Annotated in this window: 452 protein-coding genes, 1 tRNA gene, 2 pseudogenes, 2 riboswitches and 2 other annotated features (2 of these 459 only partly in view); of the genes and pseudogenes, 70 read left to right on the top strand and 385 right to left on the bottom strand. The window is 45.0% G+C overall.

Annotated features, from left to right (window positions below; all coding sequences use genetic code 11):
• The 3 genes in view from bshA to MHZ95_RS01080 are tightly spaced (at most 37 nt apart) and all read right to left on the bottom strand, a layout consistent with a single transcriptional unit that may run on beyond the window.
• On the bottom strand, positions 1-544 hold the 5' end (the start) of the coding sequence (gene bshA / locus MHZ95_RS01070) for an N-acetyl-alpha-D-glucosaminyl L-malate synthase BshA (RefSeq protein ID WP_239388586.1). The gene continues 590 nt to the left of window position 1, outside the view; 544 of the gene's 1134 nt are visible here — the first part of the coding sequence; it begins with the start codon at positions 542-544; the stop codon falls past the left edge of the window.
• 37 nt (positions 545-581) lie between these two features.
• Entirely contained in the window at positions 582-1382 is an 801-nt protein-coding gene (gene dapB / locus MHZ95_RS01075; protein WP_239388587.1) for a 4-hydroxy-tetrahydrodipicolinate reductase, read from the bottom strand.
• Entirely contained in the window at positions 1379-1717 is a 339-nt protein-coding gene (locus tag MHZ95_RS01080) for a nucleotide pyrophosphohydrolase (RefSeq protein WP_239388589.1), read from the bottom strand. Before MHZ95_RS01080 ends, dapB begins: the two co-directional genes overlap by 4 nt.
• A gap of 169 nt (positions 1718-1886) precedes the next feature.
• Between MHZ95_RS01080 and MHZ95_RS01085 the strand changes: the two genes are divergently transcribed.
• On the top strand, positions 1887-2759 hold the full coding sequence (locus tag MHZ95_RS01085) for a YitT family protein (RefSeq protein ID WP_239388590.1): 873 nt from the start codon (positions 1887-1889) through the stop codon (positions 2757-2759).
• 123 nt (positions 2760-2882) lie between these two features.
• Here the strand turns inward: MHZ95_RS01085 and MHZ95_RS01090 are convergent, their stop codons facing one another.
• The 33 genes from MHZ95_RS01090 to prsW form a co-directional block, all read right to left on the bottom strand.
• The gene (locus MHZ95_RS01090) at positions 2883-3554 is read right to left on the bottom strand and encodes a zinc metallopeptidase (protein WP_239388592.1); all 672 of its coding nucleotides are present in this window, start codon (positions 3552-3554) and stop codon (positions 2883-2885) included.
• 59 nt (positions 3555-3613) lie between these two features.
• Positions 3614-4222, bottom strand: coding sequence for a lipoprotein heptaprenylglyceryl N-acetyltransferase LhaT (gene lhaT / locus MHZ95_RS01095; RefSeq protein ID WP_239388593.1), 609 nt, complete (start codon positions 4220-4222; stop codon positions 3614-3616).
• 111 nt (positions 4223-4333) lie between these two features.
• Positions 4334-5101: a menaquinol-cytochrome c reductase cytochrome b/c subunit gene (locus MHZ95_RS01100; protein WP_239388595.1), complete on the bottom strand. Its 768-nt coding sequence runs from the start codon at positions 5099-5101 to the stop codon at positions 4334-4336.
• Positions 5102-5141: 40 nt separating this feature from the next.
• Positions 5142-5816, bottom strand: a complete 675-nt coding sequence (gene qcrB / locus MHZ95_RS01105) for a menaquinol-cytochrome c reductase cytochrome b subunit (protein ID WP_203246474.1) — start codon at positions 5814-5816, stop codon at positions 5142-5144.
• Positions 5817-5839: 23 nt separating this feature from the next.
• Entirely contained in the window at positions 5840-6346 is a 507-nt protein-coding gene (locus MHZ95_RS01110; protein WP_239388596.1) for a QcrA and Rieske domain-containing protein, read from the bottom strand.
• Between the two features lie 209 nt (positions 6347-6555).
• Positions 6556-7005: a DUF2487 family protein gene (locus tag MHZ95_RS01115; protein WP_239388598.1), complete on the bottom strand. Its 450-nt coding sequence runs from the start codon at positions 7003-7005 to the stop codon at positions 6556-6558.
• Positions 7006-7071: 66 nt separating this feature from the next.
• Entirely contained in the window at positions 7072-7623 is a 552-nt protein-coding gene (locus tag MHZ95_RS01120) for a ReoY family proteolytic degradation factor (protein WP_239388600.1), read from the bottom strand.
• A 1-nt stretch (position 7624) separates the two neighbouring features.
• On the bottom strand, positions 7625-8890 hold the full coding sequence (locus MHZ95_RS01125; RefSeq protein WP_239388602.1) for a tetratricopeptide repeat protein: 1266 nt from the start codon (positions 8888-8890) through the stop codon (positions 7625-7627).
• A 38-nt stretch (positions 8891-8928) separates the two neighbouring features.
• The gene (aroA, locus tag MHZ95_RS01130) at positions 8929-10236 is read right to left on the bottom strand and encodes a 3-phosphoshikimate 1-carboxyvinyltransferase (protein WP_239388604.1); all 1308 of its coding nucleotides are present in this window, start codon (positions 10234-10236) and stop codon (positions 8929-8931) included.
• Positions 10237-10268: 32 nt separating this feature from the next.
• Complete coding sequence (locus MHZ95_RS01135; RefSeq protein WP_239388606.1) at positions 10269-11381, bottom strand: prephenate dehydrogenase; 1113 nt, start codon at positions 11379-11381, stop codon at positions 10269-10271.
• A gap of 32 nt (positions 11382-11413) precedes the next feature.
• Positions 11414-11779 carry a chorismate mutase gene (gene aroH / locus MHZ95_RS01140; protein ID WP_239388607.1) on the bottom strand — a complete coding sequence of 122 codons (366 nt, stop codon included), beginning with the start codon at positions 11777-11779 and terminating at the stop codon, positions 11414-11416.
• Positions 11776-12882: a 3-dehydroquinate synthase gene (gene aroB / locus MHZ95_RS01145; RefSeq protein WP_239388609.1), complete on the bottom strand. Its 1107-nt coding sequence runs from the start codon at positions 12880-12882 to the stop codon at positions 11776-11778. The genes aroH and aroB overlap by 4 nt, the downstream gene beginning before the upstream one ends.
• Before the next feature lies 1 nt (position 12883).
• Positions 12884-14065, bottom strand: coding sequence for a chorismate synthase (gene aroC / locus MHZ95_RS01150; protein WP_239388611.1), 1182 nt, complete (start codon positions 14063-14065; stop codon positions 12884-12886).
• 138 nt (positions 14066-14203) lie between these two features.
• The gene (locus MHZ95_RS01155; RefSeq protein ID WP_239388613.1) at positions 14204-14974 is read right to left on the bottom strand and encodes a CheR family methyltransferase; all 771 of its coding nucleotides are present in this window, start codon (positions 14972-14974) and stop codon (positions 14204-14206) included.
• A 188-nt stretch (positions 14975-15162) separates the two neighbouring features.
• Entirely contained in the window at positions 15163-15609 is a 447-nt protein-coding gene (gene ndk / locus MHZ95_RS01160; RefSeq protein ID WP_239388615.1) for a nucleoside-diphosphate kinase, read from the bottom strand.
• A gap of 85 nt (positions 15610-15694) precedes the next feature.
• Complete coding sequence (locus MHZ95_RS01165; protein WP_239388617.1) at positions 15695-16669, bottom strand: polyprenyl synthetase family protein; 975 nt, start codon at positions 16667-16669, stop codon at positions 15695-15697.
• 23 nt (positions 16670-16692) lie between these two features.
• The gene (locus MHZ95_RS01170; RefSeq protein ID WP_239388619.1) at positions 16693-17391 is read right to left on the bottom strand and encodes a demethylmenaquinone methyltransferase; all 699 of its coding nucleotides are present in this window, start codon (positions 17389-17391) and stop codon (positions 16693-16695) included.
• 42 nt (positions 17392-17433) lie between these two features.
• Complete coding sequence (locus MHZ95_RS01175; protein WP_239388621.1) at positions 17434-18159, bottom strand: heptaprenyl diphosphate synthase component 1; 726 nt, start codon at positions 18157-18159, stop codon at positions 17434-17436.
• A 50-nt stretch (positions 18160-18209) separates the two neighbouring features.
• Positions 18210-18434: a trp RNA-binding attenuation protein MtrB gene (gene mtrB / locus MHZ95_RS01180; protein ID WP_239388623.1), complete on the bottom strand. Its 225-nt coding sequence runs from the start codon at positions 18432-18434 to the stop codon at positions 18210-18212.
• A 69-nt stretch (positions 18435-18503) separates the two neighbouring features.
• A complete protein-coding gene (gene folE, locus MHZ95_RS01185) occupies positions 18504-19073 on the bottom strand; it encodes a GTP cyclohydrolase I FolE (RefSeq protein ID WP_239388625.1) in 570 nt (189 codons plus the stop codon).
• A 248-nt stretch (positions 19074-19321) separates the two neighbouring features.
• The gene (locus MHZ95_RS01190; protein ID WP_239388627.1) at positions 19322-19594 is read right to left on the bottom strand and encodes an HU family DNA-binding protein; all 273 of its coding nucleotides are present in this window, start codon (positions 19592-19594) and stop codon (positions 19322-19324) included.
• Between the two features lie 296 nt (positions 19595-19890).
• Complete coding sequence (gene spoIVA / locus MHZ95_RS01195) at positions 19891-21369, bottom strand: stage IV sporulation protein A (RefSeq protein ID WP_239388629.1); 1479 nt, start codon at positions 21367-21369, stop codon at positions 19891-19893.
• Positions 21370-21445: 76 nt separating this feature from the next.
• Positions 21446-22168: a hypothetical protein gene (locus MHZ95_RS01200; RefSeq protein WP_370642866.1), complete on the bottom strand. Its 723-nt coding sequence runs from the start codon at positions 22166-22168 to the stop codon at positions 21446-21448.
• The gene (locus tag MHZ95_RS01205; protein ID WP_370642884.1) at positions 22168-22389 is read right to left on the bottom strand and encodes a DUF2768 domain-containing protein; all 222 of its coding nucleotides are present in this window, start codon (positions 22387-22389) and stop codon (positions 22168-22170) included. Before MHZ95_RS01205 ends, MHZ95_RS01200 begins: the two co-directional genes overlap by 1 nt.
• A 90-nt stretch (positions 22390-22479) precedes the next feature.
• Positions 22480-23499, bottom strand: coding sequence for an NAD(P)H-dependent glycerol-3-phosphate dehydrogenase (locus MHZ95_RS01210; RefSeq protein ID WP_239388631.1), 1020 nt, complete (start codon positions 23497-23499; stop codon positions 22480-22482).
• Between the two features lie 32 nt (positions 23500-23531).
• A complete protein-coding gene (der, locus tag MHZ95_RS01215; protein WP_239388633.1) occupies positions 23532-24842 on the bottom strand; it encodes a ribosome biogenesis GTPase Der in 1311 nt (436 codons plus the stop codon).
• A 340-nt stretch (positions 24843-25182) separates the two neighbouring features.
• The gene (gene rpsA, locus MHZ95_RS01220) at positions 25183-26325 is read right to left on the bottom strand and encodes a 30S ribosomal protein S1 (RefSeq protein WP_239388635.1); all 1143 of its coding nucleotides are present in this window, start codon (positions 26323-26325) and stop codon (positions 25183-25185) included.
• 82 nt (positions 26326-26407) lie between these two features.
• Positions 26408-26989, bottom strand: coding sequence for a lysophospholipid acyltransferase family protein (locus MHZ95_RS01225; protein WP_239388637.1), 582 nt, complete (start codon positions 26987-26989; stop codon positions 26408-26410).
• Positions 26986-27663: a (d)CMP kinase gene (cmk, locus tag MHZ95_RS01230; RefSeq protein WP_239388639.1), complete on the bottom strand. Its 678-nt coding sequence runs from the start codon at positions 27661-27663 to the stop codon at positions 26986-26988. The genes MHZ95_RS01225 and cmk overlap by 4 nt, the downstream gene beginning before the upstream one ends.
• A 103-nt stretch (positions 27664-27766) precedes the next feature.
• On the bottom strand, positions 27767-28408 hold the full coding sequence (locus MHZ95_RS01235) for a flagellar brake protein (RefSeq protein ID WP_239388641.1): 642 nt from the start codon (positions 28406-28408) through the stop codon (positions 27767-27769).
• Between the two features lie 81 nt (positions 28409-28489).
• Positions 28490-29776 (bottom strand): PepSY1/2 domain-containing protein, encoded by a 1287-nt coding sequence (locus MHZ95_RS01240; RefSeq protein ID WP_239388643.1) that lies wholly within the window; start codon positions 29774-29776, stop codon positions 28490-28492.
• 94 nt (positions 29777-29870) lie between these two features.
• Entirely contained in the window at positions 29871-30662 is a 792-nt protein-coding gene (gene sleB, locus MHZ95_RS01245) for a spore cortex-lytic enzyme (RefSeq protein ID WP_370642867.1), read from the bottom strand.
• Positions 30663-31084: 422 nt separating this feature from the next.
• On the bottom strand, positions 31085-31768 hold the full coding sequence (prsW, locus tag MHZ95_RS01250) for a glutamic-type intramembrane protease PrsW (protein ID WP_239388645.1): 684 nt from the start codon (positions 31766-31768) through the stop codon (positions 31085-31087).
• A gap of 63 nt (positions 31769-31831) precedes the next feature.
• On the opposite strand from prsW, the gene MHZ95_RS01255 reads away from it, so the two are divergent.
• Positions 31832-32773 carry an asparaginase gene (locus tag MHZ95_RS01255; RefSeq protein WP_239388647.1) on the top strand — a complete coding sequence of 314 codons (942 nt, stop codon included), beginning with the start codon at positions 31832-31834 and terminating at the stop codon, positions 32771-32773.
• A 98-nt stretch (positions 32774-32871) separates the two neighbouring features.
• On the opposite strand, the gene MHZ95_RS01260 is transcribed toward MHZ95_RS01255, so the two are convergent.
• The 5 genes from MHZ95_RS01260 to MHZ95_RS01280 all read right to left on the bottom strand — a co-directional run bounded on the left by MHZ95_RS01260 (position 32872) and on the right by MHZ95_RS01280 (position 38362).
• On the bottom strand, positions 32872-33846 hold the full coding sequence (locus MHZ95_RS01260) for a YpdA family putative bacillithiol disulfide reductase (RefSeq protein ID WP_239388649.1): 975 nt from the start codon (positions 33844-33846) through the stop codon (positions 32872-32874).
• Between the two features lie 3 nt (positions 33847-33849).
• A complete protein-coding gene (locus MHZ95_RS01265; RefSeq protein ID WP_239388651.1) occupies positions 33850-34587 on the bottom strand; it encodes a metallophosphoesterase in 738 nt (245 codons plus the stop codon).
• Positions 34588-34777: 190 nt separating this feature from the next.
• The gene (locus MHZ95_RS01270) at positions 34778-35467 is read right to left on the bottom strand and encodes a LysM peptidoglycan-binding domain-containing protein (RefSeq protein WP_239388653.1); all 690 of its coding nucleotides are present in this window, start codon (positions 35465-35467) and stop codon (positions 34778-34780) included.
• Positions 35468-35846: 379 nt separating this feature from the next.
• On the bottom strand, positions 35847-37322 hold the full coding sequence (locus MHZ95_RS01275; RefSeq protein WP_239388655.1) for a RecQ family ATP-dependent DNA helicase: 1476 nt from the start codon (positions 37320-37322) through the stop codon (positions 35847-35849).
• Positions 37322-38362 (bottom strand): YpbB family protein, encoded by a 1041-nt coding sequence (locus MHZ95_RS01280; protein WP_239388657.1) that lies wholly within the window; start codon positions 38360-38362, stop codon positions 37322-37324. The genes MHZ95_RS01275 and MHZ95_RS01280 overlap by 1 nt, the downstream gene beginning before the upstream one ends.
• A gap of 108 nt (positions 38363-38470) precedes the next feature.
• On the opposite strand from MHZ95_RS01280, the gene MHZ95_RS01285 reads away from it, so the two are divergent.
• Positions 38471-38722, top strand: a complete 252-nt coding sequence (locus MHZ95_RS01285) for a ferredoxin (protein WP_239388660.1) — start codon at positions 38471-38473, stop codon at positions 38720-38722.
• A gap of 126 nt (positions 38723-38848) precedes the next feature.
• Here MHZ95_RS01285 and MHZ95_RS01290 read toward each other — a convergent pair whose 3' ends face one another.
• The 12 genes from MHZ95_RS01290 to MHZ95_RS01345 all read right to left on the bottom strand — a co-directional run bounded on the left by MHZ95_RS01290 (position 38849) and on the right by MHZ95_RS01345 (position 51387).
• Entirely contained in the window at positions 38849-39430 is a 582-nt protein-coding gene (locus tag MHZ95_RS01290) for an ECF transporter S component (RefSeq protein ID WP_239388662.1), read from the bottom strand.
• A 213-nt stretch (positions 39431-39643) separates the two neighbouring features.
• Positions 39644-39775, bottom strand: a riboswitch (FMN riboswitch).
• A 131-nt stretch (positions 39776-39906) separates the two neighbouring features.
• A complete protein-coding gene (locus MHZ95_RS01295) occupies positions 39907-41121 on the bottom strand; it encodes a hypothetical protein (protein ID WP_239388664.1) in 1215 nt (404 codons plus the stop codon).
• 1 nt (position 41122) lies between these two features.
• Positions 41123-41650 (bottom strand): RNA polymerase sigma factor SigX, encoded by a 528-nt coding sequence (gene sigX / locus MHZ95_RS01300; protein ID WP_239388665.1) that lies wholly within the window; start codon positions 41648-41650, stop codon positions 41123-41125.
• A gap of 45 nt (positions 41651-41695) precedes the next feature.
• Positions 41696-43480, bottom strand: coding sequence for an ATP-binding protein (locus MHZ95_RS01305; protein WP_239388667.1), 1785 nt, complete (start codon positions 43478-43480; stop codon positions 41696-41698).
• Positions 43473-44192: a response regulator transcription factor gene (locus MHZ95_RS01310; protein ID WP_239388669.1), complete on the bottom strand. Its 720-nt coding sequence runs from the start codon at positions 44190-44192 to the stop codon at positions 43473-43475. Before MHZ95_RS01310 ends, MHZ95_RS01305 begins: the two co-directional genes overlap by 8 nt.
• Positions 44193-44360: 168 nt before the next feature.
• A complete protein-coding gene (ccsB, locus tag MHZ95_RS01315; protein WP_239388671.1) occupies positions 44361-45545 on the bottom strand; it encodes a c-type cytochrome biogenesis protein CcsB in 1185 nt (394 codons plus the stop codon).
• Entirely contained in the window at positions 45545-47203 is a 1659-nt protein-coding gene (gene resB / locus MHZ95_RS01320) for a cytochrome c biogenesis protein ResB (protein ID WP_239388673.1), read from the bottom strand. Before resB ends, ccsB begins: the two co-directional genes overlap by 1 nt.
• Positions 47204-47471: 268 nt before the next feature.
• Positions 47472-48008, bottom strand: a complete 537-nt coding sequence (gene resA / locus MHZ95_RS01325) for a thiol-disulfide oxidoreductase ResA (RefSeq protein WP_239388675.1) — start codon at positions 48006-48008, stop codon at positions 47472-47474.
• A 129-nt stretch (positions 48009-48137) separates the two neighbouring features.
• Positions 48138-48869: a pseudouridine synthase gene (locus MHZ95_RS01330; protein ID WP_239389167.1), complete on the bottom strand. Its 732-nt coding sequence runs from the start codon at positions 48867-48869 to the stop codon at positions 48138-48140.
• Positions 48870-49026: 157 nt separating this feature from the next.
• Positions 49027-50019: a D-alanyl-D-alanine carboxypeptidase family protein gene (locus MHZ95_RS01335; protein WP_239389168.1), complete on the bottom strand. Its 993-nt coding sequence runs from the start codon at positions 50017-50019 to the stop codon at positions 49027-49029.
• Positions 50020-50024: 5 nt separating this feature from the next.
• Complete coding sequence (scpB, locus tag MHZ95_RS01340) at positions 50025-50636, bottom strand: SMC-Scp complex subunit ScpB (RefSeq protein WP_239388677.1); 612 nt, start codon at positions 50634-50636, stop codon at positions 50025-50027.
• Between the two features lies 1 nt (position 50637).
• On the bottom strand, positions 50638-51387 hold the full coding sequence (locus MHZ95_RS01345) for a segregation/condensation protein A (RefSeq protein ID WP_239388679.1): 750 nt from the start codon (positions 51385-51387) through the stop codon (positions 50638-50640).
• Between the two features lie 46 nt (positions 51388-51433).
• On the opposite strand from MHZ95_RS01345, the gene MHZ95_RS01350 reads away from it, so the two are divergent.
• Positions 51434-51982 carry a DUF309 domain-containing protein gene (locus MHZ95_RS01350; RefSeq protein WP_239388681.1) on the top strand — a complete coding sequence of 183 codons (549 nt, stop codon included), beginning with the start codon at positions 51434-51436 and terminating at the stop codon, positions 51980-51982.
• Here the strand turns inward: MHZ95_RS01350 and MHZ95_RS01355 are convergent.
• From MHZ95_RS01355 to MHZ95_RS01410, 12 genes are all read right to left on the bottom strand, one after another.
• Positions 51979-52341: a GNAT family N-acetyltransferase gene (locus MHZ95_RS01355; protein WP_239389169.1), complete on the bottom strand. Its 363-nt coding sequence runs from the start codon at positions 52339-52341 to the stop codon at positions 51979-51981. The two genes, MHZ95_RS01350 and MHZ95_RS01355, sit on opposite strands and share 4 nt — an antisense overlap.
• Positions 52342-52527: 186 nt before the next feature.
• Positions 52528-53856, bottom strand: coding sequence for a diaminopimelate decarboxylase (gene lysA / locus MHZ95_RS01360; RefSeq protein WP_239388683.1), 1329 nt, complete (start codon positions 53854-53856; stop codon positions 52528-52530).
• Positions 53857-53971: 115 nt separating this feature from the next.
• Positions 53972-55423: a spore germination protein gene (locus MHZ95_RS01365; RefSeq protein ID WP_239388685.1), complete on the bottom strand. Its 1452-nt coding sequence runs from the start codon at positions 55421-55423 to the stop codon at positions 53972-53974.
• Positions 55424-55426: 3 nt separating this feature from the next.
• Complete coding sequence (locus MHZ95_RS01370; protein ID WP_239388687.1) at positions 55427-56215, bottom strand: SigF/SigG family RNA polymerase sporulation sigma factor; 789 nt, start codon at positions 56213-56215, stop codon at positions 55427-55429.
• Positions 56216-56218: 3 nt separating this feature from the next.
• Positions 56219-56665 carry an anti-sigma F factor gene (spoIIAB, locus tag MHZ95_RS01375; protein ID WP_239388689.1) on the bottom strand — a complete coding sequence of 149 codons (447 nt, stop codon included), beginning with the start codon at positions 56663-56665 and terminating at the stop codon, positions 56219-56221.
• Positions 56655-57008 (bottom strand): anti-sigma factor antagonist, encoded by a 354-nt coding sequence (locus MHZ95_RS01380; RefSeq protein ID WP_239388691.1) that lies wholly within the window; start codon positions 57006-57008, stop codon positions 56655-56657. Before MHZ95_RS01380 ends, spoIIAB begins: the two co-directional genes overlap by 11 nt.
• 568 nt (positions 57009-57576) lie before the next feature.
• Complete coding sequence (locus MHZ95_RS01385) at positions 57577-58875, bottom strand: pyrimidine-nucleoside phosphorylase (RefSeq protein WP_239389170.1); 1299 nt, start codon at positions 58873-58875, stop codon at positions 57577-57579.
• Positions 58876-58889: 14 nt separating this feature from the next.
• Positions 58890-60083 (bottom strand): phosphopentomutase, encoded by a 1194-nt coding sequence (gene deoB, locus MHZ95_RS01390; protein WP_239388693.1) that lies wholly within the window; start codon positions 60081-60083, stop codon positions 58890-58892.
• A gap of 44 nt (positions 60084-60127) precedes the next feature.
• Complete coding sequence (xerD, locus tag MHZ95_RS01395) at positions 60128-61027, bottom strand: site-specific tyrosine recombinase XerD (protein WP_239389171.1); 900 nt, start codon at positions 61025-61027, stop codon at positions 60128-60130.
• A 110-nt stretch (positions 61028-61137) separates the two neighbouring features.
• The gene (fur, locus tag MHZ95_RS01400; RefSeq protein WP_239388695.1) at positions 61138-61596 is read right to left on the bottom strand and encodes a ferric iron uptake transcriptional regulator; all 459 of its coding nucleotides are present in this window, start codon (positions 61594-61596) and stop codon (positions 61138-61140) included.
• A 95-nt stretch (positions 61597-61691) separates the two neighbouring features.
• Positions 61692-62204 (bottom strand): hypothetical protein, encoded by a 513-nt coding sequence (locus MHZ95_RS01405; RefSeq protein ID WP_239388697.1) that lies wholly within the window; start codon positions 62202-62204, stop codon positions 61692-61694.
• Between the two features lie 174 nt (positions 62205-62378).
• Entirely contained in the window at positions 62379-62924 is a 546-nt protein-coding gene (locus MHZ95_RS01410) for an NUDIX domain-containing protein (protein ID WP_239388699.1), read from the bottom strand.
• A gap of 69 nt (positions 62925-62993) precedes the next feature.
• Here MHZ95_RS01410 and MHZ95_RS01415 point away from each other — a divergent pair, with 69 nt between their 5' ends.
• Together MHZ95_RS01415 and MHZ95_RS01420 are read left to right on the top strand one after the other, a co-directional pair.
• On the top strand, positions 62994-63896 hold the full coding sequence (locus tag MHZ95_RS01415; RefSeq protein WP_239388701.1) for an aldo/keto reductase: 903 nt from the start codon (positions 62994-62996) through the stop codon (positions 63894-63896).
• Between the two features lie 247 nt (positions 63897-64143).
• Positions 64144-64395 (top strand): hypothetical protein, encoded by a 252-nt coding sequence (locus MHZ95_RS01420; RefSeq protein ID WP_239388703.1) that lies wholly within the window; start codon positions 64144-64146, stop codon positions 64393-64395.
• Positions 64396-64462: 67 nt separating this feature from the next.
• Here the strand turns inward: MHZ95_RS01420 and MHZ95_RS01425 are convergent, their stop codons facing one another.
• The 3 genes from MHZ95_RS01425 to MHZ95_RS01435 all read right to left on the bottom strand — a co-directional run bounded on the left by MHZ95_RS01425 (position 64463) and on the right by MHZ95_RS01435 (position 67893).
• The gene (locus MHZ95_RS01425; RefSeq protein WP_239388705.1) at positions 64463-65674 is read right to left on the bottom strand and encodes a NupC/NupG family nucleoside CNT transporter; all 1212 of its coding nucleotides are present in this window, start codon (positions 65672-65674) and stop codon (positions 64463-64465) included.
• A 306-nt stretch (positions 65675-65980) separates the two neighbouring features.
• The gene (locus MHZ95_RS01430; protein ID WP_370642885.1) at positions 65981-67297 is read right to left on the bottom strand and encodes a nucleobase:cation symporter-2 family protein; all 1317 of its coding nucleotides are present in this window, start codon (positions 67295-67297) and stop codon (positions 65981-65983) included.
• Between the two features lie 8 nt (positions 67298-67305).
• Complete coding sequence (locus tag MHZ95_RS01435; protein WP_239388707.1) at positions 67306-67893, bottom strand: xanthine phosphoribosyltransferase; 588 nt, start codon at positions 67891-67893, stop codon at positions 67306-67308.
• A gap of 169 nt (positions 67894-68062) precedes the next feature.
• A riboswitch (purine riboswitch) is annotated at positions 68063-68164 on the bottom strand.
• Positions 68165-68311: 147 nt separating this feature from the next.
• Here MHZ95_RS01435 and MHZ95_RS01440 point away from each other — a divergent pair.
• The gene (locus MHZ95_RS01440; protein WP_239388709.1) at positions 68312-69541 is read left to right on the top strand and encodes a CynX/NimT family MFS transporter; all 1230 of its coding nucleotides are present in this window, start codon (positions 68312-68314) and stop codon (positions 69539-69541) included.
• 132 nt (positions 69542-69673) lie between these two features.
• Positions 69674-70537 (top strand): YsnF/AvaK domain-containing protein, encoded by an 864-nt coding sequence (locus MHZ95_RS01445; RefSeq protein ID WP_239388711.1) that lies wholly within the window; start codon positions 69674-69676, stop codon positions 70535-70537.
• Between the two features lie 113 nt (positions 70538-70650).
• Here MHZ95_RS01445 and MHZ95_RS01450 read toward each other — a convergent pair whose 3' ends face one another.
• From MHZ95_RS01450 to MHZ95_RS01460, 3 genes are all read right to left on the bottom strand, one after another.
• Positions 70651-72060: a short-chain fatty acid transporter gene (locus MHZ95_RS01450; RefSeq protein WP_239388713.1), complete on the bottom strand. Its 1410-nt coding sequence runs from the start codon at positions 72058-72060 to the stop codon at positions 70651-70653.
• A 315-nt stretch (positions 72061-72375) separates the two neighbouring features.
• Positions 72376-73026, bottom strand: a complete 651-nt coding sequence (locus MHZ95_RS01455) for a CoA transferase subunit B (protein WP_239389173.1) — start codon at positions 73024-73026, stop codon at positions 72376-72378.
• 68 nt (positions 73027-73094) lie between these two features.
• A complete protein-coding gene (locus MHZ95_RS01460; RefSeq protein ID WP_239388715.1) occupies positions 73095-73790 on the bottom strand; it encodes a CoA transferase subunit A in 696 nt (231 codons plus the stop codon).
• 114 nt (positions 73791-73904) lie between these two features.
• On the opposite strand from MHZ95_RS01460, the gene MHZ95_RS01465 reads away from it, so the two are divergent.
• Positions 73905-74801: a LysR family transcriptional regulator gene (locus MHZ95_RS01465; protein ID WP_239388717.1), complete on the top strand. Its 897-nt coding sequence runs from the start codon at positions 73905-73907 to the stop codon at positions 74799-74801.
• 62 nt (positions 74802-74863) lie between these two features.
• Here MHZ95_RS01465 and MHZ95_RS01470 read toward each other — a convergent pair whose 3' ends face one another.
• The 10 genes from MHZ95_RS01470 to MHZ95_RS01515 all read right to left on the bottom strand — a co-directional run bounded on the left by MHZ95_RS01470 (position 74864) and on the right by MHZ95_RS01515 (position 84777).
• On the bottom strand, positions 74864-75622 hold the full coding sequence (locus MHZ95_RS01470; protein ID WP_239388719.1) for an exodeoxyribonuclease III: 759 nt from the start codon (positions 75620-75622) through the stop codon (positions 74864-74866).
• Positions 75623-75734: 112 nt separating this feature from the next.
• A complete protein-coding gene (locus tag MHZ95_RS01475; RefSeq protein WP_239388721.1) occupies positions 75735-76535 on the bottom strand; it encodes a hypothetical protein in 801 nt (266 codons plus the stop codon).
• Between the two features lie 214 nt (positions 76536-76749).
• On the bottom strand, positions 76750-77301 hold the full coding sequence (locus MHZ95_RS01480; protein WP_239388723.1) for a YhcN/YlaJ family sporulation lipoprotein: 552 nt from the start codon (positions 77299-77301) through the stop codon (positions 76750-76752).
• A 294-nt stretch (positions 77302-77595) separates the two neighbouring features.
• Positions 77596-78504 (bottom strand): pseudouridine-5'-phosphate glycosidase, encoded by a 909-nt coding sequence (locus MHZ95_RS01485; protein ID WP_239388725.1) that lies wholly within the window; start codon positions 78502-78504, stop codon positions 77596-77598.
• Complete coding sequence (locus tag MHZ95_RS01490) at positions 78504-79619, bottom strand: PfkB family carbohydrate kinase (RefSeq protein ID WP_370642887.1); 1116 nt, start codon at positions 79617-79619, stop codon at positions 78504-78506. Before MHZ95_RS01490 ends, MHZ95_RS01485 begins: the two co-directional genes overlap by 1 nt.
• A 433-nt stretch (positions 79620-80052) precedes the next feature.
• Positions 80053-81180, bottom strand: coding sequence for an NAD(P)/FAD-dependent oxidoreductase (locus tag MHZ95_RS01495; RefSeq protein WP_239388729.1), 1128 nt, complete (start codon positions 81178-81180; stop codon positions 80053-80055).
• Positions 81181-81299: 119 nt separating this feature from the next.
• Positions 81300-82097 carry an ABC transporter ATP-binding protein gene (locus MHZ95_RS01500; protein WP_239388730.1) on the bottom strand — a complete coding sequence of 266 codons (798 nt, stop codon included), beginning with the start codon at positions 82095-82097 and terminating at the stop codon, positions 81300-81302.
• On the bottom strand, positions 82072-83124 hold the full coding sequence (locus tag MHZ95_RS01505) for an ABC transporter permease (RefSeq protein ID WP_239388731.1): 1053 nt from the start codon (positions 83122-83124) through the stop codon (positions 82072-82074). Before MHZ95_RS01505 ends, MHZ95_RS01500 begins: the two co-directional genes overlap by 26 nt.
• Before the next feature lie 18 nt (positions 83125-83142).
• Positions 83143-84156 (bottom strand): ABC transporter substrate-binding protein, encoded by a 1014-nt coding sequence (locus MHZ95_RS01510; protein ID WP_239388732.1) that lies wholly within the window; start codon positions 84154-84156, stop codon positions 83143-83145.
• A 462-nt stretch (positions 84157-84618) separates the two neighbouring features.
• Positions 84619-84777: an aspartyl-phosphate phosphatase Spo0E family protein gene (locus MHZ95_RS01515; RefSeq protein ID WP_239389174.1), complete on the bottom strand. Its 159-nt coding sequence runs from the start codon at positions 84775-84777 to the stop codon at positions 84619-84621.
• Between the two features lie 355 nt (positions 84778-85132).
• Between MHZ95_RS01515 and MHZ95_RS01520 the strand changes: the two genes are divergently transcribed.
• Entirely contained in the window at positions 85133-85312 is a 180-nt protein-coding gene (locus tag MHZ95_RS01520) for a hypothetical protein (RefSeq protein WP_239388733.1), read from the top strand.
• Positions 85313-85376: 64 nt separating this feature from the next.
• On the opposite strand, the gene MHZ95_RS01525 is transcribed toward MHZ95_RS01520, so the two are convergent.
• Positions 85377-86819, bottom strand: a complete 1443-nt coding sequence (locus MHZ95_RS01525) for a LysM peptidoglycan-binding domain-containing protein (RefSeq protein WP_239388734.1) — start codon at positions 86817-86819, stop codon at positions 85377-85379.
• A 134-nt stretch (positions 86820-86953) separates the two neighbouring features.
• Between MHZ95_RS01525 and MHZ95_RS01530 the strand changes: the two genes are divergently transcribed.
• A complete protein-coding gene (locus tag MHZ95_RS01530; RefSeq protein ID WP_239388735.1) occupies positions 86954-87745 on the top strand; it encodes an SDR family oxidoreductase in 792 nt (263 codons plus the stop codon).
• Between the two features lie 97 nt (positions 87746-87842).
• Here MHZ95_RS01530 and MHZ95_RS01535 read toward each other — a convergent pair whose 3' ends face one another.
• Both MHZ95_RS01535 and MHZ95_RS01540 read right to left on the bottom strand, forming a co-directional pair.
• Positions 87843-88322 (bottom strand): metal-dependent hydrolase, encoded by a 480-nt coding sequence (locus MHZ95_RS01535; RefSeq protein WP_239388736.1) that lies wholly within the window; start codon positions 88320-88322, stop codon positions 87843-87845.
• 203 nt (positions 88323-88525) lie between these two features.
• On the bottom strand, positions 88526-89320 hold the full coding sequence (locus tag MHZ95_RS01540; protein ID WP_239388737.1) for a VLRF1 family aeRF1-type release factor: 795 nt from the start codon (positions 89318-89320) through the stop codon (positions 88526-88528).
• Positions 89321-89506: 186 nt separating this feature from the next.
• Between MHZ95_RS01540 and MHZ95_RS01545 the strand changes: the two genes are divergently transcribed.
• Positions 89507-89914: a YmaF family protein gene (locus MHZ95_RS01545; RefSeq protein ID WP_239388738.1), complete on the top strand. Its 408-nt coding sequence runs from the start codon at positions 89507-89509 to the stop codon at positions 89912-89914.
• Between the two features lie 48 nt (positions 89915-89962).
• Here the strand turns inward: MHZ95_RS01545 and MHZ95_RS01550 are convergent, their stop codons facing one another.
• Positions 89963-90895 carry a hypothetical protein gene (locus tag MHZ95_RS01550; protein ID WP_239388739.1) on the bottom strand — a complete coding sequence of 311 codons (933 nt, stop codon included), beginning with the start codon at positions 90893-90895 and terminating at the stop codon, positions 89963-89965.
• Between the two features lie 123 nt (positions 90896-91018).
• Between MHZ95_RS01550 and MHZ95_RS01555 the strand changes: the two genes are divergently transcribed.
• Positions 91019-91294 carry an alpha/beta-type small acid-soluble spore protein gene (locus MHZ95_RS01555; RefSeq protein WP_239388740.1) on the top strand — a complete coding sequence of 92 codons (276 nt, stop codon included), beginning with the start codon at positions 91019-91021 and terminating at the stop codon, positions 91292-91294.
• Positions 91295-91422: 128 nt separating this feature from the next.
• Here the strand turns inward: MHZ95_RS01555 and MHZ95_RS01560 are convergent, their stop codons facing one another.
• Together MHZ95_RS01560 and MHZ95_RS01565 are read right to left on the bottom strand one after the other, a co-directional pair.
• The gene (locus MHZ95_RS01560) at positions 91423-91674 is read right to left on the bottom strand and encodes a YqkE family protein (protein WP_239388741.1); all 252 of its coding nucleotides are present in this window, start codon (positions 91672-91674) and stop codon (positions 91423-91425) included.
• 21 nt (positions 91675-91695) lie between these two features.
• Positions 91696-92880, bottom strand: a complete 1185-nt coding sequence (locus tag MHZ95_RS01565; RefSeq protein WP_239388742.1) for an acetyl-CoA C-acetyltransferase — start codon at positions 92878-92880, stop codon at positions 91696-91698.
• A 78-nt stretch (positions 92881-92958) separates the two neighbouring features.
• On the opposite strand from MHZ95_RS01565, the gene MHZ95_RS01570 reads away from it, so the two are divergent.
• On the top strand, positions 92959-93864 hold the full coding sequence (locus tag MHZ95_RS01570) for a hydroxymethylglutaryl-CoA lyase (RefSeq protein WP_239388743.1): 906 nt from the start codon (positions 92959-92961) through the stop codon (positions 93862-93864).
• A gap of 13 nt (positions 93865-93877) precedes the next feature.
• Positions 93878-94801, top strand: a complete 924-nt coding sequence (locus MHZ95_RS01575) for an alpha/beta hydrolase (RefSeq protein WP_239388744.1) — start codon at positions 93878-93880, stop codon at positions 94799-94801.
• Between the two features lie 109 nt (positions 94802-94910).
• Here the strand turns inward: MHZ95_RS01575 and MHZ95_RS01580 are convergent, their stop codons facing one another.
• The 6 genes from MHZ95_RS01580 to yneA form a co-directional block, all read right to left on the bottom strand.
• The gene (locus tag MHZ95_RS01580) at positions 94911-95147 is read right to left on the bottom strand and encodes a YneF family protein (RefSeq protein ID WP_239388745.1); all 237 of its coding nucleotides are present in this window, start codon (positions 95145-95147) and stop codon (positions 94911-94913) included.
• 182 nt (positions 95148-95329) lie between these two features.
• Positions 95330-95779, bottom strand: coding sequence for a sporulation inhibitor of replication protein SirA (sirA, locus tag MHZ95_RS01585; protein ID WP_255726490.1), 450 nt, complete (start codon positions 95777-95779; stop codon positions 95330-95332).
• 278 nt (positions 95780-96057) lie between these two features.
• The gene (tkt, locus tag MHZ95_RS01590; RefSeq protein WP_239388746.1) at positions 96058-98064 is read right to left on the bottom strand and encodes a transketolase; all 2007 of its coding nucleotides are present in this window, start codon (positions 98062-98064) and stop codon (positions 96058-96060) included.
• Positions 98065-98153: 89 nt separating this feature from the next.
• Positions 98154-98387, bottom strand: a complete 234-nt coding sequence (locus MHZ95_RS01595; protein WP_239388747.1) for a DUF896 domain-containing protein — start codon at positions 98385-98387, stop codon at positions 98154-98156.
• A 66-nt stretch (positions 98388-98453) separates the two neighbouring features.
• Positions 98454-99116: a YneB family resolvase-like protein gene (locus MHZ95_RS01600; RefSeq protein ID WP_239388748.1), complete on the bottom strand. Its 663-nt coding sequence runs from the start codon at positions 99114-99116 to the stop codon at positions 98454-98456.
• Positions 99113-99427: a cell division suppressor protein YneA gene (gene yneA / locus MHZ95_RS01605; protein WP_239388749.1), complete on the bottom strand. Its 315-nt coding sequence runs from the start codon at positions 99425-99427 to the stop codon at positions 99113-99115. The genes MHZ95_RS01600 and yneA overlap by 4 nt, the downstream gene beginning before the upstream one ends.
• A gap of 194 nt (positions 99428-99621) precedes the next feature.
• Between yneA and lexA the strand changes: the two genes are divergently transcribed.
• Positions 99622-100242 carry a transcriptional repressor LexA gene (gene lexA / locus MHZ95_RS01610; protein ID WP_239388750.1) on the top strand — a complete coding sequence of 207 codons (621 nt, stop codon included), beginning with the start codon at positions 99622-99624 and terminating at the stop codon, positions 100240-100242.
• A gap of 90 nt (positions 100243-100332) precedes the next feature.
• Here the strand turns inward: lexA and MHZ95_RS01615 are convergent, their stop codons facing one another.
• The 123 genes from MHZ95_RS01615 to MHZ95_RS02225 form a co-directional block, all read right to left on the bottom strand.
• Complete coding sequence (locus MHZ95_RS01615; protein ID WP_239388751.1) at positions 100333-101598, bottom strand: methionine gamma-lyase family protein; 1266 nt, start codon at positions 101596-101598, stop codon at positions 100333-100335.
• Positions 101599-101925: 327 nt separating this feature from the next.
• Positions 101926-102150: an RNA chaperone Hfq gene (hfq, locus tag MHZ95_RS01620; protein WP_239388752.1), complete on the bottom strand. Its 225-nt coding sequence runs from the start codon at positions 102148-102150 to the stop codon at positions 101926-101928.
• 44 nt (positions 102151-102194) lie between these two features.
• Entirely contained in the window at positions 102195-103145 is a 951-nt protein-coding gene (gene miaA / locus MHZ95_RS01625; protein ID WP_239388753.1) for a tRNA (adenosine(37)-N6)-dimethylallyltransferase MiaA, read from the bottom strand.
• Positions 103142-104056 carry an alpha/beta fold hydrolase gene (locus tag MHZ95_RS01630; RefSeq protein WP_239388754.1) on the bottom strand — a complete coding sequence of 305 codons (915 nt, stop codon included), beginning with the start codon at positions 104054-104056 and terminating at the stop codon, positions 103142-103144. The genes miaA and MHZ95_RS01630 overlap by 4 nt, the downstream gene beginning before the upstream one ends.
• Positions 104057-104157: 101 nt before the next feature.
• A complete protein-coding gene (mutL, locus tag MHZ95_RS01635) occupies positions 104158-106020 on the bottom strand; it encodes a DNA mismatch repair endonuclease MutL (protein WP_239388755.1) in 1863 nt (620 codons plus the stop codon).
• A 5-nt stretch (positions 106021-106025) separates the two neighbouring features.
• The gene (gene mutS, locus MHZ95_RS01640) at positions 106026-108593 is read right to left on the bottom strand and encodes a DNA mismatch repair protein MutS (protein WP_239388756.1); all 2568 of its coding nucleotides are present in this window, start codon (positions 108591-108593) and stop codon (positions 106026-106028) included.
• Between the two features lie 201 nt (positions 108594-108794).
• Entirely contained in the window at positions 108795-109373 is a 579-nt protein-coding gene (gene cotE / locus MHZ95_RS01645; RefSeq protein WP_239388757.1) for an outer spore coat protein CotE, read from the bottom strand.
• A 122-nt stretch (positions 109374-109495) separates the two neighbouring features.
• Positions 109496-109927, bottom strand: a complete 432-nt coding sequence (locus tag MHZ95_RS01650; RefSeq protein ID WP_239388758.1) for a YlbF/YmcA family competence regulator — start codon at positions 109925-109927, stop codon at positions 109496-109498.
• Positions 109927-111468, bottom strand: coding sequence for a tRNA (N6-isopentenyl adenosine(37)-C2)-methylthiotransferase MiaB (gene miaB, locus MHZ95_RS01655; RefSeq protein WP_239388759.1), 1542 nt, complete (start codon positions 111466-111468; stop codon positions 109927-109929). The genes MHZ95_RS01650 and miaB overlap by 1 nt, the downstream gene beginning before the upstream one ends.
• Positions 111469-111680: 212 nt before the next feature.
• On the bottom strand, positions 111681-111947 hold the full coding sequence (locus tag MHZ95_RS01660) for a stage V sporulation protein S (RefSeq protein ID WP_239388760.1): 267 nt from the start codon (positions 111945-111947) through the stop codon (positions 111681-111683).
• 86 nt (positions 111948-112033) lie between these two features.
• Positions 112034-112831: a TIGR00282 family metallophosphoesterase gene (locus MHZ95_RS01665; protein WP_239388761.1), complete on the bottom strand. Its 798-nt coding sequence runs from the start codon at positions 112829-112831 to the stop codon at positions 112034-112036.
• 126 nt (positions 112832-112957) lie between these two features.
• Positions 112958-114514 (bottom strand): ribonuclease Y, encoded by a 1557-nt coding sequence (gene rny, locus MHZ95_RS01670; RefSeq protein ID WP_239388762.1) that lies wholly within the window; start codon positions 114512-114514, stop codon positions 112958-112960.
• Positions 114515-114746: 232 nt separating this feature from the next.
• Positions 114747-115808 carry a recombinase RecA gene (recA, locus tag MHZ95_RS01675; protein WP_255726491.1) on the bottom strand — a complete coding sequence of 354 codons (1062 nt, stop codon included), beginning with the start codon at positions 115806-115808 and terminating at the stop codon, positions 114747-114749.
• A 432-nt stretch (positions 115809-116240) separates the two neighbouring features.
• Positions 116241-117488 carry a competence/damage-inducible protein A gene (locus MHZ95_RS01680; RefSeq protein WP_239388763.1) on the bottom strand — a complete coding sequence of 416 codons (1248 nt, stop codon included), beginning with the start codon at positions 117486-117488 and terminating at the stop codon, positions 116241-116243.
• 15 nt (positions 117489-117503) lie between these two features.
• Entirely contained in the window at positions 117504-118082 is a 579-nt protein-coding gene (pgsA, locus tag MHZ95_RS01685) for a CDP-diacylglycerol--glycerol-3-phosphate 3-phosphatidyltransferase (RefSeq protein ID WP_239388764.1), read from the bottom strand.
• A gap of 47 nt (positions 118083-118129) precedes the next feature.
• The gene (locus MHZ95_RS01690; RefSeq protein WP_239388765.1) at positions 118130-119029 is read right to left on the bottom strand and encodes a helix-turn-helix domain-containing protein; all 900 of its coding nucleotides are present in this window, start codon (positions 119027-119029) and stop codon (positions 118130-118132) included.
• Between the two features lie 16 nt (positions 119030-119045).
• Entirely contained in the window at positions 119046-119843 is a 798-nt protein-coding gene (locus MHZ95_RS01695) for a DUF3388 domain-containing protein (RefSeq protein WP_239388766.1), read from the bottom strand.
• A 391-nt stretch (positions 119844-120234) separates the two neighbouring features.
• Complete coding sequence (ymfI, locus tag MHZ95_RS01700; RefSeq protein WP_239388767.1) at positions 120235-120969, bottom strand: elongation factor P 5-aminopentanone reductase; 735 nt, start codon at positions 120967-120969, stop codon at positions 120235-120237.
• Positions 120966-122264 (bottom strand): EF-P 5-aminopentanol modification-associated protein YfmH, encoded by a 1299-nt coding sequence (yfmH, locus tag MHZ95_RS01705; RefSeq protein WP_239388768.1) that lies wholly within the window; start codon positions 122262-122264, stop codon positions 120966-120968. Before yfmH ends, ymfI begins: the two co-directional genes overlap by 4 nt.
• Position 122265: 1 nt before the next feature.
• Positions 122266-123540 (bottom strand): EF-P 5-aminopentanol modification-associated protein YfmF, encoded by a 1275-nt coding sequence (gene yfmF, locus MHZ95_RS01710; RefSeq protein WP_239388769.1) that lies wholly within the window; start codon positions 123538-123540, stop codon positions 122266-122268.
• Between the two features lie 209 nt (positions 123541-123749).
• Positions 123750-124709, bottom strand: coding sequence for an ABC transporter permease (locus tag MHZ95_RS01715; protein ID WP_239388770.1), 960 nt, complete (start codon positions 124707-124709; stop codon positions 123750-123752).
• A gap of 1 nt (position 124710) precedes the next feature.
• Entirely contained in the window at positions 124711-125757 is a 1047-nt protein-coding gene (locus MHZ95_RS01720; protein ID WP_239388771.1) for an ABC transporter permease, read from the bottom strand.
• Positions 125747-127318, bottom strand: coding sequence for an ABC transporter ATP-binding protein (locus tag MHZ95_RS01725; RefSeq protein WP_239388772.1), 1572 nt, complete (start codon positions 127316-127318; stop codon positions 125747-125749). The genes MHZ95_RS01720 and MHZ95_RS01725 overlap by 11 nt, the downstream gene beginning before the upstream one ends.
• A gap of 150 nt (positions 127319-127468) precedes the next feature.
• A complete protein-coding gene (locus tag MHZ95_RS01730) occupies positions 127469-128548 on the bottom strand; it encodes a BMP family lipoprotein (protein ID WP_239388773.1) in 1080 nt (359 codons plus the stop codon).
• Positions 128549-129008: 460 nt separating this feature from the next.
• A complete protein-coding gene (locus MHZ95_RS01735) occupies positions 129009-130070 on the bottom strand; it encodes a BMP family lipoprotein (protein ID WP_239388774.1) in 1062 nt (353 codons plus the stop codon).
• Positions 130071-130117: 47 nt separating this feature from the next.
• The gene (locus tag MHZ95_RS01740; RefSeq protein WP_239388775.1) at positions 130118-130846 is read right to left on the bottom strand and encodes a GntR family transcriptional regulator; all 729 of its coding nucleotides are present in this window, start codon (positions 130844-130846) and stop codon (positions 130118-130120) included.
• A 141-nt stretch (positions 130847-130987) separates the two neighbouring features.
• Positions 130988-133339, bottom strand: coding sequence for an FtsK/SpoIIIE family DNA translocase (locus MHZ95_RS01745; RefSeq protein WP_239388776.1), 2352 nt, complete (start codon positions 133337-133339; stop codon positions 130988-130990).
• A gap of 162 nt (positions 133340-133501) precedes the next feature.
• On the bottom strand, positions 133502-135169 hold the full coding sequence (locus MHZ95_RS01750) for a ribonuclease J (RefSeq protein WP_239388777.1): 1668 nt from the start codon (positions 135167-135169) through the stop codon (positions 133502-133504).
• A 255-nt stretch (positions 135170-135424) separates the two neighbouring features.
• A complete protein-coding gene (gene dapA, locus MHZ95_RS01755) occupies positions 135425-136315 on the bottom strand; it encodes a 4-hydroxy-tetrahydrodipicolinate synthase (RefSeq protein ID WP_239388778.1) in 891 nt (296 codons plus the stop codon).
• A gap of 33 nt (positions 136316-136348) precedes the next feature.
• Complete coding sequence (locus MHZ95_RS01760; protein ID WP_255726494.1) at positions 136349-137374, bottom strand: aspartate-semialdehyde dehydrogenase; 1026 nt, start codon at positions 137372-137374, stop codon at positions 136349-136351.
• 157 nt (positions 137375-137531) lie between these two features.
• Complete coding sequence (locus MHZ95_RS01765) at positions 137532-138122, bottom strand: dipicolinate synthase subunit B (RefSeq protein ID WP_239388779.1); 591 nt, start codon at positions 138120-138122, stop codon at positions 137532-137534.
• Positions 138123-138134: 12 nt separating this feature from the next.
• Positions 138135-138908, bottom strand: coding sequence for a hypothetical protein (locus tag MHZ95_RS01770; protein ID WP_239388780.1), 774 nt, complete (start codon positions 138906-138908; stop codon positions 138135-138137).
• Complete coding sequence (locus tag MHZ95_RS01775; RefSeq protein ID WP_239388781.1) at positions 138901-139173, bottom strand: YlmC/YmxH family sporulation protein; 273 nt, start codon at positions 139171-139173, stop codon at positions 138901-138903. Before MHZ95_RS01775 ends, MHZ95_RS01770 begins: the two co-directional genes overlap by 8 nt.
• 71 nt (positions 139174-139244) lie before the next feature.
• Positions 139245-140492, bottom strand: coding sequence for a M16 family metallopeptidase (locus tag MHZ95_RS01780; protein WP_239388782.1), 1248 nt, complete (start codon positions 140490-140492; stop codon positions 139245-139247).
• A gap of 110 nt (positions 140493-140602) precedes the next feature.
• Positions 140603-142723: a polyribonucleotide nucleotidyltransferase gene (gene pnp / locus MHZ95_RS01785; protein WP_239388783.1), complete on the bottom strand. Its 2121-nt coding sequence runs from the start codon at positions 142721-142723 to the stop codon at positions 140603-140605.
• Between the two features lie 540 nt (positions 142724-143263).
• On the bottom strand, positions 143264-143533 hold the full coding sequence (gene rpsO / locus MHZ95_RS01790; RefSeq protein WP_239388784.1) for a 30S ribosomal protein S15: 270 nt from the start codon (positions 143531-143533) through the stop codon (positions 143264-143266).
• A 128-nt stretch (positions 143534-143661) separates the two neighbouring features.
• On the bottom strand, positions 143662-144606 hold the full coding sequence (locus tag MHZ95_RS01795; protein WP_239388785.1) for a bifunctional riboflavin kinase/FAD synthetase: 945 nt from the start codon (positions 144604-144606) through the stop codon (positions 143662-143664).
• Between the two features lie 12 nt (positions 144607-144618).
• The gene (truB, locus tag MHZ95_RS01800; protein WP_239388786.1) at positions 144619-145530 is read right to left on the bottom strand and encodes a tRNA pseudouridine(55) synthase TruB; all 912 of its coding nucleotides are present in this window, start codon (positions 145528-145530) and stop codon (positions 144619-144621) included.
• A 125-nt stretch (positions 145531-145655) separates the two neighbouring features.
• Positions 145656-146006: a 30S ribosome-binding factor RbfA gene (gene rbfA / locus MHZ95_RS01805; RefSeq protein ID WP_239388787.1), complete on the bottom strand. Its 351-nt coding sequence runs from the start codon at positions 146004-146006 to the stop codon at positions 145656-145658.
• Positions 146007-146028: 22 nt separating this feature from the next.
• On the bottom strand, positions 146029-146307 hold the full coding sequence (locus MHZ95_RS01810; protein WP_239388788.1) for a DUF503 domain-containing protein: 279 nt from the start codon (positions 146305-146307) through the stop codon (positions 146029-146031).
• Positions 146304-148631 carry a translation initiation factor IF-2 gene (gene infB, locus MHZ95_RS01815; RefSeq protein WP_239388789.1) on the bottom strand — a complete coding sequence of 776 codons (2328 nt, stop codon included), beginning with the start codon at positions 148629-148631 and terminating at the stop codon, positions 146304-146306. Before infB ends, MHZ95_RS01810 begins: the two co-directional genes overlap by 4 nt.
• Positions 148632-148644: 13 nt before the next feature.
• Positions 148645-148956: a YlxQ family RNA-binding protein gene (locus MHZ95_RS01820; RefSeq protein ID WP_239388790.1), complete on the bottom strand. Its 312-nt coding sequence runs from the start codon at positions 148954-148956 to the stop codon at positions 148645-148647.
• A complete protein-coding gene (gene rnpM, locus MHZ95_RS01825; protein ID WP_239388791.1) occupies positions 148953-149231 on the bottom strand; it encodes an RNase P modulator RnpM in 279 nt (92 codons plus the stop codon). The genes MHZ95_RS01820 and rnpM overlap by 4 nt, the downstream gene beginning before the upstream one ends.
• An 18-nt stretch (positions 149232-149249) precedes the next feature.
• Entirely contained in the window at positions 149250-150446 is a 1197-nt protein-coding gene (gene nusA, locus MHZ95_RS01830) for a transcription termination factor NusA (RefSeq protein ID WP_239388792.1), read from the bottom strand.
• Between the two features lie 21 nt (positions 150447-150467).
• On the bottom strand, positions 150468-150944 hold the full coding sequence (gene rimP / locus MHZ95_RS01835; RefSeq protein WP_239388793.1) for a ribosome maturation factor RimP: 477 nt from the start codon (positions 150942-150944) through the stop codon (positions 150468-150470).
• 251 nt (positions 150945-151195) lie between these two features.
• Positions 151196-155512: a PolC-type DNA polymerase III gene (locus tag MHZ95_RS01840; protein ID WP_239388794.1), complete on the bottom strand. Its 4317-nt coding sequence runs from the start codon at positions 155510-155512 to the stop codon at positions 151196-151198.
• Positions 155513-155580: 68 nt separating this feature from the next.
• Complete coding sequence (locus MHZ95_RS01845; protein ID WP_239388795.1) at positions 155581-157287, bottom strand: proline--tRNA ligase; 1707 nt, start codon at positions 157285-157287, stop codon at positions 155581-155583.
• 82 nt (positions 157288-157369) lie between these two features.
• Positions 157370-158635 (bottom strand): RIP metalloprotease RseP, encoded by a 1266-nt coding sequence (gene rseP, locus MHZ95_RS01850; protein WP_239388796.1) that lies wholly within the window; start codon positions 158633-158635, stop codon positions 157370-157372.
• Between the two features lie 43 nt (positions 158636-158678).
• A complete protein-coding gene (locus MHZ95_RS01855) occupies positions 158679-159827 on the bottom strand; it encodes a 1-deoxy-D-xylulose-5-phosphate reductoisomerase (RefSeq protein WP_239388797.1) in 1149 nt (382 codons plus the stop codon).
• Positions 159828-159877: 50 nt separating this feature from the next.
• On the bottom strand, positions 159878-160672 hold the full coding sequence (locus MHZ95_RS01860; protein WP_239388798.1) for a phosphatidate cytidylyltransferase: 795 nt from the start codon (positions 160670-160672) through the stop codon (positions 159878-159880).
• Complete coding sequence (locus MHZ95_RS01865; RefSeq protein ID WP_304648876.1) at positions 160669-161463, bottom strand: undecaprenyl pyrophosphate synthase; 795 nt, start codon at positions 161461-161463, stop codon at positions 160669-160671. The genes MHZ95_RS01860 and MHZ95_RS01865 overlap by 4 nt, the downstream gene beginning before the upstream one ends.
• A 188-nt stretch (positions 161464-161651) precedes the next feature.
• Entirely contained in the window at positions 161652-162209 is a 558-nt protein-coding gene (gene frr / locus MHZ95_RS01870; RefSeq protein WP_239388799.1) for a ribosome recycling factor, read from the bottom strand.
• Positions 162209-162934, bottom strand: a complete 726-nt coding sequence (gene pyrH / locus MHZ95_RS01875; protein ID WP_239388800.1) for a UMP kinase — start codon at positions 162932-162934, stop codon at positions 162209-162211. The genes frr and pyrH overlap by 1 nt, the downstream gene beginning before the upstream one ends.
• Before the next feature lie 206 nt (positions 162935-163140).
• Entirely contained in the window at positions 163141-164025 is an 885-nt protein-coding gene (tsf, locus tag MHZ95_RS01880; RefSeq protein WP_239388801.1) for a translation elongation factor Ts, read from the bottom strand.
• 122 nt (positions 164026-164147) lie between these two features.
• Complete coding sequence (gene rpsB, locus MHZ95_RS01885) at positions 164148-164873, bottom strand: 30S ribosomal protein S2 (RefSeq protein ID WP_239388802.1); 726 nt, start codon at positions 164871-164873, stop codon at positions 164148-164150.
• A gap of 143 nt (positions 164874-165016) precedes the next feature.
• Positions 165017-165535, bottom strand: coding sequence for a helix-turn-helix domain-containing protein (locus MHZ95_RS01890; RefSeq protein WP_239388803.1), 519 nt, complete (start codon positions 165533-165535; stop codon positions 165017-165019).
• Between the two features lie 6 nt (positions 165536-165541).
• Positions 165542-165841: a hypothetical protein gene (locus tag MHZ95_RS01895; RefSeq protein WP_239388804.1), complete on the bottom strand. Its 300-nt coding sequence runs from the start codon at positions 165839-165841 to the stop codon at positions 165542-165544.
• On the bottom strand, positions 165838-166620 hold the full coding sequence (locus MHZ95_RS01900) for a FliA/WhiG family RNA polymerase sigma factor (RefSeq protein WP_239388805.1): 783 nt from the start codon (positions 166618-166620) through the stop codon (positions 165838-165840). Before MHZ95_RS01900 ends, MHZ95_RS01895 begins: the two co-directional genes overlap by 4 nt.
• Before the next feature lie 109 nt (positions 166621-166729).
• Positions 166730-167224: a chemotaxis protein CheD gene (locus MHZ95_RS01905; protein ID WP_239388806.1), complete on the bottom strand. Its 495-nt coding sequence runs from the start codon at positions 167222-167224 to the stop codon at positions 166730-166732.
• Between the two features lies 1 nt (position 167225).
• Positions 167226-167858, bottom strand: a complete 633-nt coding sequence (locus MHZ95_RS01910; RefSeq protein WP_239388807.1) for a chemotaxis protein CheC — start codon at positions 167856-167858, stop codon at positions 167226-167228.
• Positions 167848-168315, bottom strand: a complete 468-nt coding sequence (locus tag MHZ95_RS01915; RefSeq protein WP_239388808.1) for a chemotaxis protein CheW — start codon at positions 168313-168315, stop codon at positions 167848-167850. The genes MHZ95_RS01910 and MHZ95_RS01915 overlap by 11 nt, the downstream gene beginning before the upstream one ends.
• Positions 168316-168331: 16 nt before the next feature.
• Entirely contained in the window at positions 168332-170401 is a 2070-nt protein-coding gene (locus MHZ95_RS01920) for a chemotaxis protein CheA (RefSeq protein ID WP_239388809.1), read from the bottom strand.
• Positions 170402-170413: 12 nt separating this feature from the next.
• Positions 170414-171553 (bottom strand): protein-glutamate methylesterase/protein-glutamine glutaminase, encoded by a 1140-nt coding sequence (locus MHZ95_RS01925; RefSeq protein WP_239388810.1) that lies wholly within the window; start codon positions 171551-171553, stop codon positions 170414-170416.
• 1 nt (position 171554) lies between these two features.
• A complete protein-coding gene (locus tag MHZ95_RS01930; protein ID WP_239388811.1) occupies positions 171555-172421 on the bottom strand; it encodes a MinD/ParA family protein in 867 nt (288 codons plus the stop codon).
• Positions 172414-173526 carry a flagellar biosynthesis GTPase FlhF gene (gene flhF, locus MHZ95_RS01935; protein WP_239388812.1) on the bottom strand — a complete coding sequence of 371 codons (1113 nt, stop codon included), beginning with the start codon at positions 173524-173526 and terminating at the stop codon, positions 172414-172416. Before flhF ends, MHZ95_RS01930 begins: the two co-directional genes overlap by 8 nt.
• Positions 173526-175556: a flagellar biosynthesis protein FlhA gene (flhA, locus tag MHZ95_RS01940; RefSeq protein ID WP_239388813.1), complete on the bottom strand. Its 2031-nt coding sequence runs from the start codon at positions 175554-175556 to the stop codon at positions 173526-173528. The genes flhF and flhA overlap by 1 nt, the downstream gene beginning before the upstream one ends.
• 42 nt (positions 175557-175598) lie before the next feature.
• Positions 175599-176681, bottom strand: a complete 1083-nt coding sequence (gene flhB, locus MHZ95_RS01945) for a flagellar biosynthesis protein FlhB (RefSeq protein WP_239388814.1) — start codon at positions 176679-176681, stop codon at positions 175599-175601.
• Between the two features lie 4 nt (positions 176682-176685).
• On the bottom strand, positions 176686-177462 hold the full coding sequence (gene fliR / locus MHZ95_RS01950; RefSeq protein WP_239388815.1) for a flagellar biosynthetic protein FliR: 777 nt from the start codon (positions 177460-177462) through the stop codon (positions 176686-176688).
• A gap of 4 nt (positions 177463-177466) precedes the next feature.
• Positions 177467-177736: a flagellar biosynthesis protein FliQ gene (gene fliQ, locus MHZ95_RS01955; protein ID WP_239388816.1), complete on the bottom strand. Its 270-nt coding sequence runs from the start codon at positions 177734-177736 to the stop codon at positions 177467-177469.
• Between the two features lie 11 nt (positions 177737-177747).
• Complete coding sequence (gene fliP / locus MHZ95_RS01960; RefSeq protein WP_239388817.1) at positions 177748-178413, bottom strand: flagellar type III secretion system pore protein FliP; 666 nt, start codon at positions 178411-178413, stop codon at positions 177748-177750.
• Entirely contained in the window at positions 178406-179104 is a 699-nt protein-coding gene (locus MHZ95_RS01965) for a flagellar biosynthetic protein FliO (RefSeq protein WP_239388818.1), read from the bottom strand. The genes fliP and MHZ95_RS01965 overlap by 8 nt, the downstream gene beginning before the upstream one ends.
• 7 nt (positions 179105-179111) lie before the next feature.
• A complete protein-coding gene (locus MHZ95_RS01970) occupies positions 179112-179474 on the bottom strand; it encodes a response regulator (protein ID WP_239388819.1) in 363 nt (120 codons plus the stop codon).
• A gap of 22 nt (positions 179475-179496) precedes the next feature.
• Positions 179497-180693: a flagellar motor switch phosphatase FliY gene (gene fliY / locus MHZ95_RS01975; RefSeq protein WP_239389179.1), complete on the bottom strand. Its 1197-nt coding sequence runs from the start codon at positions 180691-180693 to the stop codon at positions 179497-179499.
• Complete coding sequence (gene fliM / locus MHZ95_RS01980) at positions 180686-181684, bottom strand: flagellar motor switch protein FliM (protein ID WP_239388820.1); 999 nt, start codon at positions 181682-181684, stop codon at positions 180686-180688. Before fliM ends, fliY begins: the two co-directional genes overlap by 8 nt.
• Before the next feature lie 45 nt (positions 181685-181729).
• Positions 181730-182155 carry a flagellar basal body-associated protein FliL gene (gene fliL, locus MHZ95_RS01985; protein ID WP_255726509.1) on the bottom strand — a complete coding sequence of 142 codons (426 nt, stop codon included), beginning with the start codon at positions 182153-182155 and terminating at the stop codon, positions 181730-181732.
• Entirely contained in the window at positions 182145-182366 is a 222-nt protein-coding gene (locus MHZ95_RS01990) for a flagellar FlbD family protein (RefSeq protein ID WP_239389180.1), read from the bottom strand. The genes fliL and MHZ95_RS01990 overlap by 11 nt, the downstream gene beginning before the upstream one ends.
• 80 nt (positions 182367-182446) lie before the next feature.
• Positions 182447-183271, bottom strand: coding sequence for a flagellar basal body rod protein FlgG (flgG, locus tag MHZ95_RS01995; protein ID WP_239388822.1), 825 nt, complete (start codon positions 183269-183271; stop codon positions 182447-182449).
• A gap of 85 nt (positions 183272-183356) precedes the next feature.
• Positions 183357-183737: a TIGR02530 family flagellar biosynthesis protein gene (locus MHZ95_RS02000; protein ID WP_239388823.1), complete on the bottom strand. Its 381-nt coding sequence runs from the start codon at positions 183735-183737 to the stop codon at positions 183357-183359.
• Between the two features lie 19 nt (positions 183738-183756).
• A complete protein-coding gene (gene flgD / locus MHZ95_RS02005) occupies positions 183757-184404 on the bottom strand; it encodes a flagellar hook assembly protein FlgD (protein ID WP_239388824.1) in 648 nt (215 codons plus the stop codon).
• Positions 184405-184406: 2 nt separating this feature from the next.
• Positions 184407-185810, bottom strand: coding sequence for a flagellar hook-length control protein FliK (locus tag MHZ95_RS20955; protein WP_239388825.1), 1404 nt, complete (start codon positions 185808-185810; stop codon positions 184407-184409).
• Between the two features lie 30 nt (positions 185811-185840).
• Positions 185841-186440, bottom strand: a complete 600-nt coding sequence (locus MHZ95_RS02015; RefSeq protein WP_239388826.1) for a MotE family protein — start codon at positions 186438-186440, stop codon at positions 185841-185843.
• A gap of 4 nt (positions 186441-186444) precedes the next feature.
• Positions 186445-186897, bottom strand: a complete 453-nt coding sequence (gene fliJ / locus MHZ95_RS02020) for a flagellar export protein FliJ (protein ID WP_239388827.1) — start codon at positions 186895-186897, stop codon at positions 186445-186447.
• Positions 186897-188231 carry a flagellar protein export ATPase FliI gene (fliI, locus tag MHZ95_RS02025; RefSeq protein WP_239388828.1) on the bottom strand — a complete coding sequence of 445 codons (1335 nt, stop codon included), beginning with the start codon at positions 188229-188231 and terminating at the stop codon, positions 186897-186899. The genes fliJ and fliI overlap by 1 nt, the downstream gene beginning before the upstream one ends.
• Positions 188228-189007: a flagellar assembly protein FliH gene (gene fliH, locus MHZ95_RS02030; RefSeq protein ID WP_239388829.1), complete on the bottom strand. Its 780-nt coding sequence runs from the start codon at positions 189005-189007 to the stop codon at positions 188228-188230. The genes fliI and fliH overlap by 4 nt, the downstream gene beginning before the upstream one ends.
• The gene (gene fliG / locus MHZ95_RS02035; RefSeq protein WP_239388830.1) at positions 188991-190004 is read right to left on the bottom strand and encodes a flagellar motor switch protein FliG; all 1014 of its coding nucleotides are present in this window, start codon (positions 190002-190004) and stop codon (positions 188991-188993) included. The genes fliH and fliG overlap by 17 nt, the downstream gene beginning before the upstream one ends.
• Positions 190005-190020: 16 nt before the next feature.
• The gene (gene fliF / locus MHZ95_RS02040; protein ID WP_239388831.1) at positions 190021-191610 is read right to left on the bottom strand and encodes a flagellar basal-body MS-ring/collar protein FliF; all 1590 of its coding nucleotides are present in this window, start codon (positions 191608-191610) and stop codon (positions 190021-190023) included.
• Between the two features lie 55 nt (positions 191611-191665).
• The gene (gene fliE / locus MHZ95_RS02045; RefSeq protein ID WP_239388832.1) at positions 191666-191974 is read right to left on the bottom strand and encodes a flagellar hook-basal body complex protein FliE; all 309 of its coding nucleotides are present in this window, start codon (positions 191972-191974) and stop codon (positions 191666-191668) included.
• 24 nt (positions 191975-191998) lie between these two features.
• Positions 191999-192460 carry a flagellar basal body rod protein FlgC gene (gene flgC, locus MHZ95_RS02050; RefSeq protein WP_239388833.1) on the bottom strand — a complete coding sequence of 154 codons (462 nt, stop codon included), beginning with the start codon at positions 192458-192460 and terminating at the stop codon, positions 191999-192001.
• A gap of 2 nt (positions 192461-192462) precedes the next feature.
• A complete protein-coding gene (gene flgB / locus MHZ95_RS02055; RefSeq protein ID WP_239388834.1) occupies positions 192463-192858 on the bottom strand; it encodes a flagellar basal body rod protein FlgB in 396 nt (131 codons plus the stop codon).
• A 315-nt stretch (positions 192859-193173) separates the two neighbouring features.
• A complete protein-coding gene (gene codY, locus MHZ95_RS02060) occupies positions 193174-193950 on the bottom strand; it encodes a GTP-sensing pleiotropic transcriptional regulator CodY (RefSeq protein ID WP_239388835.1) in 777 nt (258 codons plus the stop codon).
• Positions 193951-194048: 98 nt separating this feature from the next.
• Positions 194049-195449: an ATP-dependent protease ATPase subunit HslU gene (hslU, locus tag MHZ95_RS02065; RefSeq protein ID WP_239388836.1), complete on the bottom strand. Its 1401-nt coding sequence runs from the start codon at positions 195447-195449 to the stop codon at positions 194049-194051.
• Positions 195446-195988, bottom strand: a complete 543-nt coding sequence (hslV, locus tag MHZ95_RS02070; protein ID WP_239388837.1) for an ATP-dependent protease subunit HslV — start codon at positions 195986-195988, stop codon at positions 195446-195448. The genes hslU and hslV overlap by 4 nt, the downstream gene beginning before the upstream one ends.
• 12 nt (positions 195989-196000) lie before the next feature.
• Positions 196001-196900 carry a tyrosine recombinase XerC gene (xerC, locus tag MHZ95_RS02075; RefSeq protein WP_239388838.1) on the bottom strand — a complete coding sequence of 300 codons (900 nt, stop codon included), beginning with the start codon at positions 196898-196900 and terminating at the stop codon, positions 196001-196003.
• A gap of 345 nt (positions 196901-197245) precedes the next feature.
• Entirely contained in the window at positions 197246-198556 is a 1311-nt protein-coding gene (trmFO, locus tag MHZ95_RS02080; RefSeq protein ID WP_239388839.1) for an FADH(2)-oxidizing methylenetetrahydrofolate--tRNA-(uracil(54)-C(5))-methyltransferase TrmFO, read from the bottom strand.
• 59 nt (positions 198557-198615) lie between these two features.
• Positions 198616-200691, bottom strand: a complete 2076-nt coding sequence (gene topA, locus MHZ95_RS02085; protein ID WP_239388840.1) for a type I DNA topoisomerase — start codon at positions 200689-200691, stop codon at positions 198616-198618.
• 114 nt (positions 200692-200805) lie between these two features.
• Positions 200806-201693, bottom strand: a complete 888-nt coding sequence (dprA, locus tag MHZ95_RS02090) for a DNA-processing protein DprA (RefSeq protein WP_239388841.1) — start codon at positions 201691-201693, stop codon at positions 200806-200808.
• 65 nt (positions 201694-201758) lie between these two features.
• The gene (sucD, locus tag MHZ95_RS02095; RefSeq protein ID WP_239388842.1) at positions 201759-202661 is read right to left on the bottom strand and encodes a succinate--CoA ligase subunit alpha; all 903 of its coding nucleotides are present in this window, start codon (positions 202659-202661) and stop codon (positions 201759-201761) included.
• Positions 202662-202680: 19 nt separating this feature from the next.
• Positions 202681-203841, bottom strand: coding sequence for an ADP-forming succinate--CoA ligase subunit beta (gene sucC, locus MHZ95_RS02100; protein WP_239388843.1), 1161 nt, complete (start codon positions 203839-203841; stop codon positions 202681-202683).
• A 112-nt stretch (positions 203842-203953) separates the two neighbouring features.
• Positions 203954-204244, bottom strand: coding sequence for an EscU/YscU/HrcU family type III secretion system export apparatus switch protein (locus tag MHZ95_RS02105; protein WP_239388844.1), 291 nt, complete (start codon positions 204242-204244; stop codon positions 203954-203956).
• Positions 204241-206229, bottom strand: coding sequence for a hypothetical protein (locus MHZ95_RS02110; RefSeq protein WP_239388845.1), 1989 nt, complete (start codon positions 206227-206229; stop codon positions 204241-204243). Before MHZ95_RS02110 ends, MHZ95_RS02105 begins: the two co-directional genes overlap by 4 nt.
• Positions 206226-207005, bottom strand: coding sequence for a ribonuclease HII (locus MHZ95_RS02115; RefSeq protein ID WP_239388846.1), 780 nt, complete (start codon positions 207003-207005; stop codon positions 206226-206228). Before MHZ95_RS02115 ends, MHZ95_RS02110 begins: the two co-directional genes overlap by 4 nt.
• Positions 207006-207145: 140 nt before the next feature.
• Entirely contained in the window at positions 207146-208027 is an 882-nt protein-coding gene (gene ylqF / locus MHZ95_RS02120; protein WP_239388847.1) for a ribosome biogenesis GTPase YlqF, read from the bottom strand.
• A gap of 22 nt (positions 208028-208049) precedes the next feature.
• Positions 208050-208607: a signal peptidase I gene (gene lepB, locus MHZ95_RS02125; RefSeq protein WP_239388848.1), complete on the bottom strand. Its 558-nt coding sequence runs from the start codon at positions 208605-208607 to the stop codon at positions 208050-208052.
• Positions 208608-208714: 107 nt separating this feature from the next.
• Positions 208715-209059 (bottom strand): 50S ribosomal protein L19, encoded by a 345-nt coding sequence (gene rplS, locus MHZ95_RS02130; protein ID WP_239388849.1) that lies wholly within the window; start codon positions 209057-209059, stop codon positions 208715-208717.
• Positions 209060-209190: 131 nt separating this feature from the next.
• Positions 209191-209928, bottom strand: coding sequence for a tRNA (guanosine(37)-N1)-methyltransferase TrmD (trmD, locus tag MHZ95_RS02135; RefSeq protein WP_239389181.1), 738 nt, complete (start codon positions 209926-209928; stop codon positions 209191-209193).
• Positions 209928-210443, bottom strand: coding sequence for a ribosome maturation factor RimM (gene rimM / locus MHZ95_RS02140; RefSeq protein ID WP_239388850.1), 516 nt, complete (start codon positions 210441-210443; stop codon positions 209928-209930). The genes trmD and rimM overlap by 1 nt, the downstream gene beginning before the upstream one ends.
• A 77-nt stretch (positions 210444-210520) precedes the next feature.
• Complete coding sequence (locus MHZ95_RS02145) at positions 210521-210754, bottom strand: KH domain-containing protein (RefSeq protein WP_239388851.1); 234 nt, start codon at positions 210752-210754, stop codon at positions 210521-210523.
• 15 nt (positions 210755-210769) lie between these two features.
• Positions 210770-211042: a 30S ribosomal protein S16 gene (rpsP, locus tag MHZ95_RS02150; protein ID WP_203246201.1), complete on the bottom strand. Its 273-nt coding sequence runs from the start codon at positions 211040-211042 to the stop codon at positions 210770-210772.
• Positions 211043-211134: 92 nt separating this feature from the next.
• Positions 211135-212490: a signal recognition particle protein gene (ffh, locus tag MHZ95_RS02155; RefSeq protein ID WP_239388852.1), complete on the bottom strand. Its 1356-nt coding sequence runs from the start codon at positions 212488-212490 to the stop codon at positions 211135-211137.
• Between the two features lie 14 nt (positions 212491-212504).
• Positions 212505-212837 (bottom strand): putative DNA-binding protein, encoded by a 333-nt coding sequence (locus MHZ95_RS02160; protein ID WP_239389182.1) that lies wholly within the window; start codon positions 212835-212837, stop codon positions 212505-212507.
• 73 nt (positions 212838-212910) lie between these two features.
• On the bottom strand, positions 212911-213906 hold the full coding sequence (gene ftsY, locus MHZ95_RS02165; RefSeq protein WP_239388853.1) for a signal recognition particle-docking protein FtsY: 996 nt from the start codon (positions 213904-213906) through the stop codon (positions 212911-212913).
• 15 nt (positions 213907-213921) lie between these two features.
• Complete coding sequence (gene smc / locus MHZ95_RS02170) at positions 213922-217479, bottom strand: chromosome segregation protein SMC (protein WP_239388854.1); 3558 nt, start codon at positions 217477-217479, stop codon at positions 213922-213924.
• A 2-nt stretch (positions 217480-217481) separates the two neighbouring features.
• A complete protein-coding gene (gene rnc, locus MHZ95_RS02175; protein WP_370642868.1) occupies positions 217482-218246 on the bottom strand; it encodes a ribonuclease III in 765 nt (254 codons plus the stop codon).
• Between the two features lie 379 nt (positions 218247-218625).
• A complete protein-coding gene (locus MHZ95_RS02180; RefSeq protein WP_239388855.1) occupies positions 218626-218862 on the bottom strand; it encodes an acyl carrier protein in 237 nt (78 codons plus the stop codon).
• A 93-nt stretch (positions 218863-218955) separates the two neighbouring features.
• Positions 218956-219702, bottom strand: a complete 747-nt coding sequence (fabG, locus tag MHZ95_RS02185; protein ID WP_239388856.1) for a 3-oxoacyl-[acyl-carrier-protein] reductase — start codon at positions 219700-219702, stop codon at positions 218956-218958.
• A complete protein-coding gene (gene fabD / locus MHZ95_RS02190; protein ID WP_239388857.1) occupies positions 219702-220646 on the bottom strand; it encodes an ACP S-malonyltransferase in 945 nt (314 codons plus the stop codon). The genes fabG and fabD overlap by 1 nt, the downstream gene beginning before the upstream one ends.
• Positions 220643-221635, bottom strand: coding sequence for a phosphate acyltransferase PlsX (gene plsX, locus MHZ95_RS02195; protein ID WP_239388858.1), 993 nt, complete (start codon positions 221633-221635; stop codon positions 220643-220645). The genes fabD and plsX overlap by 4 nt, the downstream gene beginning before the upstream one ends.
• A complete protein-coding gene (gene fapR / locus MHZ95_RS02200) occupies positions 221632-222216 on the bottom strand; it encodes a transcription factor FapR (RefSeq protein WP_239388859.1) in 585 nt (194 codons plus the stop codon). The genes plsX and fapR overlap by 4 nt, the downstream gene beginning before the upstream one ends.
• A 360-nt stretch (positions 222217-222576) precedes the next feature.
• The gene (gene recG, locus MHZ95_RS02205; RefSeq protein WP_239388860.1) at positions 222577-224625 is read right to left on the bottom strand and encodes an ATP-dependent DNA helicase RecG; all 2049 of its coding nucleotides are present in this window, start codon (positions 224623-224625) and stop codon (positions 222577-222579) included.
• Positions 224606-225514 (bottom strand): L-serine ammonia-lyase, iron-sulfur-dependent, subunit alpha, encoded by a 909-nt coding sequence (gene sdaAA, locus MHZ95_RS02210; RefSeq protein WP_239388861.1) that lies wholly within the window; start codon positions 225512-225514, stop codon positions 224606-224608. Before sdaAA ends, recG begins: the two co-directional genes overlap by 20 nt.
• 13 nt (positions 225515-225527) lie before the next feature.
• Positions 225528-226190 carry an L-serine ammonia-lyase, iron-sulfur-dependent subunit beta gene (gene sdaAB / locus MHZ95_RS02215; protein WP_239388862.1) on the bottom strand — a complete coding sequence of 221 codons (663 nt, stop codon included), beginning with the start codon at positions 226188-226190 and terminating at the stop codon, positions 225528-225530.
• Positions 226191-226349: 159 nt separating this feature from the next.
• Positions 226350-228017 (bottom strand): DAK2 domain-containing protein, encoded by a 1668-nt coding sequence (locus MHZ95_RS02220; RefSeq protein ID WP_239388863.1) that lies wholly within the window; start codon positions 228015-228017, stop codon positions 226350-226352.
• A gap of 17 nt (positions 228018-228034) precedes the next feature.
• Positions 228035-228397, bottom strand: a complete 363-nt coding sequence (locus MHZ95_RS02225) for an Asp23/Gls24 family envelope stress response protein (RefSeq protein ID WP_239388864.1) — start codon at positions 228395-228397, stop codon at positions 228035-228037.
• A gap of 253 nt (positions 228398-228650) precedes the next feature.
• Between MHZ95_RS02225 and rpmB the strand changes: the two genes are divergently transcribed.
• Positions 228651-228839, top strand: coding sequence for a 50S ribosomal protein L28 (gene rpmB, locus MHZ95_RS02230; protein WP_239388865.1), 189 nt, complete (start codon positions 228651-228653; stop codon positions 228837-228839).
• A 58-nt stretch (positions 228840-228897) separates the two neighbouring features.
• On the opposite strand, the gene spoVM is transcribed toward rpmB, so the two are convergent.
• From spoVM to gmk, 13 genes are all read right to left on the bottom strand, one after another.
• Positions 228898-229041: a stage V sporulation protein SpoVM gene (gene spoVM, locus MHZ95_RS02235; protein ID WP_239388866.1), complete on the bottom strand. Its 144-nt coding sequence runs from the start codon at positions 229039-229041 to the stop codon at positions 228898-228900.
• Between the two features lie 13 nt (positions 229042-229054).
• Positions 229055-229708, bottom strand: coding sequence for a thiamine diphosphokinase (locus MHZ95_RS02240; protein ID WP_239388867.1), 654 nt, complete (start codon positions 229706-229708; stop codon positions 229055-229057).
• Entirely contained in the window at positions 229705-230373 is a 669-nt protein-coding gene (rpe, locus tag MHZ95_RS02245) for a ribulose-phosphate 3-epimerase (RefSeq protein WP_239388868.1), read from the bottom strand. The genes MHZ95_RS02240 and rpe overlap by 4 nt, the downstream gene beginning before the upstream one ends.
• Positions 230366-231259 carry a ribosome small subunit-dependent GTPase A gene (gene rsgA, locus MHZ95_RS02250; RefSeq protein WP_239388869.1) on the bottom strand — a complete coding sequence of 298 codons (894 nt, stop codon included), beginning with the start codon at positions 231257-231259 and terminating at the stop codon, positions 230366-230368. Before rsgA ends, rpe begins: the two co-directional genes overlap by 8 nt.
• Before the next feature lie 13 nt (positions 231260-231272).
• Positions 231273-233261: a Stk1 family PASTA domain-containing Ser/Thr kinase gene (gene pknB, locus MHZ95_RS02255; RefSeq protein ID WP_239388870.1), complete on the bottom strand. Its 1989-nt coding sequence runs from the start codon at positions 233259-233261 to the stop codon at positions 231273-231275.
• Positions 233258-234016, bottom strand: a complete 759-nt coding sequence (locus tag MHZ95_RS02260; protein ID WP_239388871.1) for a Stp1/IreP family PP2C-type Ser/Thr phosphatase — start codon at positions 234014-234016, stop codon at positions 233258-233260. The genes pknB and MHZ95_RS02260 overlap by 4 nt, the downstream gene beginning before the upstream one ends.
• Positions 234017-234052: 36 nt before the next feature.
• The gene (gene rsmB, locus MHZ95_RS02265; RefSeq protein ID WP_239388872.1) at positions 234053-235411 is read right to left on the bottom strand and encodes a 16S rRNA (cytosine(967)-C(5))-methyltransferase RsmB; all 1359 of its coding nucleotides are present in this window, start codon (positions 235409-235411) and stop codon (positions 234053-234055) included.
• Positions 235408-236349, bottom strand: coding sequence for a methionyl-tRNA formyltransferase (fmt, locus tag MHZ95_RS02270; protein ID WP_239388873.1), 942 nt, complete (start codon positions 236347-236349; stop codon positions 235408-235410). Before fmt ends, rsmB begins: the two co-directional genes overlap by 4 nt.
• Positions 236346-236867, bottom strand: coding sequence for a peptide deformylase (def, locus tag MHZ95_RS02275; protein ID WP_239388874.1), 522 nt, complete (start codon positions 236865-236867; stop codon positions 236346-236348). The genes fmt and def (MHZ95_RS02275) overlap by 4 nt, the downstream gene beginning before the upstream one ends.
• A 269-nt stretch (positions 236868-237136) precedes the next feature.
• Positions 237137-239545: a primosomal protein N' gene (gene priA / locus MHZ95_RS02280; RefSeq protein WP_239388875.1), complete on the bottom strand. Its 2409-nt coding sequence runs from the start codon at positions 239543-239545 to the stop codon at positions 237137-237139.
• Positions 239535-240749: a bifunctional phosphopantothenoylcysteine decarboxylase/phosphopantothenate--cysteine ligase CoaBC gene (gene coaBC / locus MHZ95_RS02285; RefSeq protein WP_239388876.1), complete on the bottom strand. Its 1215-nt coding sequence runs from the start codon at positions 240747-240749 to the stop codon at positions 239535-239537. Before coaBC ends, priA begins: the two co-directional genes overlap by 11 nt.
• A gap of 94 nt (positions 240750-240843) precedes the next feature.
• Positions 240844-241068: a DNA-directed RNA polymerase subunit omega gene (gene rpoZ / locus MHZ95_RS02290; protein ID WP_239388877.1), complete on the bottom strand. Its 225-nt coding sequence runs from the start codon at positions 241066-241068 to the stop codon at positions 240844-240846.
• A 3-nt stretch (positions 241069-241071) separates the two neighbouring features.
• Positions 241072-241689, bottom strand: a complete 618-nt coding sequence (gmk, locus tag MHZ95_RS02295; RefSeq protein ID WP_239388878.1) for a guanylate kinase — start codon at positions 241687-241689, stop codon at positions 241072-241074.
• A gap of 157 nt (positions 241690-241846) precedes the next feature.
• Between gmk and MHZ95_RS02300 the strand changes: the two genes are divergently transcribed.
• The 4 genes from MHZ95_RS02300 to MHZ95_RS02315 all read left to right on the top strand — a co-directional run bounded on the left by MHZ95_RS02300 (position 241847) and on the right by MHZ95_RS02315 (position 245019).
• Positions 241847-243538, top strand: a complete 1692-nt coding sequence (locus tag MHZ95_RS02300; protein WP_239388879.1) for an Rqc2 family fibronectin-binding protein — start codon at positions 241847-241849, stop codon at positions 243536-243538.
• A 165-nt stretch (positions 243539-243703) separates the two neighbouring features.
• Positions 243704-244018 (top strand): ArsR/SmtB family transcription factor, encoded by a 315-nt coding sequence (locus MHZ95_RS02305; protein WP_239389184.1) that lies wholly within the window; start codon positions 243704-243706, stop codon positions 244016-244018.
• Positions 244019-244101: 83 nt separating this feature from the next.
• Positions 244102-244530: a DMT family transporter gene (locus tag MHZ95_RS02310; protein WP_239389185.1), complete on the top strand. Its 429-nt coding sequence runs from the start codon at positions 244102-244104 to the stop codon at positions 244528-244530.
• A 12-nt stretch (positions 244531-244542) separates the two neighbouring features.
• Positions 244543-245019 (top strand): DMT family transporter, encoded by a 477-nt coding sequence (locus MHZ95_RS02315; protein WP_239388880.1) that lies wholly within the window; start codon positions 244543-244545, stop codon positions 245017-245019.
• A 193-nt stretch (positions 245020-245212) separates the two neighbouring features.
• On the opposite strand, the gene MHZ95_RS02320 is transcribed toward MHZ95_RS02315, so the two are convergent.
• On the bottom strand, positions 245213-245434 hold the full coding sequence (locus MHZ95_RS02320) for a hypothetical protein (RefSeq protein ID WP_239388881.1): 222 nt from the start codon (positions 245432-245434) through the stop codon (positions 245213-245215).
• 150 nt (positions 245435-245584) lie between these two features.
• Between MHZ95_RS02320 and MHZ95_RS02325 the strand changes: the two genes are divergently transcribed.
• Positions 245585-246256, top strand: a complete 672-nt coding sequence (locus MHZ95_RS02325; protein WP_239388882.1) for an MOSC domain-containing protein — start codon at positions 245585-245587, stop codon at positions 246254-246256.
• 92 nt (positions 246257-246348) lie between these two features.
• Here the strand turns inward: MHZ95_RS02325 and pyrE are convergent, their stop codons facing one another.
• The 14 genes from pyrE to MHZ95_RS02395 all read right to left on the bottom strand — a co-directional run bounded on the left by pyrE (position 246349) and on the right by MHZ95_RS02395 (position 261964).
• The gene (gene pyrE / locus MHZ95_RS02330) at positions 246349-246984 is read right to left on the bottom strand and encodes an orotate phosphoribosyltransferase (protein ID WP_239388883.1); all 636 of its coding nucleotides are present in this window, start codon (positions 246982-246984) and stop codon (positions 246349-246351) included.
• Positions 246984-247694, bottom strand: coding sequence for an orotidine-5'-phosphate decarboxylase (pyrF, locus tag MHZ95_RS02335; RefSeq protein ID WP_239388884.1), 711 nt, complete (start codon positions 247692-247694; stop codon positions 246984-246986). Before pyrF ends, pyrE begins: the two co-directional genes overlap by 1 nt.
• Positions 247691-248605: a dihydroorotate dehydrogenase gene (locus MHZ95_RS02340; protein WP_239388885.1), complete on the bottom strand. Its 915-nt coding sequence runs from the start codon at positions 248603-248605 to the stop codon at positions 247691-247693. The genes pyrF and MHZ95_RS02340 overlap by 4 nt, the downstream gene beginning before the upstream one ends.
• Positions 248602-249369, bottom strand: a complete 768-nt coding sequence (locus tag MHZ95_RS02345) for a dihydroorotate dehydrogenase electron transfer subunit (protein ID WP_239388886.1) — start codon at positions 249367-249369, stop codon at positions 248602-248604. The genes MHZ95_RS02340 and MHZ95_RS02345 overlap by 4 nt, the downstream gene beginning before the upstream one ends.
• A complete protein-coding gene (gene carB / locus MHZ95_RS02350; protein WP_239388887.1) occupies positions 249366-252554 on the bottom strand; it encodes a carbamoyl-phosphate synthase large subunit in 3189 nt (1062 codons plus the stop codon). The genes MHZ95_RS02345 and carB overlap by 4 nt, the downstream gene beginning before the upstream one ends.
• Positions 252547-253650, bottom strand: a complete 1104-nt coding sequence (locus tag MHZ95_RS02355; RefSeq protein WP_239388888.1) for a carbamoyl phosphate synthase small subunit — start codon at positions 253648-253650, stop codon at positions 252547-252549. The genes carB and MHZ95_RS02355 overlap by 8 nt, the downstream gene beginning before the upstream one ends.
• 2 nt (positions 253651-253652) lie before the next feature.
• Entirely contained in the window at positions 253653-254924 is a 1272-nt protein-coding gene (locus MHZ95_RS02360) for a dihydroorotase (RefSeq protein ID WP_239388889.1), read from the bottom strand.
• Positions 254863-255804, bottom strand: coding sequence for an aspartate carbamoyltransferase catalytic subunit (locus MHZ95_RS02365; RefSeq protein WP_239388890.1), 942 nt, complete (start codon positions 255802-255804; stop codon positions 254863-254865). The genes MHZ95_RS02360 and MHZ95_RS02365 overlap by 62 nt, the downstream gene beginning before the upstream one ends.
• A gap of 155 nt (positions 255805-255959) precedes the next feature.
• Positions 255960-257246, bottom strand: a complete 1287-nt coding sequence (locus MHZ95_RS02370) for a uracil-xanthine permease family protein (protein WP_239388891.1) — start codon at positions 257244-257246, stop codon at positions 255960-255962.
• 24 nt (positions 257247-257270) lie between these two features.
• Positions 257271-257870 carry a bifunctional pyr operon transcriptional regulator/uracil phosphoribosyltransferase PyrR gene (gene pyrR / locus MHZ95_RS02375; RefSeq protein ID WP_255726522.1) on the bottom strand — a complete coding sequence of 200 codons (600 nt, stop codon included), beginning with the start codon at positions 257868-257870 and terminating at the stop codon, positions 257271-257273.
• Between the two features lie 157 nt (positions 257871-258027).
• Positions 258028-258930: an RluA family pseudouridine synthase gene (locus tag MHZ95_RS02380; protein ID WP_239388893.1), complete on the bottom strand. Its 903-nt coding sequence runs from the start codon at positions 258928-258930 to the stop codon at positions 258028-258030.
• Positions 258930-259406 carry a signal peptidase II gene (gene lspA, locus MHZ95_RS02385; RefSeq protein WP_239388894.1) on the bottom strand — a complete coding sequence of 159 codons (477 nt, stop codon included), beginning with the start codon at positions 259404-259406 and terminating at the stop codon, positions 258930-258932. Before lspA ends, MHZ95_RS02380 begins: the two co-directional genes overlap by 1 nt.
• 123 nt (positions 259407-259529) lie before the next feature.
• A complete protein-coding gene (locus MHZ95_RS02390) occupies positions 259530-261254 on the bottom strand; it encodes a sensor histidine kinase (protein WP_239388895.1) in 1725 nt (574 codons plus the stop codon).
• Complete coding sequence (locus MHZ95_RS02395; protein WP_239388896.1) at positions 261251-261964, bottom strand: response regulator transcription factor; 714 nt, start codon at positions 261962-261964, stop codon at positions 261251-261253. Before MHZ95_RS02395 ends, MHZ95_RS02390 begins: the two co-directional genes overlap by 4 nt.
• A 145-nt stretch (positions 261965-262109) precedes the next feature.
• Here MHZ95_RS02395 and MHZ95_RS02400 point away from each other — a divergent pair, with 145 nt between their 5' ends.
• From MHZ95_RS02400 to MHZ95_RS02410, 3 genes are read left to right on the top strand one after another with little or no spacing between them, the layout of a single operon-like run.
• Positions 262110-263312: a DUF418 domain-containing protein gene (locus MHZ95_RS02400; RefSeq protein ID WP_239388897.1), complete on the top strand. Its 1203-nt coding sequence runs from the start codon at positions 262110-262112 to the stop codon at positions 263310-263312.
• 22 nt (positions 263313-263334) lie between these two features.
• Positions 263335-263829 carry a PH domain-containing protein gene (locus MHZ95_RS02405; RefSeq protein WP_239388898.1) on the top strand — a complete coding sequence of 165 codons (495 nt, stop codon included), beginning with the start codon at positions 263335-263337 and terminating at the stop codon, positions 263827-263829.
• Positions 263826-265334, top strand: a complete 1509-nt coding sequence (locus MHZ95_RS02410) for a PH domain-containing protein (RefSeq protein WP_239388899.1) — start codon at positions 263826-263828, stop codon at positions 265332-265334. Before MHZ95_RS02405 ends, MHZ95_RS02410 begins: the two co-directional genes overlap by 4 nt.
• A gap of 105 nt (positions 265335-265439) precedes the next feature.
• On the opposite strand, the gene ileS is transcribed toward MHZ95_RS02410, so the two are convergent.
• The 31 genes from ileS to MHZ95_RS02565 form a co-directional block, all read right to left on the bottom strand.
• Positions 265440-268202: an isoleucine--tRNA ligase gene (ileS, locus tag MHZ95_RS02415; protein ID WP_239388900.1), complete on the bottom strand. Its 2763-nt coding sequence runs from the start codon at positions 268200-268202 to the stop codon at positions 265440-265442.
• Between the two features lie 179 nt (positions 268203-268381).
• Positions 268382-268601, bottom strand: a binding site (T-box leader).
• A gap of 89 nt (positions 268602-268690) precedes the next feature.
• Positions 268691-269200: a DivIVA domain-containing protein gene (locus MHZ95_RS02420; RefSeq protein ID WP_239388901.1), complete on the bottom strand. Its 510-nt coding sequence runs from the start codon at positions 269198-269200 to the stop codon at positions 268691-268693.
• Positions 269201-269291: 91 nt separating this feature from the next.
• On the bottom strand, positions 269292-270068 hold the full coding sequence (locus MHZ95_RS02425) for a YlmH family RNA-binding protein (protein WP_239388902.1): 777 nt from the start codon (positions 270066-270068) through the stop codon (positions 269292-269294).
• A gap of 50 nt (positions 270069-270118) precedes the next feature.
• Positions 270119-270391, bottom strand: a complete 273-nt coding sequence (locus tag MHZ95_RS02430; protein ID WP_239388903.1) for a YggT family protein — start codon at positions 270389-270391, stop codon at positions 270119-270121.
• A 26-nt stretch (positions 270392-270417) separates the two neighbouring features.
• The gene (locus MHZ95_RS02435; protein ID WP_239388904.1) at positions 270418-270870 is read right to left on the bottom strand and encodes a cell division protein SepF; all 453 of its coding nucleotides are present in this window, start codon (positions 270868-270870) and stop codon (positions 270418-270420) included.
• Positions 270867-271559, bottom strand: coding sequence for a YggS family pyridoxal phosphate-dependent enzyme (locus tag MHZ95_RS02440; protein WP_239388905.1), 693 nt, complete (start codon positions 271557-271559; stop codon positions 270867-270869). The genes MHZ95_RS02435 and MHZ95_RS02440 overlap by 4 nt, the downstream gene beginning before the upstream one ends.
• Positions 271560-271631: 72 nt before the next feature.
• Entirely contained in the window at positions 271632-271874 is a 243-nt protein-coding gene (locus MHZ95_RS02445) for a PRC-barrel domain-containing protein (protein ID WP_239388906.1), read from the bottom strand.
• A gap of 86 nt (positions 271875-271960) precedes the next feature.
• Positions 271961-272743 carry an RNA polymerase sporulation sigma factor SigG gene (sigG, locus tag MHZ95_RS02450; RefSeq protein ID WP_239388907.1) on the bottom strand — a complete coding sequence of 261 codons (783 nt, stop codon included), beginning with the start codon at positions 272741-272743 and terminating at the stop codon, positions 271961-271963.
• Between the two features lie 229 nt (positions 272744-272972).
• Positions 272973-273686 (bottom strand): RNA polymerase sporulation sigma factor SigE, encoded by a 714-nt coding sequence (gene sigE / locus MHZ95_RS02455; RefSeq protein WP_239388908.1) that lies wholly within the window; start codon positions 273684-273686, stop codon positions 272973-272975.
• Positions 273676-274530, bottom strand: a complete 855-nt coding sequence (locus MHZ95_RS02460; RefSeq protein ID WP_239388909.1) for a sigma-E processing peptidase SpoIIGA — start codon at positions 274528-274530, stop codon at positions 273676-273678. Before MHZ95_RS02460 ends, sigE begins: the two co-directional genes overlap by 11 nt.
• 362 nt (positions 274531-274892) lie before the next feature.
• Complete coding sequence (ftsZ, locus tag MHZ95_RS02465; RefSeq protein ID WP_239388910.1) at positions 274893-276065, bottom strand: cell division protein FtsZ; 1173 nt, start codon at positions 276063-276065, stop codon at positions 274893-274895.
• A 53-nt stretch (positions 276066-276118) separates the two neighbouring features.
• The gene (gene ftsA, locus MHZ95_RS02470; RefSeq protein WP_239388911.1) at positions 276119-277402 is read right to left on the bottom strand and encodes a cell division protein FtsA; all 1284 of its coding nucleotides are present in this window, start codon (positions 277400-277402) and stop codon (positions 276119-276121) included.
• Between the two features lie 94 nt (positions 277403-277496).
• Positions 277497-277868, bottom strand: a complete 372-nt coding sequence (locus tag MHZ95_RS02475; RefSeq protein ID WP_239388912.1) for a small basic family protein — start codon at positions 277866-277868, stop codon at positions 277497-277499.
• A gap of 2 nt (positions 277869-277870) precedes the next feature.
• Entirely contained in the window at positions 277871-278590 is a 720-nt protein-coding gene (locus tag MHZ95_RS02480) for a DUF881 domain-containing protein (protein WP_239388913.1), read from the bottom strand.
• A gap of 24 nt (positions 278591-278614) precedes the next feature.
• Positions 278615-279355: a DUF881 domain-containing protein gene (locus MHZ95_RS02485; RefSeq protein WP_239388914.1), complete on the bottom strand. Its 741-nt coding sequence runs from the start codon at positions 279353-279355 to the stop codon at positions 278615-278617.
• Positions 279318-280124: a cell division protein FtsQ/DivIB gene (locus tag MHZ95_RS02490; protein WP_239388915.1), complete on the bottom strand. Its 807-nt coding sequence runs from the start codon at positions 280122-280124 to the stop codon at positions 279318-279320. Before MHZ95_RS02490 ends, MHZ95_RS02485 begins: the two co-directional genes overlap by 38 nt.
• A gap of 13 nt (positions 280125-280137) precedes the next feature.
• Complete coding sequence (gene ftsW / locus MHZ95_RS02495; protein ID WP_370642870.1) at positions 280138-281202, bottom strand: putative lipid II flippase FtsW; 1065 nt, start codon at positions 281200-281202, stop codon at positions 280138-280140.
• Between the two features lie 76 nt (positions 281203-281278).
• Complete coding sequence (gene murD, locus MHZ95_RS02500) at positions 281279-282631, bottom strand: UDP-N-acetylmuramoyl-L-alanine--D-glutamate ligase (protein ID WP_239388917.1); 1353 nt, start codon at positions 282629-282631, stop codon at positions 281279-281281.
• Complete coding sequence (mraY, locus tag MHZ95_RS02505) at positions 282632-283603, bottom strand: phospho-N-acetylmuramoyl-pentapeptide-transferase (protein WP_239388918.1); 972 nt, start codon at positions 283601-283603, stop codon at positions 282632-282634. It lies immediately after the preceding gene.
• A gap of 105 nt (positions 283604-283708) precedes the next feature.
• Positions 283709-285550 (bottom strand): penicillin-binding transpeptidase domain-containing protein, encoded by a 1842-nt coding sequence (locus MHZ95_RS02510; protein ID WP_239389186.1) that lies wholly within the window; start codon positions 285548-285550, stop codon positions 283709-283711.
• A gap of 132 nt (positions 285551-285682) precedes the next feature.
• Complete coding sequence (locus MHZ95_RS02515) at positions 285683-287857, bottom strand: penicillin-binding protein (RefSeq protein ID WP_239388919.1); 2175 nt, start codon at positions 287855-287857, stop codon at positions 285683-285685.
• A gap of 35 nt (positions 287858-287892) precedes the next feature.
• Entirely contained in the window at positions 287893-288264 is a 372-nt protein-coding gene (gene ftsL / locus MHZ95_RS02520; RefSeq protein ID WP_239388920.1) for a cell division protein FtsL, read from the bottom strand.
• Between the two features lie 15 nt (positions 288265-288279).
• Positions 288280-289212 (bottom strand): 16S rRNA (cytosine(1402)-N(4))-methyltransferase RsmH, encoded by a 933-nt coding sequence (gene rsmH, locus MHZ95_RS02525; RefSeq protein ID WP_239388921.1) that lies wholly within the window; start codon positions 289210-289212, stop codon positions 288280-288282.
• Positions 289213-289300: 88 nt separating this feature from the next.
• Entirely contained in the window at positions 289301-289732 is a 432-nt protein-coding gene (gene mraZ / locus MHZ95_RS02530) for a division/cell wall cluster transcriptional repressor MraZ (protein WP_239388922.1), read from the bottom strand.
• Between the two features lie 620 nt (positions 289733-290352).
• Positions 290353-291969, bottom strand: a complete 1617-nt coding sequence (gene bshC / locus MHZ95_RS02535; RefSeq protein ID WP_239388923.1) for a bacillithiol biosynthesis cysteine-adding enzyme BshC — start codon at positions 291967-291969, stop codon at positions 290353-290355.
• A gap of 91 nt (positions 291970-292060) precedes the next feature.
• The gene (locus MHZ95_RS02540) at positions 292061-292450 is read right to left on the bottom strand and encodes a DUF3397 family protein (RefSeq protein WP_239388924.1); all 390 of its coding nucleotides are present in this window, start codon (positions 292448-292450) and stop codon (positions 292061-292063) included.
• Positions 292438-293346 (bottom strand): 2-dehydropantoate 2-reductase, encoded by a 909-nt coding sequence (locus MHZ95_RS02545; protein ID WP_239388925.1) that lies wholly within the window; start codon positions 293344-293346, stop codon positions 292438-292440. Before MHZ95_RS02545 ends, MHZ95_RS02540 begins: the two co-directional genes overlap by 13 nt.
• A 67-nt stretch (positions 293347-293413) precedes the next feature.
• Positions 293414-294964: an acyl-CoA carboxylase subunit beta gene (locus MHZ95_RS02550; protein ID WP_239388926.1), complete on the bottom strand. Its 1551-nt coding sequence runs from the start codon at positions 294962-294964 to the stop codon at positions 293414-293416.
• Between the two features lie 464 nt (positions 294965-295428).
• A complete protein-coding gene (locus tag MHZ95_RS02555) occupies positions 295429-296187 on the bottom strand; it encodes an enoyl-CoA hydratase/isomerase family protein (protein ID WP_239388927.1) in 759 nt (252 codons plus the stop codon).
• A 221-nt stretch (positions 296188-296408) separates the two neighbouring features.
• On the bottom strand, positions 296409-296582 hold the full coding sequence (gene rpmF, locus MHZ95_RS02560; RefSeq protein WP_239388928.1) for a 50S ribosomal protein L32: 174 nt from the start codon (positions 296580-296582) through the stop codon (positions 296409-296411).
• Between the two features lie 23 nt (positions 296583-296605).
• A complete protein-coding gene (locus MHZ95_RS02565) occupies positions 296606-297139 on the bottom strand; it encodes a YceD family protein (protein ID WP_239388929.1) in 534 nt (177 codons plus the stop codon).
• A gap of 120 nt (positions 297140-297259) precedes the next feature.
• On the opposite strand from MHZ95_RS02565, the gene MHZ95_RS02570 reads away from it, so the two are divergent.
• Positions 297260-298474: a nucleotidyltransferase gene (locus MHZ95_RS02570; protein ID WP_370642871.1), complete on the top strand. Its 1215-nt coding sequence runs from the start codon at positions 297260-297262 to the stop codon at positions 298472-298474.
• A 5-nt stretch (positions 298475-298479) separates the two neighbouring features.
• Here MHZ95_RS02570 and MHZ95_RS02575 read toward each other — a convergent pair whose 3' ends face one another.
• Entirely contained in the window at positions 298480-299526 is a 1047-nt protein-coding gene (locus tag MHZ95_RS02575; RefSeq protein WP_239388931.1) for a SepM family pheromone-processing serine protease, read from the bottom strand.
• A gap of 127 nt (positions 299527-299653) precedes the next feature.
• Here MHZ95_RS02575 and MHZ95_RS02580 point away from each other — a divergent pair, with 127 nt between their 5' ends.
• On the top strand, positions 299654-300565 hold the full coding sequence (locus tag MHZ95_RS02580; RefSeq protein WP_239388932.1) for a hypothetical protein: 912 nt from the start codon (positions 299654-299656) through the stop codon (positions 300563-300565).
• A 50-nt stretch (positions 300566-300615) separates the two neighbouring features.
• On the opposite strand, the gene coaD is transcribed toward MHZ95_RS02580, so the two are convergent.
• Genes coaD through MHZ95_RS02595 form a run of 3 tightly spaced genes read right to left on the bottom strand, consistent with a single transcriptional unit; the run spans position 300616 to position 303090 of the window.
• Positions 300616-301098 carry a pantetheine-phosphate adenylyltransferase gene (coaD, locus tag MHZ95_RS02585; protein ID WP_239388933.1) on the bottom strand — a complete coding sequence of 161 codons (483 nt, stop codon included), beginning with the start codon at positions 301096-301098 and terminating at the stop codon, positions 300616-300618.
• Positions 301099-301108: 10 nt separating this feature from the next.
• The gene (gene rsmD / locus MHZ95_RS02590) at positions 301109-301657 is read right to left on the bottom strand and encodes a 16S rRNA (guanine(966)-N(2))-methyltransferase RsmD (protein WP_239388934.1); all 549 of its coding nucleotides are present in this window, start codon (positions 301655-301657) and stop codon (positions 301109-301111) included.
• Positions 301654-303090, bottom strand: coding sequence for a hypothetical protein (locus tag MHZ95_RS02595; protein ID WP_239388935.1), 1437 nt, complete (start codon positions 303088-303090; stop codon positions 301654-301656). The genes rsmD and MHZ95_RS02595 overlap by 4 nt, the downstream gene beginning before the upstream one ends.
• 116 nt (positions 303091-303206) lie before the next feature.
• On the opposite strand from MHZ95_RS02595, the gene MHZ95_RS02600 reads away from it, so the two are divergent.
• Positions 303207-303602, top strand: coding sequence for a DUF7147 family protein (locus tag MHZ95_RS02600; RefSeq protein WP_239388936.1), 396 nt, complete (start codon positions 303207-303209; stop codon positions 303600-303602).
• Between the two features lie 104 nt (positions 303603-303706).
• Here MHZ95_RS02600 and MHZ95_RS02605 read toward each other — a convergent pair whose 3' ends face one another.
• Positions 303707-303979: a YlbG family protein gene (locus MHZ95_RS02605; protein ID WP_239388937.1), complete on the bottom strand. Its 273-nt coding sequence runs from the start codon at positions 303977-303979 to the stop codon at positions 303707-303709.
• A 526-nt stretch (positions 303980-304505) separates the two neighbouring features.
• Here MHZ95_RS02605 and MHZ95_RS02610 point away from each other — a divergent pair.
• Positions 304506-305414, top strand: coding sequence for a glycerophosphodiester phosphodiesterase family protein (locus MHZ95_RS02610; RefSeq protein ID WP_239388938.1), 909 nt, complete (start codon positions 304506-304508; stop codon positions 305412-305414).
• Positions 305415-305473: 59 nt separating this feature from the next.
• Here the strand turns inward: MHZ95_RS02610 and MHZ95_RS02615 are convergent, their stop codons facing one another.
• Positions 305474-305917 (bottom strand): YlbF/YmcA family competence regulator, encoded by a 444-nt coding sequence (locus MHZ95_RS02615; RefSeq protein WP_239388939.1) that lies wholly within the window; start codon positions 305915-305917, stop codon positions 305474-305476.
• A gap of 411 nt (positions 305918-306328) precedes the next feature.
• Entirely contained in the window at positions 306329-307753 is a 1425-nt protein-coding gene (locus tag MHZ95_RS02620; protein WP_239388940.1) for a UDP-N-acetylmuramoyl-L-alanyl-D-glutamate--2,6-diaminopimelate ligase, read from the bottom strand.
• 110 nt (positions 307754-307863) lie between these two features.
• Between MHZ95_RS02620 and MHZ95_RS02625 the strand changes: the two genes are divergently transcribed.
• The gene (locus tag MHZ95_RS02625; protein WP_239388941.1) at positions 307864-308595 is read left to right on the top strand and encodes an amino acid kinase family protein; all 732 of its coding nucleotides are present in this window, start codon (positions 307864-307866) and stop codon (positions 308593-308595) included.
• Between the two features lie 87 nt (positions 308596-308682).
• On the opposite strand, the gene MHZ95_RS02630 is transcribed toward MHZ95_RS02625, so the two are convergent.
• Complete coding sequence (locus MHZ95_RS02630; protein ID WP_239388942.1) at positions 308683-309756, bottom strand: CAP domain-containing protein; 1074 nt, start codon at positions 309754-309756, stop codon at positions 308683-308685.
• A 318-nt stretch (positions 309757-310074) separates the two neighbouring features.
• Here MHZ95_RS02630 and MHZ95_RS02635 point away from each other — a divergent pair, with 318 nt between their 5' ends.
• On the top strand, positions 310075-310440 hold the full coding sequence (locus tag MHZ95_RS02635) for a YugN family protein (protein ID WP_239388943.1): 366 nt from the start codon (positions 310075-310077) through the stop codon (positions 310438-310440).
• Positions 310441-310563: 123 nt separating this feature from the next.
• Complete coding sequence (gene ytvI / locus MHZ95_RS02640; RefSeq protein ID WP_239388944.1) at positions 310564-311622, top strand: sporulation integral membrane protein YtvI; 1059 nt, start codon at positions 310564-310566, stop codon at positions 311620-311622.
• A gap of 99 nt (positions 311623-311721) precedes the next feature.
• Here ytvI and cydC read toward each other — a convergent pair whose 3' ends face one another.
• The 10 genes and pseudogenes from cydC to MHZ95_RS02690 all read right to left on the bottom strand — a co-directional run.
• The gene (gene cydC / locus MHZ95_RS02645; protein ID WP_239388945.1) at positions 311722-313458 is read right to left on the bottom strand and encodes a thiol reductant ABC exporter subunit CydC; all 1737 of its coding nucleotides are present in this window, start codon (positions 313456-313458) and stop codon (positions 311722-311724) included.
• On the bottom strand, positions 313455-315176 hold the full coding sequence (gene cydD, locus MHZ95_RS02650; protein ID WP_239389187.1) for a thiol reductant ABC exporter subunit CydD: 1722 nt from the start codon (positions 315174-315176) through the stop codon (positions 313455-313457). The genes cydC and cydD overlap by 4 nt, the downstream gene beginning before the upstream one ends.
• Positions 315176-316189, bottom strand: a complete 1014-nt coding sequence (gene cydB / locus MHZ95_RS02655; protein WP_239388946.1) for a cytochrome d ubiquinol oxidase subunit II — start codon at positions 316187-316189, stop codon at positions 315176-315178. Before cydB ends, cydD begins: the two co-directional genes overlap by 1 nt.
• On the bottom strand, positions 316176-317579 hold the full coding sequence (locus tag MHZ95_RS02660; RefSeq protein WP_239388947.1) for a cytochrome ubiquinol oxidase subunit I: 1404 nt from the start codon (positions 317577-317579) through the stop codon (positions 316176-316178). Before MHZ95_RS02660 ends, cydB begins: the two co-directional genes overlap by 14 nt.
• A 360-nt stretch (positions 317580-317939) precedes the next feature.
• Positions 317940-318389, bottom strand: coding sequence for a YfmQ family protein (locus MHZ95_RS02665; protein ID WP_239388948.1), 450 nt, complete (start codon positions 318387-318389; stop codon positions 317940-317942).
• Positions 318390-318585: 196 nt separating this feature from the next.
• Positions 318586-319296, bottom strand: coding sequence for an SDR family oxidoreductase (locus MHZ95_RS02670; protein ID WP_239388949.1), 711 nt, complete (start codon positions 319294-319296; stop codon positions 318586-318588).
• Between the two features lie 115 nt (positions 319297-319411).
• Positions 319412-320512 (bottom strand): annotated as a pseudogene (locus tag MHZ95_RS02675) (NADH-dependent flavin oxidoreductase).
• Positions 320513-320588: 76 nt separating this feature from the next.
• Positions 320589-321536 carry an LLM class oxidoreductase gene (locus MHZ95_RS02680; protein ID WP_239388950.1) on the bottom strand — a complete coding sequence of 316 codons (948 nt, stop codon included), beginning with the start codon at positions 321534-321536 and terminating at the stop codon, positions 320589-320591.
• Between the two features lie 193 nt (positions 321537-321729).
• A complete protein-coding gene (locus tag MHZ95_RS02685; RefSeq protein ID WP_239388951.1) occupies positions 321730-322038 on the bottom strand; it encodes an ArsR/SmtB family transcription factor in 309 nt (102 codons plus the stop codon).
• 197 nt (positions 322039-322235) lie between these two features.
• Positions 322236-322870, bottom strand: a pseudogene (locus MHZ95_RS02690) (NAD(P)H-dependent flavin oxidoreductase); the annotation flags it as partial.
• Between the two features lie 261 nt (positions 322871-323131).
• On the opposite strand from MHZ95_RS02690, the gene serC reads away from it, so the two are divergent.
• Positions 323132-324229 carry a 3-phosphoserine/phosphohydroxythreonine transaminase gene (gene serC / locus MHZ95_RS02695; protein ID WP_239388952.1) on the top strand — a complete coding sequence of 366 codons (1098 nt, stop codon included), beginning with the start codon at positions 323132-323134 and terminating at the stop codon, positions 324227-324229.
• A gap of 545 nt (positions 324230-324774) precedes the next feature.
• Here the strand turns inward: serC and pdxR are convergent.
• The 8 genes from pdxR to cyoE form a co-directional block, all read right to left on the bottom strand.
• The gene (gene pdxR / locus MHZ95_RS02700; protein WP_239388953.1) at positions 324775-326217 is read right to left on the bottom strand and encodes a MocR-like pyridoxine biosynthesis transcription factor PdxR; all 1443 of its coding nucleotides are present in this window, start codon (positions 326215-326217) and stop codon (positions 324775-324777) included.
• A 168-nt stretch (positions 326218-326385) separates the two neighbouring features.
• Positions 326386-326847, bottom strand: a complete 462-nt coding sequence (locus MHZ95_RS02705) for a DUF420 domain-containing protein (RefSeq protein WP_239388954.1) — start codon at positions 326845-326847, stop codon at positions 326386-326388.
• Between the two features lie 30 nt (positions 326848-326877).
• On the bottom strand, positions 326878-327813 hold the full coding sequence (gene ctaG, locus MHZ95_RS02710) for a cytochrome c oxidase assembly factor CtaG (protein ID WP_239388955.1): 936 nt from the start codon (positions 327811-327813) through the stop codon (positions 326878-326880).
• A gap of 142 nt (positions 327814-327955) precedes the next feature.
• A complete protein-coding gene (locus MHZ95_RS02715) occupies positions 327956-328303 on the bottom strand; it encodes a cytochrome C oxidase subunit IV family protein (protein ID WP_239388956.1) in 348 nt (115 codons plus the stop codon).
• 1 nt (position 328304) lies between these two features.
• Complete coding sequence (locus tag MHZ95_RS02720; protein ID WP_239388957.1) at positions 328305-328931, bottom strand: cytochrome (ubi)quinol oxidase subunit III; 627 nt, start codon at positions 328929-328931, stop codon at positions 328305-328307.
• Entirely contained in the window at positions 328931-330805 is a 1875-nt protein-coding gene (locus MHZ95_RS02725; protein ID WP_239388958.1) for a cytochrome c oxidase subunit I, read from the bottom strand. Before MHZ95_RS02725 ends, MHZ95_RS02720 begins: the two co-directional genes overlap by 1 nt.
• A gap of 35 nt (positions 330806-330840) precedes the next feature.
• The gene (coxB, locus tag MHZ95_RS02730) at positions 330841-331905 is read right to left on the bottom strand and encodes a cytochrome c oxidase subunit II (RefSeq protein ID WP_239388959.1); all 1065 of its coding nucleotides are present in this window, start codon (positions 331903-331905) and stop codon (positions 330841-330843) included.
• A 100-nt stretch (positions 331906-332005) separates the two neighbouring features.
• Entirely contained in the window at positions 332006-332923 is a 918-nt protein-coding gene (gene cyoE, locus MHZ95_RS02735) for a heme o synthase (protein WP_239388960.1), read from the bottom strand.
• 322 nt (positions 332924-333245) lie between these two features.
• Here cyoE and MHZ95_RS02740 point away from each other — a divergent pair, with 322 nt between their 5' ends.
• On the top strand, positions 333246-334148 hold the full coding sequence (locus tag MHZ95_RS02740; protein WP_255726526.1) for a COX15/CtaA family protein: 903 nt from the start codon (positions 333246-333248) through the stop codon (positions 334146-334148).
• 241 nt (positions 334149-334389) lie between these two features.
• Here the strand turns inward: MHZ95_RS02740 and pyc are convergent, their stop codons facing one another.
• From pyc to MHZ95_RS02755, 3 genes are all read right to left on the bottom strand, one after another.
• Entirely contained in the window at positions 334390-337827 is a 3438-nt protein-coding gene (gene pyc / locus MHZ95_RS02745; RefSeq protein ID WP_239388961.1) for a pyruvate carboxylase, read from the bottom strand.
• Positions 337827-339008, bottom strand: coding sequence for an FtsW/RodA/SpoVE family cell cycle protein (locus MHZ95_RS02750; protein ID WP_239388962.1), 1182 nt, complete (start codon positions 339006-339008; stop codon positions 337827-337829). Before MHZ95_RS02750 ends, pyc begins: the two co-directional genes overlap by 1 nt.
• A gap of 198 nt (positions 339009-339206) precedes the next feature.
• The gene (locus tag MHZ95_RS02755) at positions 339207-339488 is read right to left on the bottom strand and encodes an Fpa/YlaN family protein (protein ID WP_239388963.1); all 282 of its coding nucleotides are present in this window, start codon (positions 339486-339488) and stop codon (positions 339207-339209) included.
• A gap of 190 nt (positions 339489-339678) precedes the next feature.
• On the opposite strand from MHZ95_RS02755, the gene MHZ95_RS02760 reads away from it, so the two are divergent.
• Both MHZ95_RS02760 and MHZ95_RS02765 read left to right on the top strand, forming a co-directional pair.
• Positions 339679-340179, top strand: coding sequence for a peptidyl-prolyl cis-trans isomerase (locus MHZ95_RS02760; protein ID WP_239388964.1), 501 nt, complete (start codon positions 339679-339681; stop codon positions 340177-340179).
• Positions 340180-340191: 12 nt separating this feature from the next.
• Positions 340192-340395, top strand: coding sequence for a YlaI family protein (locus MHZ95_RS02765; protein ID WP_239388965.1), 204 nt, complete (start codon positions 340192-340194; stop codon positions 340393-340395).
• Positions 340396-340430: 35 nt separating this feature from the next.
• On the opposite strand, the gene MHZ95_RS02770 is transcribed toward MHZ95_RS02765, so the two are convergent.
• Both MHZ95_RS02770 and typA read right to left on the bottom strand, forming a co-directional pair.
• On the bottom strand, positions 340431-340772 hold the full coding sequence (locus MHZ95_RS02770; RefSeq protein ID WP_239388966.1) for a YlaH-like family protein: 342 nt from the start codon (positions 340770-340772) through the stop codon (positions 340431-340433).
• Between the two features lie 219 nt (positions 340773-340991).
• On the bottom strand, positions 340992-342833 hold the full coding sequence (typA, locus tag MHZ95_RS02775; protein WP_239388967.1) for a translational GTPase TypA: 1842 nt from the start codon (positions 342831-342833) through the stop codon (positions 340992-340994).
• A gap of 157 nt (positions 342834-342990) precedes the next feature.
• On the opposite strand from typA, the gene MHZ95_RS02780 reads away from it, so the two are divergent.
• Positions 342991-343176, top strand: a complete 186-nt coding sequence (locus MHZ95_RS02780) for a YlaF family protein (protein ID WP_239388968.1) — start codon at positions 342991-342993, stop codon at positions 343174-343176.
• A 59-nt stretch (positions 343177-343235) separates the two neighbouring features.
• On the opposite strand, the gene MHZ95_RS02785 is transcribed toward MHZ95_RS02780, so the two are convergent.
• On the bottom strand, positions 343236-344030 hold the full coding sequence (locus MHZ95_RS02785; protein WP_239388969.1) for an inositol monophosphatase family protein: 795 nt from the start codon (positions 344028-344030) through the stop codon (positions 343236-343238).
• 112 nt (positions 344031-344142) lie between these two features.
• Positions 344143-344340 carry a hypothetical protein gene (locus tag MHZ95_RS02790; RefSeq protein WP_239388970.1) on the bottom strand — a complete coding sequence of 66 codons (198 nt, stop codon included), beginning with the start codon at positions 344338-344340 and terminating at the stop codon, positions 344143-344145.
• Positions 344341-344639: 299 nt separating this feature from the next.
• Here MHZ95_RS02790 and MHZ95_RS02795 point away from each other — a divergent pair, with 299 nt between their 5' ends.
• Entirely contained in the window at positions 344640-345257 is a 618-nt protein-coding gene (locus MHZ95_RS02795) for a YktB family protein (protein ID WP_239388971.1), read from the top strand.
• A 16-nt stretch (positions 345258-345273) separates the two neighbouring features.
• Here the strand turns inward: MHZ95_RS02795 and MHZ95_RS02800 are convergent, their stop codons facing one another.
• The 6 genes from MHZ95_RS02800 to MHZ95_RS02825 all read right to left on the bottom strand — a co-directional run bounded on the left by MHZ95_RS02800 (position 345274) and on the right by MHZ95_RS02825 (position 351602).
• Positions 345274-345552: a UPF0223 family protein gene (locus tag MHZ95_RS02800; RefSeq protein WP_239388972.1), complete on the bottom strand. Its 279-nt coding sequence runs from the start codon at positions 345550-345552 to the stop codon at positions 345274-345276.
• A 278-nt stretch (positions 345553-345830) separates the two neighbouring features.
• Positions 345831-347243: a dihydrolipoyl dehydrogenase gene (gene lpdA / locus MHZ95_RS02805; RefSeq protein ID WP_239388973.1), complete on the bottom strand. Its 1413-nt coding sequence runs from the start codon at positions 347241-347243 to the stop codon at positions 345831-345833.
• Between the two features lie 4 nt (positions 347244-347247).
• A complete protein-coding gene (locus tag MHZ95_RS02810; RefSeq protein ID WP_239388974.1) occupies positions 347248-348570 on the bottom strand; it encodes a dihydrolipoamide acetyltransferase family protein in 1323 nt (440 codons plus the stop codon).
• A gap of 28 nt (positions 348571-348598) precedes the next feature.
• A complete protein-coding gene (locus MHZ95_RS02815; RefSeq protein ID WP_239388975.1) occupies positions 348599-349576 on the bottom strand; it encodes an alpha-ketoacid dehydrogenase subunit beta in 978 nt (325 codons plus the stop codon).
• Positions 349577-349579: 3 nt separating this feature from the next.
• Positions 349580-350695 (bottom strand): pyruvate dehydrogenase (acetyl-transferring) E1 component subunit alpha, encoded by a 1116-nt coding sequence (pdhA, locus tag MHZ95_RS02820; RefSeq protein WP_239388976.1) that lies wholly within the window; start codon positions 350693-350695, stop codon positions 349580-349582.
• Between the two features lie 283 nt (positions 350696-350978).
• On the bottom strand, positions 350979-351602 hold the full coding sequence (locus MHZ95_RS02825) for a YkyA family protein (protein WP_239389189.1): 624 nt from the start codon (positions 351600-351602) through the stop codon (positions 350979-350981).
• Between the two features lie 193 nt (positions 351603-351795).
• Here MHZ95_RS02825 and def (MHZ95_RS02830) point away from each other — a divergent pair, with 193 nt between their 5' ends.
• The 3 genes from def (MHZ95_RS02830) (at position 351796) to rnjA (ending at position 354502) form a co-directional block, all read left to right on the top strand.
• Complete coding sequence (gene def / locus MHZ95_RS02830) at positions 351796-352353, top strand: peptide deformylase (protein WP_239388977.1); 558 nt, start codon at positions 351796-351798, stop codon at positions 352351-352353.
• A 268-nt stretch (positions 352354-352621) separates the two neighbouring features.
• Positions 352622-352831 carry a DNA-dependent RNA polymerase subunit epsilon gene (locus MHZ95_RS02835; protein WP_239388978.1) on the top strand — a complete coding sequence of 70 codons (210 nt, stop codon included), beginning with the start codon at positions 352622-352624 and terminating at the stop codon, positions 352829-352831.
• A gap of 3 nt (positions 352832-352834) precedes the next feature.
• Entirely contained in the window at positions 352835-354502 is a 1668-nt protein-coding gene (rnjA, locus tag MHZ95_RS02840) for a ribonuclease J1 (protein WP_239388979.1), read from the top strand.
• A gap of 43 nt (positions 354503-354545) precedes the next feature.
• Here the strand turns inward: rnjA and MHZ95_RS02845 are convergent, their stop codons facing one another.
• The 3 genes from MHZ95_RS02845 to MHZ95_RS02855 form a co-directional block, all read right to left on the bottom strand.
• Positions 354546-355205, bottom strand: coding sequence for a potassium channel family protein (locus MHZ95_RS02845; RefSeq protein WP_239388980.1), 660 nt, complete (start codon positions 355203-355205; stop codon positions 354546-354548).
• A 145-nt stretch (positions 355206-355350) separates the two neighbouring features.
• Positions 355351-355794, bottom strand: coding sequence for a redoxin domain-containing protein (locus MHZ95_RS02850; protein WP_239388981.1), 444 nt, complete (start codon positions 355792-355794; stop codon positions 355351-355353).
• A gap of 199 nt (positions 355795-355993) precedes the next feature.
• Positions 355994-356317 (bottom strand): hypothetical protein, encoded by a 324-nt coding sequence (locus MHZ95_RS02855; protein WP_239388982.1) that lies wholly within the window; start codon positions 356315-356317, stop codon positions 355994-355996.
• Positions 356318-356389: 72 nt separating this feature from the next.
• On the opposite strand from MHZ95_RS02855, the gene MHZ95_RS02860 reads away from it, so the two are divergent.
• The 7 genes from MHZ95_RS02860 to MHZ95_RS02890 all read left to right on the top strand — a co-directional run bounded on the left by MHZ95_RS02860 (position 356390) and on the right by MHZ95_RS02890 (position 363778).
• Positions 356390-357844 carry a magnesium transporter CorA family protein gene (locus MHZ95_RS02860; RefSeq protein ID WP_239388983.1) on the top strand — a complete coding sequence of 485 codons (1455 nt, stop codon included), beginning with the start codon at positions 356390-356392 and terminating at the stop codon, positions 357842-357844.
• Between the two features lie 200 nt (positions 357845-358044).
• Positions 358045-358587 (top strand): helix-turn-helix domain-containing protein, encoded by a 543-nt coding sequence (locus MHZ95_RS02865; protein WP_239388984.1) that lies wholly within the window; start codon positions 358045-358047, stop codon positions 358585-358587.
• 25 nt (positions 358588-358612) lie between these two features.
• A complete protein-coding gene (locus tag MHZ95_RS02870; protein ID WP_239388985.1) occupies positions 358613-359716 on the top strand; it encodes an ABC transporter ATP-binding protein in 1104 nt (367 codons plus the stop codon).
• Positions 359709-360533 (top strand): ABC transporter permease, encoded by an 825-nt coding sequence (locus tag MHZ95_RS02875; RefSeq protein ID WP_239388986.1) that lies wholly within the window; start codon positions 359709-359711, stop codon positions 360531-360533. The genes MHZ95_RS02870 and MHZ95_RS02875 overlap by 8 nt, the downstream gene beginning before the upstream one ends.
• Complete coding sequence (locus MHZ95_RS02880) at positions 360517-361317, top strand: ABC transporter permease (RefSeq protein ID WP_239388987.1); 801 nt, start codon at positions 360517-360519, stop codon at positions 361315-361317. The genes MHZ95_RS02875 and MHZ95_RS02880 overlap by 17 nt, the downstream gene beginning before the upstream one ends.
• A complete protein-coding gene (locus MHZ95_RS02885) occupies positions 361314-362387 on the top strand; it encodes an ABC transporter substrate-binding protein (protein WP_239388988.1) in 1074 nt (357 codons plus the stop codon). Before MHZ95_RS02880 ends, MHZ95_RS02885 begins: the two co-directional genes overlap by 4 nt.
• A 191-nt stretch (positions 362388-362578) precedes the next feature.
• Positions 362579-363778, top strand: coding sequence for an MFS transporter (locus tag MHZ95_RS02890; RefSeq protein ID WP_239388989.1), 1200 nt, complete (start codon positions 362579-362581; stop codon positions 363776-363778).
• Positions 363779-363808: 30 nt separating this feature from the next.
• On the opposite strand, the gene MHZ95_RS02895 is transcribed toward MHZ95_RS02890, so the two are convergent.
• From MHZ95_RS02895 to MHZ95_RS02955, 13 genes are all read right to left on the bottom strand, one after another.
• A complete protein-coding gene (locus MHZ95_RS02895; RefSeq protein ID WP_239388990.1) occupies positions 363809-366403 on the bottom strand; it encodes a VWA domain-containing protein in 2595 nt (864 codons plus the stop codon).
• Positions 366387-368153, bottom strand: coding sequence for a vWA domain-containing protein (locus MHZ95_RS02900; RefSeq protein ID WP_239388991.1), 1767 nt, complete (start codon positions 368151-368153; stop codon positions 366387-366389). Before MHZ95_RS02900 ends, MHZ95_RS02895 begins: the two co-directional genes overlap by 17 nt.
• Before the next feature lie 15 nt (positions 368154-368168).
• Complete coding sequence (locus MHZ95_RS02905; protein WP_239388992.1) at positions 368169-369041, bottom strand: DUF58 domain-containing protein; 873 nt, start codon at positions 369039-369041, stop codon at positions 368169-368171.
• Entirely contained in the window at positions 369041-370033 is a 993-nt protein-coding gene (locus MHZ95_RS02910; RefSeq protein WP_239388993.1) for an AAA family ATPase, read from the bottom strand. The genes MHZ95_RS02905 and MHZ95_RS02910 overlap by 1 nt, the downstream gene beginning before the upstream one ends.
• A gap of 212 nt (positions 370034-370245) precedes the next feature.
• Positions 370246-371673, bottom strand: coding sequence for a hypothetical protein (locus MHZ95_RS02915; RefSeq protein WP_239388994.1), 1428 nt, complete (start codon positions 371671-371673; stop codon positions 370246-370248).
• Positions 371674-371690: 17 nt separating this feature from the next.
• Positions 371691-372536: an ABC transporter permease gene (locus tag MHZ95_RS02920; RefSeq protein ID WP_239388995.1), complete on the bottom strand. Its 846-nt coding sequence runs from the start codon at positions 372534-372536 to the stop codon at positions 371691-371693.
• Position 372537: 1 nt separating this feature from the next.
• Positions 372538-373467, bottom strand: coding sequence for an ABC transporter ATP-binding protein (locus MHZ95_RS02925; protein ID WP_239388996.1), 930 nt, complete (start codon positions 373465-373467; stop codon positions 372538-372540).
• Positions 373464-375863 (bottom strand): hypothetical protein, encoded by a 2400-nt coding sequence (locus MHZ95_RS02930; RefSeq protein WP_239388997.1) that lies wholly within the window; start codon positions 375861-375863, stop codon positions 373464-373466. Before MHZ95_RS02930 ends, MHZ95_RS02925 begins: the two co-directional genes overlap by 4 nt.
• A 285-nt stretch (positions 375864-376148) precedes the next feature.
• Complete coding sequence (locus tag MHZ95_RS02935) at positions 376149-377042, bottom strand: transcriptional regulator CcpC (protein WP_239388998.1); 894 nt, start codon at positions 377040-377042, stop codon at positions 376149-376151.
• Positions 377029-378468 (bottom strand): MDR family MFS transporter, encoded by a 1440-nt coding sequence (locus tag MHZ95_RS02940; protein WP_239389190.1) that lies wholly within the window; start codon positions 378466-378468, stop codon positions 377029-377031. Before MHZ95_RS02940 ends, MHZ95_RS02935 begins: the two co-directional genes overlap by 14 nt.
• A gap of 141 nt (positions 378469-378609) precedes the next feature.
• A complete protein-coding gene (cbpB, locus tag MHZ95_RS02945) occupies positions 378610-379050 on the bottom strand; it encodes a cyclic-di-AMP-binding protein CbpB (RefSeq protein WP_239388999.1) in 441 nt (146 codons plus the stop codon).
• A gap of 138 nt (positions 379051-379188) precedes the next feature.
• Positions 379189-379422, bottom strand: coding sequence for a hypothetical protein (locus MHZ95_RS02950; protein WP_239389000.1), 234 nt, complete (start codon positions 379420-379422; stop codon positions 379189-379191).
• A gap of 119 nt (positions 379423-379541) precedes the next feature.
• Positions 379542-381584, bottom strand: coding sequence for a sensor domain-containing protein (locus MHZ95_RS02955; RefSeq protein ID WP_239389001.1), 2043 nt, complete (start codon positions 381582-381584; stop codon positions 379542-379544).
• A 126-nt stretch (positions 381585-381710) separates the two neighbouring features.
• Here MHZ95_RS02955 and MHZ95_RS02960 point away from each other — a divergent pair, with 126 nt between their 5' ends.
• Positions 381711-382175 (top strand): YkyB family protein, encoded by a 465-nt coding sequence (locus tag MHZ95_RS02960; protein WP_239389002.1) that lies wholly within the window; start codon positions 381711-381713, stop codon positions 382173-382175.
• A gap of 508 nt (positions 382176-382683) precedes the next feature.
• Here MHZ95_RS02960 and MHZ95_RS02965 read toward each other — a convergent pair.
• Positions 382684-383556 (bottom strand): NAD(P)-dependent oxidoreductase, encoded by an 873-nt coding sequence (locus MHZ95_RS02965; RefSeq protein ID WP_239389003.1) that lies wholly within the window; start codon positions 383554-383556, stop codon positions 382684-382686.
• A gap of 343 nt (positions 383557-383899) precedes the next feature.
• Positions 383900-384061 (bottom strand): aspartyl-phosphate phosphatase Spo0E family protein, encoded by a 162-nt coding sequence (locus MHZ95_RS02970; protein ID WP_239389004.1) that lies wholly within the window; start codon positions 384059-384061, stop codon positions 383900-383902.
• 279 nt (positions 384062-384340) lie between these two features.
• On the opposite strand from MHZ95_RS02970, the gene MHZ95_RS02975 reads away from it, so the two are divergent.
• Positions 384341-384520 carry a YkvS family protein gene (locus MHZ95_RS02975; protein ID WP_239389005.1) on the top strand — a complete coding sequence of 60 codons (180 nt, stop codon included), beginning with the start codon at positions 384341-384343 and terminating at the stop codon, positions 384518-384520.
• Between the two features lie 95 nt (positions 384521-384615).
• A complete protein-coding gene (locus MHZ95_RS02980; RefSeq protein WP_239389006.1) occupies positions 384616-385269 on the top strand; it encodes a hypothetical protein in 654 nt (217 codons plus the stop codon).
• A gap of 76 nt (positions 385270-385345) precedes the next feature.
• On the opposite strand, the gene MHZ95_RS02985 is transcribed toward MHZ95_RS02980, so the two are convergent.
• Together MHZ95_RS02985 and MHZ95_RS02990 are read right to left on the bottom strand one after the other, a co-directional pair.
• The gene (locus MHZ95_RS02985; RefSeq protein ID WP_239389191.1) at positions 385346-385783 is read right to left on the bottom strand and encodes a MarR family winged helix-turn-helix transcriptional regulator; all 438 of its coding nucleotides are present in this window, start codon (positions 385781-385783) and stop codon (positions 385346-385348) included.
• A 103-nt stretch (positions 385784-385886) separates the two neighbouring features.
• Positions 385887-387320 carry an ATP-binding protein gene (locus tag MHZ95_RS02990; protein WP_239389007.1) on the bottom strand — a complete coding sequence of 478 codons (1434 nt, stop codon included), beginning with the start codon at positions 387318-387320 and terminating at the stop codon, positions 385887-385889.
• 192 nt (positions 387321-387512) lie between these two features.
• Between MHZ95_RS02990 and MHZ95_RS02995 the strand changes: the two genes are divergently transcribed.
• Complete coding sequence (locus MHZ95_RS02995) at positions 387513-389267, top strand: B12-binding domain-containing radical SAM protein (RefSeq protein ID WP_239389008.1); 1755 nt, start codon at positions 387513-387515, stop codon at positions 389265-389267.
• A 179-nt stretch (positions 389268-389446) separates the two neighbouring features.
• On the opposite strand, the gene MHZ95_RS03000 is transcribed toward MHZ95_RS02995, so the two are convergent.
• From MHZ95_RS03000 to MHZ95_RS03025, 6 genes are all read right to left on the bottom strand, one after another.
• The gene (locus MHZ95_RS03000) at positions 389447-390193 is read right to left on the bottom strand and encodes an SDR family NAD(P)-dependent oxidoreductase (protein WP_239389009.1); all 747 of its coding nucleotides are present in this window, start codon (positions 390191-390193) and stop codon (positions 389447-389449) included.
• A gap of 89 nt (positions 390194-390282) precedes the next feature.
• Positions 390283-391632 (bottom strand): TrkH family potassium uptake protein, encoded by a 1350-nt coding sequence (locus MHZ95_RS03005; RefSeq protein ID WP_239389010.1) that lies wholly within the window; start codon positions 391630-391632, stop codon positions 390283-390285.
• Between the two features lie 327 nt (positions 391633-391959).
• Positions 391960-392724 carry a TerC family protein gene (locus tag MHZ95_RS03010; RefSeq protein WP_239389011.1) on the bottom strand — a complete coding sequence of 255 codons (765 nt, stop codon included), beginning with the start codon at positions 392722-392724 and terminating at the stop codon, positions 391960-391962.
• 237 nt (positions 392725-392961) lie between these two features.
• On the bottom strand, positions 392962-396024 hold the full coding sequence (locus MHZ95_RS03015) for an efflux RND transporter permease subunit (protein ID WP_239389012.1): 3063 nt from the start codon (positions 396022-396024) through the stop codon (positions 392962-392964).
• Positions 396025-396162: 138 nt separating this feature from the next.
• Positions 396163-397737 carry a peptide chain release factor 3 gene (locus MHZ95_RS03020; RefSeq protein WP_239389013.1) on the bottom strand — a complete coding sequence of 525 codons (1575 nt, stop codon included), beginning with the start codon at positions 397735-397737 and terminating at the stop codon, positions 396163-396165.
• Between the two features lie 161 nt (positions 397738-397898).
• On the bottom strand, positions 397899-399389 hold the full coding sequence (locus tag MHZ95_RS03025) for a UDP-N-acetylmuramoyl-L-alanyl-D-glutamate--2,6-diaminopimelate ligase (RefSeq protein WP_239389014.1): 1491 nt from the start codon (positions 399387-399389) through the stop codon (positions 397899-397901).
• A gap of 598 nt (positions 399390-399987) precedes the next feature.
• Between MHZ95_RS03025 and MHZ95_RS03030 the strand changes: the two genes are divergently transcribed.
• On the top strand, positions 399988-400131 hold the full coding sequence (locus MHZ95_RS03030) for a hypothetical protein (RefSeq protein ID WP_239389015.1): 144 nt from the start codon (positions 399988-399990) through the stop codon (positions 400129-400131).
• 257 nt (positions 400132-400388) lie between these two features.
• Positions 400389-400461: transfer RNA gene (locus MHZ95_RS03035), tRNA-Val, on the top strand.
• A gap of 92 nt (positions 400462-400553) precedes the next feature.
• On the opposite strand, the gene MHZ95_RS03040 is transcribed toward MHZ95_RS03035, so the two are convergent.
• Together MHZ95_RS03040 and MHZ95_RS03045 are read right to left on the bottom strand one after the other, a co-directional pair.
• Complete coding sequence (locus MHZ95_RS03040) at positions 400554-402587, bottom strand: catalase (protein ID WP_239389016.1); 2034 nt, start codon at positions 402585-402587, stop codon at positions 400554-400556.
• Positions 402588-402771: 184 nt separating this feature from the next.
• Positions 402772-402951: a hypothetical protein gene (locus tag MHZ95_RS03045; protein ID WP_239389017.1), complete on the bottom strand. Its 180-nt coding sequence runs from the start codon at positions 402949-402951 to the stop codon at positions 402772-402774.
• A 210-nt stretch (positions 402952-403161) separates the two neighbouring features.
• On the opposite strand from MHZ95_RS03045, the gene MHZ95_RS03050 reads away from it, so the two are divergent.
• On the top strand, positions 403162-403554 hold the full coding sequence (locus tag MHZ95_RS03050; protein ID WP_239389018.1) for a helix-turn-helix domain-containing protein: 393 nt from the start codon (positions 403162-403164) through the stop codon (positions 403552-403554).
• Positions 403555-403621: 67 nt separating this feature from the next.
• On the opposite strand, the gene MHZ95_RS03055 is transcribed toward MHZ95_RS03050, so the two are convergent.
• The 4 genes from MHZ95_RS03055 to MHZ95_RS03070 form a co-directional block, all read right to left on the bottom strand.
• On the bottom strand, positions 403622-405622 hold the full coding sequence (locus MHZ95_RS03055; protein ID WP_239389192.1) for a TRAP transporter permease: 2001 nt from the start codon (positions 405620-405622) through the stop codon (positions 403622-403624).
• 22 nt (positions 405623-405644) lie between these two features.
• Entirely contained in the window at positions 405645-406166 is a 522-nt protein-coding gene (locus MHZ95_RS03060) for a DUF1850 domain-containing protein (protein ID WP_239389019.1), read from the bottom strand.
• A gap of 97 nt (positions 406167-406263) precedes the next feature.
• On the bottom strand, positions 406264-407304 hold the full coding sequence (locus MHZ95_RS03065; RefSeq protein WP_239389020.1) for a TAXI family TRAP transporter solute-binding subunit: 1041 nt from the start codon (positions 407302-407304) through the stop codon (positions 406264-406266).
• A gap of 177 nt (positions 407305-407481) precedes the next feature.
• A complete protein-coding gene (locus MHZ95_RS03070; RefSeq protein WP_239389021.1) occupies positions 407482-408066 on the bottom strand; it encodes a phosphatidylglycerophosphatase A family protein in 585 nt (194 codons plus the stop codon).
• A gap of 111 nt (positions 408067-408177) precedes the next feature.
• On the opposite strand from MHZ95_RS03070, the gene MHZ95_RS03075 reads away from it, so the two are divergent.
• From MHZ95_RS03075 to MHZ95_RS03085, 3 genes are all read left to right on the top strand, one after another.
• A complete protein-coding gene (locus MHZ95_RS03075; protein WP_239389022.1) occupies positions 408178-408909 on the top strand; it encodes an alpha/beta hydrolase in 732 nt (243 codons plus the stop codon).
• Between the two features lie 82 nt (positions 408910-408991).
• Positions 408992-409507, top strand: a complete 516-nt coding sequence (locus tag MHZ95_RS03080) for a YjcG family protein (protein WP_239389023.1) — start codon at positions 408992-408994, stop codon at positions 409505-409507.
• Positions 409508-409510: 3 nt separating this feature from the next.
• Positions 409511-409951 carry a GNAT family N-acetyltransferase gene (locus MHZ95_RS03085; RefSeq protein ID WP_239389024.1) on the top strand — a complete coding sequence of 147 codons (441 nt, stop codon included), beginning with the start codon at positions 409511-409513 and terminating at the stop codon, positions 409949-409951.
• Positions 409952-410027: 76 nt separating this feature from the next.
• Here MHZ95_RS03085 and MHZ95_RS03090 read toward each other — a convergent pair whose 3' ends face one another.
• The 7 genes from MHZ95_RS03090 to MHZ95_RS03120 form a co-directional block, all read right to left on the bottom strand.
• Positions 410028-410330, bottom strand: coding sequence for a hypothetical protein (locus MHZ95_RS03090; protein ID WP_239389025.1), 303 nt, complete (start codon positions 410328-410330; stop codon positions 410028-410030).
• A 96-nt stretch (positions 410331-410426) separates the two neighbouring features.
• The gene (locus tag MHZ95_RS03095; protein ID WP_239389026.1) at positions 410427-410681 is read right to left on the bottom strand and encodes a stage VI sporulation protein F; all 255 of its coding nucleotides are present in this window, start codon (positions 410679-410681) and stop codon (positions 410427-410429) included.
• Positions 410682-410700: 19 nt separating this feature from the next.
• The gene (locus MHZ95_RS03100; protein WP_239389027.1) at positions 410701-410862 is read right to left on the bottom strand and encodes a YjcZ family sporulation protein; all 162 of its coding nucleotides are present in this window, start codon (positions 410860-410862) and stop codon (positions 410701-410703) included.
• 266 nt (positions 410863-411128) lie between these two features.
• Positions 411129-411491: a stage V sporulation protein AE gene (gene spoVAE / locus MHZ95_RS03105; protein WP_239389028.1), complete on the bottom strand. Its 363-nt coding sequence runs from the start codon at positions 411489-411491 to the stop codon at positions 411129-411131.
• A gap of 9 nt (positions 411492-411500) precedes the next feature.
• A complete protein-coding gene (locus MHZ95_RS03110; RefSeq protein ID WP_239389029.1) occupies positions 411501-412502 on the bottom strand; it encodes a beta-ketoacyl-[acyl-carrier-protein] synthase family protein in 1002 nt (333 codons plus the stop codon).
• The gene (gene spoVAC, locus MHZ95_RS03115) at positions 412496-412951 is read right to left on the bottom strand and encodes a stage V sporulation protein AC (RefSeq protein WP_239389030.1); all 456 of its coding nucleotides are present in this window, start codon (positions 412949-412951) and stop codon (positions 412496-412498) included. The genes MHZ95_RS03110 and spoVAC overlap by 7 nt, the downstream gene beginning before the upstream one ends.
• Positions 412951-413397, bottom strand: a complete 447-nt coding sequence (locus MHZ95_RS03120) for a hypothetical protein (RefSeq protein ID WP_239389031.1) — start codon at positions 413395-413397, stop codon at positions 412951-412953. Before MHZ95_RS03120 ends, spoVAC begins: the two co-directional genes overlap by 1 nt.
• Positions 413398-413473: 76 nt before the next feature.
• Between MHZ95_RS03120 and MHZ95_RS03125 the strand changes: the two genes are divergently transcribed.
• Positions 413474-414028, top strand: coding sequence for a CotY/CotZ family spore coat protein (locus MHZ95_RS03125; RefSeq protein WP_239389032.1), 555 nt, complete (start codon positions 413474-413476; stop codon positions 414026-414028).
• A gap of 106 nt (positions 414029-414134) precedes the next feature.
• Here the strand turns inward: MHZ95_RS03125 and MHZ95_RS03130 are convergent, their stop codons facing one another.
• A complete protein-coding gene (locus MHZ95_RS03130; protein ID WP_239389033.1) occupies positions 414135-414563 on the bottom strand; it encodes a hypothetical protein in 429 nt (142 codons plus the stop codon).
• Positions 414564-414784: 221 nt separating this feature from the next.
• The gene (mgtE, locus tag MHZ95_RS03135) at positions 414785-416158 is read right to left on the bottom strand and encodes a magnesium transporter (RefSeq protein WP_239389034.1); all 1374 of its coding nucleotides are present in this window, start codon (positions 416156-416158) and stop codon (positions 414785-414787) included.
• Between the two features lie 188 nt (positions 416159-416346).
• On the opposite strand from mgtE, the gene prpE reads away from it, so the two are divergent.
• On the top strand, positions 416347-417087 hold the full coding sequence (gene prpE, locus MHZ95_RS03140) for a bis(5'-nucleosyl)-tetraphosphatase PrpE (RefSeq protein ID WP_239389035.1): 741 nt from the start codon (positions 416347-416349) through the stop codon (positions 417085-417087).
• Here prpE and MHZ95_RS03145 read toward each other — a convergent pair.
• Genes MHZ95_RS03145 through MHZ95_RS03160 form a run of 4 tightly spaced genes read right to left on the bottom strand, consistent with a single transcriptional unit; the run spans position 417071 to position 419869 of the window.
• Positions 417071-418087 carry an RluA family pseudouridine synthase gene (locus MHZ95_RS03145; RefSeq protein ID WP_370642874.1) on the bottom strand — a complete coding sequence of 339 codons (1017 nt, stop codon included), beginning with the start codon at positions 418085-418087 and terminating at the stop codon, positions 417071-417073. The genes prpE and MHZ95_RS03145 overlap by 17 nt on opposite strands.
• Complete coding sequence (locus tag MHZ95_RS03150) at positions 417984-418787, bottom strand: NAD kinase (protein WP_239389036.1); 804 nt, start codon at positions 418785-418787, stop codon at positions 417984-417986. Before MHZ95_RS03150 ends, MHZ95_RS03145 begins: the two co-directional genes overlap by 104 nt.
• Before the next feature lie 5 nt (positions 418788-418792).
• A complete protein-coding gene (gene yjbM, locus MHZ95_RS03155; RefSeq protein ID WP_255726532.1) occupies positions 418793-419461 on the bottom strand; it encodes a GTP diphosphokinase in 669 nt (222 codons plus the stop codon).
• Between the two features lie 18 nt (positions 419462-419479).
• Positions 419480-419869, bottom strand: coding sequence for a UPF0738 family protein (locus tag MHZ95_RS03160; RefSeq protein ID WP_239389037.1), 390 nt, complete (start codon positions 419867-419869; stop codon positions 419480-419482).
• A 198-nt stretch (positions 419870-420067) separates the two neighbouring features.
• Between MHZ95_RS03160 and MHZ95_RS03165 the strand changes: the two genes are divergently transcribed.
• The 3 genes from MHZ95_RS03165 to MHZ95_RS03175 all read left to right on the top strand — a co-directional run bounded on the left by MHZ95_RS03165 (position 420068) and on the right by MHZ95_RS03175 (position 422008).
• Positions 420068-420706, top strand: coding sequence for a lytic transglycosylase domain-containing protein (locus MHZ95_RS03165; protein ID WP_239389038.1), 639 nt, complete (start codon positions 420068-420070; stop codon positions 420704-420706).
• A 103-nt stretch (positions 420707-420809) separates the two neighbouring features.
• Complete coding sequence (locus tag MHZ95_RS03170; RefSeq protein ID WP_239389039.1) at positions 420810-421205, top strand: globin domain-containing protein; 396 nt, start codon at positions 420810-420812, stop codon at positions 421203-421205.
• Complete coding sequence (locus MHZ95_RS03175) at positions 421202-422008, top strand: DsbA family protein (protein ID WP_239389040.1); 807 nt, start codon at positions 421202-421204, stop codon at positions 422006-422008. The genes MHZ95_RS03170 and MHZ95_RS03175 overlap by 4 nt, the downstream gene beginning before the upstream one ends.
• A 392-nt stretch (positions 422009-422400) precedes the next feature.
• Here the strand turns inward: MHZ95_RS03175 and pepF are convergent, their stop codons facing one another.
• From pepF to spxA, 4 genes are all read right to left on the bottom strand, one after another.
• Positions 422401-424221: an oligoendopeptidase F gene (pepF, locus tag MHZ95_RS03180; protein WP_239389041.1), complete on the bottom strand. Its 1821-nt coding sequence runs from the start codon at positions 424219-424221 to the stop codon at positions 422401-422403.
• A gap of 50 nt (positions 424222-424271) precedes the next feature.
• Positions 424272-425417 carry a competence protein CoiA gene (locus MHZ95_RS03185; protein WP_370642889.1) on the bottom strand — a complete coding sequence of 382 codons (1146 nt, stop codon included), beginning with the start codon at positions 425415-425417 and terminating at the stop codon, positions 424272-424274.
• Positions 425418-425561: 144 nt separating this feature from the next.
• Positions 425562-426221: an adaptor protein MecA gene (mecA, locus tag MHZ95_RS03190; protein ID WP_239389042.1), complete on the bottom strand. Its 660-nt coding sequence runs from the start codon at positions 426219-426221 to the stop codon at positions 425562-425564.
• Positions 426222-426472: 251 nt separating this feature from the next.
• The gene (gene spxA, locus MHZ95_RS03195) at positions 426473-426868 is read right to left on the bottom strand and encodes a transcriptional regulator SpxA (protein ID WP_186669618.1); all 396 of its coding nucleotides are present in this window, start codon (positions 426866-426868) and stop codon (positions 426473-426475) included.
• A 472-nt stretch (positions 426869-427340) separates the two neighbouring features.
• Positions 427341-427586, top strand: a binding site (T-box leader).
• Between the two features lie 57 nt (positions 427587-427643).
• On the opposite strand from spxA, the gene trpS reads away from it, so the two are divergent.
• Complete coding sequence (trpS, locus tag MHZ95_RS03200; protein ID WP_239389043.1) at positions 427644-428630, top strand: tryptophan--tRNA ligase; 987 nt, start codon at positions 427644-427646, stop codon at positions 428628-428630.
• On the opposite strand, the gene MHZ95_RS21050 is transcribed toward trpS, so the two are convergent.
• The 3 genes from MHZ95_RS21050 to MHZ95_RS03210 all read right to left on the bottom strand — a co-directional run bounded on the left by MHZ95_RS21050 (position 428581) and on the right by MHZ95_RS03210 (position 431456).
• Positions 428581-428805 carry a YuzI family membrane protein gene (locus MHZ95_RS21050; protein WP_483315923.1) on the bottom strand — a complete coding sequence of 75 codons (225 nt, stop codon included), beginning with the start codon at positions 428803-428805 and terminating at the stop codon, positions 428581-428583. The two genes, trpS and MHZ95_RS21050, sit on opposite strands and share 50 nt — an antisense overlap.
• Positions 428806-429211: 406 nt before the next feature.
• Positions 429212-430447 (bottom strand): beta-ketoacyl-ACP synthase II, encoded by a 1236-nt coding sequence (gene fabF, locus MHZ95_RS03205; RefSeq protein ID WP_239389044.1) that lies wholly within the window; start codon positions 430445-430447, stop codon positions 429212-429214.
• A 76-nt stretch (positions 430448-430523) separates the two neighbouring features.
• The gene (locus MHZ95_RS03210) at positions 430524-431456 is read right to left on the bottom strand and encodes a beta-ketoacyl-ACP synthase III (RefSeq protein ID WP_239389045.1); all 933 of its coding nucleotides are present in this window, start codon (positions 431454-431456) and stop codon (positions 430524-430526) included.
• Positions 431457-431642: 186 nt separating this feature from the next.
• On the opposite strand from MHZ95_RS03210, the gene MHZ95_RS03215 reads away from it, so the two are divergent.
• Complete coding sequence (locus tag MHZ95_RS03215) at positions 431643-431825, top strand: DUF2929 family protein (protein ID WP_239389046.1); 183 nt, start codon at positions 431643-431645, stop codon at positions 431823-431825.
• Between the two features lie 59 nt (positions 431826-431884).
• Here MHZ95_RS03215 and MHZ95_RS03220 read toward each other — a convergent pair whose 3' ends face one another.
• The 5 genes from MHZ95_RS03220 to MHZ95_RS03240 form a co-directional block, all read right to left on the bottom strand.
• Positions 431885-433633, bottom strand: coding sequence for a methyl-accepting chemotaxis protein (locus tag MHZ95_RS03220; RefSeq protein WP_239389047.1), 1749 nt, complete (start codon positions 433631-433633; stop codon positions 431885-431887).
• A 121-nt stretch (positions 433634-433754) separates the two neighbouring features.
• Positions 433755-435890, bottom strand: a complete 2136-nt coding sequence (locus MHZ95_RS03225) for an ATP-dependent Clp protease ATP-binding subunit (RefSeq protein ID WP_239389196.1) — start codon at positions 435888-435890, stop codon at positions 433755-433757.
• A 396-nt stretch (positions 435891-436286) separates the two neighbouring features.
• A complete protein-coding gene (rraA, locus tag MHZ95_RS03230; RefSeq protein WP_239389048.1) occupies positions 436287-436772 on the bottom strand; it encodes a ribonuclease E activity regulator RraA in 486 nt (161 codons plus the stop codon).
• Positions 436773-436945: 173 nt separating this feature from the next.
• Entirely contained in the window at positions 436946-437254 is a 309-nt protein-coding gene (locus tag MHZ95_RS03235; RefSeq protein ID WP_239389049.1) for a metal-sulfur cluster assembly factor, read from the bottom strand.
• A gap of 51 nt (positions 437255-437305) precedes the next feature.
• Positions 437306-438085: a prolyl oligopeptidase family serine peptidase gene (locus MHZ95_RS03240; protein WP_370642875.1), complete on the bottom strand. Its 780-nt coding sequence runs from the start codon at positions 438083-438085 to the stop codon at positions 437306-437308.
• A 131-nt stretch (positions 438086-438216) separates the two neighbouring features.
• Here MHZ95_RS03240 and MHZ95_RS03245 point away from each other — a divergent pair, with 131 nt between their 5' ends.
• From MHZ95_RS03245 to MHZ95_RS03255, 3 genes are read left to right on the top strand one after another with little or no spacing between them, the layout of a single operon-like run.
• Entirely contained in the window at positions 438217-439029 is an 813-nt protein-coding gene (locus tag MHZ95_RS03245) for a Cof-type HAD-IIB family hydrolase (RefSeq protein ID WP_239389051.1), read from the top strand.
• Between the two features lie 36 nt (positions 439030-439065).
• Positions 439066-439920 carry a DegV family protein gene (locus tag MHZ95_RS03250; RefSeq protein ID WP_239389052.1) on the top strand — a complete coding sequence of 285 codons (855 nt, stop codon included), beginning with the start codon at positions 439066-439068 and terminating at the stop codon, positions 439918-439920.
• Between the two features lie 19 nt (positions 439921-439939).
• Positions 439940-441265 (top strand): CoA-disulfide reductase, encoded by a 1326-nt coding sequence (locus tag MHZ95_RS03255; RefSeq protein WP_239389053.1) that lies wholly within the window; start codon positions 439940-439942, stop codon positions 441263-441265.
• 95 nt (positions 441266-441360) lie between these two features.
• Here the strand turns inward: MHZ95_RS03255 and MHZ95_RS03260 are convergent, their stop codons facing one another.
• The 8 genes from MHZ95_RS03260 to MHZ95_RS03295 form a co-directional block, all read right to left on the bottom strand.
• Positions 441361-442809 (bottom strand): alpha-amylase family glycosyl hydrolase, encoded by a 1449-nt coding sequence (locus tag MHZ95_RS03260; protein WP_239389054.1) that lies wholly within the window; start codon positions 442807-442809, stop codon positions 441361-441363.
• A 346-nt stretch (positions 442810-443155) separates the two neighbouring features.
• On the bottom strand, positions 443156-443548 hold the full coding sequence (locus MHZ95_RS03265; protein ID WP_239389055.1) for a YisL family protein: 393 nt from the start codon (positions 443546-443548) through the stop codon (positions 443156-443158).
• Positions 443549-443613: 65 nt separating this feature from the next.
• Positions 443614-444513, bottom strand: a complete 900-nt coding sequence (locus MHZ95_RS03270) for a fumarylacetoacetate hydrolase family protein (protein ID WP_239389056.1) — start codon at positions 444511-444513, stop codon at positions 443614-443616.
• A gap of 42 nt (positions 444514-444555) precedes the next feature.
• The gene (locus tag MHZ95_RS03275; protein WP_370642876.1) at positions 444556-445761 is read right to left on the bottom strand and encodes a DUF418 domain-containing protein; all 1206 of its coding nucleotides are present in this window, start codon (positions 445759-445761) and stop codon (positions 444556-444558) included.
• A complete protein-coding gene (addA, locus tag MHZ95_RS03280; protein ID WP_239389058.1) occupies positions 445758-449444 on the bottom strand; it encodes a helicase-exonuclease AddAB subunit AddA in 3687 nt (1228 codons plus the stop codon). The genes MHZ95_RS03275 and addA overlap by 4 nt, the downstream gene beginning before the upstream one ends.
• Positions 449422-452919 carry a helicase-exonuclease AddAB subunit AddB gene (addB, locus tag MHZ95_RS03285; protein WP_239389059.1) on the bottom strand — a complete coding sequence of 1166 codons (3498 nt, stop codon included), beginning with the start codon at positions 452917-452919 and terminating at the stop codon, positions 449422-449424. Before addB ends, addA begins: the two co-directional genes overlap by 23 nt.
• A gap of 190 nt (positions 452920-453109) precedes the next feature.
• Positions 453110-453442, bottom strand: coding sequence for a helix-turn-helix domain-containing protein (locus MHZ95_RS03290; protein WP_239389060.1), 333 nt, complete (start codon positions 453440-453442; stop codon positions 453110-453112).
• A 649-nt stretch (positions 453443-454091) separates the two neighbouring features.
• On the bottom strand, positions 454092-454715 hold the full coding sequence (locus MHZ95_RS03295; RefSeq protein ID WP_239389061.1) for a TVP38/TMEM64 family protein: 624 nt from the start codon (positions 454713-454715) through the stop codon (positions 454092-454094).
• Positions 454716-454853: 138 nt separating this feature from the next.
• On the opposite strand from MHZ95_RS03295, the gene MHZ95_RS03300 reads away from it, so the two are divergent.
• Both MHZ95_RS03300 and MHZ95_RS03305 read left to right on the top strand, forming a co-directional pair.
• On the top strand, positions 454854-455576 hold the full coding sequence (locus MHZ95_RS03300; protein WP_239389062.1) for an AzlC family ABC transporter permease: 723 nt from the start codon (positions 454854-454856) through the stop codon (positions 455574-455576).
• Complete coding sequence (locus MHZ95_RS03305; protein ID WP_239389063.1) at positions 455576-455884, top strand: AzlD domain-containing protein; 309 nt, start codon at positions 455576-455578, stop codon at positions 455882-455884. The genes MHZ95_RS03300 and MHZ95_RS03305 overlap by 1 nt, the downstream gene beginning before the upstream one ends.
• 110 nt (positions 455885-455994) lie before the next feature.
• Here MHZ95_RS03305 and MHZ95_RS03310 read toward each other — a convergent pair whose 3' ends face one another.
• From MHZ95_RS03310 to MHZ95_RS03335, 6 genes are all read right to left on the bottom strand, one after another.
• Complete coding sequence (locus tag MHZ95_RS03310; protein ID WP_239389064.1) at positions 455995-456246, bottom strand: CsbA family protein; 252 nt, start codon at positions 456244-456246, stop codon at positions 455995-455997.
• 27 nt (positions 456247-456273) lie between these two features.
• Complete coding sequence (locus MHZ95_RS03315; protein WP_239389065.1) at positions 456274-457443, bottom strand: PDZ domain-containing protein; 1170 nt, start codon at positions 457441-457443, stop codon at positions 456274-456276.
• Positions 457444-457639: 196 nt separating this feature from the next.
• Positions 457640-459079: a S41 family peptidase gene (locus MHZ95_RS03320; RefSeq protein WP_239389066.1), complete on the bottom strand. Its 1440-nt coding sequence runs from the start codon at positions 459077-459079 to the stop codon at positions 457640-457642.
• A 145-nt stretch (positions 459080-459224) separates the two neighbouring features.
• Entirely contained in the window at positions 459225-459806 is a 582-nt protein-coding gene (locus MHZ95_RS03325) for a redoxin domain-containing protein (protein WP_239389067.1), read from the bottom strand.
• On the bottom strand, positions 459803-460456 hold the full coding sequence (locus MHZ95_RS03330; RefSeq protein ID WP_239389068.1) for a hypothetical protein: 654 nt from the start codon (positions 460454-460456) through the stop codon (positions 459803-459805). The genes MHZ95_RS03325 and MHZ95_RS03330 overlap by 4 nt, the downstream gene beginning before the upstream one ends.
• Positions 460457-460750: 294 nt before the next feature.
• On the bottom strand, positions 460751-461373 hold the 3' end of the coding sequence (locus MHZ95_RS03335; RefSeq protein WP_239389197.1) for a murein hydrolase activator EnvC family protein. 655 nt of this gene lie beyond the right edge of the window; the window shows 623 of its 1278 coding nt (coding positions 656-1278); its start codon lies beyond the right edge, outside the window; its stop codon occupies positions 460751-460753.

Below are 461373 nucleotides of genomic sequence, written 5' to 3' on the forward strand. Positions count from 1 at the left end.
GGTATTTCTTCTCATCGATGAAATTATAGATGGTGATCAATTCTTTTTCCGGTCCGATCAACTCCAGCGTCTCTTGCCGTAGCGACTCCGAAACAGCCGTTGTAATCGTTGATTTTTCGATACCGTAGCGAACTGTATTGCGCAATCCTGGATCATGACCGAGAATCGTTACATCTGTTCCATGAAGCGTTGTAATGATGCCTATATCGGAGTTCGCCATATCTTTACCGAGCGCTGCCGATACAGCATGCGGTACCGCATAATGGACATGGAGAAGATCCAATTCCTCTGATTCAATGACTTGCGCAATCCGATTCGCCAGTGCAATATCGAACGGTGGATATTTAAAAACCGCATAGCCGTCAATTTTCACTTCATGGAAGTGAATGTTCGGATGAACGTCCAAAAATCGAAATGGCTTGCCAGAAGAAATATAATGCATTTCATGCCCTTTATCCGCCATCATTTTTCCAAGTTCAGTTGCGACAACGCCCGATCCTCCGAGTGAGGGGTAGCAGATGACACCGACTTTCAATCTTTTCAATCACAGGACCCCTTCCGGTTATAAATTATCGTTTCAATCAATCTAAAATGTTTTCAAGCCCATACACGAGATTTTCCCGTTCAATGACGTTGTTGATCGCCATTAAAATGCCCGGCATGAAAGACTTTCTGTCAAATGAATCATGACGGATGCTCAGCAACTCGCCTTCGCCACCAAGCAATACTTCCTGATGAGCAAGCAATCCAGGCAATCGGATACTATGGACCCTCATCCCCTCAAAATCCGCACCTCTAGCGCCTTCCCAATGTTCTTTTTCATCAGGGTGGCCTTGCTTATGCGCCTCCCTCACTTCCTGGATCATTTGCGCTGTTTTTACCGCAGTTCCCGATGGTGCGTCAACCTTTTTATCGTGATGCATTTCAAGGATTTCGACATCTTGCAAATAACGGGCCGCCATTGCTGAAAATTTCATCGCCAATACGGCTCCAATTGAAAAGTTCGGTGCAATGATTCCTCCAATTCGGCTCTCTGCAGCCATTTCACTCAACGTCTCAATCTGTTGTTTTGTCAATCCGGAAGTTCCTACCACCGGACGGATTCCCATCGTGAGCGCTTGGTACGTATTATTGAAAACAGCATCCGGATCTGTCAGATCTAATAAGATATCCGGTTTCCCATCTGCTACAAGGCTTTCAAGTGATGTATAGATCGGGATTCCATTTGGCTCCATCGTCACCTCACCATTATGTAGATAGTGATTATCATATTTATAATCAAGGGCGGCAACGACCTCCATATTGGCTGCGTTACGAATTGCGTTTACGGCAGCGGTTCCCATCCGGCCCCGCGCTCCTGCAATGGCTACTGTTATTGTCATTTTGTTTCCTCCTTCTTCGTCCACCGATCGGCATCTCTATCTTTGAATTTTTGTAACACGGTATCCAACGCATGATCTAGACGGATCCCTTGCGAGTTTGCAAAACAGACGAGTACGAAAAGCAAATCACCTGTTTCCTCTTCAAGTGAACGGATCGCCTCACTCGACTTCTTTTTTTTCATACCGTACACATGCTGGACTTCCCTCGACAATTCCCCAAGCTCTTCCGTCAAACGGGCTAGGAGTTCAAGCGGGGGGAAATATCCTTCTTCAAAACCATTTATGTACTTATCGACTTCCTGTTGCAACTCATGCATCGATTTCGGTTTTTCCATTAGCGTCAACTCCCTCTCCTATCGTATAAATTAACAACACTATTGTCAAAATAAAATATATGGCTGATAATGACTTTATCGTAAGACCAACAAATGAACTTGTATCGGGTTCCATCATAGTTATAAATGATTCTATAAGTGGAAACGATTCATCAGAAGGGAGCAACAAATGTTTGAAGGCATTAAAATCAAAAACAGCATTTTCATCATCTTAGGTGCGGCCATTTTCAGCTTTGGACTTGTTCATTTCAATATTCAAAATGAACTTGCCGAAGGCGGTTTTACCGGGATTACACTCATCCTTCTGTTCGCTTTCAATTGGGACCCCGCCATTATGAACTTAATCCTGAACATTCCGATGTTCATCATCGGTTGGAAGCTTTTAGGGAAAAGGGTATTCATCTATACCGTGATCGGAACCGTTTCCGTATCCATTTTTTTGAAAATCTTCATGGCCAATCAAATCGATATCCATCTGCAAGATGATATGTTTCTTGTCGCATTGTTCGCCGGACTTTTTATCGGCATTGGACTCGGTATCATCTTCAGATATGGCGGAACAACAGGCGGCTCGGATATTATCGCACGCCTTGGGCATAAATACATCGGTTGGAGCATGGGGAAAACGATGTTTCTATTTGATGCGCTCGTCATCCTCGTTTCTTGGGCGGTCTACTTGGATCATCGTTCGATGATGTATACACTCGTTGCTCTTTTCGTAGGAGCACGCGTCATCGACTTCGTACAAGAAGGCGCCTATGCAGCGAGAGGGGCTTTTATCATCTCAGAAGCACAGGGTGAGATTGCGACTAAAATAACGGCCGAAATGGACCGCGGTGTCACCGTTTTTAAAGGTTATGGCCATTTCACCAAGTCAGACCGTGAAATCCTCTACTGTGTCGTCGGAAAGAACGAAATCATGCGCTTAAAATCGATCATTAACTCGGTCGATCCGTATGCATTCGTCTCCCTCATCGACGCCCATGAAGTGATGGGGGAAGGATTTACATTGGACGAACAAAAAAAACCGCTCGAACGATGAAAAAGCGTAACTTCGGTAAATCCACCAAAACTACACTTTTTATCGGTACGAGAGGCGCCCTTCCCGCCATCCACTTTAGCAAAAATCCGCCCCTTGAAAATTGGGGGCGGATTTAACCTGTCCTTAATCTCTATTTGTAAAAATGAAAATCAAACGAACGAGCTCAAGTACAGCTACTGCTGTTGCTGCAACATATGTCATCGCTGCTGCACTTAATACTTTTTTCGCATGTCCTTCTTCTTCATTGCGAATGATGCCGAGAGAAACGATTTGATCCATAGCACGAGATGATGCATTGAACTCGACCGGCAATGTTACAACTTGGAACAGAACCCCGACAGCCATCAATAAAATCCCGATGCCGAGCAATGAATTCATGCTACTGAAAATCAGCCCGATCATGATAAAGATCCATGATGCATTTGAAGTAATATTCGCAACAGGCGCTAAGCGGTGGCGAAAACGAAGAAAAGAGTAGGCTTCCTTATCTTGGATTGCGTGCCCGACCTCGTGCGCTGCAACCGCTGTTCCTGCTACGGAAGCTTCATGGTAGTTATGTGAGGATAATGCTACGATTTTCGTAAGCGGATTGTAATGATCACTTAAGAACCCTTCGCTTTCTACAACTTTGACGTTGTGCAAACCATTTTGGTCAAGCATAAGACGAGCAACTTCCGCACCGGTCATCCCTGATGTCGAGCGGACTTGTGAATATTTGTTGTAAGTTCGTTTCACTTTGAATTGGGCGTAAATCGGCAAAATGATAATGGCCGCAAAGTAAATCCAAAACATCATCAATTTCCTCCCTTTTTCTCTATAGTTTCTATTTTATAACGGCTAGCGTCCTCTCGCAACTATTTACCTCCGGACCTAGCGCCCGCGGACCTGCTTTTCCAGTTCCAGTAAGCTAAAGTAATGCAAACGATCGATAACCAAAATGTAAAATAACCGATCGAATGGATATGCCTCATCAAATCATGGTAAATCGGCATTTGTCCAAATACATAATCGATGACATCGTTATGAAGCGTCCAAACAGCAGCAATAACAATATGACTAACTCGAAAGCGATAAAGGGGACTGTAAAGCAAAGCTTGTACCGCCATTGCAAAATGTGAGCCGACGAGCATCCACCCGACCCAACCAATCGAACCCGTTTCAAACAATGTCAGGAGATTCATAACAACTGCCCAAAGCCCATACTTGATCAGCGTGATGAAAGCAAGCGCTTCGATCAATTTGAAATTGCGGTTAATTAACCAGCCGATGATTGCAAATGAGAAAAACAGGCTGGCTGTCGGACTATCCGGTACAAAAACCCAAAATTTTGGCTCAGTTATTTCCAGTTGCCACATATACCAATCATATCCGTATACCGTACCAAGCACGTTAATAAATAATAAGATCCAAAGAAACGATTTATGCGAAAGGATGAGCCAAATTCTCTGTACCAATAACCCCATAAGCACCTCTCCAAAAAACTTAATATGTATGCAAAAAAGAGTCAGTTACCTGACTCTTTTTCTATGTCTAGACTACGGGCGCCAGTCGCCCTTCGCTTTTCAGACTTCTCATTACTCGTTTTTCAAGTTAGAGATAAACTCAGCTAGAACTTGTAGATCTTCTTCAGACCCATCCCAAGTTCCCGGTGGCATATCCCCGACACCGTTATGCGCGATGTCAACAATCTCTTCAGGTGCAAGGCCAGTGTTCGCAAGCGGCTTTCCAAGTCCACCTTGGAATGCATCGCCATGACAACCGATACAAGTCGAGCCTGCGTAGATCTGATAACCTTCAGATTCGGTATCGAATTCAACTTCCTCAACGATTGCACCTTGTGCTTTCGCCGCTTCCCAGTCATGGTTCACGTAAGATTCCCATGTCAAATAGAACAAAGCCGCAAATGTCAATAACATGAACGCTGTTGGAAGTGGTCGTTTGAACGGACGACGTTCTTTCGACGTATCCATGAACGGAACAAGCATCAGTGCACCGAAAGCCAAACCTGGCATGATAATAGCACCGATAATATTGTATGGCCCGGAAGCGAATTCATACTTCAGCAATTGATACATCGAAAGGAAGTACCAGTCCGGCACAGGCATGTACAGCGTATCCGTCGGGTCCGCTTGACGTTCAAGCGGGGACGGATGGGCAACCGTTAAAACTAAGTAACCGATAAGGAAAACGGCACCGATCAGCCATTCTTTCAACAGAAAGTTTGGCCAGAATGCTTCAGTTTTCCCAGGATATTCTGAGTAATCTTTCGGGACGTTCGGCATTTTGTTCGTAGCCTTAATGCGCGAATCTCCGACAAATTTCATCCCTTTTCCGCGTTGCATGATGTCCCCTCCTTTTATTATCCTCGGACTTCCCTATTTCTTATAGAGGTCCAGAAATACCTTGTCTTCTGATCATGATAAAGTGTGCTGCAAGCAACCCAAGCAAAGCAGCCGGTAGGAAGAATACATGAATCGCGAAGAAACGTGTCAATGTTTGTGCACCTAGAATCGTTGAATCCCCGGCAAGGAGGATTTTGATCGATTCACCGATGAACGGGACGGAAGCTGCAATTTCAATCCCTACTTTCGTAGCGAATAATGCTTTCATATCCCATGGTAATAGGTAACCTGTGAAACCTAGACCGAGCATGACCATGAAGATCAACACTCCGACAACCCAATTCAGTTCACGAGGTTTTTTGTAAGAACCTGTAAAGAAAACACGTAATGTATGTAGGAACATCATGACGATAACTAGCGACGCCCCCCAATGGTGCATCCCACGCACAATTTCACCGAATGCTACTTCATTTTGAAGGTAATAAACGGATTTCCATGCATTTTCAATGTCCGGTGTATAGTACATCGTAAGGAACATACCGGATAAGATCTGGATGACTGTGACGAAAAACGTCAGTCCACCAAAACAATAGATAAATGCAGAAAAGTGGTGTGCAGGGTTTACGTGCTCAGGTACTTCGTGGTCTGCGATATCGCGCCAAATCGGGGTGATATCCAACCGTTCGTCAACCCAATCATAAATTTTATTTAGCACTTCGGTCGTACCCCCTTACATTTTTAAACTAATGTGTTCGGTTTTGTTGCTCCAAGATACACAAAACCACCTTCGACTTTTACATCGAACTCATCAAGCGGCCCCAACGGTGGTGTTCCTTTTACATTGTCTCCATTTTTCAAATAACGTCCTGCGTGACATGGGCAAAAAAACTGATCCGGGTGTTTCTCGTCGCCGCCCCAGTTTACCGTACAACCCAGGTGCTTACAAACAGGGGAAAGCGCGATGACCGTATCGCCCTCTTTGTAAACCCATGCCGTATTCGACACGTCGGATTTGTACCAAGCATCTTCTCGATCCTTGATTGTAAAGTCGACACGTACAGGCACTTCCGTCAGCTCGTCCACTTTTTGTGGAGTCGGGATGAAGTCCCCTTCACCACTCTGCTGCAAGACGGGATCGACCGCAAAACGGACCATCGGCATCAGCATTCCAGACGCCATGAATCCGCCGACACCCATCAGTGTGTAGCTCAGGAATTGGCGTCTTGACACTTTGTTGCTCATCATTTTCCCTCCTCTTACTTAAAGGTCAGTCCAACGGACATACTTTTGCTAATTGTAATACTAGGACATATCTATGATATATCAATACTTGTCGAAATTCAATGATGCTTTCCAACTCCGGGGAACACTTTGTGAACAATTATTGAATTTTATCCTCATTTATTAGAAGACTCCGTCTTTTAATAGATAGTAAGATAAATACAGGTTTTGTTTTACTGTTGTGCCCATTTTTCGGTCAGTCGGGGTAATATTTGACGGAGCTGATCTTCCATAATCGTTTTCCGTAACGAAGCATCCATACTTTCGAGTGGAATCGAAGGCAACCAGATCACTTCCCCTTCCATTTCAATGCTTGTCCATGCGGAATCCGTCGTGATGTAAAACAGATGTTTGAAAGGTACGGATACCATATCACGTGCAAGATTCTTCGCCATTTCAGCTGGTTCCATCGATTCCGTATAGGAAATAGGCGGCATAAGCATCATGCGCCCTTTGAATTGCGTTTCCATATAAGTCGTCAAATGCATCAGGAACTCCGAAGAGGATGCGCTATTTTTCATCTTCTCAGGTGCAGTTTCCACTTTCAATAGCGGAACAATCAACGTATCAATATACTCTTTCTGTTGCAAATATGTATCCATATCTTTAGCTGTCCAGTTCACCTATATCCCCCTCATCAAAATGTGTATCTTAAAGTGAAAATAACTCCATCAAGAGAGATGGAGTCGTCAATCCTTCGCTATCTTCATGTCGTTCAACATAGCCGACAGCGTGATGAACCGCTCTTTGTCATTGGTGTCGAGCGCTTCATCAATCCTTTTCATTAACATATCCGCAGTCATTGTTGCAACCGTTTCTTCGATTAACCTCTCTGCGATTTTCCGATCGCTTTCACTCACTTGCAAATAAGCAGGCAGGAACGGATTCTCTTCCCTGACACTTGCGTATTGTGGGCTTGCATGGCTATTCGGGAAATTGAGCTGGATATACATTTTATCATCGGGATGAAGTCGCAAATCATGAAACGACTTTTCAGCATCTGCCGTCATCAAATTCCCTTTGTAAAAGCGGAACGGGATGCTTTCCGTACCTGTTACAGACATGACCATCGAACGCGGACAATAATGGGCCTCATCCGTAAAGTGAACGTTCTGCAGAAGGTGCTCATGGCTAAGAAGATAGTTCAAAATCCACACACATTCACGGCGCTTCAATTTGTACCGCTTTAAGAACCATCGCACGAAGTCCTTTTTAGCAGCGACAGGAACCATGGCCGTCATGTCACACCTCCTCGTCAATTTCTGCTTCTAGAAAAGCGCTCCAATCCTCATGATCAGGCTCCAGTTTCAACAATTCCTTGACAACCGCCACCGCTTCAAGACGCTTTCCATCTTCCAAGAGAAAACGGGCGTATTTTCCAAGGAAATCCGGATCGTCTTTCATTCCAGTATATGCCTTACTATAGGATACGTATGCGTCTTCAAATTGTTCTTCACGCTCATACGCATAGGCAGAAAATGCGCTCAATAGCGGGATGTCTCCATACTCTTCTTTTGAATAAGCCAACAACTCCAACAATTCCTCGGACTGTTCCCTTTGATCATACAATGAGGCAAGTGTAATGAGTGCTTCCACGTATTCGGGATCCAAGACGAGCGCTTCACGTAAATGCGATTCCGCCTCTTCCGGCAGTCCAAGCTTCAAAGCGGATTTACCCGCAGCTAAGCGCAATTCTTTGTCAAATTCATCTCGGCGAATGCCATCCTTGAATAGACTATACGCTTTGCGATCTTCCCCTGCCGCCGCCTGCGCTTGTCCGGCCAGCATATAAGCGGAATAATAATCTGGATCCATGTCAATGAGCTGATCAAGAAGAGGAATCGCTCTCCCTGCATGACCGCTTTGGAAATAGGCAAATGCGGCACCGAACAACGTATCTGGGGAGACATTATCCTGCAAAAGTTCCTCGTAAAACGGAATCGCCTCTTCATAGGCCGCACCTGCGCTATACGTTTCGGCCAGTCTCGATACAAGGCTCACTCCGCCAATCTCATCCGTTTCTTCAAGGAGACGCACATAATGGCGTGCCGCCTCTCCATATTTACCGGCATCGAGCAACAACTCTGCATAAGCGAATCGGATGACCGGTTCATGCGGAGCGATCGTTTGCGCTTCCTTGATTTTTTCGAGCGCCGCTTCGGCCATACCGGTTAACTGATAATAATCCGCGAGTGCCAATAAGGCTTGCACATACTCCTCTTCTTCTGGACGAACATCCGTCAATAAAAGGAGTGCCTCATCTTCTTCGCCCAGTTCAAGCAAAGTGCCCGCACGATCGATTTTCAATTGTGCTTCATCGGGCAAATGAAACCGCATCGTTTCATAGAGTCGATCCGCCTCTTGTATGAAGCCGTACTCGGCAAATAGGCCGGCAGCTTCATACAGCAAATCCAAATCGACGGAGTCGTTCAACTGCTCCACGATCCGCTGAAGTGCTTCTACATCTCCTTCGACTATATACCGTTCGATTTCTTGTAACTGTACCATATTTTCACCTGTTCTTTCCCAATGTATACCTCTACCCATCACCCATTTGTGATCGCTGGGACAGCAAGCTTTTCCAAGTCGTCGAAAAACCTTGGGTAGGAAATATTGATGCAAGATGCATCATCAATTGTAACAGGTCCTGTCGTGATAAGTGAAGCAATGCCAGCCATCATTCCGAGACGATGATCCCCATAGGATGAAAGTGATGCACCCGTTAAAGCGGTCGGCCCGTGGATGATCATCCCATCTTCCGTCTCTTCTACTTGCGCACCCATTTTTTTCAGCTCTGCCGTCACGGCAGCAATCCGATCCGTCTCTTTGACGCGTAATTCTTCAGCATTCTTAATAACGGTCGTGCCTTCCGCCTGCGTAGCCAGCAAAGCAATGATTGGCAGCTCATCGATCAGTCGTGGAATGAGTTCACCACCGATTTCCGTTCCCCGCAACTTACTATGTGAAACGTGGACGGTCCCAAACGGTTCGCCAATCGAATCGGATTGTTCCGTTATTTGGATATTCGCGCCCATCGCTTGTAAAACATCCAGTATGCCAGTTCTCGTCGGATTGAGCCCGACATCTTTGAAACTGACGGCACTCCCTTCCGTCATGGCAGCCGCTACCATGAAAAAGGCTGCAGAAGAAATATCACCGGGCACTTTGACCGTTGTTCCGCGAAGAGACTGCCCGCCTTCAACGTGTACTGTATTGCCTTCTCTTTGAATAGATGCACCGAATTGTTCCAGCATCCGTTCCGTATGGTCGCGAGAAACCGTCTGTTCAGTTACGGACGTTGTTCCTTCGGCGTTCAGACCGGCAAATAAAATAGCCGACTTCACTTGAGCACTCGCAATCGGCATCTCATAATCGATCCCAGTAAGCGGGCCGCCCGTAATTGTAAGTGGAAGGAGATTGCTCCCCTCCTCTCCGGTGATGTCCGCTCCCATGGAAGCCAAAGGCAACGCTACGCGATTCATCGGTCGCTTGGATAAGTATTGATCCCCCGTCAAAACGGACGTCACCTGCGATCCGGCCAATATCCCGAGCATGAGACGAGCAGTCGTCCCTGAATTGCCAGCATACAATTCTTCAGTAGGCGTTTGCCACCCATTCATACCAGGGCTCTCGACGGTCACATTCGTCCCTTCTCTCGTAATAACAACACCGAGCTTCCGGAAAATATCGACGGTTTGTAAGCAGTCTTCCCCATCGAGGAAACCGCTAATTTCCGTTTTCCCTTCTGCAATGGCTCCGAGCATAACCGCCCGGTGGGAAATCGATTTATCCCCCGGTACAACCAATTCCCCTTGCAATGCAGCCTGTTGGAATTCCACTTTTTTCATTGCCATCCTTCACAGCTCCTCTATATTAAATGATGTGCTTAAATGGTGTGCATACTAAATTCCGTCTCCTTCATGAGCGCGGCCCGTGCCCGCTCTCGGTCATCGGCCGTCTGGAAGCTGATGACAAGGATCCCGTATACATCCGTCCTCGTTTCGACAATTCGAATATTCGTCAAACTGATGCGTTCATCGGCAAGAATTTTTGTAATTTCCGATATAATACCTGGGTGATCCGGAATATCAATATGTAAGTCAAACGTCATATATAAAGCACCTTGTACAGCACCTTGTGATGTGGTCGGCAATGCATCACGGAACGCCTTCGCTTGTGCATAAAAATCATAAATTTCTTCCGGATTATTCGTGAGAAGCATTTCCCGGACATGCCCCATCTCCTCAAGCCATCCGTCCAGTTGCTTTAACAATTCCGCCCGGTTCTGGATCGTTACATCCCGCCACATCGTGGGATCTGCAGAGGCGATTCGCGTCAAGTCACGGAAGCCCCCTGCCGCGAGATGCTTCACAAAAGGTTGTTCTTCTTGCTGATCAGCGAGCCTTCCAACAAGAGAAGAAGCGATAATATGAGGAAAATGGCTGACAATCGCCGTCATCCGATCATGCTCACGTGCATCGATCACAACAATTTTCCCTTTCGTCGGCGCAAGCAAACGCTGTAGCTGTTTGACTTTCCCTTCGTCTGTCCCTTCAAATGGAGTCAAAATGTAATAAGCATTTTCAAACAAATGCTCTTTGGCGGCAGATACCCCACTCTTATGGGAACCGGTCATCGGATGTCCACCGATGAAGGTTATCCCTTGCTCGTTCAACAAGATGGAAGCTTCCATAATCGGCATTTTCGTACTGCCCGTATCCGTCAAAATGACTTCTTTCTTCAATTTCCAGTTTACCGCTTCTTGCATGAGTGCAACCGTCGTATTGACAGGTGTTGCAAAAATAATAAAATCAGCCTGTTCAGCAGCAGCTTGTGCTGAGGGGGCAATCGAATCAATAATCCCTCTGCGGTAAGCTTCGTCCGCCGTCGCATAGGAACGGTCAAATCCGATCACATGGACAGCATCGTTTCTTTTTAACGCAAGGCCGAGCGAGCCGCCGATCAAGCCCAGTCCGAAGATGGTCACATTTGTTTTCATACTTGCGTCTCCTTGATAGTAAGTAATTCAACTCATTGCTGTAAATCAGGTCGTAGTTTCACAGCCTCGTTTTGATAAATATGTTTGACATCCTGTTGAGTAATATCCGTATTCACATGCATGAGTACACGAATGCATAATGGCAGGGACCCCGGTACATCAATCTCATTTGTACACATGACAGGGACATACTTCCATCCTTCTATCATCCGTACCGCTTTTGCAGGAAAAGTCGATTTGATGTCTGTTGTCGTAGAAAGGAGGACGGAAATAATGTCTTGTGGATCGATTCCGTTCACTTCCGCCATTTCAGCGACTAACGATTCCGTTGCTTGTAGAACGGTTTGTTCTTCATCGCGCTCGACTGTTGTTGCACCTCTTAATCCTCTTACCGTCATTTTGTTCCATTCCCTTCCGTTCGTTGCCTCAATTGGTTGAATGCCTCTTCGCATCGCTCACGTGTCAATTCTGTCACGTATGGCTTTCCAATGCCGTCAAGCAACACAAAATTCAATTTACCAAAAGTCACTTTTTTATCTTTTTCCATATAATTTAGGAATACGTCAAAATCATGATCATGCACAGGTTGGAATGTATAGCCGTGTTCGGTGGCAAACTCGATCAACCGAGTTGTCAATCCTTTTTCGATCGAACCGTTCTCTTCACTTAAAATCAGACTATACGCCATACCGATCATGACACATTCCCCATGACTCAAGCCGCCAAAGCCACAAACCGCTTCCACCGCATGACCAAACGTATGGCCAAAATTCAAAAACTTCCGAGTAGAACGTTCAAATTCGTCTTCCGCGACGATGTTCGCCTTCACTTCGATCCCTTTTAACAATTCCTCATCGAGCCATTCAATGGATGGCTGTGAGAAGTCCGAGTTGCTCAGTAGCTGTGCTGTCCAGTCTGCATCCGAGATGAAAGCATGCTTCAACAGCTCTGTCATACCTGAGCGTATTTCCCGTGGGGGTAATGTTTCAAATAGCGTTGTGTTGAAAATCACACCCGCGGGTTGATGGAACGCTCCGACCATATTTTTTCCTTCCGGCATATTGATGGCCGTCTTCCCGCCTACCGCGCTATCATGCGCCAAAATCGTAGTCGGGCAATGGACATAACGGATTCCCCGCATGAAAGTCGCTGCCACGAAACCGGTCAAGTCTCCGCATGCGCCACCGCCAAATGCAATGACGAGCGAGTCCCTGGTGCAGTTCGCATTCAATAAAAAAGAAAGGCAATCGGTATAGACTGCCGGCGTTTTGCACTTTTCTCCGGAAGGTACCGTTTTTACAAGCACTTCCCGCCCTTCCGTTTCCAGTGCTTGCATCAGAATCGGTAAGTGGGACTCTGCCACTAAGCTGTCCGCAATGATCACAATCCGATCCGCACTGTCAAGCAGTGCGGCATACTCGGTTGCGAAAAGCTGGTAAGTGTTAGGACCAATATGGACATCGTATTCTTGATTCAAAATATTGACTGCAAGTTTGCCCATATTAAAACTCCTTCACATACTGTCTATATTGTTCGATTTCCCTTTTTAGTCCGTCAATTGTATCGGAACGGAACTCATCCATGATCGCTTTGGCCATTTCAGTTGCAATGACATGTTCCGCCACGACAGAAGCAGCAGGTACAGCACAAGGATCGGATCGCTCGATTGTCGCTACAAACGGCTCTTTCGTATCGATATCCACACTTTCAAGCGGTTTGTATAAAGTTGGGATCGGCTTCATGACGCCTCTTATGACAATCGGCATCCCTGTTGTCATGCCACCTTCCAAGCCGCCTAGACGATTCGATTTACGGTAGTAACCGAGCTCCTCACTCCAAGCGATTTCGTCATGCACTTCACTGCCCGGTTTTTTGGCCATTTCAAAACCTAAACCGAATTCAACTCCTTTGAATGCATTGATGCTCATCATCGCTCCTGCAAGCTTGCCATCCATCTTTCGATCGAATTGGACATAGCTTCCGATCCCCGGCGGGCAGCCTTCGATAATGATTTCCACGACTCCGCCAATCGTATCGCCACGCCCCTTCGCATCGTCGATCGCTTGGACCATCCGAGCGGATGCTTCTGGATCCGCACAATAGACCGGATCGTTTTCAATGATCGGACGCAATTCTTCCGTTCCTTTTCCTGCATATGTATCCGGATTTGTTGTCACGCCTCCGATTTCCGTCACATGAGCGACTGTATGGATGCCGAGCTCCCGCAAAAATTGCTTGGCAACTGCACCGATCGCCACACGCATCGTCGTCTCCCGGGCAGATGAACGTTCAAGCACATTTCTTAAATCGCGATGTCCGTATTTCATCCCGCCTACAAGGTCGGCATGTCCAGGTCTTGGTCGAGTGATTTGCCGTTTGATATCAGCCGGGTCCACATCGTCCGCTAAAGGCTCGACGCCCATAATCGACGTCCAATGTTTCCAGTCATCGTTCACGACCGTAAGTGTGACGGGCGACCCCAGTGTTTTACCATGCCGTACACCCGATGAGATGACCACTTGGTCCTTTTCAATTTGCATCCGTCTTCCGCGTCCGTGTCCTCCTTGTCTTCTGGACAGTTCGCCATTGATCATTTCTGCTGTCAATTCCAGTTGGGCAGGAAGCCCTTCGATGATTGCCGTCAACTGTGGACCATGTGATTCACCGGCAGTAAAATACCTCATTTCATTTCCTCCTTGGACAGCTTGAGCTGTCTTCTCTTTTATAGCACTTTACCAAAGTAAACTTAGTTTGACTATATGTTGCTCAGAAAAACATATGGAGAAGCGTCGGATGTACGGAACATTGGAATCCAGTTCCTGTTAAACCTTCCGATAAAAGAAAGTCTCTTCCGACTCAAATCCATATTTCGCGGGATTGAAAATCTGCTCTGTGCTTCCGACAAAAAGAATACCACCTGGCTTTAATGATTTGGAAAAGTTCATGTAAATCTGGTCTTTCGCTTCTTCTGTGAAGTAAATCATCACATTTCTGCAAACGATCAAATCGAATCCCGTTTCGTATCGGTCTTCCAACAAGTTATGTTGCTTGAAGTTCACGGTCCTTTTAATATCATCTTTCACTTGGTAATAATGCCCTTCATTGACAAAATGCTTGTTGACGACCGCAGGTGGGACTTCCTTCAATGCACGTTCCGGGTAGAGTCCGACTTTCGCCCGATTAATAACACCCGCGTCAAGATCGGTTGCCAAGATGGCTATATCGCGTAGTGGTACATGAGAAGACAATACCATCGCCAGGCTATACGGTTCTTCCCCCGTCGAACAGGCCGCACTCCAAATTTTCAGTTTTTTATTACCGGAAAGAAGCTTCGGGAAGATCTTTTTGTCCAATACTTCCCATCGTTGTGCGTTCCGATAAAACTCGGAGACGTTGATCGTCATTCGATCAAGAAACTCTTCAAGTAAAGCGGGGTCATTATGTATGGCAGCGTAATAATCAATAAAATTTCGGAATCCCCGTTTTTCATAGAGTGAAGTGAGTCTCCGTTTCATCTGCGCTTCTTTATAGAGCGACAGGTCAATTCCCGTTTTCTGTTTAATCTTACCGATAAAAGTTGCATAATCCGGCAATCCAACCCCTCCGTTTCTATATTCTATTTATTATAACGGATTGGAAAAGGTTTCGAAAGAACAAAAGCGCTGGGCGACTGCTAAGACGCCCGCAGGCTAGACGAAAACAAAAGTGCAGGAGTGGAATGTGAAAACTTGATATGAAAAAACAGCCGCGCTCAACATGCTTGGCTGTTTTGTCTAAATGATTAGTTAATCCAGTTGTTGATTGTTTTTCCATAAGAGACAAGCTCTTCTTCTTTGAAGAATAGACCGATTTCGCGAACCGCTGATTCAGGGGAATCAGAACCGTGAATGATGTTCTTTCCAACCGTCACCGCATAATCGCCACGGATTGTCCCTGGTGCTGATTCTTTCGGATTTGTCGCTCCCATCATGAGACGCGCTGTTGAGATGACATTTTCGCCTTCCCATACCATCGCAAAAACAGGACCTGATGTAATGAATTCAACAAGCTCACCGAAAAATGGACGCTCTTTATGTTCACCGTAGTGCTGTTCTGCAAGCTCCTGTGGAATTTGCATCAATTTACCGCCTACAAGTTGAAAACCTTTACTTTCAAAACGGCTGACAATGTCTCCGATTAAATTACGTTGTACGCCGTCTGGCTTAACCATTAAAAATGTTCTTTCCATGTGTTAACACTCCTTCGTGTATGTATCGGGTTTTTCCCCTTATCGATCGTACCATCCGGTGCCTGATCTTTCAACTATTAGCCGATCAATATTTGCGCTTGCCAATGAAAGCCGAAATTTGCATGAATGCTTTTTTGGCATCATTTTCAGGGAGTGAAGCAATTTCCGCCAGCGCTTTTTTCAAATACAGGTCACTGACTGCCTGCGCTTTCTCGATGGCACCCGTTTTTCGAATATAGGCAAGCATTTCAAAACGTTCCGTTTCTGTCAATGTGCCATCGAACGCCCGAGCCATGAATGGTTGAAACTGCTCGTCGTCTTTTATAAAAAAGATCGGCAACGTTAAATGGCCATTCATCAGATCACTGCCTGCCGGTTTTCCAAGCGTCTTATCGGTCGATATAATATCGAGTATGTCATCGGTGATTTGATAGGCCATCCCCGCAAAATAGCCGAAACGGCGCATTTTCCGGACAACAGAAGGCTCAGCTCCGGAAATGAGTGCTCCCAATTCGCAACTGGACGATAACAACAAAGCCGTCTTTCTTTTGATGCGTCTCAAATAATCCCGCGTAGTCTGATCGGTTCTCCTCTGATGATCGATTTGAATAATCTCGCCTTTACAGATTTCAAGCATCGTCTCCGCAAGCAATTCATGAACCGCGGGAATCTCTATTTCCCCGATGGAAGTAAGCGCCCTGGCAAAAATGAAATCGCCTGTATACATCGCAACCCGGTTATCCCAGCGAGCTTTTACCGTTTTAAAACCCCTGCGCATATCCGAATCATCGATCACATCATCATGCACCAGTGACCCCATATGTACCAATTCCAGTGAAACTGCCACTTTTGCAACGGCTTCCAATGAATACGTACCAAATTGGGAGGCCAAAATGACGAAAATAGGTCGAATCCGCTTTCCGCCTGCACGGAGAAGATGCAAAGAGGCTTGTCTGATGATCGGGGAAGATGAATTGACGGATCGTTCAAGTTCCTTTTCTATATAAGTGAGATCCTTGCGGAAATCAGCATAAAGTGTCATTAACTTCAATTTCTCCAAAACGATTACCTTCCCCTGCATGCTTATTGTTTGTATCCTATATGACCTGCTGCCGCACCGCCACTGTACGGCTTATAGGACACATCGATGAAACCGGCTTCCGTGAATAATTGGGCAAGCTCTTTCATCCCCGGGAAATCATCTGCGGATTCTTGGAGCCATGAATATTCCTGAAAACTTTTCGCAAAAAGTTTTCCGAATAACGGCATGATGAACTTGAAATAAAAACGGAATAATTGACGATAAACCGGAATCTCCGTTTGGGACGTTTCCAAGCAGGCGATCATCCCGCCCGGCTTCAATACCCGGTTCATCTCTTTTAGAACGGTCAGATAATCCGGTACATTGCGCAAACCGAAACCGATCGTGACGACGTCGAATGTATTGTCCGGAAAGGGCAACTCCATGGCATTCCCTTGTATGAGTTTGACATTCGGATACGCTTGTACTTTCGGCCGTCCCGCTTCCAGCATCCCTTCACTGAAATCAAGTCCTGTCACTGCACCCTTGGGCCCTACTGCATTCGCCAAGGCGATCGTCCAGTCTGCTGTGCCGCAACAGACATCCAACGCCTTGTCCCCTTCTTGGACGTTCATACGCACCATAATGTCATCTCGCCATTTTTTATGTTGCTTGAAACTGATGACGGAATTCATCTTATCGTAGTCACCTGATATCTTTTCAAAAACATTATGGACCTTCTCTTCTTTTGATAGTGTCAAGTCTTAAACCTCTTTTCTATCCTTTACGCCTCGGGCATGAAGTCAAATCGGTTTGCCCAGGAGCGACGTTGCCATCTTTATAATTTCCTGCTGTAAAAAAGGCGCAAGGAAATCCGCTGTATCAAGTGCTTCTTGCAATTCCAATTGAAACGCTGCGATCGATCGGTCAACATCAATCGGATTCCAAGAATGGTACACGCTGTTTCCTGTCTTTTCTGTCAGCATACTGTCCAGACGCAGAAGCGACAATACGGATTCAGCGAGTGGGACGTATCGGGAGAAACCGAATGTATGTAAAAAATCAGCAATGCAGCCCGCTTCAATGACGCGGACCGCTTCCATCATTTTAGAAGACCCGCTCGGCGGTTGGTGATGGCATGTCGTTTTCATCTCGTTTATCTGACCGATCATTCCAGAAAGGGAACGGATGAAACCATATGCCGGTATCGATGCCAATAACCGATAATGAATACCGCTGAAATGATCACCGGATAACACCGTAAGCTGTTGTCTAGTGGACGTAGCATTCGATGCATCAATCACATCGTGTGCAGCAAATGCCGCATGAACCGCACCGACCGCGATAGCAGCCCGGTTCATGGAGTCTGTCCACCTTTCCCCATTGAGCAATGGGAGAAGCGTGAAAAACGCCTTTGCATCATCGATCGTCATCCGACCGACATCACGAATGATAATCGGTTCGTGAATCGCCTGTTCGACTTCAACTCTATAGTGTTCGATATGTTGTTCCATTTTTTGTCTTTCCATCGTCGAATCTCCATTCAAAGACGTCTCCTGAAGAGTATGTCAAAGACGAATTATTCTTTAGTGTCGCTTGACAAGACACCGTATGCAGTATGAACGTCGGCTTTACCGCGTATTTTCATCGCTGACGTATGTTCGGTAAACTGTGCGATCATCACTTCACCGGCATCCAATTTTTCCGTGTGATGGAACTTCGTGTTGTTCCCTCTCGTCAGTCCGATGACATTCACGCCATCCTCTTTCGCTTTAATGACGATATACTCGGATTGTTGTGTCATCTTTACCTCTCCTGTCTGTTCATATACGGTCTTCATCATACCATAGAAAAGGAGGTGTCCGCAAAACCCTCAATCCATTTTTATCAGTGATAGGATTTCGGCGCGTTTCACATCATCGTGTTCATAAATCCCACGTGCTACGGTCGTCACCGTTTTGGCTCCAGGTTTCTTGATCCCGCGCATCGTCATACACATATGCTCCGCCTCGATGACGACATAAACGCCAATCGGATTGAGCATTTCCATCATCGCATCGGCTACGGTTGACGTAATCCGTTCTTGCAACTGGGGTCTTCTCGCTGTTGTTTCGACAGCTCTCGCCAATTTGCTCAAACCGGCAACAACTCCATCCCGCGGTATGTAAGCAACATGTGCATGTCCAAAAAATGGAACTAAATGATGTTCGCACATGGAGTGGAACGGAATATCCTTCACCAAGACCACTTCATCATGATTTTCATTGAAAACGGTTTTGAAATAGTCTTTCGGATCTTTATTCAACCCTTCAAATACTTCAGCATACATTTTGGCAACTCTTGAAGGTGTATCGATCAACCCTTCGCGCTCGGGGTCTTCACCGATCGCTTCAAGGATCATTGTCACTGCCTTCTCTATTTTCCCATAATCGACATCTCTCATCTATTCTGAATCCTCCCTAAACACAAATAAAGCTATTCCACCAAAAATAGTAGCATACTCCCTCATTTCCGTACAGTTCGCCATCCCTTTTCTCTTAAAGATGCCAGTTGCTGCTACAATTCGCGTGCTTCGAATTGTAGCAGCAACTGGCACCGGGCCTGGGCGCCGACGGGCACCTAAGTAAAGGAGTCCGTCCCATGTATCTGACAAACAGATACGACGGACGGACCCCTATGTAAAATTGAAGCTTATTTCACCGCATCCTTAAGCGCCTTACCTGCTTTGAATGCAGGTACTTTGCTTGCTGCAATGTCGATTTCTTCCCCAGATTGCGGGTTACGTCCTTTACGAGCTGCACGCTCACGGACTTCGAAGTTTCCGAAACCGATCAGTTGTACCTTATCACCCTTGGCAAGAGTAGACTGGATCGTATCGAATACAGCTTCAACAGCTTTAGTAGCATCCTTCTTTGTAAGACCAGCTGCTTCAGCTACAGAGTTAATCAATTCTGTTTTATTCACACCATTCACCTCCTCTCAAAGGGAATCCGTCAATTGCGCCTGGGCGCAATTGCGTCCAATACTGTAAAAAGAGTATCATAAGAAAAACCGCGGTGCAACAATATTATCGCGGTTTTGTGCAGAACTGGGTATTTATCTCTAATTCAATTGCGTTTCGACGAAATTGCAGCCAAATTTCGAATTGTGTTACACAAAATTAACTCCTATCAAAATTGGTGACATCCTCCTAGAGGCTTGGACCGCCAACAGGATTCAAACTAACAAGAAAAGATCCGCCATTGACGGATCTTTTCCCTTTACACGATAAATGTAATCATCCCTTTATTTCCGTCATTAACCATTTGTTCAATCGTTTCACGAAGGCGTTTCCGTGCAGTTTGTGGGACAGACGCCGTCTTAAAACGAATGCTTTCCTTCATGACTTCATGAAGAGGCGTTCCAAAAAGTTGCGTTTCCCATAGCGCTTCCCGATCATGCAAGTAGGCATTTTTCAATTCTTTCAACAAATGATGGCTGTGGAATTCCGATCCGATGAGGGGTGAAAATTCCGCTTCCATATCCACCCGGATAATGTGAAGAGATGGGGCGGTCGCTTTCATGCGTACACCGAAAAAGTTATTTTGCTTGATCAGTTCTGGGGCGGTTGGATTGAAATCTTCAATCGTCGGAAGGGCGACCCCATAGCCGCTCTTACGTGCCGTTTCAATTGCTTCGGAGTACAAGTTATAAGATTTCTTCGCTTTAGCCGCCTCTTGGACGAATAATAGCCAATCCTTCTTCGTTCCGATTTCCTGTCCCATGATCGACTCACAAATTTCACGAAATGCTTGTTCTTCCATATCGATTTTAATGATTGCTTTGCCCTTGCCGGGATCCACTTCGATCACATCAGCATTCCGGACATATTTCTCACCTTTCAACCGTTCCGCGAGCTCTTGCACTTTGCGGATCTTCGAGACTTCGAGGAAGCCTTCATTGATCACCCGATCGATATTGGCATTTAATTCATGCTCATTGCCAAGCACATCCATCCAATCAGGCTTCTGCAACTCAATATCCGAAATCGGAAATTCGTACAGTGCTTCTTTTAAGATGAGCTGGATTTCCTGTGCATTTAACTGGTCAGCACTGATCGCGATGACCGGCACCCCATAGGTCTCATGCAACTCCTGTTTCAACGCGACCGTTCTATCATTGGCAGGCATTTTCGAATTCAAGACAATAACGAAAGGCTTTCCAATGTCCTTCAGCTTTTCAATAATTTCCGCTTCCGCTACTTGGGCTGCTGCCCGTGGAATGTTATTGACGGTCCCGTCTGTCGTGACAACGATTCCGATCGTGGAATGGTCCCGGATCACTTTATCCGTTCCGATACGAGCAGCTTCCTCAAACGGGATCGGCTCATTATGCCACGGCGTATGAACGTATTTCGGACCGTCTTCGTCCTCATATCCTTTCACGCCATCTATGACATAACCTACACAATCGGCAAGTCTGATCTGGAAATTCAAATCACCGTCCCCTACAGATACCGACGTCCCTTGTGCGGGTACGAACTTCGGTTCCGCTGTCATGATAACCGGGCCTGGTGAACTTTGCGGCAGTTCGTCCTGCGCACGCATCCGATCTGTCGCTTCCGTCATATTTGGAATGACGACTTCTTCCATAACCCTTTTCACGAACGTGGATTTTCCAACACGTACCGGGCCAACGACACCAATGTAAATATCACCGTCCGTACGTCTAGCCAGATTCTCATACAATTCCTCTTTCATCCATCGCCCTCCTTTATCTGCGCATATTACTTTATGTAATAGAAAAACGTTTCATGCGCGAAGCATGAAACGTTTTTCATTTTGTTCCATTCATGAAGATCGGTTCGTTGTTGTCATTTACCGTATAGGGCAATGAATATGCTGGTAAAACGGGGTAATCTTCCGCTAACAGATAGCGGATATCTTCCCCTTCCTGCACATCCGGCTGCTGTTCTTCCAATATACGATTCAGATCGATAGAATAGTCGATATAAAAATGCCCGTCCCCGCCAATCACGATTGGCAGCAGTGCATCCGAATACGGACTTGGAACCGTCAACGGCTCTTTGAAGCCCATCGCCTCAAAGTCGACCGAATAGACAAATTCTCCAACAGACTCGCTGAATGGCACACGCCCATTAATATTTTTCCGCAAATTCAACTCGCGAATCCGTTCAGCCGAACGCAGATCAACGAGTTTCACTGTCGGATCTGTTTCCACATCCATCAGTACATATTGATAAATCCCGCCAGTTTCATACGCATTTGTCGGGATCTTTTCCGTGTAGGCCGGCACGATTTTTCCAAACTCTATCGGATACTTAATATAAATATCCGTATCGATGTCACGAGTTTTGATCGGCAATAAACCTCCCGTATTTTCCTGATACGCATCGACCGCTTTTTGGATCACTTCCAATTGATCGGCATATGCGATTTCTTTTCCTGCGTTATCCTCTCCTGGATACATGCAACCAGCAAGAAGTAAAATAACGGACAGGATGATTGTCAACCGAGAAATTTTAACCTTCATATCCATTATGCCCCTCCTGTCGGTCCGTTAAAAACGAGATAGACCATTGCTAAAAATGAAAAAATCAACAGCGCATAAGCGATGAAGGCAAAAATAAATTTCAATAAACGATTTTTCAACTTATGGCGACTCGCATAAATGAGACCCATAGAAATGAACATGAATCCCATTGCATAGAATGAGAGCCACATTTTATCCAACGAGGACAAACGAAGCCCACCTTTCATATAATTCAATGTTGTTCCGGCATCCTTTGACGGAGACTTCACTTGATTCCCTCAGGTGTTAAAACCTGAGGGAATCAAGTGAAAAAATAATCATTTTCCAAACAGATCTTCCATTTCTTGTTTTTTCATCCGCGTCATCAATTGATCGACCGCTTCTTTAAGATCAACATGATTGAATAAAATGGCGTACAATGCCTCTGTAAGCGGCATAGACACTTCATAACGCCCGGCAAGCTGATGGGCCGCTTTCGTTGTTCTGACCCCTTCAATGACCATCCCCATACCGGAGATGACTTCCTCCAAGCTTTTTCCTTGGCCAAGCATATTGCCGGCTTTCCAGTTCCGCGAATGGACACTAGTACAAGTGACGATTAAATCACCGAGCCCCGTCAATCCGGAGAACGTCAACGGATTTGCCCCCATTTTCACGCCGAGTCGCGAGATTTCCGCCAATCCCCTGGTAATCAGCGCTGCCTTGGCATTATCGCCATAGCCGAGTCCGTCGGAAATGCCCGCAGCAAGGGCAATGACATTTTTAAGCGCTGCGCCAATTTCAACACCGACGATATCATTGTTTGTGTAAACACGGAAATACTGGTTCATGAATAGATCCTGCACCTTTTCCGCAGCTGCAAGATCGGTAGACGCCGCTGTCACGGTCGTCGGATGATGGAGCACCACTTCTTCTGCGTGGCTCGGCCCTGAAAGTACAACAATGGACTTCTTTTTCGAAGGGGCCAGTTCCTCATCGATCATTTCGGAAATCCGCTTCAACGAATCTGGTTCAATGCCTTTCGATACGTGCACCAATAACTTGGCGTCAATCTCCATCGCATTCACTTCAGCACAGATTTCGCGGATCGCCTTTGTTGGCACAGCGATGACAAGCGTATCCCCATGTTCGACAGCAGCTTTCAAATTAGATGTCGCCCGTAAATTACCGGGCAATGATACACCCGGTAAATAAGCTTGATTCGTATGTTTTTCATTGATTTCTTCCGCCTGGTCGGAACGTCTCGCCCATAGCAGACAATCATGTCCATTTTCAGCCAGGATAAAAGCGATTGCCGTTCCCCAGCTACCGGCACCGATCACCGTTACTTTTTCCATATCCTCATCCATCCTTTCCTTGAAGACGCCGATTAGCTTCTAGCACGTGTTATGAGCCGAATCGGGGTCCCTTCAAAGCCGAATGATTCCCGTAGCCGGTTTTGCAAGAAGCGCTCGTATGAGAAGTGCATCAGTTCTGGTTCGTTTACAAAGACGACAAACGTCGGTGGTTGAACCGATACTTGTGTCGTATAGTAAATACGCAGGCGGCGTCCTTTGTCAGTTGGAGCAGGATTCCGGGCGACCGCATCTTCAATCACTTCATTCAACACGCTTGATTGTATGCGAAGTGCATGATTTTCACTGATCATACGGATTTTATCAAATAGACCGTGCACCCGCTGTTTCGTTTTCGCAGAAACAAAAGCGATTGGTGCATAATCCAGAAACTGGAAGTTGTCTCGGATATCTGCTATAAAAGCATTCATCGTCTTATCATCTTTTTCCACAGCATCCCATTTATTGACGACAATCATAACGCCTTTCCCTGCCTCTTCCGCATACCCCGCAATCCGCTTGTCCTGCTCGCGGATGCCTTCTTCCCCGTTCAGCACAATGAGGACAACATCGGAGCGTTCAATCGCTCTGAGTGCACGCAACACACTGTATTTTTCCGTGTTCTCATACACTTTCCCTTTTTTACGCATGCCCGCTGTATCGATGATCTTATATTTTTGATCTTCAAATACATAAGACGTATCAATGGCGTCTGTTGTCGTGCCGGCAACATCACTGACGATGACCCTTTCTTCCCCTAGCAATGCATTGACCAATGAGGATTTTCCGACGTTCGGTCTTCCGATCAATGAAAAACGAATGACATCATCTTCGATTTCATCTTCGTCCGCTGTCGGAAAATTCTTTGCCACTTCATCGAGCAGATCGCCAAGACCCAGTCCGTGGGATCCGGAAATCGGATGGGGATCGCCAAAACCGAGCGAGTAAAAGTCATAGATCATATCCCGCATTTCGGGATTGTCGATTTTATTCACGGCTAGAACGACAGGTTTTTTTGTTTTGTATAAAATTTTAGCGACTTGCTCATCCGCATCTGTTACACCTTCACGGCCATTTGTTAAAAATATAATCACATCGGCTTCATCAATCGCAATTTCTGCCTGCAAACGGATTTGCTCAAGAAAAGGCTCATCCCCGATATCAATTCCCCCTGTATCAATCAGGTTGAAATCGTAGTTAAGCCAATCGGCGGAGCTATAGATACGGTCACGTGTAACCCCCGCAACGTCTTCCACAATCGAAATACGTTCTCCTACGATTCGGTTGAAAATAGTCGACTTTCCGACGTTCGGCCTACCGACGATCGCCACTGTTGGTTTTGTCATCATCATACATCCTTCCAGCTAATTCTCTACATAGTATACAACAGAAAAGCGTAGGGCGCTCGCTTATTAAAGGATTGCAGTCTAAGTACGCGACGTCCTGTCGCAACGACTGCATAACCCGCATCGTGCGGACCTCAGGCATAAGACGAGTCGACGGCGTGGCGGTTTTTGCCACAGAGTCGGCTTGACTTATGACCCGAGCATCTAGCGCCCGAAGCCTAGACAAACAGAAAAGCGCAGAGCACCCAAAAAAGATGATGGCGCCCGTAGAAGCACCATCATCCTTGTCTGAGCTTTTCAAAGTAAGCAGTTATATTTCATCCAGACTTTCCATTTTCCGTTATTTCGAAAACTTTTTCAGCTGATCGCCAATGACGTCGCTGAAGGAGAAGCCGGATGCTTCTTCTGGCATTTCATATTCGTCGTAAGTATTGTTATCCTCTTTTTCAACCAAGTCCTTGATGCTTAAAGAGAGACGCTTCTCGTCCGTATTGACATCCAATACTTTAACTTCGATTGTTTGACCTTCCTGTAACACTTCATGCGGCGTACCGATATGCTGATGGGAGATACGGGAAATGTGCACGAGACCTTCAACGCCTGGGAACACTTCCACGAATGCCCCATAGGATACGAGGCGCTTGACAGTTCCTGTCAGAACCGATCCTTTCGGTGCCTTTTCCTCGATACCTTCCCAAGGTCCAGGTAATGTATCTTTGATGGACAATGAAATCCGTTCGGAATCCCGATCGATGGAAAGGACTTTGACATTCACTTTGTCGCCTTCCTTCAAGACATCCGATACTTTTTCAACATGATCATGCGCCAATTGTGAAATATGGACAAGTCCGTCAACGCCACCGATATCAACGAAAGCACCGAATGAAGCTAGCCGCTGAACCGTTCCTTCCAGCACTTGGCCTTCTGAAAGGCTGGCCAATACCTCTTCTTTTTGTGATTCTTTCTCCTCTTGAATAACCGCGCGATGCGAAAGGATGAGACGATTTTTCTCTTTGTCCATTTCAACGATCTTAAACGTCATCGTCCGACCTTTATACTCCTCGAACGATTCCACGTAATAATCTTCCACAAGTGATGCAGGAATGAAACCTCTGACACCAAGATCAACGACTAGTCCACCTTTGACGACGTCTTTTACTTCCGTTTCAATGGTTTCCTTGTTGTTGAACTTCTCTTCCAATGCGCCCCATGCATTCTCTGCATCGACTTTCCGTTTTGAAAGGACGTAATTGTCTTCTTCCACTTTCATGATGATGAGTTCAAGCTCATCTCCCTCTGCAACTGCATCTGAAGCTTTCTCGATATGCAGGCTTGACAGTTCACTAATCGGAATCACACCATCGAATGGTGCACCTGAAATTTCAACAGTCACCGATTTATCTTCAATTTTTGTCACTTTTCCAGTGACGCGGTCACCTTCGTTGTAGTTGTTTGTTACTTCCAAGTTCATGTCTTCAGTCATTATGTAGTCCTCCTCCATAAAGAATCCTACTTCTATATTATGCGAATCTATTCATAAAAACAAAAATTTACCCTTATTCCACTCATTTATTTTGTTCGATGAGCTTCTGGATTTCCGTCATGATCACTTCCGTCACTTCTTCGGAAGATGCACGCCTTTCTCTGTACGGCGCAATATCAATCGGTTTCCCGTAGACAACTTTCAATGGTTTGAATAACTTATAAGGGCCGATGATTGCGCAAGGCATGACGACCGCATCACCTTTAAGGGCAAAAAATCCAGCGCCCGCAAGTCCGGGCCCCAAATCTCCTGTCGTGCTTCTCGTCCCTTCCGGAAAGAGACCGACGACTTCACCCGATTTGAGAATTTTTAACGCTTTACGGAATGCTTCTCTGTCACTCATCCCCCGTTTTACCGGAAAAGCTTTCACTTTTGGCAGTACTGTTTTCAGTACTGGTACCGCAAACAATTCTTCCTTCGCCATGAAATGGACATCTCTCGGGCAAGCGATACCGACAACCGGTGGGTCAAAATTATCAATATGATTCGTGCATAAGAGAACACCACCCTCTTTCGGAAAATGCTCTTTGCCGATGACTTTTACGCGATAAAGCGGTTTAAAGATGACGCTGCATAGAAATTTCCCTAAAGGATATAAATTCATACGCCCAACCTCTTTTCCGCAAGTTCCCGAATCCGATCGACAACTTCCTCGATGGATAGTGCTGTCGTATCCAGTAAGATGGCATCTTCTGCTTGCATCAGCGGAGAAATTTCCCGCTCACTATCCATCCGATCCCGTTCGGAAATTTCCGCCTTCAATTGTTCTAGATCTGTTGCGATTCCACGCTTTTCATTTTCTAAGTGGCGGCGGATCGCTCTTTCTTCGACAGAAGCCGTCATGAAGATTTTCAGCTCTGCATTCGGTAACACAGCTGTCCCGATATCCCGGCCATCCATGACGACGCCCATCCCTTCGGCAAGCTGCCGTTGCTTCTCCACCATCAAACGGCGGATACCCATATGGAGAGCTACAGCGGAAACGTTTGCAGTCACTTCAGCCGATCGGATTTCTTCAGATACATCCTGTCCGTCCACGATGACCGCTTGCCCATCCGATGTCGGAGACAGCACGATGTCCGTCTCCTTCAGCAAACGCTCCAGTTCTTCTCCGTTTGTCGTATCTATGTTGTAGCGCAATGCTTTGTACGCAAGTGCTCGATACATGGCCCCCGTATCGATATACGTATAGCCTAATTTTTCTGCAATCCTTTTTGCAATTGTACTTTTCCCTGCCGCGGCAGGTCCGTCAATGGCAATCTTAATCTTTCCAATCATTATTCCATCTACCCCCGTAGTCGATTCGTCAACATTGTAACATATAGAAAAGGGAAAAGTCCCATTCCCGCAGACTTTTCCCCTTTCCCAATTTGATCGAATCCTATTCCATGTTTCTTAACTGAAGCTGCCGTTCGAAACAGAATCGGATAATCGCCTGACGTTCACTTTGACCGATCTCTTCAAATTTCAAAGAGACGATACTCCGTCCATTTTTGTCCCACGTCCTGACGACCGACGCCTCCGCACGGACATATTTAATATCCTGATTGACAAATGGCAGGACGATGAGCAAGGTGAGGATCTCTCCCTGTTGAAAACTCTCTTTTTCCGATATCCGGATTGCAATGCCACCTGCACTCAGATCCTCGGCGACGTATTGTCTGTAGAGCCCTTCCCTTTGAATCGCCACATCAATTGCATATTCAACCCGTACAAATTCGCGTCTTTGAATTTTGATCAGCTGATCGTCACCTGGATATTTTAACTTCAGCATCGGTATGCCTTTGTTCAATCGACCGATTACTTCTGTCTTGAATGCATAAGATATTTTTTGGTTATCTGTAAAGGTGATATGCAGTTGGACGCCATCTAAAAAAAATGCCGTTCGTCCTGTCTCGATATGTGTCGGGTAATCGATCATGATAAAATCTCCACCCATGTCGACCACTTTACTTTTAAACTTTTCACTGTCTTTTGTAAAATCTTGATCGATCACAATAATTGTCCCTATCGAAAGTAACATATGAACACCCACCGTCTTTTTCACTACTTCTCTCATTATGTCATGAAAAAGTGGTTTTTCCAATGGTGTTTTTCAAAAGACTTATTGCAATCTTTCCGTTTTGATCACTTCGCCTGACTCCGTATCGACGATAACTACGTAAGTGCCGATTTCACCATGCTCTTCCTTCGTGACCGTCAAGTAGTAAGACAAACGCTGTTCAAGCCGGTCATTTTCCACATACGCCAGTTCTTCTTTGACGATATTGACATCCGAATGGAAGAATGTTTTCCAGTCAAACTCGCGAATCGGTTGTGCAGTCGTTTTTTCTTCGCGGATATATTCGGATGCGTCTAATCCGACGATTTCTCCCGTATCCTTCGCCACTTTTAGGTGGATGACATCAGAAAATACCTTTGCTTTGTATTCAGGTTCCGTGCGGACATAGACAAAATGCCAGGCTGTATGGTTTTCTCTCGATTCCTCATAGACGACATCTGTATAGCCTGCCTCCTTTAAAAAGGCCTCGGTTTTCTTTTTGATATCATCAAAAGGCAGACTTTCTTTGCCATAAGGTCTTTCCGCCAAATAGGAAAGGACGTGCCCACCTTTTTCCGTAATATCAATATAACCGACCGATTGATTTTCAGCGAAACGGATATGGTAAAACGGATAAGGTGCACCTGGTTTGCTCGTTTCTACACCGATGATTTCATTGGAGACACTAGGAAACAATTCTCTAAATCGCTTGATCGCTTCCTCACTTGTCACTTCCTGATCTTCCAAGTTCTTAAGGTCTCTCTTTTTCATCGCATCCGATTCACTTGCCGTCAATGGGAAATCACTTTCCGTATATTGCTTCACCATCGTTCCCATTCCAGCCCAATCATGATCGGATTTAGTCGCGTCTAAACGGCTTTGCCATTCATCCATCGACAAGCGGCCATTCACTAAACCGACTGTTGCCACTTCCCATTCTTCCGCTAAATTACGTAAGTTCTTGGATGCATTAGCCATTACTTTATGGTATTCGCTATGCTCTTTTGCTTGGTCCGCTTCCTTGGCGTAATTTCCAAGCCGCCCGAGATAGTTCATCCATGAGGTGCTGAAACTTTGGTCAAGGGGTAAGGATGCGACCGAATTTTTAATATCCGCACTTAGTCTCCAAATGTCTTCACGGGCTTTGGAAGACCCTTCTGCTTCATTGAACAATAATGTTTTCTGGACAGCTGTTTCCAATTCTTGGAGTTTCTTAGAGGCATCCGTCATATTGTTCGCGTATTGATTGCTAAGCGCAATCGAGAGTTTTTCATTGTCAACCGTTTTTCCGTAGGCAAAAATCGCTAATACCGCAAATGCATAGACAAGTACAAACAGCGTCTTTTTCATAATTCGGCAAAGTTTCTTCGAAATGATAATGATCCGAGAAATTTTGCCTATCCTCCTTCCATTGCCCATTCATCATTGGAAATGATGCTGGTCGTTAGATGCAAAAAATATGCATGCCGATTTTCTTAATTTGTTGACGGCTCCAAATCCATTTGCTCGTTGCCGTGACCGGATTGAAATAATAGATGGCATTTTCGGAAGGATCCCAACCGTTAATCGCATCAAGCACAGCCTGTTTCGCACGATCATTTGGCTCCAACCAAATCTGTCCATCCGCTACAGCGGTGAAGGCAAGCGGTTGGAAAATCACGCCTCCGACAGTATCTGGAAAGTCAGGATGTTCAAGCCGGTTTAAAATGACTGCTGCTACTGCGACTTGGCCTTCATACGGTTCTCCCCTCGCTTCTCCGTAAACCGCATTGGCCATCAGTCTAAGGTCCTGTTCCGAATATTCTCCCGGCAACTGGACGTTTTCTTTCTTACCGGACCCTTTTGAAACTTGTGATGACAAAGGTTTGTTGCCATATGTGGTAAACTTGTTTCCCTTGTTCAAGTTATCTTTGACAAATTTCTCATCGTATTCCGATGCATCAGCCAGCTTCTGTTTTGTTTTTGCTCCTGCAATCCCGTCTACCGGCAAGCCAAATTGCTCTTGGAAGTTACGCAGTGCCCAATAAGTGCCATAACCGAATTTCCCATCGATCGTTCCGGTATAATATCCGATGTATTGAAGCCTCGCCTGCAATTCAATTACATCATCACCGTAAGCGCCCCGTGCAATTTCTTGTGAACTGAACGCTCCACTTTTTATTGGTGAAGTGGCATAGGCACTCCCTAGAAGAAGAATGGCTGCCATCAAGCGAATCATCATTTTCTTCAACTTCATTCCTCCTTTTTCTACAGTTTGTCCTAAGTGATGAATTTTATCCCGCTTTAACGGGCAGTAAGACTCCCACCTCAAAACTTCAGTAAAACGTTAAGATGAGGTGGGAGATCAACTGCCAATCGAACAGCGAAGGGTTCGATTTGCCGTATTTCTGCGCTCTTTGCAGAAATTAAGGCACTTACAGGACGCCGCGAACTTAAGTCGCCTTCCTACAGCGGGTAGTTTGGACATCCGTTAAAGGAAGATAAAAGCCCGATTGGTTCGGGCCAACACGAAGTTGGTCACACAAGCGTTGTCACAGGACGTGACGCTTTTAGCTTGTGTTCCCCGCAATCAGTGGGGGATGAGGAAAACCCCCACTGATTGAAGTTTCACTTTATTATGTAAAAAAAAGAAAAGATCCGGCTTTCGCCGGATCGGATTTACTTTGTATTCGTGTGAGCTTTGCGTCTGAATTGCTGCATCGCAAACATATGTGCATATTTCACTCGCGTCAAGCCGAACCACCAAAGGAACAACATGAACGGAACGATTAGGTAAAGCCATAAATCAGATACTGTCAAAATGGCATTATAGATGAAGTGCAAGCCGTATGATGCAAGGAAGGCCAAAAATAAATAACGGTTAATATCCGCCTCTATGGCAAATTTCGCTTTACCGAAATAGTAGCCCATGACCACACCAAATAAGGCATGGCTCGAGACAGGCAATAAGGCGCGGAGAAAAGCCGTGTCCATACCGAAAGAAAGCAAATAAATGATATTTTCAACAGTCGCAAAACCGAGCGAGACACTGGCACCGTATAGAATCCCATCATAAGCATCCTCAAATTCGACATGACGATAAATGGCAATCAAAAGGATTAGCCATTTAAAAAATTCTTCGATGCCACTGGTGAAAATGACATTCCGTAAAAAGCTATTAGCAAACACATTTTCCTCTTCGAAAACATGCTGGATGAACAGGATCGGAAAAGTCATGATAGCCCCGTATAGAAATGTATGAAATAATGTACGTGACGGTTCTTTCGCAATCTGCTTCCGTAAATAGAAATAACTGAAAAGCGCCAATCCCGGGGCAATGGCTACGGTAAGCAAGATGAACATAGATGGCTCCCCCCATTCCGTCTCATTATAACATGAATTTCCTATTATATGGAGGTAACGTATATGAAGAAAAATATTTTAGTGATCCACACGGGCGGCACTATTTCCATGCAAGTGCATGCGGAAACAGGCGGTGTCGTCTTAAGCGACGCCAATCCGCTTCTGATGGAAATTGACAAAATTCAACAATTTGCTCATATTACCGAAGTGGAAGCCTTCAATTTACCATCACCTCATATGACTCCTCAAAAGATGCTTCAGCTTGTTTCAACAATAACCGAGCAGATGGCCAATCAGCCCTTTGATGGGATTGTCATTACCCATGGCACGGATACGCTAGAGGAAACGGCCTATTTCTTGGAGCTGGCTACGAATTATACCATTCCGATCGTCTTGACGGGTGCGATGCGATCGTCGAATGAGGTCGGATCGGATGGCGTTTATAACCTTATGGCGGCAGTCCGGGTCGCCAGTACAGATGAAGCTGGCGGGAAGGGAGTTCTTGTCGTCTTGAACGATGAAATCCATACGGCAACGAGTGTGACGAAAACACATAGCAGCAGCGTGTCGACTTTTCAAAGCCCGCAATATGGACCGATCGGCATCGTCACAAAATCCGCCGTCTATTTCCACCACGCACCTTTATCGCGCACTTACCTCCCGATCCAGTCGATTGATAAAAAAGTGGCCTTGTTCAAAACCTATGCAGGGATGGAAGGCGAACTACTTGACATGATTCCTACACTTGGCTATGACGGAGTCGTATTGGAAGGGTTTGGGCAAGGGAACGTCCCACCTACATTGGTGGCAAGTATTCAAAACCTGTTGGATAAAAAGATCCCGATCGTCCTCGTTTCACGCTGCTTTAATGGGGTCGCGGAAGCGAGCTATGCTTATGAAGGCGGCGGAAAAATGCTCCAAGAAATGGGTGTCCGCTTCGAACACGGGTTAAGCGGTCAAAAAGCCCGGATCAAACTTCTACTTGAACTTTGTGCACAGAAATAAGAGTTAGCTGTATCAAATGGACATTCGCAAAAAAGACTACCTTCCGAACAACAACAAACTGTTTGGTAGGTAGTCTTTTTCATAATGAGTGGGTATGATTAACGGCTTGTTACTTTTTGTTCCGTTATTGCACGGGCGATTTGCTCGCCGTGAAATCTGCCGTTTTCGATAAAAATCTGATTGGCGTTATTTCCCGCCGCAATGACTCCCGCGATATACAGCCCTTCCACGTTCGTCTCCATCGTTTCTTCATCAAAGGATGGCATACCGCTCGCCGCATCAATGTCGATGCCGATTTTCCGCAAGAAAGTATGATCTGGATGATAACCGATCATGGCGAAGACATCATCATTTTCAATTTCGAAAGTCTTTCCTTCTTTTTCAATGACGACGGTTTTTTCCGTAATCTTCTTCACAGTTGCGTTAAAATGCATATCGATCGCCCCGTTCCTGACAAGGCTATCAAAGCCCGGTAAAATCCACGGCTTCACACTCGGGGAGTAGTCCGCACCACGATAGACGACCGTAACGGACGCACCCGCACGTTCCAATTCCAGCGCAGCGTCCACGGCCGAGTTTTTCCCGCCAATTACGAGGACTTTTTTGCCGAAAAAGGGATGGGCTTCCTTGAAGTAATGATAGACATTCGGCAGCTCTGCCCCTTCCGCTTCCAGTTTGTTCGGATTATCGTAATAGCCCGTCGCGATGACTACATTCGTCGCGCTATATTCCGCTTTATCGGTGATGACCCGGAAGCCGCCGCTTTCTTTGACGACATTTTCCACCTTTTCAAAACGGTTGACTTGAATGTTCTTCATCTTCACCACTTCGCGATAATACACAAGGGCGTCATTGCGTTTCGGTTTTTCTTTTGCTGTGATGAAAGGAATATCCCCGATCGATAATTTTATACTGGAACTGAAAAACGTTTGATGCGTGGGATAATTGTAGATCGAATTGACAATATTCCCTTTTTCAATAACGACTACATTGCGTCCCATCTTTTGTATTTCGATAGCGGCGGAAAGTCCACAAGGCCCTCCGCCGACAATGATGACATCTGTTTGAACCATTTTCTACTTGCACTCCTTTGGTACCGTTTCCGTATAACGGATTGAAATGATATGACTTTCTGGCGCAGCACCGAACCGTAAGGGCAGGCTCGATGTCCCATATCCATTACTGATCAGCTTCGCGCTGCCTCCGTTGTCCCGGAAAGCCCCTTTCTCCGCTATGCCGAAACGGCCAAAGCGAATTTGTCCGCCATGTGTATGCCCGGCAAGCAAGAGACGCGGCTTATACAAGGGCTCGATTTTCCGGAACAAGGAAGGTGTATGCGTCACAACAATGACTCGCTTATACTTATCAATATAACGGAGAGTTGCGGCAATATCGACATTTCGGCTTGACGGGTCATCAGTTCCACAAATCCCCCATGTAGGATGGCCGGGAATCGCGGTATTTTCATTATCTAAAATTTTCCCGCCATGCCGTGCAAGAATCGCTCTTATTTCTTGTTCCCCAACTTCACGGTCATTATTTCCCCATACATAATAGATTGGACCAAGGAGGGATAAATTCCGGACATTCCGATCGATTTTTGAAAGCGGTACTCCTCGCTCGGCAAGATCTCCACCAATTATGACCAAGTCGATTGCTAATCCATTCCGGATTTTCTCTAACAGTTTTTCATCAATCTTACGATGGTGGATGTCAGATATAAAAAACACATTGAGTTGTTTTTCATTCTTCCCCTCTTGACGATCATCAATTTCATGCGTGATGACATTCCGTTGCCGCGCATAAACAAACATAAAACCAAGCAACCCGATTAGAATCGAAGATGCTATTCCTACTATTTTCGTTAACGTAACGAAACCCACCTTCCATTGAACGATAGCATTGAGCGTCTGTGGCGCCTGAAGTCTAAGCAGAACAAACATAGTCTAGACGAGAAAAAGGCAAAGCAAGCTACTTTGCCCTTTTACAAGGTTGTGTCATCCATTAAGGGATCGTCAACTTCTGTCCCACTCTGATTTCATTCGAAGCCAGCCCATTCGCTCGTCTGATCTTTTCAACATCTGCCTCTGAACCAGAGCCATAATGTTTCAAGGCAATCCGATACAGATTTTCACCGTTGGCCACAATATGCGTTTTGGCAGACGTTTTTGGCTCGGTTTTGACTTCCGGCTTCTTATCAGGTGTCGGATTGACATTCACTACCGGTTTCTTTTCAACTTTCGCTTCAGGTTTCTCTTCTACTTTCGGCGCGGTCGTTTTATCCTGATCCTGCTTGGCAACCGTCCCTGTTTCAACCTTATTGGCACCCTTGTCTGTATCCTTGTTTGATTCTTTGCTCGCTTCATCTTCTTTTTTCACTGAAGCGGCATCCGACTTTTCGTTGTCATTCTTATTGTTGATTTCGTAAATGGACCCGGAGTTTTCGACCTTTGCCTTTGTACTATCTTCCGGTAAATAGAAGTCTGAAAGAAAGTAAACTAAGATGAGGACTGGAATAAGTGTGAATAGACCAAGAATCACATTGATCAATAGATGGCCCGATTTCTTTTTGGGTTTGCGGCCTTTCCTATGCAATTCGGCACGAGATGGAAGGTTGCCGGCATCGTGACCATCGTCTAAACTGATTTCCTTCCGATGTTCTTCGAATTCAGATTTATAATCATCCTTTTTCATCGCTACATTCTCCTATCACATCGTGCTGTCCTTTTATTATGACGAATTTTGTCTTAAAAATCAAATACGCCTTTGTCTATCAATCACGCCTCGGCGTGATTGCGTCCAGATTTTGAATTGAGCACAGCTCAATTAACTCCTATCAAAATCTGTGACATCCGCGGGCCTACAGGATGTAGGTCATGCAGTCGTTGCGACAGGACGTCGCGCACTTAGACTGCCTCCCATTATTCGTTCAGCAGGCGTTTGAATCCCCACTGAACAGTGAAACAAAACCGCATTCATCTCACTACCTACACGGGTGGGAGTCTTCTGCTGAATGAAGATAATTCAGGTTCTCTTTCTAGTCTTTTCACCTATCCGCTCGCTGCTGGCATTGCTATTTTTGACCGGTTCCAGCCTCTTTCCAATCGATCTGTCTCACTAGTAGAAGATTTAGCCTCTCTTCCCAGCTCATCAGCGTTTTAGTGGAGTTGGGCATTACAAGGCTTTTCTCCAATAACGGTTGCGCATGATCGCAATTCGAACAGCAAAATTCCGGTTGCCATGTCTTCCTTTCCCCAAAATACGCTAGCAATTGTTCACGGACGCATTGTTCGGTATGGACAATCCGGACCATCTGCTCCAATTGGCGCTCTTTATCGCGAATTAATTCACGCATTTGTGCAATGACTTCCTTGAGTGACATCCGCTCTCGATAATAGTCTATGATACGCTTTCCCGTTTCGCTTATCCGGGCCCATTCTGCCGCTTCGTCCGCTTGCTTATTTTCTCCCAGTAACTTTTCATAGTATCGGATTTCTTCTTCTTGAGGAATATCGTCCTGCATGATGAAACGCGTTTTAGGTATATCTTCGGGTGCGTGCAATAATGTGACGACAGACTGTTTTCCATCTCGCCCGGCCCTTCCCACTTCCTGTACATAGCCTGCGATCGTGGCTGGTATATGCTCATGAATCACTTGACGGATATCATCTTTATGTATACCCATTCCGAATGCATTTGTAGCACAAATCCAACTCAGTTCTCCGTTGATGAATTGCTCTTGGATGAACGCCCGGTCTTCCTGGCCTTTTCCTGCATGATAGGCAGCTGCAGCAATCCCGGATTCTTGTAAAACTCCGGCCAGCGTATCGGCCCGTTTGCGTGATGAGACATAGATGATTCCCGGACCCGTCGTCGACAAGAGCCTCGTTTTGATCCATTCTGTTTTCTCAGCATCATTATCGACTTGAAGCATGTTATAGGAAATATTCGGCCGATCTACGGATTCCCGATGGATAACAGGCGAAGTCAGTTGCAAATAGGAACGGATATCGTTCGTCACTTTATCGTCCGCTGTCGCCGTCAACGCAAGTATTACCGGTCGTTTCAATCCTTGAAAAAAGGTCCCGATCCGCAAATAATCCGGGCGAAAATCGAATCCCCATTGCGAAACACAATGGGCTTCATCCACGACGATCAGTGCCAAATCGATCGCGCGTAACTGTTGTAACACCTGGTGTCGCCCCAACATTTCCGGGGAGATAAATATGAATTTGTATTTCGCCAAATCACCGATCATCCGGTTTTTCTCCCTATGGGTAAGAAATGAATTCAAGGCGACGACTCTTTTTTCACCGTTTTTTTTCATGATGGCCACTTGATCTTCCATAAGGGCAACAAGCGGCGATACGATCAACACCGTACCGCTTAACAAATAGGCAGGCAGTTGGTAGCATAAGGATTTTCCCATTCCTGTCGGCAAGATAGCAATCGTATCATTTCCTGCGAGAACATGGCTTATAACCGCTTCCTGCCCCGGTCTGAACTGTTCAAAACCGAATTGGTCTTTTAATACTTTGTATAGATCCATCAAGCATTTCCTCCTGTCCGCGCCCCAAGAATAAGCCGAAGTTGAAAATAAGACAATGCATTGAATTCGGATTTAAGGATCCGCAGCCTCCTTGTCCCTAGTTCATTCACTTTCGCGATTACGTCGGTTGCATATTCTTCTGACACAAATTGTGAGAGCGGGAATTGTGGATCATTGATGGCCATTTCCACGAAATGGTCTTCGATTGTACTGCGCTTCAAGTTACGGGCTGCCGCTATCTCCTCCAATGACATTCCGCGTTCAAACAGCTGTTTCGTCTTCATGGAAGATTCCGTCAAATAGCTCGTTACTTTAATGTTTGCGGCAACTTTCCGTAAAAAAGGAAAATCATCGGACGTATGAACGACCGTCAGTAACCTATGTAAACTTTCTATAAATAGTAGACGTATGTCAAACGAATTTCGTTTCAACTGATCGGCCAACTGATCCCATGTCCATCCCGTCATCCGAAAACCGCTTAAGCGGTGTGTCAAAATCGTTTTTTGCAGTTCGTCCATGCCGCTTTGCCGGATACTCCGTTTCAATTCATCGGCAATACTTTGCGCAAATTGTGGTTCACTGATCGGTTGCTTCACAAGAAGTGTCTTCACAAAATCTTGAATGGCCTGTTCCTTTTGAATAGGCATAAAGGATCTTTCACCAGCTCCCATATTGGAAACGGTTTGGACAATGAGCGACAACCGTTCAAAAAACACCCATTCTCTTCCTCTATAATCCCAACCATTAAATTGATAGGATGGGCATTGACCTACTCGCATTCTTCCTTTTTCTGTAACAAATGCAAGTGCATCATCATTTTTCGCTAGATATCCCGCTTGTTCCAATTGTTGAGCCGCCTCTTCAAATTGTTCCATCGATAATTTGGGCAAAATCCCGAAAAACGACTTGACGCCATAATATTCGACATCTTGCAATGTTTGGCCTGAACGCTTTCCACGAAGCAAATGGTAACCCGCGTAAATCGTACGTTCCCCATCCATTTTATTGACGATTGTTAAAAGTATTGTAGAAAGATCCATCAGGCAATCCCCCGTTTACTAGATGTTTTTGTTGAAAGTTACGGATAATATCATTAGAATGGAGTATGAAGTAAATTGTTTGCACGGAGAAAAGAGGAGAGAAAGAGTATGCCTAAATATACAATCGTCGACCAAGATACATGTATCGCTTGCGGAGCATGCGGTGCAGCTGCCCCGGATATCTATGATTACGACGACGAAGGAATCGCTTATGTTATTTTAGATGATAACATGGGTAACACGGAAGTTCCAGAAGAACTCATGGAAGACCTTGAAGATGCATTCGACGGATGCCCAACCGATTCGATTAAAATCGCGGATGCCCCATTTGAAGGCGACCCGCTAAAATACGAAGATTGACTTTGAAAGACGCAACGTCTTAAAGTCTAAATGATAAGAGTGACCGTTCCGACGATGTGGGGCGGTTTTTCTTATTGAAAAAAAGCGCATATACCGTTTTGTTTCCGGTAACATGCGCTTCTATATTTAAGCCATCAATTGTGTGCGTTGTCGTGTAATCCATTTTTTCATGCTGTTGAATAGCAACATTGTAATAATCATCAGCATGATTCCTTTGATCAAGTTAAAAGGTAACACACCCAAAACAAGATATGTTGTTAATTCACTGCCTGAGTATGCAGGGAAATTCATAAAGTAGGTGTACATCGGTAAAAATACGAAATAGTTCAATACGGTCATGCCGACAGCCATTGCAGTTGTTCCTGCAACCAGCCCCATTGTCAGCCCTTTAGCTGTCTGGAATTTATTGAAGATGAAATAGATTGGCATGATGAATAGAACACCTGTTACAAAGTTCGCGATTTCGCCTACTGGAACGCCAGTCGGGCTTCCAGACATGAACCAATGCATCAGGTTCTTGATGAGTTCGACGCCCATTCCCGCAACGGGTCCCATTGTCATGACAGCCAATACTGCCGGAACTTCCCCAAAATCGATTTTCAGGAAACCTGGTAGTGCCGGTAACGGAAAATTGAACTGCATCAGCACAGTACCAATACTTCCAAGGATCGCGATGAGGATCATCCTCCGCAATTTGTTGTTCTGCATTTGTTCCTCTCTCCTTTTGCGATTCACTTCACAAAGAGGAAAGGCCGTTCCGTCATCATGTGTCTAACAAAAAATCCCCAAAGCTGAACTAGCTTCGGGGAAAGAAAGGTATCTTTAAAAAAATGTACTAAAAAAGAGATGAAAATCTCTGTTTTAATCCACATTTAAATAAGCACTCTTTTTTCGTAAGGAACACAAAAAAGACGGCCGTACCTTCACCTTCTCCCATCCAGACTATACTGTCGGCTCCGGAATCTCACCGGAATCAGCTGTTAAGCTCGCGGGCTAGGAAAAACTTCTTCCATTTCCGCCGGTCGGGAATCTCACCCTGCCCCGAAGATGAATCAATATTTTGTTTTATTCTACTACAATTCGATTATATACGAAAAGAAGTGTCTTGTAAACAAGATTGTTTACAAGACACTTCTTTCGTCTAGACTCCGAGCGCCAGACGCCCTGCGCTTTTGTTCAGTCCGTCATCCCGGAAAAGGGATCGGATTGACACCGATTGGTTCCGGTAATACGGATGTCAAATCATATTTGCCGAAATGTGTTTGGACGCTATTTTCCAAGCGGACTTGCTGATCGTAATTGCTTGCGGTCAACATGAAGCCCTCAATCATCGCTGTCGCCTCATCTGGTGCGAGCGAGTCCAAATCAAGGGGACTATCGAAAGTGATGACAGCCACCCCGTTCTCTTCACGCACTTTATAAGTGACGTCTGCAGGCACGACTGACTCGACAATATCATTTTGGACATCTTTCATAGCCAACAGGGCCTGCTCCGTCGTTTCCGTCGTTTCCGCCGCATACGGAATAAGATAGATCTGTCCAGACGGCATGACATATTTGTAATAAGGCAGAGGACGCTTTCCAGCTTCCAAATTCACGATAGTCGTTTTTCCTACTTGATCAAAATTCGCTAACTCCCCACGCTCATCGACTGTTTTAAACTGAGCATGATCCGTAAACGTATCCTGGATGGAGTGATTATAAACCTCTAGGGTTGCTGAAGCTCGGTCATACAAATGACCTTCCGGCACTTGATGGACGACTGTATCGCCTTCCAATGTCACTTCACCTACATAAGGGTGATAGTCATCAAATCCGAGATCCGTTTCTGGAATTTCAGCTGCATATCGTTGATAAAGCGCAACGCTATCCGGTTCTTCATCCGGAAAATCGTTTTTCACGCGCTCGCCAGGTAAAAGGAATGTTACCGGGATGCTATTGGCCGCTTGTGTCAAACCGATCCGAAACGGATACATGCCGTTCAGATCATCCGGAAGTACAACATGGCTTGTTGCGTCCATCCGCATTTTGGAAAACGTAGAAGCCCCTTTCTCTTCTATCTCACTTCTGAATAAAGAATTCTCCTCACCGGCATGATCCTGCACCGGAATGTTCGCACGTTCACTCGTTATCATTGCATCCGATGACTCGTCTTTCGACATCGCCCCATCCTGCTGGCGAAGCATGGATGGGACAAGTATCCCGATCATGAGCAGGGCAGCGACTGCGACAAATACCGGCATCCACCCCTTCCGTTTCTTCCTTCGGGGAACTTGCTGCAGCCGTTCATCTTGCTTTAAGCGCGCTAAAATATCGGACTCCGATCGCTTATCTTGAACGTCGGGCATGGCGCCAAGGAGTTCTTCAATCTTGTTGTCATTCCACTTGTTATCAGCCAATTCATCCCCCCCTTTCTGCCTGCCTTGCATTCAATTTCTTTTGTAGCGCTTTGATGGCGCGATGTTGCGTCGTTTTCACTTTGCCTTCTGTCCAGCCGAGGATATCTGCTGTTTCCGCTATGGACAGGTCTTGAAAATAACGCATAATGATCACCATCTTTTGATCTCCCGTACAAGCGTTCAACGCTTGCAATAGTTCTTTCATGTCCTCGCTAAGCGTCACTAGCTCATCCGGCAAGGTTCCAGTCGAAACGAGCTCGCTTGTTTCCCAATCGAATTTATCAAAAAGATGCTTTTTACGAACTGCATTTTTTCTAAAATGATCTATCGCCACATTTTTCGCAATTGAAAAAAGCCATGTCTTTTCGGAACTTTTCCCTTCAAAACCGGCATATGCACGCAGCACCCTCACATACACTTCATGCATGAGATCTTCGGCGTGATCACGGTCCCTCGTCAAATAGATGAGAAACTTGAACACATCTTGGTGGTACTGTTCATACAGCCGATGGAAAACGGAGTCGTCCATGAAATCCCCCCGTTCAATAAATTAGTCGTTATTCAAGCTAAATAGTTACAGTTTTTTCAACGGAAGTGTACAACTGAATTTCGTCCCGCATACTTCCCCTCTGGCAGCTGTGATCGTTCCCCCATGGGAGTCGATAATATTCTTAGCGATGGCAAGACCTAAGCCTGTTCCGCCTTTTCCTCTCGTTCTCGCTTTATCCGCTTTGTAGAAACGTTCAAAAATATAAGGTAAATCTTCCTCGGGAATGCCCACTCCAGTATCCGTCACATTGATTTCAACCGCGTCAGCATATTTTTCAACACGTAACGTGACAAGTCCTCCTTCTTGTGTATGACGGATCGCGTTGTCAATCAGATTCGTAAATACTTGCTCCAGTCGATCCTCATCGACATGCATCCGTATTTGTTCATCTTCCGGAAATTCATAAGCCAGTTCCACATGCGCATCGCGTGCCACTTGCATAAATTTGTTGACAATCCTTCCAAGGAAAGGAATGACAGACAAATCTTCTTTATACAGCCGCATATGTCCTGACTCCATTCTTGCAAGATCCAGTAAATCCGTTACGAGCCTGCCCATTCGTTTCGATTCGTCATGAATAATCTGGATCATTTCATTCCGTTCTTCGTCATTGGCCGTGACCCCATCGATAATCGCTTCACTATAACCTTGCAACATGGATATCGGCGTCCTGAGCTCATGAGAAACGTTTGCGATGAAATCGGACCGCAGCTTCTCCAGCTTATGCTGGTCCGTCATATCCCGCAACACAGCGACCGCTCCGCGGATACTGTTCCCGCTATACAAAGGACTGATGGAGATGGCATAGAACTGACCGCCCAATTCCAATTCATCCTCCACTTCTTCTGCAAATGTAATGACATGTTCAAGCATATGGAAGATTTCCGGAGGAATCGGATTCCGGTCTTCTTTCGCTCCATTTTTAAAATACCAATTTTGCAAGAGGCGCTCCGCCTGCGGATTGCTTAGCAAAATCGTATAATCCCTGTTAAAAGTGATGACCGCGTCTGTCATCGAGGTCAAAATGCTCGCTAGCTGCTCTTTGTCTTGGCTGATCAGCTCGACATGATACTTCAATTGTCTGCCCATCTGATTGAAGGCTGTAGCAAGCTGGCCGATTTCATCGTTTGACAAGACAGGTAGCTTGGTGTCGAAATTACCTTTTGATAATTCAAATGCCGCACGTTTCATATCACGTAACGGAGAAGTGATGCGTGTCGATAAAAAGAACGCAAAAATCGTCGTTAAAATAAAAGCGATAAATGCAGATAAAAATACGATATTCGTTGTCCTTTTCGTCGTACGATGGATCGCTTCCAAGCTTTGATAGATTGCAACAGTGCCCTGTAGATCCGAATCGGCCGCAAACGGGTAGGCGATAACAATAAATTGTTCCATCACTCCTTCTTCCGTGATGGACGGCATGATCATCTCTTTCAATACTGGGCTTTGCTGTTTCATAGGCGGGAACAACGTTGTATCATTCAAAATTTTCTTTTCGATCCGTTCTTGATTCAGCCCACGATGGAAAGAATATTTCACTTCCTCATCTTCCCCGATAATCATCGCATTCGTCTCGTTATCGAGAATATCATTGATGATCACTTGCAAAGATGTCTCGTCTTCATGATCGAGCACTAAATTCCCAATAATCGCCGCTTCCCGACGCAGTGAGTCCTCCGCCTGGTTCGTATGGAAATTATCCAGAAATTCAAGGAGCAGTGCCGTGACAATGAATAGAACAAAGGAAACGAGAAGCAATATGGTTGCCCATAGCTTCCCGACGATTGAATTCCATATTCTATTCATTCGGGACCTCGAATTTGTAACCGACGCCCCAAACGGTCACGATCATCTTAGCCGCACGATCGGAAACACGGCTCAACTTTTCGCGTAGCCGTTTCACATGCGTATCCACCGTCCGTAAATCACCGAAAAACTCATAATGCCATACTTCTTTCAATAGTTGCTCCCTGTCGAATACTTTGTCGGGCGATTTTGCAAGAAAATAGAGCAATTCATATTCTTTCGGTGTCAAGTTCACTTCTTTTCCTTCAGCGGTCACACGATGCGCATCATGATCGATCGTCAACTGTGGGAAAACAACCAGATCCTTCGAAGTTGAGGCAGCGGCAGCTCCTGGGAAAGCAACCGATCTTCGAAGAATGGCTTTCACCCGCAGGACCACTTCACGCGGACTAAACGGTTTTACAATATAATCATCCGCACCCGTCTCAAAACCGGTCACCCGATCCGATTCTTCTCCTTTGGCAGTCAACAGAATGACAGGCGTCATGATTTTCTTATCTCTCAGTTCCTGTAAGGCTTCAAGTCCATCCTTCTCAGGCATCATCAAGTCGAGCAAAATACAATCGTACTGGTTGGCAAGCGCTTTTTCAACCGCTTCCTTCCCGTCAACCGCTTCATCAATTTCATAACCCTCACGCGTCAAATACATATTTAATAGTCGGCGGATCCTATCTTCATCATCCACCACTAATAGCGTTACTTTTTCTTCCACAACTCTAGCTCCTTTCCACTTGCTTCTATTTCCATTGTACAAGTCGTTTTACAAAAAGGAAACCAAAAAGCGGCCGCGGCCCGTCTAGACGTGACAAGCTTAAGGCGGTTTCTGAAATTTGGACAAAAAAACTGTACGGCGTTTATACAACAACCGTACAGTTTTTACTTATGCATATGAATGCAAGCCTGCAATGATCAAGTTCACCGCAATGAGGTTAAACATGATGATGATGAAGCCGATCACGGCGAGCCACGCAGACTTCTCGCCTTCCCAGCCACGTGATAGACGCAAATGGAGAAAAGCTGCATAAAATAGCCAGGTGATAAGTGCCCACACTTCTTTCGGATCCCAGCCCCAGAACCTCGACCATGCTTCATGTGCCCAAATCATGGCAAACACAAGCGCTCCAAGTGAGAACACTGGGAAGCCGATCAGGACGGAGCGATAACCGATTTCGTCCATCAGCTGGGAATTCGCCTTCTTAGCAAATGGCTGGAACAATGTGGCAATCGGTCGTCGGACAATCAGTCTCAAAATGAAGTACAACACAATTCCCGTTGCAACCGACCAAACAAATGTCGTTAATGTTTTCGCATTGACGACGGCAGGCATTTCAGCCCAAGGTGTCATTGCATCCGGTGTTAATGCTTCGTACTCATGCATACCGAATAACGGTGGATAATTGTACTCAATCGTTGCCGGTAAATCGTTTTTATCGATATAATTGAATTGTGCTTCATATCCGGTTAGTTTGAAGACCGTTGAAGACAATACAAAACCGACAACGAGAACAAGCGTAAACATGACCGCCTCCAACCAGAAGCGTTGTTTCGATTTTTTTGTCAAGTCCACATGTTTCAATAAGATCACAAGTCCTGCAACCGCACTGATTGCAAGAATCGCTTCACCGAGCGCAGCAGTAATGACATGAATCGTCAGCCAATGGCTTACAAGTGCTGGGATAAGCGGCGTGATTTCCCTTGGAAACATGCTGGCATAGCCGATGATGATAATGGCGATCGGTAATGCAAATAAGCCAAGTGAGGGCGTCCGATACAAGTAAAACAGTAAAATGAACGCACCGACAAGCATCATGCCAAATGCAGTCATAAACTCAAACATATTACTAACCGGGGCATGTCCGGAAGCTATCCACCGTGTGATGAAGTAGCCCAGATGGGTGATGAATCCAATGACGGTAATGATAATTCCGATTTTGCCCGATCGATTATTCTTATAAGATGCTTCCGATTTTGCCCCTTTCACCGCACCGCCAAAAAATAACGTAGCGACAAGGTAGGCGATGAATGAAACCAAAAGCAGATTGGCACTTAACGATGCAAGTTCCATTATGATTGCTCCCCTTCCTTAACTTCCGAGTTGGATTCCTTGTCCTGCCTGTCTTCATAGGCTGGCAACTGTGCAAAGTCTTTCACTTGATCCAGTTCTTTTTTCAAGGAGAACCAATTTTTATTCGTATGACCGGCTAGCAGGAGTTCCTTATCCGAACCTTTTTGAATCCAGATTCTTCTGTGATTCCAATAAGATCCTTGAGTTACACCGATCATGAAAATGATGCCTCCCAGAAGCAGGATATATAAGGTTTTATCCTTCCGTATTGTAAGACCGGAAATATCCCGTGTCTCAGCGCTGACGAAATTGACTTTATAATCATTCACTTCCGTCTCAAGCGTTTGACGGATGGCGACGAAGCTCATTTCCCCTTCCGGCTTGTCCGGGGTCACCATTTTAAAGATGAATGCGGGATTGTTCGGAATGGGTGATTTCGATACCGGTTCCCCATTTTCAATGCCGTCATAGTCCGGATAATAATCACTTAAAGTAACGGTTGCACCGTCCTCGAGTTCATATGTACGCGCCGGATTTATCAAATCTACCGTAAATTCGCCAAATGAGCGATCTGTCGCTTTTTCGGTCAGTTTGAATGTCATCGATTTCAATTCGTCCAGACGATAATCCATCTGAAACACATTATAGCCGGCAAATTTCAATGGCTTATTGACGATGATGGAATAGTCTTTGACAAATTCAAGATCTTGGGTCCCGGTAAGTCCCCCAACCGGCTTTTGATAAAGCGTTACATCCGTCTGGTAATTTTTAGGTATTTGACCGACTCGATCAAGTGCCTCCCCAAACACTTCGTCCGCTTCCTCTTTCGTATAGTTTTCAAGGATGAATTCGTTACTCTTTAAATAATATCCTTCAGCGCCCGGGATAGAACGCATTTCCCCTTCTCGGATCCACATCGTTTCATCGACATAGAAACCGGGTACCCCACGAAGTAAGACGCCTAATAAGACAATGATCAAGCCTGTATGGTTGACGTAAGGGCCCCATCTCGAGAAACGCCCTTTTTCCGCAAGGATCGCACCGTCTTCCACTTTGACTTTGTAGCGGAGTTCTTTCAGTTTCTCTTCCGCCTTCAATAGCGCATCATCGGGATTTTCGGCAGTACCTTCCCCGTAAATCCGTTGCTTTTTCATAAAGGATGGATGCCGTTTCGTCCGTTGCTTCTTCAAAGATTTGTAAAGCGGAACGACACGGTCCACACTGGCGATGATGATGGACGTACCAAGCATCCCGATCAGTGTGATGAACCACCAGCTATTGTACATATCATGGAATCCAAGATTATAATAAACTTTACCGAAAAAGCCGTAAAGCCGTTCATAATAGGCAGCGTATTCAGCTTCATTAGCCCTATTCGCTACGGGTACATATAATTTCTGTGGAAAAATGGTCCCGATTGCCGATGTCGCTAAAACAGCAACAATGATGCTAATCCCGATTTTGACACTTGAAAAGAAATTCCAGATTTTATCGATGATGGACCGTTTATACGTTTGTGATCTTCTTGCCGATCCTTCATAACGCATGTCAACGAGCTTACTTTCTTTCGCCTCTTCAGTTTGCGGCCTCCCACATCGCTCACAGAGCACTGTGCCAAATGGATTGTCATGACCGCACTGGCATTTGATTTTGCTCATATTGCTTGTTCTCCTTTATCTTCATTCAGCAGAAAACTCCCACCTCTATAGGTAGCAAGATGAATGCGGTTTTATTTTCCTGTTCAGCGGGTATTCAAACGCCCGCTGAACGAAGATAAAGCCTCCGGCGGATGTCACAGATTTTGAAAGGAGTCAAGGAAGGCAACCTAAGTTCGCCACGTCCTGCGGCAACGGTTGCATGACCAACATCCTGTTGGCCTCAAGCTCGATTCAAAATCCGGACGCAATTACGCCGAGGCGTAATTGATTATGGCTGAATACTCTCCATAAATGAGATGATTTCATCCTCAGTCATTTCCCTCGTGATGATCTTTTCGATCTCCCCGTCCTTATTGATCAAAACCGTTGTCGGAAGCGGTACAACATTATAAGCTTCCATGACAGACTTGTCCTTGTCGATGGCGATCGGGAATGTCAAGCCGTACTGATCTCTGAACGTTTCAACTTTCAATTGTGACTCCTGTATGTTGACCGCTAAAATATGGACGCCCTTATCTTCAAATGCTTGATGTTGGTTTTCCATATACGGCATTTCCTTTTTACAAGGTGCACACCACGTGCCCCAGAAATTTAGGAAGACCCCTTCACCTTTATAATCGGATAAGCGATGTTTGTTCCCTTCTAGATCGACGAGTTCAAAATTTGGCGCTTTGTCACCGACCGCTAATACTTTTACATTATCTTTTGATGCAATCGTATAGACAACCGCTGACACGAGCAGTAACAAAACAATGGCCCTTGTCACGAGACGCAAGTTTTTGTTCTTCTTTTTGACCAAGTTCATTTCCTCCAGACAATCAGATAATCCACCTTACATTATACCAAACCAGTACTGGCACCCACGCATCAGAAATGAAAGGATTGTGAACGTTTCACCTTTCAATTCCTAATGCGAGGCGCTTACGAATCCAGCTTAACCAATCTTCCCTGTTTGCGCCAACACCCGTAGTTGTTTCACTTCATGGGTCGTCAATTCCCGTGATTCGCCTGCATTCAATCCGTGTGTCGTCAACATGGCAAAAGATTCGCGGCGCAACTTCTGGACGGGACAGCCGATTGCGTCGAACATGCGGCGTACTTGACGGTTCTTCCCTTCATGGATCGTAATTTCGATCAGCGCTGTTCCTGTCTTCTTATCGACTGTCCGCATTTTCACCTGCGCGGGAGCCGTTTTGCCATCTTCCAGATCGATGCCACGCTCCAGTTTTTTGAGCGCTTCCCGACTCGGGATCCCTTTCACTTTCGCAACATACTTTTTCTTAATGCCGAATTTCGGGTGCGTCATCAAATAGGAGAAATCCCCGTCATTGGTCATGATGATGACACCCGAGGTATCATAGTCCAAGCGCCCAACCGGGAAGATTCTCTCTTCGACGTGCGGGAATAGGTCCAGCACCGTTTTTCGGCCTTTTTCATCATCCACTGTCGAAATGACCCCCCTCGGTTTATATAAAAGATAGTAAACGTACGATTCTTTTACAAGTTCAACGCCTTCCACTTCCACCCGGTCCGTATTGGACACTTTTGTGCCGAGTTCGGTCACGACGACACCGTTCACTTTCACTTTTCCTTCTAAAATAAGCGTCTCGGATTTTCTTCGTGATGCGACACCTGCTTGTGCCAACACCTTTTGTAATCTTTCCAACTGGTTCACCCCGTCCTTCATTCTGTAAAAAAAGTATGTCATACTTTGCGGCAAATGAAAAGAAGACTGTCCTTTTTTCGAAGGCAGTCTTCTTGAAATTGACACATTTGCATGCACTTTGTCGAAAGGCGTCGTTCTGAACCGCTCACATGCACCGTTATTTTTCAATAATGATTTCATGAGCCGCCAACACCTGATCTCCTAATGACACGGTCCATAGCCCCGTACTTGTTTCGCTGTTTCCACGCGGTATATGGGCGACATTCGCTAATTGCCCTTTCTCGCCTTTTTTCAACAGCAATTCAATCGGCGTCTTCAATTCGGCTTCCACTCCCGGCAACAATGCGTAGACCCCTTTTTTTGCAACGGTCACCCGTTTATAATCAGAGAAGACTTTGGCCGATAATTCCTGATGGGTATTCCAGTCGTTCCCGTCGTTCAACGTGACGACGACGATGTTTTTTCCGTCCTTCTCAAAATATGTCACTAACGTTCTTCCCGCTGCCTTTGTGAATCCGGTCTTGCCGGCGATTGCAGTCGGTTCGTAATGGAGCAGACGGTGTTTATTGCGCCAGCTATACGTTTGTTCTTTTCCTTCGTACACATAATTTTTGGCGGTGGCGATTTCACGGAATTTGTCATTTTCCATCGCATAGGACATCATGAGTGCGGTCTCGTACGCAGTGGAAAGATGCTTTTCATCATGAAGTCCCGATGGATTCGTAAAAAAGGTATCTTCCAACCCATATACGACCGCTTTCTCATTCATGAGATCGACGAAACCTTCCATCGACCCTCCAGCGTGTTCCGACAGAGCGTAGGCGGCATCATTTCCCGAGCGAAGCATCAAGCCATAGAGCAGCGCTTCCGAATCGATGGACATTCCTTGCTGCAAATAGATGGATGACCCTTCTGCAGATGCCGCTTGAGGGGTAATCAGAATGTCCTCATCCGGCGCACCACTTTCCAGAAACGTGAATGCTGTCCAAATTTTCGTCAGGCTGGCAATTGGCAACCTGACATTTTCGTTATGCCCTTCCAATAACCGTCCCGTATCCGCATCAATAACCGCCCAAGCTTGACCAGCTGCTGAAACTTCCTTCACACCAGTGCTCCACAACATCGATAAAAACAGGACGACTACCATCATCCGTTTCAAAGATCGTCTCCTCCTTCGTCGTTTTCCATTGCAAACGCTTCTTGGAATTTTGTCATGAACAAGTCTGTTTCACCCGCTTCGTCTTCTTCCTCCTGTAAGAGTGGCGGCAATCTTTCGAGTGATTCCAATCCGAAGCGATCCAAAAACAAATCCGTTGTGCCGTATAGAATCGCTCGTCCACTCCCTTCGGAACGTCCTTTTTCCATAATCAACCCTTTGGCAATGAGCGTACTGATCGGTCCTTCCGACTTAACTCCCCGCAGATCATCGATTTCCACTCGTGTCACAGGTTGCTTATACGCAATGATCGCCAACACTTCAAGAGATGCTTGTGTCATCGATTTCGGAGTCGGATTTTCCAGCAATCGTTTCAAATCATCCGCAAATTCCGCTTTGGTCACAAGACGGTACGTCCCGCCAAGCAGCTTTAACGTGATTCCGCTATCGTCCCGCTCATCGTAACTTGTCCGCAATCGTTCGATTGCTGCCAAGACATCCTCTTCTTGGCACTCTGTTAGGATGGTCAATTGTTCGACAGACAATCCTTCATCTCCGGCAATAAATAAAAAACTTTCAATCATTCCGGCTAAACGGGCATCGTTTTCCATTTCAATCCTCCTCCCGTCTGAATGAGACGGTCAAATCATCAAAATTGTGATGTTGTTCAACGATGATTTCCCGCCGTTTCATTAATTCGAGCAACGATAGAAAGGTAACGACCAGTTCCGGCGTATCCCCTTCCTCAAAAAGGGAAAAGAAATCACATTTCCCGCCGCCTCTTTCAAGTGTTGCCAAAATTTCGTCCATCTTTTCACCGACAGAAATTTCGACTTTCGAAATGTGAGCGGTTAACGGTGCTTTTAACCGTTTCCGGTCCAGCATTTTTTGAAAAGCCCCGATCAAATCAAAAACATTCAACGGCTCTTCAGATTGACTTGGTACAACTTCCCCAAATTCCGACAGATCTGCAGGCGATTTGGTAAAATGGACAGATCGTTCCGCTGCACTCTCTTTCAAACTAGTTGCCGCTTCTTTATATTTCCGATACTCAATCAATCTTGCAACGAGCTCATCACGCGGATCATCTTCCATATCGTAATCCAGCTCATCGTCAAACACTTCTCCTTCATGGACCGGGAGAAGCATCTTGCTTTTGATTTCCAGCAATGTTGCTGCCAAAACAAGATATTCACTCAATTCATCCAGCTGCAGCACACGCATCGTTTGAAGGTGTTCTATGTACTGTGCCGTCAGTTCAGCCATTGGGATATCGTATATATCAATTTCAAGTCGGTTGATTAAATGTAATAATAGATCTAGTGGGCCTTCAAATACTTCGAGCTTCACTTGATATGACATATTTCGACACCTACCTATCGTTAAAGCTAATGAAAGGACTGATGACATGCATCCGTACCAACATCCACTATTCGTAAATTTTATGGTTTATTTCAATCAGAATCAAGACTATTTCGAGTGCCATGAAGTATTGGAAGAGTATTGGAAGTCTTTGCCGAATGGCGATAAAAAACACCCGTTGACCGCTTATATCCTCCTGGCAACAGGCATGTACCACTGGCGCAGAGGCAATACGGCCGGTGCTTCCCGTACGATTCGTAAAGCGTTGAACAGGTTTCAACTATCCGGGCGGGAAGCAGACCTCTATGGGCAAGAAATAGATCTGCTCCGTCTCATAAAGGATGCCCAGAACGTTGTGGATCGTTTGGAACAGAATCTTCCATTCGAACCATTTTCAATCATCGTCCGCTCTCCCAAACTTGCAAAACTTATCGATGAAGCATCACAAACAATGGAGCTTCTTCCATTCGGAAGCGATGCGATCATTCATAAACATATGCTGCGAGACCGCAGCGATATTCTTCTTGAGCGTCAAAATAGCGTGGAGAAAAGGAAGATATTGAACGAAGAAAAGAAGAAGGGCAGACGTCGTTAATCTGCTCCTTCTTCTGTTTCCCTACATTTCTGTATGAATGCTCCCGTCTCTTCGGTACCTAAACATTCCTTGCCTGGAAAAAGCGCCTGCAATTTCTTCACCATTTCCTTTCCAATTCCTTCACTACGGAAAGAAGGATTGACGGAAAGATGCTGTAATGTATAATCGTCTTCACCCATTTCGACTCCGACTAAGCCGATGAAATCATCTTCTTTTTTCAACAGATAGAGCTGCCAGCGATCGTCTGTTTCATATTGCTGGATCAGTTCCTGCAATTTCTTCACAGTCTTCTCGCCAGGCATATACGACAGCAGCCCCATCGCAATCTTTTCATTCGCTTTTTTATAACGTACAAGCATCATTTGAATCCCTTCTTTTCTGAAAATCCTTTGTCAATCGATATCGATCGACTGCGATTTCTCAATGATAAGCGGTGTCCATTCACCTTGGATCAATTAACGGTTGAACAAAGTACCAGTATACCGCTCCCCACATGATTGCCGCAACTCCGATAATCAGGAAGAGGAGAACGTTGCGTTTTTTCTTCATATTCTCTCCGTCTGTTCGACTGGTTGTAATGGTATATCAAGTCGGACGATATCTTCATACGTCTCCCTGCGGACGACAAGCTGGTGATGGCCGTTTTCACAAAACACGACAGCCGGTTTTGGAAGCCGGTTATAGTTGCTTGCCATTGAATAACCATAAGCACCTGTACAGAACATCGCGATGATGTCACCTTCCGCAGGTTCTACAAGATGGGCTTCTTCGATAAGTTTATCACCCGACTCACAGCACTTCCCAGCAATCGTCACTTGTGTTTCATGCGACTCGTCCATCCGGTTCGCCGTAGCAGCCGTATATTTCGCACCGTATAACGCAGGTCGTATATTATCCGACATTCCACCATCTACTGCAATATATGTACGGACGCCTGGCACTTCTTTCATGCTGCCAACCGTGTAGAGGGATGTGCCTGCATCTCCTACGAGTGATCGGCCTGGCTCAATCCAAATTTCAGGTAACGGATAATTGTGGGTACGTGTCAACGAGAGGACTACTTCCGCCATCTCTTCAACGTACGCAGAAGGATTCAGCGGCTGATCCTCTTCCGTATACCGGATCCCGAAGCCTCCACCTAAATTCAGCACTTCACAAACGAAGTCATAGTCATCCCGCCACACGATCATTTTCTCCATCAGAGCCTCAGCAGCAAGGCGGAACGCATCCGTCTCGAAAATCTGGGATCCGATATGGCAATGCATACCTAATAACTTGATATACGGATGATCGTGGAGTTGCCGGAATGCTTCATCTGTCTGACCGTTTTTCAGATCAAAACCGAATTTCGAATCTTCCTGCCCTGTCGTAATGTAATCATGCGTGGACGCTTCTACCCCAGGTGTCACCCGGATGAGTACATTCATCTTCTCTTGACGGGATTCTGCAATTTCTTTTACTAATGCGATTTCAGAGAAATTGTCGATCACGATGCAACCGATTTTTTCATCGAACGCATATTGTAACTCCGTATAGCTTTTATTGTTGCCGTGAAAATGAATCCGCTCCCTAGGAAAGCCTGCGACAACCGCTGTATGCAATTCCCCACCAGAAACGACATCCAAAGAAAGACCTTCCTGGTTGGCAATCTCATAAATGGCGATCGATGAAAAAGCTTTACTCGCATAGGCGACCTGAGCACGAATCCCGACATTATTGAACGTATCTTTAAAAGCTTTCGCCCGCTCACGGAACAAGGCGATGTCATAGACGACTAGCGGTGTTCCATACGTATGGGCAAGATCCACCGTATCGACACCGCCAATTGTTAGATGGCCTTTTCCATTAACTGTTTGAGTTCCGTATAAATGCATAATGCCTACCCCTTCCGAACTTAGATACAGTAAACTTTATCATAACAGCGTAGGGAAGGGCAATATAAACAAAAGCGGAGGGCGCCTGTTTAGACGCCCGGAGGCTAGACGGAACCTATGATACACGATCCCGGTTTGGCGAGTCCGTAATATAGGGACGCGGGACATCCATAGTCATCGGGAACCTAATAAGAACACGCACCATCGCACGTGGAAAAAATGGTACGAGCGGCCATAAATAAGGCACTCGCATCGGATGCAGCGTACACAAATAGTAAAAAAGAACCGCTATCGATAAGAAGAAACCTCCCGCACCAAACAATGCAGTTGCCAACAGTATACAAGTTCTGAAAATCTTTGTTGTTAAGCTTAATTCATAAGAGGGAATCGCAAACGTAAAAATGGCACTGACCGCAACATATAGGACAACTTCCGGGGTGAATAAGCCAACGTCAATTGCGACTTGCCCGATGACAATCGCTGCAACAAGTCCCATGGCAGTCGACATCGGAGTCGGCGTATGGATGGCAGCCATCCGGAGCACTTCAATTCCGACATCCGCAATGAGCAGTTGAACGAGCAACGGAATTTCCCCTATATCTTTCGGCCCGATATAACTGAGGAAGTCAGGTAAATAATGTTGTTTTGTTGCCACCAAATACCAGAACGGCAAAATGATAAGACTCAATACCCAGCCGATCAAACGAATAAATCGAACAACCGTTCCAATCAGTGGCGCTTGCCGATATTCTTCAGCATGTTGCAGATGATGGAACATCGTTGCCGGTACGAGAATGACGGACGGCGACGTATCCACGATGATGGCGATATGCCCTTCCAATAGATGGGCTGCACAAATATCTGGACGCTCCGTAAAACGGACAAACGGCATCGGATGAAAACGCTGCTTGAACAAAAACTCTTCCAGCGATTTATCTGTCATCGTTAATCCATCATGTTTGATATCATCAAGTCGCTGACGGATATAGTCGAGATTCCCTTCATTTGCAGCACCTTGCATATAAGTGATGGCGATATCCGTTTTTCCGTTCAACGTCACCTTATGCATTTCAAATCGCAAATCTTCTGTACGGAGTCGCCTTCTGATTAGCGCTGTATTTTGAATTAGGTTTTCCGTAAAGCCATCTCTCGGACCCCGTACTACCTTTTCATTGTCCGGTTCATCGGGTTGCCTGCCGGGATAATTCCGAATATCAATCGTGAAGGCATATCCTTCCGGTGTGACAAATGCAGCTTGCCCACTTAAAATGGCCGTCAACAATTCATCGGCATCTTGAACATCGGAGACCGCATGATAAGGAAAAAAGGAGAGGAACTGATCTGCTCCGTCCCCTTCTTCTTCTTCCGGTCTTCCTGTATTCGCTTGCATTTCTGTTAATAATGTCGTAATGGTTGCACCATCTACCAGTCCATTAATATAGAGCAGTAAAACGGGCATCTCCCAAAGATGAACAGATCTTACCGTGGCATCGAATGTTTTGTCTTTTCCAAAACGACTATAAAACCACTCTTGTGCTTCTTCCATTGAATGGAATAATTGTTTCATTTTTTAATCCGTCCTCACTTTTGCAATACTTTCCTCCGCATTAGCCCCCATCCATGATTTCAGTTGGGCTAATATTTTCTTTTCGAGACGGGATACTTGAACTTGTGAAATGCCAATGCGTTCTGCGATATCACTTTGTGTGCAGTCCAAATAATACCGCATATAAATGATGGTCTGATCTCTTTTATTCAACTTCGAAATGACATCACGCAGCGGTATATGATCAAATACTCTTTCAGAACGGTCGTCCCGCAATTGATCCATGAGCGTCAAGCTGTCCCCTTCACTCTCATACAATTGTTCATGAAGCGAAGCAGGATCTCGCAGTGCATCAGATGCCAAAATGATATCGTCGACCGGAACATCCAATGCTGCCGCTACTTCCGAAACCGATGGCGACTTGCCATGTTTCTTAATATAATCATCCGTAGCATGCCGAATTTTGAAACTGAGTTCCCGAATCGACCGGCTTACTTTAACCATCCCATCGTCCCTGAGAAAACGTTGGATTTCGCCAACGATCATCGGAACGGCATAGGTGGAAAATTTAACATCATAGCTCAGATCGAATTTATCGATCGACTTCATCAGCCCGATACAACCGATTTGGAATAAGTCTTCAGGATCGGCTCCACGGGAAGCAAACCGTTGAACAATGGACCAGACGAGACGCGTATTCCCTTCTACCATCATTCGACGCGCTTCCTTGTCGCCTTCTTGCGAGAACTGAATCAGTTCCCTCATTTTCTCCTGGGTCAACAAAGTGGCTTGTACATCAACAGACGCGTCCATAAGTCACCCCATTCTGCTTGCTTCCGTTACGGGAGAAAATGTTTTCTCGAACTTGACGACTGTTCCATTCCCTAGTACGGATTCGACAGTCAAACTGTCGGCAAAGCTTTCCATGATCGTAAATCCCATCCCAGAACGCTCCATGAATGGACGCGTAGTGAACATCGGCTCCATCGCCTGATCCACGTCAAAAATACCCGCACCTTCATCACTGATTGTCATGACGACTTTGTTGCCCTCAATGACTGCGTGCAATGTCACCATACTTTTTCCATCACATTCATACCCGTGGATAATGGCGTTCGTGACCGCCTCCGATACAATCGTTTTGAATTCTGAAATTTCTTCAATCGTTGGATCGAGAGGCGTGATGAAACAAGTCATCGCCATCCTTGCCAAAGCTTCGTTTTCTTCAATTGCGACGAATGATAATGTCATTTCATTGTTCATGTAAAACCCCTCCGATTTCCCCGATCGCCATGTCGACCGTACAATGTCTGATATTAGGTCCCAGACCGGAAAAATTGAATATTTTCTCCATCGTAGTCGATGGATTCAAAATAAGTGTTTCTCCTCCAGTTGGCGCTAAGTCGCGCATTCTTCCTAAAATTAGTCCAATCCCGGCACTATCCATGAACCCAAGCCCTTCCAAGTTCCAAATTACCGCACGAACTTGCCCAGTGAAGATGGAAGCAGAAATTTGCGTCCGAATGCGATTTGCCTTATGATTGTCCAATTCTCCACGCAACGTCGCAACTAAAATACCATTGTCTAATATTTCGATGTCAGCCATGCTGAACCCCCTCCTTCTAGCGGAATATTCCACATTAGAAGGGCCGAACCCTCTCTCATGACAGAACTAGTCATCGAGCGTGCAAACTTCTTAATTTTCGACAATGCCCTTTACTGTTGAAAGTATGTACATCTTGTAAACGATTTACACATTTAGGATAAAAAATCGAAAATGAAATGGGTAGGGATTACAGTTAGAAATTGGAGTATTAGCGATTGCATAAGTTAGGAGTAGTTATGAGCATTTGGATGAAGGTTTGAGCGTGTACAACATAGGTATGAACACTTGAGCGAGGGATTGAGCGACTACAACATAGCTATGGGCTCTCGCACGAGGGATTGAGCGCATACATCATGGCTATGAGCACTCACAAGAGGGGTTGAGCGCATACATCATGGCTATGAGCACTCACAAGAGGGGTTGAGCGCGTACATCGTGGCTATGAGCAGTCACGAGAGAGTTTGAGCGTGAACAACATGGCCATGAGCACTTAGAATACACCTCATTGATTTCAATTAAAAAAGCTCCCCCATTCCCTGTATGATTCAGGTGAATGGGAGAGCTTTTTTTAACCGGTGATCATCTCACCGATCAGTTGTGGACTGTCAACCGGGTTCTTGGAGATGGAAATATGTTTTTGTATCAGGGAGATGGAGCATTCGACATTTTGTGTGTTCGAATGGATGATGGCAAGCGGCTCGCCTTGCTGTACGGTATCCCCGATTTTTTTAGTTAGCACAATACCGACCGCCAAATCGATTTCATCATCCTTTGTCGCTCTTCCAGCACCAAGAAGCATCGCTGCCACTCCGATATCATCCGCTTCCATTTTTGCAATATAGCCCGTTGTTGGAGCCGGCACTTCAATCTGATACGTTGCAGTTGGTAGTAGTGAAGTATCCTGTATAATTTGTGCGTTCCCGCCTTGTGCTTCAATCAGTTTGCCAAATAGCTCCAGTGCAGAACCGTCCGCAATGACCGTTTCGAGCATCGTACGAGCCTCTTCAAGGGAATTCGCTTTGCCACCGGCTACAATCATTTTACTCCCGAGTACAAGGCAAAGTTCCGTGAGATCAGCGGGTCCTTGGCCTTTCAATGTCTCGATCGCTTCCTTCACCTCAAGGGCATTGCCAATTGCGTACCCGAGTGGTTGGCTCATATCCGAGATGACGGCCATCGTATTCCTGCCAACTTGCTTACCGATTGCAACCATCGATTCCGCAAGCGCTCTCGATTCTTCCACCGTTTTCATGAAAGCGCCGTCGCCCGTCTTCACGTCAAGGACGATGGCATCCGCTCCTGCGGCAATTTTCTTGCTCATGATGGAGCTTGCGATTAGTGGTATGCTATCGACTGTAGCGGTCACATCGCGCAGTGCATACAGATTTTTATCCGCAGGTGTCAAGTTCCCGCTTTGGCCGATCACTGCCAGTTTCAGATCATTCACTTGCTTCACAAACTGCGCTTCGGACAACTCGATATGAAATCCATCAATCGCTTCAAGCTTATCGAGCGTCCCTCCTGTATGGCCAAGGCCTCGGCCGCTCATTTTGGCAACGGGCACCCCGCAAGCCGCTACTAAAGGTGCCAAGATTAAAGTCGTCGTATCGCCCACGCCACCAGTCGAGTGTTTATCCACTTTTATGCCTTCGATACTGGCGAGGTCGATCTGATCACCGGTTTCGACCATCGCCATCGTCAACGAGGCTTGTTCTTCAGCATCCATCCCTTGGAAGTAAATGGCCATGAGAAGTGCACTGGCTTGATAATCGGGAATGGATCCGTCGGTATAGCCGTTCACAAAAAAAGTGATTTCTTCGTTCGTAAGCTTTTCACCATTGCGTTTTTTCTCGATTACATCAACCATTCTGAACACTGTCATCACACCTTTTCTTTTAATAGAGATAAGAAACTCTCACCGAATTCCGGCAATGGCACGTTGAAGTTGTCAGCGATCGTCGCACCGATATCCGAGAAGGTTTCTCGCAGCGGAATCTCGCCGCCTTTTTTCAATAATGGCGAATAGACGAGAAGCGGAACATATTCTCTCGTATGATCTGTTCCCGCATGGACAGGGTCGTTGCCATGGTCCGCCGTGATGATCAACAGATCCTCCTCACCCAGGGCATCCATAATTTCAGGCAAACGCCCATCAAAATCTTGCAGTGCATTGCCATAGCCAATCGGGTCTCTTCGATGGCCGTACAAGGCATCAAAGTCCACCAGATTTGTGAAACTGAGACCAGCAAAATCTTGATTCATCACTTTCAAGAGTTGGTCGACACCATCCATATTGCCTGTCGTCCGAACCGATTCCGTAATGCCCTCTCCGTTAAAGATATCCGAAATCTTGCCGACCGCAATGACATCTTTCCCCGCATCCTTGAGCTCGTTCATAACTGTCCGTCCGAATGGTTTCAACGCATAGTCATGACGGTTTGTCGTACGTTTGAAATTGCCCGGTTCCCCGATGAACGGACGTGCAATGATGCGACCGACCAAGTATTCCGGTGAAAGTGTCAATTCTCTTGCGATCTCACAAATACGATATTGCTCCTCCAGCGGAATGATGTCTTCATGCGCTGCAATTTGTAATACGGGATCCGCGGAAGTGTAGACGATTAGAGCACCCGTTTCCATATGCTCTTGCCCTAGCTCATCCAAAATGGCCGTGCCGCTTGCCGGTTTGTTGCCGATTACTTTACGGCCAGTTCGTTCTTCAAGTTGAGCAATAAGTTTTGGCGGAAAACCGTTTGGATAGACTTTGAACGGTTTATCGATATTAAGACCCATAATCTCCCAATGACCTGTCATTGTATCTTTTCCAACAGACGCTTCCTGCATTTTTCCATAGCAGGCAATGGGCTCTTCTGCCACTGCGACCCCTTGAATTCCCTCAATGTTCGATAGGCCAAGTTTCCCCATATTTGGCATACGGAGTCCTTTCATCGCTTCTCCGATATGCCCTAAAGTATGCGCACCTTTGTCTCCAAATAAATGAGCATCCGGTGATTCACCGATACCGACAGAGTCAAGTACAATCAGATGGACACGCTTGAATAATTCTTTTCCCATATTGTTATTCCTCCTACTATGAATCCGTTTTCAATCCAAGTTCGTTATGCTCTCGGATGGAACTTAACATACACCTCTTTTAATCTGGAACGACTGACATGCGTATAGATTTGTGTCGTAGAGATATCAGCATGCCCAAGCATTTCCTGAACGGCCCGTAAATCTGCACCGTTTTCAATCAGATGAGTGGCAAACGAGTGCCGCAATATATGAGGTGTCATCTGTTTTTGTATACCCACTTCTAACGCATGCCCCTTCAATAATTTCCAACAACCTTGGCGCGTTAACCTGGAGCCCCGCATATTGACAAATAAAGCATCGGTATTTTTCTTTTTTGCGAGAAAAACAGGGCGCGCTTCCTCGATATATGTCCGACAAGCGGCGATCGCCTTGCCGCCAAGCGGAATGATCCGCTCTTTTCCCCCTTTTCCGAAAACACGGACGAACCCCATTGATAAGTGAATATCTTCCACATCCAAACCAATCAGTTCACTGACCCGCATTCCTGTACCATACAGGATTTCCAACAAAGCATGATCTCTAACCCCTTGCGGCTTGGAACGATCCGGACTAGCAATCAATCTATCAATCTCGTCCATCGACAAAACACGCGGCAATTTCTGTTCGAGTTTAGGCAATTCCAAATGGACAGTCGGATCTTGTGTCGTCACTTTCTCGCGCAGGAGAAACTGATGAAATGATCGGATGGAAGAAATATGCCTGGACACTGTCCGTGCTGATTTGCCACTCTCTTGCAAGCGGCGGAGATGTTCCACGATCGCTATCCGATCCACTTCATCCATTGTTTTAAACTGACGCTGTTCTATGAAATCCAAATACTCTTCAAGGTCTCTCCGATAAGAAACGAGTGTATTCCCTGATAATTGCCTTTCCACTTGTAGAAAATGCATATAATCTTCCAGAACAAAACGTGTACTCTTCATAAGTTGCAGGAAATGGTCACATTTTTTATGTAAAACAATTCCTTGCCTCCTTTCGAGCGCTTCGAGACATTCTCCAACGACAAAAGGGATAGCATCACGCCATCCCTTTTTCAATCCTCACGGTCTTCCGCATCAGATTTACACCTTTTACAAATGCCATGAAACGTTAGCCAATGGTCTTTAATCGCAAACTCAAATCGGTTCTCAACGATCTTCCCAACTTCGCCGAGAAGATCTTCCTTAATTTCATCTACTTTTCCACATTCAAGACAAATAAGATGATGATGGAAATGGGCAGCCCCCTCTTGTCGAAGATCATACCTCGACACTCCGTCACCAAAATTGATTTTTTCAACAATTTTAAGGTCTGTCAGCAATTCAAGTGTGCGATAAACGGTTGCAAGCCCGATTTCTGGTGCTTTCTCTTTAACTAGCAAAAACACATCTTCTGCACTTAGGTGGTCTTCCTCATGCTCAAGGAGGACCAAAACCGTCGCTTCACGCTGTGGTGTCAGCTTGTAGCTTGCACCATGCAATTGTTTTTTTATCCGATCGATTCGGCTCTCCATACGACGCCCCCCTCAAACTGATTCCATTATAGCAAATGGACTTTCCTTCTGACAACAGAAAGGAAACAGTTTGACACTTTACAAGAACTTTTCCACTACGACATGAATTGAAAAATAATAATTTCACTCGCCAACACAGCAACCGATAATCCGATGAGCAGTGGTAACGGACGCAAATTTCTACTTTTCCCGATTGTCGTACGTGTGAAAAAAGGAGGGTGCAGGACCGCACAATAGACAAGAAAAAGGAAACAACCGATGAATTGGAATGGAAACCACCAAATCGAATACGCCATCATCTTAGCGCCGGAACTGATCAGATAAGATGAGGACAAGCCAAAAAGGACACACTTCACCGCCCCTAGAAAAAGAACTAGAAATCGAGTTTTCTCAAAGGCCGACAGTACAAACACTAACACAAAAAAGAACGCAGTCGTTCCAATCGGTCTGCTATATCCGACATCATGACCTTGTACAACGCGACCATCATAAAACAAGATCACTTTCTCAATGACAGACGTAGGCATTTCCCGAAACAATAGGGCGCCCCCGATAAAACCGACCGCAAGAATGACAAATAAGTGGATAAACGATAGGGAACGGACCATAGGTTGCACCTCCGCATAGATTGTCCCGCTTTTATGGACAACAGCTTTCCCCTACCAAATGATAGACAAGAAATACGATTGTCCGTAAAAACGATAGGTTCAACGTAGACGCCTTTACAATGCAAGATTGACGTTTCACCTTGTACAATATATGCCCGTCCATCCCAATTTAGGTCACTTGTTTAAAAGATTTTTCGCATAGAGCACTGCAAAAGCTGTTTTCGCATCGAAGATTTTTCCTGAAGCGACCATCTCCTCCGCTTCTTCAATCGTCACTTCCAGCAAGCCGATAAATTCATCCTCATCACCCGCTGCCGGATTTTCTACTTTATAAAGACCTTGCGCTACATACAAATGAATCACTTCATCCGCAAAACCTGGCGATGTTGCAAAGGACTGCAAATAAGTGAATTCCTTTGCCCCATAACCCGTTTCTTCTTCGAGTTCCCGCACAGCCGTCACTTCCGGTGCCTCACCGGGATCAATTTTCCCTGCCGGAATTTCAATGAGTGAACGTTCCAGCGCCTTTCTATACTGCTCGACAAGAACGAGTTTACCTTCTTTCGTAATCGGGATAATGGAAACTGCCCCCGGATGCTTGATCAATTCTCGTTTTGCCGTCTTACCATCGGGTAACTCCACTTCCTCCAAGCGGAGTGTAATGATTTTCCCTTCGTAAATCGTTTCCCCTGCTAGCGTTTTTTCTTCAAAGCGATTCATCCAATCAAACCTTTCTTATAGAATTTCCTCTGTTGTCATTGTAACATGTAAAAAACAGGGGGTGCTTGAATGAAAAAAAGAGAACTAGGGAAAAGCGGAATATTCGTTTCTGAAATCGGGCTTGGCTGCATGTCTTTACCGGATGATTTGAAAGCGTCTCAACTGATCATGGATGCAGCCATCGACGCTGGCATCAATTTTTTTGACACCGCCGATTTATACGATGGTGGAAAAAATGAAGAAATCGTCGGACAGGCTTTGAAAGGCAAACGATCCGAAATTATACTGGCGACCAAAGCCGGAAATAAATTGAATCCGGGCGGTGACGGTTGGACTTGGGATGCTTCCAAAGCACATATTATGGATGCAGTCAAAAAAAGCCTGTTGCGGCTTGGGACGGATTATATCGATTTGTACCAGCTTCATGGCGGCACGATGGAAGACAATGTAGACGAAACAATCGAGGCATTCGAAAGCTTGAAAAAAGAAGGTCTGATTCGCCAATATGGCATTTCATCGATCCGCCCGAACGTCATTCAACGATTTTTGGCGAACAGTTCCGCCATTTCTGTTATGATGCAATACAGCTTACTGGACCGGAGGCCGGAAGAATGGTTTCCGATGATCCAGGATGCAGGCGCATCCGTTATCACACGCGGAACAATTGCCAAAGGATTCCTAACAGCTGAGGGATTGACAAGGGCCGGGAAAGCAAACGGTTTTGTTGAATATGATGCACAAGAATTGCTTCAAACTGTTCAAACACTTAGTGAACAGGCGGAAGATCTACATGCAGCCGCAATGGCATTCGTTCTTGACCAACAGACAGTTGCTTCTGCCCTCATTGGCGCCCGTACTGTAGGGCAGTTACTGGATTCAGTCATCGCCTATGAGAAAAAAGTATCACAGCATGACATCAACCTTCTGAAAAGTGTTGTGGCCACACATCAATATAAGGCGCATCGGCTATGATTTTTTCAGATGAGGGAAGCTCTGGCGACCGTTGTAATGAATAACAAAAGGTGGACACCCCTAACATTCAGGTGTCCACCTTTTTCGCATTCATCAATCACGAACCCTTTCCATCCGCTATTCTAACTCTGTCCGTATGAAGAAACGTAATAACTTTGTAACGAAAATGAAATGGTTGATGATAAGAAATTAGGGTATCCCAGAATTAGGCAGTAAAATCACTTAAGAATTTTTGGAGGAGATACGGATGAAATGGACAATGAGCCTAGATAAAAAATGGTTGAAGGCGGGAACCGCAGCATTGCTATCAGTAGGTTTGCTTGCCGGTTGCGCGGATGACGACGATGACGGCAATACGGATGTCGATGTCAATACTCCTCCGCCGGTTGAAGTTGTCCCGGATGACGGAGTGGACGATACAGATATCGATGTGGATGATGATGCGGATGCCGATATCGATAGCAACACAGACGAACCGATGGACAAGGATACGGAATAATCGTGAAAAGACAGGATGGCTTCATGCACATCCTGTCTTTTTACGGTTTATTTTTATTTATTTTGATTCAGATGAACATGCCTGCGATGGCTGCGCTCAATAGTGAAGCTAGCATCCCGGCAAAGACTGCTCGGATGCCGAGTCGTGCGATGTCTGGACGTCGGCTTGGCGCAAGTGCCCCTAATCCACCGAGGAGAATGGCCAACGAACTCAGGTTGGCAAAGCCGCATAAGGCAAAGCTGACGACGATGACTGTTTTAGGGCTGAGCGTTGGAATTTCCGGTGCGAATGCCGCATAGGCGACAAACTCGTTCAATACTAATTTCTGGCCGATGAAACTGCCCGCAGTAACCGCCTCGGACCACGGAACACCAATTGCGAAGGCGAGCGGTGAAAACAGAACGCCTAATATACCTTCAAGCGTCAACGAATCGTTGCCGAACCACTTCCCGACACCGCCTAACATTCCGTTGACAAGTGCGATGAGCGCGACGAATGCCAATAGCATTGCACCAACATTGAGCGCCAGTTTCAACCCGTCCCCCGCACCACGCGCCGCCGCATCGATAACGTTTACTGATTCCTGATCTTTTTCCATCTCAAAATCGCCAACATCCGATTTTTCCGTTTCAGGAATGAAGATTTTTGCCATGATCAGCCCTGCCGGAGCAGCCATAAAGCTCGCCGCAATCAAATACTCGAGCGGGACACCTAACAATGCATAACCCGCCAGGACAGAACCCGCAATGGATGCAAGACCGCCTGTCATGACCGCAAAAAGTTCGGACTTTGTCATGTTTGCCAAAAAAGGCCGGATGACAAGCGGAGCTTCCGTCTGCCCAACAAAAATATTCGCAGCCGCAGACACGGACTCCGCCCTACTCGTTCCTAGGAGCTTCGATAGCCCGCCTCCGATCAACCGGATCACCCATTGCATAATACCCAGATAATACAGTACGGAAATCAAAGACGAGAAGAAAATGATAATGGTCAGCACTTGGAAAGCAAAAACAAAACCGAATCCTTCCGTATCCGCTGCCGGTCCAAATAGGAAGGCCACTCCTTCCTCCGCATAATTAATGACATTTTGCACTTTGTCAGAAAACCATATTAAGCCGAGTTTTCCCGCTTCCCACTTCAACACGATAAATGCAAACGATATTTGGATGATCAAACCGCCAACAATGGTCCGCAGGTTGATTGATTTCTTTCCATTCGAGAAAAGGAATGCAATCCCCAACACGACAATGATGCCGAAAAGTCCCCACAATAAATTCACCAAAGACACCTCATTATATGGAAATTTTCCATTTGAAATTTTGTTTCTAGTACGCCAATTCACACAACGAAATGATGAGTTTCTTCGTCTGACGTCAGACAACTAAACGAGTTTATCAAACAACAAGACATAAGTAAATGGTGACTAGGTAAATATCCGTCCGCCTCTTCCACAAGCTTATGAGCAATCAGTATTCCACAACTATTCTCATTTTACCCGTGAATATGATTTAGAAAACGCGAAAAGCCCCAAACCAAAATGGTTCAGGGACTTTCACGTTTAGTAAGACAAACTTGCCGAATCAGTTTATGCTTTTTGTTCAGACAATTGTGTGGTCTTTTCTGCCTGCTCCGCTCCCGCAACTGATCTGTTTTTGGAAGGAAGCATATTGAAAAGGATATTCAAAATAATGGCAGTCATACTGCCTGCAACAATTCCATTGCTTGTTAAAATTCTCAAACCGGATGGCAACTGTGCGAAAATTTCCGGTACAACCGTCACACCAAGACCCATTCCGATCGAACAAGCGATGATCATTGAATTTTCTTGGGATCCGCCCATCACTTTACTCAACATTTTAATCCCTTGAGCAACGACCATCCCGAACATCGCGATCATAGCACCGCCTAGCACTGCTGTCGGAATGATGGTTGTTACCGCTGCGATTTTAGGGATGAATCCAAGTGTGATCAACATCAAACTTGCAATTAAGATCACTTTGCGGGATCGGACACCTGACATTTGAAGTAAACCGACGTTTTGCGAGAAAGCAGTGTATGGAAATGCATTGAAAATCCCGCCTAGCACAATGGCAAGCCCTTCCGCACGGTATCCTTTTTCCAAGTCCTTTTTCTTGATATCTCTTTCACAAATATCGCCAAGCGCGAAGTAAACGCCTGTCGATTCTACAAGCGAAACCATCGCGACCAAACACATCGTCAAAATAGCCGACCACTCGAAAGTCGGGAAACCGAAGTAAAACGGCTGCACGATATGTACAACGGACGCCTCACGGACCGCAGCAAAATCGACAAGCCCCATAAAAGCAGCAGAAACCGTACCTGCGACTAAGCCAAGCAAAATTGAAATCGCTCGAATAAAACCAGTAGAAAATTTATAGACAAGGATAATAAAAAGTAACGTACCGAATGCTAGTGTAATATTCGTAGTCGATCCAAAATCAGGCGCTCCCTGGCCTCCTCCCATATTGTTAATAGCAACCGGGATGAGCGTAATTCCGATGATCGTGACAACGGAACCCGTCACGACAGGCGGAAAGAAACGAACAAGTTGGCCGAAAAATTTACTAATGACAATGACGAAAATCCCCGATACGATGATTGCACCATAAATCGCAGAAATTCCGGACTCACCGCCAATCGCAATCATTGGTCCGACTGCCGTGAACGTACAACCTAACACAACCGGTAAACCGATACCGAAAAATCGGTTATTCATAATTTGAAACAACGTTGCAACTCCGCACATTAAGATGTCAATCGAAACAAGATAGGTCAATTGCGCTGATGTTAAGCCCAGCGCTTCCCCTACGATCAAAGGGACAAGAATTGCACCTGCATACATCGCTAATACATGTTGAAGACCTAACGCGGTTGACTGAATTGAATTCTTCACTCAGTAATTGCCTCCTCAACAAACTCAACTTCCCCGTTTTCAAGCGAAGCGATAATAGCAAGTGATTCCACACGGATCCCTTGTTTGCGAATCATATCCCCGCCAGGCTGGAATCCCTTTTCAATGACAATACCGACACCTGCCACTTGCGCTTCTGCTTGTTCGACGAGATCCAAAAGTCCAAGTGCAGCTTGTCCATTTGCTAGAAAATCGTCGATAATTAATACCGTATCCTCTTTTTTCAAAAAATCTTTTGAAACGGAGACCTCATTCGTTTCACCTTTTGTAAATGAATGAACGCTTGCCGTATATAAGTGATCAACCAATGTTAGGGATTTGCGTTTACGTGCAAAGACGACTGGCACGCCAAGCACTAAACCCGCCATCATCGAAGGTGCAATGCCGGATGATTCAAGCGTGAGGATTTTTGTAATACCCTCGTCTTTAAATCGCACCGCAAACTCTTCACCTATCGCTTGCATTAAAGGTGGATCGATTTGATGATTCAAGAACGTATCCACTTTCAACACCTGATCAGATAATACTTTCCCATCCTGTACAATTTTACTTTTCAACAACTCCACTAGTTCCTTCTCCCTTCCCATTTTCAAGTTCAAGAGACATCAAGCCCAAAAGACATAAAAAAAGCCCGATGATCATGCATCCATTCATACCATGAGTGGAGCAAAATCATCCGGGCTTCCGACCGAAAGAAAAAACAAAAGCGTGCGCGCATTTTAACAAGCACGCCTCTTTTATCTTCTTGCTACCCATAGTCGATTTGTTTACGGCAAATCGGTAGAAACTTGCAGACCCTATCTCTGCGATTATATGAGTGAATCGTATTAGAATGTTATTAGTATAGCATGCGCCTGGGAATTTACAATGTGTCGGAAAATAGAAAAATCATTCTTATAATTCATTCTCTATCAAATCTTGCGGGTTCGAGTGCTAAAATATGTTATTCTAATAGAAAATACTCGTTCACTGGAGGCTATCGGTTTGTCTAACCCATATTCTAACTATCCATCTCGAAAATTGAAGTTTTCGTGGGAGAGCTGGCTATTGATCATCGGCATCGTCTTTATCGCCTCCACTTTACGATCCCCCTTAACGACTGTAGGTCCGTTAATCTCTTTCATCCGGGACAGCTTAGCCATTCCTAACGTGTTGGCAGGATTTTTGACTACGATTCCTTTACTTGCATTTGCTTTGATCTCACCGTTTGCCCCGAAGCTCGCTCGTCGATACGGTCTTGAAATGACATTGTTCGTCTCTCTCCTATTGCTGACTGGCGGCATCATCATCCGGTCATTCGGGAGCATACCGAACTTACTTATCGGGACATTTCTATTAGGCATCGCCATCGCTTTCGGAAATGTGCTGCTGCCTAGTCTGATCAAGCTTCACTTTCCACTGCACCTTGGATTATTGACAGGCATTTATTCCGTAGCTATGAATTTATCCGCGGCAATTGCAGTTGGACTGAGTGTACCACTGGCGACCGACACGCCATTAGGCTGGAAAGGGGCTTTAGGAATTTGGGGGATTTTACCCTTCATCGCCCTGCTCATTTGGCTCCCCCAACTCAAGAAGAAGAAGAAGGGTGACTCTATTGCTGCCCCTGATCGTCAGCGCTCGCTCCCCTTATGGAAATCACCACTTGCGTGGAGCGTCACTATTTTCATGGGTCTACAATCTTTACTTTTTTACACGACGGCTGCCTGGATGCCTGAAGTGTTGAAGGCGCAAGGAATCGGGGCGGATTATGCCGGCTGGATGATTTCTCTTCAGCAATTTGCACAATTACCGATCATGTTTCTCATTCCCATACTTGCTGGAAAAGTAAAGGATCAACGCCTGATCGTGGCTGGCGTAGCCGCTTGCTATTTGCTAGGTTACGGAGGGGTTTTCATGGGAGGCAATGCTCTTGTCCCTTTATGGATGATTTTCATCGGTATCGGGGCCGGGGCCGCTTTCAGTCTCGCCATGATGTTTTTCACGCTACGTACTAGAACATCGCATGAAGCAGCGGAATTATCGGCTATGGCCCAGTCTTTCGGGTATTTGCTTGCCGCAACCGGCCCAGTTCTTTTTGGCTCGCTGCATGACTTGACGGGTGGATGGATTGTCCCTTTGCTGATTCTCCTCATCGTCTCTTTATGTGTTCTGCTATTCGGTCTGAAATCAGGGAAAAATGCGTTCGTTTTGCCAAAACAAAAAATTGATTAAAGAGCAGTTTACATCCGCCTCCGTCCCATTTCTCGGGTTCGGAGGTTTTCTTTTTTTGTTTCATTTACTGTGACTCGGGTATTTTACCTTCTAAGCACCAAAACTACTACTATCTTAGGAGGCAGTTCACAAATGGCAGATAAAAAGTTTGTAGGAACATTCCAATCAGAAAATCAAGTGTTGAATAAGATTGAAGAGTTGAAGGCTGAAGGGTATTCGGAGGAAGATATTTATGTTGTCACAAATCATGCGGATTCGCTCTCTATCGTCCGTGGACAGACAGATGTCGAATTGAAGTCATCAGATGGGAACTGGTTGGACCGGTTTATCGCGTTCCTTAACGGTGATGAACCAGTAAGAACAGCATTTTCCCGGATGGGCTTCACGGAGGAGGAATCCAACCGTTATTATAACGAAGTGAAAAATGGCAGCATCTTATTGTATGTTGACCGCAATTATAGCGGCTTGTTCTATGACGAACAAACGGAATTTACTAACGGCTATACAGACCCCAACATCGGAGCCAATCTCTCAACGGATAGTACCATCTTAGAGGGTGACCGCTTGAATGTCGCTGCAGATGAGGAAGAGCGTCTAAGACTGCATGAAGAACGACTGAATGTGGACAAAGAACGGGTGCAAGCAGGCGAAGTGAACGTTGAAAAACATGTCATTGAGGATGAGCAGACGGTGGAAGTGCCTGTCACACGTGAAGAAGTGTATATCGAACGTCGCGCTGTACATGACGAGACGGCCGCGGGTGAAGTGTTCGATGATGGTGATCATATCCATATCCCCGTTATGGAAGAACGGGTGGAAGTGACCAAACGTCCGGTGGTCAGCGAGGAAATCATCGTGGGGAAACGCGAAGTACAGGATACACAAACTGTAAGTGAAACCTTACGCCGAGAAGAAGCGGACATCGACCGGACCGATGATACCTTGGATGAATATGGAGAAAAAGTGAATCGGGCTTCCAAAACGGATCTCCTGTAAGACTTTTCACTACGTTTTTTTAAAAATATTGAAAACAGCTTCCGAATAACCATTTCGGAAGCTGTTTTATCGTTTCATCATCACAGAAGATTTGCTTTTCACCCTTACGATGATTATTCGAAGAATGGCGTAACATATGGCATTGTTTTAGCCAAAATCCATACGAGGAATAACACAACTGGGACATGGAAAATGAGTTGTAAGATGGAATAGCCGGCAAGGTCTTTCGCTTTGACCCCTAATACGCCCAATAACGGTAACATAAAGAATGGGTTGACCATATTCGGGAGTGCTTCAGACGCGTTGTACACTTGCACAATCCATGCCATACTCACATTCAATTCTTTCGCAGCTTCCAATAGATAGGGCGCTTCGACAATCCATTTCCCGCCCCCTGAAGGAAGGAAAAGCCCTAAAACAGCGGAGTAAATTCCGGCGATGAGCGGGAAAGTGTTTTCAGTCGAGATGGAAAGGAAAAACTTGACCAACACATCATTCAATCCCGAGTTCATCAATACACCGAATATCCCTGCATAGAGAGGAAACTGAATGAGCACGCCACCAATCGCCGGTACAGAATTCGAAACCGCATTCAAGAAATTTCTCGGTGTCCAGTGCAATAGCAACCCTAACATTAACAGCATAAAGTTATAATTATTCAGATTCAGTGTAGCGATCGGCCCGGTTTCTGCAATAACCTTGACGATATAGATCAACCCGACAGCGACGAGTAAAATCGTTAAAATCGGGCTATATTCGAGCCATTCCCCAGGTCTTGATGCTTTCTTCTTCTCCGAAGTACCTTTACTTCTATAATCAATACCAGCCATTTCAGCCGTCTTTGCTTTGTCTTTATTCGGAGCAGAGACGTAAGCAATCCAAACCGATAAGCTGATTAACACGACTATCATGACAAGGTTTTGCCATGTAAAAATCGTTTGCGACATCGAAATCGTCCCACTGATTTCGTATAGTTCAGGAGGGATCGAAGCTTTTGTCGCCATGAGCAATGCCGCCGAAGAGGAAAGCCCTAACGCCCAAACACTTCCAAGCCCAAGAAACCCGGCTGCCCCCATCGCCCGGTAATCGACACCTTGCAAGCGATTGCTAATTTCTTTGATAAGGATCCCACTGAATACCAAACTAAATCCCCAACTGATCAGAGAAGTAGTCATCGAAAAGAACGCTACAAAAGCGACGGCTGTCTTTGGAGATTTTGGAATTCTAGAAAGCTTGACGATAAGTCTATGTATGGGTTTGGATGACGCCACTACGTATCCCGTTATAATGATAAAAGCCATCTGCATCGTAAAAGGTATTAAGTCCCAATAATGTGTACCAAAATCGACACCGATTTCAACTGGTGTCCGCCCCATGAATAAGGCAATGATAGAAATGATGACAACTGCAATTGCAGCAAAAATATACGCATCCGGGAACCATTTTTCACTCCAATTCGCCAGTGAAATCCCTAGACGTTCCAAACGTCCTTCTTGCTCTTCCATTCTTTCTTTTTCTTTCAATTCATACACACCCTTTACGATAACTTGTTATAAAAGGGGTTTGGTTCTTGCACAAATCCTCTTCTTAAATTGAAGTGATTCCCAATCCCTGTTGTCAATTCTCTGTTGTATAAAATAGAGCGGGGGGAGACAACTCATAAAGAGGTTCCTCCCCGATCGCATCGTTCCCAACTCAATTGCTTCAAGATTCCGAATTATACACACATAATTTACCATTCAAATCTCAATGCATTTTCCCATCAATCCCATCACATTTCATAGTATGGGATCCCTTTATTTAGCAACTGTTGAATCTCTTTCAGTTTCTTTCACAATTTACTTCGTCACAAGTTCTTGAGAAACGGTGAAATCAGCTTCCGTCTTTTCCCTCACTTCATCCACAGTGACGCCCTCCATCGTTTCAACCAGCACCATGCCTTCTTCGGTAAAATCAAATACCGCCAAGTCCGTAATGAGTCGATGGACAACCCCTTGACCGGTCAGTGGCAACGTACACGCTTTCTTAATTTTCGATTCGCCATGTTTGTTGACATGCTCCATGATGACGATGACCCGTTTCGCTCCATTGACAAGGTCCATCGCACCGCCCATGCCTTTCACCATCTTGCCTGGGATCATCCAGTTGGCCAAGTCTCCATTTTCGGCGACTTCCATCCCGCCTAGAATGGCAAGGTCGATATGTCCGCCGCGAATCATCGCAAATGATTCGGCACTATCAAAAAATGAAGAGCCTGGCTTCGTCGTAATTGTTTCCTTCCCCGCATTGATCAAATCCGGATCTTCTTCACCCTCCGCCGGATATGGTCCGATACCTAACAGTCCATTTTCCGATTGCAGCAACACGTTAAAATCGGCTGGAATTTCATTGGCAACTAGGGTTGGCATCCCAATTCCCAAGTTGACATTCATGCCATCTTCTATTTCCTGAACCGCCCGTTTTACAATTGTTACGCGTACATCTTTCATCATGCTCAGCCCCTTTACAAGTCTATTTACAAGCGCTACAAATCATTCGCCCACGATCTTTCAATTCCCTAGGCTTTGATGACAGTCCGACGTTCAATACGCTTTTCATAATTGGTTCCTAGTAACAACCGTTGCACATAAATGCCCGGCGTATGGATTTCATCAGGATCAAGCTCACCAGGCTGTACAATCTCTTCCACTTCTGCGATTGTAATTTTTCCAGCCATCGCAGCGAGCGGGTTAAAGTTGCGGGACGTTTTTCGATAGACGAGATTCCCGAGTGTATCCGCTTTCCATGCTTTGACAAGTGCAAAATCCCCTACGATTCCTTCCTCCAGCAAATAGGTTTTTCCATTGAATTCCTTTGTTTCTTTCCCTTCGGCAATCGGAGTGCCTACACCCGTTGCAGTATAAAAGCCCGGAATCCCCGCTCCTCCTGCTCTCATACGCTCAGCAAGCGTCCCTTGCGGCGTCAATTCCACTTCCAATTCACCATTTAAAAACTGTTGTTCGAAAATTTTGTTTTCTCCTACATAGGAAGCGACCATTTTCTTAATCTGCTTATTCGCCAATAGGAGACCAAGTCCCCAATCGTCCACACCACAGTTGTTGCTGTAGACCGTCAAATTCTTCGTTCCTTGTTCTCTCAGCGCTTCAATGGATTTCTCCGGTATGCCAGATAATCCGAATCCCCCAACAATGAGGGATGCACCATCCTGAATATCTGAAACCGCTTCCACGAACGAGTCCATTACTTTGCTCATCATATCTCCTCCTTTTACATCCTTATAAGATAGTTTACATTTCATCTGATTATAAGTAAAATACATAAATAGAATGATAACTATTCGAATATTGAATAATTAGGAGGGGGTAAGTTGGAATTTCGCGATGTCAAGGCTTTCATCGAAGTGGCAAATCATCTTGGTTTTACGAGAGCCGCGGAGCATTCCCATCTCTCACAGCCTTCGTTAAGTAAAGCTGTCAAAAAACTTGAAGAACAATTGGGAGTTGAACTTTTTGATCGTTCGACAAGGCATCTTCTCTTAACGGATGCTGGCAAGATTGTTTATCAACAAGGACAACAAGCTCTCGCTTCACTCCAAGCTTTGCCAGCATTGCTACAAGAGTTGAATGACGGGACGACTGGCGAAATCAGGATCGGAATTCCTCCGCTGATCGGCACACTTTTTTTCCCGCAAATTGCACGTACTTTCCATACGCACTATCCAAATATCAAACTCGAGCTTTTCGAACACGGGGCCATTTTAATCGAACAGCTTGTGGAAGAAAGCCAGATCGACGTCGGAATCATTGTTCTGCCAACCGATAAATCCATCTTCCATACCTATTCGTTTATCAATGATGAATTTCTATTGTATATTCGTCATGATCATCCACTTGCCGATCGGGAAGCCGTTGAACTCATTGAATTGAAAGATGAACAATTCATCCTTTTCTCCAAAGGTTTTGCTTTACATGAACATATCATTAACGCCTGTACAGATGCTGGCTTCATCCCTTCTGTATCTTATGAAAGTTCACAATGGGATCTCATCTTGGAGTTGGTCGCTTCTAATCTAGGCATCGCGCTCTTGCCAAGATCAATAGCTGAAAAGCAAAACAACCCGCTTATTCAAACAATCCCACTGCGATCGACTTCACTCCTGTGGAAATTGGGTGTCATTACGAAAAAAAATGGCTATCATTCGTTTGCACTAAAGAAATTTATTCAACTATTTACAGACAAAGAACTGATTTCATTCGAAGAATAATTTCTTTTTCCATACTATAAACATAAAACGGAAGTCCTGGCGACTTCCGTTTTAACATTTACTCAATCCAAATCGATTTCCAATGCAATCGGACAATGATCACTGCCCAATATTTGTGAATGGATTTCAGCCTTTTTCAATGAAGGGACAAGCCGCTCTGACGCGATAAAATAATCGATGCGCCATCCGATATTGCGCTCCCGGACCTTATTCATGTAAGACCACCACGTGTAGGCGCCTTCCTGCTCGGGATGAAAATGCCGATAAGTATCGATGAATCCTTCCTCCAGCAATTGCGTCATTTTGCCCCGTTCTTCGAAAGTGAATCCTGAATTACCGATATTGGATTTCACATTTCGTATGTCGATCTCTTGGTGCGCCACATTCAAATCGCCACATAATATGACCGGTTTCCTAGCGTCCAATTGTTTCAAATACGCCCGCATCGCTTCTTCCCACTCCAAGCGGAAAGGCAACCTTGCCAAATCGCGCTGGGCATTCGGCGTATACACATTGACCAGAAAGAACTGTGGAAATTCCAATGTCAAAATCCGGCCTTCCTCTTCGACTTCGGAATCGCCGACACCATATTTGACAGCAAGCGGTTCTTCCTTTGTAAACACAGCCGTTCCCGAATACCCTTTCTTCACGGCGTAATTCCAATACTGATGATACCCTTCCAGCTGTAAATCAATTTGTTCTGCTTGTAATTTTGTTTCCTGCACGCAAAAAATATCCGCATCGACTCTCTCAAAATAATCCAGAAACCCTTTTCGCACACACGCTCTTATGCCATTTACATTCCACGAAACCAACCTCATGCCGTTAAAACTCCTCTTCTCCATACTTCTGAATCCATCATATCAAAAAAAGAAGAGAAAGGAAACGTACATTCCCTCCCTCTTTGACGACGGCATACCGGAAAAGCCTTAGCTACTGACCCATATAACCTGTAACCGTATCAATCAATAACAGGGGATCTCCAGTGTAGATTTCATAGACCGATGTCCCTTCCTGCCAGATGATCGAATTAGCCGCGGCGCCATTGCTATTCATATCGAACATACCGGCTCCGCTATCATGCGGTGCGGGGAGCAATTGACTTTCCAATTTCCCGACAATCTGCTTCGCCAATTCAATCATTTCTTCACGACCATTTCCGTTATTATGATTGCGGACTGAAAAAGACCAACGACCTTCATGCCAAGTGAGAAAGACGCTTCCCGCCCCGGCATCCATATGGCCCGTAATCCCATATCCGAGATCCGTTTCTTCCGCTCCATCCACGAGCGGTTCATAATTGACTTTTGCTTTCGCACTTTCTGCCGACTCAAACTTCGTCCCATTCACAATCATATACGGATGTGCATCTTGCAGCAATGGATCGTTCACCGCGACCGGCACATTTGTGACAAAGAAATTCACTTCATAACTGCTGGCATTCGAATCGGTCGCAGCCGTCAAATAGCCTTCATTTGTCAACACTTTGTCCGGTATCTTCACCTCCACATCCGTCTGTATTGCGGCTTTCACTTCTTCTAAAATCTCTTCATAAGTCTGTGCGACAGGTTGAGGATCGGTAGCGTTGTCTGGCTCCGTATTTTCCACCACTTCATCCGCTTTCTCCGTTTCTGGTGGATCTGTCAGGGCATTGCCTTCATCTGAAGACGGATTACACGCCCCTAGGACGAAGAGAATCCCCAACATTGTCATGCTCGCACGTTTCCGAATCATCATACCGCCTCCCTTATGTAACAACAATTCGCTACGCTCTATCCTATACCCTTCTCATCTTTCCCTAAATCTTTTGATTGTTCGTCAGCAGGCGGAGATCGAGAACCCGAAACCGGAACATATTATCAATTCCACTCGAAAAAGCCCACCATTCCGATTAAGGAATAATGGACCTTTTACCTTTACGCTTTATTCGAATCATACAAATGGATGCTTAATGTGCATCAGGGAATACTCTTTGGACGGCATCTGTAAATTCTTCAAAGAACCCTTCCACCGGTTCGCCTTCACGGACTTTATTGCCATAGTCTGTCATTTGTTCGACGAAATCCGGATTCATCGATACATAGACGTTGTTAAAGTCTTGGTTCCCTTTTCGCACATGTTCAGCGATTTTGTTTTCTATCTCCTTTGTTCCTTCAGTTCCTTCTTTTAGCACCACTGCCACGTAGGCATTGGCATTCGTGACAAGGACATTCGCACTTTCCACTTCTTCCATAGTTGCCACATCATCAGCGACTTGATCGGCCACTTCGATTTTATTGTCACCGGTTGCATTCATATCGTTCGATGCATTGTTATTCGTATTGTTGCCTGTATTATTGTCTGCATTATCCTCATTTACATGTTCATCCGTTGTGTTTGTGTCTACGTTTGCATCTTGGTCATTATTGACGGCATCATTATTGTCCTTATTATTTGTACCACACCCGACCAATAAAAAAATGAGAAGCAAAGTCATCGGTATTCGCAGCATCTTCTTCATTAAAAATCCTCCTTCAATATGTCTGTAAAGGTAGCATGGTCTGTTTCTGTTTTTTTATGTATTAACAATCAATTACGCCTCGGCGTAATTGCGTCCGGATTTTGAATTGCGAATTGAACGGCGAAGGGTTCGGTTTGCCGTATTTCTGCGTTTTTTGCGGAAATTAAGGCACTTAAGATAAACGCAATTGACTCCTTTCAAAATCCATGACATCCGCCGGAGGCTTTAACTTGCTTCAGCTGAAGCAAGTTAAAAAAAGGAATTCCCCCGATCGGAGGAATTCCCAAATTATGTTCACTTGTTGTATGCAACTGCAATTTGTGCACCAATAACCGCATTGTTTTTCACTAGAGCGATATTGGCATCCAAGCTTTTGCCTTCTGTCATTTCTTTTACTTTGCCAAGCATGAATGGCGTTACGTCTTTACCAGCGATATTGTTGGCACTCGCTTCTTCAAGCGCTGATTCGATGATACCGTTGATGAAGCTTTCTTCCATCGCATCGGCTTCTTGAATTGGGTTAGCGATTACTGCGCCACCTTTCAAACCAAGCTCCCATTTCGCACGTAGCATTTCTGCAACAGTAGTCGCATCATCCGCGCGTAAAGTCAAGCCAAATTCACTTGAGCGTGTATAGAATGCCGGCATTGTATCCGTTCCGTAACCAACAACCGGAACACCTTTTGTTTCCAAGTATTCAAGCGTAAGGCCGATATCGAGGATTGATTTCGCACCCGCACAGATGACCGCTACGTCTGTTTGTGCAAGCTCTTCCAAGTCTGCAGAAATATCCATTGTTGTTTCAGCTCCGCGGTGAACGCCGCCGATTCCGCCTGTTACGAATACTCTGATACCTGCGAGGTCCGCACAGATCATCGTTGCTGCAACTGTAGTCGCACCCAATTGTTTTGTAGCGATCAGATAGCCGAGGTCACGGCGTGAAGCTTTTGCGACACCTTGGCTGTTCCCGAACATTTCAAGCTCTTCATCAGAAAGACCGATTTTGATTTTCCCGTCAATGATAGCAATTGTTGCAGGAACTGCACCATTGTCACGGATGATTTGTTCTACTTCACGTGCCGTTTTCACGTTTTGCGGATAAGGCATCCCGTGTGAAATGATTGTTGATTCCAGTGCCACCACCGGTTTTCCTTGTGCCATTGCTTCTTGTACTTCAGTTGAATAAGAAAGATACTTTTCCATTATAATTCCTCCATTTCAAGTTCAAGTTGTGATTTTGATAATTCTGGGCGAACCGTATAAGACGATTCAAGCGTTTTGGCTGCATTGACAAGACCTCTGCGAATCGCTTCGGCCGTCTCCAGTCCTTCCAAGTGACCGTGTAGGACACCTGAAACAAACGCATCGCCCGCACCGGTAACATCTTCGACAGATACATTTTTAATCGCCGAATACTGTTTGACTTCCCCGCCGCGTTTGCCCGCCATGACTCCTTTTGAACCGGCTGTCACGACGACGTTTTCCGCGCCTGCTTCAAACAATCGATGAACTGCCTTTTCCCAGTCTTCCTCGTTGTCGATTGGATATCCCGTATACGTTTCAGCCTCATCCCGATTGCAGATAAACCATGTAACGCCTTCGAGATTATCGGGCATATGTGACATTTTCGGAGACGATACAGGGATGATTGCTAGCGGTGTATCGTGGATCCGTGCACGATTTTTCACATATTCGACCGTTTCTTTCGGACAATTCAAATCCATGACGACGAGTGCTGCGTTGGCAATCACTCGGTCGTTTCCTTCGATATAATCGACGGATAACGCATCATAGACCTCCATATTGGCAAGCGCGATGACAAGTTCGCCATCCGGATTTAGCACTGCCGAGTAAGATCCTGTTGAATGTCCCGGTAAAAATCCGACCGAAGTGACATCCATATAAGCTTCCGACTCCTGCTCGATCAGCTTCCAGTCCGAGTCGTTCCCAGCCACGGTAAGCAGCCTGACTGCATGATCGAGTCGACCAAGATTATCTGCAATATTGCGTGCGACTCCTCCAACTGAGACAGACATCGCTACCGGATTCGATGTGCCCAACTGTGCGTCTTCCTGCATATGGAACTTTCTGTCGACATTCGCACCGCCGATACAAACGATTTCATTTTCCTTGGCTAGAATATACGCCCGGCCAGCAATGATCCCGCGCTTGATCAATCCGGAAATCAGATTGGCCAATGCAGGGCGTGACATCTCTAACTGATCGGCCATTTCTTGTTGAGTCAAAAATGGATTATCACGAAGAAGCTTGACGATCGCCGCTTCTTTATCGTTCAACCCCAACACCTCCACCTCTATCAATTACGCCTCGGCGTAATTGCGTCCAGATTTTGAATTGCACATGTGCAATTAACTCCTTTCAAAATCTGTGACATCCGCCGGAGGCTTAACTTGAATCAGCAAATCTTTTTGTACTGAAAGCGAAGCGTCAGCTACAGGGAGTTTGGACTCCCTCTGATTGAAATACTTTCTGACATTCATCCTGCCACTTATGGAAGTGGGGGACTTCTGCTGAATCAAGTTAAACACTTGTTTACATTATAAACATATGTTTATTTAATTGCAACATTTAATTGTTGGGACGTATTGGCACCGTTCAAATTCTTTTATCTTCTATCTTCTCTTTCCATCTACAACAAGTTCGAAACCCATCCGCTATACAAATTTTAAAAACGACCGTACGGAGTCTACTATCTCCATACAGCCGTTGTGTTACACATCATTCTTCAGCTCACCTTTTGCCAACATTTATCGCATTCGCCACATCATACCATTCCAATTGGATATCGACTTGTTCCCCCATTGCTAGCTTTGCAAGTTGGTTACCTAAAAAAGGGCCGACCGTCAAACCTGAAGCTCCGAGCCCATTCGCCAGCAACAATCCTTCCATACTGGGCATCGCACCAATGATAGGAAGAAATCCGGGGGTGAACGGTCGATATCCGACACGCGCTTCGGTGAAAGTCGCGTCGGCTAAACCCGGGGCAATCGAGAGAGCCTTGTTCAATACTTCATGCAATCCTCCGGCTGTCAGTCGCTGATCGAATGGTTGATCATCTTCATGGGTAGCGCCGATGACCATTTTCCCTTTTTCAAACGCGAGAATGTATTGATCTGTCGGCGGCATGACAACCGGCCAGGCTTCCGTTTCCACTTCTTCAAGTCGAAGATGGACAATTTGTGCTTTTTGAGCAGTCACTTGCAAATCGATCCCAAGAGGCGCCAATAATTCCGGGGCCCACGCTCCTGCTGCCAGGATGATCTTATCCGCATGGTAGGTTTGGCCTTCCACTACAACGCCGGTAATTGCTGTTTGTGTTGCTAAAAGCCCTGCTGATCCATGGACAAATACCGCACCGTTTTTTTTTGCTGCACAAATGAGCGCATCACGCAATGCCCGTCCATTTACACGGGCAGCACCGCTGACCTGTACCGCTGCATAATTCGGAGATAATGGCGGAAATAATGCAGAAGTCTTCTCTGAATCGAGCAGGCGAATGTCACCGATTTCCGGCGCATCTTCCCTTCTTGCCACCGCTCTTTCTTTCATTTTTTCCAATTTAACAATATCCGTATGTAAACTGATGGCACCGACCTGCCGATAGCCGGTTTCCACCTCACCGTCTTCTTCCAGTTGACGGATCAAGGACGGATAATAGGCTGCGCCAGCTTTCGCGAGTGCATACCATGCTTTGTTCCTCCTTTGCGATAACCATGGGCAAATGATGCCAGCCGCTGCATCCGTAGCTTGTCCCGGATCTTTACGGTCTACTACGGTCACATCAGCTCCCGCCTTTGCCAAGTGATACGCGGTCGATGCCCCTAAAATACCGGCACCAATGACGATAATTTTCTTCATATGCCACACCTTTTCTCTTTCGACTCTTTTTATAGTATACCAATCCCGACGACCTAAGCATGCTGAATACATAAAAAAACATAACTCATCGTATCGTACAATGAGTTATGTTTTTTCTTTTATACGGATAGCAATGCCGCGTCACTCGTTAGTTTTTCACCACGGATACGCTGGAATTCCGCCATCAGCTTCTCAATTGTCAACTGTTTCTTTTCTTCTTCCCCGACTTCAAAAATGATTTGCCCTTTATCCATCATAATCAGTCGGTTCCCTAAATCCAACGCTTGTTGCATATTATGCGTAACCATCAGCGTCGTCAACCGATCTTTCTCGACAAGTTCCATCGTCAAGTCGGTGATCAATGCCGCTCTTGATGGATCAAGTGCAGCAGTATGCTCATCAAGCAATAAAATGGATGGTTGTGTGAATGTAGCCATGAGCAGCGAAAGAGCTTGGCGTTCTCCTCCTGATAGCATGCCCACTTTGGCATTCATCCGATTTTCAAGATTCAAGTGAAGGGTTTCAAGTGACGTACGGAAAAAATCGCGTCGTTTGCCGTCGACCCCTTTTCGCAGTCTGCGTTTTTTGTTACGGGAATAGGCCATTGCCAAATTTTCTTCAATGGTCATCGTAGGCGCAGTGCCTGCCATCGGATCCTGAAACACACGACCGATCATTTCAGAACGCTTATATTCAGGCAGTTTGACAACGTTTTTCCCTGCGATTTCAATGATGCCGAAATCAGGTGTCAGTGCCCCTGATACCATATTCATCATCGTTGACTTCCCTGCACCGTTACTGCCGATCACTGTCACAAAGTCGCCCGGTTGTAAATGCAGGTTGATCTGATCCAGTGCAATTTTCTCATCGGGAGTAGCCTCATTGAACACTTTATTGATTTGCTCGAGTTTCAACAATGGCCTTCTCCTCCTTACTCAACGCATGATTGCGTGCCGACAAACGTTCAGCATACCGCTTCGCCTTCCTCGTTTTTTCACGTCTTTTGTCAATGAATTGCGGTAAAACAAGGGCTGCAACAACGATTATAGCAGTGATCATTTTCATATCGCCGGTATCCAGGAATTCCACTCGTAGCGCAAGTCCCAAAATGATCCGATAGATGATTGCACCTAAAATGACGGCTAACGTTGTACGGACAATCGTCTTCGTTCCAAAAATCGCTTCACCGATAATGACGGAAGCCAAACCAATAATAATCATCCCAATCCCCATCCCGATATCGGAAAACTTCGAGTACTGGGCAATAAGTGCACCGGAAAAGGCGACAAGCGCATTCGAAAGACCGAGCCCAAGAATGACTAATGTATCCGTATTGGCAGAAAAGCTACGAATCATTTTTTTATTGTCACCTGTCGCGCGGATGGCCAGACCCAGTTCCGTCTGTAAAAACCAATCCACTACAATTTTAATCAGGATCGTTGCGATAATCATTAAAAATAAAGTGCCCCATGTAGAAGGCAAATGCTCCAAACCAAGCGAGCTTAAAAAGCCATTGATCGCATCGTCAATGCCAAGTGAGCCCCAAATCGCATGAAACTTACTAAACAACGTTTCTGCATTCAACAATGGAATATTCGGACGTCCGACCGACCCTTCAGTTGAAAAACCCATGATCCTCAAATTAATGGAATAGAGAGCAATCATCATCAATATCCCAGAAAGCAAAGCATTGATTTTCCCTTTTGTATGCAATAACCCTGTAATACAACCGGCGATAAAACCACAAAAAATCGCCACTGCCGTAGCAAGTAACGGCGGATAACCGGTGACAATCATCGTCGCCGCCACCGCTGCGCCCGTTACGAAACTTCCATCTACTGTCAAATCCGGAAAATCCAGCACCCGGAATGTCAAGTACACCCCGAGTGCCATGATGGCATAAATGATCCCTTGCTCAACTGAGCCAAATACAGCTGCAAACATGTAAAACCATCTCCTAAATTATTCGCTGAATTCAGCTTGCCATTCGTCTTTAATCTCTAATCCGATTGTTTCCGCTGTTTCCTTGTTCATGACAAGCTTCAAGTTTTGAGGAACTTGTACCGGTATTTCCGCCGGTGTACTTTCACCAGTTAAAATTTTCACTGCCATCTCGCCAGCTTCATAACCGATGTCATAAAACTCGAAACCGTAAGCTGCCAATCCACCGCGTTTAACGGAGTCAAACTCTCCGACCATCATCGGCAGTTGATTATCGTTTGCAACTGAAACGACCGATTCAAGTGCTGAAACGACTGTATTATCTGTAATGATATAAAGCGAATCCACTTTACCGATCAATGATTCGGTTGCTTGTTTTACATCCGCAGACGTCGCGACAGACGCATCAACAACCTCCATATCCAAATCTTCCAACAATTCTTTCACTGCATTCACTTGAGACACTGAATTTTGTTCACCGGAGTTGTAAACCATCCCAACTTTACTGACTCCTAATTCTTCCTTCATAAATTTCAAGGTTTGAGGAATCGCTTCCGGGTGATTATCAATTGTGCCTGTTACATTCCCTCCCGGGTTCTCCATGGAAGCAACCAGCTCCGCACCGACTGCATCTGTTACAGATGTAAAGACGATCGGGATTTCTGTCGTTGCACTCAAAGCCGCTTGTGCACTGTCTGTCGAATTCGCAAAAATCAAATCGACGTTCGAGCTAGCCAGGTTATTTGCAATGGTCGTATTGTTGCTTTTATCACCTTGAGCAATTTGATATTCGTAATCCACGTCAAGACCTGCATCTTTTAAAGCCTGTTGGAAACCGTCATATGCTGCATTTAACGAAGGATGCTCCACAATCTGTGTAACACCGATTTTATAAGTCTTTGTTTCATCATCCGTTTTTGATGCGTTGTCGTCAGCCGGTGCGTCAGACGTCTTTTCATTTCCGCCACCACACGCCGCTAATAAGAATACAATGCCAAATAACGCCATTGCATACGTTAGCCAATTTTTCTTCATTTCTGCTCCCCCTTAAATTCTTTCTTTATTTTCAATATTCATCGATAATTATTCGTATAGTACACTTTCTTTTATAGATAGTCAATAAGTAATATGGTATTCTAGTAATTAAAGCGTTTACATTTCTGTTTTTATCGAAATTTTGGTAACTTCATGTAAATATTTTTACATCGCTAATATTATTTATGTATAAGTTTCTACACCTATCAAAAAACGATCACTTCCACTTGTGAGGAACTGATCGTTACAGCGTAATACGCCAATAGGGTTTTTTCAGCCTGATTGAAAACACTTGTGTGAAGAAGGCATCCAAATTTAGCATTATTGCTGTCCGCAGCAACGGATGCGGTAGTTTATCACCAGGCTGAAACGATCACTTCCTTTTATCGGAACTGATCCCTACACACCAAACAGCTAAGACTATTGGAACGTGCATCTGTCGATTTTGAAAAAATCTAATCCTCATGATGCCATTTTATGATAGCTATTGATCAACACATCCAATTCCTGACTACAAGCGACAACAAAAGGATGCGTATATCCGAAAATTTTAGCTTTCTTGTACATCGCTTTCCTTTTACGCTCAATTCGAAACCTCAATAGATTCCTGTTCACTAACATGTTCACAACTCTTCCTCCATACTATATATTCGGCTTCAAAGCATAAGGCGACAATCTAGTAAGTTGAGAAGCAACCTTTTACATCTTACAATGCTTTGCTTAAATTTATTGTCGAATTGCGTATGATTCATACGATTTCACAAATTCGTCATAATTGTTCGGAATAATTGTCGGATTCAAGAATTTCGTCATTCACATCAGTACTTATAAATTGACTTTTTTCGAAAGCACAGAACTGAAACTCCCATTTGAGTCATCAATCGATCTTTCAATTAACAGGAGGAAAAAGGCGCATGAAAAGGAGGTGCAAGACCATACTAAAGAAGCGTGACATTGTACAGAAGGAGGAATTGGAATGAGTAAACAAAATCAGAATTCAACAAACCAAAATGCTTCTCAAAAAAAACGGAGAAACAGCGGGATGAAAGAGGAAATTTCCATAGAATTAGCTGAAATTGGAAATGTTACGCCAAATCACGAACCGATGACACCCAACCAAAGGGAAAAAAGTGAAGCCGAAAAATGGTATCCGTGATACAAGCCTTTCAGTTATCGAACCGCCCATATACTTGATTATGGGCGGTTCTTCCATTATTCTCTTAATCCTTTGTATACTCTTTTTTCGTCAATTCCATTTCAGTGGTTGTAGACCATTGTAATGACATGACTGTTGCTCCTGCTAATAGCTGGATCGGAGCGGGATGGCTTTGATCAATCGCCCAGATTTCGTTTGCATATTGCTGTTCTTCACATCCCGACAGATAAGCGATTTTCTTCCCATCCGGCGACCATGTCACAGGGGTTGAATAGCAATTTGAAATGGCCCAGATCCTTTCATCTCCTCCCTGTTTCCCTACAGTGCGAAGTTGGGAAAAATAACCACGATCTTGATAGATGGTCGAACTGAAGGCGATTTGGTTAGAATCAGGCGACCATGTCGGATAATAGTTTTTGGCAAGTGGTCCACCTTTTATGTCTATGACATTTCCAGATGATAACTCAATCGTGTAAATTAATGAAACGCTGGCTCCCGGCGATGTATAAAGCACAAAACGTCCGTCTGGTGACAAAGCGACGTCATGAAACGGACCCAATGTATTGTGAGTAATCTGCCGTTTCTCCGTCCCATCGAGTTTGTAACGGTATAGTTGACTAGCCCCTGCTGTATCCAGCGCCTGAAACAATAATGCCTCCCCATCCGGAAACCAGTTAACATCTGTAGCGCCGGGTTCATCAATACTTTCCGCATCATGGGTCGTTGTATTGTATAACGTGATGATTCCCCTAGCACTGTAAGCGAGTCGAGAGCCGTCTGGAGACCAAGCGAGTTTGAAATCCCCTCCTTCCGTCAATTGGTCGATTCCTGCGATAAGTCCACTCGTGACGTAAATAACATAAAGGATGGCGTCCTTGCCGACAAATGCAATTTTACTACTATCGGGCGACCAAACGGGTTCTGAAAAAGAATCTGCCAATGCTGTCGTCATTTGCCGATTCTCTCCGGTTCGTAAATCAAGGAGCCAAATATCAAATTGGCCTCCCTGATTCGAAGTATACGCAATAGCCCCAGCATCCCCTATCGGTGCATAAGGAATGATCAAATGCATCCCCTCGGTAATCTTGTTGGCTGAAAGATGATTCACTTGCTGAATCTTTTCCGTATTCGGCTGTCCCCCGGTCATCACATGATAACGTTCGGCGATATCGAGCAACGTATCTCCGGGTTGGACGACATAATAAGGAACGCCCATCGGAATCGTCAATAACTGATCGACCCGCAAAATATAAGGTGGTTCAAGTGTATTTGCCTGAGCGATTGCCGCTACCGAAACGCCAAAATATTGCGCTAGACGATAGACGGAATCCCCTGTCTGCACGCGATATCGATTGATGCCAGGAGGCATGGACAACTGTTGTCCCGGTTGTAATGTATAAGGCGGTCGTAATCGATTGGCCGCAATGAGCGTTTTAATCGGGATGTTCCAACGCTTTGCGATTTGGTCCACCGTATCACCAGGACGAACACGATAAAATGATTGCACCGTTTACACATCCCTTCTTCATTGGTGTATTAAAATAAGAAGTGTTATTTGAATCTATGAAACATTCCTGTAAAATTGAAGTGAATGAAGAAAAAGTTTTTATTTCAATCTATTGAGGGAAAGGGAGGAGTCAGATGGAGACCGGTTTAACAAACAAAACTGTCGTTGTCATGGCCTCGAGTAAAGGTCTCGGGAAGGCTACCGCATTAGAATTTGCAAAGGAAGGTGCAACGGTTATCCTTTCAAGCAGAAGCGAGACATCATTGCGCGAAGCTACCGAGGAAATAAAAAGATTGTCGGGGAATGAGAAAGTCCATTATCAAACTTGTGATATGTCCTCTTCCGATGATATTGCGAAGTTGTTCCGAGAAGTGCATGAACAATTCGGTTCCGTCGATATTTTGATCAACAATACGGGCGGACCGAAAGCTGGGGGCTTTGAAAAAGTAACAGATGAGGATTGGTACGAATCATTTGAAAAGAATTTGCTCAGTTACATCCGTACAACCCGAGCAGTCATCCCACATATGAAAGAAAACCAATTCGGACGGATCATTAATATCTCCTCCTCATCTACAAAAGAGGTCATTGATGATCTGATCCTTTCCAACACGTTCCGTTCAGGGATGGTCGGTCTTACCAAATCACTTGCCCGTGAATTGGCCCCTTCCAATATTTTAGTCAATACGATTGGGCCAGGACGCATCGAAACGGATCGGATCATCGAACTGGATAGTGTAACGGCGGAAAAACAGGGCGTTTCCTTCGAAGATATTACGAATTACCAAAAGAGTCTGATCCCGATCGGGCGCTATGGACAACCGGAGGAATTTGCAAAAGTAGTTGTCTTTTTAGCTTCTTCAGCAAATACGTACCTTACAGGGCAGTCCCTTGTGATTGACGGCGGTCTGTTGAAAGCTTTATAACAACCTGCCGAAATGCCGGATGTTCCAAGTGATCCAAGTCATTCGGAAATCCGGCACCTTCTTCCATCACCGTTTTTCTACTTTGCCGTTACTATTTTCACAGATAGTAAGCAAACGCATTATATCCTAAATAGAATGACAAAAGTGATAGCGCTGCAAATACAATGGATTCTACCTTCCCACCGGTTTTTGCGGTCAATGGTAAGCGAACCGTAAACTTAATCGGGTACAATAGCTGGATGCCGTTCTTCGTCGCCATATCCAACAGTAAATGACTAGCCAATCCTGCTAGAAATCCCGCACGAATCGCATCATTGGACAAATAGATGTCCAGAACGAAGGCGATGATAGCAAAAAATAACAGACTATGTGTAAATGTCCGGTGCCCGAACACTTTGTTCACAAGCTTGGATAACAACGGGAATTTCCTCCCTATTTTGCTGCCGCTATGACAAATATCCGGAACGAGCGCACCGACAACACCGGCTCCCATCGCTATGCCGGGATCATACTGATACAATTGGGCCAAAGCAAGACTTGCTGCAATACCGCCTACGATGTGTGTTTTTCCTCTCATGCTTTTCCCCTATTCTTTTGAATTCTACCATCTCTATAAATGACATCTTTTATTGTACTATTCATCTGTTGCAATGCAAATGTTGCCGATCAAAATAGGTCCATTCATCTACATTTTTGCGTCATTATTCGTTTCTAGTCAAAAAAATGCCACGCTCCCTTGTAAAATTTTTCAGAGAGCGTGGTTTCAACCTCTATTTGTTGTTATTTTTCAAAAACTTGGTGGATAATGTCATTTGGTTTGCTGTTATTTAAGTTTTTATAAATACAGCTTGCCGGTTTTTCGCGCAAAACTTCGGCGAAGGCGTTTGCATGATCGGCTTCGCCCGACACATGGATTTCTTGCCATCCCCGTTCTTTCTTCAGCTTTTCGACGATTTCGCCCATTCCTTTGTAAAACCGATGTAAATTCTCTCGCAACCGCGGTTCAATTGCATCACCTTTCGTACTGCCCATTCCGACATTATGAGCAGCTGATGCCTTGTCTCTCTCGCCCCAACCTTCAAGATTCGGATCGAAATCGTATGTCACTTCACCATTGACATAACCCATTGCCGTACATAAGATGCGCACCTCCCCGAAACTCGGCAAGACGATACCCGCTTCCGGATAAGCTTTGTACATATACTCGAGTTGTTCTGTTACGGCATGATTTTCCCAGTGGAAGCTCGTTTTGACAGGGACTTGCACATAGTAAACAGACCAAAGCTCCGGGTCGACAGAAGCGAATATGACAACCCCTTTTGTCAACTCATTTTTATGCTCTTCGACTTCCGTGGATATTTTTTTCTTCAGTTCTTTAAATGCTTTTATTTCTTTTTCGTCATCGGATGCCGTCAAATACTCCTCGATTCGTTTTAATCCGCTTTTTAGATGGATTCGCCAGGCGCCATTTAACTGTTCAGGATCACCAGGATTTGTATTTAAGTAGACACTTAACACACAACGGTCGTCACATTGAAAATCCTTTAATGTTTGAATCTCTTGTTTTAAAGCCATCGTTTGGGAATCCTCCTTCTGTTTTCCTTCATCTAAAGCATACCCTCGTGGACATTGTCTAAAACAAATCCATCGCTACCAAATCATTCATTTCATTTTTAAAGCCGTGTGTATTTTAAACATGAACTGTTTCATATTGTTTTGCATACGTTACATAGAGATGATCAAGTTAAAGGAGTTGACAATATGGTGTTTGATCCCATTCAAAACCCTCCAGACAGCCTGCTATCTATCCCGTTATCCGAAGCGGAAGATACTCAGAATCCCTTATTGTCCAGCCCTCAGGAAACGAATTTCAAAGAGAAAAAAGGGCATACGCATGGTCATCTTGGTGCCACGACCTGTCAGGAAGGACATGTTCATATGCATCCTGGTGTAACAAGTACGCCAATCGAAACGGAAGAAGGGCATATACATTATCTGAACGGAAATACAACTTTCGATGATGGACATATCCACCAATACGAAGCCTATACGAGCGTCCCTATACCGATGCCGGGTGGTTATCATACACATTACGTCGAAATTCGGACAACAATGGCTGACGGTCATACACATGTCATCAAAGGTTTTACGGAACCCTCTACAAGTTAATCATCATACTTTTGAAAAGCCATCCTAAATCCGGGATGGCTTTCCTTGTCATTGCTTTTTATTTTCTATGCAGTCGGTTGGATCCAAATGTGACATTTCCCACTGCCCTTGCTTCCTTTTCACTAATTGTGTCACCAATTCATCCGTGTCATTCGTCAATTGAATAAAAATGAATCGATAATCATTGCCATCCGTGCCGATAACATCAATGGTCTTCACATAACCTTCCTTTTTGGTTGGTAATCTTTTTTTGATTAATTTACACCAGCCCCCATACTCGATGTCAACAACGTCTTCCCCCTTTTGACGCCACCCATGATAGGCAGCGCACAGAAAGTCCTCTCCTGTCAACGTGATAGCATCTATTTTGTACAGCCCCTCTTCCTTCACGACTGAAACGGTACCATAATGGTATTGAAAACTAGAAACGCCCGTTGCTGTTCCATTAATCGTTTCGAGTTCGATGAAAAATTGAAGTGGTTGAACGTTATTCGGATTCGGAAGTTTGTATAATTTGATTAGATTGGTATGACCAATGCCTTCGAAAGAGGAGAGGTAGCTTGAGTATGGCATTTTTTGGTGATAGGCTTTGGTGAAGAAGTTGTATGCGATCGGATATGGATCCATTGCATTGCCTACAGTTCCACATCCACCAAAAAGTTGACTAGTCAGGTTTTCTGCTTCCCGTAAAATGCTGAAATAATTGAGAATTGTATTTTCTGGTTTATCTAGTAGATTCGACGGAAGATTGATTTCATCATATGTTTTTTGATCGTATGGATCGAAAAATCGATAGTCGAATATTCGCCGATTCAGAATGGACCCGCAGGACGGTCGAAAGAATTGCTCAACTTCTATTTGCAGGGAGGAATCTTTCGCTTCCTTATGTTCGAGTTGACTTCGTTGTTGCTTTTGCATTTTTGCTCCCATGACATAAGTGTGGTCTCTTTCCCTAGATCGAACGCGTTTGAGAAACTTCACTAAAACGACTCCCCTTCTCTTCTATTGCCAATAGCTTATGCCACCATCAAAAAAAAAGAGTTTTGCGGATTGTAGAGTAGAGTTTCCAATACGGGTAATACTATGTGGCGAGGAGGAGAGAATTTGGCAAAAAACAATAAAATTTTAGTTCCTGAAGCGCGTGAAGAATTGGATAAACTGAAAGCGGATGTTATGAGGGAACAAGGATATCAAGTCAATTCGAAGAATCCGGATGATGTGAAATTCGAAATCGCAGATGAACTCGGTATTCCATTGACACAAGGCTATAATGGAAAAATCACCGCAGAAGAAGCAGGCAAAATCGGCGGTCCTATTGGCGGTAATATGGTAAAAGAAATGATTCGGATGGCGCAAGAACAAATGATGAAAAAAAAGTAAACATACAGAAAACCTTTCCCAAGCACTATTTTTATCCTTTTTTAAATAGAAAGAGGCATCGGTTTATTGTTCCCGATGCCTCTTGTTGTTATTCCCTTTCTAGATTAGGAGAAAGTTAACGTTTCACGTCAATACTTCGAACCAACGTCCCCATACTCTTCGAGGAGTTCTTCGAAAGACTTGTTCTTTTCGCGTTCTTTCCGTTCACGTCGCAATTGTTCTTGACGTTTCTCTTCCTTTTCCTGTTCGGCTACAGATAATTCTTTTTTGGCCGCTTTCAGCTTTTCAAGAATATCGTCGCCGAGCGCATCAGAAAGGGTCAAGCCTTCCTGTTCTGTCTTCTTTGGTGAAGTTGTTGGCTGTCTGCGCTTTTTCGCCATCTATTTCTCACCTTCTTTCGATCAAGGGCGTGTAACGACTGTTGCGACGCCTTGTCCACCACCAATACATAGCGTAGCAAGACCGGATTTAGCATCACGGCGTTTCATCTCGTGTAGAAGCGTGACAAGAATACGTGCCCCACTTGCACCAATAGGGTGTCCAAGAGCGATCGCACCGCCGTTAACATTCAATTTATCCTTATTGAATTCTAACTCTCTATCTACCGCGAGCGATTGCGCTGCGAAAGCTTCGTTCGCTTCTACAAGCTCGATGTCCGACAGCTCTAGATCAGCTTTAGTTAGCGCCTTTTTAACCGCTTGAACCGGGCCAATTCCCATCACTGATGGATCGACGCCTGAGCTTCCATTTGCCGCAATTGTTGCAAGCGGCGTAAGTCCAAGCTCTTCAGCTTTTTCTTTTGACATAATTACAAGAGCTGCTGCTCCATCGTTGATACCGGATGCGTTACCCGCCGTTACACTGCCTTCTTTTTTGAATGCAGGACGAAGCTTGCCAAGTTTTTCGGCAGTTGTTCCTGCTTTGACGTATTCATCAGTATCGAATACGATCGGATCACCTTTACGTTGTGGGATTTCGATTGCGACAATCTCATCTTTAAATACGCCAGCTTCAATCGCCGCCGCCGCTTTTTGTTGTGATTGTGCTGAAAACGCGTCCTGCTCTTCGCGTGAAATTTCATATCGATCACATAGATTTTCTGCAGTGATTCCCATATGGTAATCATTGAATGCACACCAAAGACCATCTTGGATCATGCTGTCCTTGATTTTCTGATCCCCCATCTTAAACCCTTCTCTTCCATTTTGCAATAGATAAGGGGCTTGGCTCATATTTTCCATGCCGCCTGCAACAATGATTTCTGCATCGCCGGCAACGATGGCTTGACGTGCAAGATGTACAGCCTTCAAGCCAGAACCACATACTTTGTTAATGGTCATAGCCGACACACTTTCAGGAAGGCCTGCCTTTAACGCAGCTTGCCGAGCCGGATTTTGACCAAGTCCTGCTTGTAGTACATTCCCCATGATGACTTCATCGACATCCTCAGAATTGATCCCCGCTCGCTGGATGGCTTCTTTAATGACAGTTGCCCCCAACTCTGTTGCCGGGACATCTTTCAATGACCCCAAGAAAGAACCAATTGCTGAACGTACCGCACTTACAATTACCACTTCTGTCGACATTTCATTTTCCCCCTATTCTCATAATTCAGTTGCCTGTATATACATCCCTTCTTTACAATATACTAGAGGAGGGATGTTATGTTCATTTTACCAAACAATGTGACAATTATCGAGGTGGGACCTCGAGATGGTTTGCAAAACGAAAAAAAGCATGTCGATGAAGCAAATAAACTCGCTTTTATCCATGCTTTGCAACGTGCAGGCATTCAAGAAATGGAACTCACTTCTTTCGTTTCACCAAAATGGGTGCCGCAAATGGCTGATGCCAAAGCCATTGTAGAGAAAACCAAGAAAATAGGACGACAATTTGTCCTTGCACCGAATGCAAAAGGTGCCGAACTGGCCATTGAAGCTGGTGCACGCAGCGTCGCTGTCTTTGTAGGAGTCAGCGAATCATTTAATAAAAACAATATCAACCGAACTACGGATGAAGCGATGGACACCCTTGAACCTGTCATCCGAAAATTGAAAATGGATGGCCTGTTTATTCGAGCTTGCATTTCCACTGCATTTTATTGTCCATATGAAGGAAAGATAAATCCTGATGACGTAGTTGCATTATGCAAACGCTTTGTCGCAATCGGTGCGGATGAACTCAGTGTTGCAGATACGATTGGCATGGCCAATCCAAAGGAAAGCTATGCGCTGTTCCATCGTTTGAAAAATGAGCTTCCCAACGTCCTGTTGACCGCTCATTTCCACGATACGCGAAAGATGGCACTGGCCAATATTTTCGCAAGCCTGCAAGCAGGAATCGACAGATTTGATACGTCTGCAGGAGGCTTGGGTGGTTGTCCCTTTGCACCAGGCGCGACAGGCAATGTTGCAACTGAAGATGTCGTGCATATGCTCGATACACTTCAAATTGAAACGGGGGTCGATGTAAAGAAAGTATGTGAGGCTATCCAAATCATTGCACCGCATGTATCTAGACCAATCGAAACGGCAATGTACAAGTTGTTTCTTAACGAGCAATTGAATTAGGGAGATGAACGGTTTGAAACGTCGTATCCTCTATGCGATAGGTGTCATTTCTGGTTTGTTTTCAGCGTTAGTGACCATTTTTGGGGTATTCACGACGAATCGGGTCATGTTTTTGAAGCTGAAAGATGCAGACTTGATTTTGGAACGTGAAACCCTTGCCAAACGATTTGACCAACATTGGTATGAAACCGTCCGGAAAGAGGAAATGTGGATTGAGTCACCGAACGGCTACCGTTTAAAAGCCGTATTTCTAAAACCGCTTGATACAACAAAAACGGTGATCATCTGTCATGGCGTCACCGAAAACAAGATCAATTCGATGAAATATGCCCGGCTTTTTGAAAGATTGGGATTCAATTCTGTCGTGTATGATCACCGCCGTCACGGCGATTCCGGAGGCAAGACAACAAGCTTCGGTTTTTATGAAAAATCAGATTTGCAAACGGTTGTCCATACAATCCGAGAGCAAATCGGTGATAATGCTTTACTTGGCATTCACGGTGAATCGATGGGTGCAGCTACGACTATTTTGTACGCAGGGACATTTGAAGATGAAGCCAATTTCCATATTGTCGACTGTCCATTTTCAGACATTACGGAGCAAGTGCTTCACATTTTACGGAAAGATACACCGCTTCGCACTTCTATGGCGATACGGATTGCCAACCTCTTTCTGAAAATAAGGGATGGATATACACTCGGTTCAATTTCCCCTCGTGAAGTAGTGATGAATATTACAAACCCAATACTTTTTATCCATAGTATGGAAGACGACTTCATCCTCCCTTATATGACAAAAGAATTGCATGCACTGAAACAAGGGGACAAAATGCTGAAACTGTTCCCTAAAGGCGCGCACGCAAAGTCATTCAATGATAACCCGGAACAATACGAAGCAACCGTCCGGGAGTTCCTGACGTGTTTCGACTTAAAGTGAGACAGAAAAACCCATTCGGATTAAAGCGAATGGGTTTTTCCTATGTTATGATTTCTTTCTTATTTTGAGCATACAGTAATCCAACACGTCTGATCCGTGTCACAAACCATCATTTCTTCTTGCTGGCCTTGTCACTCACTTTGTTCATTTGTGCCATCATTTGATTGATCTTCTTTTGTGAAGGCTTTTGACCCATCTGCATCATCATCATCCGTAGCATTTCTTCATTAATCGGCGGGTTATCTTTCAAATATTTCATCATATATTGACGTGCAATGAAAAATCCGAGGGCCACACCTGCGATTAGCGCGACGATGATCAATACGATCCACCATACAGTACTCATCCGCTATACCTCCTTCACCTCAGTAATTCGAGTTTACTCTACCATGAAGGATTATACAACATTGCGGTAGTGAATAGCAATGGACGCCCTGAAAATTATAGCATCGGGCACGGATTGCATGACAAATCGGATAGAGACGCACAATTAAAACGCGTATCCCTATCCGATTCGACATGGATTGATCATAATAAGCCAGCTGCCTCTTTCACTCGAAGATCTGTATATTTAATCGGTTTCAACCAACCCCATTCCCCCTGACCATCCATCACCGCAAAAAATCGGTCATCCGAGCCGGATAATGCGACGAACAAATCTAAATCCAACATTCGCGAACCATTGCAGCAGACATTCAGCGAATAGGACGATTGTGAGATGACAATGGAACCTTTCACGGGATGGGTCAATTTGTATTCCCGATCTCGGTATTCAATGGATGGAAACCCTTTACCAAGATTGGTCATGATCGCTTCGTCAATCAACTGATCTTCAAGCTCTTCACATAAATAATGCACTTCCGGCAAATAATCATTCTGAAGTCCATCCTCTTTCAACAGATCATACAACAGTCTTTCCCGTCCAATGACGAATGGCTGGTACATTTCTTTCACCTTATAAATTCCATATGATCGCATAATCGCTGCCGTTGCCAAAACTATACATATCGATAGACTTTGTTTGTTCCCCCTAAAGTACAAACAAAAATTGGCAAACGGCTTTCACCTCCTCCATCATTTTCTCCAGCTGTTGCTTCCACCTATTTATAGCCTACAGCTTCCGTATTAAAAAGGCTGTCAGATTACGGAATAGAACCCCACTATTATTGTCGGAAAAGAAAGGTAATTTGAGAGGATAAAAGAAAACTGTTCCAACCATCCTTTTTTCGGACAGCGGAACAGTTTTCCATTCGAAATTACTTATTGAATAATTCTTTCACTTTTGCAACAACATTTTCTTCAGTGAACCCGAATTCTTTGATCACTGTATCACCAGGTGCACTTGCGCCGAATGTATCGATGGAAAGGACTGCCCCTTCATCTCCTGTGTACTTATGCCATCCGAGTGATGTACCCATTTCAATTGCAAGACGTTTTTTCACTTCTTTTGGTAAAACGCTTTGTTTGTAAGCTTCATCTTGTTTTTCAAACAGATCCCATGACGGCATCGATACAACTGCTGCATCAATTCCTTCCGCCAATAGCGTTTTCTGAGCAGCTACAGCTAGACTCACTTCTGAGCCCGTTGCCAGTAAAATCGCATCTGCTTGTTCTTTTGTCGCTGGAGATACGATGTACGCTCCTTTTTTGACACCCGTCATCGCAAGTTCACCCGACTTCGGCAAAACAGGCAAGTTTTGACGGGATAGAACAAGGACGGTTGGTGTACTTTCAGAGGTTACCGCCGTATGCCATGCAGCTGATGTTTCATTGGCATCAGCTGGACGAATGACCGATAGACCCGGCATCGCGCGTAAGGAAGCAAGATGCTCGACAGGCTCATGTGTCGGGCCATCTTCACCAACTGCAACGCTATCATGTGTGAAGACATACGTAACCGGTACGCCCATCAGAGAAGACAAACGGATTGCTGGTCGGACGTAATCACTGAATACGAAGAAGGTGCCTCCGAATACTTGTAGACCGCCGTGTAATGCCATTCCGTTCAGCGCTGTCCCCATGGCGAATTCGCGGACGCCGAACCAAATGTTACGTCCAGCATAATTTGCCGGTAGGAAATCCCCCGCCCCTTTGATCGTCGTCTTATTGGAGCCTGCAAGATCCGCACTACCCCCGAAGAATGAAGGGACTGTTTTCGCAATCGCATTGATGGCGTCGCCTGATGCGGAACGAGTCGCATGGGATGTACCCGCTTCGTATACCGGCAAAGCTTTTTCAAATCCTTCAGGAAGTTTGCGATCAATGGCATCTTGCAATTGTTGCGCAAGTTCACTATGTTCAGCTTTGTAATTCGCAAATAATTCGTTCCATTCTTGTTCCTTTTTCGCACCCAATTGCTCAGCTGCTTCTTGGAAGGTTTCATAAACCCCTTCCGGAACGTAGAAATCTTCTTCAAATGTCCACTTGTAATATTCTTTCGTCAATTTCATTTCATCTTCGCCAAGTGGTGCACCATGCGAATCCGCTTTACCGGATTTGTTTGGAGAGCCATAGCCGATCACCGTTTTCACTTCGATGATTGTCGGACCTCCTACATTTCCTTTCGCTTCTTCGATCGCATTTGAAATAAGACCGATATTATTCCCATCCTCTACACGGATATAATTCCATCCATAAGACTCAAATCGTTTACGGATATTTTCAGTGAAGGACATATCCAAATCCCCATCGAGGGAAATATCATTACTATCGTATAGAACGATCAGCTTATTCAACTGGAGATGCCCTGCGAGTGAAATCGCTTCAGCTGCAACACCTTCCATTAAATCCCCATCGCCGCAGAGTGCAAAGGTATGGTGATCGACCACTTCGAAACCAGGCTGATTATATGTCGCAGCAAGATGCCTTTCTGCCATCGCCATTCCAACGGCCATCCCGATTCCTTGTCCAAGCGGTCCTGTCGTCGCTTCAACGCCAGCTGTATGACCGTATTCCGGGTGCCCAGGTGTTTTTGAATTCCACTGTCTGAAGTTCTTGATTTCATCCATTGGAAGATCGTAACCGCCTAGATGCAGTAAGCTGTAAAGCAACATCGATCCATGGCCAGCGGAAAGAATGAAGCGGTCGCGGTTAAACCATTTCGGGTTTGCGGGATTATGGTGCATATGCTTCGTCCATAATGTATAAGCCATCGGCGCCGCGCCCATCGGTAATCCCGGATGGCCGGAATTCGCTTTTTCAATTGCATCGATGGACAGAGTACGGATCGTGTTAATCGCGAGTTGATCGATCTGTTGAGTCATTGTATACATCCTTTCACAATTCAAAATCAAAGTAGTCTAACATTACTTCCATCTACTAGTTTAGACAATCCGGTGGATGAATGCAAAGGTCAGTTGAGGTATTTATGATTGCGGGCTTGTTTCACTTTTTCCGGAGTCACATCATTGCCATCCGGGTCAACCACTTTGACATGCTCGATCGTATCACGCATGGACGTTCGGAACGACTCCAAATATTCCTTGCGCAATTGCGTCTGCTCTTTCGCTTCTTCAATCGTAAGTCCTGATGTCTTCGACTTTTTTGACAATTCGTTAATGCGCTTGATTTTATCTTTTGAAAGCATTATCGTTTCCTCCATTTAATAAAGAATACTTAGAACGTATACAAAAAGAGCAGAAAGTGCAAACAATCAGCCTTCCTGCTCCATTTCAAATTCCTTATAGCGACGATGGACGGTCGCTTTGCTAATATCATGGCCGAGCCCTTTCAGAACACCTGTGATCTCCTCGTACGTCAAGCCCTTTTCCCTTAGCGCCACGATCTCACTGATTGGCACTTCAATCCGCTCACGTCCTTCCGGATTTCCCCTGTTTTTCAAGTTGCGCTCCGGCCGATAGCCTTCCTTCACGGCCCGTCTCATTCCCCGCCGAATTTTGGCATTATGTAATTTCCGTTGATATTCCTCTACGATCGCCAAAATTTCCAGCAGCATCGTATCCATCTCATTCAGGGCAATCGGACCGCCGTCATTGTGGGAATAAACGGCTGTATCTGTTTTCGCCAGCAGATGTAAAACCGCCATCCGTGCATTCCCGCGCCCAAGTCTTGTCTCATCTTGGATTAATACCGCATCCACCTTCTCATCCCTGACAAAGTCGAGAAGTGAAAGCAAACCTTCCCTCTCGATATCATAACCGCTATGCTTGTCCTTAAAGCAATCCGCTATTTCAAGATCCAGTGTAGCTGCCAAGTCCTTCAGCTCTTCCTCCTGCCTCGCCAAGGACATTTCCTGGGCATTTTTCTCTGTGCTCACCCGGCAATAGATGACACAGTTTTTCCTATACGCACTCATTTTCCACTCTCCGCCATTTGATTGTCGAAGGGCTTATTCAGCAGTTTCTCGTAAGAAGGCACACGCAATTCAGTTCCAGGATGAATGGTAGATGTCGCTAAATCATTCAATTTCACCACATCTTCGATCCATTCATTCACCGGACGGTTGTCCGCATGCTGATGAGCCAGCGCCCATAATGAATCGCCTTCGGAAACTGTGATCTCTAGATAAGCCGCTTCTTTATCCAACTTATTTACACCTATCATTGTAAAGCCTATACATAAAATGAACAGTACAAAAAAATAGCTATTGTTTTTGATGAAAGTCATAAAAATCCCCTCCACGAATATTTGTTCGGAATACTTGTTCCCATTATAAAAAAGGCCGATCGGATTGTCAACATCTTTTCAGAACTTGTGTTTGCTATCCATGCGAACGGCTGTTATAATGATGATATGAAAAGTTCGGTTGTTCGTATTCATCATCCGAAGAAAAAGAGATTAAAAGTTGAGAGGTGAAGAGAGTGAAGAAGATTTCAAAAAGACAGGAAGATATCTTGTCATTTATCAAAGAAGAAGTGAAGAAAAAAGGATATCCACCATCCGTACGGGAAATTGGCGAAGCGGTCGGCTTAGCTTCCAGTTCGACGGTTCACGGACATCTTGCGCGCCTCGAAAGCAAAGGGTATATCAGACGCGATCCAACGAAGCCGAGGGCGATTGAAATCCTCGATCCGGATGGATTGGACGCGATGAAACCAGGCGTTCTCCATGTGCCGCTTGTCGGGAAAGTCACTGCGGGATTACCGATTACAGCGATTGAAAATATCGACGAGTACTTCCCCCTTCCCGAATCGTTCGGTACTGCGGAAGACAAGTTGTTCATGCTGGAAATTGTCGGGAACAGTATGATTGAAGCCGGTATTTTAAATGGCGACCATGTCGTCGTCAAACAGCAATCGACAGCCAATAATGGGGAAATTGTCGTTGCGATGACAGAAGAGGACGAAGCGACCGTGAAACGATTCTTTAAAGAACAAGGCTATTTCCGATTGCAACCCGAAAATGCCTCGATGGATCCGATTATCGTCGATAACGTCTCAATTCTCGGTAAAGTCGTCGGTGTCTATCGATTGATTCATTAATCTCAAATGGAAAGAGCTATTCCGTTGCATGCTGGCATGCGGAATAGCTCTTTTTGTTTGAGATGAAGGGCACTTCTAACTTCTCCGTGCCTACTTTTCAATTAATTGATCCTCAATAAGTTTATCAATGGAAGACAGGACGGCGGCTTTCACATGCTCATATGTGAGCCCCCCTTGGACGTAGGCTGTATACGGTGGTCTGATCGGTCCATCCGCTGTCAGTTCAATGCTGGAGCCTTGGATGAATGTCCCTGCCGCCATGATGACGTCATCCGCATAACCGGGCATGTAGGAAGGCTCAGGTGCATAATGGGCATTGATCGGCGAGTTCGATTGGATCGTCCGACAAAACGCAATCATTTGATCCGCATTGGCGAATGAAACCGATTGAATGAGATCCGTCCTTTTATCTGTATAATGGGGCGATGTTTTTAGACCGAAATTTTCAAGGATTGCCGCTGTAAACAGGGCGCCTTTCACCGCTTGGCTTACGATATGCGGCGCCAGGAAAAATCCTTGATACATTTCCAGCAACGTATCAAGCGATGCCCCGGCTTCTGCGCCCAGACCTGGAGAGGTCATTCGATAAGCACATTTTTCCACAAGATCGGCACGTCCCGCGATATACCCCCCTGTCCTTACAAGGCCTGCTCCCGGATTCTTAATGAGTGATCCGGCCATCAGATCAGCTCCCACTTCTGTCGGTTCTTTTTCCTCGACGAATTCCCCATAACAATTGTCGACAAAAACGACGAGGTCCGGATTGATAGCTTTCACCTTGCGAATCATCTCTCCGATTTCATCGACCATGAATGACGGACGATCGGAGTAACCTTTTGAACGCTGGATGCCGATCATCTTCGTCTTCGGATGGATGTTTTTCACAACTTCTTCAAAATCGACCGAGCCGTCTTGCTGCAGATCGATATGCTTGTATGTGATGCCATAGTCTTCAAGTGAGCCGGTATCTTTTCCTTTTCCGGAAACGATCGATTCCAGTGTGTCATAAGGTTTACCCGTAATATAAAGCAGCTCGTCACCCGGCCGCAGGATACCAAATAAACTGATCGAAATGGCATGTGTTCCGGAGATGATCTGATTGCGTACGAGACAGGCCTCCGCTCCAAAAACATCGGCATAGACCTGTTCGAGCGTATCCCGGCCGCTGTCATCATAGCCGTAACCCGTTGAGCCGGACAAATGAAAATCGCTGACCATATTTTTACGGAACGCCGCCAGCACTTTCCGTTGATTATAAAAAGCGGTTTTTTCGACACTTTTAAAAAACGGTGCCAGTTTTTCTTCCATCGCTTCCGCTTTGCTTAATAGGCGATCATCCAATTCAGTTAATTGCATTGTGATTCCTCATTCCATTCAATAGTCACTTCATTATCTTATCAGTCTGGGCACATAGGTCAATATTTTGGTTTATTTTTTGATTGAAAAACGAAAAGCGGAAAGGGGGCTAGTACTCCCCCGTTCCGCTTTTCGTTTTTCGTCTAGGCTCCGATCGCCAGATGCTCGGAGGCTCACAGGATGTGAGTTACGCAGTCGTTGCCGCAGGACGCGGCGCACTTAGACTGCGTTCCTTGTTAGTCAAGTCGACTATGTGGTAAAAGACACCACGCCGTCGACCCGCCTTATGCCTGTCGCATCTAAACGGCGACCTCCGCTTTTGTTTGCTTATTCTTCTTCTTTTAAAATCACTGGCTTAGATGGGACATATGTGGAAATTGCATGTTTATAAATTAATTGCTGTTTCCCATCAGATTCAAGAAGGACAGTATAATTATCATATGATTTAATAAGTCCTTTTAACTGAAACCCATTCGTTAAAAATACGGTCACGAATGTATTGTTCTTTCGTAACGAATTCAAAAAAACATCTTGCATATTTCTCTGTGCCATACACGGAATCCTCCTGTTGATGTCCTCTATTTCTCCTGCTCCACTTATCTTATTCGCTTTGAATTTTCATAATCCTTCAAATTCGTTAAGATTCTTTGTACAATTTCTCCAGTTCCCCATTCTGCATCATACCAAGAAACATCAAGTTTGTTCCGAAAATACGTCATTTGCCGCTTCGCATAATTGCGGGTATTTTTCTTGATCAATTCAACCGCTTCCTCATACGTTAGCGTTCCTTCAATATATCGGTAAAGCTCTTTATAGCCGATCGCTTGGACGGACTGGACATTCCGAATGCCTTCATCCCATAACCGTTGCGCTTCTTGAAGAAGTCCCTTTTCCATCATGAGGTCGACACGTAAATCGATCCGCTCATACAGGACGTCTCGATCCATGTGCAAACCGGCCAGAAAATGATTATAAAGCGGTGCATGCCCGGCGTCTTTTTCTTGTTCATCTTTTGTTTGCCCGGTCACTTTGATAATTTCCAATGCTCGCACCAATCTACGATGATTGTTCGGATGAATTTTTTCCGCACTTTTTGGATCTAGGCGTTTCAGCTGCTCATAGAGCTGTTCCGCCCCCTTTTCCTTTAATTCCTTTTCCAAACGGTTTCTTACTTCTAGATCCGCCGCTTCTTCTGTAAACCGGAAATCGTACAGAACCGCCTGCACATATAAGCCCGTTCCGCCTGCTATGATCGGCATTTTCCCACGACTTCGTATCTCATCGATCCAATGGCGGACTTCCGTTTGATAAGCCGCAACGGAAAATGGCTCGTCTGGCTCCTTCACGTCAAACAAATGGTGGGGAATGCCATCCATTTCATCTTCCGTAATTTTCGCCGTACCGATATCCAGTCCTTTATAGACTTGCATCGCATCGCCGTTGATCACCTCGCCTCCGACTGCCTTTGCCAATTCGACGCTTAAAGCCGTCTTGCCTGATGCGGTCGGACCGACAATGGCGATCACGTCAATCCTATCATCATTCATGTTCTATCAATCCATTCGTATACAGTTTCGAAAACATGTTGACGATTCTTTTCATGGAGCATTTCATGTCGGCCCCCTTCAAATAATAGAACCGTCACTTGTTCGATCCCTGCATGTTTATATTGTTTGGCTACGCGCCATATCCCTTTTCCATTATCCCCTACCGGGTCTTCGTTTCCTGAGAACAAGAGAATCGGTAAATGTTGAGGGGTCTTCTTTATTTCTTCCGCAAGATGGATCGTTCCAAGCCCATCGAAAAGATCTGCAAAAAAACGGGTCGTCGGCACGATTCCACAAGCCGGGTCGGTCAAATATTTTTCAACCGCATCGTAATCCGTCGATAGCCAATCAAAGGGAGTTTTCGGTTCGTTTACAGACTTATTGAATCCGCCGAAAACAAGTTTGTTCAGAAAATGATCCGGCTGATCGAATCCCTTCTTTTTCCCATGTAAATAAGCGGCGACTTGGCCTGCGTAACGCATAATGCCCGGATCGGCACCCGTACCGGAAAATATAGCGAGTTCCACCTCAGCCCCGTGCAGTTGAACATATCTCCGTGCAACAAATGATCCCATGCTATGGCCGAATAGGACAAATCGGGGAGAAGGAAATTTTCTCCTTAACTGCGTAATCACTTCATAGGCATCCTGTACGACACGTTCAAATCCGCCTGCATCTGCAAAATGCCCTTTCATGCCATTTTTTTCAGCTGTCTTCCCGTGGCCCCGGTGATCGTGCCCCGAAACGATATAGCCTTTACGAGCGAGAAATTGTGCAAATTCCGTATACCTGGCAATATGCTCGGACATCCCATGCAGCAGATGAATATGCCCGAGTGGATCGCCATGCGGTAGCAAAACAAACGCATAGATTGAAAAATCATCTGTCATTTCAATTGCCAATTCTCTCACCTATGTGCCCTACCTTCTTTTTTATTTATCCCGCATTAACGGGCAGTAAGACTCCCACTGATTGATGTTTCACTTTATGCAAGATGATTGTCACTACCTTCTTACATGACCCGCTTGAACATTTTTTCAAGTTCGTATGTTGTGAAATGAACGAGTACTGGCCGACCATGTGGACAAGTGAAAGGAACCTCGCATGCCGACAGGTCGTTCAACAGTCTTTCCATATCTGCCATTGTCAAATGGTGGTTGGCTTTGATGGACCGTTTACAACTCATCATAATAGCCGCTTCCTCCCGCAATTTACCGATATCGATTTTCCGTGTTGTCAATACTTGCTCAATCATCTCTTCGATGATGGCCGTTTCTTCGCCTGCCGGAAACCATGCCGGATATTCTTTCACTGCATAAGTGGACGGGCCGAACGCCTCTAAGTAAATGCCGACGTCTTCTAGCAGGGACAGATTTTCTTCAATTTTCGCCTTATCATCCGCCGAATAATGGAGCATGAGCGGTATGAGTAATAATTGTCGTTCTTCATGATCCGGTTTACTTAATTTTTCCCTGAAAAACTCGTATTTTATACGTTCTTGCGCTGCATGCTGGTCAATCATGAAAAAGCCGTCTTCATTTTGGGCAACAATGTAGGTGCCATGCACTTGGCCGATCGGCACGAGATCCGGAAACCGGTTGTCTGGTTCTTCCTGCACGTTCTCCTCCTGAACTTCCATCGTTTCCTTCACGACTGAAGGGGCCTCTTCCTCCTGCAAATCGGTCGGCGTGTAGATTTCAGGAACAGATTCCTCCGAAGTTGATGGGGAAGGAATAGCCGGTTCAGGTTCGGGCGCAGGCCGTTCAAAGCTGGACACCGGTTGTTTTGGAAGCGTAATAGGGCGTTCCGGTTTAATTTGATCCCACATATTTACTTGTTCCGATTGGACTTTTTGCACTGGTTCTTTTTTGATGGCATCGGGCACAATGATACTTTTCCGGATGGCTTGCTGAATCGCCTCTTTCATAAGCGTTAGCAGTTCTCCTTCTTTACTCATCCGGATTTGCTGTTTGGAAGGATGGACATTGACGTCTGTCAAATAGGGGTCCCCTTCGACATTGATCACCGCAATTGGAAATCGCCCGATCGGTAAATACGTATGAAAAGCATCCAAAATCGCATGATTGACTGCATGGCTTTTCACCCATCTGCCATTCACGATCAGCGTTATATAATTTCGAGAAGCACGTGTCATTTCCGGTAAAGTGACATAGCCATCCACTTTATAGTCTGCATTTGCACCTGCAAAAGGGACCATTTTACGCGCGACAGCCATGCCGTATATGTCGGACAAAACACGGCGCTGGTCTCCGCTTCCTGATGTCTGCAACAATACTTGACTATAATGAGTCAGTTTAAATGCGATGTTCGGATGACTCAGTGCGAGCCGATTGACCAGGTCAATCGTATGACCAAGTTCTGTTTGGATTGTTTTCATATATTTTAAGCGGGCCGGGGTATTGTAAAACAGTTGGGAAACCGTTATATCAGTCCCTCTCCGAAAAGCTGCGTTCCGATGCTCGACCAGTCGTCCACCATCCAGTTGAACTTCCGCCCCATCCGTTTCGCCGTCGGAAGTCCACAGCATGATTTTGGAGACTGAGGCAATACTGGCTAGCGCTTCCCCACGGAAACCGAGTGTCCGAATACGGAACAGATCATGCTCGTTATGGATTTTGCTCGTGGCATGCCGTTCAAACGCCTGGACCGCGTCTTTCTTCGACATCCCTTTTCCATTATCTGTCACCCGTATGGACAGGAGGCCGGCTTCTTCCAATGCAATTTCGATGACTGTACTTTCTGCATCGATCGCATTTTCAACAAGCTCTTTCACGATGGATGCAGGGCGTTCTACCACTTCTCCCGCGGCGATTTTATTGGATAGCGAGTCATCCATCACTTTGATAATATCCATCGGTATCATCCTTTCCTAGATTGGAGCTTTTCTTTCCATTCATGGATGTATTGCAATGCTTGCATTGGCGTCATGTTCAAGACATCCACGTCACTCAATCCGGCGAGAATTTCCTGTTCTTCTTCCGAATGGACTTCTGGCTCCTCTTGTTGAAGATCAAAAAACGTCAATTGCTGTGGCTCTTCTTCTCGGACCATCATTTTTTCCTTGCTTTCAAATGCCGTCAACAAACTTTTCGCCCGATCAAGAAGAGGAGCAGGTAGACCGGCTAAATCGGCGACGTAAATACCGTAACTTTTATCCGCAGCCCCTGTCATCACCTTATGCAGGAAAACAACCTTACCATCCTGCTCCATCGCGGCAACGTGAACATTTTCAAGTCTTGATAGCTCTTTATCTAAATTCGTCAGCTCATGATAATGAGTGGAAAATAATGTGTTTGCACCAATTTCATTGTGAATATGCTCCATCATCGCTTGTGCAAGAGCCATCCCATCATAAGTGGACGTGCCTCGCCCGATTTCATCGAATAACAATAGACTATGCTCGGTTGCATTTGCAATAGCGTGCTGTGACTCCATCATTTCCATCATGAATGTACTTTGGCCGGATGCAAGGTCATCCGCAGCGCCGATTCTTGTGAAAATCTGATCGGTGACGGGCAGCAACGCTTGATCGCAAGGGACATAGCAGCCGATTTGCGCCATGACAACTGTCAATGCCACTTGCCGCATAAACGTACTTTTCCCTGACATATTTGGACCGGTGATGAGGAGCATATTGGCCTCTTCCGTCAATTTGCAGTTATTCGGTACATAAAGGGAATGATCCATCATTTTTTCTACGACTGGATGTCGCCCATTTTTGATTTCCAACGCTTTCCCATCATGGAAAACCGGCTTAACATAATTCCGTTTTTCCGACACGGTGGAAAATGAAAGAAGGACATCGAGTTCACTGAGTACACTTGCCAGTTGTTGAATCTGTCTAATATAGGTTTTCATCGCGTCCCGGATCGTAGTGAACAGCTCGTATTCGAGTTCCTGTCCTTGTGCTTCAGCGTTTAAAATCAAATCCTCTTTTTCTTTCAATTCCGGCGTTATATACCGTTCTGCATTGGCCAATGTCTGTTTGCGTTCATAACGTTCCAAATCAGCAAGATGAATATTGGATTTGGTAATTTCGATAAAGTAGCCGAATACCCGGTTATACCCTATTTTCAATGTTTTAATGCCCGTCCGTTCCCGTTCTTCACGCTCCAGTTCAGCGAGCCATGCTTTGCCATTTTGGGAAGCATCACGATATTGATCCAATTTTTCATCGTAACCGTCTTTGATGACGCCGCCTTCTTTTACGGAGAGCGGTGGGTTTTCAGCAATAGCGGCTTCAAGCAGATGCAAGGCCTCATCGCATGTATCGATACGACTGGAAAATTCGCGAAGCAACGGCCAGTCAGAATCATGCAGTGCTTTTTGAATGGCCGGCACCCGACGGAGAGAGTTTCGAAGTTGTGCAAGGTCTCGTCCACTTGCACTTCCCATAGAAATTCTGCCGGCAAGCCGCTCTAAGTCATAGACTTCTTTTAGGCTCGTCTGCAATTCATCCCGCAGAAAATACGCTTCAATCAATTCGGTTACCGTATCTAGCCGGTTTTCGATCGTGCTTTTATCCGCCAATGGTTGGTGGATCCACATTTTCAGTTTCCGTGCACCCATCGCTGTTACGGTTTCATCAAGGAGCCAGTACAAGGTGCCTTCCTTAGTGCCGTTCCGGATGGATTGGACGAGCTCCAAATTGCGCATGGAGTTGGCATCAATCGATAGTTTCGCCTGTTTCTGGATGAATTCAAATGGCCGGATATGATCGAGTGCTGTCTTTTGTGTTCGTTTCACATAAGAGAAGAGCATCGTACCTGCGTCTCTCAATGCGGAAGGTATTGCCTCGAACAGGTTCTCTGTGTCCGCTTCACTTTCTCCGTATTCGATCGATAGCATGATGCCCCGTTTTGCCATACTGTCACTTAATGCGAGGTGCAGACGCTCATCAACGACGACTTCCTTCATCCCAAGCGCTTCGACCTCAGCAATTAGCGTGCGCTCGTCCCCTTCCACACGCTCCACTTTGCCTTCACCTGTCGCCAAGTCCAAATAAGCGAGTGCATAATATCCCCCATCAAGCTGATCGATCGAACCGATGAAATGATTCGTATTCGCATCAACGGTCTTTCCTTCCATCATCGTACCGGGTGTAATGATTTTGACGACTTCCCGTTTTACAATCCCTTTCACTGCCTTCGGATCTTCCGTCTGCTCACAAATGGCTACTTTATGGCCTTTTTGGACAAGTGTTTCAATATAGCCCGCCGCGGAATGATAGGGAACACCACACATCGGAATTCTTTCAGGACTTGCTGAATCACGGCTTGTCAACGTAATTTCTAGAATTTGCGATGCTTCAATCGCATCTTTGAAAAATAGTTCATAAAAATCTCCTAGTCTAAAAAACAAAAAAGCATCTTCATGCTCCGCTTTCACTTGTAAATACTGTTGAATCATCGGTGTATGTCCTGTCATTGGTCAACCTCACTACTTTTTATTGATGTTGTTTATATTATATCAAAGCACAGGCAACGAAGGGCCTGTGCTTTGTATAATTTCTTTGCTCTTTAAAGAAATTATACAAACATATCTTGAGTTCGGTTTGTGAAATTTCTTCGCCTTTTGAAGAAATTTTACAAAGCAAACAAGAAAAAAGCCGGTGGTGGATTCCGGCTCTCAAAATGGCGATGGATCTTTCCCTTTTTTATGTTCGTGGTCTGGTCCTTGACTTTGCGCTTCATGACGACCATGCCCATGTCCTTTACCATGACCGCCGCCATGGTCATGGGATGATGATTCGTCATTGAACGACCATTCCTCCTCAAAATTATGAGGATGGACCGTCACGCACACTTTCGTTTCACCGACCACTTCGGCAAGTAATTCACGCTCAATCGTAATCTCGAACTTCTCTCCGCAGTCTGAAATGATCGCTTCTGTACAATTCGGATGCTGAATGACTTCTACAAGAACTTCTTCCTGACCGGATACGGGTTCGTCGCGATAATGCAGACGAATTCGGTCTTTGTACGGAACAGACTCTGTAAAAACGGAAGTTTTCGAATGATCATGGTGGGAATACCAAACATTGACGTCAAATTTCCCCGTAACTTCAATGAACTTCCCGCTCTTTTTCGCTGAATGCGTATGGTTGATGACCCAGCAACCGAGAATGCTTGTAGGACAATTCGGCGGCTTCAGCGTTACAGTCGATTCGGTCCGTTTCTTCCCTTTGGCAATAACCGCCTTCGTCACAATCTGGCGTAAATTTTTCAGCTTGATTCCTCCTCCATTCGCTTCAATTCATCCTATGCAACAAGAGCCCAGAGAGTGAAAAAAATCGGCAGAAAATTTAATTCCGCCGATTCTTTTGCCTATTACATTTTATTATATGTTGTATTTTTCACATAAGAACCAGTTTCGCCACGTCTAATGTCTCCACCCGTCGATTTGATGACTTCATCCGTAACACTATTGGCGATTGTATTCGATACCAACTGTAGCAAATCATTCACTTCAAATTGAGATTGTTTGAATTCCTGAACAATTGGTACATCATCGATTTCATTTTGGATTTTATCGATTTTTTCTTCGATGATCTTTAATGCTTTTTCTTTTCCATACTGTTGAAAATTCACCGCCTGCTTTTGCAATGATTTCAAGCTTGCAATGTTTTCACGGATTTTCTGATTTTCATTGATTTGAGCTTCCGCTCGTTTGAAGAATTCAACTTGCTCAGTATTCGCAATCATGACCGCAATTTCACGTGCTTTTGCGATGATTTCTTCTTTTGTGTAAAGCTTTTCCATTACAATATCACCTTTTCCTTTTCCACGACGCCTATAAACTCACCGTCGAGCGACCATGTTTTGGCCTCCGTAATTTTCACTTGAACAATTTTTCCAATGACGGATTGAGGCGCCCTAAAATTGACAAGTTTGTTTTTCTCTGTATAGCCTGCTAGCACTTCCGGATTTTTCTTACTTTCTCCTTCAACGAGCACTTCGACGATTTTTCCTTTGTACGGTTTCATCGCTTGTGCCGAGAAATCATTCACGAGTTTATTTAACCGTTGAAGACGCTCTTTCTTCACTTCCATCGGAATATTATCCTGCATTTTCGCTGCAGGTGTACCCTCCCGCGGGGAATAGATATAAGTGAATGCCGTATCAAAACCGACTTCCTCATACAAGGATAATGTTTCCTCAAACTGCTCGTCCGTTTCGTTCGGGAATCCGACAATGATGTCCGTCGTTAACGTGACATTCGGAATCGCTTTTTTTATTTTTCGTACAAGTTCCAGATAATGTTCCCGTGTATATTTTCGGGCCATGATTTTCAAGATATCGCTGGAACCGGATTGAACAGGCAAGTGAATATGGTCGACCAAATTCCCGCCTTTCGCAAGCACTTCGATGAGATGATCGTCAAAGTCGCGGGGATGGCTCGTCGTAAAACGGATTCTAGGAATATCGATTTTACGCAACTCATCCATCAAATCGCCGAGACGATATTGAATATCATCAAAATCTTTACCGTATGCATTGACATTCTGGCCAAGCAGCGTGATTTCCTGATAACCTTGTGCAGCTAAGTGCCGGACTTCCTGTATAATGTCTTCCGGTCTTCTACTGCGTTCTTTCCCGCGTGTATACGGCACGATGCAGTACGTACAGAACTTGTCACAGCCGTACATAATGTTCACCCATGCCTTAATGTTACCGTGTCGCACTTTCGGAAGGTTTTCAATGATGTCCCCTTCCTTCGACCAAACTTCAACGACCATTTCTTTCGATAGATACGCTTCATGTAAAATATTCGGCAAGCGATGGATGTTGTGCGTTCCGAAAATCATGTCGACTTGGTTGTACGTCTTCAAGATTTTATTGACCACCGATTCTTCCTGTGACATACAGCCACAAACACCGATAAGAACATCTGGGTTCCGCTGTTTCAGCGGCTTCAGATGACCTAATTCCCCGAACACTTTGTTTTCAGCATTTTCACGGATGGCACATGTGTTCAATAAAATGACGTTTGCGTCTTCCACTGTATTCGTCGGCTCGTACCCGAGTCCCATGAATATTCCAGCCATCACTTCCGTGTCGTGTTCGTTCATCTGACAGCCGTAAGTCCGGATATAAAACTTTCGACCGACTCCCATATTGTGGTATTGCTCATCGATTTGAAAATCATCATGATAAGCAATTTCTTGTTTTCCACGTTTTTTAGCTTCTTTTAATGAAGGTGGTGTATAGACCGTTTGAAAATATTGGCTATAATCTTTTTCCACCGATTTTGTCAAGTTCGGTTTCACAAGGCCTTCCTTCAGGCGTTGTTCTTCGTTCATAAAAAAAGTCCCCTTTCCTACTTCTGCGGGATTTGAGTGCATATAGACTCATTATACTTAAACTTAGCGTCTCTGTACAAGGAGACACTATTTTGTCGGTTGTTTGTCACACGTATTTTCAAAAGCGAATGGCGCCAGTCTAGATATGGCCGTCACAGAACGCACGAAAAACCACGGGAATTTTCGATTCCCGTGGTCTTGATTATACATGATTAGCGTGAGCGCTTTTCAACGAATAACTTCAAAGCCGTGCGTCCTTCTCCATTAATCTCAATGTCCGTGAATGCAGGTGCACAGACAAGATCCCCACCGCCAGGGGCTACGAAACCCCGTGCAATGGCTACCGCTTTCACCGCTTGATTCAATGCGCCAGCACCTACTGCCTGCATTTCCGCATAGCCTTGATCCCGAATAACTGCGACAAGTGCGCCGGCAACAGAATTCGGATTCGAGCGAGACGATACTTTCAATGGATTCAATATGACTCCTCCTTATTTTCCGATGTCTATGGAACGGCTATCTCCATAGACCATCATATGAAACGGAGGCGACGTTTAGACGCCAATCATCCCTTGAATGGACGATCTTCGTTAATGGCAATTCGTTCAATATGGAGCGCCTTCCCTGTTCGATCGTCAAGTTCTACGTAAAGTCCGTTCAACTGGGCACGTCCTTTTTTCGGAACCTCGAAGCGGACAGGTAAATTCGTCCGGAAACGATAGATCACATCTTCTTTTTTCATGCCGAGTATTTCATCGTAAGGGCCCGTCATGCCCGCATCCGTCAAATAAGCAGTGCCCCCTGGCAAAATGCGTTCATCGGCTGTTTGGACATGTGTATGGGTGCCGACGACGACCGAAGCCTTACCGTCGAGATGCCAACCCATCGCTATTTTTTCACTCGTCGCTTCTGCATGGAAATCTACGAAAATGAGTGGAGATATTTCTTTCGCTTCCGCAATTAACGCTTCCGCTTTTTCAAACGGGTCGCCATGCGGTGGCAGGAATGTCCGGCCATGTAAATTGATGATCGATAACGTGACACCGTTACGTGAAATCGTCGTCATCCCTTTTCCTGGCGCTTCATCGGAAAAATTTGCGGGTCGGATCAAATAATCCGTTTCATCGATAAAGTCATAGATTTCTTTCTGATCCCATGTGTGATTCCCCATCGTAATAACATCTACACCGGTACGAAGTAAATCATCAAAAATCGCTTTTGTAATACCCCGTCCAGAAGCCGCATTTTCACCATTTGCAATGACGACTTCAGGCATATATTTTCTTTTTAAACGCGGCAAATAATCGAACACCATTTCACGTCCTGGTGAGCCAACGATATCACCTATGAATAATACTTTCATGTTCAACCTCTTTCAATAAAAAAGGAACTTCCGGACCAAAGCTCACGGAAGCCCCCTTTTTTCAATTATCAATTACACCTAGGAACTTTTCGACATCTAGGTTCCGGGTACCCTGCACGTTTGGTTTTACTTTGCGTATTCGACCGCACGTGTCTCCCGGATCACCGTTACTTTAATATGGCCTGGATAATCGAGTTCCTCTTCAATCCGTTTTCGAATATCCCTTGCCAGGCGATGCGCAGTGATATCATCAATCTGGTCAGGTCGTACAATAATACGGACTTCGCGTCCCGCTTGAATGGCAAATGATTTCTCTACGCCATCATAGGATTCTGAAATTTCTTCCAGTTTTTGCAATCTTCGAATGTAGTTTTCAAGCGTTTCACTGCGAGCCCCAGGCCTTGCAGCCGATAAGGCATCCGCTGCTGCGACGAGTACGGCGATAACCGATGTTGCTTCCGCATCTCCATGGTGGGATGCGATACTATTGATGACCACCGGATGCTCTTTGTATTTCGTTGCGAGTTCCACACCGATCTCAACGTGGCTCCCTTCGACTTCATGATCGATTGCCTTACCAATATCATGGAGTAGCCCTGCACGCCTTGCCAATGTCACGTCTTCCCCGAGTTCTGCTGCCAATAATCCAGCTAGATAAGCCACTTCGGTTGAATGCTTCAAGACGTTCTGACCATAACTTGTACGGAAACGCAGTCGACCAAGGATTTTGATAAGATCTGGATGAAGATTGTGGACTCCAACATCGAATGTCGTCTGTTCGCCTGTTTCACGAATCAACTCATCCACTTCACGTCTCGACTTATCGACCATCTCTTCGATACGTGCCGGGTGAATCCGTCCATCCTGCACAAGTTTTTCCAATGCAAGACGAGCCGTTTCCCTGCGGATCGGATCAAAGCCTGATAAGATCACCGCTTCAGGGGTATCGTCGATAATCAGGTCGATTCCCGTTAACGTTTCGAGCGTACGGATGTTTCTTCCTTCACGACCGATGATACGTCCTTTCATCTCATCATTTGGTAAATTGACGACAGAGACAGTCGTTTCAGCCACATGATCTGCCGCGAAACGCTGTAATGCAAGCGATAGGATTTCACGTGATTTTTTATCCGCTTCCTCTTTCGCACGTAGTTCTGATTCTTTCGTCATGACGGCGATATCTGTTGCCAGCTCCTGTTCCACTTCACTGAGGATGAGATTTCTTGCTTCATCTCGTGTCATGGCAGAAACTCTTTCCAGTTCCGTCTGTTGAGCGGTCACTAGTTCTTCCGCCTTGCGTTCCATCTGTTCAATATGCTGTTGTCTTCCGGTAAGCGCTTCTTCTTTACGCTCCAGACCCGCTTCTCTTTTGTTGAGAGCATCATCCTTGCGGTCATGATTTTCTTCCCGTTGCAAAAGGCGGCTTTCCTGCTTTTGCAGTTCAGCCCTTCGTTCACGGATCTCTGACTCCGCTTCAATTCTCAGTTTGTGAGTTTCATCTTTCGCTTCCAGTAGTGCCTCTTTTTTCATAGCCTCCGCTTCCCGCTTCGCCTCTTCGACGATTTGTTCTGCCGAGTGTTTGGCACCCGTCACTTTTGAATCGTTCACTTTCTTAAAAACAAAATAGATAACAACGGCACCGACGATCAGACCGAGCAAAGCGGAGATGATAATTTCTGGCATCCAGGTCACCTCCTCCTGCTATTCTTTTCATTTTCAGTCGGCTCGTATATCAAAATACAACATACTGCCAAAATCATTTCATTGATGTGAAATTATACAATTCTAATTGTATCCGTGTAAAAATGCCCTGTCAAGGATTCACAGGTCCCGGAAGGGCATTATTGGCAAATAATCAATTTGTAAAGAACAAAACCGATTGTTCCAGTAAGGAACAATCGGCTTTTGAATAGACTTATTCTTCATCTAGCAGCAATGCCAATTCTTCTTCCTCGTCGTCCTTATCGTGTCCCGCAATCACATAATTTGCGCTTGCCAGTCCATAAGAATCACGAATTTTGTTGGCGATTTCTGTACGAATATCAGGATTCTCTTTCAGGAACTGCTTCGAGTTCTCACGTCCCTGTCCGAGTCGTTCACCTTCGTAAGAATACCATGAACCGCTCTTTTGAACGACTTCGACCTCTACTCCAAGATCGACGATTTCCCCTTCCTTGGAAATCCCTTCTCCATACATGATATCCACTTCAGCCGTCCGGAATGGAGGAGCAACTTTGTTTTTCACGACACGGATACGTGTTTTGTTCCCGACGATATCGTTGCCTTGTTTAATCGCTTCGCCGCGTCGTACATCCAAACGCACGGAAGAATAGAATTTAAGCGCGCGCCCTCCCGGAGTCACTTCCGGGTTACCGAACATAACGCCCACTTTTTCACGGATTTGGTTAATGAATATAGCGATCGTATTGGATTTATTGATTGCCCCGGAAAGTTTACGTAATGCTTGGGACATCAAACGTGCCTGTAATCCGACGTGCGAATCACCCATCTCTCCTTCAATTTCCGCTTTCGGTACAAGGGCAGCCACGGAGTCGACAACAATGATGTCAACCGCTCCGCTTCGGACAAGTGCTTCGGCAATTTCAAGTGCTTGCTCCCCTGTATCCGGTTGGGAAAGGAGCAATTCATCGATATTCACCCCTAATTTTTGTGCATAGACAGGGTCAAGCGCATGTTCCGCATCGATGAACGCGGCTTGTCCTCCAGATGCTTGTACCTCTGCAATGGCATGAAGAGCAACTGTCGTTTTACCCGAACTTTCAGGTCCATAAATTTCGATAACACGTCCTCTTGGATATCCACCTACTCCAAGTGCAGCGTCAAGTGCAAGGGAACCGGTCGAAGATGTGGATATCTCCCGATCCGTTTTTTCTCCCAATTTCATGACGGAGCCTTTCCCGAATTGTTTCTCAATCTGTTTTAACGCCATATCTAACGCAGCTTTACGGTCGCTCAAATTATTTCCTCCCTAATGGTGATGTTCTATTTTTTTTCTTGCATTTCTAGCTTTCAGATGTCTGTTGGTCACCCTGCACTTTTTCTTCCTTGTCTCGCTTCGGATGACCATCGCTTTTGTTACTGTCTAGTCTTCAGCCCCTAAACAGGCGCTTGCGCTTTTCTTACTGTCCAGCTTCGGGCGCCAGATGCTCAGGGTCATAAGCCAAGCCAACTCCGTGGCAAAATACGCCACTGCGTCGACTCGTCTTATGCCTGTCGCATCTAGACAGGCGCCCTACGCTTTTCTTACTATCTCTACTATACTCCATCATTGAGAAATATTCAACTAAAAAGCGAACGCTTATTCGTTTTATTTTTCCGAGCTAAAAACTTAAATGAGAATAGGGAGAATAATTGAATTTTAATTGAGAATAGGAGGCATATTTTAAAGTTAAAGCTCTTTTTCCGCAAGATGTTTAACAAGATAATACAAAGCGAATCTCGCTGCTCGGCGACGATTGGTGTTCCTTGCTCCCGATAGGAACAATTTAAAAGTCACGGGCGCTTCATCCTTAAAAGCAATCCCTATCCAAACAGTGCCCGCCGGCTTGCCATCGTGGGGATCAGGACCGGCAGCACCTGTTAATCCGACACCGATATCCGCACCGAATTTTTGTTGCACATTCCATGCGAGCGAAGCAGCGCACTCTGCACTGACGACACCGTATTCGTCAAGTAAAGCCTTTTCTACGCCAAGCTGTTCCATTTTTGCATCCTCATTGTAGACAATTTCTCCGCCTTGAAGGGATGCGCTGATTCCCGGTTCGTCGGCTAGTTCCGCCATGAATAAACCGGCAGTTAGACTTTCAGCTGCTGCAAGCGTCCAACCATTACGTAGCAGTAACTCCGCAGCTTTCGAGGATAATGTATCTTCATCTATTCCGAAAATATATTCCCCAACAATGGAGCGGATTTCAGTTTCTACGGGCACAATGAGCTCCAATGCTCCTTCTTCCGTATCCGCCTTAGCTGTAATGCGCAATGTAACGGCATCTGCAGTGGCCAATGGAGCAACTGTCGGATTTGTCTGCCGTTCCAAAATCGATTGGACGCGATTTTCCAGTTCCGCTTCCCCGATGCCATAAAATTTTAATACGCGAGAAATGATCACTTCTTTTTTTCCTAACGCACCAAGTAAATAAGGCGTTGCTTCGTCCGTAAACATCGGTTCCATTTCGTGTGGGGGACCAGGTAGCAAAATATAATGGATGCCGTCTTTTTCAACTGCCATTCCCGGAGCCATTCCTTTCCGGTTTTGTAAAACGGTCGCCCCTTGGAAGACAAGTGCCTGTTTCTTATTATTTTCTGTCATCACCCGACCACTACGTTCAAAATATTGCTGAATATAGCGGAGCGCATCTTCATCACTGACGAGCGTCGTCCCAATATGCTTCACGATGGTCTCTTTTGTCATATCGTCTTTCGTCGGGCCGAGTCCACCTGTAAAAATTAGGACGTCCGCCCGTTTTCTTGCGATTTCCAGTACTTCATCCAGACGGGTCGGATTATCACCGACCACAGTCTGGTAGTAGACATCGATACCGATTTCCGCAAGTTTGGATGAGATGAATTTGGCGTTTGTATTCGTAATTTGGCCTAGCAATAATTCGGAACCGACTGCAATGATTTCAGCTTTCATAATAAGATGTCCCCCTTACATCGAATCTAGCAATACCCGTCTATTTTTATAAAAATAATCTACTCCTGACCAGATGGTGAAAATAAGTGCGATATAAAGCATAATCTCTCCGAAAGGAATATTGAGCGATTCGAAGAAGATATTGTTGAGTAGCAGAAATACAATGGCTAATAGTTGAGCGACTGTCTTGATTTTTCCGAGTTGGTTCGCGGCTACCACTTCCCCGCCTCCTGCCAGTATGAGGCGAAGGCCGGTCACTGCGAATTCTCGGCTTATGATGATGATGACGATCCAAGAAGGGGCGGTCCCCAATTCAACAAGAATAATGAGTGCAGCGGAAACAAGTAATTTATCCGCTAACGGATCCAGGAATTTCCCCATATTCGTGACCAGTCCATTCTTTCTGGCAATATAGCCATCCAACCAGTCTGTAACTGAAGCGAAAATAAAAATCAGTCCGCCTATCAAATGTTCCGTTTGTATTTCCGTACCGGCTATTATCACCTTGCCAAGACCAAAATCAACAAGCATGAAAACCATGAATACCGGTATAAGCAGCACACGTGAAACGGTAATCTTATTTGGCAAATTCATAATATCCTTCTGTCCTTTCAAAGAAAATAGCCATCTGATGTAGATGACTATTGCTGTTTTCTGTATTCGATCACGATGTTTTGCGGGTCAGTCGCCGTTGGTGGTACTCCATATTCCAACAACTCGCCATTCACATAGATTTCAGTAGACATCGGTCGTCCAACACGGATTCGCACATTGTCGGTCGACGTCAAATCATATTGGATAATATCCCCGGCATTCATGATGCGCGCAGGCGTCATCCATTCTTTTCCGGTGTTATCCCGAATTCCAATCCATGACCCACCAGTTAAACGGATTTCAAGCTGGAATTCTTCCGCTCCTGTCAGTCCATAGGTCGATGTTTCTCCACTTGCACTTTCAAAAGCGAGCGTTTGTTGAGGCACTTCCGGTTCTTCCTCTTCTTCGACCGGCTCCTCTTCCTCAATCGGATCTTCGATTCCCTGTCCATCCGATTGATTTTGATCACGATCTTCGGAATCCTTTTTGCTATTTTCCATCGTGATCGGCGGCTGTTCCTTTTCCACATCCGTAATCGGATTTTTAGACGCCGATTGCTGCGATAAATACCAAGCTACAACGATAATAACGATAATAAAGAGGGCAACAATAATTTTTGGCAACATCTCATTTAACTGATTATTGACTTTGAGACCCTTTTTCCGCGTCAATGTCGGTGAATTAATTTGTCCTTTTTCTTCTTCGGGTGCCGAAGTAGAAGACGTATCCTTGTATAAAGCTAGCATTTCATCAGGATCCAGTCCGACTGCCTCCGCATATTGCTTGATGAAGGCACGCACGTAGAAGGATCCCGGCATCATGCTATAATCTTCGTTTTCGATACCAGACAAATATCGTTTTTGTATTTTCGTTATCGATTGTAAATCATCCAATGTAAATCCTTTTGCCGTTCTCGCCTCTTTGAGACGATCACCTAATCCGGTCACCAAAAACACCTGCCTATTAAAAGTTGAATAAGCCCGATCCCCCCATGGCCCCCCGGTCGGACATCATATGGTTTTTTTCCATCATATCATATGTAATTTCCTGATCGGGATCGGTTCGTAATTCAATAATGTAATCAAAATCTTCAATGTCATATTCGGAATGCTGCACAAACATATCCGGATGCTCTACCACTTTAATGGATGGCATACGCATCATTTCCCTGACAAGTTGCATATGACGCTCATCCTCTGCGCGCCGCGTCACAATCCCATCCAAAATGAAAATATTCTGCTCCGAAAACTCATCGCCCATCAACGTATTTCGTACTGTCTGTTTAATCATCGTTGATGAAAGAAATATCCATTTTTTGCTGGCACAAACACTTGCGGCAACCACTGATTCCGTTTTCCCGACACGCGGCATTCCACGGATACCGATCAATTTATGCCCTTCCTGTTTGAAAATTTCTGCCATGAAATCGACAAGGATTCCTAGGTCACTTCGCAGGAACCGGAATGTCTTCCGCTCATCCGCATCACGCTGAATATACCGTCCATGCCGAACTGCTAGAATATCCCGTAGCTTCGGTTCTCGAATCTTCTTGACTTGAATCGTATCCATTGTAGAAGCAATCAACTCAAAACGTTCAATCTGATCGTCATTGTCAGTCCGCAAAAGCATGCCTCGATGCCCGCCGTCTACGCCATTGATCGTCACGATGTTGACCCGGAGCATCCCAAGCAATGATGAAATATCTCCGAGAAGGCCGGGACGGTTCACTTGGATTTCGTATTCCAAATACCACTCACCCATCTGACACACCCCTTTGACATAAGTAATTTTACTTCATTTTGCAACAATCTCTTACTATAGGACGCACGTGAAGCAACTTAGTTCTATAATAACGGATAAAACACACGATGAAAAGAAAAAAGGAGAGACGCATTCCCTCCAGTTCAATCAATTACACCTTGGCGTAATTGCGTCCAGATTTTGAATTGCGAATCGAACAGCGTAGGGTTCGATTTGCCGTATTTCTGCGCTTTTTGCAGAAATTAAGGCACCAATTAACTCCTTTCAAAATCTGTGACATCCGCCGGAGGCATAACTTGAATCAGCAGGGAGTTCGGAATCCCTCTGATTGAAATACACTCTTGTATTCATCCCACCACTTATAGAAGTGTGGGACTTCTGCTGAAGCAAGTTAAATATACCAGCCGCCGTTCAATTTCAAAATCTCACCTGTCATATAATCCGCCTTGCCACTCAGAAGAAAATTGACGGCCTCCGAAACATCTTCCGTCTTTCCCGTCATCATAAGTGGAATTTCGTCAATGACCAGTTGGCGTTCTTCGTCCGGAATATTATCGTTCATACGGGTTTCGATCCATCCTGGCGCAATCGCATTCACACGGATACCTGAAAAAGCGGCCTCTTTTGCATAAGCTTTGACAAATGCATGCTGGGCCCCTTTCACTGCGGAATACATCACTTCGCCCGCAGCCCCTGTATTCCCCCAAATAGAACCGATCAGGATCACATATGATCTTTCAAATCGGCGTAGCTGGGACGACACAAGCCCGATGAAGCGTGCCGGATTTTGCATATGGACCTTCCACAGTGCTTCCATATCCTCTGCAGTCGTGTCCGTCAATAACTTATACATCGACTGGCCATTTGCAACAACAACAGCACCGACATGACGAACTTGTTGCGCTAGTATTTCTGCGCCATCTCCTCTATTGAAATCGGCTTGAACCGTCCTGAATTCCAATTCAGGATATCGTTCGGATAATTCGGATTGCAACATCAATACGCTATTCCGGTTTCCGTTGTAATGCAAATAGAGCGGCCATCCTGATGCGGCCAGGGTCCGGCAAATCGCCTTGCCGATATCCCCGGACGCACCTAGTACGACACAAAAACGTTGCGTTGTCATTGTGCAGGTTCTGCCGGAACGATGGAATAGACCGTATAGCCGCTTTCATCTGCAAAGGTTGCAAACGCATCTTGTAAATTTTGAACGGTCAGTTTTTCAAGCGTAGGTACAACGTCAAACAAGTTCATTTTATTGAACGCATAACGCGTGAACTGATTTGCGATAAACTCAGGGGAATTCAACGAACGCATAAATTGCCCGATTTTCTTCTTCCGCATCCGATCCAGTTCAACATCTGTAATCGACCAGTTTTCCACAGCTCCACGGATGGTTTTACGGATTTCGGCTTCCAGTGCTTCAGGCTGCTCCGTATCTGAACCGATCATCGCAAAGCCGAAACCTTTTTCCATTGTGAAATCATACGAGAAGGATTCGTCAATCAATCCTTCATTGTATGTCTTTGTGTAGAAATCGGATGATCTGCCAAATAGAATATCGAGCACCAACCCGGACGATAATTCTTGGATGAGCATTTCTTCTCCTTCAATATCGGTCTTTGTGCACTTCATACCGATATTCAATTTCGGTTTCGACACATCCATTGCAAGCGTCCGTTCAGCAATTGCAACCGTATCTTTTTCGTCAGGGAACTTGCGGACGATTTCCGCCGGCTCTTTGAACTTTTTAGCATCCTGATTTTTTTTGACGAAGTTCATCATTTCGTCGGGATCCACCGCTCCGACGACAAACAAAGCCATATTGGATGGGTGATAGAACGTTTCATAACACTCATATAAATGTTCAGCTGTAATATCTTGAATCGACTCGACTGTGCCCGCAATATCAATTTTCACGGGATGCTCATGATATAAGTTCTCAATCGTGCCGAAATACAGTCGCCAATCCGGCTGATCATCATACATCGTAATTTCTTGTGCGATGATCCCTTTTTCCTTATCGACCGTCTTTTCCGTAAAATAAGGCTCCTGCACGAAGTCAAGAAGAATCTCTGTATTCTCATACAGCTTATCTGTTGCGGAGAACAGATAAGCTGTTCTCGTGAACGAAGTGAATGCATTTGCAGATGCACCGTGCACGCTGAATTTCTGGAAGACATCCCCGTCTTCTTTTTCAAATAGTTTGTGTTCCAAGAAATGCGCAATCCCATCCGGAACTGTCATTTCCTCTTCACTTCCGCGCGGAATGAAAGTCCGGTCGATCGACCCATAATTGGTCGTGAACGTCACAAACGTTTTGGAATAGCCACGCTTCGGTAAAATATACACATTTAAACCGTTAGCTAACGTTGCTTTATATAATGTTTCTTGTAAGTGATCGAACTGAATTTTTTCCATCTTACACAGCCTCCTTGCCAGATAACAGATAGACGATTTCCAGTGAAATTTCAGTAGCCATCTTCTGGACATCCTCTTTCGTTACAGACTCCCAGACAGCGATCATTTTTTCTGCTGTGAACTGTTCATCCAGTTCTTTAAATTGATCGAACACTTCAATCTGCCCTCTCGCCGAGTCGAATGCACTCTTGATGCCATTGCCTAGCAAGGCTTTCGTCTGCTCCATCTCAAGGTCTGTGATATCTCCTTGCTGCATCGCCTGCAGTTGTTCTTTAATGAGATCGACCGCTTTCTCTTCAAGCTCGGCATCGATGCCCGCCATCACATAGAGAAGCCCGTAATGGGAGGCATAAGAACTGGAGGCATAATAGGCCATACTTTCCTTCTCACGCACATTCATGAACAGCTTACTATGCGCAAATCCACCGAAGACACCGTTCGTGATTTGCATTTTCGGATAATCAGGGTGGCGGAAGCTCACAGGTGTACTGAAACCAAGATGCAATTTCCCTTGTTTCATCTCTTGTTTTTCACGGACCCGGCGAATATCTTCCGTTTGTCTTGCTTCAGCTTGCTGTAACGGCTTCCGCTCCATTGCCGGACGACTTTGGAATGTAAAATGTGTACGGATTTTTTCCGTCATTTCCTGTTCATCGACATCGCCGACGACATAGATCGCAATCTCATCTTCATGCAACATACTTTCATATGCTTTCAGCAAGTCGCCCGTCGTCATCGCATTGACGACCTTCTCCGTCCCATACGAAGAAGCAGATGCTGCGCTATCTGGGCGTAATAATTCCAGCATTCGCTTTTGTGCGTATCTTGTCTTATCGTCGTAAAGTGAGCGTAACCGCTCGATGACAGAGCGTTTTTCACGATTGACAATCGTTTCATCAAACTGTCCATCCACCAAGTTTGGTTCAAAGATTGTAGTCTGGATCAGGCCGAGCACATCATCCAAGACGCCGCCTTCGGATAAGTATTCATCATTCACACATTCTGCATAAAGGGAAACTAGATGGGTCTCACCGCGTTTGGATGCATCTGTATACAACACGGTACCATACATTTCATCCAACGTATTCCGCAATGCAGTTTGTGTCCGATAACGTCCATTTGAATCTTGTAGGACATTCGCTAAAACAGCACGATGAGCAGCTTTCGTTTCATCTAATGCCGTTTTCCACTTCACGGAGAAGTTTACTGTTTTAAATTGTTCAGTCTTACGAATATATAATGTAACGCCCTCTTGCAGTACTATTTTTTTAAACATACAAACACCTCTGTTTTCGTTAATATGCGGAATCCTCACTTCACTATACATTCCGTTTGTTGAAATATGCAAATAAACAGAAGGGAGTCGGTTAAATTTCCCGGGAAATTTAACCAAAGTGCTTAAAAAGCTGCCCAGCGTCCAACAACATAGACATTCAAGGCAGCCATTCAATCAATTACGCCGGAGGCTTAACTTGCTGAAGCAAGTTATCGATTCCCTTTAATATATGGTTGACCGCTTGCTTTTGGTGCAGTCGCCCTGCCGATAAATCCAGCCAATGCAAGAATCGTTAGCACGTATGGCAAGATATAAAGATAGACGGTCGGGACTTTATTGAGTAAAGGAATGCCCGAGGCACTAATCGCAAGTGCTTGCGCAAATCCGAAGAACAGCGCAGCTCCCATTGCCCCAATCGGATGCCACTTCCCGAAAATCATCGCGGCCAGCGCCATGAACCCTTGTCCATTGATAGTCGCGTGACCGAAATCGTTCGTCATCGTTTGCGAATAAATTGCGCCGCCGATTCCGGCAAGACCGCCTGAAATGATGACGCCGATGTAGCGGATTTTTGCGACGTTGATCCCCATTGTATCAGCAGCCATCGGATGTTCCCCGACAGAACGGAGACGAAGGCCGAACGGTGTTTTATAAATGATAAACCAAGCAAGAATGGCTACACCGATCGCCAGTAGCGAAGAGCCGTAGATCCCTTTAAATAGTAATGGTCCTATAAACGGAATTTCATGCAGGATTGGAACGTTGAAGCGCGGGATGCTCTGTTGAATAAAATCCGTTTGCCCTTTCCCATAAACCATTTTCACCGTAAACAAGGCAATGGCAATCCCAAGCATATTGATGGCAACACCGGAGACGGTTTGGTCCGCACGGAATGTAATGGACGCGACTGCGTGCATAATCGAGAATACCGCGGAGACAACCATCGCCATTAGCAAGGCGAGCCATGGTGTCCAAGCACCGAATGTATCTGCATAGAAAAGATTGAACAAAATACCGATGAAAGCCCCCATGACCATGAGTCCTTCCAAACCGATATTGACGACACCTGATCGTTCTGAAAATACGCCGCCGATTGCCGTAAAAATCAGAGGCGCGGCATAAGCGATTGAAATCGGAACGATGAAATACAGCACTTCAAGAAAACTCATATCACTTTGCCTCCTTTTTCTTAGACATCCGGCTTAAAATAACACGAATAATATAACCCGATGCTACAAAGAAAATGATGAGTGCAATTACAATGGAAACAATTTCAACTGGAACCCCAGCCGCATTCGGCATATTCCCCGCACCGTACTTGAGTGACCCGAATAATGAAGCACCGAAAATGACGCCAAGCGGTGTATTGGCACCTAATAGCGCAACCGCGATACCATCGAAACCAATCCCTGTAAAACCGCCACGAGATGCCATATAACCGAATGTTCCGAGCGCTTCCATCGCTCCTCCCAGACCGGCAAAGACGCCCGAAATGACCATCGAGAGTACAATATTCTTACTAACATTCATCCCGGCATATTGAGAAGCATGGGCGTTGAAACCAACCGATTTTAACTCGTACCCCGTTTTCGTTTTTTCCAAGATAAACCACATGACGACAACCATCGCAAGCGCGACGAGAATGCCATAGTGAAGCGTTGAAAAATCCGTTAAATTCGATAGGAATTCAGATCGTAACGAAGCCGTTTTATGAATCGTTTCTGTTTTATAACCTCCATCTGACACGGCTTTAATGAGCGCATTAACCACATGAAGCGCTATGTAGTTCATCATGATTGTTACGATTACTTCATGGACATGTAACTTTGCTTTCAAAATGCCCGGTATTAGACCCCAAATGGCCCCGGCAGCTGCTGCAGCAAGCAATGCGAGCGGTAAGTGAATGATTTTCGGCAATTCGACGGCCGCTCCTACATAAGCTGCTGCGAACCAGCCGACGATCAGTTGCCCTTCCACTCCGATATTGAACAATCCTGTACGGAACGCGAAGGCCACCGCAAGCCCTGCTAAAATATAGGGACTGATTTGCCGGATCGTTTCGCCGATCGCATAAGCATCTCCGAAAATACCTTCCCATAAAGCGATGTATCCCTGAATCGGATCATAGCCGCTTAATAGCATCACAATCGCTCCAACGAGCAAACCGAGAAAAATGGAAATGATAGGTACAAGGAGATTGACAACTCTATTTGACATCGCGATCCTCTCCTTCTTTCAGTACTACTTTGTCCCCGTCTGTTGCTAATTCTTCTTTCGAATGTCCGGCCATTAGTAAGCCAAGTTCCTGTTCGGACGTTTCCGCAGGGATGACCGTATCTACAATTTTGCCATCATAGATAACCGCAATCCGGTCCGAGACGTTCATCACCTCATCCAGCTCAAAGGAAATGAGCAAAACCGCTTTTCCATTATCTCGCTGTTCAATCAATCTTTTATGGATGAACTCAATCGCACCAACGTCAAGTCCGCGTGTCGGCAATGCGGCGATCAGAAGATCCGGATTCCGTTCCACCTCACGTCCGATAATGAGCTTTTGCTGATTTCCTCCAGAAAGCGCTCTTGCCCGTTCATGCTCACCTTGCGTTCTGACGTCGTAAGCTTCGATGATTTCTTTCGCTTTTTCTGAAACTACTTTGTATTGCATAATCCCATTTTTAGATAAAGGCCCATGATAATACGATTGCAAAGCCGCATTATAGCCGACAGAAAAGTCCAATACTAAACCATGCTTATGACGGTCTTGCGGTATATGCCCGACACCTGTTTCCGTAATTTCCCGCGGTTTTTTGCCTGTAACGTCTTTTGAATTGATGGTGATTTTCCCACTTTTCACTTTTCGTAGACCTGTAATTGCCTCGATCAGTTCGGATTGTCCGTTGCCGTCGATTCCGGCGATTCCGATGATTTCTCCTCTGCGTACGGAAAGGTTCAAGCCCTTCACTTTTTCAACACCCCGATAATCTTCGACAACGAGGTTTTCGATATGTAACACTTCTTCCCTCGGGCTGGAAGGACCTTTTTCCGTCTTAAATGTCACCTGACGTCCGACCATCAATTCCGCCAATTGTTGCGGATCAGATTCAGCAGTGATGACCGTTCCAATCCCTTTCCCTTTTCGGATGACAGTCACTCGATCCGATACATCCATAATTTCCTGAAGCTTATGCGTAATAATGATAATCGACTTATTTTCTTCGATCAGCTTTTTCATAATCGTAATCAATTCATCGATTTCCTGCGGTGTCAGAGAAGCAGTCGGCTCGTCAAAAATCAAAATTTCCGCTCCCCGGTAAAGAGTTTTCAAAATTTCTACCCGCTGTTGCATCCCCACCGAAATATCTTCAATTTTGGCATCGGGATCCACATCCAGACCGTATAGTTTAGAAATTTCTGCAACCTTTTTGGCTGCATCTTTAATGTTGATCACACCCATTTTTTTCGGTTCATTGCCCAATATGATATTTTCAGTAACAGTCAAATTTTCCACGAGCATGAAATGTTGGTGGACCATTCCAATTCCAAGATCATTCGCGATGTTCGGATTCGTGATGTTGACCTTTTCGCCGCGCACACGGATTTCTCCGCCTTCAGGCTGATACAACCCGAAAAGGACATTCATCAAGGTCGATTTCCCTGCTCCATTTTCACCTAATAGCGCATGAATTTCCCCTTTTTTTAGTTGGAGAGTAATATTATCGTTCGCAACGAAATTCCCGAATTCTTTGCGTATATTAAGCATTTCAATTACATATTCCAATGGATTCACTTCCTCCCAATTGGGTTTAATATTGACACAAGAAAAGATTCCATATAAATATGGAAACTTTTCTTCTATCAACTCGAATGTCTTGAATTGAAACAGTGAAGGCCGGATTAAACCGGCCCTCATCGTTGTTCACTTGTATAATCATTTAGATGGAACTTCCGGCACTTCGATTTCACCTGCTGCGATTTTTTTCGCATACTCATCGATTTGAGCAAGAACATCTTCCGGAATGGCACCGCGTGAATCGGCTAGTGCAATTCCATTATCTGCAAGACCATATGTGATTGTTTCTCCGCCCGGGAATTGTCCATCCCGTGCTAGTTCAGCCACATTTTTCACGGCTACATCTACGCGCTTCAGCATGGAAGTCAACGTAATGTTGTCCTCGCCGACTTGTCCTTCATCATACTGGTCAGCATCTACACCAATCACCCAAACGTATGCATCTTTATCGGCAGTTTTACGTTCTTTTGCTTCAGAAAATACACCGTTCCCTGTCGCACCGGCAGCATGGAAAATGATATCCACACCGGAAGAATACATCCGGTTCGCTTGCGCTTTACCGAGTTCTGCTTTGTCGAATGCACCTGTATATTGTACGTCAACTGTAATATCAGGATTTACAGCTGCGACCCCTTCTACAAAACCTGCATGAAAACGTTCAATTACCGGTAATTCCATTCCACCAACAAAACCGACTTTATTCGATTTTGTCATTAGTGCAGCCGCAACACCCGCAAGATAGGAACCTTCGTGCTCTTTGAACATGATGCTTGCCACGTTCGGACGGTCTGAAATTTCATCTACCAAACCGAACATTTTGTCCGGCTGCTGATCTGCAACTGTTTCGATTGCATCTTTCAATAGATAACCGATTCCGTAGACTAAATCAAAATCACGACGGACCAAGCGATTCAAGTTCGGTTCATATTCGGCATCGCTTTTGGATTCCAAGTAGTCAAAACCACCATCGCCTTTTTCAAGATTGTTCTCTGCACCGTATTCTTGAATCCCTGTCCAAGCCGATTGGTTGAACGATTTGTCATCCACCCCGCCTGTATCCGTGATCATAGCGATTGAAAATTGTTCCTCACCAGATCCCTCTGTAGAGCCTGTACCTTCGTTGTCTTTCGCATTATCCGTTCCCGTTCCGCAAGCACTTAGTAAAGTACCGGCAGCAAGAAGCATGGACATCGCCAGACCAAATTTACGTTTACTCATTGTGGAACCTCCCCCAGTTTTTTTATATTAGTAGGACGTGTGAACGTCTCATACCCCTATTCAATCGCTGTGAAAGCCGAGATCGCATTTTCTCTAATTTAGCCATATCCCATTCAGGTATGTAACCAGCCATAAAGCAAATTCCAGTGAAATCTTTTCTCTATGGCATCTCGATTATGAAGTTGTAATATGTATTTTATCTTCATTCAGCAGAAGATTCCCACCTCTATAGGTGGCGGGATGAATGCCGGTTTTGTTTCCCGTTCAGTGGGTGTCCAAACGCCCGCTGAAAGAAGATAAAGCCTCCGGCGGATGTCACAGATTTTGAAAGGAGTTAATTGAGCTTTGCTCAATTCAAAATCTGGACGCAATTACGCCGAGGCGTAATTGATCGTCACAAGATAGCGTTTTCTAAGTTAGAAACAAGGGAGACAGAACAATGTCTGCCTCCGTTCTTTAATTATTTTGTCGGGAATTCAGGAACTTCGATTTCGCCTGCCGCGATTTTTTGCTTAAATTCGTCCAACTTCGCAAGGACATCCTCCGGAATAGCTCCGCGTGAATCCGTAAGCGCCATTCCCTCTTCGGCTAGACCGTATGTTTTCACTTCACCGCCAGGGAATTCTCCGTCACGGGCAAGTTCTGAAATGTCTTTAACGGCTATATCTACACGCTTCAGTAAAGAAGTCATGGTGACGTTTTGGTCGCCGACTTGTCCTTCATCATACTGGTCAGAATCGACACCGATGACCCATACGTCGGCATCCTTATTAGCGGATTTACGTTCTTTTGCCTCTGAAAATACACCATTGCCCGTCGCACCTGCAGCATGGAAAATAATATCTACACCTGAGGTATACATACGGTTCGCTTGCGCTTTACCAAGTTCCGCTTTATCGAATGCACCGGTATACTGTACATCAACTTTGATATCAGGGTTCACTGCTTCAACACCAGCTACAAAACCTGCATGGAAGCGTTCAATAACGGGGATTTCCATTCCACCGATAAACCCGACCTTATCCGTCTTCGTCATGAGTGCAGCTGTCGCTCCTGCAAGGAAAGCACCTTCCTGCTCTTTGAACATGATGCTGACAACGTTTGGACGGTCGGCGATCTCATCGACCAGACCGAACATCTTCTCCGGATGTTGATCCGCAATTGTTTCCATCGCATCTTTCAATAAGTAACCGATCCCGTATACTAAATCAAAATCGCGACGGACCAATCTGTTCAAGTTGGGTTCGAATTCCGCATCACTTTTCGACTCCAAGTAATCGAAACCGCCATCGCCCTTTTCAAGGTTGTTTTCTTTTCCAAAATCTTGGATCCCTTTCCAAGCGGATTGGTTGAATGATTTGTCATCTACACCGTTGACATCTGTAATCATTGCAATGGAGAAGTTATCTTCTTCAGATCCTGCCTTCTCATTGTTTTTTTCTTTGCCTGATCCACATGCACCAAGGATTGTACCCGCTGCAAGGACGAGTGACATTGCAAGTCCAAATTTGCGTTTGTTCACTGTTGGAACCTCCATTTTTCACATTTTTAGTAGAGCGCTTTAACTTCTTATACCCGTTTACGTACGACATGAAAACTGAATTTATCAGCCCTGAAATAGTTTTTTGAGTAAAGGACCATCTCGCCTTCCTCACTGTAATGATGTTGCAGAAGGACAAGGAGCGGTACATCGACTCCACATCGCAGAATCGCGGAGGCTTCATCATCATAGCCTACCGGTTCGATATGCGCCACAGCCTGTGTAATACGAAGGGTCCCATTTTTTTCGATCGCGTCGAAAATGGACTCGTTCATAAGCGTTGCCGTACCCGACGGCAAATGCTTTGCAAGAACATGATCGATGCAATAGACGACCGGTTCATGATCTGCAGTCCGCACCCTTTTGATCGTCACAAGTCGATCTTCTTCATTACAACTAAACTTGGCGATATCCTCATCGCAAGGTACCATTTCGGAAACTTCCATGAAAATCGTCCCAGGCTCCATGCCGGCATCTCGAATCATGGAAGAAACACTGGACAATTGTTCAATGCCGGAAGAAAACAGTGGTCTCGAATTGACGAATGTACCGACACCGTGTTTCCGTACGATGACCTTCTCCTCTTCCAGTACACGAAGCGCTTCACGCAGTGTAGCACGGCTGACGCCTAAGGAGCGGGCAAGTTCGTATTCGGATGGGAAACGCTCGTTTTCTCTGAATACCCCTGATTCTATATCTTTTTTTAAACGTTCGATTACCTGTACGTACAGATGCCTATGGTCCGCCTTTACCATCATACCATCCCCCTCAGCGAGGTCAGACCTCTGATGTTAAACGTCACTACTAAACATCCATACTATATCACTTTCATCATACAAATTAAACTAGTCTTTTCAAATTTCTTTTGAAAATTCCTCGACTTCAGGCAAGATAGGCATTTAGTAATAATTCCCTTCATCTTTGCTGATCAGCACTTGGCGTGGCTTGCTTCCTTCTGGTGGTCCGACGACTCCGCGCATTTCCATCTGATCGACGATGCGGGCCGCTCTCGAGTATCCGATTCGGAATCGACGTTGTAACATCGAAACAGACGCTGTTTGCATATCGACAACCAGTTGGACGGCTTCGTCATACAGGTCATCTGTTTCCTCATGCGGTTCTACTACCTCCACTTCCGTCGGAATCATTTCTTCTTGATACTGTGCTTTTTGTTGTTCAATGACAAAATCGACAATCGCTTCTACTTCACTGTCGGATACAAAAGCCCCCTGAATCCTGACCGGCTTCGACACACCAGCTGGCAGGAATAGCATATCTCCTCTTCCAAGTAGTTTTTCGGCACCGCCACTATCCAAAATCGTGCGGGAATCGATCGCAGAGGAAACGGCAAACGCAATTCTGGATGGGATGTTCGCTTTAATGATCCCCGTGATGACATCCACACTCGGCCGCTGCGTTGCGATAATCAGATGGATTCCGGCAGCACGCGCCATCTGGGCAAGCCTTGTGATGGAATCCTCCACTTCGCTGGAAGCCACCATCATAAGGTCCGCCAACTCATCAACAATGACAACGATATAAGGCATGCGCGGATGCTTTTCCTCGTTCTCTTGATTCCACACATCGATATGTTCATTATAGCCTTCAATATTTCTTGTACCCGTATGTGAAAATAGTTCATAGCGTCTTTCCATTTCAGAGACAACTTTTTGAAGCGCTTGAGATGCTTTCCGTGGGTCCGTTACAACCGGAGCGAGAAGATGAGGCACTCCATTATAGACATTCAACTCCACCATCTTCGGGTCGATCATCATCATTTTCACTTCGTGAGGTTTCGCTCGCATTAAAATACTGACGATAATGCCGTTGATGCACACACTTTTCCCGCTCCCGGTCGAACCCGCAATGAGCATATGGGGCATTTTGTTCAACTCTGCAAGCATCGCTTTTCCAGTAACATCACGCCCTAAAGAGATCATCAGTTTGGAATCCGGGCGACTGTTCTCATTCGATTCGATGACTTCACGCAGGCTAACGACTGCAATGGAGCTGTTCGGGACTTCGATGCCGACAGCAGATTTACCCGGAATAGGGGCTTCGATCCGAATGCCACTCGCTGCCAATGCAAGCGCAATATCATCGGCAAGCCCGACAATCCGGCTCACTTTGACACCTGTATCAGGCAACACTTCATATTTCGTCACAGCCGGGCCTAGATGCACTTCCGTCACTTTCGCCTTGACACCGAAGCTAAGGAAGGTCCGTTCCAACTTTTGCGCATTTGCCTGGATGGAATCGAATTCCCCCGATTGGTCATTCAAAGGAGTCTGTTTCAATAGAGAGGCGGGCGGAAGGACATACGACTCATTCTCCTCTTCCCCCGTAACACCTGTGTAGGATGTCGCTTCATCCAATACTTCCGATTGTTCAGCGGCATCAGGTTGCTCCCGTTCTCGTTCTTTCGCGATTGGCGCCTGCTCATCCGGTATCGGTTTTTCTATTCTTTCACTGAATGCAGAAATGATTGGCTGCGACACCACTTCCTCTGTACTCGGCTCAGGCACCACCTGATCTTCTTCCGTCTCAATCGGTACCCGTTTCTTCTTATTCTTCGATCGAGTAGCTCTTGTACGTGCAGCTGCTGTCGACTTTTTCAGTTCGGTTGTCACGAATAGGCTTTTCATACGCTTCCAATATTGCGGGAAATGCTCGACAACATACGGCACAAGCGCTTTCCCCGTCAACAAGATGAAGCCTATGAGGAACAACAGTACACCGGCGACCATCGCTCCCGCGGAATCGAGCAACGAATGGAACATAGCAAATAGAACAGCTCCTGCCATCCCGCCTCCAAGCGCCCCGCTCCTTGAAGCGATGCCATCATTCGTAATGAGGATCTTCCATGTTTCCTTTAATGCCGAATCAGACATGAGAACCCTGCTTTCATATAACTCCTTAAACAAATAAATGTGACTGAATAACACGAAGCTCGCAAGTATGAATAAACAACCGCTGACTACACGGTTTTTCCAACCGCCCATCGTCCGTTTGATCATGAACATCAGAGCCTGAATGATGAGGAGTAGCGGAATCGCACTATACCAATTTCCGAGGATGAACCGGGATAAGGATGACAGGCTCCTGCCAACAATCCCGAATTCGAATATCAGTATGATTGCTAGACCGATCATTGCTAAGCCGATCACTTCATACAATAAAGGATTCAAACCTGTCGACTTTTTACTTTGGGCGGCTGTCTTCTTTTTCTTTTTTTTCGATTTGCTAGCCATTTTCTCCTCTCCCCCTTTGTAATTGTAATTATGTAAACTCTACTGAAAAAGGATTTCCGGCCGCTCAGACGGCAAGGAAATCCTTCAGATCGGTACTATGGTTGACATACGATTCAGTGTGTTTTTTAGACGTTCGACATTCGCTTCAAATGCTGAAGCAAATTAGTATTCCATGATGATCGGAATGATCATCGGTCTTCTTTTCGTCTGTTGGAATAGATAAGAACTGAGCGTGTCACGAATCTCTTGTTTAATGTTTGTCCATTCGAATGTATCTTTATTCACATATTTCTCTACAATATTTCTCACGAGCTTGGCCGCTTCTTCCAGCAACTCTTCAGATTCACGGACATAAACGAATCCGCGTGAAACGATTTCCGGCCCCGCAGCGATACGCTTCTGTTTGCGATTGAGCGTAACGACAACGGTGAAGATTCCATCTTGGGAAAGAAGCTTTCGATCGCGTAGTACGATATTCCCGACATCTCCGACTCCGATTCCGTCGATCAATATATTCCCTGCCTGTACACGTCCACTCATCCGCATCTTATTATTCTTATACTCGACGATATCCCCTTTGTCGGCAATGAACACTTGGGATTTCTGCATTCCCGTTTCCTGCGCCAATTTGGAGTGTGCAATCAGCATTCTGTATTCCCCTTGTATTGGGATGAAATACTTCGGTCTCATCAAGTTGAGCATCATTTTCAAGTCTTCTTGACTCCCGTGTCCGGTCACATGGACATTCTTACTCGCTGTCAGGACAGTCGCTCCCGCTTTGGCAAGATCGTTCATCGTCTGGAACATGGACACTTCCATCCCTGGCGATGGCGTGAATGTAATGAGCACCGTGTCCGTTTCCCGAATACGGATTTCGCGATGATGTTTGCGAACGATCTTTTCGAGCGCTTCAAGCGGTTCCCCTTGGTTGCCTGTAACAATGATAACGACTTCATCATCATCGTACGTATCAATTTCTTTTACCGGAATGACAATATCATCCTGGATTGTCAAATAACCAAGTTTCATACCTACCTCGAAATAGCTTTCAAGACTTTTACCGACGACCGCCACTTTTTTTCCGTTTTCATGCGCCTTGTCGAACACTTGCTGAATCCGGATAAAGTTCGAAGCATACAGAGCGACAAGAATTCGACCTTCCGCACCGTGAAATGTCTTGGACAAGCTATTTTCAATGACAGACTCCGATGTTGTATAACCGGGTCTCTCCGCTTCAGTAGAATCCGACATGAGGATGAAAACACCCTCTTCACCAAGCGCAGCCATTTTGGCGATATCTGGTCTATATTTGCCCTTCGCCGACTGATCAAATTTAAATTCCCCTGTGTGCACAATAGCCCCTTCACTCGTATGGAACACAATCCCCAACGAATCAGGTATGCTATGCGTCGTATGGAAAAATGTTACATACGTCGTTTTGAAATTCATCCGGCTTTTATTGGACACTTCGAAAAATTTAATGTTTGAAGGGGCCGGCATTTTTTTCAAATGCTCTTTCGCCAATGCAATTGTCAATTTTGAACCGTAGACTGGCGCCTGTACCTTTTGCAATAAATAAGCAATCGAACCGATCGCATCTTCGTGACCATGTGTCAGGAAAATTCCTTTGACCCGTTCTTTGTTTTCTTCGATATAGCTCATATCCGGAATGACGATGTCAATGCCAAGCATTTCACCTTCCGGAAACATGAGCCCGGCATCCACGATGAACAGCTCCTCATCGATTTCTACTGCGTACATCGCTTTACCGATTTCCCCGACTCCCCCGAGAGGTATGATTCTTATCACTTCGTTTTTCGTTTTTACCACATTGTTTCCTCCTAATATGCTGTTTGTTCAAAAAGGAAGACAAAAAGAGCCTAGACCGATAAAGGAAGACAATCCCTGCACACGGTCAACATGATTAGCGACTGTACGACCTGTATCCTGGAGGCCTAGCTATTTTCCTAATCTTTTTTGAATTTCACTATTTCCATAAACCCGTCCATCACGACTAAGTCTCATTATACGGGACTTGACCTATCTGTACAAATAAAAAAAGCCGGTATCGAATACCGGCTCTGCTTAATTGAAAATATGAAGATTTTTCCTATATTGTTCCCATACTTGGTCAAATGCGTCATCATTGCCTTCTACACCTGTCAAAGGCAATCGGACTCCACCTGTCTCGACCCCGATTTTTTCAAGCGCATATTTCACCAGCACCGGATTTGGCGCGTAGAACACTGCACGGAATAACGGCAGTAATGCTCTATGCATCGTTGCGGCCTGTTCCGTCCGCCCTTCGATAAATGCACCGATCATCTGTTGCATTTCTTTTCCGGCGATATGAGAAGCAACCGATACGATTCCTTTTCCGCCTACGGCAAGTGTCGGTAACGCCAGGGAATCATCACCGCTATAGACGGAGAATCCGTCATCCGTCCCGGAAATGATGTCTGCCGCTTGCTCCAAGCTACCGCTCGCCTCTTTGACGGCACGGATATTTTTTATCTTCGATAACGCGATGAGCGTTTCAGGTGACATATTGACAGCCGAACGCCCAGGGATATTGTATAACATGATCGGGAGTGTTGTTTCCCCTGCTACATGTTTAAAGTGGGCGTACATCCCTTTTTGGTCAGGCTTATTATAATAAGGGGCAACGAGCATGATACCGTCCGCTCCGGCCTTTTCTGCAATACGAGTCAGCTTGACTGTCTCCGTCGTTGAAAAGGTCCCTGTCCCCGCAATGACTGGAATTCGTTTGTTTACAGTCTCGACAGAAAATTTAAAGAGTGCTTCCTTCTCCTGGACAGAAAGCGTGGGAGATTCTCCCGTTGTTCCACAAACAACGATGGAATCCGTCCCGTTTGCTATCAGATGTTCAATCAAATTGGCAGTTCTTTCATAATCGATGTCACCCGTCGTGGAGAAAGGGGTGACCATCGCTGTCGATACGCGTCCAAGTTCCATTCTATTCAGCCCTTTACTAATGTTTTATCTTTATTACTGAATCAGATTTTCTGCAATTTGTACGGAGTTGAGCGCCGCACCTTTTAGCAGATTATCCGAGACGATCCAGAGATGATAGCCTGCAGAATGATTTGGATCTTTGCGGATACGACCGACAAACACTTCGTCTTTTCCTTCCGCAAATAATGGCATCGGATAGGTTTGAGTCGAAGGATCGTCTTGTACGACAACACCTGGTGCTTTTTCTAACAAAGCGTGCAGTTCCTCCACGGAAACACCTTCTTCGCCGAGTTCAATGTAGACGGATTCGGAGTGTCCTGTTACGACTGGAAGTCTGACACAAGTTGCAGCAACAGACAGTTGTGGATCTCCAAAAATCTTTTTCGTTTCATTCATCATTTTAAGTTCCTCAAGCGTATACCCGGAAGCGTCGAATGCATCAATTTGTGGAATGGCATTGAACGCGATCGGATAATGCTTTTTCGCCGCAGCTGATGGCAAAATGGAAGCTTCTGTTTCCGCACGACTTTCAAATTGCTGGCTTTGACTTTCCAACTCGTCGATCGCTTCTGCACCAGCACCTGACACCGCTTGGTACGTTGAAACGATAATCCGTTTCAATCCGTATTTTTCGCGAAGCGGTTGCAATGCAGCCACCATCTGGATCGTCGAGCAGTTCGGATTGGCGATGATGCCTGTATGCCCGCTGAGCGCTGACGCATTCACCTCTGGCACAACGAGTGGAATATTCTCCTGCATCCGGAATGCGCTCGTGTTATCAATTACTGTCGCACCGCGTTTCACCGCTTCATGTGCAAATTTTTCCGAAATGGAACCGCCTGCACTAAAGAATGCGATATCTACGCCTTCAAATGATTCAGGTACCGTTTCTTCGACAATATATGTTTGACCGCCTGCCGTAATTTCTGTACCGGCTGAACGTTTAGAAGCTAATAGTTTGATGGATTCGACAGGAAATTCCCTTTCGAGCAACTTCTCAAGGATTTTTGTCCCAACGGCTCCAGTAGCACCGACAATTGCAACATTCACTTTCTTCATCTCTATCTCCCTTTCAGCTATAACCGGTATGCAAATGGCTTGGATTTACGAACCTTGCACGAATCTCCATTGTTCGTCAAAACCTTTTTACTTGCTACACCGTAAGCAGTTCATTGGAGGAATTATACCATATCCACGAATATTCTGTAGTATTTTTTTATTTTTTATTGTGAATTATCAATAATGGTTGAAGCTGTTTCTTTTCCAAAGCCGCCGCTGCAGCCGGAATCATCAGCGAAAAATCGGAGATGAGCGAGTTCGGCTTTTTGAATGGGTCATCTTGACCAAAAGGAATAAAAAAGACATTTTTCGTATTTAATAACTTCATAATATTTTCCCCGTTCAATCCAAGTGCATCATTCGTTGAAATACCGAGCAGAACCGGGCTGCCATTGCGCAAAGTTGCTTTCGCGGCCATTAAAACGGGAGAATCCGTCGAAGCATTGGCAAATTTACTAATTGAATTCCCGGTCATCGGTGCAATGATCATACAATCTACTGGTGTCGAAGGTCCGAACGGCTCTGCACCGACAATTGTGGAAATCACTTTTTCGCCGGTAGCAGCTTCGATCCGTTCGATCCATTCTTCCCCTGTTCCAAAACGGGTCGCCGCAGTTAACACTGAATGGGTAATGACTGGCACGACTGTTGCTCCTGCATCTTTCAATGATTCAATAACCGGGACTAAGACGTCGTACGTACAATGAGATGCTGTAATCCCAAGGCCTATCCGCTTTCCCTGTAACATTGCGTTCCCCTTTCATCCTCTATGCATCCTCTCGAGTGCCTCTGCCAAGACAGCGGCTGCATCCACGGGAAAATGTTTACCCGGTAATCCGAGAAGTACTGTATAGTATTCAGGAATCGGGACTTCCCTTAGGCAACCGGGCGCTGAAGCCAGGTCAAAAATGTGAAGGCGGGAAGTTTCGGGGACCGCTAACCACTTTGCCGGAATGGTGTTGACCAAGTTACCTTCTTTCAACTCCCAATCATCCGTCAGCCTTTCCGTGCGATAGCCGAGGACGGCCGCTTCACCGAGTTGACTGTCGGACCGGGCGACAATTGTCACATCAGCTCCAAGCGCCGCCAAGGCATGCGCAGCCGTTTTCCCGACCTTTCCAAACCCGGCGATATGGAAACGGTTCTCCGCAATACTGCGTCCGGCATACGCATAATATTCACGGATAAAAGCTTCAGCCGTCAATCGGCCATTTTGCCAAATGTACGGCTCATCCTTCAAATAGGAATGAACGGTCAATCCCGCTTCTTTAAATGGGGCTACCCACTCCTCTGAAGCAACGCCTGTATACAGCTTCGCTTCTTTGTGCAACAATTCTGGAGGAAGCGTTCCTTCCATTTGGCGAATAGGAAAAACGATATGTTTGGGGGCCTCTTCCGACAGATAGGAGGCAAGTTGCTCCGAATAGGAATCCGTTGCGATATGGGTTGTGGCAAATCCCCGGTCTGCCATCATTTCACTGCACACAACCAGTCTCTTGTCCGTCCCTATGAAAAGCCATTTGTCTTTAGTCATGGAGATTCAACTCATCCATTCGATGTGTTTTTCCGAACAAGATACGATGTTCTCCGATCAATACGATTTCATGCCAAGGGATGTATTCATCAGAGATCTCCTGATTTTTTTTGAATGAAAAACGGCTAAACCGCTTCTTCACTTCAAATCCGATGATCTCCCCGGTCTTCCCATCGAAGAGTAGGTCGGTATCCGCCAAAAAACCATAGCGGACACCGTCCTCCACTTGAATAAGCTCCTTTTGCGCAAGTTCCGAAAGTAGCATTGCCATTCTCCTTTCTTCCGTCTCCATCCATCATATGAATAAAAAACGGGAAAGCTGACTTGTACTTCCGTTCAAATTTCAATATTTTCTAAAACGCGGGCAGGTGCAATGATGGAAAGCGCGCGTTCTTTCGTTAACAGTTCGTTTGCCATGCGATACACATCGCGGGCTTTCACATCGTCAATAAGCGCCACCACTTCATCCATCGTTTTATGCTCTTGCAGAATGAGTTCATTTTTTCCATTCCGATGCATCCGCGATTCCGAACTTTCAAGGCCGAGCAAAAAACCGCCCTTCAACTGTTCTTTTGCGTTATGAAGCTCGTTTTCCGTAATTCCTTCCGTCAGAATGGAGTGGATGACCCCATCGATTGTTTCACTCAACTTCCGCATATTTTCTGGAGAGGTTCCGCCGTAAATCATAAAATTACCTGTGGTCATATAAGACGAATAATAGGAATAGACCGAGTAAGCTAACCCGCGTTCTTCACGTACTTCTTGGAAGAGGCGGGAAGACATCGTCCCACCAATGACACTATCTAACAGGATCAGATCGTGGAGGCGCTCGTCCTTTATAGACAGACCGGGATAACCAAGGCATACATGCGCTTGTTCAATGTCTTTCGCCTTCATGGTCGTGCCATTGTGAAAGACAGCTGTTGGCACGGATGACTGCGACTTTTCCTCCCCTACCCGTTTGAAAGAGCCGAATTGGACCTCAATGAGTTTAAGTAGCCTTTCATCATAATTCCCTGCGATGGATATGACAAGACGATCAGGTGTGTACATCCGCTCCATAAATGCTTGTATCGCATCCCGATTAAATGCGGTGATTGTATTTTCGTTCCCTAACACCGACCTGCCAATCGCGTGATCCGGATACATCGTCTTCCATAACCTTTCATCCACATCATCATCGGGCGTATCTTCAACAGCTGCGAGTTCATCAAGAATAATAGACTTTTCTTTTTCTATTTCCTGCTCGTCAAACAGGGAGTTGAAAAACATATCCGACAACACCGACAAAGCGCGAGGTGCATGATGGCCTAGGACTGTCGTGTAATAGCATGTCATCTCTTTGGACGTAAACGCATTGGCCTCTCCTCCAATCCGGTCAAACTCTTCTGCAATGGCCCGCGCGTTTCTCGTTGCCGTTCCTTTGAACAGCATATGCTCAATGAAATGGGCAATGCCGGATTCCGATTCCCTTTCATCCAACGAACCAGCTCCGACCCAAATTCCGATCGCCACAGACCGTACATGCGGCATTTTTTCATGAACAATCCGAACCCCATTGGGGCATACATATTTTTCAACCATGAAACCATTCCCCCTCTTTTGTCTATTTTTTTATTTTAACGGATTCAAACACAAAAAGCCCCTTCTTCTAATTAGAAGTGAGGCTTTTTTGTTAGAATATTCAGGACGGCTTAGTTTTTCCCTTTTTCAGCCGCTTCTTTTTCTTCTTTCAGAACAACTTTTCTTGACAGATTGACGCGTCCTTGATTATCGATTTCAATTACTTTTACAAATAATTCATCGCCTAATTTCAACACGTCTTCCACTGCTTTCGTCCGTTCTTCCGCAATTTCGGAAATGTGGAGAAGGCCATCTTTTCCAGGGAATATTTCAAGGAATGCACCGAATTTTTCAATGCGTTTCACTTTTGCCATATAATATTCGCCGACTTTTGCTTCCCGCACGATATTTTCAATCATCGACTTCGCTTTTTCATTCATTTCGGAGTTAGGGGAAGAAATGTAAATCGTTCCATCTTGCTCCGTATCGATTTTAACATTCGTCTCTTCGATGATTTTATTGATCACTTTTCCACCAGGTCCGATGACATCCCGAATTTTATCCGGATTGATTTGGATCATGATGATTTTCGGCGCGTATTCGGATAGCTCCGTGCGCGGTGCGTCAATTGCTGTCATCATATGATTCAAGATTTTCAAACGGCCCACTTTCGCCTGTGCCAATGCCTCTTCCAAGATTTCACGGGAAAGGCCTTCGATTTTAATATCCATTTGAAGTGCAGTGATCCCTTTTTCAGTCCCTGCCACTTTAAAGTCCATATCGCCAAGATGGTCCTCCATCCCTTGGATATCAGATAGGATGGAATAATTGTCATCTTTTTTCACAAGTCCCATCGCAATCCCTGCAACTGGTGCTTTCAAAGGTACACCTGCATCCATCATCGCCATTGTCGAAGCACAGATCGAAGCTTGGGAAGATGATCCGTTCGATTCAAGCACTTCCGCAACAAGGCGGATCGTATACGGGAATTCAGACTCACTCGGAATGACCGCTTCAAGTGCGCGCTCACCAAGTGCACCGTGACCGATTTCACGGCGTCCCGGCGCACGAATCGGACCTGTTTCACCGACACTGAAGTTCGGGAAGTTATAGTGGTGCATAAAACGTTTCGTTTCTTCTAGCCCCAGTCCATCGATGATCTGTACCTCACCCAATGCACCAAGTGTACAAATGCTCAAAGCTTGTGTCTGTCCACGTGTAAACAGTCCGGAGCCGTGCGTTCGCGGTAAAATACCAACTTCCGAAGCAAGCGGGCGGATTTCTTCCAGACCGCGGCCATCTGGACGGACTTTTTCATCCGTAATGAGGCGGCGCACTTCGTCTTTGACAAGTTGATCCAATACCGCTTTCACTTGTTTCATCGTCGCTTCATCCGCTTCGTTTTCCGTATAGCGCTCGATCACCGCGTCTTTCACTGCGTTGATCGCATCTTCACGCGCATGCTTTTCTTCTGTTTGGATTGCCTGCACAAGATCTTTTTCGGAACTGTTTTTGATATCCGCTAAAATGGTTTGATCCAACTCGAACAATTCAATTTCCATTTTGGCCTTGCCGACTTCCGCAACGATTTTCTCTTGGAATTCGATCAGCTTAATGATTTCTTCATGTCCGAACATGATCGCTTCTAGCATGACATCTTCCGGGATTTCCTGTGCGCCCGCTTCAACCATGTTGATCGCATCTTTCGTTCCTGCGACGATCAGATCCAAATCGCCTGCCTCCAACTGTGCTGGCGTCGGATTGACGATGAATTGTCCGTCGATCCGTCCGATTTGAACACCCGCAATCGGACCTTCGAACGGAATGTCCGAGATGGACAATGCCAATGAAGAACCGATCATCGCTGCCATTTCAGGTGAACAATCCTGATCGACCGACATAACGAGCGAAATGACTTGTACGTCATTCCGGAATCCGTCCGCAAACAAAGGCCGGATCGGACGGTCAATCAGACGGCTCGTTAACACCGCTTTTTCCGATGGACGACCTTCACGTTTAATGAAGCCTCCTGGAATTTTCCCGACCGCGTACATCCGCTCCTCATAATTGACCGTAAGCGGGAAAAAATCTAGCCCTCGCGGCGTTTTGGATGATGTTGCCGTCGCAAGTATTGTTGAATCGCCATAACGGACCAATACGGCTCCGTTCGCTTGTTTTGCAAGTTGACCGGTCTCGATCGTCAACGGACGACCCGCCCAATCCAGTTTGAACACTTTTTTTAGTTCTGTCATTATAGAACTCCTCTCCATATTCCAGCCTAAACTATAGACGTTGTATGTATAGCATTAGTGTAAGTGATAGCGCTCTGTAAATACAAGTTTTATCTTTATTCAGCAGAAGTCTCCCACCCTAATAGGTGGTGGGTTACATGAAGTTTTGTCTCCTCTTGGGCGGGTATTCAAATGCCCGCTGAATAAAGATAAAGCCTCCGGCGGATGTCACGGATTTTGAAAGGAATCAATTGCGTTTATCTAAGTGCCTTAATTTCCGCAAAAAACGCAGAAATACGGCAAATCGAACCCTTCGCCGTTCGATTCGCAATTCAAAATCCGGACGCAATTACGCCGAGGCGTAATTGATTATCATATACCGTCATCATGACACATTTATATAGTATAACACTTTATTGTGGAATCTAAAATAGAATGGGGTAAATGGTATGTGTAAATATTCCTGAATATAATTCCAACCTGTCGGCATTTATATTTTCATCAAGTCTAGTGAATATCAAAAAAAGCAGGCGCAATGCCTGCTTTTCGGTAGTCATCTTATTAACGGCGTAGGCCGAGTTTAGCAATAAGATCACGGTAACGCTGAACTTCGTTTTCACGTAGGTACTTCAAAAGTCTTTTACGTGTTCCGATCATTTTGTAAAGACCGCGACGTGAGTGGTGGTCTTTCTTATGCGTACGGAAATGTTCTGTCAGGTTATTGATCTCTTCAGTAAGGATAGCGATCTGAACATCTGCAGATCCAGTATCGTTTTCATGAATTTTGTATTCGTTGATCAATTCATTTTTACGCTCTTGTGTAATAGCCATCCTTTTCACCTCCAATGATTAAGATATCCCCGGTTCCCGAGCAAACGTTGGTGAATCGCTTTGCCAAGGAATGGTTCGTGCTTAATGGCACTTATCAAGTTTAGCATACTGGCATTTGAAATGCAACCTCAACGTTGTGCCGACAGGATCTCTTTTGCTTGTTGTGCATCTTTTTTCAGCTGTTCAATCAATGCATCTACCGAATCAAACTTCTTTTCTTCCCGTATATGCCCAATCCAATCGACAGCCACTTCTTTTCCGTATAGATCACCTTCGAAGTCCAGTACATACACTTCCACAACCGGCGCTTGGGCTGTTTCATGAAAGGTCGGCTTCACACCGACGTTGCAGACACCATCAAGGGTCTTTCCTTCCACCGTAAACTGGACTGCATAGACGCCGTTCGCAGGGAGGACCGGTTTGTTGTCAGGTAAGACGTTAGCTGTCGGGAAACCGAGCAAACGGCCGCGTTTTTCACCATGGACGACCTTCCCGATCGTGCGAAACGACCTTCCTAAAAGGGAGGAGGCCTCTTCAACATTTCCTGCCGCCAGCAATTGACGGATTCGGGATGAGGAAACTTTCTCTTCTTTGTCCGTCACTTTATCTACAACCGTTGTGCCATATTCTCCGTTCGCTAAAGCCGCCATTTGTTCCATCGTACCTGCCCCTTTTGAACCGAACGTAAAATCGAAGCCGGCTGTCACATGTTTGACCCCTAGCTTTTTTATAAAAATATCAACGAATTGTTCAGGTGAAAGCGATGCAAGTGCCCAATCGAACGTGACGACAAACAGCGTATCGACGCCCATTGTGCGAAGCAATCGGACTTTCTCTGGAAATTGTGTAATATAGCTTACTTTGCTCGTTCCATCCCCGAAAAGATGGGAGGGATGCGGGTCGAATGTCATGACAGCAGAACGGATGCCAAGCTCTCTTGCTTTCTCCTGTGCTGCTCGGATAACGGTTTGATGCCCTTTATGCAAACCGTCGAAAAAGCCAATGGCCAGTGAATACGGTTCATCATGACCGCCAGCCGTTTTTTCCGGATAATGTAATCTATGGATCTCCATTGTTGTCACCCCTTATTTATTCAAAGGAAACATCTTTTCAGGTTTCATCAACCCCGGTTTTGTAGGATGTTTTTTATAGACCGCCACTGCCCGATTCCCTTTGGTGAACACGATCGGGCTTCCGTCCTGTAATTGTGGATGTTCAGGCAAAACTTGTCCATTCAGTACTTTGTCATAGAGCTCCCCATCGATTTCCACCGTTTGAAAATCGGCTAATGCCTCTTCAAGCGGTCTTAAAAGGGTGCCGATCTGCCCTTTTCCCTGCAATTCCTTCACTTCATCCAATGTCCGGCAGTCACCTTCTCTGAAGCTTCCTGAAGCTGTACGGACGAGGGAAGCCATATGTGCTGGATAGCCGAGCAACTCACCGATTTGAACGGCTAGCGTCCGGATATAAGTTCCTTTGCCGCAAGCGATCCGGATGCGGAACTGGATGACTTCCCCTTCCAACAAATCGACGGCATCGAGCCACTCGATTTCATGGATCTGCACTTTCCGTTCCGGCCGCTCGACTTCAATTCCTTTGCGTGCATATTCATAAAGCTTACGGCCCTTCACTTTCACCGCAGAATACATCGGAGGGATTTGTGTAATCTCCCCTGTCAATTGAGCAAGCGCTTCCTCTAACTCGTTTCGTGTCACGCGTTTCATCGACAAATCGGAAGCGACGATCGCACCATCGGCATCTTCCGTTTCCGTTGAAGTCCCGATCGAAACGACGGCGACATATTCTTTTCCGGAATCTGTCACATACTCCGCCACTTTCGTTGCCTGCCCGATACAAATCGGCAATACGCCTTCCACATTCGGATCAAGCGTGCCCGTATGACCTACTTTTTTGGTACCGAGAATTTTCCGCAATTTGAAAATGCAATCATGTGAGGTCATCCCTTTTTCTTTCCATAATGGCAAAATTCCGTCCATAATTAAACCCCTCTTTAGCGTTCAACTTTCATTCATATGTATGGAAATAGAGGAAGCCGGAAAATCCATGCGGACACCGACTTCCTCCATTTTAACATTTTCTAATTGTCCAGACTCCACTTTTTTTAGTCCTCTTGATCTGTTTTCACCTGTCTGAGAAGCGTATCGATCCGATTTCCGTAGGCAACGGAATCATCGAATTCGAACTTGATCTCCGGTGTGACGCGAAGTCTGATTCGCTGGCCGATTTCAGTGCGAATGAATCCCTTCGCTTTATTCAGGCCTTTCAGCGTCTCTTCTTTTTCTTGCTCTTTTCCAAGCACTGAAATAAAAATCGTCGCTTGTTGAAGATCGCCGGTCACTTCGACGTCAGTGACAGTTACAAAACCGATTCGTGGATCTTTCAATTTTTGGCCGATGATGGCGCCCAGTTCTTTTTTCATCTGTTCTGCGACACGGTTAGCACGCATGGACATGGATGGTCACCCCGATTCCGTATCAATAATAATCGAGTGTAAGGTTGGACATTTCCCATTCCGGATTGGACTCCAGAAAACGAATCGCCCGCCTTACCTCACGCTCAGCAGCATCCTTCGATGATGCCGTGGCAACAATTGCGATTGTCGTCCGTTGCCATAGGTCTTGATGGTCCACTTCCGCGATAGAGACATTATAAGCATTTTTCACTCTGTCCGTCATACGCTTCAATACAGATCGCTTCCCTTTTAAAGAAGCTACGTCCGGAATGAAAAATGTGCATTCCGCATAGACAATCATACCCGTTTAATTTCCTCCATCACGTAGGCTTCAATGATATCGCCTTCTTTGATGTCATTGAAGTTTTTAATCGTAACTCCACATTCATACCCTTTTGCGACTTCTTTCGCATCGTCTTTGAAGCGTTTCAACGTATCCAGTTCCCCTTCAAAAATGACGATATTATCACGGATGATTCGAACGCTTGAGTCACGTGTAATTTTACCGTCTGTTACATAGCTTCCCGCAATCGTACCGATTTTAGACACTTTGAATGTTTCACGAACTTCAAGTTGGCCGATCACTTTTTCTTCGTATTCCGGATCAAGCATACCTTTCATCGCGGATTCGATTTCTTCGATCACCTTGTAGATGACACGGTGTTGACGAATATCGACGCCTTCTTCTTCCGCTGCACGTTTTGCATTGACATCCGGACGAACGTTGAAGCCAATCACAATCGCATTGGAAGCCGCTGCCAATGAAATATCCGATTCATTGATCGCCCCGGCACCCGTGTGGATGATTTTGACATTGACTCCTTCGACCTCGATTTTCATGAGAGAGGCTGCCATCGCTTCAACCGTACCTTGTACATCTGCTTTTACGATGAGGTTCAATTCTTTCATTTCACCTTGTTTCATTTGATCGAACAAGTTATCGAGCGTAACGCGTGTTTTCTCCACACGTTGCTCTTGCAATGCCTCGCCCGCTCTGGATTCACCGATTTGACGCGCTGTCTTCTCATCTTCGAAGACGACAAAACGGTCACCCGCTTGCGGTACATCGCTTAGTCCTGTAATTTCAACCGGCGTAGATGGTCCGGCTTCTTTAACCCGTCGACCAATGTCATTGATCATTGCACGAACTCTTCCGTATGTGTTGCCGACAACGATCGGGTCACCGACATGAAGTGTTCCATCTTGGACAAGAAGGGTTGCCACGGATCCGCGGCCACGATCCAATTGTGCTTCGATGACCGTTCCACGAGCACGAATTGCAGGGTTCGCCTTCAGCTCGCCGACTTCGGCAACGAGCAAGACCATTTCAAGCAGATGATCGATCCCTTCACCTTTCAATGCGGAAATTGGTGCAAAAATCGTATCGCCGCCCCAATCTTCAGCAACGAGTCCATGTTCTGTCAATTCCTGCATAACACGATCCGGATTCGCCGTCGGTTTATCCATCTTGTTCACTGCTACGATGATCGGTACTTCTGCCGCTTTCGCATGGTTGATCGCTTCGATCGTTTGTGGCATGACACCATCATCCGCCGCTACAACAAGAATGGTAAGATCCGTTACTTTCGCTCCACGTGCACGCATCGTCGTGAATGCTGCGTGGCCCGGTGTATCCAAGAACGTGATTTTCTTGCCGTGTTCTTCGATTTGGTAAGCACCGATATGCTGGGTGATCCCTCCAGCTTCGCCTTGTGTTACTTTCGTATTTCGGATCGAATCCAATAATGTCGTTTTACCATGGTCGACGTGCCCCATGATTGTCACAACCGGTGGACGCTCTGTTTGTCCCTCGGCCGTTTCTTCGGACTCCTCGAAATAGATTTCAAGATCTGTCACATCAATGCGGATTTCTTCTTCTACCTCTACACCGTAGTCGGCACAAATCAGTTCGATGGCATCTTGGTCAAGCTCTTGGTTAATCGTCGCCATGACACCAAGCATGAACAGTTTTTTAATGATTTCGGACGGTTCACGATGGAGCTTTTGCGCCAATTCTGCCACGGACAATGATTCGTAAAACGTGATTTTTTCCGGTAACGGTTGTTCCACTTTCGGCTGTGGTGCTGGACGGTATCTTCTTCGCCCTTGGTTAATTCCCTTTGCGGGCGGACGACCGCCGCGACCACCTGGACGGTTCTGTCCGCCTTGTGCTGGACGATTACCGCCTTGACCGCCTGTTGGACGGTTTTGCCCGCCTTGCGCTGGACGATTACCGCCTTGGCCGCCTGCTGGGCGATTTTGTCCACCTTGTGCTGGACGATTACCACCTTGGCCGCCTGCTGGGCGATTTTGTCCACCTTGTGCTGGACGATTACCACCTTGGCCGCCTGCTGGGCGATTTTGCCCGCCTTGCGCTGGACGGTTACCGCTTTGGCGGTTATTTTTTTGTCCGTTGTTCGTGTTGTTAGCAGATGTGTTCGGCTTCGATGTTTGTTGATTGCTTGTTTTGCCGGCAAATTTACGGTCCAGTTTGGAAACCGCCTCCGAATCCAAAGTCGCCATATGGTTGCTGACACTCACATTATTTTTTGCTAACTCATCAATTACTTCTTTACTTGTCCGATTCACTTTTTTCGCGTATTCATGTACACGTATTTTCGTCATTAGCCCACCCCCGTTAATATTCGTTGAGGAGCCCGGACAATTTGCCGGCAAAGCCGGCGTCCGTTAGCGCGAGGACAACTCGCGACTCTTTTCCGATGGCATGCCCGAGATCTTCCCGACTCCCGAAGACATGCTTCTCAACGTTATAAGACGTACATTTATCAGTTATTTTTTTCATTGTGTTTTTAGAGGCATCTTCCGACACAATGACAAGTTGTGCATTGCCCGCACGAATTTCACGCACGACCAATTCCTCACCTGTTATGATTTTTCTTGCCCTTGCAGCCATACCAAGCATTTGAAATATCCGTTTCGAATCGGTCATTTCAGTGCCTCTCGTCGGATGGCATGGAGTAGATCTTCATAGACTTGTTCTGGTACTGCCGTGCCCAGTTGACTTTCAATCGATCGATTACGGCGTGCCAACTCCACCGCTTCCTCGGATTTCGAAACATACGTCCCGCGACCGGATTTCTTACCAGTGAGATCGACTGAAACTTCCCCCTCTTTTGTGCGGACGATACGGATCATTTCCTTTTTCGGGAACATTTCACCGGACGCTGCACATTTTCGTAAAGGAATTTTTTTCATGCTCGCCATCTATGGTCAGCCTCCTTCTCAGTCTTCGTCGTCCGAATACAAATCGATTGTTTCTTCCTCAAACTCAGTGGACGCTTCGTCTTCCACAAAATAAGGATCGTTCAACGCGAGTTCCTCATCCAATTGCCCTTCTGCTTCTTCCACGTGCGTTTCATCAAATGCTCGTGGATAGATGCCGAGTTCACGGGCATCCGTCTCGCTTTTGATATCAATTTTCCAACCTGTCAATTTTGCAGCAAGTCGGGCATTTTGTCCACGTTTCCCGATTGCAAGCGACAATTGATAGTCAGGTACGACGACCGTTGTCGACCGGTCTTCTTCGTTCACTTGAACGTCGATCACTTTTGACGGGCTTAGCGCGTTCGCCACAAAGATGACCGGATCTTCGGACCACTCAACGATATCGATTTTTTCGCCATTCAATTCATTGGAAATCGATTGAACACGTGCACCTCTTGCTCCAACACATGAACCGACCGGATCCACCTCTTCGTTATTCGTATGGACCGAAATTTTGGAGCGATCACCCGCTTCTCGCGCAATCGATTTGATTTCGACGATGCCTTCGTAAATTTCTGGCACTTCGACCTCAAACAGCCTGCGAAGAAGACCTGGATGGGTTCTGGAAACAAACACTTGAGGACCACGTGACGTACGTTCAACTTTTGTAATATACACTTTTATGCGGTCATGGGGTTGGTAAGTTTCAGTGGAAATCTGTTCGCCTGCCGGCAATACCGCCTCCACTTTTCCAAGACCGACATAGAGGTTGCGTGCATCTAATCGCTCGACAATCCCGTTGACGATATCATCTTCCCGATCTACGTACTCTTCATAGATCAGCCCACGCTCCGCCTCTCTCACGCGCTGTGTCACGACTTGCTTAGCCGTTTGAGCGGCAATCCGGCCAAAGTCACGTGGCGTCACTTCTTCCTCGACGATGTCTTCTAATTCATAAGCCGGATTGATGCGCTGTGCATCTTCAAGCGAGATTTGTAAACGATCATCCTCCACTTCGTCTACAACGTCTTTCCGGGAATAGACTTTCATCGTCCCCTTATCTAGGTTCAAATCGACCCGCACATTCTGTGCCTGATTGAAATTGCGTTTATACGCAGTCACAAGTGCCGCTTCGATCGCTTCTACCAATACGTCCCTCGAAATGCCTTTCTGTTTTTCAAGGGCAGTCAATGCATCGAGTAGATCACTACTCATGTTCATCACTCCTACATTCAATTATGCGGAAAAATCAATAGCCAAGCGGGCAAATGCGATTTTTTCCTTTTCAATGACAACCGTCAACTTTCTAGTCTTGATGCGAACTTCAATTTCTGCAGCTTCTGGTCCATAGCTTAACAAGTAACCTTCGAATTCCTTCATGCCCTCAATCGGTTCATACGTCTTTATGAAGACGTACTGGCCGATCGCCTTTTGGAAATCCTCTTCTTTCTTCAACGGTCGTTCTGCTCCCGGTGAAGAAACTTCTAGAAAATAATTTTGTGGAATCGGGTCTGTACGATCAAGTTCTTCGCTTAATTTTTCACTAACTTGCGCACACTGATCGATATCGATATTGCCTTCAGGCGTATCGATATAGACACGTAAAAACCAGTCTCTTCCTTCTTTCATGAACTCGATGTCGACAAGCTCCAGCTCAAGGTCTGTGACAATCGGATTGACGAGTTTTTCAACCTCTTCCGTAATTTTACTCATCTAATTCCTCCCGAAATCTTTTTCCTGTAATCAAAAATAGTACAGAACAACAGAAAAGAGCGGGAATCCCCACTCTTTTTGCGCAAGACTTATTACAAAAGTTAAGTTTATCATACCACACGTTATTTAGCCGTGCAAACAAACCGGGCTGCGAAGGGCCCGGTTTGTATAATTTCCGCGCACTTTGCGGAAATTATACAGAAATAGCTAAACCGACCCCATTATCGCAATTTCAAAACGAAGCGAAAACCTTAAAACAGCGATAACTGATTCGCTTCCGGCATTCCTTCAAGACAGCCGAGCGAATCCATATACTCGGTCACCGTCTTCGATACGCGTCCCCGTTGCTGAAGGTCCTCTTTGGACAAGAACTCCCCGTCTTTCCTCGCTTCTACAATCATTTTAGCGACGTTTGTACCGAGCGAAGGAATCGAATTGAACGGTGGAATAAGCGAATCCCCATCGATCAGGAATGTCGTGGCATCGGATTTATACAAATCCGGCTTTGCAAATGAAAAGCCGCGTTCGCACATTTCCAAGGCGATTTCCAACACCGTCAATAAACTCTTCTCTTTCGGGGAAGCATCCAAGCCTTTTGCATTGATCTCTTTGATCTGTGCCCGGATCGCATTTGATCCTTTCGTCATCGTCAGCAAATCATAATCGGTCGCACGCACAGAGAAGTAGGCTGCGTAATACATGATCGGATGATGCACTTTGAAATAAGCAATGCGAAGCGCCATCAATACGTAGGCGGCCGCGTGCGCTTTCGGGAACATGTATTTGATCTTTTTACACGATTCGATATACCAATTCGGTACACCTTTCGCTCTCATTTCCGCTTCGAATTCAGGTGTCAGACCACGGCCTTTCCGTACAAACTCCATGATTTTGAAGGCCACGGAAGGTTCAAGTCCTTGGTAAATGAGGTACACCATAATATCGTCACGACAACCGATCACATCGGACAATTCACATGTTTTATTCTGTATCAATTCCTGTGCGTTGCCGAGCCAAACGTCTGTCCCATGGGATAATCCTGAAATTTGGATCAGTTCCGAGAATGTCGATGGCTTCGTCTCTTCCAACATCTGCCGAACGAAGCGTGTCCCGAATTCCGGTACACCGAGTGTGCCAGTCTTACAGCCGATCTGCTCCTCAGTCACACCTAGCGATGAAGTGCCGCTGAATAATTCCATGACCCCTTTATCGTCCGGTGGAATGGTCATCGGATCGATTCCGGAAAGGTCTTGTAACATTTTGATCATCGTCGGATCATCATGTCCAAGAATGTCGAGTTTCAACAAGTTGTTATCGATGGAATGGAAGTCAAAATGCGTCGTCCGCCAACTTGATTCCACATCATCCGCCGGAAACTGGATCGGCGTGAAATCGAATATTTCCATCGTATCTGGCACAACGATGATACCGCCGGGGTGTTGCCCGGTATTCCGTTTAACGCCTGAACAACCTTGCACAAGCCTATCGATTTCGGCGCCACGGAAATGCAGATTATTATCGTTCATATAGCCACGCACATAGCCATACGCTGTCTTTTCGGCGACCGTACCGATTGTTCCTGCACGATAGACGTAATCCTCCCCGAACAGCTCCTTCGTATAATTATGCGCATGTGCCTGATAATCACCACTGAAGTTCAAATCGATATCCGGAACTTTATCCCCATTAAAGCCAAGGAACGTTTCGAACGGAATATCTTGTCCATCTTTTTTGAATGCAGTGCCGCAAGATGGACAGTTTTTATCAGGTAAGTCATAACCCGAACTGACGGACCCATCATCAAAGAACTCGGAAGTCTTACAAGACGGGCAAATATAATGCGGTGGCATCGGGTTCACTTCCGTAATTTCCATTAATGTGGCGACTAGGGAAGAACCGACAGATCCACGTGATCCGACAAGATAACCATCATCCAACGACTTTTTCACCAGCTTATGGGAAATGAGATAGATAACAGCGAATCCATGGCCGATGATGGATTTCAATTCTTTTTCAATCCGCGCCTCAATGATTTCAGGCAACTGCTCGCCATAAATACGGTGAGCCATCGAATAGGTCAATTCCCTTACTTCATCATCCGCACCTTCGATTGTCGGTGTATAAAGATCGTCCTTGATCGGTTTGACGTCGCCGATTTTTTCTACGATCGCAAGCGGGTTATCAATGACGATTTCTTCCGCTACTTGCTCCCCGAGGAAAGAAAACTCTTCCAACATTTCGTCCGTCGTCCGGAAATGGACTGCAGGCAGTCCATGCCGGTTCATCGGGTTGGCACCACCTTGCGAACGGACAAGCACTTGACGGAATGTCGCATCCGTTTCATCGATATAATGAACGTTGCCTGTCGCACATACGGGAAGACCGACCTTTTTCCCGAGCTTCACCATTTTCCGCATGATGTCTTCCATATTCCATTCATCCCGGATTAGTTCCAATTCAATGAGATGTGAGTAAACAGGCTTGGGATGAATTTCGAGATAATCGTAAAATTTTGCGATTTCCTCCACTTCATCCATCGACTTTTGCATCAGCCCTTCAAACACTTCCCCTTTATCACAACCGGAACCGACGAGTAACCCTTTCCGATATTTCGTCAGTAAAGAACGTGGAATTCGTGGTACCCGGTAAAAATAATGCATATGGGAGTAGGAGACGAGCTTGAATAGGTTCTTCAACCCTTCATCATCTACCGCCAACAGTGTACAATGCGACGGGCGTGAACGTTTGTAAGCATCCCCTTCGCCGATATGACGGTTGAAGTCATCCAGATAGACGATCTCTCTCTCCTCAGCTTCTTTCATCAATTTCACGAAAAGATGTGCCGTCGCCTCGGTATCATAAATGGCTCGGTGATGTTGGGTCAGTTCAATGTTATACTTTTTCGCCAGCGTGTTCAGCCGGTGATTTCGCAGTTCTGGATGGATGAAACGAGCCAGTTCGAGCGTATCGATGACCGGATACGCTTTAGGTGGTAATCCCGCTTTCTTGGACGCTTCATAAAAGAATCCCATATCGAACTTCGCATTATGGGCAACAAGTATCGAATCCCCGATGAATTCACTGAAGTCTTTAATGACTTCCTCGACTTCAGGGGCATCTTTCACCATGTCATCGGTGATGCCCGTCAACTCGGTTGTCGTTGACGATAGTGGATGATGCGGGTTGGCAAACCGTTCGAAAGACTCGATAATTTCACCGTCTTTCACTCTGACTGCGGCAAGCTCGATAATGGTGTCGTACACCGCAGATAGACCGGTCGTTTCCACGTCAAATACGACATAACTATCTTCATCCAACTTGCGGTGCTGTTCATCATAAACAATCGGGACCCCATCATCCACCAAATTCGCTTCCAGTCCGAAAATGACTTTAATACCATTTTTCTTGCCAGCCGCATACGCTTCCGGAAACGACTGGACATTTGCATGATCAGTAATGGCGATGGCAGGATGTCCCCATTTTGCCGCTTGCCCGACAAGTGCGGAGGCGGACACGACCGCATCCATCTGACTCATTGTCGTATGGGCATGTAGTTCGATCCGTTTTCGATCTTCCGGGGCATTGTCCTTTCGGATGACGGGTGCCACTTCCATAATATCCTGTGCCATCATAATCAGATCGCGGACGAATGTATCGTTCTGAATCCCTCCGCGTGCCCGGACCCACATACCTTTTTTCAAGGACTTCATCATTTCCGCATCTTCATTGTCACGAGAGAACATTTTGACAAGGATGGAGTCCGTATAATCCGTCACTTTCAGCGTTAACAGCGAGCGGCCGCTTCGCAATTCTCGGATCTCTGTATCAAAGACATACCCTTCGATAGTGATCCGGCGTTCTTCGTCTTGAATCTGCTGGATTTCCATGATCGGCTCGTCTTGTTTGATCGGAACACCGAGTCGGAATGGTCCGGATACCGCATCGCCATTTTCCTTTTTCGACGTTTCACGTTGTTTCATATCCGCCAACGCTTTTTGACCAAGCGCTTCCTCTTCCGCCTCCCGCTGAGCAAAGAATGCCATCCGAGCGGCTTCCTCCTCACTGTTATCCCCTTCCTGAATCCGGAAATCGACGATGGGACGAGGAAAACCGAATGCTGTATAAGCATTCGCAATCAATTCACCATATTTGTTTTTCATCGTTTGCAATTCCATATCGTTCGTGCAATGTAACATCAATTTACCACCGGACAGCACCGGTTTCTGCCCGATCAACCGCTGTCTGATCGGCGGCGACATGGCACTCATTTCTTCGATGATAAAAGGCCAATAGTCTGTCAGTAATTGATCGTCCGTTACCGGATTAGCGGATGTGACATGAAGCTTGACAGTCGCGATCGCCGCAAAGGCTTCGTTGACACGGCGTGCAAAAATAGTGAAAACGTTGACTGGCAACGGTTTGGGAACCGTTAAATTGAATTGCCACACCCTCGATTTCCGATGAATGTTCACCCGGTTCAGTTCAGCCTGTTCAAAGTGGATCACGAATTCATCATCGGTCATACCGATTTGTTGCAGTAACATTAACAGCTTATTCTGGGCGTCCATATGCCTCCCCTTTCCATATGTAGTGAAAAGAAGGGAAGTGCCGCTAAACGGCCTTCCCTCCTTGTGTATTATTGTGTTGAGAAAAAGCCTTGTAGCTTTTCAGTAATTTCTTCTTTTTGCCATTCGGTTGTTTCGCCTGTTTGTCTGAATTTCACTTCGACAATTCCTTCCGAAGCTTTTTTACCGACTGTCAGGCGTATTGGCAATCCGATCAAATCTGAATCAGCGAATTTGACACCTGCACGTTCAGGACGATCATCATAGAGCACTTCATATCGATAGGATTTCAAGACGCTGTATAATTCATCCGCCAATTCCTTTTGGATTTCGTCTTTGACGTTGACTGCAATCAGGTGGACATCGTATGGGGATAGGTTCTTGGGCCATTTCAAACCGTTCTCGTCGTTAAATTGCTCCGCGACGGCAGCTAAAATGCGCGACACTCCGATACCATAGCAGCCCATAATATACGGTTTCGCCTTACCGTTTTCATCTAAAAATGTACCTTCCATCGGTTCGCTATAAGTAGTACCCAGTTTGAATATATGGCCGACTTCGATGCCTTTGGCAAATTTAATTGTGCCATTGCCATCTGGTGAGGCGTCTCCCTCACGGATAAACCGCAAATCTTCATAACGGTCTACTGCAAAATCACGCTCCGGATTGACATTCTTTAAATGGAACCCATCCTCGTTCGCACCACATACACCATTGACTATGGCTGCCACGGCATGGTCTGCAATCACATGTAGACCGACTGGTAATTTAACCGGTCCGATTGAACCGACTGTACATGCAAGAAGACTTTGGACGTCCCTTTCAGCAGCTAATTCGATTTCAGTTGCCCCTAATGCGTTTTTCAGTTTAATCGCATTGATTTCATGGTCGCCGCGGCATAGCACCGCAACGTGTTCATCATCCGCTCTAAAGATCAATGTTTTGATCAATTGGTCGTTTTCGATTTCAAGAAATGTTGCCACTTCATCAATCGTTTTTTGATCAGGTGTGGCGACCTTCTCAACTTCTTTTAACGGCTCGTCTCGTTTGACGTATGAATTATTCACGTCCGCCATCTCAATGTTAGCCGCGTAGGGAGAACTATCGCTATAGGCAATCGTATCTTCACCAATATCCGACAAAGCCATGAATTCATGTGTATCGGTTCCACCAATTGTACCGCCATCTGCAATGACTGCACGGAAATTGAGTCCTAGGCGCGTAAAGATATTCATATATGCCCGCTTCATATCTTCATATTTTTCATCTAAGCTTTCTTCAGTCGCATGAAATGAATAGGCATCTTTCATGATAAACTCCCGTCCACGTAACAAACCAAAGCGTGGACGTTGCTCATCTCGAAACTTCGTCTGGATTTGGAACATTGTGAGCGGTAATTTTTTATAGGATTTCACTTCATCACGAACAAGTGATGTGATCACTTCCTCATGAGTCGCACCGAGCGCAAACTCCCGCTCATGACGATCTTTCAGACGAAATAATTCAGGACCGTACGAATACCATCTGCCCGTCTCCTGCCATAATTCCGCTTGCTGCATCGCTGGCATGAATACTTCGACTGCATCGATCGCTTCCATCTCTTCCCTGATGATTTTCTCGATTTTTTGCAAAACTTTCTTACCTAAAGGCAGGAAAGAATACACACCGCTTGTGTTTTGACGAATAAACCCGGCTCGAAGAAGCAGCTGATGTGAGATGATTTCTGCATCAGAAGGAACTTGACGCATTGTTGGTATGAATGTTAGAGATTGTTTCATAAGTTATTCCCACCTCTAGTGAAGTTCAATGTTCACGCTTTCTCTCTTTTTGCTGAAGATCAATGACGCATTCCTCTTTTCTTTAGGAGGAAAAGAAGAAGCGTTGAATGTCATTCCACGTGACGACTAGCATCAAAACCATCAAGAGTACAATCCCGACAAAATGGACCATTCCTTCTTTTTGCTTATCAATCGGCTTTCCTCGAATCGCTTCGAACAAGAAGAACAATAGTCTACCACCATCCAGTGCTGGCAATGGCAGCAAATTCATAATCCCAAGGTTGATACTTAAAATGGCGGCCCAGTTCATCAAACTGTAAATGCCAAACTTTGCGACATCCTCTGTTGCTTTATAAATACCGACCGGCCCGGACAATGCGTCTATCGTGAATTGCCCCGTCACTAACATCCCAAGCAACTCAAATATACGCTTAATCCAAGTGACTGTTTGCTCTGCACCGAACGCCACTGCTTTCAGAGGATTCTTTTCAACTGGGCTTGTATAAGTAACGCCGATTTGTCCAAATGTCTCGCCTTTTTCGGTTACGGATTTAGGTGTCACTTCCAGTATCTGACGAGTGCCACTCCGCTCAACTTCAAATTGCAAAGGCATACCCGGATTTTCTTGAATGACGAGTGCAAATTCCTGCCAGGTCTCGATTGGCGTGCCGTTCACCCCTGTAACTAAATCGCCTTTTTCCATCCCCGCTTCTTGGGCAGGGCCATTGGAACTGACCTCAGAAATAATCGGTTCATATGTCGGAACCCCTTGCAACAAACCGATTGCAAGAAAAATGAAAAATGCTAGGATGAAGTTGAACAATGGGCCGGCAAAAATGGCCATCGCCCGCTGACCGACCGATTTCGATTCGAACTGTCTGTCGTAAGGGGCGATCAGCGTCTCCTGTCCTTTTTCGTAGATAACCGCTTTTCTTGAAACATTAAAACGGACAAGTTGCCCTTCATCATCATACCCTTTGATGAACATGTCCTTTTCCAAATCGGATGCTTCCGTTTCTAAGAATAGGACATCCGGATTCGCGACATTGCGATTTAGGTAAATTTTTTCAACTTCCCCAGTTTCCCCGATGATGAGACCAACACGATATCCCGGCTGTAACTGGACCGTATCGAAATCTTCCCCGGCCATTCGTACATAGCCTCCTAGCGGAAGTAGTCGAATCGTATATAATGTTTCATTTTTTCTGATGCCTAAAATTTTGGGACCAAACCCAACTGCAAATTCGCGCACCATAATCCCGGCTCTTTTCGCGAACAAGAAATGTCCCAGCTCATGAAATGTAACTAGAGAACCGAATATGATGATAAACGCAATTACGGTTTCCATAAAAAACCACCTTCACTGGCCTTCAAAGCCGATTCTAAACAACTCATTCTACCATAGCATACACCATTTTTCGAGTCAGCGTATCTGTTTCTAAAATCGTTTCGAGGTCGGGTGCAGCAATCGTCTCATGCTGATCCATCATCCGTTCAATGATATCCTCGATTTGCACAAATGGGATGCGCCCATCCATAAAGAGACTGACCGCGATTTCATTCGCTGCATTCATCACCGTCGGCATTGTTCCGCCTTCCCTACCGGCGGCATATGCCAAAGCCAATGCCTTGTAACGTGCGAAATCTACTTTTTCAAAATGCAATCGGCCGATCTCCTCCAGACGAAGTGGCTTTGCGTTTTGCATCGGAATACGATCCGGATACGTCAATGCATATTGAATCGGTACACGCATATCTGGAGAGCCCAGTTGTGCCATCACACTGGTATCTTCGAATTCCACCATGGAATGGATGATACTCTCTTTGTGCAACAAGCAATCGATCTGGTCATATGGCATATTGAAAAGATGATGGGCTTCAATGACTTCCAGCCCTTTGTTCATCATTGTCGCTGAGTCGATTGTCAATTTGCTGCCCATGGACCAGTTAGGATGGGCCAAGGCTTGTTCAACTGTCACATTTGTAAGCTCCTCACGGGAAAGATCTCGGAAACTGCCTCCTGACGCTGTTAAAATCAGGCGAGACACACGCTTCGGATTTTCACCGTTTAACGACTGGAACAACGCAGAGTGCTCACTATCGACGGGTAATAACGGAACCCGATGTTTACGGGCTTCTTCCATCACAATATCCCCCGCAGCGACAAGCGTTTCTTTGTTGGCAATCGCAATCGGTATCCCGGCGCGGATTGCTTCCAATGTCGGCTCCAATCCGACACTTCCGATAACCGCACTCACCAATACATCTGCACCGGACCGTGCTGCAATTTCGATAAGCCCTTCTTTGCCATGGACGAATCGGATGGTTGGGAACTCGGTTTGCAATGCTTGTGCATCCTCCTGTCTGATGACAGATATCATTTGAGGATGGAAGGTAGCAGCAATTTCCCTCACCTTAACTATATTCAACCCCGCCGAAAAAGATACGAGCTCGAATTTATCCGGATTGGACCCGATAATATCCAACGTTTGTATACCGATGGACCCCGTCGCTCCAAGCAAACTAATTTTCTTCGTCATAAAGACACCCTTTCCAATCAATCCCACAACTGTAGTCCTACTAATTCAAGTTAACCAACAAAATGTAAAAAATGAAGTAACGGCAATACAAAAAGGAGACTGTCGAATCGATCCAGTATCCCACCGTGACCCGGCAGCAACTTCCCGGAATCTTTGACTGCATAATGCCTTTTCAATGCAGATTCAACCAAGTCGCCCAATTGGCCGACAATTGAAGCAACAACCGTTACACCGACTAGAATGATATACGTCGATGAAAGCGCATAAAAATATTGAAAAATGCATGCGAAAACGACTGCCGATAGAATACCACCGATAAAACCTTCTACTGTTTTATTCGGGGAGATTTCCGGCCAGAGTTTCCGTTTTCCGATCTTTCTTCCAACGAAATAAGCACCCGAGTCCGTCATCCAAATCACCATCAATGCATAAATCACATATTCGATCCCAGCTAATCTTGTTTCGATCAAATAATAAAATCCGATTCCTACATAGAGAGCAGCCAATACTGAAAATGCTGCATGATCAAATGTATAGCGATTTTTTACGATAACTGTATAAATCAATAAAATAAGAATGATGGCAAATGACATTTCGATTTTCGTATATCCCAACTTGCTATAAACCGCGTCATTCCAGGTAACCGGCATGAGAAGTATGACAAGTGCAATCCAAGTCAAAACCCCTTCCACGGAAAAAAGTCGAATTTCTCGCATTCTTAACAGTTCGAAAAGGCCAATCGTTGCCATGATATATACCGCTAAAGTGAATGGCAATCCACCTAAGAGGACGATTGGAACGAAAAAGGCAAGCGCAATAATGGCCGTTATAATTCTTTGTTTCAAATAGTTCCCTCCCCTTCAACGCTTCCGAAACGTCGATGACGCAGCTGAAATTCTTCCATCGCTTGAATCATGCAGGCTTCATCAAAATCCGGCCATAACACACTCGTAAATGACAATTCCGCGTAGGCGAGTTGCCATAACATGAAATTGGAAAGTCTCACTTCTCCGCTCGTACGGATGAGTAAATCCGGCTCTGGCAAATGCGCCGTCATCAAATACGAACTAATGATCGACTCATCGATATCATCCACTTGAAGTGAACCGTCATCAACGAGTGTAGCGATTTTCTTCAAAGCTTCGACAAGTTCAAGCCTGCTGCCATAGTTCATCGCAAAATTCAATGTCATCCCATCATTGTCCTTCGTCGCTTCCATCGCTTTTCGAATCGCTTTTTTCGTATGTTCCGGAAGCATCTCGACATTGCCGATCATTTCAACTTTTACATTTTTCTCAATCAACTCGGGAAGATATGTGCTCAAAAACTCTCCGGGAAGCTTCATCAGGAAATCAATTTCGAGCTTAGGCCGTTTCCAGTTTTCCGTGGAGAATGCGTAAAGTGTCAACACTTCTATGCCTAAATCATTTGCGATTCGCGTTATTTTACGGACCGTTTTCATCCCTTCATGATGTCCCGCGATCCTTGGTAAGTTACGCTGTTTTGCCCATCTGCCGTTTCCGTCCATGATGATTGCTACATGGGCGGGAATCTGCCCCTTCTTAACATTGGCAATCCGGTCCGATAACAATCCCTCAGACATCGCAGTTTTTTTTCGCATGAGTTTGTCCAGCATGTCATTTCCTCCACTCGGCTACTTTTCTGAGCAAGTACATACTCTATCGTAACAAATTAGACGTACAATTTCATTTTTTTCCGATCATCCAAAACAAAAGCGCAGGGCGCCTACCTAGATGATCGGAGCCTATACGAAGAAAGAGACGTCCTGAAATTAGGACGTCCCGGTCTATAGAAAGTTCTCTATCAGATTTCCATGATTTCATTTTCTTTGTCTTTTGCGATTTGCTCAATTCTCTCAATTTGCGAGTCTGTCAGTTTTTGGATTTCTTCTCCGTTACGGTGCAATTCATCCTCTGTGATCTCGCCATTTTTTTCGAGTTTCTTGAAATCATCATTCGCATCACGACGGATGTTACGAACCGCAACTTTTGAGTCTTCCGCTTCTTTTTTCACTTGCTTGACAAGCTCTTTACGACGTTCCTCCGTCAAGGCAGGAACGGCAAGACGGATGACAGAACCATCATTTGATGGTGTAATCCCAATGTCCGATCTCATAATCGCCTTTTCAATTTCTCCGAGCGTTGTCTTGTCATATGGTTGGATGACGAGAAGACGCGGTTCAGGGACTGAAATTCCAGCCATTTGGTTTAGCGGCGTTGGTGCTCCGTAATACTCAACAGAAATTCTGTCTAAGAGAGAAGCGTTTGCACGTCCGGCTCGAATTGATGCCAGCTCTCTTGTATAAGCACCGATTGCTTTTTCCATACGATCTTTCGCTTGATCCATCACTGTTTTCGGCATTATAGATTCCTCCTGACAACCGTTCCAATCGGCTCACCTAGAACGGCTCTTTTAATATTTCCATTATCCATTATCGAGAATACTACGAGAGGGATATCATTGTCCATACATAGCGTTGAAGCAGTGGAATCCATCACTTCAAGCCCTTGACTGATGACTTCCAAATAAGAAAGTTCCTGATACTTCACTGCATTTGTATCTTTCATCGGATCGGCAGAGTATACACCGTCCACATTATTTTTCGCCATCAGTATGACGTCCGCTTCGATTTCTGCCGCCCGAAGCGCCGCAGTCGTATCTGTTGAGAAATAGGGGTTCCCTGTACCTGCTGCAAAGATCACAACCCGCTTCTTCTCCAGATGTCGGATCGCTTTCCGGCGTATGTAAGGTTCCGCTACTTGTCTCATTTCAATGGAAGATGAAACACGCGTTTCCACACCGAGTTTTTCAAGGGAATCTTGAAGCGCAAGGGAATTCATGACTGTTGCAAGCATTCCCATATAATCGGCTGTCGCACGATCCATGCCCATCTCGCTGCCAATTTTCCCACGCCAAATATTTCCGCCACCAACGACGACAGCCACTTCGACGTCCAGATCGACAACTTCCTTCACTTGTTCGGCAACCGTTTTGATGATTGCTGGAGATAATCCAAAACCTTTATCACCGGCAAGTGCTTCTCCGCTTAACTTCAAGACGATTCTTTTGTATTTTGGGACGTTCATTTGTATCCTCCATCTACTACTTTATTCTCATCAAAAGCATAGGGCGTCGTTTAGCCCCGACAAGCGCTGGAAGGCCTGAAGATAAAGGCGCTCTTCGCCTTTATCGGCGGGACTGAAGCAACTCGAAGGGCCGACGCCCGAAGCCTGGTCGAAAAATAGGGAACACATGCATGTGTTCCCCATCAGTTGTTCTATAAAGAAATCAATTAGTTACCTTTAACTTGGCTCATTACTTCATCCGCGAAGTTATCTTCACGTTTTTCGATTCCTTCACCTACTGCATAACGGATAAATTCTTTCAATGTACCGCCAGTAGCTTTGACGAAGTCGCTCACTTTTTGATCGGAGTTTTTAACAAACGCCTGATCAAGAACACAAATTTCCTCGAAGTATTTGCCGATACGGCCTTCAACCATTTTCGCTACGATGTTTTCTGGCTTTCCTTCGTTAAGTGCTTGTTCAGTTAGAACTTTACGCTCGCGTTCAACTTCTTCTTCCGATACTTGGTCACGAGAAACGTATTTCGGATTCAAAGCTGCAACGTGCATTGCAACGTCTTTTGCCGCTTCAGCATCTGTAGAGCCTTCAAGCACAACAAGAACTCCGATACGGCCGCCCATATGAAGGTATGGTCCGAATGCATCGTTATCTGTTTTTGTACGGATTTCGAAACGGCGAAGTGTAATTTTCTCACCGATTTTCGCAACTGCGTTTGAAATATGATCCGCAACGGAAAGGCCATTTTCCAATTTGGAATCATGCGCTTCTTCAATCGTTGCAGGTTTTGTAGCAAGAAGATGCTCTGCAAGTTCTTGTACAAGCGTTTGGAACGCTTCATTTTTCGCAACGAAGTCTGTTTCAGCATTCACTTCAAGGATAACCGCTTCGTTTCCATTGACATGAATCGTAGTCGTTCCTTCTGCAGCGATACGATCCGCTTTTTTCGCTGCGCTGGAAAGGCCTTTTTCACGAAGGAAATCGATTGCCGCTTCCATGTCACCATTCACTTCTGTAAGTGCTTTTTTGCAGTCCATCATCCCTGCACCCGTTTTTTCACGAAGTTCTTTTACCATTTGTGCTGTAATTGCCATTTTCCATTCCTCCAATTTATGTCGTTACTATCTGAACATAAGCGCAAGGCGCGTCAGCCTTAGACATTCCTAAAAAAGACGATAAGGGGATAGGCCGCTTATCGTCTTTTGATTTACTAAATTTACTCTGCAGCTACTGTTTCTTCTTCAGTCGCCTCTTCGTCTTCGCCTTGTCTTGATTCGATCAAAGCGTCAGCCATTTTGCTTGTTAGTAGACGTACTGCACGGATCGCATCATCATTCGCAGGAATGACATAGTCGATTTCATCCGGATCACAGTTTGTATCAACGATTCCGACAAGTGGGATGTTCAATTTGATCGCTTCCGCTACAGCAATGCGCTCTTTGCGTGGATCAACGACGAACATTACATCAGGAAGTGCTTTCATATCACGGATTCCGCCAAGGAATTTAACAAGGCGTTCGTGTTCTTTTTTAAGTTGTCCAACTTCTTTTTTAGGAAGTACGTCGAATGTACCGTCTTCTTCCATACGCTCGATTTCTTTCAAACGTGCAACACGTTTTTGAATTGTACCGAAGTTCGTAAGCGTTCCGCCGAGCCAGCGTTGGTTGATGTAGTACATTCCAGCGCGTTCAGCTTCTTCTTTAATTGCATCTTGAGCTTGTTTTTTCGTACCGACGAAAAGTACTTTCCCGCCGTCAGCACCAACTTGGCGCATAAATGCGTAAGCTTCTTCAAGTTTTTTCACCGTTTTTTGAAGGTCGATGATGTAGATACCGTTACGCTCTACGAAAATGTATTTTTTCATTTTCGGATTCCAACGGCGTGTTTGGTGACCGAAGTGCACCCCTGCTTCAAGCAGTTGTTTCATTGAGATTACTGACATTTGTTATTCCTCCTGTTTGGTTTGATTCCTCCGTGCGCTTCATTCGGCAGAGCGACCTTTCGGCACCTTCCCCGTCGTCCGTGCACGTGTGTAGTAATACCATTTGCTAATATACCACAGCAGAATTCGTTTAGCAACTTATTTCACCTGAATTTGAGCATCAGTTCCACTTCAGTTTTTCCTTTTCCGAGCTTTTTGGCAATTTCTTCGATGGAATAGCCTTGTCGATGCCACTCCAGCGCCCGTGTTCTGTCGTCTTCCGGCTCCCGTTCAAGTTGCTCATCAGATTCACCGCCATGTACTGCCCTGGCATTTTCATACGTTTGAAGCGCAATATTGACGGGCACTTTCGGTATGCCGATGGCCGGTCCAGGTTGCGGTTCTTCCGTAGGGGCAGTCGGTACTGGCATGGCAGAGTCAGCAATTCCCGACTGTTCTTGTTTCGCCATTTCTGTTTGCCGTTCGGCAAGCTTTGCGATCAGCCGCTCATTTTCATCTTTTAATTCCGCCAAATAGGCACCGATCGAGTCATCCATTTCATTCATGAGCTGACGTTGTTTTTTTTCCAAGTCATCAAATTTCGACACTTTCGTGTAAAGCAAAACAAGGAAATAAGCGACGATAATTTGAATAAAAAATAAAACTGCTAAGAAAATCGCCATTATCGATTACCCTGTAAAGTCGACAAATGCACCTTTGTAAGGATGATGTGTCTTCTTTTCTTCCTCATTTTCTCGCTGCTGGCCATCTTGTGAATCGCCTTGTTCATGTCGTTTTCCATTTCCATCCGCCCTTGCCGATTGTTTCGTTTCCAAGACCGTTTCTTTTGCCTTTGCACTTTGCCTCTCCGTCAATGCATGGGCAAGGTCCTGATTCACTTGCGATTGTTGAAGTTTCTGTTCAGAAACCTTGCCCGCATCGAAAGTCTTCGGAATCGCAATTTGCAGTTCAATTCCTTTTAGACTCATAGAATCCCTCCATCGACGATTTCAGACGTTAATAATTTACGAAGTTTAAACAAAGCCCGAGAGTGGATTTGGGAAATCCTTGAAGTGGATAAACTTAAAATTTCTCCGATTTCTGTCAATGTCATTTCTTCTGTATAAAACAAATTCAAGACGAGCTGTTCATTTTTATTCAACTCTTGGATTTTCTTTGCCAAGTCGCCCACCAATTCGTTCATCATCGTCTTCTGTTCTGGAGTCTTGGAGTCTCGATCTTTGATCACAAATGATTTCTGTCCTTCTTCGTCATCATCATTGATTTTTTCATCGATGGAAAGTACGTTTGAAAAATATTGTTCACGAACCGTCTCATACACTTCGTCAACGCTCATCCCAAGATGATCGGCAACTTCTTCTGGCGTCACATGGCGCAATAATTTTTGTTCAAGTTTTGTGATCTCGTCTTCAAGCTTTTTTGTTTTTTCCCTAGAAGAACGGGGCATCCAATCTTCTTTTCGCAAGCCATCGATAATCGTTCCCCGAATCCGAAATGAGGCATATGTATCGAACTTCAAATCCCTACTCGGGTCGAATTTTGTCAAAGCATCGAACAATCCGTGAAGTCCTAGGCTCATAATATCATCCCTCGAAACATTTCTCGGGAGTCCCGCACTAATCCGCTGTACATGGTAGGTAACAAGCGGCGTATACTTACGGACCAAGGCATCTCCCGCTTCGGGATCACGCTTTCGAATCCATTGGTCCCAACATGCCTCTTCGTCCATCAAATCCTGTTTTGACATCGAATCCCTCACTTTCCATGATGATTCACTTAGTCATTGTACTTATCAGTATAGCAAAAATGCTCGAAAAAAGGCGACTGAACCGATCAGCCGCCATGTATTTCCCTGCTCAAATATCTTTTGTCCCAACGTTCACAGTCCGGATATTAAGAAGTGAAGTCTCGGGATCAAATTCGATTGTACGTCCACTGGAACCACCTGTATCTTCAGCGATCAGGGGAATGGATAAACGTTTCAATTGTTCTTTCACCGCTTCCACATTACGTGGGCCAATACGAATCGTATCACTTGAGCCGAATTGGAACATTTGTGCTCCACCTGCAATTTTCGCTTTCAATGACATCGGTCTGACGCCTTCCGCTTTCAACATTTCCATTAATGCATAAATTCCTGTATCTGCAAACTTGGCCACATTTAAACGATCTGATTTGGCCAGGCCGGAATCCGGAAGCATCACGTGCAAGAGTCCGGCAATTTTTTTCCTTTCGTCATATAACACGACACCGACACACGAGCCAAGCCCGGACGTCCGGATGGTCATCGGCTCTTTCACAATATTCATATCCGCAATCCCGACTCTCACCACTTCTTGTAATAACGCCATCTTACAGTACACCTAATGAACGAAAAATCGTTCGATAAGAGGTGGGATCAGGCATCAAGAAGAATTGGCCGTTGATGCTCGATGTGCCATCCTCACTTTCCTCACTGATCTGTGTATCGATGACGATCACCTCATCGCTATGGTGAGAAACTTCAATCAGGCCGAAGCTGACAATCGCACCGACCATATCGACGCTCAAAGATGGCACTGTCGGATAGATATTCAATCCTGTGAAATCGGATAATGCGGATAAGTAAGAACCTGAAAGAATATTGCCCAATTCTTGCATCGCTGAAATGCCGATTTCGGGAATGGATGCAGATTCAAAATCGAATGTGTCGTCTCCGATCAACCGTTTAATAAAATGATTGGCCGAGTGGATCGGAAGAACAAAGAACATGCTCCCGGATAAATCACCTTCGATGCGAAGAAAGATGCCTGCCACGACTTTTTCGGCACCGCCTGCCAACTCAAACATTTCATCAAAGGAAACGAGCTTGACATTTGGAACGTACATGTCGATTTTACGATCGAGTAATTGTGACATGGAAGTTGCCGCATGAGCCGCGCCAATATTGCCGATTTCTTTTAAGACATCCAAATGCAAATCTGTAATCGGATTATTAGCGTTCATCCGATGTCCCTCTCTTCACAGGTTCAAGGACTTTCTCCAAATTCAACATGACGAGCAAGCGCTTATCGACTTTCGCAACTCCTGATATAAACTCGGATTCGACCGTTCCGACGACTTCTGGTTGCGGTTCAATCGATCCGACCGGTATGTCGATCACATCATTGGCGGCATCGACAATAAGCCCCACTTCGAATTCAGGTAATGTAACGATAATGATCCTCGTATTTTCATCCATTTCCTTCACTTCTAAGCCGAAACGATCACGCAAATCCACAATCGGCGTGACAACCCCTCTTAAATTCAAAACGCCTTTGACATACGATGGCGTTTTAGGCACCCGTGTAATCGTCAACAGCTTTTCAATGGATTGGACGACATCCACTCCGATTGCATATTCCTTATCTATCAATTGGAATACAATGACTTTCATTTCCTTTTGGTCGATCATTTCAGTCATGATTCATCACTCCCGCTTATTTAATCAATGCGTTGCAATCGACAATCAGTGCAACTTGTCCATTTCCTAGAATCGTTGCGCCGGATATTGCGAAGACATTTTGCAAATAATTCCCGAGCGATTTCAAGACAATTTCCTGTTGACCGATGAAAGAGTCCACGACTAATCCTGCAAGCTTATCCCCTTTTCGAACGATCACAACCGACTGGTAGTCGTCTGCTTCATAGTCTCCATCCGCCGTTTCAAAAATTTCTTTCAAATCGACGAGTGGCACGATATTGCCACGGAAATCTATCACTTTCTGATTATGTGCATTCATGATATCCGACGTCTGAATAATGGCTGTTTCAATAATGGACGACAGCGGAATCGCGTACATCTCTTTCTCCAATTCGACAAGCATGACCGATATGATGGACAATGTCAGTGGAAGTTGGACTTGGAATAAGGATCCGTACCCTTCTTTCGAATCGATCGAAATATGACCACCAAGTGACTCGATGGTGTTTTTTACGACATCGAGACCGACCCCACGCCCGGAAACATCGGAAATCTTTTCAGCTGTAGAAAAGCCGGATGCCAGTATAAGTTCTGCCACTTGCTTATCTGTTAGCGTATCAGCCATTTCTGCGGAGACGATTCCATTGCTAATTGCTTTAGCGAGAACACGCTCACGATTGACGCCAGCACCATCGTCTTCCAATTCAATGAACACATGATTTCCAGAATGATAGGCACGAAGCGTAACTGTCCCTTCCTCCGGCTTCCCTTTTGCAAGCCGTTCAGCCGGTTTTTCAATTCCATGATCCAACGCATTACGGATTAAATGGACGAGCGGGTCACCAATTTCATCGATGACGGTCCGATCGAGTTCCGTCTCGGCACCTACGATTTCCAAGGCAATTTTCTTATCAAGATCACGCGCTAATTGTCGGACCATTTTCGGGAACCGATTGAACACAGTCTCTACCGGTATCATGCGCATATTCAAAATAATCGTCTGCAAATCACCAGAAATTCTCGTCATCCGTTCCACCGTTTCCGTCAATTCGGCATTATGTAATTCACTTGCGATCGATTGAAGCCTACCACGGTCTATGACGAGTTCCTCAAACAGATTCATCAGAATATCCAATCGATCGATATTGACACGAATCGTTTTGTTACCGGCTTGCGCTGTGACGTTTTTGCGATTCTGTTTCTCCCCCGAAACTACAGCACTTTTCGGATTTGTTGGTGAATCGACTTTTTCGACTGCCGCTTTCTTAACTATGTTTTCTTCTTTTTCAACTCTACCTTGAAGCAATGTTTCGTTCGTAATAGGCCTTACAACGACGTTTTCAACTTCAGATACTTTCATGATTTTGGCCTTTAGGACATCCGCTTCTTCTTTTGTAAGAAGTGCGACAGCAAAGGTCTCTTCAAAATCTTCATTTTCCAGCTGTTCGACAGCTGGTACGGTTTTGATAACCTCTCCACTTTTCTCGAATATTTCAAAGATCATAAAAACCCTAGCAGCTTTCAGCAAGCAATCTTCCCGCAATTGGATCGAGATTTCGTACGCCTGATAGCCTTGCTCAAATGACTGGCCAATAACTGTCATATCATATTCATCAAATTGTAAGTCCGAATGTCCATTTTGTTGCGTTTCCATTTCTGCTACCGCTGTTGCCGCAGTTTCAGCGGATGCCGCCACTACCGCTGATCCGCCCGCTTCAATCCGATTGAGTACTTCAACCAGTTCCTGGACGTCTTTTTTTCCTGTTCCGCCCGCTGCAATATCAAGCACCATCTCTTCCAAATCATCGACAGCCTGAAAGACTACATCGATAATTTCCGTAGTGACCCGGATTTTAGCGTTGCGGATGGCATCCAGTACATTCTCCATCTTGTGAGTCAAATCGGCGATATCTTCGTAGCCCATCGTAGCGGACATTCCCTTCAACGTATGGGCAGACCGGAAGATTTCATTGACGATTCCAAGATCTTCCGGGTTATTTTCCAGTTCCAATAAATGTTCATTACATGATTGCAAATGCTCCTTACTTTCTTCAATGAACATTTCCAAATATTGATTTGTATCCATAATGCCGCCCCCTTAGGCCTTTATCATTTCCAGTATCGAATCCGGGATGTCTTGTAAATCCACAATTCTATCAGCAAAACCGGCTTCCTTTATTGCTTTTGGCATTCCGTAGACAATCGATGTATTTGCAGATTCAGCGATTGTAACCGTCCTGCCTTTTCTTCGAAGAACTTCCATACCCCTCGTGCCGTCATTGCCCATCCCTGTCATAATGACAGTGACATAATTGACATCAGCACAGGTCGCAGCGGATTCGAGAAGAACATCTACAGAAGGGCGGTGCCCCATACGCGGAGACTCCAAATCATCCAGCTGTGCGTAATAAGAAACACCTTTTTTCACCATCTTCAAATGTTTGCCACCAGGCGCAATATATGCCGTTCCATTGCCAAGAAGCTCTCCATGTTCCGCTTCTTTTACCTGTATACTGCATAAACTGTTAAGCCGGTCTGCAAGCGACTTCGTAAAACCTGGTGGCATATGCTGCACAACGAGAATCGGGACTCCGATCGATTCGGGTAATTGAGTCAGCACTTCTTGTAGTGCTCTAGGCCCCCCTGTCGATGTGCCTATTATAACAAATGTCTTACCTCTTTTGGGAATCTTAACGTCCGGCATTCGAGGACGAATATCGGAAAGTGGGGTTATATCGCGTTGCAACGGAGTTGATTTGACACCTTTTTTTAAGACGCTCGGCACCGCTACAAGTGGACTTGAAGTCTTCCTTGTCAATGTCGACAAACGAACTTCCGAAGCTGAAATGACCTTTTCGACAATTTCGTCACGCACTTCATGCAAATTCAATGAGATGGCACCGCCGGGTTTAGCGATGAAATCAACCGCTCCATACTCCATTGCCAGCATCGTATTTTCTGCGCCGATTTCAGTTGTACTGGACAGCATGACAACAGGGACTGGGTGTTTGGCCATGATTTCTTGAAGAGCTTCAAGACCATTCATTAACGGCATCTCAATATCCATTGTGACTACATCAGGTTTCAATGCCACCACTTTTTCAATCGCATCTTGACCGTTGCGAGCAGTCCCGATCACCTCAATTTTAGGATGACTTGAAAGGAAATCGGATATGAGCTTTCGCATGAACGCTGAATCATCTACCACAAGCGCTTTCTTTCGACTGCCTGTATTCAAATCAGCCACGTCCTTTCGTAAAAATACTTCTCAACTTTCCGAGGAATCGCTCCCCTTTTCGGATGTCTTTTTTGGGTTCGATACCTAGAAAAACGTCTGCAATCGCCATCATCCTTTTAGAAATTGGCGCATTCGGATAAAGCTGGAGAAAGGGCTTTTGAGCAAGCACAGCCTGATGTACAGCAGGGTCTTCTGGGAGAAAGCCGAGAATTTCCGTTTCTTTGTCTAAAAACTTCCGTGCAGCAAACTGGAGTCTTGCAACAGCATCCTTGCCATCGTCCCCTTTCGACACACGGTTACTGACAATATGGAATGTTTTCTCGGGATCTTGCAAGCATATGAACTTCATCATTGAATAAGCATCCGTAATCGATGTAGGCTCTGTTGTCGAGATGACGATGATTTCATCCACAGCAATAACGATTTCAATCGCTGTCTGGGTTGCTCCTGCCCCCATATCGAACAGGATGAAATCATAGTCTTTCTGCAATTGTTCAAATGCTTGAATCAACCTATCAAACATGGAAGGTGACCATTCCATCACAGTGTCCAAACCAGAACCGCCAGCAATGAAATGCAAACCGCCCGAAGCTTCATTGATCACTTGGGATAACGCTTCCGTTCCGACTAAATAATCTTTTAAACTATATCGCGGAGCCAGGCCAAGTAATATATGAATATTCCCCATGCCGATATCCATATCGATAATGAGCACTTTTTTTCCTTTAGCGAGAAGGGCATGGGCAAAATTGGTCGAAAAATTGGATTTTCCGACACCGCCTTTGCCACTGACGATGGCAATCGATCTTGAAAGTTCACCCTGTGCCTTCAGCATCTTAAGTCTAAGAGATTCCGCTTGATCACGCATCTGCTTCACCTTTGAACAGCAGGTCGATCAGTTTTTGGCGATCCGCTTCCGTAATGTCTTCCGGTACTTCTTGTCCATCCGTATAATAAGCTGTCCCGATTCCATAATCTTTCATCAAATTAAACATGGAACCGATCGATCCCGTCTCATCCATTTTCGTAAAAATGAACTTTTCGATTGGAAATGCGTTAAATTGATCAACAATGACCCGCATATCCTCCTCCTTTGACGTCATCGACAACACAAGGAAAGATTCCATATCCAATGAGAAGTCAATAAGTTGCGATAAATCTTCGACAAATTTAGCTTCTTTATAATTGCGACCAGCCGTGTCGATGAAAATGAGCTCACGATCGGAAAGCTTCGCGATCGCCTCTTTAAAATCTGCATGGTTGTACGCAATCTCGACTGGCGCTTGCAATAGATTGGCGTATGTCCGGAGTTGCTCAATGGCTGCAATCCGGTACGTATCCGTTGTGATAAAGCCGATTTTCTTCTTATTTTCGAGTAAGGCCCTCGCAGCAATTTTAGCGATCGTCGTCGTTTTGCCAACTCCGGTCGGGCCTAATACATTAATGTATTTTTTTTGAAATGAAATACCGCCGAATGGTAAACTGTCAAACTCTCGCTCGAGGATTTCCTTGACGAACTGACATTGCTCGCGATCCGTGAAGTCCCTTTTTTCCGCTTTCATCCGTTTGAACAATTCCTCACCGATCATCGTGATGAATGACGCAGCCAATCCTTGCTTCTCCAAGCTAGTCAGCAAAGGTTTCATCTCATCAGGAAACTGGACGTAAGTCGCGGATTGTTGCATGCTCTTCAACATCTTTTTCATATCGTTCATTTCCTTCTGCAATTCCAAAGAAGCTTGACTATCGCTTTGAACTTGCTGAGAAGGTTGAGGGATACCAGGTGCCATTTCCTTTTGCACCGGCTCATCAAATCCTGCAACGACTTCAACAGAACGTTTTCTGAACAAACCGAGAAAACCTTTCGATTTGACGACAGTCGAACTGAGGATGATGGCATCATCGCCAAAATCGGACCGCACTTTTTTCATCGCGTCCACCATCGTGTCCGCCGTATACCTTTTCATTTTCATCAGATATCCACCATCCCGACACTTTGGACTTCAATCGATGCTTCAAGTTCATTGTAAGATAAGATTGGAATTTGTGGGAAATAGCGTTCTGTAATTTGTCTCAAGTACATACGGATTGCCGGCGAACAAAGAACGACAGGCGACTGATCCATTAATGCGACACGCTCCACTTCCCGTGCGATCGACTCATTGATTTCCTGAGAAACGGCCGGATCCATCGATAAGTAATTCCCTTGTTCAGTCTGCTGGATCGTATCGGCTATCGATTTTTCCACTTTACCGGATACCGTTAGCACTTTCAGCGATTGACCTGCCGCTGCATACTGATTCGTAATCTGGCGGGCCAGTGCCTGTCTGACATATTCCGTCAGCACATCGACATCGGACGTATACTTCGAGTAATCGGCCAATGTTTCAAAGATGATTGGCAAGTTCCGGATGGATACATGTTCCCGCAACAGTTTGGCGAGGACTTTCTGGATTTCCCCAATGGATAATGGGGTAGGCGTCAGTTCATCAACAAGAATCGGATATGTTTCCCGTACATGGTCGATGAGCTGCTTCGTTTCCTGTCGACCGATCAAATCTGCTGCATGGGCACGGATCACTTCTGTTAAATGAGTGGAAACGACACTTGGCGGATCGACGACTGTATAGCCAATAATCTCCGCATCTTCCTTGACATCCTCCGTAATCCATTTGGCCGGAAGTCCGAATGACGGCTCGATTGTATCGATCCCTTCGATGGAATCATCTCCTCCCGGGCTCATCGCAAGATAATGGTCCAGCAATAATTCGCCCCTTGCTAATTCACTTCCCTTAATTTTGATTCGGTACTCATTTGGTTGCAATTGAATATTATCCCGGATCCGGACAACCGGAATGACGAGGCCTAACTCAATTGCCAATTGCCTACGGATCATGACGACACGGTCGAGAAGATCCCCACCTTGCGTCGCATCCACAAGTGGGATAAGTCCATAACCGAACTCGAACTCAATTGGATCGACATTCAAGAGATTGACGACATTTTCAGGACTTTTCATGCCTTCTGTTTCAACGTCCTCTTCCATCTCTAAAAGTTCTTCCGGATCTTCAACCGTTTTGCGTGACATCGTAAATGCGCCTGCTGCAAGGGCGGCTGCAATCGGAATAGTCACCATGTCGTTGATCGGTGTTGCTAGTCCAAGCAATAGAATCGTAGCGGCTGCAACGTATAATAATTTCGGTTGCCCTAGCAACTGCCCCGTTATATCGGCACCTAGGTTCCCTTCCGATGTCGCGCGTGTCACGACAATCCCGGTTGCCGTTGAAATAAGAAGTGCCGGAATTTGCGATACAATCCCGTCTCCGACCGTCAATTGAGAGAAGAGTACCGCCGCTTCGCCAAATGGGAGCCCCATCTGCGCAACTCCGATAATCATCCCGACAAGCAAGTTGATGATGACGATGATGATACTCGCAATGGCGTCCCCTTTGACAAATTTGGTCGCACCGTCCATTGCACCATAGAAATCCGCTTCATTACCTACCTTTTCACGGCGCATCCGCGCTTCCGTTTCAGAAATCATACCAGCGTTCAAATCTGCGTCAATACTCATTTGTTTTCCGGGCATCGCATCGAGTGTAAAACGGGCAGCCACTTCCGATACACGCTCCGCCCCTTTTGTAATAACGATAAACTGGATAATGACCAAAATGGCAAAAACAACAAGCCCGACGACAATATTCCCGCCGGTTACAAACGTTCCGAACGTCTCAACGACTCCGCCGGCATCTCCATTCGTCAAAATAGCCCTTGTGGTCGAAATGTTCAACCCGACCCTGAACAATGTCAAAAGTAAAACGATCGTTGGAAAAATGGAAAATTCCAGCGCTTCCTTCATATTCATGGCAGTCAGCAAAACCATTAAGCCGAGTGTAATGTTAATGATGATCAGAAAGCTTAACAGCCATGTGGGAAGCGGGATGACAAGCATCGCAACAATCATGATGACCGCCGCAAGCACACCTATATCTCTAAATTGCATGTCATCCCCACTTTCTTGTAAATTATCTAGACGCATTTATGTTCATATTTTGCGTTGAATTCGATAGACATACGCCAATACTTCAGCGACCGCCTTAAAGAACTGTTCGGGGATCCGGTCCCCAATCTCCACTTCATCATAAAGCGATCTTGCCAACGGTCGATTTTCAACCATGACAATCTCGTTTTCCTTGGCAATTATTTTAATTTTTTGTGCCACGAAATCGACACCTTTCGCGACGACGACGGGCGCATCCATATCCCCGTCATCATACTTGATTGCAATCGCATAATGCGTCGGGTTCGTAATAACAACATCCGCTTGCGGGACTTCCTGCATCATTCGACGCATCGCCATCTCCCGTTGCCGTTGTTTAATACGGGATTTAATCATCGGATCCCCTTCCGCATTTTTATGTTCATCCTTTATATCCTGTTTGGACATCCGGAGATTTTTTTCATAGTCATATTTCTGATAAATGAAATCCAAAATTGCAATAAACAGCAATACAAAAGACGCGATAATGCCCATTAGCACAGTGAGCTGAGCAATCGTCGAAAGTGTATCCAACGGCGTCTTATACGCTAATCCAAGTACTTTGTCTATATTCAAAAAAACGATAAGAAACGTGACCGTACCGATGAACGAAATTTTCAAGATCGATTTTAAAAGTTCAACAATGGCACGGATGGAAAAAATACGTTTAAGTCCTTTAATGGGATCGATTTTCTTTAAATCGAATTTCAATGGCTCCGTCGTAAAGTTGAAGCCGAACTGAAACAAGTTTCCGGCTATTCCTGCCACGACCGCGATTAACATGATTGGCAACAGAATGAAAGCCATTTGAAGCATAATTTCTGAATAAATGAGCATGGTCTGGTCAATGTCCATTGATGTGATCGGGACATACTGTGTAAAAACATGCGAAAAAAAGAAAGTAAAACGATCACGCATGAACCCGGCTGCAAAAAAAAGAAAAAGAAAGACAGATAAAAGGACAATCGCGCTCGTGACATCCTGACTTTTCAGGACTTGCCCTTTTTTACGTGAATCTTGACGCTTCTTGGGCGTAGCCTTCTCCGTCTTTTCGCCCGCAAAAAATTGCAGATCTAAGCGCAATAGCATTCGTTTAGCCACCTCCAAGAAGAACCATCAAGTCTCGCATACTTAAAATCATCACTTCAAATAACTTCCGCATCACTTGAATCATGACACCCATCGTGATGAACAGAACAACAAAACTCACACCAATCTTAATCGGAAAACCGACGACAAAAATATTCAATTGTGGAACGGTTCTCGCTGTAATCCCCAATGCCAAATCGACGAGAAATAATGTCGCTACAATCGGGATCGACATTTGAAAGGCAATGGCAAAAGACATTGCAAATGTCCGGACGACAAATTCAATAAGACGTTCCTCTCCAAATGCCGGCCAAAGCTGATCCAACGGAATGAATTGATAACTATAAAAAATGCCATCCAGCAGCATATGATGTCCATTCAATGCGAGCAATAATAAGATCGCCAGCGAATTGAAAAACTGACCAAGAAGCGGCGATTGTGCGCCTGTTTGCGGATCGATGACGTTGGCAATAGCAAAACCCATTTGAAAATCGATAAATCCACCGGCTATTTGAATAGCCGACATAACGATAAATGCAATGATGCCGATAAATAGCCCAGTCATCGCTTCTTTCATGACAAGCAAAAGATAGGCACCATCAATCTCCAACTCGGGAGCGTCAATGGAATAGACAAGCATCCACGCGAGCAATGCACCGAGAATGATACGGTGGGTCGTCGGAATGGATCGATAAGAAAAAAGCGGAGCCGTGACAAAAAATGCAGTGACACGGGTTAATACAAGTAAATAAACGGCTAATGATGGGATTAATTCATCCATCTCGTCACCCGATATACCGAACGAGATTATCGAAAATATCAGCCGCAAAAGCCGTGACTCTTGCTAACATCCATGGTCCGAAAAAAACGATCGCTACAAGAACAGCAATAATTTTAGGTACAAATGCTAGTGTCTGTTCTTGTATTTGAGTTGTCGCTTGGAATATACTGACGGCAAGTCCTGTCAGCAATGCGACTAAAAGGAGGGGGCCTGATGCCAAAAGGATGACCCATATCGCACGCTCCGCTATTGCTATGACCGTTTCGCTTGTCATTCAAACCCCTCCTAAAAACTTTGCAATAATGATTTAATAACGAGATACCAACCATCCACGAGAATAAAGAGTAAAATTTTAAATGGCAAGGAAATCATGACAGGCGGTAACATCATCATCCCCATCGACATTAAAACACTAGCCACAATCATATCAATGACAAGGAACGGAATGAACACCATGAAACCCATTTGGAAAGCGGTTTTGATTTCGCTTAAGGCGAATGCGGGGACAAGCATCGTCAAGGGGATTTCTTCCAATGTTTCAGGTCGTTCCGCCCCGTTGTAACGAAGGAATAATTCCAAATCTTTCTGTCTCGTATGCTCGCTCATAAACTCTTTAAACGGAATACTTGCCTGTTCGTAAGCTTCTTCCAGTGTAATCTCTTCCGCAAATAATGGCGTCAGTGCCTGCTCATTCACTTGCTGAAATGTCGGAGCCATAATGAAAAATGTTAAAAATAGTGCAAGACCGACAAGAACTTGGTTCGGAGGCATCTGTTGTGTCGCCAGCGCCGTTCTGACAAAAGACAGAACGATGATGATCCGCGCAAATGATGTCATCAAAATGAGGATAGCGGGCGCAAGGGACAAAACAGTCAGCAAAAGCATCAGTTTAATGGAAGTTGATACGTTGGACGGATCACTATCCGAAAAAAATTGAACAAAATCATTCATTTCGGTCGCGCTCCTTTTCTGTCAACTTGCTAATCTGTCGTTTTCTCTCCTCTTTCAATTCATCAAGCTTGGATTGGAAGAGATGACCAAATGCTGCCGGTTCATCTTCGGCTTTCCTTGTTGACGATTTACCTTGCACTTTCGTCAGTATGCGATGAAGCATACCTGTTGCGGTTGTCGCGTTCAAGTTCTCCCCTTCATAAAAAGCTTGGAGCGCTTTAATTTCTTCTGGATCCGTAATTTCTTTCAGAAGGCGGATATCATCTCCGACACCGATCAAGTAATACGATTGGCCAATGACGACCAACTGGATGGACTTATGCTGTCCGAGGGAAAGTCCTCCCATATTTTTCATCAGGCGCGTTTTATCGTATAGCCTATTTTTACGATTGATCAATTTCAGCAATCCGTATAATAGACCGATGACAAACAGCAAGGCGAAGACAACTTTTATGTAATCTGTCACTGACGTACCAACAGCTGCCCCGTCAGAACGACCGGCAGCTGGAGATTCATCGTCAAATTCAATTTCTTCATGTTCTTCATCCTGTTTGTCTTTGTCTTCCAAGGAATCCTTAACTGACATGTTCGGATCATCCGCTGCCAAAACGGATTTTGGTGGCAGTTGGCTTCCAACTAACAGTAACAGGAGGAAAATAGACAAATACTTTTTTATCCCTACTAAGTTCATCTATCGATTATCCCAGAGCTTTTTCAATCGCTTCAATCACACGATCCGCTTGAAACGGTTTAACGATGAAGTCTTTTGCGCCCGCTTGGATAGCATCAATGACCATCGCTTGTTGTCCCATTGCAGAACACATGATGATCTTGGCCGCAGGATCCTTTTCTTTGATTGCTTTCAATGCAGCAATGCCGTCCATTTCAGGCATTGTAATATCCATCGTAACGAGATCCGGTTTCAATTCCATATACTTTTCGACTGCTTGTGCACCGTCTGCCGCCTCTCCGACAACTTCAAAGTTGTTTTTCGTCAAAATATCTTTGACCATCATGCGCATGAATGCAGCATCATCTACTATTAAAATACGTTTTCCCATGTTCTTTACCTCCTGATATTATCTATCGTAAATTATTCAATCGTTCTGTCTGACTTAAAATGTCTGTAATACGCACGCCGAAGTTTTCATCGATAACGACAACTTCACCTTTCGCAATATGGCGATCGTTTACCAATATATCGACGGGCTCGCCTGCCAACTTATCAAGTTCAATAATCGATCCGCTAGACATTTCCAAAATTTCTTTGACAGAACGTTTTGTCCTCCCTAATTCTACAGTGACTTGTAGAGGAATGTCGAGGAGCATATTTAAATTATTCGATTCGGCCTGATTCAATGTCGGACTGTCAAAACTAGCGAATTGTGCTTGCTGGACATTTATTGGTTGTTGTGTCCGCATCGGAGGCGGCTGTGGTGCGGCACTTTGCCGTCCCAAATAAGGATCCTCTGCAGGCTGTTGTCGCTCTGCGACCGGCATACTTTGTTCGTATGCGGGTTGGGTTGGAGTCGACTGCGGCGGTTGCACAGGCGGCGCTTGTTCTGCGATCGCTGCAGCCTCCTCTACCTCGCCGCCTACTAATGACATAACGAGATTTTTTCCGAATCGAAGTGGAAGAAGTTGCATAATCTCCGAATCGATTAGCGAGCCAACCTTCAACGTAAACGACACTTTCACTAGCAAATCATCTTCGGGTATATGTTCACGCCCCTGATCGGATTGTACATCCATTAAGTCGATCGTCGGAGGAGAAATATCCACTTTTTTATTAAATACGGTCGACATGGAAGTCGCCGCGGATCCCATCATCTGGTTCATCGCCTCTTGAACGGCACTTAGATGGATTTCACCGAGATCCATATTCGGTGTTGTGCCGTCACCGCCCAACATGAGGTCTGCGATGATCGCGGCATCACTTTGCTTGATAACAAGCAAGTTCATGCCACTTAATCCTTCCGTATATTCCACTTTAATCGCGACATATGGATGGATGAATTCCGCCTCAAGGCTTTCTTTGTCGATAACAGTAATCGTCGGTGTTGTAATTTCCACTTTTTGGCCAAGCAACGCTGACAAGGCGGTTGCAGAGCTACCAAAGGAAATATTACCAATTTCCCCAAGTGCATCCTTTTCCATTTCATTCAAATAATCTTCTGTCTTGATTTCTTTAGTGGACGAGACTTCGGATTCTTCAGTCCCCACCGGTTCTCCGCGTAATAATGCTTCAATTTCTTCTTGTGAAAGGATATTATCACTCATCATCTTCATCCCCTCCTATCCTAGTTTCGATAATCTGAATAGCCATCTTATTTCTCAAATGCCCGGGCTGTCCAGTGAATTTCGGTATATTTCCGACTTTGATAATAAGCGGATCGTCAATCTTCCGATCAAGTGAAATGACATCGCCAACTTGTAAATGGAGAAAATCCTCCACCGTCATTTGACCTTGTCCCAACTGAGCAACAATCGGTAGTGGTGCTTTTTTTAACCGTCTTTCAAGTAAAATGCTTTGCTCTGGCGTCGGTTCTTTCTTATTGGACTGCATCCAATACCTGACAGACAAGTTCGGTACAATCGGTTCCAAGACGACATGTGGAATACAAATATTGATCATGCCGCTCGATTCACCGATCATAATGTTGAAGGAGATGACGACCACCGTTTCATTCGGCGAAATCATTTGTAGAAACTGGGGATTTACTTCCATTTCTTTCAAATAAGGATCGATATCGATAATACCCGACCAAGCCTCCCGCAAATTATCAAAGGAGCGTTCAAAAAGATTGGTCATGATTTTCGTTTCGATTTCGGTCAGATTATCGACTTTTCCCGGGCTCGCGCCAACGCCTCCCATTAGACGGTCGAGCATTGAATAAGCGATGTTTGGATTTACTTCCATTAAAATGTTCCCATCCAATGGCGGAACTTCAAAAATATTAATCAGCGTCATATTCGGAATGGAACGGATGAATTCCTCAAACGGGATTTGGTCGACCGACGCGACATTAATCTGAACATAAGTCCGAAGTTGAGCCGAAAAATACGTCGTCAACAAACGGGCAAAGTTTTCATGAATCCGCGTCAAACTGCGGATCTGGTCTTTGGAAAAGCGGAGGGCACGTTTGAAATCGTACACTTTGACCTTCCGGGTTTCCTCCTCAGCCTTCATGTCTTCTGCTGACATTTCTCCTGTCGATAGCGCCGATAAAAGCGCGTCTATCTCGTTTTGAGACAAAATATCCCCGGACATATGGCCACCTCCTGCCTTCTATATGATTTGTTATTGCATAAATCGTCATTGGATAATATAGGAGACGATATACACTTTTTCAATTTGGCCTTCTTGCATCAGCGGATCTAACTGCGATTTGATTGCATCCTCAAATGCCTGTTTCCCGACCTTCCCTTCCAAGTCTTTCGACGTCATCTCGGACAATTCTTGGATGACCATATTTTTCACTTGAAAATCGCGTTTGGCCAGTTCAGCTGCCGCTTTTTTATTGTCCGTCTGGATTTTCAAGGAAATCCGGATGAACTGATTGCCCGCCAGATTCGTCGTAATCTCTTCGACATCGACAGAAGACTCGATGATTTCATCGATTGTCGGTTCTTTATCCGAATCCCCTTTTGTCATTTGTGTGACCAGTATGAGTGCAACAACGCCGACAAGTGTAATACAAACTAAGATGATCAGGGATATGGTCAACACTTTATTCTTCATGTTCTTCACCTCGGATATGCGGATTGGATAACAGCTGGACCGCCTGATAAAATTCTATAATTCGGCTGTGCACTGCTTCAGCCGTATCAAGGACGACATATTTCGTACCTGTCGTCAAGGTAATGGTCGTATCTGGAAACGTCTCTACTTTTTCTATGTACAAGGCGTTCAATGTGAACACCGTGCCATTAAGGCGTGTAACTTGAATCATATGTAAGGGGCCGGGCAGCAAGAGCCGGCCCGGCCCTCCTTTTCTAGTGAAATCATACTAACTTAGTAGATAAAATTAGATCATCGTTTTAGGTTGACAAGCTCTTGAAGGATTTCGTCTGAAGTCGTGATGATCCGTGTATTTGCTTGGAAACCACGTTGTGCCACGATCATTTCAGTGAATTCTTCAGCAAGGTCGACGTTGGACATTTCTAGGGAGCCAGATTTGATAGCTCCAAGTCCTTCTTCAAGTGGTGTCATATCCTCAGATGGATTACCGGAGTTTGCCGATACTTGAAAGTAGTTTCCTCCTACTTTTTCAAGCCCTCCAGGGTTATTGAATTTCACTAAAGAAATTATCTGCGGATCATCATTTAATTCGCCATCTACAACAAAATTCACAGCGCCATTTTGTCCAATTGAGAGCGAAGTTGCGTTAAGCGGAACTATAATCTGTTCCCCTTCTGTGTCCAATAGAAAACGCCCCTCACCATCAACGATTCTCGCTTCTTCGGCATCGTCGCCTTCACCTTTATCTAAGTAAAAATTTCCTGCTCTTGTAAAAAGTACATCCTCTTCATCCTCGCCATTTTGAACCCGGAAGTATCCATCCCCTTCAATCGCAAGGTCTAATGTATTCCCTGTATATTGCGTTGAGCCTCCTCCATGAATTGTATCAATGGCGGCAATTTGTGAACCTAAACCAACTTGTTTCGGATTAACTCCACCGCGATTATCTGTTGGCGCTGATGCTCCCGCCACTGTCTGCGAATACAAATCCTTGAAGATAACCCGTCCTTTTTTAAATCCATACGTATTGACATTCGAAATATTGTTCCCGATGACGTCCAGTTTTGTTTGGAAGTTCCGAAGTCCTGAGATTCCTGAGTACATTGAGCGTAGCATATTACTGTTTTCCCCTCTCGGTTTTTAAGTGTAGCCGCGTCTATCAGTCGGCGGCTGATGGCATCCTGAACAGGTCCTGCCATGATTAACTGAGCACGATTGTGCCGTCGATGTTTGTAAACAACTGATCTTTCGCTTCCATGCGATCCATCGCTGTAATGACGGTGGCGTTTTTGGCGCTGACGATAAGTGCAGCTTGTTCCATCAAGACGAGCGATTCTTTGATTCCTTTCGATTTCGCCTCGTTCACCTTGTCTGTGATGTGTGCCCATTCGGCTTCCGATATATGAATATTCCGTTCCGCTAATCGGTCGGATGCATGCTTGCTGATTTTCAATGCAGCAGGTTGCATTGCTTCATTCAGATGGTCGAGAAACGCTTTGGTCGGGCTTTGTGTGAGTTGCGGCGCTTGTCCTTGGCGTACGAACGGTTGCGATGGAATGCGATGGAGGTTTATGTTATCCATGTCATCGCTCCGATCTCCGTTATTGGCTGATTGATGTAAAAAGATCGCCGCTAATGCGACTGCCGTCTTCTAAAATATATTGCAGCTTCCCTTCTTTATTGGACACGGAGACGACCCTTCCGGACTTTTCTTCTTCTCCATCCATATAACCGACTGTCTTGCCGATTAACATGCTTGCCTCGACAAGACTATTCGTATTCCCCGAACTTGCAAGCACTTCGGAAATATTGCCGGGTGTCAATTCCTTGCCATTTTCCAGTGTGAATACAGCTGAACCATTAACGAATTTAATGGAAGTGATCTTGCCTGTCCCTTCGTTCACAACCGGTTTACCATCCTCTCCAGTTTCCTCCGTTATTTCATGCCAACGGATATCCTTACCGACAAAGTTATTGTATTGGATCAGTTGTGATTGATTTTGCGCTTCTGCAAATTTCTCAAAGGACTTTGATAGATTCATTGTCTGTTCAAGCGCGGAAAACTGTGCCATCTGAGCAATGAATTCATTATCTTTCATCGGGTTTGTCGGGTCTTGGTTTTGCAATTGGGCGATGAGCAATTTCATGAAATCATCTTTACCTAGCGTCCCGTCACCTGTTTTTCGCTCATCACGTTGCTTATTGATCAAAAACATGGAATCCGTAATTTTCTGTTGGCCTTCAATCATCGTTACACCTCCAGTTCTATCATATATTCTTGAAAGGTCTTATCTTCTTCGCTGTTTTGGTTATGCTGTTGTTCAGCTTCTTGCTGTTGCCTTCCAAACTGTTGGTTAAAGGCTTGCTCGCGATCATTTCTTGCAGTATCTTGAAGCGTTTGTGAAATGTCAATGCGATCGATTTGAATGTTTTGCTGGACGAATGCTTGTCGTAATTGATGCAATTGACTATCCAACATCTCTTTCCCAAGAGCTGTCGATGCGAGAATACGTGCAGTCATGACGCCGTTCGTTTGCAATAATTCAATCCGGACTTGTCCAAGATGTTCCGGATACAATTTAATGAGTAACCGGTTCGTCCCGCCGGTCTGTCCAAAATTGGAGCGTTTGAAAATCGTTTGCATTTCACGGATCAAGGCTTCGCTTCGTGTATGATTTTCCAGTTCCGTAACAGCGAATTCACCTTTTGCTACTGCAACTGTTCCAATTGTGCTGTTCACAGCTTGCTGTGATGTTTCTTTGGATTGATTTACACTCGTCAAAGAATCTTGACCCACTTTCATAGTCGTTTCGTCCAACACTTTTTGAGATGAACTGGTCGATAGTGGGCTAGTTTGTTGTGTCGTCTGACGGATCGTTTGTTTTTCGCCATTTTCTACGGATCCATCTTCCTTCATCGATTGGCTTGCATCAATCCGGGCGGTTACCCTTACCGGATGCATCTGCTCCGGAAGGCTGAACAAAGGTTGCTTGCTTTGGTTTTTAGCGTGTAAATTTGTTTCAACCTGTTCCCTCGCTGCCGACAACTGAATTTGCAAGGCAAAAACTTGCTGTTCTTGCTTCAAAAGCAAATCGGTTTTCGGTGCGATCAACTCCATAGCCTTCAATAGTGTCAACAATTCTGCTGCTTGTTGTTTGGAGATGGCACCTTTCCCTCCAAGAGCATCCGTCAAGTCTTTGAAAAAAGTCGGGGCGATCTTATCAATCCTATCCAACACCGTCCATACATCGGACAAGTTAACAAGTTCCACTTCACTCTGTCCCGCATTTTCCAGTAGTTGCGATAACGACTCCATCAACTGCTGCGTATCTAAATGAAGCTGTTCCGCCAGTTGGTTAATATCGCCAAGGTGCGTAACGGATTGGAGATTCCCCTCTTCCGATTCGTCACCTAATTCCCCGGCAATCACTTCTAACTCTTCGATCGTAGTTGCATTCAATAACGCAATGATCGTTTCATCTGAAGTTGTGTCGTCAACTGGCTGTACGTCAGACATGTTTGCTTGTGGATTGTTAACCGCTAAACTTCCAAATACAGATCCAAACGTTTGCCCAGATGTTTGGCTTGTCTGTACGTTCGTAGTCTTATTTTGTACATGCATACCTATCATTGTTTGTAATGCTGCGATATTCACTTAGTCACCTCCCTTCAAAATGGCTTCATCTCATCTGGTCATCATCGTCGTATATTTTGCTGCATCCTCCGGTGACATTTTTTCTAAAATAGCTGCTAGGTCATCCGGCTTCAAACTCGTCAGAATTTGGATCGCTTCGGCATCATTCATATTCGTAATAACAGGGGCTGCTGATTTAGCGGACATTTGTTCAAAAGTCCGGACAATTTCTGCAAACTGCTTAGTCGTATCTTCCTTTTCACGTTGGAGCTTTTCAATTTCTTCAAGTAGCTTTTCCTGTTCCATGAGCAGTTGCTTCTTTTCGTCTGAAGACTGATCGAGTTGCTGCTGTAATTTGAACAGTTGGGCTTCTTTTTCTTGAATCTCGGCTTGAAGTGTGACCACTCGCTCTTCCGATACAAGTTCCGTTTCTTCGGGCTTATCATTTTGTTCCGAGCTGAATGGCAACTTGCTGGACCACTCTTTCGCCTTGTCAAACACGTTGATATCCGCCACTTGTGCAATGATCAGGAAAACCGCCGTCGCGAATAGCAAAGGGATAATGACTAAAAGCAGTATCGATTGAAAAATGCCGCGGGATGTCCTTTTTTCCTTAGCGGTCATTTCCGTAGATTGTTTTGTTCGTTTCACCACATTACCACCCGTTTTCTCTTCTGCGGAACTTCATTGTCGACAATTCATCGAGCTCGATTGCTTCTAGTTGTTTCATCTCAGCGCGATGATGTTCACGATCTTTTTCTTTCATTTTCTCAAACTTCTTCACTTCAAGCGATTTTTCCAATAGTTTGTTCTCATACCAATTCATTTTTGAACGGGCTTGGATCACTTCTTGTTGCAAGATGGCAATCCTTTTTTCCAAACTGTCGATGAACCGGGCATAATGATGAATTTCGTTAACCGAAAAGCCCGTGCTCATTTTCTCTTGCTGTTCTTGAAGGACATCTTCTTTCTTTTTCAGCAAATCGTATAGTTTTGTAGCAACCGTCTCAAATGCTTGAATAGATGCTTTGAATGCCGCTTCGGTTTCCGTCTTTTCCTGCTCTCGGTAGGTCAATACTTTTTCGAAGCGATAATGATAAGGTTTCATCAGTTTCCGCCTCCCGTTCCAAGCGAAACCAGTTCTTCGATCGTATCTTCCATGGAAATATTATCTTGGAAACTTTGCTTTAAGAAATTGGTGATCAACGGCTCATATTCGATCGCTTGGTCGATTTCCCTCGACGTGCCTCTTTTATAAGCCCCGATATTGATCAAGTCCTCGGATTTGTCATATGTGTAATACAATTCCCTCAATCGTTCTGCCGCCTTAATATGTTCCGGATCAGCAATATGGTTCATCAAACGGCTGACACTTTTCAAGACATTAATCGCCGGATACTGCCCTTTGTTGGCAAGTGTCCGATCCAATACGATATGTCCATCCAAAATCCCACGCACGGCATCGGCAATCGGTTCATTCATATCATCGCCATCGACAAGAACCGTGTAGAATGCTGTAATGGCACCATGCTCGTTTGTGCCTGTCCGTTCTAGCAACTCTGGTAAGATTGCAAAAACAGAAGGCGTATACCCTCGTGTTGCAGGCGGTTCGCCGACGGCCAGTCCAATTTCACGCTGCGCCATCGCAACCCGGGTGACAGAGTCCATCATGAGCATGACGTTCATCCCTTTGTCACGGAAATACTCGGCGATCGCCGTTGCTGTAAACGCCCCTTTGATGCGCATCAAAGCCGGTTGGTCGGATGTTGCTGCGACGACAATCGTCCTACTTAAACCTTCCGGACCCAAGTCCCGTTCGATGAATTCACGCACTTCCCGGCCACGTTCCCCGATCAGTGCGATGACATTCAAATCGGCTGTCGTATTGCGGGCAATCATGCCGAGCAATGTACTTTTTCCTACACCAGAACCTGCAAATATGCCGACACGTTGACCATTTCCGACCGTCAGCATGCCGTCGATCGCTTTTACACCGACAGCGAGTTTTTCATTGATCGGTGGGCGCGTCAGCGCGTTTGGTGGATTTTGTTCAGTCCGGACCGTCGATAATCCTTTTGGCAACGTGCTGTTATCGATCGGCCTCCCCATCGAATCCAACACTTTGCCGATTAAGTTCATGCCGACCTTCACCTCTAAAGGTTTCCCAAGACTTTCGACAAGGCAACCGCTAGATATATTGCGGATATTCGTATAGGGCATCAGGATAACAATTTCCTCCCTAAAACCGACAACTTCCGCTTGGATGATCGAATCTTCTTTTCCCGCAGCATTTAAATGGATATGACAGACATCACCAATCGAACTTTCCGGCCCTTGTGATTCAATCATGAGGCCGACGACACGGGCAACCCGACCGAATTTTTTAAACGTGTTCACTCGTGGAATAAATTCAGTTAAGTCTGCCGCTTTTTTCATCGTCATTCCCCACTTTCCATGATTTCGACAAGTTTCTCCCTTAATTCGTTCAATTGTTCGTCTATGCTTACGACGATCCGGCCATGATTCGTTTCGATATAGCAATCCGTCGCCTCGAAATTTTCGTTCACAAAAATTAAAAAGGGAACGTCCGGAGGAAAGATGGATGCGAGCTCTGTCCGATTATCCGAGACAAGTTCAAAATAATCCAGTGACACATATAATTTAACTTCTTTCATTTCACGTGCTTCTTTCAACGCCCTTTTGACGAAGTCCAAATAGCTCTCCGGGTCGGTTTGAAGCGTGTGTCCCATAATTCGTTCCGCTGTTCGCATCGCGAGTTCTAGAATGATCCGTTCTTGACTTTCCAAGTATTTTTGTGCATTCGTATAGGCCAATTCAGTTGCTTCATTGGCGGTTCGAATGGATCCAGCCATATCGGATAACACTTTGTTATGCCCTTCCTCATAGCCGACTTGAAAGCCTTCGTCATAGGCTTGTTGTTGTAGGCTGACTTTTTCATCTTCCCAGGCAGCTTGCATGGATGCGATATCTTCAGCGGCTGTTTGCCTCATTTGCTCGATAAGCATTTTGTCCTGTTCAATCGATTTATGGGCATCTTGTAATAGTCGGTCCCTTTCTGCCATTATCGCTTCCAGAGTCGTCTCATTCTTCGTTTCCACCTGTTCCGGCACTGTTAGATTACGAATCGAAATCTCTTTCTTGTTTCCGTTTTGCATAATCGTATGATAAGAGCGGAATACATTAGACAATGACGTCATCTCCTCCACCACGGGCGATGATGATTTCTCCGGAATCTTCGAGTCTGCGGATAATACCGACGATACGAGATTGCGCTTCTTCGACATCTTTCAAACGGACAGGTCCCATGATCTCCATTTCATCTTTAAACGATTCCGCCATCCGTTGGGACATATTCCGGAACAATACTTCTTTGACTTCTTCACTGGAGACCTTCAATGATAGAATCAGGTCTTCGTTTTCACAATCTCTGACAATACGCTGAATGGAACGGTTGTCCAATGTCACAATATCCTCGAACACGAACATCCGCTTGCGGATTTCCTCGGCCAGTTCCGGATCTTGAATTTCAAGTGCATCCAGAATTGTTTTCTCTGTCGATCGATCCACGCCATTCAGTACTTCTACAACAGCGTCCACCCCGCCTGTTTCCGTATAATCTTGTGTAACAGTGGATGATAGCTTGCGCTCCAATACCGCCTCGATTTCACTGATCACTTCCGGAGATGTCGAATCCATCGTTGCGATTCGTTTCGCAATATCCGCTTGCACTTCTTGAGGGAGAGACGATAAAATCATTCCGGCTTGCTCTGCCTCCAAATAGGACAAAATGAGTGCAATCGTCTGCGGATGTTCATTCTGGATGAAATTCAAAATTTGTCCTGGATCTGCCCGTCTCGCAAAATCAAAGGGCCTTACTTGTAATGAGGATGTGAGTCGATTGATGATCGCTTGTGCATGATCTTTTCCAAGTGCTTTTTCGAGGACCGTTTTCGCATAGCCGATTCCCCCTTGGGAAATATAATCCTGAGCAAGTGCAATATTATGGAACTCCTCGATGATCTCTTCTTTCACAGACGCCTCAACTTTTTTTACGCCTGAAATTTCAAGCGTCAGGCGTTCTATCTCTTCCTCGCTCAAATGCTTATAGACGGATGCGGATACTTCCGGACCGAGGGATATGAGGAGAAGCGCCGCTTTTTGTTTACCGGTCATTCCTTTTTCTTTCTTTACCACCATTCATCCCTCCCTATCATTCCTCGGCCAGCCATGTACGCAATAGCTTCGCAAACTCTTCCGGCTTTTCTTTTGCCATCTTCTCAAGTTGTTTTCTGCGAAGTGTCCCTTCCGTCTCCATATCTTGATTGATATCGTCCACGTCGAGTTCAACCTGCTCCTCGAGAATCAGCTCTTCTTCCGTCTCTTGTGCTTTTCTTCTATTACGGACAAATAATACGAACAGTACGATGATAATGAGTAACAGTGCCCCACCTATCACATATACCCACCACGGGATAACGGATTCCGTTGCCGGAGATTCAACCACTTTTCCGTTGAACGGTTGAACAGAGACGTAAATCTTGTCATTCAAGTCTTCATCTGTTAATGTGCCCGCCGCTTCTTTGTCAATCGATGTCCGAATAATCGTTTCCAAAATCCGTTCGACATCCTCCTGTAACCCTGCTGGCATCGATGCAGCATCATCCGCTACAGGTGGTTCCACCATGACCTGGATCCCGATATCCCTGATCTTGTAAGGACTTTCGACAATTTCTTTCCGAATCCGGTTGACTTCATTGTTAACCGTCTCTTCCACTCTTTCATAATCCCCGTTGGCAAATGTCCCTTCCAAATATCCTGTACGGTTATCGGTCGGGTCTTCCGCTTCCAGTCCTCCACCTGCTACCGGTCCATTGCCTGTAAATGTTTCCGTAATGCGTTGGACGCTAAGCGCGATCCCTTCCATACTTTCTTCATCGACAGGCGCGACAAGGGATTCTTCGCGATTTTCATGTTTAAAATCGATATCCGTCGTTACAGATACGACGACCTTATCCGGCCCCATCATCGTGCCAAGCATCATCTGTACTTGGCGTTGCAAATCACGTTCGATCGTCTTTTTCACCGTCATCTGGTCCGCGATACTCGGTCCATAAGCATTATGACTTGTGTTCAAATCGTAATACTCGAAATACTGATTCATGATGCTAATGTCATCTGTCGACAGATTCGGTATACTTTTGGCTACAAGATGATAAAGTCCAGTAATCTGTTGCTCGGTGAATTGATGTCCCGGATCGATCGTCAACCGGATGGCGGCACTTGCCTGTTCTGTACTATTGCTAAGAAAAACGCTTTGCGTCGGCAATGTAATCATCACACTGGCATCTCTTACGCCTTCAAAACCTTTGATCAAGTTAGCAAGTTCCGTTTGCATCGTATCTAACTTGATCATATTGAACTCGTTATCCGTCGTGCCAAATCCTGCATTTTCGGCGAAAAAGGAATAATCAATTGTCCCTGAATTCGGAAATCCTTCGGCTGCAAGTGTCACGAGCAAATCATCTACACGTTCACGCGGGACAAGGATTGAAGTTCCGCCAGGCGCTATTTGACTTGGCACGCCTTGGCTATCCAGCTGCTCTTTAATACGGCCGATTTCCGCACGGGATACGTCTGAATAGAGTGGCACATATTCCGTTCTGGACAGAAAAAATGTCAGGAATGCAGCAAGCGCGATGATTGCGGCGGCAGAACTGATATAAGTGATTTTTTGTTTTTTTGTACGACTCGACCAGAACTGCTTCATATCCGTTCTGATTTTCGCCAATCTTTCATTCATTGTAATCCCCCGGTCAGCTTCCATAATTCAATATCCATACTCACTATGACTGTTCTTAAACTGGCATTCTAATAATTTCCTGATAGGCCTCTATTACTTTATTACGCACTTCCATTGTTGCATTCAATGCGATGGATGCTTTTTGGGAAGCAATCATTACATCATGCAATTCGACGTCTCCGCCCATCACAAGCTTTTGCGTCATTTGATCGGATTCAAATTGTTTATGATTGACTTCTTGAATCGCCTCTTTCAAAAACGTTCCAAAACTTTGTTGTGCCTCGTACGGCGTCGGCTTCACTTCATTTCCCGCTTTGATTACGCCTGCACTTGGTGTTTGACCGTAAATGGATTGTATGGCCATCTAATCAGCATCCTTTCAAAATTATCATTTGCCAATTTCCAATGCTTTCATAAGCATCGACTTATTGGCATTCAACACGGTGATATTCGCTTCATAAGAGCGAGTAGCGGACATTAGGTCGATCATTTCCCTTAACGGGTCGACATTCGGCATTTCGACATAGCCTTCCTCATTGGCATCAGGATGGTCCGGATCGAAGACAAGTTTAAATGGCGTTTCGGTATCCTCTTTAATACTTGAAACCGTGACGCCATACCCCACCGAACCTTTTATTTGTTTTCCCATCGCCGCATTCAGCATGGATGAAAATTGCCCTTCCCGCGGTTGGAATGAGACGGTTTTCCTACGATAAGGCTGCCATTCCCCTTCTACCATCCTACCTCGCGTTGTATCGATATTCGCCATATTGGATGAAATGACATCCATCCGCATACGCTGCGCTGTCAATGCCGAAGCTGACGTGTTTAAACTATGGAATATTGTCATCTTTAACGTCCCCCTCCTTTAATGACATTTTGTAACGTATTGAATTTCCCGTTGATCCGATCGACAAGTGCATTATAGTAAATCTGATTGGCAGCGAGATCCGCCTGCTCCTTATCCATATCCACTCCATTGCCATCTTGTCGATAACGCAAATTGCTATAGTTAAAAACACCTGCGTGTTGCGAAGTTGATTTAAAAGGAAGATGTCGCGGATTGGTACGATACGCTTCTAAAGTAGTGGATTGCACATTCGACAAAACATCCTTAAAACTGACATTTTTTGCTTTATAATTAGGCGTATCAACATTCGCGATGTTTTGGGAGATGACTTTACCTTTTGTAGCGGAAAAATCTAAACCGCGTTCCAATTGGGAAATCGTTGATCCGTAAATATTCATAATTCACCTCATATTTTTGCTGCTAGCAAGTTCTCTCACAATACTAGTAAACTAGTTTCAAACATATGTATACATTGTAGCGGATTTTGTAGAACCTTGTCTATTGTCTATACCCATTTTTCGTTAGGGCTAAATCTCCTTTTTCTGTGACAATTTAAAGGATTTTGGATGGACGTAGGTCTTTTCTCTCTTAATTCCACGTCTTAACATTCCTAATAGAGGTACTTCCAATCATTCCAACCCATGTTATGAAATCCCTAATTTAAAAAGACACTTCCTCCTATTTTCGGAAGAAGTGTCGAATGTCCCACACTGTTATGATCTTTGTTTTTCCAGTTCACCAAGGAACTTGCTATTCAGCACTTTAATATATGTCCCTTTCATACCGAGGGAGCGTGATTCGATTACACCAGCACTTTCCAACTTACGCAATGCGTTTACGATAACAGAACGCGTAATTCCTACACGGTCTGCAATTTTAGATGCGACAAGCAATCCTTCATTGCCATCCAGTTCGTTGAAAATATGTTCGATTGCTTCGTGCTCACTATAAGAAAGTGAGTTGATCGCCATCTGTACGACCGCCTTGCTGCGCGCTTCGATTTCAATCTCTTCTGCTTTCTCACGCAGGATTTCCATACCGACGACCGTAGCCCCGTATTCAGCAAGAATCAAATCATTTTCTTCAAATTCTTCTTTCAATCTTGACAAGATAAGTGTGCCAAGTCGCTCCCCGCCCCCGTTGATTGGGACGATTGTTGTTAGACCATCCTTGAACAGATCACGATTTTCCTCTGGGAATACCGTATGTGCACTGTACACATCCAAGTTCGGAGACGTTTCATGCACCTCAAACAGTTTGTTTGTATAATCCTCTGGAAATTTACGCTCTTCCAGCATCTTTTTCATACGTTCGTTTTCAATTTGTTGATGGATACCCATTCCTAACAATTTCCCTTTACGGCTTACGATGAAAGCATTACATTCAATAACATCGCTGAGCTTGTCAGCCATTTCCTTGAAGTTTACCGGTTTCCCTGCTGATTTCTGAAGCATAGCATTAATTTCGCGTGTTCTTGCTAACAATGACATATTACTTTTCCTCCTCAAAATAAGTACGTACTGTAGAATGTTTCTTTTAATGAATATTCTAAAGGTTTTCAATCATTAAATAAACTAAAACGATTCGATTAAAGTATAAATTGTGACAAGTCTTTGTTTTTTGCGATGTTTTTCAACTTTTCATCGACATATGCAGGTGTGATTTTAATGGCTGTCGGTCCGATATCAGCCGCTTCATACGACAGTTCTTCCAATAACTTCTCCAAAATCGTATGGAGGCGACGTGCCCCGATATTTTCGGTCTCGTCATTCACCTCAAAAGCAATTTCTGCAATTCTGCTGATCGCTTCGTCAGTGAAGTCCAAAATGACGCCTTCCGTTTCGAGCAATTTCTCATATTGTCGGATCAACGAGAAATCCGGTTCATTTAAAATCCGTTCAAAATCTTCTTTCGTCAATTTATCTAATTCGACACGAATTGGGAAACGGCCTTGCAGTTCGGGGATAATATCGGATGGTTTCGCCATATGAAATGCACCCGCTGCAATGAAAAGAATAAAATCCGTTTTAACGGCTCCATATTTTGTGGTGACTGTAGATCCTTCTACAATCGGCAAAATATCCCGCTGCACACCTTCACGTGATACATCCGCCGAAGAACCATTGCCACCCCGACTAGCGATTTTATCCATCTCATCAAGGAAGATGATCCCGGATTGCTCCGTCAATTCGATGGCACGTCTTGCGACTTCATCATGATCGATCAGTTTGTCAGCTTCTTCCGCCTCAAGTACTTTTCTCGCGTCTTTCACTTTCATTTTGCGCTTTACCGTTCTTTTCGGCATGAGCGAGGATAATGCATCTTGCATATTCGCTCCCATCTGTTCCATACCCGATCCTTGCAGAGCATCAAACATCGACGGCGGTTGTGTAGAAACTTCCACAGTTACCATTTTCTCCTCAAGCTCGCCGGCCTTCAAACTTGCGGCAATTTCCGATCGTTTACGCTTCACTTCGGCAACTTCTGCAGCGTCAGGCTCTTCTTGATCCATTTTTTGTCCAAATAGCATTTCGAATGGATTTTGCATGCCGCTTTTCTTCTTCTTTTCTGGAACAAGCAGTTCAACAAGGCGTTCTTCAGCAAGCAACGAGGCGCTTTCTTTTACCGCTTCTCGCTGTTCCGCCCGAACAATACGGACACCTGCTTCCGTTAGATCCCTGATCATCGACTCGACATCGCGTCCGACATAACCGACTTCAGTAAACTTTGTCGCTTCCACTTTTACGAAAGGGGCATTGACCAATTTTGCAATTCTTCGGGCAATTTCAGTCTTCCCAACACCCGTCGGTCCAATCATCAAAATGTTTTTCGGAATGATTTCACTTTTCTCTTCATCCGCAAGCAGACTTCTTCTGTACCTATTCCGGATTGCCACAGCGACAGCACGCTTTGCATTTTCTTGTCCGACGATAAACCGATCGAGATGCGCAGTCAATTCCTTCGGAGTCAGTTCTTGTCTTTTGGTCATTCCAGTACCTCCACTATGATCTGATCGTTTGTGTACACACAGATTTCCGCAGCGGTTTCAAGAGCAGCCCGTGCAATTTCCTGCGCCGTCAAAGTGTCGCCACTATACTTTTTCAGCGCCCTTCCGGCAGCCATCGCATAATTCCCACCAGAACCGATCGAGAGTATACCGTCATCAGGTTCGATCACTTCTCCTGTTCCAGATATGAGAAGAAGGCTATCCTGGTCCATCACAAGCAGCATTGCTTCCAGCTTCCTAAGGATACGATCTCCCCGCCACTCTTTTGCAAGTTCGACAGAAGCACGTTGAAGATTCCCGTTATACTCTGTCAACTTTCCTTCGAACAATTCAAACAATGTGAAAGCATCTGCGACCGAACCCGCAAACCCGGCCAACACCTTGCCGCCAAACAATCTGCGGACTTTTTTTGCAGTATGTTTCATGACCACTGCATTCCCTACTGTCACTTGCCCATCGCCCGACATGGCACAAGAGCCTTTGTGGCGAATCGCAAAAATCGTCGTTGCATGGAATTCCATCTTTTCAACCTCCTATGCTCGTGGGTGCGTATTCATATAGGTTTTTCTTAAATGCTCTTTTGTTATATGCGTATACACTTGAGTAGATGATAAGTGCGTATGCCCCAGTAATTCCTGAACAGTCCGCATATCAGCGCCACTTGCCAACAGATGAGTGGCAAATGAATGGCGGATCATATGCGGGTAAATGTTGGAATGAAGTGTTGCACGTTCCATCATCATATTTAATATATGCCGCACCCCGCCATCCGTCAGTGGGTCACCTCGCAAATTGACGAAAAGTATGTCATGTTTTTTCTGTTTCACCAATGATGGCCGACTTTGCTCCAAATATGCATCAAGCGCAGTTTGTGCAAAACTTCCAAATGGGACATACCGTTCTTTTCGCCCTTTCCCCATGACCATGACGATACCAAGTTGCTCATCGATGTCCTTCAAAGTGATCGATGTCAACTCACTGACCCGTATTCCAGTTGCGTAGAGCAATTCAAGAAGCGCTTTATCACGTAATGACTTCTTATCATTCCCTTCGCAGGCTGAAAATAAAAGGGCCAGTTCTTCCTCATAAAAAAAAGCGGGTAGCCGCTCTTCTTTTTTCGGGTGATGGAGTGAACGAAACGCATGATCGGAAATCTGATATCGGGCACTAGCAAATTTGAAAAAAGATCTGATGGATGAAATATTCCTTGAAATCGACGCCCTCGATAACCCCTTATCAAATAATCTAGTTACATAGAGTCTTGCTTCTGGATATGTGACATCATTTAAATCCGTCATCCCTTCAACTTCCATAAAGTTTAGGAAAGCATTGATATCTGTTTCATATTCGGATACGGTGTTGAATGAATAATTTTTTTCCAAGCGTATATACGAAATGTATTCATCACGGATGCTAGAAGGTTCTACCGCCAAACGTTTCACCCCCAAAACGAAAAGCTGATTGAATGATAACAATATTGCGAGTCTTTGAAACGCCGGTGCTTTTACACCATGTTTGTAAGCGAAGTAAATAACTTCAAAATAACGACTAATCCGGATATTCAAAAGTCATCCACGATTCACTATACAATATTTGAGTACCTATCGGCAACTTTCACCTCTTCAGAAGTCAGACCTCTATCAGTTTTTTTCCATTTTCGACACAAAATGTTCAAATTACAAGAAATATATGGGGATTCGACACCCTTTTTGTCGGAAAACAGCGAAAAAAAGGGGTCAAGGTAACACTTTCCCCTAACCCCTTTTCAGATTTCTCTTTTAGACGGTTACTGAAGATTGAAATTCGGCGATTGCCTGTAATGCTCGTTCAGCATGTTTTTCTGCACGTTCCACTTTTGACTTGATCCGCTCCCCAAGATCCGGGAAGAGACCGAAGTTGATGTTCATCGGCTGGAAGTTTTTCGGATCGGCTTCCGTAATATATCTTGCCATACTGCCAAGTGCCGTTTCATGCGGAAATAGAACGGTTTCTTTGCCAAGTGCCACATTCGCTGCATTGATACCTGCGATAAGTCCGGAACCGGCCGATTCAACATAACCTTCGACTCCCGTCATCTGACCCGCGAAAAATATGTTCCGATTGGACTTCAATTGGTATGTCGAATCTAGTACCCGTGGCGAATTGATGAATGTATTTCGATGCATGACACCATAACGGACAATTTCCACGTTTTCAAGACCAGGAATGAGGTTGATGACTTCTTTTTGGGCTCCCCATTTCATATGCGTTTGGAATCCGACGATATTATAAAGGGTTCCTGCCGCGTCATCTTGCCGCAGTTGAACAACCGCCTTGTATCGTTTTCCGGTTACCGGATCTTCAAGTCCAACCGGCTTCAACGCTCCAAATAGTAACGTTTTCTCACCACGTTGCGCAAGCACTTCAACTGGCATGCAGCCTTCAAAGTAAATCTCTTTCTCGAATTCCTTCAACGGTACGACTTCAGCATCCACTAACGCTTGATAAAAACGTGCGAATTGCTCTTCATCCATCGGACAGTTCAAATAAGCCGCTTCCCCTTTATCATAGCGGGATTTCAAGAAAACCTTCTCCATATCGATAGAATCTTTTTCGATGATCGGTGCTGCTGCATCATAGAAATATAAATACTCTTCACCTGTCAATTTGCGAATCTGCTCTGCCAATGCCGGCGAAGTGAGAGGGCCTGTTGCGATGACCGTTATTCCCTCCGGCAGTTCAGTCACTTCTTCGTTGACAATCTCGATGAGCGGATGATTGCGGACCCGCTCCGTCACATTTCCTGCAAACTCATGACGGTCGACGGCCAATGCCCCTCCTGCCGGAACAGAGCATGCATCTGCCGCATCGATGATCAGCGAATTGAGTCTTCTCATTTCTTCCTTAATGATTCCTACTGCGTTCGTCAAATTGTTGGCACGCAATGAATTACTGCAAACAAGCTCCGCAAACTTGTCCGTGTGATGCGCTGGCGTTTGTTTTACCGGCCTCATTTCATATAAACGGACATTTACTCCACGATTGGCAATCTGCCACGCAGCCTCGCTTCCTGCAAGCCCTGCGCCTATGACATTTACGATGGGTGTCATCCCATCACCTTCTTTCTAAATCACTTATTGTCCAGACTACAGGCACCAGACGCTTTTCTTTATTGTTGAGCGTCTTCTTTGTAGTCACATTCCGTGCATTGGATTTGTACGCCTTTTTTCAATTTCTTTTCAACTAGTGTATTTTCGCATTTTGGACAAGGTCTTGCAACCGGTTTATCCCATGAGACATACTCACATTCCGGATAGCGGTCACAGCCGTAGAAAATCCTTTTCGTTTTGCTCTTCCGTTCAACAACCTGTCCCTCTTTACAAGTTGGACACGTAACACCGATCGGTTTGATGATCGCCTTCGTATTGCGACAATCCGGGAAATTGGAGCAGGCCATGAATTTTCCATAACGCCCTAGTTTAAAAACCATCGGCGAACCGCATTTTTCACAATCTTCTCCAGCGGGTTCATCTTTGATTTCGATTTTTTCCATTTCAGCGTCCGCCACTTGTACATGCTTCTCAAAATCCTGGTAGAAATCATCAATGACTTCGACCCATTTGATTTTTCCGTCTTCGATATTATCGAGCCCTTTTTCCATTTCGGCTGTAAATTCAACATCGATAATATCCGGGAAGTACTGATTGACTGCCTGGTGAACAATTTCGCCAAGTTCGGTCGGGATGAAACGCTTCGCATCAAGCGTTACATATCCACGTTTTTGGATCGTATCGAGTGTCGGTGCATAAGTCGACGGCCGGCCGATACCAAGTTCTTCGAGCGTTTTGACCAAACGAGCTTCCGAATAGCGCGGTGGCGGCTGGGTGAAATGCTGTTTCGGATCAATCTCACTATAGCCCACTTGCTGCCCTTCTTCTAACGGCGGTAGAATACGATCCTTCTCTTCCTCTTTGTCATCGTCCCCTTCGACGTACACTTTCATGAATCCAGGGAATTTCACTTGCGAACCATTTGCTCTGAAACGCACATCGCCATTCAAAAGATCCACCGTAACCGTATCTAAAATGGCCGGTGCCATTTGACTGGCGACAAATCGCTCCCAAATCAGCTTGTATAAGCGTAATTGATCACGTGATAAAACCGTCTTCATGGCCGCAGGTGGACGCATAACAGAAGTGGGCCTGATTGCCTCGTGCGCATCTTGCGTTTTGTTCGTCTCCTTTTTTGCGGCCTTCGAAGGTGTTACAAATTCTTTGCCGTACATCGTTTCGATAAAGGACTGCGCCTCTTCCTTCGCGCTATCCGCTATCCGGGTCGAATCCGTTCTCATATAAGTGATGAGCCCGACGCTGCCTTCTTTCCCAAGATTGATCCCTTCGTATAGCTGCTGTGCCAGCATCATCGTCTTCTTCGCGCGGAAGTTCAACTTGCGCGCAGCTTCCTGTTGTAAGGATGAAGTGGTGAATGGAACTGCCGGATTCCGTTTACGTTCTTTTTTCACAACGGAAGCGATATCGAATTTGTCTCCTTTTAACTGACCAAGAATCTCATCGACTTGCGCTTTGTTCGTCAATTTCAGCTTTTTCTTCGCATCACCATAAAAAGCTGCTTCGAACGTAACGGAATCTTTTGTGAATTGGCCACTAATGCTCCAATACTCTTCCGGAACAAAATTTTTGATCTCATTTTCTCGATCGATGATGAGCCGCAGTGAAACCGACTGAACCCGTCCTGCCGATAATCCTTTTTTCACTTTCTTCCAAAGGATCGGGCTGATGTTATACCCGACAAGCCGGTCCAAAATACGGCGTGCCTGCTGGGCATCGACGAGATCCATATTGATCGGCCGAGGATTTTTAAAAGATTCCTTGATTGCATCTTTTGTAATTTCATTGAACACGACGCGGCAATCCGATTCGATATCGATACCGAGCTGATGCGCTAAATGCCAAGCGATCGCTTCCCCTTCTCTATCGGGGTCGGCCGCGAGATAGATTTTTTTCGCTTTTTTGGCATCCTTCTTCAACTCTTGCAAAATCGGACCTTTCCCGCGAATCGTGATGTACTTAGGCTCATAGTTATTTTCAGTGTCTACACCCATTTGGCTGCGCGGTAAATCGCGCAAATGACCGAGTGATGCACGCACTTTATATTTTTTTCCTAAATATCGTTCAATCGTTTTTGCCTTTGCAGGTGATTCTACGATTACTAAATTATCTGCCATTCATTATATGCCTCCTTAAAGAGGTTCGGTATTTATTCATCAAAAGAATATCTGTTGCAAAATGTATAACAGATTTCAATTTATTGCAACCTTTTAAGGAGGAAAGGTTTTTCTTTACCTATCGAAAGCGAGCGTTTCTACGATCTGAAAGCCGCTCCAGATCGGTTTCGCCCCTTCGTCTAATAACTGATTCGGTCCTGCCGACAATGCGGATGTAATAGGGCCTGGGACTGTAAAAATATCCTTTCCGTGGTCAAGCGCATGCTCCACCGTGCTCATCGTGCCACTTTTCCGGGCGGCTTCCGTTACGATAACCGCGTCGGATAGTCCGCTAATGATACGATTACGCATCGGAAATGTCCACCGTTCCGGCTTCATATAAGGAGGATATTCAGTCAACATCAACTGTTTTTCGACAATTTCCGCAGCGAGTTTCGCATTCTCTTTTGGATACAGATGGAAGAAGCCGTGTCCGAGTACAGCGATGGTTTTTCCGCCATATTCGAGAGCTGCCTCATGCGCCATCGCATCGGCCCCTTTCGCCAGCCCGGAAACGATAACAGCATTATTTTCTACAAGTGGGGGGACGATCAATTTCAATGCTTTTTTCGAATAGGCGGTCGCTTTTCTTGAACCGATAATGGCAATATACCGTCGCTCCGTCAATAATTGCAAACAGCCTTTCGTATAAAGGACAGCGGGTGGATCAATCAAAAGGCGTAATTTTTCAGGATATAGGGAATGAGTAAATGGGATGGGGAATATGGCGTGCCGCTCATATAATTCATCATAAGGGGTGTCTACGTTTCGCTGTAAGTTTTCTGTTAACTTGAGGGCTTTCGCTATCGGAATGTTCACGATTTCCGCGAGTTCTTTTGCGTGATACGTAAAGAGCCTATCAAGATCGGGATCTATCTCGAACAGCTTGCCTAAGCGATTCAAAGGTACCGGAAATACATAATGAAGCGCCAACAATCGTCGTTCCTTGTCCGTCAATTCCATTGAATTCCTCCCTTTTTAAAAAAGATGCAGCGCATTATATACACGCTGCATCTTGTTGAATTGAATTAATGTGTTTTACACTTTTCGTATAAACCTTTTTCTTTAATCACTTTGATTAACGTTTCACCGATAACAGACGGTGTATCTGCAGTTTCAACACCAGCCGCGTTGAGCGCTTTGATCTTTTCAGCTGCAGTTCCTTTACCGCCTGAAATGATTGCACCAGCGTGGCCCATACGTTTACCTTCTGGAGCCGTTTGTCCGCCGATGAAGCCTACAACCGGTTTCGTCATGTTTTCAGCGATCCAAGCAGCTGCTTCTTCTTCAGCTGTACCACCGATTTCACCGATCATAACAACTGCATACGTTTCAGGATCTTCATTGAATTCTTTTAGAACATCGATGAAGTTCGTCCCATTGACAGGGTCTCCACCGATACCGACAGCTGTCGTTTGACCAATACCCGCTTGTGAAAGTTGGTGAACAGCTTCATATGTAAGTGTTCCAGAACGCGAAACAACACCCACATGACCTTTTGTATGAATATAACCTGGCATAATACCAATCTTACACTCATCAGCAGTAATGACACCTGGGCAGTTCGGTCCGACAAGACGTGTCTTTTTGCCTGCCATGTAACGTTTTACTTTTACCATGTCAAGAACTGGAATATGTTCTGTAATACAAATCGTCATATCCAATTCTGCATCTACCGCTTCCATGATCGCATCTGCTGCGAATGGAGCCGGTACGTAGATAACTGAAACGTTTGCGCCTGTTGCTTTCACCGCTTCTTCAACCGTGTTGAAAACAGGTACGCCCGCTGCTTCTGTTCCACCTTTTCCAGGCGTTACACCACCGACGATTTTTGTCCCGTACTCAAGCATTTGTTGCGTATGGAAAAGTGCTGTAGAACCTGTGATTCCTTGTACGATCACTTTTGTATCTTTATTAATATAAATACTCATCAGTTTGTCCCTGCCTTTCTTAGCCTACGAGTTCAACAATCTTTTGTGCACCGTCCGCCATTGAATCCGCGGCGATGATATTCAGTCCTGATTCGTTCAATAGAGCTTTACCTTTATCTACATTTGTACCTTCCAAACGTACGACTAGTGGTACTTGCAGACCCACTTCTTTCGCAGCTGTAATGACACCTTCTGCGATAACATCACATTTCATGATACCGCCGAAAATGTTGACGAAAATCCCTTTAACAGCTTCGTCGGATAGGATGATTTTGAATGCTTCTGTTACTTTTTCAGCAGTTGCGCCGCCCCCAACATCAAGGAAGTTAGCAGGTGAACCGCCGTAGTAGTTGATTGTATCCATTGTCGCCATTGCTAGACCGGCACCGTTAACCATGCAGCCGATGTTGCCATCTAGTGAAATATAGCTTAAGTCATATTTTGAAGCTTCGATTTCTTTTGCATCTTCTTCATCAAGGTCGCGAAGCTCCATGATGTCTTTATGACGATACAATGCGTTTGCATCGAAGTTGAATTTTGCATCTAGCGCTAAAACATTATCATCACCTGTTACAACAAGTGGGTTGATCTCAACGATTGATGCGTCTTTTTCAGTAAATACTTGATAGAGGCCAAGCATGAATTTTGCTGCTTTGTTTACAAGGTGAGCAGGGATATTCATGTTGAAAGCCATACGGCGTGCTTGGAAGCCAGTCAATCCAACAACTGGATCGATCACTTCTTTGAAGATTTTTTCAGGTGTCGCTTCTGCAACTTCCTCGATATCCATTCCACCTTCTTCAGAACCCATAAGTGTTACGCGATCTGTAGCACGGTCCAGGACTAGTCCAAGGTAGTATTCTTTTTTAATGTCGGAACCTTCTTCGATAAGAAGTCTTTTCACTTCTTTACCTTCCGGGCCTGTTTGATGTGTCACAAGCGTTTTGCCGATTAGCTCTTCCGCATAAGCGCGCACTTCGTCAAGATTTTTAGCGATCTTGACACCGCCCGCTTTTCCGCGGCCACCCGCATGGATTTGTGCTTTCACAACGATGACGTCCGTTCCCAATTCCTTCGCAGCTTTAACTGCCTCTTCCGGAGAAAAAGCAACAAGGCCGTTCGAAACTGCTACTCCATAATCTCTTAGTAGCTGTTTCCCTTGATATTCATGGATATTCATCTTACATCCTCCAATCAAACTTGTATCTCAATAATTTACTGCCTTATTCATTGTAGTAAAGATGTCAAACAATGTCCACAATTGATTGCCAACTCCTGAAATTTGTCGAAATTCAGTTATTTTTTCGTAGACCATGTGCTCGATCCACTTGATAAATATAAGCAAAAACTTCCGAAACTGCTTGATAGAGTTCTTCAGGTATCGATTCATTTACATTCAGCTGCCCTAAAATTTCAACTAGACTTGGATCTTCTTGAATGGGAATATCATTCTCTTTCGCTTTTTCCAGAATCTTTTCTGCGATTTTCCCTTTCCCTTTCGCCGTCACTTTAGGGGCATCTCCCGCACTGGGATCATATGAGAGGGCAACTGCCTCTTTTCGGACTTGCCGTTCTTCGTTCATATTCGGACATCAACCCCTTGACCGTCAGACGGTCGTTGTTTGTTCTGCACTGGCTTCTCTTCTTCGACAAAAGGCTTGAAAAAAATTCCTGACAACCGGTAACCAGCTGCTTCTAGCCCATCTTTCAACTTATTTTGCAGCGGGAGAGCCACGGTTTGAAGCTTATCATCCTCATTGAAAACGGTTACTTTCACAACTCGATTTTGCACTTGCATATCGATCACGGTTTGCTTTATCGACGCCAAATCGAGATAAAATAGAACGCGCGCAAAATCGGAGTCGATTTGCCCGTTTTCCTTCATTCTTCCATGCCATTGCAATGTCGAATCAATCCGCTTTCCGAAAATATCCAGCGGCACTTGCATAACGAGCTGATGTTGCACGCCGTTTTCTCCGGATTGCAACAACGGCCCATTCATACGCATGACAACGTTTTCCGCAGCCTCGCGCACAGCCGGGGACAGCATCGAACTTTGCAAAAGCTTGACCAATTGCGGCTTCACCATATCCATCAGCTGGTTAGGATCCCGTTCCTTGCTTGCAAGTTCCGCTTCATAATTGAAGCCTGACGAACGAATGACTGCTTGTAATGCGTCTTTCATCGCCTTGCCGTCAATGGCAGTAGCGACTGAGGCATCAGCCCCTTGCACCATCTGTCGAACCGCCGGATTGTCGGAACGTCCTGCAACCTGAATGAGTGCGGTCATTTTTTCAGCACCTTGTTGCGAGCCCTGCTGATGGAGCAGTGACAGTACTTTAGCGGCACCCTCTTCAGATGGCGAATGTTGTCCAAAAGGGGTGGCGATCGCATTTTCCGACGTCACCTTCAAAAGTGTGTGAGTGAATTCCCGTACAAATTCCATCGTCGCTTGATGCGATGGGCGAATGTCTGCCAGTCGATCGATTATTGTCAGTAACATCGCCTTTTGCTGGTTACTCATTTCTCGATCTGCCGCAATAAGTGCTTTCAAATTGGAAATATCGGGGGTTGTTTGTGTCGAGCCAGCTTGCGCAATTTGCCGGAGAGCCCCAATCAATCGTTCGGTTGTCGGTTCAGCAGCAGAAGTGGATGCCGTTTGGACAGAAGGATTATTCATAGCTGTTAGTGGACCTGAAAACGGCGTAGGAGCCAGGTTGTTTCCCTGCTGAGCAATCCCTCCGCGTATCATCGACTCGGACAATACTTGTTGCAAATTTGCTAGCGATGCCTGTGCTGGTAAGATGCCTGCGTTTTTTAATACTTGCAAGATGGCAAAACGGTTCTCCGGACTTTCGGTTTGATTGAGCAATGTCAATACCGCTTGTCCAAGAAACACGCCTCCTGTTCCCTGTGCAAATGGTTTCACCATCCTGTCAAGTGCCGTTAAAATGCCTTCTTTCTGTTGGGATGGGATCGTTGCATCCGCTGCTAACGTCGACTTCAACGTGGTAAGTAGGGCATGCGTACTTTCCTTCGCTTCCACCCCGAGCAATGAACGAAAAATTGATTCAGTGAACGGCAATTTCAAATCCGCTAATCTTTGAATGGATGCCAATGCCTCATTGCGAAGATTGGCTGGTACATCCTTTAACAAGTTTGCCGCTTGTAGCAAGCCTTCCCTTGTCATCGGGATTTTGTTTTTCACGATGAACGCAAGCACGGATTGCATCTCAGGCGTCTTCGGTAATTGCATAGCCTCCATTAATTTAGCGAGTTGATGGCCTTGCCCTTCTGCAACCTGAAGTGGACCTGCAATAATTTTCAGTTGCAATTCAGGCTTCACTGAAGAAACTTGGAAATAATATGCATCCCCTGCTTTCATCGGCACTTCAAGGTTAGCCACTAGCTTCTGGCCCCCTATTTGAACTTCTGCCATCTGTCCGGGAAAAAGCTGTTTGATCTGTCCATGGAAGAGTTGCCCTTCATGGAGAACGAATGGGCGATTTTGAAGTGCGGCATTCGTCATCGGTTGGCCGTTTAACGGGCGCATTGTCGGAAAACTCATTGTCTCCCCCTTCCTTCCACCATGGATTTGACAGGCTCAAAACTGGTTCGATGATGTTCGCAAGGTCCAAACTTGCGCAAAGCTTCAAGATGTTCCGCTGTTCCATAACCGGCATTTTTTCCGAACTGATAGGCAGGAAATTCCTCATGCAATCCATCCATGATGGCATCCCTTGTCGTTTTTGCCAATATGGAAGCCGCCGCAATTGCCAAACTCTTCGCATCCCCTTTGATGATCGATTCGGTCGGACAATCCGTTGCCAACTGCATGGCATCCGCTATGACGAAATCAGGCCGAACCGAAAGCCCTTTGACCGCTTGTTCCATTGAAGCTTTCGTTGCCGCAAAAATATTGAGCTCATCGATGATTTGGGAAGATTGGATATGTACTGCGTAAGAGATAGCCACTTTTTTTATTTCCCCCGCCAATCGCTCCCGCTCGCTTTTGGCAATCGTTTTCGAGTCATCAAGACCGACCAACTCTGGGACTTCGCTCGGTAAAATAACCGTTGCCGTTACGACAGGCCCCGCTAACGGTCCTCTGCCCGCTTCATCGACCCCTGCAACCATCGCTCTGTCAAACGGCGCAAACGACCCGTCAAACGCTATTTTTTCAGCATGGCTTCGTTCTTTTTCTTGCCGTTTCTCATATTGTCTTTCCCAACGCGCAAGGGCATTTTTCACACCAGCCCTTGCATCTTGTGCAAGCTCTGCCATCCAAGCTTCCCGTTCGACCGTCCGATTGAGCCTCTCCGTAATTTCTTTAATCGTTTTCATTGTATCCACCTTCCACTTACAGGCTGTTTGTTCAATGCGCGTATCCCGTTGTTTCGCTTTTTTCTTATATCGGCAATCGGAAGCAAGTTTCGAGCTAATTCCTTTATGAAGATAAAGAGAAAAGCCGATTGCCTCGGATGTTAGTCCGTGTCGGCATCGGCCAATTCGTGAGAGTGCTGTGAAGTGAAGTCGAATGTCAACTTCCCAAGATGTTCGTTGCGGATATCGTGGACGATCAATTCCGCCACTTTGTCATATTCGACTTCTCCACCTGTCGTGTATACTTTTCGCAATGTGCCAATCTGATCGAATACATGTAGAAGATCTTCGCCTATCGTCGACAATCCGTATCTTTCCAATAAACGGTCGGGATAATTCGCCTCTAGGAAACGAAGTCCATAGACAGCTAAATCTTCCATATTGACAATCGTATCTTTAATCGCCCCTGTCAGAGCAAGTTTGTAGCCTACTTCTTTGTCTTCAAACTTCGGCCATAAAATCCCTGGTGTATCCAATAGTTCAAGCTCCTTGCCGAACTTGATCCATTGCTGGGCTTTCGTCACGCCAGGCTTATTGCCTGTTTTGGCAATGTTTTTCTTCGCCAGCCGATTGATCAATGTTGACTTGCCGACATTCGGAATACCAACGATCATCGCACGGATTGCGCCCGGTCGAATCCCTCTTTTCCGCATCCTCTCGAGCTTTGGTTCCAAAATTTCCTTGGCGGCTTTCGTGACAGCTTGAAGCCCTTTTCCTTCAAATGAATTGATGGCAACCGCATGGATTCCTTGCTTTTCGAAATAACGGATCCATCTTGTGGTTTCCGTTTGATCTGCAAGATCCATCTTATTTAAGATCAGCAATCTCGGCTTCTGATGAATGACTTGGTCAATCATCGGGTTCCTTGATGAAAGAGGAAGCCTTGCGTCAATCAATTCAAATACGATATCTACTAATTTTAACTGCTCAGTTACTTCCCGCCGCGCTTTCGCCATATGGCCGGGAAACCATTGAATCGTCATAACTACCAACTCCTTTACTACATCATTTGACGATTCCGAAGTCTTTGATCGGCCAAAAGACGACTTTCGTGCTACCGATAATTTCATCGATCGCGACGGCGCCGATATGTCTCGAGTCTTTACTCTTCCTGCGATTATCCCCAAGAACGAATACATGTCCTTCAGGCACCGTTTCACTTTGGATTTTCTCTTCCAACGTGAAGTCTTCCGTCAAAGGACTGTCGATCACTTCCGCTTTGTATTGATCAAGATAAGGTTCGTCATAAGGCTCTCCGTTAATGTACAAAACATCATCGCGATATTCCACCGTATCGCCAGGTAATCCGATCACTCGCTTAATATAGTCCTTTTGTTCTTCGGCATGGAATACAACGATATCAAAGCGGTCTGGCTTTCCGATTGTATAGCCGATCTTATTGACAATCATCCGGTCACCATTTTCCAGTGTCGGCATCATGGATTCACCATCTACGACAATTGGCGTGAAAAGGAAGATCCGGATCACCGCCGCAAGGCCGAATGCAATCAATAATGCTTTTAGCCATTCCCATGATTCGCTTTTTTTCTTTTCTTCTTTCATTGACAAAGCCTCCTGCACATCCTACTGTCCTTATTGTACAACCTAATCATATTTGAGGCAAAAAGAAAGGAGGCCGATTAGTTGGCCTCCTGAATCTTCGCTTTTTGTTATCGGATTTCTTTGATACGAGCGGCTTTTCCGCGTAGGCTGCGAAGGTAGTACAATTTCGCACGACGTACTTTACCACGACGAGTCACTTCAAGTTTAGCGATTTTCGGTGTGTGTACAGGGAATGTACGCTCAACGCCTACACCATTGGAGATTTTACGGACTGTGAATGTTTCACTGATTCCGCCTCCGCGACGTTTGATAACAACACCTTCAAAAATTTGGATACGCTCACGCGTTCCCTCAACGATTTTCACGTGCAAACGAACTGTATCTCCTGCACGGAAAGATGGGTGATCTGCACGAAGCTGATCTTTTGTAATTTCTGCAATTAGGTTTTGCATTGTTTTCTCTCCTTCTCCACAGATGCTCATGCACTTCTTACCTTTGCAGCGGAACACCGTCAGTATGCACTTCACACGAAAGTACATAGTAGATAGTATCACAGATGGCAGGTAGGTGCAAGGCAATCCGTCTATTTTTTTTCTTTCTCCAATTGATCGAGCAATTGTCGCTGATGCGCAGTCAACGGGGCGTCTTTGAGCAAATCTTTTCTACGCTCGAACGTTCGAAGAAGAGCTTGCTCTTCCCGCCATTTTTCGATTTCGGCATGGTTGCCGGACAAGAGGACAGGCGGTACTTCCAACCCGTTAAAGTTAGCGGGGCGAGTATATTGCGGATGTTCGAGCAAGCCGGTAGAAAATGAATCCAGCACGGATGAATCGGCATTGCCAAGCACTTCTGGCAGCAACCTGACGACACTATCGATGATGGCCATGGAAGCAATCTCTCCACCGGTCAACACAAAATCACCGAGCGATAACTCGTCTGTCACCAAATGCTGACGGATCCGTTCATCATACCCTTCATAATGGCCACAAACGAAGACAAGATGCTCTTCGGCAGCAAGCTCTTCCGCTTTCTTCTGCGTAAAACGTTCGCCTTGTGGACACATGAGAATGACACGCGGCGGCTTTTCCGCTTCTGCCGATACGGCTTCGACAGCGGCGAAGAGAGGTTCCGGTTTCAATACCATCCCCGCTCCGCCGCCATATGGGTAATCATCGACTTTCCGGTGCTTATTCGTAGCGTAATCGCGGAAATCGGTCACCTCAAATGATACGGCACCATTTTCCTGTGCTTTTTTCATGATGGACGAATGAAGCACCCCTTCAAACATTTCGGGAAACAATGATAATACATTGATTTTCATCATGAAAGAAGTCCTTCTATCGCATCAATGACAATTTTTTTGTTGTCAATGTCGATTTCTTTAACAATATCGGCGATGTAAGGGATATAATGCGGCTTCCCTTTTTCAGGCGTCACGGTCCACACATCATTTGCACCCGTTTCCAGGATTTCTGTCACTTTGCCGATCGATGCATCTTCCAGTGTAAAAACTTCACAACCGATAATTTCATGGTAGTAGAACTCGCCTTCCTCCAAATCACCAAGCTGATCTTCGGCCACTTTCAAAATGCCGTCCCGATACTTCTCAACATCATTAATATTGGGATGATTTTCGAACGTCAATAAATCGAAATTTTTATGTTTCCGATGACTTGCTACTGTCAAATAAATAGGCGTTTTGCTTCCTGGCATGAAAAGCGCAAGCTTGCTTCCAATCGCATAGCGCTCTTCAGGAAAGTGTGTACGTGAAATGACACGGACTTCCCCGCGAATGCCATGCGTATTCACGATTTTACCGACATTGAACCATTGCATAACTGACACCGACTTTCCTATTAAAGTAATCGAATAGACAAAAAAAGAAGGAACATAGGCTCCTTCCTTTTTTTGTCTTAATCAATGATATCGATAAAAACCTTTTTGTTGTGGTGGTTGCCTGCTGCTGAATAAACAATAGTACGGATCGCTTTCGCTACACGCCCCTGCTTGCCGATGACTTTTCCCATGTCTGCGGGATTGACGGATAGTTTGTAGACGACACGATTATCGTGCTCATCCATATCCACCCGGACATCCCCGGGACTATCGACTAACGGTTTAACGATCGTTTCAATCAGCTGCTTCATGAACACACCTCCTGATTATTTACCGTGTTTAGCGTTATGGAATTTCTCCATGATGCCTTGATCAGAAAACAGGTTACGTACTGTATCAGACGGCTTTGCACCGTTTTGAAGCCATTTAAGTGCCAACTCTTCGTTGATTTTTACTTCCGCAGGTTTTGTAAGCGGGTTGTAAGTTCCAACTGTTTCGATTTGGCGACCATCACGTGGTGAACGTGAATCTGCAACTACAATACGATAGAAAGGAGTTTTCTTTGCTCCCATACGTTTAAGACGAATTTTTACTGACATTATTTCTTGCACCTCCGAATAGTTTCACACAAGATAGTATATTATCAAGCTTTCTCATGTTTGTAAAGTGTTTTTTCTTAACACCCTGATTTTCATTTAAAAAACGAATCAAAACCTGGCATTTTCATTTTTTTCTTACCTTTTTGTTGCATATTGGTCATCTGTTTGACCATCTTCTTCATGTCTTCGAATTGTTTCAAAAGACGATTCACTTCTTGGATGGATGTCCCTGAACCTTTCGCGATCCGTTTACGGCGATTCGCATTGATGATTTCCGGTGTAGTGCGTTCCGCCTTGGTCATAGATTGGATCACCGCTTCGACACGCCCCATTTGACTTTCATCGACTTTGGCATTTTCGAGCCCTTTGATTTTATTGGCTCCTGGCATCATTTTCAGCAGTTCGTCGAGAGGCCCCATCTTCTTCACTTGCTGAAGCTGGTCAAGGAAGTCATCGAGTGTGAACGACTGAGTCCGAAGTTTCTGCTCCATCTCCTTCGCCTTTTCCTCATCGACATTCTCCTGCGCTTTTTCAATGAGCGACATGACATCACCCATGCCAAGAATCCGGGATGCCATACGTTCCGGATGAAATGGTTCAAGCGCATCCATCTTTTCACCCATCCCGACAAATTTAATCGGTTTTTGGGTGACGGAACGGATGGATAGTGCCGCACCACCACGCGTATCCCCATCCAGTTTTGTCAAGACGACTCCTGTAATGCCAACTGCTTCGTCAAAGTGTTGGGCAACATTAACAGCGTCTTGCCCTGTCATCGCATCAACAACGAGGAATACTTCATCCGGCTTACTAAGCGCTCGGATATCCTTCAATTCTTGCATCAGGTCTTCGTCAACATGTAACCGGCCCGCCGTATCGACAATGACGACATCATGATGCTCTTTTTCCGCTTCTGCCAAGGCTTGGCGGACGATGTCAACGGGCGATACTTCGGTTCCAAGTGAAAATACCGGCATCGTCAGCTGCTTGCCAAGTGTTTCCAACTGCTGGATAGCGGCCGGTCTATAAACGTCGGCAGCAACGAGAAGCGGTTTCTTATTGTGACGTTTGCGCAGAACTGTTGCCAATTTCCCGGTCGTGGTCGTTTTCCCTGCCCCTTGAAGACCGACCATCATAATGACTGTCGGCGATTTACGCGCAAATTGAATCGGGTTCTGTTCGCCGCCCATTAAGGATGTCAGCTCGTCTTTAACGATTTTCACAACTTGCTGACCCGGCGTCAAGCTCTTCATGACGTCCTGTCCCACCGCGCGCTCACTGACTGTTTTAACGAATTCCTTGACAACTTTCAAGTTGACGTCCGCTTCGATCAATGCAAATCGAACTTCACGCATCATCTCCTTGACGTCCGCTTCGTTGATTTTCCCTTTGCCCGTTATTTTTTGAAGCGTCCCTTGCAGGCGCTCGGCTAATCCTTCAAATGCCATGCATAGAGCCTCCCCTAATCATTCTCTTTTAATAAGTTCAATAGCTCCTTGAACGACTCCGAACGCTCATCCGATTCCGGTATGAGGTGTTCTAGCTTTTCTACAATTTCAATCCGTCTTTGGAATTTCGAAAACAGTTGTAATTTTGTTTCATAGTCTTCGAGCATCGCTTCCGTCCTACGCACATTGTCGTAGACTGCTTGACGGGATACATCGTATTCCCCCGCGATTTCGCCGAGGGATAAGTCATCCAAATAATAGAGTTGCATATACAGTCTCTGTTTATCCGTCAGTAGTGACTGATAAAAATCGAAGAGGAAGTTAATGCGTGTCGTTTTTTCAAGCACCACTTACCTTACCTCCCCCGCTTGTTTCTTCCATTGCCATCATAGTATGAGGGCAGTCCTCTGTCAAGCTAAATTACTTGTCTGTCTCTTCTAGTTCCAAACCATCCGCGAAAAGGCCGTAGACATACTTTTCCGGATCGAACGGCTGCAAATCGTCCACACCTTCTCCAAGACCGACGAATTTCACCGGGATGTTCAATTTTTGACGGATCGCCAGCACAATGCCGCCTTTCGCCGTTCCATCCAGCTTCGTTAAGACAATACCTGTCACATTCGTCGCTTCTTTAAAGGTTTGTGCCTGGACGAGCGCATTTTGACCTGTCGTTGCATCAAGGGCCAACAGCACTTCATGCGGCGCGCCCGGCACTTCTTTACCGATGACACGATGCACTTTTTCAAGCTCATTCATTAAGTTTACTTTATTCTGCAATCGGCCTGCTGTATCACAGATCAACACATCCACTTTCCGATTTTTAGCGGCCCGGATGGCATCATACATGACAGCTGCTGGATCCGATCCTTCCGATTGACGGATCACTTCCACACCCGCACGCTCTCCCCAGACGACTAACTGATCGATGGCACCAGCCCTGAATGTATCGCCCGCCGCAAGCATGACGGTCTTTCCTTCTGCCATCAGACGGGCTGCCAGTTTACCGATTGTCGTTGTCTTTCCGACGCCATTGACACCTACCATAAGGACGACGGTCAATTCGCCCTCTTGGATATTCAAGCCGCTCTCCATCTCTTCTCCGGCTTTATAGATTTCAACCAATTTTTCCGAAATGACAGACTGGATACTTGCCGTGTCTTTGATATTTTTCCGCTGTACTTCAAGCTTCAGCTGATCGATCAGCTCCATGACCGTTTCAAAACCGACATCTGCTTGCAGTAAAAGCTCTTCCAATTCCTCGAAGAATTCTTCATCCACTTCCCGGAAACGGGCGACAAGATCATTCACCTTGGAAGTGAATGAATCCCGCGTTTTCGCTAAACCGTCTTTAAATTTCTCTGTAACCGTCTCGTTTGTACCTGTTATTTTTTCCTTCAACTTTCTAAAAAAAGACAAACTGATCCGCTCCTTTTATATAATCGCCTCTTCTAGCACTTCGGAAATTTTCACGGAAATGAGTTTCGATACGCCAGATTCCTGCATCGTAATTCCGTAAAGCACATCTGCCCCTTCCATCGTCCCTTTGCGGTGTGTAATCACGATGAACTGCGTCTTCTCCGAAAATTTCTTCAAATATTTACTGTAGCGGACGACATTCGCTTCATCAAGCGCTGCCTCGACTTCATCCAAAATACAGAAAGGAACAGGACGCACTTCGATGATTGAAAACAACAATGCGATGGCGGTTAATGCCCGTTCTCCCCCTGATAGCAAGCTCAAGTTCTGCTGCTTCTTCCCAGGTGGACGCGCAACGATATCAACACCCGTTTCAAGCAAGTTCTTCGGATCTGTCAGAACGAGATTGGCATCTCCACCACCAAACATCTCCTTGAAAACGTGCTGGAATCGGTTTTGCACAGCGTTGAAAGTCGTGGAAAACCGCATCGTCATTTCAGTATCCATCTCCGTCATCGCTTCATGCAATGTGTTTTTGGCTTCCAGCAAATCATTTCGCTGTTCAGTCAAAAATGCATGCCTTTCCGACACTTCTTGATACTCTTCGATAGCTCCCGGGTTAACCGGTCCTAGAGCAGCTAAATCCCGTTTTAACGTTTCCACTTTTTCACGCATCTGTTGCTCGTCGAAATCCACTGCGAGCTCCAAATCCGGATAAAGACCATAATCATGCAAGAGCCGCTGTAACACCGCTTCATATTTCACCTCAAGCCGGGAAATGTAAACCGTCACCGTATTCAGCGCGGCAACTGCTTCCCCCGCCTTTTCTCGAAGTTGACGCAATTGCATGCCCCCTTCATCCAAAAGGCCCGCCAAGACGACACGACGCTCCCTGCCTGTTGTAATCGCCAGTTCAATACTTTCCTTTTCGTCGTTGGCTTGTCCGATTTGACTCTCGATATCTTCAGCAGTCAAGTCCCCGATGCCTTCATTTCCAGTGAAAAATTGTATTTCTTCATTCAATGAGGTCCGTTTCTGTTCGTTTTGTGCAACTGCCTCTTCTAAATCCCGGATAGCGGTTTGCTGATACGTTTTCTGTTCACGAAGTATAGCAATTTTCTCCCGCAACTCATTATAGCGGCTTGTCAGCACAGTTTCCTCATTCCGCCGATCCGTAGCCAAGCGTTCCAACGAAGCAACTTCAGCTTGGATCGCTTCCAGTTCTTTTTGGACATTAAGATGCTGTTCCACTAGGTCCGCTTTCTTTTTCAAAAGCTCTGAACCGGTACTTTCCATGCCCTGTCTTCCCATTTCCGTCACAGCCACTTCCGATTCAATCGATCGGATGGCAATTTCTGTCTCACGGATTCGAGATTCCGCTGCAGTCAATTCAATTTGAAGACTCTCCACAAGGGTACGGGACTGTTCGGTCTCATGCAACAACTTGGCGACATCCATTTTTGTATCGCCAATTTTCGCAGTCGCTGTTTCAATTGTCGCTGTCATTCGGACAAGCTGCTCTTTCAATGTCTCCAGTTCCGCTTTCCGCGTGAAAACAGTGGTCTGCCCTTTGACACCGCCTCCTGTCAATGAACCGCCTGCATTGACGACATCCCCATCGATGGTCACGATACGATAACGATAACCCAATGCTTTGGCAATAGCAGATGCACCTTCAAGTGTTTTGGCGACAATCGTATTGCCTAGCAAGTTTTCCGTAATGATTCGATAGGTTTTGTCAGTCTGGACGAGTCCATCAGCTGTACCGATGAATTCCGGGTGTTGTTCCACAGTACGCAGGACGGTTGGCTGAAGCTTTCTGGACTTCATCACATCACGCGGCAAAAATGTTGCACGGCCGGCATTTTTCGCTTTCAAGTAACCGATCGCTTTTCGCGCTTCTGATTCCGTTGCCGTTACAATATGTTGCATTGCGGCACCAAGAGCGGTTTCCACTGCTTTTACATAGTCTTTCTCGACAGAGATCAGTTCAGCGACAGCACCATCAATGCCTTGCAACTTCCCTGACTTTCGAGCGACAAGCACTTCTTTTACACCGGAATAGAAGCCTGAGAAATCCGCTTCCATGCTTTCCAATGCGCGTAAACGTCCTTGCATTTCATGTTGCTTATTGAAAGCCTTTTGCATAAATTCCTGTTGCACACGAAGATCGGACTCCGTTTTCTGCAATGCTTGCGAAGACATGCGGTACGTCGAGTCAGCTTCTTTCAATTTCTTCTTCAATTCGGCTAAGCCCTTCTCCTTGCCTGATTTCTCGTCCATCAGTTGTGCAAGCTGTGTTTTCAACCGAGAAGATTGTTGGAGAATTCTTTCCGAAGAAGATTTCTCACCTTCCAGCCTCTCCTCAATATGTTTCAGATCATTGCGGAGTGTCGCTTCTTCATTCAATCGTTCGATATACGTGGACTTCAATTCTTCAATGTCGTTTTCCGTTTCTTTTACCGAACGCTTCAAGATATGGGAAATACCATCCATTTCCTCAGCTGTTTTTTCATATTCAGATACAGATGCCTGCCATTTTTCACGCGCAGCTTCCAATTTCGATGCCAGCTCGATCTTCGACTTTTCAGCCGTCTCGAGTTCCAGCTGCAACCGTTCTAGCTGTTGGTCCGTATTGCGCTGTTTTTCCAAAGAGAGCAAACGTCTGCCTTCCCATTTTTCCACATTCGCACTCATTTCGACCAGCTTCTGTTGCAATTCATCCAATTCCTGATCGACTTGGGCAAGCTGGCTCTTTAAGGCAGTCGACTGTTCCTCGGATTTTTCCGTCTCAGCTTCAAGCCGTTCTTTATCTTGCCGAATCGTTTTTGCCTCTTCGGCTTTTTCCATAATTTCTTGATGCAGTTGCTTTGCATCATAATTTAACAGCAGCACATCCGCTTCCCGTATTTCCTCAGAAAGCTTTTGATGTCGTTCAGCGGCTTCCGCACTTTTTTGGAGCGGTTCAATCCGCGTATCGAGCTCTTTCAATATATCAAGGACCCGATCCAAATTGTCTTCCGTTTCAAACAGCTTGTGCTCCGCTTTCTTCTTCCTTGTCTTATATTTCAATACCCCAGCGGCCTCGTCAAAGATGACCCGTCTATCCTCAGGGCGACTATTCAACACTTCATCGACACGACCTTGGGAAATCAATGAAAATGCTTCTTTTCCAAGGCCTGAATCCATAAACGTATCATTTATATCCTTTAACCTGCAGGGCTGCCCATTTAACAGATAGACACTTTCACCCGAACGGAATACCCTTCTACTCACACTAATTTCCGTATAATCGAGCGGGAAAAGTCCTTTGCTATTATCGAGAATAAGCGTCACTTCCGCAAAGTTAAGTGCTTTCCGGGAATCACTACCTGCGAAAATGACATCTTCCATTTTCGCACCGCGGAGGGTCTTCGCAGATTGCTCACCAAGAACCCATCGAATGGCATCTGTTACATTGCTTTTTCCGCTACCATTCGGTCCGACAACTGCAGTCACACCGGGAACAAAATCCACTCCGACGCGTTCTGCAAATGATTTGAATCCCATAATTTCCAATCTTTTTAAAAACACGTTCAGTTCTCCCCTTCAACCTGTCGACTCTTCAATTCCTGAATCGCGTGACGGGCAGCTTCCTGTTCGGCTTCCTTTTTCGATTTCCCAAGACCGGTACCGAGATCATGTCCGCCTAAACGAACAACCGTCACGAACTTTTTCGCATGGGCAGGACCCTTCTCTTCGATAATTTCATACTGAAGTTGCCCATTATTGTTCTGCTGGACGATTTCCTGCAGACGGCTCTTGTAATCCATCACATGCGAAAAAGCACCGACACTGATTTTTGGGAAAACCACTTTTTCAAGAAAAGGAGTGACCGCTTCCATTCCCTGGTCTATATACAACGCACCGATAAATGCCTCGAAAACATCGGCCAATAGGGCAGGACGCATCCTTCCACCTGTTTGTTCCTCTCCTTTTCCAAGCAAGATATAGTTGCCAAATCCAAGCTCATTGGAAAATTTAACAAGGGATGGTTCACAGACAATGGCCGCTCGCAATTTTGTCAATTCGCCTTCTGTCATCGTCGGCTCTGTCGAGTACAAATAGCGGGAAACCCCCAATTCCAAGACAGCATCCCCTAAAAACTCCAGCCGCTCATTATCCGTGAATTTTTTTCTTCGATGCTCATTCACATAGGATGAATGGGTGAAAGCATTGTACAAAAGCGCATGGTTATTAAAAGGGATACCCAATCTTTCTTGGAGTTCATCAAACTTTTTACGAATTGCTAACGGAAGTGTTGCATTTGCATTTCTTACATTCATTCGTCTATTATTCATTTCCGACTCTGCCTTTCAGTACTTAATCAATTGCGCCTCGGCGTAATTGCGTCCAGATTTTGAATCGAGCTTGCTCGATTAACTCCTTTCAAAATCTGGGACATCCGCCGGAGGCTTTATCTTCGTTCAGCGGGCGCTTGAACACCCGCTGAACAGGAAAACAAAAGCGTATTCATCTCACCACCTATGGAGGTGAGGATCTTCTGTAGCTGACGCTTCGCTTTCAGTACAAAAATATTTGCTGAATGAAGATAAAGATACATCTAATTTTACCCTTTTCCGTAGCTTAGTGCAAAAGGACTTCAAGGAAAAGTGAAAAGAGACGCTTTCAATCCCTTCAAAAGAAAGGTTGAAAGAGTCTCTCAGACCAAATTGGACATTAGTTCACTTTCGCTTCGATATACGAAACCGCATCACCGACTGTCGCAATTTTTTCAGCGTCATCATCGGAAATTTCCGTATCGAACTCATCTTCTAATTCCATAACAAGCTCAACGACATCCAGTGAGTCTGCGCCTAGATCGTCACGGAAAGAAGCTTCTAATTTGATTTCACTTTCATCGACACCAAGGCGGTCGACGATCACTTTCGTTACACGTTCAAGTACTGTTGACAAATTTGTCACCTCCTCTCAATGAAATGCGGAGGGCGGCGTTTAGACTCGAGGGGCTGCCGCCCGGAGCTGGACACTAGAAATGTGGAAGGTAAATCACATTACCATTCCACCATCGACATGGATTGTTTGCCCGGTAATATAAGCTGCATCGTCAGATAATAAGAACATGACTGTCTTTGCCACATCTTCCGGATTTCCTAGTTTACCAAGCGGAATCACCGAAAGCATTTGTTTTTTCACTTCTTCACTCAACGCATCTGTCATATCCGTTGTGATGAAACCTGGTGCTACAGCGTTGACATTGATATTGCGTGAAGCTAGCTCTTGTGCCACCGTCTTCGTGAACCCGATGACGCCCGATTTCGCTGCGACATAGTTGGCTTGTCCCGGATTTCCGGAAACGCCGACAATCGATGCCACATTGACAATTTTACCAGCGCGTTGGCGCATCATTTGACGTGTAACTCCTTTTGTACAGAGGAAGACACCTTTCAAATTGGTGCTGATGACATCATCCCATTCATCTTCTTTCATGCGCATCAGCAAATTATCTCTCGTAATGCCCGCATTATTGACAAGGATGTCGATGGAACCGAATTGCTCCAGTGTTTGATCGACCATATTTTTCACGCTATCCGCATCGGATACGTCAGCTTGAATGGCAAATGCTTCCCCGCCTGCATCTGTAATCAGCTTGACCACTTCATCCGCTTTGTCTTTGCTACCGCTATAATTGATCGCGACACGTGCGCCTTCCTTCGCAAGAAGCAACGCAATTTCACGGCCGATTCCACGTGAAGCTCCCGTGACGATTGCCGTTTTTCCTACAAATCTCTCCATTACGACCACCCTTTCGATGCTTCGATTACGGTTTGTAACGTCTCTTCATCATAGACCGGCAGCACTGTCGCACTCCGATCGATTTTCTTGATTAGACCACTTAACACTTTTCCAGGACCGCACTCGATGAAATGCGTGACGCCCAGTTCCAATAGTTGGCGCACAGAATCTTCCCAGAGTACAGGCGAATAAAGCTGTTCTACAAGTAAGCCTTTGATCTCGCTGGAATCGGTCACTGCAGTTGCGTTTACATTCGCGATGACAGGGATGAAAGCATCTTTCATCTTCACTGCGTCAAGCGTGCTGCCGAGTTTCTCTGCTGCCGGTTTCATCAGCGACGAGTGGAAAGGTCCGCTGACATCAAGCGGGATCGCTCTTTTTGCGCCTGCTTCTTTCAATTGGACACATGCCTGCTCAACACCTTCTTTTGTGCCGGAAATAACGATTTGACCCGGACAATTCAAGTTGGCAGGTTGAACGGCAAACCCGGATTCCGTAATGCTATCCGTCACTTCTTTCAACTTCTCTCCATCGAGACCGAGAATCGCCGCCATCGCCCCTTCTCCTGCCGGAACCGCTTCATTCATATATAAGCCGCGCTGATGGACGACCGATACGCCATCTTCGAATGATAGAACACCCGATGCGACAAGCGCCGTATACTCCCCAAGGCTATGTCCTGCCGTATAGTCAGGCGTGATCCCTGCTTCAGCCAATCTCGCTGCAATCATCGATCCTACCGTCAAAAGTGCGGGCTGTGCATGATACGTCAATGTCAGTTCTTCCTGCGACCCTTCCATAATGAGTTGGCTTAACTGAAAACCGAGTACTTGATCTGCCTGCTCCAGGAATTGCTTACTGTTCTCATCTGTTTCCGCAAATTGTTTTCCCATACCGACCGTCTGCGAACCTTGTCCAGGAAAAATGAAAGCCACTTTCGTCATTGAGTTTCCGCCTTTCTTACCGTTTCACGGATTGTTCCGCAAACGTCATATTGTACCATCGTTCTCGCTTGTCGGATGGCATTCAAGATTGCATTGGCATTCGAAGAGCCATGCGCTTTGATCACCGGAGAATTCAAACCGAATAAGCATGCGCCACCGTACTCCGTATAGTCCATTTTATTTTTCAAACCGCGCAATTCGTCTTTGATCAGACCCGCTGACAATTTCGATTTCAATGATGAGCCATATACTTCTTTCAACATCGTGAAAAAGGCTTGCGCGGTTCCTTCGATCGATTTCAAAACCATATTCCCTGTAAATCCATCCGTCACAACGACATCAGCGGCACCTGTCAATAGGTCGCGTGCTTCTACATTGCCGATAAAATGGACAGGTTCATTGGAAAGGACTTCATAAGCTGCTTTCGTCAACTCATTTCCTTTTCCTTCTTCTGTTCCGATATTTAACAAGCCGACACGCGGTTTCGCAATCCCGCGTACTTTTTCAGCGTAAATGCTTCCCATGACCGCATATTGCCCGAGTTGGGAAGGCTTCGCATCCGCATTCGCTCCGAGATCCAACATGACGAAACCTTGTCCGTCAACTGTCGGCAATGTCGGCGCCAAGGCGGGACGTTCAATGCCATCAATCCGGCCGACAACGAACAGTCCAGCAGCCATGAGCGCTCCTGTGTTGCCCGCTGATACACATGCGGCAGCTTCCCCATCTTTGACCGCTTGCGCCATCCGCACCATGGACGCATCTTTTTTCCGTCGGATCGCACGGACCGGCTCATCATCCGGTTCAATCCGCTCTGTACAATGGATCACTTTTAGTCTTTCATGATCCGTTAAAAAAGGTGACATCGCCTGCTCATCACCATAAATATGTATATGGATATCTTCAAATGCTGTAAGACTTTCAATTACACCTTGAATGATTTCGCCCGGTGCATGATCTCCGCCCATCCCGTCTACTGCAATAATCATTTTGTTTCCTCCTGATTTCCGTCAGTTGTCCGGTACATATAAAACTCTCCCGTAAACACGGTCTCATTACCGACTGTTGACACAATTTCAACGAGTGTCCGGTTTTTCAATGGATTTATTTTCTTTACTTCGGCACGTGCGACCACTCTGTCCCCCGCTTTTACCGGTTTCAAAAAGTGAATGGATGATTTCACCGTCAAGGCTAAATCATCATCCATGACAGCGACCGCAAGTGAATTCGCCTGTGCGAACAGATGATGCCCCCGCGCGATGCCGCTCCGCTGAAAAACATGATCTTCCGTTACATCGAATATGGATAATGCACTTTTATCTAATTGGATATCGATAATATCCCCGATCACTTCATCTGTCTGAAGGGATTTTACTTCTTCCTGCATCGTTCGGGATGCAACCGTTTTTAAACGTTCCCGCAATTCAGGGATTCCGCATTCAAGCCTGTCCAAGCGGATCGTCTGGACACTTACACCAAACCGTTCTGATAGCTCCTCATCCGTCAAAAACGGATTTTCATCAAGCAACAATCCAAGCTGTCGTTGCCTTTCCTTTTTAGGCAGTCTCAATCATTTCACCTTCCGGATTAGCACTTGGTACTAATAGTAGTATATAAAGATGGAAATGAGAATGCAAGCATAGAAATGCGAAAGGCGCCGTTTAGATGCGGCAGACATAAGATGGTTTGACTGAGCGGCGCATTTTGCCGCACAGGTGAGTCGGCTTATGACCGAGCATCTGGCGCCTGGAGCTGGACATCAAGAATATCGAAAGACGGCTGTCTAAATCGAGCAGCCGCCTATGTCTAAAGTCCTTATTCGCCAATAAGTGGACGCTGAACGCCAATAACTGGCCCAAAAACGCCAATATCAAGCTTAACATCGCCAATAACCGACTGATGAGCGCCAATAAAATAAATATATATTCTCTTAATCTAATCTTTCCAAACTAAGCGCCCCGGACTCTTCAAGTTGAACTTTCAGCCCGGCGTATTCGGGATCTGTCCAAAAATGCGGGGATTCCAGTAGCTTTTCCGCATCTTTCCTTGCCGTTTCGAGCGCCCTGTAATCGTGGACTGGATCGGCGACTTTGAATTCGGGCATCCCGCTCTGCTTTTTGCCGAAGAAGTCACCGGCGCCTCTTAGTTCAAGATCTTTTTCCGCTAGAACGAAACCATCATTCGTTTCGGTCATCGTCTGCATCCGCTCTTTGCCGTCCTCCGTTTTCGGATCGGCAAGCAAGACACAATAGGACTGTTCGGCTCCGCGCCCTACCCGGCCCCTCAGCTGGTGAAGCTGCGCAAGACCAAAGCGGGTCGCATCATAGATAAGCATGAATGTTGCATTCGGAACGTTCACACCGACTTCTACTACCGTCGTGGAAACGAGAACATCGATCTTCCCATCACTGAACTCTCGCATGATGGCGTCTTTCTCATCCGCATGCAGGCGGCCGTGCATAAGACCAACTGTATACTTCCCCTTGAAGTGCGTGGAAAGTTGTCCATGGACATCCACCGCATTTTGGACATCTAATTTATCCGATTCTTCAATGAGTGGACAAATGACATAAGCTTGACGACCCGCATGCAGTTCGTTTTCCATCTTGCGCAAAACGGGCAATAGGGATTCCTCTTTCAACCAATGGGTTTCAATTTTCTTTCTGCCAGCTGGCAATTCATCCAAAATCGAAACATCCATTTCACCGAACGCAGTGATGGAAAGTGTTCTTGGAATAGGCGTCGCCGTCATGAACAGCACATCCGGGTTCATCCCTTTATCACGTAAAATCCGCCTTTGTTCGACACCGAATCGATGCTGCTCATCCGTGATGACAAGACCTGGATTTTTGAAAATGACATCCGGCTGGATCAAAGCATGGGTACCGATCAGCAAATCAATTTCACCTGATTCGAGTTTTTCTAGCAAGCTTTTTCTTGCCTTCCCTTTCGTTGATCCCGCTAAAAAGGCGACAGAAACACCGTGCGGTTCTAGCCATTCCGCCAGCGATGTCGCATGCTGTTCAGCAAGAATTTCCGTCGGTGCCATCAGTGCGCCCTGGAATCCGGCAGTAATGGCCGCGTACAATGCAATAGCCGCCACAACGGTCTTCCCAGAACCAACATCTCCCTGCAATAGACGATTCATCCGGATCGGACTTTTCAATTCCGCACACAACTCATTGACCACCCGTTTTTGGGCGCCGGTCAATTCGAATGGTAAAGAAGCGATAAAGTTCTTCAGTTTAGCCAAATCATACTCGACAGGGGTTCCTTTTTCCGCTTCTTTCCGCGCTTTCTTCATGCCGAGCATTTTTAACTGGAACAATAATAGTTCCTCATAGACGAAGCGCCTTCTCGCCTGCTTCACATCTCCCGGACTTTTCGGAAAATGAATCATTTCCAACGCTTCGGCAATCCCCGGCAATCGATATGCTTCTCGCACATCGAGCGGAAGTGTTTCGACATGCTGGCCAGCAGCCGCATCCAAGGCATTTCGCATAAAACGCCTGAATGTCTTTTGGTGCATGACCCCTTTCAGACTGTATACCGGTTCAAAATCAGCCTGCGCCGTTTTCGGCCCTTCTTTAAAATTGCTGACATTGATCACTTGCCTGCCGCGATCCCATTTTCCGGTAATGGTGACGACCATGCCTGGTGCCAGACGATCCTTCAAATAATGCTGATTGAAAAAAACCGCCTTCACAAGATGCCTATCGGCAAGAAGACGGACTTGAAGACGAGAACGATTTTTCCCTAAAAAAAGGACGGTCGGTTCACTTTCGATCCTACCTTCAATGGTTACTCGCTCATTATGTGGGGTTTCCGATAAATCTTTCAATCTGAAATCTTCGTGCCGATAAGGGAAAGTCATGACAAAATCGTGAATCGTCGAAATCCCGATTGCTTTTAGCTGATCGGCTGTCGCCTTTCCAACCCCTTTGACCGACTTTACCGAATCATATATGGATGGCGTCACGATCTGATTGATCCTTGCCGAATATTTGCGCTTCAAGTGCTTTGCCAGTCGGTGTAGCTGCTAGTCCACCTTTTGCTGTTTCCCGGAGCGCAGAAGGCATGGACTGACCGATTCGATGCATCGCTTCAATCACTTCATCCGTGGGAATTCGGCTCACCACACCGGCAAGGGCCATATCCGCACCGACAAGCGCTTTCGCGGCTCCCATCGCATTCCGTTTCACACAAGGCACTTCAACAAGACCTGCCACCGGGTCACAGACCAACCCGAGCATGTTCTTCATAACGATCGAAAAAGCTTCCGCACTTTGCTGTGGCGTTCCTCCCGCCATTTCAACAATCGCAGCTGCGGCCATGGAACCCGCAGACCCCGTTTCCGCCTGACATCCCCCTGCCGCTCCGGAAATCGATGCATTATTGGCAACGACAAAACCAAAAGCACCTGCTGTGAACAGGTAATTGATCATTTGTTCCCGGGTCGGATTCAATTTGTTCTTCACCGCAAACAAAGTGCCTGGCACGATACCTGCTGCCCCAGCAGTCGGTGTCGCACAAATTGTCCCCATTGCCGCGTTTACTTCATTCGTCGCAACCGCTTTGCTGACCGCATCTAAGATCAAATCCCCCGAAAGCGATTTTCCTGACTTCATGTAATTTTGAAGAAGGACAGCGTCTCCACCAGTAAGTCCGGATGTAGATTGAACACCTTGCAACCCTTTTTCGACAGCACTTTCCATAACTTTTAAGTTATTATCCATTTGGGCGACGATTTCTTCTCTTGATCTTTTCGTTATTAACATTTCCTGCTCGATCATAATTTCGGAAATAGGCTTATTTTGTGATTCAGCTAGCGCAACTAGCTCTTTCACCGTACCGAATAATACTTCCATTGATGTTCCCCCCTCAGTTAGCCAATGTGGCGACTTGTGTAACATGTGCAATCGATTGTAACTCATGGATAAGCTGATCATTAATCATCTGATCCACTTCAATCACCATAAGGGCCATTTCGCCTTTTTCCTTACGTCCGACCTCCATATGCGCAATATTCATGCCTTGCGATGCGATCGCATTGGATACGCTCGCAATGACACCAGATGTATCTTCGTGGACAACGAGAAGTGCCGGATAATGACCCGAAAGACGTAACGGAAAGCCGTTGAGCTCGACCACTTCCATCGTCCCGCCTCCTATGGAGATCCCTGTCAACTCCATGACGCCTTGACTATCACCGATTACGATGCGAGCGGTGTTCGGATGATCCGCTTCCTCCTCCTCGGGGATGAATTCATATGTCAATCCAAGCTTATCTGCATCGCTAAATGCAGTTTTAATTCGTTCGTCAAATGTATCATAATCCAATAAGCCGCCAATGATGGCAACATCCGTTCCATGCCCTTTATACGTCTCTGCAAAGGAACCATATAGATGGATCCGCGCCCATTCCGGTTGTCGTCCGAAAAGCGTCCGTGCAACGCGACCGATCCGGGCTGCGCCTGCGGTATGTGAAGATGATGGTCCAATCATGACTGGACCGATAATATCGAAAACTGATCTGAATTTCAAAACGAAACTCCCCCCTTCATAGGCCGTACACCTTATATTTTACATGAAAAAGGGGATAAAAACAAAAAATGATTTCTTTCCAATCACTGACAAGATTCAATAAAAAGGAACCATAAAAAATGCAGAACCTCCAAAGTGGACGTTCTGCATTCATGTTAATCATTCGACTGAAATAATATATGGATATAAAGGTTGTTTACCATGGTACAATTCGACCTCGACATGATCGAAATGCTCCTCAATATACCCGACAATCGCGGAAGCGTCTTCTTCATTGACATCTTCCCCATACAAGATCGTTACGATTTCAGCGTCTTCGTCAATCAAGGAGGCCATCAGCGTCTTCATCACTTCGTTCAGCTCAGTGGATGCAATCACAATCTTCCCTTCGGAAATTCCCATGAAATCATCTTTGGCGATGTCGACACCGTCAATGGATGTATCCCGGACTGCATGCGTGACTTGTCCCGTTTTTACGGTAGATGCCGCCTCTGCCATCGTAGCAGCATTCGCAGCCACTTCCGCTTCGGGATTGAAAGCGAGAATTGCAGCAAGCCCTTCCGGTACGGTTTTTGTCGGCACGACTGCCGCTTCGATGCCGATCACTTCCGCTGCTTGCTCGGCAGCCATAATGATATTTTTATTATTCGGCAAAATGAGCACTCGTTCGGCACCGACATCCTGGATGGCTTTCACGATGTCTTCCGTCGACGGGTTCATCGTTTGTCCACCTTCAATCACCGCGGAGGCGCCGAAACTTTTCAATAATTCCGCCAGACCTGATCCCATAGCGACCGTTACAACCGCGTATGGATGTTGTTCTATTTCTTTTGTCGCATCCTTCTGAACGGAATGGCCTTCCCCGACGATTTCAAGATGTTGCTCACGCATATTCTCGATTTTAATATTGATAAGCGAACCGAAGCGCTGTCCATAATTCAAGGCATCACCCGGTTCTTCGGTATGGATATGTACTTTCGCCACTTCCTCATCAGAGATGACGAGAAGGGAATCACCAAATTGGCTTAGCGCTTGACGGAACTCGCCCTCATCATATGGATGATCGTTCAATTTTTCATCTGCGAATTTGACCATGAATTCAGTGCAGTAACCGTATTCAATATCCTCCGTATTCATGAAACCTTGAACGCTCCGATGATGCTCCGCATTGACCAAGTCTTCCATCGATTGAACAACGGTCTTTTCAGGTAACGCTTCACCTTTCAGGCATGCCAAAAAGCCCTCATAAACATAGACGAGACCTTGTCCGCCGCTATCGACCACGCCGACTTCCTTCAGAACAGGCAATAATTCCGGTGTCCGATCAAGTGAAGCTTTTGCTTCTTCTAAAACCGCTGCCATTACTTCAATCAGATCTTCGGTTGCTGAAGCTACCTCAACTCCCCGATTAGCCGCGTCTTTAGCGACGGTCAAAATCGTGCCTTCAACGGGCTTCATAACTGCTTTATAAGCTGTATCCACCCCATACTTCAAAGCTTCAGTAAATTTCACGCCGTCGATGGATTCCTCGTTTTCGATCGCCTTGGCAAATCCGCGGAATAGCTGGGATAAAATCACCCCTGAATTGCCTCTTGCGCCCATTAATAATCCTTTTGATAATGCTTGAGCAGTTTGTCCGATATGAACGACTGCACCTTTCTCAGTTTCCTTTGCCCCTGATGTCATCGATAAGTTCATATTCGTCCCGGTGTCTCCATCCGGCACTGGGAACACATTCAGCGAATCGACATAATCGGCATTTTGATAAAGATGATGGGACCCCATCTTCACCATTTCAGCAAATTTCAAACCATTAATGGTTTTCATCGAAATTTTTTCCTCCTTCACAAGTTCGTCACGCGGACTCCTTGGACAAAAATATTAACAGACTTGACGGACAAGCCCACTGTTTTTTGCAATGTATACTTTACTTTGGATTGTACTTGGTAGGCAACTTCCGAAATCTTCGTTCCATATCCAACGATAACGTACATATCGATATGTGTATCTTCGCCAACATTACGGACAATGACTCCACGCGCAAAGTTTTCTTTGCGAAGGATATCCGTGAGCCCGTCGCGAATGTGATGTCTTGAAGCCATGCCAACAATACCGTAGCATTCGATCGCCGCTTCCCCGACCACTTGGGCGATGACGTCGTTCGTTATATCGATTTTGCCGTATTCGTTTTTCACTTCGATTGACATGGTTGTATCCCCCTTGTACCTTTTTCACTTTCACCATTGTACTATACCCTTCGGCATAATAAAAGAAAGCACTTCATACCGTAGACATCTTCGGGCTTCTTGCTCATCCAAAAAAATCCGGCGACTGTAAAGGCTTTTTCCTTGAAAGATGTCACAAAAAGGGTTGCATCGCAATTCTTCATATGATACATTATTATGGTATGCGAATAAAGAAGTGAATCGCTTAATCATCATTCGCAAGGAGGTACTACTAATGGCTAAAGAATGTGTTATTACAGGACGCAAAGCCCGTACAGGAAATACGCGTTCACACGCATTGAACTCAAGCAGACGTACTTGGGGTGCAAACCTTCAAAAAGTCCGTATTCTCGTTAACGGTAAACCGAAACGTGTATGGGTCTCCGCAAGAGCCCTTAAATCAGGTAAAGTTCAACGCGTTTAAGAGATATCTTTGACATATCTCTTTTCGTGACAGAAATAAAACGCCAGGCTGAATCGCTTCAGCCTGGCGTTTTTTCTCTTTTTTTCTTCTTCGTTTTAGTACTTGCAGTCGCTTTCGGCTGATCCTCTTTTCGAAATACGACCAAACACTTTCGGACAAAGCCACTCACAATCTTAGGCATCGTAAATGTATAAACGCGCAATTCCCCACTCCTTTCAGGAATCTGAACTCCTTACCATTAAGCATATGCCCGAGTGGAAGGAGATAGTACATACTTCTTGAAGCGGTTCATTACTTGTAAATTTCGTCATGCCCATTTCTAATTGCGCATCGGCAGTTTCATATTTGAAACCGATCAATGTCAGTCCTTCGACTGACCCGCCAAATGGAAAAAAGGATATGTACGGGAATCTTTCGTCCGATCGCAATCGATGCTCTCCCGCTGTTAAAATAGACAGCTCATTTGTCAAATTGCGAATCGAGAATGCGATCTGTGTATGTTTGATCTGTAACCGATAAAGGAGCTGGAGGGCCGATTCCATATGATCCAGCCTCCCTCCTGTCACTCCCGTTAAGATGATGTACTCCGGATGATAGGCAAGCGCCCTCTCCATTGCAAGTTCAGTATCGGTTTCATCCTTTTCCGCTTGAAACTGGCCGACTGTATGGACGGTATCCTCGATCCGCGCATATTCACTTTTCGTTACGGAGTCAAAATCACCGACCGCCTCCTGGGGGATGATCCCTTTCTCCAATAAATGCAGGGCTCCTCGATCCGCACCGATAAACACCGTATCTTCAGAAGAAAATGCTGTTAAATCAGCTATTTCCGAAACCGGTCCGCCTGCACAAACGACTACGACTGTCATTTTTCTAAGGCGCGCTCACCGGCAGCTTTGATACGTTGTAAGGCCGCTGCACGGTCCGGCGCGTTAAAAACGGCAGAACCGGCAACAAGAATCGTAGCACCCGCTTCCACGCACGGGACAATCGTTTCCTCGTTGACTCCGCCATCGATTTCGATTTCAATCGGAAGATTACGCTCGCGAATGATTTCCGACAGTTGCTTCACTTTTGGCAGAACAGAATGGATGAACTTCTGCCCGCCGAAGCCTGGATTGACCGTCATGAATAATACAAGATCGACTTCCTCCAACACATGTTGGATCATCTCGATCGGCGTATGCGGATTCAGGACAACTCCCGATTTCACACCGAGCGAACGGATTTGCTGCAGGGTCCGATGCAAATGCGTGCATGCCTCTACATGGACTGTAATATAATCTGCCCCTGCTTGCGCAAATTGTTCGATATACAGATCCGGATTTTCAATCATTAAATGAACGTCGAGCGGCAAAGTCGTTACTGGTCTTAGTGCCTCGACAACGATGGGTCCCATCGTAATATTCGGGACAAAATGGCCGTCCATCACGTCGATATGGATTAGCTCTGCTCCCGCTGCTTCTACTTCTTTCACTTCATCCGCAAGCTTCGCAAAGTTTGCCGCTAAGATGGATGGTGCTATTTTAATCATTTCTATCATACCTCGGCTTTCGGTCTGTTATTTCTTGCATGAACTGTAAATAGTGGTCATAGCGATGACGCGGGATTTCTCCGTTTTCTACCAGCTCTTTCACAGCACATTTCGGCTCTTTTAAATGCAGGCAACCACGGAATTTACATTGCGCTGACGCTTGTTCCATATCGATGAACGCCCGCGGTAATTCCTCACGTTCGATATGATCGAAATCCAGTGAGCTGAAGCCAGGTGTATCAGCGACAAGTCCCCCCGCCACTTCATGGAGTTCGACATGGCGTGTCGTATGCTTCCCGCGCCCAAGCGCTTCCGAAATCTCGCCTGTCTTCAAGCCAAGTGTCGGCAGCACCGTGTTCAATAAAGTCGATTTCCCGACACCCGACTGGCCGGCAAGGACAGTTGTTTTCCCTTCCAAATAAGGTTTCAACAAGGCCGGCAGTTCTGCATCATCTATGAATGTCTGAACAATATCATAACCGATCTTTTCATAATAGGAGATGGCTTCAGACGCCTTTTTCATTTCGGCTTCAGACGCAAGATCTTTTTTCGTCAAACAAATCACCGGTTGGATATCGAATGACTCCACAACAACGAGAAACCGATCCAGCAAGTGTAAGCTAAAATCAGGCTCAACAATCGAGAAAACTAACAATGCCTGATCGACATTGGCAATCGGGGGACGCACAAGCTCATTGCTTCTTTCATGCACACTTGTAATCGTCCCATCGTTCTCTCCCTCTACTTCAAATGTGACAAAGTCACCGACTAGCGGATGGATTCCGCGGTTCCTAAAAACTCCTCGACCTTTGCATTGAATTAAGTCCCCGTCTTTTTCCACATAATAGAAGCCGCTAATCGCTTTTCTAATTTGTCCTTCCGGCATCCAATCCCTCTTTCTAGTTGGAGTCGCTATAATCCACTGATTCTTCAATGATCACTTCGTCATCACGTGTAATTTTAAAGGCACCTTGCTGCCCTTCTTCCAATTCGAATTTTAATTGTCTCGAAGTGGATTCCGTAATAGTAAATTCATCATACACATCGCTCAAGTTACGGGTTCGATCTTGGATATAAATCTTAATTTGTTGCGGAACCGGTTCGGGTAGTTGCCAATTACCCTCTTCGTCCTGTTCCTCATCAACAGGTTCTGAAACGTCTGGTTCATAAGGGATTGTCACCCGATGAACGATAAGTTGAACCGTTTTTTTCTCCGGGCCTTTTGACACGATCACTTGCACTCTCCCGCCCTTTTCGACTGCTGTCCCTTTGTCCGGGACTTGGGAAATTACTTGCCCAGCCGGGACTGTATCTGAATGCTCATGTCCGACGACAGATATATTGAAGCCGGTAGATTCCGCATAGTCGGTTAATTGGTTTTCATTATAACCGACCAAATTACCGAGTGTCCGCGTCTCTTTTCCTTTACTCACTGTAAAGACGAGATCGGTTTCACCAGGAACAACTTCCGTCCCGCCAGGTGGATCCTGCCCTATAATCGTTCCTTCCGGCTCATCGGAAAATTGTGTGTCAGGTTCAATGGAGCGGAAACCATAGACATTCAAAGTAGACTTAACGGTTTCATAACTACGTCCCGTGTAATCCAGCAATTCGAACTTTTCCTTCCCCGTACTGACATAGAGCATGATGGACGATCCAACTTCACGTTTTTTCCCGGCTTCCGGTATGGTCCGGATGACTTTACCCGCCTCGATTTCATCGGAAGTCTGTTCATTTCTTTCACCCACTTTAAATCCTTCTTCTTCCAGCGCACTTATCGCTTCCGCCTCGTCCATTTCGGAGACGTCAGGAACAAGTGCCTGTTTTGGGCCTAGCAAACTGATGAGAAGAATGGCTAATAACGCTAACGCAATGATGCCGCCTATTATACCGGCGACAATCGGCCACTTTTTCCGTTTTTTCTTCGGTGCTTGTGGCGGTTCAATAACAACCGGCTCGATTTTTTTGGTCGATTCCGCTTCTTCAAATTTGGGCACATCTTTTATAACCGGAATTGCCATCGTCTTGTCTTCATCATATGGGATGCTGAATTTCTCTTCGTCCACACGTTCAGGCGATAGTACGGTCAGGAGATCATCATACATCTCATCTGCAGAACGGTAGCGGTACGACGCATCTTTCGCAGTCGCTTTTAAAATGACATTTTCCACACTTTGCGGGATAGAGGGGAACGCTGCACGTACAGATGGCGTTTCCTCCTGTAAATGTTTTAACGCAATTGCAACAGCCGTTTCAGCTGAAAACGGCAATTCGCCCGTCAATAATTCGTAAAAAACGATTCCCAGTGAATAAATATCCGATTTCTTTGTCGCCATTCCACCTCGAGCTTGCTCCGGCGATAAATAATGGACAGTCCCGATGACGGAATTCGTTTTCGTATGGGCTGTCGCGCTGAGTGCCATGGCGATACCGAAATCCGTAATCTTCACATTTCCTTCTGCATCCATAAGAATGTTTTGCGGCTTGATATCGCGGTGCACGATTCCGTTATGATGCGCATTAGAAATGGCGGAAACGAGTTGCTGCATAATGGGCAAAGCCCTTTCAGGGGTCAATGGTCCTTCCGATTGGATGAACTGTTTTAACGTCTGTCCCTCTACGTATTCCATTACGAGATAATGAAGCTCTCCATCCTCTCCGACGTCGAAAATATCGACGATATGCGGATGCGTCAAACTCGTCGCTGACAGTGCTTCCCGTTGGAATCTGCGTTTCAATTCTTCTTCATTGGCAAAATCATAATGGAGTACTTTAATGGCCACGTCTCGATTAAGGATTGCATCATGCGCGAGATAGACTCTGGACATCCCTCCGTCACCAATCGCCCGCAAAATGTCATAGCGGCCTCCGATCCGGCTTCCGATCATAGATCATCCACCTCCACCTTGGTCGAGTCAATCAGAATAACGGAGATATTATCCTCTCCACCCATCTGATTCGCCAAGTCGATCAGCTCTTTCGCTTTTTCACGCAAGCTGGCGTTGGACAACACAATCTCTTGTATTGTCCCTTGGTTCACTTTATTGCTAAGCCCATCTGTGCATAACAACAAATAAGATTGGTCTTTCAATTCAATGGAATACAAATCAGGTTCAATCGTCTTTTCGGAACCGATCGCTTTCATGATCCAGTTCCGTTGAGGATGTGCCTCCGCTTCTTCCTCCGTAATTTCACCGTTCTCCAACAGGATATTAACATATGAATGATCTTTCGTAATTTGACGGATGCCGTTTTCATTGATGGCATAGACACGGCTGTCGCCGGTATGAGAAACAAGGCAGGAACTTCCCCGAATAAGTGCCGCTTCCAAGGTCGTCCCCATCCCTTTTAACTCCTCGTTGTCATTCGCCTCATTGAAAAGCAACCGGTTGACATAATTGACAGTTTCTTGGAGCCATTCCACCCAATATTGCTCGTCTACAAAACCGGTTGCATCGAGCTCGAGAAATTGTTCGCCTATCACTTTAATCGCCGTGGAACTGGCATAATCGCCTGCTCGATGGCCTCCCATTCCGTCCGCAATTACTGCAAGAATAATCCCTTCCGATCGTGTAAATACGGCTGCGCTATCTTCATTGACCTTACGTTTCCTTCCAACGTCCGTCAACACTTCAAATTGCAACGTCCATCCCCTCTTTTCTCCTTCACGTTCCTCTGTTCACATCATTTTCTTCCGCAAAGCGGCGACAAAAAAGCCATCGCTTCCAAAATGTTGTGGCAGTACTTGGAGCGTATCGTCGTCCATCGCCAATTTCTCCATCTCTTTTAATTGTGGCAATGGAACTTTTTCCATATCCGGATGTTTTTCCAGAAATCGGTCGACCATTCCTTTGTTTTCGGAATGCTCCACCGTACACGTACTATAGACAATCAGGCCATCCGGTTTAATCAATTCGCGTGCCGTTTCCAAAAGTTCCGCCTGAATCGATGTCAATCCGGCGAAATCGGCTTCGGTTTTATTGTACTTGATTTCCGGTTTTCTGCGTATGACACCGAGACCACTGCACGGTGCATCGACCAAAATGCGGTCGAAGGATGCTGGTGCATAGAGGTCCGTCAATTTCCGGCTATCCCCGCTTTTCGTTTGAATGGACGTCAATCCAAGTCGTTCTGCATTGGCTTCAATGAGCGCCAATTTATGATCATGAATATCATGGGCGAAGATTTCTCCGTCATCGTTCATCTTTTCAGCGATATGGGTCGTTTTTCCACCGGGAGCCGCACACATATCCAACACTTTCATGCCAGGCGAGACATCAAGCGCAAGAACAGGCAACATCGAACTTTCATCTTGGATTGTGACAAGTCCTTTTTTATACACTTCCGTATTGGCCGGATTGCCATTTGTCGCAACGATGCATTCGGGCACCACTTCACCTTTCCGCACTTCGATACCTTCCGATTCCAGCAAGGAAGCGACCTCTTCCGGCGTCGTTTTGACCGCATTTACACGGACGGTCAGCGCAGGCGGTTGGTTGTTTTCATGGGCCATAATGGCGGTTTCCTCTTCGCCGAATTGTGCTGTCCATCGCTTGATCAGCCATTCAGGATGACTCGTCTCAATCGCAGTTTTTGCGATGCCATCTTTCAAATCGTCGAGCGGACGAACTCCGCTGCGCAAGATGGAGCGAAGAATGCCGTTTACCGTTGGTGCAATGCGTTTATGCCCCCGTCTTTTTGCGATTTCAACCGCTTCATGTACAACCGCATGAGGCGGGATTTTCGTCAAATACACAATTTGGTAAATCGATAATCGAAGGAGTTCGCGCACCCATCCATCCAATTTCCCACGGACAAATGGTTCAAGATAGTAATCGAGCGTCATCCGGTGTTGCAATGTACCGTATGTCAACTCCGTCAATAAGCCACGGTCTTTCGCTTCGATTTCATATTTCTTAATAGTGCGATGCAGTAACAAATTGCTATAGGCTTGGTTGTTGTTAATTTCCATCAAGATGGACAAGGCGGCATCCCGCACATTGCCGTTCCAAATTTTCTTTTTCGGTCTATTATTCATTCAAAGCGGTCTCCTTCGCTCCATTTCGATCCGATGCCGCGAATGAAAACATCCGCCATCATCCGCTTCTTACCGGCAGGCTGAAGATCGGTGACCGCAATCGCGGTCTGATCCCCTGTTTTCACGATAATCCGATCCGGTTCGATTTTAATGATTGTACCGGGCTCCGCTTCCGCAGTTGAAGTGACTTTTTCACCCCACCATACTTTTACGTTTTCACCTTGGAATACTGTATAGGCAACCGGCCATGGATGGAGGCCGCGAATTTGATCGTAAATCGCTTTTCCACCTTTAGACCAATCGATCCGTTCCTGTTCCCGGGAAATATTGCGCGCAAACGTGACAAGTGATTCATCTTGGACAATGCGCTCATTCGTCTTATTTAAGATAGAAGGAAGCGTCTCTTTCAGCAGCTTCGTACCCGCTACTGATAATGCTTGGAACATGCTTCCCGTATGATCTGTTTCTGAAATCGGTACGGTCACTTGCGAAATGATATCGCCCGCATCCAATTTTTCAACCATATACATAATCGTCACGCCCGTTTCCGATTCTCCATCTATAATCGATTGGTGAATTGGCGCGCCTCCACGATATTTGGGCAATAAGGACGCATGGACATTAATGCAGCCGAGCCGTGGTGATTCTAGCAATTCCTTCGGTAAAATTTGACCGAACGCAGCAGTAACTATCAAATCCGGTTGAAGGGCAATAATTTCCTCCAATTCGGCAGAACCTTTCAGCTTTTCCGGTTGGATAACCGGGAGTCCGAGTCGAAGTGCTTCTTCTTTTACCGGTGGCGGTGTTAAAATCCGTTTCCGTCCCACAGGTCGATCCGGCTGTGTGACAACCGCCGCAATCGAGTGGCCTTCCTCATGAAGCATCGTTAAGATCGGTACGGAAAATTCAGGTGTGCCCATAAAGACAATCTTTGTCATTGATGTTCACCTTCCTTCTGCTCTGTTTCGATCGATTCTTCATCCACTTCTTCGAATTCTGATGGATCGACAACGCGAATGATTTTCGAGTCGAACAGAACGCCGTTCAAATGGTCGATTTCATGAAGAATGGCTCGCGCTTCATAATCCTCCGCTTCCAGTTCATAAAGCGATCCATCCCGTTCCTGCGCTTCGATGCGGACAAAAAATGGTCTTTCCACTTCTCCATACAAGCCTGGAAAGCTGAGGCATCCTTCCACCTCCACTTCAGATCCACCGATCGCGGTTACGACGGGATTCACCATTTCAATGACCTCTTGCCCTTCGCCCATGTCAACGATGGCGACCCGTACGGCTTCCCCGATTTGTGGCGCTGCAAGGCCGACACCATCTGCCGCAACCATCGTTTCATACATGTCATCGAGAAGCATTGCGAGTTTCTGATCAAATTTCACAACTTCTTTACACTTTTGTTTCAGAATCGGTGCAGGGTATTTCACAATTTCACGTATAGCCAATTGAATTCCTCTTTTCTCTTGTCTAGACTCCAGCGCCTGGGGGCTTGGGTCATAAGCCAGCCCGGGTGTGGGGCAAAGAGCGCCACCGGGCCTACAGGATGTAGGTCATGCAGTCGTTGCCAATCGAACAACGAAGGGTTCGGTTTGCCGTATTTCTGCGATCTTTGCAGAAATTAAGGCACTTTCCGGACGCGGTGACCTTAGACTGCCTTCCTTCATCTGTCTTATGCCTGTCGCCCCTGATCAAGGCGCTTCCGCTTTTCTTTTCGTCAAATGGACGCAGGTTCTACATCGACCGTCATGATGAGGCCTGATTTGATCCAGTCCGTCCGGTATATTTTAATAAGCTGCTGCAATGTTTCAGTCAACTTCGGTTCTTTTTTGTATTTTATCAAACATTGGTATCGATATCTATTGTTCACACGGCTAATGGCCGAGGCGGTCGGTCCGATAACGACCGTTTTTTGTGATAAGTGCTCTTTTAGGAAACGAGTTCCTTTTTCTGCGTAATCGGCCACCTTCAATAAATCCTCGTGAGTGAACTGGACGAGCGTGACATAAAAGTAAGGGGGGTAACCATATTGCCTTCTCGCAGCCATTTCCAACTGATAAAACGGCTCATAATGTTGCGCTTTTGATAACTCGATCGCATAGTGTTCTGGCGTATATGTCTGGATGAACACCTCACCTGCCAAATCATGGCGTCCTGCCCGTCCACTCACTTGTGTCATCAGCTGGAACGTTTTTTCCGCAGCACGGAAATCGGCCAGATGCAATGTCGTATCGGCCGCCAGCACACCGACCAACGTAATATTCGGGAAATCCAGCCCTTTGGCAATCATTTGTGTGCCGAGTAAAATATCCGCTTGCCCTTCACTGAATTGGCGCAGTAAACGCTCATGCGCCCCTTTTTGCCGCGTCGTATCGACATCCATCCGGATGACACGCGCTTCAGGGAAAAGTTTCGCAATTTCTTCTTGCGCTTTTTGAGTGCCTGTACCAAAAAAGCGGATGTGCTCGCTTTCACATTGGGGACATTGAAGAGGCACGCGTTCTTCATGGCCACAATAATGGCATTTCAGCCGTTCATTGGCACGATGATAAGTGAGCGAAATATCACAGTTCGGACATTCGACGACCGTCCCGCAATCACGGCATAGCACAAAGGATGAAAAGCCACGCTTATTGAGAAACAGTACCGTCTGTTCCCCTTTTTCCAGCCGTGTTCGTACAGCCTCTGCAAGTGGTAACGAAAACATCGAACGATTGCCATTCCTTAGCTCCTCGCGCATATCGACGACGGTGACTGCGGGAAGTTCCTGGTCTTTTGCACGCTTGGATAACGTAAGAAGTGAATAGACTCCCTTGGAAGCGCGTGCATACGATTCGAGAGAAGGGGTTGCACTGCCTAGAATAACGGGGCAATTGTAATATTCCGAGCGTTTGATGGCTACATCGCGCGCATGATAGCGCGGTGTATCCTCTTGTTTGTATGTCGACTCATGTTCCTCATCGAGAATGATAAGACCGATATTTTCGAACGGGGCAAATATCGCCGACCTCGCGCCAACAACCACTTTTACTTCTCCCCGCTGAATTTTGCGCCACTCATCGAATTTCTCGCCAGAAGATAAGCCACTGTGCATCACTGCAACAAGCGGACCGAATCGTTCTTTGAACCGGGCGGTCATTTGCGGTGTCAATGAAATTTCCGGTACAAGGACAATCGCTTCCTTCCCCTGATCCAATACATGCTTAATCGCCCGCAAGTACACTTCCGTCTTGCCGCTACCCGTAATACCATGGAGTAGAAAGGTTTCCGGTTTTCGATTATCGAAAGACTCGGTGATTTGTGCTAAAGCAACCGCTTGTTCTTCTGTCAATTGCACCGGGATGGCCGTGTCCTTTAACTGCGGGAGTTCCGGTTCGCGATACACTTCTGCCAGTTCTTCCACAGCCGCCCCTTTTTCAATGACCGCTTTCAAAATTGCCGGTTGAATGCCCGTCTGTTCCATCAGCTGTTTCGCACTGATTGTCTCGCCTGCATGTTCGATCATCCAGTGCATCAATTCAATCTGCTTTTTGGCATTTTGATGAATGGACGCTAACAATGTTTCAAGTGTCTCTTTATCTGCAATCCGGATCATACGCACTTTCTTAATCGCTGTCTGTTGACGAATGGCAGTGTCTACCGTGATGATCCCTTGCTTGACATAATCCTTTACGGTTGCGAGAAAACCTGATGTGCCTGCTTCTTTCATTGACACTCGTTTTCTTCCCGCCAGGAATCGGTTGAATGCCTCATCTTCAATCTGCTCCGGTTCGTCCACAACAATGACTTTTTCATATTTGGCCCGCATGGCGGCAGGCAACATTACTTGAAGTGCATCGATTTCATACGCTAATGTATGTGTCGCCAGCCATCTGGACAAATTGAGCAATTCCGTTGAAATGACCGGATCCAAATCGATGAGCTCATCGATTGGCTTCAATTTTGAACAATCCAGTTCACTTTCTTCCTTCAACCCTATTATGTAACCAAGCACTTTCCTTGGACCGAACGGCACTTTCACCCGTGAACCGACTTCGATAACAGATGTAAGGGAAGTTGGTACAAGATAATCGAAAGGTCGATCGATCGGATAAGCAGATACGTCAACAATCACTTCAGCGATCATGTAGACGGTCACTTTCCTCTTTTATAATCGTTTCAAGCAATACTTTAGCCAGTTCTTTTTTCGGCATCGCTTCAAACGGCTGATGCATCCCTTTTCTTGATAAGAGCGTAACGACATTCGTATCTTTGCCGAATCCTGCATCCGGATCGGTCACGTCATTCACGATGATATAATCCAGATTTTTACTTTCCAATTTCCCTCTTCCGTAGTCGACCGCATGTTCAGTTTCCGCTGCAAAGCCGACAAGGATTTGATCGGTTTTCATCTCGCCAATTGATTTCAATATATCGGTCGTCCGTTCAAGTTCGATCACCGAATCTCCGGCTTTCTTTTTCATCTTCTGCGGATGGATTTCTTTCGGACGATAATCTGCGACCGCTGCGGATTTGATGACAATCGATGCATCCTCATAATGCGCGTGCACCGCCGCATACATATCAGCTGCACTTTCCACATCGATGACTGTCACACCAGCCGGCTTGTCCAATCCTACCGGGCCTGATACGAGGACAGTCGTCGCACCAAGCGAGGCAGCCGCTTCCGCCATTGCATAGCCCATTTTCCCGCTTGAAAAGTTCGAAACATAACGGACCGGATCGATTCGTTCACGTGTCGGTCCTGCTGTAATGACGACTTTTTTCCCTACAAGCGGCCTTTCATTCGGGGGCGAAAACCGTTCCATAATCAATTCCACGATTTTCTCAGGCTCTTCCAAACGTCCTTTCCCTACATAGCCGCACGCCAAAAAGCCTTCGGACGGCTCGATGAATCGATAGCCATCTTGATGCAATGTGTTGATATTGCGAATGACGGCTTTATTTTCATACATATGGACATTCATGGCCGGTGCAATCCACACTTCTGCCGTTGTAGCGAGCAAGGTCGTTGTCACCATATCATCAGCAATGCCGTTCGCCAATTTTCCAATAACATTTGCGGTTGCAGGGGCAACGACGACAAGATCTGCCCAATCCGCTAGATCGATATGCGCGATGACACGAGAGTCTTTTTCGTCGAATGTATCGAAATAGACATCGTTGCGCGACATCGCCTGAAACGTAAGCGGCGTGACAAATTCCATCGCCGATTCTGTCATCATCACTTTCACATCTGCCCCCGCTTGTGAAAGTTTACTGACGAGCGCAACCGCTTTATAGACCGCAATTCCACCAGTCACACATAAAAGGATTTTTTTGTTCAACATCTCTTTCCGCACCCTTTCTAAAATGACAAACTCCCAAAGAAAAACTCGTTTCTAAGGGAGTATCACGTTTGCTTATTTTTTGAATGGTAGCTTTTTAGATCTCGTCTTCGTAAACAATCGAGTCATCTTGCTTCTGTTTCGTCAATGCTCCGGCAGCAACTTCTTCAAGCGCTCTGCCGACATTTTTTTTCGACTGGTACTTGGAAAGGAGATTATTGCCTTCTTCCTGCATTTCACGCGCCCGTTTTGAAGCGAGCGTTACGAGTGTATATTTTGAATCGATCTTAGATTTTAATGAATCAAGTGATGGAGTTAACATATTTTATTCCCCTTCCAGCATAGTTAAATAGCGTTTTTCCACACGTTCACGACGGCAATGTTCAGCAGTGACGATGGCGTTTATGCGATCGCATGCATTCGATACTTCATCGTTTTCAACGACATAATCATACAAATTCATCATTTCCAGTTCTTCACGTGCTTTCGCAATCCGTGAAGCGATGACATCGGCTTCTTCCGTCCCTCTTCCGATAAGGCGCTCTTCCAATTCGGATAAGCTTGGCGGTGCCAGGAAAATGAATAGCCCATCAGGCACTTTAGCGCGAACTTGTGCTGCTCCGACCACTTCAATTTCAAGGAAGACGTCCCTTCCAGCCTCCAGCGTCTCATTGACATAGTCGAGCGGCGTTCCATAGTAATTGCCGACATACTCCGCGTATTCCAATAATTTGCCTTCATCCAGCAATCGTTCGAACTCATCTCTCGATTTGAAGAAATAGTCGACTCCATCCACTTCCCCTTCACGAGGACTGCGCGTCGTCATTGAGATGGAATATTCATAGTTCGTATCAGGCTGTGTAAAAAGCTCTTTTCGGACCGTCCCTTTGCCTACGCCAGAAGGTCCGGACAAAACGATCAAAAGCCCACGTTTTTTATACATGCAATCCCTCTTCTTATTCTAGTCTGCTTTGCGAGAATGATTCAACGCAAACATGCTTGTTCCGATCTGACGGATCATAACACTTTGTTGTTAATTATACCATATCTCATGCTGAGAGTGCTAAAATGGAACAAAAGGAATTGAAAGAGGAATCTATATGGCATTTGACGGTTTATTTACAACGGCGATGGTACAGGAATTGCAAGCCTTACAGAACGGCCGCATTTCCAAAATCCATCAGCCGAACGCACAGGAAATTGTGTTCCTTGTCCGGGCAGACGGCAAAAACCACAAATTACTCATTTCGATCCATTCGTCTTATTCGCGGGTCCAATTGACAAACGAAGCGATCACGAACCCTTCCGAACCACCGATGTTCTGCATGGTGCTCCGCAAGCATCTGGAAGGCGGCATCATCACAGCAGTCGAACAGTTCGGGTCAGATCGAATCATCACATTCGACATCCAGGCGAAAAATGAAATCGGTGACAATATAAAAAGAAGGATTTATGTCGAAATTATGGGCAGACATAGCAACCTGCTTCTCGTTGATCCGGATCGCGATATGATCATCGATAGTATGAAGCATCTTCCTCCTTCCGTAAATAGTTACCGAACCATTTTACCGGGGCAACCGTTCATCCCTGCCCCGCCGCAAGACAAAACGAATCCATTTACTTTGACGGAAGCCCAATTTCTCGAGTTGGTGCCGCAATTAGAAGATGCACGTGATGTCGTCAAGCTCTTTTCAGGATTTTCACCAGTGAATGCTGCTGAACTGCTCTACCGGTTACAAGACGCCCCGGCGCAGGAACAGTTCATTGTGTTTACAGCGTTCCTTGCTTCATTTAAAGGAACGGGCGGCTCGCCAAACCTAGCGGAAATCGGAACGAAAACCGTATTTTCTGCAACGGCACTGACGCATGCGGATCGCCAGCTTGCGGAATACGATACACTTGGCGACCTGTTGGATAAAGTCTATTTTGCACGCGCGGAAAGGGAACGTGTAAAATCGCAGGCGGCGGATTTGGAACGGTGGCTGGACAATGAAATTACGAAGCTCAACTTGAAAATGAAAAAACTCGTGAAAGAACGGAAAGCCGCCGGGAAGCTCGATACGTTCCAACTATACGGCGAGTTATTGACAGCGAACAGTTACGCCATCCAAAAAGGGATGACAGAAGTAGTCGTCAACAACTATTACGAAGAAGATGCAACGGTGACGATACCGCTAGATCCCCGGAAATCGCCGATCGATAACGCACAGCGCTATTACGCCCGTTACACAAAAGCGAAAACAGCACTTGTTATGATTGCGGAACAGCTGGAAAAGGCCGAAGAAGACATCGCCTACTTTGAAATGATCAAACAGCAGGTGATGCAAGCATCCCCTGAAGATATCGAAGAAATACGTGAAGAACTGGCAGAACTCGGATTTTTGAAGGCGCGGAAAGTGAAAAAGAAAAGCAAACCGAAAAAACCGGCCCCAGAAACGTATATGTCCACTTCGGGCGTGAAAATCTCGGTCGGGAAAAATAATAAACAAAATGACTATTTGACCTTCAAACTGGCGTCAAGGGATCAAACGTGGTTGCATACAAAAGACATCCCAGGATCGCATGTTGTCATCCATGACAACAATCCAGATGAGGAAACAATCCGCGAAGCCGCCATCCTGTCCGCCTATTTCAGTAAAGCACGCGGATCGGCTTCCGTACCTGTCGACTATACAGAAATCCGACATGTCAAAAAGCCGAACGGGTCGAAACCCGGATTTGTCATCTATTTTGAACAAAAGACGATTTTCGTTACACCGGATGAAGACGTCGTGATGAAACTGAAGAAATGAAAAATGCGATTCCACAAAGGTTTTTCCTTGTGGAATCGCATTTCTCTTTATTTAAGTTCTTCACATACTCATTTTTAAAAGTCGTAATAGCATTAAATGTTTGCAATTTCATTTTAGTCCCCTTTAACATTTGACATATCGAGATAAATAGATATAATGAAACTTATGGAACCTATCGATGTATTTAAAGCATTATCCAATGAAACTCGGCTTAACATCTTACAGTGGTTAAAAGAACCGGAGAAACACTTTCCTAAGCAAGGCGCTCACCTGCCAAAGGAGGTTAGTTATAAAGGTGGAGTATGCGTTGGAGACATACAAGAAAAAGCCAAAACTTCTCAATCCACGGTGTCTCACTACTTAAATTTAATGCAGAAAGCCGGATTGCTCGAATCTGTTCGTTACGGTAAGTGGACTTATTATAGAAGAAATGAGGAAGCCATTCGTCAGATTGGTGAATATTTTAAAACGGAAATCTAGTTATCATGATTTTCGTTATTTTTTCTTTTTATATATCGATAATTCTAGATATTTGAATATGGAATGTTAGGAGCAGTTAAATGATACGTTATATTGCATATATATTTGCTTTATTAGCAGGAGTAGCCCTTAGTTTTGAAGGAGCTATTTATGGTGAACTAGGTAAAACAATCGGCCAGCTCGAAACCAGTTTTTATAATTTTTTTGTGGGCGCAATTATCCTCAGTTTACTATGGTTATTTTTTGGTAAAGGAAAAATTTCGCATGTAACTAAAGCACCGAAGTGGACACTCCTTGGAGGTTCTTTAGGAGTTGTGTATTTAACAGCAATAGTAATTAGTGTTCCATTTGTCGGTGTTGGTATAACTATGGTTGCTGTCATTATTGGTCAATTAATCATGAGTATGGTTATTGAGCATTTTGGTTGGCTCGGAAGTAAAAAAACGAGAATTAATAAAGAAAAAATATTTGCTGTTATTTCAATGGTAATAGCGCTTATTTTAGTTAACTAGGAGGTCTAAAAGATGGGTATATTTATGATTCTATTCACTTTACTTGGAGGTATCACATTAAGCGCACAATCAGCTATTAATGGTACATTTAGTCGTAAGGCAGGAACAATTGAAACTACATTTTTAACCTTTATAACTGGCACTATGTTTTTAGCTCTCATTATTCTCTTCTTTGGTCAAGGTAATCTATTCGCCATCTTTGAAGTACCTATTTGGCAGTTAAGCGCTGTATTTTTAGGAGTGCTATTCTTACTTTTTAACGTCTTTGCAGTTCCAAAAATCGGTGTTATTGCAACAAGTATTACTGTTATCATCGGACAACTAGTTATTGGGGTCGTAATTGATCATTTTGGTTGGTTTAATAGTTTGGTTATCCCCCTTAGTATGAAGCGTTGGTTTGCATTGCTATTTATGATCATTGCGCTTTATTTTATCTATAAAGGAAATAAACGCTCGATTGAAGAAGCTAGTGCAAACATAATTAACTAATCTAAAGTGCTCCAACCCTTACTAACGTTGGAGCACTTTTTGCGTTGAATTTGATTTTTTATCAAACTTCACTATAAATTAACAATTTTTATTTCGAAGCTACACCAAAGTATATGATGAAATTTAGAAAATGAAAAATTCAATTCCGCATAGGTTTTGCCCTTGTGAAATCGACTCTTCAGTATCTGGCACTTCATTTTTTACTTTTGTCGATTCGGAAATACTCGGATACTTGGATAACACGGACATTTTTTGTATTCAGTTCATGATAAATCCCTCTACTATCGCGAAAAGAGATATACTGGTCCCGCTCGTTGCGAATGAGTTTCTCCGCCTTTTCCTGCGACTCCATATGGATGAACCTTCGAATATAATGTTCCTCGTCGAAAAAGTAGGTCACTTTGAATTCTTTCATGCTAAATAACTCCCCATCTTTCGCTCTTTTTTTCTTTATTCTTCCCTTTTCACCATATCCTGAATCACATTTTTAACGACTGCACGAGATAAATTATGGTAAATTAGTAATATTCGCAAGTATAAAAAGCAGAAAGCAGGGAGAGAGAAGATGACGGGTTCTATTGACGGAATTGAATTGATAAACTTTTCGATCGGACTACCGAAAACAATGAAATATGGTACGGATAAGGAAATGGAAACAGGTATTTGTAAAGAAACGACGGAGGAGGCTTTTTTGACGAAGGATGGTTTTCATGGCGACGGAGTAGCGGATTTACGCCATCATGGCGGGCTGGATCGTGCGGTTTGTGTTTATCCGTATGAGCATTATGCACGTTGGGAGCAAGAGTTTAACAAGCCTCTGCCCCGCGCGACTTTCGGTGAAAATATAACCGTTACGAATATGTTGGAGCAGGATGTACATATCGGCGATATTTTTCAACTAGGGAGTGCTGTGATTCAAATTACACAAGGCAGAATTCCATGTAGTACAATTACAAAACGAACCGATCTTCCTCCCTTGCTTAAAAGAATGATCGAAACAGGGTTTACGGGTTATTTATGCCGCGTATTGGAAGAAGGGACCGTTCTAAAAGACTCGCAAATCACTTTGCTCGAACCGCATCCAAAACAAGTATCCGTCCTGTTCACGAATGAGCTGTATTTTCATCGTCCCAAAGATATTGCAGGTATCCAAAAAGTATTAGACGTCCAAGAATTGGCGGTAGAGTGGCGGCAACTGCTAACGAAGCGCTTGGAAAAGTTAACAAAGCTGTTATGAAACCTTGCTCCACATGCGTAATCATTGAAAAATGAACGAAAAGGGTAGTTCCAACATCCAATGCAAGCTGATGTTTGGAACTACCCTTATGTTTATTTCAACAATCCAGCCTTCAATTTCCCATGCCAATCCAGTAAATCGCTGATCGATTCCTCGCTGATCGTGCCGCTTTCCTGCGCGGCTCCCGTAAGTGCGCCGAAATTGGTTAAGCTATTGTACGTTAACCCTGCCGATGCAAAGGTTTCGTCCGCACTTTGAAGTTCGTATGTAAAAATAGACACGACACCCGTTACTTCGATGCCTTCTGCCCGAAGTGCTTCCGCCGCGTTTAAGCTACTGCCGCCTGTAGAGATCAAATCTTCAATAATAATCGCTTTGTCCGTTGCTGCGATTTTACCTTCGATTTGACGGCTGCGTCCATGCCCTTTCGCTTTCGAGCGGATATAGACCATCGGCAGTTCAAGAATGTCCGCTACCCATGCAGCATGTGGAATTCCTGCTGTTGCCGTTCCGGCAATGACCGTCGTTTCCGGGTATTCTTCCCGTACAATATCAGCCAAGCCTTGTGCAATCTTTTTCCGGCCTACTGGATCTGACATCGTCAGACGGTTGTCGCAGTAAATCGGTGATTCGATGCCTGATGCCCATGTGAACGGATCGTTTGGACTCAGTTCAACCGCACCTACATCCAATAGGATTTTTGCAATTTCTTTTTTCTCCGTCGTCATCATTTTGTCCCCTTCCAAAGTGCCTCGATCTGTTCATAAGCCGCACGCGGATCCACTGCCCCTGTGATGGCTCGCCCAACGACAATATGGGTCGAACCTTCCAGCCGCGCTTGTTCCGGTGTTGCGATCCGTTTCTGGTCATGTGCCCCGCCATCCAGAAGTCGGATGCCCGGTGTCACTTTGAAAAATGACGCTCCGCAAACGTCTGAAATTGCAGCCGCCTCATGGACGGAACAGACAACGCCATCCAAGCCAGCCTCTTTCGTCAGCTTCGCATAATGAAGGACAGACTCTTGCAGCGATACGCCAATCAATTGTTCCTCGCGCACTTGGCGTTCATCTGTAGACGTCAATTGCGTGACACCGATCAATGACGGACGCGTCATCCCGGATGGTGTCCCTTTGTCCAATCCTTCAAGCGCCGCTTCCATCATCGTCTTATTGCCTGCTGCATGGACATTGACAAGGTCAACGCCAAATCCCGCAAGCACTTCCATCGCAGATTTCACGGTATTCGGAATATCATGGAGTTTCAAGTCCAGGAAAATATCGAAGCCCAACTCTTTCAAACGGGCTATGATTGCGGGTCCTTCTTTGTAATAGAGTTGCATGCCCACTTTGACATTGACGTTTCCATCAAAGGCACTAAGGAAGTCGAACGTCTTGTCAGCAGACTCAAAATCTAGCGCAATGATTGGTGATGTTTTCATAGACGATGGCTCCTTCCTATCAGTTCAGAAATATGATCCACACCAAGCTCGTCCAATTTAGCCGGCAATTCTTCGATGATTTGCGGGCAGACGAACGGATTGACGAAGTTTGCCGTTCCTACTGCCACTGCACTTGCACCTGCCGATAAGAAATCGATCACATCGGCTGTTTCCGTAACGCCCCCCATTCCGATGATCGGGATTCGGACCGCTTTGCTCACTTCGTAGACCATCCGGATGGCAACCGGCTTCACCGCCGGGCCCGACAAACCGCCCGTCCCATTTGCAATGACAGGGCGACCTGTTTTCTGATCGAGACGCATCCCGATAAGTGTATTGATCATCGTGATGCCATCCGCTCCGCCTGCTTCGACTGCTTGCGCAATCGACACAATGTCAGTGACATTGGGAGAGAGTTTGATATAAACCGGCACTGCAGCAACGGCTTTCACTGCCTTTGTTAGCTCTTTAGCCACTTGAGGATCTGTTCCGAATGTGATGCCGCCCGCTTTGACGTTCGGGCAAGATATATTCAGTTCCAGCGCTTTGACATTGGGCGCTTTTGAAATTTCTTTTGCCACTTCCACATAATCCGCTGTTTCCGTTCCCGCGACATTGGCGATGATCGGTACGTCGAACTGTTCAAGCCACGGCAATTCGTTTTCCAATACGCCTGGCAATCCCGGATTTTGCAGCCCGATCGCATTGAGCATCCCTGCGGCTGTTTCCGCAACGCGGGGAGTCGGATTGCCGAGCCTTGTTTCTGGTGTCGTCGCTTTGATCATGATCGCCCCGAGCAAAGATAAGTCATATAATCCGCCATACTCTTTTCCGAACCCGAAGCAACCGGATGCCGGCATAATCGGATTTTTCAATTGTAAGCCTGGTAATTCAAACGCTAATCGATTCATATCGCCACCACCCCTGCTGGGAAAACTGGTCCATCGGAACAGACTTTAATGTATACCTTGTCCGTCGTTTGACAGATACAAGCGAAACAAGCTCCGATGCCGCATCCCATTCGTTGTTCAAAAGATAAGAAGCCCTTTTTTCCTTCGTACATTTGTTGCACCGCATTCAGCATAGGCATCGGGCCGCAACTATAATACGTAGCAAAATCCTTGTCGAGTTTCTCCAAGACATTCGTTACAAATCCAGCCGTACCAAGCGTTCCATCAACTGTTACGATGTATGTTTCACCCAACTTTGTGAATTCTTCTTCGTAAAAGACCACATTTTCTGATTGGAACCCCAATACGTGGATACATGTCACGCCTTTTGCGGTCAACTGTTTCGACAATTCATAGAGTGGAGGCACACCGATACCGCCTCCGACCAAGACAGCTGTTTCACCTGCAGCTGTCTCTTCGACCGGAAAGCCATTTCCGAGGGGACCTAGCACATCCACTTCGTCACCGGGCCGCTTTTCGGAAAGAAGCGTCGTTCCTCTTCCTTCCGCCCGGTAAATAATCGTCATTTCACCCGCTTCAGTGTCGATCGAAGCAATAGAGATCGGACGTCTGAGCAAAGGTTCGAATGAATCAGCAACCCTTATATGAACAAACTGGCCAGGGGAAGAAATTTCCCCGACTAAATTCCCCGACAATGTCATTTCAAAAATATGGTGGGCAATCTGCCTCTGTGAGATAACCTTCATCCGATCTTGAATAATCATAGCTGTTTCCCCATTTCTTCTGTCTGGAACGTTATCGATTCAATGACACGGAGCAAGGCGTCTGCCGTATCAATGGACGTGAGACATGGTACGCCGTTCTCGACCGATTCACGGCGGATTCTGAAACCGTCACGTTCCGGTTGTTTTCCTTTTGTCAAAGTATTGATGACGAGTTGCGCCCCGCCTTTTTGAATAACGTCAATCAGCGTCGGCCCTGCGGAACCGATTTTTCCGACCGTTTCCACTTCGATGCCTGCTTCTTGGAATGCTTTGGCTGTGCCTTCTGTAGCCAACAGACGGTATCCAATATCTGTAAACCGTTTAGCGATTCCGACCATTTCCTCTTTATCTTTGTTGGATACCGTTACGAGTACGGTGCCGTATTCCTTAATTTCCATACCGGCTGCGACAAGACCCTTATAGAGGGCTTTCTCGATTGTCGTGTCTTTCCCCATGACTTCCCCGGTCGATTTCATTTCCGGTCCGAGCGTCGTATCTACCCGGCGTAATTTCGCGAATGAAAACACAGGTACTTTGACAAAAACGCCATCTTGCACAGGTGCAAGGCCAGCTGGGTATCCTTGTGCCAAGATCGATTGTCCGAGTATAGCCTTCGTTGCAATATTGGCCATCGGGATATCCGTAATCTTGCTGAGGAACGGTACCGTCCGGCTTGAACGCGGATTCACTTCGATGACATACACTTGCCCTTCCGAAATGACGAACTGTATATTGAGCAAACCGACGATATTCAATCCTTTGGCAAGCCGTGCCGTATAATCTACAATCGTTGCAAGCATGCTCTTCGATAAACTTTGTGGCGGATACACCGCAATCGAGTCACCTGAATGGACCCCAGCGCGCTCGATATGTTCCATAATGCCCGGAATCAATACATTTTCCCCATCACATATGCCATCGACTTCAATCTCGATTCCCGTTAAATAACGGTCAATGAGAACCGGGTGATCGGGACTTGCCTCCACCGCATGCTCCATATAGTGCAACAATTCTTCTTCACGATAGACGATTTCCATCGCACGGCCTCCGAGCACATAAGACGGTCTGACGAGTACCGGATAGCCGATTTCATTTGCAATGGCGACTGCTTCCGGCACGGATACGGCTGTTTTTCCAAGTGGTTGCGGAATGCCGATTTCACGTAGTGCGCGCTCAAATTTGTCGCGGTTTTCCGCACGATCTAAATCTTCCAAAGTTGTCCCTAGGATTTTCACACCACGTGCTTCCAAACCTTCCGCCAAGTTAATGGCCGTTTGTCCACCAAATTGGACGATGACTCCTTCAGGCTGTTCAAGATCGATAATATGCATGACATCTTCGATCGTCAGCGGTTCAAAATACAGCTTGTCCGATATCGAGAAGTCCGTCGATACCGTTTCCGGGTTATTATTGACGATGATCGCTTCGTAACCCGCTTCCTGGATGGCCCAGACGGAGTGGACAGTCGCATAGTCGAACTCGACACCTTGACCGATGCGGATCGGACCAGAACCTAAAACAATGACACTTTTCTTATCCGATTTGATGGATTCGTTCTCTTCTTCATACGTACCGTAAAAATAAGGTGTTTCCGATTCAAACTCACCGGCACAAGTGTCCACTTTTTTATAGACCGGAACGATTCCTTGCTCTTTCCGCCACTCATAGACAGTTCTTTCATCCGTATTCCACAACGCTGCTACCGTCACATCGGAGAAGCCCATCCGTTTCGCTGTACGCAATGTCGTGTATTCAAAAGGATTCGCTCGCAACACTGTTTCATATTGAACGATTTTTTCCAGCTTCCGTAGGAAAAAGACGTCAATCATACTCCATTCATGGATTGTCTCAACCGTTTTCCCTCTGCGGAATGCTTCACCGATGAAGAATAAGCGCTCGTCACCCGCACGTCGGATCCGTTTTTCAATCCATTCGTCGGTCATTCCCTCTCCGTTTTTCAAAGACAAGCCGAATTGTCCCGTTTCCAGTGAACGGACCGCTTTCAAGATCGATTCTTCGAATGAACGGCCAATCGCCATCACTTCGCCCGTCGCTTTCATTTGCGTACCTAAGTTCCGATCAGCAGATTCGAATTTATCGAACGGCCATCTTGGAATTTTCGTTACTATATAATCCAGTGCAGGCTCGAAGCAAGCGTATGTCGTTCCGGTTACCGGGTTCATCATTTCGTCGAGCGTCAAACCGACCGCAATCTTCGCTGCCAATTTGGCAATGGGATAACCTGTCGCTTTTGATGCTAATGCCGAAGAACGGCTTACGCGCGGATTCACTTCGATAATATAGTAATTGAAGCTCTGCGGATCGAGTGCTAACTGTACATTACAGCCACCTTCAATGCCAAGTGCACGGATAATTTTTAATGATACATTGCGGAGCATTTGGTATTCGCGGTCCGTCATCGTCTGACTCGGCGCTGCAACAATTGAATCCCCTGTATGGACCCCGACCGCATCGACGTTTTCCATATTACAAACGACAATGGCATTGTCCGCAGCATCGCGCATCACTTCATATTCGATTTCCTTATAGCCGGCGATCGATTTTTCCAATAAGCATTGCGTAACCGGACTATATTTCAAACCGCTTGTGACGATTTCTACCAGATCTTCGTTGTTATAGCAAATTCCGCCTCCCGTTCCGCCAAGCGTGAAAGCGGGACGAACAATGACCGGATAGCCGATTTTCTCGACAAATGCATGAGCCTCTTCAAGATTATGGATAATATCACTTTCCGGCACTGGTTCACCGAGTTCATTCATCAGTGTACGGAACAGATCACGGTCTTCCGCTTGGTGGATAGCGTCAAGCTTTGTTCCTAAAATTTCCACACCTAATTCATCAAGAATGCCGGACTCATGCAGTTCGATGGCCATATTGAGTCCCGTTTGCCCTCCGAGCGTAGCAAGCAGTGCATCGGGACGCTCTTTACGGATGATGCGGCTGACGAAATCGAGTGTGATCGGTTCAATGTACACTTTATCCGCGATTTCAGTATCCGTCATAATAGTAGCTGGGTTGGAGTTGATGAGGATTACACGGTATCCTTCCTCTTTCAATGATAGACAGGCTTGTGTCCCTGCATAATCGAATTCTGCAGCCTGTCCGATGACGATTGGGCCGGACCCGATGACTAAAATCGTTTCAATATCTTGACGTTTAGGCATTGAAATTCCCCTTCCCGCTACTTGTTTGCATAAGTTTTGTGAAGCGATCAAACAGATGATTCGAATCTTCTGGGCCAGGCGAAGCTTCCGGATGGAATTGTACAGAAAACGCGTCATAAACGGTGCTTTTCACACCTTCGATCGACTTGTCATTTAACGCTAGATGCGTCACTTCCAGACCCGTCCCTTCAATCGAGGATGCATCGATCGCATAGCCATGGCTTTGCACTGTCAGTTCCGTACGACCAGAAAGCAGATCCTTCACCGGATGATTGCCACCGATATGGCCATTTTTCAATTTCATTGTACGAGCACCGCTTGCAAGGGCAAATAATTGATGGCCTAGTCCGATGCCGAAAATCGGGGCTTTCCCAACTAATTCTTTAATCGTTTCAACAGCGCCTTCCACGTTTTCGGGATTTCCAGGGCCATTGGACAATACGATGCCATCCGGGAATAGGGCAAGGATTTCTTGCGCTGACGTATCGTAAGGAACAACGATGACATCGCAATCTCTTTTATTAAGCTCACGCAGGATGCCGTGCTTCATCCCATAATCGATCAATACGACTCGTTTCCCGCGACCTGGGCTTGGGTATGGTTTTTTCGTTGACACCCGGGCGACCAAATCGGTCGGTAAAGAGTAAGAGGCAACTTGTTCAACGAGTTCAATTACATTCACTTCTTCGCCAGCTGCGGTCAAAATGCCTTTCAGCGGCCCCTTTTCGCGGATCAATCTTGTTAACTTGCGGGTGTCAATCCCTTCAATTCCGGGAACTCCTTTCAGCGTGAGCAGTTCACTTAATGTCATGCCGCTACGGAAATTGGATGGCTCATCTGCCAGTTCACGCACTACGATGCCGTGGATTGCTAGTTCAATAGCTTCGTAGTCATCCCGGTTAATACCGTAATTTCCGACGAGCGGGTATGTCATTGCCATAATTTGACCACATGCAGATGGATTGGAAATGGTTTCTTGATAGCCTGTCATACCTGTTGTAAAAACCGTTTCCCCCATCGATGCTTCATCCGAACCGAAAGCGATCCCTTCAAAAATCGTGCCATCTTCCAAAATAAGCAAACGTTTCTTCGTCATTGTCATTCCTCCCAAACAATGTTACCGCCGAAAATCGTTTTGACTGGCCACCCTGCACATTTCCAACCGTCAAATGGAGTGTTTTTCCCTTTTGATACAAAGGTTGTTCTATCAATTGTCTGTTCTTTAGTCAAATCTAGCAACACAAGATCCGCCGTTGCTCCTACTTCCAATGTACCGTACGGTAAACCGAAAACTTCCGCCGGTTTCTTCGTCATCCAATCGATCAATTGCTGCAATGTCCATTTCCCTTCTTTTACAAAATGCGTATAGAGAAGAGGAAACGCGGTTTCAAAACCGGTAATCCCAAACGGTGCTTTTTCAAAACCGGCCGCTTTTTCCTCTGCCGTATGCGGCGCATGATCTGTCGCGATGAAATCAAGCGTGCCATCCAGCAACCCTTCGCGAAGTGCTGCAAGATCGTCCTGCCCTCGGAGTGGAGGATTCATTTTCCAATCTGCGTCATTCCCTGGGATATCTTCTTCAGAAAGCAGCAAATGATGTGGACTCACTTCTGCTGTAACATGAACCCCCGCTTTTTTTGCATCGCGGATGACCCGGACCGACTCTTTTGTACTGACATGACAGACGTGATAATGAGCCCCTGCCGCTTCCGCTAGTAAAATATCACGGGCGATATGGACCGATTCCGCAATGGACGGGATTCCTGGAAGACCAAGTTCCTTATTCCGCTTCCCTTCATGCATCGCTCCTCCATAGATCAACGTATTATCTTCACAATGTGCAACGATCGGCATATCGATTTTTGCAGCATCCTGCATCGCTTCATACATCATTCCTGCTTGCTGGACACCCACTCCATCATCTGTAAAAGCGAATGCGCCATGCTCTTTCAATTCAGCTAGATTCGTCCGTTCCTTGCCCGCTTCACGAATCGTGATGGATGCATAAGGTAGGACACGGATCAGCGCTTTTTCGGCAATCAATTCATTGATCTTCGATAGATTCTCTTTCGTATCCGGCACCGGCCTTGTATTCGGCATCGCGCAAATGGTCGTATAGCCTCCTTTTGCTGCCGCTCGTGTGCCGCTGTCAATCGTCTCTTTCTGTTCGCCGCCCGGCTCCCTGAGATGAACATGGACATCGATAAAGCCCGGCGCCACGAATAGTCCATTGCCCTCAATTATTTTTGCATCATTTGCCGCAAGATCCGGACCGATTTCCGAGATTTTATCACCTGTTATTTTTATATCAGTTGTAAATAGCTTCCCTTCTTCGTTTAGCATTTGTACCCCTTGAATTACTTTTTTCATTTTTCTTCCTCCCTTTCAAAATCGTGTCTAGTATTGCCATTCGTATGTAAACGCCATTTTCTACCTGTTTAAATATTCTGGATCTCGCACATTCAATTAATGGTTCTGCAATTTCCACTCCTCGATTAAACGGTCCGGGATGCATAATGATTGCCCCATTTTTTAGCTGCTTTGCTCGTTCTTCTGTCAATCCAAAATGTTCGTGATAACTTTCATTCGTGAAAAGCGAGGTCGTTCTATGTCTTTCGTGCTGCACTCGGAGTAACATGACAACATCACTTGTTTCAATCAAGCCATCCCATTTATTCATCGTTTTGAATTCCCCTGCCCATTCTGTTGGACAAACGAACGTGACATTGGCCCCTAATCTCGTCAAGGCGTCTGCGTTCGAACGTGCTACGCGGCTATGCGCTATATCCCCCGCAATCACCACATTCAGTCCCTTAAATTTGCCAAACTCTTCGTGGATTGTGAACAAATCAAGAAGTGACTGCGTTGGATGTTGCCCCGATCCATCTCCTCCGTTGATCAATGAAATCGAAGTCTTCCCGATCAGTTGCTCATAATAGTTCCGTTGGGAATGCCGGATCACAAGCGCATCCAACCCGATAGCTTCGAGTGTTTTTACCGTGTCATAAAGCGTTTCTCCTTTTACCGCACTGGAATATTCTGATTCAAAAGGCAGTACTTCAAGACCTAGTTTTCTTTCCGCCAACTCGAAGCTCATCTTCGTCCGTGTACTCGGTTCAAAAAACAAATTGCTCACCGTATATTTCCCGGGCAATTCCCGGTTTCCGAATTTTTTGAAGTTGCCAGCCCGATCAAGAATTGCCATGATTTCTTCTTCCGTTAGTTGACTCATTGATACTAAGTGATCCATACTGTTTTCCTCCCTCTCATTCTATTGAAAAAGCCTTTCCGGCAGGCGGAAAGGCTCGTTAGGTATGACGATATACACATTCTTCCATCAACTGGATAATGTGGTATGTCAAACGAACCTTTCCCTGTCTCTCTGGACAGTCATTAAAAGGTCTTCTATTCAGTTTCGTCTATTAGCGTCTCAGTTGTTTTTCCAGGTAAAATCAGATTCAAAAGTACCCCGACGATCGCGGCGAGTGCCATTCCTTCAATCTGAAATGTTTCGCTGAACTTGATCGTTGCGCCGCCGATTCCGATGACAAGAATGACAGATGCGATGACTAAGTTTCGTTGATTGCCAAAATCGATTTTATGGTCGACCAGCATCCTCAATCCTGATGAGGCAATGATCCCGAACAAGAGGATCGAGATTCCTCCTAGGACAGCTCCCGGTATCGTCTGGACGATCGCCATCGCCTTCCCAAGGAAAGAAGCAAGAATTGCCAGTACTGCTGCACCGATGATCACGGCGACACTGAACACGCGGGTAATGGCCAACACGCCGATATTCTCACCATATGTCGTCTTCGGCGGACCGCCGATCAATGAGCTGATAAAAGTTCCAAGTCCATCTCCCAATATCGAACGATGTAATCCCGGATCTTTTATATAATCCCGTTCAACGATTCGCCCAAGTACGAGCTGATGACCGATGTGTTCGGAGATGGTCACAATGGCAATTGGCACCATGATGGCAAGTAAACTCCAGGTCACTGTAAACTCATAATCGATTCCCGGTAGGAGCATTTCTGGAACACTGAAGACCGGTGCTTCTTTGACAGCTGTGAAATCGACAATGCCAATCCCAATCGAGTAGATATAGCCAGCAATGATGCCGAGCAAGACGGGCATGAGGCTAATAATCCCTTTGAAAAACATGATACAAATGATGGCAACTGCCAGCGAGACGAGCGCTGCCGAGAAATGCAAGAGGCTGTATACTCTATCATCCCCTACCTGGATAGTGCTGGCATTCATGATCGCTACAGGTGACAGCGCAAGCCCGATCACGATGATGACAGGTGCCACCACAATCGGCGGTAGAATCCGCATGATGAATCGATGACCCGTTTTCCAAATCAGGAGCGAGATGAGGGCGTACACCGCTGCGACAAACATGCTGCCGATCATTGCACTGCCGATGCCGCCTTCTTGCGTCGCTATCTGAATCGGTATGATAAAGGCAAAGGACGAACCAAGATAAGCCGGGACTTTAAATTGCGTTATGATGATGAAGACGATCGTTGCGATGCCACTTGTCAATAATGCGATGGCCGGACTTAACCCGACAAGTTGCGGGACGAGAATGGTCGCTCCGATCATGGCAAACAGATGCTGAAAACTAAGTGTGAGCAATTTCCCAAGTTTCGGTGTTTCATTGACGTCTAATACTTTTTCTGACACCCTATTTTCCCCCGCAGCGATTGATTATTTTTTATGGATTGAAACGGCTTCTTTACCGTCTGTTTCCTTCACACTGACAACGACCAGCTCTTCGCTGGAGGTCGGTATGTTTTTCCCGACGAAATCCGGCCGGATCGGGAGTTCACGATGCCCTCTATCGACAAGCACTGCCAGTTGAATCGATGCTGGTCTTCCCAAGTCCATGACAGCGTCCATGGCTGCACGTACTGTTCTTCCTGTGTATAACACGTCATCGACAAGGATCACTTTTTTATCTGTGACATCGTGCCTAATATCGACTTGCTGTACAAGCGGTTCTTCATTATCGTGCTTATAGAGTAGATCGTCCCGATAGAGTGTAATGTCCAGTTCTCCCGTTTTGATCGGTTTCCCTTCGATTTGTTCAATTTTTTCTGCAAGGCGTTCTGCAAGAAAAGCACCTCTTGTTTTAATGCCGACAAGTATGCACTCGTCGATCCCTTTGTTCCGTTCAATGATTTCGTGAGCAATCCGTGTGATCGCCCTTCCTATTGCTTGCTCATCTAAAATGATCGCTTTTTCCGTCATTTCTTTATCCTCCTTCACATTAGAAAAGCCCTCCCGCCTTAGATGGCGGGAGGGCATACGTGCAGAAAAAAGCGTACATCGAAAACTGCGCGCAGCAGTTCGTCTGTACTTCCGTGCAACCTTCCCAGCCTCTCTGGACTGATTTTAAAGGTATCGCTATTCAGTTGCTTCGTTCAGTATACAATTCACGTTCTCCATTTGTCAATGCATTTTTTCAGTTTTTTCTTAACTGATCCAGTAAAGCTTGAAAATCATCGGGGAGCGGGCTTGTAAATTCCAGGTATTCATCCGTTGCAGGATGATTGAAACCGAGGGTACCTGCATGTAACACCTGACCTCCAAAATCGATGGTCTTTTTCGGACCATATTTCGGATCGCCGACAAGCGGATAGCCGATATATTTCATATGCACGCGAATCTGATGGGTTCTTCCCGTTTCCAATCGACATTCAACGAGCGTATAATCTCCGAGCCTTTCAAGCACTTTAAAATGCGTCACCGCATGCTTTCCTTTGTCGATGATCCCCATGCTTTGCCGGTCCTTCGGGTCGCGTCCGATCGGCGCATCAATCGTCCCGTTATCATGCGGGATATGACCGTGGACAAGTGCTGTATACACACGGGTCACTGATTTGGCCACGAGTTGGTCGACTAACGAAACATGGGCCTGGTCATTTTTAGCCACCATTAACAGCCCGGATGTATCCTTATCAATTCGATGGACGATACCGGGACGGAGCACACCGTTGATCCCGGATAAGTCCTTGACATGGTACATGAGTCCATTGACGACCGTTCCCGTTGTATGGCCCGGTGCAGGATGCACGACCATACCACGCGGTTTATTGACAACGAGGACATCCTTGTCTTCATAAACGATCTCAAGATGCAGATTTTCCGCAACGACATCCAGCTCTTCCACTTCCGGTTCGTCAACAGCGACGATATCCCCTTGTTTTACTTTATAATTTGGCTTCACAGGCAGAGTCCCTACAAGGACAAGCCCATCTTTCAACCATTGTTGAACTTGCGTGCGCGACCAATTCGGTTGGATGGTTGTCAACGCTTTGTCAATGCGGCTTCCTTCAAGCTCTTCTGTTATTTCAAATTTCTCCATTAAGACACCTTTTTCTTATTCTTTTTTTCATCCAGAATCATATGGATGATGATCAAAATGACCCCCACTGTCAACGCTGCATCTGCCACATTGAAGATCGGGAAATCATAATTGATGACCGGGATAAGGACATCGACAAAATCGACGACTTCCTTGCGCCACAACCGATCGATAAAGTTACCGATCGCCCCGCCAAGTAGAAACATCAGACTGATCCCAAAAATCGGATGCCCTTTTGCCTCTTTGTGGAAGAAATAGATGATACCTGCGACCACAATAATTGTGACGATATAAAATAACCACATTTGTCCTTCCAACATGCCCCATGCTGCACCTTTATTACGATGGGACAGAAGCCCGATATAAGGATCTGCAATGCTGATTCTTTCATAAAGTTCCATATTCTTCACGACGAGCCATTTCGTCAACTGATCCAGTAAGATGACGACTGCCGCCACAGCATAATAAATAAACAAGCCCAATTACCCCCGTCCGACAGATTACGTTTCATTTTACCATAGGGACCGTATGGGATGCCAGTTGGTGCCACGCTAAAAGATGGCAAGAGTTGAAGTGAAAGTTGACTACAAGAGCACGAATCATAGCTTGATGACTACGGTCGTTCCTTTACCCACTTCCGATTGCACTTCAATTGAACCGCCATGTAATTTGACAATCGCATAGGCAATACTCATGCCCAAACCTTCCCCTTCTGTCCGTTCATCTGTACTCGTTCCTCTGTAATAGCGTGTAAATAAATGGTCAACGAACGTTTCGTCCATTCCCTTTCCGTTATCCATAATCATAATCATTGTTGTATGCTGCTTACAAACGACTTTCACATGCACTTTCGTTCGGGGTGGATTATGCTTCATCGCATTTGAGAGTAAATTATCGAGCACACGGATAAACCATTTTGGATCGATTTCGACTTCACAAGGCTCATCGGATCGTTCGAAAGAAATTAGATGGCTGTTCAACGTGAAATCGTCTTGGTATTTAACGACCAGGTCATGGATAAAAGCATTCATATCGATGCGTTCTTTCTGAATCGCAATGGCGCTATTTTTCAATTGGAAAATAAGTGAAAAATCATTCACTAAATCGACCATATAATCGGACTTATCCCGAATGACTTGGCCGATCTGCTGTAATTCTTCTCTTGTATAATCATATTGACCACTTTCCAAAAGATGGCCGTATCCCTGGATGCTGGATAAAGGCGTCCGCAAATCATGGGAAATGCCTGCCATCCATTCTTCCCGGGTTCTTTCCAACTGCTTTCTCTCTTGTTCAGCAAGTGAAAGTTTTTCTGACATATTGGAAAAGGTTTCAAATACTTCCTTATACAAACGATACCGAAACTTTACCTTACCGTTTTTCTTATAAATTTTCCGATGCTCTTTTCCCGATAGCACATCTTCATATTGCTTTTGTTCAACGATTTTTAACCAATTCATGAAAAGTAGTAAAGGTTTTCCATAACGATAGCCATTCCAAATGGATAAGACAACGAGGATCACCATGCTAATGAGTAGAACAAGCGCGAAAGTTTGCAACTCCCTATTGGAGAAAAACCGAATTGAAGGGCTCTTAAATGCATCATTCAATTCATGATAAACCCACGCACTATTTGCCGTATTGTCATTCACCACATATGCCTTTGTTTCATAATTACCCGGCACATGAATACTCCCCACTACATCTAGCATCTTTGTCGGACTCGGAAGATTCTCTCCTATTTTTTCGACTAACTTTCCATCTTGATAGATTTCGAGCATGCCCTCATGCTTGCTCACTTCTTTTTCAAGATCCTCTTTTCGATCATTTCTTACAATGCCCGCATCACTATAAGAATCATACCAATCCGTCAATAATTGTTGCTGTTTGTCAATATAACCGAATAAATAATAATAAGGCTTCGGCTTCCCCGTTTCAAAATACGTATCCACTGTATAATTGCCCAACTGATTCGTTTTTTCGATGGCAAGTAAATCATTCATCGTATAAATGCGTTGGAAATGATCCGGTGTATTGAATGCGTAAATGACTTCTCCCGTCCCATCAATAATTTGTACCCACATCTGATGTTCGGATAAAGTACTTTTCCAACTATCATTCAATTCAACTTGTCCATCTCCCCCGATATAAGAACTATAAGGAAGGTTTTCTACAATCGCTTTTTGGGGATTGGATTTTAATTCGTCTTTTGTAATGAGATGCATCGCCAGGATAATTAACAAGACGACAATCAAAAATGTGGCAATAAAGTTCAGGATAAATTGAGTTAAGAACTGAAACATCATTCTATAATTGATGTTCATTCAGCAGGATCCTTTACTAACTTATAGCCTAAACCACGAACCGTGACTAAATGGATAGGACGGCCCGGATCCGGTTCAATACGCTCTCGGATTCTCCTTATATGAACCATTACCGTATTATCATCTGCCATATGCTCATACCCCCATACAGCTGTAAAGAGCTGTTCTTTTGACAGCACACGGTTGACATTGTGACAAAAATGGACGAGCAACAAAAACACTTGCGCCGGACATGGCGTCAAAACACCATTGACGATCAATTCCCCTGCATCCTCATCGACGATACAATCTCCGAAACGATGCACTCTTTTGTTCATGTTAGCAAGCGTCGGATCATTTGTTTGCTTGCGTTTTAAATGAGCTTTTATCCGCGCGACAACTTCCAATGGGTTGAAAGGTTTCGTCACATAATCGTCTCCGCCTTTTTCAAATCCTGTCAATACATCCATATCTGAAACCCTAGCTGTCAAAAATAAAATAGGAGCATCCGTATAAGCCCGAATTTTTGTACAGAGCTCAAATCCATTCATATCCGGCAACATGACATCCAACACGATGAATTCCGGTGCGTGTTTGTGAACCATTGCCAAAGCTTCCGTCCCTGTCGTGGCAGTATAAATACTTGTAAACTTTTCCTTCGTTAAGACCATTTCTAACATTTGTAAAATCGCTTGTTCATCGTCTACCAATAATATTTTACTATTTTTCATATGATCACCCATATTTATCCTATCATAGGAAGCTTAACGGAACCTTACTACATCACATGAAAATTAAGGTGAAAGTAAGGTGGACGTTCATCTGGCGAAAACAAGGAAAGTTACGATAGGTATTGAACAGAAGGAGGAGAAACAGATGGAGAAACGGATTCACATCATTGACGGCATGCGAGGTTTCAGCTTATTCGGCATCTTATTGGCAAATTTATTGATCTTCCAATACGGCTTATGGGGCAAAGATGAGATTCACTTATTCCCCCTATCTCCGTTGGATAAAAACTTTTATGCTTTCACTAAAATTGCGATAGAAAGCAGTTTTATGCCGATTTTCACTTTCTTATTCGGTTATTCGATGATGATGATGCGGGAACGGTTCGCCTACAATAACTTAAGAATCAAATGGCATCTCTTCAGACGATCCTGCTTGTTGGTCATCATCGGAATTTTACATGCCACATTTTTATGGGATGGCGATATTTTATTGCTCTATGGTGTGATGGGATTGTTCTTGCTTGTATTTGTCAATCGCAAAGCGAAAACATTACTCATTTGGGGAAGCGTCTTGTTTTTAGCAATCGCTTTTCTCAACTTATACCCTACCGAGGATGAAGAACTTCTCGAACCGGCATTGTTGACATCGTATATTCACACAACAACGGAAGTTTACCAAACGGGTTCTTATTCAGAAATCACAACATATCGCAATCACAGCGAAGATCCCCTGTCCCAAAGCATGAGTGAAGGTGAAATCGGCGCCATCCTTTTATTGATGCCATTCACGATTGCGCCGATGTTTTTATTCGGGATGTATGCAGCCAAAAGAGGTTTCTTCCGCCGTCCACAACAAGAGAAAAGGCATTACTTGATTGGCGCTGTAATAGGCCTCATTTTAGGGTTAGGTATGAAAGCGTACGGATATTTTCTCGCACAAACAAGTTTTGTCATGATTGGCGGGATTATTCTTGCTTTCGGTTATATCAGCTTGATCGGACTGCTATACAGCAAGTTCCCAACCTCCCGTTTATTCATGTATTTCGAACAGGTCGGTAAATTATCATTGACGAATTACATTTTCCAAACAGTTATTTGTACGACCGTTTTTTATGGATATGGCTTCGGTTTATTCGGTAAAGTGGGCGTTTTTAAAGCGATGCTATTCGGCATCCTAATTTTCGTCATGCAAATCGCCTTCAGTTGTCTTTACATCAAATACTTCCGCTACGGTCCTTTGGAAAAAATCGTACGGATTGGTACCTATTTATCCTTTTTCAACAAACCGAAAAAACGAAAAGGAGCCCGCAAATCTTCTTCCGAACAAAATCTTTTAAGTGAATTATAAGCGAAAGATAGGCGGTGATTTTTTGACTAGTACATTGAATGCACCTCAGAAGCGTTTAGCAAAGGAAGCCATCAAAGTTTGGCTTATTAGTGACATGATTGCGAATTTAATCGGATTCCTCGTCCTTGGCATCCTCTTTTACTTGGATATTCGATTTTCTTGGAAAGAATGGATTCGTTTGCTCCTCATCATTCTGACCGTTTTCGCGTTGATTGGTGGGGTCTGGTCACTGATTCATCCCTTCTTATCGTACAAAAATTGGCGTTACGATGCGGATGAACAGTTTTTGCAATTAAAATTAGGGGCTATAAAGGAAATGCATCAACTCGTTCCCATGACAAAAATCCAATCGGTCGCAACAGAACAAGGGCCTCTTCTTAGAAGATATGGCCTCTGCTCCGTTTCAGTTGAAACGATGGGATCCTCCCATACGATACCTGCGCTTCCCAAAAGAGCGGCGATTGAATTACGAAATCAAATTGCTACATACGCTAAAATTAAGGAAGTGGAACAATGACGAAAAAAAGGCGTTACTCTCCACTTGTAATGCTGTTCGAATTTGGGAAATTAGGAAAGAACTCTTTTTTCTTCGTTGTTTTTCTATATGTTATAAAGGCAGATTCTACATCGCTTTTCATTACATATGGACGGATTATTTTTCTTCTCGCGGTTGTTCTGACAGTTTTTTCAATCATCTATCAATGGTTTACTCATCGATACGAATTAGATGATAAGTCTTTCCATCTTTACAAAGGGCTTTTCAATAAGTCGGAACGAATCATTCCATTTTCTAAAATTCAAAACATTAATCGGCGTGCCCCTTTATTTCACCGTATATTTAATATGACCTCTATCCATTTTGAAACGGGGATGATAGGCGACAATGCAGCTGTAACATTTAAAGTTATCTCTCAAAAAGAAGCCGAGCGAATAGAAACATTTCTTAAAAGCGCTACGAAGCATAACGAGGTCTATCCGAATGATGGTTTCGATGTGCCACCAGTGGAAGTTGGGCATCATGCTCCGAATCGGATCATCCATTTTCAATCCACAAGAAAGGACATTTTCAAAGCATCCTTTACATCATTAAGTTTTCTAATTCTAATTCCTTTCATCGGCTCATTTTATTTCAAAACCAATGAAATTTTTGATGTGAGGCATACAGCAGAGGGACTTTTTGAAAGAATGATAAGCACGTGGTGGGCTGTGGCCATCATTGTGATTGTACTTACCATCGCCTCCGTAGCCTTCGGTATTGTAAAAACATTTTTGAAGTACGGAAACTATGAAATCTCTTCAGATTCAGATTATATTTATATTTCGAAAGGTGTCATCGATGAAACAGCCTTCTCCATCTCGAAGGAAAGGGTACAGGCCATCGAAATTGAACAATCTTTGCTGAAAAGATGGTTTGGGTTGGCCGGCGTGAAACTGACAAGTGTAGGCAGTTTAAGCTCTGGTGAACATAAGCTCGAAGTGAATACACTCTATCCTTTCCTGCCTGTTCACAAGGCATATGCCATGATTGCGGATATTCTGCCGTCCTATACGATCACAAAGGAAATGACTCGCCTTCCAAAGAAGGTGTTTTGGCTGCGCATGCTGTGGCCAAGCTGGTTTTGGCTCATCGTGACGGGATTTTTGCTTTATTTCAAGCCAACAATTTTAAAGTTAGAACAAGCCTGGCTGATTCTATCAGTAGTCCTTTTGTTTTGGATTTTAGGCGTAAGATGGCTGGATTTTTTCCATACCCGCTATAGAATGAATAAGCACTTTATGCAGTTTATGCAGTTTAAAAAAGGCGTGTTAAAGACTTCCTTATTCATCTCAAAACGAGAAAAAGTGATCGAAGTAAATGTGACACGAAACCTCGTTCAAAAAAGGTTGGGTCTTGCATCGATTAGAACAATAAATAGAGGAAAGCCAATCCGTCATGCAGGTGTGGATGATGTGCCAATAGAGTTCGCAAATGCATTTGTGAAGTGGTATAAGGATCGGGAAAATGAAGTTACCGTTGAATGAACTACCCTGTAAGGTGCCACTTTACAGAATATGTGCACCGATTTAACACCAAAAAAGCGGCTGTGACTAGTCTTTCTAAAAAGACCGTCACAGCCGCTTTAATCATTATGCGTAATATTTTTTCACAACATCTGCACAGCGTGTGCAAAGTGTAGCATGTGTGTCGTCCTGCCCGACTGTTTCTGAAATCGTCCAGCAACGTTCACATTTTTCACCGTCTGCTTTCTCCACAAGGACACTTACCGTATCGAGTTTCAAAGTTCCTTCAGGCATGTGGTTCACATCGCCTTCTGCAAAATTGGATACGATGAAGAATTGTGCGTAGTCGATATCATCTGCTGCAAAAACGCCTTGTAAATTTTCTGGAAGTGCAACCGTCACTTTCGCTTCGAGCGATTTTCCGATCACTTTCTCATTCCGCGCTTCTTCAAGTGCTTTTAATACATCATCACGGATGAGCATCAGCGTAGCAAAACGTTCGCGTAATGCTTTCGCATCTTCCCCAAGATCCTGCGCTTCTGGCATATCCGTCAGCTGTACGCTTTCGACATCTACATGTGCCATATAAGCCCACATCTCATCCGTCGTATGCGGAATGATCGGTGTCAATAATTTTAGCAATGCTAACAATGTATCGTACATCACGGTTTGCATTGCACGACGGTGCGGATGATCCACCCCTTCAATGTAGACGACGTCTTTTGCAATGTCGAGATAGAACGAGCTCAATTCGCCCGTACAGAAATTATTGACCGCATGGTAGACACCTGCAAATTCGTAATTCTCATACGCCTCACGCACTTCTTGGATCAGATCCTGCAAACGTACATAGACGAATTGGTCGACTGGACGTAAATCCGCAAAAGCGACCGCATCCGTCGCAGGATCAAAGTCCGACGTATTTCCATGTAAGAAACGGAGCGTATTCCGGATTTTCCGATATACTTCGGATACTTGCTTGAAGTTCGAATCCGAAACGCGGACATCTGCCGTGTAATCGACGGAAGATACCCATAGGCGGAGAATATCCGCTCCGAGCTGGTACATCACTTTAGCCGGTACAATGACGTTCCCAAGTGATTTACTCATTTTTCGTCCATTGCCATCCAACGTAAACCCATGGCTCAACAGACCTTTATAAGGTGCATGCCCGTTCATGGCAACGCTTGTTGTCAATGAGGAGTTGAACCAGCCGCGGTATTGGTCAGATCCTTCCAAGTATAAGTCAGCAGGGTAAACGAGATCATCCCGTTCTTCCAGAACGCCTTGATGTGTTGAACCGGAGTCGAACCAAACGTCCATAATATCCGTCTCTTTTGTGAATTGTCCGTTCGGGCTGCCTTCATGTGTGAATCCTTCTGGAAGAAGGTCTTTCGCTTCCCGCTCAAACCAAACATTGGAGCCATTTTCACGGAATAGTTGTGAAACATGCTCAATCGTTTCGTCGGTAATGATCGCCTCACCATTTTCCGCGTAAAAGACCGGGATCGGAACCCCCCATACCCGTTGACGGGAAATACACCAGTCCCCACGGTCGCGAACCATATTATACAGACGTGTTTCACCCCATAATGGCGTGAACTTCGTATTGCGGATCGCTTCCAGTAACTCTGGACGGAATGATTCGATAGAAGCGAACCATTGCGCAGTCGCACGGTAAATAACCGGCTTTTTCGTACGCCAGTCATGCGGATAGGAGTGCGTGATAAAGGATAACTTCTGAAGTGCCCCCACTTTATCGAGCGCTTCCGTGATTGCTTTATTGGCATCATCATAGAATAAGCCTTCAAAACCAGGTGCTTCGTCTGTCATGACACCTCTATCATCCACCGGAGAAAGCACCTCCAAGCCGTATGATTTGGAAATGTAGAAGTCGTCTTCCCCGTGGCCAGGAGCCGTGTGGACACAACCTGTCCCCGCTTCCGCTGTGACATGCTCACCTAGCATGACAAGTGAATCGCGGTCATACAATGGGTGTTTCGCTACAACGCGGTCCAACTCGGAACCTTTCAATTCGCGTTCGACAGAATAATCTTCCCAACCAATTTCTTCCGCTACGAAAGCAAGCAGATCTTTGGCGATTAGGAATTTCTGCTCCCCGACTTTGACGATGATATACGTAAATTCAGGATGTACGGAAATCCCTAAGTTTGCCGGAATCGTCCACGGAGTCGTCGTCCAAATTAAGAATTGAACATCATTTTCAACAACATTTTTCCCGTCTTTCACAGGGAAACCAACATAGATGGATGGGGATTTCTTGTCTTGGTATTCGATTTCCGCTTCAGCCAATGCTGATTCACTTGACGGAGACCAGAATACCGGCTTTAAGCCTTTATAGATATATCCTTTTTTCGCCATTTCACCGAACACTTGAATTTGACGCGCTTCAAACGCAGGCTTCAATGTGATATAAGGATTTTCCCAATTCCCGCGTACGCCAATCCGTTTAAACTGGGTACGTTGATTGTCGATCTGGCTATAAGCATAGTCTTCACACATTTTCCGGAATTCCGCAATGGAGTGCTCTTTCCGTTTCACGCCTTTGTTGACAAGCGCTTGCTCGATCGGCAGACCATGTGTATCCCAACCCGGAACATATGGTGCATGGTATCCAGTCATCGATTTATGACGGACAATCATGTCTTTCAACACTTTGTTCAATGCATGGCCCATATGCAAGTCGCCATTCGCATACGGAGGTCCATCATGTAAAACAAAAAACGGGCGGCCTTGCGTGCGTTCCTGCACTTTGCTGTAAATATCCATCTCATCCCATTTTGCTTGCATCTTCGGTTCATTGTTCGGTAAATTTCCACGCATCGGAAATTCAGTTTTCGGCATCAATAACGTATCTTTATATTCCATTTGATTTCCTCCTTGTTATCAATCAATTGCGAATCGAACAGCGAAGGGTTCGATTTGCCGTATTTCTGCGTTCTTTGCAGAAATTAAGGCACTTTCAGGACGTCGGGAACTTTGACTGCCTTTCATTCAGCAGGTGTTTGAACACCTGCTGAATGAAAATAAAAAAACCCCGTCCCTAAAAAAGGGACGAGGAGTCATTCTCGCGATACCACCCTACTTGCAACAAACGAATTTGTTGCCACTCAGACACCGTAACGGGGTGTAACCGGGACTAGCGTACTCAGCATTCCGCTATCCAGCTCGGGAGTGATTTTCGTTTCCAATTGTAGACCGGGCTCTCACCATCCCCGGCTCGCTTCACACAATTTTGGAAAGTACTTTCTCTTTCAACGCCTATTGTGAATATATGCACATTATTATATGGGTCAATTATACTGAAAGTCAAGCTTCTTCGCCAGAACATTGCCTAAAAAAACTTCATCATTGACTTATAGTTCTTCGTCAGCGACCGCTTCCAACCGTTCCGCATTAATTTCGTATTCCAATAATTTATCCCAATCATCCGATTGAATCAGATCAAGCTGCGCTTCGATGAGCATTTTGAAACGCGTGCGAAACACTTTCGATTGCTTTTTCAAGTCTTCGATTTCCACGGATATTTTACGAGCGCGGGAAAGCGCCTCATGGACGATCCGATCAGCATTCTTTTCCGCTTCCCTGATGATCAATTTCGATTCTTTCATGGAGTTGCGACGGACATCTTCAGCCGCTTCCTGGGCGACCAAGATGGATTTTTGCAATGTATCCTCGATTGAGTTGAAGTGGGATATTTGTTCTTTCGTTTGTTTCAAGCTATTTTTTAGTTCTTTATTTTCTTCCAGCACGTTTTCATAGTCTTTCATGATCTGTTCTAGAAATTCGTTGACTTCATCTTCGTCATACCCTCGGAATTTACTGCTAAACTCCTTGTTATGTATATCAAGTGGTGATAGAGCCATTCGTCGCATCTCCCCTTTAGCGTAATTCTTTCTCTATTATACATGTTGAAACAAGAGAAGACAGCATTATCTTCACCTATAATCTGAAAAATCATTCTAACTTCCCAATACTGAGACGGATTTTATCCTTTTTTGTCCTACCTTCGACGGCCACCACTTTAAATCTGCCCGCTCCCCTGATGGAAAGCATATCGGATTCTTGCAATTCAAAAGCGGGTTGATCCCGCACCGTCCAATTCACTTTCACTTTCTCACCGTGAATGAGCGTAGCCGCTTTTTGACGTGAAATATTCGCAAGTGCCGCTACAACGACATCGAGACGCATTGAACTGACAATATGGAGGTCCTCCGTCCAAATATCCGCAGACTGGAGCCACTCTTCCGATTGATCATTCTCTTCGACCGTCACTTTCGATTTCCCAATAGAAGTGAAATTTGCGGTCATATAATCTTTTAATTCATCAGCGACTGCAAACTGAACCACATCTTCCAGAATTCGGATATCCCCAAATTTCGAACGGTCAATCCCAAGCGACATCATGGAACCAAGAATATCCCTGTGCTCGAGCTTCATAAATTTGGCTGGATATTTTACATTCAATAATGCGATCTGATAATCGGCTGATTCCGGAACATAATAATCTGGATAAATTAGCATCCTTTGCCGCTCCGCTTCAGAAAATGCACCGCTCGATCCCACTTGAAGATCAGAACCGCGTGCGAGTGATTTAACAATGAATTGTTGCCGCGGATCTAGGAATCCGGTCAATTTAGGGGCATACGTATCTTCCACTTCACGGATCCAACCAATGGCCATTTCGATGAAGGGTTGTTCGTCTTTACGGAAATGCTGTAATATAGTTTCCATATTCCTTCTCCTTATAGAAAAATCCTCACCTAAGTGAGGACGATACCATCTTAATATAACAACATGGTAAGTACTGAAAAAACACCTCTTGAAATTAAATTCAGCGCAAATAATGCAACAATCGGTGAAATATCAATCATGCCTAGTGGCGGGATGAACTTTCTGAAAAAGCCTAGGTATGGCTCTGCAATCTTTTCAAGCATCTGGCCAAATTTCGTCTCACGTGCTGAAGGCACCCACGACATCAAGATGTAAATGATGAGCAATATGGAGTATATCTGAAATACTCCCGCTATGGTATTGAATATGAAAATAGTTGACATGCTAATTCGTACACCTCATTCAAAGTCTAACGTTCAAAATAATCGGAAATCGCCCCTGCAACTTCCACGTTCTCAGGGACGCAAAGAAATATGTCTGTACCGATTCGCTGGATGTCCCCGCCAAGCGCATAGACGGTTCCACTTAGAAAATCGACGATCCGGATTCCTTGGTCTCGTTCAATTCGCTGCAAGTTGACAACGACTGCCCGTTTGTTCTTCAAATGCTCGGATATGTCTTGCGCCTCCGCATAGACACGCGGTTCGGCAAGTACAACCTTGGATGATTTCTGGATGCTTTGTAAACTGACAACATTGCGCGTTTGTTGACCTTCTACCGGTTGTTTTCTCGGTGGAACCCTGCGCGGTTGTTCCTGCACATGCAGTTGTTGTTCTTCACGGCGGGGTTGAGGTTTCTCCTGCACTTCATCTTCTTCGTCTTCAAGATAGAACCATTTCTCGAATTTGTTTTTGATGCTCATCCGTCTTCCTCGCTTTCTGCTCCGACAAGTGCAGTACCGATTCTAACATGGGTTGCACCTTCTTCGATTGCGATAATGTAGTCATTCGACATTCCCATGGACAAGTATGGACACGGTGCAAAAGGTAGATTACGTGCGGCAATTCCATCACGAAGTTCTCTCAACGAACGGAAAATCGTACGGATTTCATCATCATTCTTAGTGAAAGGTGCCATTGTCATCAGGCCGACAACCCGGATTTTATCATAAGTTCCCACCTCTTCGATAAACTGGTCAAGTTCAGAAGGGGAGATTCCGGATTTACTCTCTTCACCGGAAACATTCACTTGGATAAAGCAGTCAACTCGTTGATCCGCCCGCTTTTGGATCTCCTTGGCGATACTCAGCCGATCGACTGAATGTAAATAATCGATCCGATTGATGATATCCTTGACTTTTCTGCTTTGAACATTACCGATGAAATGCCATTCAGCACCATTTGGAATCGCTTCCTGTTTACCGAGAAGACCCTCCGCGCGATTTTCACCAAGCTGACGGATGCCTGCTTCCAGTACCGCGGAAGTCCTTGCGGCTGACACTGATTTTGTGACGGCTACGATTGAAACATCAGCTCTGTTTCGCCCGCTCCGATCACAAGCGGCTTGTATATCCTGTTCAATTTTCTGTATACGTTGTTGTAATAGACTCATGCTTATCACTACTTTTCATCTTTCTTTCCCTTTATTGTAACAAGTGGGCGGCTACATATCAATGATTAGTCATTAATTTCCGTCTTTGTTGCCGACAAGCATGATATCTTTTCCGATTGTAGCAATATCGGCAAGTGCTACTCGTTTCACTTCTCTACCTTTTCCCTCAAACAAACTGCTCCGTTCGCCTCCGCCAACATGCAGGGATTCCACTTTTCCAGTTTTCGTATCAATCGTCGCATCTTGTACAAATCCTAGGAATACACCTCTTTTTATATCGATAACTTCCTTCTTCTGGATTTCTGAAAACCGCATACGTTCCCTCCTTTGTTTGAATATATGCATCGGATCGAAAAAAAACGCAAATGCAGTCGCTGCATTGCGTTTTAACTTTAATGTAGTTAATGTTGGTCCATACCATCTCGGATAATTTTGACCGCATTTTTCTCTAATCTTGAAATTTGTGCTTGTGAAATGCCTAGTTCTTTGGCAATTTCAGTTTGCGTTTGTCCTAGGTAAAATCGTTTTGAAAGGATCGTCTGTTGCCGTTCATCCATTGTGGATACAGTCTCTTTGACGGAAACATACGTTAACCACTTGTCTTCGGAAACGGTTTTATCCTGTAGCTGATCCATCATGAATACTGGATCCCCGCCTTCTCCATTGATCGGTTCGTGAAGAGACATCGGGTCTTGGATCGCATCCAATGCAAAAAGGATGTCATCAGCCGGGATTCCTGTAATATCCGACAAATCTGAAATGCGTGGTTCTTTTTGATGATCATTGATGAATTGTTCTTTCGCTTTGATCGCTTTGTAAGCGATATCGCGCAGTGACCTAGATACTCTTATGGAATGGTGATCGCGTAAATGTCTTTTGATCTCTCCGATGATCATCGGGACGGCATACGTTGAAAATCGCACATTATGTTTCAAATCGAAGTTATCGATCGATTTCAACAAGCCGATACAGCCGACTTGAAAGAGATCATCCGCTTGTTCTCCACGATAAGCGAATCTTTGAACGAGGCTAAGGACGAGTCGCAAATTGCCGATGACGAGTTCCTCCCGCGCCGATTGGTCTCCGCTTTGCAGCCTGATAAATGTTTCTTTCATCACGTCGTTTGTGAGTAATGGCAATTCGGACGTATCGATTCCGCATATTTCTACTCTTGTACGTACCATTCGCTTTTCCTCCACATTCTGTCGATGACTGTACAAATAGTCTGTCCGTGGACGTCCGGAATATGCAGGATTTCCTATCGCCAATTTCAACCAATCGAACAGTGAATCGAACAGCGAAGGGTTCGATTTGCCTTAATTTCTGCGTCCTGTGCAGAAATTAAGGCACTCTCAATACAAACATACGTAACCTTCCTTTATTAAATCAGCAGGGATCTTCTACAAATTCATGTTAGGCAATTGGATGATTCAATTGCTCTCTCAAATCCATGATTATTTTCTTTTCAAGCCGGGAAATATAGGACTGAGAAATACCGAGTAATTCGGCTACCTCTTTTTGAGTCATTTCCAGTTTTCCGGTTAACCCGAAGCGGCATTCCATAATATAACGTTCCCGTTCATCTAATGTCTGTATGGCGTCAATCATATGTTGACGTTCAATTTTCTTTTCAACATCATCGATAATAATATGCTCATCTGTGCCGAGTATATCCGACAAAAGCAATTCATTCCCATCTGCATCTGAATTGAGCGGTTCGTCAAAAGAAATTTCCGAGCGTGTCCGATTCGTTTTGCGCAAATGCATCAAGATTTCATTTTCGATGCAGCGGGAGGCATACGTCGCCAACTTGATATTCTTATCGATTTTGAACGTTTCAATCGCTTTGATAAGTCCAATAGCGCCAATGCTGATCAAGTCCTCGATATGTGTATTGGTATTATCGAAGCGACGAGCGATATAGACGACGAGACGAAGGTTTTTTTCAATGAGCGTATCACGCGCATTCATATCGCCTTCCATGAAAGCCCGTATTGCCTCTGCTTCTTCTTCACGTGTCAATGGTTTTGGTAGTGATTCATGTCCTCCGATATAGTATGTGCCCTTTTTCTTCCCTTTAAGAGAGGAAACAATCATCGACAACCAATTTTTCAACTTATGCAGCATGAACAGTTCCCCTTTCGACGTTTAGTGATTCCATTGCGGATACGTGCAAAATCGCTTCGGCACCGTCCGGGTAACGACGGTCTTTTTTCGTCAGAACAACATAACCCGGCTGCAGTCCATTTTCATCCCCCACCACCCATCGTTCGAATTTAAAACCAATCGCCCATGATTGTCCTTGAATGGTCATCAAACGGATCAATCGAATACTCTTTTGATATTTCTCCGGAAACGCCGTTAATGAAGGCGAGCCATTTGGATCCCATTCAAACAACGGTTTTTTCAGATCTTCCGGCATGGATGATTCCACCGCTTTCAATGAAACAAAATGAACCGGTAAACCCGATAATGGCTCGGTACAGCTATTTCCAGAATCTACAAATACTTCAATCGGGATTTCCGCTTCCCAGAGATGTAAAACAGAAGAAGATCTGAGCGCCGATACATGGCGTGCAATCCTGACATCCAGCCATTTCTTTTTCAAGAAATGAAGAGCCACATAGGCAACGACCGCATAAGTTAAGACATTCATGGCAGTATTGAAAGAAGTAAGACGAAAATGAAAAGCGGTCAATAACCCACCTGCAAAAACGGCTCCGACCAAAACCATGGATGCGGATTTTTTCCACGGTTCAAATGTTTTGCCAAAAGCACAAAATGTCATGCCTACAAAAGAAAGAATGACTGCAAAGATGGACGATGGAAAAAGCGTGACAGGCAATGCGCCAGCAAAAGCGGCAAGTATAAGCCTTCTGCGGGCGGCATAAATATCTCCCACTTTGTTGGCGAACGACAGAATGGCATAATTGAATAGCATATTCACTCCTACTATGAACTCTCCATACATAGACCGCCCTCCCTACAGACAACGATAACATCCTAAAGTTGAAATGTTTGTCGGAATGGCGACCCTTTTCAAAAAAGAAATCGACAACTTTCGATTGGGAAAGGAAAAGCGGGTGATCGATTAATTGTTCGGGCGATCATAAATTGATTGTGGTGATCAATTAGAACTTCAAGTGATCATAAAACGCTGGTAACGATCAATTAGCCCTTCGAGTGATCTTTAATCAAGTGCAGTGATCATACCTTGTAAGCAAACGATCAATCAGCACACCATACATTCCAACTATAAGAATTTCCATGACAAAAAAAGCTTCCCAGTACATGCGATTGCATGTGCTGGGAAGCTTTTTATTGGTATCGCCATTATCGACGGCGATTGCGTAAAAATGTTGGAATATCTAACGTGTCTTCTTGTTGATTCGCTTGTGGTTGACGAGTTGGAGGCGTCTCTTGTTGTTGAAACTGAGGTGCCTCTTCTCTGCGTTCGCGTACAGGCGTTTGTTGGATCGGAGCTTGCTCACGTGGCTGCGGACGGCTGGAACCGTATCCTGCGCTTCTTGCCGGACGCGATGCATTAAGCTGTTCCTCGCTAAACCCAGTAGCGATCACCGTAACGATAATTTCATCTTTCAAATTGTCGTTGATAACCGATCCGAAAATCATGTTGACATCATCATCTGATGCAGATGCGACGATATCCGCAGCCTCTTGCACTTCAAATAGGCTGAGATTTGATCCGCCTGTAATGTTCATAATGACACCTTTCGCACCGTCAATCGATGTTTCAAGCAATGGACTTGAAATCGCCTTTTTCGCTGCTTCCGCTGCACGATTTTCCCCTGTGGACATCCCGATCCCCATCAATGCAGAACCTTTGTTGGACATGATCGTTTTGACGTCCGCGAAGTCCAAGTTAATGAGTCCAGGTGTCGCGATCAGATCCGATATACCTTGAACCCCTTGACGCAGTACATTATCCGCTTCACGGAAAGCTTCAAGCATCGGCGTATTCTTATCCACGATTTCAAGCAATTTATCATTCGGGATGACGATCAGCGTATCCACGGATTCTTTCATCGACGTGATACCACCGATTGCCTGCGTGGAACGCTTCCTTCCCTCAAATGTGAACGGTCTTGTGACAACACCGACCGTTAGTGCTCCAAGATCTTTTGCAACTTGTGCGATGACAGGTGCAGCTCCTGTGCCGGTTCCGCCTCCCATGCCTGCGGTTACGAAGACCATATCCGCTCCGCGTAAAGCTTCTTCAATCTGCTCTTTGCTTTCCTCTGCAGCTTTTTTACCGACTTCCGGATTTGCACCTGCACCAAGTCCGCGTGTCAATTTTGCACCAATTTGCAATTTCACTTCAGCACTTGAAAGATTAAGAGCTTGTGCATCTGTATTCACTGCAATGAATTCCACACCTTGTACACCATGTTCAATCATTCGGTTTACAGCATTGTTCCCGCCGCCACCAACTCCAATTACTTTGATGACAGCTGCTGCATCAACATTCGTATCAAATTCCAGCATCATTTCTCCTCCTAATCTATCTCATGCATACCTGTCTGTTTCTTTTCAATCACTTATTCAAAGAAATTGTCGAACACCTTTTTTGCCCGATTCAAAAGCCCCGGTTTCTTTTCCGTATTCCGTTCCGCTGCCTTTTTCTTGTTGACCGGTGCCGGCGGTTGGGTTTCAGCTACCTGCACGGTCGGTGAATCTTGAACATGGCCGAAATAAGTATCCTGCATATGTGCATATCGGATCAGACCGACAGCTGTGGCATACATCGGCTCCCGTACACCGATATACTCAGGCGTATGGATGCGCACTCTCGTTTTCAGCACATGTCTGGCTAATTGAAGCATACCATCTAGCTTGGTGATTCCACCAGTTAAAACGACTCCTCCTGGGAGATCTCGCACACCCATCCGATACAATTCTTCCAAAACGAGGTCAAAAAGCTCTTCCAGCCGTACGCCGATGATTTCCGATATGTATCGTTGGCTATATTGGTCTTTCGAATCTGCGCCGATCACCGGCACTTCAAACAGTTCATCGTCCGATGCATCGTCCGAGAATGCATGTCCATACTGGTGCTTAATCTTCCTTGCTTGTTCAGTCGGCGTTTTCAAAATGATGGATAAGTCTTTTGTAATATGATCGCCGCCGACGGGGATGACGGCCGTCGCCATAAAACGATTTTCACCGAACAGGGCAATTGTTGTAGAACCTCCGCCTATATCAATGAAAGCCGTGCCATGATTCTTTTCATCGTCCGTCAAGGCAAAAGTGCCGGCCGCTAACGGTTGTAAGTAGATTTCCCGGATCACAAGCCCTGCCCGTTCTACGCAACGCAATATATTATGAACAAGTGTTTTTGATGTCGTGATGAGCGTACCGTCCATTTCAAGCCTGACTCCGATCATTCCTCTTGGATCCGTAATTTCATCATAATCGTCAACGATGAATTGTTTCGGTATGATATTGACGATTTCCCGCTCTGGCGGGACAGACATGACTTGAGCGGATTTCATGACCCGGTCGAGATCATCATCTGTGATTTCACGGTTTTCCGAGTTGACTGCCACTACACCTTTCACATCCTGCAATACTACACCATTTGCAGGGATGCCAAGAATGACTTCGCGGATCTGCATGCCAATCATGCGCTCCGCTTGATCGATCGCTTTACGGATCGATTGGACAGTTGCATCGATATCGATGATCGTCCCTTTTCGGATACCTGCCGATTGGACGTTACCGACTCCGATCACATGCAGGGATCCGCCATCCACCTCACCGATCAAAACTTTGACTGATGAAGAACCTATATCAAGTGATACATATAATTCTGATTGGCTCAATTACTGGCACCTCCCATAGCAACTCTTATCTTCCATTCTATTGTATTATAAGTGTATTGTCTAAATATTTTCGACATCTCTTCGCCAAATCCTTTCATTCCGTAGCATTTGATTGAGAAACTTTACTCCGCTCCGTCCATTTTACGATTAAGATCCTTCTGATGACAGCGATATTCTGGAATAATCGCACACCAAAAGCGAATACGGCAGCCAAGTATAAATCGACGCCTAAATGTACCCCCAAAAAGGCCAACGCAGCCGCCAGTGCGATATTGAAGAAAAATCCGGATACAAACACCTTATCGTCGTACACTTGCTGTAAATGCGCTCTGATGCCTCCAAACAGCGTATCCAAGGCTGCCAAAACGGCAATCGATAAATAATTTCCATATATTTGTGGAATTTGTATATCCGACAATAATCCGAGTGAAATCCCAACCAAAAGACCAAGCAAAGGCAGCCACATAATTATTCCCCTTTCGGTATTTCTCTCAAGAACTGATTTTCAAACCTTTCCTTGTATCCTCGGATTTCAATATTCGCTTCCGGTTTCCCGATGACAAGAAGCAGATTATCGAGGTAAAAATCATCGCGGATCGTCGATGCGGATAAAAAATTATACAGTTTTTCACTATCTTCCATTGTCGGTGTAATAATTTTGATCGTGAATGGCGGGGTGGATATATGTAAACCATTCACACTTGTTACCCCGTTAATATCCCGGATGGAACTTAATGTCGTAAACCGTTTCCCGTCAATTTCCAAGGAGATCCCTTTGAAACGGTTCAGTTCATTGACGAACCGGGTGAGCAAATCGGGGGATATGCCGGTAATCGGTACACCGAATGCAACACTTTCAGCAGATGGTCGAACATTTAAGATGATGCCCGGTCCGCTAATCGTTGTCATCCCCGCTTGCTTATACAAGTTGTCCACCGTTTCCGATAAGGCTTTTCCCGCATTTGTGTCATTGAGTGATTTGTATGTAGAGATTGTTTGATCCAGCTCACGAATTTCCGTTAACAATTCGGAATGATACTGCTTTTCAGTGGATAACTCATGGCGTATTGCCCAAATATCCCTCGTATCACGTTCTTCAGGTTTTTGCATCGAATTGAATTGGACGGCCACCATGAATCCGACGATGAGCAAAATCACTGTAAATTTCCAATGGATTGTCTTTCCCACCCGTCCATCCTCCTAAGCGCCGTTTCAACTTTCGTCCCGCAGAGCAGACAACCGGATCTCTTTTGACTGTTCTGTCGTCACGACAATATTATCCCTGATCAACCCGTCAATGACACCGCCTTTCAAATACAAAGAAGACGTGAGAACATCCATATTACCGATCGCTTCAATGACAAACGGCGCAGGGAATGTCCTACCATCAATGGTGATGACAGGGCCTGTACATTTAATATAAGAATTGGCTGTTATTCTTTGCCCGTTAATCGCAATGCCCTGCGCTCCGGAAATTCTGAGTTCGTTCACTACCCGAAGAACATGGCTTTCATGAACAATATAATCATTCGGATTTTGTTCAATCGGGTCATAGTCGGCATCTTTCAATGTCACGATGACACCTTGTCCGACTGCAGGAATAACACCAAGCAGCAAGCGGAGGTCTCTTGCCTTATCTACAAGAATGGCATGGTCTTCCTCTCTCGTTGAAAAAGAACGTTCAAATTCCCGTATCTCTTCCTGCTTGGCGGCGATTTCATCTGTCAGTTCCTTATTGCGTTCCTGCTGGCTGATCAATTCTTCCCGATATGCTTCTTCCTTCAAGAACACGGAGGATTCAAGGGCATCGGCCTCCTGATTCGAGCCAAGTGTCCGGTAAGAAAAAGCGAGGATAAAACCGAGCACGAGAAAGACGACAGAAAAAAGGATACGTCTTCCTCGTTTTTGATAGTCATCATTCACTTTCGCTTCCGTTTTCACTTTCCTCTTCAATTGGCTCCTCCTCCCCGGTCTTGCCGTATATTTCACTATAGGGGATAAAGAATGTTCCTACTTCCATATCGATCACACCTTTTTCCATGCCGCCTAATTGAGCTGTAATTTCTGGATAATAAGCCATTTTCTCTGCGAAATCGGAAATGACGGAACGCACTTCGAAGCCATCATCCATGTAAACCTTAATATTATCCGGGCCGCTTTCCGTCCCCATAAAAATGATTTCGGATAATAGCCGATAGACGTTCTCATCCATTTTCAGCAATTGTTTGGTCAGCCTCTTTTGCATGTCGGCATCCTTAAAATTAGTCAATATAGGCGCTTCTGCTTCAGGATAATGGAGACCTGCCGGGAAGACCTCCCCATTTTCCAACAGCAGATTGTACTGCTCTTGCTCCTCCATATAAGCGACGGTCTTCCATTCGGTAATGGTGATCTGGACGTCATGCATCCACTTTCGAGAAACGTCTACGCTTTTCACTTCTTCTAGTCTTGCCAAAGATTCCTCAATTTTTCCGGTGCTGAAATTCCATAAAGGCTCGTCCACTTGCAGCCCGCTCTGTTGCTGATAAAAATCCGGCTCGTGAAGAACGGCTCCCTTCACAATAATTGCTCCCACTTTACTGAATGGTGATTGAAAATAAAGAATGGCGAGGAGCGCAATGATGAAGACGGATAATATGAACAGAAATTTCTTGTTCGTCTTCCTGCGGCGCTTCTCCCGCATGGATGGGATCCGTTCTTCAATATCAATCACTTTCTCCATATTGGCTCCTCCTTTATCCAATCGAACTTCTGCGACTGGCAAAATGCATAATCGTCCCCGCTGCAAGCCAAGTCGTCATTAACGACGAACCGCCATAGCTAATGAACGGCAACGTAACACCCGTAACCGGCAATAGTCCCGATACGACCCCCATATTCAAAAACGTTTGAAAGATGATCATCGAACCCATCCCAGCAACCATCAACAGCTCATGCCGCCTTTTTGTCCGAATTGCAATGCCGAATGTCGCTACCAATAAGACAACAAACAGCAATAAGACGAACGTCGCTCCAATAAAACCCGTTTCCTCCGCAATAATGGAAAAGATAAAATCATTTTGCGGCTCAGGTAAATATAAATACTTCTGTCTGCTATTTCCATAGCCATGACCGAATAATCCTCCTGGTGCGATGGCAAAAAGAGATTGGATCCCTTGAAAACCGGTGCCAAGCGGATCATTCCATGGATCGATGTACGATTTGATCCGATCCAAACGATACGGCGCGGCTGCAATCAGCGCGATAAACGCAGCAATGCCGCCCACACCCAGGAAAGTGAAAAATTTTAACGGATAACCCGCTATGAATAAGATGACAAATGCCGAGATGATCATAATGACGGCTGAACCTAAGTCCGGTTGCAACATGATCAGTGCAGCAGGAAGCAAGATCAATCCAAAATGCTGCCAGTGAAAAACCTTTTTCTTGCCCGTTTTATCCATGCTACAGGCCAGTTTTCCTATAAGCGCGACCTTCACGAATTCGGCTGGTTGCAAACTGAATGGACCAAGCGCAATCCAGCTTTGGGAACCATTGCGGACAACCCCGATGCCCGGGATCAATACAGCGACCAGCAACAAGATCATTGCAAAGTAGAAAACAGTCCATGTTTTCGGATAAGAAGTCAACGGACTTTTCATAATAACAAGGGCAATTCCGATCGACACCGCCGTATAAATCCCTTGCTTCACGATGAAGGGGATGGAATCCGCATAATGAACTGCGCCCCAATAGGAACCTGCAGAATGGACAAAAGCCAATCCGATCAGCGACAGCGCCACCGCAGAAACAATAAACATTGTTTTTAACTTGTCTTCCAGCGAACGCATCCTTCCGCAATAGTACTCTTGCAGTATTACATGAACATACTTATTTTTATTTCAATTCCATTACAGCTTCGATAAATTGATCGCCGCGAACCTCAAAGCTCGAATATTGATCCCAGCTTGCACAAGCCGGTGAAAGGAGGATAATGTCGCCCTCGACCGACAGTGGATACGCTTGTTGAACTGCATCCTTCACATCTTCAGCCCTGATGATGTCCACAATGCCACAGGAAGCCGCGAACTCCGAAAGCTTATCAGCTGTCTGGCCAAGAGCGACAACCGCTTTAATATTCGTCATAAACGGTCTGAGCTCTTCAAATGAGTGGCCTCGGTCAAGTCCACCCGCAATCAGGATCGTCGGTTTCGTAAAGGCGGCAAGCGCACTTTTCGTCGCCAGCGTATTCGTTGCTTTCGAATCATTGTAGAACATGCGCCCTTGCAACTCCTTGACGAATTGCATCCGATGACGAACCCCTGTGAAAGAGCTCAGCACATCTTCAATTGCGGCTTTATCGCACCCCATCAAAATGGCTGTTGCCGTGGCTGATAAGATATTTTCAAGATTATGTTGCCCCGGCAACTTGATAATGGACCTTTTTGCAAAAGGCTCTCCATTCCAATATATCCATTCGTCGTCTGCAGATATGCCGTCTTCTTTTCTTCCCTGCAGCGAAAACGGAATCGTCATCGCTGCAGTTTGAGCAGCAAATTCACGGAGTTCAGACTGATCATCGTTGTAAATGAAATAATCGTCCTGCATCTGATTTTTGGTGACATTCGCCTTCGCATTCCGATACGCTTCCGACGTCCCATGGTAATCGAGATGCGCGTCGTAAATATTCGTCCATATGGCAATCTTCGGCCGGAATGTTTCGGTTCCCATCAATTGAAAAGAAGAGGCTTCAAGCACGATGATATTCTCTTCACTCGCCCGTTCTGCAACTGAACAGGAGACAGTCCCGATATTCCCCGCAATCAGCGGCTGCTTTCCTCCAATGTTCAACATATGGTACAACAACGTGGTCGTTGTCGTTTTCCCATTTGACCCAGTTATAGCAATAATCGGTGCCTCACTTAAGCGTGATGTCAATTCGATTTCTGTCCAAACAGGGACTTGTTTTCGTAACGCTTCTACAACGACCGGATTCGTATACGGAATTCCGGGGTTTTTCACGACGAGCTCAAAACCCCTTTCCATAATGTCAGAGGGATGGCTACCACAAATGACTTCTATCCCTTTCGAACGGAGTTCCGCAATCTCTTCGTTGTCCCCTTCCGGTGATGCGTCATTCACGGTGAGCTTCGCGCCTAGAGTATGCAGCAAATTAGTTGCTGCAAACCCGCTTTTCGCCAAGCCTAGAATGAGTATATGCTTTCCTTCGAACTGATTGACATTTTTCATTTACATCACCTCCAGCAAGACGGGTATAATCGCCGCCAAAAATGCGACGCCCCAGAAAACGATGACAATTTTCCATTCCGACCATCCGGATAATTCAAAGTGATGGTGGAGCGGACTCATCTTAAACACCCGCTTACCGGTCGTCTTGAAACTGATCACTTGAATGATGACTGACAATGTTTCAACTACATAGACGATCCCGATGACAAGGAGTAAAAATTCTTGTTTAATGAGAACGGAAAGCATGGCAAGCACGCCACCGAGAGCAAGCGACCCCGTATCCCCCATAAATACTTTTGCAGGTTTCATATTGAAAACAAGGAATCCAAGCATTGCCCCGGTTACTACAAAGGAAAACAGGGCAATATCCTGCTGACCGAAAATAAGGGCATGCACACCGAACGCACCGAATGCGATAGATGATGTCCCCGCAACCAGTCCATCCAGCCCATCCGATATATTGACTGCATTGGAAAAGCCAACAAGCCAAAAAATAAGGAACGCAACATAAAAAATACCCAGTTCCATTTGAATATCCGTAAAAGGAATTCGCACAACCGTATCAAACGGCCCTAACTTCAAAAGGAAAAATGCAAGGACCGCAACGATGATTTGCCCGATCAGTTTTTGAATCGATGTGAGGCCTAAGTTCCTTTTTACAACAACAATGATAAAGTCATCGATAAACCCGATGATCCCAAAACCGACGAGAATTAGTAATAGAACAATGGTCTGCGTCGTCAGTACATCATTTATGTAAGAGAGGGCGAGCGTCGACAAGATGATGGAACCGATGAAAATCAGCCCCCCCATTGTCGGTGTACCCGCCTTTTTCTGATGAGCTTTCGGACCTTCTTCCCGAATGCTCTGCCCAAACTTCAATCTCCTTAAAGCCGGGATAATGAAAAATCCCAATAATACTGAAATAATGAATGCGACCACAATGGCCGTCAATGTCGTGACGAGTGTCATGATTTTTTTCTCCTTCTAGCTACTGAAACAGTCCATATCCATGCGCTGTGTCAGACTTTACATTTATATAACGAGAGCTTGTTGGGCCGATGCCCTTGAGGGATATCATTCCGTATAGACATGAATCACATCATCCACCCCAATCAATGTATCGGCTGCCGGCAGCTGATACTTCACCTTCTCCCCCGACCCATGCCATTCGATCTGGTATGTGTACAACTGACCTCTGACACTCTTTCTTGTCATGCCTGTCAAATCCGGAACACGATGCGTCAATGTATCCCCCCAACGGTATTCTTTCTCCAACTGTCCTTCTCTCCGCGGCGTGATCCCAGCCAGTGGTGCAATTTCTTCAATCACCCGGCCGACGATCGGAGCCGCGATGACACCACCGAACTGGCTGGCATTTTTTGGACTGTCGACAGCGACATACACGAGCAATTCGGGATCATCTGCGGGTGCAAAACCGATGAATGATACAATATAGTCCCCATCTTTATAATTGCCATCGACGACTTTTTGAGCAGTCCCCGTTTTTCCGCCGACACGCAGTCCGTCTGTGAATGCATTGCGGCCGGAACCATTCGCAACAACGGATTCCAAGGCTTCCCTCACTTGCTTTGATGTTTCTTCACTGATGACTTGACGTTGCATTTCCGGTTCGAAAGCTTGCAACGTCTCTCCTTTATCATCCAAAATTTCTTTAACAATATATGGCCGGTATAGATAGCCGCCATTGATGGCTGCGGCAACGGCCTGCACTTGCTGGATCGGCGTCACGGAAATCCCTTGCCCGAATGCCGTTGTTGCCTGCTCCACCGGTCCGAATGCTTTTTCCGAAAACAGAATTCCGTTCGCTTCCCCGGCAATACCAGATCCGGTTGATTGCCCGAAACCGAAGGCACGGATATATTGATCGAGCTTTTTGCCGCCTAATCGTTGACCGATTTCAACGAATCCCGGGTTACAGGAGTTTTCAACCACTTCTAAAAATGTTTGATCACCATGTCCTCCCCTACTCCAACAGCGTAGCCTCGCACCCTCGACCATGACATAACCGGGATCAAAAAAATGTTCATGATGCAAATCAATTACTTTTTCTTCCAAACCGGCTGCCAAGGTGACAATTTTAAAGGTTGAGCCCGGCTCGAAGGTCATCCACACAGGTAAGTTTCGATTGTAAATACTCTGATCGACCTTTTGATACTCTGCAGGATGGTAAGTGGGAACCGAAGCAAGCGACAATAACTCACCTGTTTTTGGGTTCATAATAATCCCAAGCGCCTGAGCAGAATCATATTTTTCCATCGCTTGTAATAATTCTCTTTCGAGTACTTCCTGCATCCGTGAATCGATCGTGAGCTCGACGGAAGCGCCTTTTTTCCCCGTCGTGAAGCCGTCATCGACATGCGGTAATGGGATTCCTTTTGCATCGGTATACAATCGGATCTTATCCCCTGTCCCGCTTAGTATTTCATCATATGCATATTCAATTCCTGCCAACCCATTTCCATCATACCCTGTAAAGCCGAGCAATCTAGAAAGCAACTCGCCTTTTGGATAACTACGGATGAAATCGACGCCGGTATAGAGGCCGTCTATTTGTAAACGCGCAATCTCATCTGCCTGCTCTTTTGTAATGTTCATGCCTTCAGGCGCCAGCTTATTCATAATTGCCTTTTTAGACATCTTTTCTTCCAATTTGGCTGCATCTGTTCCAAGGACCTCGGCTACCGCTTTCGCGGTACTTGTAATTTCGCGATTTTGAGAAGGCATAAAATATAAAGTTGGGGCCAACTGGTTCCCTACGAGTAAATCCCCATTTCGATCCAGGATTTCCCCACGCACTCCTCCAAACGGAATTTCCCGATCCCAATTCGCCTCTGCGCGCTCTTTTAACAGTTCGTGCTTGATGATTTGCACATGAAACAACTTCCCGACGACCATCGCAAGTAAGATAAGGAATATGACAAAGATTGCTCTTAATCTCTTTTTGGATTGTAATAGTATGAACGTTCGCAGTGCCTGCACACCTCTCGTTTTTCTATCAACGTATGATGTGAAGACTTCAGCTATTCGTTATCCGCCCACAATCTTCTCTTCCTCCGGCTCTTCCACTTGCGGCTTATGAATTTCGGCAGGTGGTTGAAGCTGTACAACAACCGGGTCATTCTGATCGATGACTGTCCCGTAGGATAAACTTTGTTCGGTGACAAATCCTTCACCGTTCATGCGTATATCGAGTCCGGACAGCATTTTAAACGACAGGACCATTTTCTTCGACCACCCCGTGAAATCCGGCAATTCCGTTTCTCCTGCTGTTTTCAATAGGACAACCGCGTTGTCCGTCAGTTTTGTATTCGGCAACGGATATTGCACTTCGATCTTACCACCCTCGCCTATCACTACCGGACGAAATCCTTCTTGTTCAAGTTGCGATACAGCCTCGGTAGAATCTTTGCCCGTATAATCCTTGAGCGCCTTCGCTTCAGTGGCATTTGCACCGTCAGGAACGATATTCAAATACTTCAAACTGCTCTCCATGACGGATGTGAACACCTCTGCCACCGGATCCGATCCGACTTTATCAATCGGCAATTGCGGCTGCTGGACAAGGACATATGTAATGAGCTGCGGGTCCTCAATCGGAGCCATGCCCAGAAAAGAATATAAGTAATTGCTGCCACCGCTTAAATAACCGCTACCACTCGTTTTGGGAATTTCCGCTGTACCTGTTTTCCCTCCGACCGTATAGCCATTCAACGCGAATTTCTTCGCCGTTCCTTTTTCTCCCGTAACGGTCGATGCCAGCACTTCTCTTACTTCTTTGGCCGTATCGGCAGAAATCGGGCTGTCATGCTTTTCCGGTTCGTGCTCTTTGACCACTTCACCCGTATTCGGATCAGTGATTTTGTCGATGACATACGGTTTCATCATATTGCCATTATTGGCAATCGCTGTTGCCGCCTGGATCATTTGGATTGGCGTTACAGTTGAGCCCTGACCATAAGATGTAGTCAATCTTTCACTCGGATACCGATCCAAGATGATACCTGGCGCTTCATTCGGCAGATCGATGCCAGTCTTTTCACCAAATCCGAAGTTACGCAGATATTCGATAAACGTGCGATCCCCTAAATCCTCCAACAAATAAGCCATGGAAACGTTCGATGACCGTTGGAATCCTTCCAAATAAGTGATCGTTCCCCATCCAGTCTTGTTGACATCTCGGATTGTCCGATCGAAAATTGTATACTGCCCCGATTTGAACCAAGCATTCGGATTCCACTTGTTCTCTTCGATTGCTGCAGCCAAAGTGAACATCTTCATCGTCGAACCCGGTTCAATCGTATTTTCAAGTGCATCGTTTAGCCAGTTTTCCGTCAACCCTTCCCGTGTGGAAGGATGGAATGCAGGACGCTGACTCATAGCCAAAATTTCACCCGTTTTCGGATTCGCCACGACGACGAGCATCTTCTTAGGGGAATAAACGGCATTGGCTCGATTCAATGCATCTTCGACGAAGTTTTGAATCGTCTTGTCAATCGTCAGCTGTATTTCATGCCCATCTTGGGGGGCGACAATCGTTTTTTCCGTTTTCGGTAACACAAATCCCCAACCATCCGATTGGAAATCCACTTTCCCATCTGTTCCGGTCAGCGCTTCGTTATAAGTTTTTTCCAATCCCATCTTTCCGACAGTGGAAATATTGCCTTCTTCATCTTCTTCCTTCATCGCAAAGCCGATTAAATAAGAAGCAAAAACGCCGTTCGGATAGAACCTTTTCTGATCTTCGATAAAAAGGATACCGGAAAGCTCTTTGTCCTTAATTTCTTGCTTTAGTGCAAGAACCGTTTCATGACTCAGATCACGACCCGCTTTTCCAAACTCTACCTGCCAAGTGCCTTCTTTCGCATTGGTCATGCGAGAAAGAATCGCTTCTTTCTCGAGCGGGATATATTTGGCGAGCACTTCCGCCGTCGCTTCGTAATCTTTGACATGCATCGGTTTTTTCGATCCGTTACTCGCCTTTTCACTTAAGACAGCAACGAGACGATAACTGAGCGTATCCGCGGCGATCAATTCCCCATTGCGATCGACAATCGTTCCGCGATTCGCTTTCAGTGTGGATTCCCTCGCATATTTTGCTTCCGCAAGTGCCGTCAGTACTTTCCCTTCCGCTTGACCCGTTGCCTGAATGAATAACATTCTTCCGAACAAAAGGAAAAAGAGCCCTCCAAAAGTCAAAAACATCAGAAAGGCTCCCCATTGGAATCGAAATCTCTTTTTCATCGTCCAGGCACAACCTTTACGTTGTTCTCGTTCAGATTCAAGCCGAGCTCCTTCGCTCTTTCCCACACGACTTCATATGTGGATTTCTCTTTCACTTGGATGGACAATTCCATATTCTTTTTTTCAATTTCAGAAATATCCTTCCCGATCAATTGAACTTCCCGATTCGTTTCATTGATTTGAGCTTGTGTATGTAGAATCATTGTTGAGAAAAGGACGAGGATAGTGGCAAACAGCACGAATAAGAACTTCTCCCCTTTGGAAAAGATTTTACGAGAAGGACGTATTTGAGGTTGTTTTTGCGGTACTTCCGGTATTTCCAGTTCACGAACATATGATGTCTGAAAATTTCTCTGTTCCAAAGCCATTCACAAATTCCCCCTTTACTTCTTTTCAGCAACACGGAGCTTAGCAGATCTCGCCCGCTTATTCTCTTCTATCTCTTTTTGATCCGGAATGATCGGTTTTCTAGTGACAAGTTTCAAGACCGGCTCCATCCCTTCCGGTATAACCGGCAAGTTAGGTGGTAAATCAGGCAGAGAAGATGCTTCTTTAAAAATCGTTTTACACAATCGATCCTCTAACGAATGGAATGTGATGACACTGATGCGACCACCAGGATTCAGCAATGTAATCGCATCCGTCAAAGATTGTTCTGCAGCACCCAATTCATCATTGACAGCGATTCGGATCGCTTGGAATACCCGTTTTGCCGGATGTCCTCCCGTTCGTCTCGCAGCTGCTGGAATGCCCGCTTTAATGAGTTCTGTCAGTTCAGCCGTTGTGCGGATTGGACTTTGTTGTCGCGCTTCCTCAATTTTGCGTGCAATGCTTTTCGAAAACTTCTCCTCACCATAGCGGAAAAAGATACGTACCAAATCTTCATAGGACCATTCATTGACAACATCATAAGCGGTCAATGCAGCACTTCTATCCATCCGCATGTCGAGCGGGGCATCATGGTTATAACTGAATCCCCGTTCCGGTGTATCAAGTTGTGGAGAGGACACTCCTAAATCATAAAGGATTCCGTCCACGGTTTGGACTCCAATTTTAGCCAATTCCGCCTTTAAGTTCCTGAAATTCGAGTGAACGAACGTCACTTGGGGAAGATACTCCTTTAATCGCTCTTTCGCCACTTCAATTGCCGTCATATCCTGATCGAAACAAATCAGTCTACCTTCCGGCGATAATTGCTTTGCAATTTCTTTACTATGACCCGCTCCTCCGAGCGTACAGTCGACATAGATGCCGTTTTGTTTTATCGCTAAACCTTCGACGGCTTCGTGAAGCAATACTGTCGTGTGGTTAAACATTGAAACCGCCTTCTTTCTTTCAAGTTTTTAACATGCTGCGCCCCGCACTTTTGTTTTCGTCTAGACTCCGGGCGCCAATCGCTTTTGTTTAAAAATCAAAATCAATGATGTTTTCCGCAATTTCGCTGAACGATTGCTCGGATTGCTCGTAATATTCTTCCCAAAGTGACTTGGCCCAAATTTCAATACGGCTTGAAACACCAAGGACGACACATTCTTTCTCAACTTTCGCATAGTGGAGTAACGATGAAGGAATATTGATGCGGCCTTGCTTGTCCAATTCGACTTCTGTTGCTCCTGAAAAGAAGAAACGAGTGAAGGCACGGGCATCCTTCTTGGTCACAGGCAATGCTTTCAGCTTTTCTTCGAGCCGTTTCCATTCATCCATCGGGTAACCGAAGAGACAATTGTCCAAGCCACGGGTCAATACAAAGCCTGCCCCGAGGTGCTCCCGAAACTTAGAGGGAACGATCAGGCGACCTTTTGTATCGATAGTATGCTGATATTCGCCCATGAACATACTCTTCACCCCACTATATGAAATTAATGTACCACATCCCCCCACTTTCCTCCACCAATTTCCCATGATTTTTTGCTTTTCATTTGAAAATGTGTCAATAGTACTTGTTTCAATGAAATTTAACGGAACAAAAGCTGATTCTACCCGTTTTTTCAGACTAGAATGACCGCTTGGAATGAGGCTGTCACCGCTTTGCTATTTTGCTCCCTTTCAATCAATTACGCCTCGGCGTAATTGCGTCCAGATTTTGAATTGCGCTTTCTAATGGCTGGTGCCTTAATTTCTGCAAAAAACGCAGAAATACGGCAAATCGAACCCTTCGCCGTTCGATTCGCAATTAACTCCTATCAAAATCTGTGACATCCGCCGGAGGCTTGGGCCAACAGGATGTTGGTCACTCAGGCGTTGCCGCAGGACGCGGCGAACTTAGCCTGAGTTCCTCTAATCAGCAGAGAGTTTGGACTCCCTCTGATTGAAATACCTTCTGGCATTCATCCCTCCACTTATGGAAGTGGGGGACTTCTGTAGCTGACGCTTCGCTTTCAGTACAAAAAGATTTGCTGAATCAAGTTAAAAAAACTCTTGCCTGCATAATTGTGCAGACCAGAGTTTTTGAACGATCATAGATAGATGATTTTATGCGTGCCATCCATTTCGAATGGCAATTCGCAAATGTCTTGGATCAGTGAAGGCCCGTAAGCATTCAAATAGGCATATGGCGTATACAGCCTTTCCTGCAAGATCCCCTCCGGAAACAATTCTCCTTCCAATAAACTATAAGTCCTTAAGGCGGTCGCGTGTTTCAATACGGTCGCTTCCTCAGCTTTCCCTTTCAAATAGTTTAACTGTTTTGTATGAAATTGGAGATTCTTCGTCAATATTTCCTGCAACATAGGTCCTTCGTGATCAATGACCTCTTCAATTTTACGGTATTGTTCCGTAAGGAGTGTTTCTGTTTCCTGTAAGACGGCTTCAAACTGATCATTTTTCAACTCTTCAGCAAAATGCGCTTTCGCAATGGACGCTTGCCCTAACATAACATCTTCCACGGTGAAAGCTTTTCCTGCCAGTGCATGTTTCACTTGGGGCGTCACGAGTGTCATGGACATCCGCGGGACGATGATCGGCATCTTCATCTGTAAATGATGAAATGCGTCTTTGAGTAATGCCCAATAGGCGATTTCCCCTGGACCTCCAACAAATGCCAGTACAGGGAAAACCAGATCTTGCATAAGCGGTCTTGTCGCGACATTATTACTGAGCAGCCAAGGCTCTTCTTTAGCGATACACAACATTTCTTCTTCTGTAAACTGGATACCTGTGCTGTCATTGACGAAAAGTCCATCTTTTCTTTTTAATAGCACACGTCCTGTTTCATGGATATAAAATAGATTCGCTGCATCCAATTCCGCTTGGATCGGTGTTCCCAATCCAAGTTCAGCAAAATGCGCTTCCTTGTTGTAAATCTTCTCTGCGATGATTTCCGACTCTTTGATCAAGCGGATAAAATAGGCCGATTCGAATTCCCGCAACGGCTTGAATGCCGAATCGATGAACAGTAATCCTTCCTTCTGAAAAAAGCCGTTCATCAGGCGAACGAAAAATTGAGTAAAAGTCTCTTCCTGATGGACAGCGTTTAAAACTTCCTCCAGCAAGCCTTTCGTATAAATGGTTTCTCCATATTTCCCAAAAATGCTTTTTACGAAGGCTTCCATCTGCCTTTTATCATAAGTCGCGTCCGAAGCCATCCATTTCAATACAAATTTGTCCCGAAATTGATGTTTCACCGCCCGACCATCCAACTCCGTGTACACATGATTGATTTCATTCAAATCATGATCTTCGCCCGCAACCCAAAAGACAGGTACTACCGGAACGCCTAGCTCGGCGCGTTTTTTCTTGGCAAGCAGTATAACCGTAATCGCCTTATGTACAGAATAAAGTGGCCCGGTCATAATACCCGCTTGTTGTCCTCCGACAATGGCAACCGCATCATCCGCTAATTCCTCGATGTGCTGCTCCGCCTGTTCCGAAATGCCGAAGCGCTCCATGAATGTGCGCACGATCCCGGCGAGCTGCTGCCTTTCAAATCCGCGGGTCGCCAGCTCCTCTAACCGATCGATATAGGCACGATCTTCATTTTCATAATCAAAAAACGTATGTAAAAACTCTTTATCATGCTGATAAGCTTGCATTACTTTGTTTGTTTCGCGTAATGCCAATCCTTCCAATTCCATCGTGCATGCCCCTTTGTCACTTTTGATATGAAGTGAGTATAGCACTCCATGCCATAAGATTGAAAAACAAACGCTCCAGAAATTCTCCTTTTCATGTCATATACTCGATTATTTTTAAAACGGATCCCGTCAGGAGCAACAGGAAATAAGCGATGAGTAATAGTAAAAAGTAAAAGCGCCATGTTCTTCTTAACAGGCGGATAATCCGGAATTCTTTCACTTTGAGACGTTCGATGACAACATGGACAATCGCAATTACGATGGCGAGCCCTGCAATGTAAATTCCGATCCCTTTCCCAAAGGTCGTCATGGAGATGATATAGACTGCGATGAAGAGAAACGGCGTCGTCACATCCGCTGCGAGTCCGATCACTCCGGCAGGGGCTTTACCCATTTTTCGGGCAACGACCAAAAACACTATGGTGACGATAAACGGGAATAAGATGAGTATTCCCCAAATAGACGCTATCAGTCCCGCCATTCCCCTGCCCCTTTCCAATCCATCGCATACAATATCATTTCCAAAGCGGTTAAAATAGGCAACGTTTTGTTGCGTTTTTCCGCCCTGACACGTATCGCTGAGACGATCGTGTTTATTTCCATCGGTCGACCGGCTAAATGATCCACTAACATTGACGACCGGTTATCCGTCGTTTTTTCACAAACTCCCGTCACCGCTTCATATGGAAGCACCTGTCTCATTTCCGGAAATGCATCCATCAGTTCCTCATACAATCTATTGAACATCGTCAAACAGCAGGGATTCTTCAATAGTTCTCCATTTTTTACTTGCAAAATGGCAGTCAGCGGATTGATCATACAATTGATCAACACTTTGCGCATCAGAATCTGTTCCGCGTCCAGATGATACACAACAGGGAAATGTTCAGCGTCCGCATGTCCAAGAAAGTCAAACAGCTTTTCGTCTCCTCGAAATACCGCTCGCGTCAGATTTCCGACTCCGTTATGGGAGAATGTACGATCATCCCGACGCCCTGCACCGTGCTCAACCGTAGCAAAAGCGACATGCTGTAAGGAGGAACGCTCGACAAGTTCCAAGTGGCCGATTCCGTTCTGAACAAACAGGACAGGTGGATTGACCTCGGCCTGTTGCATCGTCATTAACAGCTCTTCCACTCCAGAAAATTTAACTGCAACAATCCATGGGGCCACAGGAAGTCTATGTATATCCGTTGTCGCTTGCGCACAGAACACTTTCTTCGTGCCATCTTGCTGGATACGCCGAATCCCTTCCGTCTGTATAAGTTGTGCTTGCTCTTCCCTTCTAACGTAGAAAGTCACATCCATTCCCGCCTCCGCCAAATAGGAGCCGATCAGCAAGCCGATCGAACCTGCTCCTGCAACGACTACATTCATCCGTATCCCCCTATCGCATAAGAAGGTCCACCTGTCAGTCGGCGGACCTTCACTCTAATTGATATTATTATACAGGATAAACCGGGTGTTTTCTCGGGGGTTGCTGAACTTCTTTCGTACTATAAAAGCGGAAGCGGTCCGCCAGTACAGCCCGCAAGCTGGATGGTGCTACGATCTCGTCAATGATCATCTCAGAGGCCAGTTTGTAAATATCGATCTCCTCTTTGTATTCCTTATGCTTCTCCTGCACAAAAGCGATCCGTTCTTTCGGATCCTCGATTGCCTCGATTTTGTTCGAGTACACGGCGTTGACCGCGGCTTCTGGTCCCATGACCGCGATTTGCGCCGTCGGCAGTGCAATACAGACATCCGGCTCGAATGCCGGACCCGCCATCGCGTAAAGCCCTGCTCCATATGCCTTGCGGACAATGACGGAAATTTTCGGTACAGTCGCGGAGCTCATTGCCATAATTAGCTTCGCCCCGTGGCGGATGATGCCATCCCTTTCCACCTTCGTCCCGATCATAAAGCCCGGCACATCGGCAAGAAAAAGTAGCGGAATAGAAAATGCATCACAAAGATTGATGAATTTTGCCGCTTTATCTGCCGAATCGACAAAGAGGACGCCACCTTTCACTTTTGGCTGGTTCGCAATGATACCAACCGGCTGTCCTTCGATCCGCGCTAATCCTGTAATGATTTCGCCTGCAAAGAGTTTCTTCACCTCAAAGAAACTACCCTCATCGATCAAAGCGTCAAGTGCCTCATACATATCGAATGGTGCGTTTTGGTTCTCCGGGATGATCGCTTCCAACGCCCGCCCTTGTTTTGCTTCAATAGACTCTTTCAACGCGGGCTTCTCTGTGAAGTTGGCCGGGAAATATGCCAGATAGCGACGTGCTTCCGCAATGGCCTCTTGCTCGTCTTTCACTAGGACATCTCCGCAACCGCTGACCGAACAATGCATGCGGGCTCCGCCCATTTCTTCCAACGTCACTTTTTCCCCGATGACCTTTTCCGCCATACGCGGCGAGCCCAAGTACATCGATGCGTTGCCATCCACCATGATGACGATATCGCAAAATGCCGGAATATAGGCTCCCCCGGCCGCAGAAGGACCGAAAAGAATACATATTTGTGGGATGAAGCCAGATAACCTCACCTGATTATGGAATATTCTTCCTGCCCCCCGTCGATTCGGAAACATGTCCAGCTGATCCGTAATACGGGCACCTGCCGAATCGACCAAATAGAGCATCGGTACACGATTTTTCTCCGCTATCTCCTGAATGCGGATAATTTTCTCAACTGTCCGGGATCCCCACGACCCGGCTTTGATCGTCGAATCATTCGCCATGACGCATACGGTCTGTCCGTTCACTTTCCCCATTGCTGTAACAACGCCATCCGCTGGCAAATCACCCGCTTCACAGTTGGCAAACCGTCCATCTTCCGCATAGATGCCATCATCAAAAAGAAGTGCAAGTCTGTCCCTCACGAAAATTTTATTCTGCTCTTTTAACTTTTCATGATATTTCGGCTGCCCCCCAGCAAAAATATCTTGCAATTTCTTTTCTAGCTTCTCATTATACGTCTTTTGTTCTGTCACTTTCGCCATGTTCATTCCCCTCCCAATATCACCTTATTGACTGAGCGCTTGTTCACTATTGCAGTGAGCGAAGCCAATGCCTTCTCCCCGCACTCTTCTTACACATGACCGAGTCACCTATATACCAGATGGATGGCGTCCGCCCCCAAACGGATCGCCAAATTCATAACCCCATCCTCTTACAAATAGGAGTCTTGAACTTGCGGAGATCCTAGCAAGGATGCCAGGACGTTTACAAGTCTTCATCATTTGAATGCGATTTTCCTACGATTTACGACCGTTATGTTATGCATATAAATCCCCAGCAATTTTTGATCGTAAACAAATCTCCCCTCTCTAGTTTATACGAAGATTGAAACCGTTTTCAACCCTTTATCTGAAAAAAGAGCCATTTCCCCCTTTTCTACCAACCAAAAAGGCCATTCTTTCTGACAAACAATTGTCGATAGGATGGCCCGAATCTATTCCTGTTCTCATTTATTGTTCAAAAATTGATCCACCGCTGCGTGATGCGCCGCGCTTCCCCATAACATCGAACATTGTCTTGCTTCTTCCAACATGCGATCGCGCATGAAATCAGCCGTCCACTTCCGAATGGCAACTGATTTGTAGGCACGATGGACATCAGGATGATGAACGGACATTTTCGCAAGGAAACGTTGAAGTCCATCTTCCGAATCCCCCTCGTAAATCTCCGTGACCCAGCCGACCTCCAAGAGCTGATCGGATGTAAACACCTCAGCTTCGGATAATAGACGGAAAACCCGATCATGCTTTCCATCTTTCTCAAACAGCAATGTCGCACCGCCCCACCCTGTCGTAATCGCCAATCTTCCTTGGATAAATCCTGCTTTCGCAGATGCCGAAACGATGCGATAATCGCAGGCAGTCGCAATTTCACAGCCCCCGCCAACAGCCGAACCATTGACGAGCGCAATGACAGGCATCGGCAATGTCGCTACTCTGTATAGCAAACCTGCCATCGTACTCAACATCGGATACGCTTCCTCCGCTGTTCGTAAGGCATGAAATTCCGATAAATCCCCACCCGAACAAAATGCCCGGTCCCCTGCTCCTGTAATGACCGCATATGCAATACGCTGATCATCCTCAACCTGATCCAAAAACTGTTTAAGTCCATCCATCACGGCTGAATTGATTGCGTTATGCACATCAGGACGATTAATTGTAAATGTTGCAACGCCCTTCTCAATCGCAATGTTATAATCCATACCCCATACCCCCATTAGCTAATTGAATTGAATTTCTTCAATCAACCGTATCACTAGTGCACTTTCTTTGTCCATATCCAGCGCCTTACGCTTGGGCCTACAGGATGTAGGTCATGCAGTCGTTGCCGCAGGACGCGGCGACCTTAGACTGCGTTCCTTTTCTATAGAAAAAGGCTACCGGGAGCCATGGTCTCCCGGTAGCCTTTATAGGCAAATCTTGATTATTCGCCTACGACTTCTTTTCCTTTGTAATGACCGCATGATTTACAAATGCGGTGAGCCAATTTGATTTCGCCACAGTTATCACAAGTAGTCATTCCTGGCACTTGCAATTTGAAATGCGTACGGCGCTTGTTTTTAACTGTTTTGGATGTTCTTCTTTTTGGTACAGCCATCTGGGGCACCTCCTTACGATCGCCTATTCGTCCTTGGAATCAAAAAACTTGGCCAAATCGGCAAGTCTTGGGTCCACTTTATTTTCCAGCTCCTTTTGGAGTCTGGCATTGTACTCCTCGTCGGTCGTATATGACCAGCCTTTCCCTTCTACCTGCTGCATGTCATCGGCATTTTCACTGAAAACCTGAAGCGGCACTTCAAGGAGGACGAGCTCCTCAAATACAGGGGTCGGATCGATTGTTTCACCCACTACCGGGTGAATTTCATCGTCTGTCGCAAGAACCGTTTCATCCCAGCTGAATTGTTCATCAGACTCGATGGTAAACGGGAATTTGACGTCTTCCCATGTACGGGAACAAGGCAGGATCATTGTCCCTTCAAGCCGGAATCGGCATGTCAATTTCTTGGCGCCGATCGTACAACTTCCGGTCACGCGGACAGGCGTAATATCCCGGATTTCCGGATTCCGTTTTTTCACGGATTCAAGGTCGACAGCTTCGTCAAGCGGCATCGCACCTTGCCTGTATCTCTGCAACTGATTGATGGACCATTTCATGTCTATCACCTCAAGACAACAATGTTGATTATATAATGCGTGAAAAGGGATGTCAAGATAATTTCTTGTCACTTCATCAGCCGCATAGGTATAATTATTATACATTGTAGCAAAGGACTGATGGCTTTGAAAGCGACAGGGATCGTCGTCGAATACAACCCGTTTCATAACGGGCATCTCTATCATGCAACACAAGCTAAAAAAAGAACAGAAGCAGATGTCGTCATTGCCGTCATGAGCGGCAACTTTCTGCAACGTGGAGAGCCTGCCTTCATCCATAAATGGGCGCGGGCAGAAATGGCATTGCACAATGGCGTGGACCTCGTCTTCGAGCTTCCTTATGCCTTTGCGACCGCCAACGCCCCAGCCTTCGCAGAAGGGGCCATTCGGATACTGGATGCCGCCGGATGCAGCACATTTTGCTTTGGCAGCGAAGACGGCGACATTGCCCCCTTCCAACGGAGCCTCCATCTGTTGCAACAGGCAGGCGGACAATACGAACAGGCAGTGAAAGAAGCGGTCAGCCGCGGTCTCAGCTATCCAAAAGCATTAAACCAGGCCTATTTGGCAACGGCACAAACCGTTCCGGCCGAAGAACAGCTTGCCGACCTTTCCAAGCCGAACAACATTTTAGGCTTTCATTATATGGAAGCGGCACAAGCGATCGGCTCTGCTATGCAAGCCGTCACCATTCCTCGCATCATCGCCCAGTATCATGATGATGCCGTTCCAGGCAACCAAATCGCCAGTGCTACCGGCATTCGAAAGGCTTTTTTCCAATCAGATGGACTTCATGCGGTCAATGCTTTCATACCTAAAACGACCCGCGATGTGCTGCTTGACTGGCAAGCTGATGAGCAACAATTCGGAAGCTGGTCAACTCTTTATCCGTATTTGCGCTATACGATTTTACGGGAAGGTCCGGATCAACTAAAAAGGATTGCAGATATAACCGAAGGAATTGAAAATTTGTTCATCCGTGCTGCTACAACTCATAGCACATTCGAACAGTTCATGGGTGAAGTGAAATCGAAACGTTATACATGGACGCGCATCCAGCGCATGCTTACCCATATTTTCACCGGATTCACCTATTCCATGCGTCAAATGATGCCAGCTCCCTCTTATTTGCGCCTACTCGGCATGACAGCAGCGGGGCAGGGCTATTTGAACGAAACTAAAAAAAGGATGAAGCTGCCTCTCATAAGCAAAGCAGCCGCTTTTACCGATCCTTCCCTGCAAATGGACATTCATGCGTCCAATATGTACGCACTTGGAATCGGCAACAATCAACTCGGTTCTGATTACGATAGGCATCCGATTATCATTCGCTAAATCCTTCACTTTTCTTCCAATGATGCTAAATAATCCAAGGCGTCATCCACTGTTTTCACCGGCACGATTTTCATTTTCGTGCCGATTCTTTCCGCTGATTTGACCGCTTCTTCATAATTGGTCTGGATGTCAGGATTAGCCGCCCGCATTTCTTCTGATATTTCATCATCCGGTGCGAAGAAAATCTCCACTCCTTTCCGTGAGGCTGCAATGACTTTAAAGTCGGCACCTCCAATCCTGCCCACTGTGCCATCTTCCAACATTTCTCCAGTACCAGCGATGTTATAGCCTTTTGTAATATCTTCATCCACTAATCGATTTAAAATTTCCAGCGTGAACATCAGTCCTGCGGAAGGTCCACCGATATTCGAAGTCAAAAATTCAACTTTTGGATCTGTCTCCAACTTTTTATCCTCTTCGAAACTGACACCTAAACCGACGCGTCCTTCACTGTTCGGAATTTCTTTTAAAGCGATTGTGTAGTCATATGTTTTTCCTTCACGTTCAACCTTGACTTCAATTTGATCACCGATTTTCTTATCCGTGATCCGATCAAAAAAAAGACTGGATTCCGTTAAAGGAATGCCGTCTATTTCCCGGATTTTATCACCGACCTCCAAGATGCCATCAGCGGCTCCTCCTTCTAGGACTGTCAGGACAAATACACCGTCAAATTGAATATCTACCGGGATACCGGCCTTCTCAAATGCGACGGCGACGGCATTATACTGGGAACTGGACATCAGTTTCTTTTGACGGATATTGTACTCTTTATCATTTTCGCCTTCCCTTCTCACATTTTGTGCCGGCAAGAGCTTTTGATTATCCGAAAAACGGGCGTACACATAGGTAGCTGGTGTCGCTTTCGCCACAGATATCGTCATCATATTGAATTTCCCTTGATCATCCTCATCTCCCCCGACCACTTCCACAAGTGGGGCAAGGTCATAAGCTCCTCCGGGTTTTGATATATAAGTATCAAGCGGGTAAACAAATAATATAGCGGCAATCACCAACAGGACACCGATGATCCCGAACCGTTTCTTTTTCATATTCCGCGCACCTCCATTAATAGCCTGTACTTTCTTGACATATATATAAGTGTAGCATCGTAAAAAATGAGTGACAAAGGATTCAGCGCGGGTCACTGATTTCACAAAAGAATAGGAAAGGAGCGAAGTGCATGAGTCACATTTCTATCCGATGATTTCAATTCTAACCGTTTGGGGACTGATCCTCCTGTTCATCTTGCAACCAGGGATCGCACATGATGGAGCCGTAGCCGGTGCAAAGTTGTTCGTCCATGCGCTGCTCCCTTATTTGTTGCCGTATATCATTTTGACGCAGTGGCTTTTAAAAATGCCTGGCAGTTCTAAAGAAACACCGAAATGGCGTCGTTATATTAAAGCTTATGTGCTAGGCTCGTTCGGAGGATTTCCAGTCGGAGCTGTTACAGTGACTGAAATGCTGAAGAATGGGGAATTGACGAAAAAGCAAAGCAGTTTTCTGCTGGCTGCCTGCCATGCACCTGGTCCTATGTTCATCATCGGATTTGTCGGCACAGAGCTTTTCGGAAATGTGGGCAATGGATGGAAATTGTTAATCGCCATCCATATCGCCAATCTGTTATTCTTCATCCTAACTATTTTGTTTATGGCAAAAGATACCGAACCTGAAACGGTTGAAACAAGGGCGCAAAAGCCTGCCAGTGCGCTCCCCCTTCTAGATGCCATTAAGGAAAGTTCATCCGTCATTATTCTTGTCGCCACCACTGTCATTTTCTTTTCTTCACTCGGCAACGTCTTGTCGAAAGTCACCACTTCAGCTTTCACTGTTGATATGGGGATTGCCAAAACGTTTGCTTTAGCCCTATTTGAAATGACTTCAGGCGTCCAATCGGCAACGGAACACTTTTATCATGATGCAATATTCCCTTTTTTAATCGCAGCAATCATTTCGATGAATGGTCTCAGCATCCATATGCAAGTTTTCGTCATTGCCAAAGCGAGGAATATTTCGATGATCCCCTACGTCTTAGGACGTGTATGGAGTATCCTTTTCGTTCCTATCATTTTCTATTTTGCGTATTAGTGAAAAGTGGTTATGGTGAATTGTCGCTCACCATAACCACTTTTAACTTTCTATATTTCAAATTTCTTTCGCAATGCCAATTCCACTGGTGGCGGAACGAGTCCGGAAATGGGTCCACCATATTTGGCCGCTTCTTTAACGATGCTTGAACTCAAGAAGGAGTACTGATTATTCGTCATAATAAAAAATGTTTCGATGCTTTCATCGAGAAATCTGTTCATGGAGGTGATTTGCATTTCATACTCAAAATCGGATACAGCTCGTAATCCTCGGACAATCGCGGATGCCCCGACACGTTCTGCATAGTCGACAAGCAAACCGGAAGACATCTCCGCTCTCACATTTGGAATGACGGACGTCACTTCTTCAATCAGAGCCAGCCTTTCCTCTACCGTAAACAGGGCATTCTTCGACGAGTTATGCATAATCACAACCCGGACCTCTCCGAAAACTCTTGCCGCACGTTTGATAATATCAAGATGACCATTCGTCAGCGGATCAAAACTTCCCGGTACAACTGCAATTTTCGCCAATTGTATAACCTCATTTCTCATAAATAGATACTGCGATATTCCCATATACCACATTTTTCACTTTACGATATGTACCATATGCTTCCGGTAACTCCAGCTGTTTGTCATGTTCACATACAATAGCTGCAACATCCATCAGCAGCCCCGCCTCCACAAACTCGAGCGCAAGGTTGTAATATTCCGCTTTTGCATAAGGTGGATCGAGGAACAACAGCTTCGCCTCCACTCCTTTTGCCTGCAAGATTTGAACTGCCTTTCTCGCATCCGCCCGCTGAATATGCAAGGCTTCAGTAAACCTGCATTTTTCCGCGTTCGCCTCGATGATCGCACAAGCCTTCGCATTCTTTTCAAATAGATAAGCCTCGTCCACTCCCCGGGATAGTGCTTCTAGTGAAAGTGATCCGCTTCCTCCAAATAGTTCTACAGAAACACCTCCATTGAAATAGGGTCCGATCATATTAAAGATAGATTCTTTCACTTTATCGGACGTGGGGCGCGTACCAGTCCCCGGCAATGATTTCAGTGGAATGCCTTTTCTTGAACCAGCGATAATCCTCATCTATCCGCCTCCTCTAGTAACCTTGTTATAGGAACAATTTCAATGGTCTCTCCGCTTTTATCAATGCTTAATAGAAATAAGCGTTTAAACCAGTTTTCTTCAAAATAAAATTCCTCATCAATTATTTCAAATGGCATCGTGACAACATTAAATTTCCGATCATTGTAAACATAAAACAACTCTTTTTTCGGAAACCTGAACTGTCTGAGCGCATTTTCAATATAAATGGATCTTTCATTGGACGAGACATCATAACCGACACCACTTAAAAGTTGCTTTGCCGGATAGTAAGCCCTTCCGTCTTTCAGGATGATCTGCACATCTGGAAGCACTTCTCCCTCCAATGCTACCTCACGCGGATCTTCGAACAGGAACGGATACCGAACGGAATCATCTTGCATGTTCCTTGAGAAATACCTCGTTTTGAACCCGGTCACCTCTAGGACCAACTCATCCAGAACAGCCGCATCGATCGCTTGTCCTTCGCGCGCTTCCAACAGTTTCCGAAACTGCTTGGACTCTTCCTCTGAGAGCGTGTCAAAAAATGTCTGAACCATATGGCGTGTATTATCCGCTCCCACTGGTTTTCCGCTCATGATCGAAGCAAGCACTTCCACAATTGCCGCATTGCCGGATACGGAAAAACGACTATGCATATGATTTGTGAAAATTCGATCGGCTACTTGATCCACTTTAGCAAGGCTTGTAATCATGAACCTCGCTGTGTCAATCGCAGGATTTTCGTTATCAATGACAATCGTCGAGTGGTCGGCTCCTACCAGGTGTAATGCCTCATCGACCTCTCCGAAGCGATCAGCCTCTACCCCTGCACCGAAAACAGAAAGCGCCTTCCCTTGGTGGACAAGTGGCAACTCCCGTTGTTGCCAATACAGATCCGAGACCTCTCCTGCACCTCGGTACAATAGATAATCGATAGAATCCATTTTTTTCTCGCCGACACGTTCCAAACCATTTATCCAAATCCCGCCAATCGCGGGTTCATCGGTTATATGCATCGTTGTGAAGGCAGCCTTCATCCCGTGCAAAGCAGCGAAAGGTTCATGGAAGAGCGCGTTTTTTTGCATCGATCCCTCTTTTGGTATTTCATATGAAACGGATTGACTGTCATTCACCCCCTCCAAAAAAGCGGTGACATTGTCATCCAAACGTTCACAGGATGTTGCTTCTTCCAAGTAACAGGAGCGGTTTACACTTGTTGCAGGCCAAACAATTTCCTGTCGATCTTCCGAAAGATTACGGAAATGATGACGGATATACAAAGCATCGGGACGGTTCACCACTTCGATTTCCTGCGCATATGTCAAAGGCGCATCTCCTTTGGCAAATGCTTCTCCCGCTTGTTTATAATGCATGTATATCAAAATTGTATTGACCACCAGAAGGACAGCAACTGCCCTTAATAAGTATTTCAAAGTGTACACCTCGTTGTGTTAATGTTCTATGCATGGGCATCCGACTTGAATCGGATGTCCGAAATAGTGTGTTCATGTTATGCTATGTATCGTACATCAGAAAGGTAGTGTTCTCTATGATTTTACATCAACGATTCATCGAGCTCGGCGAGGGATATGGAGACGTTTACGAATTATGCGAACTGATCAGAACGAACCGTGATCGACTGCACGGCACATTCATCCTTTCGTCCTCCACACCGTCAGGGCATGCCCTTTCACTTGCAGCAACCTTTAACCCTGCAGGTACGAACCACTTCATGCCGATTTACATTTGCAGGGAAGGGATTATCCAGCAAGATGAAGTGAAATCGAAAAGAAGGATTCTTTTTGAAGAAGCGGCTGCATCGGCAAATAGCACCCCTGTCACAATCGAGTTGAAACACTCTTCAGAATTCAAGGAACGCGAATTATTCTATCAGTATGCAATCGGGATCCTGCGACTCAATCATTTACTTCCACCATTGAGATGAGGCTTTCTCCTATCATCATTTTTGGCGGATTCATTCGTCCGCGACCATTCCCTCAGCCTGATTGAAAATACTTGCCGACAGGCTGACCGGCTTATTGAGTCAATTCATAAGCCGGTTTTATAGTCATACTCTTTCGCTTTATCCGGTTTAGCATTTTCATATTCCGTTTTGAGAAATGGACGGTAAGAAGGCAACACTTTTTTCACAGATGAAAGACGAGCTAATTTACCCATGACCGTGTCGACATCCTCCATGTCACAATAAAGGATAACGTATTTCATTTTGCGTGATATATAATGTACATGACCATATTTCCGGAACGATTTCGCCTGCTTTAAATGATGGAGATATACAATAATACCTTGACGATCGACCATAGATTCCCCCTCTTTTCCTACCCCATACAATACCATAAGTTTGAAATACCCTGCAACCAAAGAAAAGCGCAGACGACCGCTTAGACGTGACAGGCATAAGACGATTTGGCGAAGCGGCGCTCTTTGCCGCACAGCCAAAACGGCTTATGACCCGAGCGTCTGGGAGCCGGAGCTGGACAATAAGAAAAGCGTAGGGCGCCTGCTTATTAGAGGAACGCAGTCTAAGTGCGCGACGTCCTGTCGCAACGACTGCATAACTTGCATCGTGCAAGCCTCAGGCATAAGGCGAGTCAACGGCGTGGCGCTCTTTGCCACAGAGTTGACTTGACTATCAAGGAACACAGTCTAAGTTCGCCGCGTCCTGCGGCAACAACTGCGTAACTCACATCCTGTGAGCCTCCGAGCATCTGGCGCCCGGAGCTGGACAATAAGAAAAGCGTAGGGCGCCGGAGTCCAGAACTTTACTGACAGCGCCAATCTTTTGTTCTATAATAAAAACATCTGTAATTGTTGAGGAGGATCCTGAATGGGAAGAAAAACAAAGGTGGCCCTCACTGTCGGTGCAGCCGGCGTTGCTGCGTGGGCGGCTTCCAAAGCCGTTGCCAAACCGATCCCCCGTGAAGGGAAAATAGCGCTTGACTTCAAAAAACCGGTCGTCCTCGCTCATCGTGGGGGACTTTCAGAAGCACCTGAACATACATCAGTGGCGTTTTCCAAATCTGCTGCACTTGGCATTCATGGTTTTGCGATCGATATCCGTTTAACGAAAGATGAAGAAATTGTCGTTTTTCACGATGAATACCTTGAACGTACAACAGACTTATCCGGAAGAATTTCCGATTACACATTTGACGACTTAAAAAAAGCCGATGCAGGCTACCATTTTACAGACGCATCGGGTCATCATCCTTATCGAGGGAAAGGCGAAACCATCCTCTCCCTACGTGAACTGTTAGAATTGTATCCCCATCTGTTGATTGTCATCAACTTGAAAGATTCCCCAGACACTTATGAAGGGAGTTTGATGCCTTCTAAGCTTTGGAGATTACTTGAAGAACTTGGCGTGGAAGACTGTGTCGCTGTCACAAGCATCTACGATGAGCAAATTGACCGATTCAATTTATACGCACAGAACCGGGTAGCCATCGGAGCCGGCGATTCAGAAGTGAAGAAAGCCTACGCTTCCTATACGAGCAAATTTGGACATCTTTACAATCCAAAAGCCGACTTTTACCGAATTCCCGCCAAACTCGGTGTATTTCCGCTCGGATTGGAAGGGTTCATCCAATTTTTGGACCAATTGAATATCCCCGTTTATTTCGAAGGGATCGAAGAGAAGGAGTCCTGCGTCAAACGATTGAATGCTGGAGCTTCCGGATTCATAACCGATCACCCGACTAGCCTTATGGAGATCATTCAGGAACATGCCGAATAAAAAACAGGTTGCCATCCGTCGACTATCCGACAGATTCGCAACCTGTTTTTCTTCACATCCTATGCAGAGCAAGAACAGGATCCGCCTGTTCCACAACCGCTTCCACAAGAAGAATCGGTGAAAAATGCACTGCCGGCGGGAACTTTTACAGCATCCGAAACGGATTTCGCAAGGATGGATCCGATTTCATCCAATATATACTGCACATCATTCTCCGCCAACCTCAGCTCCGCAATACGCTCATTAAGATCGAGTTCGCGTTTTTGCACACGGATGCTTTTCATCACTATATGATAATCCGGATGATATCTTCCGAACCGTTGTACTTCTTCATAGCGTTCTTTCATTTCCGTAAACTCCTGAATCGTTTTCACTAGATCGGCGTCCGAATAGACGGCATCATGCGCTTTCTGATAGTCATTTACGGTTTCTGATGAAAGAAGCATTTGAGTAAGTTCCTCAGCACTCTCGATGATGGTCATCCATTCTTCGCTCATCATCATGGGTTGATCCCCTCCCATCTCCTACAATGATACCAGATGTGATTGCAAATATGCATCTATTGATGATTATTTTTATTCCGCTTTAACGGGCAGTAAGACTCCCACCTCAAGACTTAAGTAAAACGATAAGGATAGGTGGGAGATCAACTGCCAATCGAACAGCGAAGGGTTCGATTTGCCGTATTTCTGCGCTCTTTGCAGAAATTAAGGCACTTACAGGACGCCGCGAACTTAAGTTGCCTTCCTTCAGCGGATAGTTTGGACATCCGTTAAAGGAAGATAAAAGCCCGATTAGTTCGGGCCAACACGATGTTGGTCACACAAGCGTTGTCACAGGACGTGACGCTTTTAGCTTGTATTCCCCTCAATCATTGGGGGATGGGGAAAACCCCCAATGATTAAAGTTTCACTTTATGATTGGGGAGAAGTTGTTTTTTCAAGTAATGCTTGAGCCGCTTCATCATAATCTGAAAACGGCAACAGCCCTTCTGAAGTATGCTGTGTTTTTTCATGCCCTTTCCCTGCAATCAGCACAATATCTCCCGGCGCAGCACTGAATATCGCTTTACGAATAGCATATTTACGGTCAAGCACTGCCTCAATCGCCGAACAATCCCCTCCAAACCCTTCCATAATATCCTGGATGATCGCTGCTGGATCTTCATTTCGCGGATTATCCGATGTGACGATGACACTGGACGAATACAGGACGGCAAGCTCACCCATCTCCGCCCGCTTCCCTTTATCGCGTTCTCCGCCACAGCCGAAAACCGTAATCAGCCGACCATAACATAAATGAGATAATGTATGGAGCACGGCATGGAGTGCGTCCGGGGTATGTGCATAGTCAATGTATACCGTTACACCATCACGCTCTACGCGTTGCAACCTTCCTTCTGGGAGTCGGAGCAATGCACAATAAGGCAAAACTTCTTCCAAACGATAACCCATGACCAAAAGCACACTGACGGCAGCCAATGCATTCATACGATTATAGTGACCCGGTATCATTAGTTGCGAATCCAGGATGGATAACTGGACATCTGCGGATAAATCTGTACCGAAGTAGACAATCGGCGCGGGACAATCTTTCGCCATTTCCATACATTCCAGATCATCCGAGTTGATCACCATCGTGTCCACCATCTGGAAAAGTTTCTTTTTTGCTTGGATGTAACAAGATTTTCCGCCGTGTTCTTCATAATGGTCAGTGCCGATATTCAGTAAGACACCAACATCTATTTCACACGCATCCAATCGGTGAGAAGAGAGACCGAGCGACGAAGCTTCTAGGATCACATGTGTAACGGCTTGTTGTTCACATGCTTTCAATAAAGGGTGAAGATATTCGGCAGGTAGTGTGGTCATCTGCGGGAGTTCAACATCTGTTCTTACACCATCGATAAACAATCCCGTCGTACCAATGACGGCTGTGCGCTCTCCAAGATGGCTAAGCAATTGCCCGATAAAATGTGTGACAGTCGTTTTTCCGTTTGTGCCGGTCACTGCAATTACTTGCAATCGGCTCGCCGGATTCCCTGCAAGCCGCGCACTTGCATGAGCGATAAAGCGCCGGCAATCCGGAACAGTGATGACAGGGATCTCAGCAGGCATTTCTTTACTATATAAGCTTTCGATAACGATCGCTACAGCTCCTCGTTCAAGTGCTTCATCAATATATAAAGCACCATCATTCCGAGACCCTTTCCTCGCAACAAAGATAAAACCTTTTTTTACCCGTGTCGAGTTTTCCGTAATACCCGTGACTGCTACTCGAAATTCCCCACCACTGACCGTACATGGCCAGTCTTTTATAAGCTCCGTTAAATTCAGCACCACTCTCCCCTTCCCGAACATTTTCTGTGAAATCGAATATATTGAGAGCGAACATACTTTATCGTATGACGAAATTCCAATGAACGTCACGAAGAAAGTTGGGAATCAATATGATCATCCAAAAATTCGGTGGAATTGCGATGCAGGACAAAGAAATAAGAAGTAAGTGCATCAGTCATATAAAGGATGGACTGGATGAGTTTGGAACCGTGGTGATTGTCGTCTCTGCTATCGGACGTTTCGGAGATCCTTATGCTACGGATACGCTTCTACAAATCACAGATGCTTTTTCATCTTCCACAGCGGCAAGCGATCTTGCTGCGTCTTGCGGTGAACTGATTGCAGCTGCTGTCCTGTCAGCTGAACTAGCCGAGGAAGGTGTTCCAAACGCCGTTCTGCACGGTGTCCAGTCCGGAATAAAAACAGCCGGGGAATTTGGTGACGGCACCATTAGCCATATCGACCCTTCTTCCATTCTAAAAAAGCTGGAACAAACTAATTGCATCATCATTCCTGGCTTTCAGGGGATCAATGCAGATGGGCAAGTTTTGACCCTTGGAAGAGGGGGGAGCGATTTAACTGCTGTTGCACTTGCGGGAGCCCTCAAGGCTTCACATGTTGAATTTTTCAAAGATGTACCAGGTGTCATGTCGGACGACCCACGGAAGGTAGCCGATCCACAGAAACTAGATTTCCTTAAACTGGAAGACTTTCTTCCTCTTCTGGATTGCGAACGGCCAATCATTCAAAAGCGCGCTGCACTTCATGCCATAAAAACAGCGACACCCCTTTATATAAGAGGTGTCGCCAGCACTGAAACAGGGACTTGGATAAAACCTTGAAGGATTTCCTGAGTTATAGCATATCTCTCAAAAAAGAGTGTTGACAAAGTGAAAAGCTTTGTCAACACTCTAGAGCGGCAATGTTCTTCATTGTCGTTTTTTTTCGTCCGTATGCATCCGTATAAAATCTTGCGTGTAATATTTGCCAAAAGCTCCTGTCCCTAAATGGGTGAAATCCTTATCCAGTAAAACACTTCTATGTGCAGAAGAGTTCAGCCACCCATGGACGGCTTCAATGGCATCCACATAATTGGATGCTATATTTTCCCCTGCTTTACGATGATCGATTCCGACCTCTTTCAGCCTTTCAGCTAAGCTCGCAAGAACGGATGGCTCGTCGGTTTCGTGATTTTCAAGCGCCATGTCTTCACTATGTTTGCGTGCCACTTCGCTTAACTTGTAATCCCCTTGCACGGTAGGGACTCCGTGCTTTTCCCGATAAATATTCGTGAGATCAAAAATTTGCCGTTCCATCGCTCGATCTACTTCCACTTGCATATTTGATGCCGATCGAGTGGGTTCCACAATTTCACCCATATAAGACATATCATACGGCTGATGCAGAACGAGCGTAATTGGATCGATAAAACGAATAGCCTCCAGCTTTCCATCTTCTACATCGGTATAGAGCTGAGCGTATACATTTTCATATTCAATCAGAGGCCGGCTTTTGACATCCTCACTATTCAACGAGAATGTATAGACATTTCCCCCATTTTCAATCGAAATTTCAGATTCAATGATCGTAGTCCGATAAATTTCTTCCACGTCTTGACCTATTTCAAAAGGGGCTACATCGGAAGTGTCACTCGCGGTATAGATCTGATTTACTTTTCCATCTTTTACGCCGACCATCATTTGAGATTCCGTTTGATAAATCCACCATTCATATCCATACTCCGAAGGTTCAACCCGATCCGGGTCCCCTTTCTGTTCCAATAACTGTTTCGAGCTCTCTCCAACGAAAATAGACAATCCTGAAGTTGGCCGTTCCCTTTGTGGATGAGTCGTTTCTCCCCCATTTTCAGGTACTTGGATGGCAGAACCCTGTTTCACAGGAGATTCCAACGGCTCATTTTCTTTCACACGGTCATCCATTAAATAGAATAGAATCAGGACAATTATCAGAAGCGGTATAATTCTCCAAATAACTTTCATCATCCGCCCTGCCTTCATATAATAATTTGTTTATGTACTATGTATAATCTTACCTTAAAGAATTGTTCACTTTCATTATACTTCAACTAACCATTTAAAATGTTAAATTTTCATTTCAAATCCACTCCTTTTTATTTTCATCCAAAAAATGTTTTCACATAGAAGGCACTTCCTCTAGATCGTGAAGGTCGGGATTCTCATGCACCATGCTTTCCACTCCTATTCATTGACACAATGTTGCCATTGCAACTACTGGAGATTTGTTCTATTATAAATAAGTATAGGCAATTGGGTGAACGATATATAAGGAGGACTTGAACTATGTATATTGAAGATACAGGCATTGAAAATATTGTTGCCGACTTATCCGTACTTGATGAACTCATGCACAAAAACGACCTGATCCGTGCAGGTCAATGGGACTATGAACGCGTAACATATGATAAGAAATATGTAATTAAAGAAGGTACATACTATTTACGGGTGTTCGGGTATACGACAGACGGAGATGTGGATACACGTGACGCGATCATCAATCTTAAAAAACCTGTACTCGGCAAGCACTACTATCCACATGGCGTTGAATATGGCGAAGACGAACATTTTCCTGAAAGCCTTGTCAAAGACTGTGTAGCGACATTAAAAGCAGTTAATACAGCACTCATTCCTTATAACTTTAAAAAATAATCTTTATCGTACGGCCGGGGAACCTCAGATTCTTCGGCTTTTTTGTAATTCCGCCTATCCTTCCTCATCATTCTCCTACTTTTTGGTTATAATTGGAGGAGTAATCTTTTGGAGGAATGTTTGTTGGCGAAATGGCTTACTAAACGTAATTTTATCATCAGTTTCTGTATTCTCATCGCAATCTTCGTCGCCATCTTCATCATCCCAGTTTCAATTCCAATCATTTTGGCGCTTCTTACCGCATTCATTATCGATCCGTTCGTCAAATGGGCCGAAAGAAAATTTAAGTGGAGCCGCAAAGTATCCGTCATTTCCGTTTTCATTTTCGTTCTGGTCATTATTGCGTCGATCCTTTACTATACCGTCACGCAGTTAATCGGGAAGATTATAAAATTCTCAAAAGATGCGCCTGACTATTTCAACTCACTGTCCGGCGTTTGGATTGACGGGCAAAGTAAATTGCTGCAATATACATCCGGAATGCCCGACGAAGTCGTCAAAGCCATTCAGAAAGAATTTAAAAATGGATTTGAGTCCATTCAAACGTCCATCCTCAATTTACTCAGTTACGAGAAGTTGATGACCATCATGACTGAAATCCCAAATTTCCTTGTCAGCTTGACCTTTTACATTATCGCTCTTTTTTTATTTATGCTGCAGTTACCCGAACTGAAAATCAGGCTCTTTAGACACTTAACCACTTCCACAGCGGAAAAAGCAAGATTTATGATTACGAAATTGAATGCCGTCATTTTCGGTTTTCTGAAAGCGCAACTATTTGTGAGTCTGATCATTCTAGCTGTCACGTTTGTCGGACTGCTTTTCATCGCGCCCAAATATGCCATTTACATGTCCCTTCTCATTTGGATCATCGATCTGCTTCCCATTTTAGGCGGGATCATCATCCTGATCCCTTGGGCGTTGTATCAATTCGTCAGCGGTGATATCGGAACAGGGACGAAATTGATCATTTTAGCTGTCATTCTTGTCATCATCCGGAACACGATCGAACCGAAAGTGATGGGCTCGCAAATCGGTCTGTCCCCACTTGCGACGTTAATTTCAATGTTTATCGGTTTGAAATTGATGGGCTTCCTCGGCCTGTTCGTCGGACCATTTGTCATCATCCTTTTCACAACCGCACGAGAAGCAGGAATGATTAAAATGAACTTTCGGATTTAGGTCCTGATGTAGGTTGGCTAGTGGTATGGGACTGTTTTTATCTGTAAAAAAGGAGCGCGGACTAAACCGATACGTTTTAGTCCGCGCTCTTTTATTCATCTATTCATCAACCAAACCCCGATCCAGCCTATATAATTGTTGATAACGCTGATTCGTATTCATTAACTGCTCGTGGGTGCCTTGCATGGCAATTCGTCCTTGATCTAAAAACAAGATTTGTTCCATTTGCTCGATGCCGATTAAATGATGCGTAATCCAAATAACCGTTTTATCCTGCAAACTTGTCAAAATGGTCTCGATCAACTCAGACTCCACTACCGGGTCTAAGCCAATGGTCGGTTCGTCCAAGATGACAATGGGTGTGTCTTTCAATAAAATTCTCGCCAACGCAATCCGTTGTCTTTCCCCGCCCGAGAACCGCTGTCCGGTTTCCTCCATCTGCGTTTGTAAGCCATTCGGAAGCGAATCCATATAGTAATCCAATTTCACTTGTTTCATGACGTTTTCGATCTCTTCTATTGTCGCTTGCTGATTGCCTAAACGAATATTATTTTCAACCGTTGTCGCGAATAAATATGGTTTTTGATTTAAAACGCCAACCAGGTCGTAAATCTGATCGCCATATTCGATCGGCGAATGGTCATTTATGAAGATTCCGCCGGAAGTGGGCTGGATGGCTCCTTGCAATAATTGAATCAAGGTCGATTTTCCAGCACCACTCTTTCCAAGCAAAGCTAGTTTTTGACCATATGGAATCGATAAGGATAGTTTGTGAAGCGCATCCGCTTGCTCGCCTTCATAGCGATAAGATATGTTATCGATTGAAATATCAGCTTTTTTGAACGCTTGTACATTTCCTTTACTTTCTCCCTTATCCTGAACAAACTGCTGAATAGTTTTGATTCGTTGCAGCGATTCTCCATAAGCCGGTATTCGTTCAATTGCATGAGAAAGCGGAATGAGTCCTTCTAAAATCGGCAATGTTACTAACGTAAAGGCGGCGATATATGCGGGTATTATTTCCCCATGTTGTGCTGCATTCCCCGCCCAAATGCCAACCATCACTAAAATCACACCTGAGATGATTTGCAGTTGAAACCCTCGGGATTGATTCCAATAGGCTAGCTTATTTTCCATTCTATGACTTGTTCTGCTATCCTTCATGAAACCTGTAATGAAATGATCTTTTCTTCCGCTAATCATCCAATCGCTAATGCCGAATACAGCATCTGTTAACGTCCGATACAGCTGTCCACGCTTCTTTTTCGCATCACGCTGATGCTTCTTTAATGTATATAAAGAAAACAATGGATAAACGAAAACGATTATACTTAGACAAAATGCCATCCAAATCGCAAATAGCCAATCGAAGAGCGCTAGCATCGTTATCGCGTAAACGAATAAACAAAGACCGACGGCAGTTGGAAAAATCGTACGAATATAGACATCTTGTAAATGTTCAATGTCATCTGCTAGTGTACCGAGTAAATCTCCGGTTTGAAAGCGCTGGCGGATCAATAAGGCTTGCGGTTCAAGCATGCCGTATAATTTAACACGCATTTCCGATAAGATTTTCAAAACCGCATTATGGCCGGCTATACGCTCCAAGTAATGACTGACGGCACGAGATAATCCAAATGTGCGAACTAACACGATAGGTATATATAAAAGTAAAATGGTCTCCGGCATTTCGGATGCTCTAGAGATCAGATAGCCTGAAACGAATGTCAACATTGCACCCGATAGGACGGCTAGTACACCTAAGAGGATGGTCGCCAGCATAGCTTTCTTATATTTTTTAAGATACGGTGCGATATACGTCTGAAATAACGTCATCCTCTCACCCCCTTCCTATGCGCCTGCATCAACTTGCCATATGCACCTGATTTCCTTAAGAGCTGTTCATGCGTACCCATTTCAACAATTTGACCGTCCTCCACCACAAAAATAAGATCCATATTTTTCATCCAGTGCAAACGGTGGGTAGCAAAAAACACTAATTTATTTTCCAGCATCGGCAACATCGTCTCTTTAATCTCATGTTCCGTTTCAATATCCAAATGGGCTGTAGGCTCATCGAATAAAAGAATCGAGCGGTTTTGCAATAACGACCGTGCTAATGCAATCCGTTGCTCTTCCCCGCCGCTCAAAATCCGACCAGCTTGCCCAATTTTTTCATCATAACCATTCGGGAAACTTTGGATCAATTCATTCAGGCCGGCCATATTGGCTGCACGCTCAACCTCTTCACGCGTTGCATTCGGTTCATAAAAACGGATGTTTTCAGCGATTGTCCCCGAAAAAATCGTAGGGTGCTGTGGAATATACGTCAACTGGTCTTGCCAGTTCGGTACAGATAAGTGATTGAAATCGACGCCATCAATTGAAATCATTCCCGTCGACGGCTGTGTAAACCCAGATAATAAATCAATCAATGTGGATTTCCCTGCACCTGAAGTCCCGACAATCCCGATCTTTTGATAGCCTGCGACCGTAAAATTGATCGTTTGTAAAATATCCCACTCTTCCTCGGATTTTTTTCCTATTCCTCGGAAGATTAACCGACTATTTTCTGTCCATGTCGGAGCAGATGGCAGACTCTTTTGATCGACTGTTTTTTCAACTAGCAAGCCGCGAATTTGTTGACCCGCTTCTTTCCCATCCATCGTTGCGTGGTAATCATTACCAAGCTCGCGGATAGGCGAAAAATATTCCGGCGCTAAGATGAGGATTGCCAAGGCGACTTCAAGACCGATATGCCCGCCGATCAGCCTTACCCCCAGTTCAACTGCAATAATCGCAATCGATATACTGGTGAAGAAATCCAATGCAAAAGTAGATAAAAAAGCGACGCGTAACGTCCGGTTCGTGGCAATCCGGTATTTATCGCTTACAACTTCAATCGCTTTTTGATGTGATTTACTGCGTCCTAAATATTTCAACGTAACAAGCCCGCGCAGCGAATCAACAAAATGGCGCGATAATAGTTTATACGTATCCATTTGGGCATCCATTTGTTTTTGGGCTGCATAGCCGAGCAAGATCAAAAAGACAACCAGAATCGGCAAGACGATCGCCAATATGATGCCCGAAAGTCGATCTACTGTGAAAATGTATAGGACCAACACAAACGGTATAATCCCCATCGCCATAAAGCGAGGAATAAATAATTCCAAGTACGTTTTAAATTGAGGAATCCCCTCTAATACAAGGGTGATGAGATTACCCGACCCATGCTTACCGATACTTCTCGGTCCAAGGTCAAATACTTTTTGTACAAGCATTTGCTGCAACGAAAGCGCAGTGCGATCCGCAAATCGATAAGCGACTCGCTCTTTCCCCCACTGCAAAAAATGACGCAAAATATGCGCCACAAGAAAGATCAAAAACGAGGGGAGGACTGCCGACAAAGCAGCCCCTTGAAACATACGAGTAATCGCTTTTGATAAATACAATGCTTGAAAGATAATTACAACCGCTTGACCGAGCGTTAACAGGCCAATCAGCGCCATTACAGATTTACTACCTTTGTAGTGAAATAAATGTTTGTCCATCAATAGTCCAAATGCTCCTTTTTAGACACCCGTTTACGGAAAACATAATACGTCCAAAATGTATAACCCAGAACAACTGGAAGCATTGTTGCCGCCACGATGGTCATGACACGAAGTGAATAACTCCCCGATGCTGCATCATAAATCAATATATTTTGAGCAGCTCCTAACGAACTAATCATCACATTCGGGAACAATCCGATAAAAAAGGAAGCTGTAATGAGTATGAGAATAATCCCTGTAATTGTAAAACTAAATCCTTCTTTCCTATTGCGTAATTGAAGGAATAGAACGCCATACAAAATTCCGGCAAGAATGTACATCGGAATTAAAATCGACCCTTTTGTAGAAAACACTTCTGTATGAACAGTTGTCAATATCGTAAACAAAAGAGTCATCATACCGGTCATCACATACCATTTCAGTGCTTCTTTCCGAGCCCGTTCGCGTAGTTCCCCAGTTGTCTTCAATGAAATAAAGGTCAAGCCATGCAAATAGGATAATGCGACAAAAGTAAGTCCACCAACCACTGTATAGACATTCACAATATCCAAGAACCCCGCATACATATTCATGTCCGCATCAATCGGTAAACCATGAATTAGTCCTGTAAATAGCATGCCCAGTAAAAATGGCGGTAGAATGCTGCCGAGAAAAATCGACCAATCCCATGTTTTGACCCATCGCTCAGATTCGACTTTCTCCCTAAATTCAAAGGCAACCCCTCTTGCGATTAACGCAAGTAATAGAACACTAACCAACATATAATAACCGCTCAACAAAGTTGCATACCAATGGGGGAACGCTGCAAACATAGCCCCTAAAGCTGTCACAAGCCATACTTCATTCGCCGCCCAAGTCGGACCGATCGTCTGATTGAGCATCCGCCTATCCAGATCATTTTTAGCGAGAAATCTTGTGCTCATGCCTACGCCAAAGTCAAATCCCTGCAGAAACATAAATCCAACAAAGAGGACGCCTATCAATAAAAACCAAAGCTCACTTAGCTGCATGTGGTATCTCTCCTGTCTCAAAAGGATCCGAAGTTGAAACATCCTCTTTTACTTTTTCATGTGGCCCTTGTTTAATGACCCTTACAAACAAGAACACCATAATTGCACCGAGGATAAAATAGATCGTCGAGAAAGTGATTAATGAAAATAACACCTTCCCTGCTGATACGTTTGGCGAAACTGCATCCGCCGTCTTCATTAAACCATTGACAACCCATGGCTGCCGTCCAATTTCAGACATAATCCAACCAAATGAGTTTCCTATAAATGGTAAAAATATAGCAGGGACCATCAGTTTTAAGTATGCTGAACTTTCCTCAAGCTTTTTCCTATACGATAAAAACAACCCGATGGCGCTTAATAAGATCAGTAAACCGCCAGTTCCAGCCATAATCCGGAAACTCCAAAAAGTAGTTTTGACAGGCGGAATATAGCTGCCATCTCCAAATTTCAACACGTATTTCTCCTGCAATGTGTTCATGCCTTCAACTTTACCTTCAAACTTTCCATACGCTAAGTAACTTAATAAATAAGGAATATCGATACGATTTGTACTCGTTTTATTTTCTACATCTATATTCGTGACGACTGTCCACGCCGCCGGATCTCCACTGTCTTCCCATAACCCTTCAGCAGCCGCCATTTTCATCGGCTGGGCATGCATTAAATAGGTTGCCTGAGAGTGTCCTGTGAAAGCAAGCCCAAATCCTGAGATGAAGCCGACCAACAGTGCGATATTTATTGAACGCTTAAAGAGATCAACATCTCGCTTTCTGTAAATGTACCAAGCGCTCACACCGATAATGAAAAAAGCTCCTGTCGCAAAACTTCCAAAAACAGTATGTGGAAAAGCGACCCATAGCTTCTCATTTGTCAGTACAGCGAGGAAATCATTCATTTCTGCACGTCCGTTTTGTAAGACATAACCAACAGGATTATGCATGAACGAGTTGGCAGCCATAATCCAGAACGCAGACAGCATCGTTCCGATTGAAACAAGCCAAATACAAGCTAAGTGAACTTTTTCAGGTAATTTATTCCGACCGAAAACCCATAAGCCAATAAATGTGGATTCCAAAAAGAATGCAAGCAATGCCTCAAACGCTAATGGAGCCCCGAAGATATCACCGACGAATCGGGAATAAGTCGACCAGTTCATACCAAACTGAAACTCCTGAAAAATTCCAGTTACAACACCGATTGCAAAATTGATGAGAAAGAAGATACTCCAGAACTTTGTCATCTTTAAATAGACTTCCTGTTTTTTAAAGACATACATCGTCTGCATAATCGCAATCAGTAACGCAAGCCCAATGGATAAGGGAACAAAAATAAAGTGGAACAATGTTGTTGAAGCAAATTGAATCCTTGCAAGTAGTAATGCATCCATACAGGTCATACCTCCATTTTTCCTTTCTTTTTTCATTATAACCTGAGAGGAAAAAATGTTTGTGAACAATTGAACAAAACTCCGTTACGAAATTAGTAACTCTGTATTATGACATTTTTATTACTGTTATAACTACTTCACAAACTTCTCATATATACAATTTATAACAATACTTATTATTGATATTACATCTGTTTCATCAATAAATAATCACTTTATAATACAACTAAAAAAGCCCCTCGACCGTTTTCGTAGTCGAGGGGCTAAATTCTTTGTTATCAATCACTTGTTAATATTTAATAATTACTCTCACACATTATATATTTTTTTATCAAAATTGAATACTTAAGAAGATGTTTATCAAGCCTTTTCATTTATATTATTCAAAGTGGAAAAACTTTGTAAATACTCAGATCTAATGCTAAAAGAAGCAACATTTTTCTTCCACTGCTTGACGACATCAACGTGATCATCGTAACTATAAAGAAAAAAATTCATTTCTTTTTTTCTTCTTTTTACTTTGATGACAAATGGAATAACAGTAGTCTCTGGATGGAGAAACAATCCTTCATTCCCCGGGAATATGTGGTTTCTTTCTAAAAATTGAGCTTCGTTAAAATAGTTATTAAATCTATTTTTTTCTTCTTCCTCTAAGTGTATTCCGTTAAATGTTACACTAATATCTTTCGGATCAAGTTTTGGATGAAGTGCAAATTTACTTAAAACCCATCCTACAAGTGCACTTGTAGGACTCGATAGAAATATTAAAATTGTTCCGATTACTATAATAGCAATTGTCAGCCATGTCATTTCGTCTAAACTCCTTAATTAATAATTTACCTGTACGTACTTGTTTTCTCTCATAAGAAAAATATGATCAACATCTATTTTAATGAATTGATAAGTTTTGTAACCATCCACTTAAACAATTTCTTCCTCATCCACTTTTAAAAAAGAACTCCAAAAAGTCAGTCAAAACTTACTTTCTGGAGCTCCTGCTATTTACTTACACTGGACGAACTGTAATTTCATTGACATTCACATAGTCAGGTTGGGTAACAGCATAGACAACAGCCTTTGCAATATCCGCTGCCTCAAGCATTTTACGATCATTCCAAGTGCGATTGCTGTTCAAGTTTGTATCTACCATTCCAGGCGAAATATTTGTTATCCTTACACCTGTTCTAGCAAGTTCCTTTTCCAACCCCATGGAAATGGCCCGCACAGCATATTTTGTAGCACTATAGACGGTACTTGTTTTTGAAACCTCATGACCAGCAACAGAAGCAATATTGATAATATGACCGGTTGAACGGCTCAACATGGATGGCAACACAGCATGAATGCCGTAAAGTACACCTTTTATATTCACATCGATCATCTGCTCCCAATCCTCCACCTGCCCAGATCGGATGGAAGCGGTTCGCATTTGTCCAGCATTATTGACAAAAATATCTACATTTCCTAATTCTGCTTGTGCCTTTTCCACAAGCTGATTAACGTCACTTTGAACGGACAGATCCGCTTGAATAGCAACTATTTTTACCTTGCCATTTGCGATCTCTGTAATTTCATTTTTTACTTCGTCTAATTTTTCCAGCCTGCGGGCGGCCAAGACAACATTTGCTCCCTCCATAGCTAATTCCTTAGCAATAGCAGCCCCAATTCCACTGCTGGCACCCGTAACAATCGCTGTTTTTCCTTGTAGCCTGTTCATGACAATCTCCCCCTTCTAATTCTTTCCATCATGATAACATGATTTCACGAAAAACATACGTCAAGCAAACTCCAACAAAATTTATCAATTACGCTAAAATGATCACTCTTACCGTTTAGCGTAATCGTTCAGGCATCATAAAACTAAGGAAGTCCACAATACCATTCCCTACCATGAGTTCTTCTCTATCTTGATCAGCTAGAACTGTTCTGATGGTGTCTTCTTTCCCCTCAAGCACTTTACTAGTCCAATGAGGATCTATGATGAGAGAACGTCCTACTGCTACTAATTCAGCATTCGTTAACGTATCCTCTGCATCTTGTTTGGTACGGACATCTCCAACGCCAATTAATGGGACACGACCATTAATTTTCTCATGTACATATTGGAGGATTGATTTTTCTTTATACTCCTCAGATACAGATACTTTCTTAAAGTCACCTAATGAGATATGCAGATAATCCAACTTTTTATCAGCTAATTTATCAACCAAGTAAAGCGTGTCTGGCATTTTAATACCAGGTTCTTCATATTCTTCTGGAGAAAAACGGTAACCGACAATAAAATCTCGAACTTCTGAATTGTCAACGACAGCAGTCACTGCATCAACTAATTGGTTAATGAAAGTAAATCGTTTCTCTAAGCTTCCACCCCATTGGTCTTCACGACGGTTGGAGTGTGGAGAAAAGAATTGTTGAATTAAATAGGTATTTGCTCCATGAATTTCTACCCCATCAAAACCAGCTTCAATAGCACGTGCAGTTGCTTTTTTAAAATCTTCGATTAAAACGAGAATTTCCTCTTCAGTCAATGCTCTTGGAACTTCCGCATTCGGACGTTCTGCAGCAATGGCGCTTGGAGAAACAGGCTGTAAACCTCGTCATATTGTTGAATCCGTCATTCTTCCGGCATGGAAAAGTTGTAAAATCGCTTTTGTTCCATTTCGTTTGATCGTCGATGCCAATCGGCTAAGGCTAGGAATAAACTGATCAGATGCAACACTCAGTTCACCTTCCCATCCTTTTCCACCATCTTGAACATTTGCTGCCGCCGTGATAACTGCACCTACTTCGCCCGTTCTTAACGAATAGTAATTCAATTCATCTTGTGTGACTACGCCGTCATAAAAACTCATTTTTGTTGTCATTGGTGCCATCACTACTCGATTTTTCAATGTCAATCCTCTACTAAAAGTTAATGTTTTATCCAGACTCATTATTTTTTCCAACTTTCATTTATATATTTTTGTTATTGTACAGGATAGAAGAAGTATGCATTCTATTCCTTGATGTTTATGTTAATGCCGGAAAATGTGGGACTACTTCTTCCGCTAATTCTTGGATGACCTCTTCTACAGGACGATGGCTAAATTTATTGTTTAAATACACATGGTTCACACCGGCTTCTTGTAATGCATGTAGAAATTCCATTAAGAATTTATGCCCACTTCTGAACCCTAAGTGAATAGGGGTTGGCCCTTCATCAGGATTCTCCGTCAAATCAATATGGAGCGATTGGGCAAAAGGTTTAAAGCCATCCGTTAATGAACGATAAGCGCTAATGAGGCTTGCTTGTTGCGCTGGGTTACGTGGATAACCAAATAATCCATCACTATTTTCTGCAATCCATTCCAATGTTTGTCCGGAGAATCCTGTTACAAATACTGGGATATCACCTAAAACTGGCTTTGGTAGAAGATCGGTTCCACCAGTCAAACTTACCCTACACGTCTGAATCGTTGGGAATGATTTTGCCCAAACTTCCTTCATCACATAAAATGCTTCCCGATAGTATTCAGCCCTTTTTTCTCGGTCAATATGATAAGCATCAAATTCAATCGGACGATCTCCCGTCGCGAGACCGAATAAAAGTCTTTCCCCTGAGATTTTATCCAAGGAAGCCGCTGATTGAGCAAGATTTAATGGATGTTGAAATGACGTGATGACACTTGCTGTTCCTAAAGCAATTTTCTTTGTATGCGCCGCTAGATGGCTCAGGTATATCCACGGATCATACATTTGTCCTACATCCCCGAATGAGGGATCATTTAATGGGATATCTCGGACCATTAACGAAGTAAAATTAGCCTCTTCGGCAATTTTCGCGAGTTTTATTTGTTGTTCCAAATTCATTTCAGGAACGTTGCCTTGGTAGGCTTCCAGTGGAACAGCCAAGCCTAAAGTAAGTTTATTTTCTTGAAATGTTCTCGCATATCCATTATGTTTTTCAAATTTGTTCATGTTATTTATCTCCCTTTTCAACTTCTAGGGTGTTTCCAACAGAAATCATAGAACCACACTCAATGAATCAACGTATCACGAATTAACGATTTGTTGCAGCAAAAAAAAGATTCCACATATCAACATATTCGAATATCTCAATATGTTGATTTATAGGAAAGTGAATTGCTTGTAGCAATCCACTTGTAAGCCTTTAAAGTTCTTTCGCAATGTAATTGCTTAATTCCTTAATCACTTCTTCGTTACGCTTATAATAGGTCCACTTTCCCTTGCGTGTCGCTTTGAGTAGCCCAGCCCGATGTAACATAGAAAGATATTGGGAAGCCGTTGATTGTGTTACATTTAGCTTTTGATGCAGCTGTGATACACATACACCCTCTTTCTCTAAACTAGCCCCTTCAGCTTCAGGGGAAGTAAAATACTTTTCAGGCTCTTTTAACCACTCCAGAATCCGCAACCGTTTTTCATTAGACAATGCTTTAAGAATTTCTATGATATCCATGCAGTCATCATATCATTAATTCCCGATATATCAATTTAATATTACTTTCTTTTATCCCTCTAATCTATTATGTATTATCAGGTCGAACCTCTGCTTTGAAAAGTGGAATAGCTATTCCGGCGATTCGGGAGGAGGCTCGTCACAATTCCTACCTGTAGTCACTGTATCAAATCATACCCAAGTGAAGGGAGTGCCTACTTATATACCGCGCCCGCTTGAATGCACTCCTGTATAATGATAAAGCGTGAACCTCAATTCCTTCTACCCCACATGCAAGAGCTGCTAATAACCCGCGTTCGTCGCCAATCCTTCCACTTGCGATTACGGGAATCGATATAGAATCCCTAACAAGAGGAATGAGTGCCATTGTCTTCATATTGTTACGGTCTAAACCTACCCTGACTCTCTGCCCAACCGCCATCACAGCATCCGCACCGAGTGCTTCGGCTTTTTGCGCTTGCCTAACGCCTGATACAAGAACGAGGGTCCGAATATTTTCTCCTTTTAATTGTTCAAAAACCGGCTGCGGATTTGTGCCAGTTATCGTGATGACCGGTACCTTCTCCTCTATAGCAACCTCAAGCAACTCCGTATATTTTTCATTATCTCTTATAAAAGCAAAGTTTACGCTAAATGGCTTATCAGTTAGTGCAACTACTTTGCGAATTTCCTCCTGAAGTTTTTCTGGTGTGCGTAACGTTGCCGCAGTAATTTGTCCAAGTCCACCTGCATTCGAAACCGAAGCCGCCAGTTTAGCATTTGCATAGCAGGAAAATCCTCCCTGTACAATCGGATACTTAATCCTGAAGATTTCCGTTACTCTCGTTTTCATAGCTTCGTTTCCTCCTTCTTAGTAGTCCTATTTTAATCGCTTAGAAAAAAGTGTCATCAGTTCATCTGTACTATTTGGAATGATGCACTGTTCTCCTATCAGTTTATAGAAACAATAATAATAATTGACCATCCAATTGAAGGTGATTTCAACCATCCACTTTAAATAGATGAAATTCATAAAAATAACACACCTAAATTTATCCCCATAAGGTATAATCCTATGTATAACTAAAAATTCATAATTTATGGAGTGAGAAATTTGACGCAAACGATTCAACCTGTTTACAACTTTAACGCGGGTCCTTCAGCACTTCCTGCAGCCGTTCTTGAAAAAGCGCAAAAGGAACTGATCAATTTCCGTGGAACTGGCATGTCCGTCATGGAGCTGAGCCATCGTAGCAAACCGTATGAAGAAGTACATAATCAAGCGATTGAACGCCTAAAAAAGCTATATTCAATTCCTGAAAATTACGAAGTCCTCTTCATACAAGGAGGGGCAAGCCTTCAATTTTCCATGGTTCCGATAAATTTTTTACAAACCGGAAAAAAAGCGGGTTATGTTATGACAGGTGTTTGGTCGGAAAAAGCATTTGCCGAAGCTGAACGACTTGGCGATGCTTACCAAGTCGCTAGCACAGAAACGGATAAGCACAACCGCATTCCCAATCTAAATGAGTTGAATTACAACGAGGATGATGCTTATCTTCACATCACAACGAATAACACCATTTACGGTACACAGTGGAAGGACTACCCCGATACAGGAAATGTCCCGCTAATTGCGGATATGTCCAGTGATATCATGTCCAAGCCGATTGACGTGAGCAAGTTTGCCCTTATTTACGCGGGTACCCAAAAGAATCTGGGACCTTCTGGCGTAACGGTCGTCATTATTCGCAAAGACTTGCTGGAAAAAGCGAACCCCGACAATCCGACGATCCTTAAGTACGCAACACATGCTAAAAACAACTCGCTGTATCATACGCCTCCGACTTTCGGAATCTATATGCTCGGTGAAGTACTTGGCTGGATCGAAGAATGTGGCGGCTTAGAAGCCGTTACACAACGAAATGAGGAAAAAGCGAAACTGATCTATGATGTGATCGACAACAGCGATGGTTTCTACCGAGGCCATGCAGAGTTGGAAAGCCGTTCTCTTATGAACATTACATTCCGTCTAGCTGATGAGGCATTGGAGAAAAAGTTCTTAGCAGAAGCGAAAGATGCCGGCTTTGTCGGTTTGAATGGTCACCGTTCCGTTGGCGGATGCCGGGCATCTGCGTATAATGCCGTCCCGGTCGAAGCGTGCAAAGCACTAAGTGAATTCATGATTCAATTCCAACAAAACAATCATTAATAGAAAAAATAGAGAAAGGGGCTGTCCAGAAAGTCAGTAAAAATTGACTTTCCGTGACGGCCCCTTTTTTAATTCAATTCACGCAAGACTATTGGGCACTCGACGACAAGATACTCGCTACATAAAAGTGGTTGGTTTAAATAATCCTTAATTGGATGGTTCTCGAAAATATTTTTTATTATAAAATTAAAACGTATAGAATAAAAAAATTATTTCTAAAAAGGAGAAAGGCATGAAGGTAGCCCTTATAGTTTTAACCATTTTCGTATTCATTATTTTAGCTATCGGACTAATTTTGACCATTTCCGCAGCTAATTCTATGAATAAAAATTACAGGAGTGGAGAGAGTTTTTCTAAACTGCTATGGATTTATGTTTTATCAATCCCATTTATTGTTATAGTGACTCTTATAGCTATATTTATATTTGTGTAACAACGGAGGACGGTTCGGGACTAAAACAAAAAGATACAAAAACTGATGGAGAAAAACGTGTCATCCTTCTCCATCGGTTTTATTTTAAGGACTTATCAGACATCCCCTTTCTCTATTTTGATTGTTTACATACTTTCAATGCTTCAGCAAACCTTGAAATCCCTTCCCGTATACGTTCCGGTTCTTCTCTTCCGAACGTAAATCGCACATAGCCTTTGTCTGTTCCATACACACTTCCAGGTATGAATGAAACACCTCTCTTCATCGCTTCTTTAAGAAGTTGGTTTTCATCCACTTCAGTTTTCAGTTTGCACCATATATGGATACCACCCTCAGGAGGGATACATTCGATTTCTTCCGGTAAAAAATCCTTTAAACACGAGACAATTTCATCGCGTCTTTCTTTCAATGCTTGCCTTAGCATAGAAATATGCACATCAAAATAAGGATCCTTCAAAAACGCATTGGCTACCCATTGTGGAAAGATACTGTGGCCAAAATCGATTTGCTGCTTAGCGTCCGCTACCCGATCAATCACTTGAGGTGGGCCTATGATCCAACCGATCCGCAATCCGGATGCTACGATTTTCGATAAGGAACTAATATAAAGAACTGTGCCATTTGCGTCCATTGATTTCAATGTAGAGATCCTTTTTCCTTCAAAAGAGGTTAGAGAATAAGGATCATCTTCCACAATCGGGATACCGAACTCAGATGAAATGTCCAATATTTTTTTCCGACGTTCAGCATGCAAAGTAAGACCTGTCGGGTTTTGATAATCCGGATTCAAAAAGACCATACGGATTCGATGTTTTTTATATAAATCGACAATATCATCAGGATTGACACCATGCTGATCAACTGATAAATGATAAATTTTCAAACCCGCCGATTGGAATAGTGGCAATGAATAAAAATAAGATGGTTTTTCAATCGCAATCGCATCCCCAGGCTTCAATAAACACTGCACAATAAGATGCAAGGCTTGCTGCGCGCCCGATGTAATGAGAATCGATGAGGAAGAGGTATCGATATGACGGTACGTGCTTACATGTGCTGAAATAGTTTCACGAAGGGATGCATTTCCTTTCGGATGATCATAACCGAGTGACTCTAAAAATGGCTGGTCTGTGAATATCGAACGGAATTGTTCACTCGGCCACAATGTTGGTGATAATTCACCACTGGATAAGTTAATAACATTGTTTTTTCTACTTTCGGATTGAATCTGTTGAACAAATGGCAAGTTAGGTAAAAAAGAACCGTCTTCCACATAACGCCCCCAGTTCGGGATGCGCTTGTGGGACACTCCCCAAATATCCGTACTGATGCGCGTTCCGCTTCCCTTTATACGTTCAACGATACCATGCGATTGGAGCTCGTCATAAGCGGCTACGATTGTACTCCTGTTAACCTCTAATTCTTTGGCGAGAATGCGCTCAGATGGCAGAAAGCTTTCCGAAGAAAACTCCCCAGTTGAAATTCCTTGTTCTATAAAATCCGCAATTTGCTTATAGATAGGTTTCTTAGATGCTCGATCGATTTTCCAATCCATCTAACTCCTCCTCTCGTTGTTCGACTTTACAACTTAGACAGTCGTTGTTCGACTTTACAACTTAGACAGTCATTGTTCCACTTTATCAAAAAACCTGGGAAGCAATAATACTTCACCAGGCTTTTACGATACGATATTGAGCTTTTCTTTTTTAGTGACACAATTCATTTAAAAACCAAGAATCGCCTTGAACATGGATGTCACTTCTCCACTTTCATAAAAAATGTACAGAAATAAATAAACAAAAACGCCTGTAATGGCTGTAAAGAACCAAATGACACTTGTTAACGGACCAAGCTTTCGATGTCTTTTCAAGTTATTTTTCAAGCCCGCAGAAATCGTCACAACACCAAGTATCGCTCCTGTTGTCGCAAGGCATATATGGAAAATAAGGAAGATCGTATAGTAGATTTTCAAATTTTCTGGACCGCCAAACGCTGTATTCCCAATAAAAACGGTTCTGGATAGATAGATGATCAAAAACAGAAGCGCAGATATCGCAGCAGCTAGCATTACATTTTTATGCGCTTCGATTTTCTTCTTTCGGATCAGGGTCCAGCCAACCGCAACCAATACAGCAGAAAGAACAATCAAAAACGTACTAATTGTAGGTAGCAATGGTACATTCATGCATTTTTCCCCTTATCTTTCAAATTCCCTTTATCGATTTGGTTGATTATACATCGTTAATCTTTGACGTTCGAGAAGCGCTTTTTCTGTTATTTCATCTGCGTTATCTCGTTCGTTTTTATACCAAGTGATAAAAAATTTACCTAGGAATACCATATAAATGATCTCTTGCATAATTTTCATAATGATGCCGCCCAATTGCTGATCATAGATTGTCGACATATTCGAAAACATTTCAGGTCCTGAAATCCCTAAACCGGCAAGCCCTGAAAGCATTCCCGCCGGAACACATAGTGCCATCGCTTGTAGCCAAGCTTCTCCACTCGCATATGTCAAATACATCGGATTCGGATTAAAAATAATAAGTGCACATGCAGGTGTAATTAAGATCGTACTTAATATCATAAGACCAATTTTCAACAAACTGTGCATCTTTTTCTGGTTCGGCATCTTGTTAACAAGTGCCCACCAAAAGAAAACAGCCGCTAAGAAAAGGGTGATCGTAAAAACTGAATGATAGATCAAGTTTAACTTTATTTCATCCAAAACGAGCGGATAATGATACAACGAAAACAAAAGCGCAAAAACAATAATACTTAAAATCGGTTTTGTAAGAACCCTAAAGATTCCTCCAATGATTTTAGCATCCAATACTTTTTGCCACATCCAGTTCGGTATCCCCATAATGAGTAATGGCGCTATCACAAACAGCAGGACCGCCATCTGGATCATATGAACATAAAACAAAATATGCCCCAGTAAATCAACAGGAGAGCCTTTCACAATGTATAGCAAAACAATAGCTATCGAAAAATAGCTGATTTCTTTACGCGTAACAGGAACTGCCCCTTCAATACGGTCACGCCATTTTACAGTAAGTAAAAAATATAAAACCACAAGAAGAACCAGTGTCAGAAAAAACCAAGGACTCCATAGCGCTCGGAATCCAAATATACTTAAAGGCATATGTCCTAATCGCTCCTTCACTATCGTCTGATCTTATTATAAGTCGATTGTTGACCGAACACAATGAACGAACTATGACAAACGGTCTCTTATTGAAAAAACCTGTAAAAGTCAAATGACTTCTACAGGTTTTTTGATTTATTTACCACCAAACGATTGTAATATATCCGAGGAGCATCGCAAATGCAAGCAACACACCGATAAACATAAACAATGCTGCTACGTTATGACCTTTTTCATTCATATGCATGAAATAATACAATTGTAGAGCAACTTGCACTGCAGCAAATAGTAATATTACAGGAATGGTAAAGTAACTAGAGAATCCTAGTGTTTCATGTTGGTAAGCAGTGACGATCGAAAATGAAATCAACGTTAGGAAAATCATTAGCGAAAACATCATTACTTGACCGCGCATCGACTTTCTTGCACGTCGATGTGATAACGCTAGCTCATGGGCTGATTTTTTGTAAACTTCAATGTCCGCCATCTTAACCTATCACTCCCATCAAGTAAACTACAGTGAAGATGAATACCCAAATTACGTCAATGAAGTGCCAGTAAAGCGAGAACGTATAATACTTGGTCGCATTATACAAGTTCAAGCCACGCTTCGCATTACGGAAGATGAGAAGCGTAATCCACACAAGACCCACTGCAACGTGGAAACCATGTGTTCCGACAAGCGTATAGAACGCAGAACTGAACGCACTATTACTGTATGTGAAACCAAGCTGAACATAATGCGTAAATTCATACACTTCAAGTGCAAGGAAGCCAAGTCCTAGAAATGCAGTGATTGCAAGCCAAAGTTGCATCTTTTTGAAATTGTAGTTCTTCAAATGATACATCGCATAAACACTCGTCAGTGACGATGTCAGAAGAAGCATTGTCATGACGAAGACAAGCGGCAATTCATAAAGACTTTGTGTAGAAAATTCGAGTCCGCTTGGCCCTTTGTTTTTCAGCGCGAGATAGCCTCCGAATAATGTTGCAAAGAGAATGATCTCACCAGCAAGGAAGATCCAGAAACCGACAAATTTATTTTTCGCCTCGAGTGTAGCTTGCTCCGGATGATCCGGCCATGTTTCAGGGGTGAATTTCTTATTCAAATCCATCAGTTAGACCCCCCTTTACTTTTCAAATCCCGAAGAACTTCTTCTTTCTTCACATAGTAACCAAGGTCATCTTTCACTGAGCGTAGACTCATTGCAATAAATGAAAGTAGAAGACCGAGGATAAGAACCGTTAGACCCCAAGTCGTTTCTGCACGGTACATCGCACCAAAACCAGCAATGAACAAACCTAATGACATGAAGAATGGAATGATTGAACCGTTCGGCATATGGATATCCACAACAGGTTCTGATGGTGTAAATCCTGATTTATTCCCTTCCATTTTTTCAATCCACACAGTGTCAAGTCCACGTACAAGTGGTGTCTGTGTAAAGTTATAAAATGGTGGTGGTGATGGAACTGCCCACTCAAGTGTGCGGCCATCTTCCCAAGGGTCATTCGTAACCCGTACATTTTTAGCTGTTGTTATAATGATATTAATGACTAGAACCGTAAATCCGACCGCCATCATAAGCGCTCCGATTGTACTGATATAGTTCGCCGCATTCCAGCCTTGTCCGTCCATATATGTCCAAACACGACGTGGCATTCCCCAGAATCCTAACCAGTGCTGGATCAGGAATGTTAAATGGAAACCGATAAAGAAGAAGAAGAACGTCACTTTACCAAGTTTTTCACTCAACATCGTACCGAACATTTTTGGCCACCAATAATGTAGAGCAGCAAAGATTGCCAATACAACCCCACCGACGATAACGTAGTGGAAGTGAGCTACGATAAAGTATGAGTCATGCAATTGGTAGTCAAGCGGTGCAGCACCTTGCATGACTCCCGTAACTCCACCCATTACGAATGACGGGATGAAGCCTAGTGCATAAAGCATCGGTGTTGTCACTTTGATGCTTCCGCCCCAAATCGTCAGCAACCAGTTAAAGATCTTAACTCCGGTCGGAACAGCAATCGCCATCGTCGCTACTGCGAAAATCGCATTCGCTGTCGGACCAAGACCAACCGTAAACATATGGTGAGCCCATACCATGAAACCTAAGAAACCGATCAAGACGGTAGCGAATACCATCGCTGAATAACCGAAGAGACGTTTACGTGCGAAAACCGAGAAAATCTCCGAGAAAATACCGAACGCCGGTAAAATAAGAATATATACTTCAGGGTGACCCATAATCCAGAAAATATGCTCCCAGATAATTGTGTTTCCACCCATCGTATGATCGAAGAAGTTTGCACCGAACATACGGTCGAATGTTAACATGAATAACCCGATTGTAAATGGTGGGAACGCAAACAGGATCAAAGCGGACGCTACAAACGTCGTCCATGTAAACATTGGCATACGCATGTATGTCATACCTGGTGCGCGCATGTTAATGATCGTAACAAGGAAGTTGATCCCCGCAATCAGCGTACCTCCACCGGCGATTTGAAGTCCGATCGCATAGAAGTCCATACCGTGTCCTTCCGATGCAATCGCCAGTGATGTATAAGAAGTCCATCCTGAATCAGGCACATGGCCGAAAAACCATGACAAGTTCAGGAAGATACCTCCAAAGATGAACATCCATAAACCTAACGAGTTAAGGAATGGGAACGCAACATCGCGTGCCCCGATCTGTAAAGGCATAATATAGTTCATGAAACCGAACAATATAGGCATGGCTGCTAGGAAAATCATCGTCGTTCCGTGCATCGTAATGAGCTCGTTAAAAAGCCCTGCACTGACTAGATCGTTATTTGGCGTAAGAAGCTGTAGACGAATGAGCATTGCTTCAATCCCACCAAGGATGAAAAAGAACAAGCCGCCCAGAAGGTACATAATTCCAACCTTCTTATGGTCGACGGATGTCATCCAGTCATACACCGTTGCACCAAAACCTCTTTTTTGAGCAACTGAACTCAATTTGTTTACCTCCTCTTCGAAATCACATTGGCAAATTATTTTTCAACTGACAGTCCCATCAAATACGCTGCGATTGCATCAAGCTCCTCATCAGAAAACTGAGTGAACGATGGCATCGTATTCCCTGGTTTGTACTTTTGTGTATCAGTGATCCAGTTTTTCAGATCTTCTTCTGTATGGTCCATATAACCTGCTACGCGGTTACGGTCACCGAATGTCGCAAGGTTGGGCCCAGCCGCTCCTGATTCACCGACAGCTGACACTGCGTGACAACCGATACAGCTTTGCGCGAACAATTCTTCACCTTGGCTAACAGCTGTATCAGCTACACGGTCGCCCGTCGCTTGCATTGCTGTTACCCAGTTATCAAATTCTGCCCGTGGCATCGTCTTCACTTTGAAGTCCATTAGCGCATGCGATGGGCCGCAAAGCTCCGCACATTTACCGTAGAAAACGCCATCTTTCAAATCTTTAGAGTCTTTTTCAAAAACAAGATAGAACTTGTTGACGTTCTCAACGTTCGTATCCAGTTTACCGCCTACTGCCGGAATCCAGAAGGAGTGCTTGACATCGGCTGCGATCAGGTTGAAATAGACTTTTTCGTCCATTGGTACAACCAATTCTTGCGCAGTGACGATTCCAAGATCAGGGTATTCAAATTCCCACCAGTAGAGTTTTGCCGTAACGTCTACGACAAGATTTTCCGCGTTTCCGTCTTCATCTACCGCATCCATCGCTGATACATCCCCAAGTTTATATGTGTAATAAACTGATGGAACAGCCATAATCAGAACAAGGATGATCGGAATGATTGTCCATATAAGTTCGAGTGTATGGCTTCCTTCCACTTGTTCCGGGATGTGATCCTCACCCAATTTTGAACGTCGGAAACGAATGAGTGAAATCACATAGATGGTTACTACAACAAAGATGACCAATAACATGATCGCCGATGTTAGCATCAGCAAATTGAATTGATCCCTTCCGACTTCACCAGCCGGGAGAAGCGTAGATAGCTCTTCTTGGCCACATCCCGCAAGGAACACGGTAAGAGCTGCTAATAGAGAAAAGAGACGCCACTTTTTGAGTCCTTTCATCATCGCTTAATGATACCTCTCTTTCTGAAAAAATGTTTTCTTGTCCTGAGGACTGTTGACCTTTTATATATGAATTCCTGTTCAAAGAAAGAATTCCCGTTTATCATATAAAAATCGAGAAAATAATCATGGCAACAAATAGGATTGTCATGTAATTCAAGGAATAGACGAACATCCCGGTTGCCCATTTCAAATCATCTTTCACTGTAAAGCCTTTCACCGCTAAATAGAGCCATCCGATATTCAATGCTGTCGCCAATACAAGGAACCCGATTCCGAGCTGTGGCAGCAGGAATGGAATGGGAAATAATAAGAGCACCCATCCTAACATCGACTTCTTCGTTCTTTTGAACCCTTTGACAACTGGCAGCATCGGTATGTTCGCTGCTCGATACTCCTCTGTCCGGCGCATTGCCAACGCATAGAAATGCGGCGGTTGCCAGACGAACATGATAAAAAACAATGCCCAAGCGCCAGCGCCCAATGCCGGTTCAACTGCAGCCCAGCCGATCAAAGGCGGAATGGCACCGGAAATACTTCCGACGACTGTATTGCTGACATGCTTTCGCTTTGACCACATCGAATAGAGTACAACATAACTGAAGATACCCGCAAGTCCCCATAAGCCAGCGGCTAGAGAGGCTGAAAACAATAAGATTTCACCTACGACAATGAAAGTGAGCGCAAGTGCCAACACAGCCGGTGCTTTGAATCGACCTGTGACTGTCGGTCTGGAATTCGTTCTTGTCATGATCGGATCGATATCCCGATCGATTAAGTTATTCAATGCCGCTGATCCGGCAATGATCAATCCCGATCCGCCCAAAGCGTAAACGAGCAAATCGAGCTTATGTAGAAAGTGGCCGCCTGTGAATTGGATTGCTAGAAATAGTCCAGTGAACGTCGTGATCATATTCGAATTGACAATACCGATTTTAATAAGTGCTAGAAAATCCTTTAACAGAGAAGCCGTCACAACCTCAGATTCAGTACGTGTAGAAATTGTACGACCGTTTGACATGTTCCCCCTCCTTTCAAAATTGTCGGTATCCCCACTTTACTTAACTATAGCGAAAATTAGGACTGATTTCTATACTAAAGCAAGATTTCCCCTATTTTCCGTGGAAGAACGACATATATATTCTGATACCCTATCTATAGTAAATCATTTCTATTACCCTTTTGTGAAGTTAAAGCGTCTTTTTTATGAACAATTTGTGAATTGAGCCTCTATTACATGCTTTTTCACCGTTCGACATTGTTTTTACACGCTTTTTTCGTTATCATCGGAAACGTAACGAATATTTAATCATGGTCATCAAACATAAAGTAGGTGTCTTTTTTTGAATTATAACAAGTATTTGAAATGGTTTGCTGTCGCCTCGACAATCGGGATGCTTCTCATTTTACTGGGCGGAGCCCTCGTAACGAAAACCGACAGCGGGATGGGGTGTGGAAGGCACTGGCCCGGATGTAACGGCCAACTGATTCCCGACGAAATCACCCCTGAAGTACTTATTGAATTTTCACATCGGTTAGTTACCGGTGCCGTCGGTATCTTTATTGTCGTTTTGGCTGTTTGGTCTTGGAAAGCGCTTGGACATGTTCGGGAAACGAAATTTTTAGCGTTTATGGCTGTCTTCTTTCTAATTTTGCAAGCATTGATCGGAGCTGCCCAAGTATTATGGGGACAAGGCGATTTCATCCTTGCGCTTCACTTCGGTATTTCACTCATCTCCTTTGCAGCAGTCCTGTTATTGACACTTCTCATTTTTGAAGTGGATCAAAAATTCGATGCGGACAAAATACGGATCGGGAAACGTTTAAAATGGCATACAATTGGTGTATCCGTCTATTCCTATATCGTTGTCTATACCGGGGCTCTCGTTCGTCATACAGATTCGGGACTCGTTTGCTCAGACTGGCCACTTTGCCGGAATGGCGCTTTCGAACTTCCACGTAATCTATTTGAATGGGTACAGATGGGCCATAGAGCCGCGGCTGCACTGATCTTCATCTGGATTGGGATCATCATGCTCCATGCGATACGTCATTATGCACAACAACGTGCCATCTACTGGGGATGGATCATCGCTTTCATACTTGTAACACTCCAGGTGATTACCGGTATGACCGTCGTTCTGACAAAGCTCAATCTCTATATCGCTTTGCTTCACTCATTGTTCATTACCCTCCTTTTCGGTTTACTAACGTATATGATTCTACTGGTTTCTAGAAGTAAATAAATAACATGTATAAAGGACCTCCTCATAACGAGAAGGTCCTTTTTATCTTCATTCAGTAGAAGACTCCCACCTCGATAGGTGGCAAGATGAATGCGGTTTTGTTTCCTGTTCAGCGGGTGTTCAAACGCCCGCTGAACGAAGATAAAGCCTCCGGCGGATGTCACAGATTTTGAAAGGAGTTAATTGAGCCTTGCGCAATTCAAAATCTGGACGCAATCACGCCAAGGCGTGATTGAATGTTTTATTGCTCCAATTCAATCAGTAAATCGCCGGTTGCAATCGATTCGCCTGCTGAAACGTAAATCTCTTTCACGACGCCATCGAACGGTGCTTGGATCGTCGTTTCCATTTTCATCGCCTCTGTGATGAGCAGATGCTCGCCGCGCTTCACTTTAGCGCCATGCGAGACGGCTACTTTCAAAACGGTTCCCGGCATCGTCGCTGCGATATGAGCGGCATTCGAAAGATCTGCCTTTTGTTTGCGGATCGTGACAGACTCAACACTTAAATCATCAATGATCACTTCACGCGGTTGACCATTCAACTCAAAGTAAATGACTCGCGTCGCATCGGATTGTGGTTCACCGATCGAAACAAGCTTAACGATCAATGTCTTCCCTTTTTCGATTTCAATTTCGACTTCCTCGCCTAAGCGCATTCCATAGAGGAATTCAGGCGTCGGGATCACCGATACATCCCCGAATTGTTGGTTCATCTTCGCATATTCCTCGAACACTTTCGGATATAAAGCATACGAGAGGACTTCATGACTTGTAACAGGACGTCCCAATTTTTGATTCAATTCATCACGCATTTGAACAAAGTCGGCATCCTCCAACAACTCCCCTGGACGGACGGTGATCGCTTCACGTTCTTTTAGAATGACTTTTTGCAGTTCTTCCGGGAATCCGCCATACGGTTGACCGATATATCCTTCGAAAAACTCAATTACGGATTCTGGGAAGTCGATCGATTTCCCTCTTTCCAGAACGGACTCTTCATCCAAATCATTCTGGACCATGAACAATGCCATATCCCCGACAACTTTGGAAGAAGGCGTCACTTTGACGACATCGCCGAACAATAGGTTCACGCGGGAATACATATCCTTCACATCTTCCCAACGTTCGCCCAAGCCGACCGCTTTTGCTTGTTGTTGTAGGTTGGAATATTGTCCACCCGGCATCTCGTGTACGTAAATTTCCGAATGCGGACTAATCATCCCACTTTCGAAATGCTGGTAATACTTCCGGACATCTTCCCAGTAGTAGGACAATTCTTCAAGTGCTTGCACATTTGTACGCACATTGCGTTTACCACCTTGTAGCGCATAGTGCAAGGAGCTTGCAGAAGGTTGGGAAGTGAGACCCGCCATCGATCCGAGCGCTGTATCGACAATATCTACACCTGCTTCAACCGCTTTTGCATACATGAAGATCCCATTGCCGCTCGTATCATGTGAATGCAGATGAATCGGCAGATCCACCGTCTCTTTCAATTCAGAAATCAAGCGATAGGCCGCTTCCGGTTTCAGCAATCCCGCCATATCTTTAATCGCAAGAATATGGGCACCAGCCGCTTCCAGCTCTTTTGCCATTTCTTTATAATAGCCGACCGTATATTTCGCACGGGAATCGTCTAAGATATCCCCTGTATAACAAATGGCCGCTTCTGCAATTTTTCCAGCTTCACGCGTTGCGTCAATCGCCACTTCCATCCCTTTGATCCAGTTCAGACTGTCAAAGATCCGGAACACATCAATTCCCGCTTCTGCGGACTTCTGGACAAACTCACGAATGACATTGTCGGGATAATTTTTATAACCGACAGCATTTGCCCCTCTGAATAACATTTGGAATAAGACGTTCGGAATTTGTTCCCGTAATTTCAATAGTCGATCCCAAGGGCTTTCTTTCAAAAATCGGTAAGAGACGTCAAATGTAGCACCGCCCCACATTTCATAAGAAAACAGATCGGGCATCAGCCTCGCGGATTCGGAGGCAATTGATGTAATATCGGACGTTCGGACACGCGTAGCCAACAGCGATTGGTGTGCATCCCGGAAAGTCGTGTCTGTTAATAAGACATCATTCTGCTCTTTAATCCATTTTACGAGTCCTTCCGCTCCGCGTTCGTCCAAAATCTGCTTCGTGCCAGCTGGAGGCGGTGCAAGCAAATCGACTTGCGGCTTTCTGACTGGATGGAATACCGGTTTTGACTCCTTTCCGATACCCGGGAATCCGTTGATCGTCACATTCCCGATGTAATTCAACATTTTCGTTCCACGGTCTAAACGCTTTGGAAATAGGAAAAGCTCCGGCGTCGAATCAATAAAGCTTGTATCATAATTCCCATTGAGGAAATCTTTATGTTTCACAACATTTCCAAGGAACGGGATATTCGTTTTAATCCCACGGATCCTGAATTCTTGTAAGTTTCTGTCCATTTTGGATGCAGCTTCGCGGAACGTCATGCCCCACGTAGAAACTTTAACTAGCAAGGAATCATAATATGGTGTGATGACAGCACCTTGGAATCCATTTCCGGCATCCAATCGAACTCCGAAACCACCACCAGAACGATAGACCATTAGCTTACCAGTATCCGGCATGAAATCATTCAACGGATCTTCCGTCGTTACGCGGGATTGAATCGCATAACCGAATAACGGAACTTCCTGCTGATGAGGAATGGCCGTTTCCCCTTTATGCAAATCTTGTCCATCCGCAATATGAATTTGAGCATGAACGATATCAACACCTGTAATCATTTCGGTGATCGTATGCTCAACTTGAATCCGTGGATTCACTTCGATGAAATAGAAACGCCCATCGGCAACGAGAAATTCAACAGTGCCCGCATTTATATAGTCTACATTACGCATCAGCTGAACAGCTGCATCACAGATTTGTTGACGCAATCCCTCTTCCAATGAAATAGATGGGGCAATTTCCACCACTTTCTGATGGCGTCTTTGAATTGAGCAATCACGCTCATACAAGTGGATCACATTCCCGAACGAATCCCCGAGAACTTGTACTTCAATATGCTTTGGCTGATTGATATATTTTTCAACGTATACTTCATCCGATCCGAAGGCCGATTTAGCTTCAGATCTCGCCCGCTCATAGGCTTCCAGCACTTCATCGGCAGTTTGGACGATCCGCATTCCACGGCCTCCACCACCAAGTGATGCCTTTATAATAATCGGATAACCGTGTGTTTCCCCGAAATTAGCAACCTCTTCAACAGATGTAACGGGACCATCACTGCCAGGAATGACAGGAATGCCTGCGTTAATCGCCTGTTCCCGTGCCTTTACTTTATCTCCAAACATATCGAGGTGTTTTGAAGTCGGACCGATGAAAATAATGCCTTCCTCTTCCAATCGACGAGCAAACTCCTCATTTTCCGCCAAAAATCCATACCCCGGATGAATCGCATTAGCGCCTGAATCTTTCGCAATCGCAATGATACCCTCAATATCAAGGTATGCATCAATCGGCTTTTTCCCTTCCCCCACGAGATACGATTCATCTGCCTTGTAACGGTGGAATGATCCGCTGTCTTCAGCTGAATAGATACCGACTGTCGGAATCTTTAATTCGGTACAAGCCCGAAAAATACGTATAGCGATTTCCCCCCGGTTTGCTACAAGAATCTTCTTTATCTTCTCCATTACGAGGCACTCCCTTTTCTGTTTTCTCTTCGCATTTTTTCGAATATTGACACGTTCATCAATATTCCTACAGCTAACGATAGCAGAATTACGGAAGTTCCGCCATAACTAATAAACGGCAGAGGTACCCCTGTAAGCGGTATCAGCCCCGTCAAACCGCCCAAATTTACAAATGTTTGGATTCCAATAACACTTCCGATACCTGCGGCAAGCATCCGCGCCTGCGGGTCTTTTGCGCGCAACGCAATCATTAACGCACGCAAAACAATGAAACCTAACCCACCAATGACGATAATCGTCCCGAGTATCCCCACTTCTTCGGAAATCACCGCCATAATGACATCGGTATGCGGTTCAGGCAAATAGCCCATCTTTTGAACGGAGTTTCCGAGACCAAGCCCTTTCATTCCTCCTGCCCCGATCGCAATATACCCATTGGCAATTTGATAGCCCGATCCCAATTCATAGTCGAATGGGTTCAAGAAGGACAGCAAGCGCCCTTTTCGGCTGCCCGTCATAATGTTATCCCATGCAAAGTACATGCCGATCACCACAGGGATCATGACGACTCCAACAATCCCGCTCAATTTCCAAAAAGTTCGCAGCTTAATGCCACTTGCTGCCATGACTGATAATGCAGCCATGATAATGATGAAGGAGGTACCGATATCCGTCTCCATCATGATCGAAACGATCACAAGAAATAGGACCGTTACAGGTGGCCCAATCGACTGATTCAAACTATCAATTGTGCCGGATTCGTATTTCTTGGCAAAAACACTAGCAAAATAGACAATAATGACCAGTTTCGCGACTTCAGAAGGTTGAATACTTCCAAATCCTAAGTAAATCCAACTTCGCGCCCCTTTGTCCTCACCATAACCGATAAAATGGACGAGAAATAATAGCGCGAACATACCTATCAATGAAAAAATCATTAATTTCTTTCGCTTGAAGTTTTTATAGGGGAAAAATGCAGCAATGAGAAAAGCTGGGTAGGCAAGTTTTAAATTCGTCAGTTGCTTTTGAAAAAAATAGTCCGGCTCATAGCCATATTTATTGACTGCCCAAACCATGCTTGAGCTGTAGATCATCACAAGCCCAAACAAAGTCAATATCAAGTAGACAAAGAAAAGGGGAAAGTCAAAATTCCGTATCATTCGTTTCGTGTATGTTTTCATTAACAAAACCTCGTTATCTATCAATTACTCCATTTATACAAATGAAATATTGCTGCATCCGGCTCCCCGTATCCAGCATCACTTATGCGTACAAAATCCATCGTGATAAGTGTCTAACTAGGACGTCTCATCCTAGACATGAGTTTCACTGTCCGTAAACAAAAAACTCAAACCATTGTGGTAGTTTGAGTTTTCAACTTACTTCTTCGTATATAATTCGTGCAGAACGTTCATTTCCTTCTCCAGTAAAGAAAGGATTTCGTTCCCTTTTGAACGTTCGATAAGACCAAGCTTCACCGCAAAATCAATCTCGCGCGCAAGGCCGTACATTTGCGTGTCCAGTACCTCTTCATAGAGCGGGCACTGCGGCATCGTCAAATGGTCCATTTGCACTTTGATCAGTTGTGCGATCTTATCTGCATCTGCCTGTAGTTGCTTCAAGGCTTTTTCTTGATATGTTTCTTGCAATTCTATATCCATGAGGACGCCCCCATCAACCTATTATTTCTGAACGTTCATTATGAATAAATTGTATCTTTTGAACCCGGAAATTGCAAGTGTTACCTTTTTAGTTTTTGGGAAAAGAGTAGCAAAAACTTTTCTTAACCACCACTAAACGTTATACTGAAATGAAAATGTACTTTATCAAGACACGTAGGGGGATATCATTTTGGAGTCAATTATTCCGATTAAAGGAAATGTACGTCATCAAATTACGCTCGATCCGACTGTTTGGATATTCGATGATCGCCGGATCGATTTAGAAACTTTTTTCACATCAGATTATGTCGAAAAGGACGAAATTGAAGAGTATAAAAGGGATATGGGTGCACATTGGTCGCGTGAAATCATGGAAGGTGCAACATTTCCACCAACGCTAAAAAGTGAAAAGAAATATGAAAAGACAAGAATGCTTACAGGGACATTCGGCATGCACCTGAACCATTTTGTTAACAATGCAAAGCCTGCCCAAGATGCGCATACGCTTATACTCGAAACATCGAATGGAGAGGAGCACGCCTTCCCACTTGCACAAGCCGACGAACTCATCTTAAAATTTAGCGAAAAAGGAAAACCGATCCTTGAAAATGGGCCCGTCTATGTCCTTTTCAAAGACGGTTCAAATCTCAATGATCCAATCCGCAGCGTCAATGCGATCAGAATCGACTAAGGAGTGATTTCAATGCGAGTGAAATGCGTCATGTGCGATGAAATCGGAAAGTTGCCTGACGATGCACCTTTAGCAAAAAAACTAAGGAATCGTCCAATACACACCTATATGTGTGACTCCTGCAACGAGCGGATCACAACGAAAACAATCGCCCGGATTGCAACCGGGAACTTCATTTTCCACCGAAGCTCACATCCCGTTGAAAAAGATTTTTAAACAGGACATGCTTATGAAAAGAAGACCTTGCCGCATTATGCGACAGGGTCTTCTTTTTTGTCCTTATATTCATTCATCCGACGAACTCGATAAATGATCAAGATCAGGGCAGCAACGATCAGTCCTTCTACAATCGGAAGATAAATAGCAAAAAACGTCAATATTATACATCCGAAAAAAAGAAAAATATAAACGACTACATTTTGCCAAAACTTTATTTTCCTAGCAAACCCAAGCTTAAATACAATGGCCGAAAGGATGAAAACAACAGCAAATAACAATATTCCAGTCGCAGAAGATGAAGTCATTTCATAAATCATACGTGCAATTGGAGACATTGCTTCGATTGCTTCTGCATCCCCGATAGTACCATTCATTTAGCACATTCCCTTCTAATCCCAGCGATTGTACGCATTCTTTTTTATCCCGCTTTAACGGGCAGTAAGACTCCCATCTCAAGACTTCAGTAAAACGATAAGGATAGGTGGGAGATCAACTGCCCGTAAAAGCCCGATTGGTTCAACTAACAATCAGTGGGGGATGAGGAAAACCCCCACTGATTGAAGTTTCACTTTATAGCTACTTACTACTATAAATCATTCTGCAGTTTTTTTCTTCTTTTGAACCCGTTCACGTTCGTTCTTATCAAGAATTTTCTTACGAAGTCGGATCGATTCCGGTGTCACTTCGCAGTACTCATCGTCATCCAAATATTGCAATGCTTCTTCAAGAGACATAATACGCGGTTTTTTCGTCGTGACTGTCTGATCTTTTGTCGCTGAGCGGACGTTTGTCGCCTGTTTCGCTTTCGTCAAGTTGATCGTCAAATCATTTTCGCGTGTATTTTCCCCTACAATCATACCAGCATAAATATCTGTTCCTGCTTCTACGAACATCGTTCCACGATCTTCCAGTTGCATGATGCTGTATGGTGTAGCAGTTCCGTTTTCCATTGACACAAGAACACCGTTTCGACGACCGCCGACTTTCCCTTTCGCCATCGGTTTATACGAATCGAATGTATGGTTCATGATTCCGTATCCTCTTGTCATTGTCAGAAATTCCGTCGAATAGCCGATAAGCCCGCGTGCCGGTACTAGGAAAATGAGTCGGACTTGTCCATTTCCGTTATTGATCATATCGAGCATTTCACCTTTGCGTTCACCGATCGACTCGATTACAGACCCTGTATGCTCTTCTGGGATATCGATCTGTACGCGCTCAACTGGTTCTGAACGGACCCCATCGATTTCTTTGACAATAACTTCGGGTTTTGAAACTTGAAGCTCATAGCCTTCACGTCTCATATTTTCTATCAGGATGGAAAGATGCAATTCACCGCGCCCAGAGACGACCCAAGCATCCGGTGAATCTGTCGGATCGACACGTAGGGACACATCCGTCTGCAATTGCTGTTCAAGCCGTTCTTCGATCTTTCTGGCCGTCACCCATTTCCCTTCCTTGCCGGCAAACGGACTGTTATTGACAAGGAATGTCATTTGAAGTGTCGGTTCATCAATATACAATTCAGGCAATGCTTCAGGATGGTCAACAGGACAAATCGTTTCCCCAACATCGATATTTTCCATTCCGGAAACCGCTACGAGGTCACCTGCAAACGCTTCTTCGATATCTACGCGCTTCAATCCAAGGAACCCGGACATTTTCGTCACGCGGAAGTTTTTCAATGAGCCGTCCCGCTTCATAACGGAAACTTGCTGCCCAACTCTCATCGTTCCGCGGAAAATACGACCGATGCCGATACGACCGACGTAATCGCTATAATCCAATAACGATACTTGGAACTGTAACGGTTCTTCACGATTATCGATCGGTGCAGGAATGTGTTCGATGATCGCATCATAGAGGACGCGCAATGTATCTTCCTGTTCAGCAGGATCAGAAGATAAGCTAGCTGTTCCGTTGAATCCGGATGCATAGACGACCGGGAATTCCAGTTGCTCGTCATTGGCGTCCAGTTCGATGAATAACTCCAATACTTCATCGACAACTTCCTCAGGTCGTGCAAACTCGCGGTCAATCTTGTTGACAACAACAATCGGCTTGATATTTTCTTCAAGCGCTTTTTTAAGAACAAAACGGGTTTGCGGCATACATCCTTCATACGAATCGACGACAAGAATGACGCCGTCCACCATTTTCAAAATCCGCTCCACTTCTCCACCGAAGTCTGCGTGTCCAGGTGTATCCAAAATGTTGATTTTTGTATCTTTATAGTGAATTGCTGTGTTTTTCGCAAGGATCGTTATGCCACGTTCACGTTCAATATCGTTTGAATCCATTGCACGTTCGTCCACTTGCTCATTTGAACGAAAAATACCTGATTGCTTCAAAAGCTGGTCGACAAGTGTCGTTTTTCCGTGGTCGACGTGTGCGATAATTGCTATATTCCGTAAATCATTACGTTTATTTGTCATGGTTTCACTCCATTTGTCTTTTTTCAGTTGGTTAACTGTGTTATTATAGCACATGATGAGACGATTCAAAAACATTTTTATTTTAACGACTAGACGCCTTCAATTCTGCTGAGGCAATTGCGTCAAAGCGGGTTTGATGAATAATGGAGGGATTTTCTTGAAAGACATTAAATGGATTTTTGTTTTTTATTCGCTAGCTGCGGTCGCCTCGATGTGTGCGATCGGCGTTTCTGTCGCCATTGCAAGTCCCCTGTTAGCCATTTTCGCCTTCGTCGCCTTGATCTTCGTTATGGGCAATGGCTTCAAAACGAAAAAACGGATGCGGGAACAAGGTTTACTATAATACTTCAGTGAAAAAGGACTGCTCAGAATGCTCAACGATCCTTCTACAGTCCTTTTTTCTTATTGTTTCAACTGAATGTAGTTTGTCAGTAATTCCCGATGCAAACCCGGTCGAGCAACGATAAACGGCTCTTGGCCAAGCAAGCCGGGCGCCTCGCCTTTCAAATTGGTCGCGACAGCTCCGACCTCCTGTGCGATCACGATGCCTCCTGCGATATCCCACGGGGACAGGCGCATCGATACGTACGCATCCAACCTTCCTGTAGAGACATGAGCCAACTCGATCGCTGCAGAGCCGTATGATCTTGTTCCCCTACACGCTTTCACCATTTCAATCACTTTCTCATTGTCGATATGACGATTCGGAGCAACCCAACTTGCGTTAATGCCGATGATCGCATCTGAAAGTGGCGTTATTTCCAATTGCGGCAAACGTTCGTGATTCAAATAGGCCCCTTCACCTTTCACTGCGTAATAAAAATCATCCCCCATCACATCGTATATGTATCCGAGCATGCCGACCCCGTCGGCATAAATGCCTAGCGATATGGCGAAATTGCGTTTTTGATGGACAAAATTCATCGTCCCGTCAATCGGATCCAACATCCAAATGACACCCTCCAATGATTGGACATCATCGCCAAATCCCTCTTCACCGAGTATGCGGTGCGTCGGGAAATCCCGTTTGATCCGACTGATAAAAAAACGTTCCACTTCCCGGTCTATATTCGTCACTAAATCATTCGCATCCGCTTTTGTCTCTACATCGATCTGTTTATAAAAAGAAACCCGAATTAGATGACCCGCTTCTTTAATGAGCGATTTCGCGTATCGGTCAATATGCCCCCAATTCATCATACATCCCCCCGATCTTTCTCTTTACAGTATAACGAAAAAGGCATCCGATTTCACATTCTTCGTTTCCGAAGGACGTGAAGGAATGCCTTTTCCGGTTAAAGGCTCGCTTTTAAGCGAAACCATTCAAAATCTCCAACTCACGGTGAAGTTCCATGAGTCTCTTATTGCTTTTTGATTTTTGTTCGGCATCATCTTCTTGAATTGCATCAAATAATGTCGCCAATTCATAATCGAGCTCCAAATTCAACAACTTCACATATTCTTTCTCTACATCCGCTTTTCGAATCACATGGACGACCTGTTTCATAATTGACACCCCTTTTCAAAATGAATGGTTTAAATTTTCTGTTACTTATAACTTATGCTCGCGCTATAGCTTGCTCTAGTTATAAGCCTTGTTGGTAAGATTGTTCCCCGATTTCTGTTAAGATAAACGTGGGAATGGAATTACGAAGGAGGCAAACGGTAATTCTTTTTTTCGAAAGCCAAGATTTTTTTCACCTCTCCTCCACAAAGAATTGAAACACCCATCCAACACTTCGCTGTATTTTTTTAGAAATTATTTAACGAAAACAAGCTTCAAAAAATAGAAAGGTGGCAATACATATGCATTTTGAGGGTTTTGTCCAAAATGACTTCGACACATTTAAGATTGAAGGGTTATCCGAACGCATGGAAGCGATTCAGAATCGTATACAGCCAAAATTTCGTGCGATCGGCGAACCTTTGACAGAAGACCTTGCCATGATGTTGGGGAATGAGATGCATTTACATATCGCAAGACATGCGAGAAGAACAGTGAATCCGCCCAACGATACATGGTTGGCGATCTGCAACAATAAACGAGGATACAAACAACATCCACATTTCCAGATTGGATTGTATGACGATCATTTATTCATCTGGTTGGCTTTTATTTATGAATTGCCAAACAAACAAAAAATCGCTTCCACGTTTCTTGATCATATGGACGATATTGTGAAAATTGTACCAACCGACTATGTCGTATCGATGGATCATATGAAAAAAGACAAGGAATCGATGGAAGAGATCGATCTGCATGCCGCTTTAGAAAGGTTTCGCAACGTCAAAAAAGCCGAATTTCTCATCGGGAGACATATCGCCTCAAATGATCCGATTGTAAAAGACGGCAAAGCGCTATATGAAATTGTAAAAGATACGTTCGAAACACTACTCCCGCTTTATACATTGGCCTACAAATAATAAAAGGGGCGCAAGCTTAACGCTGCGTCCCTTTAATCATTTCCCCATCCGTTCCTTCTTTTGCCGCTTTTACAATCCGATAGCAAGCATAGCCGCTCGCTTCGTCAAATTCCTTGAAAAGCGTCTTCTCTTCTGCCATGGACGGGACAATCTTTTTAAACGCCCGATAGGCTTCCATCAACCGTTCTCTTGAAATTCCGGTTTCATATGCTTTTTCAATCGCCTCGTAAAACGAAGCGACAGTAATGATCTCATCCGTTGACCAATCATATCGAATCGGATAGTTATAATTCACCTTGCATAACTCCCTTCAATCATTCATCTTTTTCAACACTTCATTGATTACGAACCAGTTGCCATTGACTCTTGCATGACCAGTATCGACATTTCGAATACAGATGAATCATGAAGTCTTTTTCATTTTATCATACCAACGTTTATTCAGACGCAACTAAACTGTTCTTACAGCATGTTTCAACACTATTCGAATATTTCCTTTCTAAATAGATTAAAAACCGTCTACAAGGCACGCCAGGTGCTTTGTAGACGGTTAGAAAAGCATAAGATGGATACTTATTTTGAGATCATATGAATCGGCTTGCCAAGCGCGACTTCTGCAGCTTCCATGGAGATTTCACCCAATGTCGGATGCGCATGAATTGTCATCGCGACGTCTTCAAGTGTCATACCCGCTTCGACAGCAAGACCAAGTTCAGCGATCATGTCGGAAGCATTTTCCCCGACAATTTGCGCACCAAGAAGAAGTCCATCTTCTTTGCGTGCAACAAGCTTAACGAAACCTTCAGTCGCATCCAGTGCAAGTGCACGGCCATTTGCCGCAAATGGGAATTTACCAGCTACTACGTCATAGCCTTCTTCTTTCGCCTGTTGTTCGTTCAGACCGACAGACGCAAGTTCAGGATCTGTAAAGCAGACAGCAGGAATCGCCAAGTAGTCGACTTCGGATTTTTCGCCAGCAATCGCTTCAGCAGCGATTTTCGCCTCGTAAGAAGCTTTATGCGCAAGCTGGAGACCCGGTACGATATCACCGATTGCGTAGATGTTCGGAATGCTTGTACGGCATTGTTTATCCACTTCGATCAGACCGCGCTCTAGGAATTTGATGCCCAATTCTTCAAGACCAATCTCATCGGTATTCGGACGACGACCAACTGTAACGAGCACATAATCCGCTTCGACTTTCTTTTCTTCGCCTTTTGCTTCATAAGTCACTGTTACACCTGTATCTGACTCTTCGACACCTTTAGCAGATGCTTTTACAACAACTTCGACACCTTTTTTCTTCAAGCCTTTTTTGACGATTTGTGTCATTTGCTTTTCAAAGCCAGCAAGGATATCGTCCGCACCTTCGATAATCGTCACTTCCGAACCAAGGTTTGCATATGCAGAACCTAGCTCAGTTCCTATGTAACCACCACCGATGACTACGAGCTTACCAGGAACTTCAGTAAGGTTCAATGCGCCTGTCGAGCTAAGCACACGCTTAGAAAATTTGAACGTCGGGATTTCAACAGGTCGGGATCCTGTCGCAATGATTGCATTCTTGAATTTATATGTTTGTGCAGAATCTTCTTTGATCACACGAACTGTGTTGCTATCAACGAAGTATGCTTCACCTTCTACATAATCCACTTTGTTGCCTTTAAGAAGACCTGAAACGCCGCCAGTCAACTTGCTGACAACACCGTCTTTGAATGCTTGTGATTTAGCGAAATCCAGTTTCACTTCAGTCGCGGTAACTCCCATTGAATCAGAGTTTTTAGCATTGGCATAGCGATGTCCAACAGCGATAAGTGCTTTGGAAGGGATACATCCTACGTTCAAGCACACGCCACCCACAGTTTCTTTTTCCACAACAGTTACTTTTTGACCCAATTGCGCCGCACGGATTGCCGCGACATATCCTCCTGGACCTGAACCTACTACGAGCGTATCAATTTCGATTGGAAAATCCCCTACTACCATGATCTCACGCCTCCATTAATAATAATTCTGGATTACCGAGCAATTTCTTCAAATGATTCAATGCTTGTTGCCCTGTTGCTCCGTCAATCACTCGGTGATCGAACACCAATGATAATGCTAACATAGGTGCCGCTACAATTTCACCATTTTTTACGATAGGTTTTTCCGCAATTCGACCAATTCCTAGAATAGCGACTTCCGGATGGTTGATAATTGGCGTAAACCATTGTCCACCTGCTGATCCGATATTTGTGATCGAGCAAGATGCACCTTTCATTTCATTTGGAGACAGTTTCCCATCTCTTGCTTTAACAGCCAATTTGTTTATTTCATCAGAAATGGCAAATACTGATTTGCGATCTGCATGTTTAATGACCGGGACAAGTAATCCACGTTCCGTGTCAGCAGCAATTCCGATATTGTAATAGTGTTTTTGGATAATTTCCTGCGCAGCATCATCCAGTGATGTATTCAATGCCGGGAATTCGCGCAATGTCGAAACGAGCGCTTTGACGACATATGGCAAATAAGTCAATTTGATATCTTTCTCTGCAGCGATGTCTTTGAACTTTTTGCGATGTGCAACAAGTTCTGTCACATCGACTTCATCAAGCAACGTCACATGCGGAGCCGTATGTTTCGAATTGACCATCGCTTTTGCGATCGCTTTGCGGATACCTGACATTTTTTCGCGCGTTTCCGGGAAGTCTCCTTCTAGGTTAACTGGAGCTGGAGCTGCTGTTTGCTGCGCTGCTTCTTCCGCTTGAACGCCTTCTTCGGAAACAGCGGATGCTTGAACTTGTCCACCATTTTGGAAGGATTCGATATCTTCTTTCAAGACACGCCCGTTTTTACCCGTTCCTGCCACTTGGCGAATATCCACGCCTTGTTCTCGTGCAAATTTACGCACCGACGGCATCGCAATAATGCGACGGCTCGGATCGACATCTTCCTGGACTTTCTCACTTTGGGCTTCCTCTTGCTTCGGCGCTTCCTCTTTTTCGATCGATTGACCCGCTTCAGCAGTAGCTTGGACTTGAGCTTCTGTTTCAGCGCTTGCCTCTCCACCCGAGTCAGCATTTTCGTAACCCGGTGCATCGATTCGGATCAACACATCTCCTACGACCGCAACCGTCCCTTCGGAAACAACGACTTCTTCAATTGTTCCTGTCACTGGGGATGGAATTTCCACGACCGCTTTATCGTTCTGGACTTCAAGAAGCGTGTCGTCTTCACTGATTTTGTCACCTTTTGCAACAAACCATTTCACAATTTCGCCTTCATGGATCCCTTCTCCTATATCTGGTAAACGGAATTCATATGCCACGTGATTCACCCTTTCATGTTCAATTATTTTAGAATGTCAGTACTTTTTTAGCTGTTTCGGCAATATCTTTCGCATTCGGAAGCCATGCATTTTCACCTTGCGCGAACGGATAGATCGTATCCGGTGCCGCTACGCGAAGAACAGGTGCTTCCAAACTCAAAATCGCTCGTTCTGTAATTTCTGCTACAACATTCGCAGCAATACCCGCTTGTTTTTGTGCTTCCTGTACAACTATGGCACGATTCGTCTTTTCAACAGAAGCGATGATCGTTTCGATATCAAGTGGTTGAATTGTACGCAAATCGACAACTTCTAGTGAATAGCCTTCTTTTTCAAGTGCTTCAGCTGCTTTTAGACTTTCCTGTACCATTGCGCCATAAGCGATAACCGTCAAATCTGTCCCTTCACGTTTCACATCCGCTTTTCCAAGAGGTATCGTATACTCCTCTTCAGGAACTTCCTGTCTAAACGAACGATATAACTTCATATGCTCAAGGAAGATGACCGGATCTTCATCGCGGATTGCAGAAATCAGCAAACCTTTTGCATCATATGGTGTTGAAGGAATGACAACTTTCAATCCCGGTTGTGAAGCTACTAGACCCTCAAGGCTGTCAGCGTGCATTTCAGGTGTTGCTACACCGCCTCCGAATGGAGAACGAATCGTAACAGGTGCATTGAAACGGCCATTGCTTCGGAAACTCATCCGCGCTAATTGACCGCTGACAGAGTCGATCACTTCATAGAGGAAACCGAAGAATTGGATTTCCATAACCGGACGGAAGCCTGTGAATGCAAGTCCAATTGCAAGACCACCGATACCAGATTCCGCTAGCGGCGTGTCAAATACACGCTCTTCGCCAAACTCTTTTTGCAACCCTTCTGTTGCACGGAAAACCCCACCGTTATTTCCAACGTCTTCACCGAAGACGAGGACGTTTTTATCATTTTTTAACTCTGTACGCATTGCGTCCGTAATCGCTTGAATCATCGTCATTTGTGCCATCGGTTACTTCGACTCCTTCTCTGTGTAAATCGCGAGCTGTTCTTGTAAATTGTAAGGAAGCTCACCCTTATGCATAATGTTGATAAAATCGCTCACTTTTTGTTTTGGTGCAGCGTCTGCTTCTTTGATCGCTTCTTTAATTTCTTCTTTCGCGCGTTCGATCACTTCGTTTTCCTTCTCTTCGTTCCAGAGACCTTTTCCTTCTAGGTATTTACGGAAACGAATGAGCGCATCGCGTTTTTCCCACTCGCTATCCGTTTCGGATGTACGGTAACGAGTCGGATCGTCCCCAGCCATCGTATGTGGTCCGTAACGGTAACACATCGTCTCAATTAGTGTAGGTCCTTCACCGTTCAATGCGCGTTCACGTGCATCGCGTGTAACCGCATACACCGCCAGTGGGTCCATCCCATCCACTAGTACACTCGGAATACCCGCTGCAATCCCTTTTTGCGCCAATGTTTTTGCAGCTGTTTGCAACTCGCGTGGCGTTGAAATTGCATATTGGTTATTTTGGATAATGAAAATTGCTGGAGAACGGTATGCTCCCGCGAAGTTGATCCCTTCATAGAAATCCCCTTGAGATGTTCCTCCGTCACCTGTGTATGTCATCGCGACCGCTTTTGTACCTCGTTTTTGGAATCCTAGCGCGATACCTGCCGCTTGAATATATTGGGCGCCGATAATGATTTGCGGCGGGAATACATTGACGTTTTCCGGAATCGTCCCCCCTTGGAAATGTCCACGTGACCAAAGGAATGCGGTTGACAATGGCAATCCATGGAAAAGCATTTGTGGTACATCACGGTAACCCGGCAACACAAAATCCTCTTTTTCAAGCGCAAAGTGTGAAGCGATTTGAGATGCTTCTTGCCCTGCTGTCGGTGCGTAGAAACCTAAACGTCCTTGACGGTTCAATGAAGTTGAACGCTGGTCCAAAATTCGTGTGAATACCATACGTGACATTAAGTCAACGAGTTCTTCATCTGATAAATTCGGATTTGCATCCTCATTGACAATTACGCCTTCTTCGTTCAGAATCTGGAACATTTCAAACTTCTCTTCAATCGCGTTAAGTGTTTCCACCGGATCGAACTGCTTACCTTTTTTTGCAGCCATTTCGGCACCTCTCCTTTATATCTGTATTATAAACTCTCAAATTATTAATTGGTACAACTGAATTCTTTATCAGTATACTCAATTAAAATCAAATGGTCAATCATTGTAACCTCTTGTTATTCCGCACATCTACAGTTTCTGAATAGAAAATAAACATCATTCTGTATTAACACAATCCGAAATCTGTATTGTAACAGAATCCTATTTTGATAACGCATACATAACACAGAAAGATAGCAGGATTAATCTCCTGCTATCTCCACTTATCCGATATGATGTCTTGTCAATTGATTTCCATATCCTCTAGCAAAGAATTGACCCTCGTAGTCGCTTCGTTAAAGATGGAGATTGCCGATTGCACTTCTTCTTTCTGGGCATTCACTTCTTTTACTTGTTCATTTAATCGCGACAATCCCGTCCGATTGTCAATCAGCATTTCATATAACTCACTTTGCAATGTGGCCAGCTCTTTATATTCGGAAACGAAAGCAGCATGCAACTCATATCGTTCATTTACCACTGATTGCAGCTGTTCAATCATCTTTTTATTCTTTTCGTCGTCCTCATCCAAAACATTATCCAAATCCATTGCGTATTTCTTCGCACCCTGAATGGACGCTTCTTCCTTTTCAAGGAAGGCTAAACGCTGACCTAACATTTTTTTCAGCTCTGTCACTTTGGCTGCCAACTCCTCTTGACGGTCTTTCGTCAACTCCATGGTCTCGTTAAATAATTGCTGTTCTTGTTGCTCATACTCAAACACCGTCTCTTGCGCTTCCCGATAATCCATTTCCATATGATTCAATTCATCGATCACTTTTTTCAGCTGTTCATCTGCGGAAGTTCCAAAATTACATCCGACAAGCATGGCTGAAATCACCAACACATATATGAGTTTCAGTTTCACCAAAATGATCCGCTCCTTTATTCTTTCTGCTCAGCTTCTTTGTACGCATCGCCAAGTTTTCGACTTTTTTGAAACAGGTAAAGCGATCGTGTTTTATAACACTCGATTCAACATTATTCTTTATTCCTTTCACCTATTTTCACATTCGATTATACTATTGAATAGATACGTTTAACCGAAAGGAAGTTGTACGATGATTTTAATGGATCAAATCGTCCGTGAAGGACACCCGGCACTCCGCAAACGTGCGGAGGAAGTAAAATTCCCATTATCAGCAGAAGACCTAAAACTAAGTGAAGAATTACTTGAATATGTTAAGAATAGTCAAGATCCCGACTTGAACGAAAAGTATGGTCTTCGTCCAGGGATCGGTCTTGCCGCACCACAAGTAAATGAATCGAAAAGAATGTTTGCACTTCATATTCCGGAGAGTGGAAAAGAGGCGCTCAGCTTTGTCGCCATCAATCCGAAGATTGTCAGCCATTCTGTTGAACTCACCTATATTACATCAGGTGAAGGTTGCCTTTCAGTTGACCGGGATGTCGAAGGCTATGTGCCGCGATATGCCCGCATCACAGTGAAAGCGAAAGATGCGGAAGGCAAAGAATTCAAAAAGAGATTGAAAGGTCTTGCAGCAATCGCTTTTCAACATGAGCTGGATCATTTGAATGGCATCATGTTCTATGATCACATCGATCCGAAAATGCCTTATAAGGATATTCCTGGCGCCATCCCATTCGAACGGGATTGAAAATAGAAAGAAAGCATGGTCGAGCTGAAGAAATCCCACTTGACGAAAGGTTCCGAAAATGGTATACTTTCTCCAAGGAGTGATATAGCCATGTACAAACGCCTAAAACGGAAACTGTTGAAACGGCTGAATGGCATCCTCGGCAAAAAAACCATTGCATAAATATTCTAGCTCACCCTTCAAATGGTGGGCTTTTCTTTATTTTATGGAAATGTCGTGCTAATATAAAGAGAATGATTTGAATCGAACGTAAAAAGGAGAGCGAACGATGATTTATAAAGTGTATTATCAAGAAAACAAGCTACAAGTACCGGTCCGCGAAAACACTAGAAGCATGTACATCGAAGCGGATTCGGAAAGGGAAGTCCGCGCAAAGTTGAAGAATCGTGAATACAACATCGAATTCATCCAACTTTTAGAAGGAAAACACCTAGAGCACGAGCAGGCTTCACCCTATTTCGAGCTTGAGCAGGTCTGATTGATGAAATCGATTAAAAACAATGAAACAGCCGTTTTCGCATTAGGCGGACTAGGTGAAATCGGTAAAAACACATACGGCGTACAATTTCAAGATGAAATCATCTTGATTGATGCAGGCATCAAATTCCCGGAAGACGATTTGCTAGGTATCGATTATGTGATTCCTGACTACACATATCTTGAGCGGAATGTAGATAAAATCAAAGGTCTATTCATCACCCATGGTCACGAAGATCATATCGGGGGCATTCCTTACCTACTCCGAAAAATCAATATCCCGATTTACGGAGGAAAACTCGCACTGGGTCTATTGCGCAATAAGCTAGAAGAACATGGACTTTTGCGGACAACAAAAATGATTGCCATCGATGAGGACGATTTGATTAAATTTCGAAAGACATCGGTATCCTTTTTCCGGACAACCCATAGTATTCCAGATGCGTTCGGCGTTGTTGTAAAAACGCCTTCCGGGAATATCGTTCATACCGGTGACTTCAAATTCGACTTTACGCCTGTCGGTGAGCCAGCAAACTTAACAAAAATGGCCAAAATAGGTAGCGAAGGCGTTCTCTGTCTTCTTTCTGACAGCACAAATGCCGAAGTGCCAAACTTCACAATGTCCGAACGGAAAGTCGGAGAAAGCTTGAATGATATTTTTAGAAAAGTGGAAGGCCGTATTATATTCGCTACGTTTGCATCGAATATCCACAGACTTCAACAAGTCATACAAGCAGCTGAACTGTTCGGTAGAAAAATCGCTGTTTTTGGACGCAGCATGGACAATGCCATTACCATCGGGCGTGACCTCGGTTATATCGATGCGCCAAAAGAATTATTTGTCGATACCCAATCCTTGAACAAATTACCGGCAAACGAAGTAATGATTCTCTGTACAGGTAGTCAAGGAGAGCCGATGGCCGCATTGTCACGCATTGCGAATGGTACGCATCGTCAAGTGCAGATTCATCCGGGAGATACGGTCATTTTCTCATCCTCCCCGATTCCAGGAAATACGCTCAGTGTAAACAAAACAATCAATGCGCTATTCCGAGCAGGCGCGGAGGTCATTCACGGAAAACTCAATAATATCCATACATCCGGACACGGTTCGCAGGAAGAGCAGAAATTGATGCTACGGTTGATCAAGCCGAAGTTCTTCATGCCGATCCACGGCGAATACCGCATGCAGAAAATGCACTCGAACCTCGCTGTCGACTGTGATATTCCGCGTGAAAATACGTTTATCATGGGGAATGGTGATGTTCTGGCCTTGACACAAAATTCCGCCCGGCTTGCCGGCAGGATTCCATCAGGCGATGTATATATTGACGGAAGCGGTATCGGTGATATCGGGAACGTCGTACTCCGTGATCGCAGAATTCTCTCGGAAGATGGCCTTGTCATCGTTGTGGCAACGGTCGATATGAAACGCAATCGTGTCGTTTCCGGACCGGACATCATTTCCAGAGGTTTCGTCTATATGCGTGAATCTGGAACAATGATCCATGAAGCACAACAAATGCTATCGAAACAAATGCAACGAAAACTTGCAGCTTCCCCTGCGGATATCGGCGCACTAAAAAGTGAAATCATTGATGTATTAGGTCCTTATTTATTCGATAAGACAAAAAGGAAGCCAATGGTGCTACCAGTCATTATGGAAGTATAAAACAAAGCCCTTCAACTTAAGTTGAAGGGCTTTTTCATGGGAATCAGTGCAAGGCTTTCTTCTCAAATTTATGGATATCTTCATCCGATCCGATGATGATGAGAATATCATCTAGACGGATCTTTTCGATCGCTTGCGGAGATACCAAAATTTGGTTACTGCGTTTAATCGCTACAATATTGACACCATATTTTGCACGGATATCCAGATCGATCAATGTAAATCCCGCTATTTTCTCGTTCGCCTTTATTTCTGCGATAGAATACTCCTCTGATAACTCCAGATAATCCAGTATATTATTCGATACCATATTATTAGCAATCCGCATGGCCATATCCCTCTCCGGGTGTACGACCTGATCGGCACCAATTTTACGCAATACTTTTTCATGGGAGTCGTTCTGTGCTTTTACCGTTATTTTGGGGACACCTATTTCTTTCAACATCAGCGTCGTTAAAATACTTGCTTGAATATTTTCACCGATGGCTACAACAACATGTTCAAAGTTTCGAATGCCGAGCGACTTGAGTACAGATTCATCTGTCGTATCGGCCACCACTGCTTGAGTGGCAATTTGCGCATATTCATCTACACGACCATGGGAAATGTCGATCGCCATAACATCCGCCCCAAGCTCAATCAATTCCCGGACGATGCTTCCTCCAAACCGACCTAGCCCAATGACGACAAATTCCTTTTTCATAACTATTCTCCCCTGTTCACTTCATACATGCGCCTAGTGTATCACATAAATGGAAAATCCGTCATTTCAATCCCTGCTAAATTATAAGAAAAAAAACGACTATGCCTTTAAAGAAGGCATAGCCGCTCAATCATCAACTATTACTCTACAGTTCAACCAACACGCGCTTTACACGTTTTTCAAGCATTCTTATACCGCCACCACCCGCTTGATAATGTCTCAACAGACCATTTTTATCGAATACATAGTAAGCCGGAACATAATGGTTATCAAATCGGTCTGTCAGTTTCACTTCACCATCTACAAAAATGGGCTGTGTCATATCATGTTGTGCGGCGACTGATTTAATTCGACTTAAATCCAGATCAGCTTTTGACCGTGGCATATGGACAGCGATCACGTTCAACTCATCCCTATATTTATCTCTGAACTCATTGATCGCCCATATCGCTTCCTTGCAAAGCTGGCAACTAATCGACCAGAAGTGGATGAGTGTCGGCTTTTCTCCAATGAGATCAGCCTTTGTCTTTTGGCCATTCAACCATGCTGTTGCGCCTACAAGTTCAGGCATTTGTTCGCGCAATCTCATAATTGTTGTCCTCCTTAGTTTCCCAAAAATCTCCACTACTTAATATATGCATCGAGATTCCGATTGATAAGAACAAAAAAAACCAATTTCAAATCAGATCAACTTTTCACAGTTGACCTTCCATTGAAACTGGGCATTTTTGACGAATTCTCGTCATTATGTTTATCTATCCCTCATTTAAGGGAACTGGATTGTAGGGTCACTTGCAATGAGACGGTTTTGCAGGCCTGGCCAAGCAATACTCACAATCCGGATCACTGCAGGAAGCTTCACGCCATTCATCACATGTCGGACAATAGATGGAATCATGCTCATCATTATAAGCAAGAGGGTCGAGGCAAACGTTACAGTGATTGGATAGTTCGTTCAATTCTAGGATTTTCCCATTTTTCATAAGGAAAATGCCTTCAATCTCTTTTTTTCCCGTACGTGGATCGGCGAAAGGATCCCAATTGAGTCCCAAGTCTTCCATTGTCCAGTTACGTTCATCCGGATCTAGGTAAAAAATTTTCTTTTTTCCCAATCATAGCCCCCCTTTATGCGCTTTATTGTACCATAAAAAGTGAGAAATTCAATTGCCGGAGGATTGATCCTTATGCAGGAAATCACTGCGATCGACAAGCTGGATATCATGCAGTCATCTATGTCATTCGTACTTCCATTCGGCTATGACCGCAAAAGAAAGAATGACATCATTGAAACACTATTAGAAAATGATTTTACCTATTTTAAAATCGATCAACCATCCGATACTCACCATTATTACGGGATGGATATCACTGTTGAAGGAAAGGAACTTGAACAGTATTTCCTGCCATACGTTGGGCAAAAGCTATTTCCGGATACCCCTACCCAACAGGGATTCCATCGCTTCAGCATTTCCATCATGAAACCTTTCCGCCTCCAAATTAGAAAGTCTCTGTTGCCGTTCACCATTCAAAGCGTCGACATTACATTAGCTCCTTTCGGCATCGCATTCATGACGATTCGGGTGGAATTGGATGGGCACGTGCATGAGCTGACGGATGTGCTCGATTTCATGCATCATTTCCGGACGGTCGAGCCCATTCTCAAAGAGGAGAAAGGGGCAACGGTCCATTTCCCCGATAGTGGAGAGCAATTATCGGTGCACGATCTGCTATTTGACGTTTTATGTCCTTTTCTAAAGCGTTATTTTAGAGAGGAGGAGCATCTGAACGGTTATTTCGGTTCCCTCCCCTATTTTGAAGATGAAAGAATGTATGCATCTGCTTACCTTATCAGCCGTGAAGGAGCATTGATTACAGACAACCATTTGTACCGTATGGGTGCATTGGATGGTCGATCCCCGGACGGCGAGGCATTCGTGTCTGCACATAATCCGGCTTACATCCGACGGGTACTAGACCACACCCTACATGACAGATGGGCTCCGTATACATATACTGTCATCACCGAGCATGCCTACATCACCGTTACAAACCGCCCACCCGATGAGATGGACAGGGAATTGTCCCAATTCATGGGCACACATTATTATAATTTTCTACTTCATTATTTCTATAAGATCATGTTATTGCGCCTTGCATTTGAATACAGTCAACTCAATTGGAAGCAGGACAATGAATATGTCAAATCGCTTATCAAACTCATTACCCTTTTCTCCTCTTGGTATTATTTCCAAGAGGTCAGTACCCGCTCAGAAGGGAAAGAGTTATCGATAATGTTCCGTCAATCATTTTCAATCGATCAACTTTTCGATGATGTAAATAACACGTTGCACGAACTATATAAAAATCAGGAAAGTATCAACTCTGATCGGATGAATATGCTTTTGTTCGCTCTAACTGTCTTTACAGTCATTTCAGGCATATACGGCATGAACCTCGTCATCAAAGACTGGGAATCTTCAGCCGGCTGGAAAGCATTACAACAATATAATTTTTACGAATGGATCGCCCTCGTAACGGCCCTCAGTGGAATTGGTCTTTCCATCTATCTAATCGGGTCCACGATCGGAAAAATCGTTATCAAAAAACTGCGTAACCGAAAGGCTGAATCACGATTATGACAGAGACCGGATCGACCTCTTCCTTCCAGAGAGGTTATCCGGTTTTCTTGCTTCCATTAAGGTCATGTCAAATTCTATCGAAAACCTGAAAGTTTTCTCTTGATTTCCAAACCATTTTCTTTATAATAAAGAGGGTTTTCAGTAAACTCCAAGTATATTATGAATAAACCTAGGCATCATTACGTAAAGGTGGAGTGTCCATGGAAATTGGGCGTAAAATTAAAAGTCTGCGGTTAAAAAAAGGGCTTACCCAGGAAGAGCTTGGCGAACGGACCGATTTAACGAAGGGACATATTTCCCAATTGGAACGCGATCTCAACTCCCCTTCCATTGAAACATTATTCGCCATATTAGAAGTGCTAGGCACTACGCCGAAGGAATTTTTCGATGAACCGAAAAAAAATATGAAAGTCGTTTATTCTCCGGACGATCAGACCATTTACACAAACGAAGAGATGAAATACAGCATCCGATGGCTCGTTCCTCGCTCGAACGAAAATGAGATGGAACCTGTTTATATCTGCTTTCACGAAAAAGGAGAATTCAAGAAATTTGACCCTTCCCTATCGGAAACGTTCATCTTCGTTTTGAAAGGAAAAGTGGCCATCGAAATCGGCGAGACGACTTACATCGCTTCTAAAGGGGATGCCGCCTATTATGATGCATCCGAACATCACCGTCTATCGAATGCACATAAAGGAAAAACTGAAATACTACTCGTTGCGACGGAATCTTATTTATAAAGAAAAGTACAGAAGGGGGTTCATCATGACCACACAGCCAATTATCCGATTTGAAAATGTCACGAAAAAGTATAGTGAAGATTCGACCGTCCTGAACGGCGTTTCTTTTGAAATGGAAAGAGGGAAGTTTTACACTTTGCTCGGTCCTTCCGGTTGTGGAAAAACGACAATCCTTCGCCTTATTGCAGGCTTTACGGAAGCAACAGATGGAGATATCTTCTTTAACGGCAAAAAAATAAACGATGTCCCGGCAAATGAACGGCAGGTGAATACGGTGTTCCAAGACTATGCTTTATTTCCCCATCTGAATGTATTTGAAAATATCGCATTCGGTCTGCGTATTAAGAAAGTGAAGCAAGCCGAAGTGCAACGCCGGGTGCTTGAAGCATTGAAATTCGTCAACTTGGAAGGCTATGAAAACCGGGAGATTTCCGAAATGTCCGGTGGTCAACGTCAACGTGTAGCGATTGCACGTGCTATCGTCAACGACCCGGAAGTGATTTTGCTCGATGAGCCCCTGTCGGCCTTGGACTTGAAACTGCGTTCCGAAATGCAATACGAACTCCGGGAATTGCAACAACGACTTGGCAAAACATTTGTGTTTGTCACGCATGATCAAGAAGAGGCGCTCGCCATGTCCGATGAGATCTTCGTCATCAACAAAGGTGAAATCCAACAATCCGGTACACCGATCGATATTTACGATGAGCCGATCAACCGTTTTGTCGCTGATTTTATCGGCGAATCGAATATTGTACCGGGCATCATGATCGAGGATTATGTCGTCCAGTTTACAGGGAAGACGTTTGACTGTGTGGACCGGGGCTTGAATCCGAATGAAAAAGTTGATATTGTCATCCGCCCAGAAGACTTGGAATTGACAACCGTCGAAAAAGGTAAACTGCATGTAACCGTGGACACACAATTATTCCGTGGCGTTCACTATGAATTATCCACTTATGATCCAGAGGGCAACGAATGGCTCGTCCATTCGACCAAAAAGGCGGAAGTGGGTGTCACCGTCGGATTGGACTTCGATCCGGAGGCAATTCATGTCATGCGTTTGAACGAAACGGAAGAAGAATTTGATGCAAGACTAGAGGCATATGGGGTAGCAGAAGATGAATAAGAGACTGTTACGCCCTTTATATACGGTTCCTTACACGGCTTGGATCATCCTATTTGTCGTTGCGCCGATCGCCCTCATTTTGTATTATTCCTTTTTCGATTTGACTGGGCATTTCACATTCGATAATTATAAAAACTTTTTCACATCCGTCTATTTGAAACTGACAATCAGTTCATTTTGGTATGCATTTCTCATAACACTCTTTTCGTTGCTGTTTGCATACCCGACCGCTTATTTCTTAACGAAGACGAAACATAAGCAACTTTGGCTGTTGCTCATTATCATCCCATCTTGGATCAATCTATTATTGAAAACGTATGCGTTTATTGGCTTATTCGGTCTGTACGGTCCGGTGAATGCATTTCTGGAAGTGATGGGGATCGGCCAGCAACAACTGCTGTTCACTGATTTCAGTTTCGTATTCGTCTCGGTTTATATTTTCATTCCGTTTATGATTTTGCCGATTTTCAATGCGCTCGATAAATTGAACCCAACATTGATCGACGCTTCACGTGATCTCGGTGCGAATGCTTGGACAACATTCAGACGTGTCGTCTGGCCGTTGACTTTGCATGGGGTGAAATCAGGTATTCAAGTTGTCTTCATCCCTGCCCTTTCGCTGTTCATGATTACGCGGCTCATTGCGGGAAATAAAGTAATTACGCTTGGGACGGCGATTGAACAACAGTTCCTTGTGACACAAAACTGGGGCATGGGATCCACCATTGCCGTATTCCTGATTTTGTTCATGTTCATCATCATGCTGATTACAAGTGGTAGTGAGAGGGGGACGACGACCAATGGGAAAATTAAGTAAACTCCCGAAACTGTACTTAGCAGTCGTCTTCATCATTTTATATGCACCGATTTTCTACCTGATCTTTTACTCATTCAATTCAGGCGGTGGCATGTCGAATTTCGAATCGTTCACACTTGAACATTATGCGGCCGTATTTGATGATACGCGCCTTATCATCATTTTGATCAATACGATTGTCGTTGCATTATTGTCTGCGCTGCTGTCGACTGCGATCGGTGTATTGGGTGCCATCGCTATCATGTACATGCGCAATAAAGCGATGCGTAGCGCCGTCTTATCTTTGAACAATATTCTGATTGTCAGTCCGGATGTCATTATCGGGGCGTCATTCCTCATTTTATTCACAATGGTCGGCATCAAGCTCGGATTCGCTTCCGTACTCATTTCCCATATTGCGTTCAGCATCCCGATTGTTGTCATCATGGTATTGCCGAAGCTACAGGAGATGAGTCCGTCACTGATCGATGCTGCGCTGGATTTAGGCGCTACGAAAAAGGACATCTTGAGACGTGTCATCATCCCCTTTATCAAACCGGGGATCTTCGCAGGATTTTTCCTGGCGTTGACGTATTCCCTCGATGATTTTGCGGTCACTTTCTTCGTGACAGGAAATGGTTTCTCAACGCTGTCCGTTGAAATTTACTCCATGGCCCGCGCAGGGATCACTTTGACCATCAATGCCTTATCCGGCTTGATTTTCATCGTAACCGTCATCTTGGTCGTCGGCTACTATGCGATTAGTCGAAAAGCAAAATCACCGCTTTCGGGGGTGAGAAGATGAAAGAAATTGTACGTGGAGCAGCTGTAATCATTCTCGTATCCGCCATCTTATTGTTTGTGAATGCGAAGTTGAACGAAGGCGGTGGCAGTGGTGGTAAAAACACCATCACGGTCTATAACTGGGGTGAATACATCGACCCGGATTTGCTCAAACAATTTGAACAGGAAACAGGCATTAAAGTCATTTATGAAACATTCGATTCCAATGAAGGAATGATGGGGAAAATTGAACAAGGCGGCACATCCTATGATATTTCGATGCCTTCCGAATATATGGTCGAGATGATGACGGAAAAAGATCTGCTTTTACCGTTGGATTATAGTAAAATTCCAAACGTTAAAAATATCGATCCCTATTTCCTCGATTTGCCTTTCGATCCCGGCAATGAATATTCCCTCCCCTATTTCTGGGGAACGGTCGGTATCGCGTTCAATCCGACGTTGCTGGACGGTCAAACTTTTGAAAGCTGGGATAAATTATGGGATCCTTCACTCACCCAACAAGTCGTTCTGGTCGATAGTGCGCGTGAAACGATCGGAATGGGGCTGAACTCGCTCGGCTATTCATTGAACTCCACCAATCTGGATGAATTGCGTCAAGCGACGGATAAGTTGAAAAAATTGAGTCCTAATGTCAAAGCGGTCATCGGGGATGAAGTGACGCAACTGATGGTCAATGGCGAAGCGGCCATCTCGCTCACATGGTCCGGTCAAGCGGCCGATATGATGTATGAAAACGAGGACATCGATTATATCGTTCCAGAGGAAGGTTCGAATCTATGGTTCGATAATATGGTCATTCCGCGGACCGCTTCGAATATCGAAGGGGCACATGCCTTTATCAACTTCATGCTGGACGCTGAAGTAGCGGCGCAAAATGCCGATTATGTAGGCTATTCCACACCAAACATGGCCGCTCTTGAATTCATGGACCCCGAAGTGATTGAAGATGAGCGTTTCTATCCGGATGAAGAAACAAGAAGCCATCTCGAAGTGTATCGCAATTTGGGACTTGAAATGCTCGGCCATTACAATGAATTATTCCTGGAATTCAAAATGGATATGAAATAAGAAAAGCAAAAGGTGCCCGCCTAGACAGGCACTTTTTGCTAGACCATAAGAAAAAAATGTCGGTGCCAGTTACTGTTGCAATTCATTCTCTTCGAATTGTAGCAGCAGCTGGCACTGCTTTGATGTATTTGCATGAAGAATATGGTATTATACGTTAACAGCACAATTCAATTAGGAAAGTAGGCGTTTCGATGGCGATCAAATCAACGAATTTCGCTCTATATTTACTGATGTTCAATATGTTTATCGCCATGGCTGGCATCGGACTGATCATCCCTATTATGCCGGAATACTTGGGCACTTTCGGCGTCGCAGGACAAGCACTCGGCTTTCTCATTGCGATTTTTTCTTTCGCCCAATTCATCTTTTCCCCATTAGCCGGTAATCTATCGGATCATCATGGACGAAAAATCATCATTATTATCGGACTGATCATTTTCGGGCTCTCCCAGCTGGCATTCAGCCTTTCCACGGAACTATGGATGCTATATGTTGCCCGCTTTTTCTCCGGTTTCGGTTCCGCTTTCATCGTACCGCCAATGATGGCTTTCGTCGCCGATGTGACATCATATGAAAATCGCGGCAGGGGGATGGGTTTACTCGGGGCTTCCATGTCCCTTGGATTTATGATCGGTCCTGGGATTGGCGGTTTTCTATCCAAGATCAGTTTGCATTTCCCTTTCTATTTTGCAACAGGAGCAGCCCTTATTGCAGCACTGCTATCGCTCTTTTTCCTACCGAATCCTAAACCTGTCATTTCAGAAGAACAAGCAAAACGAAAAAGTGAAAACTTGTTCCAACAGTTAAAACGATCCACAAAGACACCGTACTTCATCGTGCTCATTGTCATGTTCGTCTTTTCATTCGGATTAGCAAACTTTCAATCTACGTTTTCGCTTTTCGTTGACCATAAATTCGGCTACACACCTTCACAAATTGCGGTACTTATTACAGTAGGTGGCTTTGTTGGTGTCATTGTCCAAACATTCGTCATCACCCCCCTTTTTAAAAAGTATGGGGAAATGCGTGTCATCCTTGTCAATCTGGTCATCGCGGCCTTTTCCTTAATGAGTATTGCTTTCGTCAATCTGTTTTGGACGATCTTATTGACCGCAACCATCTTTACCACTGCCACAACTTTGCTTCGCCCTGCGGTCAATACACTGATTTCTAAGCTTGCAGGCAAAGAGCAAGGCTATGCAGCTGGTATGATGAATGCCTATATGAGTTTAGGGAATATGATCGGTCCCGCAATAGCCGGAAGCATCTTCGATATCAATATTGTCTACCCTTATATTCTGGGCATGCTCATTTTACTAGGCTGTTTCGGCATCGCAGCATTCTGGGCGAAAAAGAATCAACCCTTACTTGCCACAACGAGGACAAAATAAAATCAATTACGCCGAGGCGTAATTGATTTTCTATCGTTTTCGCTTCGCTTTCAGCAATTCGGCAATACTGTCTTGAGCTGCTGAACCCTCCCCGACGATCGGTTTTCTCCCCCGTTCCCCCCCGAATCCTTTCAATAGGCCAAAACGGCGAAGGGTGATATCGAGAAAAAACAATAGCATCGCGGCACCGATAAGCCATTCTGTTATAAGAGTTTTTTCACCGCTTTTATACGGATGATCCCGGAAAGCCTCTCCCGGCTCCTCCAATACTTTGCCGCCCGTACGTTCCGCAATTTTCGTCATCAATGCCCGGTCGGGTGGGCTCGGCTTGTATTCGTCACTGTATGGAACCGAAACACCCGCTTCAAACAGGCCGCCTTTGTCATCGGATATTCCGAAAAATACGAGTCCGGGCTTTGCATCTACAGTGACACGCATTTTACCCGGGGCCAACGGTTCTGCGATGAAAGGAACTTCCTGCCCTTCTTCATCGACAATGGCAATATCGAGAAAGGCCGCTTGCCGGGAGCTGTCCGTCACTGTATAGGTGCCGCCGCGTTCATGGGTGATCAGATAAGGAACTTCCTCATACGATGGCAACAGACGTGCCACTGCCGTGTTCCAAAACGCCGAATACCCGCTCCACCTTGCAAAATCTCCCGTCCATCGTCCTGTTGAATCGGATGTGAATGCGATCGTTCTACCAAGCCCATACATCCATTCCACAAGCACAGGGTCTTCCTTATGACTTTCGCCGACAATCGTTGCTGTCCTTTTGGCTGTTGTGGCAATATAAGCGTTCATCTGTGGGACGCCGTCTGTGAACAGTGAAGTCCATTCTGGAACATTGCCAAGTGTCATATAGAAAGGATCATCTTCGATATAAGTTCTCGTCAACATCGACGTTTCCCTTGTTAAGATGGCTGGTACTGTCGACTCATCAACCACATCGTAAAAGCGTCCGCCTCCATCCTCTGCAAGGCTTTCTAACAACCCCCAGTCAGCATCTGAGCCAATGGCAACTGTCGAAAGCGTAATATTGTTCTTTCTTCCTTCTTCTATGACATCTTTATAGTCTGGTGGCATCTCTGATTGGCCATCCGTCAGAAGAATGATATGTTTGCGTTGCAATTTCAAGCCAGCCAAATCGGCATAGGCCTTCTCCACTCCCGGGAAAATATTCGTCCCGCCATCTGCCGGCACGGATAGAATCTGCTCGACCGCTTTTTTCTTATCTTCTAGCGGTCCGACGGGAATCACTTCCCATAGTTGGTCATCGAAAGCCGTAAAACCAAATGTATCATCATCACGAAGAAGTTCAACTGACCGCGCGGCCGCTTCCCTTGCTAAGACAATTTTGGAACCGGCCATACTGCCAGAACGATCAAGAACGATGACTAAACCGAGTGAAGGGAGTTGTTCTTTCCCTTTCACTTCCATCTCGACGGGAAGAAGACGTTCAATTGGTGACTTGAAATACCCGCCGAGCCCGAAACTTTCCTCTCCACCCACCATCATGAACCCAGTTCCAAAATTTTTAACCGCCTGTTCAATGACCGTCATCTTCTGCTCACCGACGCTATGACCTGGGACATTATCAAAAATAATCGCACTATACGCTAAATAACCTGAAAGATTTGCGGGCAAGTTTCTGGCATCGACTACATCCACCTGTATGGCAGACTGATCCAGCAAACTCGGAATGCTCGATGGATTCCTCTCCGTCTGCACAACAAGTACTCGCGGTGAATGCTTCATCATCGTGACGGAAAGCATCCGATTATTTTCAAGTAAGCCATCATCCGGTACAATGAGCTTCGCTTCGTATTTTAACAACCCGTCCCCTGCCGCCGACGTTCGAAAAGAAAACGCATTTTTTCCCGGTTCAAGTGTCACGGATTCCTTAATGATTTCTTGATCATTTTGGTAAATGAACAATTCCCCTGCCGTTCGTGTGGATGACTCCACTTCCACTTCGAGGTGTTGCTTTTCCCCTGCGAAGGCAGTTCTTGGGGTATTAAAAAACGCAATAGATGCGTCTGCATTGCTCGGCCTTTCAAGAAGAACTGTATCGATGGTGACCCGCCCACCACTGTATTTAGGCAATAACTTTTCAACTGAATGAACCGTCTCCAGTCCATCCGACAAGAGGACGATCCGCGTAGCGATCGTTCCTTTCGCCACAGCTGACGCCACATCAATCGCTTTGGCGATATCTGTTGCGCCATCCGCTTCCATTTTGTCCATAATCGGCACCGTCACATCTGTATTTTTCAGTTGGACATCTGTCCGGAACGTTTCCGCAAATGAATACAGCCCGACAGACTGATGCGCTTCGCGGTCTTTTAAACTTTCCGTTATCCATTCGTCCGCTGCATTACTTGCATCTGCAATGGATACAGAACGATCCACCACAAACAGAATCTGTTCCTCATCGGCACGTAATGTAATAGAAGGAGCAGCAAGTGCCAACACAAGCAAGGCAACGGCCAGACAGCGCAACACAAAAAGGATCATACGCTTTCCGACGAAGCGCATGCCGGATGATTTCCATGCATAGACCATATACATAGCAATTGGGATCAGCAAGAGAAGCCATAGCGGTTGGTTAATTCGTATATCCACGGCGTCGCTGCACCTCCCATTCAATCAGTAGAAGTAGGAGAACCGGGATGAGGAAATACCATCCAATTCGATTCTTCCCTTCTTCCACCACTTCTCCATGATCCATCCTTTCAATCTTATACGAAGTGCCCGGCATGATTTCTTTTTCGGCACTTTCCAACTGCACGGCCAGCCATTTCTCCGTTCCGTTATCCATTACTTTGTAAATCCCCGGTTTTGACGGAGCGATGAAATCCGAACTATCAACAAATGTCGAGACGTATTCATCCGTTAACGTATAGAGTTCCATGTTGTTTTCTATTCCGCTTGAAAGAACCGCTCGCCGCTCATTTGGAATAAATGTACCGAGCGAACCTGATTCGGACCGAAGCAATTCGGAAGCGCTCCAGATGAATAATGGGAAAGACGGGTGCAAAGGCCAATCCGTCAATTCGATATCGGTCAGGATGATAATGTCACCCCGCTTCGATTTCTGGATGAACGGCTGTTCTCCGACAGTCGCAATCGTCGTATAAGATGCAAAAGGTGGATACAATGCACTGACGTAAACATCGGTTATATCGGCTATTGTGAATAGGCTATCATCTGTGTTGCTCGTCATACCTGAAACTGATTCTGCCGACTTGTCATTCCTGCCGATGAGGATGACGGGCTTTGTTCCTTTCTCTAAAAAGGAAACATCATTTGTCACAATGATTGCACGATCTTGTGCCAGTTGCATCTCATTTGTCGATCCGGTCGTCACTGTCAATCCAGTCACCTCGAACGCCCGCTTAACGAGTTCATGTAATTGCCCATCCACGATTGCTTCCGACATCTCATTGCCCAGCAGCACATATGCGGTATTGTCGGCTGCATACGCATCGTCCACCCATATGTCCGCACTCATCGCTTGGCTGTCAGGCAGTTGTTTAAAGGATAGCAGAACCTCTTTCCCGCTCTCGACTGTAAAGGATTCATTCACCAATACTTTTTCTGTTATCGCATCTGTAATCTGTACCTCTCCGGTTTGATCGCCAAGTGAATCGTTGACCACTTTGACAATGGCCTCGGTACCTTCTGCGGTCTTCACGGCACCAAACTTGTCGATGGAGATATTTGGGCTTGGCTCTTCTTTTGAGCCATGAATTGTCCAAGCAAGATTTCCTTGTTCTTCGGAAAACAAGGCTCGGTCCAGTGAATCGGTGTAAATATGAATATCCGCGCTACCCTCCGCTACGATTAATTGTGCCAATGCTAGCGCCCGTTCCATATGTTCATGTTCATAGGCGACCGTCAAAGCATCAATTGCTTTTCTAACAGTCGCTTCATCCGTATCCTCACGCACGGCAATGAACGGCTCGCTTCCCGTTGTGATAATCGTGATCGGCTCTCCTATTCGACTCTCAGCAAGCTTCTTCATCGCTTCCTGATGTTGTTCAAATAAGGGAGCCCCGGCATTGCCAACTAACATGCTCGCTGACGTATCCACAATGAAAATCGTATGGCCGCCAGTCGCTTCCTCTTTGTTCAAATAGGGGTCCAATAAAATAAATACGAAAAGCAGCAAGGCCGCCATTTGCAGATAAAACAGGGCATTCCGCTGCAGATTTTTCAAGTAGGGAGAGATTTTTGTCTCCCGCATCGACTGCTCCCAAAATAACGTGGAAGAAATCGTTTTTATTTCATACCGTTTGCGAAAAAAATAATACAAGAGGACAGTCAATGGAAAAATCGCAGTCCAACCGACTATCAGGTTATTGAATCCCATTTGGCTGTCCCCTCCTTATCGCAACCAACCTGCACGCCTCATTTTCTTTGTGACAGTTTCCATGACACCCTCAATCAGATTTGCAGGCAACAGACGTATCCCATACTTGCCAGCAAGCGCCGACAAGCGGGCTTCATGGGTAGTTTTTTTGTCTAAATAAGCCTGCACTGCCCGTTTTGTCATTGTTACTTCAATACCACTTCCACTTTCGATGTCAACAAAGCGGATATCCCCTTCATAATCGGGCAATTCCTCAGGTTTCGAATGGACCGTGATAATACGTACATCCCTACAAATGCCTGGCAAGCGCCGGAAAAAAGACGCCCATTTATCGGTTTCTTCAAGGCCATCCGTGATGATGAACAACACAGTAACCGCTTTGGGTATTACGGAAAGCGCACGATCCGTGAACGGTTTAGTAGAAGCAGGCAATTCAAGCGAGGAAATGAATTTCGTCAAAGATGCCCGGTGAGCAGCACCTTTCTTTCTATAAAAATGGTCACGTTCATCGTCCCAAGTGGAAAAGGATACCGTATCGCCACTTTTAAGCGCGATATGACCAAGCGCGATTGCCAACTGTCGAGCATAATCCCATTTTCCATCTACTCCCATCGAAATCGTCGGATCGAGTAAAATATGAACGCGCATTTCCTGTTCATCAAGAAACTGCTTGATGAACGGTTTATCGGTGCGAGCATAGACGTTCCAATCGATATGGCGCAAATCATCTCCTGGATGATATTCCCGGAAATCGGAAAAATCGAGGGAGGAACCCGTCTTGTTTGATCGATGCGTTCCTTTTTGATGGCCAAGCCTTTTTGAATGGGAGACGATAGATAAGGCACCGAGTCTTTTTGTCAGCCTATCCGGAAACAATTCGCTGCTCATTACACGGAAGCCCCTTGCCGCACTTCTTCCAGCAACTTGGCGATCAAGCTATCGACATCGACACCTTCCGCTTCACCTTCATAATTGATCAAAATACGGTGGCGCAATGCGGGCTTGGCAACTGTCTTAATATCCGCGATGGACACATGAAAACGCCCAGCTACAAGGGCACGCGCTTTCGCCAGTCTAATCATCGATTGAAGCCCACGCGGTCCGCTGCCATATTGGACGTATTTTGACCATTCATCTGCAGAACCGCTTTTGTCATGTGTAGCTGCGACAAGATCGATCGCATAGTCGATCATTTCATCCGCTACAACAACTTCCTTCACCATCTCCTGCGCTTCCACGATTTCCTCCGTGCCCATCACTTTTTGAATATCGACGCTACTAGATCCCGTCGTGCGCTTCAGTATTTCTTTCAATTCCGCTTTCGTCGGATAAGGAAGGAGGATTTTGCACAGGAAACGGTCCATTTGGGCTTCCGGCAATGGATAAGTGCCTTCCATCTCGATTGGGTTCTGTGTGGCAAGCACAAAAAATGGTCTTGCCATTTTTCGTGTTTCCCCGAGTACGGTCACTGTTTTCTCCCCCATCGCTTCCAGTAGGGCACTTTGTGTTTTCGGTGTCGCTCTGTTAATTTCATCGGCAAGTACCATCTGACTGAAAATCGGCCCTTCCTTGAACACAAATCGTTGCATCCCTTCCGCACTACGCTCTAAAATACTCGTTCCAGTAATATCAGCGGGCATTAAATCAGGCGTAAACTGGATCCGGGAAAAGGATAGATCCAACACTTCCGAAATCGTCCGAATCAGCATTGTCTTCCCCAATCCGGGCAACCCTTCCAGAAGCGCATGCCCATCCGCCAAAATAGCATAGAGCGAAAACTCGACCGCTTCTTGCTGACCGACGATAAACTTCCCGATTTCTTCTTTCACCGCGCCAAGCTTTTCGCTCATTTCTTTAAATTGCTCTGGTGTATATGGCATTTCAACACTCCTATTCCGTTATCTTCATTCAGCGGTAGACTCCTACCTTTATAGATGGTGAGATGAATATGTTTTTGTTTACCTGTTCAGTGGGTGTTCAAACGCTCGCTGAACGAAGATAAAGCCTCCGGCGGATGTCACGGATTTTGAAAGGAGTCAATTGCACAAGTGCAATTCAAAATCCGGACGCAATCACGCCGAGGCGCGATTGATCATTCAATAGAGGAAAAGTAATCGGAAAGGATGTGCTGCAAATCTGGCGGCAGCTTCATGCGATCCGTACTTTGGAGGTAAGATTCCTTATATTGACCGACCACTTCTTGATAAGGTCGGACCGTCCCTCTTTCTACAGGACCTTCCGTTTCCCGTTCTTCGATGAACTCCCCTTCACCTAAATTTCCATCTACAACGGAGGGATCCCCTTTCTCACCGATACGATGATGGGGGATAGAAAGAAGATTTCTTCCGCCTGATCCTTTCCCCGCACCGCTCCCGCCTCCTCCAGAAACAGACCCTTGGCTCTGACCTTGGGCTTGGCCCAGTCCTTGCTCTTCGCTTTGCCCCGTGCCTTCGCCTTGAGTTTGCCCCTGGCCTTGCCCTTGACTTTGACCTTCTCCCTGGCCTTCACCTTGCTCTGACTCATTGCCCATTCCGGCTTCTTGTTCACCGACGCCCTGCCCATTGCCATCACTTTGATTTTCGCCACTACCGACCTCTGTCGATGGATCCGTTTCCCCTTCCTCTATGGCAGATGGAGAATTCTCCGCATTTGCAAGCGCCGGCAATGATGGGGCCTTTCCGATATGATTCAGCGCTGTATGTGCTTTCCCTGCATTTTTTGCCAGTTCATCCGACAGCCTGCCAAGTGCGTCCAGTTCTTTCTCTTCTGCCTGTGCCCAAGTGTCTGAAGCGTCTTCCGATTGCGCTGAATGCTCTTTTCTCTCAGCAAGACGTTTTTCTTTCAAACGCATTTCTTTCTGCTTTTTGACCAGCTCTTTCAACGCCTCTTCCGAAGTCTCTGCCTGCTGTAGCTTTTCAGTGAGTTCCAGCAATTCTTTTTTCACATCGGGCAATGTTTCCTTTGCAATCAGTTCATGCACATCTTGTTTCATTTCTTCAATAATCTCTTGTTCCTTCGCGATGGCGTCTGCCTCCAATTGCGCTTCGGAAGGAATAAGAAGTAGCATGACGAGGACAGCACTCAGTCCAATGATCCCCGCAAGCATCAACGCATTCAAATAAGCTTTCCTTCTTTTTTTAAAGCCTTCAAATGCATGGGCCACTTCTGATTCCGCTGCCTGGATCAAAGCCGGGGCCAGATGCGTATCTTTCTCGTCGACCCCCATTGCCGTTAGAAGTAGATTATCCGGCATATAACGATCCAGCCGACGAATCGCTTCGATGGGCCGGGACCGTTTAGTGACGAGATAGATGATTGTCACAACAAGCGCCAATCCTGCCGCTCCTAGGGCGAACGCTTTGTAATGAGGGAGGACGAACAGTCTGGTAGCGGCAATCATAAGTACCGCCAACAAAATAGCTACGAACAGCCCCGTTTGTCCGGTATAAACGAATTGTTCAAAACGGAGGCGCCTCAGCACAGCCTTTACATAGGTGAATAATCGCGCTTTTCCATCCATCCTGTCCTCCCCCCTTCTTATTTCGTACGCTTCATATTTACTCGCAACCTTTTAATCGCCACAACAAGCGACAGAACGGTAAGTGATAAATAAAAGAGCAGATAACTGACCCAAATTGGGAATTCTACCTGTGTCATTTCCGCTATTCCGTTCCCCACTTCCGGAGATAAAATCGATGCGAACAAAACCGCAGGGTTAATGGCTGCCCAGAAATACCCGACGATAGACGATGAAGAGGCACCGGTCCCAAAATAGCTATATGCCGACATCTGTATCGCGATCAGGAAAAGAAAGCCTGTCACAATCGATAAGAACAACATCGTTCCATAGGTGGCAATCATCGAGACGACCGTTCTCCGAATCAGCGTGGAAAAAAGGACCCCCACACTACCGATCGCCAGCACTGTCACAAACAAGAACAGAAAGACTCTCGCAAAATCCATCGGTGATATGCCACCGAATAAGAAAACTAAACTATAGATCGGCAAGCCAGCCACGATTAGCAACAGTAAAAAGGCGATCGAAGCCATCAATTTCCCCGTAATAATTTGGAGCGAACTTTGTGAAGTCGTCAACAAAATCGGCAATGTCTGCTTCTCCCTTTCCGAGCTGATCGTACCTGCCGTCAAACCCGGCGTGATGAATAATACAAGACCGAGTTGGATGAATGCTAACAGTGTAAACAGGATAAAACTCTCACTCGGTCTAAAATAGGAAACCCCCGTAATATTCATCGTCGTGAAAATGAAACCAAAAACAAAAATGCACATGGCAATTAAATAGAACAGAATACCGTTGAAGCTTTTTACAGAACGGAAGCGCAACTTCAATTCCTTGAAAAGGACAGGATTATTCAGCTTCACATCATTCAGCCCCTTTCGTTATTGCCATGAACACATCTTCGAGATCTGTCATATGTTCCATGAATGATAGGATCAATACATCATTAAGGATGGCCCGTTTTAACAAGCTGACCTGTTCTTCCGCTGTTCCTTTATACGTAAAGGTGAGGCCATCCTCCGCATCTGTCTTTTCCAGATTGGCAACGAACGGTTCTTCTTCAAAAAATGCAATGGCTTTCTCAAGCGGTCCAACCAAACGAACTGTAATCACACGTTCTCCGCGCAGTTTGTCTTGGATCGCTGCGACCGAGCCATGGGCAATCAGACGTCCATTATCGATGACGCCGATTTCGTCGCACATTTCCGCGAGTTCGAGCAATATATGTGAGGAGATCAAAATGGTCTTCCCCATCTGTTTAAGCGTTTTTAAAATATCCCTCATTTCGACGCGGGCACGCGGATCGAGGCCTGATGCCGGTTCGTCAAGTATGAGCACTTTCGGATCATGGATCAGGCATCGCGCCAGGCAAAGCCGCTGTTTCATCCCCCGTGACAGCAAATCCACATAGTCATAGCGCTTATGGGATAGGTTGACAAGTTCTAACAATTGAGGGATGAGAACTTTTCTTTCCGCTTCCGGAATGCCATAACTGGCACCGTAAAAATCGAGATATTCATCCGCTTTCAACTGATCATACACGCCAAAAAAATCTGGCATATAACCGATCATCTTTCGAACAGCTGCTGGATTTTGCCTTACATTCACGCCATCGATGAAGACATCTCCTGAAGTCGGTTGCAACAATGTGGCCATGATCAGGAAGGTTGTCGATTTCCCGGCACCGTTTGCTCCAACAAAACCGAAAACTGTTCCTTCACCCAATGTTAAATTCAAATTGTCCAGCGCATGGAACGTTCCGTATTTTTTGGTCAATCCTTTAATTTCGATCATTTTACCACCTCACCGTTCAACTTTAGTTCAGGAGCATGCCCTTCATTGCCATTTTTCGCATCATGCATAACCATCCGGATGACAATTTTACCTTCCGGGGAAATATAATCTTTCACATTTTCCTCTATTGTCCAATTTTCGGATTCGCTACGTTCAAATTTTCCAGTTCGGACATTCAATAGGCTCGCTTCATACAATTGTTGTTGGATTTCCCTTACTTCGATAGATGTCCAGTCCAACTGTTCATTCAGAAATTCCTTTGGCAATTGCCATGTTTGGATATAGGCGGCTTCACTGAAAAAATATTGGTTAGTTGATCCTGATGGAGAAGCTTCAAACCGGCCGTTTTCCGAAAGGAGTGACATCGTCATCATGTCTGGCTCGACTGTCACCGTCTTGTTGAACAGCACATCTGCCTCCACCGGTTGCACAAGCAAGGTCATCGAAGAAATGGATGGCTTTCCTTTTTCCAGTTCCACCGGGATGACTTGCGTATCCGTAAAGCCAATGAGAAATGTTTCGGTAGTTTGACTTAACTGTTCCCCCGCAAAGGTTAGCAGTTCGTTTTTCCTCATTTGCACTAAATCATCTGTACCGCTCGGAAAAGGAGTGCCAAATTGATTGGGCAAGGTAGTACTCGGCAATAACGTGCTCGACTTCAATGTCTCATGGACGTCTATCGTCTCTCCTGGGCCAAGATCACCGATCGGTATCAATGTTCCGCCTGACCAAATGGCAATATCCGTCAAGGCGAACGGGAATACGTTTGTGATCGTTCCTGCCAGTTGCTGATCCTCAATACGCAATGACTGATCTAGCTGTCCTGTCTTTTCCACCCTTGCCTTGCCGTACACAGTGGCGACATCCCAATAACCGATCTTACGCAGATGGAGCTTCACCCCGCTCGCATCCTGTTCTACTATTGTCTGCTTATGCGAAGGAGCAGATGAGGAGTTAAAGAGTGAACCAGGCATCGAAGCCGCTAAAGTTGTGCCTAAAGGCGCGGAAAACGTGTAATCGCCTGATTGATTCGTTAAGACGGACTCTGCAAAGTGGCCTGACAAGCGTCCGTCCTGTTCCACTGTCAACACGGCAGAATGTTGGATTTGCGAACGGCCGATCCGGTCTTTTGCACCATAGGCAAAAATGGCGATCGATGTCACCACCGCAATAACAGGGATGAGCCACCATGCATACTCCCGTTTGTCTTTCCTTTTCAAAATCATATAGAGCACAGGGATGATGATGATGATATATAGAATGATTATTCCAAAAATAACAGGTGCAGATACTTTAAATGATGGGAACAGTTCATTCGCACGTCCGATCGTATAAGTCATCGCTTCAAGTGGATCCGACTGAAAAGGTTGCTTGGATGGAATGATACTTTCTCCAGCTTCAAAAAGCTTCTGCCAAATGGCGGTCATGCCTTCCGTTTTGGCTAAAGGCTCATCGCCAACCGAAAAAGAAGTTTGCATAATAGCCCCTTGACCAAATTGCCGATAGGCCGCCAGCACGTTTTGATCCTCTTTAAAAAGCGGTGTTGAACCAGCTTGCAACTCTGTTAAATAGGCGGGATACGCTCCATCAAACCCTTCCATTCCTGTCCATTCGCTTAATACCTGTCCATCGATGGACGTCTTCCCTTTCAGTTGTAAAGGTAAATAATCTCTAAATATCCCCGCTTCGGCACTACTATTATCCGAGCCACCGAAAATGATGACGCCTCCAGAACGTACCCAATCCAATAGTGCTTCCTGCTGGTTGCCGGATAAATCGGCTACGGGATATTCATCGGCAATGATATAATTTGCCGCTCCCCAGCCCTCTGCCTCCGCCGGTAAAAGGTTTGTAGAAACTTTCGCTGCGTCGATCAGCTGCGTATTCGGAGCACTCGGAAACTTGACATTATTCATCGCTCTTAACCGATCGATATTATCCGTTAATAGTGCAATGATTTTCGTATCTTCGCTATACAAATTCGTTGTTAGTTGCTGATCCCCAGTATGATCCAGCTCTTTTCCGTTTCGCCAACCTCCCTCATATAGAAAAATCGTTTTCGGGTTCGATGTCCCATACACGCCCCTTGTATCCACCATATTCTGAACGACGATGGACACTGTTTTCGTCTCGCCAGCTCCGAGATCAAGCGGGATGGCCTTACCTGTTCCCATCGAATAGGAAAAAGGGAGATCGATGACCAAATCACCACTGAAGGCACTGCCCGTATTTTCAATCGTAATACTAACTGGCGCCCCTTTGCCATATTTCGCTTTCCCGTCAAGCCCAGCATTCACATCCACTTCCAATGCCGGTGCGGCAGAAGCTGCCCCAGCCGGCAAGAAGGGGAGCGTAATGATCAGTAAAACGGCAAAAACCGCGATTTTTTTCCACATAACCTGATTCCCCCGTTCGTCTCCATTAATCCGTATCAAAAATGTGGTTGTCATTTAACTTGATTCAGCAGAAGTCCCCCACTTCCATAAGTGGCGGGATGAATGCCAGAAAGTATTTCAATCAGAGGGAGTCCAAACTCCCTGCTGATTCAAGTTAAGCCTCCGGCGGATGTCACAGATTTTGAAAGGAGTTAATTGAGCTTTGCTCAATTCAAAATCTGGACGCAATCACGCCGAGGCGTGATTGATTTAGTACGAATTGGAGGAGACAAAGTTCCTCTATTCTTACAAGTCGGAGTCTTTTTGATTTTTTTCCGCATGCGATTGAACGATTTGCGCAAACGCATCGACCTGTTTCAATGCAAAGGATGATTCATAGCCGATTAACCACGTATCGCGTGTCAGCTCGAATTCCTCCTCATTATTCAGCAATGGAACCCGATTGACGGGTTCTTCCCCTGTTAATGTGATAGACGGTAAGATTGCATAGCCGATTCCATTTAACGCTAATTGCTTACATGTTTCGATTTGATCGACTGTAATTTGCCGTCCCGGCTTTTGTGCAAAATGGCGCTGCCACCAGCGTTGGATTTCCATATAGTAGTTGGAATCGCTTTTAAATTGGATAAAGGGGCGATCCGTTTCTTGCAGTTCATCGATAGAGGTGATTTCATGATCCACTAAATATAAGCGATCCCGGAATAGATAGGTTTTTCTACTTTTCCAATCCACTTGTCCGCGTACGATGCCAACATGCGCATCTCCGTTATAAAGTGCCTGAACGATTTCAGAACTCCAACCGGTCATCAGCGATATTTTCGCATCCGGATAATGCGCTACAAATTCCTTCAGTACTTTCGGCAACCACGTTTGCCCGACAATGGATGCACAAGCAATTTTCAGCGTCCCATGCACTTTGTCTGCCATGGAGGCGATCTGCTCGAACGTCTCTTCTTTCCTAGTTATCGTTTCATTTGCATACGCGACGACCAGCTCGCCTGCCGATGTCGTTTCAAGCCCTTTCTGCGAGCGGATGAATAATAAGGTCCCCCACTCTTTCTCAATGGATTGCAATCGTTGGGAGAGTGCCGGTTGAGAAAGGAAGAGACGTTCAGCCGCCTTTCGCATATTCCCTTCCTCCGCAAGCGCTTTAATAATTTCCAAATCAGTCGTTGTCATTTGGCAATCCCCTTCCACGCGGTATCCGTAATATTAGCAGTAAACTGATGACGGCAAAAACAGCGACCGTTACATACACCCAAGAGAGCGAGCGGTCCAAGAGGTGTTGCAATACATGCATATCCGCCACCGGCAATGTAAGTCTCTGTTCCTCCGTCAACAATAGATTGATACTATCCAAACCATAAGCCAGCTGTTCTTGATTGAATTGCATCATTAACATGCCATTCAATATCGCGCCAAACAAGGCGGCGCCTATCGTATTGCCAAAGTTCCGCATGAACATATTCGAGGCTGTGGCGGATCCCCGCCTCTCTCTCGGAACAGCCGCTTGGATCGTAACGGTGAATGTCGTGCTCGTCAATCCCATACCGACCCCGACAAAGAAACTGGCGATAGCCGCCCACAACGGTCCGGATCCGGCGCCCATCATGACGAAAAGAATCCCCCCGAGAATCAGCGAAAGCCCCCCTACAAATGAGACGGTAAACGTGCCATAGCGAATGAGCAAATGGCCTGCTACCGATGAAGCGATCGGCCATCCAATGGACATGGTCGTCAAGGTGAAACCTGCAATAATAGCCGGTTGTTCCATCACGCCGGTGACATATGTAGGCAAATAGGATGAAATACCAATCAGAATGATTCCTGTCGTCAACGATACTAAATTCGCATATAAAATGACTGGATTTTGCCAGATGGAAAAAGGCATGACCGGATTCGCCACTTTCTTTTCCACTCGAATGAAATAAGCAAACAATCCAATGCCCGTCCCGACCAGTACAAGACTGATGACAGAAAAACGGCTGAAAGATTGACCGCCTTCGGCCAACCAAAACAAAATGGTCGATAACGACAGCATCAACAGAATAGCCCCTTTGTAGTCAATGGAAACTTTTTGTTCCTGTTCTGGTTCATGTAAAAACAGATAGAGCCCGAGCATCGCTAAAAGGCCAAGTGGTATATTCACCCAGAACACGAATTTCCAATGCATATATTGGACGATCAAACCGCCGATCACCGGACCCAAAACAGCGGAAATCCCCCAGACGCTCGATAGATAACCTTGGATTTTCGCACGCTCTTCCGTCGTGTAAATATCCCCTACAATCGTTGTTGCAATCGGCATGACAGCCCCAGCTCCCAAACCTTGGATAAGCCGATAGACAATCAATTGCTCCATCGAACCCGCAAACCCGCAAAGCAGGGAGCCGATCAGAAACAACGTAAGCCCGATAAATAAAATCGGTTTCCTTCCGAATACATCCGCTAATTTTCCGTAGATCAGCACGGTTACCGTACTCATTAGTAAATACGCGGAAAAAATCCAACTATACCTTGAAAAACCGCCTAAATCCGACGCGATTGTCGGCATGGCCGTCGTCACAATCGTCGCTTCAACTGCACTGACGAACATCGCCAACATGACGGAAGCAAGTACGAGTGGACGATTTGTCACTTTGTCGGTTCCCAATGCTATCCCCCCAAATAGAAAAAGGCCCCTTTAAAGAGCCTTTTTTTCAATCTTTTTCAATCTCATGCTGGTATCAACGCTCATATAAAGCTATTACTGGACAGAGTAAATGTATTTTTTAAACTGCTTCAAAATGACTCTTCTCGTTAAAATTCCCGCAAACGTCCCATCTTCCTCTGTTACACAAAGAAAGGTATGGTCGATGAGCAGATCGAGACCTTTTTGAAAGCGATCCGTCGTTTTGATGGACGGTATATCTGTTTGCATAATTTCATCAACTTTTAAATCTGCCAAACGCTCATATTCAATACGTTCCAATCCCAATATGGAATCCGTGATCATCCCGATTCCGAGCAACCCTTTCAGATGGTACTTTGCATCAAGGACCGGTATGGCTGAGTATCCTGTTTTCGTAAGAACAAGTAAAGCATGTTCAGCATTGTTCCCAATCTGAACGTGCGCAACCTTTTCAGATGAAATAATAGAGTCCGCAATTGGTGTAAACAGAAAATCCCTGTTATTTACAGAAATCATATAGATCGGCTCCTTCTGTAGCTATGCTGTTCGTTTGTAAACTACACTTCTATCATATCATAACTAGGAGCTTCTTTCCTTATTCCGGCAACTTTATCTTTGTTCAACGGAATCCGCTGAACAAAGATAAAACCTCTTTCAATAGAAAGAGGTCGCATAATAGAAAATCACGATCCCGATAAAAAATGTCGCTACAAGAATAACCCAAAAAATCGGATTCAACGTATAAGGATGTTCTTCGATCGCGTCCGGAATCGAACTATCTTTCCCGTGAACAACAGGATCCATATTTCTCCACTTCCGGATCGATAATAATCCGATCAGTAAAATGAGTAAAACAACGAAAATGAGTGGAACGGTCCAAATATCCAATGCACATCACTCCCTTTATAAAAAAGGATGTACCATTTGGCGCTAGTTATTCACGACAATTAGCGATGTTTGTCACCACTCATCTTCTTTCCACAGTATGTGCAGCTGCGTTTGTTTTTTTATTCGATATATTTTTCCACGATTTCCTCAATAGGAACGGCTTTACTATACAAAAATCCTTGTGCTTTTTGACAGTTCGCCTCCAGCAGGATTTGTGCTTGCAAGTCTTTTTCGACTCCTTCGGCAACAACCGTCATTCCGAGATTATGGGCTAAATTGATAATCGTCTTGGCGATCGCCTTATTTTTCTCGTCCACTTCAATATCTTTAATGAACGAACGATCGATTTTAATGATATCAATCGGATACTGTTTTAAATAGCTTAGCGAGGAATAGCCCGTCCCGAAATCGTCCACCGAAATATAAACGCCGATCCTTTTCAACTCATTGATCGTTTTAAGCGTCTCGTTCATATTCGTCATGGCACTTTCGGTAATTTCCAATTCCAAGGAGGAGGGAACAATTCCATGATTAGCAATTTTATTTCTTAGGTTAGACGAGAAGCTCTCCATTTGAAACTGTTTCGGGGAAATATTAACCGCAATTCGAACCGGTTTAAATTGTTTATCCTGCCATTCCTTCAGCTGAATGCACACCTGCTCCAATACCCAATCCCCAATCCCATGGATTAAGCCGGAGTCTTCTGCAATCGGGATGAATTGTACAGGTGAAACAAAGCCGAATTTCCGATTATTCCATCTGAGGAGTGCTTCAAAACTGCTGATTTGCCCCGTTTTCAAATCCACTTGCGGCTGATAATGGACGGTCAATTCATTTAATTCAACAGCTCTACGTAAATGGGATTCCATCAGCGCTTCATCGGGGAATGTCGTATTCATTTCCTTTTGATAAAATCGATAATGGGAACGCCCGCGATCCTTCACAAATGCAAGTGCCTGTTCCGACTTACGTATCAGGGATTCAAGTGTCTTACCATCTTCCGGGTAGACGGAAATGCCGATGGATGCAGAGATGAAATATTCTTGGTGCTGATAGTAAAATGGTTTTCCGAAATCATTCAATAACTTTTGTGCAAATTTTTCCGTTTTCGAGACAGAATGATTACGCAACGAAACGACGAATTCATCTCCTCCGTTACGATACAATTTTGCCGACACCGGACAGCTCATTTTTAATCGTTCGGCAATCTTTTTCAAGACTTCATCCGCTCCGCTATGCCCAAGCGATTCATTGATCAATTTAAAACGGTCAAGTCCCAAATGGATGAATGAAATTCTCTCGTCACTTTTCAGCGCGTAACTGGAATCTTCCGCAAAATGCTCCTTCATCGCACGCCTGTTCCAAAGACCTGTCAATTGGTCATGATAAGATAAATATAACAGTTTTGCAGTATGTTCATCATGGACGGTCGTATCCCGTAACAGTAAATGGACTTCCCGCACTTCACCGTTCACCGTTATCGGGATGGCTTTGACAGTCGTCGGTACGACAATCCCCCGCTTATGGAGGAATGAAATCCCCTCGACTTCAATAGACTCGCCCGCCAATGCCCGGGAGAGACATGATTTGATGTAGTCGACATCTCCCTCATCTACAATATCCAACACTTTACTTCCGGCTAACTCTTCCAATTGATAATCAAACGCATTTTGGACTTCACGATTTGCGTAGATAATCTCCAATTTCCGGTTGACCAAAAAAATCGGATCAAGATTGTGATTGATCACAGACATATACTTCTGCTGAAACTCTTGCCATTTTTCCCTTTCTGTCAGTAAATCCATTCGTTCACACATTTGCACGAAAATAGAAAAGTTCCCGTCTTCTTCTGATTGTTGCACACTTATTTCAAACAAACTGTTCGCGCCGTTCTTGTCCAGCACGATTTCCGTTGCATGATGGTTCTTTCTATGTAAATGACTTAACGACTGTTCAATCATTGTCCAAACTTCACCGAAAAAATCGGCAGCCCTTTGGTTCTGATGCCCGTTGAAGTGCTGGAGCGCCAACGTATTGGCATACAACACTTCAAAATCCTCCTGGGCGTTTTTTTGAAGGAGGATTGACATATTAAAAGGATGTTCGTGAATATAGGCTTCAGCAAGTTTATTCATATAGTTTTTCAGTTCAACGTTTCCCATGTAAGCCTCCATAAAATCAATTGCACCTCAGTGAAAATCCGGACATGTTTTGCATTGTACATTTCATTGTCTTTTGCTATTATCAGGACAGAAACAACAACTTTTTCACGAATAAGGAGGTCTATTTTGAATAATAAACAAGCGATCCGTCAATTGGCGATTGCCATCTATACGATCAACCGACATGCAAAAACTGCTCCGGATAATAAGCAGCTCTATACATTAAAGAAAATGGCGCTCGACAAACTGATTCGGACGGGCAATGCTGAAAAGCTGGGATTGCATTTTGTCGAAAATCCGAAATTCAGTAAACAACATTCTGCATTGCTCGTCCGATGTGACGACTTCCTCTTCCATACAATCCCGGACAAAGAAGACTTCAAAACACTTCCCCATCTAGGACAACAAGACGCGGCTTCCCGTAATCCGCAAGAACGGATGAGTTTGAAAACAGCCCGTGATCTATTGTCAGCATTCGTGAATCCCCATGCCCCAATGATTGAAGAAAAGAAATCGACCGCTCCGCCGAAAAAGCGTCGCATGATACAGAATACCCAAACTTTCCGTTCTTCCTATTTGGATGGCAAATAATCGATTCAGGCCAATTTGTCAAGATCGATTCATTCACTTACTGTGACAATTTCTTCGATTCGGGTACCCCTCTACAACACTCACTTTACTTGGGATGGTCATCATCGCCTCCCAAGTAAAGTGGAAGGGTCAATCGCTCGCCCGACTGCATGACGATTCCTTTTTCCCTCGTTTCTCCAAAACAATTTCTAAATCGACAAGCCCTATCATTTCCTTTTCGCGCTTAACTATTCCTGTAACAGGCATTTCCTCGTCGTTTGGTCATTATTTCTGCGTTTCCGCAGAAATTAAGGCACTTTCAGAACGTCGATAAAGTGAAAGTTCAATCAGTGGGGGTTTTTCCCATCCCCCACTGATTGTTAGTTGAACCAATCGGGCTTTTACGGGCAGTTGATCTCCCACCTATCCTTATCGTTTTACTTAAGTCTTGAGGTGGGGAGTCTTACTGCCCGTTAATGCGGGATAAAACATATCTCTTCTTTATATGTCGGCATGTTTGGGAAACTATTTAGTTTACCGAATAACTTTTATAAAGAACTTGCGTCCCTTTTTCACCATATCCTCTTTCCACAAGTTGCTCATACATATTTCGGGCAAGCGCTAAACCAGGTAGCTCTAAATCCATGGCTGCCGCTTCCTCCAATGCAATGTTCATATCTTTTAAAAAGTGTTTCACATAAAATCCAGGTTCAAAATTCCCGTTTAACATTCTCGGCGCCAAATTGGATAAGGACCAAGAACCTGCTGCTCCCGATGAAATCGATTGCAATACCGTATCCGGATCCAAACCTGCTTTTTCAGCGTAGACAATTGCTTCACAAACACCGATCATATTTGTCGCAATCGCGATCTGGTTGCACATTTTCGCATGCTGACCCGCCCCCGCATCGCCTTGATAGACAATTTGCTGCCCAAAAATGGACAAAATCGGTAAAATCTTATCGAATATTTGTTGATCCCCACCACACATAATGGACAAGGTTCCATTTTTCGCACCAATATCCCCGCCTGAAACGGGTGCATCAATCGCTGTCATCTTTTGGCGCGAAGCTTGTTCTGCAATTCGTTTGGCCATTGCCGGGCTCGATGTCGTCATGTCGATGACGATCTGATCAGCCTTCCCTGCAGAAAAAATCCCTCTTTCTCCAAAATAGACTTCTTCAACATCCGCTGGATAGCCGACCATTGTGAAAATGATTGCCGCTTCCGCCACTGCTTCGTCAATCGAACTCGCCCAGCTCGCTCCCGCTTGAATGAGCGGTTCCGCTTTTGATTTCGTTCGCGTGTAAACCGCCACTTCATAATCCTCATTCAACAAATGTTCTACGATGCTTGCTCCCATTACCCCTGTGCCGATAAAAGTCATTTTCATTTTCTCCATCTCCATTCCCCTCCTAATTGTTTATATTTCCATCTTACCAAAAGAGAAGGGATCAAAGATAAAAAAAAGGAGGACGGACCCTGCAATAGGGTGCCGTCCTCAAAAGGGGGAAATGAGAATGTTGCTGTGTTCGATTATAATTTCCCCGCTTTTCCGACAGTTTAAACCTCTTTTTTAAAAAAATTATTTTTGTAAAATCCTTGATCATATTTTAAATATAAAACCGAATCCGAATCCCTTACCATTTTAAAATGGCTTTCTGTTCGTTTCTGGAACTCTTTAGGACCACCTTATGAACTCTCCACAATTTCAGCGCGTGTCCTACACGGTCATTGAGAAATCATTAAACCTCACAAGAATTTTTTAGTGCTTCCAATTGATTAATCAGCCTATCGAGTTGTCTACTGACTTCCAATGTCTCATCAGCGGTCAACCCCATCTGGTCCGCCACTATCAGCATCGCTTCACGCAACTGTTCGATTTCCTCTTCCAGGCTCTGCACCATTACAATCCCTCCGTGGATATAGACATCGCTAGTATACGATTATACAGCATTGCTTACTTTAATTGGATAATTATTACCGACAATTTCCGACAATTCAATCTCTCCTCGTACCGGCAAAGAAACCGCTTTTTGGCAATCACCAGATCAAAAGTAATAATGTAGCAAATTCAATAGAAATTACTTTACGTTATCCCTTTTTTAAGGCACACTATAAAAGATTGTGAGAGAAGTGAAGCTCTCTTATCCTAGCATTATGATCAGAAAAGGAGTTGTTTACCAATGACAATTGCAGAGGTAGGGAATATCATTGAATTCAAGGACGGGCTACAAGGAATCGTTGAAAAGGTGAATGAGAACTCGGTCATCGTCGATCTCACATATATGGAAAATTTCGATGCACTTCAGCTCGAAGAAAAGACAGTCGTCAACCATAAACGCTATAAAATTATCCATAAGTAATTTTTAACAATAATGGAGGCTTCCTACTCATTCGTTCAACTATTAAGAAACATTTTGTAGATTTGCACGTCCAATCTAAATAAGGAGGGATTACGATGAAAAGCAAATGGAATCTTTTATTAGCTTCTGCCGCAATCGCATTACTGCTTTCCGCATGTGGGACAGATCAGTCCAATGGTGCACCGAACGACACGCCCGATGGTGCCACAGGTAACGTAGAAGAGGTGGAAAACGGATCATCCGTTGAAAATGGTGGCGAGGATGTTGAAGAACCGACAACAGATGTTCCGGAGGAAAAGGAAGATGATGTTCTAAAGGACGCAGTGCCAACCGAAAGTGATGAACAGAACTATACCATTTCTGTCCTGCCTAATTATACGCTGACCAGTGAAGAGCCGGGCAAAGATAGTCTCCTTGCCGACGATAACGAAACGGTTTTCATGCGTATTGAAACAGCACCGAAAGAAGAAGGCACATATGATTACTTCTCCGAAAATTTAACGGCTATCCTTGAAGCTTCCAGCGGCGGAGTCGCACCGACTGAAGTAACGGATACAGCTTTGATTCCATCTGGCGAAGGAATCGAAAATGCCAAAGTTTTTTCTGTCCAAGCTGAATCCGGTCCTGTTACCGGAATCGTTTTCGAGCGGGACAACATGGTTGTCAGACTTACGATTTTCGACTCATCGAAAGAAGAGCACTTCAACGAATTCTTAAAAATGGGTGAAACCATCGTCGAGCAATCTTAAATGCAGAAAAAGGCGTAAAGGAATCCTTTCCTTTACGCCTTCTTCTGTTAACAAACGCTGTATCCTTTGTTGCTTATCACGATAAATCTTTTACGGATAATCCTAGTTTTCGTATGAGTGCAATCGCCTGCTCTTGTTCGTCTTCCGTCAGGGTCGACATGATGGAGTGGATATGGTCAGCATGTTCTGGAAAAATAGACGACATCAATTCGACACCCGCAGGAGTAATCGACATATAAGTGATTCTTCTATCTTCCTCACAAAACACCCGTTCCAATAATCCTCTTTTTTCAAGCTTATCCACAACATAGGTCATCGAGCCACTTCTAAGTAAAATCTTTTGGCCGATTTTTTGAATCGGTTGCCTTCCCTTATGGTATAGCAACTCCAAAACTGCGAATTCGGTTGAATTCAGCCCATACTTCTCATTTGTTTTTTGCGCCTCTTCTAAAATCACTTTGCTCGCCCTTGATAGAACGACAAATAACTTTAACGCGCGCTCTGTATCTTTCATCATAGTTCCGTCCACCTTTTATCATCCGTTCGGCAATCGCCCCCATTATAACGGTTCGGATCCCTCTCTGTCAAAATTCATCGTCAAAATGGAACGACCCGTTTCAATAAAGCAATAACCTTTCCTCTTCCTTCCCTTTCTGTGTTGATGGTATAATTGCGGGCGGGAATGTGACGATAAAGACTGTGCCTTGATTGACTTCACTTTCCACGGTCACCGTGCCGCCGTGTTCTTCAATCGTTTTCAACACAAATGGCAGTCCAAGTCCCGTCCCTTCAGGTTTGGACGTATAAAAGGGCATAAATATCTGATTCAACTGTTGTCTTGTCATCCCTTTTCCAGTATCAGTGATATCCAACCGTAACTGATTCGCCTTATCCAAAGTAATTGAGATTGTCAATGTCCCTCCAGAAGACATTGCTTCCACCGCATTTTTGAATAAATTCAGGAGGACTTGTTTAATTTTTTCAGCATCACCGTTCACTAATGTATCGCCTAGGTCCGTTTCTTTCCGATTGATTGTAATCCCATCCATCATCGCTTTTGGCCGCATCACTTGGATCATATCGTCTACCAATACTTCGAGTGAAAACGTCGTCTTTTTATTCGACGCCGGTTTAGATAACACAAGCATTTCGCCCAAAATCGATTCCATTCTGGAGATTTCATCATCTATGACGGCTAGATATTTCAATGTGTCTTCCGAAGCTGAAATTTGCAGCAATTGAACGAAACCTTTAAGTGTCGTCATCGGATTCCGTATTTCATGCGCAATACTTGCTGCAAGTTCCCCGACAGTCGATAATGAGCCTGTATGAACCAACTGTTGTTCGAGTGCCATTTTTTCGGTCAAGTCATTCATCCGAATCAAGTACATATTCGTTTCGCTATTGTAAATCGTTGCTACATGATAATATCTTTCTTCGCCATAAGGCGGTTGATATTTCAACGTTTCTTCAGCACAGCCATAGTGCTTTACATTCTGGATATACTGTTTCAAGGTGGATTCAGAGTAATTGGGGAAAAGTTGCAGAACAACATCAACTGTTTTTCCAAGGAAATAGTCTTTATTTACATTGAAGAACTTTGTATACTGATTGTTTACATCACATATAATCCCTTCTCGATTCACAACCAGCATCAAACAGATCGCGTTGTGGAAGGCATGTAAATAAGTTTTTTTCGCCACTTCCGGTTCTTTCTTCGGAATATCAAATAATGCAATGACTTGTTTAACATGTTCAACGTATATAATATCTACATGAACGGGTACATTTTGTTCTTCGCCATACGGGAGATCTATTTTGCATGTGTTGTTCGCGGAATCATCACTATTCACAATGGCATCCCACAGGTCAATGGACTGCTTCATCATGAATTTTTTTATGTTAGTTATCTCTTTTAACATTCCATGTTCGCTAAATGATCGATTTTCATACAAAATCATTCCATTTAGGTCAAATACTGCGCCTGGCCTGCGAGCATCGTCCAACAAAAGAGAGACGGATTTTATTACCTTATCATTTTTACATTTCAAGTGTATTCCTCCTGACCTCGTTTCAAAACAATATGAAAACTGACAATGTTTCATGCATAAAGGTCAAATAAATGCAAAATGTAACTAATTCAGATTATTCCATATTATCGGTACGATAGAAATAGGTGAATATGCCTATATTCAGAAGCAAGACAAACCGCACAAAATCAAACATAGAAAAGGAGCTTAACTATGAACATCATCCTAACAACATTAAACGCAAAATATATTCATACCAATTTGGCCCTTCGTTACTTAAAAGCCTATGCAATGCCAACATACATTCCCCAAATTATCGAATACACGATAAAGGATCCGACAATGAATATCGTATCAGATCTCTATCAAAATAAGCCAGAAATTATTGGTTTCAGCCTCTATATTTGGAATATTGAAGAGTCCATCAAAGTGATGCGCATGCTGAAGCAAGTTATGCCAGACGTCAAAATCATTGCGGGTGGTCCTGAAGTGACGTATGACTCTGATTATTGGCTAGAGCGTGTACCCGAAATTGATGTTATTGCGATCGGTGAAGGGGAACGGACATTTAAACAACTGCTTGACGTCTATGCCAATAACGGGGATTTGGCGACCGTTCAAGGAATTGCATACCGGGAAAATGAACAATTGAAATTTACGGCACCCGGTCCAAAACTGGACTTACGGGAGCTCCCATCACCCTTTCGATTTGCCGAAGATATACCTGAACTTGGTAAACGAGTGACGTATATCGAAACAAGTAGAGGTTGCCCGTTTTCTTGTCAATTTTGCCTATCCTCAATCGAGGTCGGTGTTCGCTATTTCAATCGGGATGCTATTAAAGAGGACATCCGTTATTTGATGGCGAACGGTGCAAAAGTGATCAAATTTGTCGATCGCACGTTTAACATCAGCAGGAGCTACGCGATGGAGATGTTCCAATTTCTCATCGATGAGCATGTACCCGGAACCGTTTTTCAATTTGAGATCACCGGCGATATTATGCGACCGGAAGTGATTCAGTTTCTAAACGAAAACGCTCCTGCAGGATTATTCCGATTCGAGATCGGCGTTCAGTCGACAAATGATTTGACGAACGAACTTGTCCAACGTCGCCAAAACTTTGAAAAACTTTCGCGAACGGTGACCATGGTGAAGGACGGCGGCAAAATCGCTCAACACCTCGACTTGATCGCGGGATTGCCCGAAGAGGATTATGATTCCTTCCGGAATACATTCAATGACGTTTTCGCGATGCGGCCAGAAGAATTGCAGCTCGGGTTCCTGAAGTTACTGCGCGGAACAGGCTTACGTATCCAAGCGGAACAATATGGCTACACTTATGTTGACGAAGCGCCCTATGAAATCTTCTCCAATAACGTGCTGTCGTTTGATGATATTTTACGTATCAAACAGACAGAAGATGTCCTGGAAAAGTACTGGAACGACAATCGGACACCACGGACAGTGGAATATATCGTGACCGATGTATTTGAATCCCCTTTCGATTTCTTCCAGCAATTCGGGACATATTGGGAAACACGTGGATGGTCGAGAATCGGGCATCAGCTGGAAGACCTCTTCACGAGATTGCATGATTTCTTGGAGCAGGATGGCCGTGCAGATATGGATATTGCACGCAGTCTGATGAAAATCGATTATTTAGCGCACCATAAATTCCAGCCGCGAAAAGTTTGGTGGCAGGATGAATTGCCGCGAGAAACACGTGCGGCAATTGAACAGTCTTTACTCGGAAATCCGATGCTTACAGGAAAAGATTTCACCGCATACGGGCTAAATGCACGCAACATCCGGAAACAGACCTATATCACACCCATTTACGTCAATCCTGACAATGCAGAACTGGGAATCTTGGAAAAAACAGATGGCTTTTTGGTCACTGTCTTCCAACATGGAGAAAAACCCGATTTCTTATTCCTCGATCGGACACTTGCCGTAACTCGCTGAATAAAAACAGGTTATCTACAGTAAGTTTTAAAAAATCATTTGCATCAATACTTTCACTTTGAATATATGTATTGAAGATGTCTTACAATTAGCCTTACAAAGTATTAAAGCCTGTATCTAAGATCAGCTAGTCATGATCTTAGATACAGGCTTTTTTCAATCGTTCTTGGGACTCTTGCTCAGGGGAGGCTCAATTTGGCCGTCCTGCCGCCGTCCACAGTATAAACCTGCCCCGTGATAAACGCAGCCTCATCAGCGGCGAGGAAGGCTACGAGCGCTGCGACTTCTTCAGGGGATCCCGTGCGGGCCACAGGGTGGATGCGTCCGATATTTTGTCGGAACGCCTCTGAATCAGTTGTACTTTCAATGAATTCGAGGTTCAAATCAGTGTCGATCCAGCCGGGTGCCACCGCGTTGCAGCGTATGCCTTCATAGCCATGATCCACTGCCACCGAACGAGTCAGCCCATGAAGACCGGCCTTGGTGGCGCAGTATGCCGCATGTCTAGGATTGGCGGCCAATCCCTCAATCGAACCGGTATTGACGATGCTGCCTCGCGTCTTGCGCAGGTAAGGCAACGCAGCCCGGATCATGAGGAAGGGGCCGGTCAGGTTGACATTGAGATTGCGCTGCCAATCCTCAACACTCATTTCTTCGATCAAGGCTTCCTGCATCATACCGGCATTGTTTATCAGCACATCGAGCCGCCCGGTGCGCGCGATGACCTCTGCAACCATCTGCTCCGGCGAATGCGGATCGGAGAAATCTGCCGTGATCCAGTCAAATTCCACGTCCTCGCCGCGCTGCGCGGTAATTACTGTTGCTCCTTCGTCGCGCAACCGTCGGGCGATGGCCCGTCCAATCCCCGAACGCCCGCCTGTCACCAGCGCCACCTTGTTTTCAAAACGCTTCATTTGATTTGTCATTATAGTAACCCCCTTTCCAATACAATATATTACTTATTGTACTATGAATAAAGGCTGTCTCCTTTGCAGGAGTACAGCCTTTATTGGTATTAGCCGATGATGACACGCTCTTGTGGGAATTGATATTTCTCCACCTTCGTTTTCCCTCCGAGTGTATACAAAAATGAAATCAAGCCGACACGTCCAATAAACATGAGCGCCATAATAATGATTTTACCGATTGTCGATAATTCCGACGTCACCCCGAGGGACATGCCGCATGTACCAAATGCGGAAGTGATTTCAAATAGAAGTGCCACGACCGGGATACCCGGCTCCGTGATAAGTAAAATTAACAAGGCTGTCATCACCATAATGCCTGCTAACAGAATGACCGCATACGACCGGAATACGTCAATCAACTTAATTTCACGATGAAATATATTGATCACTTGTTTCCCGCGGGCAAAATTGATTAAAAACAACAAGGCAATCGCGAATGTCGTTGTCCGGATACCGCCCCCCACCGAACTTGGAGAGGCTCCGATGAACATCAGTGAGCTGATGACAATATCCGTTGCTTCACTAAACTGCGTCACATCGAACGTCGTCAGTCCCGCCGATCTGGAGGAAACGGAATGGAAGAGGGATGTAAACAGTTTTTCATGCCATGCCATTCCTTTGAATGAATGCATCGATTCCAATAAGAATATCATAAACGCACCCCAAAGGAGTAAAGCCCCAAATGTGATCGTCGTAATTTTTGTAAATAATGAAAAGCGGAAATGCGGCACTTTTTTCGAAAAGTACGCTTTCACTTCAATCAAGACAGGAAAACCGATTGCGCCGAGAACAATGAGGATCATCGTCACTGTTTGTACGAAGTAATCATTGAAATAGGGAGCCATGGAACTATCCGAGATGCTAAAGCCCGCATTGGTCGTAGCGGAAACCGCTTTGAACATCCCATTTAGTAAAGCCTCACTGAACGAATCATAATAGCGCATAATATACACTGTTATGAGCAAACCCCCGATCAATTCGATCAAAAAGATGATTTTGACGATTTCCCGTATCAAATGGACGACACCCGACAAGCTATACTGATTGTGATCGACCATGATGAGTTGTCGTTCACGCAAACCGATCTTTTTTTTCACAAGCAACCAGAAGAACGTACCGATGGACATGATACCGATACCGCCGATTTGAAAAACAAGCATCAGCATACAAAGCCCAAAAATGGAATACGTATCTCCGATGCTGATCGATGTCAGGCCCGTCACACTTACCGCGCTAACAGCCGTAAACAAGCTATCGATGAAACTGACATCGACACCGGGCTTGTAAACGCCTGGCAAATTCAACAGCAGGAACGAAAAAGCGATGGCCAAAAAATAATAAAACACAATGATTTGCGCGGGAGTCAATCTCCGAATATTTTCACGTGTCAACTTCATGCTAACCTATCCCTTTCACCTAATCAATTACGCCTCGGCATAATTTGCGTCCGGATTTTTTCAGGCCCGCCCACATCTAGCTCCGGGCGCCAGTAGCTCGGGTCATAAGCAGGCGCCCTACACTTTTGGGAGAAAAGTTTCCCTAAAAAAATCTGTGGCATCCGCCGGAGGCTTCATCTTCATTTAGCGGGCATATGAACGCCCGCTAAATGAAGATGAAAGATATCGTTCCTCCATTTTAGAGAATGTCACTCTAAAATGAAAGCTTTTCTCATGAATCAAGAAAAAACGACAGCCTGTTACAAGCTGTCGTCATCATAAATAACATTATCCATTCAGTTTTTTACGGTTCTGCCTAACACCAACTAAATAGCCATTCACTGCGATTCCTGCAAGAACAATCCAGAATGTCGTTTTCCATAAGGTTGAATGTGGGAATGCCGGATCGATAATCTGTAAGGCAGGATGTGCCAATGTAAGAACGACCAATTTGATTCCGACCCATCCAACAATTAGAAATGCCGCTGTTTCCAATGCAGGATATTTCTCCAACAACACAACAAACTGGCGTGCCGCAAATCGCATGATGATCAGACCGATGATTCCACCTAATAGCATAACGGTGAATTGTCCTCCGTTAATGCCTCCAACATGGAAATCTCCAAGTTCAGGCAACGTCACAGCAAGTGCAACTGCAGCCAACATCGAATCGAGCGCAAATGCGATATCCGCGAGCTCGACTTTCAACACGGTCATCCAAAAACCGGATTGCTTACGAGGCTTGGCATCGGGATGGTCATCTTCCTTCCCTTTGCGCGAATCATAAATATTTTTAATCGAGATGAACAATAAATAAGCTGCACCGAGCGCCTGGATCTGCCAAATGTTCACTAAGAACGTAATCATGAACAATGCCGCAAACCGGAAAACAAATGCCCCGAATAACCCATAGAACAAGGCTTTTTTCTGTTGGGCTTTCGGCAAATGTTTGACCATGACCGCCATGACCACCGCATTATCTGCCGCCAGCAACCCTTCCAACACGATCAGTACTACAAGGACCCATGCATATTCCAATAAAATTGCTTCCAAATTGATTCCTCCTATTCGACAATATAAAAAGACCCTCACCTAATAAAAAGGCAAAGGTCTCGCTAAGTCAGAATTCCGAAGAAAATTCAGCTATCATAACCGATGGCAAACGCCATGTATTGACGACTATGAAATAGGTCTCCCTATAGCTACTCCCCTTTGACGCAAAGTCAAAAGATATTAAGTTGGGTGCTTTTGTTCTATTATACCACCGCTGACTGAAATGTAAACGGAAAATCATTCTTCTTTTACAGCTTTCCACATGTCTTTTTCAAATAAGCTGTAAATGATCGGCACGATATACAATGTCAGCAAGGTTGAACTGAGTAGACCACCGATGACAGCGATCCCCATCGGTTGGTTGATCTCCGTCCCTTCCCCGATCCCCAACGCGAGTGGCAACAATCCAAGCAATGTCGTCAATGCCGTCATGAAGATCGGACGCACCCGATCCCGGGATGCAATGAGAATGGCTTCGTATGAACGGAAACCGGCCTCTTTCCGTTGGTTGATGTAATCGACAAGTACAATGCCATTATTGACAACAATCCCCACAAGGACAAGAATACCGATAATAGCTGGGACACTGATCGGCGTACTTGTCCCAAACAGTCCGACGGCAACACCGATGGCCATGAGCGGTACAGAGAACATGATGACAAAAGGATACTTGAACGATTCGAACTGTGCCGCCATAACGATGTAGACGAGGATGACAGCTAGCAGGACGGCCATGAACATATCGTCGATGGCATCCTCGAACAACTCCCGATCGCCACTATAGGCCAGTTCAGTCCCTTCTGCTAATCCGAGTCGATTGACCGTATCATCCACTTTTCTCGTCATCTCTCCAAGCGATCGGGAAGACGCATATTTGACAGTGAAGTTGACGGAATGAGCTTGATCGATTCGCCGGATGGACACGGGACCTTGCTCGATCGTGATAGCCGCCACTTCGTCGAGCGTGACAAATGCCCCTGTTGGTGTTCGGAGTTTCAGTTTCTTCAATTTATCCACCGTATTGCGGTATCTTTTATCATATGTGACATTAACGGCAAACACCTTACCGTTCTCGCTTATGATGTGTGTTGCCATCGTTCCCCTTGTAATCCCGTTAACCGCTTGGGCTATTTGGTAAGGTGGTAAACCATATGCGGCAGCCTTTTCCCGATCGACATCGATTTGAATTTCTTCCACTGTATGCTGAAGATCATTCGCCACTTCCATTACCGCATCCATTGCCTTCAGCTCTCGATCTAATGTATCCACCGCTTCATGAAGTCTTGCCTCATCTGTATCCGTTAATGAAAAGGAAATGGTGTTTGGATTCGACCCAGCTGCCGTTTGCATGTTAAAGCCGATTTTCGCATCTTCTCCGACCAACTTCAACATTTCAGGTTGCACATCATCGACAAATTCAAAAACAGCACGATCGCGCTCGGCAAGTGGAACAAGTTTCACATAGATTTCTGCGACGCTCGCTTTTGAAGAGCCTTGTACAATCCCTTCTTGCGTTCCGCCGACAAGGCTGACATAGACGTCCACGTCCTTTTCCTCTTGCAAGCGCGCCTCGATACGTTGCACGACTTCATCTGTCGCAGCCGGGGACGAACCGTTCGGCAATGTGACGGTCATGCTGACAAACCCTTCATCAGTTGCAGGCAAAAATTCCGTCCCCACTTTGAATAAACCGAAACCGCTGATCACAAGCAACACTGCTGTGACAACTAAAATAGACAAACGATGTCGGAGTGCCCATTTCACAGATCTTTCATAACGATTCAATGCTTTTGAACGACGTCTGCGCGCCTCGATATTTTTCTTCGGCTTCTTCAGCATACGGCTTGCCATCATCGGAACAACAGTCAATGCAACAACGAGTGAGGCAAATAAACTGAACGCAATCGTCAACGCGAATTCCGTGAAGATCTGCCCGATCAAGCCGCTTATGAAAACAACCGGAACGAAAACGGCAAGCGTCGTCAACGTGGATGCTGTAATGGCTCGGCCGACTTCTTTCGTTCCTTCGGATGCCGCTAGCTTCGGCGGTTTCCCCAACGCTAGATGCCGTTCAATATTTTCAATGACGACAATCGCATTATCAACAAGCATGCCAATCCCGAGTGCCAACGCTCCGAGTGTCATAATATTCAAGGAGAAATCCGCAAAATAGATTAGAACAAATGTGACGATCACGGAGTAAGGGATGGCAATCCCTATGATGATCGGACTTTTGATTCCACGGAGGAACAAAAACAAGACAAGCATCGCGAATAGACCACCGAGAAGAAGCGATTGACCAATATTGCCGATCGCCAGTTTGACATAATCGCCCTGATCGAACAATATATCGGATCGGACATCGGCAAATTCTTCTTTGGCCAACAGCTTGGCAAGCGCCTCTTTAAACGAAGTCGAGACAGCCGCTGTATTGGAACCCGATTCCTGCAAAACGGACATCAATACAGCTTGCTGACCGTCAGCTCGTGTTTGCATGGATGATTCGTCTTCAAGAAGTGCTACATCCGCCACATCGGCAATCGTCACCCGCTCACCGGTGAGCGGATTGACACCGGCAATGACGCCCCGGATATCCGAAATCGTCGTCAATGTGCTGACAATGCGGGTGGTCAGCTGTTTGCCATCCGCTGTCTCAATCGGCTCACCAGGCATGGATATATTGTTCGCTTGAATCGCTTGGACGATATCCGACTGGACAAGCCCATTCGCTTCCAGCTTTTTCTGATCAAGGATGATTTGGACTTCTTCTATCAATTTTCCCGCAACGGTCACATTTGCGACGCCCTCCGTCCGTTGCAACTCTGTTTCCAACTGTTCCGCAAGAAGCCTGACATCTGCTCCTTCCGCGTTGGAAGACAAGGCGAGCTGAATGACTGGAAATTGAGATGGGTCAAATTTCATGAATCTGGGTTTGCTCGCGCCATCAGGAACAGTCACCTGTTCCAAACGTTGCAGTATATCGAGTTGGACGTCATCAATCTTGGTTGACCAATTAAATGTCAATAAGATGAAATTTGAACCTTCTTGCGAGGAAGTTTGCATCGTTTTCAAGCCTGGCGCTGTCGATAAACTGGCCTCCAGCGGTTTGGTCAGCTTTTCACTCACCTCTTCAGGAGACGCCCCCGGATAGCTTGTCACAACGACCGCAATCGGCGGTTTCAATTCAGGAATAAGCGTCACAGGAACCTTAAAAAAAGAGACCGCACCAAGTAGTATGACAAGGAACATCGTGACAATCGTCAATACAGGTCTTTTTATTGAAAAATCACTTATTTTCATAGTTGACGCTCCTTTCTTCCAATCAGCGCTTCCTTAATCATATGCAAAGTTGAATTTGACTTCAAATATCAGCATCTATTTTCTGTAAAATGAAGAGAAACCCGGCAAGACGTCTGCTTCGTCCCACCGGGTTCTTGTTTATAAAAGACTATACAATCGGATATCCGGATGTTTATCATGGAACCAGCGCATTGCGAAATCGTTCTCGAATAAAAAGACAAAATTATCGTATCGATCTTTTACGAGCATTGCACGCTGCCCTGTCATCGACTCTTTTACGTCGCCTTCATTTTCAATCCAGCGTGCCACTTTCGAACCGATGTGCTCCATATTCACTTCCACATTGTACTCATTTTTCATCCGGTGCTCGAACACTTCAAACTGCAGCTGTCCGACAGCCCCAAGCAACACTTCTTCCGTATGGAGTGTCCGGTAATACTGGATCGCCCCTTCTTGCACGAGCTGCAAAATCCCTTTATGAAATTGCTTCGATTTCATGACGTTTTTCGCCGTGACGCGAACAAATAGCTCCGGCGTGAACTGTGGCAAGGCGTTAAATTGGAAAGAAGATTTGCCGCCGATCACCGTATCCCCGATTTGGTAGTTCCCCGTATCATGCAAACCGATAATATCTCCCGCAACCGCTTCATTGACGGTTTCACGATCATCCGCCAAAAATTGTGTCGTCTGCGTCAGTTTGAATGTTTTCGAAATCCGTGGAACGGTTACAGTCATTCCTCGTTCAAACGCCCCGGAGACGATGCGGACGAATGCGATCCGATCACGGTGCATCGGGTTCATATTCGCTTGAATTTTAAAGATAAAACCGGAGAACTCTTCCGCATACGGATCAATATCCGTTTCTTCCTTCGTTTGCCGCGGTTGCGGAGATGGAGCAAACTGTAAAAACGTCTCTAAAAATGTTTGAACACCGAAATTCGTCAATGCACTGCCGAAAAAGACCGGTGTCAGTTCACCTTGCGCCACCCGTTCTTCATCAAATTCATTTCCAGCTTCATTCAATAACAGGACATCTTCGAGCGCTTGTTGATAATAAGAGGTCTCTTCCATTGGATGCGGTTCCGCAAGTCCACCGTCTTCATTCAAAGCGAGAAAGCGATGAGCTTCGTCAACGCGCACTTGCTCAATCCGCTTATTGAAGCGATCATAAATACCAAGGAATTCTTTCCCCATCCCGATCGGCCAGTTCATCGCATACGATTCAATGCCAAGCACTTCTTCCAACTCTTCCATCAATTCAAGTGGTTCTTTCCCTTGACGGTCCATTTTATTGATGAAAGTGAAAATGGGAATACCGCGCATCCGGCAAACTTTAAATAATTTAATGGTTTGCGGTTCAATCCCTTTTGCGGAGTCGATCATCATGACTGCCGCATCGACCGCCATCAATGTCCGATACGTATCTTCACTGAAATCTTCGTGACCCGGCGTATCCAAAATATTGACGCGTTTTCCATCGTAATCGAATTGCATGACAGAGGAAGTGACCGAAATCCCCCGTTGCTTCTCGATTTCCATCCAGTCCGACGTCGCGAATTTCCCCGTCTTTTTCCCTTTGACAGTCCCTGCATCACGGATTGCTCCGCCGAAATACAGCAGCTTTTCCGTTATCGTCGTTTTCCCCGCATCCGGGTGGGATATGATTGCAAACGTGCGCCGCGATTCAATTTCATCATGTATTGGTTTTTCCATTGTCATTTAACTCCTTCTGTTCAGCTTTTTTAAGCATAGACACTATGGGCCATGATTTCAACATTTTTTATTTCTATTTAGTAGAAGTTTTCTGCGGCGATGCCTTATTTCCAAAACGAAAAAGAGCCGGTCCTTATAAACAGGCTCGACCCTCTTTCTAATCACTTTTTCACGGCACCTTCTCCGAATTTCTTCTCCGCTTCTTCCAATGCAATGGTTGCATCCGAGTGCGGATACTTTTCATTGCCGATGATTTGGAAATCTTCATGGCCTTTACCGGCAAAAATGATGATATCATCCTTTTCCGCAATGGCTATCGCATGACGGACAGCTTCTGCGCGATCGCCGATGCAGGCATACCCTTCGTGCTGCATGCCGGCGGCCAATTCTGACATTATGGACTCATAAGGCTCGTCCCTCGGGTCGTCTGTCGTAAGAATGACGTACTCTGCAACGGATGCTTTTTCTGCCATGATCGGGCGTTTCACCCGGTCCCGATTGCCCCCGGTCCCGATTAGGAAAATCAATTTACTGCCTTCCTTCTTATAAGGAAGAACTGCGTCAATTGCTTTTTCAATCGCATCCGGCGAATGCGCATAATCGACATACATCGTGAGCGGCAATTCCGTCGGTACAATCTCCATCCGGCCTTTTACGGATGGAATCTTCGCTAAAAGAAAAACAATTTCCTCGATGTCCATCCCTTTGGCTGTCAATGCCGCAATAGCCGCTAAGGAATTATAGACACTAAATTCACCGATGAGCTGCATCGTTACACGGAATTCGCCTTCCGGTGATTGAAGTGTATACGATGTTCCATCCGCATTCAATTCTATATTTGTCGCCCGGAATAATGCTTCGTTCCGAACGCCATATGTCATTACCGGATAAGGCGTCATCTTCGTAAACTTGTCGCTCCATGGATCATCCGCATTGACAACCGCAAACTTGCGCTTCTCCAAGTCTTGTCCAAGCTGGGCGAATAAAAGCCCTTTCGCATGGCCGTATTCTTCCATCGTCCCATGAAAATCGAGGTGATCATGCGTCAAGTTCGTGAAGATCGCGATATCGAATTCCGTTCCCGCCAAACGCCCTTCAACAAGGCCATGCGACGACACTTCCATCGTCATCGTTGTGCATCCTTCTTCGGCTGCGCGAGCAATCATCCCCTGTGTCGTCAACACATCCGGCGTTGTATTTTCCGTTTCGTACAAAACGCCATCCAATTCAAAGCCGATCGTCCCCGAAACAGCAGACATTTCGCCTGCTTGCCGTAATATCGCATGAACGATACCGCTAACGCTCGTTTTACCATTCGTCCCCGTTACGCCGATCATCGTCATCCGTTTAGATGGATAATTGTAAAAACGAGGCGCAAGCAGAGCAATGGCACGTGCCGTATCTTCCACAAGAACAACTGCCACTTTGTCCAAGTCGACATCAACCGGCTCCGAAGCGATAATCACCCGCGCGCCGTTATCGATCGCCTTGCCGACATAGTGATGGCCGTCTACCGTAAATCCTTTAATGCAGACAAAGACTCCTCCGGCATTCACTGCCCGAGAGTCGACCGCAATATCCGTCACGGTTGGCGGTAATGTTCCCGCCACCTGTTTGACAGGTAACACCGCCAATAATGATTGTGTTTCCATCCAATCCCTCCCCGTTCAATTCATCATCGATGATGGAACATCGTACTATTTATCTTTTTTTCGTTTAGTCAAATCGAATATCCAAAAAAGATTGCCATGTAAACGATCTGTTCTTATTATACTTTTTTCTATAACGGGCGTCATCCATGACCAAAGAAATAGCCAATGCGAACGAAACTTTTTATAAAAGCAAAAAACGATGCCTAACATCCAAATTTTAAATTGAACTTATTAAAAGAAGTCAATATTTCAAAAGAACCGTCTTTTACACAGCAATAAGTTCCGACCAATTACACAGTTTTGGAACATCTTTTTCTCCATATACTGTAGAGGACATTCCCTTTTGTTGAATGAACTAATCAACTAACAATGGAAGGTCCAATGCAATGCCGGCATACTTTCTGTTGCAATGATTCATCTTTTAGTAATTGTTTTTTGAAAAGAGGATTCTTCCAAGTAGGATGCCCTTTTCCCAGCTTTTTTTGTATCGATAACTGAATAGGTCTTACGATTCCTTTTTCACCTTTCACGTTTCGCTTCACAACACGCTAGGGAATAGAATGTTCAAACACCAAAGATCTTAAAGGAGGAAATGGACATGACTACAACAGAAACATGGTGGGAAACGATTTTTGAAGGAAACCTATCATTAGGGATGAACAAAGAACGCTTTACCGAACTTGAAGATGAAAATTTCCTATACTTTGAAGAGGAAGAACAAATGCAGGAGCATATACACTGATTCTCGTTGCCATTCCATCGTCGAGTGTCACAATTTCCATAGAAGAACCTTAAAACAGCTTTTCCAGATGATTAGGGAAAAGCTGTTTTTTTATTTGGAGATTTCCATAAGAGAAGTAAATGAGCGATGCTTCCCTTCTTTTCATGCGAAATGAACATGTTTTACAGCTTTTTAAAAAAGTTTTAGAAAAAGTGTTGACTTATTTACCAAACAGTCTATAATAAGAAATGTGCTTGAGACAAGCGCAACAACATCCCGGTTCCATAGCTCAGCTGGGAGAGCACTACCTCGACAAGGTAGGGGTCGGCGGTTCGAGCCCGTCTGGGACCATAACATCAACAACTTAAGATTACATAAAAAACATCATCCTCTAGCGGGATGGTGTTTTTTATTTTTATCACTTGACTGTCCTCCCTTAATAACTATCTATCCCAGTGACGATGCTGGGCAACAGCTTCCACAAACCGTTTTGCAAAATCTGAAGCATCTCCATCGGTAATCACACCAGGTTTGTCGATAAAATGATTGACCTGTAACCATCGTACACCTTGACCAGTAGCCCCAATCGTCTTTTTATGACGATAAGCCTCATCAAGGAAATTTGCAACTTTCTGGTTAAATCTTCGATCCTCACTACTCCCCCGGACCAAATAAACCGCATCATACAACACCGAATCAGCAGTATAAACATTTTGTGTGGCTACTAACTGTACACCATTCGTACCATGAACTATTCCTTGATCTTCGCTAATGATTTCTGGTACAAGCCCTGCTGCCTCCCAATAGTCCAGTACTGATTTGACTAAAGGGCCATTAAATCCATCCGATAAAATCACCGCTACTTTACGGGTTTTTGCAGACATCGGCGTATTTAATTGGCTTAATGCCGGAGAAGATTTCGTTACGGTCGATCCACCACTTGTCGGTGGGGAAACCCCAATATTTCTAGCTATAATTCTGGCTAGTTCAAGGTTAACATTTGCAAATAAATCCACATTTTGCTGTCGTACCGATTCACTTTTCACTTTTCCCAGTTCAAAACTAAATGCATCGATGATATGTCGCTTCTCAGGTTCACTCATGCTATTCCAGAACATCGTTGCTTGAGAAAAGAAATCGGTGAAACTTTTACTTCTTGCTCTTATTGTCCGCCCCTCAACCTTCTCTTCATAATGCTTATAACCACCCTCTTCAGGCGGTACAGGAGTTGGTGTATTTCCTGCTAAGGAATTCCGATGATAGTTCACTCGACTAACATTGATCGTCATTCTGTGATAACCTTCACGCTGGTTATTATAGAAGGGACAAATCGGACGATTGATTGGAATCTCATGAAAGTTCGGACCACCTAAGCGTATTAATTGAGTATCGATATAGGAGAATAATCTCGCTTGGAGTAACGGATCATTTGTGAAATCTATGCCAGGTACAACATTCCCTGGGTGAAATGCCACTTGCTCAGTCTCAGCAAAGAAGTTATCAACGTTCTTCGTCAATGTCATCTTTCCAATGATTTGTACCGGAACTTCTTCCTCAGGTATTAGCTTTGTTGCGTCCAACAAATCAAAATCAAACTTGAATTCATCTTCTTGATTTACAATTTGCACACCTAACTCAAACTCCGGATAAGCCCCTCGCTCAATCGCATGCCATAAATCATTGCGATGGAAATCAGGATCCACTCCCATTAGCTTTTGGGCTTCTTCCCAAACTAAGGAATGTACACCAAGTTTTGGTTTCCAATGAAATTTAACAAAGAATGCTTCCCCCGAAGCATTGACAAAACGAAATGTATTGACCCCGAATCCTTCCATCATTCGAAAACTTCTTGGAATCGCTCGATCCGACATAATCCACATCACCATATGAGCATTTTCCGGATTATTGGCAACAAAGTCCCAAAAGCTATCATGAGCTGTAGATGCTTGAGGAATATCGGTGTGAGGTTCCGGTTTAAATGCATGGACAACGTCTGGAAACTTAATTCCATCCTGAATAAAGAAGACTGGAATATTATTTGCTACAAGATCATAGTTTCCTTCTTCTGTGTAAAATTTCGTGGCAAATCCACGCGCATCTCTCGCCGTGTCTCCCGAGCCCCTCGCCCCATTTACAGTGGAGAATCGGACAAAAACTGGCGTTTTTTTAGATGTATCCGTAAAAATTTTCGCTCTTGTATAACGTGACATGTCCTCGTACAATTCAAATTCGCCATGAGCAGCAAAGCCCCTGGCATGGACGACCCGCTCCGGTATTCTTTCGTTGTCGAAATGTGTCAGTTTTTCCCGGAAATGAAAATCCTCCATTAAAGTTGGACCCCGAACACCGGCAGTTAAAGAAAGTTCGTCTTCGGAAACTTTCACACCTTGATTTGTTGTCATATACTTTCCTTCGTCATCCACACGAAAAATCTCAAGTTGCTCGTCTTTTTCGTTCTCTTTCCGTTTATCCGTCATTTCACATCACCCCACTCATTGATATGAATTGAAAACGAAAATTATCCATATTACCGAAACAAAAAGAGGCGACCACTCATCAATGAGCAGTCTCCTCTTATTGATGATCCATCCGACTTCCCAAAGAGATGAACCTCAATATGCACGATACGTACTAGCCAATTCAATTACACATCCGCCTTCTCTATTTCACCTTTGCATTTACTCGAAATTCATTTATCTGCGTAATGGTTTTTTGCAATTGTTCCGTTTGATCAATCGCTTTCCTGAACAAATCGACGAGCTCTGCTAAGTTCTCAATCCCAACTGACAGCTCGTTTATCGTCATGCCGGTTTCTCCCAATTTTTTCATTTCATCTGACATTATTTCCAACCCTCCCAATGACTCCCCTTAACCTCATCATATCCTCCATTTGTCACATCCCTTTCAGGCAGTTCTTTACATCTATCTACCACTTTATAGAAACGATTTGTTTCTGTCAATATAAGAAGAAACGTTTCGTTACTTTTATAGAAAGGAAACTTTTTGTTTCTTATAATGAAGTTAGTAATCATTTTAAGAAGGTGCATTCGTATGTTGGGGAAAAGACTTGCAAAGCTTCGAAACGATAAAGGGTTAAGTCAATACGAGTTAGCAGAAATACTTGGCTTTTCAAGAGGGAAGCTCGCCAATTATGAGCAAGGCAGCCGACAACCGGATTATGATACATTGAAAATATTCGCTAGGTACTTTGGAGTATCCACAGACTATCTTCTAGGCAATTCTGATCGCACCGAATCTTCACAAATTGGTACAATTGATGACCGAAATATTACATTTTCTACAGAAGAATTGCATCTTTTTGAGGTATTGAAAAAACATCCATCGCTCTTTCAAGATTTAGCGAAAGATCCTGAAACAAAAGTAAGAGAATTATCCAAACTCTATCGAATGAAAAAAATTTTATTGGATGAGGACGAAGAATAAATGAACTAGAATACTCATTGCTAAATCCCCTTTGCCACAACAGGCAAAGGGGATTTCCACTATCCTATTAGGCCGTCGTAACAGCTTCTTTCTCCTTATTACGAGACAGCCATTGAACCGTAAATAATCCTACGAACATAGCCAGACCGACAATGTCCGAAATGGTTTCCGGATAAATGAGAAGCAATCCTGTTACCACTGCAAGCAGCCGTTCAATCCAATTGCATTTTCGGTACCAATAGCCGATCATTCCTGCACCGATCGCTATCATACCGATAATAGCAGTCGTAACAACCCATAAGATTTCAGGAAGCGATGCCCCCATCATAAGCATGGCCGGATTGAAGACGAACATATATGGAATGATAAATGCTGCAATGGCTAATTTTGCGGACACAACCCCAGTTTTAATCGGATCCCCTCCAGAAATGCCGGAAGCCGCAAATGCAGCTAGGGCTACAGGTGGTGTGATGTCTGCAATAATTCCAAAGTAGAAAACAAATAGATGCGCTGAGACCGCTACGACAATCGGAACAGTTGCATCCGGATTATCAAGCATCAATAAAGTGATAATCGCCGGTGCGGCAATCGTTGAGGTAATAACATAGTTTGCGGTTGTCGGCGAACCCATTCCGAGCACCAACGCTGCAAACATCGTAAAGATCAGTGTCAATAGAATATTACCACCTGCCGCATTGATCAATCCTGTTGCTAAGCTTAAACCAAGACCTGTCTTTACGACAACCCCGACAATAATCCCAGCACAGGCTGTTGCAGCGGCAACGGCAAGTGCGGTACGAGCTCCATCGACCAATGCATGAATCATATCTTTCAATCCAAGCCGTGTCGACTTATCAAACGCACTGACGATGATCGTCAAGACGATCCCCAGCAGTGCTGCTTTCATCGTCGGGATACCAATTAAAAGAAACACAATGATTCCAAGAATCGGTAAAAGTAAGTAAATTTTCTTGAGCGTTGCTTTTCGATCAGGGATTTGATCTTCCGACATCCCGCTCAGTCCAACACGCTTCGCTTCAAAATGCGTCATAATCCAAATACCCGTGAAATAAAGTAAGGCTGGAATTGCCGCCGCTTTCGCAATCTCCCAATATGTGATCCCCCCGATAAATTCAACCATCAGGAAAGCGGCCGCTCCCATGATCGGAGGCATGATTTGACCGCCTGTAGATGCAGCAGCTTCAACACCGCCCGCAAATTCCTTCCGATACCCAAGCTTTTTCATCATCGGAATCGTATAGGAACCTGAACCTACTACGTTCGCAACCGAGCTACCCGAGATGGTCCCTTGCAAGGCACTCGAGAAAATTGCCACTTTTGCAGGACCTCCAATTGAACGCCCCGCCAAAACAACCGCCAAATCATTGAAATAATTGCCGACACCCGTTTTCACAAGGAAAGAACCGAACAATAAAAATACGAAAATGAATGTCGCAGATACACTGATCGGCGTACCTAGAATCCCATCTGTCGTGAAAAACATCAGCTGGACAATACTTTCCAAGTCTTGACCGCGGTGAGCTAAGAATCCCGGGAAATGTGGTCCAAAAAATGCATAGACTAAAAATGCACTCGCTATGATTGTAATCGGGATCCCTACTGCGCGCCTCGCCGCCTCCAGCGTTAGAAGAATCGCAAGAATACCGACAATCAGATCAAGACTAGAAACCCGGCCGACACGAAGGACAAGTTCATCGATGAGAAGCGGCCAATAAATACCTACTCCAATGGCCAGTATCGATAATAAGACATCGTAAAACGGGACTTTATTGCGTTTCACCCCCGGCTTTTTCCGTGCAGGGAACAGTATGAAAATCAGTGCCAAAGCAAAGCCTAGGTGAATGGAACGCTGGATATAGGCAGTAAATGGTGTTCCAATCGCCGTATATAGCTGAAAAACAGAAAATGCCAGCAGACCGAAAAAGACGATTTTCTTGAAAATTCCCGATACATTTCGTGTATTCGATTCCGGATCATACTTTTGAAGAATCTCCAATTGTTCTTCTTCTGAAAGCATTTTGAACTCTTCCGTTTCAGACTCGACCATTGTTTTATCATTCTGCTTCTTGTCATTTGCCATCCATATTATCTCCTTTCAGCATTTGAAAATAAGAAAGTTTCGAAACACGGAATGTGTACGAACTCCCCCTTTCCAATTGTTTTTTCAAATCGAACTCTTTGCCGGAATAGCGAAAAGCTAAATCAGCATCTACATCTCCGATTAATAGATTGAATGAGTCAATGACATTATCATCATATGTAAGCGTATAAACGCCATCTTCCACCGTCAGTGATTCGCCTTCTTCTGCATAACTTGGTAAACCAATTGCAAAATCTTCATATTGCATGGATTGCAGTTGAATTTGACCATCGGCTGTCACATTGTACGTTTCCAATACGTCACTCAGATGGATAGAATGAACATACCTTATTTGGAATTGTGTTTCTTTTTTCAACGAGAGGTAATACGTCTCCGCATTTTCCGAACGGTTTTCTATGAATATAAATGCATTTTTCAGTGGTATAAAAAAAGCGCACAGCAAAAGGGTACTTACTAAAAGTATGAGCGGAAAGACTTTTTTACGATTCATCCGCCACTTCCTCTCCCCTTTGGATTTCGACAATTAATGAAAACGAATGGGACGGCCGAAGCTTACTGCTTCACCGCCCCATCCAAATTTTCAATGATCAGTTATTTACTTCGTCAAAGTATTTCTGCGCACCTGGATGAACTGGAATTCCAATCCCATCAAGGCCAGATTCAGCTTTGATTAGCGCCCCTTTGGCATGTTGAATTTTGGATGCGTTGTCATAGATGGCTTTTGTAATTTCATAACCCAAATCTTCTGGCACATCATTCTGAATAACGAGCATTGCTCCTACAGAAACCGCAGGTGTTTCATCTGCCGAGCCATACGTCCCTGCTGGAATGATTTCTTTTGCGTAATACGGATATTTTGCAATCAACTCGTCCGCTTTGTCATCTTCTACAGGTACGATAAATACTTTCGCAACTGCGTGCAAACCTTCAACCGCACCCGTTGGTGTTCCAGCCGTGATGAACGCAGCATCAATCTGACCCGCTTGTAAACTTTCTTGAGATTCACCGAAATCGAGCATTTGCGGGCTAATATCATCCATTGTCAAACCATGGATTTCAAGCAGCTGTTCCGCGTTCGCATACGTCCCTGAACCCGGTGCTCCAACGGATACTTTCTTCCCTTTCAAATCTTCAAAAGTCTTGATTCCATTCTTTTCAAGCGTAACCAACTGAACTGTTTCCGGGTAAAGCGCACCGATTGCCGATACGTTGTCAATGACATCATTCTCAAACATTAACTCACCTTTGGATGCATAGTACGCAATATCCGTCTGTACGAATGCAATCTCTTGTTTACCATCCTTCAGCGCCGTCATATTGGCTGCAGAGGCCTGTGAAACTTCAGCTGTCGTTTTAATGCCTGTCGCTTCCGTAATGAAATCAGCGAAAGAACCCCCAAGCGGATAATAGGTTCCCTGTGTTCCGCCCGTTAAAATACTAAGGTATGGATAATCATCTTTCGTTTTACCTGTTTCTGTTTCTTTTTCTGTTTCCGCCCCATTTTCGCTTCCGCTATCATTTCCGCCACTATCGCCACTGCTTCCCTCATCGCTGGAATTGCAAGCCGCGAGGACAAGAAGTGCGATTAGCATCATGAATGCTAGCAAACTTAATTTCTTGTTTTTCATCAATATTCTCCCCCTTGTTCCTAAAATTTATCATTACTCCCAGCACCATATTAACATGAATCAAATCCATTTTGTCAAATAAATTCTTAATTATCGGTATAATGCAAGCGTTATCAATATTCATTGCAAATAAAAACAGTCGAAAAGAAGATCCTTTCCGACTGTTTTTTCTTCCAATTAAGTTTGCGCCCCATCCACATTCGTTTCAGGCATCGTTTCTTCCGGTTCAATATCTTCGAATGTCTCGCCTTTTTCAGCTAAATCACGCGTTCGATGGGCTATGCGTGAGGCCGCACAAGCTGCGACACTGGCAACAAGATCATCCAGGAATGTATGGATACCTTTCCCTTTCTTTGTATCCAGCTCGTTGATGATCCCGATTTTATTCTTATCGAGATGACCGAATGTCGTTACAGCAATGGAGCCATATGTAAACACAGCACCGAGCGCAATCGTTTCATCGACACCAAACAGGCCTTCATCCGATTCGACAATTTGCTGGAGTGGACCTGACAATTTCCCCTGTTCCGCTAACTCATCCAATTCAATACCGACTAAAATGGCATGTTGCAATTCCCGTTTCCGTAGCACCCCTTCAACCGATTCAATACAGTGCTCCATTTGAAGTCCTGCATTATACGGGAGTTGCATTTCGAAAACGATTTCTGCGATCGACTCCAAAGTCACCCCGCGTCGCAACAATGCCTCTTTTGTGGCTTCAGTTACCAATTTCGAATGAACAATCTTCTTTTTATCAAACATATGCGCTCATCTCCCTTTTCAATTACTTTCAAAGACAATGGAACCATTATACCTGCTTACCACGAATATGATACACTTTCTATACATCCCCATTTTTAGGAGGCATCATGCATGACATACGGAAAAATTGAAGATATTTCGATTTACAGCGAATCGCTGGGCGAAGAGATGCAACTGCTCATCCACTTGCCGCATAACTATTCTCCTCTCTATAAATATGAGGTGCTCATCGCATCGGATGGAAAAGATTATTTCCAATATGGCCGTATTGGACGCGTTGTCGACCAATTGATGGAGGAAGGGGAGATTGAAGATATCATCGTCGTCGGAGTCCCCTATAAAAGTGTTCCCGAAAGAAGACGAATGTATCATCCTGACGGAGACCGCAGTGATGCTTATATCCGTTTTCTTGCACATGAGCTCGTGCCCTATTTGGATCAGGAATATCCGACAAACCAAATAGGAGCTAGCAGAGGGCTGATCGGCGATTCTCTCGCAGCGACAACATCATTACGTACAGCATTGAAGTACCCTAATATATTCGGTAAAGTGATGCTTCATTCCCCTTATGTCGATGATTCGGTCCTAAAAGAAGTCGAGAATGCAGAGGATCTCTCCTCTATTTCAATTTACCATATTATCGGCGAAGGAGAGACCGAAGTAAAAACAACGGCAGATGGTATCCAAGATTTCCTGACACCGAATCGATTATTAAAAGATTTGCTCGAAAAAAAAGGGATTCCTTACTTCTATGAAGAATTTAAAGGGGACCACACATGGAAACATTGGCAACCCGATGTTCCCCGCGCGCTCAAAATGGTCTATGGCCATTCGCTAAATTAAGTTAACCGGACATCGGTTGATTATTCTGTTATAATCGATAGTATAAAAATTTTATATCATTCTAATGAGGAGGTCTTGTACTATGAAATACGGCATTGTTGCATTCCCATCTAAAAAACTCCAAGATCTGGCAAATGCTTACCGGAAACGTTATGACCCGCATTATGCATTGATTACACCACATATGACCATTAAAGGTGTATTTGAAGCAAACGACCAAGAAATCGAAGAGGTTGCAAAAGCGATTCAAAAAGTGACAGCAAAACATGATCCGTTTGAATTGACTGTTTCGAAGGTCGGTACATTTGCACCGATTACGAACACCATCTTCTTCAAAGTCGTTCCTAATGATGCATTGCTTGCATTGTACAAAGATTTGAATCATGACTTCTTCGGCGATGAGCCTGAATATGCTTTCGTTCCACATATAACCATTGCGCAAAAACTTTCATCTGGTGAACATGATGACATTATCGGTCAATTGAAAATGGTCGGTGTTGATCATACCGAAATGATCGATCGACTCCACTTACTCTATCAGTTGGAAGACGGATCATGGACTGTCTATGAAACTTTCCGTCTTGATGAGGACAACTAAGCGTTGTTTACGGTAAGAATCGCAACTTCTGACCTTGAAAGAGAACATGCATATTCTGTCAGAAGAAAAGTGTTCGTTGAAGAACAAGGCGTACCGCTCAACTTGGAAATCGATGATCTGGATGAAACGGCCACCCATTTTGTCGTCTATTCATCAGATACTCCTATTGGTGCCGGTCGCCTGCGAATGACTTCCAACGGGGTGGGGAAAGTGGAACGGGTCTGTATATTGGAAACGTTTCGCGGAAAGCATCTAGGGAATCTTATCATGCATGCACTTGAAGAACATGCGCAGGAAACAGGATTGACGAAAATCGTTCTGAACGCCCAGTCCTATGCTATCCCTTTCTACGAAAAATTAGGTTATGTCGTGACGTCCCCTGAATTTATGGATGCGGATATCCCGCATCGTGCAATGGAAAAACATATTCTAGATCCATCCTAAAGTATTTTTGGCTACAAAACGTGAAAAAGTTCGCTTTGCTTCTTCAGCAAAGCGAACTTTTTCATTTTTATTTCTATTAAACGTACTTATTGACAAATAAGCCTTTTCCAGTGATTTTAGCGAGAATCGGTGAAAGGTTAACGGGATTTGGACCATTCGCCTTTTCATATGAAGAGGGAGGTGAAGCAATGGCCGTCTTCTCCTTTTCATCATAGACATCTAAATGGTTTTGCTCACTTAAAACGTCACGACTCAATAGCTCTTCAGTAAAACTCACTTTTGCTACGCGATCTATTTTCGTGAATGTAGAAGGCTCCCTATTCATCCGATCTGCATACTGTTGGGATTGAATGGAGTGAATCGGTAAAAGATAACCCATTGCTCACACCCCTCTTCTCAGATTAGTTTTCTGCTCTATCTTTCTATATCCATATGCGGCGACTTTTAAACCTATTCACCGAAATTCCGCTTCTTCTCACTGTCTGCCCAGCATGTTTTGGATATCTTGAATATTCACTGATTTTCCATCTGAGACGATGGAGCGTACCAGTTCATCTTCCATCTGTTGCGGGACATCTTTCTTGGCAAGCTTACCAACTTTTCGTATGATTTTCCTCACTTGGCGTTCATCACTGAAGTCCGCATATTGAATGGCATTTGCCAGTGCAAACACTTCTTCCATCGGGACGCCGGTTTTTGATTCGATTTTCCGGAAAAATGAATCATTCATATGTTATCCCCCCTTCAAATTAGCAAAAACTTTTGCCCACAATAATGAGCAAGATAAAGAGAACAACAATTAGAACGAATGTCGAACCGCCGTAGTTACAGCCTCTTCCACCATCAAAACCGCCGTAGCCACCAACAAATCCGCTCTCATATCCACATCCACTTGGATAGCATCCCCACATGAAAATCCCCCCTTCCTTCTCCACATATAATATGCAAAGAAGATCTCGAAGGGGGGGCATACGTCCAGATTTTCAAAAACCGATAATGGCGGTCATATTTTTGTTCCCTAATCAATTACGCCTCGGCGTAATTGCGAATCGAACAGCGTAGGGTTCGATTTGCCGTATTTCTGCGCTTTTTGCAGAAATTAAGGCACTTTCATTTGAAATGCATTCTGACATTCATCCCGCCACTTATGGAAGTGGGGGACTTCTGCTGAATCAAGTTAAATCTTGCCTTTCGGTTTAAAAAACACCGAAGCGATAAATCCGAAAAGAATAGCCGCACTGATTCCAGAACTCGTCACTTCAAACATACCAGTCAACACACCGATCAACCCATGCTTTTCCGCCTCTGCCATCGCGCCATGTGTCAAGGAATTGCCAAATGACGTAATCGGAACAGTCGCACCCGCTCCGGCAAAATCAATTAACGGTTCATACAGTCCGAATCCATCCAATATCGAACCGGCCACCACGAGAATACATAAAGTATGTGCAGGGGTCAGTTTGGCTACGTCAAATAACAACTGTCCGATTACACATATTAGACCCCCGACAATAAATGCTGTTATGAAAATTGAAATCATTTATCCCACTCATTTCATCGTTAATTCGACCGCGTGCGCGATGCAAGGGATCGTATCTTTTTGTTGAAACGATAATGGCGACAACAGTGCTCCTGTCGCGATTAACAGAACCCGTTGATATTCACCTTTCATCATTTTACCGATCACCTCGGAAAAATAGACTGACGCAGAACAACCCGCTCCGCTTGCTCCCGCTAAAAACAAAGGATCATCCCCATAAAATTCGGCGCCTGCATCCCGGAAATTTTCTGTAATCTGGATCCCTTTATTTCCTGCCAGTTTTTTATAAATTTCAAATCCAGACTTTCCGAGATCGCCTGTCATAATGCAATCATAATCACTCTCTTTCGTCTGATGGCCTTTCAAATGACGATAGAGCGTATCCGCAGCTGCCGGTGCCATCGCGGCGCCCATATTAAGCGGATCCGTCATGCCCAGATCAACGGCAGTTCCGATCGTCGCACATGTAATAGAAGGTGTCCCCTTTTTTTGCGGGGTCACTACAGCTACACCGGCCGCCGTAACCGTCCATTGAGCGGTTTCAGGCTTTTGTGCTCCATACTCGATTGGGTAGCGGAACTGCCTTTCAACCGCATTATGCTGACTCGAGGCCCCTGCCACTGCATATTTGGACATGCCCATTTCGGTTAACAGTGCAGCCATGATCGTGGTGGATATGGAAGTCGCACACGCCGAAAACATGCCGATATAGGGGATTGCCAACGTCGTTGCACTAAAATTGGAAGGAGTCATCTGATTGACTAAATCGCCGATGAGTAAATAGTCGGCGTCACTCGGATTGGCATCCACTTTACTGAGCGCAATCATACAGGCATCTTCCATCATTTTGGCATGCGCATGTTCATTCGTTTTCGTATCACAACGCTCATCATCATAGATCTTATCAAACTGATCACTGAAGGGACTTTGCTTTTCCAACGGCCCTGCAGTTACACCGGTCGTGGCAATGGAAGGCATCGTTTTAAAAGTTAACAGCCCTTTTCTTACCATGACACTACTCCCAATTTGACAAGTATTGTTTTAATGAGCGCAACAGCAAAAGCGGAAAACACGCCAAACAGGATAACCGATCCCGCTAATTTGAACATGTTCCCCCCTACTCCAAGTACATATCCTTCCGACTTATGTTCAATTGCAGCGGAAACGACTGCATTACTAAATCCTGTAATCGGTACAGCACTACCTGCCCCTCCGAATTGGCCGATTTTCTTATAGAGACCAAAGCCGGTAAGAAGCATCGCTATAAAAATCATCGTTGCAACGGTCGGGTTACTGGCTGTCCTCTCCGTAAAATCAAAAAAAGACATATAAAATAAAGAGATGAATTGACCGATTAAACAGATTGTCCCGCCCGTCAAAAATGCAAAAACCATATTGCGTACCAACGGCGTTTTCGGTGACATGCCCTGCTCCAACTTTGCATACTTTTTCTCGTCCATTATGTCTCTTCCTTTAGCAATGATTTTAATTTTTTTATCGTTTTATCGATATCTTTTTTCTCATCCGAATCGATGAGCTTATTCGCTTCCATCCATATTTTACTGTCCGCTGAAATGGTCACTTCCCGATCCGGATATTGCTTTTCCAGTTCCTTTTTCAGTTCCTTTTCAATTTTATCCTTTTTGAATCGAGAAAATGCTTTAAGGGAAATCCCTGCTACCACTTCATCTTCATGGAATATCGTAGCAGCGGAGACCACCCGATTATCGTTTGTGAATAGCTCTTGTGCTTTTTCAGATTCCCCATTCGCCCCATCGTAACTACGGATTTCATTCCACGAACAGCCGGAGAGTAAAATAAGTGTGAAAAACAGCATGACAACTTTTCGAATACGCGTCCCCTCCATTTTTTCACAGTATGCCTTTTCCTCCTTAACTTTATTCATAACCAGTCCGTCTGCCCGATTCTCCCGAAACGTGTCGCATAAAGTAATAAAGAACTGAGAAAAGGAGGTGGAATGAATGGGATGTGGAAGAAGTGAAGATGTGGTAGAGTCTCGTCGTCATGATAACTGTATCTGCGAGGTAGTCCGCGCGATCCGTCGCATACAGGACATCCGTGATGAACAGGATTGTGATGATTGCAGAACTGATTGTTTTTTAACACCACTTGGAAGTCTCGTGAGCCCTTCAAGACAACGTGCTAACACTCGGGTCTTCATGCTCATGAATGACGAGGGTGATCCGTTCAAAGCATTTTTTAATCATAGAAGAAGAGGACGGAATCAGGGTCCAGCGAATGATGCCACAAGCGAAAGAGATTGCGAAAGCTGTTTCTCCGTCTTTTTCAGAGTTCAAAACATTTTCGACAACTGCTGCGCAACATTACAAGTTCTTGAACCACGGGATTCGAGAGGAAGAAGAGTCGACCTATTTAAACACGGTAAACTCGATTTTGATGCGTTCTGTGAAGTGGAAAGATTTGAGGCGACTGGTTCTTGTGTAACTGTCGACTTAAAATGTTTCTGTGCTGTACAATGTATCAAGGATGTATTTATCGATTGCGACGAAGTCTAAGATGAAGTTTAATTAGAAATGGCCTGCAATGCCAATCTGCCTAATCGACTATTCGATTAGGCAGTTTTTAATTTTAAACGTAAAAAAAGAACGCTGAGGCGTTCTTTTATTCTTCAAGGAAAGGTTCACCGCGCCAAAGGATTTCTTCAATTTTCCTTATTTCAATGGCGATATGCTCTTTTTCCCCTTCTGTCTTTTCAATGACTAGCGTTTCACCGTTTATCTGATCGATGGTCCCTTTCACTCTTTCTTCTCCCATTACAAACTGAAGCGGTCGATACACTTGTCGAGCAAAGGGGGATCCAAGGTAATTGATCCTTCTAATAATGGAAGGATCGGGTATTTTTTGTAATGGTTGTTCCTCTGGTAATTCTTGGATCGTCTGCTGTTCTTTTTCTTCCTGAATGTCCTGTGCTATCACTTGGCTCTCATCTTCGTTGGTCACAAAAACCGACGTGCTTTCTTCATCCTTTATCGAAACTTTAATATAGACAGGTGGCCCTTGAACAAACATTAACGGTTCATTTCGGAACATGAATAGCACATCCTTTCTAAAAGCATTATATGCACCCAAGTTGCCCAAAGTTCTACAGAAATGAGTAGGGCGCCGTCTAGATGCGACAGGCATAAGTCAATCTAGCGTATTGGTGCTTTTTGCCACATAGCTAGATTGCTTATGACCTGAGCATCTGGCGCCCGGAGCTGGACAATTGAAATATAGAGCGCACCTGCTGAATGAAAAAAGCTTTCATCGGTTTATAGATCACCGATGAAAGCTGTTGCGAGACCAAGATAGATAATAATACTGATGACGTCATTCAATGTTGTGATAAAAGGGCCCGATGCGACTGCCGGGTCAATTTTCATCTTATGCATGAACAACGGAATAAAGGAGCCCGAGATGGTTGCAACAAAGATGGAAACGAGAATGGCCGCTCCAACGAGAAGACCGATGATAAATTCATGTTTCCATACATAGATCAGTCCGACAACGAATATGGCGCACAATATACCCGTAATCAGACCGGTTCCCGCTTCACGTAACAGTAGCTTGAATTTACTCTCATCTTCCACGTCACGAGTGGCAATCCCACGCACTGCAACAGCGAGGGCTTGCGTCCCACTATTCCCCGCTGTCCCCGCAATCAGGGGGATGAAGGCGGCCAACAAAGCCACTTTCGAGATCGTTTCCGTAAACAAATCAATTAAATTAGCAGTCAGCATGCCGAGCACTAATAGAATCAACAGCCACGGCAATCTCTTTTTAGCCGCGGAAAAAGAGTTTTTATCGAACGTGTCCATATTGGAAACAGCGGCAAGTTTCGAGTAGTCATCAGACGCCTCTTCATCAAGGACATCGATAATATCATCGACCGTTATGATGCCAAGGATATGTTGTTGAAAATCGACAACGGGAACGGCAAGGAAATTATAGTCTTTGATCATGCGTGCAACTTCTTCTTGATCTTCTGAAACGAGTACACGCACAACACGTTCGTTCATAATTGAACTGATTAACGTATCCTCATCCGCGATGATCAAATCCCTTAAGGAGACGACCCCCGTTAGTCGATTATCGTCATCCACAACAAACACATAATAAATCGTTTCCGCGCCTGGTGCCTCATTCCGCAAAATGGTCATGCCGGAACGAACCGTCGAGTTTTGTGGAACCGTTACATATTCCGTTGTCATGATGGAACCGGCTGTGTACTCCTCATAATGAAGCAGGGCTTTAATTTCAGTCGCGGCATTTTTATCCATTAATGTTAAATAACTAACAACCTGTGTTTTATCAAGTTCCTTCAGGACATCTACCGCGTTATCGACGAACATATAGGAAATCATGTCCGCTGCATACGTCGTGTCCATCTCCTGAAGGAACTGCTTGTATTCATCCGCATCGATTTCACTTGTCTCGAAAATCTCCGCAAGTTCTTTAGGTGATAAATACTGGTAAATCTTTTTTCGCAACTCGGGTTCGACCTTCTCGTAGAATATAGCCCGATCATATGGATGAAGGAGTAGATATTCTTCCCTGAAAGTTCGTATATCCTGATGGAGAAGTGTCTCTTTCAGCTTTTCTTCATCGAGATTATTTTCCTCTTTGTATTCTTCATTTTCGTACATAACTACACCCTCTTTCTTCACTGGATTCAACCAGGACTAGGCCTTCAGCTTATGGGGTATGGGTGGATGTTGATATCCTTACGCTATTTTACGCTGCGGCTGAATCAATCCCAACTCTGCATCTCCACATCATTTCAGGGTAATCTATAGCTATAGAAAACACAATCGATGAAAGGATGAGAGCGGATATGAAATTTGATATTATCGGCGACATTCATGGCTGTTACCAAGAATTCGTATCGTTAAGTGAAAAGCTCGGCTATACGATGGAAACCGGTTTACCGGTGCATCCCGACGGCAGAAAGCTCGTTTTCGTCGGAGACGCGATGGATCGGGGACCGGAATCCCTCAACATGTTGCGATTGCTTTTCAAGATGCAGGATGCAGGTATACTTCAATATTCCCCGGGAAATCATTGCAATAAACTTTATCGCTATGCGAAAGGGAATAACGTAAAACTGGCCCATGGATTGGAAACGACGGTAGCTGAAATCGATGCACTACCTGCGATGGAACGGATCTCTTTTTTAAATCGCTACCGTCAATTTTACGAAGCGCTCCCCTTATATCTGATGTTAGATGATAACAAGCTTATCGTGTCACATGCAGGGATCCTTGCCAATATGATTGGTGCACCTTACTCGGAAAAAATACGCGTTTTTGTCCTCTACGGCGATATCACCGGCAAGAAATTACCAGATGGAAGACCCGTCAGGCGTGATTGGGCCAAACATTATAAAGGCGACGCTTGGATTGTCTATGGCCATACGCCTGTAAAAGAAGCACGCTTTGTCAATCATACCGTCAATGTAGATACCGGTTGTGTGTTTGGCGGAAAACTAACTGCATTACGATTTCCTGAAATGGAAGTTATATCCACAACTTCTTTACAGCCATTCATTGAAGAGAAATTTACAACGTTTGGCTGATCATGTATTGCATATCGAAAGGAAGATCACTGTTAAAAAGTTGATAGGTCCCTGTTAGCGGATTGGTGAAACCGAGCGTTGCACAGTGCAAAGCTTGACGTCCGATCATTTCAGTTGATCCGCCATAGAGATCATCTCCGCTTAATGGATGCCCTTTCCACTGCATATGCACACGGATCTGATGCGTCCTCCCCGTGTGAAGGACAAGCTTGACCAATGCGAAGTTCTGTCCATTTCGTTGCAATCGTCGAAGGACTTCAACATCGGTCCGGGCGTATTGCCCATCTTGACGCACGACCCGCTCAATGATACTGCCTTCTTTCCGTCCGAGCGGCTGATTGATCACAAAACGATCTAGTTCGGGCCACCCTTCAACAACGGCATTGTACTCGCGATGAAATCCGGAAGCCATCATCTGCTCGCTTAACAGATGATGGATATGCCGGTTTTTAGCGATGCATAGAAGTCCTGACGTATCCCGATCCAGCCGCGTAACAACATGGACCGTAGCCGGAAGTCGTTCACGAGCAAATTTGCCGGCTACAAGATTGGCAACTGTGCCTGTCGGATGGTCACGGGATGGAATTGTGCTTTGTCCGGCAGGTTTGTCCACAATGATAAATGCCTCATCTTCATAGAGAATGGCTAATTCTCCCTCTTCCGCCCGCAATCCCGCACTTGGTTGCTCGGGGGGAAAATGGACGACTACAAGATCGCCTATTTGCAATGGATGCCGGACATTCCGTTCAATCCCATTCACCGAAATATGTCCACCTTCATATTTCGTCGCAGTCAATGTTCTCCTGGAAATGCCTTTCGCATGTAGAAATTCACGTAACAGGACATCGCCTTCCTCCACATGGAATGTCATCTGGAATCGCTGATCTTGCCCGTCCTTATTCATCATCGCTGTCGATAAATGAATCTTGGACGCGTTTCCAGAATGGGAATGGGCGAAAACGTGCAAAACGGACCCTTTCATCCGCCACCGTGTACTCAATCGATTTCACATCTTTGTGGAGTAGCTGCAAATGATCGATGGTCACCATGAAGTCAGGACTATTCACCGGCGTGAGCACGCATTTATGATGATCCGGCAATACGAGTGGCGAGCCAACTGTACGAAACACCCGATTGTTAATGGACGCCATTTCAGTTAATTGAAAGGCCATGAGGGAAGGATGAATAATGGCTCCCCCAAGCGCTTTATTGTATGCAGTCGAGCCGGAAGGTGTGGAAGCACAAAGCCCATCGCCCCGGAACCGTTCAAAAAGTCCTCCATTCAATTCTACGTCCATGACAAGTGTCACCTCAGGAGACTTGACGGTCGACTCATTCAACGCAAGATACTTTGCACTTTCTTTCGTATTTTGATAGTTAATGGTCACCTCAAGCAGCGGATATTCGATCACATTGAATTCCATCCGGGCAATGGAAATGACCAGCTTCTCCAACTCTTCGGGCTTCCAGTCTGCATAAAACCCAAGGTGTCCCGTATGGATGCCGACAAATGATGTGTCTTGCAAACGATGCTGATACTTATGGAATGCATGCAATAATGTGCCGTCCCCGCCGATTGACAGGACGATTTCCGGTTCCCTTTCATCGAAAACGAGACCGAAATCTTGTAAATAGTTTTTCGCTTCGTCCATTAGCCGATTCGATAATGCATCATTCCTCGATTGTATGGCAAACCTCATACTCATTACCTCTTTTTCCGTTTCTTTTTCTCGTAACTTCTTGTGGCTGTTTCTTTAAACGCACTGAAATACTGTTGTGCATCTCGAATTTCATCGCGGATTTGCGACATTTCTTCATCGAGTTGAAAAGCTGCTTCAGCCGCCCGTTCCAGCCGATGCCTAATTTCATCCGGCATTTCGCCTTCATACTTATAGTTTAAGGAATGTTCGATGGATGCCCAGAAGTTCATCGCCAACGTCCGGATCTGGATTTCCGCCAAAATCGATATTTCTCCATGAATCGTCTGGACCGGATAATTGATGATCATATGATAAGAACGGTATCCACTCGGTTTTTTATTCGAAATATAGTCCCGATCTTCGACGATTTCAAGATCTTTTCGCTCGCGCAATGTCTCGACTACCTTTTCGATATCATCCACAAATTGACACATGATCCGTACACCTGCAATATCAGGCAATTCTGCAGCAAGTTCGGCTGATGGCTCAAATGGAATGCCTTTTTCAAGTGTACGATCATAAATACTCGCCAACGGCTTCACTCTGCCCGTTACAAACTCAACCGGTGTATGTACATCTTCCAGCTCATACTGAGCACGCAACCCTTTCAATTTCACTTTCAATTCATCTACCGCTTGTTTGTATGGTGCAAGAAATTGATTCCACTGCCTCATCCGAATCCCTCCTAGCTGTTATTCCGCGTTTTGAAGTATTGAACTGAATGTTTGTTCAACAGCTGTCGAGAAGCTTTGCCCGTAATTATCATTGCCCTCAATATTGAAAATCAACATCGTCAGCTCTTCCTTGAAACCGTTCAATGTCACTTCCCCGTCGTTCCATGAAAGAACCGGATCTACATCCGTTTTCAAAGCCTCCACCATCATCGGCCAAACCGCTTGCGGAAAATGATAATAGACATAGCCATCCTCCGCATCAAATAAATAGACAAATGAAAATGCATCGGTATCCGTGATCATTTTTCCCGCTGGCTTCCCTTCAGGTGCCTTCGTCTTTTCCGCTACTATAAAATGGACGTGATTTCCATTCAAAATTCCCTGATCGATTTGATTTAAGTTGCTCACAATCTCTTCTTCCCTTCACCTGTCATTACGTTTAGTCTACCATATGATGCGCGCCCTTGCAGTTTAGAAAATGCGTTTTTCAGTGGAAATTGGTATAATGGAGATGCGGAATCGCTTGACCTGATCAAACGCTTGAAGCAGAAAGGAATGTTTGTCATCGATACGCGTACAATTCGCACTTTGATGGAGCTCAACGCGATGCAATCTTTTGGAGCCGTCCAGTCATACGCGGGGTCAAACGCAACCTCTTCTTCCATGTTCAATGTCATGCTTGAAGAGCTCTTAGGGAACTCCACTATCACGGACACCTTATCCTCATCGTACAACGGACAGCATACAGCGCTTGAAAGCTTGCATTATACTGGTAGTCAACAAGTATTTTTACCCATCTCCTTGCAAACTGCTCTCACGGCGACAACGGAAACCAAAAGCGGTTCAGCTTCGATAGGACAAAGCGCCATCGGAAGCTATGAAACCATTATTCGGCAAGCTGCTGAAAAATATGGGATTCCTGACAAACTGATCGCCGCGGTCATTAGACAGGAGTCGAATTTCAATAATCATGTAGTCAGTCGTGCTGGAGCACAAGGACTCATGCAACTTATGCCAGGAACAGCCAAGTTCCTCGGTGTAGCAGATAGTTTCGACCCAGCCCAGAACATTATGGGCGGGACTAAATATTTAAGACAAATGCTTGATCAGTTTGGTGGAGATATTCAATTAGCACTTGCCGCCTATAATGCGGGACCCGGTAATGTTAAAAAATATGGAGGGATTCCTCCCTTTAAAGAAACAGAGCAATATGTCAGCAAAGTGCTAAACTACTATCGGATTTAGATTTTCTTAACCATCTTGCAATGGATGTCCAAGCGGTTTATTTGTGAAAATCCCGACAGGTTGGTAGAATGTCCATACAGTCAGAACAAAGGAGATTGACATGATGATGCGAAAACCTTTGATCCCTTATGAGGAGATCGGTGCTGAGAAATTATCGGAACTCATCGACCTGTTTTATGAAAAAGTGGCCGTACACCCGGACCTGTATCCGATTTTCCCGAAAGACCTGACAGAAACAGCACGTAAACAAAAACAATTTCAAACCCAATATTTAGGTGGACCCAATTTATATACAGAAGAACATGGTCACCCTATGATGAAAGCCCGTCATATGCCTTTCCCGATTTCTCCGGTTCAAGCGGAGGCATGGCTTGCCTGTATGGCCGAGGCGATGGATGAAGTCGGACTAGAAGGGAAATTTCGTGAGACGTATTACAAACGCCTCGTCTTAACTGCTCATCATATGGTGAACAGAAGCGGGGAGGAGAAGTATACGTGAACAAGCGAACGCTATTGGAAAATCCAATCAGTCCTTCAACGTTAACTAGACCCATTGAATTATATGTATTTCTTGACCCACTCTGTGGGGATTGCTGGTCAATCCAACCACTCCTTCGAAAATTGCAAGTTGAATATGAGCGCTATTTTACACTTCGGATCGCCCTGCGCTCTTCTTTACCGACCATGAATTCAAAATGTACGCAAAAAGTGGAAGATGCGCTCGCTTGCGAACGAACACATCCCACTTTTCCTTCGATCGCTGTCAAAGCGGCTGAATTCCAAGGTAAGCGAGCAGGGTTTCGTTTTTTGAGCAAAATGTTGGAATATTCCTTTTTAAAATCTCGCGACGTGACGTCTTTTTCCGTACTCGTCGAAATTGCTCAAAAGGTCAACCTTGATGTTGATGAATTCATTCGTGATTTTCCATCCAAAAATGTCTTGCGTTCCTTGCAGGTTGACTTGTATATGTCAAAAGAAATGGAAGTTGAACAGTCTCCTACATTTGTATTTTTCAATGAGAATATAGAAGATGAAGGTTTAAAAGTGAGCGGCCTTTATGGATACGAAGTATACGAACAAATTTTAGAGGAATTGCTGGATGCAGCGATCATTCCTGACTTACCGCCTTCCCTCGAAGATTTGTTCCAACGTTTCGATACGCTGACAACAGCGGAAATCGCAGATATTTATAATCTTCCTGAACGATCCGCAGAACGCGAACTGAAAAAACGCCTGCTCCAACAACATGTTGAAAGAATGACCATTGAAGACATTACATTATGGCGGAAAAAGCAAAAATAATATTATAAAAAAACTTCCTCACTCAAAAATCGGTGAGGAAGTTTTTTTGTGATATGTATGTTTATGCTTTAAAATCGGGAATTCCTTCAGCCTGAAACAGAAAAGAGCATCCGACTCCTGGGGGGGAGTGGATGCTCTTTTACAAAGGGAATGGGAGAAATGTTCACGTTCAAACAAAAGGGGTGTATGTTTGGTATGTGATTTATTTCACATCCTTACTTTATCACAAAATAATAGTTGCATCAACTTTTCACAAGGAATTTCACATGACTGTCACAAAAAGCGTTTACATTTGGAGAATCATTCCTCTTTCTGTCGTTTTATAACCAAACTTGACGAAAAAGGGGCCGGTCCGTCACGTATGACAGTCGGCCCCTTTTCGCAACCAGCGATTATTTGTTCAATAGAAGTGATTCAAGTTCGTTTAATTTCTCTTCAAAGACTCGGCAGGCTTCTTCAATCGGCGCAACGCTCGTCATATCTACACCCGCTTTTTTCAGTACTTCGATCGGATAATCGGATGAACCGGCTTTCAGGAAGTAATTGATGTACCGGTCGACTGCCGGCTTCCCTTCCGTCAAGATTTGATTGCTAAGAGAAACGGCTGCACTATAGCCCGTCGCATACTGATACACATAATAGTTATAGTAGAAATGCGGGATTCGAGCCCATTCGAGTCCAATCTCTTCGTCAACAACCAAATCCTCCCCAAAATATTTCTTGTTCAGGGCATAATACTCTTCTGTCAACTTTTCAGCCGTTAAAGGAATTCCTTGTTGGTCAAGCTCGTGGATTTTATGTTCGAATTCCGCAAACATCGTTTGGCGGAAAACCGTACCTCGGAATCCGTCCAACCAATTATTTAACAGATAAATCCGCTTCTGCTCATCATCGATTGTTTTCAATAAATGGTCATTCAACAGAGCCTCATTCACCGTAGAAGCCACTTCCGCGACAAAGATGGAATAACCGCTATAAATGAATGGCTGTGTTTTTCTAGAGTAATAACTGTGTACACTATGCCCAAATTCATGGGCGAGCGTAAAGAGGTTATTTACATTGTCTTGCCAATTCATCAGGATATACGGGTTTGTTCCATATGTGCCAGAAGAATAAGCGCCGGAACGTTTCCCTTTGTTTTCACGGACATCGACCCAACGGTTTTCCAGCCCTTCTTTCACGATGGATACATATTCCTCACCTAATGGATGGAAACTATCCAACATGGTCTTCGTCGCTTCTTCATACGTGATTTCCATATTGACATCTTGAACGAGCGGGGCATATAAATCCCACATATGCAACTCTTCTAATTCGAACATCTTTTTCCGAAGCGCTACATACCGTTGCAGCAGATGGACATTGTTATTAATCGTCGCGACCAGGTTATCATACACTTGTTCAGGAATATGATTGTTGGACATTGCCGCTTCCCGCGCAGATGCATAGTTCCGGATGCGCGCGTTGACATTATTCCCTTTGACATTGCCTGACAGCGTGGTAGCGAATGTATTTTTGAATTCTCCGTACTTGGAATACATGGCCATAAAAGCATCTTCGCGAACTCGACGATCATCACTTTCCAAGAAGCGGATATAACGGCCATGCGATAATTCAACTTCTTCCCCGTTTTCATCTTTGACAGATGGGAATGTTAAGTCTGCATTGTTCAACATGCTGAACGTTGCCGAAGCATTACTCGTCACTTCTGATAGTTGCGCGATTAAAGCTTCTTGCTCCGCTGGCAATACATGCGGTCGTTGTGTATTGACCTCTTCAAATTCCTGTTTATAAAGTTTTAACTCATCATATTCCTCGACGAATTTATCCAATTCATCTTCATCGATGGCCAAGAGCTCTGGAAGGAAATAAGACAGGGCTGTCGATACTTTTACGTAGAGTGATTTGATACGGCTATCCATGGCCTGATAAAAGCTATTTGTCGTATCCTGGTCGCTCTTCAAGTGCGCATACGTATAAAGTCTGCGCAGTCTCTCAGACAAGTTATCACGATACGTTAAGGCTTCAAAAAGAGCCTCTGCTCCCTGATGAAGCGTCCCTTTATAGGATTCAGCGTTCTTTGCAAGTTCCTCCACTTCGGCATACTCTTTTTCCCACACCTCATCTGTTGCAAAGATATCTTCCAAGCGCCATGTTTCCTCCACTTTTACTTCGTCACGGGCTAATACTTTCTTATTCGTTTCAGTTGACATGTATTATCTCCCTTCACTTTTATTTCGGATAACGAATCAGTCTTATTTTCTCAATTTTCATTTCCCTTTGCAAGGAATCTCTTCGATATAAATGCATGTAGGCATTTCTCGTCGATGTCGCCATGATAACGGAATGGGTCAATACCGACAGCGTGAAGGAAATCACGATAGGCTAAACAGGCATACTCTTTCCTTTCGGATGTCTGATTCGTTCTGGCGAGATACTTTCTAACATGCACTTGTGACAAATTATTTAAACTGACTCCATGCCGTCTCATATAATAATGCAATGCCAATTGCCATTCACAATCATGTTCCCGGAATGCATCACTTCCTCTCACTGGCACGCCGATCCATAACGGAAGTTCGGTTGGTACAAGACGCAATTCATAACAGATGCGTAAAAAAGAATCGCGGATCCCTTTCCGATTCAATAATATGCGCGATTGTAAAAATTGATCGCGCATCGATAAATAGATTGTCGTATATTTTTGTAAATCTTCTACAGTTGGTGTTTTTGGACGTGCAAAGGGAAAGATTTGAAGCGAACTCGATAAAGTTCGATGAATGCCGATATGGCGATTTCCTACTACGTGGAATAGACTACTGTAATAATGGAAGCGTTCTGTTTGGGGATGATACGTCAGAAGGACACGACCTTCAGGGGAACGACGGGTCAAAAAATGTTCTTCGAAATGGGACAAATGAAAAATACCAACACCTTGTGGAAGGCCAATAAATTTTTCGGGCGTACGTAAGATCCAAACCGGGTCCATTCCTATGCTCCGGTAGCCCGCTGAGCGGGATTCCATATCAGCGACAGGGATTGTACTGCATTGGAATTCGATAGGGATTCGCTTATTTCCACTATTGACAAGCAGATCTGGACGTTGGGCCAACATTTTGAAATAAGGTTCAAGTTCAACATGGTCCGCATGTTTTTGAAAAAATAAATACAATTGCTGCTTCCCTTGGAGATGATCTTTGGACTCTCCTTCAGAAAAGAAACTTGGACAGGCTTCATTTTTCTTATGCGCGAAATGAGGTGTCACGATCTCTCCAATTTTCAATTGAACCGGTTTCTTACACTGCGGACAATAAAAGCTCTGGGATTGTCGCCACTTTTTCAATTGCTCCTTCCGAAGCGCTTTCGTAAGAACAATCAGTTTTCCTTCTTTTGTTTTAGCTGTGAGTATGAAAGCTCCCTCCCTTCATTTTTATTTTACGAATTTTCCAACCGCAAATCAACTTTCTACATCCAGAACAAAAGCGCAGGGCGCCTGCCTAGACAACCAAAAAAACAGCCACCCTTGAGGTAGCTGTCCGCAATTCTGTCTATATTATGCTGAAAAATAAGCTTGAATTTTTGAAAAGACGTCCTCATCCATAATCAGAGTACCGTACTCTCTTATACGATGAATCGTCATATTGGACGGTGTACCGAACTCAGATAGTACACTGTATAGATCGGATTTTCTTGCGTTTTTCATCACTTCGTCATCGTATTCCAAGTAAATATAGTATTTATCTTCATACGAATAGAGCGATGTCTTAGCCTCATAGTCAGCCGCTCGTACTGCCAACGGGATCAGATCGTCGAATTCGTTAAACACAAACATATTGTCGTTCCATTCAAATGCTCCCCTATCCATCGCCGACGTTGAATCTTCATCGTTTTCAAACAGTTCATCGTGATGTTGAAACAATTTCCTCGGATCGTCTACTCCAAATGGTGAATCTAATGGCTCGCCATCCTCGGATAGTTGTGCTCGTGTCACAGTTACTTCGATACCACCGCTCATTGCGTGCACTTGTATCCACAATGGACCTTCCGCCTCAAACTCGGCCTCATCATTGACTTCATCCATCATTTCCCAGAAAAGTTCCTCGCTTTTGTCGCGGTTATACCATACTTCTTCGCGGGTGAAGCCTCGCTCTTCAATATCCATATATGAAAGGAAAAACTTAACAGTATTTTCATTGATGCGCTCTATTTCCATCTCTATTCCTCTCCCTTCCTCCAGAACAAGTTTTACTTGTTTCTTTCAATGTTAGTAAACAACCTGCAATGCTTATTCTTACTATATGACCGTCGAACAGGATTTGAAAGGGTTCCGCCTGTTGACGTGTAATTTTGATAGTAATAGCATTGTAGAGAACATCCTTCAGGAAAGCAAGAGAAATACAAAAAGCCGATAGGTATAAGGCATTTTACAATGTCTGCTCCTATCAGCCCTACATTATTGTATGTTTAGTTTACCATGCGTCGTGCTTCAAGTAGCTGATAGGCTCTTACTTTTCTTGGTAGGAATCGACGAATCTCATCTTCATTATACCCTACCTGCAGCCTTTTTTCATCCAGAATGATTGGTCTTCTCAATAGACCCGGATGCTCTTGTATCAACTCATAAAGACGTTGTAATGGAAGACTTTCCACATCAACATTTAGCTTTTGGAATATTTTAGATCTTGTTGAAATGATTTCATCCGTACCATCTTCAGTCATACGAAGAATCTCTTTTATCTCATCAATATTCAATGGTTCAGAAAAAATATTTCGTTCTGTATATGGGATTTCATGCTCCTCCAACCATGCTTTTGCTTTTCTGCATGATGTACAGCTTGGTGAGGTAAATAGTGTAACCATCATATGCTGACACTTCCTTTCAGTCGGCTAAAATGTTTTGACAGCTATTTCTATAGATAAATTAGAATGATTTTAAACTATTTGTTCCTATTCCTATTATACACATATTCAGAAGCGATGAATACACTTTTTTCAAAAAAACTTACTTAATCATAGGGGATTGTCACAATTCCATAATATAATCGGCTTTTCTGAAGCATTTCGTTTTACGATTTCTTGTTCTTTACTGTTATACCCGAAGATTTAAATGTTTAAACATCTGATTTGTCAAATAAAAAAATTTCTCATTTAGAAACTATCTAATTGAAAAACGGAGTACACTATATAATACGTTTCAGACTCGAAAAAGGTTTCATCAAACTTAAAAAAAGTCCAGAAATCACACACTTTTCTGGACTTTCCATATTTATATTATAAAGCCGCCTCTTGCAATTTGGACATGACCATATTATAATTTTGGAAACAGTAGAGCGAATTGGCGTTGACGGAAAAAGTATGCCGATCATGATTCTTGCAGAGAGCCTGTGGTTGGTGCGAACAGGTGGGCAGATCGGAGGAAGTGGGTTCCTGAGCCTGACAGGTGAAGTAGTGGGAAATCATCCTATGAATGGATGATTTACAGAGTAGCTTGTCACGTCCCCCGCGTTACGGGATTTTAGAGTGGCCTTCGGGCAATTCGGGTGGTACCACGGTTGATCAAACATCAGTCGTCCCTTTCACAGGGGACAGCTGATGTTTTTTTTGTATTTAGAACACGAACATGGAGGAGATTTTTATGAAAACCATTTTTTCCGGCGTACAGCCGACCGGGGTTGTCACGCTTGGCAACTATATCGGGGCATTCCGCCAATTTACAGAACTGCAACATGAGTATGAATGTCTATTTTGTATTGTAGACCAACATGCAATTACCGTACAGCAAGATCCTGCCGAATTAGCAAAAACGATCCGCTCTCTCGCAGCGATTTATATCGCAAGTGGTATCGATCCGGAAAAAGCAGTGCTGTTCATCCAATCGGAAGTTCCCGCACATGCACAAGCCGGCTGGATGATGCAGAGCATTTCCTATATTGGTGAGCTTGAACGGATGACACAATTCAAAGACAAATCCGAAGGGCAGGAAGGTGTTTCAGCTGCTTTGCTCACCTATCCGCCGTTAATGGCTGCTGACATCCTGGTATATAATACGGATATCGTCCCTGTCGGCGAAGACCAAAGACAGCATTTGGAACTGACTCGTGATTTGGCGGAACGTTTCAACTCGAGATATGGAAATGTTTTAACAATCCCGGAAGCCCGGTTTCCGAAAAACGGTGCCCGTATCAAATCCCTCCAGGATCCACTGAAGAAAATGAGCAAGTCCGATCCGAATAAAAAAGGCACCATTTCTCTCCTTGATACTGCGAAGGAAATCGAAAAGAAAATTAAAAGTGCCGTCACCGATTCCGATGGCGTTGTAAAATATGATGTAGAAAATAAGCCGGGCGTTTCGAACTTGCTTACCATTGAATCCGCATTAAGTGGCGTATCGATTGATGATCTTGTTGTGAAATATGAAGGGTTAGGCTATGGCGCTTTCAAAGCCGGCGTCGCTGAAGCGGTCGTTGCACATTTAACACCGATTCAAGAAAAATATTATGAGTTACTTGAATCGCCTGTCCTTGATGAAATTCTCGATAAAGGTGCAGAGAAAGCCAATGCCATTGCATCCGTCACTGTCGCGAAAATGGAAGCCGCGATGGGACTCGGGCGTAGACGGTAAGGATCAGGATGCACGCAGCGATGATAAAAAGGGCAAAATCCGCTGTCTGAACAATATACCGGAAAATCTCATTCCACTCATATCCAAGTGCTCTGTAGTTGAAGTAGAAAATCATATTGGAGATCGTGATGACAATGAGTCCATAACTAATGAGAAATAGAAATGTGCGTGTCATTTTGCATCGTCCTTTGGATTTTTTACATTATATGAATGTTTAGCCCCCTTTTAGACGAAGGGGGCTTTAATCTGTTGTTAGGATTTGGTGCTCTTAGAATGAGCACTTGATTACAGGTATGAGCGCCTGATTCTTGCTTTGATCGCTGGATTGCTACTTTGAGCGCTTGTGTCCCGCTTTGATCGCTGGATTACTACTTTGAGCGCCAGTGGCCCGCTTTGATCACTTGATTGACACTTTGAGCGCCTGTGTCCCGCTTTGATCACTTGATTGACACTTTGAGCGCAAGTGTCTCCCTTTGAGCGCTTGATTGATACTTTGAGCGCCACGCTCTACCTATGACCCCGCCAAAAACGAGTGTCGGCAAAGTCAAATTACGACTTTGCCGACACTCGTTTTTTCTATCTTATAGTTTCTTAAAGACGATTGAAGCGTTATGGCCACCAAAGCCGAGTGAGTTACTCATGGCGTAGGTGATATCCGCTTTCCTTGCTTCGTTTACGACATAGTCGAGGTCGCAATCAGGGTCTGGATTAACATAGTTCATCGTCGGCGGCAAGATGCCTTCCTGCAATGCTTTCACTGTGAAGATCGCTTCCAATCCGCCGGCAGCTCCCAATAAGTGACCTGTCATCGATTTTGTCGAACTCATTGCCAGTTTGTAAGCATGTTCACCGAAGACGGTTTTAGCTGCCATCGTCTCGAATTGGTCGTTATACGGTGTGCTCGTTCCGTGGGCATTGATGTAATCGATTTGATCCGGCGTGATGCCGCCATCTGCGATTGCCTGTGCCATTGCACGTGCGCCGCCTTCTCCTCCAGGGGCTGGGGCTGTAATATGATGCGCATCTCCCGTGGAACCGTAACCGATCATTTCTGCGTAGATTTTCGCCCCACGTGCCACTGCATGCTCATATTCTTCAAGGATCAGGATTCCTGCCCCTTCCCCGATAACAAATCCGTCACGTTCCGCGTCGAACGGACGTGATGCTGTCGCTGGGTCCGGATTTAAAGATAGTGCTGTATTCGCACAGAATCCTGCAACTGACATCGTCGTGATTGGTGCTTCTGCGCCACCTGTGATCATGACGTCCGCTTCTCCGCGCCGAATCACTTCAAATGCATCCCCGATGGAATTCGTACCTGATGCACAAGCCGTTACCGTACAAGAGTTAATGCCTTTTGCTCCAAGATGAATCGATACTTGTCCTGACGCCATATCCGGAATCATCATTGGGACGAAAAACGGACTGACTCGGCGATAGCCTTTTTCAAGGAATGTTTTAAATTGTTGTTCATGTGTTTCCATTCCGCCGATTCCAGAACCGATCCAAACGCCGGTACGAAGAGCCAGCTCACCTTCCAATTCAAGTTCTGCATCTTTCATCGCCATAATTGAGGCGACGAGTGCATAATGCGTGAAGCGATCCATTTTACGTGCATCTTTACGCGGGATGTACGCTTCAATGTCAAAATCCTTCACTTCTGCAGCCACTTTTACAGGAAACTGTTCTTTATCAAGCCTTGTCAATGGACCGATGCCCGATTTGCCGGCCAAAACCGATTGCCATGATTCTTCCGCCGAGTTACCGACAGGAGAAATCGCACCGATTCCTGTTACAACTACACGTCGTTTTTCCATTCGCGAAAACTTCCCTTCTCTATTGAATAAAAATGATTCTAATTTTCCATGTTGAAACTTCATTTATTATAGCATGTCATTTTCCCCATTTGATACAAAGAGCGCCCCATGTCAGACCTCCGCCAAATCCAACGAGTACAATGATATCATCATCCTTGATCCGGCCTTCCGCTAAGTCATCGAAAAGCGAGATCGGGATAGATGCCGCAGATGTATTGCCATATTTATGGATCGTTTTGGACATCTTTTCAATCGGTAAGCCAAGGCGTTCCCGCGACGATTCCATAATTCTGATATTCGCTTGATGCGGGATTAAGAAATCGACATCTTCTTTTGTCAATCCTGCCTTCTCAATGACACTTTCAGCCGATTCGCCCATTTGACGGACCGCAAACTTGAACACTTCACGTCCGTTCATGTGGATGTACCGATCTTGATAAAGATGTTTACCGCCCGTTCCATCTGCACCAAGTTCGAATGACAGGATTCCCCGTCCTTCACTCACTTTACTAATGACAGCCGCGCCTGCGCCATCTCCGAAAAGAACTGCTGTATTGCGGTCTTCCCAGTCTGTCACTTTGGATAACTTCTCTACTCCCACAACTAGTACATAATCATATGTTCCCGCTTCAACAAAGTGCTTGGCTGTCACAGCACCGTACATGAATCCTGCACAAGCTGCTGAAACATCCATTGCCGCTGCATTTTTTGCACCGAGCCGTTCTTGGATCATTGTTGCAACAGAAGGAAACGGTTTATCCGGCGTAACGGTTGAAACAAGGATAAGTCCGATTTGTTCTGGTTTGATGCCTGCATTGTTCAGTGCATCTACTGCTGCGTTATATGCCATGTCGGATGTGTTGATGGACTCATCCGCAATATGCCTTTCTTCAATACCCGTCATCGTCCGAATCCATTCATCTGATGTATCCATACGTTTTTCAAGGTCCGCATTTGTCAAAATAGCTGGCGGCACGTATTTCCCAATGCCTATTAGTCCCGCGTTCATTCCACATCCCCCGTTCTTATCATCTAATATTAGTACCTGGTATTAATCATAAAAGAATTGCAACGATTTTTCAACCCACGGACACTTTTTCGCCAAATAAAGTGCCTTTGTCTGTTGAAAATGGTTTCTCCCACGTACGTGCTGTGATATGATGAACAGTGAAATAGTGATACAGAGGTGAAATCCATGCAATTCATCATGACGTTCATTTGGTCTTTCTTATTAATATCGATGTTGAACTATGTTTCAGGTTCAATTGCCAACGTATCTTTTGAATTTCTTCCCGGCGTAATTATTTCTCTAATTGTTTCTGTGTTTGTCTTTCTCGTCGGCGAATCATTTCCAGAAGGCGAAGTTGCAGATCATTAATAAGCGAAGAAAAAACCATCTCCTGCTGTCACGGAAGATGGTTTTTTTATCCTTTATTTTTAGTCAAATTTCTCTAAATCTTCACGAAGTGTCGCTGAAGAGTTATTAAGCAATTGAATCGTTTTGACGAGTAAATCGACAGAGTTCTGTTGGGTGGCCGAAGCATCCGCCACCGACTGTGTCCGTCCTGCATTTTCGGTTGCCAGGGACATCACTTCTTCCATCGAAGCCAACACTTCCTCAGAAGCGGCCGACATTTCCTCCGTCACAGCCGATACATCTTGAATTTCCTCGTTGACGTCCCGAACGGTATCGAGCACAGCTGCCAAATCATCGACAACTTGAATAACCGCTTTCGAGCCTTCCACCATTCCGGTAGCACTTGTCCCCATTTCAACCATCGCGCTAGAAGTCAATAATTGGAATGACGCCATTTCATCCCGGATCTGTTCTGCGGAGTGACGGGACATTTCTGCAAGCTTCCGCACATCCCCGGCAACGACTGCGAAGCCTTTCCCGGATTCCCCGGCACGCGCTGCCTCGATGGCTGCATTTAGCGCTAGTAGATTCGTCTGTTCTGCGATATCCGTGATCATGCCGACCATCTCTTCGATCGATTGGAATTTGGTGCCAATATTGCGCATAATCGTTTCGGATTTTTGGACAGTGACCTCCACATCTTTGATCTGATCGGCAACTTGTTGTGAATTTGCCACACTTGTGTCCACGAGACCTTCCATGACATCAGATGCTTCCGCAACTGCCGAGGCGGACTCCGCGATTCGCTGGATGCCGACAGCCATTTCTTCCACCGCTGTCAACACCTCCCGATTATTCGTCTCCTGCACCTCACTCGTTGTTGCAATTTGCGCCATACTACTTGTAATTTCATCATTCGAGCCACGTACATCATTGACCACTTGTGTCAATTCCTCCGCCACGGCGAGAAGTGATATGGCGGTTTTATTCACGTCCGTCATCAGTCCTTTCGTCTGAATCAAGGACTCTGTGAATGCTCCTTTAAAGGATGTGATTTCATTATTCCCTTTCGTTTGTACCGAAATGAGGGATTCCTCCGCTTTCGTCAAATGGCCTCCAGCAAATTCCGATGCGACGTGTTCCATCTCACCTAATGGACGGAGTGCGCGGCGGACAAACTGATTCATCAACAATAATGCAATGACAACAATGACTAAAATAATGCCGATATAAAGCGGCAAATTCGATTTCAATATTTCAGTACGAACTGCCCCAACCGAATCGGCTGCGATATCGACGCCGACAACTGCAATTCTCTCACCTTGTTCGTTATACAATGGTGCAAAGGCGGAGAGATAGCTGCCGTAATCCGGATCTTCGATAAGTGGGGCCGCATTCCCTTCCCCTTTTAGCGCACCCTTGATTGTTTCATATGTTGTAAATTCATGTGATTCACCGATCTGGATCGCATCTGCAGCATCCGGGTCCGCCGCGTCGATAAGAAATTGCACCGGTTCATCAGGCGAATCCGGTGCGGTCATTGTATAAAGAAACAGTACGCCACTCGACGTCTGCAATTCCTTCAACTCTGCACGAAGCTTCCAATACAATTCAGATTCCGTCATCTCATTCGTTACTTGTTCATACTCCGCAGCATTCAGTAAACTCGCAATATGTTGTGCTGTACTAATCCCTTGAAGGCTGATCGACTTCTGGACCGTCTTCGATGTGTTTAAAAATAAAATAATACCGATCGCTAGTAAAACAGCTACCATAGTCCCAACAACAAACAGCGTTATTTGCCGACTTAATGAAGCTCTTCCTTTCATCCGATCACTCTCCTTTTTCTAGTAGTCTATCTATTATCATAACGCGAAAACGATAGAATGCACATCTAAAATTGAGCAGAGCGTAAAAAAAGCATAGATCCTCAGACCTATGCGATTCCATTTATTCGTGATTGATTTTCAAACGATCCTCTTCCATTGTGAGAACAAGCTTGCCTTCTTGTCCCAAATCGCCTTTGATCAACTCTTTGGCGACAACGGTTTCGACATGTCGCTGGATAAAGCGTTTCAATGGACGCGCACCGAATTCGGCATCCGTCCCTTCTTTGACAATCCAGTCGAGCACATCATCTGTATAGACCAACTCCACTTCTTGCCCTTTCAGTCGCTTGACTAAGTCTTCGAGCATTTTCTTAGCGATCAGACGGAATGAATCCGCTTTTAGCGAGTGGAAGATAATAATATCATCCATCCGATTCAACAGCTCCGGTTTGAAATGGCGACGCAATTCAGCCATGACCAAATCTTCCGTTGCGTGATTCCCCGTCTCGTCCAGTCCTTGCAACAAGTATGCCGATCCGATATTCGACGTCATAATAATCACTGTATTCGTAAAGTTGACGAGTCTTCCTTGGCTATCCGTAATCCGCCCGTCATCGAGCACTTGCAATAAAATATTCGCGACATCGGGATGCGCTTTTTCAATTTCATCAAGAAGCACGACGGAATATGGATTGCGACGGACCGCTTCTGTCAATTGGCCGCCCTCTTCATAACCGATATACCCCGGAGGTGCACCGACCAATCTTGACACACTATGTTTCTCCATATACTCCGACATATCGATTCGGATAAAATGATCTTCCGAATCAAATAACGTAGCAGCAAGCGTCTTCGCGAGTTCCGTTTTCCCGACGCCTGTAGGTCCTAAAAACAAGAACGAACCGATCGGCTTATCGGGATCTTTAATCCCTGCACGTGCACGCCAAACCGCTTCCGTCACCAATTGCACCGCATCCTCTTGCCCGATGACACGCTCTTCCAATGTTTCACGCAGACGGAGCAATTTTTCACGTTCGCCTTCAACGAGTTTCGTCACCGGAATACCTGTCCAACGCGCTACAATTGTCGCAATTTCCTCTTCTGTCACCTCTTCACGAAGGAGGCGGCTCTCCCGGCCATCTACGAGTGGGGCTTCCAATTCAGCCAACTCTTTCTCAAGCGCCGGGATTTTCCCGTAACTGAGTTCCGCCGCCTTATTCAAATCGAAACGATTTTCGGCTTCCTCCAGTTCACGTCGATACCGATCGAGCTGCTCCCTTTTTTCCTGAATGCCGCGCAACGTCGATTTTTCAGCATCCCATTGCTCCCGCATCCCTTCGGAAGACTCTTTCAGTTCTTTCAACTCATCGCGCAACGCTTCCAGGCGTGTTTGACTGACCGCATCCTTTTCCTTGCGCAATGCCTGTTCTTCAATTTCCAGCTGCATGATGCGACGTGTCACAGCATCGAGTTCCTGTGGCATCGAGTCGATTTCCGTCCGGATCATTGCACTCGCTTCATCGATCAAGTCAATCGCCTTATCCGGCAAAAACCGTTCCGTCAAGTAACGATCAGACAACGTCGACGCCGCAACGATTGCCCGGTCGTGAATCCGGACCCCATGGTGAAGTTCGAACCGTTCTTTCAGCCCCCGCAAAATCGACACCGTATCCTCCACGGACGGTTCGCGAACGAGTACCTGCTGGAAGCGGCGTTCAAGCGCGGGATCTTTTTCAATATACATGCGATACTCATCGAGCGTCGTTGCTCCGATACAATAGAGCTCCCCACGAGCGAGCATCGGTTTCAACATATTCCCCGCATCCATCGCCCCTTCGGTTTTCCCCGCACCGACAATCGTATGGATTTCATCGATGAAAAGAATGATTTCACCGTCGCTATCCTTCACTTGCTTCAGAACGCCTTTCAAGCGCTCCTCGAACTCCCCGCGGTATTTCGCCCCGGCAATCAATGCACTCATATCCAATTCGAAAATTCGCCGGTCTTTTAATCCTTCCGGCACATCGCCTTTGACAATCCGCTGGGCTAGCCCTTCTACAATCGCTGTCTTCCCGACACCGGGTTCCCCGATAAGCACCGGATTATTTTTCGTCTTTCTTGATAAAATCCGGATGACATTACGAATTTCTTCATCCCGTCCAATGACCGGATCCATTTTCCCTTTTTTCACTTCTTCCACAAGATTGCGCCCAAATTGTTCAAGTGGCGCTTGTTGCTCTTCCTGTTGACCAGCCATTCTCATAGACACTCACCTTCCAATAAGTTTGACTTTGACTATCTTTGATTAATAGAATTGTAAGATGATTTTTCATCAAAGTAAAGAATTTTGTTTATCCTTTATATCAATTACGCCTCGGCGTAATTGCGTCCAGATTTTGAATTGAGCAAAGCTCAATTCACTCCTTTCAAAATCTGTGACATCCGCGGGCCTGCACGATGCAGGTCATGCAACCGTTGCCGCAGGACGCGGCGAACTTAGGTTGCCTTCCATTCTTCGTTCAGCGGCGTTTGAATACCCGCTGAACAGGTAAACAAAACCGCATTTTTCTCGCTATCTATAGAGGTGGGAATCCTCCGCTGAATGAAGATAAAAAAATCCCTTCGGAAAGGGTATACCCTTTCCGAAGAGTTATCATTCACCAATTAATGGACGTGGAGCGACGATGACACCGTCTTCATCCGCGTACACATAATGATTCGGCACCCATTCGACATCCCCGAAGTTTAATGGAATATCGGTGCTTCCTTTCCCATTTTTCACACTTCTCAACGGGTTGCTGCCAATTGCCAAGACACCGATATTTTGTTGTGCTATTTCTGCAGTATCCCGGACACATCCGTAAATGATCACGCCTGCAAGCTTGCGGGTTTGCGCAATATCTCCCAAGTTGTCACCCATCAATGCACATCTTCTGGAACCGCCCCCATCCACGACGAGGACGCTCCCTTCTGGGATTTGCTGCAAAGCTTCTTTCACCAACACATTATCTTCCAATACTTTGACAGTCGCAATCGGCCCTGAAAACTTTTTATTTTTCCCATAGGATTTGAATTCCACCGTGCAGATTTGTACCTCATTCGCAAAATCATCACATAGATCAGCTGTTGTAAAAGCCATCATTCCCACTCCCAATTCACATTTTTCTACTCTCTAACCTCATTCGACAAAATTCTGAAAACCCTTCTTTATTTTGAAATAAAAATGGAATTGCAGGGATACATATTCCTTCAACACAACAAAAAAAGCTGTATGACTCGTCAATCAGTCATACAGCTCACAGGTATTTTCTGTTATCTGACGCCTAGCGCCATTTTAGCATAGCGGGACATATTATCTCGTGACCAAGGCGGATTCCATACGATGTTGACATCCACGTCTTTCACTTCCGGGAGTTCCATCAGTTCTTGTTTGATGTTCGCGACGATTTGCGGTCCCATCGGGCAGCCCATTGATGTCAATGTCATTGTGACGATCGCTTTGCCTTCCTCGTCCAGTTCTGCGTCATAGACAAGTCCCAAGTTGACGATGTCCACACCAAGTTCCGGGTCGATGACATTTTCCAGCGCACCCATCATGCTTTCTTTCATATCGTTACTCATTTTCATCCCTCTTTCCGTTCATATGTTATCCCCATCATAACAGAGTTCAGCTCATTCATTCAAATGACGTGCAAACCAGTCTGCCGACTGTAACATGCCTGCTCTTGAAACGGCATGTCCCGCAGTGTCTTCCGAGACAAACGCAATCCGCTCAGGTACGTGTGCATAGTCTTTTTTGACAGCTTCGTAAAAATTGTAGGTCGGCTGAAATGGAACGACGGTATCCTGTTGGCCATGCCAGAAATAGATTGGTCTTTGCTTCAATGCGGCAGCCCGTTTCGTCAGATCGAATGTCCCGAGTGTTTCTAGCAGGTTCTTCCTTTCCTCATCCGTAATAGGCAATGTAAAGCCCCGGCGTTCAAATTGTGCCATTTGCGCTTTGCAAAGTTGGACATAACCCGGCGCGCCCATCATAATGGTGGCCACGTCGATCCAATCATATACGGACAGGCAACCGAGTGTCGTGATGCCACCCATCGACGTACCGCCCACTCCGAGTTTTTCCGTCTTCCAGATTCCCCGTCTACCAAGTTCTTCTTGCAAAAATTTCACTTCTTCAATCGACGTCAAAACGATTTCCCAAAAGCGGAGGCTCAATTGCACTTCATCCAGATCCTCACTTCTTGCACCATGCAAAAGCGCATCTGGCAATAAAACACGAAGCCCTTTCTTTGCCATATTATATGCATAATGCAGATTATGCTCCTTGGCACTTGTAAAACCATGCAGGAAAATAACGACAGGCACTTCTTTGTCCGCGAATTGTTCTTCTACAATATGTAATAATGGGATTGCTCCCCATTGCTCATCCGTAACAATCAAGACACACACACCTTTATCTTTTCACTAGAGCGTACCAAAGTTTTTCTAAAAAAACAAAAAGGAAGCCCCCTCTATTGGCCTTTTTTTGACTTGGATTATCACTTAACGCTACACTATATACTAGAGAAGGAGGCGTTTTTTTGAAGCCACATTTAATCGTACTTGATTTGGACGGTACTTTACTCACCGATGAAAAAGTCATCTCGGAAAAAACGATACAAACCTTAAAAAAAGCAGAAGAGCAAGGCCACCATATAATGATTGCCACCGGTAGACCTTATCGGGCAAGCGAGGTTTATTATCGACAACTCGGACTCCGGACGCCGATCGTCAATTTCAACGGGGCTTTTGTCCACCATCCGACTGATCCATCATGGAAGACGATCCATGAACCGATTTCACTTCCCATCGTCAACGATGTCGTTGATGCAATGCAACAATTCTCATTCCATAATATTGTCGCAGAAGTGATGGATGATGTGTATATGCATTACCATGACGAGAAACTGCTCGATATTTTCGGGTTTGGCGATCCGACAATCAGAGAAGGGGATATCCGCCAATTTTTGAAAGAGAATCCGACAAGTTTACTTATTCAAGCGGATGCCGAGTACGTTGATCCGATCCGACGCCATCTTGGGGAAGTGCATGCAGAAGCGATCGATCATCGACGTTGGGGTGCACCGTGGCATGTCATCGAAATCGTCCGTCACGGGCTGAATAAAGCGGTCGGCATTTCACATGTTTCCAAGTGGATGGATATTCCTACAGAAAGAATCATCGCATTTGGCGACGAAGACAATGATCTGGAAATGATTGATTATGCAGGAGTAGGTGTCGCGATGGGGAATGCGATCGATCGACTGAAATCGATTGCGAATGAAGTGACTGAAACGAATAATGAAGATGGCATTGCACGGGTACTTGAAGAACGGTTGCGCTTAAAAAAATAATTAATTTTTAAAAATCATTTCCAGAGGAGGAGTTTTATGAAATTATTTGCAGATAGTGCCTGCGATTTGCCGAAATCATTTTTTGAGGAAAACGATGTAACATTACTCCCCTTACATGTCCTCTTGGACGATAATGATTACGAAGACCTTCTGGCAATCGAGGCAAAAGAGGTTTACGATGCCATCCGGAATGGCAAACATCCAAAAACCTCTCAAGTTTCACCCGAGTTTTTTTTGGAAAAGTGGAAAGAACTTGCGGAAATTGGGGAAGATGGACTGTATATCGCCTTTTCATCTGAATTATCGGGCACATACAACACCGCCGTCATGATGAAAGATCAAGTCAAAGAAACAAATCCGAACATGAATCTCGTCATCATCGATTCAAAATGTGCTTCACTCGGATATGGTCTGCTCGTGAAAGAAGCCGTCCGACTGCGCGATGAAGGTGACGATGTGCGGACAATCGAGCGGAAAATCCGGTCGATGGCAGCCCATATGGAGCATTTATTCACCGTGGAAGATCTCGATTACTTGGCAAAAGGCGGCCGCGTATCGAAAGCGAGTGCGTTCATTGGCGGTTTGCTGAATATCAAACCACTTCTTCACGTCGAAGGCGGTAAACTGGTGCCGATTGAAAAGCACCGTGGACGGAAAAAAGTGTTGCGACGGATCACCGAACTGATGGCGGAACGTGGCGATCATCTAGGTGAACAAACCATTGCCATCAGCCATGCAGATGATGAAAGCATTGCACTCGAACTAAAAGGCCTGATCGATGAACTGTTCCGTCCGAAAAGCATTGAAATCCATATGATCGGTCCCACAATCGGTTCCCATACCGGCCCCGGAACTGTTTCAGTTTTCTTCTTAAATAAGCTAAGTAAGTGAAATCAGGGAGGCATAGTAGATGAAAATCGTCATCGTCGGTGCAGTTGCCGGAGGGGCTACAGTCGCGGCCCAAGCGAGGCGCGCTTTGCCGGATTCCGAAATTATCCTATTCGGACGTGATCCCGTTCTCGGCTATGGCACATGCGGAATGCCTTATGTCATCGGAGGTCTCATTGACGACAAAACGAAAATCGCGGGTCCCTCGCCTAGCAAATTCGCCCAACAACGGAATATCGATGTCCGCTTGGAGCATGAAGTACTTGCCATCGATCGCACCAACAGAACCGTCAAGGTCCAAAACCTGATAACAGGTGAACACGCTGTAGAAACCTATGACAAACTGATTCTCTCTCCAGGCGGCAGAGCCCGTATTCCAGAATTGAAAGGGCTTGGCGACCTTCCTTTATTTACACTGAAAAATTTTGGTCAAATGGAAGAAGTCATCGCCTACATCACTCGTGAAAAACCGCAGACTTGCGCTGTGATCGGCGGTGGATTTATCGGCATCGAAGTAGCTGAAAACCTGATTCACCAAAACTTGAAAACAATATTGATCAACCGCGATGAACGGGTCATGAGCGCGATGGATCCGGAAATTTCCGAAGCACTCGGCAATGAAATGAAAGACAATGGGGTCGAAATCTATTTTAATGATGCCATTGCTCGAATCGAAGGCCGCAAGTTGTTCATGGAAAGAGGACCGAACTTTGAAGTCGATTTTCTTGTCGCTTGTATAGGAATCGACTTGAACACGGAACTGGCGGTTGAAGCGGGGTTGTCAATCGGACCGACCGGAGGGATTGTCGTCAATGACTATATGCAAACGGACGATTCCGCTATTTACGCAATCGGGGATGCCGTGGAATCCAAGGATTGGTTCACCGGTAAACCGAAGAACGTGAAACTGGCCTGGCATGCCCATCGGCAATCCGCCATTGTCGCCAGTCACTTGGCAGGGAACCCAATCGGGATGAACGGCCTCCTCGGGACGACCATCACGAAGTTGTTTTCATTGACGGCAGCAATGACTGGCCATTCCGCGAAAAGCTTAACCGACGAAGGCATTGCATTTGATACAGCCATCTATGAAGGACGGACCAATGCAGGCTATTACCCCGATCATGGACAGATTTACTTGCGCGTCCATTTTGACCGTGCAACGAGACGCATTCTCGGTGCGCAAGCTATCGGTGACAAAGGGGTCGACAAGCGGATCGATGTCATCGCTACTGCAATCATGGGCAAGTTGACCGTCGATGACTTGGCAGCACTCGAGCTCTGCTATTCTCCGCCTTATTCGTCCCCTAAGGATCCCGTCAATATGATCGGTTATAAAGCGAAATAACAAGGTGCTTGAAAAAGTATTGTTTTAAATGCTCAATTCACAGAGTAAATCACAAAAAACACCAAGTGCAATCAAATGCAGCTTGGTGTTTTTACTTATTGATCCGCTTTCGCTTTCTTCGCTTGCTTTGCTTTACGGAAAATAAGGAATAGGAATCCAAAAAATAGGACATAAACCATAATAGAAGCAATCAGATAAGGCGTATTAAAACCTTTATCTTCATCTACAAAATAAATTTCCGCAAGTTCACGTTCCAGTACGATACGGAACACGCCGTCTTTCCCTTCGCGTACCAAATCCCCATCAAGCACGCCACGTAAGAGCTTATTCTCCCCAATGACGTCTATCGGAATTTCCAGACTTGCCGTTTCGGTTGTATTATTCAACGCCACAATCCATGTCTCTTCAGCTGATGAAAGTTTATAGACTGTAAACCCATTTTCATTATGCAACATTTCAAAGTCACCGTTACGAAACGCTTCGGATTGATTGCGCAATGTGTTCAAGTCACTAATATGGTCTTTCAATTCCGGATCTGTTTTGAAATTCATCAACTGGTGATTTTCAGGCGATGCTTCCCCATTTACAGCGATTTCCGTTCCATAAGGCATAATCGGTATTCCCGGTAATGATAACAAGGCAGCCGCCGCCACTTTCCAACGGGTCGGAGGGAACATTCTTGCTTCCACAATATCATATGTATAACGAGGGCCTGTCAATTCATCAAATTGGATCAGTTGTCCTCTACTGTCATTGGTGAATAATGATAAGGACGAAGTATCCGCATCATACCGAACAAAAGAGCTGCGCAAGGCATTCATTTTGTCGAAGTCTGGCGAGGCATCAAAATTCGCATCGCTCATCTCATTGGTGATAACATAAGCATCCGGATTGACCGTTTTGACTGCTTCAATTAGATCGTTTAAAAAAGCACTATCATATGCATCAATTTCTGTCAGACGTATGCCATCCAATGCATAGGTTTCCATGAATGTCACAAGGGCCTCTCGCAATGCCTGTTGCGTAGTTGCATCTGAAGCCTCCCAATCGATTGTCCCATCCGTATCGGGCGTGAATTTCAAGAGCCCTTCGTGCGCCCATACATGATTTTCACTGACCCCGCCGAGCGGAAAGTCCGTGATAACAGCCAAATCCTTTGCATGTAAAGCGTCAATCATCTTGACGAACTCTTCATCCGTACCAAAATGCGGTTCTAATTTGGCATAATCCAACACTTTTTTTCCATCATACGACTCGCTTTCAAACACAGGACCTAATGAAACCATCGTAAAGCCCATGTCTGTGATATGCGTCAGGCGATCAACAACCCCGTTAAAATCTCCGCCGTTGAATGCAGTCAAATCCCGCGAATCGATACCGATATCATTCTCGCCACTTCCGTTGTTAAAACGGTCCACGAGCAAATCATATATAGTTTCGTCTTCAATCGTCCGCTTCCCTTCCGCAGACACTCCCGCTGGAAGTAGCGTCGAGCCTAATACCAGAATCGTTACAAGTAATCCAAACCATCGATTCACTTTCACAAAAAAGCCTCCTCCGTACAAGCTATCATCCGTCATTTTACCAAACCAATCGCATGACCGCCATGCTTTCCGCGGAAAACAAACCGCCTCCTTCACAAATAGGTCAATTTTGTGAATTGCTTTGCTCTAGCAGAGTCCATATTTTCGACAAAACAAAAAACGCCTACCAAGCAAAAGCAGTAGACGTTCCACTTACAATTCTATTCATCATCTTCGATTTCTGTTTTCTTGTTACGGGAGGAGAGGAAGACGGAAATTGCAAACAGCAGCATGAGCAGCAAAAGAACTGACAAAAAAATCCATCCCATCATCGGCTCCCTCCCCTTCCTCTAGCTCCCTATTCAAATTAGGCGAACCAACTGATGCCGACCGGCAATTTGAAACCAAGGAACATCGTCGCAAATAGGAAAACGAAAAACAGAATCCATACGCCTGTTATACTTTTCCCTTTATCCGCGCGTACAAGCACCATTTCCATCATACCGATCGTCAGCAGACCGAGCAGGAATTTCACTCCGTAAAGTGCCGCATCAGCACTTGAATATTTGAAGAATAACAATGCACCTGAAATCACAATCAACACATAGAACAGACGTGCAATCATATGTGTGATTTTCCTACCTTTTGTACCATTCGCCATCACTGCAGCGACAAGGAATAAAAGTATCCCGACAACCCATGTGAAAATATGAAAATGGGTCGTGCTAGCTAATGCGTCCAAAACCGTCACCTCCTTCATTCTAATTACACCGTAATCGTAACATACTATGGAATTGTGCGGAAGTGAATACACTCCCGGACCGTTTAGTTGAATCTATTGACGAGTGTACCGATTCCTTCGATTGAAATTTTCACGGTATCCCCTTTTTTCAAGAAGGATGGAGGCGTCATCCCTTTACCGACACCGGCTGGCGTTCCCGTTAAAATGACATCCCCCGGCTCAAGTGTCGCATACTTTGAGATTTCCGAAATCAGCTCATCGATTTTGAAAATCATCTCGCCCGTATTGCCGTTTTGACGTACTTCATCATTCACTTTCGTGACAATCGACAAGTTATGCGGATTAGGAATTTCATCTTTCGTGACGATATAAGGTCCCATCGGACAGGATTTGTCTAACGTCTTGCCAAGGAAATATTGGACATGATCCATTTGAATATCACGCGCTGAAACATCATTGGCGATGGTATAACCGAAAATATAGTCATATGCAAGTTGTTTCGGGATATGTCGTCCCCCTTTGCTGATGACAATCGCAAGTTCTCCTTCATAATCGAGATTTTCCGTCACATCTGCATGGATCGGCAAATCTTCTTCGTCAGCAGCAATCGATAAAGGCGATTTCGTAAAGACAATCAATTTTTCAGGCGGTGTATCCGAGCCCATTTCCTTTACATGTTCTGCATAGTTTTTGCCGACGCAGAGGACGTTTTTAGGCGTTCTCGGAATCGGTGCAAGCCATTCGATTTCTGTAAATGCATATTTGAAACGATTCGGATTGTCATCCTGCAAGGCTTGTTCGACAATCGCCCTCACTTTTTCTACAAAATCCAATCCCAATGAAATACCTTCCGTAATCGTTTGCGGGAAGTCCGCGACGCCATATTCCTCCGCGATGGATAGCACGTCCCATACGGCATCCTCCCTTTTCACTTTCGGACCGAATTTCGTTCGATCCTCATAACGGAACGATAATAATTTCATCTGATAGCCCAACCCTTCTTTTAGTGAATTTCTCTTTCCTCTTTATTTCGCTACAGGACTACTCTTTTCCTCTTTATCCTTCAAATTCTTTCCGTATGTCCCTTTTCGCCACAACCATTCCAGCGGCCCCATCTTAAACTTCGTCAACCAGACTTCTGCAAAGATGACTTGGATGGCAAATACTCCCACGGCAATCCAAGTCCCCGTGGCCAAATCCACTTTGCCGTACATGCCTAAACCGTAACTATAGAAAATGAGCGTTGCCACAATCGATTGCGTAATATACGTCGTCAGCGACATACGGCCCGCTTTCGAAATAGGACGTAAGATTTTGCGAAGCAACGGAATTTGGAACAATAGGAGAATCAGCCCGACATAGCCGGCCGCTAAGATCGGTCCGCCAAATAATTGCTGTAAAAGCTTCGTATCCATTCCAGGTTGACCGGCGTAAGGAATCGATTTCAGCCAAATGCCCCCTGCCAGCGCAATCACAGTCACGACCGCAATACGGCCTTTCCATTCCGAAGCACGTTCGATCACTTTCCATTTCGAAAGACCCGCACCGAATAAAATGAGCGGTAGCACGATAAAGAATCCCGTCAATGACGAAACCAATCCCATCAGCAGCCATTCAAAAAAACGGTAACTCAAAATCTCTGCATAAGTACCATGCGCGTAGGCACTGATCGACAATTCAATTTGATGAATGTCCGCGTACTCTTCCAAGCCCGCACTTGAACTCAGTTTTCCCAGGAAGTAAGTCGCGGCCGCCAAGAGTCCACTTGGGATAATGTAAATGATAGCGGCAATCGGCAACACCCACTTCTTCGGAATTCTGACAAACGCAATCATGACAAAGCCCATCAATGCGTACGTGAATAAAATGTCTCCCGACCAGATAAAAACCGCATGCAACACACCGAATCCGAGTAAAATACTTAAACGGCGTGCCATGACGGGAGCAAATGACGTCTTATTCGCCATCGCCTTTTCATATTGCATATTCAATCCATACCCGAACAGCATGGCAAAAATCGGATAAAAACTCGCTTCCACAAAAATATTGATCCACTTATATGTCGCTACATCACTTGGCGTGCTAAACCATGAATAAGGGTCGATATACAAATACGGCGAATGGAATAGCAGCATATTGGCAATGAAAATGCCGAGTAAAGCAATTCCACGCAGCAAATCCAGCGCCTCCACCCGATTCCCAAGTGTCGTCGGTGTCAACTTCACAATCATTCCTCCCGAATTCTTACAGTCCTGTCTCCATCAAATAAATACAGGACCATCTCTTTAATGTCGATATCTACAATTTCTTCAATCGCCTGTCTATATAAATTCAACTGGATGCCATAGCGCTTATGCATTTCCGCATCAATCGCCCCATCGGACTCAAATCGGCCTTGAATCCGATCGGTTTTATAATCGAGCAATACCCAGCCATCCGGTTCCTTGAATAGACAATCTGCTATCCCTTGCAAAATCTGATAGTCTCCATCGGCTCCGTCATACGCATACGTAAAGGGCAATTCCCGCATCACTTGCTCCGACTCCATGAGCCGTTTCGCAATCGGCGTTCCGAAAAAGTGGACGATTGTCTGCGTATCCACCATTTCGGCCTCCTCCATCGTCAGCAATTGGCGTGCGGTCAACTCTTTGACACAGTCAGCGACTTGAACAGCATCATTTTCCTGTCGGATGTCGATGTGCTGCATGATTGTATGCATCGCCGTCCCTATTTCCGCAGCCGATAATGCCTTCGATTGCATGAATGCGGGCCGGTCATGTAAATAAGCATTGCTTACTCCCGGACTTTTATCGGTAAAAGGATCCTCATCCGATTGCAACTCCAATAGGGCAATGCGCTTCAATTCACTGACCGTCTGTTTCGACCGTTTCGCCACTGAAGCTTGGAATGGATAACGTGCATCGAAGCGCCGTTGCACTTCCGCAAGGATGGCATCATCCGCTTTTTCAATCACTTGCACTTCAGTAGGAGACGTCGATGAATCTTCAGTCTCATCGATGGACTCGGTCAATGCGGAGAGCGGTAACGCATCGATTTGCCATTTGGAAGAATCATCGACCAGTTGACCACTCGGAATGACCCCAAATTTGTCGAAATCGGCATGCCGTGCAATCGCAGGGCCTATCCAATCCATATAGCCGTTCGCGCGTGAACGCGTATATTCCGGCAACATTTGACCCGGTTCGATCAATTGCGCATCTTGCCATTTGACAATCGTTTTTTCAATGTCTTTGACAGAGGCGATGATTTCCAAATGTTCTTTCGCCCGCGTCATCGCCACGTACAATACCCGCATTTCTTCCGCACGCATCTCTAACTCTTTCTTTTCTTTCATCGCGAGAAACGGCAAGGACGTATACATGATCCGGTTGTCCGGATCGATCGCTTTCACCGCAAGCCCAAAATGCTGATCGAATAAATACGGTTCGTTGAAATCCATCTTATTGAATTTCCGCCCCGCTCCTGCGATGAACACATACGGAAATTCCAACCCTTTCGATGAATGGATCGTCATGATCCGCACCACATTTTCCTTTTCACTAAGCGAGCGTGCCGCCCCTAAATCGTCTCCTCTTCTGCGCATCCGATCAACAAAACGAAGGAAACGGAACAAACCGCGGAATGAGGTCTTTTCATAATCGATCGCACGGTCATGGAGCGCACGTAAATTGGCCTGACGCTGTTTGCCATTCGGCATAGCACCGACCATTTCATAATAATGGGTATCAGCATACACTTGCCAAATCAGTTCGGATAAAGAACCTCGTCGTGACAAATTTCGCCAATCCTCAAATTGATTGAAAAACCGTTGTAACTTCGGCTGCGTCTGACTGGCGATGCCTGCACCACCTGTCGTATAAAAGCGTTTTAACGCTTCATAGAATGGTTCATTTTTCGCGGTAAGCCGCACTTGGGCGAGTTCGTTTTCCGTCATGCCGATAAACGGCGCACGCAACACCGAGGCCAGCGGGATATCTTGATAAGGATTGTCGATGACGCGCAATGTGTTTAACATGATCATCACTTCCAGCGCATCAAAATAGCCGTGTGAGAGTTCCGCATAGACCGGAATCCCTGCCAGCTTGAATTCCTCTGCAATTTCGCCAGACCAAGTCATCGAGCGCATCAAAATGACAATATCCCGATATTCGATCGGACGTTTTTTGTCACTGAACGCATCCGTCACCTCGGCTCCGGATTCGAGTAATGCTTGGATTTTTCGAATCATGAAACGCGCTTCCGCCTGGGAATTTTTCATGCTTTCCCCTTCATCGTCCTGTCCCTCTTCTTCATCATAAAGCAAGGTCAATCCCGCCGTCACCGGTTTTTCCGGATAGTTGGCCCCGTATTTCAAAGCGGCCGCTTCATCATAATCGATTTCGCCGACACGGGCACCCATCACTTGGGCAAAGACATAGTTCGTGGCGTCGAGCACTTCTTTCCGGCTTCGGAAGTTGGCGTTCAAGTCGATTTTCAACCCTTGTTCGCCGTCCATCTCTGTAAATCGACTATATTTCCCGAGAAATAACATCGGCTCAGCAAGGCGGAAACGGTAAATGGATTGTTTCACATCCCCTACCATGAACAGATTGCCATCCGCTTCCCCGCCGCGTTTCACAAGCTGGATGATTGTTTCCTGCAATAAATTGACATCCTGATACTCGTCGACAAGCACTTCCGCAAAGCGGTTCCGGTAGTCGATGGCAATATCGGAAGGGGTGAGCACGCCCTCTTCCTCCTTGGATAAAATGCGTAGCGCATAATGTTCCAAATCCGAAAAGTCAACGATGCCCCGATCAATTTTCACTTGTTCATACCGTTTACCGAACTCGACAACGAGATCGATCAAAGTATGCATCGCGGGTGCCATCAGTCGGATTTCTTCGAGCAGACGGGCTGGCGTCCTTGTAAAATACGATTCTTTCAAAGTGTTGACGATTTTTTTCACTGCATCACGGAGCGCTTTCGCACGCTTGGCCAGCTCTTCGTCACAGGAATCTTTCCGGATCGTTCCGGCTTTCACCCATTTCAGCGAGCCGAAAAAATCATACGTCTCTTCCCAGCTGCCTTCTGTCATACGCCGCTTGGCTTCCTCGATCCACATCAGATCCGCCTCAGCCGTTGCCGCAAGCGGTTCCGGTCCATCCGGCATAAACGCAATCCGTTTCATATCATTGGTCAGCGCGGCCGCTTCCTCCAATGAATGGCGAATCGCCATTTTAAGAGGGCCGATAAAGGTCAATTCATCAATGGATGTAATGCCTCCGATTTCATATTGTTCAGGAAGGAGGCGCAGCCATTGCTCCGGCGACGGATGGACCCTGGAGTAATCATACAAACGGTCGATGAGTGTCTCAATGGACTGGTCGTTGCGATCCGACGTGAAACTGTCCGCCAAGCGGTACATCGCTTCTGGATTTTCCGCGCTGTATGCTTCTTCCAACACTTCACCAATTGTATCGTCTCTTAATAACGCCGCTTCCGTACTATCTGAAATCCGGAAACCCGGATCGATATCGAGCAAATAAGCATATTGCTTTACAACGTTCAAACAGAACGAGTGCAAAGTGGAAATCTGCGCTTTGTTCAATAAATTGAGTTGTCTCCGCAAATGAACGGACTCCGGTTTTTCGGCGATCGCTTCTTCCAACGCCACCGCCATCCGATGTCTCATTTCTGCGGCAGATGCATTGGTGAACGTGACGACGAGCAATTCATCGACGTCAATCGGATCCTTTTCATCCAATACTTTTTCAATCATCCGGGTGATCAACACTTTCGTCTTTCCCGAACCGGCTGCAGCAGAAACGAGAACATCTTTCCCTTTTGCCCAAATCGCTTTCCACTGGGCATCCGTAAAGGTCAGTCCTTCAGGTTTCACGGGTATGTGCATCTTCGGTCACCTCTTCCCTCATTTTTTCTAACGATGCTTCCGGCGCCATTTCAGCATACGGTCTGAATTTGGATGCCGGATCTGTCGGGTCAAATTGGCAGACCGAACGATACGGGCAAAATTGGCACGGCATCTGGTCTTTCAATTTATATGGATAAACGCGGGTATCGCCCGCAAGCATCGCGTCCCCCGCTTTCCGATGGCGCGTTCGGACAAACGACCGCATCATTTGCAAATCATCGGAAGACAGCACTTTGGATGTCTTCGCAAACGTCCCATCCGTTTTGAGGGAAGCGGGCACAATCGCGGAGGACCTTCCAAGATCGGCATCCATCCCGATGACGACTTCCGGGTTATCGAGCAAATAGCCACGCATTTTGTAGGACTTGGCAATTTCCGCTTCCAAGAGCGCCGTCGTCAATTCTGAACCGGAACGGATCATCGGATTATGGACATGCATATACAAGACACCTGCCGGATCCGCATGAATGCCGAGCCATTCTTCCGCATTTTCAAGCGCCACATCCAAATACGTCATCATTTGTAATGACAAGCCGTAATACACTTCCGTCAAATCGAGGCTGCGTGCGGACGATTTGTAATCGACGACACGTACGTAATTTTTCCCGCCGATTTCCGTCGCATCGACCCGGTCGATCCGTCCGCGCAATTTCATCGAATCCCCACGGTGCAAAGGAATTTCAAGCGGCGGCAACTGTTCACCCGGCCCGAATCCCGCTTCGATAGCAACCGGCTTGAACACCGTCGCCTTCGCTTGCGTACTGAGCGAATAGATCGTCCGCTGAATAATATGCGTCAATTTCCGTTTGATATAAACATAACGGTTCGTAGACAACAAAATACGATTAAAGAAATATGGAGAAATATCCTCCACTGCTTGCCTCGCCATTTTCCAACATTCTTCCTTCGACAATTCCGCCCACGCTTTCCCGAGCCGCATCGTTTCATCAGACACCCATTTCAACGCTGCGTGGAATAAATCGCCGATAGCCGGCGCTTCAAGCGTAAATTCCGTCCGTTCCCGCAGTCCGAGCCCGAAAGATGCATAGTGCTGGAATGGGCAACTGTAATACGATTCGATCCGTGACACACTGGAAACGAAAGATTCGCCATATAAACCCGACGTCAACGCAGGTTGGAGTCGTTCGGTCTGTTTATCCGCAGTGATCGGACGAAGGATATGGCTGAACACGGAAGACCAGTACGGGTCCTCTTCATAATAAGCCATGACCGCACGCCATTCCGGGTCGAGATTGCCCGAATGATCCGCTTCTTTCAACTTCATCGCCATATAAGGCAACGCTGCACGAGGATGACTAATATAATCGAACGGATCAGCTTCCAAAGTCAATTCGGATGGATCTGTCACAGCCAGTTTCAGCGGTGTCCCAGGCAGAAGCTGTTGAATACGCGCAATATATAAGGAAGGCAATAGTGCTTTCCCTTCTTCATCGGCAACCGGATACGATACATACAGCTTTTCACGCATTGCGGTGAACGCCCGGTATGCCATGTAAGTTTCATCCATCAATTTCATTTTCGATGTCGGTGCCAGTTCAAAACCGATCTCCTGAAACCATTCGCGGTCCGCGTCTGAGAGGAGCCCTTCATTATCCATCCGTTGCGGCATCACGCCATCATTTACCCCAAGCACAAAGACCGCATCGATTTCCATCAAACTCGACACTTCCACAGTAGACACCGTCACTTGGTCAAGCGAAGGTGGGATGCGCGCAAATTCAAGCGTATCAAGCCCTTCATCCAAAATGCGTGCCGCTTCGGCAGGTTTTATATTCGTGTCGCCAAACATAAGCACGAACTGATCAAGTACATTGATCCAGCCTGTCCACGCCTGTTCATGTTCCGTCGCACTCAGCAATCTGCCGGCACGTTCTTCCTCTGCACGCAAATCAATGATTTTATCGAACACATGCAGCTGTTCCACAAATTTGAACAATGCTTCCGCCACATTACGCCCTGTTTTAGAGCGTTTTAAACGCTTTTCAAATTCCGCAAGCGGCTCCCGGATGACGTCGCGCATCTGATGCAGTTCTTTCTCCAACGCCCGTTCCTCATCGGTTTGTACGTCTGAATAGAGTTCAAGACCGCGATACTTTTTCACGCGCCAGCGACTGTCGTCAAACCAACGCTGTCCGTAAATGCCATGGGCAAGCACATAGTTTTCCAAACGATCTGCACGCTCTCGCCATAACAGCTTATCTTCTCCGTGCGGGAAAAAGAGATCCGTCTTCACAGCGCGGAACACTGACTCATACGACCAGCCCGATGTGACCGCTTCTAAAATCGAACGGGAAAACTCGATAAGCGGATGATGCAACATCGGCTTTTTCTGGCTGATGAATACAGGGATGTCGTATTGAGGGAAAATCGTGTTGATCAATTCATCATATTTTTCCGGTTGTCGATACAAAATCGCAATATCTTTATACCGCTTCCCTTCCATCATCATGGCCCGGATTTCCCGTGCAATTGCATGGATTTCCGCCCGCCGATCCGACGCTTCCATCAACACGACATGACCTTCCGACGCATAGGATTTCGCGGGATAATGATCGAATTCCGCTTCCAAGTGGCGCAGCTCATCATTTTTGAAACGCCGTGCTTCTGACAAATAGACATCTTCTTCCACTTCAACCGCTTCCGCCCGCGCCAGTTCCCGTAGTTTCATTGATGTCCGTACAGGATTGAAAAACAGTTCATGATCTCCGAATCCAGTCAGCGCCCCTTCCATCGGCAACACGATGGTCGTGCGTTTCGTATGCTTCATCAGTTCCGAAATGATTTCGTATTCCCGCGTCGTGAAGTTTTCAAAACCATCGATATAGACATCGGCACCTTTCAACAGGTCCGAATGCTGGATTTGAGAAGCAAGCAAAGCCAAATGCCCCTCACTGTCCACATAAGTCGTCCCCAACTTCTCCTCGATCTTCGTCAATAACAATGACAAATCGCTCGCCTTATCGAGCAACGTCCGCGGGGCACCCATCTGCACCAATTCATCATGCAAATTCCCCATGGTCTCGTGATCCAAGCAATAGCGGCTGAATTCCTTCATCAAATCCCCGATTTGTTCCGTAAACCCACGCTTTCCTGCCGCTTGACGGAACAACTTGAATTCTTCCTGATTCTCCTCCAGCACACTCCGGACCAACATCCGGTAACCAAAACCATCCACTTCCTTGCGCGTAATCCCGCCCGTCTCCTGCAACACGCGCCAAGCCAACCGCTTGAACGTCAACACTTGCGCACGGATCAATCCCTTCAAACCGAAATTGACAGACAAACTATGCTCCATCGAAAACGACATCTGATCAGGCACAATAACAATAACCGGTGCCCCCATCGGATCCCGTTGCAACTCCGCAGCAATCTCACGCTCAATGAACGTCGTCTTCCCAGCCCCGGATCTGCCGGTTATGAAACGTAGTGACATATGGAGTCCCTCCTTTTTTGTGGATGTATGTAATGGATTCATGTCTATTTTTAAAATCAAAAAAAGCCTGTCATCCCTTTCTTTCTATTGTACAGAAAGTTAAGGATGACAGGAAGTAATTGTGGCGAACAATGATTCGGATATTTGTTTTTGTGATTTTCTTGAAGAAATCAAAAGTGGAAAGTTGTTTTTAAAATGATTCAATCGTAACGGCTTGCTCATCAGTACCCAGTTGAATCATGGCCTCCGCAATCTCCCTTACGCCAAGATTCAAGGCATCAAAGATTTTATCGTATGTCTCCGTTGATAAATTATCAAAACCGCCTTCTGCTCTCGATATTGTCTTTTGTCCGACATGTGCCAGCTGAGCAAGTTCTTTTTGGGAATAGCCAAGTGCAACCCGGTGTGAAAAGATAATTTTTGCATAAACAGGAGACAAACCGTTCAATGTTTCTTTCAAGTCAGGATGTCCCTCTTTTAACATCGATGTAGTCATGGCTAAAAGATCTCGTGTCCGTTTCATCTCAATCAGTCCCTTCTAAATAATATTCAGGATCCAGACATACTCTTTTGTACATTTCGTAGGTTAAGTCCCTCATTATATTCGTTTCATCAACTTTTGGATTTAGTGTCTTTTTGAAGTATTTCACAAAAACATAGTTAGATTCCCCTTTATGTAAAAATGGAAAAAATAAAAATCGTAAATGTTCATTTTGATTCATTGCATATCGAAGTTCATAAATTGGAGGTACTTTCAAAGGCTTCACTAACTCGTATCTTTTAGTCCTCGGGTGGCCGTTCAATGTTATTGTTAATTCTGTCCTCGTATTTAGTAAACTCTCTAGAGGTTGCACACTTAATAGATTAAGTGCACTTTGCAAAAACATTAAATGAAGTTTTGCTTCATTAGAGTACAACGATTCCTCGTATAATTGCGATAGGAACTCCCCAACCATATCTCGATTATTTTCGTCTAATAAAGTTTTTATGTTGTGCTTATCTATATTCATAGTATGCACATCATATCATATATGACGTAATTTATCTAATTATTCAAGTTGTACACAGCTCATTTTCTCTGAAAAGTAACCTACTAACTGAACCAAAAAGATGCTTAACTCAACATAATTCTCTGCTGAGTCAAGCACCTAGATAATTTCAATGTATGTCTCTCACTTCTCCTCCGTCTTCGCCACGACCGACCGAAAATCCGCTTCCACTTTTGCATTCAACCGATTTTCAAACGCTTTGCCGATTACCCATAACAGGAAGATGATCAACACAACGATTGCCGTTCGCAATGGCTGGGTCAATAACGCCTTCAAGTCATGACCGATAAAGCTGATGATGAAAATCATGACGAGCTTACCCGCCATTAAATTGATGAGGTAATAGGTCTTTTTCATATCCGATAACCCGGCGACAAGATTGACGAGCGCTGATGGTGTGAAAGGAAAACAAATGAGGAGAAAGAGCGGTCCAAAACCATTCCGTTCCACCCAACTGATCAATTGCTGCACGCGGCGTCTTTTTGTCAAAAAGCGCAGGATCCGGTTACGGCCGTATTTTCGGATGATCAGAAAAACGACATAAGAGCCGGCAACCGTCCCTACCCACGACAATATAAAACCAAGCCAAAGCCCATAGGCTCCCGCGTTTGCGATGATGAAAACCACAAGGGGAAGAAACGGTAGAAACGCTTCGATAAACGGCAACAAAATGCCGATGAGCGGTCCAAGTGTCTTATAATGTTGTGAGTACTCAATGATTTTATCGACGTCCATCCATTCGTTCATCCTAAACACCCCTACTACGATTTCTAAGTCTAATTGAAGCCGCTTGCTTCAAGCTCTCGCATGAATTTCCCTCTATGTAAACATTAAAACACGAAAATATAGTATAATCACATAAAAGCTTTAGAAAGATGTGACAAAATGGAGAATAACCAATTTTCCACTGGTTTAAAAGCTGGTACAAGTATTGCCATCGGCTATTTCCCTGTCGCCCTCACATTCGGACTGCTGGCCAAAACGGCTGGGCTATCCTTGATCGAGGCGACCGCGATGAGTATTTTCGTCTATGCTGGCGCTTCACAATATATGGCACTAAGTCTGATTACAGCAGGCGTTGCTCCCTTATTGATTGTGACAAGCACATTCATTGTCAATATTCGACACTTTCTTATGACGGCTGCGCTCAATGAAAAGATGCAACCCGCGAAAAAATGGGTCAAAGCGATTTATGCTTTCTGGATTACGGATGAATCCTTTTCAATGCTGGCAACTGGTAAAAAGGGCAAGATCCCGACCGCTTTCGCTTTTGGGGTCATCCTGATTGCCTATGGCAGTTGGGTCATTTTCACCGCTGTCGGCTTTGTGATCGGAGCAAATTTACCGCAATTTTTACAAGCTGCAATGTCGATCGCACTGTATGCCATGTTCATCGGATTGCTCGTCCCTTCCATGAAAGGGAACCGCAAAGTGGTCATGCTCGCTGGTTTAGCTGCCATCCTCCATTGCCTCCTCTATCTAATCGGCATGTCAACAGGCTGGTCGATTCTTTTAGCAACGCTTGCGTCATCGATCCTTATTGAAATGGTTTACGTGCGACGCGGTAAGACAGTCGACACGATGTACAGCCGGAAGGAGGGAACGTAATGGGCGCAACATATTGGTGGATGCTCTTAGGCATGGCGCTTGTCACGTATATTCCACGGATGATTCCACTGACCTTTTTGGACGGGAAAGAATTACCGCCGATCGTCTCAGGCATTTTGCGTAATATTCCATTTGCTGTGCTCGGTGCACTCATTTTTCCCGCAGTCTTGTTTGTGCAAGAGGGGAATATTTTATTTGGTATTATTGGGGCAGGCGTTGCATTCTTCATCGCCTTTTTAGGCGGAGGTGTTATGTCAGTTGTCCTCGGTACAATTGGAGTACTCGCCGTGTATAGCTTATTTATCTAATAGGGTCCTTGATCATTTAGCTTATAGTACTGATATCTATTAGCATTATAGCCATTTTCTAGCTTCTTCAAACGAAAAAACCGCCAGTTTACTCGAACTGGCGGTTTTCCTCATTCTTCATCTCTATTTTCCCGTGCTTTGCGCACCATACGTGTCGCTAACCAGAAACCGACTGTCAGTGATAAGGCGTCCGCCGCATACAACTGCCAATTATGTGTATAGCCCGCATAGACTGACGCTGCAATCAGAGCCAGCGTTAAAATAAGTCCGACGATGTGATGATACGTCACACGTGTGAAAAAAATGACGAGCAGAGCAGGTATGATTATCGCCAGTAGCAGTTTTGTTTCAAATGAAAGCATATCCAACCTTCCTTCCAAGTGAACCGTTCATCGGACAACTAGCAATCCTAACCGATGATGATCATGCTTATAAATCACTTGTTGCATGAGCCGCACTTCCCCATCACGGCCGATCACTTGCAGGCGGCAATGGGCGGCATTTATTTGAATTGCATCATATAATTCCTTTTCATTGCTCACTTGTAGTCCATTCACCGATCGGATGCATTCTCCTGGTATCAGGCCCATCTTTTCACCAGGTGAATCGGGCAAAATTCCCGCAATGACAACACCAGCCGGACGTGGGGCGGCAACAAAAGCCCCTTTTCGCTCACTGAGCGAGAAACGGATGGAGATGAATGCCCGACAGACGACACCGAGTGCTAATGCTGCCCAACCTGCGATCGGGAACCACCATGCGGCAATACTAACAGCAATGACGACAATGCCCGTCCAAGCGATGGCATTCCCCATCTTCGGAAAGAGCTGATCGGGATACATCGACCGCGCCACTTGTGAAAAACCGATAATGACCGGAACCGGCAGGAAGCTGAATGCCCGCTCCCCTAACGTGAACTGTGGCCAATATGGCAAATATGCGGAAATCATATCCCCCGGAACAAGAAACACAATCGGCAATAACCAAAGCCGCTTCGTCTTGAAGGCGGCTGCACGTAACCCGCGACTCGTCTGTACCAAATGCGGGGATGCGTATTTGATCGTATATCTTTTAATCAAAAGCCCTTCTGCTACTAATAACATCCCGGCAATAAGCGGGATTGTCATCGCCAGCTCCCCTAATAAATCAACCTGACTTGAACGCCAACCGTAAACGGTGAAATTGCCCGCATACCTTTCAAGCGCATAGATTGAAAAAAACGCGATGGATGCGAAATAGATGGGAGAAGTAATCTTATAGTAAAAGGAAACCAATCCAATAAGAGCCATAACTGAATAGAGTACAATCCATCCCCAATCGACCACCAATCCGACGCCAACCATTAAAACGGAGACGATGAGCGCATAGAGCCACGATTCTCCCAACAACCGTTTGAATTCAGTCAGTCCTGGCAATAATCGGACTTTGAAATCTTTGCGCTCCCTTTTCACACGGTAATAGCCCAAAGCAACAGATGCAAATAATGTTACAATGAATAGTGGATTCAGAAAAAAGAGTAGAACCGCCTCCAGCACATCTAGCAATACGTTCTCGGACAAGAACCGTCACCTTCCAATCTCCCAATAAATCGTTTCTTTTCATTGTATCAAAAGAAGTGGACTCAATGCGAACCAGAATTGAAAAAACCTGCAAATGAACAAAAACGCCCGTAATTTAAACGGGTACTCCATTCCTACTTATCTACGCCAATTCCAAACACAAAAGAGACCCCTAACTTTCGCTAGGAGCCGCACATCAGTTTCCACCCAATTGATGGTACATATAGCCGATTGCCATTTGAAGTTGTTTGTCATTTTTCTTATCGGCACGGAACGCTTCCACTTTTTCTTTCAGCTTTGCATAAAATTGACGGTCCATCTTTGGATCGGCTGCGATTTCCATGTCCGTACGGAATGCTTCCACTGCACTTGCCGTGGATTCGTCAAAGTAACCGTCTTGCCTTTCGACTTCATAGCCAAGTCCGACTAACAATCGCTGCCCGTAAGCAATATCCTCGTGATAGTCCCCAGTTTTATAATCCTCTGCAACAAGGTGGATGTGCTCATTGAACAACGCGTTCTGTTCCACTTCCAAATCGGGTTGGACGCCTTTACCGTGAATCCATTGCTCTTTCGGCGTCAACCATTTATGGGTCGACAATTTCATTTCTCCTCCATTGGACAATTGCGTAATGTCCTGGACGGTTCCTTTGCCGAAGCTCGTCGTCCCGGTGATGAACCCTCTCCGTAAATCTTTCAAAGCACCACTCAGCACTTCACTCGCTGACGCACTGCCCTTATCTTGCAATAAAACAATCGGCAGCTTTTTCAACTTGTCATCGTAAGCCAATTTATCGGAGCTTTCCGTCACGAGTGGCGTCAACATATCTTTGGCATCTTGCATATAAGCAAAGATCGTATCTTCCGGCACTAAACTACTTGCGATATCCCCGACAGAATGCAAATAGCCTCCCGGATTGCCACGCACATCGATAATGAGTGATTCCGCCCCTTCTTGAATGAGCTTATTCGTTCCATCCAGCCACTCTTTCGCACTTTCATTGCCGAATGTTGTAATCGATATGTAACCGATCTTTTTTCCTCGCTCTTGAATCAGTTCCGTGGAAACAGTCTTGACTGGAATCTTTTCCCGAACGATTGTCAATTCAAGATGTTTATCCAAATCCGGTCTGTAAATGGTCATGCCGACCGATGTCCCTTCCTTGCCCCGAATCCGTTGGACAACATCTTGCAAAGAATCGCCTTCCAACCGTTCACCATCAATCCGAATAATTTCATCATACGGTTGTAAGCCCGCTTTTTCTGCCGGAGATCCTTTTACTGGAGCCACAACGATAAATTTACCACTAGACCTTGAAATTTCCGCTCCGATGCCAACCCGTTCAGCGGCCAATGATTCCCTATGAGCAGCCGCCTCTTCCTGCGTTAAATAAGTGGAGTAAGGATCACCAATGACGTCCGCCATGCCGCGCAATGCACCTTCGATCAGCATGTCCCCGTCAACTGGGTATACTCCTTTTTCTTGGATGACACTGAGCGCCTCGTCGATGACTGACACCGTATTTTTCGCGCCTTCCGTTTTCTCCGCTCCCCCAGAACAGCCATCCAGTATGAGAAATACTCCTGTTGCGATCACCGCAAGCATGACAAATAGCAAAAACCGGCTTCTCTGCATTACGTAACTCTCCCTCCTCTGTCCACTATATGAACAGAAAAAGAACATTACGACAGTAAATCGAACAGCGAAGGGTTCGATTTGCCTTAAATTCTGTGTTCTTTACAGAAATTAAGGCATTTTCAGGATGTCATGCACTTAGTTTTCAATCCAACTGATCCACGAGCTCTGTCAACCGCTTTTCATCCATCGGGCCTGTGATTCTTTGCCCCACTTTCCCATCCGTCCCGATAAAATAAGTCGTTGGGATGATTAACACTTTATAAGCTTTCATGACGGCCCCTTCCTTATCGAGTGGAATCGGGAAAGTCAGTCCGTATGCATCGACAAACTCCTCAATGCCCTTTTGTCCACGCCTTTCCGTCTCGGACAAATTCACCGCCACGATTTCAACGTTTTCCTTGTCTTTGTTTTTTTCGTAATACTTTTGCATATGCGGCATTTCCGCTTTACACGGACCGCACCACGATGCCCAGAAATTCAAGACTACTTTTTTCCCTTTCAAATCCGATAACCTGAACGTTTCACCGGAAAGTGAGGAGAGTACGAAATCGGGCGGGATCGACCCTTTTTCCAAGCCCGGCAAACCGTCATCCTCGCTATAATCCGCACTGACAATATAATTGTCCAACGGGTCCTCATTGTCCAAATTCGATTTCACCATGATGACAATCATCGAACCAATCAGCAATGCGGCTATGATCGAACCAATCATTTTTTTCTTCATGTATGTTCCTCCAATTCCTCAACTGACCGATACCGTTTTGAATAAAGCAACCAAAAAAATAACCCAAGGACAAGTGTTGCACCGAACGCTGGCCCCATAAGTCCCTTCGGCTGAACCGCCGCGACAAAGAGATGCACCGCCATGAACAACCAGATAGCACTTCGCATATCCTTCGCATTTCTACTATCCAGCCAGAAATACAATAGGTATAAGCTGAAGAACAACACGGATACAACTTGTGCAATCCACGCTCCGTCGTTCAAGACAACCATCAATACCTGATAGACAACTTGCGAAATGACCGCACCCGTAAACAATGCATGCATTGCCTCGATCGGTAGTCGGCCCTTTTTCCAGTCCCACAATACTTTCAGTGCGATAACTGCTAAACCTAAGATAAATCCGATCGTTCCTCCATCAAAATAGAGTATTGCCAGCGGCGACCGCAACACCGACTTGAAATCAGTGAGGATAATACTGAACTTCCAAACAAGGATCACCGTAAAAAACGCATCCGCCACTCTGTCACCTTGCAGCTTTCCGAAACGAACCCGGACTGCAACATATGCCAAAACACCCCCCACCATGAACGCTATCCATGAGGAAGGAGCGGATAAATTACCAAGCTGAAAATAATTCGTCACAATCATGTATGTAGACTCCTTCTAATGATAGCTCCTGTTTTATCCTATCGAAAATAATGCGCAAATGCGATGTTTTTGATTCTCTAGAAGACCCTTATGTTTGCTCCTTTAAAGATATTGGCGCTCACATCTTTTTTATTGGCGTTCGAACCTAAGTTATTGGCGTTCGTCGGATGTATATTGGCGTTTAACGCTGAGTTATTGGCGGTTACTCGCCTTTTATTGGCGAATCAGGACTTTTCCCCCATCCCATCCATCAGAAAAGGCCCGTCTCCACATAGGAGGCGGGCCTTCTTTTAATTAAAATGGTACATAGCGTAATGGGTTAACTGCACTCGGTCCTGATGCTGACCAATTGCCGATATGGAACTCAAAATGCAAGTGTGGGCCGGTAGAAGCACCTGTGCTACCAATAGCGCCGATATGTTGCCCTTTCTCGACCGAGCTGCCTGAGCTCACTTTTATGCTAGAAAGATGTGCATAGACAGTTGTGTAAATCTGTCCGTCGACGGAATGGGTAATCATAATGACATTCCCATATGTCCCCATTGGGCCGGCGTGTGAAACAACGCCGTCACCAGCAGCATAAACCGGTGTACCTGTTGCGTTAGCGATATCCGCTCCGCGGTGCTGTCTTTTCGTTCCGTAGATCGGGTGCGTCCGCCATCCGAATGCAGACGTATAGCGCCCAGATGCTGGGGTTGTCCATGTGCCGCTTGAAATCACAGGCGCGACTCCACCTGATGCCGCCGCTGCAGCTGCTTTACGTTTGCGCTCTGCTTCCGCTTTACGCGCGGCTTCCGCAGCTCTTTTCTGCTCGGCAGCAATCTTATTCGCAAGTTCTTTATCTACTTCATGCGCATCGTGGAACTCTTCCTCAAGGGATTTCTGTTCACTTACTAGTTTTTCTTGTTCCGCTTCCA

Source organism: Sporosarcina sp. ACRSM (assembly GCF_022346545.1).
Lineage (GTDB): Bacteria > Bacillota > Bacilli > Bacillales_A > Planococcaceae > Sporosarcina.

Coding starts and splice junctions, on each gene's coding strand:
- dapB (WP_239388587.1), bottom strand. CDS start 1,382: ATGACAATAACAGTAGCCATTGCAGGAGCGCGGGGCCGGATGGGAACC.
- MHZ95_RS01080 (WP_239388589.1), bottom strand. CDS start 1,717: ATGGAAAAACCGAAATCGATGCATGAGTTGCAACAGGAAGTCGATAAG.
- MHZ95_RS01085 (WP_239388590.1), top strand. CDS start 1,887: ATGTTTGAAGGCATTAAAATCAAAAACAGCATTTTCATCATCTTAGGT.
- MHZ95_RS01090 (WP_239388592.1), bottom strand. CDS start 3,554: ATGATGTTTTGGATTTACTTTGCGGCCATTATCATTTTGCCGATTTAC.
- lhaT (WP_239388593.1), bottom strand. CDS start 4,222: ATGGGGTTATTGGTACAGAGAATTTGGCTCATCCTTTCGCATAAATCG.
- MHZ95_RS01100 (WP_239388595.1), bottom strand. CDS start 5,101: ATGCAACGCGGAAAAGGGATGAAATTTGTCGGAGATTCGCGCATTAAG.
- MHZ95_RS01110 (WP_239388596.1), bottom strand. CDS start 6,346: ATGATGAGCAACAAAGTGTCAAGACGCCAATTCCTGAGCTACACACTG.
- MHZ95_RS01120 (WP_239388600.1), bottom strand. CDS start 7,623: ATGACGGCCATGGTTCCTGTCGCTGCTAAAAAGGACTTCGTGCGATGG.
- MHZ95_RS01125 (WP_239388602.1), bottom strand. CDS start 8,890: ATGGTACAGTTACAAGAAATCGAACGGTATATAGTCGAAGGAGATGTA.
- aroA (WP_239388604.1), bottom strand. CDS start 10,236: ATGGCAATGAAAAAAGTGGAATTCCAACAGGCTGCATTGCAAGGGGAA.
- MHZ95_RS01135 (WP_239388606.1), bottom strand. CDS start 11,381: ATGAAAACAAATGTGACCATCTTCGGACTGGGCTTGATCGGCGGCTCG.
- aroH (WP_239388607.1), bottom strand. CDS start 11,779: ATGACGGTAAGAGGATTAAGAGGTGCAACAACAGTCGAGCGCGATGAA.
- aroB (WP_239388609.1), bottom strand. CDS start 12,882: ATGGGCAAACTTGCAGTCAATATTTTGAATCAAGAATACGATGTCCAT.
- aroC (WP_239388611.1), bottom strand. CDS start 14,065: ATGAGGTATTTTACTGCCGGTGAATCACATGGTCCACAGTTGACGGCA.
- ndk (WP_239388615.1), bottom strand. CDS start 15,609: ATGGAAAGAACATTTTTAATGGTTAAGCCAGACGGCGTACAACGTAAT.
- MHZ95_RS01175 (WP_239388621.1), bottom strand. CDS start 18,159: ATGGAAAGACAAAAAATGGAACAACATATCGAACACTATAGAGTTGAA.
- mtrB (WP_239388623.1), bottom strand. CDS start 18,434: ATGACACAACAATCCGAGTATATCGTCATTAAAGCGAAAGAGGATGGC.
- folE (WP_239388625.1), bottom strand. CDS start 19,073: ATGAGAGATGTCGATTATGGGAAAATAGAGAAGGCAGTGACAATGATC.
- spoIVA (WP_239388629.1), bottom strand. CDS start 21,369: ATGAAAGAGGAATTGTATGAGAATCTGGCTAGACGTACGGACGGTGAT.
- MHZ95_RS01200 (WP_370642866.1), bottom strand. CDS start 22,168: ATGGATATGAAGGTTAAAATTTCTCGGTTGACAATCATCCTGTCCGTT.
- MHZ95_RS01205 (WP_370642884.1), bottom strand. CDS start 22,389: ATGAAAGGTGGGCTTCGTTTGTCCTCGTTGGATAAAATGTGGCTCTCA.
- MHZ95_RS01210 (WP_239388631.1), bottom strand. CDS start 23,499: ATGGAAAAAGTAACGGTGATCGGTGCCGGTAGCTGGGGAACGGCAATC.
- der (WP_239388633.1), bottom strand. CDS start 24,842: ATGACAAAACCAACAGTGGCGATCGTCGGTAGGCCGAACGTCGGAAAG.
- rpsA (WP_239388635.1), bottom strand. CDS start 26,325: ATGACTGAAGACATGAACTTGGAAGTAACAAACAACTACAACGAAGGT.
- MHZ95_RS01225 (WP_239388637.1), bottom strand. CDS start 26,989: ATGAATTTATATCCTTTAGGGAAATTTCTATGCAGCGTCATCTTTAAA.
- cmk (WP_239388639.1), bottom strand. CDS start 27,663: ATGATTGGAAAGATTAAGATTGCCATTGACGGACCTGCCGCGGCAGGG.
- MHZ95_RS01235 (WP_239388641.1), bottom strand. CDS start 28,408: ATGTTACTTTCGATAGGGACAATTATTGTGATCGATCAAGATTTTACA.
- MHZ95_RS01240 (WP_239388643.1), bottom strand. CDS start 29,776: ATGAAAAAGACGCTGTTTGTACTTGTCTATGCATTTGCGGTATTAGCG.
- sleB (WP_370642867.1), bottom strand. CDS start 30,662: ATGAAGTTGAAGAAAATGATGATTCGCTTGATGGCAGCCATTCTTCTT.
- prsW (WP_239388645.1), bottom strand. CDS start 31,768: ATGTTCATCTTGCTTACCGTAGCCATTGCCCCGGGATTGGCGCTTTTC.
- MHZ95_RS01255 (WP_239388647.1), top strand. CDS start 31,832: ATGAAGAAAAATATTTTAGTGATCCACACGGGCGGCACTATTTCCATG.
- MHZ95_RS01260 (WP_239388649.1), bottom strand. CDS start 33,846: ATGGTTCAAACAGATGTCATCATTGTCGGCGGAGGGCCTTGTGGACTT.
- MHZ95_RS01265 (WP_239388651.1), bottom strand. CDS start 34,587: ATGTTTGTTTATGCGCGGCAACGGAATGTCATCACGCATGAAATTGAT.
- MHZ95_RS01270 (WP_239388653.1), bottom strand. CDS start 35,467: ATGAAAAAGGATGATTATAAATCTGAATTCGAAGAACATCGGAAGGAA.
- MHZ95_RS01275 (WP_239388655.1), bottom strand. CDS start 37,322: ATGGATCTATACAAAGTATTAAAAGACCAATTCGGTTTTGAACAGTTC.
- MHZ95_RS01280 (WP_239388657.1), bottom strand. CDS start 38,362: ATGGATCTTTCTACAATACTTTTAACAATCGTCAATAAAATGGATGGG.
- MHZ95_RS01285 (WP_239388660.1), top strand. CDS start 38,471: ATGCCTAAATATACAATCGTCGACCAAGATACATGTATCGCTTGCGGA.
- MHZ95_RS01290 (WP_239388662.1), bottom strand. CDS start 39,430: ATGCAGAACAACAAATTGCGGAGGATGATCCTCATCGCGATCCTTGGA.
- sigX (WP_239388665.1), bottom strand. CDS start 41,650: ATGGACGACTCCGTTTTCCATCGGCTGTATGAACAGTACCACCAAGAT.
- MHZ95_RS01305 (WP_239388667.1), bottom strand. CDS start 43,480: ATGAATAGAATATGGAATTCAATCGTCGGGAAGCTATGGGCAACCATA.
- ccsB (WP_239388671.1), bottom strand. CDS start 45,545: ATGGAACTTGCATCGTTAAGTGCCAATCTGCTTTTGGTTTCATTCATC.
- resB (WP_239388673.1), bottom strand. CDS start 47,203: ATGAGCAAAATCAAATGCCAGTGCGGTCATGACAATCCATTTGGCACA.
- resA (WP_239388675.1), bottom strand. CDS start 48,008: ATGAACTTGGTCAAAAAGAAGAACAAAAACTTGCGTCTCGTGACAAGG.
- MHZ95_RS01335 (WP_239389168.1), bottom strand. CDS start 50,019: ATGATGGTAGTCGTCCTGTTTTTATCGATGTTGTGGAGCACTGGTGTG.
- scpB (WP_239388677.1), bottom strand. CDS start 50,636: ATGGAAAACGATGCCCGTTTAGCCGGAATGATTGAAAGTTTTTTATTT.
- MHZ95_RS01345 (WP_239388679.1), bottom strand. CDS start 51,387: ATGTCATATCAAGTGAAGCTCGAAGTATTTGAAGGCCCACTAGATCTA.
- MHZ95_RS01350 (WP_239388681.1), top strand. CDS start 51,434: ATGCATCCGTACCAACATCCACTATTCGTAAATTTTATGGTTTATTTC.
- MHZ95_RS01355 (WP_239389169.1), bottom strand. CDS start 52,341: ATGCTTGTACGTTATAAAAAAGCGAATGAAAAGATTGCGATGGGGCTG.
- lysA (WP_239388683.1), bottom strand. CDS start 53,856: ATGCATTTATACGGAACTCAAACAGTTAATGGAAAAGGCCATCTAACA.
- MHZ95_RS01365 (WP_239388685.1), bottom strand. CDS start 55,423: ATGAAACAATTATTCCATTCAATGGAAGAAGCACAAGAGTGGTTTTAT.
- MHZ95_RS01370 (WP_239388687.1), bottom strand. CDS start 56,215: ATGGACGCGTCTGTTGATGTACAAGCCACTTTGTTGACCCAGGAGAAA.
- spoIIAB (WP_239388689.1), bottom strand. CDS start 56,665: ATGAACAATGAAATGACATTATCATTCGTCGCAATTGAAGAAAACGAA.
- MHZ95_RS01380 (WP_239388691.1), bottom strand. CDS start 57,008: ATGGCTGACATCGAAATATTAGACAATGGTATTTTAGTTGCGACGTTG.
- MHZ95_RS01385 (WP_239389170.1), bottom strand. CDS start 58,875: ATGGTTGATGTAATCGAGAAAAAACGCAATGGTGAAAAGCTTACGAAC.
- deoB (WP_239388693.1), bottom strand. CDS start 60,083: ATGGGAAAAGAATTATTCAAGCGTGTCCATCTGATTGTACTTGACTCT.
- xerD (WP_239389171.1), bottom strand. CDS start 61,027: ATGAAGAGTACACGTTTTGTTCTGGAAGATTATATGCATTTTCTACAA.
- fur (WP_239388695.1), bottom strand. CDS start 61,596: ATGGAGAGCCGAATCGATCGGATAAAAAAACAATTGCATGGTGCAAGC.
- MHZ95_RS01405 (WP_239388697.1), bottom strand. CDS start 62,204: ATGGTCCGTTCCCTATCGTTTATCCACTTATTTGTCATTCTTGCGGTC.
- MHZ95_RS01410 (WP_239388699.1), bottom strand. CDS start 62,924: ATGAATCGCTTTGAAGAAAAAACGCTAGCAGGGGAAACGATTTACGAA.
- MHZ95_RS01415 (WP_239388701.1), top strand. CDS start 62,994: ATGAAAAAAAGAGAACTAGGGAAAAGCGGAATATTCGTTTCTGAAATC.
- MHZ95_RS01420 (WP_239388703.1), top strand. CDS start 64,144: ATGAAATGGACAATGAGCCTAGATAAAAAATGGTTGAAGGCGGGAACC.
- MHZ95_RS01445 (WP_239388711.1), top strand. CDS start 69,674: ATGGCAGATAAAAAGTTTGTAGGAACATTCCAATCAGAAAATCAAGTG.
- MHZ95_RS01455 (WP_239389173.1), bottom strand. CDS start 73,026: ATGAAAGATGTACGCGTAACAATTGTAAAACGGGCGGTTCAGGAAATA.
- MHZ95_RS01460 (WP_239388715.1), bottom strand. CDS start 73,790: ATGAGCAAAGTAATGGACTCGTTCGTGGAAGCGGTTTCAGATATTCAG.
- MHZ95_RS01470 (WP_239388719.1), bottom strand. CDS start 75,622: ATGAGGTTGGTTTCGTGGAATGTAAATGGCATAAGAGCGTGTGTGCGA.
- MHZ95_RS01475 (WP_239388721.1), bottom strand. CDS start 76,535: ATGATTCGGAAACGTGCGAGCATGACAATGTTGGGGATTCTCTTCGTC.
- MHZ95_RS01480 (WP_239388723.1), bottom strand. CDS start 77,301: ATGAAGAAGATGCTGCGAATACCGATGACTTTGCTTCTCATTTTTTTA.
- MHZ95_RS01485 (WP_239388725.1), bottom strand. CDS start 78,504: ATGGAAAAGTATCTTTCTTATTCAACTGAAGTACAAGAAGCAATGGCA.
- MHZ95_RS01495 (WP_239388729.1), bottom strand. CDS start 81,180: ATGAAGAAAATTATCGTCATTGGTGCCGGTATTTTAGGGGCATCGACC.
- MHZ95_RS01505 (WP_239388731.1), bottom strand. CDS start 83,124: ATGTTTGCAGCTGTATTTGGCTCAGTTGAGCAAGGGATCATTTATGCC.
- MHZ95_RS01510 (WP_239388732.1), bottom strand. CDS start 84,156: ATGAAGAAAAATTGGCTAACGTATGCAATGGCGTTATTTGGCATTGTA.
- MHZ95_RS01515 (WP_239389174.1), bottom strand. CDS start 84,777: ATGTTAGTGAACAGGAATCTATTGAGGTTTCGAATTGAGCGTAAAAGG.
- MHZ95_RS01520 (WP_239388733.1), top strand. CDS start 85,133: ATGAGTAAACAAAATCAGAATTCAACAAACCAAAATGCTTCTCAAAAA.
- MHZ95_RS01530 (WP_239388735.1), top strand. CDS start 86,954: ATGGAGACCGGTTTAACAAACAAAACTGTCGTTGTCATGGCCTCGAGT.
- MHZ95_RS01535 (WP_239388736.1), bottom strand. CDS start 88,322: ATGAGAGGAAAAACACACATCGTAGGCGGTATTGCAGCAAGTCTTGCT.
- MHZ95_RS01540 (WP_239388737.1), bottom strand. CDS start 89,320: ATGGCTTTAAAACAAGAGATTCAAACATTAAAGGATTTTCAATGTGAC.
- MHZ95_RS01545 (WP_239388738.1), top strand. CDS start 89,507: ATGGTGTTTGATCCCATTCAAAACCCTCCAGACAGCCTGCTATCTATC.
- MHZ95_RS01560 (WP_239388741.1), bottom strand. CDS start 91,674: ATGGCGAAAAAGCGCAGACAGCCAACAACTTCACCAAAGAAGACAGAA.
- MHZ95_RS01565 (WP_239388742.1), bottom strand. CDS start 92,880: ATGTCGACAGAAGTGGTAATTGTAAGTGCGGTACGTTCAGCAATTGGT.
- MHZ95_RS01570 (WP_239388743.1), top strand. CDS start 92,959: ATGTTCATTTTACCAAACAATGTGACAATTATCGAGGTGGGACCTCGA.
- MHZ95_RS01580 (WP_239388745.1), bottom strand. CDS start 95,147: ATGAGTACTGTATGGTGGATCGTATTGATCATCGTCGCGCTAATCGCA.
- sirA (WP_255726490.1), bottom strand. CDS start 95,779: ATGCGATCATATGGAATTTATAAGGTGAAAGAAATGTACCAGCCATTC.
- tkt (WP_239388746.1), bottom strand. CDS start 98,064: ATGACTCAACAGATCGATCAACTCGCGATTAACACGATCCGTACTCTG.
- MHZ95_RS01595 (WP_239388747.1), bottom strand. CDS start 98,387: ATGCTTTCAAAAGATAAAATCAAGCGCATTAACGAATTGTCAAAAAAG.
- MHZ95_RS01600 (WP_239388748.1), bottom strand. CDS start 99,116: ATGAGTGCGTATAGGAAAAACTGTGTCATCTATTGCCGGGTGAGCACA.
- yneA (WP_239388749.1), bottom strand. CDS start 99,427: ATGACTTTCATCAAAAACAATAGCTATTTTTTTGTACTGTTCATTTTA.
- MHZ95_RS01615 (WP_239388751.1), bottom strand. CDS start 101,598: ATGCAATTAACTGAATTGGATGATCGCCTATTAAGCAAAGCGGAAGCG.
- hfq (WP_239388752.1), bottom strand. CDS start 102,150: ATGGCACAGAGAAATATGCAAGATGTTTTTTTGAATTCGTTACGAAAG.
- miaA (WP_239388753.1), bottom strand. CDS start 103,145: ATGAATGATGATAGGATTGACGTGATCGCCATTGTCGGTCCGACCGCA.
- mutL (WP_239388755.1), bottom strand. CDS start 106,020: ATGGATATTATCAAAGTGATGGATGACTCGCTATCCAATAAAATCGCC.
- mutS (WP_239388756.1), bottom strand. CDS start 108,593: ATGACAGGACATACACCGATGATTCAACAGTATTTACAAGTGAAAGCG.
- MHZ95_RS01650 (WP_239388758.1), bottom strand. CDS start 109,927: ATGGAAAAGCTTTACACAAAAGAAGAAATCATCGCAAAAGCACGTGAA.
- miaB (WP_239388759.1), bottom strand. CDS start 111,468: ATGAACGAAGAACAACGCCTGAAGGAAGGCCTTGTGAAACCGAACTTG.
- MHZ95_RS01665 (WP_239388761.1), bottom strand. CDS start 112,831: ATGAAAGTATTATTCATAGGTGATATCGTTGGCTCACCAGGACGTGAA.
- rny (WP_239388762.1), bottom strand. CDS start 114,514: ATGCCAGAAATTATCATCTCCGCTTTGCTCGGTCTGATCGTCGGTGCC.
- MHZ95_RS01680 (WP_239388763.1), bottom strand. CDS start 117,488: ATGAAAGCTGAAATCATTGCAGTCGGTTCCGAATTATTGCTAGGCCAA.
- pgsA (WP_239388764.1), bottom strand. CDS start 118,082: ATGAATTTGCCAAATAAGATTACCGTTTCACGTGTGCTGCTTATACCG.
- MHZ95_RS01695 (WP_239388766.1), bottom strand. CDS start 119,843: ATGGGTGAGTGGTATTTGGAATACGAAATCCAAGTGAACCGTCCCGGC.
- ymfI (WP_239388767.1), bottom strand. CDS start 120,969: ATGACAACGCAACGTTTTTGTGTCGTACTAGGTGCGTCCGGGGATATC.
- yfmH (WP_239388768.1), bottom strand. CDS start 122,264: ATGGAAAAAATTCAGTTCGATCACTTACAAGAAACATTATATAAAGCA.
- yfmF (WP_239388769.1), bottom strand. CDS start 123,540: ATGTTTAAAAAAATAGTACTGCAAGAGGGCGTTACATTATATATTCGT.
- MHZ95_RS01715 (WP_239388770.1), bottom strand. CDS start 124,709: ATGAGTTTTCTTGAAGTGCTGTATTTCATCGTTCCGATTTCAATCGCT.
- MHZ95_RS01720 (WP_239388771.1), bottom strand. CDS start 125,757: ATGTCAAATAGAGTTGTCAATCTCCTTGTACCTATCATTTCCATTTTT.
- MHZ95_RS01730 (WP_239388773.1), bottom strand. CDS start 128,548: ATGAGTAAACGTAAATTTGGTCTGGCGATGTCCATGCTTCTTGCTGCC.
- MHZ95_RS01740 (WP_239388775.1), bottom strand. CDS start 130,846: ATGATGGTAAAGGCGGACCATAGGCATCTGTACGTACAGGTAATCGAA.
- MHZ95_RS01745 (WP_239388776.1), bottom strand. CDS start 133,339: ATGGCTAGCAAATCGAAAAAAAAGAAAAAGAAGACAGCCGCCCAAAGT.
- dapA (WP_239388778.1), bottom strand. CDS start 136,315: ATGGAACTTGGACGCGTATCGACAGCGATGGTCACCCCTTTCTCCACG.
- MHZ95_RS01760 (WP_255726494.1), bottom strand. CDS start 137,374: ATGAAGAAAGTGAATGTTGCAATTGTCGGTGCTACTGGAGCCGTTGGG.
- MHZ95_RS01765 (WP_239388779.1), bottom strand. CDS start 138,122: ATGTTACAGGGAAAGCGGATAGGCCTTGGGATTACAGCATCTCATTGT.
- MHZ95_RS01770 (WP_239388780.1), bottom strand. CDS start 138,908: ATGACTAAAGACAAATGGCTTTTCATAGGGACGGACAAGAGACTGGTT.
- MHZ95_RS01775 (WP_239388781.1), bottom strand. CDS start 139,173: ATGCTACTTTCGGAACTTGCGCAAAAGGAGCTTATTCAAGTGGAGGAC.
- MHZ95_RS01780 (WP_239388782.1), bottom strand. CDS start 140,492: ATGGTTGAAAAATATGTATGCCCCAATGGGGTTCGGATTGTTCATGAA.
- pnp (WP_239388783.1), bottom strand. CDS start 142,723: ATGACAGAACTAAAAAAAGTGTTCAAACTGGATTGGGCGGGTCGTCCG.
- rpsO (WP_239388784.1), bottom strand. CDS start 143,533: ATGGCTATTACACAAGAGCGTAAAAATGAATTGATCAACGAATACAAA.
- MHZ95_RS01795 (WP_239388785.1), bottom strand. CDS start 144,606: ATGGAGATCCATAGATTACATTATCCGGAAAAAACGGCTGGCGGTCAT.
- truB (WP_239388786.1), bottom strand. CDS start 145,530: ATGGACGGAATTTTGCCATTATGGAAAGAAAAAGGGATGACCTCACAT.
- rbfA (WP_239388787.1), bottom strand. CDS start 146,006: ATGTCCATGCGTGCTAACCGTGTCGCAGAACAGATGAAAAAAGAACTG.
- MHZ95_RS01810 (WP_239388788.1), bottom strand. CDS start 146,307: ATGATTGTCTATGCGGAATGCACATTTTTCATTCCGGACGTAGCTTCT.
- infB (WP_239388789.1), bottom strand. CDS start 148,631: ATGACGAAAATACGTGTACATGAATACGCGAAAAAAGTGAATCGGACA.
- MHZ95_RS01820 (WP_239388790.1), bottom strand. CDS start 148,956: ATGACCGATTCGAAACGGATATTTCAAATGCTTGGTATGGCTGCAAGG.
- rnpM (WP_239388791.1), bottom strand. CDS start 149,231: ATGGCGAGCATGAAAAAAATTCCTTTACGAAAATGTGCAGCGTCCGGT.
- nusA (WP_239388792.1), bottom strand. CDS start 150,446: ATGAGTAGTGATCTACTCGATGCATTGACTGCCCTTGAAAAACAGAAA.
- rimP (WP_239388793.1), bottom strand. CDS start 150,944: ATGAGTAAAATTACGGAAGAGGTTGAAAAACTCGTCAATCCGATTGTC.
- MHZ95_RS01840 (WP_239388794.1), bottom strand. CDS start 155,512: ATGGACGCCCAGAATAAGCTGTTAATGTTACTGCAACAAATCGGTATG.
- MHZ95_RS01845 (WP_239388795.1), bottom strand. CDS start 157,287: ATGAAACAATCTCTAACATTCATACCAACAATGCGTCAAGTTCCTTCT.
- rseP (WP_239388796.1), bottom strand. CDS start 158,635: ATGGAAACCGTAATTGCGTTTATCATCATATTCGGTTCTCTAGTTACA.
- MHZ95_RS01855 (WP_239388797.1), bottom strand. CDS start 159,827: ATGACGAAGAAAATTAGTTTGCTTGGAGCGACGGGGTCCATCGGTATA.
- MHZ95_RS01865 (WP_304648876.1), bottom strand. CDS start 161,463: ATGCTGGACAAACTCATGCGAAAAAAAACTGCGATGTCTGAGGGATTG.
- frr (WP_239388799.1), bottom strand. CDS start 162,209: ATGCCGAAAACAGTGATGGATCAAGCGAAAGATCGTATGGAAAAAGCA.
- pyrH (WP_239388800.1), bottom strand. CDS start 162,934: ATGAACGTCCCAAAATACAAAAGAATCGTCTTGAAGTTAAGCGGAGAA.
- tsf (WP_239388801.1), bottom strand. CDS start 164,025: ATGGCAATTACAGCACAAATGGTAAAAGAACTTCGTGAAAAAACGGGT.
- rpsB (WP_239388802.1), bottom strand. CDS start 164,873: ATGTCAGTAATCTCAATGAAACAACTGCTTGAAGCAGGGGTGCACTTC.
- MHZ95_RS01890 (WP_239388803.1), bottom strand. CDS start 165,535: ATGGCGATTTTCTTAGCAGTTTTATTTTTTATTCAAATTATCGTCGCT.
- MHZ95_RS01895 (WP_239388804.1), bottom strand. CDS start 165,841: ATGAGTCTAAAAGGAATTGAACTGCAAATTGCGATTCCGAAGACTTTC.
- MHZ95_RS01900 (WP_239388805.1), bottom strand. CDS start 166,620: ATGTCAAAACAGGATTTGATGGACGAAGAGGCATGTTGGGACCAATGG.
- MHZ95_RS01905 (WP_239388806.1), bottom strand. CDS start 167,224: ATGGCGTTATTACAAGAAGTGGTGAGAGTCGGGATTGCGGATATGAAT.
- MHZ95_RS01910 (WP_239388807.1), bottom strand. CDS start 167,858: ATGAACGCTAATAATCCGATTACAGATTTGCATTTGGATGTCTTAAAA.
- MHZ95_RS01915 (WP_239388808.1), bottom strand. CDS start 168,315: ATGACTGAAATGATCGACCAAAAGGAAATGAAAGTCATTGTATTCCAA.
- MHZ95_RS01920 (WP_239388809.1), bottom strand. CDS start 170,401: ATGGATACAAATCAATATTTGGAAATGTTCATTGAAGAAAGTAAGGAG.
- MHZ95_RS01930 (WP_239388811.1), bottom strand. CDS start 172,421: ATGCGTGATCAAGCGGAATCTCTTAGACTTAAGATGCTGAAGGCACAG.
- flhF (WP_239388812.1), bottom strand. CDS start 173,526: ATGAAAATGAAAAGGTATACGGCGGACACGATGGTGGACGCGATGAAA.
- flhA (WP_239388813.1), bottom strand. CDS start 175,556: ATGCAATTTAGAGATATAGGTGTGCTTGCGGCGGTCATCATGATTGTT.
- flhB (WP_239388814.1), bottom strand. CDS start 176,681: ATGCTATTGCGCTTAGATCTGCAATTTTTTGCGGGCGAAAAGACGGAG.
- fliR (WP_239388815.1), bottom strand. CDS start 177,462: ATGGATGAATTAATCCCATCATTAGCCGTTTATTTACTTGTATTAACC.
- fliQ (WP_239388816.1), bottom strand. CDS start 177,736: ATGACAAGCGAAACGGTCATAGCAATAGCGGAGCGTGCGATATGGGTC.
- fliP (WP_239388817.1), bottom strand. CDS start 178,413: ATGAATGATTTTGTTCAATTTTTTTCGGATAGTGATCCGTCCAACGTA.
- MHZ95_RS01965 (WP_239388818.1), bottom strand. CDS start 179,104: ATGAACTTAGTAGGGATAAAAAAGTATTTGTCTATTTTCCTCCTGTTA.
- MHZ95_RS01970 (WP_239388819.1), bottom strand. CDS start 179,474: ATGGGAAAACGTATTTTAATAGTAGATGATGCTGCATTCATGCGCATG.
- fliY (WP_239389179.1), bottom strand. CDS start 180,693: ATGAGTGATAATATCCTTTCACAAGAAGAAATTGAAGCATTATTACGC.
- fliM (WP_239388820.1), bottom strand. CDS start 181,684: ATGTCCGGGGATATTTTGTCTCAAAACGAGATAGACGCGCTTTTATCG.
- fliL (WP_255726509.1), bottom strand. CDS start 182,155: ATGAAGAATAAAGTGTTGACCATATCCCTGATCATCTTAGTTTGTATT.
- MHZ95_RS01990 (WP_239389180.1), bottom strand. CDS start 182,366: ATGATTCAAGTTACACGCCTTAATGGCACGGTGTTCACATTGAACGCC.
- flgG (WP_239388822.1), bottom strand. CDS start 183,271: ATGCTACGCTCAATGTACTCAGGAATCTCAGGACTTCGGAACTTCCAA.
- MHZ95_RS02000 (WP_239388823.1), bottom strand. CDS start 183,737: ATGGATAACATAAACCTCCATCGCATTCCATCGCAACCGTTCGTACGC.
- flgD (WP_239388824.1), bottom strand. CDS start 184,404: ATGATTGAAGGCCAACAGAAAATTACGGATTCCATGTTTTTGATCAAT.
- fliJ (WP_239388827.1), bottom strand. CDS start 186,897: ATGAAACCTTATCATTATCGCTTCGAAAAAGTATTGACCTACCGAGAG.
- fliI (WP_239388828.1), bottom strand. CDS start 188,231: ATGACGATGAAAAAAGCGGCAGACTTAACTGAATTTATTCCACGAGTG.
- fliH (WP_239388829.1), bottom strand. CDS start 189,007: ATGACGTCATTGTCTAATGTATTCCGCTCTTATCATACGATTATGCAA.
- fliF (WP_239388831.1), bottom strand. CDS start 191,610: ATGAATGAAAGATTGGCGAAAATCAGAACGGATATGAAGCAGTTCTGG.
- fliE (WP_239388832.1), bottom strand. CDS start 191,974: ATGGCCATACAATCCATTTACGGTCAAACACCAAGTGCAGGCGTAATC.
- flgC (WP_239388833.1), bottom strand. CDS start 192,460: ATGACAATATTCCATAGTTTAAACACGTCAGCTTCGGCATTGACAGCG.
- flgB (WP_239388834.1), bottom strand. CDS start 192,858: ATGAATATTTACGGATCAACGATTTCCCAATTGGAACGCGGTTTAGAT.
- codY (WP_239388835.1), bottom strand. CDS start 193,950: ATGTCATTGTTAGCAAGAACACGCGAAATTAATGCTATGCTTCAGAAA.
- hslU (WP_239388836.1), bottom strand. CDS start 195,449: ATGACCAAAAGACAAGAACTGACTCCGAAGGAATTGACTGCGCATCTC.
- hslV (WP_239388837.1), bottom strand. CDS start 195,988: ATGGAATTCCATGCAACGACGATTTTTGCGATTCGCCACAAAGGCTCT.
- trmFO (WP_239388839.1), bottom strand. CDS start 198,556: ATGACACCCATCGTAAATGTCATAGGCGCAGGGCTTGCAGGAAGCGAG.
- topA (WP_239388840.1), bottom strand. CDS start 200,691: ATGGCAGATAATTTAGTAATCGTAGAATCACCTGCAAAGGCAAAAACG.
- dprA (WP_239388841.1), bottom strand. CDS start 201,693: ATGGAATTGACGGACAAGGAACGACGATTGTTGGCGCTTCATTATGTA.
- sucD (WP_239388842.1), bottom strand. CDS start 202,661: ATGAGTATTTATATTAATAAAGATACAAAAGTGATCGTACAAGGAATC.
- sucC (WP_239388843.1), bottom strand. CDS start 203,841: ATGAATATCCATGAATATCAAGGGAAACAGCTACTAAGAGATTATGGA.
- MHZ95_RS02105 (WP_239388844.1), bottom strand. CDS start 204,244: ATGAACGAAGAACGGCAAGTCCGAAAAGAGGCAGTTGCCCTCTCATAT.
- MHZ95_RS02110 (WP_239388845.1), bottom strand. CDS start 206,229: ATGAGTTTTCCGACAATGCGCCCGTTAAACGGCCAACCGATGACGAAT.
- MHZ95_RS02115 (WP_239388846.1), bottom strand. CDS start 207,005: ATGAAAACGATTAAAGAAATTACGGAGAGGCTCAATCGGACGGTCGAA.
- ylqF (WP_239388847.1), bottom strand. CDS start 208,027: ATGACGATTCAATGGTTTCCCGGCCATATGGCGAAAGCGCGGCGGGAA.
- lepB (WP_239388848.1), bottom strand. CDS start 208,607: ATGAAAGAAGAAAAGAAAAAAAGCGAATCATGGGAATGGCTAAAAGCA.
- rplS (WP_239388849.1), bottom strand. CDS start 209,059: ATGCAAAACCTAATTGCAGAAATTACAAAAGATCAGCTTCGTGCAGAT.
- trmD (WP_239389181.1), bottom strand. CDS start 209,928: ATGAAAATCAATGTATTATCATTGTTTCCCGAAATGTTTGAAGGGGTG.
- rimM (WP_239388850.1), bottom strand. CDS start 210,443: ATGCAATGGTTCAATGTCGGTAAAATCGTGAATACGCATGGCATTCGC.
- MHZ95_RS02145 (WP_239388851.1), bottom strand. CDS start 210,754: ATGAAGCAGCTGATTGAAACGATCGTTAAACCGTTAGTCGATAGTCCC.
- rpsP (WP_203246201.1), bottom strand. CDS start 211,042: ATGTCAGTAAAAATTCGTCTTAAACGTATGGGAGCAAAGAAAACTCCT.
- ffh (WP_239388852.1), bottom strand. CDS start 212,490: ATGGCATTTGAAGGATTAGCCGAGCGCCTGCAAGGGACGCTTCAAAAA.
- rnc (WP_370642868.1), bottom strand. CDS start 218,246: ATGAATAATAGACGAATGAATGTAAGAAATGCAAATGCAACACTTCCG.
- fabG (WP_239388856.1), bottom strand. CDS start 219,702: ATGGAGAGATTTGTAGGAAAAACGGCAATCGTCACGGGAGCTTCACGT.
- fabD (WP_239388857.1), bottom strand. CDS start 220,646: ATGACGAAAGTGGCTTTCATTTTTCCTGGACAAGGTTCGCAGACGGTC.
- plsX (WP_239388858.1), bottom strand. CDS start 221,635: ATGATTATTGCAGTAGACGGGATGGGCGGAGATCATGCACCGGGCGAA.
- sdaAA (WP_239388861.1), bottom strand. CDS start 225,514: ATGGAAGTATTATTCGGTACGGTGAAAGAGCTAGTTGCGCTAGCTGAA.
- MHZ95_RS02220 (WP_239388863.1), bottom strand. CDS start 228,017: ATGAAAACCATTAATGGTTTGAAATTTGCTGAAATGGTGAAGATGGGG.
- MHZ95_RS02225 (WP_239388864.1), bottom strand. CDS start 228,397: ATGTCAATCGAAGTGAAAAACGAATACGGCAAAATCGATATAACGAAC.
- rpmB (WP_239388865.1), top strand. CDS start 228,651: ATGGCTAAAGAATGTGTTATTACAGGACGCAAAGCCCGTACAGGAAAT.
- MHZ95_RS02240 (WP_239388867.1), bottom strand. CDS start 229,708: ATGACAGTCGTAGTCGTTTGTGCAGGCGGACCGGTTTCGGAAATAGCT.
- rpe (WP_239388868.1), bottom strand. CDS start 230,373: ATGATTAAAATAGCACCATCCATCTTAGCGGCAAACTTTGCGAAGCTT.
- rsgA (WP_239388869.1), bottom strand. CDS start 231,259: ATGCCGGAAGGACAAATTAGAAAAGCGATTAGCGGCTTCTATTATGTG.
- pknB (WP_239388870.1), bottom strand. CDS start 233,261: ATGATCGGAAGCCGGATCGGAGGCCGCTATGACATTTTGCGGGCGATT.
- rsmB (WP_239388872.1), bottom strand. CDS start 235,411: ATGAATAATAGACCGAAAAAGAAAATTTGGAACGGCAATGTGCGGGAT.
- fmt (WP_239388873.1), bottom strand. CDS start 236,349: ATGACAAAGATTGTCTTTATGGGCACACCTGAATTTTCCGTACCGATC.
- priA (WP_239388875.1), bottom strand. CDS start 239,545: ATGATCGCTGAAGTGATTGTTGACGTATCTGCTTATCCGATCGATCGA.
- coaBC (WP_239388876.1), bottom strand. CDS start 240,749: ATGTTGAACAAAAAAATCCTTTTATGTGTGACTGGTGGAATTGCGGTC.
- rpoZ (WP_239388877.1), bottom strand. CDS start 241,068: ATGTTAACTCCATCACTTGATTCATTAAAATCTAAGATCGATTCAAAA.
- gmk (WP_239388878.1), bottom strand. CDS start 241,689: ATGTATAAAAAACGTGGGCTTTTGATCGTTTTGTCCGGACCTTCTGGC.
- MHZ95_RS02300 (WP_239388879.1), top strand. CDS start 241,847: ATGGCATTTGACGGTTTATTTACAACGGCGATGGTACAGGAATTGCAA.
- MHZ95_RS02305 (WP_239389184.1), top strand. CDS start 243,704: ATGGAACCTATCGATGTATTTAAAGCATTATCCAATGAAACTCGGCTT.
- MHZ95_RS02315 (WP_239388880.1), top strand. CDS start 244,543: ATGGGTATATTTATGATTCTATTCACTTTACTTGGAGGTATCACATTA.
- MHZ95_RS02320 (WP_239388881.1), bottom strand. CDS start 245,434: ATGAAAGAATTCAAAGTGACCTACTTTTTCGACGAGGAACATTATATT.
- MHZ95_RS02325 (WP_239388882.1), top strand. CDS start 245,585: ATGACGGGTTCTATTGACGGAATTGAATTGATAAACTTTTCGATCGGA.
- pyrE (WP_239388883.1), bottom strand. CDS start 246,984: ATGACGACGGAGAAAAAAGAAATTGCAAAAATCCTATTGGATGTAGGT.
- pyrF (WP_239388884.1), bottom strand. CDS start 247,694: ATGAAAACATCACCAATCATTGCGCTAGATTTTGAGTCTGCTGACAAG.
- MHZ95_RS02340 (WP_239388885.1), bottom strand. CDS start 248,605: ATGAATCGATTAGCGTTTGAATTACCAGGCTTACAATTGAAAAATCCG.
- MHZ95_RS02345 (WP_239388886.1), bottom strand. CDS start 249,369: ATGATTATTCAAGATCGGATGAAGGTTATCTCACAGAGGCAGATTGCC.
- carB (WP_239388887.1), bottom strand. CDS start 252,554: ATGCCTAAACGTCAAGATATTGAAACGATTTTAGTCATCGGGTCCGGC.
- MHZ95_RS02355 (WP_239388888.1), bottom strand. CDS start 253,650: ATGACGAAGAAACGTTTGCTTATTTTGGAAGATGGCACGATTTTTGAA.
- MHZ95_RS02360 (WP_239388889.1), bottom strand. CDS start 254,924: ATGAAAAAAGTAATTCAAGGGGTACAAATGCTAAACGAAGAAGGGAAG.
- MHZ95_RS02365 (WP_239388890.1), bottom strand. CDS start 255,804: ATGGATCACTTAGTATCAATGAGTCAACTAACGGAAGAAGAAATCATG.
- pyrR (WP_255726522.1), bottom strand. CDS start 257,870: ATGCCCTCCCGCCATCTAAGGCGGGAGGGCTTTTCTAATGTGAAGGAG.
- MHZ95_RS02380 (WP_239388893.1), bottom strand. CDS start 258,930: ATGGAGAAATTTGAAATAACAGAAGAGCTTGAAGGAAGCCGCATTGAC.
- MHZ95_RS02390 (WP_239388895.1), bottom strand. CDS start 261,254: ATGAACATCAATTATAGAATGATGTTTCAGTTCTTAACTCAATTTATC.
- MHZ95_RS02395 (WP_239388896.1), bottom strand. CDS start 261,964: ATGAAAAATAGTAAAATATTATTGGTAGACGATGAACAAGCGATTTTA.
- MHZ95_RS02400 (WP_239388897.1), top strand. CDS start 262,110: ATGGAGAAACGGATTCACATCATTGACGGCATGCGAGGTTTCAGCTTA.
- MHZ95_RS02410 (WP_239388899.1), top strand. CDS start 263,826: ATGACGAAAAAAAGGCGTTACTCTCCACTTGTAATGCTGTTCGAATTT.
- ileS (WP_239388900.1), bottom strand. CDS start 268,202: ATGGAATATAAAGATACGTTATTGATGCCGAAAACTGAATTTCCGATG.
- MHZ95_RS02420 (WP_239388901.1), bottom strand. CDS start 269,200: ATGGCTCTATCACCACTTGATATACATAACAAGGAGTTTAGCAGTAAA.
- MHZ95_RS02425 (WP_239388902.1), bottom strand. CDS start 270,068: ATGGAAACTATATTACAGCATTTCCGTAAAGACGAACAACCCTTCATC.
- MHZ95_RS02430 (WP_239388903.1), bottom strand. CDS start 270,391: ATGTCAACTATTTTCATATTCAATACCATAGCGGGAGTATTTCAGATA.
- MHZ95_RS02435 (WP_239388904.1), bottom strand. CDS start 270,870: ATGAGCATCAAAAACAAATTCGAGAAATGGTTCTATCTTGAAGACGAA.
- MHZ95_RS02440 (WP_239388905.1), bottom strand. CDS start 271,559: ATGAGTCTATTACAACAACGTATACAGAAAATTGAACAGGATATACAA.
- MHZ95_RS02445 (WP_239388906.1), bottom strand. CDS start 271,874: ATGCGGTTTTCAGAAATCCAGAAGAAGGAAGTTATCGATATAAAAAGA.
- sigG (WP_239388907.1), bottom strand. CDS start 272,743: ATGGTACGTACAAGAGTAGAAATATGCGGAATCGATACGTCCGAATTG.
- sigE (WP_239388908.1), bottom strand. CDS start 273,686: ATGCTGCATAAGTTGAAAAATTGGTTGTCGATGATTGTTTCCTCTCTT.
- MHZ95_RS02460 (WP_239388909.1), bottom strand. CDS start 274,530: ATGTATGGAGAGTTCATAGTAGGAGTGAATATGCTATTCAATTATGCC.
- ftsZ (WP_239388910.1), bottom strand. CDS start 276,065: ATGCTGGAATTTGATACGAATGTTGATGCAGCAGCTGTCATCAAAGTA.
- MHZ95_RS02475 (WP_239388912.1), bottom strand. CDS start 277,868: ATGTGGCTGCCTTTGCTTGGTCTTTTGGTTGGGATTTCACTCGGATTA.
- MHZ95_RS02490 (WP_239388915.1), bottom strand. CDS start 280,124: ATGGAGAAAGTGATTGATATTGAAGAACGGATCCCATCCATGCGGGAG.
- ftsW (WP_370642870.1), bottom strand. CDS start 281,202: ATGTTTATTGTTTCTGCGGTGGCGCTGTCGCTGATCGGATTGGCTTTT.
- murD (WP_239388917.1), bottom strand. CDS start 282,631: ATGAAAAATGTCAATCAGTTCGAAGGAAAGCATATACTCATTCTAGGC.
- mraY (WP_239388918.1), bottom strand. CDS start 283,603: ATGACACTCGTCACGACATTGACGGCCATTGTGGTCGCATTCATTATT.
- MHZ95_RS02510 (WP_239389186.1), bottom strand. CDS start 285,550: ATGGTCGTCGGGAAGTTGTTTCATGTGCAAATCATCAAGCACGAACTG.
- MHZ95_RS02515 (WP_239388919.1), bottom strand. CDS start 287,857: ATGTTTTTGACTTTTGGAGGGCTCTTTTTCCTTTTGTTCGGAAGAATG.
- ftsL (WP_239388920.1), bottom strand. CDS start 288,264: ATGGCTTTGGAACAGAGAAATTTTCAGACATCATATGTTCGTGAACTG.
- rsmH (WP_239388921.1), bottom strand. CDS start 289,212: ATGTTTAACCACACGACAGTATTGCTTCACGAAGCCGTCGAAGGTTTA.
- mraZ (WP_239388922.1), bottom strand. CDS start 289,732: ATGTTCATGGGCGAATATCAGCATACTATCGATACAAAAGGTCGCCTG.
- bshC (WP_239388923.1), bottom strand. CDS start 291,969: ATGGAATTGGAAGGATTGGCATTACGCGAAACAAACAAAGTAATGCAA.
- MHZ95_RS02540 (WP_239388924.1), bottom strand. CDS start 292,450: ATGGCGGGACTGATAGCGTCTATTTGGGGAATACTCATCTTATTCCCG.
- MHZ95_RS02545 (WP_239388925.1), bottom strand. CDS start 293,346: ATGAATGTAGTCGTTGCAGGAGCAGGTTCGATCGGCTTGCTGATCGGC.
- MHZ95_RS02550 (WP_239388926.1), bottom strand. CDS start 294,964: ATGGCGAAAGTGACAGAACAAAAGACGTATAATGAGAAGCTAGAAAAG.
- MHZ95_RS02555 (WP_239388927.1), bottom strand. CDS start 296,187: ATGGATTATAACATTGCGATTGAGAAGGGCGTTGCAACATTTACAATT.
- rpmF (WP_239388928.1), bottom strand. CDS start 296,582: ATGGCTGTACCAAAAAGAAGAACATCCAAAACAGTTAAAAACAAGCGC.
- MHZ95_RS02565 (WP_239388929.1), bottom strand. CDS start 297,139: ATGAAATGGTCCATCAATCAGTTGCAGAGATACAGGCAAGGTGCGATG.
- MHZ95_RS02570 (WP_370642871.1), top strand. CDS start 297,260: ATGGCTTTGAAAGCGACAGGGATCGTCGTCGAATACAACCCGTTTCAT.
- MHZ95_RS02575 (WP_239388931.1), bottom strand. CDS start 299,526: ATGAAAAAGAAACGGTTCGGGATCATCGGTGTCCTGTTGGTGATTGCC.
- rsmD (WP_239388934.1), bottom strand. CDS start 301,657: ATGAGGATTATCGCTGGTTCAAGAAAAGGCATTCCACTGAAATCATTG.
- MHZ95_RS02600 (WP_239388936.1), top strand. CDS start 303,207: ATGATTTTACATCAACGATTCATCGAGCTCGGCGAGGGATATGGAGAC.
- MHZ95_RS02605 (WP_239388937.1), bottom strand. CDS start 303,979: ATGGTCGATCGTCAAGGTATTATTGTATATCTCCATCATTTAAAGCAG.
- MHZ95_RS02610 (WP_239388938.1), top strand. CDS start 304,506: ATGGGAAGAAAAACAAAGGTGGCCCTCACTGTCGGTGCAGCCGGCGTT.
- MHZ95_RS02615 (WP_239388939.1), bottom strand. CDS start 305,917: ATGATGATGAGCGAAGAATGGATGACCATCATCGAGAGTGCTGAGGAA.
- MHZ95_RS02625 (WP_239388941.1), top strand. CDS start 307,864: ATGATCATCCAAAAATTCGGTGGAATTGCGATGCAGGACAAAGAAATA.
- MHZ95_RS02630 (WP_239388942.1), bottom strand. CDS start 309,756: ATGATGAAAGTTATTTGGAGAATTATACCGCTTCTGATAATTGTCCTG.
- MHZ95_RS02635 (WP_239388943.1), top strand. CDS start 310,075: ATGTATATTGAAGATACAGGCATTGAAAATATTGTTGCCGACTTATCC.
- cydC (WP_239388945.1), bottom strand. CDS start 313,458: ATGACGTTATTTCAGACGTATATCGCACCGTATCTTAAAAAATATAAG.
- cydD (WP_239389187.1), bottom strand. CDS start 315,176: ATGGACAAACATTTATTTCACTACAAAGGTAGTAAATCTGTAATGGCG.
- cydB (WP_239388946.1), bottom strand. CDS start 316,189: ATGCAGCTAAGTGAGCTTTGGTTTTTATTGATAGGCGTCCTCTTTGTT.
- MHZ95_RS02660 (WP_239388947.1), bottom strand. CDS start 317,579: ATGGATGCATTACTACTTGCAAGGATTCAATTTGCTTCAACAACATTG.
- MHZ95_RS02665 (WP_239388948.1), bottom strand. CDS start 318,389: ATGACATGGCTGACAATTGCTATTATAGTAATCGGAACAATTTTAATA.
- MHZ95_RS02670 (WP_239388949.1), bottom strand. CDS start 319,296: ATGAACAGGCTACAAGGAAAAACAGCGATTGTTACGGGTGCCAGCAGT.
- MHZ95_RS02680 (WP_239388950.1), bottom strand. CDS start 321,536: ATGAACAAATTTGAAAAACATAATGGATATGCGAGAACATTTCAAGAA.
- MHZ95_RS02685 (WP_239388951.1), bottom strand. CDS start 322,038: ATGGATATCATAGAAATTCTTAAAGCATTGTCTAATGAAAAACGGTTG.
- pdxR (WP_239388953.1), bottom strand. CDS start 326,217: ATGGATTGGAAAATCGATCGAGCATCTAAGAAACCTATCTATAAGCAA.
- MHZ95_RS02705 (WP_239388954.1), bottom strand. CDS start 326,847: ATGAATGTACCATTGCTACCTACAATTAGTACGTTTTTGATTGTTCTT.
- ctaG (WP_239388955.1), bottom strand. CDS start 327,813: ATGCCTTTAAGTATATTTGGATTCCGAGCGCTATGGAGTCCTTGGTTT.
- MHZ95_RS02715 (WP_239388956.1), bottom strand. CDS start 328,303: ATGGCGGACATTGAAGTTTACAAAAAATCAGCCCATGAGCTAGCGTTA.
- MHZ95_RS02720 (WP_239388957.1), bottom strand. CDS start 328,931: ATGGATTTGAATAAGAAATTCACCCCTGAAACATGGCCGGATCATCCG.
- coxB (WP_239388959.1), bottom strand. CDS start 331,905: ATGATGAAAGGACTCAAAAAGTGGCGTCTCTTTTCTCTATTAGCAGCT.
- cyoE (WP_239388960.1), bottom strand. CDS start 332,923: ATGTCAAACGGTCGTACAATTTCTACACGTACTGAATCTGAGGTTGTG.
- pyc (WP_239388961.1), bottom strand. CDS start 337,827: ATGGAGAAGATAAAGAAGATTCTTGTAGCAAACCGGGGGGAAATCGCT.
- MHZ95_RS02750 (WP_239388962.1), bottom strand. CDS start 339,008: ATGAAAACATACACGAAACGAATGATACGGAATTTTGACTTTCCCCTT.
- MHZ95_RS02755 (WP_239388963.1), bottom strand. CDS start 339,488: ATGGATATAGAATTGCAAGAAACATATCAAGAAAAAGCCTTGAAGCAA.
- MHZ95_RS02765 (WP_239388965.1), top strand. CDS start 340,192: ATGCGAGTGAAATGCGTCATGTGCGATGAAATCGGAAAGTTGCCTGAC.
- MHZ95_RS02770 (WP_239388966.1), bottom strand. CDS start 340,772: ATGAATGGTACTATCGGGGATGCAGAAGCAATCGAAGCAATGTCTCCA.
- typA (WP_239388967.1), bottom strand. CDS start 342,833: ATGACAAATAAACGTAATGATTTACGGAATATAGCAATTATCGCACAC.
- MHZ95_RS02785 (WP_239388969.1), bottom strand. CDS start 344,030: ATGAATTGGGGGCATATTGACCGATACGCGAAATCGCTCATTAAAGAA.
- MHZ95_RS02790 (WP_239388970.1), bottom strand. CDS start 344,340: ATGAAACAGGTCGTCCATGTGATTCGAAAAGCGGATGTAGAGAAAGAA.
- MHZ95_RS02795 (WP_239388971.1), top strand. CDS start 344,640: ATGCATTTTGAGGGTTTTGTCCAAAATGACTTCGACACATTTAAGATT.
- lpdA (WP_239388973.1), bottom strand. CDS start 347,243: ATGGTAGTAGGGGATTTTCCAATCGAAATTGATACGCTCGTAGTAGGT.
- MHZ95_RS02815 (WP_239388975.1), bottom strand. CDS start 349,576: ATGGCACAAATGACGATGATTCAAGCGATTACGGACGCAATGCGTACA.
- pdhA (WP_239388976.1), bottom strand. CDS start 350,695: ATGGCTGCAAAAAAAGGTAAGCAGTTCGATCCGGTGGAAACACTTAAC.
- def (WP_239388977.1), top strand. CDS start 351,796: ATGATTTTAATGGATCAAATCGTCCGTGAAGGACACCCGGCACTCCGC.
- MHZ95_RS02835 (WP_239388978.1), top strand. CDS start 352,622: ATGATTTATAAAGTGTATTATCAAGAAAACAAGCTACAAGTACCGGTC.
- rnjA (WP_239388979.1), top strand. CDS start 352,835: ATGAAATCGATTAAAAACAATGAAACAGCCGTTTTCGCATTAGGCGGA.
- MHZ95_RS02845 (WP_239388980.1), bottom strand. CDS start 355,205: ATGAAAAAGGAATTTGTCGTCATTGGGCTAGGTCGGTTTGGAGGAAGC.
- MHZ95_RS02850 (WP_239388981.1), bottom strand. CDS start 355,794: ATGAGATTGCGCGAACAAATGCCTGAACTTGTAGGCGCAACAGCATGG.
- MHZ95_RS02860 (WP_239388983.1), top strand. CDS start 356,390: ATGCAGGAAATCACTGCGATCGACAAGCTGGATATCATGCAGTCATCT.
- MHZ95_RS02865 (WP_239388984.1), top strand. CDS start 358,045: ATGGAAATTGGGCGTAAAATTAAAAGTCTGCGGTTAAAAAAAGGGCTT.
- MHZ95_RS02870 (WP_239388985.1), top strand. CDS start 358,613: ATGACCACACAGCCAATTATCCGATTTGAAAATGTCACGAAAAAGTAT.
- MHZ95_RS02875 (WP_239388986.1), top strand. CDS start 359,709: ATGAATAAGAGACTGTTACGCCCTTTATATACGGTTCCTTACACGGCT.
- MHZ95_RS02880 (WP_239388987.1), top strand. CDS start 360,517: ATGGGAAAATTAAGTAAACTCCCGAAACTGTACTTAGCAGTCGTCTTC.
- MHZ95_RS02885 (WP_239388988.1), top strand. CDS start 361,314: ATGAAAGAAATTGTACGTGGAGCAGCTGTAATCATTCTCGTATCCGCC.
- MHZ95_RS02890 (WP_239388989.1), top strand. CDS start 362,579: ATGGCGATCAAATCAACGAATTTCGCTCTATATTTACTGATGTTCAAT.
- MHZ95_RS02900 (WP_239388991.1), bottom strand. CDS start 368,153: ATGGGATTCAATAACCTGATAGTCGGTTGGACTGCGATTTTTCCATTG.
- MHZ95_RS02905 (WP_239388992.1), bottom strand. CDS start 369,041: ATGAGCAGCGAATTGTTTCCGGATAGGCTGACAAAAAGACTCGGTGCC.
- MHZ95_RS02910 (WP_239388993.1), bottom strand. CDS start 370,033: ATGCCATATACACCAGAGCAATTTAAAGAAATGAGCGAAAAGCTTGGC.
- MHZ95_RS02915 (WP_239388994.1), bottom strand. CDS start 371,673: ATGGATGGAAAAGCGCGATTATTCACCTATGTAAAGGCTGTGCTGAGG.
- MHZ95_RS02925 (WP_239388996.1), bottom strand. CDS start 373,467: ATGATCGAAATTAAAGGATTGACCAAAAAATACGGAACGTTCCATGCG.
- MHZ95_RS02930 (WP_239388997.1), bottom strand. CDS start 375,863: ATGTGGAAAAAAATCGCGGTTTTTGCCGTTTTACTGATCATTACGCTC.
- MHZ95_RS02935 (WP_239388998.1), bottom strand. CDS start 377,042: ATGACAACGACTGATTTGGAAATTATTAAAGCGCTTGCGGAGGAAGGG.
- MHZ95_RS02940 (WP_239389190.1), bottom strand. CDS start 378,468: ATGTTGGCGATGTTCGTCAGTGCAGTTGAAGCGACGATTGTGACGACG.
- cbpB (WP_239388999.1), bottom strand. CDS start 379,050: ATGATTTCTGTAAATAACAGGGATTTTCTGTTTACACCAATTGCGGAC.
- MHZ95_RS02955 (WP_239389001.1), bottom strand. CDS start 381,584: ATGGGAAACGTTGAACTGAAAAACTATATGAATAAACTTGCTGAAGCC.
- MHZ95_RS02965 (WP_239389003.1), bottom strand. CDS start 383,556: ATGGAGAAAATGAAAATGACTTTTATCGGCACAGGGGTAATGGGAGCA.
- MHZ95_RS02970 (WP_239389004.1), bottom strand. CDS start 384,061: ATGGTGCAGAGCCTGGAAGAGGAAATCGAACAGTTGCGTGAAGCGATG.
- MHZ95_RS02975 (WP_239389005.1), top strand. CDS start 384,341: ATGACAATTGCAGAGGTAGGGAATATCATTGAATTCAAGGACGGGCTA.
- MHZ95_RS02980 (WP_239389006.1), top strand. CDS start 384,616: ATGAAAAGCAAATGGAATCTTTTATTAGCTTCTGCCGCAATCGCATTA.
- MHZ95_RS02985 (WP_239389191.1), bottom strand. CDS start 385,783: ATGAAAGATACAGAGCGCGCGTTAAAGTTATTTGTCGTTCTATCAAGG.
- MHZ95_RS02995 (WP_239389008.1), top strand. CDS start 387,513: ATGAACATCATCCTAACAACATTAAACGCAAAATATATTCATACCAAT.
- MHZ95_RS03000 (WP_239389009.1), bottom strand. CDS start 390,193: ATGACAAATCAAATGAAGCGTTTTGAAAACAAGGTGGCGCTGGTGACA.
- MHZ95_RS03005 (WP_239389010.1), bottom strand. CDS start 391,632: ATGAAGTTGACACGTGAAAATATTCGGAGATTGACTCCCGCGCAAATC.
- MHZ95_RS03015 (WP_239389012.1), bottom strand. CDS start 396,024: ATGAAAATAAGTGATTTTTCAATAAAAAGACCTGTATTGACGATTGTC.
- MHZ95_RS03020 (WP_239389013.1), bottom strand. CDS start 397,737: ATGGAAAAACCAATACATGATGAAATTGAATCGCGGCGCACGTTTGCA.
- MHZ95_RS03025 (WP_239389014.1), bottom strand. CDS start 399,389: ATGGAAACACAATCATTATTGGCGGTGTTACCTGTCAAACAGGTGGCG.
- MHZ95_RS03030 (WP_239389015.1), top strand. CDS start 399,988: ATGACTACAACAGAAACATGGTGGGAAACGATTTTTGAAGGAAACCTA.
- MHZ95_RS03040 (WP_239389016.1), bottom strand. CDS start 402,587: ATGACGGATAAACGGAAAGAGAACGAAAAAGACGAGCAACTTGAGATT.
- MHZ95_RS03045 (WP_239389017.1), bottom strand. CDS start 402,951: ATGTCAGATGAAATGAAAAAATTGGGAGAAACCGGCATGACGATAAAC.
- MHZ95_RS03050 (WP_239389018.1), top strand. CDS start 403,162: ATGTTGGGGAAAAGACTTGCAAAGCTTCGAAACGATAAAGGGTTAAGT.
- MHZ95_RS03055 (WP_239389192.1), bottom strand. CDS start 405,622: ATGGTCGAGTCTGAAACGGAAGAGTTCAAAATGCTTTCAGAAGAAGAA.
- MHZ95_RS03060 (WP_239389019.1), bottom strand. CDS start 406,166: ATGAATCGTAAAAAAGTCTTTCCGCTCATACTTTTAGTAAGTACCCTT.
- MHZ95_RS03065 (WP_239389020.1), bottom strand. CDS start 407,304: ATGAAAAACAAGAAATTAAGTTTGCTAGCATTCATGATGCTAATCGCA.
- MHZ95_RS03070 (WP_239389021.1), bottom strand. CDS start 408,066: ATGTTTGATAAAAAGAAGATTGTTCATTCGAAATTGGTAACTGAAGCC.
- MHZ95_RS03075 (WP_239389022.1), top strand. CDS start 408,178: ATGACATACGGAAAAATTGAAGATATTTCGATTTACAGCGAATCGCTG.
- MHZ95_RS03080 (WP_239389023.1), top strand. CDS start 408,992: ATGAAATACGGCATTGTTGCATTCCCATCTAAAAAACTCCAAGATCTG.
- MHZ95_RS03090 (WP_239389025.1), bottom strand. CDS start 410,330: ATGGGTTATCTTTTACCGATTCACTCCATTCAATCCCAACAGTATGCA.
- MHZ95_RS03095 (WP_239389026.1), bottom strand. CDS start 410,681: ATGAATGATTCATTTTTCCGGAAAATCGAATCAAAAACCGGCGTCCCG.
- MHZ95_RS03100 (WP_239389027.1), bottom strand. CDS start 410,862: ATGTGGGGATGCTATCCAAGTGGATGTGGATATGAGAGCGGATTTGTT.
- spoVAE (WP_239389028.1), bottom strand. CDS start 411,491: ATGATTTCAATTTTCATAACAGCATTTATTGTCGGGGGTCTAATATGT.
- MHZ95_RS03110 (WP_239389029.1), bottom strand. CDS start 412,502: ATGGTAAGAAAAGGGCTGTTAACTTTTAAAACGATGCCTTCCATTGCC.
- spoVAC (WP_239389030.1), bottom strand. CDS start 412,951: ATGGACGAGAAAAAGTATGCAAAGTTGGAGCAGGGCATGTCACCGAAA.
- MHZ95_RS03120 (WP_239389031.1), bottom strand. CDS start 413,397: ATGAATAAAGTTAAGGAGGAAAAGGCATACTGTGAAAAAATGGAGGGG.
- MHZ95_RS03125 (WP_239389032.1), top strand. CDS start 413,474: ATGGGATGTGGAAGAAGTGAAGATGTGGTAGAGTCTCGTCGTCATGAT.
- MHZ95_RS03130 (WP_239389033.1), bottom strand. CDS start 414,563: ATGTTCCGAAATGAACCGTTAATGTTTGTTCAAGGGCCACCTGTCTAT.
- mgtE (WP_239389034.1), bottom strand. CDS start 416,158: ATGTACGAAAATGAAGAATACAAAGAGGAAAATAATCTCGATGAAGAA.
- prpE (WP_239389035.1), top strand. CDS start 416,347: ATGAAATTTGATATTATCGGCGACATTCATGGCTGTTACCAAGAATTC.
- MHZ95_RS03150 (WP_239389036.1), bottom strand. CDS start 418,787: ATGAGGTTTGCCATACAATCGAGGAATGATGCATTATCGAATCGGCTA.
- yjbM (WP_255726532.1), bottom strand. CDS start 419,461: ATGAGGCAGTGGAATCAATTTCTTGCACCATACAAACAAGCGGTAGAT.
- MHZ95_RS03165 (WP_239389038.1), top strand. CDS start 420,068: ATGCAATCTTTTGGAGCCGTCCAGTCATACGCGGGGTCAAACGCAACC.
- MHZ95_RS03170 (WP_239389039.1), top strand. CDS start 420,810: ATGATGCGAAAACCTTTGATCCCTTATGAGGAGATCGGTGCTGAGAAA.
- pepF (WP_239389041.1), bottom strand. CDS start 424,221: ATGTCAACTGAAACGAATAAGAAAGTATTAGCCCGTGACGAAGTAAAA.
- mecA (WP_239389042.1), bottom strand. CDS start 426,221: ATGGAAATAGAGCGCATCAATGAAAATACTGTTAAGTTTTTCCTTTCA.
- spxA (WP_186669618.1), bottom strand. CDS start 426,868: ATGGTTACACTATTTACCTCACCAAGCTGTACATCATGCAGAAAAGCA.
- trpS (WP_239389043.1), top strand. CDS start 427,644: ATGAAAACCATTTTTTCCGGCGTACAGCCGACCGGGGTTGTCACGCTT.
- MHZ95_RS21050 (WP_483315923.1), bottom strand. CDS start 428,805: ATGACACGCACATTTCTATTTCTCATTAGTTATGGACTCATTGTCATC.
- fabF (WP_239389044.1), bottom strand. CDS start 430,447: ATGGAAAAACGACGTGTAGTTGTAACAGGAATCGGTGCGATTTCTCCT.
- MHZ95_RS03210 (WP_239389045.1), bottom strand. CDS start 431,456: ATGAACGCGGGACTAATAGGCATTGGGAAATACGTGCCGCCAGCTATT.
- MHZ95_RS03215 (WP_239389046.1), top strand. CDS start 431,643: ATGCAATTCATCATGACGTTCATTTGGTCTTTCTTATTAATATCGATG.
- MHZ95_RS03220 (WP_239389047.1), bottom strand. CDS start 433,633: ATGAAAGGAAGAGCTTCATTAAGTCGGCAAATAACGCTGTTTGTTGTT.
- MHZ95_RS03225 (WP_239389196.1), bottom strand. CDS start 435,890: ATGGCTGGTCAACAGGAAGAGCAACAAGCGCCACTTGAACAATTTGGG.
- rraA (WP_239389048.1), bottom strand. CDS start 436,772: ATGGCTTTTACAACAGCTGATCTATGTGATGATTTTGCGAATGAGGTA.
- MHZ95_RS03235 (WP_239389049.1), bottom strand. CDS start 437,254: ATGAGTAACGATATGAAAGAAAGCATGATGGGTGCGCTGGAAAATGTC.
- MHZ95_RS03250 (WP_239389052.1), top strand. CDS start 439,066: ATGAAATTATTTGCAGATAGTGCCTGCGATTTGCCGAAATCATTTTTT.
- MHZ95_RS03255 (WP_239389053.1), top strand. CDS start 439,940: ATGAAAATCGTCATCGTCGGTGCAGTTGCCGGAGGGGCTACAGTCGCG.
- MHZ95_RS03265 (WP_239389055.1), bottom strand. CDS start 443,548: ATGAAGGAGGTGACGGTTTTGGACGCATTAGCTAGCACGACCCATTTT.
- MHZ95_RS03270 (WP_239389056.1), bottom strand. CDS start 444,513: ATGAAATTATTATCGTTCCGTTATGAGGATCGAACGAAATTCGGTCCG.
- MHZ95_RS03275 (WP_370642876.1), bottom strand. CDS start 445,761: ATGATTGTGAAGTTGACACCGACGACACTTGGGAATCGGGTGGAGGCG.
- addA (WP_239389058.1), bottom strand. CDS start 449,444: ATGCACATACCCGTGAAACCTGAAGGACTGACCTTTACGGATGCCCAG.
- addB (WP_239389059.1), bottom strand. CDS start 452,919: ATGTCACTACGTTTCATAACCGGCAGATCCGGGGCTGGGAAGACGACG.
- MHZ95_RS03290 (WP_239389060.1), bottom strand. CDS start 453,442: ATGAAACGGACACGAGATCTTTTAGCCATGACTACATCGATGTTAAAA.
- MHZ95_RS03295 (WP_239389061.1), bottom strand. CDS start 454,715: ATGAACGAATGGATGGACGTCGATAAAATCATTGAGTACTCACAACAT.
- MHZ95_RS03300 (WP_239389062.1), top strand. CDS start 454,854: ATGGAGAATAACCAATTTTCCACTGGTTTAAAAGCTGGTACAAGTATT.
- MHZ95_RS03305 (WP_239389063.1), top strand. CDS start 455,576: ATGGGCGCAACATATTGGTGGATGCTCTTAGGCATGGCGCTTGTCACG.
- MHZ95_RS03310 (WP_239389064.1), bottom strand. CDS start 456,246: ATGCTTTCATTTGAAACAAAACTGCTACTGGCGATAATCATACCTGCT.
- MHZ95_RS03320 (WP_239389066.1), bottom strand. CDS start 459,079: ATGCAGAGAAGCCGGTTTTTGCTATTTGTCATGCTTGCGGTGATCGCA.
- MHZ95_RS03325 (WP_239389067.1), bottom strand. CDS start 459,806: ATGAAGAAAAAAATGATTGGTTCGATCATAGCCGCATTGCTGATTGGT.
- MHZ95_RS03330 (WP_239389068.1), bottom strand. CDS start 460,456: ATGATTGTGACGAATTATTTTCAGCTTGGTAATTTATCCGCTCCTTCC.